General features: G+C 41.5%; 476 protein-coding genes, 22 tRNA genes, 3 rRNA genes, 1 other RNA gene, 2 pseudogenes, 4 riboswitches and 2 other annotated features (2 of these 510 only partly in view). Of the genes and pseudogenes, 140 read left to right on the plus strand and 364 right to left on the minus strand.

Going from position 1 to position 461373, the window contains the following annotated elements; translation table 11 throughout:
* The 10 genes from argH to sppA all read right to left on the minus strand — a co-directional run.
* Nucleotides 1-1317: the 5' portion of an argininosuccinate lyase gene (gene argH, locus NST73_RS13605; protein ID WP_008343150.1), read on the minus strand. Its footprint begins 57 nt before the window's first position; only the first 1317 of its 1374 coding nucleotides appear in the window; its start codon is at nt 1315-1317; the stop codon falls past the left edge of the window.
* Nucleotides 1314-2525: an argininosuccinate synthase gene (locus NST73_RS13610; RefSeq protein WP_017358278.1), complete on the minus strand. Its 1212-nt coding sequence runs from the start codon at nt 2523-2525 to the stop codon at nt 1314-1316. Before NST73_RS13610 ends, argH begins: the two co-directional genes overlap by 4 nt.
* A 173-nt stretch (nt 2526-2698) precedes the next feature.
* A complete protein-coding gene (locus tag NST73_RS13615) occupies nt 2699-3214 on the minus strand; it encodes a molybdenum cofactor biosynthesis protein B (protein WP_024718668.1) in 516 nt (171 codons plus the stop codon).
* A 99-nt stretch (nt 3215-3313) separates the two neighbouring features.
* Nucleotides 3314-4498: an acetate kinase gene (locus NST73_RS13620; RefSeq protein ID WP_024718669.1), complete on the minus strand. Its 1185-nt coding sequence runs from the start codon at nt 4496-4498 to the stop codon at nt 3314-3316.
* Between the two features lie 229 nt (nt 4499-4727).
* Complete coding sequence (locus NST73_RS13625; protein WP_007501729.1) at nt 4728-5702, minus strand: class I SAM-dependent methyltransferase; 975 nt, start codon at nt 5700-5702, stop codon at nt 4728-4730.
* Between the two features lie 88 nt (nt 5703-5790).
* On the minus strand, nt 5791-6291 hold the full coding sequence (gene tpx / locus NST73_RS13630; RefSeq protein WP_144679981.1) for a thiol peroxidase: 501 nt from the start codon (nt 6289-6291) through the stop codon (nt 5791-5793).
* Between the two features lie 112 nt (nt 6292-6403).
* Complete coding sequence (ytfJ, locus tag NST73_RS13635; protein WP_007501733.1) at nt 6404-6856, minus strand: GerW family sporulation protein; 453 nt, start codon at nt 6854-6856, stop codon at nt 6404-6406.
* A gap of 14 nt (nt 6857-6870) precedes the next feature.
* A complete protein-coding gene (locus tag NST73_RS13640; RefSeq protein WP_034647385.1) occupies nt 6871-7578 on the minus strand; it encodes a DUF2953 domain-containing protein in 708 nt (235 codons plus the stop codon).
* A gap of 101 nt (nt 7579-7679) precedes the next feature.
* Nucleotides 7680-8204 carry an RDD family protein gene (locus NST73_RS13645; protein WP_008343136.1) on the minus strand — a complete coding sequence of 175 codons (525 nt, stop codon included), beginning with the start codon at nt 8202-8204 and terminating at the stop codon, nt 7680-7682.
* A gap of 14 nt (nt 8205-8218) precedes the next feature.
* The gene (sppA, locus tag NST73_RS13650; RefSeq protein ID WP_024718673.1) at nt 8219-9220 is read right to left on the minus strand and encodes a signal peptide peptidase SppA; all 1002 of its coding nucleotides are present in this window, start codon (nt 9218-9220) and stop codon (nt 8219-8221) included.
* 448 nt (nt 9221-9668) lie between these two features.
* On the opposite strand from sppA, the gene NST73_RS13655 reads away from it, so the two are divergent.
* From NST73_RS13655 to NST73_RS13690, 8 genes are all read left to right on the plus strand, one after another.
* The gene (locus NST73_RS13655) at nt 9669-10472 is read left to right on the plus strand and encodes an NAD kinase (protein WP_008343132.1); all 804 of its coding nucleotides are present in this window, start codon (nt 9669-9671) and stop codon (nt 10470-10472) included.
* A gap of 251 nt (nt 10473-10723) precedes the next feature.
* Nucleotides 10724-12166 carry a DEAD/DEAH box helicase gene (locus NST73_RS13660; protein WP_144679983.1) on the plus strand — a complete coding sequence of 481 codons (1443 nt, stop codon included), beginning with the start codon at nt 10724-10726 and terminating at the stop codon, nt 12164-12166.
* A gap of 189 nt (nt 12167-12355) precedes the next feature.
* Nucleotides 12356-13411: a fatty acid desaturase gene (locus NST73_RS13665; protein ID WP_144679985.1), complete on the plus strand. Its 1056-nt coding sequence runs from the start codon at nt 12356-12358 to the stop codon at nt 13409-13411.
* Between the two features lie 114 nt (nt 13412-13525).
* Nucleotides 13526-14662 (plus strand): sensor histidine kinase, encoded by a 1137-nt coding sequence (locus NST73_RS13670; protein ID WP_024718676.1) that lies wholly within the window; start codon nt 13526-13528, stop codon nt 14660-14662.
* Complete coding sequence (locus NST73_RS13675) at nt 14659-15258, plus strand: response regulator transcription factor (RefSeq protein ID WP_035391139.1); 600 nt, start codon at nt 14659-14661, stop codon at nt 15256-15258. Before NST73_RS13670 ends, NST73_RS13675 begins: the two co-directional genes overlap by 4 nt.
* A gap of 190 nt (nt 15259-15448) precedes the next feature.
* On the plus strand, nt 15449-16369 hold the full coding sequence (locus NST73_RS13680; RefSeq protein WP_025207786.1) for an iron-hydroxamate ABC transporter substrate-binding protein: 921 nt from the start codon (nt 15449-15451) through the stop codon (nt 16367-16369).
* 109 nt (nt 16370-16478) lie between these two features.
* On the plus strand, nt 16479-17168 hold the full coding sequence (locus NST73_RS13685; RefSeq protein ID WP_047945292.1) for a response regulator transcription factor: 690 nt from the start codon (nt 16479-16481) through the stop codon (nt 17166-17168).
* The gene (locus NST73_RS13690) at nt 17168-18172 is read left to right on the plus strand and encodes a sensor histidine kinase (RefSeq protein WP_025207788.1); all 1005 of its coding nucleotides are present in this window, start codon (nt 17168-17170) and stop codon (nt 18170-18172) included. The genes NST73_RS13685 and NST73_RS13690 overlap by 1 nt, the downstream gene beginning before the upstream one ends.
* A gap of 74 nt (nt 18173-18246) precedes the next feature.
* Here the strand turns inward: NST73_RS13690 and NST73_RS13695 are convergent, their stop codons facing one another.
* Together NST73_RS13695 and NST73_RS13700 are read right to left on the minus strand one after the other, a co-directional pair.
* Nucleotides 18247-19491 carry an FtsW/RodA/SpoVE family cell cycle protein gene (locus NST73_RS13695; RefSeq protein ID WP_342499152.1) on the minus strand — a complete coding sequence of 415 codons (1245 nt, stop codon included), beginning with the start codon at nt 19489-19491 and terminating at the stop codon, nt 18247-18249.
* Complete coding sequence (locus tag NST73_RS13700) at nt 19482-19826, minus strand: PadR family transcriptional regulator (RefSeq protein WP_047945291.1); 345 nt, start codon at nt 19824-19826, stop codon at nt 19482-19484. The genes NST73_RS13695 and NST73_RS13700 overlap by 10 nt, the downstream gene beginning before the upstream one ends.
* Before the next feature lie 299 nt (nt 19827-20125).
* On the opposite strand from NST73_RS13700, the gene NST73_RS13705 reads away from it, so the two are divergent.
* Nucleotides 20126-20887, plus strand: coding sequence for an ABC transporter ATP-binding protein (locus NST73_RS13705; RefSeq protein WP_007501759.1), 762 nt, complete (start codon nt 20126-20128; stop codon nt 20885-20887).
* Nucleotides 20877-22814 (plus strand): ABC transporter permease, encoded by a 1938-nt coding sequence (locus NST73_RS13710; protein ID WP_342499153.1) that lies wholly within the window; start codon nt 20877-20879, stop codon nt 22812-22814. The genes NST73_RS13705 and NST73_RS13710 overlap by 11 nt, the downstream gene beginning before the upstream one ends.
* Nucleotides 22815-22854: 40 nt before the next feature.
* Here NST73_RS13710 and NST73_RS13715 read toward each other — a convergent pair whose 3' ends face one another.
* Both NST73_RS13715 and NST73_RS13720 read right to left on the minus strand, forming a co-directional pair.
* Nucleotides 22855-24204 carry an amidohydrolase family protein gene (locus NST73_RS13715; RefSeq protein ID WP_342499154.1) on the minus strand — a complete coding sequence of 450 codons (1350 nt, stop codon included), beginning with the start codon at nt 24202-24204 and terminating at the stop codon, nt 22855-22857.
* A gap of 105 nt (nt 24205-24309) precedes the next feature.
* Nucleotides 24310-24897: an NAD(P)H-dependent oxidoreductase gene (locus NST73_RS13720; protein ID WP_017358293.1), complete on the minus strand. Its 588-nt coding sequence runs from the start codon at nt 24895-24897 to the stop codon at nt 24310-24312.
* 116 nt (nt 24898-25013) lie between these two features.
* Between NST73_RS13720 and NST73_RS13725 the strand changes: the two genes are divergently transcribed.
* Nucleotides 25014-25448 carry a MarR family transcriptional regulator gene (locus NST73_RS13725; protein WP_234833483.1) on the plus strand — a complete coding sequence of 145 codons (435 nt, stop codon included), beginning with the start codon at nt 25014-25016 and terminating at the stop codon, nt 25446-25448.
* Nucleotides 25449-25500: 52 nt separating this feature from the next.
* On the opposite strand, the gene NST73_RS13730 is transcribed toward NST73_RS13725, so the two are convergent.
* The 6 genes from NST73_RS13730 to NST73_RS13755 form a co-directional block, all read right to left on the minus strand.
* Nucleotides 25501-25677 (minus strand): hypothetical protein, encoded by a 177-nt coding sequence (locus NST73_RS13730; RefSeq protein ID WP_186365926.1) that lies wholly within the window; start codon nt 25675-25677, stop codon nt 25501-25503.
* Nucleotides 25678-25907: 230 nt separating this feature from the next.
* Nucleotides 25908-26522, minus strand: a complete 615-nt coding sequence (locus NST73_RS13735) for a LysE/ArgO family amino acid transporter (protein ID WP_024718684.1) — start codon at nt 26520-26522, stop codon at nt 25908-25910.
* A 136-nt stretch (nt 26523-26658) separates the two neighbouring features.
* Nucleotides 26659-28239: an acyl--CoA ligase gene (locus NST73_RS13740; RefSeq protein WP_047945286.1), complete on the minus strand. Its 1581-nt coding sequence runs from the start codon at nt 28237-28239 to the stop codon at nt 26659-26661.
* Nucleotides 28240-28459: 220 nt separating this feature from the next.
* Complete coding sequence (locus tag NST73_RS13745; RefSeq protein ID WP_003216385.1) at nt 28460-28672, minus strand: alpha/beta-type small acid-soluble spore protein; 213 nt, start codon at nt 28670-28672, stop codon at nt 28460-28462.
* Between the two features lie 89 nt (nt 28673-28761).
* Nucleotides 28762-29967, minus strand: a complete 1206-nt coding sequence (thiI, locus tag NST73_RS13750; RefSeq protein ID WP_007501769.1) for a tRNA uracil 4-sulfurtransferase ThiI — start codon at nt 29965-29967, stop codon at nt 28762-28764.
* Nucleotides 29968-29971: 4 nt separating this feature from the next.
* Nucleotides 29972-31114: a cysteine desulfurase family protein gene (locus NST73_RS13755; RefSeq protein ID WP_342499155.1), complete on the minus strand. Its 1143-nt coding sequence runs from the start codon at nt 31112-31114 to the stop codon at nt 29972-29974.
* A gap of 202 nt (nt 31115-31316) precedes the next feature.
* Here NST73_RS13755 and brnQ (NST73_RS13760) point away from each other — a divergent pair, with 202 nt between their 5' ends.
* Complete coding sequence (gene brnQ / locus NST73_RS13760) at nt 31317-32660, plus strand: branched-chain amino acid transport system II carrier protein (protein WP_144667149.1); 1344 nt, start codon at nt 31317-31319, stop codon at nt 32658-32660.
* A 214-nt stretch (nt 32661-32874) separates the two neighbouring features.
* Nucleotides 32875-34218, plus strand: coding sequence for a branched-chain amino acid transport system II carrier protein (brnQ, locus tag NST73_RS13765; protein WP_024718689.1), 1344 nt, complete (start codon nt 32875-32877; stop codon nt 34216-34218).
* 40 nt (nt 34219-34258) lie between these two features.
* On the opposite strand, the gene ezrA is transcribed toward brnQ (NST73_RS13765), so the two are convergent.
* Nucleotides 34259-35962 carry a septation ring formation regulator EzrA gene (ezrA, locus tag NST73_RS13770; RefSeq protein ID WP_058337283.1) on the minus strand — a complete coding sequence of 568 codons (1704 nt, stop codon included), beginning with the start codon at nt 35960-35962 and terminating at the stop codon, nt 34259-34261.
* Nucleotides 35963-36298: 336 nt separating this feature from the next.
* Here ezrA and hisJ point away from each other — a divergent pair, with 336 nt between their 5' ends.
* Nucleotides 36299-37114: a histidinol-phosphatase HisJ gene (hisJ, locus tag NST73_RS13775; protein WP_144679994.1), complete on the plus strand. Its 816-nt coding sequence runs from the start codon at nt 36299-36301 to the stop codon at nt 37112-37114.
* Here hisJ and refZ read toward each other — a convergent pair.
* Nucleotides 37084-37749 carry a forespore capture DNA-binding protein RefZ gene (refZ, locus tag NST73_RS13780; protein ID WP_058337281.1) on the minus strand — a complete coding sequence of 222 codons (666 nt, stop codon included), beginning with the start codon at nt 37747-37749 and terminating at the stop codon, nt 37084-37086. The genes hisJ and refZ overlap by 31 nt on opposite strands.
* A gap of 126 nt (nt 37750-37875) precedes the next feature.
* On the opposite strand from refZ, the gene NST73_RS13785 reads away from it, so the two are divergent.
* Complete coding sequence (locus NST73_RS13785) at nt 37876-38376, plus strand: GAF domain-containing protein (RefSeq protein ID WP_041092574.1); 501 nt, start codon at nt 37876-37878, stop codon at nt 38374-38376.
* 310 nt (nt 38377-38686) lie between these two features.
* On the plus strand, nt 38687-39289 hold the full coding sequence (gene rpsD, locus NST73_RS13790) for a 30S ribosomal protein S4 (RefSeq protein WP_007501777.1): 603 nt from the start codon (nt 38687-38689) through the stop codon (nt 39287-39289).
* A gap of 302 nt (nt 39290-39591) precedes the next feature.
* Here rpsD and NST73_RS13795 read toward each other — a convergent pair whose 3' ends face one another.
* Entirely contained in the window at nt 39592-39678 is an 87-nt protein-coding gene (locus NST73_RS13795) for a putative holin-like toxin (protein WP_222128254.1), read from the minus strand.
* Nucleotides 39679-39937: 259 nt separating this feature from the next.
* On the opposite strand from NST73_RS13795, the gene NST73_RS13800 reads away from it, so the two are divergent.
* Complete coding sequence (locus NST73_RS13800) at nt 39938-40501, plus strand: hypothetical protein (RefSeq protein WP_058337279.1); 564 nt, start codon at nt 39938-39940, stop codon at nt 40499-40501.
* A gap of 8 nt (nt 40502-40509) precedes the next feature.
* Here NST73_RS13800 and NST73_RS13805 read toward each other — a convergent pair whose 3' ends face one another.
* From NST73_RS13805 to NST73_RS13815, 3 genes are all read right to left on the minus strand, one after another.
* Nucleotides 40510-41109, minus strand: coding sequence for a cysteine hydrolase family protein (locus tag NST73_RS13805; RefSeq protein ID WP_144679996.1), 600 nt, complete (start codon nt 41107-41109; stop codon nt 40510-40512).
* A 49-nt stretch (nt 41110-41158) separates the two neighbouring features.
* The gene (locus NST73_RS13810) at nt 41159-41371 is read right to left on the minus strand and encodes a hypothetical protein (protein WP_144679999.1); all 213 of its coding nucleotides are present in this window, start codon (nt 41369-41371) and stop codon (nt 41159-41161) included.
* 95 nt (nt 41372-41466) lie between these two features.
* Entirely contained in the window at nt 41467-42108 is a 642-nt protein-coding gene (locus NST73_RS13815; protein ID WP_017358307.1) for a triacylglycerol lipase, read from the minus strand.
* A gap of 207 nt (nt 42109-42315) precedes the next feature.
* On the opposite strand from NST73_RS13815, the gene NST73_RS13820 reads away from it, so the two are divergent.
* Nucleotides 42316-42657 carry an antibiotic biosynthesis monooxygenase gene (locus NST73_RS13820; RefSeq protein ID WP_144680001.1) on the plus strand — a complete coding sequence of 114 codons (342 nt, stop codon included), beginning with the start codon at nt 42316-42318 and terminating at the stop codon, nt 42655-42657.
* Nucleotides 42658-42785: 128 nt separating this feature from the next.
* On the opposite strand, the gene tyrS is transcribed toward NST73_RS13820, so the two are convergent.
* Together tyrS and acsA are read right to left on the minus strand one after the other, a co-directional pair.
* Nucleotides 42786-44054 carry a tyrosine--tRNA ligase gene (gene tyrS / locus NST73_RS13825; protein WP_024718702.1) on the minus strand — a complete coding sequence of 423 codons (1269 nt, stop codon included), beginning with the start codon at nt 44052-44054 and terminating at the stop codon, nt 42786-42788.
* A gap of 53 nt (nt 44055-44107) precedes the next feature.
* Nucleotides 44108-44345: a binding site (T-box leader), on the minus strand.
* A 59-nt stretch (nt 44346-44404) separates the two neighbouring features.
* Complete coding sequence (gene acsA / locus NST73_RS13830) at nt 44405-46129, minus strand: acetate--CoA ligase (RefSeq protein ID WP_144680003.1); 1725 nt, start codon at nt 46127-46129, stop codon at nt 44405-44407.
* Nucleotides 46130-46284: 155 nt separating this feature from the next.
* Between acsA and NST73_RS13835 the strand changes: the two genes are divergently transcribed.
* From NST73_RS13835 to NST73_RS13845, 3 genes are read left to right on the plus strand one after another with little or no spacing between them, the layout of a single operon-like run.
* Complete coding sequence (locus tag NST73_RS13835) at nt 46285-46917, plus strand: GNAT family N-acetyltransferase (RefSeq protein WP_144680005.1); 633 nt, start codon at nt 46285-46287, stop codon at nt 46915-46917.
* Between the two features lie 38 nt (nt 46918-46955).
* Nucleotides 46956-47597 (plus strand): CBS and ACT domain-containing protein, encoded by a 642-nt coding sequence (locus NST73_RS13840; protein ID WP_017358312.1) that lies wholly within the window; start codon nt 46956-46958, stop codon nt 47595-47597.
* Nucleotides 47594-48754, plus strand: coding sequence for an acetoin utilization protein AcuC (locus tag NST73_RS13845; protein WP_144680007.1), 1161 nt, complete (start codon nt 47594-47596; stop codon nt 48752-48754). The genes NST73_RS13840 and NST73_RS13845 overlap by 4 nt, the downstream gene beginning before the upstream one ends.
* Nucleotides 48755-48797: 43 nt before the next feature.
* Here the strand turns inward: NST73_RS13845 and ccpA are convergent, their stop codons facing one another.
* From ccpA to NST73_RS13900, 11 genes are all read right to left on the minus strand, one after another.
* Nucleotides 48798-49799, minus strand: coding sequence for a catabolite control protein A (gene ccpA, locus NST73_RS13850; RefSeq protein ID WP_039168428.1), 1002 nt, complete (start codon nt 49797-49799; stop codon nt 48798-48800).
* A gap of 450 nt (nt 49800-50249) precedes the next feature.
* Nucleotides 50250-51326: a bifunctional 3-deoxy-7-phosphoheptulonate synthase/chorismate mutase gene (locus tag NST73_RS13855; protein WP_017358315.1), complete on the minus strand. Its 1077-nt coding sequence runs from the start codon at nt 51324-51326 to the stop codon at nt 50250-50252.
* Nucleotides 51327-51540: 214 nt separating this feature from the next.
* Entirely contained in the window at nt 51541-51864 is a 324-nt protein-coding gene (gene ytxJ / locus NST73_RS13860) for a bacillithiol system redox-active protein YtxJ (protein ID WP_007501805.1), read from the minus strand.
* 30 nt (nt 51865-51894) lie between these two features.
* The gene (locus NST73_RS13865) at nt 51895-52365 is read right to left on the minus strand and encodes a YtxH domain-containing protein (RefSeq protein WP_041092587.1); all 471 of its coding nucleotides are present in this window, start codon (nt 52363-52365) and stop codon (nt 51895-51897) included.
* 29 nt (nt 52366-52394) lie between these two features.
* Nucleotides 52395-52811 (minus strand): DUF948 domain-containing protein, encoded by a 417-nt coding sequence (locus NST73_RS13870; RefSeq protein ID WP_017367864.1) that lies wholly within the window; start codon nt 52809-52811, stop codon nt 52395-52397.
* A gap of 223 nt (nt 52812-53034) precedes the next feature.
* Nucleotides 53035-54333, minus strand: coding sequence for a UDP-N-acetylmuramate--L-alanine ligase (gene murC / locus NST73_RS13875; RefSeq protein ID WP_008343047.1), 1299 nt, complete (start codon nt 54331-54333; stop codon nt 53035-53037).
* 302 nt (nt 54334-54635) lie between these two features.
* A complete protein-coding gene (locus tag NST73_RS13880) occupies nt 54636-57389 on the minus strand; it encodes a DNA translocase FtsK (protein WP_144680009.1) in 2754 nt (917 codons plus the stop codon).
* A gap of 196 nt (nt 57390-57585) precedes the next feature.
* Nucleotides 57586-58191 (minus strand): YtpR family tRNA-binding protein, encoded by a 606-nt coding sequence (ytpR, locus tag NST73_RS13885; protein WP_058337269.1) that lies wholly within the window; start codon nt 58189-58191, stop codon nt 57586-57588.
* Between the two features lie 16 nt (nt 58192-58207).
* Nucleotides 58208-59020, minus strand: a complete 813-nt coding sequence (locus NST73_RS13890; protein WP_096881746.1) for a DUF1444 domain-containing protein — start codon at nt 59018-59020, stop codon at nt 58208-58210.
* 18 nt (nt 59021-59038) lie between these two features.
* On the minus strand, nt 59039-59359 hold the full coding sequence (locus NST73_RS13895; RefSeq protein WP_003217665.1) for a thioredoxin family protein: 321 nt from the start codon (nt 59357-59359) through the stop codon (nt 59039-59041).
* Nucleotides 59346-60374 carry a PTS sugar transporter subunit IIC gene (locus NST73_RS13900; RefSeq protein WP_019743715.1) on the minus strand — a complete coding sequence of 343 codons (1029 nt, stop codon included), beginning with the start codon at nt 60372-60374 and terminating at the stop codon, nt 59346-59348. Before NST73_RS13900 ends, NST73_RS13895 begins: the two co-directional genes overlap by 14 nt.
* Before the next feature lie 200 nt (nt 60375-60574).
* Here NST73_RS13900 and NST73_RS13905 point away from each other — a divergent pair, with 200 nt between their 5' ends.
* Nucleotides 60575-61021 (plus strand): YtoQ family protein, encoded by a 447-nt coding sequence (locus tag NST73_RS13905; RefSeq protein WP_007501817.1) that lies wholly within the window; start codon nt 60575-60577, stop codon nt 61019-61021.
* Between the two features lie 207 nt (nt 61022-61228).
* Here the strand turns inward: NST73_RS13905 and NST73_RS13910 are convergent, their stop codons facing one another.
* On the minus strand, nt 61229-62302 hold the full coding sequence (locus NST73_RS13910) for a M42 family metallopeptidase (RefSeq protein ID WP_017358321.1): 1074 nt from the start codon (nt 62300-62302) through the stop codon (nt 61229-61231).
* Between the two features lie 199 nt (nt 62303-62501).
* Here NST73_RS13910 and NST73_RS13915 point away from each other — a divergent pair, with 199 nt between their 5' ends.
* Nucleotides 62502-62816 (plus strand): PepSY domain-containing protein, encoded by a 315-nt coding sequence (locus NST73_RS13915; RefSeq protein ID WP_003217759.1) that lies wholly within the window; start codon nt 62502-62504, stop codon nt 62814-62816.
* Between the two features lie 40 nt (nt 62817-62856).
* Here the strand turns inward: NST73_RS13915 and NST73_RS13920 are convergent, their stop codons facing one another.
* The 3 genes from NST73_RS13920 to trmB all read right to left on the minus strand — a co-directional run bounded on the left by NST73_RS13920 (nt 62857) and on the right by trmB (nt 66234).
* Nucleotides 62857-64554, minus strand: a complete 1698-nt coding sequence (locus NST73_RS13920; RefSeq protein WP_035391093.1) for an NAD-dependent malic enzyme — start codon at nt 64552-64554, stop codon at nt 62857-62859.
* Between the two features lie 73 nt (nt 64555-64627).
* Nucleotides 64628-65476 (minus strand): MBL fold metallo-hydrolase, encoded by an 849-nt coding sequence (locus tag NST73_RS13925; protein WP_035391091.1) that lies wholly within the window; start codon nt 65474-65476, stop codon nt 64628-64630.
* Nucleotides 65477-65592: 116 nt separating this feature from the next.
* Nucleotides 65593-66234 carry a tRNA (guanosine(46)-N7)-methyltransferase TrmB gene (gene trmB / locus NST73_RS13930; protein ID WP_025207815.1) on the minus strand — a complete coding sequence of 214 codons (642 nt, stop codon included), beginning with the start codon at nt 66232-66234 and terminating at the stop codon, nt 65593-65595.
* 189 nt (nt 66235-66423) lie between these two features.
* Between trmB and NST73_RS13935 the strand changes: the two genes are divergently transcribed.
* Complete coding sequence (locus tag NST73_RS13935) at nt 66424-66699, plus strand: YtzH-like family protein (protein WP_024719286.1); 276 nt, start codon at nt 66424-66426, stop codon at nt 66697-66699.
* Here the strand turns inward: NST73_RS13935 and NST73_RS13940 are convergent.
* The 4 genes from NST73_RS13940 to thpR all read right to left on the minus strand — a co-directional run bounded on the left by NST73_RS13940 (nt 66696) and on the right by thpR (nt 70270).
* On the minus strand, nt 66696-67496 hold the full coding sequence (locus NST73_RS13940; RefSeq protein ID WP_025207816.1) for a phosphotransferase family protein: 801 nt from the start codon (nt 67494-67496) through the stop codon (nt 66696-66698). The two genes, NST73_RS13935 and NST73_RS13940, sit on opposite strands and share 4 nt — an antisense overlap.
* A gap of 284 nt (nt 67497-67780) precedes the next feature.
* Nucleotides 67781-68710, minus strand: a complete 930-nt coding sequence (locus tag NST73_RS13945) for a YegS/Rv2252/BmrU family lipid kinase (protein WP_007501831.1) — start codon at nt 68708-68710, stop codon at nt 67781-67783.
* A gap of 47 nt (nt 68711-68757) precedes the next feature.
* Nucleotides 68758-69693, minus strand: coding sequence for a hypothetical protein (locus NST73_RS13950; protein WP_024719289.1), 936 nt, complete (start codon nt 69691-69693; stop codon nt 68758-68760).
* A 25-nt stretch (nt 69694-69718) separates the two neighbouring features.
* Complete coding sequence (gene thpR, locus NST73_RS13955) at nt 69719-70270, minus strand: RNA 2',3'-cyclic phosphodiesterase (protein WP_045034206.1); 552 nt, start codon at nt 70268-70270, stop codon at nt 69719-69721.
* A 90-nt stretch (nt 70271-70360) separates the two neighbouring features.
* On the opposite strand from thpR, the gene cysK reads away from it, so the two are divergent.
* Entirely contained in the window at nt 70361-71293 is a 933-nt protein-coding gene (cysK, locus tag NST73_RS13960) for a cysteine synthase A (RefSeq protein ID WP_161630746.1), read from the plus strand.
* 210 nt (nt 71294-71503) lie between these two features.
* On the opposite strand, the gene NST73_RS13965 is transcribed toward cysK, so the two are convergent.
* Both NST73_RS13965 and pepV read right to left on the minus strand, forming a co-directional pair.
* Nucleotides 71504-72121 carry a Type 1 glutamine amidotransferase-like domain-containing protein gene (locus NST73_RS13965; protein ID WP_041093424.1) on the minus strand — a complete coding sequence of 206 codons (618 nt, stop codon included), beginning with the start codon at nt 72119-72121 and terminating at the stop codon, nt 71504-71506.
* A 27-nt stretch (nt 72122-72148) separates the two neighbouring features.
* Nucleotides 72149-73549, minus strand: coding sequence for a dipeptidase PepV (gene pepV, locus NST73_RS13970; RefSeq protein ID WP_058337264.1), 1401 nt, complete (start codon nt 73547-73549; stop codon nt 72149-72151).
* 94 nt (nt 73550-73643) lie between these two features.
* Here pepV and NST73_RS13975 point away from each other — a divergent pair, with 94 nt between their 5' ends.
* Nucleotides 73644-74942 (plus strand): NCS2 family permease, encoded by a 1299-nt coding sequence (locus NST73_RS13975; RefSeq protein ID WP_017358329.1) that lies wholly within the window; start codon nt 73644-73646, stop codon nt 74940-74942.
* A gap of 368 nt (nt 74943-75310) precedes the next feature.
* Nucleotides 75311-75532 (plus strand): DeoR family transcriptional regulator, encoded by a 222-nt coding sequence (locus NST73_RS13980; RefSeq protein ID WP_008356419.1) that lies wholly within the window; start codon nt 75311-75313, stop codon nt 75530-75532.
* 67 nt (nt 75533-75599) lie between these two features.
* Here NST73_RS13980 and NST73_RS13985 read toward each other — a convergent pair whose 3' ends face one another.
* Complete coding sequence (locus tag NST73_RS13985) at nt 75600-76316, minus strand: pseudouridine synthase (protein WP_017367874.1); 717 nt, start codon at nt 76314-76316, stop codon at nt 75600-75602.
* A 16-nt stretch (nt 76317-76332) separates the two neighbouring features.
* Nucleotides 76333-77955, minus strand: coding sequence for a polysaccharide biosynthesis protein (locus NST73_RS13990; RefSeq protein WP_017358331.1), 1623 nt, complete (start codon nt 77953-77955; stop codon nt 76333-76335).
* Between the two features lie 175 nt (nt 77956-78130).
* Here NST73_RS13990 and NST73_RS13995 point away from each other — a divergent pair, with 175 nt between their 5' ends.
* The 4 genes from NST73_RS13995 to NST73_RS14010 all read left to right on the plus strand — a co-directional run bounded on the left by NST73_RS13995 (nt 78131) and on the right by NST73_RS14010 (nt 81927).
* Nucleotides 78131-79402: an NAD(P)/FAD-dependent oxidoreductase gene (locus tag NST73_RS13995; RefSeq protein WP_342499156.1), complete on the plus strand. Its 1272-nt coding sequence runs from the start codon at nt 78131-78133 to the stop codon at nt 79400-79402.
* The gene (locus NST73_RS14000) at nt 79399-79596 is read left to right on the plus strand and encodes a hypothetical protein (protein WP_008343027.1); all 198 of its coding nucleotides are present in this window, start codon (nt 79399-79401) and stop codon (nt 79594-79596) included. The genes NST73_RS13995 and NST73_RS14000 overlap by 4 nt, the downstream gene beginning before the upstream one ends.
* Nucleotides 79597-79736: 140 nt before the next feature.
* Nucleotides 79737-81269, plus strand: a complete 1533-nt coding sequence (locus tag NST73_RS14005) for a BCCT family transporter (RefSeq protein ID WP_041093413.1) — start codon at nt 79737-79739, stop codon at nt 81267-81269.
* 133 nt (nt 81270-81402) lie between these two features.
* Entirely contained in the window at nt 81403-81927 is a 525-nt protein-coding gene (locus NST73_RS14010; RefSeq protein WP_017358334.1) for a CbrC family protein, read from the plus strand.
* A 31-nt stretch (nt 81928-81958) separates the two neighbouring features.
* Here the strand turns inward: NST73_RS14010 and NST73_RS14015 are convergent, their stop codons facing one another.
* The 7 genes from NST73_RS14015 to NST73_RS14045 all read right to left on the minus strand — a co-directional run bounded on the left by NST73_RS14015 (nt 81959) and on the right by NST73_RS14045 (nt 87243).
* The gene (locus NST73_RS14015; RefSeq protein WP_003217582.1) at nt 81959-82141 is read right to left on the minus strand and encodes a sporulation protein Cse60; all 183 of its coding nucleotides are present in this window, start codon (nt 82139-82141) and stop codon (nt 81959-81961) included.
* 102 nt (nt 82142-82243) lie between these two features.
* Complete coding sequence (locus NST73_RS14020; RefSeq protein WP_017358336.1) at nt 82244-82555, minus strand: rhodanese-like domain-containing protein; 312 nt, start codon at nt 82553-82555, stop codon at nt 82244-82246.
* Nucleotides 82556-82609: 54 nt separating this feature from the next.
* The gene (locus NST73_RS14025; protein ID WP_035391076.1) at nt 82610-83293 is read right to left on the minus strand and encodes a YesL family protein; all 684 of its coding nucleotides are present in this window, start codon (nt 83291-83293) and stop codon (nt 82610-82612) included.
* Between the two features lie 24 nt (nt 83294-83317).
* Complete coding sequence (locus NST73_RS14030) at nt 83318-84607, minus strand: Gfo/Idh/MocA family oxidoreductase (protein WP_342499157.1); 1290 nt, start codon at nt 84605-84607, stop codon at nt 83318-83320.
* Nucleotides 84608-84625: 18 nt separating this feature from the next.
* The gene (locus NST73_RS14035; RefSeq protein ID WP_249855645.1) at nt 84626-85150 is read right to left on the minus strand and encodes a lipoprotein YteS; all 525 of its coding nucleotides are present in this window, start codon (nt 85148-85150) and stop codon (nt 84626-84628) included.
* Nucleotides 85147-86259, minus strand: a complete 1113-nt coding sequence (locus NST73_RS14040; RefSeq protein ID WP_135009419.1) for a glycoside hydrolase family 105 protein — start codon at nt 86257-86259, stop codon at nt 85147-85149. The genes NST73_RS14035 and NST73_RS14040 overlap by 4 nt, the downstream gene beginning before the upstream one ends.
* 18 nt (nt 86260-86277) lie before the next feature.
* Nucleotides 86278-87243, minus strand: coding sequence for a sugar ABC transporter permease (locus tag NST73_RS14045; protein WP_008343019.1), 966 nt, complete (start codon nt 87241-87243; stop codon nt 86278-86280).
* A gap of 231 nt (nt 87244-87474) precedes the next feature.
* Here NST73_RS14045 and NST73_RS14050 point away from each other — a divergent pair, with 231 nt between their 5' ends.
* Complete coding sequence (locus NST73_RS14050) at nt 87475-89775, plus strand: helix-turn-helix domain-containing protein (protein ID WP_019743703.1); 2301 nt, start codon at nt 87475-87477, stop codon at nt 89773-89775.
* 35 nt (nt 89776-89810) lie between these two features.
* Here NST73_RS14050 and NST73_RS14055 read toward each other — a convergent pair whose 3' ends face one another.
* Nucleotides 89811-90182, minus strand: coding sequence for a helix-turn-helix domain-containing protein (locus NST73_RS14055; RefSeq protein WP_008343017.1), 372 nt, complete (start codon nt 90180-90182; stop codon nt 89811-89813).
* A gap of 154 nt (nt 90183-90336) precedes the next feature.
* Between NST73_RS14055 and NST73_RS14060 the strand changes: the two genes are divergently transcribed.
* A complete protein-coding gene (locus tag NST73_RS14060) occupies nt 90337-91524 on the plus strand; it encodes an MFS transporter (protein WP_342499158.1) in 1188 nt (395 codons plus the stop codon).
* Between the two features lie 13 nt (nt 91525-91537).
* Entirely contained in the window at nt 91538-92377 is an 840-nt protein-coding gene (locus NST73_RS14065) for an aldo/keto reductase (RefSeq protein ID WP_039168372.1), read from the plus strand.
* Nucleotides 92378-92421: 44 nt separating this feature from the next.
* On the opposite strand, the gene NST73_RS14070 is transcribed toward NST73_RS14065, so the two are convergent.
* From NST73_RS14070 to NST73_RS14095, 6 genes are all read right to left on the minus strand, one after another.
* Nucleotides 92422-93921, minus strand: a complete 1500-nt coding sequence (locus tag NST73_RS14070; protein WP_058337258.1) for an extracellular solute-binding protein — start codon at nt 93919-93921, stop codon at nt 92422-92424.
* Between the two features lie 25 nt (nt 93922-93946).
* Nucleotides 93947-94807: a carbohydrate ABC transporter permease gene (locus NST73_RS14075; RefSeq protein WP_098680761.1), complete on the minus strand. Its 861-nt coding sequence runs from the start codon at nt 94805-94807 to the stop codon at nt 93947-93949.
* A gap of 218 nt (nt 94808-95025) precedes the next feature.
* Nucleotides 95026-95778, minus strand: a complete 753-nt coding sequence (locus NST73_RS14080; RefSeq protein ID WP_058337257.1) for an NAD(P)-dependent oxidoreductase — start codon at nt 95776-95778, stop codon at nt 95026-95028.
* Nucleotides 95779-95830: 52 nt separating this feature from the next.
* A complete protein-coding gene (locus tag NST73_RS14085) occupies nt 95831-96733 on the minus strand; it encodes an alpha/beta fold hydrolase (protein WP_017367887.1) in 903 nt (300 codons plus the stop codon).
* Between the two features lie 130 nt (nt 96734-96863).
* Nucleotides 96864-99278 (minus strand): leucine--tRNA ligase, encoded by a 2415-nt coding sequence (gene leuS, locus NST73_RS14090; protein ID WP_342499159.1) that lies wholly within the window; start codon nt 99276-99278, stop codon nt 96864-96866.
* Between the two features lie 97 nt (nt 99279-99375).
* Nucleotides 99376-99597, minus strand: a binding site (T-box leader).
* A 102-nt stretch (nt 99598-99699) separates the two neighbouring features.
* Complete coding sequence (locus NST73_RS14095; RefSeq protein ID WP_008343006.1) at nt 99700-100029, minus strand: DUF4257 domain-containing protein; 330 nt, start codon at nt 100027-100029, stop codon at nt 99700-99702.
* Between the two features lie 425 nt (nt 100030-100454).
* On the opposite strand from NST73_RS14095, the gene NST73_RS14100 reads away from it, so the two are divergent.
* Together NST73_RS14100 and NST73_RS14105 are read left to right on the plus strand one after the other, a co-directional pair.
* Nucleotides 100455-101258 carry an STAS domain-containing protein gene (locus tag NST73_RS14100; protein WP_007501884.1) on the plus strand — a complete coding sequence of 268 codons (804 nt, stop codon included), beginning with the start codon at nt 100455-100457 and terminating at the stop codon, nt 101256-101258.
* 84 nt (nt 101259-101342) lie between these two features.
* Entirely contained in the window at nt 101343-102038 is a 696-nt protein-coding gene (locus NST73_RS14105) for a hypothetical protein (RefSeq protein ID WP_342499160.1), read from the plus strand.
* A 60-nt stretch (nt 102039-102098) separates the two neighbouring features.
* On the opposite strand, the gene NST73_RS14110 is transcribed toward NST73_RS14105, so the two are convergent.
* The 8 genes from NST73_RS14110 to NST73_RS14145 all read right to left on the minus strand — a co-directional run bounded on the left by NST73_RS14110 (nt 102099) and on the right by NST73_RS14145 (nt 107580).
* Entirely contained in the window at nt 102099-103409 is a 1311-nt protein-coding gene (locus NST73_RS14110; RefSeq protein ID WP_008342997.1) for an ABC transporter permease, read from the minus strand.
* Nucleotides 103399-104097 carry an ABC transporter ATP-binding protein gene (locus NST73_RS14115; protein WP_007501890.1) on the minus strand — a complete coding sequence of 233 codons (699 nt, stop codon included), beginning with the start codon at nt 104095-104097 and terminating at the stop codon, nt 103399-103401. The genes NST73_RS14110 and NST73_RS14115 overlap by 11 nt, the downstream gene beginning before the upstream one ends.
* A gap of 21 nt (nt 104098-104118) precedes the next feature.
* Complete coding sequence (locus NST73_RS14120) at nt 104119-105102, minus strand: ABC transporter ATP-binding protein (RefSeq protein WP_047945254.1); 984 nt, start codon at nt 105100-105102, stop codon at nt 104119-104121.
* Complete coding sequence (locus tag NST73_RS14125; RefSeq protein ID WP_007501894.1) at nt 105096-105974, minus strand: ABC transporter ATP-binding protein; 879 nt, start codon at nt 105972-105974, stop codon at nt 105096-105098. The genes NST73_RS14120 and NST73_RS14125 overlap by 7 nt, the downstream gene beginning before the upstream one ends.
* Nucleotides 105967-106359 carry a GntR family transcriptional regulator gene (locus NST73_RS14130; protein WP_024719312.1) on the minus strand — a complete coding sequence of 131 codons (393 nt, stop codon included), beginning with the start codon at nt 106357-106359 and terminating at the stop codon, nt 105967-105969. The genes NST73_RS14125 and NST73_RS14130 overlap by 8 nt, the downstream gene beginning before the upstream one ends.
* A 17-nt stretch (nt 106360-106376) precedes the next feature.
* Nucleotides 106377-106556, minus strand: coding sequence for a hypothetical protein (locus NST73_RS14135; RefSeq protein ID WP_008342991.1), 180 nt, complete (start codon nt 106554-106556; stop codon nt 106377-106379).
* A 265-nt stretch (nt 106557-106821) separates the two neighbouring features.
* Nucleotides 106822-107154 carry a hypothetical protein gene (locus tag NST73_RS14140; protein WP_061419967.1) on the minus strand — a complete coding sequence of 111 codons (333 nt, stop codon included), beginning with the start codon at nt 107152-107154 and terminating at the stop codon, nt 106822-106824.
* 150 nt (nt 107155-107304) lie between these two features.
* Nucleotides 107305-107580 (minus strand): YtzC family protein, encoded by a 276-nt coding sequence (locus NST73_RS14145; RefSeq protein WP_017367895.1) that lies wholly within the window; start codon nt 107578-107580, stop codon nt 107305-107307.
* Nucleotides 107581-107732: 152 nt separating this feature from the next.
* Here NST73_RS14145 and NST73_RS14150 point away from each other — a divergent pair, with 152 nt between their 5' ends.
* Both NST73_RS14150 and NST73_RS14155 read left to right on the plus strand, forming a co-directional pair.
* Entirely contained in the window at nt 107733-108698 is a 966-nt protein-coding gene (locus tag NST73_RS14150; RefSeq protein ID WP_017358356.1) for a TIGR01212 family radical SAM protein, read from the plus strand.
* The gene (locus NST73_RS14155; protein WP_017367896.1) at nt 108695-109273 is read left to right on the plus strand and encodes a class I SAM-dependent methyltransferase; all 579 of its coding nucleotides are present in this window, start codon (nt 108695-108697) and stop codon (nt 109271-109273) included. The genes NST73_RS14150 and NST73_RS14155 overlap by 4 nt, the downstream gene beginning before the upstream one ends.
* Before the next feature lie 19 nt (nt 109274-109292).
* Here NST73_RS14155 and NST73_RS14160 read toward each other — a convergent pair whose 3' ends face one another.
* The 3 genes from NST73_RS14160 to NST73_RS14170 form a co-directional block, all read right to left on the minus strand.
* Nucleotides 109293-110069 (minus strand): sporulation protein, encoded by a 777-nt coding sequence (locus tag NST73_RS14160; protein WP_008342983.1) that lies wholly within the window; start codon nt 110067-110069, stop codon nt 109293-109295.
* 231 nt (nt 110070-110300) lie between these two features.
* Complete coding sequence (locus NST73_RS14165; protein WP_017358359.1) at nt 110301-111380, minus strand: tetraprenyl-beta-curcumene synthase family protein; 1080 nt, start codon at nt 111378-111380, stop codon at nt 110301-110303.
* A gap of 29 nt (nt 111381-111409) precedes the next feature.
* Nucleotides 111410-112189: an alpha/beta hydrolase gene (locus NST73_RS14170; RefSeq protein ID WP_019743683.1), complete on the minus strand. Its 780-nt coding sequence runs from the start codon at nt 112187-112189 to the stop codon at nt 111410-111412.
* Between the two features lie 45 nt (nt 112190-112234).
* Between NST73_RS14170 and NST73_RS14175 the strand changes: the two genes are divergently transcribed.
* A complete protein-coding gene (locus NST73_RS14175) occupies nt 112235-112750 on the plus strand; it encodes a gamma carbonic anhydrase family protein (RefSeq protein ID WP_251210875.1) in 516 nt (171 codons plus the stop codon).
* 141 nt (nt 112751-112891) lie between these two features.
* Here NST73_RS14175 and asnB read toward each other — a convergent pair whose 3' ends face one another.
* Complete coding sequence (gene asnB / locus NST73_RS14180; RefSeq protein WP_008342976.1) at nt 112892-114790, minus strand: asparagine synthase (glutamine-hydrolyzing); 1899 nt, start codon at nt 114788-114790, stop codon at nt 112892-112894.
* Between the two features lie 148 nt (nt 114791-114938).
* A complete protein-coding gene (gene metK / locus NST73_RS14185; RefSeq protein ID WP_008342973.1) occupies nt 114939-116141 on the minus strand; it encodes a methionine adenosyltransferase in 1203 nt (400 codons plus the stop codon).
* 195 nt (nt 116142-116336) lie between these two features.
* Nucleotides 116337-116471, minus strand: a riboswitch (SAM riboswitch).
* 226 nt (nt 116472-116697) lie between these two features.
* Here metK and pckA point away from each other — a divergent pair.
* Entirely contained in the window at nt 116698-118284 is a 1587-nt protein-coding gene (gene pckA, locus NST73_RS14190) for a phosphoenolpyruvate carboxykinase (ATP) (RefSeq protein ID WP_073415740.1), read from the plus strand.
* A 40-nt stretch (nt 118285-118324) separates the two neighbouring features.
* Here pckA and NST73_RS14195 read toward each other — a convergent pair whose 3' ends face one another.
* From NST73_RS14195 to NST73_RS14220, 6 genes are read right to left on the minus strand one after another with little or no spacing between them, the layout of a single operon-like run.
* Nucleotides 118325-118567: a DUF2584 domain-containing protein gene (locus tag NST73_RS14195; protein WP_017358362.1), complete on the minus strand. Its 243-nt coding sequence runs from the start codon at nt 118565-118567 to the stop codon at nt 118325-118327.
* Nucleotides 118568-118606: 39 nt separating this feature from the next.
* Nucleotides 118607-119401, minus strand: a complete 795-nt coding sequence (locus NST73_RS14200) for a prolyl oligopeptidase family serine peptidase (RefSeq protein WP_017367901.1) — start codon at nt 119399-119401, stop codon at nt 118607-118609.
* 26 nt (nt 119402-119427) lie between these two features.
* Nucleotides 119428-120909, minus strand: coding sequence for a phytoene desaturase family protein (crtI, locus tag NST73_RS14205; protein ID WP_342499161.1), 1482 nt, complete (start codon nt 120907-120909; stop codon nt 119428-119430).
* Nucleotides 120906-122033, minus strand: a complete 1128-nt coding sequence (locus NST73_RS14210) for a glycosyltransferase (protein ID WP_342499162.1) — start codon at nt 122031-122033, stop codon at nt 120906-120908. Before NST73_RS14210 ends, crtI begins: the two co-directional genes overlap by 4 nt.
* Nucleotides 122018-122764 carry a lysophospholipid acyltransferase family protein gene (locus NST73_RS14215; protein ID WP_039168332.1) on the minus strand — a complete coding sequence of 249 codons (747 nt, stop codon included), beginning with the start codon at nt 122762-122764 and terminating at the stop codon, nt 122018-122020. Before NST73_RS14215 ends, NST73_RS14210 begins: the two co-directional genes overlap by 16 nt.
* Nucleotides 122733-123461, minus strand: a complete 729-nt coding sequence (locus tag NST73_RS14220; protein WP_138278910.1) for a carotenoid biosynthesis protein — start codon at nt 123459-123461, stop codon at nt 122733-122735. Before NST73_RS14220 ends, NST73_RS14215 begins: the two co-directional genes overlap by 32 nt.
* A gap of 173 nt (nt 123462-123634) precedes the next feature.
* Between NST73_RS14220 and NST73_RS14225 the strand changes: the two genes are divergently transcribed.
* From NST73_RS14225 to NST73_RS14235, 3 genes are read left to right on the plus strand one after another with little or no spacing between them, the layout of a single operon-like run.
* Nucleotides 123635-124636, plus strand: coding sequence for an ABC transporter substrate-binding protein (locus NST73_RS14225; protein WP_024719321.1), 1002 nt, complete (start codon nt 123635-123637; stop codon nt 124634-124636).
* 15 nt (nt 124637-124651) lie between these two features.
* A complete protein-coding gene (locus NST73_RS14230) occupies nt 124652-125422 on the plus strand; it encodes an ABC transporter ATP-binding protein (RefSeq protein ID WP_008342956.1) in 771 nt (256 codons plus the stop codon).
* Nucleotides 125409-126203 (plus strand): ABC transporter permease, encoded by a 795-nt coding sequence (locus tag NST73_RS14235; RefSeq protein WP_007501924.1) that lies wholly within the window; start codon nt 125409-125411, stop codon nt 126201-126203. The genes NST73_RS14230 and NST73_RS14235 overlap by 14 nt, the downstream gene beginning before the upstream one ends.
* Before the next feature lie 29 nt (nt 126204-126232).
* Here NST73_RS14235 and ytkD read toward each other — a convergent pair whose 3' ends face one another.
* Nucleotides 126233-126709, minus strand: a complete 477-nt coding sequence (gene ytkD / locus NST73_RS14240) for an RNA deprotection pyrophosphohydrolase (protein ID WP_268360636.1) — start codon at nt 126707-126709, stop codon at nt 126233-126235.
* A gap of 246 nt (nt 126710-126955) precedes the next feature.
* Here ytkD and NST73_RS14245 point away from each other — a divergent pair, with 246 nt between their 5' ends.
* Together NST73_RS14245 and NST73_RS14250 are read left to right on the plus strand one after the other, a co-directional pair.
* A complete protein-coding gene (locus tag NST73_RS14245; RefSeq protein ID WP_335352206.1) occupies nt 126956-127609 on the plus strand; it encodes a TerD family protein in 654 nt (217 codons plus the stop codon).
* A 22-nt stretch (nt 127610-127631) separates the two neighbouring features.
* Nucleotides 127632-128414, plus strand: coding sequence for an AIM24 family protein (locus NST73_RS14250; protein ID WP_342499163.1), 783 nt, complete (start codon nt 127632-127634; stop codon nt 128412-128414).
* A 192-nt stretch (nt 128415-128606) separates the two neighbouring features.
* On the opposite strand, the gene NST73_RS14255 is transcribed toward NST73_RS14250, so the two are convergent.
* The 4 genes from NST73_RS14255 to NST73_RS14270 all read right to left on the minus strand — a co-directional run bounded on the left by NST73_RS14255 (nt 128607) and on the right by NST73_RS14270 (nt 130274).
* Entirely contained in the window at nt 128607-128915 is a 309-nt protein-coding gene (locus NST73_RS14255) for a hydrolase (protein WP_342499164.1), read from the minus strand.
* 43 nt (nt 128916-128958) lie between these two features.
* Nucleotides 128959-129363, minus strand: a complete 405-nt coding sequence (locus NST73_RS14260; protein WP_008342944.1) for a phage holin family protein — start codon at nt 129361-129363, stop codon at nt 128959-128961.
* Nucleotides 129364-129520: 157 nt separating this feature from the next.
* The gene (locus tag NST73_RS14265) at nt 129521-129712 is read right to left on the minus strand and encodes a hypothetical protein (RefSeq protein ID WP_008342942.1); all 192 of its coding nucleotides are present in this window, start codon (nt 129710-129712) and stop codon (nt 129521-129523) included.
* A 124-nt stretch (nt 129713-129836) separates the two neighbouring features.
* Nucleotides 129837-130274: a Dps family protein gene (locus NST73_RS14270; RefSeq protein WP_056705413.1), complete on the minus strand. Its 438-nt coding sequence runs from the start codon at nt 130272-130274 to the stop codon at nt 129837-129839.
* A gap of 131 nt (nt 130275-130405) precedes the next feature.
* On the opposite strand from NST73_RS14270, the gene ytzI reads away from it, so the two are divergent.
* Nucleotides 130406-130552 carry a YtzI protein gene (ytzI, locus tag NST73_RS14275; protein WP_017358370.1) on the plus strand — a complete coding sequence of 49 codons (147 nt, stop codon included), beginning with the start codon at nt 130406-130408 and terminating at the stop codon, nt 130550-130552.
* An 8-nt stretch (nt 130553-130560) separates the two neighbouring features.
* On the opposite strand, the gene NST73_RS14280 is transcribed toward ytzI, so the two are convergent.
* Nucleotides 130561-130998: a FixH family protein gene (locus NST73_RS14280; RefSeq protein WP_017358371.1), complete on the minus strand. Its 438-nt coding sequence runs from the start codon at nt 130996-130998 to the stop codon at nt 130561-130563.
* Nucleotides 130999-131121: 123 nt separating this feature from the next.
* On the minus strand, nt 131122-131595 hold the full coding sequence (locus NST73_RS14285) for an S-ribosylhomocysteine lyase (protein WP_008342935.1): 474 nt from the start codon (nt 131593-131595) through the stop codon (nt 131122-131124).
* A 128-nt stretch (nt 131596-131723) separates the two neighbouring features.
* Between NST73_RS14285 and yidD the strand changes: the two genes are divergently transcribed.
* Complete coding sequence (gene yidD, locus NST73_RS14290; protein ID WP_008342933.1) at nt 131724-131948, plus strand: membrane protein insertion efficiency factor YidD; 225 nt, start codon at nt 131724-131726, stop codon at nt 131946-131948.
* Between the two features lies 1 nt (nt 131949).
* Here the strand turns inward: yidD and NST73_RS14295 are convergent, their stop codons facing one another.
* Nucleotides 131950-132516, minus strand: coding sequence for a carbonic anhydrase (locus tag NST73_RS14295; protein ID WP_017358372.1), 567 nt, complete (start codon nt 132514-132516; stop codon nt 131950-131952).
* A 213-nt stretch (nt 132517-132729) separates the two neighbouring features.
* Between NST73_RS14295 and NST73_RS14300 the strand changes: the two genes are divergently transcribed.
* On the plus strand, nt 132730-133722 hold the full coding sequence (locus NST73_RS14300; RefSeq protein ID WP_025207846.1) for a zinc ABC transporter substrate-binding protein: 993 nt from the start codon (nt 132730-132732) through the stop codon (nt 133720-133722).
* A 76-nt stretch (nt 133723-133798) separates the two neighbouring features.
* Here the strand turns inward: NST73_RS14300 and NST73_RS14305 are convergent, their stop codons facing one another.
* The gene (locus NST73_RS14305; protein WP_017358374.1) at nt 133799-134041 is read right to left on the minus strand and encodes a type B 50S ribosomal protein L31; all 243 of its coding nucleotides are present in this window, start codon (nt 134039-134041) and stop codon (nt 133799-133801) included.
* A 175-nt stretch (nt 134042-134216) separates the two neighbouring features.
* On the opposite strand from NST73_RS14305, the gene NST73_RS14310 reads away from it, so the two are divergent.
* The 4 genes from NST73_RS14310 (at nt 134217) to NST73_RS14325 (ending at nt 137061) form a co-directional block, all read left to right on the plus strand.
* Nucleotides 134217-135548, plus strand: coding sequence for a cytochrome ubiquinol oxidase subunit I (locus tag NST73_RS14310; protein WP_017358375.1), 1332 nt, complete (start codon nt 134217-134219; stop codon nt 135546-135548).
* 22 nt (nt 135549-135570) lie between these two features.
* Nucleotides 135571-136617, plus strand: a complete 1047-nt coding sequence (locus NST73_RS14315; RefSeq protein ID WP_206428041.1) for a cytochrome d ubiquinol oxidase subunit II — start codon at nt 135571-135573, stop codon at nt 136615-136617.
* A 68-nt stretch (nt 136618-136685) separates the two neighbouring features.
* The gene (locus NST73_RS14320; RefSeq protein ID WP_008360682.1) at nt 136686-136844 is read left to right on the plus strand and encodes a DUF1540 domain-containing protein; all 159 of its coding nucleotides are present in this window, start codon (nt 136686-136688) and stop codon (nt 136842-136844) included.
* A 25-nt stretch (nt 136845-136869) separates the two neighbouring features.
* Nucleotides 136870-137061 carry a hypothetical protein gene (locus tag NST73_RS14325; RefSeq protein ID WP_024720421.1) on the plus strand — a complete coding sequence of 64 codons (192 nt, stop codon included), beginning with the start codon at nt 136870-136872 and terminating at the stop codon, nt 137059-137061.
* A gap of 105 nt (nt 137062-137166) precedes the next feature.
* Here the strand turns inward: NST73_RS14325 and menC are convergent, their stop codons facing one another.
* The 6 genes from menC to NST73_RS14355 all read right to left on the minus strand — a co-directional run bounded on the left by menC (nt 137167) and on the right by NST73_RS14355 (nt 144610).
* A complete protein-coding gene (gene menC / locus NST73_RS14330; protein WP_008342917.1) occupies nt 137167-138291 on the minus strand; it encodes an o-succinylbenzoate synthase in 1125 nt (374 codons plus the stop codon).
* Complete coding sequence (locus tag NST73_RS14335; RefSeq protein ID WP_342499165.1) at nt 138278-139738, minus strand: o-succinylbenzoate--CoA ligase; 1461 nt, start codon at nt 139736-139738, stop codon at nt 138278-138280. The genes menC and NST73_RS14335 overlap by 14 nt, the downstream gene beginning before the upstream one ends.
* 70 nt (nt 139739-139808) lie before the next feature.
* Nucleotides 139809-140627 (minus strand): 1,4-dihydroxy-2-naphthoyl-CoA synthase, encoded by an 819-nt coding sequence (gene menB / locus NST73_RS14340; RefSeq protein WP_039168312.1) that lies wholly within the window; start codon nt 140625-140627, stop codon nt 139809-139811.
* A 14-nt stretch (nt 140628-140641) separates the two neighbouring features.
* The gene (gene menH / locus NST73_RS14345) at nt 140642-141472 is read right to left on the minus strand and encodes a 2-succinyl-6-hydroxy-2,4-cyclohexadiene-1-carboxylate synthase (protein WP_326242565.1); all 831 of its coding nucleotides are present in this window, start codon (nt 141470-141472) and stop codon (nt 140642-140644) included.
* Nucleotides 141457-143199, minus strand: a complete 1743-nt coding sequence (menD, locus tag NST73_RS14350) for a 2-succinyl-5-enolpyruvyl-6-hydroxy-3-cyclohexene-1-carboxylic-acid synthase (protein ID WP_342499166.1) — start codon at nt 143197-143199, stop codon at nt 141457-141459. Before menD ends, menH begins: the two co-directional genes overlap by 16 nt.
* Nucleotides 143192-144610: an isochorismate synthase gene (locus tag NST73_RS14355; RefSeq protein WP_039168306.1), complete on the minus strand. Its 1419-nt coding sequence runs from the start codon at nt 144608-144610 to the stop codon at nt 143192-143194. Before NST73_RS14355 ends, menD begins: the two co-directional genes overlap by 8 nt.
* A gap of 383 nt (nt 144611-144993) precedes the next feature.
* Here NST73_RS14355 and NST73_RS14360 point away from each other — a divergent pair, with 383 nt between their 5' ends.
* From NST73_RS14360 to NST73_RS14370, 3 genes are all read left to right on the plus strand, one after another.
* Nucleotides 144994-145932 (plus strand): 1,4-dihydroxy-2-naphthoate polyprenyltransferase, encoded by a 939-nt coding sequence (locus tag NST73_RS14360; protein ID WP_017358382.1) that lies wholly within the window; start codon nt 144994-144996, stop codon nt 145930-145932.
* Nucleotides 145933-146049: 117 nt separating this feature from the next.
* The gene (locus tag NST73_RS14365) at nt 146050-146784 is read left to right on the plus strand and encodes a TraR/DksA C4-type zinc finger protein (RefSeq protein ID WP_342499167.1); all 735 of its coding nucleotides are present in this window, start codon (nt 146050-146052) and stop codon (nt 146782-146784) included.
* Nucleotides 146785-146871: 87 nt separating this feature from the next.
* Nucleotides 146872-147348, plus strand: a complete 477-nt coding sequence (locus tag NST73_RS14370) for a tryptophan-rich sensory protein (protein WP_041506519.1) — start codon at nt 146872-146874, stop codon at nt 147346-147348.
* Between the two features lie 75 nt (nt 147349-147423).
* On the opposite strand, the gene NST73_RS14375 is transcribed toward NST73_RS14370, so the two are convergent.
* From NST73_RS14375 to NST73_RS14490, 24 genes are all read right to left on the minus strand, one after another.
* Nucleotides 147424-147495: transfer RNA gene (locus NST73_RS14375), tRNA-Glu, on the minus strand.
* A 7-nt stretch (nt 147496-147502) separates the two neighbouring features.
* Nucleotides 147503-147593, minus strand: a tRNA-Ser gene (locus NST73_RS14380).
* Between the two features lie 3 nt (nt 147594-147596).
* A tRNA-Asn gene (locus NST73_RS14385) sits at nt 147597-147671 on the minus strand.
* Between the two features lie 6 nt (nt 147672-147677).
* Nucleotides 147678-147754: transfer RNA gene (locus NST73_RS14390), tRNA-Ile, on the minus strand.
* 16 nt (nt 147755-147770) lie between these two features.
* A tRNA-Gly gene (locus NST73_RS14395) sits at nt 147771-147844 on the minus strand.
* An 11-nt stretch (nt 147845-147855) separates the two neighbouring features.
* Nucleotides 147856-147931: transfer RNA gene (locus NST73_RS14400), tRNA-His, on the minus strand.
* A gap of 24 nt (nt 147932-147955) precedes the next feature.
* Nucleotides 147956-148028, minus strand: a tRNA-Phe gene (locus tag NST73_RS14405).
* Between the two features lie 17 nt (nt 148029-148045).
* Nucleotides 148046-148122 (minus strand) — tRNA-Asp (locus NST73_RS14410).
* A 15-nt stretch (nt 148123-148137) separates the two neighbouring features.
* Nucleotides 148138-148214, minus strand: a tRNA-Met gene (locus tag NST73_RS14415).
* Nucleotides 148215-148236: 22 nt separating this feature from the next.
* Nucleotides 148237-148329 (minus strand) — tRNA-Ser (locus NST73_RS14420).
* A 7-nt stretch (nt 148330-148336) separates the two neighbouring features.
* A tRNA-Ile gene (locus tag NST73_RS14425) sits at nt 148337-148413 on the minus strand.
* 4 nt (nt 148414-148417) lie between these two features.
* Nucleotides 148418-148491, minus strand: a tRNA-Met gene (locus tag NST73_RS14430).
* A gap of 26 nt (nt 148492-148517) precedes the next feature.
* Nucleotides 148518-148590: transfer RNA gene (locus NST73_RS14435), tRNA-Ala, on the minus strand.
* A gap of 8 nt (nt 148591-148598) precedes the next feature.
* A tRNA-Pro gene (locus NST73_RS14440) sits at nt 148599-148675 on the minus strand.
* A 7-nt stretch (nt 148676-148682) separates the two neighbouring features.
* Nucleotides 148683-148759: transfer RNA gene (locus NST73_RS14445), tRNA-Arg, on the minus strand.
* An 11-nt stretch (nt 148760-148770) separates the two neighbouring features.
* Nucleotides 148771-148856, minus strand: a tRNA-Leu gene (locus tag NST73_RS14450).
* 12 nt (nt 148857-148868) lie between these two features.
* Nucleotides 148869-148940: transfer RNA gene (locus NST73_RS14455), tRNA-Gly, on the minus strand.
* A 30-nt stretch (nt 148941-148970) separates the two neighbouring features.
* Nucleotides 148971-149053, minus strand: a tRNA-Leu gene (locus tag NST73_RS14460).
* Between the two features lie 7 nt (nt 149054-149060).
* Nucleotides 149061-149136 (minus strand) — tRNA-Lys (locus NST73_RS14465).
* 37 nt (nt 149137-149173) lie between these two features.
* Nucleotides 149174-149249, minus strand: a tRNA-Thr gene (locus NST73_RS14470).
* Nucleotides 149250-149282: 33 nt separating this feature from the next.
* Nucleotides 149283-149358 (minus strand) — tRNA-Val (locus NST73_RS14475).
* A gap of 558 nt (nt 149359-149916) precedes the next feature.
* Nucleotides 149917-150032 (minus strand): 5S ribosomal RNA (rrf, locus tag NST73_RS14480).
* A 61-nt stretch (nt 150033-150093) separates the two neighbouring features.
* Nucleotides 150094-153024, minus strand: a 23S ribosomal RNA gene (locus NST73_RS14485).
* A gap of 182 nt (nt 153025-153206) precedes the next feature.
* A 16S ribosomal RNA gene (locus NST73_RS14490) occupies nt 153207-154755 on the minus strand.
* Together the 16S, 23S and 5S rRNA genes form the textbook arrangement of a ribosomal RNA operon.
* A 392-nt stretch (nt 154756-155147) precedes the next feature.
* Nucleotides 155148-155250: riboswitch (TPP riboswitch) on the plus strand.
* A gap of 97 nt (nt 155251-155347) precedes the next feature.
* On the opposite strand from NST73_RS14490, the gene thiT reads away from it, so the two are divergent.
* Nucleotides 155348-155923 (plus strand): energy-coupled thiamine transporter ThiT, encoded by a 576-nt coding sequence (gene thiT / locus NST73_RS14495; RefSeq protein ID WP_039169938.1) that lies wholly within the window; start codon nt 155348-155350, stop codon nt 155921-155923.
* 240 nt (nt 155924-156163) lie between these two features.
* On the opposite strand, the gene NST73_RS14500 is transcribed toward thiT, so the two are convergent.
* Nucleotides 156164-156718, minus strand: a complete 555-nt coding sequence (locus tag NST73_RS14500; protein ID WP_024719667.1) for a GNAT family N-acetyltransferase — start codon at nt 156716-156718, stop codon at nt 156164-156166.
* Between the two features lie 149 nt (nt 156719-156867).
* On the opposite strand from NST73_RS14500, the gene NST73_RS14505 reads away from it, so the two are divergent.
* The 3 genes from NST73_RS14505 to ftsW are packed head-to-tail and all read left to right on the plus strand — an operon-like array spanning nt 156868 to nt 159835.
* Entirely contained in the window at nt 156868-157527 is a 660-nt protein-coding gene (locus NST73_RS14505) for a DUF1232 domain-containing protein (RefSeq protein WP_052141844.1), read from the plus strand.
* 14 nt (nt 157528-157541) lie between these two features.
* The gene (gene rodA, locus NST73_RS14510) at nt 157542-158696 is read left to right on the plus strand and encodes a rod shape-determining protein RodA (RefSeq protein WP_039169942.1); all 1155 of its coding nucleotides are present in this window, start codon (nt 157542-157544) and stop codon (nt 158694-158696) included.
* The gene (gene ftsW / locus NST73_RS14515) at nt 158693-159835 is read left to right on the plus strand and encodes a putative lipid II flippase FtsW (RefSeq protein WP_342499168.1); all 1143 of its coding nucleotides are present in this window, start codon (nt 158693-158695) and stop codon (nt 159833-159835) included. The genes rodA and ftsW overlap by 4 nt, the downstream gene beginning before the upstream one ends.
* Nucleotides 159836-159866: 31 nt before the next feature.
* Here ftsW and NST73_RS14520 read toward each other — a convergent pair whose 3' ends face one another.
* Together NST73_RS14520 and NST73_RS14525 are read right to left on the minus strand one after the other, a co-directional pair.
* Nucleotides 159867-161414 carry a flotillin family protein gene (locus NST73_RS14520; RefSeq protein WP_008344044.1) on the minus strand — a complete coding sequence of 516 codons (1548 nt, stop codon included), beginning with the start codon at nt 161412-161414 and terminating at the stop codon, nt 159867-159869.
* Nucleotides 161415-161425: 11 nt separating this feature from the next.
* A complete protein-coding gene (locus tag NST73_RS14525) occupies nt 161426-161956 on the minus strand; it encodes a hypothetical protein (protein WP_017367919.1) in 531 nt (176 codons plus the stop codon).
* Nucleotides 161957-162161: 205 nt separating this feature from the next.
* Between NST73_RS14525 and NST73_RS14530 the strand changes: the two genes are divergently transcribed.
* Nucleotides 162162-162641, plus strand: coding sequence for a DinB family protein (locus tag NST73_RS14530; RefSeq protein WP_342499169.1), 480 nt, complete (start codon nt 162162-162164; stop codon nt 162639-162641).
* A gap of 40 nt (nt 162642-162681) precedes the next feature.
* Here the strand turns inward: NST73_RS14530 and NST73_RS14535 are convergent, their stop codons facing one another.
* Both NST73_RS14535 and betB read right to left on the minus strand, forming a co-directional pair.
* The gene (locus NST73_RS14535) at nt 162682-163890 is read right to left on the minus strand and encodes an iron-containing alcohol dehydrogenase (RefSeq protein ID WP_025207855.1); all 1209 of its coding nucleotides are present in this window, start codon (nt 163888-163890) and stop codon (nt 162682-162684) included.
* A 27-nt stretch (nt 163891-163917) separates the two neighbouring features.
* Nucleotides 163918-165387 (minus strand): betaine-aldehyde dehydrogenase, encoded by a 1470-nt coding sequence (gene betB / locus NST73_RS14540; RefSeq protein ID WP_041507663.1) that lies wholly within the window; start codon nt 165385-165387, stop codon nt 163918-163920.
* A 206-nt stretch (nt 165388-165593) separates the two neighbouring features.
* Between betB and NST73_RS14545 the strand changes: the two genes are divergently transcribed.
* Both NST73_RS14545 and NST73_RS14550 read left to right on the plus strand, forming a co-directional pair.
* Nucleotides 165594-166151 carry a GbsR/MarR family transcriptional regulator gene (locus NST73_RS14545; protein WP_041507664.1) on the plus strand — a complete coding sequence of 186 codons (558 nt, stop codon included), beginning with the start codon at nt 165594-165596 and terminating at the stop codon, nt 166149-166151.
* Between the two features lie 72 nt (nt 166152-166223).
* Nucleotides 166224-166296 (plus strand) — tRNA-Ala (locus NST73_RS14550).
* A 59-nt stretch (nt 166297-166355) separates the two neighbouring features.
* Here NST73_RS14550 and NST73_RS14555 read toward each other — a convergent pair.
* The 21 genes from NST73_RS14555 to NST73_RS14655 all read right to left on the minus strand — a co-directional run bounded on the left by NST73_RS14555 (nt 166356) and on the right by NST73_RS14655 (nt 182245).
* Nucleotides 166356-166802: a hypothetical protein gene (locus NST73_RS14555; protein ID WP_025207857.1), complete on the minus strand. Its 447-nt coding sequence runs from the start codon at nt 166800-166802 to the stop codon at nt 166356-166358.
* A 102-nt stretch (nt 166803-166904) separates the two neighbouring features.
* Nucleotides 166905-167723 carry an N-acetylmuramoyl-L-alanine amidase gene (locus NST73_RS14560; RefSeq protein WP_268356997.1) on the minus strand — a complete coding sequence of 273 codons (819 nt, stop codon included), beginning with the start codon at nt 167721-167723 and terminating at the stop codon, nt 166905-166907.
* Nucleotides 167724-167742: 19 nt separating this feature from the next.
* Entirely contained in the window at nt 167743-168006 is a 264-nt protein-coding gene (locus NST73_RS14565; protein ID WP_019743388.1) for a phage holin, read from the minus strand.
* A 12-nt stretch (nt 168007-168018) separates the two neighbouring features.
* Complete coding sequence (locus NST73_RS14570) at nt 168019-168231, minus strand: BhlA/UviB family holin-like peptide (RefSeq protein WP_017367922.1); 213 nt, start codon at nt 168229-168231, stop codon at nt 168019-168021.
* A 36-nt stretch (nt 168232-168267) separates the two neighbouring features.
* A complete protein-coding gene (locus tag NST73_RS14575; RefSeq protein WP_039170001.1) occupies nt 168268-168408 on the minus strand; it encodes an XkdX family protein in 141 nt (46 codons plus the stop codon).
* Nucleotides 168408-168728, minus strand: coding sequence for a hypothetical protein (locus NST73_RS14580; RefSeq protein WP_144679273.1), 321 nt, complete (start codon nt 168726-168728; stop codon nt 168408-168410). Before NST73_RS14580 ends, NST73_RS14575 begins: the two co-directional genes overlap by 1 nt.
* A gap of 12 nt (nt 168729-168740) precedes the next feature.
* Nucleotides 168741-170138 (minus strand): hypothetical protein, encoded by a 1398-nt coding sequence (locus NST73_RS14585; RefSeq protein WP_202394350.1) that lies wholly within the window; start codon nt 170136-170138, stop codon nt 168741-168743.
* A gap of 44 nt (nt 170139-170182) precedes the next feature.
* Complete coding sequence (locus NST73_RS14590) at nt 170183-171346, minus strand: hypothetical protein (protein WP_073415528.1); 1164 nt, start codon at nt 171344-171346, stop codon at nt 170183-170185.
* Nucleotides 171318-171527 carry a phage portal protein gene (locus NST73_RS14595; protein ID WP_072368326.1) on the minus strand — a complete coding sequence of 70 codons (210 nt, stop codon included), beginning with the start codon at nt 171525-171527 and terminating at the stop codon, nt 171318-171320. Before NST73_RS14595 ends, NST73_RS14590 begins: the two co-directional genes overlap by 29 nt.
* Entirely contained in the window at nt 171524-171853 is a 330-nt protein-coding gene (locus tag NST73_RS14600) for an XkdW family protein (RefSeq protein WP_073415526.1), read from the minus strand. Before NST73_RS14600 ends, NST73_RS14595 begins: the two co-directional genes overlap by 4 nt.
* A 10-nt stretch (nt 171854-171863) precedes the next feature.
* The gene (locus NST73_RS14605) at nt 171864-172742 is read right to left on the minus strand and encodes a hypothetical protein (protein ID WP_160758056.1); all 879 of its coding nucleotides are present in this window, start codon (nt 172740-172742) and stop codon (nt 171864-171866) included.
* Nucleotides 172743-172757: 15 nt separating this feature from the next.
* Nucleotides 172758-173141 (minus strand): phage tail protein, encoded by a 384-nt coding sequence (locus NST73_RS14610; protein ID WP_017359000.1) that lies wholly within the window; start codon nt 173139-173141, stop codon nt 172758-172760.
* A gap of 11 nt (nt 173142-173152) precedes the next feature.
* Entirely contained in the window at nt 173153-174076 is a 924-nt protein-coding gene (locus NST73_RS14615) for a YmfQ family protein (RefSeq protein WP_178929944.1), read from the minus strand.
* Nucleotides 174063-175109 carry a baseplate J/gp47 family protein gene (locus NST73_RS14620; protein WP_039169972.1) on the minus strand — a complete coding sequence of 349 codons (1047 nt, stop codon included), beginning with the start codon at nt 175107-175109 and terminating at the stop codon, nt 174063-174065. Before NST73_RS14620 ends, NST73_RS14615 begins: the two co-directional genes overlap by 14 nt.
* On the minus strand, nt 175102-175524 hold the full coding sequence (locus NST73_RS14625; RefSeq protein WP_178929943.1) for a DUF2634 domain-containing protein: 423 nt from the start codon (nt 175522-175524) through the stop codon (nt 175102-175104). The genes NST73_RS14620 and NST73_RS14625 overlap by 8 nt, the downstream gene beginning before the upstream one ends.
* A 14-nt stretch (nt 175525-175538) precedes the next feature.
* Nucleotides 175539-175805 carry a DUF2577 family protein gene (locus NST73_RS14630; protein WP_039169977.1) on the minus strand — a complete coding sequence of 89 codons (267 nt, stop codon included), beginning with the start codon at nt 175803-175805 and terminating at the stop codon, nt 175539-175541.
* A complete protein-coding gene (locus tag NST73_RS14635) occupies nt 175802-176812 on the minus strand; it encodes a hypothetical protein (protein ID WP_017367933.1) in 1011 nt (336 codons plus the stop codon). Before NST73_RS14635 ends, NST73_RS14630 begins: the two co-directional genes overlap by 4 nt.
* Nucleotides 176813-176823: 11 nt before the next feature.
* Entirely contained in the window at nt 176824-177492 is a 669-nt protein-coding gene (locus NST73_RS14640) for a LysM peptidoglycan-binding domain-containing protein (protein ID WP_007500584.1), read from the minus strand.
* Entirely contained in the window at nt 177485-181570 is a 4086-nt protein-coding gene (locus NST73_RS14645; RefSeq protein ID WP_342499170.1) for a transglycosylase SLT domain-containing protein, read from the minus strand. The genes NST73_RS14640 and NST73_RS14645 overlap by 8 nt, the downstream gene beginning before the upstream one ends.
* A gap of 55 nt (nt 181571-181625) precedes the next feature.
* Complete coding sequence (locus NST73_RS14650) at nt 181626-181763, minus strand: hypothetical protein (RefSeq protein WP_008344097.1); 138 nt, start codon at nt 181761-181763, stop codon at nt 181626-181628.
* Between the two features lie 41 nt (nt 181764-181804).
* The gene (locus NST73_RS14655; RefSeq protein ID WP_012011040.1) at nt 181805-182245 is read right to left on the minus strand and encodes a phage portal protein; all 441 of its coding nucleotides are present in this window, start codon (nt 182243-182245) and stop codon (nt 181805-181807) included.
* A gap of 184 nt (nt 182246-182429) precedes the next feature.
* On the opposite strand from NST73_RS14655, the gene NST73_RS14660 reads away from it, so the two are divergent.
* A complete protein-coding gene (locus NST73_RS14660; RefSeq protein WP_229200408.1) occupies nt 182430-182486 on the plus strand; it encodes a putative holin-like toxin in 57 nt (18 codons plus the stop codon).
* Nucleotides 182487-182762: 276 nt separating this feature from the next.
* On the opposite strand, the gene NST73_RS14665 is transcribed toward NST73_RS14660, so the two are convergent.
* The 18 genes from NST73_RS14665 to NST73_RS14750 all read right to left on the minus strand — a co-directional run bounded on the left by NST73_RS14665 (nt 182763) and on the right by NST73_RS14750 (nt 194030).
* Entirely contained in the window at nt 182763-183206 is a 444-nt protein-coding gene (locus NST73_RS14665) for a phage tail tube protein (RefSeq protein WP_003213309.1), read from the minus strand.
* A 1-nt stretch (nt 183207) separates the two neighbouring features.
* Nucleotides 183208-184554, minus strand: a complete 1347-nt coding sequence (locus tag NST73_RS14670) for a phage tail sheath family protein (protein ID WP_045034526.1) — start codon at nt 184552-184554, stop codon at nt 183208-183210.
* 3 nt (nt 184555-184557) lie between these two features.
* A complete protein-coding gene (locus NST73_RS14675) occupies nt 184558-184770 on the minus strand; it encodes a hypothetical protein (RefSeq protein ID WP_008344108.1) in 213 nt (70 codons plus the stop codon).
* Nucleotides 184757-185212 carry a phage portal protein gene (locus tag NST73_RS14680; protein ID WP_203143598.1) on the minus strand — a complete coding sequence of 152 codons (456 nt, stop codon included), beginning with the start codon at nt 185210-185212 and terminating at the stop codon, nt 184757-184759. The genes NST73_RS14675 and NST73_RS14680 overlap by 14 nt, the downstream gene beginning before the upstream one ends.
* A gap of 4 nt (nt 185213-185216) precedes the next feature.
* The gene (locus NST73_RS14685; RefSeq protein WP_025207873.1) at nt 185217-185714 is read right to left on the minus strand and encodes an HK97 gp10 family phage protein; all 498 of its coding nucleotides are present in this window, start codon (nt 185712-185714) and stop codon (nt 185217-185219) included.
* Nucleotides 185711-186067 (minus strand): YqbH/XkdH family protein, encoded by a 357-nt coding sequence (locus tag NST73_RS14690; protein WP_056702588.1) that lies wholly within the window; start codon nt 186065-186067, stop codon nt 185711-185713. The genes NST73_RS14685 and NST73_RS14690 overlap by 4 nt, the downstream gene beginning before the upstream one ends.
* Entirely contained in the window at nt 186064-186447 is a 384-nt protein-coding gene (locus NST73_RS14695) for a DUF3199 family protein (RefSeq protein ID WP_056702591.1), read from the minus strand. The genes NST73_RS14690 and NST73_RS14695 overlap by 4 nt, the downstream gene beginning before the upstream one ends.
* Nucleotides 186448-186460: 13 nt before the next feature.
* Nucleotides 186461-187384, minus strand: coding sequence for a phage major capsid protein (locus tag NST73_RS14700; RefSeq protein ID WP_008344119.1), 924 nt, complete (start codon nt 187382-187384; stop codon nt 186461-186463).
* A 22-nt stretch (nt 187385-187406) separates the two neighbouring features.
* Nucleotides 187407-188495, minus strand: coding sequence for an XkdF-like putative serine protease domain-containing protein (locus NST73_RS14705; protein ID WP_342499171.1), 1089 nt, complete (start codon nt 188493-188495; stop codon nt 187407-187409).
* 35 nt (nt 188496-188530) lie between these two features.
* Nucleotides 188531-189988 carry a phage portal protein gene (locus NST73_RS14710; protein ID WP_041507681.1) on the minus strand — a complete coding sequence of 486 codons (1458 nt, stop codon included), beginning with the start codon at nt 189986-189988 and terminating at the stop codon, nt 188531-188533.
* On the minus strand, nt 189985-191286 hold the full coding sequence (locus NST73_RS14715) for a PBSX family phage terminase large subunit (RefSeq protein WP_163116708.1): 1302 nt from the start codon (nt 191284-191286) through the stop codon (nt 189985-189987). The genes NST73_RS14710 and NST73_RS14715 overlap by 4 nt, the downstream gene beginning before the upstream one ends.
* A gap of 8 nt (nt 191287-191294) precedes the next feature.
* Entirely contained in the window at nt 191295-191942 is a 648-nt protein-coding gene (gene terS / locus NST73_RS14720) for a phage terminase small subunit (RefSeq protein WP_008344125.1), read from the minus strand.
* A gap of 152 nt (nt 191943-192094) precedes the next feature.
* The gene (locus tag NST73_RS14725; protein WP_096881788.1) at nt 192095-192613 is read right to left on the minus strand and encodes a sigma-70 family RNA polymerase sigma factor; all 519 of its coding nucleotides are present in this window, start codon (nt 192611-192613) and stop codon (nt 192095-192097) included.
* A 124-nt stretch (nt 192614-192737) separates the two neighbouring features.
* Nucleotides 192738-192944, minus strand: coding sequence for an XtrA/YqaO family protein (locus NST73_RS14730; protein WP_008344129.1), 207 nt, complete (start codon nt 192942-192944; stop codon nt 192738-192740).
* Nucleotides 192941-193345, minus strand: a complete 405-nt coding sequence (locus NST73_RS14735; RefSeq protein ID WP_041507685.1) for a Holliday junction DNA helicase — start codon at nt 193343-193345, stop codon at nt 192941-192943. Before NST73_RS14735 ends, NST73_RS14730 begins: the two co-directional genes overlap by 4 nt.
* A 102-nt stretch (nt 193346-193447) precedes the next feature.
* Nucleotides 193448-193630, minus strand: a complete 183-nt coding sequence (locus tag NST73_RS14740; protein ID WP_017358978.1) for a hypothetical protein — start codon at nt 193628-193630, stop codon at nt 193448-193450.
* The gene (locus tag NST73_RS14745; RefSeq protein ID WP_201268110.1) at nt 193620-193772 is read right to left on the minus strand and encodes a hypothetical protein; all 153 of its coding nucleotides are present in this window, start codon (nt 193770-193772) and stop codon (nt 193620-193622) included. The genes NST73_RS14740 and NST73_RS14745 overlap by 11 nt, the downstream gene beginning before the upstream one ends.
* An 18-nt stretch (nt 193773-193790) precedes the next feature.
* A complete protein-coding gene (locus tag NST73_RS14750; protein ID WP_017358976.1) occupies nt 193791-194030 on the minus strand; it encodes a helix-turn-helix transcriptional regulator in 240 nt (79 codons plus the stop codon).
* A 159-nt stretch (nt 194031-194189) separates the two neighbouring features.
* Here NST73_RS14750 and NST73_RS14755 point away from each other — a divergent pair, with 159 nt between their 5' ends.
* The 3 genes from NST73_RS14755 (at nt 194190) to bioB (ending at nt 196302) form a co-directional block, all read left to right on the plus strand.
* Nucleotides 194190-194567, plus strand: coding sequence for a helix-turn-helix transcriptional regulator (locus tag NST73_RS14755; RefSeq protein WP_007500560.1), 378 nt, complete (start codon nt 194190-194192; stop codon nt 194565-194567).
* Between the two features lie 242 nt (nt 194568-194809).
* Nucleotides 194810-195160, plus strand: coding sequence for a hypothetical protein (locus NST73_RS14760; RefSeq protein WP_003213146.1), 351 nt, complete (start codon nt 194810-194812; stop codon nt 195158-195160).
* A gap of 146 nt (nt 195161-195306) precedes the next feature.
* Nucleotides 195307-196302: a biotin synthase BioB gene (gene bioB, locus NST73_RS14765; protein WP_061420057.1), complete on the plus strand. Its 996-nt coding sequence runs from the start codon at nt 195307-195309 to the stop codon at nt 196300-196302.
* Nucleotides 196303-196342: 40 nt separating this feature from the next.
* Here bioB and NST73_RS14770 read toward each other — a convergent pair whose 3' ends face one another.
* The 4 genes from NST73_RS14770 to NST73_RS14785 form a co-directional block, all read right to left on the minus strand.
* Complete coding sequence (locus NST73_RS14770) at nt 196343-196816, minus strand: hypothetical protein (protein ID WP_007500557.1); 474 nt, start codon at nt 196814-196816, stop codon at nt 196343-196345.
* Between the two features lie 171 nt (nt 196817-196987).
* Nucleotides 196988-197821, minus strand: a complete 834-nt coding sequence (locus tag NST73_RS14775) for an undecaprenyl-diphosphate phosphatase (RefSeq protein ID WP_024719699.1) — start codon at nt 197819-197821, stop codon at nt 196988-196990.
* 124 nt (nt 197822-197945) lie between these two features.
* Nucleotides 197946-199088, minus strand: coding sequence for an AI-2E family transporter (locus NST73_RS14780; RefSeq protein WP_024719700.1), 1143 nt, complete (start codon nt 199086-199088; stop codon nt 197946-197948).
* 65 nt (nt 199089-199153) lie between these two features.
* Complete coding sequence (locus NST73_RS14785) at nt 199154-199546, minus strand: hypothetical protein (RefSeq protein WP_342499172.1); 393 nt, start codon at nt 199544-199546, stop codon at nt 199154-199156.
* Nucleotides 199547-199746: 200 nt separating this feature from the next.
* Here NST73_RS14785 and NST73_RS14790 point away from each other — a divergent pair, with 200 nt between their 5' ends.
* On the plus strand, nt 199747-200736 hold the full coding sequence (locus NST73_RS14790) for a Gfo/Idh/MocA family oxidoreductase (protein WP_125589757.1): 990 nt from the start codon (nt 199747-199749) through the stop codon (nt 200734-200736).
* Between the two features lie 55 nt (nt 200737-200791).
* Here the strand turns inward: NST73_RS14790 and NST73_RS14795 are convergent, their stop codons facing one another.
* The 5 genes from NST73_RS14795 to NST73_RS14815 all read right to left on the minus strand — a co-directional run bounded on the left by NST73_RS14795 (nt 200792) and on the right by NST73_RS14815 (nt 209823).
* Complete coding sequence (locus NST73_RS14795) at nt 200792-201316, minus strand: type 1 glutamine amidotransferase domain-containing protein (protein ID WP_144665841.1); 525 nt, start codon at nt 201314-201316, stop codon at nt 200792-200794.
* A 90-nt stretch (nt 201317-201406) separates the two neighbouring features.
* Nucleotides 201407-203395: a methyl-accepting chemotaxis protein gene (locus NST73_RS14800; RefSeq protein WP_342499173.1), complete on the minus strand. Its 1989-nt coding sequence runs from the start codon at nt 203393-203395 to the stop codon at nt 201407-201409.
* A 165-nt stretch (nt 203396-203560) separates the two neighbouring features.
* Nucleotides 203561-205537, minus strand: coding sequence for a methyl-accepting chemotaxis protein (locus tag NST73_RS14805; RefSeq protein WP_342499174.1), 1977 nt, complete (start codon nt 205535-205537; stop codon nt 203561-203563).
* A gap of 179 nt (nt 205538-205716) precedes the next feature.
* Entirely contained in the window at nt 205717-207705 is a 1989-nt protein-coding gene (locus NST73_RS14810; RefSeq protein WP_342499175.1) for a methyl-accepting chemotaxis protein, read from the minus strand.
* Between the two features lie 126 nt (nt 207706-207831).
* Nucleotides 207832-209823, minus strand: coding sequence for a methyl-accepting chemotaxis protein (locus NST73_RS14815; protein WP_024719706.1), 1992 nt, complete (start codon nt 209821-209823; stop codon nt 207832-207834).
* 156 nt (nt 209824-209979) lie between these two features.
* Between NST73_RS14815 and NST73_RS14820 the strand changes: the two genes are divergently transcribed.
* Nucleotides 209980-210720 (plus strand): protein-glutamine gamma-glutamyltransferase, encoded by a 741-nt coding sequence (locus NST73_RS14820; RefSeq protein WP_008345763.1) that lies wholly within the window; start codon nt 209980-209982, stop codon nt 210718-210720.
* Nucleotides 210721-210741: 21 nt separating this feature from the next.
* Here NST73_RS14820 and NST73_RS14825 read toward each other — a convergent pair whose 3' ends face one another.
* From NST73_RS14825 to NST73_RS14850, 6 genes are all read right to left on the minus strand, one after another.
* Nucleotides 210742-210990, minus strand: coding sequence for a hypothetical protein (locus NST73_RS14825; RefSeq protein ID WP_017358966.1), 249 nt, complete (start codon nt 210988-210990; stop codon nt 210742-210744).
* A 24-nt stretch (nt 210991-211014) separates the two neighbouring features.
* Entirely contained in the window at nt 211015-212046 is a 1032-nt protein-coding gene (locus NST73_RS14830) for a nitronate monooxygenase (protein ID WP_342499176.1), read from the minus strand.
* Nucleotides 212047-212060: 14 nt separating this feature from the next.
* Nucleotides 212061-212462 (minus strand): secondary thiamine-phosphate synthase enzyme YjbQ, encoded by a 402-nt coding sequence (locus NST73_RS14835; RefSeq protein WP_025207889.1) that lies wholly within the window; start codon nt 212460-212462, stop codon nt 212061-212063.
* A gap of 136 nt (nt 212463-212598) precedes the next feature.
* Nucleotides 212599-213891, minus strand: a complete 1293-nt coding sequence (locus NST73_RS14840; RefSeq protein ID WP_024719710.1) for a hemolysin family protein — start codon at nt 213889-213891, stop codon at nt 212599-212601.
* A 48-nt stretch (nt 213892-213939) separates the two neighbouring features.
* The gene (locus NST73_RS14845; protein WP_024719711.1) at nt 213940-214614 is read right to left on the minus strand and encodes a zinc metallopeptidase; all 675 of its coding nucleotides are present in this window, start codon (nt 214612-214614) and stop codon (nt 213940-213942) included.
* An 81-nt stretch (nt 214615-214695) separates the two neighbouring features.
* Nucleotides 214696-214920, minus strand: a complete 225-nt coding sequence (locus tag NST73_RS14850) for a hypothetical protein (RefSeq protein WP_342499177.1) — start codon at nt 214918-214920, stop codon at nt 214696-214698.
* Nucleotides 214921-215046: 126 nt separating this feature from the next.
* Between NST73_RS14850 and NST73_RS14855 the strand changes: the two genes are divergently transcribed.
* A complete protein-coding gene (locus NST73_RS14855) occupies nt 215047-216033 on the plus strand; it encodes a potassium channel family protein (protein WP_041091818.1) in 987 nt (328 codons plus the stop codon).
* Here the strand turns inward: NST73_RS14855 and NST73_RS14860 are convergent.
* The 5 genes from NST73_RS14860 to NST73_RS14880 all read right to left on the minus strand — a co-directional run bounded on the left by NST73_RS14860 (nt 216030) and on the right by NST73_RS14880 (nt 220934).
* Nucleotides 216030-216431: a YugN-like family protein gene (locus NST73_RS14860; RefSeq protein ID WP_024719713.1), complete on the minus strand. Its 402-nt coding sequence runs from the start codon at nt 216429-216431 to the stop codon at nt 216030-216032. The two genes, NST73_RS14855 and NST73_RS14860, sit on opposite strands and share 4 nt — an antisense overlap.
* A gap of 29 nt (nt 216432-216460) precedes the next feature.
* On the minus strand, nt 216461-216679 hold the full coding sequence (locus tag NST73_RS14865) for a spore germination protein (protein ID WP_024719714.1): 219 nt from the start codon (nt 216677-216679) through the stop codon (nt 216461-216463).
* Between the two features lie 317 nt (nt 216680-216996).
* Entirely contained in the window at nt 216997-218352 is a 1356-nt protein-coding gene (locus NST73_RS14870) for a glucose-6-phosphate isomerase (protein ID WP_342499178.1), read from the minus strand.
* 126 nt (nt 218353-218478) lie between these two features.
* On the minus strand, nt 218479-219651 hold the full coding sequence (locus NST73_RS14875; RefSeq protein WP_326242278.1) for an iron-containing alcohol dehydrogenase: 1173 nt from the start codon (nt 219649-219651) through the stop codon (nt 218479-218481).
* Nucleotides 219652-219770: 119 nt separating this feature from the next.
* Nucleotides 219771-220934: an iron-containing alcohol dehydrogenase gene (locus tag NST73_RS14880; protein ID WP_017358962.1), complete on the minus strand. Its 1164-nt coding sequence runs from the start codon at nt 220932-220934 to the stop codon at nt 219771-219773.
* 144 nt (nt 220935-221078) lie between these two features.
* On the opposite strand from NST73_RS14880, the gene NST73_RS14885 reads away from it, so the two are divergent.
* Complete coding sequence (locus NST73_RS14885; protein ID WP_008345792.1) at nt 221079-221315, plus strand: DUF378 domain-containing protein; 237 nt, start codon at nt 221079-221081, stop codon at nt 221313-221315.
* A 67-nt stretch (nt 221316-221382) separates the two neighbouring features.
* Here the strand turns inward: NST73_RS14885 and yugI are convergent, their stop codons facing one another.
* From yugI to NST73_RS14900, 3 genes are all read right to left on the minus strand, one after another.
* Nucleotides 221383-221775: a S1 domain-containing post-transcriptional regulator GSP13 gene (gene yugI / locus NST73_RS14890; protein WP_024719717.1), complete on the minus strand. Its 393-nt coding sequence runs from the start codon at nt 221773-221775 to the stop codon at nt 221383-221385.
* Between the two features lie 198 nt (nt 221776-221973).
* Nucleotides 221974-223167, minus strand: coding sequence for an aminotransferase (locus NST73_RS14895; RefSeq protein ID WP_039169726.1), 1194 nt, complete (start codon nt 223165-223167; stop codon nt 221974-221976).
* Nucleotides 223168-223668, minus strand: coding sequence for an Lrp/AsnC family transcriptional regulator (locus tag NST73_RS14900; RefSeq protein ID WP_007500517.1), 501 nt, complete (start codon nt 223666-223668; stop codon nt 223168-223170).
* Between the two features lie 178 nt (nt 223669-223846).
* Here NST73_RS14900 and NST73_RS14905 point away from each other — a divergent pair, with 178 nt between their 5' ends.
* Nucleotides 223847-224671: an alpha/beta hydrolase gene (locus tag NST73_RS14905; RefSeq protein ID WP_268431604.1), complete on the plus strand. Its 825-nt coding sequence runs from the start codon at nt 223847-223849 to the stop codon at nt 224669-224671.
* Here the strand turns inward: NST73_RS14905 and NST73_RS14910 are convergent.
* Entirely contained in the window at nt 224668-224928 is a 261-nt protein-coding gene (locus NST73_RS14910) for a YugE family protein (protein WP_045034535.1), read from the minus strand. The two genes, NST73_RS14905 and NST73_RS14910, sit on opposite strands and share 4 nt — an antisense overlap.
* An 83-nt stretch (nt 224929-225011) precedes the next feature.
* Between NST73_RS14910 and NST73_RS14915 the strand changes: the two genes are divergently transcribed.
* Together NST73_RS14915 and NST73_RS14920 are read left to right on the plus strand one after the other, a co-directional pair.
* Entirely contained in the window at nt 225012-226187 is a 1176-nt protein-coding gene (locus tag NST73_RS14915) for a MalY/PatB family protein (protein WP_039169733.1), read from the plus strand.
* Nucleotides 226188-226320: 133 nt separating this feature from the next.
* Nucleotides 226321-227613 (plus strand): HAMP domain-containing sensor histidine kinase, encoded by a 1293-nt coding sequence (locus tag NST73_RS14920; RefSeq protein WP_024719721.1) that lies wholly within the window; start codon nt 226321-226323, stop codon nt 227611-227613.
* On the opposite strand, the gene NST73_RS14925 is transcribed toward NST73_RS14920, so the two are convergent.
* Nucleotides 227614-227790 carry a hypothetical protein gene (locus NST73_RS14925; RefSeq protein WP_008345810.1) on the minus strand — a complete coding sequence of 59 codons (177 nt, stop codon included), beginning with the start codon at nt 227788-227790 and terminating at the stop codon, nt 227614-227616.
* 93 nt (nt 227791-227883) lie between these two features.
* On the opposite strand from NST73_RS14925, the gene NST73_RS14930 reads away from it, so the two are divergent.
* A complete protein-coding gene (locus NST73_RS14930; RefSeq protein WP_017358956.1) occupies nt 227884-228276 on the plus strand; it encodes a kinase-associated lipoprotein B in 393 nt (130 codons plus the stop codon).
* Here the strand turns inward: NST73_RS14930 and kapD are convergent.
* The gene (gene kapD, locus NST73_RS14935; RefSeq protein ID WP_008345814.1) at nt 228273-228890 is read right to left on the minus strand and encodes a 3'-5' exonuclease KapD; all 618 of its coding nucleotides are present in this window, start codon (nt 228888-228890) and stop codon (nt 228273-228275) included. The two genes, NST73_RS14930 and kapD, sit on opposite strands and share 4 nt — an antisense overlap.
* 218 nt (nt 228891-229108) lie before the next feature.
* Between kapD and NST73_RS14940 the strand changes: the two genes are divergently transcribed.
* From NST73_RS14940 to NST73_RS14950, 3 genes are all read left to right on the plus strand, one after another.
* Nucleotides 229109-230287, plus strand: a complete 1179-nt coding sequence (locus NST73_RS14940; protein WP_220482436.1) for an MFS transporter — start codon at nt 229109-229111, stop codon at nt 230285-230287.
* A gap of 108 nt (nt 230288-230395) precedes the next feature.
* Entirely contained in the window at nt 230396-232297 is a 1902-nt protein-coding gene (locus NST73_RS14945) for a transglycosylase domain-containing protein (protein WP_017358954.1), read from the plus strand.
* A gap of 18 nt (nt 232298-232315) precedes the next feature.
* Complete coding sequence (locus NST73_RS14950) at nt 232316-232726, plus strand: thiol-disulfide oxidoreductase DCC family protein (protein ID WP_017358953.1); 411 nt, start codon at nt 232316-232318, stop codon at nt 232724-232726.
* Nucleotides 232727-232769: 43 nt separating this feature from the next.
* Here NST73_RS14950 and NST73_RS14955 read toward each other — a convergent pair whose 3' ends face one another.
* A complete protein-coding gene (locus NST73_RS14955; protein ID WP_017367952.1) occupies nt 232770-233327 on the minus strand; it encodes a YufK family protein in 558 nt (185 codons plus the stop codon).
* A 185-nt stretch (nt 233328-233512) separates the two neighbouring features.
* Between NST73_RS14955 and malK the strand changes: the two genes are divergently transcribed.
* The 7 genes from malK (at nt 233513) to NST73_RS14990 (ending at nt 242503) form a co-directional block, all read left to right on the plus strand.
* Nucleotides 233513-235114 carry a malate sensor histidine kinase MalK gene (gene malK / locus NST73_RS14960; RefSeq protein WP_017367953.1) on the plus strand — a complete coding sequence of 534 codons (1602 nt, stop codon included), beginning with the start codon at nt 233513-233515 and terminating at the stop codon, nt 235112-235114.
* Nucleotides 235107-235814, plus strand: a complete 708-nt coding sequence (locus NST73_RS14965; protein ID WP_024719723.1) for a response regulator — start codon at nt 235107-235109, stop codon at nt 235812-235814. The genes malK and NST73_RS14965 overlap by 8 nt, the downstream gene beginning before the upstream one ends.
* 395 nt (nt 235815-236209) lie before the next feature.
* Nucleotides 236210-237292 (plus strand): BMP family protein, encoded by a 1083-nt coding sequence (locus NST73_RS14970; protein ID WP_017358951.1) that lies wholly within the window; start codon nt 236210-236212, stop codon nt 237290-237292.
* Between the two features lie 159 nt (nt 237293-237451).
* On the plus strand, nt 237452-238987 hold the full coding sequence (locus tag NST73_RS14975; protein ID WP_058336865.1) for an ABC transporter ATP-binding protein: 1536 nt from the start codon (nt 237452-237454) through the stop codon (nt 238985-238987).
* On the plus strand, nt 238980-240026 hold the full coding sequence (locus tag NST73_RS14980; protein ID WP_025207902.1) for an ABC transporter permease: 1047 nt from the start codon (nt 238980-238982) through the stop codon (nt 240024-240026). The genes NST73_RS14975 and NST73_RS14980 overlap by 8 nt, the downstream gene beginning before the upstream one ends.
* Nucleotides 240027-240986, plus strand: coding sequence for an ABC transporter permease (locus NST73_RS14985; protein ID WP_008345835.1), 960 nt, complete (start codon nt 240027-240029; stop codon nt 240984-240986). It abuts the gene before it with no gap.
* A 179-nt stretch (nt 240987-241165) separates the two neighbouring features.
* The gene (locus tag NST73_RS14990; protein WP_017367956.1) at nt 241166-242503 is read left to right on the plus strand and encodes a 2-hydroxycarboxylate transporter family protein; all 1338 of its coding nucleotides are present in this window, start codon (nt 241166-241168) and stop codon (nt 242501-242503) included.
* Between the two features lie 71 nt (nt 242504-242574).
* Here NST73_RS14990 and NST73_RS14995 read toward each other — a convergent pair whose 3' ends face one another.
* Nucleotides 242575-242784, minus strand: coding sequence for a hypothetical protein (locus tag NST73_RS14995; RefSeq protein ID WP_019744044.1), 210 nt, complete (start codon nt 242782-242784; stop codon nt 242575-242577).
* A 219-nt stretch (nt 242785-243003) separates the two neighbouring features.
* Between NST73_RS14995 and NST73_RS15000 the strand changes: the two genes are divergently transcribed.
* Genes NST73_RS15000 through mnhG form a run of 7 tightly spaced genes read left to right on the plus strand, consistent with a single transcriptional unit; the run spans nt 243004 to nt 248780 of the window.
* Nucleotides 243004-245415 carry a Na+/H+ antiporter subunit A gene (locus tag NST73_RS15000; protein WP_072368210.1) on the plus strand — a complete coding sequence of 804 codons (2412 nt, stop codon included), beginning with the start codon at nt 243004-243006 and terminating at the stop codon, nt 245413-245415.
* Nucleotides 245412-245843, plus strand: a complete 432-nt coding sequence (locus tag NST73_RS15005; RefSeq protein ID WP_008345843.1) for a Na(+)/H(+) antiporter subunit B — start codon at nt 245412-245414, stop codon at nt 245841-245843. The genes NST73_RS15000 and NST73_RS15005 overlap by 4 nt, the downstream gene beginning before the upstream one ends.
* Complete coding sequence (locus NST73_RS15010; protein ID WP_003213576.1) at nt 245843-246184, plus strand: Na(+)/H(+) antiporter subunit C; 342 nt, start codon at nt 245843-245845, stop codon at nt 246182-246184. Before NST73_RS15005 ends, NST73_RS15010 begins: the two co-directional genes overlap by 1 nt.
* Nucleotides 246177-247655: a Na+/H+ antiporter subunit D gene (locus tag NST73_RS15015; protein WP_058336867.1), complete on the plus strand. Its 1479-nt coding sequence runs from the start codon at nt 246177-246179 to the stop codon at nt 247653-247655. Before NST73_RS15010 ends, NST73_RS15015 begins: the two co-directional genes overlap by 8 nt.
* Nucleotides 247656-247661: 6 nt before the next feature.
* Nucleotides 247662-248141 (plus strand): Na+/H+ antiporter subunit E, encoded by a 480-nt coding sequence (locus NST73_RS15020; RefSeq protein ID WP_008345848.1) that lies wholly within the window; start codon nt 247662-247664, stop codon nt 248139-248141.
* Nucleotides 248141-248422: a Na(+)/H(+) antiporter subunit F1 gene (locus NST73_RS15025; protein WP_008345849.1), complete on the plus strand. Its 282-nt coding sequence runs from the start codon at nt 248141-248143 to the stop codon at nt 248420-248422. Before NST73_RS15020 ends, NST73_RS15025 begins: the two co-directional genes overlap by 1 nt.
* Complete coding sequence (mnhG, locus tag NST73_RS15030; RefSeq protein WP_003213369.1) at nt 248406-248780, plus strand: monovalent cation/H(+) antiporter subunit G; 375 nt, start codon at nt 248406-248408, stop codon at nt 248778-248780. Before NST73_RS15025 ends, mnhG begins: the two co-directional genes overlap by 17 nt.
* A gap of 90 nt (nt 248781-248870) precedes the next feature.
* On the opposite strand, the gene NST73_RS15035 is transcribed toward mnhG, so the two are convergent.
* From NST73_RS15035 to degQ, 6 genes are all read right to left on the minus strand, one after another.
* Nucleotides 248871-249260 (minus strand): hotdog fold thioesterase, encoded by a 390-nt coding sequence (locus NST73_RS15035; protein ID WP_017358943.1) that lies wholly within the window; start codon nt 249258-249260, stop codon nt 248871-248873.
* A gap of 23 nt (nt 249261-249283) precedes the next feature.
* Nucleotides 249284-249925: a response regulator transcription factor gene (locus NST73_RS15040; protein ID WP_007500477.1), complete on the minus strand. Its 642-nt coding sequence runs from the start codon at nt 249923-249925 to the stop codon at nt 249284-249286.
* An 80-nt stretch (nt 249926-250005) separates the two neighbouring features.
* The gene (locus NST73_RS15045; protein ID WP_073412603.1) at nt 250006-252312 is read right to left on the minus strand and encodes an ATP-binding protein; all 2307 of its coding nucleotides are present in this window, start codon (nt 252310-252312) and stop codon (nt 250006-250008) included.
* A 13-nt stretch (nt 252313-252325) separates the two neighbouring features.
* A complete protein-coding gene (gene comX, locus NST73_RS15050; RefSeq protein ID WP_034317154.1) occupies nt 252326-252496 on the minus strand; it encodes a competence pheromone ComX in 171 nt (56 codons plus the stop codon).
* On the minus strand, nt 252474-253397 hold the full coding sequence (locus NST73_RS15055; protein WP_342499179.1) for a polyprenyl synthetase family protein: 924 nt from the start codon (nt 253395-253397) through the stop codon (nt 252474-252476). The genes comX and NST73_RS15055 overlap by 23 nt, the downstream gene beginning before the upstream one ends.
* 151 nt (nt 253398-253548) lie before the next feature.
* Nucleotides 253549-253689, minus strand: a complete 141-nt coding sequence (gene degQ / locus NST73_RS15060; protein ID WP_003213123.1) for a degradation enzyme regulation protein DegQ — start codon at nt 253687-253689, stop codon at nt 253549-253551.
* A gap of 505 nt (nt 253690-254194) precedes the next feature.
* Between degQ and NST73_RS15065 the strand changes: the two genes are divergently transcribed.
* A complete protein-coding gene (locus NST73_RS15065; protein ID WP_017367963.1) occupies nt 254195-254548 on the plus strand; it encodes a hypothetical protein in 354 nt (117 codons plus the stop codon).
* A gap of 36 nt (nt 254549-254584) precedes the next feature.
* Here the strand turns inward: NST73_RS15065 and NST73_RS15070 are convergent, their stop codons facing one another.
* The 9 genes from NST73_RS15070 to NST73_RS15110 form a co-directional block, all read right to left on the minus strand.
* Nucleotides 254585-255811, minus strand: a complete 1227-nt coding sequence (locus tag NST73_RS15070) for an HDOD domain-containing protein (RefSeq protein ID WP_035701209.1) — start codon at nt 255809-255811, stop codon at nt 254585-254587.
* A gap of 139 nt (nt 255812-255950) precedes the next feature.
* Nucleotides 255951-257420 (minus strand): nicotinate phosphoribosyltransferase, encoded by a 1470-nt coding sequence (locus NST73_RS15075; RefSeq protein ID WP_007500472.1) that lies wholly within the window; start codon nt 257418-257420, stop codon nt 255951-255953.
* A gap of 17 nt (nt 257421-257437) precedes the next feature.
* Nucleotides 257438-257989: an isochorismatase family cysteine hydrolase gene (locus tag NST73_RS15080; RefSeq protein ID WP_008345872.1), complete on the minus strand. Its 552-nt coding sequence runs from the start codon at nt 257987-257989 to the stop codon at nt 257438-257440.
* 60 nt (nt 257990-258049) lie between these two features.
* Nucleotides 258050-258457 carry a YueI family protein gene (locus NST73_RS15085; RefSeq protein ID WP_007500468.1) on the minus strand — a complete coding sequence of 136 codons (408 nt, stop codon included), beginning with the start codon at nt 258455-258457 and terminating at the stop codon, nt 258050-258052.
* Nucleotides 258458-258484: 27 nt separating this feature from the next.
* On the minus strand, nt 258485-258733 hold the full coding sequence (locus NST73_RS15090; protein WP_008345876.1) for a YueH family protein: 249 nt from the start codon (nt 258731-258733) through the stop codon (nt 258485-258487).
* A 94-nt stretch (nt 258734-258827) separates the two neighbouring features.
* Complete coding sequence (locus NST73_RS15095; protein ID WP_008345878.1) at nt 258828-259049, minus strand: spore germination protein; 222 nt, start codon at nt 259047-259049, stop codon at nt 258828-258830.
* A 102-nt stretch (nt 259050-259151) separates the two neighbouring features.
* Entirely contained in the window at nt 259152-259373 is a 222-nt protein-coding gene (locus NST73_RS15100; RefSeq protein WP_008345880.1) for a spore germination protein, read from the minus strand.
* A 68-nt stretch (nt 259374-259441) separates the two neighbouring features.
* Nucleotides 259442-260545, minus strand: coding sequence for an AI-2E family transporter (locus tag NST73_RS15105; protein WP_039168924.1), 1104 nt, complete (start codon nt 260543-260545; stop codon nt 259442-259444).
* Between the two features lie 184 nt (nt 260546-260729).
* Nucleotides 260730-260966 carry a YuzF family protein gene (locus NST73_RS15110; protein WP_003213721.1) on the minus strand — a complete coding sequence of 79 codons (237 nt, stop codon included), beginning with the start codon at nt 260964-260966 and terminating at the stop codon, nt 260730-260732.
* Nucleotides 260967-261146: 180 nt separating this feature from the next.
* Here NST73_RS15110 and NST73_RS15115 point away from each other — a divergent pair, with 180 nt between their 5' ends.
* On the plus strand, nt 261147-262631 hold the full coding sequence (locus NST73_RS15115; RefSeq protein WP_096881801.1) for an alpha/beta hydrolase: 1485 nt from the start codon (nt 261147-261149) through the stop codon (nt 262629-262631).
* On the opposite strand, the gene NST73_RS15120 is transcribed toward NST73_RS15115, so the two are convergent.
* The 8 genes from NST73_RS15120 to NST73_RS15155 form a co-directional block, all read right to left on the minus strand.
* Nucleotides 262628-263161 (minus strand): HD domain-containing protein, encoded by a 534-nt coding sequence (locus tag NST73_RS15120; RefSeq protein WP_007500462.1) that lies wholly within the window; start codon nt 263159-263161, stop codon nt 262628-262630. The genes NST73_RS15115 and NST73_RS15120 overlap by 4 nt on opposite strands.
* 144 nt (nt 263162-263305) lie before the next feature.
* On the minus strand, nt 263306-264049 hold the full coding sequence (locus NST73_RS15125) for a (S)-benzoin forming benzil reductase (protein WP_235672193.1): 744 nt from the start codon (nt 264047-264049) through the stop codon (nt 263306-263308).
* A gap of 97 nt (nt 264050-264146) precedes the next feature.
* Nucleotides 264147-264644, minus strand: a complete 498-nt coding sequence (gene essA / locus NST73_RS15130; RefSeq protein ID WP_274660903.1) for a type VII secretion protein EssA — start codon at nt 264642-264644, stop codon at nt 264147-264149.
* Complete coding sequence (gene esaA / locus NST73_RS15135) at nt 264625-267522, minus strand: type VII secretion protein EsaA (RefSeq protein ID WP_342499180.1); 2898 nt, start codon at nt 267520-267522, stop codon at nt 264625-264627. Before esaA ends, essA begins: the two co-directional genes overlap by 20 nt.
* A complete protein-coding gene (gene essC, locus NST73_RS15140) occupies nt 267519-271994 on the minus strand; it encodes a type VII secretion protein EssC (protein WP_342499181.1) in 4476 nt (1491 codons plus the stop codon). The genes esaA and essC overlap by 4 nt, the downstream gene beginning before the upstream one ends.
* A 51-nt stretch (nt 271995-272045) precedes the next feature.
* Nucleotides 272046-273359: a type VII secretion protein EssB gene (gene essB / locus NST73_RS15145; RefSeq protein ID WP_342499182.1), complete on the minus strand. Its 1314-nt coding sequence runs from the start codon at nt 273357-273359 to the stop codon at nt 272046-272048.
* Nucleotides 273360-273373: 14 nt separating this feature from the next.
* On the minus strand, nt 273374-273613 hold the full coding sequence (locus tag NST73_RS15150; RefSeq protein ID WP_008345897.1) for an EsaB/YukD family protein: 240 nt from the start codon (nt 273611-273613) through the stop codon (nt 273374-273376).
* A 95-nt stretch (nt 273614-273708) separates the two neighbouring features.
* Nucleotides 273709-274002, minus strand: a complete 294-nt coding sequence (locus tag NST73_RS15155; RefSeq protein WP_003213769.1) for a WXG100 family type VII secretion target — start codon at nt 274000-274002, stop codon at nt 273709-273711.
* Nucleotides 274003-274409: 407 nt separating this feature from the next.
* Between NST73_RS15155 and NST73_RS15160 the strand changes: the two genes are divergently transcribed.
* The 3 genes from NST73_RS15160 (at nt 274410) to NST73_RS15170 (ending at nt 277599) form a co-directional block, all read left to right on the plus strand.
* On the plus strand, nt 274410-275639 hold the full coding sequence (locus tag NST73_RS15160; RefSeq protein WP_008345900.1) for a PucR family transcriptional regulator: 1230 nt from the start codon (nt 274410-274412) through the stop codon (nt 275637-275639).
* A 110-nt stretch (nt 275640-275749) separates the two neighbouring features.
* Nucleotides 275750-276886, plus strand: coding sequence for an alanine dehydrogenase (ald, locus tag NST73_RS15165; protein WP_017358929.1), 1137 nt, complete (start codon nt 275750-275752; stop codon nt 276884-276886).
* Between the two features lie 116 nt (nt 276887-277002).
* Nucleotides 277003-277599 carry a biotin transporter BioY gene (locus NST73_RS15170; RefSeq protein ID WP_041091835.1) on the plus strand — a complete coding sequence of 199 codons (597 nt, stop codon included), beginning with the start codon at nt 277003-277005 and terminating at the stop codon, nt 277597-277599.
* Between the two features lie 49 nt (nt 277600-277648).
* Here the strand turns inward: NST73_RS15170 and NST73_RS15175 are convergent, their stop codons facing one another.
* Nucleotides 277649-278977 (minus strand): Na+/H+ antiporter family protein, encoded by a 1329-nt coding sequence (locus NST73_RS15175; RefSeq protein WP_024719743.1) that lies wholly within the window; start codon nt 278975-278977, stop codon nt 277649-277651.
* A 139-nt stretch (nt 278978-279116) separates the two neighbouring features.
* Entirely contained in the window at nt 279117-280607 is a 1491-nt protein-coding gene (locus NST73_RS15180) for a leucyl aminopeptidase (RefSeq protein WP_342499183.1), read from the minus strand.
* Between the two features lie 326 nt (nt 280608-280933).
* Here NST73_RS15180 and NST73_RS15185 point away from each other — a divergent pair, with 326 nt between their 5' ends.
* The gene (locus tag NST73_RS15185) at nt 280934-281410 is read left to right on the plus strand and encodes a divergent PAP2 family protein (protein WP_024719744.1); all 477 of its coding nucleotides are present in this window, start codon (nt 280934-280936) and stop codon (nt 281408-281410) included.
* Nucleotides 281411-281450: 40 nt separating this feature from the next.
* On the opposite strand, the gene NST73_RS15190 is transcribed toward NST73_RS15185, so the two are convergent.
* The 4 genes from NST73_RS15190 to NST73_RS15205 form a co-directional block, all read right to left on the minus strand.
* Nucleotides 281451-282095 carry a 3D domain-containing protein gene (locus NST73_RS15190; protein ID WP_160758031.1) on the minus strand — a complete coding sequence of 215 codons (645 nt, stop codon included), beginning with the start codon at nt 282093-282095 and terminating at the stop codon, nt 281451-281453.
* A 99-nt stretch (nt 282096-282194) separates the two neighbouring features.
* Nucleotides 282195-282515 carry a YuiB family protein gene (locus NST73_RS15195; protein ID WP_003212933.1) on the minus strand — a complete coding sequence of 107 codons (321 nt, stop codon included), beginning with the start codon at nt 282513-282515 and terminating at the stop codon, nt 282195-282197.
* 81 nt (nt 282516-282596) lie between these two features.
* A complete protein-coding gene (locus NST73_RS15200) occupies nt 282597-282722 on the minus strand; it encodes a YuiA family protein (RefSeq protein ID WP_008346797.1) in 126 nt (41 codons plus the stop codon).
* 135 nt (nt 282723-282857) lie between these two features.
* Entirely contained in the window at nt 282858-284075 is a 1218-nt protein-coding gene (locus NST73_RS15205; protein WP_160758061.1) for an NAD(P)/FAD-dependent oxidoreductase, read from the minus strand.
* Between the two features lie 390 nt (nt 284076-284465).
* Between NST73_RS15205 and yumC the strand changes: the two genes are divergently transcribed.
* Nucleotides 284466-285464 carry a ferredoxin--NADP reductase 2 gene (gene yumC / locus NST73_RS15210; protein WP_079920600.1) on the plus strand — a complete coding sequence of 333 codons (999 nt, stop codon included), beginning with the start codon at nt 284466-284468 and terminating at the stop codon, nt 285462-285464.
* A gap of 46 nt (nt 285465-285510) precedes the next feature.
* On the opposite strand, the gene NST73_RS15215 is transcribed toward yumC, so the two are convergent.
* From NST73_RS15215 to NST73_RS15235, 5 genes are all read right to left on the minus strand, one after another.
* Nucleotides 285511-285717: a hypothetical protein gene (locus NST73_RS15215; RefSeq protein ID WP_008346803.1), complete on the minus strand. Its 207-nt coding sequence runs from the start codon at nt 285715-285717 to the stop codon at nt 285511-285513.
* Nucleotides 285718-285821: 104 nt separating this feature from the next.
* Nucleotides 285822-287399 (minus strand): DUF262 domain-containing protein, encoded by a 1578-nt coding sequence (locus tag NST73_RS15220; RefSeq protein ID WP_342499184.1) that lies wholly within the window; start codon nt 287397-287399, stop codon nt 285822-285824.
* Between the two features lie 182 nt (nt 287400-287581).
* A complete protein-coding gene (gene erpA / locus NST73_RS15225; RefSeq protein ID WP_017358921.1) occupies nt 287582-287944 on the minus strand; it encodes an iron-sulfur cluster insertion protein ErpA in 363 nt (120 codons plus the stop codon).
* Nucleotides 287945-288017: 73 nt separating this feature from the next.
* The gene (dapF, locus tag NST73_RS15230) at nt 288018-288872 is read right to left on the minus strand and encodes a diaminopimelate epimerase (protein ID WP_047945357.1); all 855 of its coding nucleotides are present in this window, start codon (nt 288870-288872) and stop codon (nt 288018-288020) included.
* Nucleotides 288873-289141: 269 nt separating this feature from the next.
* On the minus strand, nt 289142-289378 hold the full coding sequence (locus NST73_RS15235) for a YuzB family protein (protein WP_008346813.1): 237 nt from the start codon (nt 289376-289378) through the stop codon (nt 289142-289144).
* A gap of 255 nt (nt 289379-289633) precedes the next feature.
* On the opposite strand from NST73_RS15235, the gene NST73_RS15240 reads away from it, so the two are divergent.
* Nucleotides 289634-290701 carry an NAD(P)/FAD-dependent oxidoreductase gene (locus tag NST73_RS15240; RefSeq protein WP_039168948.1) on the plus strand — a complete coding sequence of 356 codons (1068 nt, stop codon included), beginning with the start codon at nt 289634-289636 and terminating at the stop codon, nt 290699-290701.
* A 48-nt stretch (nt 290702-290749) separates the two neighbouring features.
* On the opposite strand, the gene NST73_RS15245 is transcribed toward NST73_RS15240, so the two are convergent.
* Together NST73_RS15245 and NST73_RS15250 are read right to left on the minus strand one after the other, a co-directional pair.
* Nucleotides 290750-290980, minus strand: coding sequence for a hypothetical protein (locus NST73_RS15245; RefSeq protein ID WP_008346816.1), 231 nt, complete (start codon nt 290978-290980; stop codon nt 290750-290752).
* 102 nt (nt 290981-291082) lie between these two features.
* A complete protein-coding gene (locus tag NST73_RS15250; RefSeq protein WP_008346819.1) occupies nt 291083-291412 on the minus strand; it encodes a YuzD family protein in 330 nt (109 codons plus the stop codon).
* A gap of 121 nt (nt 291413-291533) precedes the next feature.
* On the opposite strand from NST73_RS15250, the pseudogene NST73_RS15255 reads away from it, so the two are divergent.
* A pseudogene (locus tag NST73_RS15255) lies at nt 291534-291833 on the plus strand (NifU family protein).
* Nucleotides 291834-291877: 44 nt separating this feature from the next.
* Here NST73_RS15255 and NST73_RS15260 read toward each other — a convergent pair.
* The 6 genes from NST73_RS15260 to yutH form a co-directional block, all read right to left on the minus strand.
* On the minus strand, nt 291878-293848 hold the full coding sequence (locus tag NST73_RS15260) for a S9 family peptidase (RefSeq protein WP_342499185.1): 1971 nt from the start codon (nt 293846-293848) through the stop codon (nt 291878-291880).
* Between the two features lie 102 nt (nt 293849-293950).
* The gene (gene thrB / locus NST73_RS15265; RefSeq protein ID WP_007500423.1) at nt 293951-294883 is read right to left on the minus strand and encodes a homoserine kinase; all 933 of its coding nucleotides are present in this window, start codon (nt 294881-294883) and stop codon (nt 293951-293953) included.
* A complete protein-coding gene (gene thrC, locus NST73_RS15270; protein ID WP_048002236.1) occupies nt 294880-295941 on the minus strand; it encodes a threonine synthase in 1062 nt (353 codons plus the stop codon). The genes thrB and thrC overlap by 4 nt, the downstream gene beginning before the upstream one ends.
* Entirely contained in the window at nt 295941-297242 is a 1302-nt protein-coding gene (locus NST73_RS15275; protein ID WP_024719752.1) for a homoserine dehydrogenase, read from the minus strand. The genes thrC and NST73_RS15275 overlap by 1 nt, the downstream gene beginning before the upstream one ends.
* Before the next feature lie 222 nt (nt 297243-297464).
* Nucleotides 297465-298433 carry a D-glycerate dehydrogenase gene (locus tag NST73_RS15280; protein ID WP_342499186.1) on the minus strand — a complete coding sequence of 323 codons (969 nt, stop codon included), beginning with the start codon at nt 298431-298433 and terminating at the stop codon, nt 297465-297467.
* A gap of 74 nt (nt 298434-298507) precedes the next feature.
* Complete coding sequence (yutH, locus tag NST73_RS15285) at nt 298508-299548, minus strand: spore coat putative kinase YutH (protein ID WP_035389301.1); 1041 nt, start codon at nt 299546-299548, stop codon at nt 298508-298510.
* Nucleotides 299549-299661: 113 nt separating this feature from the next.
* Here yutH and NST73_RS15290 point away from each other — a divergent pair, with 113 nt between their 5' ends.
* Nucleotides 299662-300162 (plus strand): phosphatidylglycerophosphatase A, encoded by a 501-nt coding sequence (locus tag NST73_RS15290; protein ID WP_024719755.1) that lies wholly within the window; start codon nt 299662-299664, stop codon nt 300160-300162.
* Nucleotides 300163-300204: 42 nt separating this feature from the next.
* Here NST73_RS15290 and NST73_RS15295 read toward each other — a convergent pair whose 3' ends face one another.
* Genes NST73_RS15295 through NST73_RS15305 form a run of 3 tightly spaced genes read right to left on the minus strand, consistent with a single transcriptional unit; the run spans nt 300205 to nt 301726 of the window.
* Nucleotides 300205-300975 carry a TIGR01457 family HAD-type hydrolase gene (locus tag NST73_RS15295; RefSeq protein WP_342499187.1) on the minus strand — a complete coding sequence of 257 codons (771 nt, stop codon included), beginning with the start codon at nt 300973-300975 and terminating at the stop codon, nt 300205-300207.
* Nucleotides 300976-300996: 21 nt separating this feature from the next.
* A complete protein-coding gene (locus NST73_RS15300; protein ID WP_017367989.1) occupies nt 300997-301431 on the minus strand; it encodes a DUF86 domain-containing protein in 435 nt (144 codons plus the stop codon).
* 19 nt (nt 301432-301450) lie between these two features.
* A complete protein-coding gene (locus NST73_RS15305) occupies nt 301451-301726 on the minus strand; it encodes a YutD-like domain-containing protein (protein WP_008346837.1) in 276 nt (91 codons plus the stop codon).
* 120 nt (nt 301727-301846) lie between these two features.
* On the opposite strand from NST73_RS15305, the gene NST73_RS15310 reads away from it, so the two are divergent.
* Nucleotides 301847-302482: a YhcN/YlaJ family sporulation lipoprotein gene (locus NST73_RS15310; protein WP_007500413.1), complete on the plus strand. Its 636-nt coding sequence runs from the start codon at nt 301847-301849 to the stop codon at nt 302480-302482.
* A 39-nt stretch (nt 302483-302521) separates the two neighbouring features.
* On the opposite strand, the gene lipA is transcribed toward NST73_RS15310, so the two are convergent.
* Nucleotides 302522-303418, minus strand: a complete 897-nt coding sequence (lipA, locus tag NST73_RS15315) for a lipoyl synthase (protein ID WP_008360456.1) — start codon at nt 303416-303418, stop codon at nt 302522-302524.
* A 323-nt stretch (nt 303419-303741) separates the two neighbouring features.
* Here lipA and NST73_RS15320 point away from each other — a divergent pair, with 323 nt between their 5' ends.
* On the plus strand, nt 303742-304686 hold the full coding sequence (locus NST73_RS15320) for a M23 family metallopeptidase (protein ID WP_234710308.1): 945 nt from the start codon (nt 303742-303744) through the stop codon (nt 304684-304686).
* A gap of 81 nt (nt 304687-304767) precedes the next feature.
* Here the strand turns inward: NST73_RS15320 and NST73_RS15325 are convergent, their stop codons facing one another.
* Nucleotides 304768-304998, minus strand: coding sequence for a hypothetical protein (locus NST73_RS15325; protein WP_008346846.1), 231 nt, complete (start codon nt 304996-304998; stop codon nt 304768-304770).
* A 225-nt stretch (nt 304999-305223) separates the two neighbouring features.
* Here NST73_RS15325 and NST73_RS15330 point away from each other — a divergent pair, with 225 nt between their 5' ends.
* The gene (locus NST73_RS15330) at nt 305224-305688 is read left to right on the plus strand and encodes a DUF2691 family protein (RefSeq protein WP_342499188.1); all 465 of its coding nucleotides are present in this window, start codon (nt 305224-305226) and stop codon (nt 305686-305688) included.
* A gap of 78 nt (nt 305689-305766) precedes the next feature.
* On the opposite strand, the gene yunB is transcribed toward NST73_RS15330, so the two are convergent.
* The 4 genes from yunB to NST73_RS15350 form a co-directional block, all read right to left on the minus strand.
* The gene (gene yunB / locus NST73_RS15335; RefSeq protein ID WP_007500406.1) at nt 305767-306537 is read right to left on the minus strand and encodes a sporulation protein YunB; all 771 of its coding nucleotides are present in this window, start codon (nt 306535-306537) and stop codon (nt 305767-305769) included.
* A 69-nt stretch (nt 306538-306606) separates the two neighbouring features.
* The gene (locus NST73_RS15340; RefSeq protein WP_007500404.1) at nt 306607-306912 is read right to left on the minus strand and encodes a DUF1805 domain-containing protein; all 306 of its coding nucleotides are present in this window, start codon (nt 306910-306912) and stop codon (nt 306607-306609) included.
* Nucleotides 306913-306979: 67 nt separating this feature from the next.
* On the minus strand, nt 306980-308353 hold the full coding sequence (locus tag NST73_RS15345) for a bifunctional UDP-sugar hydrolase/5'-nucleotidase (RefSeq protein ID WP_342499189.1): 1374 nt from the start codon (nt 308351-308353) through the stop codon (nt 306980-306982).
* A gap of 63 nt (nt 308354-308416) precedes the next feature.
* Nucleotides 308417-309268, minus strand: coding sequence for a DUF72 domain-containing protein (locus tag NST73_RS15350; RefSeq protein ID WP_342499190.1), 852 nt, complete (start codon nt 309266-309268; stop codon nt 308417-308419).
* Between the two features lie 318 nt (nt 309269-309586).
* Between NST73_RS15350 and NST73_RS15355 the strand changes: the two genes are divergently transcribed.
* Nucleotides 309587-310759, plus strand: a complete 1173-nt coding sequence (locus tag NST73_RS15355) for a helix-turn-helix domain-containing protein (RefSeq protein WP_342499191.1) — start codon at nt 309587-309589, stop codon at nt 310757-310759.
* 64 nt (nt 310760-310823) lie between these two features.
* On the plus strand, nt 310824-311981 hold the full coding sequence (locus NST73_RS15360; RefSeq protein ID WP_342499192.1) for an oxalate decarboxylase family bicupin: 1158 nt from the start codon (nt 310824-310826) through the stop codon (nt 311979-311981).
* Nucleotides 311982-312029: 48 nt separating this feature from the next.
* Here NST73_RS15360 and NST73_RS15365 read toward each other — a convergent pair whose 3' ends face one another.
* Both NST73_RS15365 and NST73_RS15370 read right to left on the minus strand, forming a co-directional pair.
* Entirely contained in the window at nt 312030-313223 is a 1194-nt protein-coding gene (locus NST73_RS15365; protein WP_008346860.1) for a tetracycline resistance MFS efflux pump, read from the minus strand.
* 163 nt (nt 313224-313386) lie between these two features.
* Nucleotides 313387-314622, minus strand: coding sequence for an alanine--glyoxylate aminotransferase family protein (locus tag NST73_RS15370; protein ID WP_178929915.1), 1236 nt, complete (start codon nt 314620-314622; stop codon nt 313387-313389).
* 173 nt (nt 314623-314795) lie between these two features.
* On the opposite strand from NST73_RS15370, the gene NST73_RS15375 reads away from it, so the two are divergent.
* Nucleotides 314796-315674: an endonuclease gene (locus NST73_RS15375; protein WP_342499193.1), complete on the plus strand. Its 879-nt coding sequence runs from the start codon at nt 314796-314798 to the stop codon at nt 315672-315674.
* Nucleotides 315675-315689: 15 nt separating this feature from the next.
* On the opposite strand, the gene NST73_RS15380 is transcribed toward NST73_RS15375, so the two are convergent.
* From NST73_RS15380 to NST73_RS15420, 9 genes are all read right to left on the minus strand, one after another.
* Nucleotides 315690-316433 carry an IucA/IucC family C-terminal-domain containing protein gene (locus NST73_RS15380; RefSeq protein ID WP_058336889.1) on the minus strand — a complete coding sequence of 248 codons (744 nt, stop codon included), beginning with the start codon at nt 316431-316433 and terminating at the stop codon, nt 315690-315692.
* 21 nt (nt 316434-316454) lie between these two features.
* The gene (locus tag NST73_RS15385; protein ID WP_039168968.1) at nt 316455-317492 is read right to left on the minus strand and encodes an iron ABC transporter permease; all 1038 of its coding nucleotides are present in this window, start codon (nt 317490-317492) and stop codon (nt 316455-316457) included.
* Nucleotides 317485-318501 carry an iron ABC transporter permease gene (locus NST73_RS15390; RefSeq protein ID WP_008346988.1) on the minus strand — a complete coding sequence of 339 codons (1017 nt, stop codon included), beginning with the start codon at nt 318499-318501 and terminating at the stop codon, nt 317485-317487. The genes NST73_RS15385 and NST73_RS15390 overlap by 8 nt, the downstream gene beginning before the upstream one ends.
* Nucleotides 318502-318571: 70 nt before the next feature.
* Nucleotides 318572-319525, minus strand: coding sequence for an iron-siderophore ABC transporter substrate-binding protein (locus NST73_RS15395; protein ID WP_007500381.1), 954 nt, complete (start codon nt 319523-319525; stop codon nt 318572-318574).
* A gap of 139 nt (nt 319526-319664) precedes the next feature.
* Entirely contained in the window at nt 319665-320567 is a 903-nt protein-coding gene (locus tag NST73_RS15400) for an alpha/beta fold hydrolase (RefSeq protein WP_045034560.1), read from the minus strand.
* A gap of 71 nt (nt 320568-320638) precedes the next feature.
* Nucleotides 320639-321550, minus strand: coding sequence for an alpha/beta hydrolase (locus tag NST73_RS15405; RefSeq protein WP_079920607.1), 912 nt, complete (start codon nt 321548-321550; stop codon nt 320639-320641).
* Between the two features lie 291 nt (nt 321551-321841).
* Nucleotides 321842-322270, minus strand: coding sequence for a phosphate-starvation-inducible protein PsiE (gene psiE / locus NST73_RS15410; RefSeq protein WP_024719769.1), 429 nt, complete (start codon nt 322268-322270; stop codon nt 321842-321844).
* A 38-nt stretch (nt 322271-322308) separates the two neighbouring features.
* Entirely contained in the window at nt 322309-323616 is a 1308-nt protein-coding gene (locus NST73_RS15415) for a HAMP domain-containing sensor histidine kinase (RefSeq protein WP_342499194.1), read from the minus strand.
* Nucleotides 323603-324298, minus strand: a complete 696-nt coding sequence (locus NST73_RS15420; RefSeq protein ID WP_024719771.1) for a response regulator transcription factor — start codon at nt 324296-324298, stop codon at nt 323603-323605. Before NST73_RS15420 ends, NST73_RS15415 begins: the two co-directional genes overlap by 14 nt.
* 237 nt (nt 324299-324535) lie before the next feature.
* Here NST73_RS15420 and NST73_RS15425 point away from each other — a divergent pair, with 237 nt between their 5' ends.
* Nucleotides 324536-325741: a DUF418 domain-containing protein gene (locus tag NST73_RS15425; RefSeq protein ID WP_342499195.1), complete on the plus strand. Its 1206-nt coding sequence runs from the start codon at nt 324536-324538 to the stop codon at nt 325739-325741.
* A gap of 78 nt (nt 325742-325819) precedes the next feature.
* On the opposite strand, the gene NST73_RS15430 is transcribed toward NST73_RS15425, so the two are convergent.
* Together NST73_RS15430 and NST73_RS15435 are read right to left on the minus strand one after the other, a co-directional pair.
* Nucleotides 325820-326392, minus strand: a complete 573-nt coding sequence (locus NST73_RS15430) for a WYL domain-containing protein (RefSeq protein ID WP_342499196.1) — start codon at nt 326390-326392, stop codon at nt 325820-325822.
* A 15-nt stretch (nt 326393-326407) separates the two neighbouring features.
* On the minus strand, nt 326408-326758 hold the full coding sequence (locus NST73_RS15435) for an HTH domain-containing protein (protein ID WP_342499197.1): 351 nt from the start codon (nt 326756-326758) through the stop codon (nt 326408-326410).
* Nucleotides 326759-326840: 82 nt separating this feature from the next.
* Here NST73_RS15435 and NST73_RS15440 point away from each other — a divergent pair, with 82 nt between their 5' ends.
* Nucleotides 326841-327485 (plus strand): NAD(P)H-dependent oxidoreductase, encoded by a 645-nt coding sequence (locus NST73_RS15440; protein ID WP_342499198.1) that lies wholly within the window; start codon nt 326841-326843, stop codon nt 327483-327485.
* A 78-nt stretch (nt 327486-327563) separates the two neighbouring features.
* On the opposite strand, the gene NST73_RS15445 is transcribed toward NST73_RS15440, so the two are convergent.
* The 21 genes from NST73_RS15445 to NST73_RS15545 form a co-directional block, all read right to left on the minus strand.
* Nucleotides 327564-329420, minus strand: coding sequence for an alpha/beta fold hydrolase (locus NST73_RS15445; RefSeq protein WP_342499199.1), 1857 nt, complete (start codon nt 329418-329420; stop codon nt 327564-327566).
* A 58-nt stretch (nt 329421-329478) separates the two neighbouring features.
* The gene (locus NST73_RS15450; RefSeq protein WP_144679204.1) at nt 329479-330045 is read right to left on the minus strand and encodes a TetR/AcrR family transcriptional regulator; all 567 of its coding nucleotides are present in this window, start codon (nt 330043-330045) and stop codon (nt 329479-329481) included.
* A 417-nt stretch (nt 330046-330462) separates the two neighbouring features.
* On the minus strand, nt 330463-331860 hold the full coding sequence (gene sufB / locus NST73_RS15455) for a Fe-S cluster assembly protein SufB (RefSeq protein WP_007500362.1): 1398 nt from the start codon (nt 331858-331860) through the stop codon (nt 330463-330465).
* 17 nt (nt 331861-331877) lie between these two features.
* Nucleotides 331878-332324 (minus strand): Fe-S cluster assembly sulfur transfer protein SufU, encoded by a 447-nt coding sequence (sufU, locus tag NST73_RS15460; RefSeq protein WP_003212941.1) that lies wholly within the window; start codon nt 332322-332324, stop codon nt 331878-331880.
* The gene (locus NST73_RS15465; RefSeq protein WP_058336897.1) at nt 332314-333534 is read right to left on the minus strand and encodes a cysteine desulfurase; all 1221 of its coding nucleotides are present in this window, start codon (nt 333532-333534) and stop codon (nt 332314-332316) included. The genes sufU and NST73_RS15465 overlap by 11 nt, the downstream gene beginning before the upstream one ends.
* A complete protein-coding gene (gene sufD, locus NST73_RS15470) occupies nt 333534-334847 on the minus strand; it encodes a Fe-S cluster assembly protein SufD (protein WP_342499200.1) in 1314 nt (437 codons plus the stop codon). Before sufD ends, NST73_RS15465 begins: the two co-directional genes overlap by 1 nt.
* An 18-nt stretch (nt 334848-334865) precedes the next feature.
* On the minus strand, nt 334866-335651 hold the full coding sequence (gene sufC / locus NST73_RS15475) for a Fe-S cluster assembly ATPase SufC (RefSeq protein WP_007500355.1): 786 nt from the start codon (nt 335649-335651) through the stop codon (nt 334866-334868).
* Nucleotides 335652-335862: 211 nt separating this feature from the next.
* Complete coding sequence (locus tag NST73_RS15480; RefSeq protein WP_162835676.1) at nt 335863-336000, minus strand: hypothetical protein; 138 nt, start codon at nt 335998-336000, stop codon at nt 335863-335865.
* Nucleotides 336001-336215: 215 nt separating this feature from the next.
* Complete coding sequence (locus NST73_RS15485; RefSeq protein ID WP_024719777.1) at nt 336216-336584, minus strand: carboxymuconolactone decarboxylase family protein; 369 nt, start codon at nt 336582-336584, stop codon at nt 336216-336218.
* A gap of 309 nt (nt 336585-336893) precedes the next feature.
* The gene (gene metQ / locus NST73_RS15490) at nt 336894-337715 is read right to left on the minus strand and encodes a methionine ABC transporter substrate-binding lipoprotein MetQ (protein ID WP_007500351.1); all 822 of its coding nucleotides are present in this window, start codon (nt 337713-337715) and stop codon (nt 336894-336896) included.
* 14 nt (nt 337716-337729) lie between these two features.
* Complete coding sequence (locus tag NST73_RS15495; RefSeq protein ID WP_058336900.1) at nt 337730-338398, minus strand: methionine ABC transporter permease; 669 nt, start codon at nt 338396-338398, stop codon at nt 337730-337732.
* Entirely contained in the window at nt 338391-339416 is a 1026-nt protein-coding gene (locus tag NST73_RS15500; protein WP_024719778.1) for a methionine ABC transporter ATP-binding protein, read from the minus strand. Before NST73_RS15500 ends, NST73_RS15495 begins: the two co-directional genes overlap by 8 nt.
* Before the next feature lie 155 nt (nt 339417-339571).
* Nucleotides 339572-339680, minus strand: a riboswitch (SAM riboswitch).
* 102 nt (nt 339681-339782) lie between these two features.
* A complete protein-coding gene (locus tag NST73_RS15505) occupies nt 339783-340124 on the minus strand; it encodes an SCP2 sterol-binding domain-containing protein (protein WP_008347033.1) in 342 nt (113 codons plus the stop codon).
* Nucleotides 340125-340244: 120 nt separating this feature from the next.
* Entirely contained in the window at nt 340245-340547 is a 303-nt protein-coding gene (locus tag NST73_RS15510) for a thioredoxin family protein (protein ID WP_007500346.1), read from the minus strand.
* 11 nt (nt 340548-340558) lie between these two features.
* Nucleotides 340559-340903, minus strand: coding sequence for a toprim domain-containing protein (locus tag NST73_RS15515; protein ID WP_008347035.1), 345 nt, complete (start codon nt 340901-340903; stop codon nt 340559-340561).
* Between the two features lie 127 nt (nt 340904-341030).
* On the minus strand, nt 341031-341267 hold the full coding sequence (locus tag NST73_RS15520; RefSeq protein ID WP_144679200.1) for a YusG family protein: 237 nt from the start codon (nt 341265-341267) through the stop codon (nt 341031-341033).
* Between the two features lie 44 nt (nt 341268-341311).
* Nucleotides 341312-341695: a glycine cleavage system protein GcvH gene (gene gcvH, locus NST73_RS15525; protein ID WP_008347039.1), complete on the minus strand. Its 384-nt coding sequence runs from the start codon at nt 341693-341695 to the stop codon at nt 341312-341314.
* Nucleotides 341696-341761: 66 nt separating this feature from the next.
* Nucleotides 341762-342118 (minus strand): arsenate reductase family protein, encoded by a 357-nt coding sequence (locus NST73_RS15530; RefSeq protein ID WP_008356673.1) that lies wholly within the window; start codon nt 342116-342118, stop codon nt 341762-341764.
* Nucleotides 342119-342228: 110 nt separating this feature from the next.
* Nucleotides 342229-344010, minus strand: a complete 1782-nt coding sequence (locus NST73_RS15535) for an acyl-CoA dehydrogenase family protein (RefSeq protein WP_144679199.1) — start codon at nt 344008-344010, stop codon at nt 342229-342231.
* A 14-nt stretch (nt 344011-344024) separates the two neighbouring features.
* Nucleotides 344025-345200, minus strand: a complete 1176-nt coding sequence (locus tag NST73_RS15540) for an acetyl-CoA C-acetyltransferase (RefSeq protein WP_007500336.1) — start codon at nt 345198-345200, stop codon at nt 344025-344027.
* Between the two features lie 12 nt (nt 345201-345212).
* Complete coding sequence (locus NST73_RS15545; RefSeq protein WP_342499201.1) at nt 345213-347600, minus strand: 3-hydroxyacyl-CoA dehydrogenase NAD-binding domain-containing protein; 2388 nt, start codon at nt 347598-347600, stop codon at nt 345213-345215.
* A gap of 199 nt (nt 347601-347799) precedes the next feature.
* Between NST73_RS15545 and NST73_RS15550 the strand changes: the two genes are divergently transcribed.
* Genes NST73_RS15550 through NST73_RS15560 form a run of 3 tightly spaced genes read left to right on the plus strand, consistent with a single transcriptional unit; the run spans nt 347800 to nt 348559 of the window.
* Nucleotides 347800-347937, plus strand: coding sequence for a YuzL family protein (locus NST73_RS15550; RefSeq protein ID WP_008347049.1), 138 nt, complete (start codon nt 347800-347802; stop codon nt 347935-347937).
* A gap of 28 nt (nt 347938-347965) precedes the next feature.
* Nucleotides 347966-348199 carry a hypothetical protein gene (locus NST73_RS15555; RefSeq protein ID WP_234833634.1) on the plus strand — a complete coding sequence of 78 codons (234 nt, stop codon included), beginning with the start codon at nt 347966-347968 and terminating at the stop codon, nt 348197-348199.
* 12 nt (nt 348200-348211) lie between these two features.
* Entirely contained in the window at nt 348212-348559 is a 348-nt protein-coding gene (locus NST73_RS15560; protein ID WP_060832634.1) for a spore coat protein, read from the plus strand.
* A gap of 31 nt (nt 348560-348590) precedes the next feature.
* Here NST73_RS15560 and NST73_RS15565 read toward each other — a convergent pair whose 3' ends face one another.
* The 3 genes from NST73_RS15565 to NST73_RS15575 all read right to left on the minus strand — a co-directional run bounded on the left by NST73_RS15565 (nt 348591) and on the right by NST73_RS15575 (nt 350337).
* A complete protein-coding gene (locus NST73_RS15565; protein WP_017359282.1) occupies nt 348591-348842 on the minus strand; it encodes a YusU family protein in 252 nt (83 codons plus the stop codon).
* 72 nt (nt 348843-348914) lie between these two features.
* Nucleotides 348915-349745, minus strand: a complete 831-nt coding sequence (locus NST73_RS15570; RefSeq protein WP_008347057.1) for an ABC transporter ATP-binding protein — start codon at nt 349743-349745, stop codon at nt 348915-348917.
* A 145-nt stretch (nt 349746-349890) separates the two neighbouring features.
* Nucleotides 349891-350337: a YusW family protein gene (locus NST73_RS15575; protein ID WP_171465740.1), complete on the minus strand. Its 447-nt coding sequence runs from the start codon at nt 350335-350337 to the stop codon at nt 349891-349893.
* 113 nt (nt 350338-350450) lie between these two features.
* Here NST73_RS15575 and NST73_RS15580 point away from each other — a divergent pair, with 113 nt between their 5' ends.
* Complete coding sequence (locus NST73_RS15580) at nt 350451-351293, plus strand: oxidoreductase (protein ID WP_125589689.1); 843 nt, start codon at nt 350451-350453, stop codon at nt 351291-351293.
* Between the two features lie 243 nt (nt 351294-351536).
* Here NST73_RS15580 and NST73_RS15585 read toward each other — a convergent pair whose 3' ends face one another.
* The gene (locus NST73_RS15585; RefSeq protein WP_342499202.1) at nt 351537-352907 is read right to left on the minus strand and encodes a trypsin-like peptidase domain-containing protein; all 1371 of its coding nucleotides are present in this window, start codon (nt 352905-352907) and stop codon (nt 351537-351539) included.
* A gap of 337 nt (nt 352908-353244) precedes the next feature.
* Between NST73_RS15585 and NST73_RS15590 the strand changes: the two genes are divergently transcribed.
* Together NST73_RS15590 and NST73_RS15595 are read left to right on the plus strand one after the other, a co-directional pair.
* The gene (locus NST73_RS15590) at nt 353245-353919 is read left to right on the plus strand and encodes a response regulator transcription factor (RefSeq protein WP_017359278.1); all 675 of its coding nucleotides are present in this window, start codon (nt 353245-353247) and stop codon (nt 353917-353919) included.
* Nucleotides 353916-355247: a HAMP domain-containing sensor histidine kinase gene (locus NST73_RS15595; RefSeq protein WP_017359277.1), complete on the plus strand. Its 1332-nt coding sequence runs from the start codon at nt 353916-353918 to the stop codon at nt 355245-355247. Before NST73_RS15590 ends, NST73_RS15595 begins: the two co-directional genes overlap by 4 nt.
* Nucleotides 355248-355267: 20 nt before the next feature.
* On the opposite strand, the gene spxO is transcribed toward NST73_RS15595, so the two are convergent.
* Nucleotides 355268-355432 (minus strand): anti-adapter protein SpxO, encoded by a 165-nt coding sequence (gene spxO / locus NST73_RS15600; protein ID WP_096881830.1) that lies wholly within the window; start codon nt 355430-355432, stop codon nt 355268-355270.
* 192 nt (nt 355433-355624) lie between these two features.
* Between spxO and NST73_RS15605 the strand changes: the two genes are divergently transcribed.
* A complete protein-coding gene (locus NST73_RS15605; RefSeq protein ID WP_017359276.1) occupies nt 355625-356503 on the plus strand; it encodes a TetR/AcrR family transcriptional regulator in 879 nt (292 codons plus the stop codon).
* Nucleotides 356504-356616: 113 nt separating this feature from the next.
* On the opposite strand, the gene fumC is transcribed toward NST73_RS15605, so the two are convergent.
* Together fumC and NST73_RS15615 are read right to left on the minus strand one after the other, a co-directional pair.
* Nucleotides 356617-358011: a class II fumarate hydratase gene (gene fumC / locus NST73_RS15610; protein WP_017359275.1), complete on the minus strand. Its 1395-nt coding sequence runs from the start codon at nt 358009-358011 to the stop codon at nt 356617-356619.
* 87 nt (nt 358012-358098) lie between these two features.
* Nucleotides 358099-358266 (minus strand): YvzF family protein, encoded by a 168-nt coding sequence (locus tag NST73_RS15615; protein ID WP_017359274.1) that lies wholly within the window; start codon nt 358264-358266, stop codon nt 358099-358101.
* A gap of 113 nt (nt 358267-358379) precedes the next feature.
* On the opposite strand from NST73_RS15615, the gene NST73_RS15620 reads away from it, so the two are divergent.
* The 4 genes from NST73_RS15620 to NST73_RS15635 are packed head-to-tail and all read left to right on the plus strand — an operon-like array spanning nt 358380 to nt 362409.
* Nucleotides 358380-359804, plus strand: a complete 1425-nt coding sequence (locus tag NST73_RS15620; RefSeq protein ID WP_008347079.1) for a spore germination protein — start codon at nt 358380-358382, stop codon at nt 359802-359804.
* On the plus strand, nt 359791-360885 hold the full coding sequence (locus tag NST73_RS15625; protein WP_008347081.1) for an endospore germination permease: 1095 nt from the start codon (nt 359791-359793) through the stop codon (nt 360883-360885). Before NST73_RS15620 ends, NST73_RS15625 begins: the two co-directional genes overlap by 14 nt.
* The gene (locus NST73_RS15630; protein ID WP_041507750.1) at nt 360882-362003 is read left to right on the plus strand and encodes a Ger(x)C family spore germination protein; all 1122 of its coding nucleotides are present in this window, start codon (nt 360882-360884) and stop codon (nt 362001-362003) included. The genes NST73_RS15625 and NST73_RS15630 overlap by 4 nt, the downstream gene beginning before the upstream one ends.
* 37 nt (nt 362004-362040) lie before the next feature.
* Entirely contained in the window at nt 362041-362409 is a 369-nt protein-coding gene (locus tag NST73_RS15635; protein ID WP_007500307.1) for a hypothetical protein, read from the plus strand.
* A gap of 42 nt (nt 362410-362451) precedes the next feature.
* Here the strand turns inward: NST73_RS15635 and NST73_RS15640 are convergent, their stop codons facing one another.
* From NST73_RS15640 to NST73_RS15670, 7 genes are all read right to left on the minus strand, one after another.
* Nucleotides 362452-363087 (minus strand): response regulator transcription factor, encoded by a 636-nt coding sequence (locus NST73_RS15640; RefSeq protein ID WP_007500305.1) that lies wholly within the window; start codon nt 363085-363087, stop codon nt 362452-362454.
* A complete protein-coding gene (gene liaS, locus NST73_RS15645; RefSeq protein ID WP_007500303.1) occupies nt 363084-364148 on the minus strand; it encodes a two-component system sensor histidine kinase LiaS in 1065 nt (354 codons plus the stop codon). The genes NST73_RS15640 and liaS overlap by 4 nt, the downstream gene beginning before the upstream one ends.
* Entirely contained in the window at nt 364145-364909 is a 765-nt protein-coding gene (gene liaF, locus NST73_RS15650; RefSeq protein WP_007500301.1) for a cell wall-active antibiotics response protein LiaF, read from the minus strand. The genes liaS and liaF overlap by 4 nt, the downstream gene beginning before the upstream one ends.
* Before the next feature lie 30 nt (nt 364910-364939).
* Nucleotides 364940-365809 (minus strand): DUF4097 domain-containing protein, encoded by an 870-nt coding sequence (locus NST73_RS15655; RefSeq protein WP_342499203.1) that lies wholly within the window; start codon nt 365807-365809, stop codon nt 364940-364942.
* 111 nt (nt 365810-365920) lie between these two features.
* Entirely contained in the window at nt 365921-366586 is a 666-nt protein-coding gene (locus NST73_RS15660; protein ID WP_096881837.1) for a PspA/IM30 family protein, read from the minus strand.
* 15 nt (nt 366587-366601) lie between these two features.
* Nucleotides 366602-366997 (minus strand): hypothetical protein, encoded by a 396-nt coding sequence (locus NST73_RS15665; protein ID WP_047945391.1) that lies wholly within the window; start codon nt 366995-366997, stop codon nt 366602-366604.
* A 365-nt stretch (nt 366998-367362) separates the two neighbouring features.
* Nucleotides 367363-367932 carry a cob(I)yrinic acid a,c-diamide adenosyltransferase gene (locus tag NST73_RS15670; protein WP_160758012.1) on the minus strand — a complete coding sequence of 190 codons (570 nt, stop codon included), beginning with the start codon at nt 367930-367932 and terminating at the stop codon, nt 367363-367365.
* Between the two features lie 189 nt (nt 367933-368121).
* Here NST73_RS15670 and NST73_RS15675 point away from each other — a divergent pair, with 189 nt between their 5' ends.
* The gene (locus NST73_RS15675; RefSeq protein WP_144679193.1) at nt 368122-368868 is read left to right on the plus strand and encodes a 3-oxoacyl-ACP reductase family protein; all 747 of its coding nucleotides are present in this window, start codon (nt 368122-368124) and stop codon (nt 368866-368868) included.
* Between the two features lie 232 nt (nt 368869-369100).
* Here the strand turns inward: NST73_RS15675 and pdxA are convergent, their stop codons facing one another.
* The 20 genes from pdxA to NST73_RS15775 form a co-directional block, all read right to left on the minus strand.
* Complete coding sequence (gene pdxA, locus NST73_RS15680; RefSeq protein ID WP_138826415.1) at nt 369101-370105, minus strand: 4-hydroxythreonine-4-phosphate dehydrogenase PdxA; 1005 nt, start codon at nt 370103-370105, stop codon at nt 369101-369103.
* On the minus strand, nt 370081-371427 hold the full coding sequence (locus tag NST73_RS15685; protein ID WP_138278990.1) for a four-carbon acid sugar kinase family protein: 1347 nt from the start codon (nt 371425-371427) through the stop codon (nt 370081-370083). The genes pdxA and NST73_RS15685 overlap by 25 nt, the downstream gene beginning before the upstream one ends.
* 25 nt (nt 371428-371452) lie before the next feature.
* Entirely contained in the window at nt 371453-373237 is a 1785-nt protein-coding gene (locus NST73_RS15690) for a sigma-54-dependent Fis family transcriptional regulator (RefSeq protein ID WP_144679191.1), read from the minus strand.
* Between the two features lie 147 nt (nt 373238-373384).
* The gene (locus tag NST73_RS15695) at nt 373385-374560 is read right to left on the minus strand and encodes an exo-alpha-sialidase (RefSeq protein ID WP_008347099.1); all 1176 of its coding nucleotides are present in this window, start codon (nt 374558-374560) and stop codon (nt 373385-373387) included.
* Nucleotides 374560-375963 carry a sodium:solute symporter family protein gene (locus tag NST73_RS15700; RefSeq protein WP_144679190.1) on the minus strand — a complete coding sequence of 468 codons (1404 nt, stop codon included), beginning with the start codon at nt 375961-375963 and terminating at the stop codon, nt 374560-374562. The genes NST73_RS15695 and NST73_RS15700 overlap by 1 nt, the downstream gene beginning before the upstream one ends.
* Nucleotides 375964-376034: 71 nt before the next feature.
* A complete protein-coding gene (locus NST73_RS15705) occupies nt 376035-377207 on the minus strand; it encodes an iron-containing alcohol dehydrogenase (protein ID WP_007500283.1) in 1173 nt (390 codons plus the stop codon).
* Between the two features lie 4 nt (nt 377208-377211).
* Nucleotides 377212-378114: a 4-hydroxy-tetrahydrodipicolinate synthase gene (gene dapA, locus NST73_RS15710; protein WP_144679189.1), complete on the minus strand. Its 903-nt coding sequence runs from the start codon at nt 378112-378114 to the stop codon at nt 377212-377214.
* A 179-nt stretch (nt 378115-378293) separates the two neighbouring features.
* On the minus strand, nt 378294-379580 hold the full coding sequence (locus NST73_RS15715) for a heme ABC transporter ATP-binding protein (RefSeq protein WP_144679188.1): 1287 nt from the start codon (nt 379578-379580) through the stop codon (nt 378294-378296).
* The gene (locus NST73_RS15720) at nt 379577-380635 is read right to left on the minus strand and encodes an iron ABC transporter permease (RefSeq protein ID WP_045034578.1); all 1059 of its coding nucleotides are present in this window, start codon (nt 380633-380635) and stop codon (nt 379577-379579) included. Before NST73_RS15720 ends, NST73_RS15715 begins: the two co-directional genes overlap by 4 nt.
* Nucleotides 380601-381551: an ABC transporter substrate-binding protein gene (locus tag NST73_RS15725; RefSeq protein ID WP_144679187.1), complete on the minus strand. Its 951-nt coding sequence runs from the start codon at nt 381549-381551 to the stop codon at nt 380601-380603. The genes NST73_RS15720 and NST73_RS15725 overlap by 35 nt, the downstream gene beginning before the upstream one ends.
* Nucleotides 381552-381722: 171 nt before the next feature.
* On the minus strand, nt 381723-383114 hold the full coding sequence (locus tag NST73_RS15730; protein WP_144679186.1) for a glycoside hydrolase family 28 protein: 1392 nt from the start codon (nt 383112-383114) through the stop codon (nt 381723-381725).
* Between the two features lie 20 nt (nt 383115-383134).
* A complete protein-coding gene (locus NST73_RS15735) occupies nt 383135-384628 on the minus strand; it encodes an altronate dehydratase family protein (RefSeq protein ID WP_008347107.1) in 1494 nt (497 codons plus the stop codon).
* Nucleotides 384625-386076 carry a tagaturonate reductase gene (locus tag NST73_RS15740; protein ID WP_342499204.1) on the minus strand — a complete coding sequence of 484 codons (1452 nt, stop codon included), beginning with the start codon at nt 386074-386076 and terminating at the stop codon, nt 384625-384627. The genes NST73_RS15735 and NST73_RS15740 overlap by 4 nt, the downstream gene beginning before the upstream one ends.
* Nucleotides 386077-386134: 58 nt before the next feature.
* Nucleotides 386135-387145, minus strand: a complete 1011-nt coding sequence (locus NST73_RS15745) for a LacI family DNA-binding transcriptional regulator (RefSeq protein ID WP_017359253.1) — start codon at nt 387143-387145, stop codon at nt 386135-386137.
* Nucleotides 387146-387212: 67 nt separating this feature from the next.
* Nucleotides 387213-388649 (minus strand): glucuronate isomerase, encoded by a 1437-nt coding sequence (uxaC, locus tag NST73_RS15750; RefSeq protein WP_144679184.1) that lies wholly within the window; start codon nt 388647-388649, stop codon nt 387213-387215.
* 136 nt (nt 388650-388785) lie between these two features.
* Nucleotides 388786-390540, minus strand: a complete 1755-nt coding sequence (locus tag NST73_RS15755; protein WP_024719802.1) for a HAMP domain-containing sensor histidine kinase — start codon at nt 390538-390540, stop codon at nt 388786-388788.
* Between the two features lie 3 nt (nt 390541-390543).
* The gene (locus NST73_RS15760; protein WP_024719803.1) at nt 390544-391266 is read right to left on the minus strand and encodes a response regulator transcription factor; all 723 of its coding nucleotides are present in this window, start codon (nt 391264-391266) and stop codon (nt 390544-390546) included.
* A gap of 179 nt (nt 391267-391445) precedes the next feature.
* Nucleotides 391446-392261 carry an ABC transporter ATP-binding protein gene (locus tag NST73_RS15765; RefSeq protein ID WP_017368048.1) on the minus strand — a complete coding sequence of 272 codons (816 nt, stop codon included), beginning with the start codon at nt 392259-392261 and terminating at the stop codon, nt 391446-391448.
* A gap of 21 nt (nt 392262-392282) precedes the next feature.
* Nucleotides 392283-393305 (minus strand): iron ABC transporter permease, encoded by a 1023-nt coding sequence (locus tag NST73_RS15770; protein WP_007500263.1) that lies wholly within the window; start codon nt 393303-393305, stop codon nt 392283-392285.
* Complete coding sequence (locus tag NST73_RS15775; RefSeq protein WP_008347113.1) at nt 393306-394358, minus strand: iron ABC transporter permease; 1053 nt, start codon at nt 394356-394358, stop codon at nt 393306-393308.
* Between the two features lie 259 nt (nt 394359-394617).
* On the opposite strand from NST73_RS15775, the gene NST73_RS15780 reads away from it, so the two are divergent.
* On the plus strand, nt 394618-395556 hold the full coding sequence (locus NST73_RS15780; RefSeq protein ID WP_047945408.1) for an iron-hydroxamate ABC transporter substrate-binding protein: 939 nt from the start codon (nt 394618-394620) through the stop codon (nt 395554-395556).
* 37 nt (nt 395557-395593) lie between these two features.
* Here NST73_RS15780 and NST73_RS15785 read toward each other — a convergent pair whose 3' ends face one another.
* The 3 genes from NST73_RS15785 to NST73_RS15795 form a co-directional block, all read right to left on the minus strand.
* Nucleotides 395594-397003, minus strand: a complete 1410-nt coding sequence (locus NST73_RS15785) for an amino acid permease (protein WP_144679183.1) — start codon at nt 397001-397003, stop codon at nt 395594-395596.
* Between the two features lie 192 nt (nt 397004-397195).
* Nucleotides 397196-397374: riboswitch (Lysine riboswitch) on the minus strand.
* A gap of 122 nt (nt 397375-397496) precedes the next feature.
* A complete protein-coding gene (gene sspJ / locus NST73_RS15790) occupies nt 397497-397640 on the minus strand; it encodes a small acid-soluble spore protein SspJ (protein WP_008347117.1) in 144 nt (47 codons plus the stop codon).
* 82 nt (nt 397641-397722) lie between these two features.
* Nucleotides 397723-398151 (minus strand): MarR family transcriptional regulator, encoded by a 429-nt coding sequence (locus NST73_RS15795; RefSeq protein WP_007500254.1) that lies wholly within the window; start codon nt 398149-398151, stop codon nt 397723-397725.
* 170 nt (nt 398152-398321) lie between these two features.
* Between NST73_RS15795 and NST73_RS15800 the strand changes: the two genes are divergently transcribed.
* The 4 genes from NST73_RS15800 (at nt 398322) to modB (ending at nt 402344) form a co-directional block, all read left to right on the plus strand.
* On the plus strand, nt 398322-398813 hold the full coding sequence (locus tag NST73_RS15800; protein WP_008347118.1) for a metal-dependent hydrolase: 492 nt from the start codon (nt 398322-398324) through the stop codon (nt 398811-398813).
* A gap of 123 nt (nt 398814-398936) precedes the next feature.
* On the plus strand, nt 398937-400787 hold the full coding sequence (locus tag NST73_RS15805) for an LTA synthase family protein (RefSeq protein ID WP_342499205.1): 1851 nt from the start codon (nt 398937-398939) through the stop codon (nt 400785-400787).
* Nucleotides 400788-400902: 115 nt separating this feature from the next.
* Nucleotides 400903-401679: a molybdate ABC transporter substrate-binding protein gene (modA, locus tag NST73_RS15810; protein ID WP_342499206.1), complete on the plus strand. Its 777-nt coding sequence runs from the start codon at nt 400903-400905 to the stop codon at nt 401677-401679.
* Nucleotides 401679-402344, plus strand: coding sequence for a molybdate ABC transporter permease subunit (gene modB, locus NST73_RS15815; RefSeq protein WP_041507764.1), 666 nt, complete (start codon nt 401679-401681; stop codon nt 402342-402344). Before modA ends, modB begins: the two co-directional genes overlap by 1 nt.
* A 195-nt stretch (nt 402345-402539) precedes the next feature.
* Here modB and NST73_RS15820 read toward each other — a convergent pair whose 3' ends face one another.
* The 7 genes from NST73_RS15820 to NST73_RS15850 all read right to left on the minus strand — a co-directional run bounded on the left by NST73_RS15820 (nt 402540) and on the right by NST73_RS15850 (nt 411017).
* Nucleotides 402540-403385 (minus strand): aldo/keto reductase, encoded by an 846-nt coding sequence (locus NST73_RS15820; protein WP_041507765.1) that lies wholly within the window; start codon nt 403383-403385, stop codon nt 402540-402542.
* A 68-nt stretch (nt 403386-403453) separates the two neighbouring features.
* On the minus strand, nt 403454-404323 hold the full coding sequence (locus NST73_RS15825; RefSeq protein WP_342499207.1) for an ROK family protein: 870 nt from the start codon (nt 404321-404323) through the stop codon (nt 403454-403456).
* 63 nt (nt 404324-404386) lie between these two features.
* Nucleotides 404387-406402 carry a Na+/H+ antiporter gene (locus tag NST73_RS15830; RefSeq protein ID WP_047945413.1) on the minus strand — a complete coding sequence of 672 codons (2016 nt, stop codon included), beginning with the start codon at nt 406400-406402 and terminating at the stop codon, nt 404387-404389.
* A gap of 316 nt (nt 406403-406718) precedes the next feature.
* A complete protein-coding gene (locus NST73_RS15835) occupies nt 406719-407330 on the minus strand; it encodes a trimeric intracellular cation channel family protein (RefSeq protein WP_007500242.1) in 612 nt (203 codons plus the stop codon).
* A 344-nt stretch (nt 407331-407674) separates the two neighbouring features.
* On the minus strand, nt 407675-408088 hold the full coding sequence (locus tag NST73_RS15840; protein ID WP_007500241.1) for a disulfide oxidoreductase: 414 nt from the start codon (nt 408086-408088) through the stop codon (nt 407675-407677).
* The gene (locus tag NST73_RS15845) at nt 408085-408801 is read right to left on the minus strand and encodes a DsbA family protein (RefSeq protein WP_008347618.1); all 717 of its coding nucleotides are present in this window, start codon (nt 408799-408801) and stop codon (nt 408085-408087) included. The genes NST73_RS15840 and NST73_RS15845 overlap by 4 nt, the downstream gene beginning before the upstream one ends.
* A gap of 116 nt (nt 408802-408917) precedes the next feature.
* Nucleotides 408918-411017, minus strand: a complete 2100-nt coding sequence (locus NST73_RS15850) for a heavy metal translocating P-type ATPase (RefSeq protein ID WP_039168260.1) — start codon at nt 411015-411017, stop codon at nt 408918-408920.
* Between the two features lie 423 nt (nt 411018-411440).
* Here NST73_RS15850 and NST73_RS15855 point away from each other — a divergent pair, with 423 nt between their 5' ends.
* Genes NST73_RS15855 through NST73_RS15865 form a run of 3 tightly spaced genes read left to right on the plus strand, consistent with a single transcriptional unit; the run spans nt 411441 to nt 414008 of the window.
* A complete protein-coding gene (locus NST73_RS15855; RefSeq protein ID WP_160758000.1) occupies nt 411441-412184 on the plus strand; it encodes a metal ABC transporter ATP-binding protein in 744 nt (247 codons plus the stop codon).
* The gene (locus NST73_RS15860) at nt 412184-413056 is read left to right on the plus strand and encodes a metal ABC transporter permease (protein WP_007500236.1); all 873 of its coding nucleotides are present in this window, start codon (nt 412184-412186) and stop codon (nt 413054-413056) included. The genes NST73_RS15855 and NST73_RS15860 overlap by 1 nt, the downstream gene beginning before the upstream one ends.
* A 13-nt stretch (nt 413057-413069) precedes the next feature.
* Entirely contained in the window at nt 413070-414008 is a 939-nt protein-coding gene (locus NST73_RS15865; RefSeq protein ID WP_326241668.1) for a metal ABC transporter substrate-binding protein, read from the plus strand.
* A 37-nt stretch (nt 414009-414045) separates the two neighbouring features.
* Here NST73_RS15865 and NST73_RS15870 read toward each other — a convergent pair whose 3' ends face one another.
* Entirely contained in the window at nt 414046-414594 is a 549-nt protein-coding gene (locus tag NST73_RS15870; RefSeq protein ID WP_017368056.1) for a hypothetical protein, read from the minus strand.
* Nucleotides 414595-414682: 88 nt separating this feature from the next.
* On the opposite strand from NST73_RS15870, the gene NST73_RS15875 reads away from it, so the two are divergent.
* Nucleotides 414683-415291: a TetR/AcrR family transcriptional regulator gene (locus tag NST73_RS15875; protein ID WP_041507770.1), complete on the plus strand. Its 609-nt coding sequence runs from the start codon at nt 414683-414685 to the stop codon at nt 415289-415291.
* 13 nt (nt 415292-415304) lie between these two features.
* On the opposite strand, the gene NST73_RS15880 is transcribed toward NST73_RS15875, so the two are convergent.
* The 10 genes from NST73_RS15880 to NST73_RS15925 all read right to left on the minus strand — a co-directional run bounded on the left by NST73_RS15880 (nt 415305) and on the right by NST73_RS15925 (nt 426364).
* Nucleotides 415305-416237, minus strand: a complete 933-nt coding sequence (locus NST73_RS15880) for a response regulator (RefSeq protein ID WP_039168273.1) — start codon at nt 416235-416237, stop codon at nt 415305-415307.
* Nucleotides 416234-417550 carry a sensor histidine kinase gene (locus NST73_RS15885; protein WP_039168275.1) on the minus strand — a complete coding sequence of 439 codons (1317 nt, stop codon included), beginning with the start codon at nt 417548-417550 and terminating at the stop codon, nt 416234-416236. Before NST73_RS15885 ends, NST73_RS15880 begins: the two co-directional genes overlap by 4 nt.
* Before the next feature lie 117 nt (nt 417551-417667).
* Nucleotides 417668-419113 carry an aspartate ammonia-lyase gene (gene aspA, locus NST73_RS15890; RefSeq protein WP_035701391.1) on the minus strand — a complete coding sequence of 482 codons (1446 nt, stop codon included), beginning with the start codon at nt 419111-419113 and terminating at the stop codon, nt 417668-417670.
* A 16-nt stretch (nt 419114-419129) separates the two neighbouring features.
* Nucleotides 419130-420407: a cation:dicarboxylase symporter family transporter gene (locus tag NST73_RS15895; RefSeq protein ID WP_045034049.1), complete on the minus strand. Its 1278-nt coding sequence runs from the start codon at nt 420405-420407 to the stop codon at nt 419130-419132.
* A 241-nt stretch (nt 420408-420648) separates the two neighbouring features.
* Nucleotides 420649-420846, minus strand: a complete 198-nt coding sequence (locus tag NST73_RS15900) for a hypothetical protein (RefSeq protein WP_160757998.1) — start codon at nt 420844-420846, stop codon at nt 420649-420651.
* Nucleotides 420843-423278 (minus strand): heavy metal translocating P-type ATPase, encoded by a 2436-nt coding sequence (locus NST73_RS15905; protein ID WP_342499208.1) that lies wholly within the window; start codon nt 423276-423278, stop codon nt 420843-420845. The genes NST73_RS15900 and NST73_RS15905 overlap by 4 nt, the downstream gene beginning before the upstream one ends.
* Before the next feature lie 84 nt (nt 423279-423362).
* Nucleotides 423363-423569, minus strand: coding sequence for a copper chaperone CopZ (copZ, locus tag NST73_RS15910; protein WP_017368060.1), 207 nt, complete (start codon nt 423567-423569; stop codon nt 423363-423365).
* A gap of 83 nt (nt 423570-423652) precedes the next feature.
* Entirely contained in the window at nt 423653-423958 is a 306-nt protein-coding gene (locus NST73_RS15915; protein WP_008347647.1) for a metal-sensing transcriptional repressor, read from the minus strand.
* Nucleotides 423959-424055: 97 nt separating this feature from the next.
* Nucleotides 424056-424511 carry a DUF6376 family protein gene (locus NST73_RS15920; RefSeq protein WP_039168283.1) on the minus strand — a complete coding sequence of 152 codons (456 nt, stop codon included), beginning with the start codon at nt 424509-424511 and terminating at the stop codon, nt 424056-424058.
* 254 nt (nt 424512-424765) lie between these two features.
* Complete coding sequence (locus NST73_RS15925) at nt 424766-426364, minus strand: histidine kinase N-terminal 7TM domain-containing protein (protein ID WP_058336929.1); 1599 nt, start codon at nt 426362-426364, stop codon at nt 424766-424768.
* Between the two features lie 64 nt (nt 426365-426428).
* On the opposite strand from NST73_RS15925, the gene NST73_RS15930 reads away from it, so the two are divergent.
* Together NST73_RS15930 and NST73_RS15935 are read left to right on the plus strand one after the other, a co-directional pair.
* Nucleotides 426429-426584: a hypothetical protein gene (locus tag NST73_RS15930; RefSeq protein WP_326241672.1), complete on the plus strand. Its 156-nt coding sequence runs from the start codon at nt 426429-426431 to the stop codon at nt 426582-426584.
* Nucleotides 426585-426603: 19 nt separating this feature from the next.
* On the plus strand, nt 426604-426840 hold the full coding sequence (locus NST73_RS15935) for a hypothetical protein (protein ID WP_326241673.1): 237 nt from the start codon (nt 426604-426606) through the stop codon (nt 426838-426840).
* A 52-nt stretch (nt 426841-426892) separates the two neighbouring features.
* On the opposite strand, the gene NST73_RS15940 is transcribed toward NST73_RS15935, so the two are convergent.
* From NST73_RS15940 to NST73_RS15975, 8 genes are all read right to left on the minus strand, one after another.
* Entirely contained in the window at nt 426893-429166 is a 2274-nt protein-coding gene (locus NST73_RS15940) for a CDP-glycerol:glycerophosphate glycerophosphotransferase (protein WP_045034044.1), read from the minus strand.
* Nucleotides 429167-429596: 430 nt separating this feature from the next.
* Nucleotides 429597-429960: a transfer-messenger RNA gene (gene ssrA / locus NST73_RS15945) on the minus strand.
* A gap of 181 nt (nt 429961-430141) precedes the next feature.
* Nucleotides 430142-430612, minus strand: coding sequence for an SsrA-binding protein SmpB (gene smpB / locus NST73_RS15950; protein ID WP_008347658.1), 471 nt, complete (start codon nt 430610-430612; stop codon nt 430142-430144).
* Between the two features lie 139 nt (nt 430613-430751).
* Nucleotides 430752-433091 (minus strand): ribonuclease R, encoded by a 2340-nt coding sequence (gene rnr, locus NST73_RS15955; RefSeq protein WP_024719828.1) that lies wholly within the window; start codon nt 433089-433091, stop codon nt 430752-430754.
* Between the two features lie 19 nt (nt 433092-433110).
* Nucleotides 433111-433857, minus strand: coding sequence for a carboxylesterase (locus NST73_RS15960; protein WP_008347663.1), 747 nt, complete (start codon nt 433855-433857; stop codon nt 433111-433113).
* Between the two features lie 123 nt (nt 433858-433980).
* Nucleotides 433981-434214, minus strand: a complete 234-nt coding sequence (gene secG, locus NST73_RS15965) for a preprotein translocase subunit SecG (protein WP_003212746.1) — start codon at nt 434212-434214, stop codon at nt 433981-433983.
* A gap of 187 nt (nt 434215-434401) precedes the next feature.
* The gene (locus NST73_RS15970; protein ID WP_008347666.1) at nt 434402-434692 is read right to left on the minus strand and encodes an AbrB/MazE/SpoVT family DNA-binding domain-containing protein; all 291 of its coding nucleotides are present in this window, start codon (nt 434690-434692) and stop codon (nt 434402-434404) included.
* A 37-nt stretch (nt 434693-434729) separates the two neighbouring features.
* On the minus strand, nt 434730-434963 hold the full coding sequence (locus NST73_RS15975; protein ID WP_024719830.1) for a helix-turn-helix transcriptional regulator: 234 nt from the start codon (nt 434961-434963) through the stop codon (nt 434730-434732).
* 154 nt (nt 434964-435117) lie between these two features.
* Here NST73_RS15975 and NST73_RS15980 point away from each other — a divergent pair, with 154 nt between their 5' ends.
* The 3 genes from NST73_RS15980 (at nt 435118) to NST73_RS15990 (ending at nt 436457) form a co-directional block, all read left to right on the plus strand.
* Nucleotides 435118-435522, plus strand: a complete 405-nt coding sequence (locus NST73_RS15980) for a helix-turn-helix transcriptional regulator (RefSeq protein WP_007500204.1) — start codon at nt 435118-435120, stop codon at nt 435520-435522.
* Between the two features lie 130 nt (nt 435523-435652).
* On the plus strand, nt 435653-436054 hold the full coding sequence (locus NST73_RS15985; protein WP_008347673.1) for a transcriptional regulator: 402 nt from the start codon (nt 435653-435655) through the stop codon (nt 436052-436054).
* 82 nt (nt 436055-436136) lie between these two features.
* A complete protein-coding gene (locus NST73_RS15990) occupies nt 436137-436457 on the plus strand; it encodes a helix-turn-helix domain-containing protein (RefSeq protein ID WP_007500199.1) in 321 nt (106 codons plus the stop codon).
* Nucleotides 436458-436538: 81 nt separating this feature from the next.
* On the opposite strand, the gene NST73_RS15995 is transcribed toward NST73_RS15990, so the two are convergent.
* From NST73_RS15995 to NST73_RS16010, 4 genes are read right to left on the minus strand one after another with little or no spacing between them, the layout of a single operon-like run.
* On the minus strand, nt 436539-437228 hold the full coding sequence (locus NST73_RS15995) for an ABC transporter permease (protein ID WP_008347676.1): 690 nt from the start codon (nt 437226-437228) through the stop codon (nt 436539-436541).
* A 21-nt stretch (nt 437229-437249) separates the two neighbouring features.
* Entirely contained in the window at nt 437250-438167 is a 918-nt protein-coding gene (locus tag NST73_RS16000) for an osmoprotectant ABC transporter substrate-binding protein (RefSeq protein ID WP_008347678.1), read from the minus strand.
* A 13-nt stretch (nt 438168-438180) separates the two neighbouring features.
* Nucleotides 438181-438834: an ABC transporter permease gene (locus NST73_RS16005; protein ID WP_024719832.1), complete on the minus strand. Its 654-nt coding sequence runs from the start codon at nt 438832-438834 to the stop codon at nt 438181-438183.
* A gap of 13 nt (nt 438835-438847) precedes the next feature.
* On the minus strand, nt 438848-439996 hold the full coding sequence (locus NST73_RS16010) for a betaine/proline/choline family ABC transporter ATP-binding protein (RefSeq protein ID WP_025207985.1): 1149 nt from the start codon (nt 439994-439996) through the stop codon (nt 438848-438850).
* Between the two features lie 269 nt (nt 439997-440265).
* On the opposite strand from NST73_RS16010, the pseudogene NST73_RS16015 reads away from it, so the two are divergent.
* Nucleotides 440266-440799, plus strand: a pseudogene (locus NST73_RS16015) (GbsR/MarR family transcriptional regulator); the annotation flags it as partial.
* A 58-nt stretch (nt 440800-440857) separates the two neighbouring features.
* On the opposite strand, the gene NST73_RS16020 reads toward NST73_RS16015, so the two are convergent.
* Nucleotides 440858-441493 carry an NAAT family transporter gene (locus NST73_RS16020; protein WP_024719834.1) on the minus strand — a complete coding sequence of 212 codons (636 nt, stop codon included), beginning with the start codon at nt 441491-441493 and terminating at the stop codon, nt 440858-440860.
* Between the two features lie 118 nt (nt 441494-441611).
* Between NST73_RS16020 and NST73_RS16025 the strand changes: the two genes are divergently transcribed.
* Together NST73_RS16025 and NST73_RS16030 are read left to right on the plus strand one after the other, a co-directional pair.
* A complete protein-coding gene (locus NST73_RS16025; protein WP_058336934.1) occupies nt 441612-442076 on the plus strand; it encodes a hypothetical protein in 465 nt (154 codons plus the stop codon).
* A 15-nt stretch (nt 442077-442091) separates the two neighbouring features.
* Nucleotides 442092-442556, plus strand: coding sequence for a GNAT family N-acetyltransferase (locus NST73_RS16030; RefSeq protein WP_024719836.1), 465 nt, complete (start codon nt 442092-442094; stop codon nt 442554-442556).
* Between the two features lie 20 nt (nt 442557-442576).
* On the opposite strand, the gene NST73_RS16035 is transcribed toward NST73_RS16030, so the two are convergent.
* The 13 genes from NST73_RS16035 to NST73_RS16095 all read right to left on the minus strand — a co-directional run bounded on the left by NST73_RS16035 (nt 442577) and on the right by NST73_RS16095 (nt 456088).
* Entirely contained in the window at nt 442577-442858 is a 282-nt protein-coding gene (locus NST73_RS16035) for a hypothetical protein (RefSeq protein ID WP_008347692.1), read from the minus strand.
* Nucleotides 442859-443224 (minus strand): hypothetical protein, encoded by a 366-nt coding sequence (locus tag NST73_RS16040; RefSeq protein ID WP_342467601.1) that lies wholly within the window; start codon nt 443222-443224, stop codon nt 442859-442861. It abuts the gene before it with no gap.
* The gene (locus NST73_RS16045) at nt 443221-444618 is read right to left on the minus strand and encodes a hypothetical protein (RefSeq protein WP_342499209.1); all 1398 of its coding nucleotides are present in this window, start codon (nt 444616-444618) and stop codon (nt 443221-443223) included. Before NST73_RS16045 ends, NST73_RS16040 begins: the two co-directional genes overlap by 4 nt.
* Entirely contained in the window at nt 444590-445360 is a 771-nt protein-coding gene (locus NST73_RS16050) for an ABC transporter ATP-binding protein (protein ID WP_256688719.1), read from the minus strand. The genes NST73_RS16045 and NST73_RS16050 overlap by 29 nt, the downstream gene beginning before the upstream one ends.
* Before the next feature lie 56 nt (nt 445361-445416).
* Nucleotides 445417-445686 (minus strand): hypothetical protein, encoded by a 270-nt coding sequence (locus NST73_RS16055; RefSeq protein WP_039169204.1) that lies wholly within the window; start codon nt 445684-445686, stop codon nt 445417-445419.
* A gap of 280 nt (nt 445687-445966) precedes the next feature.
* The gene (gene eno / locus NST73_RS16060; protein WP_003212752.1) at nt 445967-447259 is read right to left on the minus strand and encodes a phosphopyruvate hydratase; all 1293 of its coding nucleotides are present in this window, start codon (nt 447257-447259) and stop codon (nt 445967-445969) included.
* Between the two features lie 29 nt (nt 447260-447288).
* Nucleotides 447289-448824, minus strand: a complete 1536-nt coding sequence (gene gpmI, locus NST73_RS16065) for a 2,3-bisphosphoglycerate-independent phosphoglycerate mutase (protein WP_017359214.1) — start codon at nt 448822-448824, stop codon at nt 447289-447291.
* Nucleotides 448817-449578, minus strand: a complete 762-nt coding sequence (tpiA, locus tag NST73_RS16070) for a triose-phosphate isomerase (RefSeq protein ID WP_017359213.1) — start codon at nt 449576-449578, stop codon at nt 448817-448819. The genes gpmI and tpiA overlap by 8 nt, the downstream gene beginning before the upstream one ends.
* A gap of 30 nt (nt 449579-449608) precedes the next feature.
* The gene (locus tag NST73_RS16075) at nt 449609-450793 is read right to left on the minus strand and encodes a phosphoglycerate kinase (protein ID WP_017359212.1); all 1185 of its coding nucleotides are present in this window, start codon (nt 450791-450793) and stop codon (nt 449609-449611) included.
* Nucleotides 450794-451006: 213 nt separating this feature from the next.
* Complete coding sequence (gene gap / locus NST73_RS16080; protein ID WP_007500174.1) at nt 451007-452014, minus strand: type I glyceraldehyde-3-phosphate dehydrogenase; 1008 nt, start codon at nt 452012-452014, stop codon at nt 451007-451009.
* 31 nt (nt 452015-452045) lie between these two features.
* On the minus strand, nt 452046-453083 hold the full coding sequence (locus tag NST73_RS16085) for a sugar-binding transcriptional regulator (protein WP_008347711.1): 1038 nt from the start codon (nt 453081-453083) through the stop codon (nt 452046-452048).
* Nucleotides 453084-453371: 288 nt separating this feature from the next.
* Nucleotides 453372-454793 (minus strand): amino acid permease, encoded by a 1422-nt coding sequence (locus NST73_RS16090; RefSeq protein ID WP_024719841.1) that lies wholly within the window; start codon nt 454791-454793, stop codon nt 453372-453374.
* A 101-nt stretch (nt 454794-454894) separates the two neighbouring features.
* Nucleotides 454895-456088, minus strand: coding sequence for an ornithine--oxo-acid transaminase (locus NST73_RS16095; protein WP_045034035.1), 1194 nt, complete (start codon nt 456086-456088; stop codon nt 454895-454897).
* A gap of 209 nt (nt 456089-456297) precedes the next feature.
* Here NST73_RS16095 and NST73_RS16100 point away from each other — a divergent pair, with 209 nt between their 5' ends.
* Nucleotides 456298-457740 carry a sigma 54-interacting transcriptional regulator gene (locus NST73_RS16100; protein ID WP_082136021.1) on the plus strand — a complete coding sequence of 481 codons (1443 nt, stop codon included), beginning with the start codon at nt 456298-456300 and terminating at the stop codon, nt 457738-457740.
* Between the two features lie 27 nt (nt 457741-457767).
* On the opposite strand, the gene NST73_RS16105 is transcribed toward NST73_RS16100, so the two are convergent.
* Nucleotides 457768-458505 carry a FadR/GntR family transcriptional regulator gene (locus NST73_RS16105; RefSeq protein ID WP_047945671.1) on the minus strand — a complete coding sequence of 246 codons (738 nt, stop codon included), beginning with the start codon at nt 458503-458505 and terminating at the stop codon, nt 457768-457770.
* 173 nt (nt 458506-458678) lie between these two features.
* Entirely contained in the window at nt 458679-459977 is a 1299-nt protein-coding gene (gene rpoN, locus NST73_RS16110) for an RNA polymerase factor sigma-54 (RefSeq protein ID WP_073412745.1), read from the minus strand.
* A gap of 70 nt (nt 459978-460047) precedes the next feature.
* On the opposite strand from rpoN, the gene yvfG reads away from it, so the two are divergent.
* The gene (yvfG, locus tag NST73_RS16115) at nt 460048-460263 is read left to right on the plus strand and encodes a protein YvfG (RefSeq protein WP_017359206.1); all 216 of its coding nucleotides are present in this window, start codon (nt 460048-460050) and stop codon (nt 460261-460263) included.
* Between the two features lie 189 nt (nt 460264-460452).
* Here the strand turns inward: yvfG and NST73_RS16120 are convergent, their stop codons facing one another.
* Nucleotides 460453-461373, minus strand: partial view of a DegT/DnrJ/EryC1/StrS family aminotransferase gene (locus NST73_RS16120; protein ID WP_072368085.1) — the 3' portion only. Its footprint extends 243 nt past the window's final position; 921 of the gene's 1164 nt are visible here — the last part of the coding sequence; its start codon lies off the right edge, out of view; it ends in the stop codon at nt 460453-460455.

A 461373-nucleotide genomic window follows, 5' to 3' on the forward strand; every position in this document is an offset into this window, starting at 1 on the left:
TCCACCTGCACTTGTTCTTTTTTCAACAGCAACATACGGATCAAGAACAGTGTAAATGTCTTGTTCAAAGAGGCCGCTTGCTTCTGTAAATGTTTCAAATGGAAGGTCACTTAAGTAGATGCCTTTTTGAATGCATGTATACACAAGCTTCCCAACGATTTCGTGTGCTTCACGGAATGGCATACCTTTTTTCGCAAGGTAGTCTGCCACTTCGGTCGCATTTGAGAAATCTTCTTTTGTTGCTTTTTTCATGACATCTTCGTTCACTGTCATCGTTTGAATCATGCCTGTGAAGATTTGCAGGCTACCAGCGATCGTTTTCACCGTATCAAACATGCCTTCTTTATCTTCTTGCAAGTCTTTGTTATACGTAAGCGGCAAGCCTTTCATAATCGTGAGCAGCCCCATCAGGTTGCCATATACCCTGCCTGTTTTTCCGCGGATCAATTCAGCCATATCCGGGTTTTTCTTTTGCGGCATCATGCTGCTGCCTGTTGCGTACGTGTCATCAAGCTCAATGAATTTGAATTCTTGAGAGCACCATAAAATGATTTCTTCACAAAGACGTGAGAGGTGCATCATCACAAGACTGCTATTAGACAAGAACTCTAAAATGAAATCACGATCACTCACGCCATCAAGGCTGTTCTCGTAAATATGGTCAAAGCCAAGAAGCTCTGCTGTATATTCACGATCAATTGGGAATGTCGTTCCTGCTAACGCCCCGCATCCAAGTGGTGACACATTAATCCGCTTCAATGAATCTTGAAAACGCGCTTTGTCCCGCTCAAGCATCCAAAAGTAGGCGAGCATATGATGAGCAAAGGAGATAGGCTGTGCACGCTGTAAGTGCGTATATCCTGGAAAAATCGTTTCAACGTGCTGTTCAGCTTTTTCTACAAGCACTGTTTGAAAAGAAGAGATCAGCTCAATGATATGCTCTACTTGGTTATTCAAATATAAATGCATATCGGTTGCGACCTGATCATTCCGGCTTCTCGCTGTGTGCAATTTGCCGCCAAGCGGACCAATCTCATCAATGAGCATTTTTTCAAGGTTTAAATGAATGTCCTCATAATCTACTGAGAAATCGAGTTCATCCGCCTCTGCCTTTTTCATGAGCGTATTCAGTCCGTCTTTGATTGCAGCGGCCTCCTCATCACCGATGATACCGCATTTATTCAGCATACTTGCATGGGCAAGGGAGCCGGTCAGATCTTCTTTGACTAATTGTTTGTCGAAATGAATGGATGCACCAAACTCATCGACCCATTTTTCTGGTGTTTTTTGAAATCGGCCTCCCCAAAGCTTTTTCATGCTTTAACCTGCTCCTTTTTGTTCACGATGCTGTTTACTTTTGTTGGTAAACCCCAAAGGTTAATAAATCCTACAGCTGCATCATGATCGAATTCATCTGCTTTTGTGTAAGTTGCTAGATTTTCATCATAAAGTGAATATGGTGATTTACGTCCTTCTACAATGGCATGGCCTTTAAATAGTTTCACACGTACAACACCTGTTACGTTCTTTTGCGTTTCTTGTAAGAATGCATCTAGTGCTCCTTTAAGTGGTGAGAACCATAAGCCGTTGTATATTAATTCAGCCATTTTTTGTTCAACGATTGGCTTAAAGTGTGCTACTTCTTTGACAAGCGTTAAGTCTTCAAGTTCTTTGTGTGCTTTTAACAATGTAACTGCACCTGGGCACTCATACACTTCACGAGATTTGATTCCAACAAGACGGTTTTCAACATGATCGATTCTGCCTACACCATGCTGGCCAGCAACTTCATTTAAATGAAGGATGAGATCAGATAATGAATACTGGATTCCGTCAATGGCTGTTGGTTTTCCTTTTTCAAACGTGATTTCAATGATTTCAGGTGTGTCAGGTGTTTTTTCAAGTGGATTTGTCAGATCATAAGCACCTTCTGGCGGCGCTGCCCAAGGATCTTCTAAAATACCACATTCGTTACTTCTGCCCCAAAGGTTTTGGTCAATTGAATATGGGCTGTCTAAGTTAATCGGAATTGGAATCCCGTGCTTTTGTGCATAGTCGATTTCTTCATCACGAGACCATTTCCATTCACGCACTGGTGCAAGAACTTCTAGGTCTGGATTCAATGCTTTGATTGATACTTCAAAACGAACTTGGTCGTTTCCTTTACCTGTACATCCGTGTGCAACGGCTACGGCATTTTCTTTCTCTGCGACTTCCACTAACTTTTTGGCAATGAGCGGACGAGATAGTGCAGACACGAGTGGGTATTTCCCTTCATACATCGTGTGTGCTTGCAGTGCAGCAAGTGCAAATTCTTCAGCAAACTCTTCTTTTGCGTCGATCATGTAAGATTGAACAGCTCCGACTTGAAGTGCTTTTTGTTGAACGAATGCTAAATCTTTTCCTTCACCTACGTCCAGGCAGCAAGCAACAACTTCGTAACCTTGCTCCTGTAACCATTTAACTGCAACAGAGGTATCAAGACCTCCGGAATATGCTAATACGACTTTTTTATTTTGTGACATGTTTGAAAAGCTCCTCTCGCTTGTTTTGATTCTGTGAATGTTTTTTGCATAAAAATAAGTTTTAATTTATAAACATGCATTTAGTATGTATACACTGTAACAAGGAAAAATTGTTTTTTCAACCCCTTTATGAAAAAAACTCTGCCAAATTTTCTTGGCAGAGTCATTTTGGGCTATTTTTGATCTTTTTCAAGCTCTCGCAAGACATGAGGAAGCTCTGGAATAATGAGTTTGGTCATGGCTAACCGAACTGCTCCGGTAGAGCCTGGTGTGGCAAAAACGGCTTTTTGGTTAATCACCCCTGCCGTCGCTCTAGATAAGATAGCGGCTGATCCAATATCTTCTGTATAGCTCAGCATGCGAAAAATTTCTCCAAAGCCCGGCAGCTCTTTTGAGAAAAGAGGTGTAATGGATTCAATCGTGACGTCCCTTGCTGCAATACCAGTTCCCCCGTTTAACAAGACGGCATCAATCTTCGCTTCACTTGTTCCTTCTAAAACGGCATCTTGAATCGCTCCAATGTGATCTTTCACAATATCGTATGCAAGAATAAGGTGCCCTTGTTCTTTGAGCAAATCAATCATTAGACGGCCGCTTTTATCTGTTTCTTTTGTCCTTGTATCACTGACGGTAATGACTTTTACATGAAGCCTCGTTTTCGCTTCGCGTTTATGTTCTTCGACGCTCATATCTTCACACCGCTCCTTTCATATTGCCTCACATTATAGCATGCTGATTTCAATAGAAAAAAGCCCTTTTCCGCTGAGGAAAAGAGCTTCAAAAGGATGTTACGCTAAACGCATAACGTCTCTTGCAATCATAACTTCTTCGTTCGTTGGAATCACGATGACTTTTACAGGAGAGTGAGGGTAGCTGATGAATGCTTCTTCGCCTCTCATGTTGTTAAGAGATGGATCCCAATATACGCCCATGAATTCTAGACCACGAAGTACACGTGCTCTCACTTCTGAGCTGTTTTCACCGATTCCAGCTGTGAAGATGATGGCATCTACACCATTCATTCTCGCTGCATAAGAACCGATGTATTTATGAATACGGCTTGCAAAAATATCTAGTGCTACTTCAGCACGGTCGTTTCCTTCTTCTGTCGCTTCTTCGATATCACGAAGATCACTTGAAAGACCAGACACACCTAAAAGACCACTCTTCTTATTTAAAGTAGAAAGTACTTCTTCAGCTGTATGTCCTGTTTTCTCCATAATAAATGGAATAAGGGCAGGGTCAATGTTACCTGAACGTGTTCCCATTGCAACACCCGCAAGTGGTGTGAAGCCCATTGACGTATCGATTGATTTTCCGCCTTCAACTGCTGCGATACTTGCACCATTTCCAAGGTGGCAAGAAATCAAACGAAGCTCTTCAAGAGGACGGCCTAATAGCTCTGCTGCACGCTCTGTTACGAACTTATGGCTTGTCCCGTGGAATCCGTATTTACGAATACCAAAGTTTTTGTAGTAGTCGTACGGAAGGCTGTATAGGTAAGACTGCTCTGGCATTGTTTGGTGGAACGCTGTATCGAACACAGCAATCGCTGGTACGTCAGGCAGAATTTGTTTGAATGCTTTGATTCCTACAACGTTTGCAGGGTTGTGAAGTGGTGCAAGCTCTGAAAGCTGATCAATGTCTTTAATGACTTCATCTGTTAAAACAACAGAATCGCTGAATTTTTCTCCGCCGTGAACGACGCGGTGTCCTACGCCATCAATTTCATTAAAGTCTTTGATGATGTTAAATTCAATTAGTTTTTCAAGCAGCATTTTAACCGCTACTGCATGATCTGGAATATCTGTGACTTCTGTTTTCTTTTCTCCATCTACAGAAATCGTGAAGATACTGTTGTCCATTCCGATTCTTTCAACAAGACCTTTTGTTAAAACGGTTTCTTCTGGCATGTCGAACAATTGAAATTTAAGAGATGAGCTTCCTGCGTTGATTGCAATAATTTTGGACATTACTGTCGCTCCTTTTACTCAGTTGTTATATAAGGTTTCACGTTTTTTCGGTGCTATATTCAACCTGTTTGAACGGGTCTTTTATAGTTTAACGATAAGTCCGAAAAATATCTGACTTTTTCATTTAAACATTGAAAACTTTGCATTTCAAGTACACCTTCGAACTGTTACCGCTTACATCAATAAGTCGTTATTTTCTGAATAATAAAATAGCCAGACATCACTCTGGCTATTCTTTCGTTTCTTTTTCTTCTATAAACCATTGGTCTAATTTTCTCATGACGCCAACCATTGCTTCCTTCTGTGAGAAAGATGGCAGATTGGCAAATAGCATACGTTTCGGTGCTTCGAGCCCCTCTTTTTTCTTTTGCATCACAAATAAGCTTTTGGCATGCTTTTTGTCTTTGAACATAGAGACTGGCAGCTGAATTAACGCATTCATATATGCATGTTCTTTGATGAAATCCTTTAATTGTACGCTTTCTTTTCCTTCAAACAAATCATTTGGAATGATGAAGAATAAGAAGCCGCCTTCTTTCGTATAACGAAGACTTTGCTCAATGAATAAATAATGCGCAAAGGAATGACCTTCTTTTGCCTTTAATTCATAGTCTTTAGCGCGCTCATCGTTTGGATAAAACCCGACAGGAAGACTACATACAGCAACATCTGCTGGTGAGATAAGAAGCGGCTCAAGGCTGTCCTGGTGGAATAGCTCTACTTCTTTTTCTTCTAAGTTCGCTTGTGCCCACGCAATTTTAATGAGCACGTCATCAATTTCAGAGGCAAAACCGCGTGTTGTTTCTGCTGTTACATTGTTGAGGACCGCAAGCAGTAAATTCCCTGTTCCCGCTGCTGGATCAAAGACAACCAGCTCTTTTTGTCCTTCTAAAAATTTATTGACCAAATAGCTGACAAACAGACCAATTGTATCAGGTGTCATCTGCCGGTTTGGATGTGAAATATCCTTTTGTCCTTTTAATACGGCGAGCTGAAACGCTTTACGAATCTGCTCATGATCATAAGAGGCGAAATCTGCTTTCTCTATTAAATCTTTTAGTAAACCGTTTCGATCATTTGCCTGGAAAAAGGCTTCTCCTGCTTCTGCCAATGCTTCAATATAGGAAATGTTCTGTTCCTTTTTTAAACGAATTGAAGCTGTATCGAGCAGCTCAAAAATCGTACTCACTTGATCTTTCTGCAATGCTTTTCTCTCCTCGCTTTGTTAAAAGCTATATGTTCTCATTGAAAAGAGCCCCAGTATGAAGCCGGAGCTCTTGTCGATGCTGCTTTTATAACAGTGATTTCGCAGCCTCAATGGCTTTTTCATAATTTGGATGATTGGTTGCTTCGCTTACGTACTCAGTGTAAACCACTTTTCCGCTTGGGTCTAATACGAAGACCGCACGCGCCAATAAACGCAATTCTTTCATATATAAACCAAACGCTTCACCAAATGACATATCTCTATGATCAGATAATGTTTCAACATTTTCAATTCCGTTTGCTCCGCACCAGCGTGCTTGTGCAAATGGTAGGTCTGCACTAATGGTATAGATATTGACCGGACCTAAACCGGCTGCCTCTTCATTGAAACGTCTTGTTTGTGCGTCACACACACCTGTATCAATAGAAGGAATCACTGAGATAATCGTCACTTTTCCTGTTAAATCAGAAAGTGAAACTTCCCCTAGTGAGTTCGTTAATACCGTGAAATCTGGAGCCTGCTCGCCTAATTTCACTTCATTTCCTACAAGCGTTACTGGGCTCCCTTTAAATGTGATCGATGCCAAAACAATTCCTCCCTTATCAAATGTATGGTTCTATCATAGTAGAGAAAGCAAAAAACTGCAAAGCCTAATCGTCCATTTTGAAAAAAAAGTTAACTGCAGGGCAGCTAACTTTTTAAAGGTCTATGTCATCTAGTTTTCGTTCTTTGTGACGATGCTCCCGTTCATCCTTCTTAAACATGTGCTGAAGACGTTCAATTGCTTGAGGAGCAGAATCCAATATTTTATCGAGCAGATGTGTGTGTTCATCCAAATGAAGCATTCTTACGCCATTTGTTCCCACAATTAAAAAGGCGATTGGTGTAATCGATACTCCCCCACCGCTTCCGCCTCCAAATGGGAGTCTCGGTTCTTTTCGTTCTTGTTCATCAGACCGTTTTTCTTTCTTTTGGTTACCGTTGAATTCACTGCCGCCGGCTGCAAATCCAAAACCAACCTTTGACACAGTGAGAATGACACTGCCGTCAGGGGTTTCGACTGGATCGCCGATGATCGTGTTCACATCAATCATTTCTTTTAAGTTTTCCATCGCTGTCTTCATCAGACCTTGGATTGGATGATCTGCCATTTTCGGGTTCCTCCTTAAACAGATGATTCATTCTTCGTTGCTTGAAGAGAGGCATTCTTTCTCGCCTTTCTCCCTTTTAACCAATGGACAAGTAATCGAATGGCTGCAAGCATAGCATGTCCAATCCGAAAATAAGCTATACATGCAAAGTGTGTCTGTGATACTTTGTGCTGAAAAGCGGGAATTACTTCATAGACGGGTTTGTGCTTAAAGGTGAGGTGCTCCTGCATAAAGGCAAGAAGTGCTCCTTTGACTGACCACACACCACCGGCTGCTACACCTGTTAAAGCTGCGTCATGAAAACCAATCCATGTGGACCAGTGAAATGAGACGATTTTTATATGAATGAAAAACGTTCGCATGATCCGGTTTAGATCGACAATTTCTTTTGTAATACGCTCCATTTGATGAAGGATTTCCTTTACATCACGTTTTCCCACTTTTTTATGCATGGTTTCTTTTTCTTGATTAGGCGTTTTGGTGCTGGCCATTTTCTTTTCACGAATATCAATCGTTTGATCTTCCGTATTCACTTTCACCATCGGAATGTCTTTCTTCAGTCTGACGATTCCATATAACGTGATGATCTTCACCGCAATATGGTCATTGTCATTTGCATGTGAATAGTCCAGTGAAATGGTCACTTTCATAAAGATCAATAAGATCACAAGGAACAAAAAAGCTGCGATCCAAACGTACAGCACTGTGCTCACTTCCTCCATAACAAATGATGCTTCCTCTACGATTATGGCTCTCCTTCTGGATTTTATACCCAATCACCAAAAAAAAGAGTTTGACCGGTACCCGGCCAAACTCTCTTTGATTATGCGTTTGATTCTGTTTTTTCATATAAATGTTCATGAACAACCACCGTATCTGCAAAGTAGTCATGAACCCCTTGCTTTTTCGGCGTGAACCCAACCACAGCATAGAGAACAAAAAGCGTATTAATATATCGCCCCACAATTTCTCTAAAGAAAATGACATCCCATGGCAGCTTCTTCTCCGGCTGAAGTGAGACGACTTTGATTCCAAACACCATCTTTCCAAGTGTTTGTTGGAAAATCTTCGTCATGATCGCAAAATAAAGCAGAAAGACAATTGTGGTTGTGACGGAAAATGGGGAAAACCAGCCTCCACCTTTTGACCAGCCAAAGAGACTAAAGATTGGAGAAACCGTCAAATGGTTAACACCCCATACGACGAGCCAATCTAGGATAAATGCCCAAAATCTAATCCAGAAACCTGCAAAAGCCTGCGCTTCAATTGAAGTGCGCTTCGCAAGAGTCGGCCTTGATTCTCCCTCTTGGCTGCGACTTTCCGTTACTTCATCGAATGTAGAATCCATCTATGATCCCTCCTTTATTTTGAATAGAGATACATCGGTTTAGACCCATTTGAGCCAGCCAGTGTTTCTTTTAAGTTCAGAAAATCAATTTCGCTTTTAAAGAGCTTGCTTGCACTCATATTGAAGAGAGAGTTCCAGCCGAAGCTTTGAGAATAGCTGATCACTGTCGCTCCTTTTAACCCTTTTTCATTTTTCTTCATTGCTTTTAGAGCATCTTCATAGTACCCAAGCTCATCCACTAATCCGTTCGATTTCGCCTGTGTTCCGTCATAGATTCGGCCGTCAGCAATTTTCTTGACGTCCTGCTTAGACATGCCACGTCCTTCTGAGATGACTTTCACAAAGCCTTCATAAGAGTTGTCAACCATGCTTTGCATGATATCTCGCTCATCTTTTGTCATATCACGATTTGGGGACATGATGTCTTTGAATTTTCCACTTTTAATGGTTTCATATTTGATACCTAAATTATCTGCCAGCTTTGCATAATTCAAACTTTGCATGATGACCCCGAGAGACCCTGTTAACGTTTCAGGTGAAGCAAAGATTTTTTTCGCTGGAGTGGATACATAATAGCCGCCAGAAGCCGCCATTGAACCCATAGAAACATAAATTGGCTTCTTCGCTTTCTTTACTTCTTCTAATTTTTTATGTATTTCAGCACTTTCATAGACACCGCCGCCAGGAGAGTTGACGCGCAGCAAGACACCTTTCACAGACGCATCGTCTTTTGCTTTATCTAATTCTTTTAAGAACGCACGATGATCATATGCTTCCCCGCCTAGAAGGCTGGATGCACCGCCGTTATCTTGAATCGTACCATTAATCTCAAGTACAGCAATTTTACTCGCACCGCTGCCATCTTCTAGTACCTTTTCTTCGATTTCGTCCCCGAATTGATAGCTCATCTTATTATCATTGAAGCTTTCATACAAGGCCGTCGTGATACTAATCACAATCGAAAAGCCGAAAACACCAAGTGCAATGATTAAGGCTACCCATCTTTTCGCATTCATTTCTTTCTCCTCCTTTTTGTCTCACTTCGTTCATACGAATACACACATGAAATGTTTCACAGGAACTGTGGTTTTTTTACATTTCATTTCAACATATGATAGCACCGATGTGAAATGACGATCAACTTTACATCTTCTATCATTTGCTCATCATGACGAAAAATTGGTTATTTTATCCTCTCCCTACATCTAATTGATCAGATCATCTCCACAACGAAACGCCCAGACCTCTCTATCCTCCAAAATGAGCTATTAAATTATGCTCAAAGTCAGCGTTGTCTAATCACTTACAATGACTCATTTCTCAAATGAAAGCCTCTATCATGATGAAGCGTCTTTCTAATATTTTTACTTTCATATGAAAAAAGTGTAAAATGTGAGCAAGGGTTTTCTATGTAAGCCCTTTACTACTCGAAATCTATTTTTGACAACAAAGGGGAGAACGTCAATGACAGACAATCGTCGCAATGTATTTTTCTTTTACAAAAAAGATCATGAATTGGATGGACACATTTCTTCTCTGGAGAAGCTCGCTACCGATCAAGGCTTTCACGTCGTAAAGCGTGCAGAAGATGCCCATATCATTGCTTCAATTGGCGGAGATGGCACATTTCTTCAAGCGGTTCGCAAAACGAACTTCCGGGATGACTGTTTGTATGTAGGGGTATCAAAAACAGAGAATTCGCACCTATACTGCGATTTTTCGTTAGAACATTTTGATAAAATGATTGATGCCATGAACACTGAACAAATTGAAGTGAGAAAATATCCGATCATCGATGTAAGCGTTGACAGTACAAACCAGTTCCATTGCTTAAACGAACTGTCGATCCGCTCTAGCATCATTAAAACATTTGTCATCGATGTGTATATAGATGATTTCCATTTTGAAACCTTTAGAGGCGACGGGATGATTATTTCCACTCCAACCGGTTCAACGGCCTACAATAAATCTGTCAACGGCGCCGTGGTGGATCCGATGCTTCCGTGTATGCAAGTAACCGAGCTGGCATCGCTGAATAACAACTCATACCGTACACTTGGAGCTCCTTTCATTTTAAGCAGTGACCGCAAGCTGACACTAAAGGTTGTTCAGGACGGTAACGACCATCCGATTATCGGTCTTGATAACGAAGCGCTAGGTACAAAACATGTCAAACAAATTGATATTGGCCTTTCTGGTAAAGTGATCAAAACGGTCAAATTAAAAGATAACTCCTATTGGGAAAAAGTAAAACGCAGATTCCTTTAATCAAAAGCTCCTTTAAGGGGCTTTTGTTTTCTTTTCAGCGTGATAGAAAACCTTTGAAGTCTAGGAAGAGTGAGCACCGGAACGGAGCGAATTTGACATTCGTGAGTACCGGAGCGCAAATCTGACACCGAATGCGAGGGTTTGTCTACACGCTGAAAGCTCCTTTACGGGGCTTTTTTTCATGTCTTTTCATTCACGGTCATGATTATGGTATGATGTCACAAGTATGAATGTACGAAAAGGAGAACACGATGACATTACAACAATTTGATCAATATCCATTAAGCGATGATTTAAAACAAGCGCTAAAAGCACTTCACTTCCATACACCTACACCTGTTCAGCACGAGACCTTATCCGTTGCTTTTTCAAAACAGGATCTGATCGTCAAATCTCAAACTGGCAGCGGCAAGACGGCAGCCTATGGTCTGCCGATTTGTGAAATGGTCGATTGGGCTGAAAATAAACCTCAAGCCCTCATCCTCGTTCCAACGCGAGAACTTGCCATGCAGGTCAAACAGGATCTCACAAGTCTTGGAAGATTGAAACGAATTAAAGCCGCAGCCATTTATGGAAAAGCCCCTTTTCAAGCTCAAAAAGTAGAGCTTGCACAAAAAAACCACATTGTGTGCGGAACACCGGGACGAGTCTTGGATCACCTTGAGAAAGGTACTCTTTCCTTAGAAAACCTTAAATTTTTTGTATTAGATGAAGCGGATGAAATGCTGAACATGGGTTTTATTGATCAAGTCTCTTCTATTATTCAGTATCTGCCGCCAAAGCGCATGTCAATGCTGTTTTCAGCGACCATGTCTGATGAGATGAAGAAATTAAGTGAACAGTTTTTATATTCACCAAAAGTAATTGAAATTGCACGGGAAGAAACGTCTGTACCACAAATCACTCACACCGTGATTGAAACGGAGGAAGAAGCGAAATTCTCTCTTCTTCAGCGTACGATCGTGATTGAAAACCCAGATAGCTGCATTATTTTCTGTAATACACAGGACCGAGTGAACGAACTCACAATGAAGCTGGATGAATGGGATGTGCCTTGTGACAAAATTCACGGAGGCATGAGGCAGGAAGACCGCTTTGCTGTCATGGATGAATTCAAAAACGGGGAATTCCGTTATTTGATCGCAACAGATATTGCAGCCCGAGGAATTGATGTCAGTGATATGACACATGTCATTCATTATGACCTACCTTATGAAAAAGAACGCTATATTCATCGGACCGGAAGAACTGGCAGAGCGGGTAAAAGCGGGAAAACGATTGCGTTTATGACAAGGCACGGGCAGCCGCTTATTGAAGAATTAAAAGAGGAAGCTGGCATTCATTTTCAGACTCAGCCTTATCCTACAAAAGAAGACGCAGAACAGCATGTAGAAAGCTTTGAAGAAAAGATTGAAACGCCGATTCAAAAGGAAAATAAACAAGCTGGCGTTGAAAAGGATATTATGAAGCTTTATTTTAACGGCGGGAAGAAAAAGAAGCTGCGGGCTGTTGATTTCGTTGGGACCATTGCCAAAATAGAAGGCGTTGCCTTTGATGACATTGGGATTATTACCATTCAAGATACGAAAACATACGTCGATATTTTAAACGGCAAAGGCCCTCTTGTGCTAAATGCCATGCGCCACACAACGATTAAAGGCAAGCAGTTAAAAGTACATGAAGCACGTGCATAAAAAGTGAAGGCTAAGCGCCTTTACTTTTTTTATTTAAAATAAAATAAGCTTACAACCCTTGAACCATCAGCCTTTCCCGCGTCCAACATGACAAATGTCATATTGAATACATGATGGGTGCTACTATGAGCATGACACCTTTCCTTCTATACTTTGAAGTAGAAAGAAACGGAAAGGACTTGAACGTTCATGACGACTTCAACAAACACACAGCAGCAAGCCACTTTAAGAAAACAAGTTGGCCAATTCTCTGGTGCTAATTCGAAAAAAAGTATCATTCAACTCTTTAATACATTCATTCCATTTTTGGGGCTTTGGTTTCTTGCCTATTATAGCCTGAACATCTCCTACCTTTTAACCCTCTTCTTTGCGGTGATTGCAGCTGGTTTTTTAGTACGTGTCTTTATTATTTTTCACGACTGCTGCCATCAATCCTTTTTTAAACAGAAGCCGCTGAATCACCTGTTCGGTTTTGTAACGGGCGTACTCACCCTTTTCCCTTATCTTCAATGGCAAAGAGATCATTCAATTCACCATGCCACAAGCAGTAATCTAGACAAACGAGGTACTGGCGACATTTGGCTCCTGACAGTCAAAGAATATCAAGAAGCATCAGCTTGGACGAAATTTCGCTACAGATTTTACCGTAATCCTTTTGTGATGTTTATTTTAGGACCGATCTTTGTTTTTCTCTTAAAAAACCGTTTCAACGTCAAAAATGCTCGTAAAAAAGAGCGCTGGAACACGTATTTCACAAACGTGAGCATCATTGCACTAGCAACTGCAACGTGTCTTCTTTTTGGCTGGCAGGAGTTCCTGCTTGTCCAAGGTCCAATCTTCCTGATCTCAGGATCAATCGGCGTATGGCTGTTTTATGTGCAGCATACATTTGAAGATTCTTACTTTGAAGCAGATGAACATTGGAATTATGTGCAGGCGGCAGTAGAAGGCAGTTCTTTTTACAAATTGCCAAGGCTTCTTCAATGGTTAACAGGCAATATCGGCTATCACCATGTTCATCATTTAAGTCCGAGGGTACCGAATTATCACTTGGAGCATGCACATGATCATAGTGAGCCGCTTCAAAATGTTCCAACCATCACTTTAAAAACAAGTATCGAATCAATGAAATTTAGACTTTGGGATGAAGAAACGAAAGCATTCGTTACCTTTAAAGAAGCACGGCACTCTAAGAAGATGCCCGCACCTGTCATTAAAGGAGACATTCTGAAGAAAAATGCATAATTGGTGCAGCTCTTTCTTACTCTAGAAGGAGCTTGTTGCCATTTACAGGATGCAACCGTAAGTTGAATTTGATAAAGTAAGGAAAAGAACGAAAACGGAAAAGGTGGCACACGGATGAAAAAACAGTTTAAAATTCAAAAATTGCATGGGATTTCCCCCTATATATGGGCCATTTTTTTCATCCTGCCCTTCTATTTTATCTTAAAGACGCCTACGACTTTAGGTATTGTCATTGGCATTATTTTGAACGTGGTTTTTTTCGGAGTGTATCGTTTTGCCTTTGTCGCAAAAGGCTGGTCTTTATATGTCTTCGGTCTTTTATTGATTGCGATTTCTACAGGCTATGTGATGCTCTACAGCTATATTTATTTCGCTTTTTGCATCGCCTATTTCAATGGGCACATTAAAAGAAAAGTCCCTTTTTATATCTTATACTATATTCATCTAGGGAGCGCCGCCGTAGCAGTGAACTTTAGCTTAATTTTAAAAAAGGGATGGTTTCTCACACAAATTCCTTTTGTTGTGATCACACTTATTAGTGCCATTCTGCTCCCTCTCAGCATTCGAAGCCGAAAAGAACGTGAACGCCTTGAAGAGAAATTAGAAAATGCCAATGAACGGATCGCCGATCTTGTCAAACTTGAAGAAAGGCAGCGCATTGCTCGTGACCTGCATGATACACTTGGACAAAAACTCTCTCTTATCGGTTTAAAGAGTGACCTTGCCCGTAAACTCGTGTATAAAGACCCTGAACAGGCACGCGCCGAACTAAAAAGCGTCCAACAGACAGCTAGAACGTCTCTAAATGAAGTGCGGAAAATTGTTTCTTCCATGAAAGGCATTCGGATCAAAGATGAGATATTGAACATCAAGCAAATCCTTGAAGCCGCCGATATTGACATGATTTATGATGAAAAGGAAGCGCCGAAACACATCTCTCTTCTGAACGAAAACATTGTGAGCATGTGCATCAAAGAAGCCGTAACGAATGTCGTCAAACACAGCGATGCCACTGTCTGTCAAATCACCATTCATCAAAAGTCAAAGGAAGTTGTCATTACAGTTGAGGATAACGGCACATTTAAAGGCGGTGATCCATCCTCTCAAACAAAGGGACATGGCCTTTTAGGGATTAGAGAAAGATTGGAATTTGCAAATGGACGCCTGCACATTGAAACAAAAGACGGGACGAAGCTGATCATGAGTATTCCAAATGATTCAGCAGCGAAAGATAAGGAGGAAATAAAATGATTAACATCTTTATCGCAGAGGATCAGCAAATGCTGCTTGGTGCTCTTGGGTCGCTTCTCGATTTAGAAGACGATATGACCGTTGTTGGAAAAGGGACAAACGGACAGGACGCCATTGATTTTGCTAAAAAACATCCGGTCGATATTTGTTTAATGGATATTGAAATGCCCGGGAAATCTGGGCTCGATGCCGCTGAAGAACTCAAAAAATCTGATGTGAAGATCATCATCTTAACAACCTTTGCCCGTTCCGGCTATTTTCAAAGAGCACTGAAAGCTGGCGTTAGCGGCTATATGCTGAAAGACAGCCCAAGCGAGGATTTGGCAAGTGCCATCCGCAGTGTGATGAAAGGGAAAAAGGTGTACGCCCCTGAGTTAATGGAAGACTTGTATAGCGACGAAAATCCTTTAACTGAACGAGAAAAGTCGGTTCTAGAACTCGTCGCAGACGGAAAAAACACAAAAGAAATCGCCAAGGAACTCAGCATTAAAAGCGGCACTGTCCGAAACTACATATCCGTTATTTTAGATAAACTAGAAGTCAAAAACCGAATTGAGGCCATTACTCGTTCCAAAGAAAAAGGCTGGTTTAAATAAGAAAAAAGATCAGGTCATACACTGCCTTGATCTTTTTTTCTTTCTATCATTATTCCTCTATCCACTGCTAAAATATCATTGACAACAAACCTCACTTCTATGGTATGATATCTGAGTGATAATAATTATCATTATCACTCATACAACCAAATACACGGCTGATGTGCCGATTTCAAAGGAGTTTACATTCATGAAGAAAATATTGTTCCCTCTGATGCTCATCTTCGTACTTGCGTTGAGCGCATGTGGCAATAGCAGCAACTCTTCCTCAAATAAAGGAAAGCAATCAACGTCATCGGACACGATTACATATCAATCTGAAAATGGACCTGTGAAGCTGCCAGCAAATCCAAAACGTGTTGTTGTTCTCGCCTCTTATACAGGAAATGTCTTGTCACTTGGTGTGAACCTTGTGGGCGTTGACTCTTGGTCAAAAAAGAATCCACGTTTCAAAAAGAAATTAAAAAATGTGGAAGAAGTATCCGATGAAAATGTAGAAAAAATCATGAAGCTAAAGCCTGATGTCATCATCGGTTTAAGCGGTGCAAAAAATGTAGAAAAACTGAAAAAAATCGCCCCTACCGTTTTATTCACGTATAACAAAGTCGATTACCTTCAGCAGCATATTGAAATTGGAAAAGTCTTAAACAAAGAAAAAGAAGCAAAAGCATGGGTCAAGGATTTCAAACAGCGTGCAGCTGAAGCTGGCAAAGAAATCAAAGCAAAAATTGGTGAAGATGCAACCGTATCTGTCTTTGAAAGCGGCACAAAAGATCTTTACGTCTTTGGAGATGCGTGGGGACGCGGAACAGAAATCCTCTACCAAGCAATGAAACTAAAAATGCCTGAAAAAGTAAAAGAAAAAGCATTAAAAGCTGGCTATTATGCGGTATCACAAGAGGTCATCCCTGAATTTGCCGGAGACTATATGATCATTAGCAAAAACAGCGAGATGGACAATTCCTATCAAAACAGTGAAATCTATAAGTCCATTCCTGCTGTGAAAAAACATCGTGTGTATGAAGCAAATGCGGAAGAGTTTTACTTTAATGATCCACTCACACTTGAATATCAATTATCATTCTTTAAAAAGCACTTTTTAGGTAAATAAACCGAAGCAAGGGATCTCTTCCCTTGCTTTTTTGCTGTCTGCTTCTAGCGGGAGTGCCTGTTTTCCGCTACAATGATGTACAAGTAATTCAAAAAGTGTGGTGCTCGTTTTGTTTAAAATTTTGCTGATTGAGGATGATACAACCCTCTTCCAAGAAATCAAAGAACGTTTAGTCAACTGGTCTTATGATGTGTATGGGATCAACAATTTTCAACAGGTCATGCAGGAGTTCACTTCCATCCAGCCTGATTTAGTCATTATTGATATTCAGCTACCAAAGTACGATGGCTTTCATTGGTGCCGGATGATTCGGCATCATTCTAATGTGCCCATCATCTTTCTTTCCTCTCGTGATCATCCTGCTGATATGGTCATGTCGATGCAGCTTGGAGCTGATGATTTTGTACAAAAGCCCTTTCACTTTGACGTTCTCATCGCCAAAGTAAGTGCTGTTCTTCGCCGAGTCCATGATTATAATGCGGAACCAGCCAACTTAAAAGTCTGGTGCGGCGCTACCCTTGATCTCGAAAATAATACAGTGACAAATGAAAACGGTGAGGTTGAATTAACAAAAAATGAGTTTTTTATTCTCAAAGAATTGATTCAGCATAAAAACCATATCGTCAAAAGGGAATCTCTCATCCAAGCTTTATGGGACGATGAACGATTCGTGAGTGACAATACACTCACTGTAAATGTCAACCGCCTTAGAAAAAAACTAGACGAAATCTCCCTTGGCGCCTTCATTGAAACAAAAGTGGGTCAAGGTTATCTTGCAAAGGAAAAGGATGATCAATGATGCTGCAAGCATTTCTAAAAGAACGAAGAAGCTGGATCTTGTTCTTTCTTAGTTTGCAGCTTCTCATTCTCTTTGTTGCATATTTGGATACAACGATTCCACTAGCTTCTCTTTTTTATATCGTGCTTTTGTCTACATTACTCTTCATTGTTTTTCTTTTTTTTCGTTATCGGAAAGAAACTGCTTATTACATGCAACTGAAAGAATGGGATGAAAACATAGACCATCAAATACGTCTCAAACCCTCTTCCCCCTTTGAACAAATTGTACAGGAGGCAGCGTCAGAGCAAATCGACCGATACCGCCAGATGACGGCTAAGCAAAAGACTGCGCTGGAAGAAGAAAAAGATGAACTGCTCTCATGGATACATGAGGTGAAAACGCCGCTCACGGCGATGCACTTAATGATTGACCGCATAACAGAACAGCCGCTCAAATCAAATATGACATATGAATGGCTTAGAATACATTTACTCCTTGATGCACAGCTGCATCAAAGCAGGATCCAACATATTGAAAATGATTTATTTATTGAAAAACTGGATCTCCAAAACATGCTAACGAAAGAAATCAAAGCGCTCCAATCGTGGTGTATGCAAAAAGGAATTGGCTTTGACCTTTTATTAGAAGAGCGAGACGTATTAAGTGATACAAAATGGTTATCCTTTATGATCAGACAAGTGCTGACAAACGCCGTCAAGTACAGCCAATCATCTGACATTATCATCGAAAGCAAACAAATGAACGAACAAGTGGTGCTCACCATCACAGATCAAGGCAGAGGAATTGACCCAAGAGACGTGTCCCGTATTTTTGAAAAAGGCTTTACCTCCACAAGACATCACAATGACACGGCCTCCACAGGCATGGGGCTCTATTTAACAAAAAAGGGAGCTGACGCTCTTCATATCACAATCGAGGTCAACTCCACATTAGATCAAGGGACAACTTTCACCTTTATCTTTCCGAAAAAGAATGATTTTGTGCATATTGCGAGCATGTGAACATGCAGTTCAAGAAACCCAATCTCTTCATCCAACGATGCATTGAAGAGATTGGGTTATTTTATACAGCCATATCATGCTACTTCACGGCACATTTCTCCTTGCTGTTTCCTTCTATAAATACTCATTAGCAGCCCGACTGACATCATTTCTAGAAGAATATGAGATCCCCCATAGCTCATAAAAGGCATGGAAACTCCTGATATAGGCAATAATCCAAAGTTTGTGAAAATACTTAAGATAAATTTTGCTGCAAATGTGGTTGCCAAACCAATCATTAACATCTTGCCATAAGCAGATTGAACTCGTTTCGCTGTATGAACTACTCTATAAATCAAAGTCACAAACAAAATAAAAACGGCCAATCCTGCAAACCACCCGAATGAATAAATGATATACGTCAACATCCAATCAGTGTGAACATCATACAATGCGTACGGATTTATCTGAAAACCATTTGAGCTAAATTCATGAAGTGAGTATTGGTAAAAGTGGGACATATCAGCTTGATAAAGAGAAAATAATTGAACAATGAGATAGACAATACCTGCTGCTGTAAACGGAATAAGCTGTCTCATTCTTGCATGAGATACATACATCATCGTTATGCATATGACCATAAAGGTGATGGTTGCAGAAAGAGATCCGACTATATGTAATAAAATAATGGGTAAAGTGACAATCGCTAACCCTAACCAAGACTTAAAACCATTCTTCCAGTTCCAAGATTGGTAAATGCCCGCTAACGAAATAATCATCAGAAATGGAAAAATTTCAGTCAGATTGATCGATCCATTATTTAAGCTTAAAAAGAGAATACCGTTCACTCTTGTCCCAATCATCATTGTAAGAATCAGCATTCCAATCGTTCCTATATATAAATGCCAAGAATAGGGTAAAAAGCGCCGATAATCAAAAGCAAACAGCCCAAACATCAACGCAAGACCAAATATATAGTAAATGAGACTTTTATAAAAGATATTCGTGTCTTGAAAATGCAGTAAATGAGAATGAAACTGAAAATAATACATCACAAACAGCCCAAATGAACAAGTAGCTAGTACAAGAAGTATCGTTTTAAAGTCCACTTGAGTTTTGTGTGTTTCATGGAGCTGCATTCCGAGTATGGCTGCATCTCCAATTTGATCGAGCGCTTGATTTACCGCCTCTTCTTCTGACATGCCCGCACTGACCGCTTCCTCTTTCAGCGTGTATAAATGATCACGAAGCTCAAGCTTTATACTTGCATGTACGTCTTTATTTTTGATTCGTTTACACACATTTTTGATATATTGTTCAAACTTTTTCTCTAGTCCCATACGACTTTCTCCCCATTCAAAACGCCATCTACTGCATCTTTGAAGACATTCCATTCTTCCTTCTTTTCTTTCATAAACGCTTTGCCCTGTTCATTAATCTTGTAATACTTCCTTTTTCGATTGCCATTCCCTTCGCCCCAGTAAGACACAATGAATCCTTTCCCCTCCAAAGTGTGCAAAATAGGATATATCGTTCCCTCTTTAAAACTAAAAATTCCTTCGGATTTCGACTCCAGTTGCTTAATCATTTCATAACCATACATCGGCTTTTCATTTAGCAAGCTTAAAATAAGGGTTGCAGTACTCCCCTTTAGAAGCTCTTTACTCACTTTCATCCATCGTCACCTCTAATACATAGATTTACTATGCATATATTTGATATGCATATCTTACATGAAATCACATACTCTGTAAAGGTTCATCAGAAAAAAAACAAGAAATTTGATACATCATAGCGAAAAACAGATAAAATAATTGAATAACAATCTGAATTCTACATAAGGCTTTGACATATAAAACAAGCATGTGACAACAATGTCACATGCTCGTCTGTTTTGTTCGCCAAATCGCAGGAAGTCTGATCGGCTTCTTTTTATACTAGGGATATCAATTAAATAAAAAAGGGGTTCGACAGATGAACATTTTAGAAGCTCGCAAGTTATATAAAAGCTATGGAAATAAATTTAATAAACAAGAGGTGCTGAAAGGCATTGATTTGACGATAGAAGCTGGAGAATTTGTCAGCATCATGGGGCCATCAGGCTCGGGGAAAACGACCCTTTTGAACGTATTGTCATCGATTGATCATGTGTCCAGCGGATCGATTCGGATCGCAGATGCAGAAATGACGCAAATGAAAGATCAGCAGCTCGCTGAATTTAGAAAGAAACAGCTTGGCTTTGTTTTTCAGGATTATAACTTACTTGATACACTCACAGTTAAAGAGAACATCCTCTTGCCATTATCCATCTCCAAAACGCCTAAAAAAGAAGCTTTTGAACGCTTTCAACAGCTTGCAGAGGATATGGGGATTTATGAACTAAGAGACAAATATCCAAATGAACTATCTGGTGGACAAAAGCAACGGACATCTGCGGTACGTGCCTTTATTCACGAACCAAGCCTCATTTTTGCTGATGAACCAACTGGAGCACTTGATTCCAAATCTGCGTCTGACTTACTGAACAAGCTGCAAGAATTCAATCACAAGCGCAAAGCAACCATTGTCATGGTGACGCATGACCCTGTTGCAGCCAGTTATTCAAGACGAGTGATTTTTATCAAAGATGGACAGATCTATACACAATTGAATAAAGGCGCATTAGAGAGAAAGATGTTTTTCGAGGATATTATGAAAACGCAAGGTGTTTTAGGCGGTGTGAAGCATGAACATTAATCAGCTCGTCTTCCGCAATCTGAAGAAAAACTTAAAAAATTACTATTTATACGTGTTTGCACTTGTATTTAGTGTGGCGCTCTATTTTTCCTTTGTCACCTTGCAGTATTCACCAGCACTTGATGATGTAAAGGGGTCCATTAAGGGCGGTGCGTCGATTAAAGCCGCTTCAGTACTACTCATTGCCATTGTTGGAATCTTCCTGTTATATGCGAACAGCATTTTTATTAAACGAAGAGGGAGAGAAATAGGTCTCCTGCAGCTCATTGGCATGACGAAACAAAAAATTGCCAAACTACTCAATGCAGAAAACTTTATCCTATACGTGGTCTCCATGGCTATTGGTATCATAGCTGGATTTATCGGTTCAAAACTCATGCTGATGGTGCTATTTAAAGTAACCGGCGTGAATGCCATCGCCAACCTGCATTTTTCAGGCATGGCCCTTTTGCAGACACTGATCGTCTTTTTCGTCATCTATGGATTAATTATGTTAAGAAATCGATGGTTTATTAATAGACAGACGATTTTATCTTTATTTAGAACCACGTCTTCTACAGAACAGCGTGTGAAAAAAATCTCTGTGTTTGAAATCATCATTGGGGTTCTAGGCATTGCATTCATCAGCTCAGGCTATTATATTTCTTCTCAGCTTTTTACCGGCACATATACGTCCATGCTTGCGTTACTTTTAGCGATGATTTATATTCTAGCCTCTGTCATTATCGGTACCTTTCTTTTCTATAAAGGCTCTGTTTCGTTCATTGCCAATATCGTACGCAAACGAAAAAATGGCTATCTCGCCATTCATGAAGTCCTGTCTCTGTCATCTATTATGTTCCGGTTAAAATCAAACGCACTGCTTTTAACGATTATTACAACGGTATCTGCGCTTGCTATCGGGTTGTTATCTTTAAGCTACATTTCCTATTACTCAGCAGAAAAAACCGCTGAACAACAGATCCCATCACATTTCGTAATGGGTTCTGAGAAAGATACCGATACCTTCACTCGTGCACTTTCTGACAAACATATTGCGTATGAAACAAAGCAGTTCAAGGTCATTCAAGCGAAGTTTGACGCAAAAAAGATCATGGATTCAGAGATTAAAAATATGAATAATGATCCAGGCGTCTTAACTCTACCTGTGATCAGTGAGAAAAACGCACCAAATATTCATGTGAAAAGCAACGAAGTCACCTTAAGCGGCTACAGTGATTTATTGAAGAAATTCATGCCGATTCAAAGTTCAGGTGATGTGAAACTACTTATTAAGAAACCCCTTGATTTAAAGGTCATTGATATGAAGAAAGATTACCTCATTTCTTACAACTTTACGTTTGGTGGTCTACCTGTTGCTGTCGTCAGTCAAAGTGTCTTTGAGCAGCTTGACCAGCAGAAAGATCCTAAACTTCAGATTGAGAATAATCAATATCACGCAGTCAATATAAAAGATGATCAAAACCTTGAACAAGCGAATGATGTGTTTACCTCTTTAAAACTAGGTGACAACAGCATGTCTCAATTGGCTACCACTCAGCAACAAAAACAAACCATCGGACTGATGATGTTTGTAGTTGGATTTTTAGGTCTCAGCTTCCTTGTGACATCAGGCTGTATTTTATACTTCAAACAGATGAATGAGAGCGAAGAGGAACAAAGCTCATACACGATTCTGCGTAAGCTTGGTTTTACGGAGACAGATCTCTTAAAAGGCATTCGGCTCAAACAGCTTTTCAACTTTGGCATTCCGCTTCTCGTCGGGCTCTTGCACAGCTACTTTGCTGTACAATCTGGCTGGTTTTTATTTGGCAGCGAACTGTGGACACCTATGCTAATTGTCATGGCGATTTATACCGTTTTATACTCCGTCTTCGGATTCCTATCTGTCCAATATTATAAAAAAGTCATTAAAGAATCGTTGTAAAGTATTCCCCATAGGCAGTGGCCTATGGGGATATTGCACGTCATTTTGTTGATTCAAACTGATGCGATAAAATATGATCTCTTGCCGCATAAGCTTTTTGTTTGATCTCTTCTAAGTTCACTCCAACTAGCTTCCCATTTTGTTTCACTGCTTTTCCAGCCACATAGACAGAGTCAACATTTGAAGGGTGTGCCGTTTGCACAACTGCCCCAACTGGATCTGTCATCGGAAGAAGATTCATGCTTGTCCGATCGATCAAGATAAAATCAGCTTCTTTTCCAGGTGTGAGTGAGCCGATTTTGTCATCAAGCTTCAAGGCACGAGCCCCGTTTATAGTGGCTGCTTCAAGCATTTGCTGTGCAGACAATCCAAGTTCAGGTCCTGGCATCGTCCCTTCCATCAATAAAGATTGATTTTGAATCGCCCGCTCCGCCTGTAGTCCGAATTTCATTTGAGTAAATAAATCTCCGCCTGTCGCTGTCACCACATCTACACCAAGCGTTGGCAGAACGCCATTTTCAATGGCGAGCCCTGTGACAGGATATCCGTGTCCCATCATCATTTCAATCTCAGGTGTAATAGAGATGGAGCTTCCGCTGTCAGCTAACATCTTCATTTGATCTGCATCAATTGCATTGATATGCACCATATTCAAATCAGGCCCGAGCAGCCCTGCTTGATGAAGTCGCTCAATCGATCGATCCGCTGCTCCCCAATTTCCAAAGCCAATGTGCATACTGCATAATGCATCTAGTGATCTCGCTGTTTCAATTTCAAAGACGGTCGTCTCCCATGAAGAAAATTCAGGTCCACGAATGGCAAGTCCCATCGTCAACAGCTGATCCGAAGATTGAAAATGTTTTTGTTTCACGCGGGCTGCGTCTTCCATATTCGTGAGCGTACTCTCTCTGTCCCAATACGCTGCATCTCCAGAGGTACCAAAACCAAAGACAGCTCGAATACCCGCATCTTTTAAACCTCCAATGAGTTCTTCTGTATGATCCATAGAATTGATCATCGTCCAGTCGAAAAACGTGGTTACTCCTGCATCTAATGCCTCTAATGCGCCTAAATAATTAGCAATTCGATCATCTGATGGACGTCTCATCGCCCCATAGTTGCCATAATAAATTTTGCTCAAATACGTTTGCAAAGACCAATCTGTTCCGATTCCCCGTATGACAGACTGCCACACATGACGATGGGTATCCACAAGCCCTGGCATGATGACCATGTCAGACGCATCCACAACATCAGCACCGCTTACTTCAATCGAAGGTCCGACTTCTAAAATATGTGCCCCTTCAATTAATAGATCTCCCTTCTCCAGAAAACCTAAAGATGGATCAAGTGTGATAAGAGCCGCATCTTTAAACAATGTTTTCTTCATCCATATCCCCCTTTTCAAATAAAGAGAATGAGTCACTCACTCTCTCTGTCATTTTAAGACATAACAGGTTCAAATTAGAAGAAAAGTGACTCAAGGAATGTGGTTTTATGAGCTGATATTCCGAAAATAGTTGTATATCCGTTTTAATTTCACGTCATGCTTCCCTTTCGGACTTTCCATCATGCCAAATTCAAAGAACTTCACCGGCTTAATCCCTACATATTGCAAAAGAGCTCGTTTCATTAACACCTTGTGGGCATTTTGCAAAAAGAAGAAAGGGTAGTGGGTCGGTCCTTGCATTGTCGATACACATACAGCCCTCTTTCCTTTTAACAAGCCTTCTGGAAGCAGCCCGCCTGTTTGACGGTAAGCAAAATTCGCTGCAAACATGCGATCAATAAAACCAAGCAGCATGGCTGGCGGCCGCCCCCACCAAATCGGATAAACAAACACGATGTTGTCTGCCCATTTGATTTTCTCTTGATATTCTTGAATCTCAGGGTCCTTATGCATATCACGTCTTTTTTTCTCTTCATTAAAAATAAGTACAGGATCAAATTTGTCTTGGTATAAATCTATGATTCTCACTTCTTGAACGTTTGGATTTTCTTCACTGCCCTTTAGGATTTCTTTAAAAAAAGCACCATTTAAACTATTGTGATGGGGGTGAGTATAAATAATGAGTACATTCATGGCTTGTCTCCTTTAGTTATCATTTGATAACAAAAAGCATACACCCCTCTCATTTAGTTGTCAAATGATAATTGTTTTTTGATAACAAATTTGGTATGGTACGTAGGAGGTGAAAAATGATGAAAAACCCACATTTTTTCAAAGAGTTTGTCACATTTGCTTCTACTTTTTCTGAGCTGAAACACGCCATGATGAACAAGATCAAACCATCTGATCTAACCACTCTACAATATTTGATTCTGGAGCAGTTAGCCGTCAGTGAGCCGCTAACACCTAGTGAAATCGCCGATTGTCAGCACATGTCTCTTCCGAATGTCAGCAGAGAATTGAAAAAGCTTCACGAAAAACAATTCATTGATAGACAAGAAGATAAAGATGACAAGCGAAAACATGTCATTATGCTATCTAAAAAAGGCCGTGCGTGTATGGACAAAGCATTTCAACAAATTGAATCCATGCTCATGGACAGCCTTTCTCCCTCTGACCAAAATCAAATGGATGATATCGTACAAGCTCTCCGTCTATTAAATCAAACCATCTTCAAAAAATGATCGAATGAAAAAAGCATGAGCGTATCGCTCATGCAAATGATTTTTGAACACATTAGTAAAGAGATGCTGAAAGATACGTGATGAAACCTACTATTGGAATAATCGGGATCATCAGCTTCAATGTTTTATTCGTATTCTTATATAAATTCCACAACAAGACTGGTACACCAAACGTCAATGTATCAAAGACAGCAAGCACTACCCCTTTACGCTGTTCTTTATGAGCCATTTGAAAACCTCCACATCCAATAAAATACATTTTTTTATAGTGTAGCATACATTCTATTTTGATCATTTCCTCCAGGTAATTAAATCGTCAGTATGTCTGATAAAAATGAACAGAATGTAACTGAAGCTTCTCCCGCGATGATAGACAATAAAAAAGCGCCAGATGTTTTCCATCCAACGCTTCTTCAAATGACATGTTCAACATCACGTCTCTTTTGCTCTATGTATCCTTTATCCAATAAGCTGATAGGCGATATATAATGCAACCAGCCAGATCATGACCGCAGAGGCTTTATTGATCCGGTTCATCCACTTGCCGTTTGTATCTAGCTTTCCTAACATTTTTCCGAGAAGGGCAAGACCCATAAACCATAACCACGAGACGATGATACAGGCTGCGGTAAATGCCACCTTCTCCGCCCCATGATATTGAAGAGAGTTTGTTCCTATCACTCCTATTGTATCGAGAATCGCGTGAGGATTTAAAAGTGAAACGGAACAGGCAAATATGATTTGTTTTCTCATGGGCATCAAGTCCATCTTTTCTTGATTACCTGATGCGGAGCTCGTGTTCCAAACTGACCACCCCATATAAAGTAAAAAGAAAAATCCAATGATAAAAAGACCCATTTGCAAGATAGGAATGGTGAGTACAACAACCGAAACCCCAATGACAGCTAAAGTAATTAAAAGTGTGTCGCAGAGAGCAGCTGTAATGACCACAGGCAGTACGCGATATAATCGAGGCTGAAGGGCTCCTTGCTGAAATACAAATACATTTTGTGCGCCCAAAGGTAAAATAAGGCCAAAGGCAAGCACAATCCCATGAATTATCGCAATCGACATTTTCAGAACATTCTCCTTTTCAAGTCATCCTTACACATTTTAACATAAAACATCATGAACGAATTTTACATATTTGATTTGTCCAATAAAAAAAGCGCTGGATGATTTTCCATCCAGACGCTTATTGTTTCTCCTGTTATGATGATTTTCGTGCAAGCTCTCTTTCTCTCAGCTCGACACGTCGAATTTTTGCTGACGGAGTTTTTGGTAGCTCGTCAATGAATTCGATTTCTCTTGGATATTTGTACGGTGCTGTTGTATTTTTCACGTGTGTTTGCAGTTCTTTAATCAGCTCATCGCTTTGTGCAGATGCATCACGCAGGACGACGTATGCTTTCACGATTGATCCTCTGATTTCATCTGGACTTGCCACAACCGCACATTCTTTCACTGCTGGGTGCTTAATCAGTGCATCTTCGACTTCAAATGGACCAATTGTATAACCTGAGCTGACAATGATGTCATCCCTGCGGCTTTCAAACCAAAAATACCCGTCTTCATCTTTTTTCGCACGGTCACCGGTAATAAAGTAATCCCCACGGCGCTGCGCCTTTGTACGCTCTGCATCTTTGTAGTATTCCTTGAATAAAGCCGGTGTTTCAAGATGAACGGCAATGTCACCTATTTCTCCTGGAGCACAGATCTGGCCATTCTCATCAATGATCTCTACTTCATTGCCAGGTGTTGGTTTGCCCATGCTGCCTGGCTTGATGTCCATTCCTTTCAGCACCCCGACTAGCAGCGTGCTTTCTGTTTGCCCGTAACCATCTCGCACTTCGATATCGAAATGCTTTTTGAACGTATCGATGACTTCACGGTTGAGCGGCTCTCCCGCAGAAACAGCACTATGCAATGTTGGTAGCTCGTACTGACTGAGGTCATCCACTTTTGCCATAAATCGATATTCTGTTGGTGTACAGCATAGAACATTGATTTCATTTTTTTGAAGCAGCTCTAAGTACGTATTCGGATTAAATTTCCCTCCATAAACAAAACCTTCTGCTCCACTTCCTAAAACAGATAAGAGAGGACTCCACACCCATTTTTGCCAGCCTGGTCCTGCTGTTGCCCATACTTTATCCCCTTCATTAATGGAGAGCCATGCTTTGGCCGCAGTACGTAAATGTGCATACGCCCAGCCGTGTGTATGAACAACCCCTTTTGGGTTACCTGTTGTGCCTGATGTATAAGAGAGAAACGCCATGTCTGTACGTGTTGTGTCTGCCAATTTCAACTCGCTTGACTGCTCTTCCTTTTGCGCAACAATGTTTGTCCAGCCATGATCATTCTCACCAATCGAGAATGTTTTGAAATCTTTTGGCTGGTTGGTTCCTTCAAACGATTGAATGAATGATGCGTAAACAATCGCTCCTTTTGCTTCTGCATGTTCAATTCGGTAATCTATATCTTTAGCGCGAAGCATTTCTGAACAAGGAATCACAACCATTCCTGTTTTTAAAATGGCTAAATAAATGCTGTATGCCTCTAGCATACGAGGCACCATCACAATGATTTTATCGCCTTTTTTAAAGCCTGCATTTAATAGAACATGACCAATTTTATTCGCCTCTTCCACTAATGCTGCATATGTCACATGCGCTTCATGGCCATTTCCGTCCTGCCAGTGCAGGGCGATTTTCTCCTGGTCATGACTGAACGCTTCAATCTCACTGACTAAGTTATATTGTTCTGGTGCAATTAAGTCTTCTCTTTTCATGGTACAGCTCCTTTTAGCCTCTTTCTATGAAACGAATCATGTTTCAATTTACCTATTCTAACACTCATAACTGAAAAATGCTTGAATTAGGACCTACTCCTAGTATTATGCCATAATTTTTTCATTTCGTCTTCTTTTTTAAAAATATTCTAACAATTTATGTACAAAAAAAGAGCGGGAATGAACCCGCTCATAAGCCATAGCTTTTTAATTGTGTGTCTTAGAAAGATCCGCCACCCATATGTTGTTGAGCGTAAGATACAAGACGCTTAGTGATTTCTCCACCAACTGATCCGTTAGCGCGAGCTGTTGTTTCTGGTCCAAGGTTTACGCCAAATTCTGAAGCGATTTCGTACTTCATTTGGTCGATCGCTTGTGCAGCGCCTGGAACGACTAATTGATTAGAACTGCTTTGTCTGTTTTGTTGAGCCATGTGTTCTCACCTCCTTGTGAATATAGAATGTGTAGAAACACATGACTTCATGCGATTGATTTTATGGTAATTATTATGAAATTTTTTATTTAGAATAAATCAGCGAATTTGTCAGCTGCTTTCTTTTCATTTGTGACAACGATTGTTTCGATCTGCTCCACTGCCTCATCAAGCATTGGCTCGAATTCAGCAAAGCTTTCGTAGCGTTCTACTTTTTCAAGCTTTGGTTTTGTTTTTGGAGATGGCGGCGTAAAGATCGTGCAGCAATCCTCAAATGGCTGAATGCTTGTCTCATATGTGCCAATTCGTCTCGCTTCTTCGATAATGTCATTCTTATCCACGGCAATCAGCGGGCGAATGATCGGTGTGTTTGTGACATGATTAATGGCATACATGCTTTCAAGTGTCTGACTTGCCACTTGACCAAGGCTTTCCCCTGTAATAATGGCAAGCGCATCACGCTTGGCTCTTATTTTATCTGCAATTTTGAGCATCATTCTTCTCGTTGAAGTCATCGTATAGTTTTCTGGTACTTGTTTGTGAATGAGCTCTTGGATTTTTGTAAAAGGAACGATGTGAAGCTTGACTTCGCCTCCATAGGCAGCTAAGCATTCCGCTAGATCAATGACCTTTTGCTTGGCACGTTCACTTGTATAAGGTGGGCTAAAGAAATGAACCGCTTCAATTTGAATGCCTCGTTTCATTGCCTGATAGCCGGCCACTGGGCTGTCAAAGCCGCCAGAGAGCATCAACATCGCTCTTCCGCTTGAACCAACTGGCAGTCCGCCTGCACCTTTTACATCTTTAAATGTAATGTACGTCGCGTGTTCTCTTATTTCAATTCGCAAGTGAACATCTGGCTGTTTCACATTAACGGTTAAGTTGTCTGTATTCCTTAAAACATGTCCACCAATTTCTCGGTTCATTTCATTTGAATCAAGCTCAAATTGTTTATAAGAGCGTTTCGTTGAGACCTTAAATGTATTTCCTTGTTCATACACTTCCTGAACCGCTGAGAGTGCCGCTTCTTTGATGGCATCAAGATTTGTCTCACATTTCACAGCCAGGCTAAAGCTTTGAATGCCAAATACACCTTTAAGCTGTTCTGAAATCGGTTCAGGATCTTCTCCGTTTAGCATGATCGTAATGCGGTCTCTGTCAGATGCATACTTTAATGCTTCAAAGTCTTTTAATACAAACCGGATATGCTGTCTTAGTTTTTCGATAAATTTCTTTCTATTTTTCCCTTTTGTTGAAATCTCACCAAAACGGACTAAAATATGGTCATACTTCATGTTGTTATCTCATTCCTTTTAATTTTTTCACACTTTGTGCGATCGATGTGATGATTTGTGGCGCTAGCTCTGGTCCTTGTCCATATGTCAAACTGATTCTCATGCTGCTTTTGGCTGCTTCTTCTGATTTTCCCATCGCCAGCAGGACACGGCTTGGTTCCTTTTTCTTAGCAGAACAAGCAGACGTTGTCGAAACGTAAATGCCTTCTTTTTCGAGCATATGCAGCAGGACTTCAATTTGAATACCTGGCACTGAAAAATTCACAATGTGCGGTGCACTATGCGTCAGCGGTGTGTTTATGACGACGCCTTCTATCTTTCCAAGCTGTTGCTCTAGCTCCGCTTTTAAGGCGATCATCTCATCATGATGCTTGTTTAAATGTTCAAATGATTGCTTTATGGCTTTTGCTAAACTGACAGCTCCAGCAGGGTTCTCAGTCCCTGAGCGAAGGCCTAGTTCTTGCTCTCCTCCTGTGATAAAAGGTGCAAGTACGATCTCTCTCTTTAAAAAGAGGGCACCTGTTCCCTTCAGGCCGTGAATCTTGTGGCCTGACATCGTTAAAAGATCAATATCCATCTCTTTAGGCAGCGGAACCTTGCCAATTCCTTGTACGCCGTCAACATGAAAAATCGCCTCTTTGGCATACTTCCGAATGATGCTGGCCGCTTCCTCTATCGGCTGAATTGCGCCTGTTTCATTGTTTACATGCATGAGACTGACAAGCACTGTATCAGGGCGAAGCACTTCTTTTAAATGCGTCATATCTGCACGGCCATGCTCATTTAGTTGAATATAGGAAATATCAAAGCCAAATAATGTTTTCAGCTGTTCAAACGATTCGATGACAGATGGATGCTCAATCGCTGTTGTGACAATATGTCTGCCTCGGTTCATCTTGGCAAGAGCAGCCCCTTTGATGGCAATGTTATTTGCTTCTGTTGCACCTGAAGTAAAAATAATCTCATATTGTGTAAAACCTGTATAGTGAAGGATTTGTTTTCGCGTTTCACTTAATAGACGGCTCGCATCAATTCCAAGTTGATGCAGCGAAGACGGATTCCCAAAAAAACGCTCACTCACTTGCTGATGTACTTGTAAAACCTCTGGATAAGGCTTTGTTGTAGCACTATTATCAAGATAAATCATATCTTAAACTCCTTACAAAAAAACTTAAAAAATAAATGCATTTATATGTTACCATAATGAAGTCAGACAGAGAATTTTCTGAAAATGGCAGTTGACAACTTTTTATTTTCACTATATCATCCATAGTGCAATTGTCATATAAACACCTAAATTGTCAGAATATTTAAATTTGACACAATACACTGATTGAGGAGGGACTATTTTGAATAATAGTTTAAGTATAAAAGAGACATTGGCTATTGGACTAATGCTTTTTGCATTATTCTTTGGTGCAGGAAATATGATTTTCCCGCCTGTTCTTGGACAATATGCTGGTGAAAACGTATGGCTTGCCATCGGCGGATTCCTACTTACAGGCGTAGGTCTTCCACTATTAGGGGTTATTGCTGTCGCCCTTACAGGTACCGGCGCCAAAGGTCTTGCCGATAAAGCACACCCTAAATTCGGGACTATCTTTACCGTTATTCTGTATTTATCCATTGGACCATTTTTCGCCATTCCGCGAACTGGTACGGTTTCGTATGAGATTGGATTAGCTCCATTTCTCTCAGGTGCCCAAGCCACTTCATGGGTACCACTATTCATCTTTACCGTAGTGTTTTTCACTATTTCATACTTGCTTGCGTTAAATCCTTCAAAGCTGGTTGATCGTATTGGTAAAATTTTGACACCGATCTTATTAACTGTTATTGCTATTATTGTCATTAAAGCCATTGCTACGCCAATGGGAATGATCGGTGCTCCAGATAAAACATATGAGGCAAATCCGCTTTTCACTGGATTTTTAGAAGGCTATAAAACAATGGATGCACTTGCTTCTATCGTATTTGGAATCGTCGTGGTGACAGCTGTTAAGGACAGAGGCATCACAGAGCGAAAATCTCTTGCAGCAGCTTGTATTAAGGCAGGAATCGTAGCAGCTGTTGGACTGGCACTCGTGTACATTTCACTTGCTTATGTGGGTGCTTCAAGCCCCGATGCCACGGGAATGGTTGGAGCAAATGATGGCGGCAAACTGCTTTCACTTTCTGCCAACTTTTTATTCGGTTCTGCTGGTAACATTGTTCTTGGCGCAGCCATTTTATTCGCTTGTTTAACGACTAGTGTTGGACTTATTTCATCTTGTGGAGAATACTTTTCAAAGCTCTTCCCAGCACTTTCTTATCGTACTGTCGTTCTAATTGTTTCTTTATTTAGCACATTCGTTGCAAACCTCGGACTGGCACAAATCATTTCTCTGTCGGTGCCTGTACTCGTAGCGATCTATCCACTGGCCATTGTCATTATTTTATTATCGTTCCTTGACCGCTGGATTAACGGCAGAAGAGTCATTTATATCACTTCTCTCATCTTTACTGGTTTCTTTGCCATCACTGATGGATTATTAGCTGCCAAAGTGAATCTAGGCGGATTGCCTGGCATCTTGAAATCAATTGTTCCGTTTTACGATTTAGGCATTGGCTGGATCATACCAGCTATTATCGGTGCTCTGATTGGTGTACTTATTTCCATGTTTACCAGCCCACCAAAGCAACTTGCCTCATAATCATCACAAGCCAAAACATCCCCTTCCAAAGAAGAAGGGGATGTTTTTTTATTGTTCTTCATATACTAAAATAGAAAAATTCATGACTTTTGTACGAAAACACATGTTGACATCAGGCGTACATCCTTTATAATTAGTGATTGTTAATGATGAACGGTTACCTAGCAACTAATTAACAGAATATTTCAACATAATAATGGAGGCTTTAAATGCAATGAAGGCAACTTTGTCGACGAAAGATACGGTTATCATAGGTTTTATGCTGTTTGCTCTATTCTTCGGCGCCGGTAATATGATTTATCCACCAGAGCTTGGGCAATATGCTGGGCAAAATGTGTGGAAAGCAATGGGCGGATTTTTATTAACAGGTGTCGGTTTACCTCTTCTAGGGATTATTGCAATCGCTTTGACAGGTCGAGATGCGAAAGGATTAGCTGATAAAGCTCACCCAGCTTTTGGAACAGCGTTTACCGTCATTTTATATTTATCTATCGGGCCACTTTTCGCTATTCCTCGTACAGGAACGGTTTCATATGAAATTGGTGCACTACCCTTTTTAGCTGGTGTACCAGCTTGGCTCTCACTTCTTTTATTTACACTGGCCTTTTTTGGTATTACGTATTATCTTGCACTAAATCCAACGAAAATTGTGGATCGTGTAGGGAAAGTGTTAACACCGATTAAATTTACGATCATTTTGATTATTATCGTCAAAGCCATTTTGACACCAATGGGCGTCATTGGCACACCTGATGTGTCCTATAGCAATGGATCATTTTTCAAAGGGTTTTTAGAAGGCTATAAAACCATGGACGCTCTTGCATCTATTGTGTTTGGAGTTGTTGTCATCAACGCTATTAAAGGACGCGGCGTGACAAGTAAAAAGGCACTGACATCCGCTTGTATCAAAGCAGGCCTAATTGCAGCTTGCGGATTAACATTTGTTTATCTATCACTTGCTTATTTAGGTGCTTCAAGTACACACGCCATTGGTTTTGTTGGAGATGGCAGTAAGATCTTGGCTCAGTCTTCACAATTTCTTTTTGGCAGTTTAGGAAATATTGTGTTAGGTGCGGCGATTACGGTTGCCTGTTTAACTACAAGTATCGGTCTCGTGACATCGTGCGGAGAGTATTTCTCAAATTTATTACCTAAACTTTCTTATAAAATGGTCGTTACACTCGTCACATTATTCAGTTTTATCATTTCAAATTTTGGACTTGCTCATATTATCGCTTTTTCAGTACCTGTGTTAACTGCGATTTACCCGTTAGCGATTGTGATTATCGTCTTATCACTTGCTGACAAATGGCTTGGTCATAGAAGACCTGTGTATGTCCTTACTTTGATTTTAACTGGCTGCGTCAGTCTGTTTGACGGCTTAGCAGCGGCGAAACTGCCGATTGGTCCTGTGAAAGATCTCTTTCAAACGATCTTGCCGCTATATGACCTTGGCATTGGCTGGATTGTACCTGCCATACTCGGAATCGTGATTGGATTTGTTATCTCTCTATTCACTTCTTCTGCTTCAGAAGAACGCCAAAAGCAAGCTTCATAACATGGAAAAAGCTGAAGTCCCAAAATGGACTTCAGCTTTTTTATTGATGCTGATATTCTTTTTCTTGCTGAGTTAAAAGCTTCTGAACGGCTCCAGGTGATGCTTTTTCGACAGCAGCTGCTGCCACATCAAATGAATCGTTATAATCATAGGCATAAAATCTTCGTTCTGCCTCTTTTAATTGCTCTGAAAGAATATGGTTTTGACTTCTAAACCGGTTGCCGTATTGTATAATCCGTTCAATTTGATCCACTTTACGAAGCATGTCATGTGTTTCATCAACGACATGTCTAACTGTTTCAGAGGCTTCTTTTAATTGCTGGTTCACTGCTAGCATATTCAGCGGCAAATTCTCTAGCTGCTCCTGCACTTGCTGAATCATCTCCTGCGCTTTTTCAGCACGGTCTTTGATGTCAGCAGGCACACCTGGAATGTTGCTTTTGTGCAGCTGGCGCACTGTATCTGTCAGCATGGTTTTAAGTTCAGCCAATGTTTCTCTTGCCTGTAATTCTTCTTTTCGTAACGATTGAAGGTGATCTTTAAACGCTTCATGAAGCGTTTTTGCATCCTCAATAAAGGTCTCAAGCTGATTGATTTCATCCATTAATAATGTGTATGCGACATGGTCACGATCAAGCTTCTCTCGTATTTGCTTCATGAGCTTTTCAATTTCTTCTAATCGTTTTTCGAAGGCTTTCTGCTGATCCAGCTCTCCCGCTGTCAGCTTGTAGCTTTCTTTCACAAGAGCCGTTTCTGCCTTTGTCTGCGTGTGGTCTTGTTCAAGTTTTTCAAATGCTTCGGTCAGCTCAGGCATTTTGCTCTTGATTTCCTGACCTGCTTCTACTTCTGCTTCTAACTGATCATACAGCGTCTGAATCGCATCATCAATCATTTGCAGAATGCTTGATGCTTCATCTAAGTTGAGTTCATCAATCAGCAGTTTCTCCGCCCGGGTCAGCTGTTTATTCAAGTTCTCCAGCTCTTTTGTGATCTGGATGTGCTCTAGCTTGTAGCCTTTGTCTGTCATTTCTTTATAACCGTCTTTCAGCTTCGTTAGCTGACCTGGCACCGTTTGTTTGCAGTCTGCGATGAGCTTCGGTACATCATTGATATATAATTGTAGCTGATCGAGTCTGCGGTCTTGCTCAAGCAAAATTTTCCTTGCTGTCATGTAGTTTCCGTTTTCTGTCTCTTCCTCATACTGCTTAATCCCTTCCCAGGCCTCATCTAAGTCCTGCTCCATTTTGTCATAAAGGGTGCCGTATAAATGGCTGTAAGCAAGTAGATTTTTTCGTACCGTTTGATATTGCTCTTTGACCTTCTCGATGTCTTTTCGGTTTTGCTCTTCACTTGTGACAAGGTCTGCAATCTCTTTTAAAATGTCTTCGATGTTTGAATCAGCAGCGGTGAGCAGATCTCCTATATGTGCAAGAACTTGCTTCGCTTTGGAGAATCGATATTTATCAGAATACTCCTCTGCATCATATAATAGCTCCTCTACCTTTGGAAGATGGGCTGTGACGATATCGTCCCACTCTGCACGCCATCTTTCAAAAAACTGCTCTGTTTCTCCGGTCATTTTTAAATGTTTGATTTTTGAAATTTCTTCTACAATTGATCTGTTTAAAATTTCAATTTTCCATGCTTCCAATCGGTCAATCTCTTTATATATATTTTTTCTGAGGAAATAACCGACTGAAAACAAAGCAAGCAAAATGACAATTAAACCGATGATAAACTCCATAATGAGCCCCCTTGTTGTGATCTAAGTGATGTCAGGGTAGTGTCCCGAGTAGACCTGAGAACCCTTTCGTGTCCGCTTTGCATTTGTTTTTTATAAGCAGGATTGTATTTTTCCCAATACGATCCATTCACGGTTTTATGTATGTTTTTTCAAGAAAGTCATTCAGGCTTTCTATCATTTGATCACATGTATTGATGTGACCTGTTTTTATGTATGCGGAAGCTGTCGTTTTCATTGTTATTATGATACCATGTAACCAGCATTTTTGGTCATGATTTTTCATTATTTTCGCTGATAAACATGACGTTTTTCAAAATATCGACAAGAGGTGACGACATGTTGAAACAAGATGCACATTTACATACGCCATTTTGCCCGCACGGTACGCTTGATCCTTTTCATTCTTATATTGAAAAAGCAATGAAAAAGGGATTTGATTCCATCACCTTTACCGAGCATGCCCCGCTGCCTCCTTCGTTTCGAGATCCAACGCCTGAGCAGGATAGCGCCATGAAGCTTCGAGACCTTGAAGCCTATTTGACGAAGCTGGATCAGCTGAAACAGGAATACAAAGGACAGTTAATAGTAAAAACTGGGCTTGAGGTCGACTATATCAAAGAGTATGAAGAGGAAACAAGTGCCTTTTTAGACTGCTACGGCCCTGAACTAGACGATAGCATTTTATCTGTTCACTTTCTTCCTGCTGGCAATGATTATATTTGTCTTGATTTTGATGAGCACGCCTTCAAGCAGCTGATCAGTATCTATGGCAGCACCGAACACGTCTATCAAAGTTACTATGACCAAATTCATTCTTCTATTCTATCATCTTTAGGTCCATATAAGCCAAAGAGAATCGGTCATATCACCCTTGTCCAGAAATTCAAACAACTTTTTCCATACGAAATGTCGCCAAAACTATGTCAAAGGGTCACCCTTTGTCTTGAAGAAACGGCAAAAAAAGGCATGTCCTTAGATTTTAATACATCAGGTCTTCGTAAAACATATGCCAGAAGTATCTATTTAGATCAATGGATGATTGATCTTGCAAAACAGAAAAAAATTCCGCTCATATTCGGGTCTGATGCCCATCAAGCGGAAGATCTCGGGTATGCGTATGATCAATTTGAAGACATCATGAGTTTCAGGTGAGGATCAAGTGCCGATTCGTTTGGTTCTAACAGATGATGAAGCGACCGGCTCAGTTCCTTATAGTACGTTTGATAAAAGTAAGGCTCGTTTGGGTTGATATAAAGCACCTCTGTTAAATATTGCGGCTGTAAATATGGCATCATCAGAAGTGATTTTAGCTGGATCATAAATGATGAGAGTGACAGCTGCTTACAAATCACATGGGTGCTTTTTCCTTTTTCAATGATGAGCTGAAACAAGTATTTTTCCTTTGTTAAATAGGTGGACATGATTTCCCTGATCAGCGTTGAATCAATGGTCACCTCTCGATAAACGAAACGGGTTAATTGACGATTTTCATGCTGATAAGATAAAATATCAAAAACCACATGAAGTAAACATTCTTTTGCATGACGAGTTTCCATGTGCTGGATGTGCGATTCAATCATCTGAATATAGCCTTCATAAAAATCGGATACGAGCTGCTCGAGCAGCCCTCCTTTTCCTTGAAAGTAATAAGATATATGGGCAACGTTGACGTTTGCTTCCTTCGCAATCTCACGGACAGAGGTTCCAGAAAATCCTTTTTGGTTAAAAAGTCTGATGGCAGCTTCAATAATACGGTCTTTTGTTTGCACGGTTGTTGATGTTTTCATCCGCTCACCCCTCTTCATGTGTACATACTTCAAGGTGAAGGCGGAAGTTCCTTTAATCATTGCTCGACAAATCCCACATGCGAAGCGCAAGTTATGTATTTTTGAGATAGAAAGTAGGAGATTTTCATGTTTCATGTCGAAAAACAGTCTGGTGATCCATCGAAAGACTATCAATTACTCATCAAGCAAGTAGAAGCGATTACGGATGGTGAACCTGATCTCATTGCCAACCTAGCCAATGCTGCGGCGCTGCTTTATCACTCGCTTCCTGAAGTCAATTGGGCAGGATTTTATTTAGCAAAAGGCGGAGAGCTTGTGCTTGGTCCATTCAACGGACTGCCCGCATGTGTACGCATTCCTTCTGGAAAAGGGGTTTGCGGTACAGCTTTTGCGACAGGTGATGTACAGCGTATCGCTGATGTCCATGCATTCCCTGGTCATATTGCATGTGATGCAGCATCGCAATCTGAAATTGTGATCCCACTTAAAGTAAATGGACAAATCATTGGGGTACTCGATATTGACAGTCCAGTGAAAGATCGTTTCAATGAAGTGGATGAAACGTACTTAGTTCAATTTACAGAGGTTCTCCAAAATGCGTTATCAGCCTCTACTGATGCGTCATGATGCTTGAAAAGCAGACAATGTGTCTGCTTTTTTGTTTTGCTTTCTTCCCGGATGAATGCCGACCACGTTTGACATTCTCCTCTTTAAATAGGTTGACTTCTCCTATCTGGCGTCATATAATAGAGTTTGTGTGAAATATGGCAGCCTTTTTGTTCGGCTTTTTTGTATCATTTTGTTCCTTCTATATGGAGGTGCATCTTGTAACTCCCTGCTGCTGGAGCGAGGATGCATGAAAACATAATGACGGAAAAGACAAAGAACAGACGGTTTTTATTTTTCACAAATAAAAACAATAAGGAGGAGTCACATTATGGCTCGCTATACAGGTCCAAGTTGGAAGATTTCCCGCCGTTTAGGCATTTCATTAAGCGGAACAGGTAAGGAACTTGAAAAACGCCCTTACGCTCCAGGCCCACATGGTCCAGGACAACGCAAAAAACTATCTGAATACGGTTTACAATTACAAGAGAAGCAAAAGCTTCGTCACATGTACGGTGTCAACGAACGTCAATTCCGTACACTATTTGACAGAGCTGCTAAACTTCCTGGTAAACAAGGTGAAAACTTCATGATCCTTCTTGAAACTCGCCTTGACAACCTAGTATACCGTCTTGGCCTTGCTCGTACGCGCCGCCAAGCTCGTCAGCTAGTAAACCATGGTCACATCCTTGTTGATGGAAGCCGTGTAGACATCCCATCTTTCTCTGTGAAACCAGGTCAAACGATTGCTCTTCGTGAGAAATCTCAAAACCTTGCAGTTGTGAAAGAATCAGTTGAAGTGAACAACTTCGTACCTGAATACCTTACTTTCGATGCTGAAAAGCTTGAAGGAACTTTCACTCGTCTTCCAGAGCGTTCTGAATTAGCGCCTGAAATCAGCGAACAACTAATCGTTGAGTTCTACTCTCGTTAATTTCATGACTCTCTCAGAGAGTGATCAAACAAACCCTAGAGACCTTGATTGTTCAAGGATTTCTAGGGTTTTTTGTTTGTATTCTATCATGTTCTAACACCTAACTAGATGAGAGTGGATGTATGACAGTGTTTAACAAAATCCTTTTTATGTTATAATACAAATAGATGTAGCGTAAATTAAAAGAAGCCAGGATGCTGTCACATCCCGGCAATGCACAAATGCTTGGCTCAAAGTGAGCTGGCTAGAAGGTACACAATAAATGGACCTACCCTACAAGTTGTCTAGGCTCAAAGGGTGGTCTATTTCTTTTTGTCTATATACGTCAACAAAGCAAGAATAAACATCCCAAATAAAAATATAAGGGACAACGCTTGAAAAGTTGACATAGGCTGCACCCCCTTTCAAGGGGATTTAGCCAAGACCACCTTTGAGTACGCCGTACATTTGTACGCTCTCTATTATACATGAAAACATTGGAAGTTACCTTCCATATTCAAAAACCTTTCTTTGCAGCATAACCACCTTCACGCTTCATTACGTGATTGTCATTCCCACATGCAACTATAGGAAAAAAATATCATTTAGCTGCCGTTTGTCTATTGGTACAATGATGATAGAGATTTTTTTCTAAGCTGGAGGAATTCCATGTTTTTTACCATAGTCATGATTTTCGTTCTCTTTTTCTTGTCTATTTTCGCCTATTCTCTTTTAAGAAAAAAGCAGGTCATAGATGCACCACCAAACCTACTGGCTACGATATCGTTCATATTACTGCTTTATTTTTCTCTTTGCCTCGTGATCGCTGTTCCAAGTGTCATGCTGTGCATCGTCGCTTTAGGGATAAACTATCTTTTTGGAGATTACATCACATATGATTCATTTTTTTCTTTCATCTCGTTCTCTTTATTGGTGAGTGGAATCGTGGTTTTTTGGTCACCTTTTCTTCTTTTCATAGGAAAAGGGCTGGCTTATTTACTCAAATTCCCTTCATGGCTGACTTTTGCTTTGGAGTGGATCAGTTCTTGGATCGTTTTACACCTCTCGATTAAGTATGTCCTTTACATAAAACTAGTAAATATCTCAATTTGGGAGCACGGCACACTCATTTTATCTTTCTTTGTCAGCTTCTTATTTATTGGAATTGATCTCATCTACTCAAGTATTGAACAACGAAAACAGCCGCTGGATGAACAAGCAAAAAGCTCCTAGAGATGATTCTAGGAGCTTTTGCTTGCCCAATTTGTGATCAGCTGCTCTGTTGTCAAGACAGTCGCAAATTCGTCATGCAGTGTCGCAAGTGAAAGGCGATGGATCGTTTCTGGGTCATAGTATGTACCGGTTTGATCTGCGAGTCCAAAGGCGGCTGTTGCATCCGAAATGAGGTATGTCTCAAAGCCTAGGTTTCCACTCATTCTTGTTGTGGTAGATACGCAGTGCGGTGTTGTGAGTCCAGCAATCACAACAGTGTTGATCTCGTTTGATCTTAGTTGTTCCTCTAAGTTTGTACCTATAAAGCTGCTGTTGACTTTCTTTTGTATGACCATTTCTTCATCTAGCGGTTTAGCGATCTCTTTGAAGGAGTGCCCTTCATTTGCTGGATGAAATAAGGAGTGCGGCTGATCCGATGTATGCTGAATATGAATGACTGTCCATCCTTTTTCTCTCCAAAACGTCAATAGACGACTGATGTTCTTCTCTGCATCTAGGTTATTCCGTTCTCCCCATTTTTCGTGCTCGAATGCTTTCTGTACATCGACCATAATCAAAGCCTTTTGATGATGTTGCACAAATACCCACCTCCGAAGATTCTCGTTCATTATATGTAGTGTAAGGAATGGCGGTTGATTTGTACATGTTTTTATTTGGCTATGTACGATGTTTTGTCTGTTTTTGCAGTAAAAAGACAAACCACACACTGGCTATTAAGTAATAGATACCAATGATGGATGTACAATTAGATATGACTTCTGCCCATTGCACTGATTTGATGATTGCCATCCAGATCATATAGATGATCAGAAATGAACATGGGAAATAGAGAAAGTAGCCCAAGAAAGCATATTTGAGTTTTTGCGTCATCTTTTATCCTCCTAAAAATCTTCTTCAACACCTAGCAGCTCCCATATAACCATGACATCAAAAAAGACAGCACAAATCGCTGTCTTTTTGATTTTTTAATTCGTATTCTGTCCTCCGCCATTCAATCCTTCTTTCACATAGCCTTTGACTTGGCTTGAGGTTAATAGACCGATATGTCCAACGCCGTGGATGAGGACGTTTCTTGCGCCAATTAAGCGAGAGAGGCTGTTGACGACGATGAGATCGGCTGAGCTATAGACAGAAGTGTAAAGAATTTTTTGATTTGGATCGGTGCCTGGTAATGCTCTGAGTGAAACGAGTCCGTTCGCTCCACCAAGTGTGACGACGTTTTCAATTTTATCTCCACCGTCTAGGTTTTTAATATAGTATAACGTGTTCGCACCGCCCATACTATGAGCCACAATATCTACTTTTTTGGCGCCCGTTTTGGCTAGTACATCTTTCACGAATCTAGAGAGCCTTGGGCCATTGTTCAGGTTATTGCCTGTTTTGTCTATGAAATCGATTGCAAAAAGTTGGTTTTGATCCCATCCCTGTGATACTAAGTATCGTTTGATTGAAGCAAAGTTATAAGACGCACCGCCCATACCATGCACCATCACAACCGGATTATGCGCAGCCGCTTTGGCTTCTTTCGGCTGGATGAAAGCCATTGAACCAACCACTAATGCAAGCGCAATTAGAATCTGCAAACTCCTTTTCTTTAAAACGATCATGTTCATTCCCCCTTATTTTTCTGATACGTCTCTATTTTAAACAAGAAAAATATGACAGAAAAGTGAACAAGGTAATATTTATCAGAGGATTTTACAGCGCAATACATAATGAAAAAGCACCATGGTCTTTTTGAAATTAAAACAAAAAGACTACGAGACCTTCTTTCTTTCATATATAATATCAATAGACAAAGGAGGTTCTGCTAGATGCTGTTTACTCAAACACCTGCACTACCCTATTATGCGGTGATTTTCACATCAAGACGAACAAATGTCGAGCAGAAAGAATACGCCGTGGCTGCTCAAAAAATGGAAGAATTAGCGAAAGAACTAGACGGGTTTCTTGGAATAGAAAGTGTACGAGATGAACATGGTGTTGGAATCACTGTCTCTTACTGGGATTCATTAGCAGCCATCAAAGAATGGAAAGCACATACAGCACATCAGCGTGTTCAAAAAAAAGGAAAAAAAGATTGGTATGAATCCTATACAACCCGAATTTGTAAGGTAGAACATGTTTATACAAACGAAGATTCACTTCTTGAATAAGAAACAGACAAATGAGAGAAAACCGCTCTGTAAAAGCTTAATTCCTACTTGTGAATAAAAAAGAAAAGCACCTCAATGTATATGAACATTTGAGGTGCTTTTCATGATACTTACTGTTTCATAAGGATTTATTTATACGTCACAAGGAAATATTTCTTTTTCCCTCTTCTTAAGACGGTAAATTGGTTTTCAATTCTATCTTCAGCTGAAAGGACGTAGTCTTTGTCGGTTTGTCTCTCTCCGTTGATGGAAACTGCGCCATTCGTGATATCTTCACGTGCTTGACGTTTTGATGGAGACAGTTTTGATTCGACAAGAACATCAACAAGTGTTAATTCTTCTGCACTGTCTTTCTCCATTGATGGCACATCTTTAAAGCCTACTTTCACTTCTTCTGCTGTAAGAGATTTGATCTCGCCTTTAAATAGCGCATTTGAGATGTTGACAGCCTGTTCTAGTGATTCACGGCCATGCACAAGTGTTGTGACTTCTTCTGCCAAACGGCGCTGTGCTTCACGTTTTTCAGGGGCTGTTTGCACTTTTTCTTCGTACGATGCGATCTCTTCTTTTGATAGGAACGTAAAGTATTTTAAGTATTTCACAACGTCACGGTCATCTGTGTTGATCCAGAACTGGTAGAACTCATATGGAGATGTTTTTTCTTTATCTAACCAGATGGCGCCGCCTTCTGTTTTCCCAAACTTCGTGCCGTCTGCTTTTGTCACAAGCGGCATTGTGAGACCGAATGCTTTTGCGCCTTCTGCTTCAGACTTACGGATCAACTCAAGTCCAGATGTGATATTTCCCCACTGGTCACTTCCGCCGATTTGCAGCTTACAGTTTTCATTTCTGTAAAGGTTCAAGAAGTCTAACGATTGCAGGATGACGTAGCTGAACTCTGTGTACGAAATACCTGTCTCAATCCGTGAGCTGACGATATCTTTTGCGAGCATGAAGTTGACACCGAAGTTCTTTCCAATATCACGAAGGAACGTGATGACATTCATTTGACTGATCCAGTCATAGTTATTGACGATGACAGCTGGGTTGTCATCTGCTTCAAAATCAAGGAATTGAGAGAGCTGTCCTTTGATTTTATCAGACCACTGTTCGACGATTTCCGCTGGGTTTAGTGAACGTTCTGCTTTTTTGAAACTTGGGTCACCAATCAGGCCAGTTGCGCCGCCAACAAGTGCAATCGGATGATGGCCTGCTTCTTGGAATCTGCGCAATGTTAAAATTGGCAGTAAGTGACCAATGTGCAAGCTGTCAGCTGTTGGATCAAAGCCGGAGTATAGCTTGATTTTTTCTTCTGCTAATAATTTAGTTAAACCTTCTTCATCTGTTTGTTGCTGAATTAATCCTCTGAACGATAATTCTTCCATCAATTGACTCATATCCAAATCTCCTTTTTTTACAATTCAACATAAAAAACGCCCCTTCGAATGAACGAAGGGACGATATATATCGCGGTACCACCCTGCTTAAAAGACAAAACAACACGTCTTTTCACTTACACTGATAACGGACAGATCCGTTCTTTCACTAATCAGGCAACATGTATGCTCCTTTTCGTAAAAGCGGTTCGTGAGGGTAATTCGAATATCTCTTTGTACTGACTCGCACCAGCCGTCAGCTCTCTTGGACAGGGAAAGATGATTCTACTGAATCTCAGTCAAAACCTTTTCATATTCAACTAAAGTCATTTTTAACATACTTTTGATATCAAGTCAACTGACGGAAGCGATTAATCTTCCATTGTCGAGAGATCGCCAGCAGGTAAATTCAGTTCCCACGCTTTTAGCACACGTCTCATAATTTTACCGCTGCGTGTTTTTGGCAGTTTGTCTTTAAACTCAATTTCTCTCGGTGCTGCATGTGCAGCGAGTCCTTTTTTCACAAACGTACGAATCTCTTCTTTCAGCTCATCTGTCGGTTCGTATCCGCTTCTAAGCGCTATAAATGCTTTAATAATTTCACCGCGCACAGGATCTGGTTTTCCGATGACACCAGCCTCTGCAATGGCCGGATGTTCCACCAGTTTACTTTCTACCTCAAATGGACCGACCCGCTCTCCTGACGTCATAATGACATCGTCGACACGTCCCTGGAACCAGAAGTATCCATCTTCATCCATATAAGCTGAATCTCCTGAAACATACCAATCTCCCGGCATAAAGTAAGATTCATATTTTTCAGGATTGTTCCAGATCGTATGCATCATAGACGGCCAGCCCTTTTTGATGGCAAGGTTCCCCATCCGGTATGGCGGAAGTTCATTTCCGGCATTATCTACAATCGCAGCTTCAACGCCTGGAATTGGTTTCCCCATCGAACCTGGTTTGATATCCATGCATGGATAGTTACAAATCAGCTGTGCACCGGTTTCTGTCATCCACCAAGTGTCATGAATTCGTTTACCGAATACAGCGTCTCCCCAGCGGATCACTTCTGGATTAAGTGGCTCTCCTACACTTAACACATGACGGAGTGAGCTGAGATCATATTTTTGAATGAGATCGTCTCCTGCTCCCATCAGCATTCTGAAGGCTGTCGGTGCACTGTACCAAACGGTCACACCAAGCGATTCAATGGTTTCGTACCACGTATCAGGATTGAACCTGCCGCCTAAAATGACATTCGTCGCTCCATTCAGCCACGGAGAAAAAATACCGTACACCGTCCCTGTTACCCAGCCTGGATCAGCTGTACACCAGTAGACATCTTCTTCTTTCAAATCAAGTACCCATTTACCCGTCTGGCCTTGCTGCACCATTGCGCCATGAACATGGAGCACACCTTTTGGCGTACCAGTGGACCCTGACGTGTAATGAAGCAGATATCCATCTTTTTCATCCATCCACTCGATTTCAAGCTCCTTCGCTGCCTGTTCAAATGCTTCTTCAAAGTGAATCGTCCGCACACCACCTGCATCCTCTTTTTCACCACCGACAATGATGACGGATTCAAGCTTTGGAAGTTCTGCAAACGGAATCCGCTCAAGCAGATCAGGCGTTGTCACAATCACTTTTGCCTCACTATTTTCTAAACGATCTTTGACGGCACCTTCCATAAATGCCTCAAATAACGGACCGACGATCGCACCAATTTTGACAGCACCCAGCAGTAGAAAATAGAGCTCAGGTGATCTTGGCATAAAGATAAACACGCGATCCCCTTTTTGCACATGTGCCTGTTCTCTTAATAGATTTCCTGCTTTGTTTGTCTTGATTTTCATATCCCTGAACGTATACTTTTCATCCCGCTCTGAATCTTTGTAGTGAAGCGCCACCTTGTTTTTACGAAACGAGTCCGCATGTCTGTCAATCGCTTCATAAGCTGCATTTACTTTTCCTGTTTCATACCAAGAGAAATTTTTTCTCGCTTCCTCCCATGAAAATTCTTTGTATGCTTGCTCATAATCATTTAAATGATAGTCCCCTTTTACTGATGGTAGCGTTTCCACTTTCATCAAACAGTCCCCCTTTGCATACGTTTACAATGACCATTATAGTATAGATGACTTTTTTTCTCAATTTTTAAAAAACTTCTGATGAAACCGTTTTAATTATTGTCAGATTTAAGATAAAATAGAGACGACTCACTAGAATTTGAGGCGGTGGATACGTGGAGCATCCTAAAACTTATTATTCAAAAACAATTACGAGAGAAACAGGCACCATCCTGATTGAAGGCCCGGTACCTGCATCAGAGCTGGCGAAATATAGTTTTCATGAAGGACTAACGGCATTTCGCACGCCTGAGGAACAGAAACAAGCACTTGTTGAAATAGCAGATCTTCCTGAAGGACGTATTATCATTGCTAGGGTGGATGAGCTTGTCGTAGGCTATGTCACGTATTTGTACCCTGATCCGCTTGAACGCTGGTCAGAAGGCAACATGGACAATTTAATTGAGCTCGGTGCCATTGAAGTCGCTCCTCCATTCAGAGGCTGCTCACTTGGCAAGCATTTACTGGATGTGAGCATGATGGATGAGCAAATGGAGAATTACATTATCATTACAACTGAATATTACTGGCATTGGGATTTAAAGGGGACAAAGAAAAACGTGTGGGAGTACCGCAAAATGATGGAGAAAATGATGAACGCCGGCGGTCTTGTCTGGTTTGCAACAGACGAGCCAGAGATTAGCTCACATCCAGCCAATTGTTTAATGGCCAGAATTGGGAAACATGTGAGTCCTGATTCGATCGAGCGTTTCGATCGTCTTCGCTTCCATCAGCGCTTTATGTATTAACGTTCAATTCGTTTTTTTGGCAAAGGGGATTGGTAAACATGATGATTGAACAAATTATGGAGCGTGATGTGATCACGCTGCGCAAAACCGATACGATTGAAGAAGCCATTCAAAAAATGAGTGCACATCACATTCGGCATATTCCCATCGTATCTGAGCAGGGATCTGTCATTGGGATGGTGACAGATCGGGATATTAAAAATGCCAGTCCAAGTATTTTTGAAACAGAGAAAAGGCAGCTTTTTATTCAGCGGCCGGTTGAAGACATCATGGTGCTAGAGACGATTACCGCTCATCCGCTTGATTTCGTTGAGGAGATTTCAAGTGTCTTTTTTGAACACGGAATTGGCTGTCTTCCCGTTGTGAGACGTGGCAAGCTTGTAGGGATCATCACAAAAACAGATTTACTTCGTACGTTTGTAAGACTAACAGGTGCAGATCAGCCTGGATCACATTTAGAGGTTGAAGTAGCGCAAGTGACAGAGGGTCTTGCAGACATTACGTCCATTTTAAAAGAACAGCATATTCAAATGCTGAGTGTACTCGTGTACCCACATGCCAATGAAGCCTCTAAAGTGCTCGTCTTCCGCCTTCAAACGATGCATGCAGATCATGTGATGAAGCTGATTCGTGCAAAAGGTTATAAAGTGCTCTGGCCTATGGAGCAGACGATCAAATGAAGGAAGCGACCTTTGTTTTTTCACCATCTTTTCAAACGTACCAGTTTCACCAAGATCATCCCTTCAATCAGCTTCGCGTCTACTTAACTTATGATCTTCTTCAAAAAATGAAGGCATTAACGGATGATGAGATTGTCGCACCTCGTATGGCGACGCTGGAGGAATTAAAGCTTGTCCATACAGCAGACTACATTCAAGCAGTACAGCGGGCAAGTGAAGGAAAACTGTCCACCACAGAGGGGGAACGTTATGGTCTTGGCACTGAGGATACCCCGATGTTTGCAGGGATGCATGAGGCAGCTTCTCTCCTAGTTGGCGGGACATTAACAGCGGTTGATCAAGTGATGCTTGGACATTCGCAGCATGCGCTCAATCTTGGCGGCGGGCTTCACCATGGATTTAAAGGGCGTGCTTCTGGCTTTTGTATTTATAATGACAGCTCTGTGGCCATTCAGTATATTCAAAAGACATATGGCGCTAGAATTTTATATATTGATACAGATGCTCATCATGGCGATGGTGTACAGTTTAGCTTCTATGATGATCCAGAGGTATGTACTGTTTCCATTCATGAAACAGGGCGCTATTTGTTCCCTGGAACTGGACAAGTACAGGAAAGGGGTCATGATAAAGGCTATGGCTATGCATATAATATCCCGCTTGACGCATTTACAGAAGACGAATCATTTTTAGAAGCCTATCGAACAGCAGTGACAGAGATTGCTGCTTTTTTTAAACCAGATGTCATTTTGACGCAAAATGGAGCAGATGCCCACTATTATGACCCTTTGACGCATTTATCTGCTACCATGAAAATATATGAGGAAATTCCTAGAATTGCCCATGAGCTGGCGCATCAATATTGTGATGGAAAATGGATCGCTGTGGGCGGAGGCGGCTATGATATTTGGCGTGTCGTCCCAAGAGCATGGAGCCGCATTTGGCTTGAGATGAAAGGCATTACACCACCAGATGCACTTCCTCAGGAATGGATTCGGGCATGGGAAAAACAATCGCCTGTTCCGCTTCCATCCACATGGCTAGATCCTGACGATTTATATCCACCGATTCCAAGAAGAGCAGAAATTACAGAAAAAAATGCACAAACGGTAGAAAAAGCACTCATGCCTGTGCGACGAGAAAAGAAAAAGGCATAAAAAAAAGCAGGCGTCCACTGATCAAGTGAGCCTGCTTTCTTTTTTATTTCGTCGATTGTCTTTCTTCGATTCTATGTGGCAATTCAACAATTTGATCTTCTACTTGTTCTTTGTTCATGAGCTTTGTCAAAAGTCTCATCGCAACAGCGCCAATATCGTAAGTCGGCTGAACAACTGTTGTCAATTGAGGGCGAACCATGAGGGATAGTCTTGTGTTATCAAAACCAATCACTTCTAAATCTTCAGGAATTGATACGCCTCTGTCCTGCGCTCCATGAATGACACCTAGCGCCATTTCGTCAGTAGCTGCAATCACAGCCGTCGGCTTGTCAGATTGATCAAGTAGATTAGCGAGCGCTTCAATACCAGAGTCATATGAGTAGTCTCCTTCAGCAACAAGCGCTTCGTCAAACGCGATACCAGCTTCTTCAAGCGCACGCTTATAACCAGCAAGCTTTCTCATAGAGTTAATTGGTTCTGACATTGGTCCAGATACAAACGCAATTCGTTTATGTCCTTTTTCAACTAATAGCTGAACTGAATCATAAATGGCTTGTTCATAGTTAATGTTGACTGATGGTGTTTGTGCCTGCTCTTCAACAGATGCTGCAAGTACAATGGGTACAGGAGAGCGCTTAAATTCTTCCACATGCACATCTGTAATGTTTCCGCCCATAAAAACGATTCCATCTACTTGTTTGCCAAGCATTGTGTTTAACAAATGAAGTTCTTTATCAGTATTTTGGTCTGAGTTGCTCAAAATAATGTTGTACTTGTACATCGTCGCAATATCTTCAATTCCTCGTGCAAGCTCTGAATAGAAAATACTTGAAATATCAGGGATGATGACCCCAACTGTTGTGGTCTTTTTACTTGCAAGGCCTCGTGCGACTGCGTTCGGACGGTAGCCGAGACGATCAATTGCTTCAAGCACCTTTTTTCTTGTTGTTGGTTTTACGTTTGGATTACCATTAACAACGCGTGATACCGTTGCCATACTTACGTTTGCTTCTCTTGCTACATCATATATTGTAACATTATTCACATAAATCACTCCTTCAAATACACTTCATATCTATAGCATTCACCAATTGGATAGAGACATGTCAGATACGAGGAAAATAATATCCTATTTGTCATTAAAACGATGAAAAGAGACACATAATTTTTCAATCTACATCAAAATGACATTCTTTTATGAAATTATACACGTTTTTTCTTCATATGAAAACGTTCCCTTTCTTTTTATAACTAAATTAAACAAACTTTAATGAGCTTGTTACCTGTAAATTGAATCATATTTCACCAAAAATCGTTGCGAACGTCAGCTATGACAATGATCTTAGCAGATTCTATCGAATTTTAAAAATGAAAACATTGTGAACAAGCGTATTTTTAGCTTGCAATGTGCTCTTTTCCTTTCATTGCCAATCTCGATCATATTTTTTCATGAAAAAACCGCCGGGCTGTCATCCGGCGGCTTTTCTATTTATGATTATGCGTGAATGTTGACAAGTGGTCTTAACGCATCTAACCATTTTTCGAATTGTGGAATGTCCATTTGCTGCGCTGAATCAGATAGGGCAACAGATGGATCTGGATGCACTTCTGCCATCACACCGTCTGCTCCAATCGCAAGAGCTGCTTTAGCTGTTGGAAGAAGTAGATCTCTGCGTCCTGTTGAGTGTGTCACGTCAACAAAGACTGGTAAATGTGTCTCTTGTTTCAAGATTGGCACAGCCGAGATATCTAGTGTATTTCTTGTGGCTGTTTCGTATGTGCGGATGCCTCGCTCGCAAAGGATGATTTGGTCATTTCCTTGTGCGATGATGTATTCAGCTGCATTGATGAATTCTGAAATTGTTGCTGCTAAACCGCGTTTTAAAAGAACTGGTTTGTTCACTGATCCAGCTTCTTTTAAAAGCTCGAAGTTCTGCATGTTACGTGCTCCAATTTGGATGACATCGATATGCTCAATCGCTTCTTCAATATGAGCAGGATTCACGATTTCACTAATAACTGCAAGACCGTATTCATCTGCTACACGTTTTAGAATTTTTAGACCGTCTACGCCAAGTCCTTGGAAGTCGTATGGACTTGTGCGAGGCTTAAATGCGCCACCACGAAGAAGTTTTAGTCCCTGCTGTTTCGCTGCTGCCGCTACTTCTGCAACTTGCTCGTAGCTTTCAACGGCACATGGCCCAACGATGAAACGTTGTTTTCCGTCACCGATCGCTTCTCCATTGATATTTACAATTGTATTTTCAGGTTTTTTCTTACGAGAAACAAGAAGTGCTTTGCTGTGGTCATCTTCTTGAAGCTCTAAACCTGCTTTGAAAATTTCTTTGAAAATATGTTGAATCGTTGAATTTTCAAATGGGCCATCATTTTCTTCAAGAATTTGATTAAGCATTGTGCGCTCTCTGACAGGGTCATAACGGTTGACACCTTGCGCTTCTTTAGCCTTTCCAATTTCTTTTACAATGTTTCCTCTTTCATTGATCAGTTTTAAGATTTGAAGATTTAGTTCATCTGCTTGCTGTCTCAATTGTTCCAATTCATTGTTGCTCATTTTTGTCATCCTTTCCTCTGCCCGCTCTCGCTTTTTATTTTTGATCTCTTATAATAGGGTTTATTATAAACAAAGATTTCGGAATTGTCACGAAAAAATTCTTTATTACCCAAACGCTTTTAAGCGATAAAGTATTATGTGTAAGATTATAGCATACTTTTGATGCAAGTAAACCTTTTTTATAAAAAAAACGTCAGCAATCGCTGACGTTTTTCTACATGTTATGTTCAAGCGCTTCTTTTGTAATGCTTGAGTGAGAAGCATGCCACTTTACTTTGCCACCGCTAAAGATGAGTGCCTGTGGGCTTTCGTGCTTGATCCCTGACTTTTCAGTCACATAGGATGAAAGCTCTCTTGTGTTTTGAATTTGCAAGAAATAAGCAGGAACATCCTCATGTTCTGACGCAAACGCTTCAAACTCTTGAAAAGCAGCTTGGCTGATTGGACATGTCAAACTGTGCTTAAAAAAGACAAAGGTTCCGTCTTGATTCGTTAGTTGATCAAACTGTTCTTCTGTTTCTATGAGTTGTTTAGACATGATGTGCTCCTTCCTAACTTAAGCAGCGAGTTAGCCTTTCGTAGATTGTTCTACTTTTTCTTTGACATCTTTGATGCCGTCTTCAATGTCTGCTTTTGCTTCTTGTGCTCTTACTTTTGCTTCATCTGCTACATCTGAAGCTTCATCCGCTATATTTGCTGCAGCATCTTCTGCTTCGCTTTTTACTTGTTTAGCTTTTCCAGCTGTACGATCTTTTATGTCTTTTACTTTGTCTAAAATCTGGTTTGACTGCTCTGCTACGAGCTGAGACAATTCAGATGTTTTGTCTTTCGCAATCGTCACATATTCAGTGCCTTTTTCCTTTGCATCTGTTGTAAGACGATCTGTTTTTTCTTTTAGGGCATTCGCTTGGGTGTTCAAATCATCGCGAAGCTCTTTCCCTGACTTTGGTGCTAAAAATAATGCCGTTGTTGCACCGATAATGCCACCGATAAGTGTTCCGATCAAAAAGTCTTTGCTATTGATTCCGTCTTTGCTCATGATTATTCCTCCTATGCGAAAATGGTTGTTTATTGTTGTTTACGCTGTTTCCATTTTTTATAGATTTCAAGTGCTGCGTTACTCCAGCTTACCACATCCGTGACTTTCTCTTGATTTCGTTCAACGGATGAAGAAACCGCACCAGCTGCCTGCTTTATGCTTGTATTAAATTGGTTGATCGAGCCACCAATTCCCTGCACCGCATCCACAACTGTGTTAAGTTTTGCCGATTTGTCTTGAATATCTTCAGCAAGCTGATTGGTCTTATGTAGCAACTGTGCTGTCTCTGTGGTGATGCCTTGCATCTGTCCTTCAAGACCTTCTAAAGTTGATGCGACATTCTTTAATGTCAGCTGTAAGGATTTCAATGTTTTGGACAAGTAGATGACAAGAATGAGGAAAGCGATTGCGATGAGTGCAACGCTTAAATAGAGAATAATAATCATCTGATACCTCCTTTGCTGCGGGCATATTCAATTCAATACCCTCTCGTTGTATCATTCAAACATCGCCTAGAATGACCGATTGAATAATAATTCTACACTTATTCGCCAATTCCTGTCCACAGCGAACGAAAAAAAGCGGCACATCTTGTCACATTTAGCCCCTTTGTCACATTTTATTCAAAATAAAAAAGCGCCGATTGAATCGGCACTTTTTGACAGGCAATTATACTGCGACTTTCTCATAAGCACGAAGATACTTTTGAATATCTCCTGCTCCCATAAAGACCAAGATCGCATTTTCATGTGCTTTCAGCACAGATGTCTCTTCTTCTTCAATCAATTGGGCTTGCGGAATTTTTTCCCGCAAATCTTCAATGCTTAGTTTCCCAATGTTTTCACGAGCTGAGCCGAAAATATCACAGAGGTATACATAGTCTGCTTTTTTCAGACTGTCCGCAAATTCACTTAAAAATTGCTGTGTACGAGTGAAAGTGTGCGGCTGGAAGACTGCCACAATATCACGGTCTGGATACTTTTGGCGAGCTGCTTCGATCGTGACTTCAATTTCAGTCGGATGGTGCGCATAGTCGTCAATTAAGACTTGTTCACCGACTACTTTTTCATTAAAGCGTCGTTTCACACCGCCAAATGTCGTTAAAGCACCTTTGATGAGCTCTACATCAATGGCCTCATAGTGGCATAATGCAATAACCGCTAATGAGTTAAGGACATTGTGGTTTCCGTAAGCAGGAATGTAGAAGGTATCATAAAACGTATTACGTACAAATACATCAAATGTGGTGCCTTCTGTGTTTTTCACAACATTTCGTGCTTGGAAATCATTTTCTTCATTGAATCCGTAGTACACAACAGGTACTTTTGCTTGGATCTTGAGCAGATGCTCGTCATCACCGCAGGCGATAATGGCTTTTTTCACTTGAAGTGCCATGTTTTGAAACGCATCGAACACGTCATCAATATCCGTGAAATAATCAGGGTGATCAAAATCAATATTGGTCATGATCGCATAGTCTGGATGGTAGCTGAGGAAATGTCTGCGGTATTCGCACGCTTCAAATACAAAATACTCGCTGTTTTCTTTCCCCATTCCAGATCCATCACCGATTAAGTAGGAAGTTGGTTTTGCCGCTTGCATCACATGTGCAAGCAGACCTGTTGTCGATGTTTTACCATGAGCACCAGTAATTGCAACGTTTGTGAATGAATCCATGTATTCTCCAAGAAATTTATGATAACGAATGACAGGAATCCCTTCAGAAAGAGCACGCTCAATCTCAGGGTGTGTATCTGGGAATGCATTTCCTGCAATCACCGTCATCCCTGGCTGAATATTATCTGGGTCAAATGGAAGAATTTTAATATTTCGTTCTTCTAATGCTTTTTGTGTAAAGATATGTTTTTCGATATCCGATCCTTGGACAGTATACCCAGTATCATGAAGAATTTGGGCCAGTGGACTCATACCTGTCCCTTTTATTCCAACAAAATGATAAACAGTCATAATTGTACCTCCAACAAACGTCTATCTGACTTACAGTATATGACGCTCATTTCAATTTGCAACTTGTGATTTTTGTCTCTAGCTGATCACAAATCGCAGCTCCAAATAAAGATTTTTTTCCGATCTTCCTATTCTAATCAATATTAACTATGATTAGTATCCGACAACTTTCCCATTTCTAACACCTGCTTTCGCTCATTTTCGTTAAAAAGCGTTCAGACAGGCATGCGAAAAGCGTCCAATTCAAAAATTGCACCTATGTGCTATCATACCATGTTTATCAAAAAAATGAAGTGGTTTGTTTAGATCAATTGTTCTAAATCACTCAGTGTCATGAGGACCTCTCTTGGCTTACTGCCTTTTGCACCAGAGATCATTCCTTCACGTTCCATCATATCAATCAATCTCGCTGCTCGATTGTAGCCAATTCTAAATCTTCTTTGCAAACTGGATGTACTTGCACTATTTTGCTCGATGGCGAACCTGCATGCGTCCATAAACAATTCATCTTCGTCTGTAATGGCAGAGCCTTGGAGCATCAATTCTTCCTGTTCAAAAAGGAACACAGGTTTGCGCTGTTTTCTCACATGCGCTACCACTTCATCAATCTCTCGATCTGATACAAAGTTCCCTTGCAGCCTTGTCGGTTTGCCAGAGCCATTTTCTAAGAACAGCATGTCTCCTTTTCCGAGAAGTTTTTCAGCACCTGCCATATCAATAATGGTTCTTGAATCCACTTGGCTTGAAACAGAGAAAGCAATTCTTGTTGGGATGTTTGCTTTAATGAGGCCTGTAATGACATCAACAGAAGGTCTCTGCGTCGCAATGAGTAAGTGAATCCCGCATGCTCTTGCTTTTTGGGCAATTCGGCAAATGCTTTCTTCGACTTCATTTGGTGCGACCATCATTAAATCAGCCAACTCATCAATGACAACGACGAGATATGGTAGTTTTTCACCCATTTGTTTTTCTTTCACCAGTTCGTTAAATCGTTTGATTTCTCTCACACCAGAGTGTGCAAACAGTTCATAGCGTCTTTCCATTTCATCTACTACCCATTTCAAAGCAGCTGTTGCTGTCTTGGCATCAGTAATAACTGGGCTCACAAGATGCGGAATGTGATTATACGGCGCCAGTTCGACCATTTTAGGGTCGATTAACAGCATTTTCACTTCATCAGGTGAAGCTTTAAACATCAGGCTTACGAGAATGGTATTAATACAGACACTTTTCCCTGAACCTGTTGCTCCGGCAATTAAGCCGTGCGGCATTTTTTGCAAATCAACCACAACGGGCTGACCGGAAATATCCAATCCGAGCGCTGCCGTTAATGGAGATGGGTTGTCTCTAAAAGCACTGCTTCTGATCATTTCTCTTAAGAAAACCATTTTGCTGTGAAGGTTCGGCACTTCGATTCCAATCGTGTTCTTCCCAGGAATCGGCGCTTCGATGCGAATATCTTTTGCAGACAAACTGAGTTTGATATCATCTGACAGGTTTGTAATTTTGTTCACTTTCACGCCTGGTTCAGGATGCACTTCAAATCTTGTAACAGAAGGACCTTGCGTCACATGAACAACACTTGCTCTGACATTGAAATTTTTCAGTGTGGCATTGAGCAGTTCTGCCCGTTCTTTCACCCATGTTCCGTCCTCTTCTTTTTGTGCTGGCGGAACGTCTAGAAGGGCTAAACTCGGAAATACATATCCTTGTGCATCTGCCGTTTTCTTCTGTCCTTGCACGCGCTGATCACTTTTTAACATCATGACGTTAAAAGGAACGGTGGAGGTTTGACCGTTTGAGCGCTTTGGCTGTGGAGAAGACGGTTTTGGTTCTTCACGTTTTATTTCAGGCGTTTCTTCAGGTGTTTCCTCAAGCTCTTCTGCCATATCCCCGGCGATCTCTGCTTGTCCAGAGTCAGCAAATTCATCTGATGCTTCTTCAACTGGCATGACTTCATCATCTGTTAATTTTTCTTCCGGCAGAGAATCATCATCTTGCGAATCTTGTAAGATCAACGGTTCTTCTTGTTCAAATGCTGCCGTTGACACGTCTGCTTGACTTTCTTCTATCCATGCAGCCTCTGTTGTTTCCTCCGCAGCCTCTACTTCATTCTCTTCCAGCATCGCAGTTTCTTCTACTGGGCTTTCTATCTCCATGTCGAGTGCTGGTGATGCGCTTAAAGCTGTTTCAAATGTAAAGCTCTCTTTTTTCTCAGCATCATCTTCAAGCGGAATCATCGGCTCTTCTTGTTCAACGGTGACTGCCTGTTCTTGCTCCATCTCTAGAGGCTCTTTAGATGCTTCAGCTTGCTCCATATGTAAGGAAGCTTCTCGATCGTCTTTGGTCTGTGACAAAGCTTGATCTTGATCCTCTGTCTCACTGAAAGGCTCGTCATATAAACGTTCCATCGTTGATTGAACGTGATCTTGATAAGCGAGTTCCTCTTGCAAAGTAAGCGGCGTCGTGACAGGTTGCTTCTCTACTTGTTCTGCTCTTTGGGCTGACATCATGTCTTCCATACGTTGTTCTTTTCGTATAGACGGGATGTTCATTTGCTGTCTTACATTCCGTTCACGCTCTGCTTCTTCTGATAACAGTGTGACACGCTGTGACGTTTCTTCTGCCGATTTCATTTTGACAGAAGATGTGTCTTCTTTGGCTGCTGCATGTTTTGGACGCATATCCTGGTGGTAGCCATAGATGGGTGAAGGGATTTGCTCTGGTTTAAAAGGCTTTTTATTGAGATCAGGCTGCACCGTTTGTTTTGGCTGATAGGTCGCCTGCTTTGCCTTTGGCTGACTTGGCCGCGTGCGCCTTCTTTCTTGTTGCTTTGCTGCCTCACGTGCAGGTTCATCTGGAACGAGAGGAAAGCGGAAATTGCCTTTTGGATATTCATAATACACTTTCGTATCTTCAACTTTTTTATATTCTTTATGTTGTTCAACAGCTGGCTGCTTTGGTGCAATCGGACCTGTTTCAGGCCTCTCAGCTTTTTCTTCTTTTTTTTCTTCTCCTAAAAATACACTAAAAAATTTATCTAACCAACTCATCATTTATCACTCACTTTAACTCCCCTTACGTTTTCTTGGGCGATTTTTAGTATACCATTGCTTTTTCATGCAGAAAAGCGAGAAAAGTGCTACGCTTTGCTGTTCATGCTGTCTGTAGATGAAAAAAAGTCACTAAGTACGTACTTAGTGACTTTTGGTATAACACATTCTTCGCTCATTTGTACCCGTTTATGGGAGGTTACGCTTCAAATGGTTCGCCAGCTTGGTGGCTTCCTTCTAGAACAAGGATCCCTTTTTCAGCAGGCGCATTCGGAAGATCTAATTCTTTTGCAGAACAAATCATTCCGCTTGAAGGAACACCTCTTAATTCAGCATCTTTGATCACCAAACCGCTCGGCATCACAGCACCGACCTTCGCAACCACAACATATTGACCTTGATCAACGTTTGGTGCACCGCACACGATTTGTAAGGTTTCATCGCCAACATCTACTTGGCAAATGTTCAGTTTATCTGCATTTGGATGTTTTTCTTTTCCCTTCACATAACCGACCACAAACTTAGGTGATAGATCCACTGTTAATGTTTCACTGACACCGTTGCGGTTTAAAATTTCATTGATATCTTGAACAAGCGTTTCAGAAAGCGGTACAGATCCGTTTTCTTCAATTTTCATGTAAGTAGATGCATTGAAAATATTAAAACCTGTTGTTTCTTTTGTGTCTTGATTGAAGATTCTTACGACATCTCCAAACGTTTCATGACCTACTTCTTCTCTTGTTACATCTTTCAATGAAATAAGGAGTGTGTCGCCGACACCTTCTGCATTATAAAAAACGTTCATTCTTCAAAATTCCCTTCTACTGCTGTTTTGGTCTGCTTTTTGCAAGAATAAAGATCGGTTCAAGCTTGCCTTCGTCATATAAAAATGACAAGGCAGTAATCGGAACCGTGCCGCTAGCGAAGAAGCTCATCGACATTTGCCCTAAAATATCATAGCCTGATTCATTGCGTACATCTGCAATGATGAACACATCTTGATGGGGAACGGAAATGGCCATTTGCCCCTCTACTTTTTGCGCGTATTCTTGTAAAATCGATTCATTTAAAATTCTGCTTGCATCGTACCCGTCGTTTGCACGGAAGAAATAAAAACGGTTGCCCGCCACTTCATCCATTTTCACGACAGTCTTTAGTGAACGGACGTTAAAACTTGCGGTTTCTCTGATTCGTTCTTTTGTCCAGTTTTCCTTTTGCAGCATCTTCTCGTCAATTAATCTGTAGGTGCTTCCAAGGTCAAGTGCATAGTAGATTCTTGTCTCTGCTGTATGCTCATCAAAAACGAGCGGAATCTCATCACTTGATGTTTCTGGAAAGGACGTTGAACGAATGACCGGATAAATGTGCTTTTCTTTACCTGAGATGTGCTGCGCTTCACCTTTCATAGCGCTGAGCGCCTCTTTCACATAATAAACAATCTCATCCAGTGTTTCATCAGGCTTTACTTCCCACTTTGCAATAATCGGCGGGAGCTCAAGCGTGATGCCCTTTCCTGTATGTTTATCTTCCACACGAAGCGTATCTTTTTCCCTGTCGAACTGGTGTATCCAGTTGTCGTTCGTCAGACGGCTTTTCAATTGATTGGCAAGCTGTCTTGATGTCATTTTCGCCATGATAAGACTCTCCTTTCGTTATTTAGAAAGAGAATCTGTTAAAAATGCTTCAATCTCTTCCTTTGTCTTACGATCTTTGCTGACAAAACGGTTGATCTCTTGTCCGTTTTTAAAGACTAAAAAGCTTGGAATTCCGTAAATTTCCCACTCTGCACAAGTGTCGATGAACTGATCTCTATCCACATAGAAGTATTCAAATTCTGGATAGTTTGCTTCAAGCTCTGGCAAAAACGGCTCAATAAATGTGCAGTCCGGGCACCAGTCAGCTGAAAATAGTAATACGGTTAAGTCTTCTTGAATCACTTTTTGTAATTCTTCGTTTGATTCAATTTTTTTCATGTTTGATTCCTCCAGTTTGTATACTTAAATCTCCGAATTGTATATAGCCTTTCTTTCTCATCCATTCTGATACTACCAAACTAATCACTGCCGGGCCAACGATATGCAAGAGAGCAATAGCGAGGAAAACGGAAGGATGAAATCCCATGACTGTGAGTGTCATGAGCTGGCCGACAAGTCCGCTAGTTCCCATACCCGCTCCTGCCGCATTATTGACCATCCCAAAGCCAATGATACCAATTGGTGCAAGAATCAGTCCTGCAATCGTCGGCGGAATGAGAATGAGCGGATTTTTCACAATGTTCGGCAGCTGTAGTTTTGATGTTCCAATGCCTACCGCAGCAAGACCGCCAAAACGATTTTCCCTAAATCCTGCAGCAGCAAAGCCGACCATCTGCGCGCAGCAGCCAATCGTCGCCGCACCAGCAGCAAGACCGCTTAAATCAAGCATCAGCGCAAGCGCAGCACTTGAAATCGGTGAGCTAAGAGCAAGTCCAACAATGGTTGCAACCAGCATGCCCATGATGAGTGGACTTTGGTCAGTCCCCCATACGATCAGCCTGCCGAGCCCTGTCATCACCGCCTGAATCCCAGGGCCGATGAAAGCAGCGGTGAGAAAACCTGTGATAATGGTCACAAGCGGCGTTAAAATAATATCAATTCTTGTCTCACCACTGATGAGTTTGCCTAATTCCACACCAATAAGAGCAGCCACGAAGCTTCCAGCAGGTCCCCCAAGCTCTGCTCCGGCGGCACCTGAAACAACACTTGCGAAAATAATTAAAGGAGAAGCGTTTAAGCGATAAGCAACCGCTACGCCAATTGCTGGTCCCATCAGCCCCATTGCGAGCGTTCCCATTTCCACGATGAGAGGAAATGATAACAGGCCGCCTGCTGTTTTTAAAATCAGCCCTACCACTAATGTAGCAAATAGACCTAAAGCCATATAAGAGAGTGCATCAATAAAATAGACCTTTGGCGAAAGGGAAATACCCTTTCTTTTTAAATAAGTCATCAACGTCGTCTTCCTGCTTTCTCATAGGAAAGACGAAGAGGCCTGTCCTTCCCATTATATGTAGTCTTCTTACGATGAAAAATAGTCTCTACCATGAATATCATAATCATATTTTTTTTGCTTTATCAAGCACTTCTTGTGTAACATGAAAAGAAACAGGGCAAACCTTTACTAAGTTTGTGCACAAGGAGGAGATTGTTATGCAATTAACGGTTTATTTAGCTGGAGAAATTCATAGCCAGTGGCGCGATGAAATTAAGGAAAAAAGCCAGTCTTTGAAACTACCAGTGACGTTTGTTGGCCCAATGGAGAATCATGACCGATCAGATAACATCGGAGAAGATATTTTAGGCGGGCAGCCAAATGCCATCTTGAAAGACGATGCGGCTTCTGATTTGAACAATTTCCGCACCGAACTATTATTAAATAAGGCAGACGTTGTCATCGCCCGCTTTGGTGAGAAATATAAACAGTGGAACACGGCAATGGATGCTTCTTCTGCCATCGCCAAAGGAAAACCCCTTATTTTAATTCGTCCTAAAGAATTACATCATCCACTAAAGGAACTATCAAACAAAGCAAATATCACTGTCGAAACAGTGAATCAAGCAATTAAGGCATTGTCATACGTGTTTGAACAAGAATAAGAAAAAGGGCTAAAATGAACTTGATTTTAGCCCTTTTTCTTCTTTTCAGCGTGATAGAAAACCTTTGCAGCCCTAGGAAAGTCGAGTACCGGCGCGGAGCGAATTTGACATTCGTGAACACCGGCACGCAGGACTGACACCGAATGCGAGGGTTTGTCTACACGCTGAAGGCTGTGCTCTTAAAAGAGGCAGCCTTTTTCTTATCGTTTACACTTGTTGATAAATCGAATCCACCGTGCTTTGATCACAATTTTTCACAAGACGAACAATTAATTCTTTTGCCGCTGCATAATCATCCACATGCAAGACAGAGTGACTTGTATGAATGTAACGCGCACATACACCAATAACAGCAGACGGTACACCTTGATTTGAGATATGGACACGTCCAGCATCCGTACCGCCTGGCGATACGAAATATTGATATGGAATATTGTTTGTTTCGGCTGTATCGAGGACAAATTCTCTCATGCCTCGGTGCGTAATCATCGTGCGATCATAAATACGAAGAAGTGCACCTTTTCCAAGCTGGCCAAATTGTGATTTGTCTCCCGTCACATCATTTGCGGGACTCGCATCTAGAGCAAAGAACAGATCAGGCTGAATCATATTCGCAGCTACCTCAGCACCTCTCAGCCCTACTTCCTCTTGGACGGTTGCGCCTGAATATAGCTGACATGAAAGAGCTTCGTCTTTTAATTCTTTCAATAATTCAATGGCAAGTCCGCACCCATAGCGGTTATCCCAAGCTTTGGCTAAAATCTTTTTTGGATTGGCCATTGGGGTAAAGACCGTTGCAGGAACGATTTGCTGCCCTGGGCGAACACCAAGCTCTTTCGCTTCTTCTTCACTGTCTGCACCAATATCAATCAGCATATCTGACGGTTTTACTGGTTTGCTTTTTTGTTCTGGTGTCAGAAGGTGAGGAGGTGTGCTCGATACAACGCCCGGAATTGGCCCGTGATCCGTATGAACATCCACACGCTGCGCAAGCATCACTTGACTCCACCAGCCGCCAAGTGTTTGAAAACGAATCATTCCGTTTTTCGTAATGGATGACACCATAAAGCCGACTTCATCCATATGACCAGCCACCATAATCTTCGGCGCGTTCTCTGGGCCTTTGCGGACACCAAACACTCCGCCAAGACGATCCTGTATGAGTTCATCGGAATATTTCTCAAGTTCCTTTTTCATAAAAGCACGCACATGGTGCTCATTACCTGGAGTCCCTTGTAGTTCTGTTAAATTTCGGAAAAGCGACATTGTTTCTTCGTTCATTTGACAGTTACCCTCATTTCTATGTAATGACCATATAAATTCCTATAAAAATAACACTCACTTTATACTATAAGAATTCTTTCGGTTTTCCAAGTATCTCTCCAGAAATTTTGAATATGCTTTCAAGTATTCGGATTTCTTAACATCGCTGGACAAGTTTTGTATAATGGAAAAAACAGCAATACGGAGGTGCAGCACGTTGAAGTTAAAACATGTTCTGATTGGTGCGAGTATTGGCGTAGCCGCTGCAATTGTTGCAAAGAAAGTCTTTTTCCCGACGTATATCTCGTCTGAAAAAGCGTTAAAAATTGTGAAATCCGCTTTTAAACAGCGAGGCCCGATTGATGGCTCTTGGATTTATACTGTACCAGAACCGTATACCGTAAATGGTGAAACGATTGATGTGTACAAATCTGGCATTACACGCTCTGCCTTTGGCGAGCTTGAACAGTATGAAGTCATGATTGATGCAAAAACAGGCATGATCGTTGATGTCATTGATTCTGTTGCTTAATAAGAAAGCTTCGCAAAGACAAGTCCTTGCGAAGCTTTTTTTAGATGGCTTTGATTTTTTTGTATACAGGGTGCCACATGGCGTCTTGCACAGCCTGAATGAGATCATCTGGGGTTTCTTCCGCAATTCCTTCGTCAATCGCTGCTTGTGCCACACGGACAGCCACTGTCGCTGAAACCGTTCTGAGCTGATCAACACTTGGAAGCATCGCAGCACCCGGTTTTCCGACATTGACCATGCTCGCAATCGCTTCAGCACTCGCAACAAACATGCTGTCTGTCATGAGGCGGGCTTTACACACAATCGTTCCAAGACCAAGCCCTGGAAACACAAGGGCATTATTTGCCTGCCCAATTTCATATGTCACACCGCCATATTCAACTGGATCAAACGGGCTTCCCGTTGTGACAAGCGCACGTCCTTCTGTCCACTCAATGAGATCTTCCGGCTTTGCCTCTGAAAGAGGTGTCGGGTTTGACATCGGTAAAATCGCTGGCCGCTCTACATGTGACGCCATTTCTTTCACTATTTCCTCTGTAAATGCCCCACCTACAGTTGAGGTACCAATTAAGATCGTAGGTTTCGCCTGCTTCACGACCTCTAACAAATCAATCGAATGCTTTGGACCATTACGTGCATAATCCTTCACTTCATCAGAACGTCTTGCATACGGCTTTTGGAATGGCTGAATGTCGGGTGAATCATCTGTGAGCAATCCCGTTTTATCAATACACCAGAAATGATCATATGATTCCTCTTCTTTGACACCATCTCTCACGATGGCATCACGAATTTGCTCGGCTATACCAATCCCTGCTGTACCTGCTCCAAAGATCACGATTCGGTGATCTTTCAGCGGAACCTTCGATGCTTTTGCACAAGCCAGAACGGCAGCAAGTGAAACGGCTCCAGTTCCTTGAATATCATCATTAAACGTACAAATACGGTCCTTATATTTTTCCAAAATGGCGCGCGCATTTTTTGTACCGAAGTCTTCCCAGTGAAGAAGTGCATTTGGAAAAGTCGCACGGGCAAGCTCAACATATTGATCAATAAACTGATCATAGCGCTCTCCTCGAACGCGGGAGTGCTGATTTCCCACATAAAGCGGATCATTTAAAAGGCTTTCTTGGTTGGTTCCAGCATCAAGCACCACTGCCAGTACACGGCTAGGATCAATACCTGCTGCGGCTGTATAAACAGCCAGCTTCCCGACTGAAATGGCGATTCCGCCTACACCCCAGTCACCGATGCCTAAAATTCCTTCTGCATCTGTTGCGACAATGAGATCAATTGATTCATCCACTCCGTAAGATGCAAAAATTTCTTCCATTCCTTCTAGGTCATCAATGGATAAATAAATTCCTCTTGGCTTTCTATACTCGTGGCTGTAACGCTGAATCGCTGTTCCTACGGTCGGTGTGTAAACAATCGGCAGCATTTCTGCCAAATGCTCATTTAATAATTTATAAAAGAGCACTTCATTTCTGTCATGAAGCGCAGTTAAATAGACATTTTTCCCAAGTGCGTCTGGCTGTGCTTTGAACTGTTCATATGCACGCTTTGCTTGATCTTCTAGTGTTAACACCTTCGGCGGCAGAAATCCCTTTAACCCAAGCTCTTCCCGCTCTTCCTTTGTAAATGCGACCCCTTTGTTTAAATAAGGGACAGACATGACTTCGATCCCTCTTAACGGTGTCTCGATGACATCACCATGTACACGATAAAATTGATTCACCTGCACTCTTCCTTTCACAAGTTCATTTTGTCGTTATTTTGTGTGAAAGGCGCAAAAACATACAGATGATCTTTTATCTTCCGGTTTCTCTTTTGACCTCATGGGTCATTGCCCCGTCTTCATCCCACTTTACAGCACGGTAGATGGCATCATGATAAAACAAGTACCACGCATTGTTTTCTTCGGCAAATGCCTGCCATTTTTGCTTCGCCGGGATCGAGGTCATTGGATAATCATCGTATGCCAAGACCCAAAGCGGGTTTTTATGAGCGTGTGTCGGCATGATATCCGCTAAATGAATAGCTGTTTCTCCCTGACTTGTGAGCGTTAAGATGCTATGCCCATTGCTATGTCCACCTGTATGATGCAGGCGAATGCCTTCTGTTACTTCGATGCTATCTTCAAATGTCATGACTTGATCGGCAACAGGCTCCCAGTTTTCTTTCCAATATGTATTTCTTGAGCGGATGTTCGGTGCTCTCATTTCGTCCCATTCAATTTTGGACGTGATGATTTTGGCCTGCTGAAAAACAGACACAAGCTCATCGCCTTCACGTTTTGTCAGCCCGCTTGCATGATCAAAATGCAAATGAGTCATTAAGACGTAATCTATATCAGATGGGCGCAAACCGAGAGCCGCAAGTGATTCCTCTATTTTCGTTTCCTCTGTGACGCCATAATTGCGTTTTTGTTTCTCTGTCAGCTTCCCTGACCCGATGCCGGAATCTACTAACAGATGAAGACCGTTCCACCGTATGAGCATTGGATCACACCGTAATTCAATTTGATTTCGATCATTCACAGGGTATTTTTTTGACCATAATGGCTTTGGCACCACGCCAAACATGGCACCGCCATCCATGTGTGTATCTCCCCCATTTAACCAGAACAGTTCCATTTCACCTATTTTCATTGTCTCCATTGCTGTCATCCCTCCTTATTCTATCGTAGCAAATACAAAGGAAAATCGCATGTGCTAATCTTTTTATCAAAAAAAGCTGACCGCAATCGTTCGTTGCAGCCAGCTTTGTTCGCTTGTTATTCAGGGAATTTTACTTCTGATCGATAGATCGGTTGTCCCATGGAAGAGAATTTCTCTTCATATTCTGTCATGACATTTCCTTCGAGACCATCCTCATGTAAATCAAGGCTCACATATGTTAAAAGGAGTCCGTAAGACGAAAAACTTTTCAAGGAATATTCAAATAGTCCGCGGTTATCGGTTTTGAAATGTAATTCACCGCCTGGACGGAGGATCTGTTCATATCGCTTTAAAAAGGCTTTAAACGTCAACCTACGTTTTTCATGCCTTGATTTTGGCCACGGATCAGAGAAGTTCAAATACACCCGATCAATCTCATTTTCCGCAAAGACATCTGTCAGTGTCTCTGCGTTGATGTTTAGAAGCTTTACGTTTTCTACATCTGTTTCTTTGATTTTATCGACTGCCGTCACAATGACACTTTTAAATAATTCAATGCCGATATAGTTTATCTCAGGATGAAGCTTGCCCATTCCGGCAATAAAGCTCCCTTTTCCTGTACCGACTTCTATATGGATTGGATGATCATTTCCAAACAGCTCATGCCATTTCCCTTTGTATTGTTCAGGGTTGGCTAAAGCAATATGAGCATTTTCAGCTAAGTAATCATCCGCCCATGGTTTATGTCGCATTCTCAATTTGATACACCTCTATTTTCTTTACATTTTATCAAGATACCATGAAACATAAAGAGCCGCAAGACAGCATCTTATCCGCACATATGAAAAAGACCAGCTGCTAATTGGGCTGGTCTGCTTCATGTATAAAATCAAAGCTGAATGCACAGTTTAACCACATAAATGACACGCCCTGAAAGGAGCATACGTATGGGATTAAACCGCCAACATCAGCTTCAATTAATCAAAGATATTTTAACTGATCACCAGCTGGATTGCTGCGGGACTGTTGCAGAATATGAACAGGTGGGACGCGTGATTCAATTAATGCTGGCAAAAGAAGATTTGGATGCTGACGTTCGTCAGCTGCTAACAGATATTTATGATTACAGCCAAAAAGGTACCTCTGTCAGTTCAATTGATGCACATATCGAAGCGCATCAATCGCATCTATCTGACTGGGTCGAGAACATTCCACTGTCTTAATGGATGTTTAACCGTTTTAAGAGTGCATGTAGCTCGGCTTGCACTTCTTTTTGCGCCTTTTCATTTCCTTTTCTTTTATGCCAAACGACAAACGAGACGGTTTCAGCCAGCACATACCATGCCATGCGTTTTCGCAAGTTGTCGGTCAGCGGAGCACCATACATAGAGAGCCAGCTTTCCCAGTTCTCTTCTTCAACATAATGGTATAAGAGCGGTCCAAGATCAATCGCTGGATCCGCAATCATTGCCCCGTCCCAATCAATTAAATAGAGCTGGTTTTCATCTGTCAGCAGCCAATTATTATGGTTGAGGTCACAATGGCATACGACCTTATCCTCGAAATGAACTGCCTCCACATGTTTCTCTAAATACTGGATGGCGCGCGTGATATCATGTGAGTCAATCTGCTCTTTTAAGATCGATGCCTTGAGATGCATCAAGATCGATGCCGGGTCAAGCGAGTGCTTTTCTAATCGTTTCAGCATATCGAGCAGCTCTTTTGATGTATGAATTTTTCTTAGCTGCTCCGCTACAGGACGGTCATTCATGTCCTTTGGCTTCAGCTCTCTGCCGCTCAGCCAGTGCTGCGCAGTAATGACATCCCCATTTTCCATCCGTTTTGTCCAGACAAGCTTCGGCACAATGCCTTCAGCTGACAAAACCGCAAGAAACGGTGACGTATTGCGTTTTAAAAATAGCTTTTGGTCATTGTGTGTTGCGAAGTACGCATCTCCCGTAGCGCCTCCAGCAGGAGAGATGTGCCATTCGCTACCTAATATTTGTCCCAACCAGTTCATATCAATTTTCAACCCATCATTTCTTAAAATATTTTAAATCATGCTTTTTTAGTCGACAAAATTCAGCCGATTGAGATCAATTGGCTGTTTATTTTTTATTTATATGATCATAAAAACAAAAAGGACAGCTATTGAGAATGAGATGCTAAACAATAGCCGTCCTATAGATTTTATCGCTACCTTCTTATACTCGTCAAGCAAAACTAGAAAATCAGGACAAGAACCTTATGAAAAGGGAAGTCTTTTTTCATGTTTCTTTTGCTCGTGCGCACACTGGCTGCTTCTTAGCCACGTAATTTTAACGATCGCTCACTAGCCTTAACAAACACTGGAGTGGCGCCAATCACTTCTCCATCTGCGTGAAATAGGATTTTTTCATCTGCCTCCAAGTAGGCTTCTTCATGCTGAAAAAGGGTGACTCCCTCCATTACAAGGTGCTTTTTAAAAACCATTGCACTTAAAAATAAGAGGACTTTCAATGGATTCAAATCCGTGACAACGATTGTTTGAAATCCTGATTGCCTCGCACTTGCTTCCGGCGCTGCTTCCAGCCCGCCTCCATAATATGGGTGATTACATACGATCACAAACCACACTTGGCGAAAAACTTTTCTCTCATTTTCAATAAAAAGAGCAAGGTCAAACGGTTTGAAAGACCATAACGAATGTAGAAAGGACAGCGGGTAGATGATAAACCCGAGTTTGAGTCGGTTGAGCCACTTTTTCCCTCTAAAATGGACCGTTCTCTTCAAGACATGCGCATCAAAACCAACACCAATATGATTGAGAAAAAGAACAGATTGCGGACTTTCTGCATGATCTTGAAAGGAACCGAGAGAAAATGTTTTCGTCAGCATCCTCTTTTGTTTTCTCACTTCTTTGATCACATCGTGACGCTGGATGCCCAGCCCCTTCGCAGCATCATTCCAATGACCTGCTGGGACAAAGCTTAGCTGCACATGATCAATTTCTTTTAAACCATTCAGTACTTCATGAAATGTACCGTCACCACCAATGACGATCAACCGTTTCAATCTGTCGTCTTGCATAGCGCTAATCTGTCTCGCCAAAACTTCGGCATGTCCTTCATGCTGGGTAAGAAACGATCTGTATGAGATCTCTACCTTTTGTAATTCTTTCTCTATGCTTCTCCAAGTGCGGAGTCCTTTTCCTTGTCCTGCTGCTGGATTGACGATAAAGTACCATTCATTCATATATTAGCTCCACTCAGGTCTCATTTTTTGGTGACCTTGATATGCCTTTAATCGAGCCATTCCTGCCTTCTTTTGCTGTCTGATTCACCATAAGCGAGCAATGCCTTTGTCGCTTTGAATTGCTGGTGCTTTGTCGGCGCCGTGTTTTTCCGCTGCTTTTCAAACCAATCCTCCGCTTTCTTCTTATCGACAACCTCCATCCCGAATGGAACTTCGGGCAAATCAATATACGAGGTGCGGCTGATGAGGATTTTTTTCACAGGAAGCTCTACACCACTTTGCTGTAAAATTTTTGACACAACAGTTCCAGAGCGCAGAAGGCTTGCACAAGGGTTTAAAACGGATTGAACAGCTTTTCCCGTCGCCCGTTTTTCCCAAAAACGTTCCTTCGATCCAATATATACACTGTCTGGCTCTGCCTCTAAGAATGATAAGCAGATGACTTCAAGCGGTGTAATGAGCACTGGACACAATTCCATCTCAGCTTTTTGAATGAGCAGCACCGGCTTGTACATCACAAAATAAGAATCTGGCAGCTGCCTTGCAAGCATCCGCAGCTTTTCATCATAGCGAATGTGATGGGAGACAGTTGAAATATGAGAGATCGTCGAGCTGGCCCATTTTAACTGAACATCGTAAAGATGATCTTTAAAAAAGTGAATCAGCTTCGTTTCATCGGTAGGAACGTTTGTAAAGACACCTTGTTCTATATCTGTTGGCTCGTTAAAAAGACTCAGGTCCCGTTCCTTTTTCATATCGGCTTCTTTTTGCTTTCTTTTTAAGGAGAATTTCTTTCTCTTTTCTTCCTCTTGTTCAGGTGCTTGCTCGATGGCTTGGTCAGCCTGCTTTTGCACCTGCTCTTTGGAAGCCTTTTTTAACTCGTCCCATCTTTGTTTTTTCAACCGAATAAACTGATTGATGTAATGATGCGGGTCTTGTTCATATCGTGATATATAATCTTGGATTTTAATAATTTGCGCCATCTGCTGCTCACTCCAACCTCTAGAATCATTTATGTAGTGTAAATTGTTTGATCGCGTGATAACGCGGGGTTTCTTTTAGACGGATTTCAAATAAAGCGATACTAGAAACCTCCATCGAATATGGTTCTTTCCGTAAGGGTGCTTGTTCTATATAGGACTGTTCCCTATTCCATTTGCGCGCAATCGTCATATGTGGATGAAAGGGTCTCTTTTCGACAGGATGACCTGCTGTCAAAACGGCTGCTTTCACTTTTTCTCTTAGATCCATCAAAGGCTTACTTTCACTAGGCTTTGCAAAAAAGACTCTCGGGCGCTCCTTTTGGCCAAATATCCCTACTTCATTCAGCTTCAGCGGGAAAGCAGACACCTCATGAGACAGCTGTGCAAGTAGCTCAGATATCTTATTTAAACGGTCCTCTGGAATCGCACCTAAAAACACAAGGGTGACATGATAATCAATGGGTGCTGTCCATTTTTGAAAAGACAGTCCGCTCCTCTTGTCTATATCCGCTTTTATTTGATGCGCAAGTTGTTCAGGGATTGGAATCCCGATAAAATAATGACGGCTTTCGGCCATATTTTCACCTGTCCTTTTTAACAAACTTTACGAATCCCCATTGATGATAGTATAACTAAAGTAATGCGGAATGAGAAGAAAGGGTGTCACATGATGAAGGTTGCACAAAATATAGCTGAATTAATAGGTCATACACCACTTGTAAAATTACAGCGCCTTCAGCCAGAACATGGCGCTGCTATTTATTTAAAACTGGAATCATTTAATCCTAGCGGAAGTGTAAAAGATCGGGCTGCTTACAATATGATCCTTGAGGCAGAAAAACAAGGAAAGCTCACAAAAGGGGCAACGATTATTGAACCAACAAGCGGGAATACAGGAATTGGCTTAGCGATGAACGCTGCTGCAAGAGGCTACAAAGCCATTCTGATCATGCCTGATACGATGACCCAAGAAAGAATCAATATTTTAAAGGCATACGGCGCACAGGTCGTCTTAACCCCAGGGGAGGAAAAAATGCCAGGCTGTATTCGCAAGGCAGAAGAATTAGCTGCTCAAATTCCTAACAGCTTTATTCCCATGCAATTTGACAATGGTGCGAACCCCGATGCTCATAGAGGGACAACAGCTGTAGAAATTATTGATGCAGTGCAACAGATTGGACAGCCGCTTGCCGCTTTTGTCGCAACTGCTGGAACGGGCGGAACCATTACAGGCACTGGAGAGGAACTCAAAAAAGCATTCCCGGAATTGACGATACATGTGGCAGAGCCAAAGGGGTCTCCTGTTTTATCAGGCGGGAAACCTGGCAAACATAAGCTTGTTGGCACAAGTCCAGGATTTATCCCACATATTTTAAACGAACAGGTGTATGATGAGATTGTGCAAGTGAGTGATGAAGATGCTTACGACATCACACGAAAGCTCGCCCGTCTTGAAGGTATTTTAGTCGGTCCATCATCTGGCGCGGCATGCTATGCAGCCATTGAAGCAGCCAAGCAAATGCCAAAGGATCACATTGTCATTTGTATGACAGCAGACACGGGTGAACGTTATTTATCAAGTGATGTGTTTCAAGATTAAAAAAGGAACAGGGCATATGCTCCTGTTCCTTTCAGATTGTTGACAAAGGGCTAAAATGAACTTGATTTTAGCCCTTTGTCATCTTTTCAAAAACCTTTGCAGCCCTAGGAAGGACGAGTACTGGCGCGGAGCGTATTTGACATTCGTGAGCACCGAAGCGCAGGACTGACACCGAATGCGAGGGTTTGTCTACACGCTGAAAGGAACAACTCAGACCGTCTTGACCTCAGTCTGTTCGCCTGTCACAAGTAAAACTTGTTCATCAGTGAGCGGGCATAAAGAGAGCGTATTTTGATCTTTCTCTATGATATGCTGCGCGGCTTCACCTAAATAAGGATTGTTTATATGCGGTACCGGATAGCTGTTGATCTCATTGAATCCTTCAAAGGAAGATAATTCTAGCGCTTTCTCCTGATCATCCATCAGTGAGATGTATTCAATGCTTGGCGCCATGATAATACTCCCCGCGGATTCTCCGATATACAGCTTGCCTTTGCCGATCTCTTCTTTCAATACACGATCGAGCCCGTGCTTTCTTAATTCTTGCAGCAAATAAAAGGTATTGCCGCCAGATACATACATGACATCATTCTTTCCAATGATCTGTGTGATTTCCTGAACCGTTTGCCCGGTCAGCTGAACAGTCTCTACACGCATTTCTAATTGATGAAAGGCTTCTTTTGCTGCATCGACATAGTGCGTGACTTCTTCCACTTCACTGGCTGCCGGAATGAATGTCACACTTTTTCCTTTTAAGGTGTCGCCTGCAAAGTCAGACAAGAGAGAATAGCTGTCTTTGAATGAAGAGCATAAGAACATTTTTTTCACGGTGAATCCCCTCTTCTCTATCCTTTTTTATTTCGCCAATTCATACATGGCTTGTGCATATAGCGCAGTTGCTCGTAGTAAATCATCGATTTCGATATATTCATCCTTTTGATGTGCACAATCAGGTCTTCCTGGGAATAGAGGGCCAAAGGCAACGCCTGCTTCTAATGACCTTGCATACGTTCCTCCCCCAATCGCAATAAGATGGGCAGGATCTCCTGTTTGTTCTTCGTAGACACGCTGTAATGTTTTCACAAGTGGATGGTCTTTTGAGACGTGATGAGGAGGACTGTCATCAAATTTCTCAATCGCTGCCCCTTTTATTCGTTCAATCCCTTTTTTGACTTCCTCACCGTCCGCTGTTACGGGATAGCGGACATTCAGCCCAAGCTTCGCTTCTTCGTTTTGCGAATAGCGGATTGTGCCAACATTCAAGGTCAAGTCACCACTAATATCATCTTTACAAGCGATGCCGAGTTTTTGTCCTCTTGTGTCTTGATCAAATAAAGCATTTATTTGTGATGTAAAAGCGAGCCCTCTTTCATCTAATTCATGCGCACATAAGAAATTCGCCATATGAATGCCCGCATTTGTGCCATTCGCCGGCTCCATTGCATGAACTGATACACCTTTTAATGTGAATGTCAGTCCATCTGCTGTATGGTTTGTCTCACCGGTTAACTGATTTTCCGCAAGATAGGCTGCAAAAGCCGTTTTTAATGCTTCAGCATCGTGATCATTTGCTGCTGCCACAATCGCGCGAGCCTCATCTGGGACCATATTGAGACGCATGCCTGATGTGAATTGCTTAAGGATGTAACGCTTGTTTTCTTCTGATTGTTCGTATGTAAAGGATACGATGGCATCTATGATCCCTTTTTCAGCATGAATAATTGGAAAATCAGCATCTGGCGCAAACCCAATTTGCGGCATCGCCTCATGCTTGAAATAGTGATCGACGCATCTCCAATCGCTTTCTTCATCTGTGCCAATGATGATTCGAATCTTTTTCGACAGCGACAGACCTGCATCTTTTAACATTTTCAATGCGTAAAACGCGGCCATGGTCGGCCCTTTATCATCAATGGCTCCTCTTGCAAAGATTTTATTTTCTCTTATGTCCGCTGAAAATGGCGGGGTTGTCCAGTCGTCTCCCGCAGGCACGACATCCACATGGCATAGCACACCGACGATATCTTCGCCTTCTCCATATTCAATATGACCAGCATAACCATCAACATTTTTCACTTTGAAGCCCTCGTCCTGCCCTTTTTTGAGCATATACTGAAGAGCCTCATCCACTTTTTCACCGAACGGTTTTCCTGCTGTGCCGCCTTCTTCATCCAAGACACTTTCAATTTGTAAAAAAGATTGTGTATCCTGAATCAAACTGTCTTTTTTTCGTATGACTTCTGCTTCCCAATTCATTTTTCCATTCCTCCTTGAAAAAAGGTTGCAATCCACCCTTAAAACGAATATTATATTAAGTGTTTTGTAATAATGTTCGTAAATGGAGGATTTTATGTTTCAGTTAAAAGAGAACCAAACCAACATAAAGAAAGAATTACTCGCTGGTATGACGACATTCTTTACGATGGTATATATTGTAGCCGTCAATCCAGGAATCCTTTCAGATGCAGGCATTCCTTTTGACCAAGTCTTTACTGCAACCATTATCGCTGCTGTTGTCGGTACACTCTGGATGGCACTCTTTGCAAACTATCCGATTGCCATTGCACCAGGTATGGGGCTGAATGTCTATTTCACCGTCACTGTTGTCGGTGGTGGGGGTCTCAGCTATCAAACAGCATTTAGTGCGGTATTTGTTGCTGGAATACTCTTTATTATTTTATCGTTAACATCCCTTAGAAAACAACTCATTGAGGCGATTCCAGATAATTTAAAGTACGGGATTACAGCAGGTATCGGATTATTTATTGCATTCATTGGGCTAAGACAGTCTGGAATCATCACTGCTGATCCACAAAATCTTGTGAAGCTTGGCAATTTAAGCTCACCTGTTGTCATTTTGACACTCGTTGGTTTAATGATTTCTGTCATATTAATGGTTCTTCAAGTGAATGGAGCGCTGTTTATCGGTATGTTAGCAACCACGTTAATTGCACTTGCAACAGGTCAGCTTCATTTCCCTAAAGTGCTAGTGGATACCCCAGCACTGCCTGAAGGAATGCTGATTACAAATCCATTCGCTGCGTTTGGCGATGTATTTTCCCATCACTTGTATGCTGTTGTCTTCTCCTTTTTACTTGTGACGATTTTTGATACAACAGGAACAATGATCGGGGTTGCGGAACAAGCAGGTCTAATGAAAAATGGTCAGCTCCCAAAAGTACGCAGAGCCTTACTTGCTGACTCTGCTGCAACGACAATTGGCTCAATGTTTGGAACAAGCCCAACCACAGCTTACATTGAATCTTCATCAGGAGTGGCTGCTGGCGGAAGAACTGGACTGACCTCTTTAACCGTTGCTGCATTGTTTATTGTGGCTTTGTTTTTTGGTCCGCTCGTTCAAGCCATTTCGTCTTTGCCGTCCATCACTTCACCTGTCTTAATCATTGTCGGCTGTTTGATGATGAATTCAGTGTCACGTATTCGCTGGAATGAGCTTGACGAAGCATTTCCTGCTTTTCTTGTGATTCTTTCCATGCCGCTGACATCTAGCATCTCTACAGGAATTTCACTAGGATTTATTTCATATCCACTTGTGAAGCTGGCAAAAGGAAAATGGAAAGAAGTGCATATTCTTGTGCTCATTTTTGCCGTCTTATTTTTCGTGCAGCTCTTTTTCTTAGAAGGATAACCAAAATAAAAAGACACATTTCTCATTTGAATGTGTCTTTTTTGTATGAATGATTTTTTATTTTGTAAATTTTCTGTGTTTATTTTTTACTCTTTCTTAAGTGGCAATTTCTTTATACACCTTGTGTTTATTGGGTTGTAACCGGATTCAAATCATGATATATACCATAATTTCATTCATGAAGACAAGTTTAAAAACACGTAAAGTTGACTTTTTGGTGGAACTAGATGCATAATAACGTGTATAATAGAATAAAACATTAAGAAACACGAACATTTACCATTGTTGCATGTCCTTATGTCGCAGTTTTAGTGTAGTAAGTTGTGGTTAGTCAAGTCCATCCGATCTTATTGATAGGGAGTGGTTTTTTGAAACCTTCAACAAACCGTATGATGACTCGAATAAAATCAGTTTATATGTTCATTCAAGAGAAAGGTCTTGTGACGACGCAAGAGCTGGTTGATGAATTCGGGATCACACCTAGAACCATCCAAAGAGACTTAAACGTGCTTGCCTATAACGATCTTGTTCATAGTCCAAGCAGAGGCAAATGGGAAACAACGAGAAAAAAAGTAAAAATATCATCATAAGCGAATAATGAACTTCCATATAACAAAAAGAACCGGCGATATGCCGGTTCTTTTCTTTTTCTCTATATTAATCACGATTGATTAAACTGTCTAACTCTTCCTCCGTCAATTCACGGTATTCTCCGGGGGCCAAATCTTCGTCTAATGAAACAGCTCCCATCGAGAGTCGTTTTAAAAAGATCACTTCATTGCCCACTGCTTGTGCCATCAGCTTCACTTGATGGTACTTCCCTTCAGTAATCGTTAAACGGATTCGTGTATCTGCCTCTTGGTTGGCATCTACTTCAACCTTCGCCGGCTTCGTTCGGTAGTCGTCTAAAATCACAACTCCCTCTTCAAGACGAGTGATGTCTTGATCTCCAAGCGGGTATTTTAGATGAACTTCGTACGTTTTCGGGACATGCTTTTTCGGAGATAACAATTGATGAGCAAGCTGGCCGTCATTTGTAAGGAGGAGGAGACCGACTGTATCCTTATCCAGTCTCCCCACAGGGAATGGCTCCCTTGCAATATCCTCTGGCTCTAGTAAATCAACAACCGTCTCATCTCGCAGATCCTCCGTTGCTGAAATGACACCGTCTGGCTTGTTCATCATGAGATAAATGAATTCTTTATACTCTACACGCTCTCCATGCACGAGCACTTCATCATTTGTTGGATCGACATGATCTTTCACCTGCTTCGCCACTTCTCCATTCACTGTGACAGCCCGGGCCTTGACCAGCTTCTTTACATCTTTCCTTGAACCAAAGCCGGTATTGGCCAGCAATTTATCAAGCCTCATGCTTCTCCACCTCTTCTTAACTCTTTTTTCTTAAAAATGATGGCATCCGGCTGCCAAGTACACGCTCTAACAATCCAACTTTATAAGATAAGAACATATACACACCGCCGCCAGTGATCATTGAAATCAAAATAACAATACCCGCTTGTATGATTCCGCCTTCATATGAAATGACTTGACTCACAAGCTGACATGTCACATAAGCCACTACAGCCATGATTGCCGTTAAAATACCAATTAAAATAAACCGTTTGAAAATCCTGCGGAACGAATAGCCTGCATGGCGCTTGATCATGATGAACATATACAAAATCGAGGCACTGTAGCCTAATGCCGTTGCAAGCACAGAACCGTTTCCTTGCAGCCAGCTAATCAGCGGGATATTGAGAACCGTTTTAATGATAATCCCTAACAAAAGACTGACGATCGCAAATTTTTGTTTGTTAATCCCTTGTAAAATCGCTGCGTTAATGGTGAATAAAGAAAACAGTAACGCAACAGGTGCATACCAAAACAAAATAGAAGTCCCAATCTCAGGATGCACAGACGGATAGAAAAACCAATAAACTGGTCCAGCCAATGCCGAAATGCCAAATGAAGCAGGCAGAACGAAGAATAAAATGACCTGCATCGTTTGATCAATTTGCCGATTCAGCAGCTTGTAATTTCGCGCTGTAAAGGATTCCGTTATGGTTGGAATCAATGTTAAACCAAATGCAGTTGCAAGTGACACAGGAATCATGACAAGCTTCGGTAAATATAACGTCACAATAGACAGAACCGCTGTACTAATATCCTGATGTCCTGATGCAATCATCGCTCTGTTAATTGTATTTGTATCAATATAAGAATAAATCGGAATGGCAAGCCCAACAAACACATAGGGTGCTGCATAACTGAACAGCTCTGTAAACATTTGCTTATAAGATAATCCAGAATAGTCCCCTGTATTCGGCTGCATTGCCAAAAGCCGATCTTTCCGCTTCAGCCAATATAAATAAAGCGTAAATAGACCGCCAAACGCACCAATGAGTGCGGCAAATGTGGCATAACCAACCGCAATAACAAGACCGCCGTCAAGCACTTTTAAAATGATAAACGTCGCTGTTAATAGGAAGATGATTCTGACAAGTTGTTCGATGACTTGGGAAACAGCTGTCGGGCCCATCATCGAGTGTCCTTGGAAAAACCCTCGCACAAGACTCATAATGGGTACAACCAATAGACCCAAACTGACCATCCGAATCACATAAACCACTTGATCGACCGTCAAACCGCCCGTTTCATTCGATCCTCCAAGCTGAATCTTGGCAAAGATCGGTGCGGTCAAATATAAAATAGAAAAGGCGATAATACCGGTGACAAGCATGACCGACATACCCGCCCTGAACATTTTTCTTGTTGTCTCATAATCGCCGATTGCATTATATTTAGAGACGAATTTCGATACCGCTGTTGGAAAACCGAGCGTAGCAATACTTAAAAAGATCGTATACTGATTGTATCCATATTGGAATAGCGCACCACCAGTCGCTCCGACCATTGCGCTAAATGGAATTAAGTAAATCATACCAAGAATACGAGAGAGATAAGTCCCTATCGTTAAAACCAACGTACCACGAAGCAGTTTATTAGACATGCGCTTAACCACCATTTTTCTAATGAATATTCAACTTAACTATTTTAACACATCATTTCATCGCACAGGTAACAAATCCAATACAGAAGTCACAAAACCAATCAATTCATATTTCAGCCTTCCCCAATCTTCGTTATAATAGAGAAATGACTGAAAGTAGAAAGAGGAATGTAACATGAAACATTATGATGTCATTGTCATTGGCGGTGGACCTTCTGGACTGATGGCCGCGATTGCATCGGCAGAACACGGTGCATCGGTTCTGTTAATTGACAAAGGAAACAAACTTGGCAGAAAGCTCGCCATTTCTGGCGGTGGACGCTGCAATGTGACCAATCGCCTTCCAGTAGAAGAAATCATCAAGCATATTCCCGGAAACGGCCGTTTTCTATATAGTGCATTTTCTGAGTTCAATAACGAGGATATTATTTCGTTCTTTGAAAATCTAGGTATTGAACTAAAAGAAGAAGACCATGGACGTATGTTCCCTGTCTCAAACAAAGCACAATCTGTTGTGGATGCCCTATTAGATAGGCTCCGCGTGCTCAATGTGACCATTCGAACGAATGAAAAGATTAAAACCGTTCTGTATCAAGACGGACAAGCAGCTGGAATTGTTACAAATAATGATGAAAAAATTTCAAGTCATGCCGTTGTCATTGCTGTTGGCGGGAAAAGTGTGCCGCATACAGGCTCTACTGGCGATGGCTATGCATGGGCAGAAGCCGCTGGTCATACCATTACAGAGCTCTTCCCAACCGAAGTACCCGTCACGTCAGACGAGCGTTTTATTAAGGACAAAGTGCTTCAAGGTCTTTCATTAAGAAGTGTGGCCGTGAGTGTTTTAAATAAAAAAGGAAAACCCGTCGTCACTCATGTCATGGATATGATCTTTACACACTTTGGCTTATCAGGTCCTGCCGTTCTGAGATGCAGCGGATTTGTTGTGAAAGAACTGAAAAAGCAGCCGGCCGTCCGTCTTCAAATTGACTTATACCCAAAGCTCAATGACGAGGAGCTTTTCCAAAAACTTCATCGTGATTTAAAAGTTGAACCAAAAAAAGCCATTAAAAATGTCCTGAAATCTTGGATGCAAGAGCGCTATTTATTGTTCCTTTTAGAACGAAATGGCATTGATCCGCAGGAGACATTTTCTGGTCTCGCTAAAGATAAACTGCGCGCTTTTGCTCATGATTGTAAGCATTTCATCGTCCATGCAAATGGGACGCTTTCTTTAGATAAAGCCTTTGTTACAGGTGGCGGCGTTTCTGTCAAAGAAATTGAACCGAAGAAAATGGCATCCAAAAAAATGGCCGGTCTTTATTTCTGCGGAGAAATTTTAGATATTCACGGTTACACAGGCGGTTACAATATTACGTCAGCACTTGTGACAGGCAGGTTAGCTGGCATGAATGCCGCACTAGAACTAAAGGAGAGATTTCAATGATTAGACGCGCACTTCCGATTGTCCTTGCAGTTGTCATTAGTTTGACAGCCGCTTTCTTTATGAAGCTGTCCATTACCCCGTTAAAAATCGCCATTATTTTAGCGTTTACGATTTTCGCTGTTTGTTTAAAAGAATATGTCTACCGTCTGCGCAAACGAATTGAAGAAAAGTCATCTTCACATATCGATGGTTGATAAATGGAAGCAAAACATGTTACGGTAAAATAGAGGTCGAGTGAGAAACTCGCCTCTTTTTGTTTGAAAATAGTTGAGACAGGGGATATTAAACAAAATCCTCTGCTTAAACGTGTAGAACAACAGGAGAGTGAGATGGTGTGAAAAACGTATCAAGTGTATTTTGGATTGTGATTGCAATCACATTTATTGCCGTTCTATGGGGAGCCTTTTCTCCAGAATCACTGCAAAATGTGACAGATCAAATTCAAACATACATTACAAATGACTTTGGCTGGTATTATTTATTAGTCGTATCGCTTCTAGTCGGCTTTTGTCTATTCTTTATCTTTAGCCCTATCGGAAAAATTACATTAGGTAAGCCAGGTGAAGAGCCTGAATTTGGTCTTTTTTCTTGGTTTGCGATGCTATTTAGTGCTGGAATGGGCATTGGACTTGTTTTTTACGGAGCAGCTGAACCGATCAGTCATTATGCGATTCAATCACCAACGGGTGACACTGAAACTGCACAAGCCTTCCGTGATTCCCTTCGTTATACTTTTTTCCACTGGGGACTTCATGCATGGGCGATCTATGCCATTGTTGCGCTTTGCATTGCATACTTTAAATTTAGAAAAGATGCGCCTGGCTTAATCAGTGCAACACTGCAGCCAGTTTTAGGAGATAAAACGCACGGATGGATCGGAAAAACCATCGATTGTATTGCTGTGTTTGCGACAGTTGTTGGTGTTGCAACGAGCTTAGGATTAGGCGCAGCACAAATCAATGGCGGATTGGATTATCTATTTAACATTCCAAATGCCTTTAGCACACAATTGATTATTATCATCATTGTGACGGTGCTCTTCCTTGCATCTGCTCTTAGCGGTATTGGTAAAGGGATTAAATATTTAAGTAATATCAACATGGTATTAGCAGCTGTTCTGATGTTTTTCTTACTTTTGGTAGGTCCAACAGTTTATATTTTAAATTCATTTACTGACTCTATTGGACAATACTTATCCAACATCGTTCAAATGAGCTTTCGCTTATCTCCAAATGACCCTGAAAAGAGAGAATGGATTAACGGATGGACGATCTTTTATTGGGCATGGTGGATCTCTTGGGCACCATTTGTCGGGATCTTTATTGCACGTGTATCACGTGGACGAACCATTCGAGAGTTTTTAGTTGGTGTGTTAGTTGCTCCATCTATCCTTGTATTTCTTTGGTTCTCTATTTTCGGTGTTTCTGCGATGGACTTACAGCAAAAGAATATTGTAGATGTTGCAGGCCTTTCTACGGAAACCATGCTTTTTGGTGTACTAAATGAATATCCGTTGGCAATGATCACATCGATTCTAGCTCTTATTTTAATTGCGGTATTCTTTATCACATCAGCAGACTCAGCTACATTCGTTCTCGGCATGCAGACAACCTATGGATCATTAAATCCATCCAATAGTGTAAAGATCAGCTGGGGTATTATCCAGTCAGCAGTTGCGGCAGTGCTCTTATTTTCAGGCGGTCTTGAAGCCTTGCAAAACACAGCCAAACTTGCTGCTTTACCGTTCTCTGTTGTCATCATTTTAATGATTGTATCTCTGTACAAATCATTAAATGAAGAACGAAGAGCGATTAAACAAGCAAATAAGTACAATAAACCAAGAAGTCCAAGAGTAAAAAAAGCATAATCATCACAAGAGAAAAGCCGTTCCTCATCCGAACGGCTTTTTTTCTCGTTGAAATAATTGAAGATTGTCATGACATCGCGTATTCCGATAAAATAGTGTTGAATCATCACTTTTCTACATAATGGAGGTTTATATGACGTTACCTACGTTCAAGTACAACCCAGACCCAGTTTCATTACATGTAATTAAAAAAGAGCAGACGATATGCCCCGTTTGTGAGAAAGAACGAGATTATGTATATCATGGTCCTTTTTATTCTGTTGAAGACGTTTCTGGCATTTGTCCTTGGTGCATTAAAGATGGATCAGCTGCTCAAACATATAATGGAATGTTTCAAGACGATGTGAGTTGTGATGACGTCGATCATGAAGAATATATAGATGAACTGATCTACAGAACGCCGGGTTACCGCGGATGGCAGCAGGAATATTGGTTAAGCCATTGCGGGGATTTTTGCGCGATTGTGCAGTATGTTGGATGGAAAGAAATTGAGCATTTAGAGGAAGAACTCTCAGAGGATATTGAAGAGATTTGCAGTGGTGGACATTTCACAAAAGAGAACCTGAAACAATGGCTCGTGAACGGAGGAGACTTGCAAGGCTATCTCTTTCAATGCGTTCACTGCAAAAAGCATCGTTTACATATTGACGCTAGTTGATCATGGCAAAAGAACCCTTCAGCAGGTCCTTTTATTTTTTATATAAAATGAGCGCTGAAAAACAGTAGAGCTGCTCTCCTCCTTGCTCACAGATCACCGCCACATTGTATTTGATGTCAATAATTTGGTCGTCGTCCATTCCTTTTAAAAAAAGATTGATTTCGCTTTGCAAATCTTTCTCGTGTTCTTCATCAAATACAGCTACCTTCAGCACATATGCCACTCTCCCTTCTCTTGCTACTCTATTTTTATGCAAATAGAGACGGACATATGAACAAAAAAAAGCCTTCCATCTTGTCGATGAAAGGACTTCTTTTTACAGCTTCGGTTTTGTTTCTCCTGTCCATGCAAGCATGCCGCCAACGACATTGGTTGCTTGATAGCCTTGGTCTTCTAAGAAATAGCAGACATTCTCACTGCGTTTACCAGAACGGCAAATAATATAATACTCTTGCGTCTTATCAAACGCATCTAGCTTCTCAGGAATATCGCCCATTCGAATATGGACTGCCTCTGGAATCATGCCTTCTGCTACCTCTTCATCCTCACGCACATCGACGAGTTGAATGGCTTCTTCTTGCTCTAGTTTTTGCTTTAATTCTTCTATTGAAATTTCTTTTACTGACACGACTCTCATCTCTCCTTTTATTCACGGTGACACCATTATAGCAAATCATACACATCACTGCGTATTCACCCGCTTGGATTGAAGGAAAGACGGGAATCGTTTCTTCACATCAACTGCCGGCTGCTCGCTTTCAAACTCTATCTTTTTAAATACTTGATAGGCTAGCCACATGTGGCCATATGCGAGAATGCTGATGCTAAAAAACGGCACGATCCCTGGCAAATAAGCAAATAGGATAAAGAGAACAGCCGAGAAAACGAGCATAGAGAGCGTATATTGCAAATACGAGATGCCAAGCAGAAGGGAAAATTTCAAATAAAGACGCTTTTTCCACTCATAATGAGCCAGCAGCGGAAAGATATAAAACAAGCTGACAATAAACAGAAAACCAAAGATATAGATCGCAAAGCGAAGCACGTGTAAAAACCAACTCGTTGGATAAATATAAGCAAGGTCTACATAAATAATTGTCCCGATGATGACCAGCACCACTCCAATGACATTAGAGCGTACAAATTCTTCGCGGTATACTTTCCAAAAGGTTTGAAAGACGCTGACTTGCTCATGCCCTTGTATCCACTTTCTCATCACAGAAAATAACGCTGTTGTTGCAGGCATGAAGCCAAAGATTCCAAGCCCAAGTAAAGTGAACAAAAGCCATAACAAATTCGTATAGGCAAGTCTCATCACCCACTCACACATGCGCAACATTCTGCTCATTGATCCATCATGATCCATCTCTCTTCCCTCCTCTCTTTCTCGTTACACCGTCTCTTTTTGAAACAATTCTTCTATTTCAATCGGACGTTTTTCTGCAACTGAGCGCCACATGCCTTCGCCAAGTGCAATGGAATAAGCCCCCGCCTCTGCTCCTGCCGAAATGTCATAAGGAATGAGCGGATCTTTTCCTAAAAATAAATCTGCTAATAATAGCGGATCTCCGCCTCCATGACCACCTGATTGTTTCACAACTTCAATCGTTTCTTTTCCACCAAACATCGGGTAGTATGCAATTGTCTGTTCAGGGAATTGAAAAGGGATTCTCGATGGCACATGAAACTCATTTGTTTCAATCCGTCCCTTCGTCCCGTTAATCGCAAGCCGGTAGCCTTCATAGGGCGCTGAAAATTGAATCGAATAACTTAACAAAGCCCCCTGATCATAAGCCACTGACGCCACATATGTATCCTCAATATCAATTTCTCGATCAAAAATACAGGCATCCGGGCGATAATTTGAGTATTGCTTTGACTGCTGCTCACCTGATTCAATATGGTCATCCTCCACCTTTGTGCGCTCTACCCGCGGATTCCACCTTGCTTCATAATGACAGGTATCTCTTACATGACAGGTTCCACAATATCGATTCTCTTCACCCTGCAAAGGATTCCAAGGACTTTCATCCCCATAATAATTCAGTGCGCCATAGGCAAATACTTGCTTCGGCTTTTGATCAATCCACCAGTTGACCAAGTCAAAGTGATGGGTCGATTTATGAATAGACAGACCGCCTGAATATTGACGCGAGCGGTTCCACCTTTTAAAATAACTGGCTCCGTGATACGTATCAATGAGCCAGCTTAACTCAACAGACGTGACCCTTCCAATCTTTCCATCTAAAATGAGCTCTTTTATCTTTCGGTGGAATGGATTGTAGCGATAATTAAAGGTGACGGTGACCTTCCCTTTGCTTTCTGCCTCTTTTTCCATCACCTGTTTGGCGTCTTTTGCTGTTGTGACCATCGGCTTTTCCGTTATGACATCCAGATCATGATCCAGTGCCTGCAGGATATATGTGACATGTGTATCATCTCGCCCCGCCACAATGACGATGTCTGGCCTTGCTTCCTTCACCATCTGATCAAATGCATCCTCATGAAAAAATGAGACGCCCCTTAGTGATGGAAAACGTTCCTGACAAAGTGTATACCGCTTCTCATCTACATCTAAGAGCCCCGTAATCCTGTAATGCTCATTGAAATCCTCGGTGAGCGGTTTGATAAACATATTAAAAGCACGGTGACTGAGCCCGCAAACGGCGACCCTTTTCACATTCCCCCACCCCTTTTTCTAATGGTTTTCACGAAGCTGTTTCATGAGAGACAGTGCCTCTTTAGATTTCTCCGTATACACAGGAATAAAGGCGACCATATCTCGGTGTAATCGAAAGGTATAGCCATTTAGCTGCTTTGTTCCTTTCTTGATTTGGACCGCATAATCGACTGTATTTCCCGTCTTTGCATCTTCCACCGTATATGGTCCTGCCCCTTCGCCATCTACCCGCATCTCTTCAAGCAGCTGAAAGCTTTCAGGATCATCATATGTTCTAAACATTTCTTCCGGGACAAACATCACGTCCCCCTCTTTTGCAGTTATTTCAACAAGAAGTTTTTCAGGAATTGCAGGGAAGATGTGAACGTCGTATGTCTCTTGATTTGGTTGAAAAGCTTTCTCCACTAATTGGTCTTTCATTGCTTTTGACATGTCAGAAAAAATAAGGACATCAATCCCCTCTGTTTTCCCCTGACAGGCGGACAAATAAAAGGCAGCGATGAAGCTGAGGAGCCATGCCGCAGCCCTTTGATGCCGCCTCATACCTTTTGAAACACAGACAGCTTTTCTAGTTCAGTTAACGCCATAATAAAAGCGCCTGCTCCATGCAAATCATTCGTGCTCCGCTCTCTGCCAACGTAATAGTCATAAAATCCCGCAGATGTTCCAATACAAATATCGTTCACCGTAAAATCGCCGTTGTCTTTTTCCTTCGTTTTATATTGAATCAATCCTTGATACGCTTTGACCACATGATCAACATATCGAAGACTGACATATCCTTCATTCATGGCTTTTGCCATCGCATATATGAATAGACATGACCCTGAGCTTTCAAGCCAATTGTCGCTATGACTTCCTTTATCAATGATTTGATGCCATAGACCCGTCTCGTCGTCCTGATATTTTGCCACACTTTCCAGCATATCTGTCAGTGTGTCCCTCCACACTTTTCGTCCTTCATGTCCTTCTGGTAAATCTTCGATCATATCGGCTAACGCAAGGACATACCAGCCAAAGGATCTTGCCCAAAATTCTGGGGAACAACCCGTCTGTTGATCAGCCCATGGCATCACTTTCCGTTCATCCCATGCGTGATAGTAAAGGCCCGTTTTTTCATCTTTGGTATGCTTTCTCATGAGATGCTCTTGATGGATGACCATGTCCACCAGCTCCGATTCTCCTGTCAACTGGGCATACTTTAAAGCAAAAGGCCCACCCATATAAAGACCATCTAGCCACATTTGATAGGCATAATTGTCTTTATGCCAAAAACCGCCCTCAGACGTGCGATTCAGCGTCCGGTAAAGCCCCCGAAGCTTTTCTGCTGCCTTCACATACCGCTTCTCTCCCGTTCTTTCAATCAGCGGGAATAAAATGAGCCCTGCTTGAATGGCATCAAGCTCGTCTCTGCGGAATAACAGATTCCCATGGTCATCAATGAGTGAGTCAGCATAATTTTTCACATAATCAAAGTACGCCTCGTTTTCTGTTGCTTCGTAAAGCTTCATCACTCCGCAAAGGAAAACCCCTTGATGATAATGCCACCTTCCAGCTGGCGGAAGTTCAATCGGTGTATACGCTTTCATTATTGTTTGTGCTAATTTCTCTGCATGCTCAAGCGGTGATCCCTTTTCAATCGATAATGTCATTGGTCTTCATCTCCCCTTTTAATAAATCCCTTCTTCTCCAAACTTCTTCGCTAAACGGTTCGCCATCATGACCAAAATAAGTCCAACGGCTGCTTTAAATAAACCAACAGCGGTACTATAGCTGAATTGTCCTTGCTTCAGACCAGCTGTATACACATACGTATCAAAAATCTCTGCAACTTCCCTGTTGGTCGCATTGAGTAATAAATAGACATGCTCAAATCCAAGCTCTAATGTATCACCGATTTTTAAAATGAGCAGTACAACAATGACACTTTTAATCGCAGGAAGGGTGATGTGCCACATTTGTCTGAGTCTGCCGGCTCCATCCATTTTTGCTGCTTCATATAGCTGCGGATCTACTGCTGTAATCGCTGCAAGATAAATAATGGTTGACCAACCCGCTTCTCTCCAGATTACCTGCAAAATGTACATGGGTCTAAACCATTCTTGACTAAGAAGGAAGTTAATCTTTTCTCCTCCGAAGAAAGCAATCAATTCATTGATTAACCCGCCATCTACCGTTAACAAAACAAAAGATAAGGACACGACAATCACCCATGACATGAAGTGAGGAATATAAATCATTGTCTGAACAAATTTCTTAAACAGTGCCAATCTGACCTCGTTTAAAAGAAGGGCTAATAAGATTGGAATCGGAAAGAAAATCACGACATTCATGGCAAATAAAATGAGCGTATTTTTTAATAAGATGAAAAATGTTGGTTCTGTAAATAAGCGAATAAAGTGTTTGAAGCCAACCCACTCACTGCCAAGAATTCCGAGAAACGGCTGGTAATCTTGAAAGGCAATGATCAGCCCCCACATAGGGACATATTTAAAGACAAGAAAATAAAGGAGCCCTGGCAAAATCATTAAATACAGAAATTTTTGACTAAGTAATTGATTAAGTAAGCGCTTTCTCTTTTCTTTTTTCAAAGCTGCCGCAGGCACACCCTTGGCAGTGACATCCTGTGTTTTCACAGATAAAGCCTCCCCTCATGCTGATGCATGTGTTAACTGTATCTTAAGGATGAAAAATCCGTCTACAATCATATCATCAGATCATATTTACTCAGGGGAAGCTACTCAAAACGTTACATAAAACATAAGAAAATGATCCTAATCTCAGAAAATGATTATTGACAAACCTACCAGATTTTTGGATTAATAAACTAAGGGGAAAAGATTGTTTCGTTTGAAATGGGGGGTTTTATGAAAAGAAAGCAGTATAAATTTTATTACAAGCTGGTGACGTTTTTTTTCGTGCTTAGTACAATTCCTGTTATTATTGTCGGTATTTTTTCTTATCAGCATTCGCAAAAAACTGCACTCGAAAATATTTCAAATGAAAAGCTGGACAGCGTCAAACAAACGCAATCCAATATTGAGCATATTCTAAAGACAGTAGATCATTCTCTCACTCACTATGTCAGTTCGCCGCCTCTCCTTCAAACACTGGCAGAACCTTTAAATCCAGACCAATTCCAACTTTATAATCAAGTCCAGCAAGAACTGAATTACCTGCAAACCTTCGACACCGATCTCTCCAATATTACACTTGTTAGTAAAATGGAAGATTGGTATATGAACAATTCTGGTCTTTATCATGTCTCAAACGGAGATCAAGAGAAAGCGTTAACCTCTTACCTCAATATTCCGAGTCATTCCAGCTGGGCACTTGAAGAAAATAATCCACTTGTCTCAACAAAAGAAGGAAAGACATCCTTTTGCAAATACAATGTGAATTTAATCAAGCAGCTTCCGATGAACAGTGTCCAAAAGAAGGGGATCGCCGTCGCCAGCATTCCAAGCTGCGTGATTGCTGACAACATGCCTGACTTCTCTCAATCTGATAGTATGTTTGTCATTGATACAAACGGAAAAGTGCTGCTACATAATCGAAAAGAACAAATTGGTGACTCGTTAAAAAATCAAGATTTCGTCAAACATGTCCTGTCACTTGAAGAACGATCCGGACAATTTGATATGAAAATCGATGAACTAAACTATCAAATTACGTTTCAAAAATCAGATTATAACGAATGGACATACTTATCCTTTGTCTCCATTCCAGAACTAAAGCAGCAAACGAAATCAATCGGGTGGATCACCTTTATTATTTGCTTTATTTTGTTAGCGCTTTCATTATTATTTTCATGGTTTGGCTCTAGACACTTTTATAAACCGATTCGCTTATTATACGAATCCTTTGCACGTAATGAGTCGTTTTTGCATAAACAGCCTTTCCAAAATGAATTTGAGCTCATCGAATCGAGCATTAAACAAATGAAAGATCAAAACAATGATCTAGAGGAACGGATTGAGCAGCAAGTGACCCACTTACAGCAATACTTTATGGTGCGGCTGCTGCTTGGCAAACTGACGGAAGAAGAGATTCACAACCGATTTCAAAGTCTAGGCTTTCCTCGTGACTGGTCCCATTTGTCCATGCTTGTGACCCAAATCGATACACTAAAAGGAACGCCGTATGAAAAAAAGGATGCAGACTTGCTTTTATTTGCGATAAACGGACTGATTGAGCAGATTATTCCGCTAGAGGAGCACCTTCAGCCGACCGTTGTCAATCAGCATCAAACGACGATTGTTCTCAATCAATCGAAGTCAGAAGAGGAATTTACTGAATATTTAAATCAATTAGCCGAAACAATTCAGCAGCGGATTGAGGAAGAGCTGGGCTTATCGATCAGCATTGGGATCAGTCGCTCATTTAAAGAGCTCTCTATGGCCAAACATGCTTATATTGAGGGAAAAGAAGCCTTAAAATATAGGCTCAAGGCAGAGAAAAAATCCATTCTTTTATACGAGCACATTCAGCAAGGAAAGACGTTTAAGACTCATTTCCCAAAACAGCTGCAGCATGATTTATTTGATGCCATTAAAGCAGGCGATCAAGGCAAGGCAGATCACTATTTACATGTGCTTCTGCAATCCATTTTTTCTAAAAATGCTGGACCACATGAGTACCAGATTGCTCTCGCTCGTTTTTTAAACAATCTCATCGAGCTGATGCATTTGCTAGGCATTGAATTGTTTGAAGTCGAAGATAATAAAATGCTCTATGATACGATCTTTGAGTTTAAAACGTTTGAAGATACAGAAGCGTGGCTGAAACATGAGATCATTCGACCCATCATTGATCAGCTCGGCGCGCGTGAAGACTCTCAATATAAAAATATCTCAGAGAAAATCATTCATATCATTCATCAAGAATTTGACTCAGATCTGACATTGGACGAAATCGCTACACGCCTACACTACAACCCAAATTATTTAAGCAGTATTTTTAGAAAAGAAATGGATATCTCCTTTAGTGAATATCTCTCGTCTTACAGACATCATGTCGCCAAAAACTGGTTGGTGGAGACGGATATGTCGGTGAAAGAAATTTCGGAAAAGCTAAAATACAAAAATCCGCAAAATTTCATCCGCTCCTTTAAAAAGCTGGAAGGCACGACACCTGGGAAATACCGTGATCAGAAAAAAGGCACATAAAGCAAAGTCCCGCTCTCACAAGAAGCGGGACTTTTTTATTTAAACTGTTCATTTAGAATACTGTCTTCCAGCACTGAAAGCGGCTCGCCATACACTCGTTCAATATGGGCTGCCCCCCAATCACATAACGCATTCAAAATTCGCTCAAGTGACTGTCCGTATTCACTTAATTCATACTCCACTTTAGGCGGCACTTGTTCATATACAATGCGGTTAATCACACCGTCATTTTCAAGCTCTCTCAGCTGCTGTGTGAGCATTTTTTGCGTGATATTTGGCATGAGGCGCTTCAGTTCACTCGTCCGCTTTTTCCCATGTGTTAAATGACATAAAATGACACACTTCCATTTCCCGCCGATCACTTCAAGCGTTGCCTCCACAGAGATATTATATTTCTTCTTTTCCAACGTCTCTTCACTCCTTTTGATGCTGTACAGGCACTTTTTAGTACCTATATTACAAAAAAGTACGTACTTTTTTTTCTGTCATCTATGTTAGATAATAACTCTTGCCGATCGGCTTCGTCTATTAAAATGTTATGAAAGAAGGATGTGAATCACTATGCAAAACAAACAAAATCACTTTGCCCTTCTCGCACTAGCGATTAGTGCATTTGCTATAGGTACAACTGAATTTATCTCTGTAGGTCTCCTACCGATGATCTCAAAGGACTTTGGCGTGAGTGTCAGTCAGGCCGGCTGGACCGTTTCTTTATATGCGCTCGGTGTTACCTTTGGCGCACCAATTCTAACCTCCCTGACTTCCGCTATGAACAAAAAGACATTGCTTTTGCTCATTATGCTCGTCTTTTTGATCGGAAATACACTCGCCACGATTGCCCCGACCTTTTCTGTACTCTTAATCGGACGAGTGATTTCAGCCCTATCACATGGTGTATTTATGTCGATTGGTTCGACCATTGCCGCAAGCCTTGTGGTGAAAGAAAAGCGGGCAAGCGCCATTGCCTTTATGTTCACTGGTTTAACAGTCGCTACTGTGACCGGTGTGCCATTCGGTACGTTTCTTGGTCATGAGCTCGGCTGGCGGACGTCATTTGGTGTGATTGTCATGATTGGCCTAATCGCACTGATTTCTAACTATTTCCTTGTTCCGTCTCAATTGAAACAGGGCGTGAAAACAACGTTTAAGGATCAAGCAGCCTTATTAAAGACGAAAAGAATTTTGCTTTTATTTGTCATTACTGCTACAGGGTATGGAGGAACTTTTGTCGTCTTCACCTATTTATCCCCTCTCTTGCAGCATGTGACAGGTCTTGCGCCTGGAACAGTTGCCTTGATCCTGCTGTTATACGGGATGACCATCGCCGCTGGGAATGTCATTGGCGGCAAAGCAGCGAATAAACAGCCAATGAAGGCACTGATTTATATGTTTATCATTCAAAGTCTCATCTTGTTTATCCTTAGCTTTACTGCTGGATTTATGACACTCGGGATTGGAACTGTGATGCTGATGGGACTGTTTGCTTTCATGAATGTACCCGGCCTTCAAGTTGCCGTCGTTGATTTTGCAGAAAGGTATACACCTGGAGCTGTCGATGTTGCTTCCGCTCTGAATATCGCTGCCTTTAATGCGGGTATCGCCATTGGTTCATTTTTAGGCGGCATCGTGACAGATACCCTTGGGCTTGTGCATACCGGCTGGGTTGGCGGCATCATGGTGCTCATAGCGGCCATACTCACGATGGTGAGTCATCAAATCGAACAAAAAGAATACAAACAAACCATTTAAAGGAGACTTTCATATGAACGATTTACAAAGTACAAAAACATTAAACAACGGCGTCCGCATGCCAGGATTTGGTCTTGGGGTCTTTCAGGTTGAAGAGGGAACGGAATTAATTGAAGCTGTTAAAACAGCCATTCAATTAGGATATCGCAGTATTGATACAGCTTCTATTTACGGCAATGAAGAAGGTGTTGGACGAGGCATACAACTTGGTCTAGCAGAAACAGGCCTTCGCCGCGAAGACATCTTTGTGACATCCAAAGTGTGGAATGCCGATTTAGGATATGAAGCGACACTAAAAGCATACGAAGACAGCCTGAAAAAACTTCAGCTTGATTACCTTGATCTGTATTTAATTCACTGGCCAGTTGAAGGGAAATACAAGGAAGCATGGCGCGCGCTTGAAACGCTGTACCGTGAAGGAAAAGTTAGAGCCATCGGTGTGAGTAACTTCCAGCCGCATCATCTAGATGAATTATTGAAAGATGCGGACATCATTCCAGCGATTAATCAAGTCGAGTTTCATCCAAAACTCACGCAGGAAACGTTGTTTACGTATTTGAAAACACATGGTATCCAAATGGAAGCCTGGTCACCACTTATGCAAGGAGAGCTGCTGCACCACCCGCTGATCACGGAGCTTGCGGGCACATACAGCAAAACACCTGCTCAAATTATTTTGCGCTGGGATGTGCAAAAAGGCGTCATTACGATTCCTAAATCAACGAAAGCCCATCGTTTAAAAGAAAATGCCGATATTTTCGATTTTGTCCTATCTGATGAGGATATGAAGCGCCTGTCTGCCTTAAATGAAAATAAACGAATTGGTCCTGATCCAGACAACTTCGACTTTTAATGAAAACACCCCCGCTTTTTACTAAGCGGGGGTCTTCATGTTCATCATTTTGATTTTTTAAAGGAAGCTTCATATTCTTCTATGATTTTATTTCCACCATTTGATTTCCACTTCTCTACATCTTTCTTAAATTGTTCTTCGTTGATATCACCAAGAATGAACTTATAGGTCGCATCATCGATGATTTTCTTCAATTCATTTCCTCGCTCTGATGCTGTTTCTGAATACAGGCTTTCAGCAGGGTTAGCGACAATGATGTTTTTATTGTCTTCTTCTAGCTCTTCATATTTTGTACGAACTGCATCGCCTTTATTTTTCAAGTAACGTTTATCAATCCCTACGAGGCTGACAAGCGGCTGTACATCTGTCTGCCAGCTTTTCACTTGGCTTTCTTCCCTCACAAATGTATTTCCATCTTGTTTGTTATAATGCTTTCCATCAATCCCATACGTCATGAGACCATACACGTCTTCTTCTGCAATACGGTCAAAGAAAGCCAAAATTCTCTTTAACTCTGCTTCTGATTTGACACTTGTTTTAGGGAAGGCGAAGATGCCATTATGGCCGCCTGATGCCCATACACGTTCTTTGCCATCTGGACCTTTGATTCGGTTGATAATATCCAATTCCATGTTCTTATCTGTTGCATCATCTCTTAAGTTCACTGCATCTACCATATTTCCAACATAGATACCCGCTTTTCCTTGTGAGAACAATTCTTGCTGCTGCGTTTTGCTTGTGACTGGGAAGTCTTTGTTTATATAACCATTGTCACGCAGCTTTTTCATATATTTCATTGTATTCATATATTCATCTGTCATAAAGTCTGGCGTAAACTTGCCGTTTTCTTCTTTCCAATCTGTTGGCATTCCTTCATAAGAACCGAGCGTTTTAAATGCACCGTAAATCAAATCATTACGGTCTGTAAAACCAATTGTATCGTCCTTACCATTTTTGTTCGGATCTTTTTCAGTAAATGCCTTGGCTACTTCATAAAGGTCATCCAGCGTTTTTGGTGTATCCAAATTTAAATTTTCAAGCCAATCCTTTCGAATGACAATCCCTTGTCTTGAAAGTGGTCTCTCTCTATAAATGCCATAAAGCTTCCCATCGATAGAGGCATTTTTATTAATCAGTTCGTTCATCTTACTTAAATTTGGATAATCCTTTAAGTATGGACCGATTTCCCAGAACATGCCTGATCTGAACGCATTGATAGCAGATGAATTCTTAATGTCTTGAATCGTCACAATTTGCGGGAGGTTCCCTGCGGCAAGTGCTGAATTTAAACGGTCTTCTTTCACCGCATCAGGCACCCACGTAATATCAAGCTCTGTATTTGTGAGCTTCTCAATCTCTTCTAGCACTGAATCTTTCGGCGGCTGCTGATGATATAAAATCGCCATCCATGTCAGCTTCACCTTTTTGTCTAAATCAACCTTTTCATCTGATGAACTTGCCCCTTTACTTGAACAAGCTGACAGAATACCACTTGCTGCAAATAACAAAACAAAGGCAATCAGCCATAATTTCTTTCTCCCCATAAGATCCCTCCGTTATTCCATCTTTTTAACCCTTTACAGAACCTAGTAATGCCCCTTTGTTGAAATGCTTTTGAATAAATGGATAGACAAGCAGAACGGGAATGGTCGCCACGACGATGACCGCCATTTTAATGGTTTGGTCTGGCGGCGGTGTTGATGAGCCCATATCTGACATATCTCCCTGCATACCGCTTGATACAATGACGATTTGTCTTAACAGGACCTGAATTGGCCATTTCACCGAATCGTTTAAATATAAAATGGCTGTCATGTACGTATTCCAATACGTCACGGCATAAAAAAGTGAAATCGTCGCAATAGCTGGCAAAGAAAGTGGCAGCACGATTTTAAAGAAGATCCCTAAATCGTTACAGCCATCCATCTTCGCTGATTCTTCAAGGCTTGCTGGTATGTTTTGAAAGAAGTTTTTCAAAATGATCAAATTGAATGCATTGATGGCCACTGGCAGAATGAGTGACCAGTAAGTATCAAGCAGCCCAAGTGTTTTCACGACGATAAACGTTGGAATCATCCCTCCACTAAACAGCATCGTGAAGACAACGAGAAACATGAGAGTTCTTCGGCCCTTTAGCTCCTGACGAGACAGCCCATACGCCATGAGTGAGGATAAAAACATGCTGACCGCTGTTCCAACGAGTGTCACAAGAATGGATACAATCAGGCTGCGATACACAATATCTGTAGAAAAGATATAGCGATAGGCCTCTAGAGAAAACGTCGTTGGAAACAAAATAAACTTCTTTGAGATGACCTCTTCTACTGTCGCAAAAGAGGCGGCAATGACATGGATGAACGGGAGCACACATATTAATGCGAACATGAGTAGAAAAGAGTAATTAAATACATTGAACAATCGGCCTTTAATAGAACGATCTATGTTCATCACGCCCTTTCTTTGTAAGCGTTATCATTTCATCTGAACATAAGCTGCAGCCTTTGACGATATCGTGATTAAAATGTAACAAACGGGGGAAGAAAGCGTCTATAATCATCATGACAGACCACAGAGATGATCATGCCATTCGTGCTTTTAGCCTCATCAATGAAAAGAAAAAGATCATGAGCTAATGTCATGATTATGCCCTATGCCTGATCGTTTTCTTTCAGAATTTCTGCCGTATTGACATCTGGCCTGTAGCCTAACTCCTGCTTCGTTGACTGAGTAGACCAAGGTTTTCCTTCGTTTTCTGATACGGCATAATAAGTCCCGAATGGAACGTCCGTTTCGATGGCAGCCTTGATCATGCCGAAAAGGTCTTCATGTGAAAGAAGCGTTCGTTTCGTTCTTTTTTTAGTGTGCAATCCTTCCATCTCATCTGTCACGACGGTTCCAATTCTCAAATTGATGACAGACATACCTGTTTGATCGTGAAACAAACGCCCAAGCTGTTCGGAAGCAAATTTTAAAATGCCATACACATTTTTCGTTGCTGGTACATCATCAGTCGTAATTTCTCGCCCTAGTAAGGAGTGACCATCTTTTTCATAGCGATCTGTCACATGGTTACTGCTTGCAAAAATGACTTTTGGAATGCTTAACCGGGCCGCTGAACGAAACATATTATACGTGCTTATCCAAAACACCTCATTCATTTTTGCAAACTCCTTTTCATTCATCACATCATGCGTCATGTCTATGTTTAAAAGATGAATGATCACATCTGTATCTCTTGGAATGGCTTGAAACAACTCCTCTTCAATTGCTGCATTTGCAAAAATGACTTCTTTTACACATCTTGTCTGATCAATGATGGTCAGGTCATACTCCGAAGAGAGCTCGTTAGTTAATAAACGTCCGATGACACCACATCCGCCAATCATGGTGATTTTTTTCATCTGTTTCCTCCTTCATCTTCTATCGGAGTAGTATGTCCATGCCGTCTATTGATTACAGCCACTTTTTCAAAAAACGTGTAGCCTCGTGGCGCATAGCAGCCGTTTCAAAATGACCTGCATGTAAACCTACAAGCTGATAACGTTCCTTTAAGGAAGCAGCTTGATAGGCTTGACTTAATGTCTGTTGAATTCGTCCAACACCTTCAGCTGGTGTAAGCTGATCATGCTTTCCAACTAAGCTTAAATGCGGTCTTGGGAAAATCATTTCTTGGATGTCAGCTGCTGTAAAGTGCTTAGCTAAGCTCGGTACATAATAGTAAAAACCGTGTCTATCTAAATGATTTGTTTCAATCAATGTGTGATGATCAACCTGTGCGCAAAGATCCACACACACACTGACCCTCTCATCAAGTGCTGCCGTCCACCATGAAAGAAGGCCGCCCATTGACATCCCAAAAACAGCTAAACGCTCTGGAAGCACATCAGAGCGGGACAGCAAATAATCAATTGCACACATGCTCTCATACAGCATCATGCCCCACATCACTTTTCCTGTTAACAGCATTTCTTTGAAAATTTCACTTTCTGTTCTTCCCCTTCTTTCACCAAATCCCGCATGATCAATCGCCAACACACTATAGCCCTTTGAAGTGAATTCTTTTGCGTATGAAGGCGCTTGCAAATAATGAGCCCCCTTCAATAACTCTTCTTTCCCATCCACATAATTCCCACCATGAGAATGCTGAAACAAGACAACAGGCCTTTTTTTCACTGTATCTTTCGGCTTCACAAAATAAGCCGGAACTTCCTCCACCCCATGAATAGAGAGAATGAGTGTTTCTACTAAGTACGATTCACGTTCCTCAATCTTTAACGTATACGCCTCCACACGATGGCGCTCCGGCATTTCCCCTAATAAACTGAGCAGTTGTTCACGTTTGCTTTCCTTTTCCATTGACGTCACTCCTCATTTTCTTGATCAACTTGTTAAATACGAGATTGATGGAGGAATTACCTTGTTTTCGACAAAATTATGTCCCGGGAAATAAACAACACCCATCGGCTGATACCGATGGGTGCGTTCATTAGTTCGCGACAATATTGACAAGTTTTCCAGGAACCGCAATCACTTTACGGATTGTTTTCCCTTCAAGCTGTTCTTTTATCCGTGCATCATTTTTCGCAAGCTCTTCTAGCTGCTCTTTTGTTGCATCAGCAGGAACCGTTAATTTTGCTTTCACTTTTCCATTTAGCTGTACGACAATTTCCACTTCATCATCGACAAGTTTTGACTCATCATATTGCGGCCATGCTTCATAAGAAATAGACCCTTCATGACCAAGTTTATTCCAAAGCTCTTCCGCTACATGCGGTGCAATCGGAGAAAGAAGTTTCACAAATCCTTCTGCATATTCTTTCGGCAGTGTGTCAGCCTTGTATGCATCGTTGATGAACACCATTAATTGTGAAATCCCAGTATTGAAACGTAAGCCTTCATAATGATCCGTTACCTTCATGACGGTTTCATGGTAGCTGCGCTCTAATGCGCCGCCAGATTGCTCTGTCACTTTATCACTGATGGAGCCATCTTCATTTGTAAACAGACGCCATACACGATCTAGGAAACGACGAGCACCATCAAGACCTGTTTCAGACCAAGCAATCGATGCATCTAAAGGTCCCATGAACATTTCATACAGTCTTAATGTATCTGCACCATGAGATTCTACGATATCATCTGGGTTGACAACATTCCCTTTTGATTTACTCATTTTTTCATTATTTTCACCAAGAATCATTCCTTGGTTGAACAATTTCATGAACGGTTCTTTTGTTGGAACAACACCAATATCATACAAGAATTTATGCCAGAATCGTGCATATAGCAGATGAAGCACAGCATGTTCTGCTCCACCAATATACACATCAACCGGAAGCCATTTCTTTAGCTTTTCAGGCGATGCAAGTTCTTCTGTGTTATGTGGATCAATATAACGTAAGAAGTACCAGCAGCTACCTGCCCATTGTGGCATCGTATTGGTTTCACGGCGTCCTTTTTTACCTGTCACTGGATCGACGACCTCTACCCAATCTTTAATATTCGCTAAAGGTGATTCACCTGTTCCGCTTGGCTTAATCTCAGTCGTCTTAGGCAAAATCAGTGGAAGCTCTTCCTCTGAAACAGCTGAAGATGTTCCGTCCTCCCAATGAATAATTGGAATTGGCTCTCCCCAGTAACGCTGACGGCTGAACAGCCAGTCTCTTAAACGATAAGTGACTTTCTTTTCACCTTTTTGATGTTCTTCCAGCCATGCAATCGCTTTTTCAATTGCTTCTTCTTTCCCTAAGCCGTTTAAGAAATCAGAGTTGATGTGCTTTCCATCACCTGTGTAGGCTTCTTTGTCAATGTCTCCACCTTCGACAACCTCTTTGATTGGAAGATCGAATGTTTTGGCGAATTCATAATCACGTTCATCATGAGCAGGAACTGCCATGATCGCTCCAGTGCCATATGTGGCTAACACATAATCTGCAATCCAGATCGGCATCTTTTCCCCATTCAATGGATTGATGGCATAAGCACCTGTGAAAATGCCCGTTTTCGTTTTAGCAAGATCTGTTCGCTCTAAGTCACTCTTAGACTGAATTTCTTTGATATATGCATCAACTGCTTCTTTTTGAGCAGCTGTTGTAATTTTTTCAACTAGTGCATGCTCTGGTGCAAGAACGGCATATGTTGCACCAAATAGTGTATCAGGACGTGTTGTAAACACAGTAAACTGTTCGTCATGTCCTTCTACTTCGAAGTGAACATGTGCACCTTCAGAACGTCCAATCCAGTTGCGCTGCATGTCTTTGATGCTTTCAGGCCAATCAATGTCTTCTAAATCTTCTAACAGCCTGTCCGCATATGCTGTAATTTTTAGCATCCATTGCTTCATTGGACGTCTTTCAACAGGATGCCCTCCGCGCTCACTTTTCCCATCAATGACTTCTTCATTTGCAAGGACTGTACCGAGTGCTGGGCACCAGTTTACAGGTACTTCATCAATATACGCCAATCCTTTTTCGTACAATTTCAAGAAAATCCACTGGGTCCATTTATAATAATTCGGATCTGTCGTGTTAATTTCTCGATCCCAATCATACGAGAAGCCCAATGATTGAATTTGACGGCGGAAATTATTAATGTTCTCTTCTGTAAATTCAGCTGGATCATTTCCTGTATCCAGCGCATATTGTTCCGCTGGAAGACCAAATGCGTCCCATCCCATTGGATGAAGAACATCGTAACCCTGCATACGTTTCATACGTGATAAAATATCCGTTGCTGTGTATCCTTCAGGATGCCCTACATGAAGCCCTGCTCCTGATGGATAAGGAAACATATCTAGCGCATAAAACTTTGGTTTATCTTCCGAGTCAGATGTGGCGAATGTTTTATGTGTCAGCCAATAATCCTGCCACTTTTTTTCAATTTCCCGATGCTGAAAACTCAATGTGAAAACCTCCTTTAATATGTACGGCTTTATCTGCTCAGATGACCACTGCAAGAATTCAGATTTTTCTAAAATCAACAAAAAACCCTCATCCCTGGAAAGGGACGAGAGATTTTTTGGTTCCCGCGGTACCACCCTTGTTAGCGTCATGAACTGTTCATACGCTCACTTAATATCTTTAACGCAGACATGCGACAGAAGCTTTAACGCAACTGCAACTCTGAGGCGAGTTCAGAAGCAGATTTGATTGACTTTCACCAGCCGTCAATTCTCTAAAGACAAATACTGCTTTCCTACTACTCCTCTTCACTGTTCTTATCGTAACCGTCATCTAAGTAGTATTTTATAGAATTATGATCATAAGTGCAAGCAGGTTTGTATACAATGGGAATGTACCCTAGACTAGGGTAAAGTGAGGATATTATTCGTGTGGAGATCGGTTATGACGGTTGGAGCCTGCATCCTGTGAACGTTCTTCTCTCACAAAATCGAAGCTTCGCAGAACTGCTTCTCCTCCGTAACCTGAAATAATGGATAAGATGATCAAGTGCAGACTAGATTCGGGATTTGAGGATAAGACAAGCAGTGTAGCAGCAATCATCCCAACGAGCCAATCTTCAATAAACCCTAGATAAATAAACTTCTTTGTCATTCTGGGCTTCTCTAGCCTGCCTTTTTTCTTTACGTGACCGAGAATGCCCATGACCCCTCCAATGGCGCAAGCAATAATGACTTGTTGCAGCATTTTCATCACCTTCCTAAAGCCCTTAGAATAGTAAAGCGACTTCAGGCTGTCCAGCCCCCTGTAATGCCATTCTGCTGTTCCGTCATAATCCATGTAAAAGGTCTATTCTCTCTAACGAAGAAAAAAAGCTTGTTTCTTCCATTATATGTGAATGACCCAAAAACAATCTTGATGCATTGGAATCATTTTCACCTAATCCATATTAACTATTTTTGTCATTTTATGAATTATCCTCAAATGATTCCTTCTTTTTCTAATGAAAAGTCTCCTTACTTACTCTATTCTAATGGAGGACAAACTATGATGACAAATTTAACAAAGCGATTGCAATCATTGAAACAGAACATATGTTATGTTACGTTTAAAAAGAATTCATTTGGTTTTAAAAAAACCATCTTAAATGTCTGATAGCAGCAGCAAAGGAGGGTAATATGGTCAGCTCGAACATCTTCGGCTTGCAAAAACAGCTTGAACTCATAAAAAAAGCGCTGGATCATGCGCGGATTGGTGTTGTCATTACAGACCCTTCTTTAGAGGATAACCCTATCGTTTATGTGAATCATGGCTTTACACAAATGACTGGATATAAACCAGATGAGATTCTTGGACGTAATTGTCGATTCCTCCAAGGAAAAGACACAAATCAAGAGCAACTTGCCTTAATACGTCACGGAATTCAAAACAAAACACCTATTACCACACAGCTCAAAAATTATAAAAAAGACGGTACTTTTTTTTGGAATGAACTCAATATAGACCCTCTATACATTGAACAAGATGACAAAACATTTTTTATTGGCTTTCAAAAGGACATTACAAAGCAGAAAGAATATGAACAACTCCTAGAAGATTCCTTACAGGAAGTCACCTCTCTGTCGACGCCAATTGTCCCAATCAAAAATGGTGTTTCCGCTCTTCCACTCATCGGAAAATTATCAGAAGAACGCTTTGATGCTATCGTCGCGAAGTTAACTTGTATATTAGAAGATTCAAAGGATGATTATTTAATTGTCGATCTTTCTGGTTTAATTGATGTCGATGATTCCGTTGCAGCGCGAATTTTCAAACTGCATCACCTGCTGAACTTAACTGGAACTGAACTCATCATCACTGGGATCAAACCACAGCTTGCGATGAAAATGAAAGACTTAGATACAGACTTCCAGAATACGATCACTTATTTAACGGTAAAAGAAGCAATCAAAGGATTGCCATTAGCTGAAAACCCTGTATAAACAGGGTTTTTTTAATTGAACCGCTCCCCAAAATGGAAAAATGAGGTATGATAGGTGTAAATAGTGATATAGGGGGGCTGCCAGATGATAATGTTACTCATCATAGGTCTTTTATGTATTTGTTTCGCCATAGGATATGCCGTCAATTATTTATTACTTAAACACCAAAATCAACAAATCTTTTCAAAAAAACTCTTCTATCCTTTTTTGACCATTGGTCTTGTTTTTTCTATTATATCATTACCGTTTGCCGGCACAGGTGCTCCGAAAGCACAAGCAGATCCATCTTCTGAACAGCTGAAAGAGCAAAAACAATTAGCATCTGACATTTCTCGTCTAAAGGAAGACAAAGAAACGCTGACGGCCTCTTTAGAAGACGTGACCAAAGAAAAAGAAAAGCTATCCAAGAAATTAGAAACCATCACCTCCGAAAAGAAGACAGTCAAACAGCAAGAAAAAACCATCCATGAGCTTGAAGAGAAAATAGACAAGCTCACCTCTACAAACGAAACACTCAAAAAAGAACACCAGAAAGTAAACAAAGACACCATGTCATCGGCCCAGCGATCTGCTCCTAAAGATGATGGGTCGAATACTGGCGGTCATGAGTCACAAAAAGAAACAAAAAAAGAATCTGCCGCCTGTAATATTAAAGGAAGTGTCAACGGCATATATCACACACCGAGCAGCAGATACTACTCACGGACAAAAAACGTGACCAAAATGTTCTGCTCCGTAGAAGAAGCTGAGCGTGCAGGGTACCGGGCACCAAAGCAATAAACATCTTTTGACGATAAAAAAACCTCCTGTCAGCCCAATATAGGTACAGGAGGTTCTTCTTTAAATTTCTCTTCTTAATGCTGTTAATACATTCGTTTTTGTCGCCTTACGTGCTGGATTGAGTCCAGAAATAATGGCGACTCCTGCACTAATCACTGTTGCTGTGACCACAAGGCTTAGCGGAATATAGGAGAAGGTGATCGAGAATTGATCACTTGATCCCCCTTCAGACATGGAAGACAAAATTGCTGGAATGATTAAATTCACTGCAAAACTAACGATGTACGAGATGATAATCCCGATGATCGATCCAATCACCCCAATATAAGCACTTTCCATGAGGAACATTCGCTTAATAATGGAAGGATTCGCACCGATGGCTTTCATGATCCCAATCTCTTGTGTCCGCTCTGTTACGGCCATTGTCATCGTATTGAAAATGCCGATCGCCGAAATAATTACCGCAATACATCCAACAAAGATGAGTCCAATTTTAAAGACTGTAAAGAACATATCCATTCCTTCAAGCTGATTCGTCACAGAGATGACTTGATAGCCGTCATCTGTCAGCTTATCTGTGAGCGCACCGACATTGTCGAACTTATCAGCATAGACAGACGTCATTTTTTCGACATTTCCTGCATCAGGAGACAGATCGAGCACTTGACTAAATTCTTTTTCATAAGCATTCGGAATAAGAATTTTATGATCCTGCTGCCACTCCAAATTCGGTTTCTTCAATACACCGACGACACGGAAATCGAACGTCTTTTCTTTCACCACTTCATTTTCTTCATTCAGTTTCGGCACCTTGATTTGAATGACTTTGTTTAAAATTTCCTTCGTATAGCCTTTTGGCTCTTCCGGTGTCTCTTCACCATTTGATGTCTGATTCATTTCTTTTTCATAGTCTTTTCGTTCTTTTTCCGTCCAAAGTTGTTCTGCCATTTGATACCCAACTACAATTTCATTCGCCGATGTTGGGACTTTTCCACGGTCTAGTTCAAGGCCTGCCTCTTTTTCTTCTTTCATATCTGTCAGTACAGCCTGCGTATCACTTGAGCGATTATCGAGCTCGACGTGAACCGATGGAATGATTGACGTTCTTGCAACGACAGATTTCGCATGATCATATTTCTTTAAATCGTCAACCTTGACGTCACCTTTTTCTTTGCCTAACACTTTAATTTCTGTGATAATTTGTTGTTTCATGATTTCATCTTGAGCCGATTTTTGCAGACCAAAACCAACTGACGCTAGAACGATTAAGAAAGAGCATGCCATTGTCGTTGCAAGTATGGTCATAAACACACGCAATCTATTTTTCTTCATATTTCTTCTGATGAATTTGACCTGATCTCTAAATTTCAATGGACTGATCCCCTTTCTTTAATACACCATCATGAAGCTGGAACGTTGTGTCTGCGATTGAAGCGACTTCATCGTCATGTGTAATGATGACAAATGTAATTCCTTTTTCACGATTAAGCTGCTGGATAAAGGCTAGAATTTCTCCTTCAGTTTCTGAATCCAGACTGCCTGTTGGCTCATCCGCTAAAATAATAGACGGATTAAGGATCAAGGCTCTTGCAATACTCACACGCTGCTGCTGTCCACCTGACAGTTCATTAGGATAATGTCCTGCGTGATGTTCCAGTCCAACTCGTTTCAGCATTTCCTTTACTTTCACTTTTCGCTCAGACGGCTTCACACCTTTTAAAGTGAGCGGAAGTTCAACGTTCTCATATGTTGTTAAACTCCCGATCAATTGAAAGCTTTGAAAGATAAAGCCAAAATGATCTAACCGAAAGTCTGCCCATTCCTTCTCATTAAAGCCGGTCACATTGGTGCCATCAACCATAATTTGTCCGCTTGTTGGCGTAATATATCCCGATATTAAATTCAGTAAAGTTGATTTCCCCGAACCGCTTCGTCCGACGATACATGCAATTTCGCCTCTTTTAATAGACAAGTCAATGTCTTTGAGCACAGGAATCTCGTTCTCCCTGCCCTTTTTCCCAATTTTAAACACATGATCTAACGATTGAATTTGAATCATCTCTACTCCCCTGCTCTCTGTTTATCTTTTTCGATAGATTAAGAAATAACTCGTCAGTGCGCCTACAGCTCCACCGATGCACATGCCAACAAAATATCCAATTAATGAATCTGAAGAGAAACCAACCCAGCCAAACCCTAAGACGCCAAACACGATCACCATAATTTGAATTGGGCGATCCATTATTGAATAAAGGAAGAATCGGCCATTTCGTTCAATTGGATGTTTAATAAAGCTAAACAAGCCTATAAGGTAAAATAGCAACATCATGACAATTGGAACGATGTATTCTTCACCATTGAACCAAAGCGGATATTCCTGATAAAAACTGTTAGCTGTAATATAAGTAATGGGGGAAATGGGCGTGATCAAAAAATTAAAGATTTTATCCAGCCACATCCCGCTTGTTTTAAAGATAAAATCTAAATGAAGGATTGGTAAACCAATCACTAAGTAAGGTAAAATAGCTGTACTAAATCCAACGATTGCTTGAGAAATAGCACTCCCTGTTAAAGCACCTGCTGCAAAAAACAAACTATAGATCATCAAGGCTGACAACAATGCAGAGAAATAATGACTGTTGAATCCAGGTGTCTCTATTGGCCCAAGACCTAATTTTAATAAATAAATGAGAAGGTATGAAACAGCATGAACACTTGCAATAATTCCAGCACCTAAGAAAAACTTTGTGTGAAAGATGGAACTTCTACTAAACGGCAAGGATACGGTAAAGTCCATCTGCCCTTTATTTCTTTCAAATCCTAGCTGAATCACAGCAAAAAATATTCCCATGACCCATGAAAGTGAGAGAAATGCGTCCGTCTTAAAAATATAAGTGAATGTTGTTGTATCCATTAGACATTCTCGGTTTTCTAGACAATCTTGAAAGGATGAGTATTCCATTAAAAAGGATAATGGCGTCGCAAATACCGCAACAAGCATCACTAAAATGAATGTCAGCTCAGACTGCTTCCATTCCTTATATAACAATTGCCGCTTTACCATCTGCGTTTCCCTCCAAACTTCGCAATGAATACTTCTTCTAAATTTACAGGCAGTTCATGCCACACTTTTGGTTCAAGCGATTTCAAATACTCTTTTGCTTCTTCATCTGTTTTGAGTACAAGTGCTGTATAGAACACACCCGCTTGATCTAAGATGGCAACGCCTTTTTTTCTAATACTTAAGTTCATATCCTCTTCAAATGCCATCTGGATTTTAACGTAGTCATTCTTTAATTCGTCTAAATCCATAACACTTGTGAGCTGATTTCCTTCCAAAAACCCGATTCGGTTACACATACGCTCAATATCCTCTAAACGGTGAGATGTAATTAAAATCGTTGTTTGTCGTTCTGCCACCTCGTCAATCATCAGCTGAAGAACGTCATTTCTTGTGACTGCATCAATCCCGTCTGTCGGCTCATCTAACAAAATGACTGCTGGTTTGATGGCAAAACTTAAAATGAGGGATAGCTGCTTCTTTAAACCTGTCGACAATTCACGGTATTTCACTTTTTCCGGAATCTCATACCGGTTCACCAGCTCATTGGCATATGTCACGTCAAACTTTGGATACAGTTGTTTTAACAGCTTCACAAGCTGTCCATAATTGTACCGGTCAAAGTAGGGATTTACGACTGGCATATACACAATATTTTGCTTCACTAACGGGTGGTCTTTTACGAGTACATCTTTAAAATAAATCTCTCCTTCATCTGGAAGAAGGATTTGCTGAATCAAGCGAAGAAGTGTTGTTTTACCAGAGCCATTCCGGCCAAGCAGACCAAAGATCTCTCCTTCGCCTATCTTGAAGGAAACGTTGCTGAGTACTTCGCGTCCATTTAATTTCTTTGATACATTTCTGACCTCAATCAACTTGTTTTCCTCCTTTTAGACTTGAGCTGATCTCCTCCAGCCACTCTTTGAGTTGATGAATATCAATACCGGCATAATGAGCTTCAATAATGAGTTGCCTTAATTGCTCCTTCATCTCTAACACCTTCCCTTCATTCAGCTTTAACTGTGCACCTTCTGTCACATACGTTCCACGGCCTCTTAATGTTTCAATAATTCCTTCCCGTTCAAGCTCTTTATACGCTTTGCTGACGGTGTTTGGATTCGCAATAATAATGGTGGCAAGCTCTCTCACAGAGGGCAGTTTGTCACCTGGTTTCATCACGCCTTTTAAGCACAAAATTTTTAACTGCTCAATGATTTGTTCATATATTGGTGCAGCGCTTCTTGGATCTATTTGAATCATGATGGCTCCCTCTTTTCTCATTCATGCTTTTGCAGTCCTATCGCTTGATCATGTCCTTGCATTAAAGGGACCGAATTTGGAATAAAATCTTTTTGAACTTCAAAACCAATGAAAACGAGAACGAAAAAAAATGTACATGCTAACGCAACAGCCAGCACCATCCACTTTAAATTGATTGGTTTTTTTTCTTTTTTCATGGTTAAACACCTTTCTTCACGTTTAAGTGTCTGTAGTGTATTAGTTGATGTAGTACACTTAATACAATATAGACACTTAATTGAAAAGTCAAGAGACTCTAGAAAAAAATAGGCAGACGAACCAGATAAAATGACGAAGCTACTTAAAAGCTTTCGGAAGCCAGGTTTGCTTCTGGTTTAGGGTGTTCAACACGTTAATAACTTTCATAATTGCCTGAAAAAGTGCATAATAAAAGACCCCGAATATTGAGGTCTCTACAATGTTTTAATTAGATACTATTACTTTGTTTTTGGACTTGCTTTTGAACAGGATTAGCACCCACCATACTAATAAAAATATATAGCCTATAACTGTAAAGATAGACCAAACTGCACCCTGTCGCAATTGACTAAATAAGTGTTCAAATTCATTCATGCCTTCTACTCTACCAATGCTATTTATCAGGCTAATAATCGGAATTGTAACAGTAAATACAATGGTTAGAATGGACAATCCCCTATGTTTATTTTTCACAACACTGAATATTGCGGTTCCTAATGTTGCTAAGAAAAACAAGTAATATAATGCCCAAAACCAATCAGGAAGAGTCTCCAACATTTCTTCTACCCCCTTGAAGATATTAGCAATTTCTATATATAACATACTTTAACAGAACAAAAACCTATTACAAATATATATCCAAAAACAACAATCTTTGCGAAAACAGCCAAAAAATAAAAACAGACCCTTAAAAGAAGGATCTGTTCATCATTCGTTCTCGTATGAAATACCTAAAATCATTTGGTTTTGCAGACTTTGAATTTGTACACGCGTTCTGTCTAAACGTTCTCTTTGCTGATCATTGGCGACATCTTTTAACTTTTCTAATTCATTCACCGCATCCTCAAGCATGAGCTGCGCTTTTGAAAATTCTTCTACGTTATAATGTTCTTGGCGAGAGCTCAAATCAAACTGTTCGCTTGCAAACTCAAGAGTCTCAGTGCTTTTTTGGACAAATTCATCGATTGATTTTCTAGTTGCCATCTAGCCATCCCTCCATTTCATCATTGCTCTCGCCTATTTTGCCCACGTAAAGCTTTTTCACTAAAGAAAATGTTGGACAGATTCAATTGTCCTCTTTCGTGATTTTTGTTAAACTTTAAGGATGCCTATTATTATGCAAGGAGGTTACTGACTTGGATCAGCATAACCCTTTTTTATATTCAAACAGCGAAAAACGTTATCACACATGGAATTATCATTTGCGTGAGCACTTTGGTCATAAAGTATTTAAAGTCGCATTAGACGGCGGCTTTGATTGTCCAAACCGTGATGGTACTGTCGCACATGGAGGCTGCACATTTTGCAGCGCAGCAGGATCTGGTGATTTTGCAGGGAACCGGGCGGATGATCTCATCACTCAATTTAATGAAATCAAGGACCGGATGCATACAAAATGGAAAGATGGAAAATACATGGCGTATTTCCAAGCTTACACAAACACACATGCGCCGCTTCCTGTTTTAAAAGAAAAATACGAAACCGTCATGAATCTGGATGGAGTGGTTGGTTTATCGATTGCCACAAGACCTGATTGTCTGCCAGATGACGTCGTGGAATATTTAGCTGAGTTAAACGAACGGACGTATTTATGGGTTGAACTTGGTCTACAAACTGTACATGAGCGGACAGCGATGCTCATCAACCGTGCCCATGATTATGAATGCTACGTAGAAGGTGTAGAAAAACTGCGAAAACATGGCATTCGAGTCTGTTCACATATCATCAACGGTCTTCCTCTTGAAAACCGAGATATGATGATGGAAACAGCAAAAGCTGTCGCTGATTTAGATGTGCAAGGAATTAAAATTCATCTACTTCACCTCTTAAAAGGAACACCGATGGTAAAGCAATATGAGAAAGGCAAACTAGAGTTTCTCAGCCAAGAGGAATATGTCCAGCTTGTCTGTGATCAGCTGGAGATCCTGCCCCCAGAAATGATTATTCATCGTATTACAGGCGATGGTCCCATTGAATTAATGGTAGGTCCAATGTGGAGTGTGAATAAATGGGAAGTGCTCAATGCCATTAATGCTGAGCTTGAAAGACGTAACAGCTACCAAGGTAAACGCTTCGTCAGATTGGAAGAAGCGGCAAAATGATTTTAAAACGGATGCTCCCTTTTAGTAAAGAGCTGTTAGAACGTGCTTGTCAAAAAGGCGATATTGTCATTGATGCAACGATGGGAAATGGCCATGATACACGCTATTTAGCTGACCTTGTCGGGAGAGATGGACAAGTTTTCGCATTCGATGTACAGAAGGAAGCCATTGAGCAAACAAGCAAAAGACTTGGTGAGCACTATCCAAACGTTCACCTGATCCATGACGGACATGAACAACTTGCTGAACATCTGCCAGCGGATGCTTATGGCCACATATCTGGTGCAGTGTTCAATCTTGGGTACTTACCAGGAGGCGATAAAACCGTCACGACTCAGGCCCATACGACCATTGAAGCGATCAAACAGCTCATGGATTGGCTTAAGCCTGGAGGTCTGATCGTTCTTGTGATTTACCACGGTCATCCCGAAGGAAAAAAAGAGAAGGACATCCTTCTTGATTATTGCAAAACACTCCATCACGAAGAAGTACAGGTAATATCTTATCAATACATGAATATTCAAAACGATCCGCCCTTTGTGGTAGCCATCGAAAAAAAACTCAAATCCTCTTAATGGATTTGAGTTTTATTATTTAATAAGCGTATTGGTCAATGATTTCTTCAAGCACTACTTCCAGCTCTTCTGCATCTGCAAGCTCTGATCGAGTAAAGCGGACACGTACAAGCTGTTCTCCGTCATTATACATTTCTTCCAGCCAGCCACGCAGCCCTCTTGCTCTGCGGTCAACTTCAAAAATGAGATCTAGCCCCTCTTCATCAATGAAGAAAATCACCTCTAACTCATCAAGCATTTGACGATAATAATCGGAAGTCGGTATGAACTCAAACTCTTGAACAAAGGGAAGGCGGCGCCTGAAATAAGGTGCTTCTTCGCAGTCTGCTTCATGAAGGTGAAAGCCTAAGTTTCCAACAGCTTCAAGCACACGATTCACCCAAGGGTGTGCGTTTACAAAAATGCGGTCATGATCAAATTTATCAATACCACCTTGAATATCAAGGTCTGTCACAACAGCCACCTCTACTTTACCTACAGTCATTGGAGTATCAAGAGGAAGGTGAAACGAGAATGTAAACTGCTGAGCTTCCGCAGGCTGAATCGTGAATGATTCAGTCACTCGGACAGAATGGATGGTTGTGTGTTTTCGTTGCTCTTCATCATCTTTTACAATGGTGTACCATGTTTTCAACTTTAAATCAATATAGCGAATATCTTGAGGCACTTTTCCGCCCTTCACATGGACTGTTCCCTTTACTTCTTCTCCCGGTTCATACGCATCTTTCTCCAAAATTGTATCCACTTTTGCTGCACCGATTCCTACACTTGCTGCAAACTTTTTAAAAAATGACATATTCGACCTTCCCCTTTTTTAAAATTTCCAACAAACATACGCCATAAGAAGGAGATACGATTCGCTTGATTCATACTTTTCTCCTACTTTTCGTACACTAAGAATAATATCGGCAGCAAATAAGAGGATTGTAATCATAAAAGAACTGTACATGGCCCAAAGCGAAACAGTTCAAAATAAAAAAGCTTGTAGAAAAACATTTTCTACAAGCTGATGAGCTTATTTTATACGTTAAGAAGATTTCATCCAAGGCATTTTCTGATAGGTTCGATAGGCTCTGCCATTGATATAGAAAAAGAACGATGTTTTCCCGCTTGATTTGATCAACCGCTTTGCCAGCTTGTTCATCTCTTTTTGAGCTGTCACTTTTTCATCAGACAAATAGACCGCAAGTAACCCTCTATTGATTAGTTTGTGAAAATTCTCGTGTGGAATGCCTTTCAGCTGTTCATCCGCTTTTTCAATAAAATGCTGTAGTCTATCCATCATCTCATGATGAGAGTTGTAGTACGAGCAAAAATTTAAATCGCCTTCCAGCCTGTCCTCTTCTTGGTCGATTAAATAGTCCAGTAAGATGTGCAGACCTTGAATATAAGGGAAATAGCTTTCGTAAATTTGCTTCGCCTGCTTCTCTGTAAAATCAGGCTGCAGTGCATAAGCCACAAGACAGAAAATACCCAGCGTTGATCCTGCACATGCGGAAAACTCATACCACTCCATCTTCGGTAAATCCTTTTCATACTGGCGGAACCATGACTCTAATCGAGGTTCACGCTCATGAGGAACCACATGCTTATGTACTTGTAAATCACTATAATAATCACACAGCGTATGTAAATAGGGCTGAATGATCGGATAATGTGCTAGACGTGACAGCACATCTTGGCACGTCCTGACTAGCGCATGCAGGTACCCATGATCCTCTTGATCATCACGGAATTGATAATACGGCTTAAGCTCCGCATGAATATCGAGTGCATCTCTCATTGCCTGATGCAGCATATGAAAATCCTTTGGATCAAGTGATGTACTGCGGTCACATAAGTTATCTAAATAATCGCTAATCGTTTGGTACGCCACAATGAATTCAATACACGTTTCCTTCGCTTCACCTGCAAGCAGAGATAAAATTCCCCCGCCTTCACAGTGAAAGGTTTTACTGGATATGCTCGCTAGTGCCTGCGTTCTCAGTTCTTCATTTTCAATCATTTCTGCATGAGCCCGCCACTTTTTTAGCTCCTGATGAACTAGCGGAAAAATATCTTTATACACCTTCGTCATCAGTGCAAAAGGACGTTCTGGTACTGACAAATCAATCCACCCCCAACTTAAGCTCACAATCAAATATATTGATCAGTAAAGGCTCTTGCCGCCTTAAACACATCTTCTCGCTCGGGCTCATTAAAAATTTCATGATAAAGCCCTTCCCATTCACGGTATGATTTATTGGTTGATTCAATGCCATTGAACCATTTCATCACTCTTGTTTTATCTACAATCTTGTCATCGCCTGCCTGCATGAGCAGGAGTGGAATCGACCGAAAAACATTCGTAGGCTGCATCGCCGCATCGATATTTTTCACCAGTTCTCGATACCAGCGAACCGACACCTTCGTCACATAAAGCGAATCATTGGAATCTGCCTCTATCACATCTTGATTCCGTGTAGCAAGTTCGATCGACAGCCCAGATTCGACTTTAAAAGACGGCGCCAGCACATTTAGCCCTTTTGACGCAAAATCCATCAGCTTCTTCGGTTTAAATTGCAGACCTAAACAAGGTGATGATAAAATAAGGCCATCAATCTTCGTATGGGTATACTGCTTGAACCATTCAATCGAAATCAGTCCCCCCATACTATGTCCAAGTAAAAATGTCGGAAGTCTGAACGACTTCGCATGTTCAATCCATTCATCCACTGTATCAATGTATTCTTGAAAAGAACGAATGTGGCCTCTCGCACGTGTCGATGTCCCTTGCCCAGGCAGATCACCCATGACGACGTGATAGCCTGCATTTCGCCACATTTCGATCAGCCATTTATATCGGCCATGATATTCACTAGCACCATGTACAATGACAATTGTACCAACCGGTCTTTCAGCATGCCAAGTCCACAAAGTAAACACCTCACAAATGTTGTATTAAGAAAGGAAGTCGAAAAAGTGATTTATCCATATCATCAGTTTACACCTGAGATTCATGAATCGGTCTTTGTTGCAGAAAACGCCACCATTACAGGTGATGTCACAATTGGAGAATATTCAAGCGTTTGGTTCCAAACGGTCATTAGAGGCGATGTAGCTCCTGTCAGAATTGGAAAAAACGTCAACATTCAAGACTTATCCTGTCTGCATCAAAGTCCTGGAAAAACACTTCTTATTGAAGATGGTGCTACCATTGGACACCAAGTCACATTACATAGCTCTATCATTCGAAAAAATGCCCTCATTGGCATGGGATCCATCATTCTCGATGGTGCGGAAATTGGCGAAGGAGCCTTTATTGGTGCAGGTAGCCTTGTCCCGCAAGGAAAAGTCATCCCAAAAGGTTCACTCGCTTTTGGCCGTCCAGCCAAAGTCGTTCGCCATTTAACAGATGAAGATATCCAAGACATGGATCGTATCCGCAGAGAATATGTAGAAAAAGGACAATACTATCGTTCCCTTTTATCGCGTTAACATCATACATGTATCTTCACTTTATCATGTTTTTTTCAGGATATTAAGCAATAACTGTGTACCGCTTGTTATTTTACCCTTTTCCCCCACTTTCTATCATGACAAAAAAGGTTTTCAGCACAAAGCTGAAAACCTTTTTCATTAGCTAAAAATAACTTCTTTCGGCTGGTGATTCAACTGCTCTGGATCAATGCTGCGCTCTACATAGATGCTATGCCAGATCATAAAGATCAGGACAGTCCAAATCTTACGGCTATGATCTGCTTTTCCAGCACAATGATCATTTAATAAATCAAGAACATATGCCTTGTTAATGTATTCATCTGTCTGACTGTTTTTAATGATATCTTTCGCCCAAGCGTTCATCTCATTTTTCAGCCAATGACGAATTGGTACAGGGAAACCTAGTTTTTTACGGTTTAACACATGGTCCGGTACAATGCCTTCTGCTGCTTTACGCAATAAATATTTCGTTGTGCCGTCTTTCGTTTTCAGCTCTTCTGGAATTTTAGAAGCTGCTTCAAATACGACCTTATCAAGGAATGGAACACGAAGCTCAAGAGAATTCGCCATTGTCATCTTATCTGCTTTCAGCAGGATATCCCCGCGCATCCACGTATGGATATCAACATATTGCATTTTGTTAATATCGCTGTAGCCTGCACTTTCCTCGAAGTATGTTTTCGTCACGTCACGATACGTGATGTTCGGATCATACTGCTTTAAGAGGTTTTTCTTCACTGGCTCTTCAAAGATTTTAGCATTGCCGATATAACGTTCCTCTAATGGCGTACAGCCGCGAACGATAAAGCTTTTCCCTTTCATTCCTTCTGGCATTAAACGAGCCAGACGAAGAAGAAGCTTTTTCAGCATGGATGGTACAGATTCAAAAGGCTTTAGAGATAGCGGCTCACGGTAAATATTATATCCACCGAACAGCTCGTCTGCTCCCTCACCTGAAAGAACAACTGTGACTTGTTTTTTCGCTTCTTTTGCTACGAAATACAATGGAATCGCCGCTGGATCAGCCAAAGGATCATCTAAATGCCAGACGATCTTTGGAAGCTCATTCATATATTCCTCAGGAGAAATCACAGCACTAAAGTTTTGCAATCCCAGCTTATCAGCTGTTTCTTTTGCTACATCTACCTCACTGAATCCATCCTGCTGGAAACCAACAGAGAATGTCTTCAGTTCAGGGTGAAATTCCTTTGCGACCGACACGATGAAAGAAGAATCGATCCCACCTGATAGGAATGAACCAACAGGCACATCACTTCTCATGTGGACTTTTACAGAATCATAGATAGCATCACGTACTTCTTCTACTAATTTCTGCTCTTGTGTTTGTTCAGGTTTGAATTGAACTTTCCAGTAAGTCTTAAATGCAATGTCTTGGCCTGGACGCAGTGTAAACTGATGACCTGGCTCAACTTTGTGCACTTTTTGATCAAGTGTATTTGGCTCAGGAACGAACTGAAAAGACATATACTGCTGCAAAGCAGTCTCATCAAATAAAATGTTCTCATTCACAGCCATTAAGCTTTTGCGTTCAGAAGCAAAGTACACTTGGTCATCCATTTGTGTAAAATAGAGCGGTTTAATGCCGAAAGGATCTCTTGCGCCATATAATAACTGCGCTTCTTTATCCCAAATCAAAAATGCAAACATCCCGCGAAGCTTCGATGCCGCTTCTTCTTTATAGTGGCGATATGTGGCAAGAAGGACTTCCGTATCAGAATCTGTGCTGAACGTATAGCCTTTTTTCACAAGCTCTTCTTTCAGCTCCACATAGTTATAAATTTCTCCGTTGAAAATAATCCAATATTTTTCATCTTCATAAGAAAGCGGCTGCTTTCCGTGTTCAACATCTATAATACTTAAACGTCTAAATCCAAATCCTACATGCTCATCATGAAAGTACCCCTCATCATCCGGACCTCGATGAACGATGAGACGATTCATTTGCTTAATTAACTCTTCCTGCTCAGTAGTTTCGGACAATGGACGGTGATTAAATACACCAACAAACCCACACATATTATTGCCTCCACGTTATGTTATTTCTTAAAAGTAGACCTATAATTAGACAGTATTTTGTCCAATTTTGTTTCACATTTTTACGCTTTTTGTAGAATTTTTTTTAATCAAAAGGAAAACCGCTTAAAATAAGCGGTTTTGTATGTTGTTATTCTCCTAATGCTTCCTTGCGAAGCGTGTCGGCTTTATCCGTTTTTTCCCATGGAAGATCCAAGTCATGACGGCCAAAGTGACCGTATGCAGCGGTTTGTTTATAGATCGGACGACGTAAGTCAAGCATTTTAATAATGCCAGCTGGACGAAGATCAAAGTTTGCACGTACCACTTCAATTAATTTCTCTTCAGAGGCTTTTCCTGTTCCAAATGTATCAATTGAAATGGAGACAGGCTGTGCAACACCAATTGCATAAGCAAGCTGCACTTCACATGAATCTGCAAGACCAGCTGCTACGATGTTTTTCGCTACATAGCGAGCCGCATATGCTGCCGAACGGTCAACCTTCGTTGCATCCTTACCAGAGAAAGCACCTCCACCGTGACGAGCATACCCGCCATAAGTATCAACGATGATTTTACGTCCAGTTAAACCAGCATCCCCTTGAGGTCCACCGATAACAAAGCGGCCTGTTGGGTTGATGAAGTATTTTGTTTCTTCATCGATCAGTTCACTTGGAACGACAGGGCGGATGACATGCTCTTTTAAGTCGCTTTGAATTTGTTCAAGCGTCACTTCTGGTGCATGCTGTGTAGAAATAACCACCGTATCAATACGAACTGGTTTGTTTTGTTCATCATATTCAACTGTTACTTGAGTTTTTCCGTCTGGACGAAGGTATGCAAGTGTTTCATTCTTGCGTACTTCTGTTAAACGGCGAGATAATTTATGTGCAAGAGAAATCGGCAGTGGCATAAGCTCTTCAGTTTCGTTGTTTGCAAAACCAAACATCAGACCTTGGTCACCTGCACCGATCGCATCAATTTCTTCTTCAGTCATTGTTCCTTCACGTGCTTCAAGCGCTTTGTCTACACCTTGCGCAATATCAGCAGACTGTTCATCAATTGATGTAAGAACCGCACATGTTTCCGCATCAAAACCATATTTCGCACGTGTGTAGCCAATTTCCTTAATCGTGTCACGCACCGTCTTTGGAATGTCGACATAAGTAGACGTTGTAATCTCACCGCTTACTAATACGAGACCGGTTGTTACAGAAGTTTCACAGGCAACACGTGCATTTGGATCTTTCTTTAAAATTTCATCCAAAATGCTGTCTGAAATTTGATCACAGATTTTATCTGGATGTCCTTCGGTCACTGATTCTGAAGTAAATAAACGACGATTTTGACTCATAATGGCTATTTCCTCCTGTACAAGACCACATCATCCCAAGATGAGGCCTCCAATATGATACGGAACTCGTTCCCTCTTATATTTCAACATGTTTATATTAGAGATGTTATTGGCAATTTGTTCATATGATATCCCAAAAATAAAAAAACCATTTCCTTCATTGCGAGGAAAGGGTCTGAGATCGCATGCCTTTCACTCTTATCGCTCAAGGTGTTCTTGTACCTTGCATCAGGTTAGCACCTTGGTTTCTCAGCATGTTCATGCCTTTTTCATAAGAAACCGGTTGCTGGGCTTCATCGGGCCTGTCCCTCCACCAACTCGGGATAAGAGTATCCGTTCAATAAGATATCTTATCTTAAACCCTTGCGTCATGTCAATGGTTCATAGGAATTATCTCCCCTTTTTTTCACCTCATCATTAGCATCACCAAAAAGCATATTTTCATAGCAGAAATGAAAAAACACACACAAAAATGTTTAAATAGTATAGACTATTATTATCAATGTGTTATACTAATCAAAACAAACAAATTCAACGGTAAAGGAAGGGTTTTTTTATGAACTCAGTGGATTTAAAAGAAGATTTGCAGTCATTGCTCTCATTAGAAAATACGCACCAAAATTTATCTGTTCCGAAACTTGTTGAAAAGATTTTGGCACGTAATGAAGGCGTTTTAACTTCAACTGGTGCTGTGCGCGCCACAACGGGTGCCTACACTGGACGTTCGCCTAAAGATAAATTCATCGTAAAAGAAGAAAGCTCTGAACATAAAATTGATTGGGGTCAAGTCAATCAGCCGATCTCGAAAGAGGCATTTGATCGTTTATATACAAAGGTTGTGTCATACTTAAAAGAACGTGATGAACTATTTGTCTTTGATGGTTTTGCCGGTGCTGACGAAAAATACCGTATGCCAATTACAGTTGTAAATGAATTCGCTTGGCACAATCTTTTTGCAAAGCAGCTATTCATCAGACCTGATGGATCAACACCATCATCAAACGAAAAACCTTTCACCATCTTATCTGCACCTCACTTTAAAGCAGATCCTGAAACAGATGGCACAAACTCTGAAACGTTTATTATCGTTTCTTTTGAAAAACGGACGATTCTGATCGGTGGAACAGAATATGCAGGTGAGATGAAAAAATCCATTTTCTCTGTTATGAACTACCTGCTTCCTGAACAAGATATTTTATCAATGCACTGCTCTGCTAACGTCGGTCAAGAAGGCGATGTTGCTTTATTTTTCGGCCTTTCAGGTACTGGAAAAACGACGCTTTCTGCAAGTGCAAGCCGCAAGCTGATTGGAGACGATGAGCACGGTTGGTCTAACACAGGTGTCTTCAATATTGAAGGCGGATGCTATGCAAAATGCGTGAACTTAAGTGAAGAAAAAGAACCACAAATTTACAAAGCCATCAGCTTCGGATCAGTGCTTGAAAATGTAGTACTTGATGAAGAAACACGTGAAGCAGATTATGATGACACATTCTTTACTGAAAATACACGTGCGGCTTACCCAATCGAAATGATTGATAACATCGTGAAACCAAGTATTGCAGGTCACCCATCTGCCATCGTCTTTTTAACAGCTGATGCATTCGGTGTTTTACCTCCAATCAGCCGTTTAACGAAAGAACAAGCCATGTACCACTTCTTGAGCGGTTACACAAGTAAATTAGCGGGAACTGAGCGTGGCGTGACGTCACCAGAAACAACGTTCTCTACTTGCTTTGGTTCACCATTCTTACCACTTCCTGCTCATGTCTATGCTGAAATGCTTGGTAAAAAAATCGATGAGCACGGCGCAAAAGTATTCCTTGTGAATACAGGCTGGACTGGCGGCGGCTACGGTACGGGCAAACGAATGAATCTTGCTCATACAAGAGCAATGGTGCAGGCAGCGATCGAAGGCGATCTTGACAACGCTGAAATGATCACTGACGACATCTTCGGGTTACACATCCCGCTTCATATTCCAGGAGTGCCAGATGAAGTGCTTCAGCCTGCTAAAACATGGGACGATCAAGAGGCTTACAAAGAAAAAGCAAACTTCCTTGCAAATGAATTTAAAAAGAACTTCAAAAAATTCAGCCATGCAGCAAGTGATATTGAAGCAAAAGGCGGACCACTCGTCTAATCAAAAGGAAAAAGCTGAGGGATTCATTCCCTCAGCTTTTTTAGTTCGTTGAATGTAATGACACAAGACGGTATGTCACCTTCGTGATATTGTCTGTGAGCTCCAGCTTTTCAACATGTGCTGTCCCTGTTTTTTCTCCGTCTTTCGTTTTACGCACCTCAAGCGGAATATTTAATGGATAAATGCGGTACCCTTCCTTCATGAGCTCAAACACATTTTCTTCAATTCTTGTCTCTTTTCCTTTTGTGACAATCATTGTATTAAATTCAACAGGCATTCCCATAATGAAAATCCCCCTACTTTCTATATTTCTTTCTACCGTTTATTTTACCACATTTCCGCCTTTTCGGCTGTGCATCCATGTCGTCAACCGTCTGACAATCTCCCGGTTATGCTGTGGCGGGAAATAATGATGATATCCGTGAAAATACCATGTTTCCACAGACTTGCCATGCTGACGCAGGGCATCTTCTAATAAATACGCATGCTCAATGGATACATTCTCATCCAGCTCCCCATGAATGATTAGGACAGGTGCTTCAATTTGGTGCACATGATTCAAAGGCGTTCTAGCCTCATATGCTTCTGGTACCTTATGCGGAGGACCTCCTATCACACGCTTCATCATTCTTCTCATATCCACACGTTCTTCATAGGTGAGCTTCATATCACTTACGCCTCCCCATGTCACAAAGGAAGCGGCCTCATGCTTCATTTCAACAGCGGTCCATATGCCCATAATTCCGCCGCGGGAAAAACCAAAGATATGAATGCGCTCCTGCTTCACCTTTTGATGATGTTTCAACAGCTGAAATGCAGCAAATGCATCTTTCCGATCTTCTCCGGCAAAATCCTCGTTCCCTTCGCCTCCTTGATTCCCTCGGTAGAAGGGCGCAAAGACGACAAACCCTTGCGCAGCAAATTGCACAATTCGGCCAGGTCTAACCATTCCCACATTTTTAATGCCGCCCCGTAAATATAAAAAACCGTCATAGAGACCTTCTCCGGCCGGTTCAGCGAGCAGCCCCTTCATCCGAAGTCCATCGGCCTCATATGTCACTGTATATAAGTGAATATGCGGATGTGGCGACGGGAACCTTCTCTTTTCCACAATCACTTGAATTCTCTCCTTTTCATTCGGTGTTACGTCAAATGCTTGATAATGGCCTCTGCGACGAGCTGTCCTGATTTTGTCACCATCGGAGTGCCGCCGCCTGGATGACTTGTGCCGCCAACAAACCAAAGTCCTTCAATATCCTTTGATTGATTATTGATGCGAAAAAACGCCTGCTTGAACGAGTTTGACGACATGCCATAAATGGCCCCATGATACGCTCCCGTTTTTTGCTGCAAATCAAACGGCGTTTGTACCGCTTCAAATTCTACAAGCTGGTCAAGATCAAAGAGACCCTTTTCCTTTAGTTTTGTTTTCATATGCTGGCCATATGTCTCCTTTAGCATGTCCCAATTTTGTTCTTTTGTCACATATGGCGCATTGGCTAATACAAACAAGTTACTTCTTCCTGGCCCTCCGCTTAAAGCTGGCTCTGAATGACCTGAATAACAGATGTAAAGCGTCGGATCATGAGGAAGCTGTTTTTTCTGAAAAATATCCTTGAATTCTTGTTCATAATTCTCTGGAAAAAACACGTTGTGATGAGACAGTTGTTCATAGACTTTAGGGACGCCCAACAAAAGAACAAAACCTGATAACGATGGCTCAATGTTTGCCAGTTTTTGATTTCCAAAGCTCGGGCGGTCTTCTTCATCAATTAATTGACGATAAACAGTCAGTGCATCTGCCCCCGCAATGACTTGATCTGCTTCATATAACTGCTGATCCGTTTCAACTCCTTGGATTCGCTTATTCTTTACATGAATCTTTTTGACTGATTCATTGAGATGAATTTGGACACCCAATTCCTTTGCCAGTGTCTCAAATGCCTCAACTAAACGATATGTACCGCCCTTGATACCATAAATGCCTTTTTCTCCTTCTAAATAAGCCATCATATTAAAAATAGCAGGTGCCTCGTATGGAGAAGAGCCAATGTAAGTCGCATACCGGCCAAACATCGCCAATGTATGAGGATGACGAAAATATTGACGCAGCAAGCGCTGAACAGATGTAAAAGGTTTGACAGCAAGAAGGGCTTTCATTAGCTTGACATCCGCTTTATCCTTCCAGGTCAATAATAAACGATTTAAAAACTGATCCTCTGCCATTTGAAAAAGCTTCTTCGATTCCTGTAAAAATGCCCGGTATTGCTGTGCATCCTCTGGACTAAAAACTGCAATTTGTGATTCCATTTGCTCAATATCTGGCGTAAACTCGACCGTATGTCCATCTGAAAAAACATTTTTAGTAAGGGGGAATATCGGATAAAACGTCACATAATCCTCCATTCGTCTATGACAGGAGGTAAATACTTCCTCAAAATACGCCTTCATTGTAATGGTACTCGGTCCTAAATCAAAAGAGTAGCCAGACGCTTGATGGCGCTGTAATTTCCCGCCTAATACAGCTTCTTTTTCTAAAATGGTGACCTGGAAACCGCGTGACTGTAAGCGAATCGCAGCCGATAACCCGCCAAGTCCGCCGCCAATAATGATCACTTTTTTCATTCGTACCTTCTTCCTTTCCATTCATAGCCTTCTTTTTTCAGCCCAATTTTCATAGAAGCAAAACCAATGGCAATCAGGCTCATGATACTGACAGGCAATAAAAAGGCCATCGTAGACGTTCTTCCATTTTCGATATCAATGATCGCTTTAATGGATACACCCAGCCCGTAGCAAAGAAGGGCTAAACAGAGATCGACCACATCAAAATGAATCAGTGCGATCATAAAGCAAATAACAGGAACTACATAAAGGACGGAGTATAAACAAAAGACACTGCTTAACAAAGCAATGTTTCGATTCACTCCCGGGAACAAATTTTTCCGATATCCTTCCCATACTTCCTGTCCACTCTCATACATTCTCATGTAGACAAAAGAATGAATACTTGCCAGTGTGAACGGAAAGCCCTTCTCTTTCACTCGTTTAGCCAAAGCCATATCATCCACAAGAGAATCCTTGATCGCTTCATGACCACCTATTTCGTGATAACAGTTCTTTTCAATGGCAATAAAGCCGCCATGTGCTGCGGCAAAAGCAGGATGTTGAGATGTTCTGACCCACTTCACTGGCAGATGACAGCCAATCGTAAACATCATCATAGGAACGACAAGATGCTCAAAAGGCGTTCCCGTTTTTTGCTCTGGGAAACCTGAAAGCATGCCCGTTTTTTGTATGCATAACTGCTTGTACACCGCTTCAATAGCTCCTTGTTTTAAGCGGACATCTGCATCTAAAAATAACAGCCAATCAGAAGATGCTGCCTCAGCAAGCTGGGAACAAGCATATGATTTTCCAAGCCAGCCGCGCTTCAATACTTGACCTGACTGAACGCGAATCCATGGATATGTCTCTGCGAAGCCCTCTGCAATCATTCTCGTCTGATCTGTCGAGTGATCATCCAGCACGATCAACTCTTTCGGATGGAGACGCTGATCAACAATCGACTGAAGGCAGGCTTCCAGCCGTTTTTCTTCATTTCTCGCTGGAATGAGGATCGATAATGAAATGCGTTCATCAGGTGAAAGAGATGCCGGCTTGAGTACAGGAAATTGCTTCATATTCCAAATCGTAAACATCAATTGGCAGAGCAGCAAAACACTGATGACAATTAAGAAGATCGCCATGTTTTCACCCACTTTTTAAAGGAATCAAACGCATCACTAGTTGACCGGCTTGTCCTTGTCACCTGCCTAAAATGTTCGTTTGTTGAAAAATCTGGATCAGCAATAACCTGTGCTTGATGTGCGTTTAACTGTGTTTCAAGCAGGTCTCCGAGTAAACTTGTTACTTCCTTACTCCGAAGTGATCGGCCAGCTACCAGGACATCTTCTCCAAATTCAACCGATACCGTCGGTTTTTGAAATTGATTAAATGTATAATGCAGCGTCACAGGTTTGATGACGACCTGCTCAAATTGCCTGACTAAAAAAGAAGCTCCGCCTTCCAGTTCAAGCGGCCTTATGTCTTGGTGCATAATTTTCCCCTGCGGAAAGAGCCACACAGCCCCGCCAGCCTCCATCTTCTCCTTTGCGGTCATTAATGCCTGCTTGACACTTTTCAGCTTCTCTTTATGAACTGGAAATGCACCAAGTTTTTGAAAAAAAGCATATTGCTTTAACTGCTTCTCTTCCATCATCATGGCATGATCCAGCTCAGACATTTGTTCTATTAAAAGAAAAATGATCAGTCCATCCCACCATGAACTGTGATTAGCAAGATAAAGAACAGGATGCTTCTCCTTTGGGTCAACCGTACCTTTCATCATGACACAGCGAAAATGTTTGTTCAGTAAATATCGTTCAAGATAAAAATAAAAGAGTCGTCTAAACGATCGGTTTTTGTCGCTTTCTTTCAAATCGAACCCTTCCTTCACACAAGATGACAATGATCAGTGCTAAATAAAAAATGACATCCAGCCCGCCCTTTAATGCTAAAAGACCAAAGAAGAACACCATGGCCTGATAAATACGCCCATTCCAGCGCAATGCCTGCTGATCAATTGATATAAGCGGGAACAGAAATGAAAGTCCTGCTCCAATGATACCCCAGCTGACAAAATTCTCAAAAGGGATACCAAAGAAACCTCCGCCGTCATACCACACCCAAAACTTTCGTTCAGCCGCTACCGGATCTAATATGAGATCAAGCAGTACAATCCATATACCCGTTTCGACGGCTCGTTTCCACTTCGATTGTTGTCTTGATAAAAAAAGACTATTTAAAAACACACCAACCCATGCAAAAGCGATCGTCAAAGGCACTCCCGCCACAAGAAATCCAAGTGTCGGATAATAATCATAGGCCCCAAATGGAAAATCAGTTGTGATCCCCACCCATTCAACTGTAAACGTCAACACACCCACAATGGCTGCTCTTACGATCACAAAGCTCCATGCCCCGTAAATATTTCGGCCAATCTCAATGACGCAGCAGGCGTAAAGCACAAGAAAGATACCATTCGCAAACTGAAGCCATGCCGGCACTTCAAAAAAGACCATTAAAATAAGACCTACTACATACCAACCAACAAATACCCAACTCAATCTATACACGAAACCGCTCCTTTATTTCTGCCAAATTCAAGAAAGCATTCATGCTTCTAGTATAGAAAAAAAGACACGTTCTATAAATAAACAATGCGCTTCTTATTTCATCTAGGCACTCACCAAAAATCCCTTTTGACATACTTTAATTAGTGATCTAGAACAAAGGAGGCGAATTACTCTTGAATCGTTCCATTAAAGTCAGACTGGCATTCATATTCGTTGTCCTGCTCTTTATTCCATTTGTCGCCTGTAAAAAAGACCAAGAGCAGACCGTACAAGTAGCCGAGGTGACCCATTCGGTCTTTTATGCACCGCTTTATGTCGCCCTATCCGAAGGATTTTTCAAAGATGAAGGCTTAGAGGTTGAATTAAAAACCACTTGGGGCGGCGATAAAACAATGACAGCTCTCTTATCTGGCGGCGCTGATATCGCTCTGACCGGATCTGAATCTTCTATTTATGTGGAAGCACAAGACACGAAAGACTCTGTCATGAACTTTGCACAGCTGACACAAACAGACGGTACATTTCTTGTTTCAAGGGAAAAAATCAATCAATTTTCTTGGGATCAATTGAAAGGAAAAGACTTTCTCGGACAACGGAAAGGCGGCATGCCGCAAATGGTCGGTGAATATGTCCTGAAAAAAGAAGGCATTGATTTGAAACAAGATCTTCGCATGATTCAAAATATTGATTTTGCCAACATTTCAGGTGCTTTTTCCTCTGGAACTGGCGATTTTGTACAGTTATTCGAACCGACAGCTTCCTTAATTGAAAAAGAAGGCAAAGGGTACATTACCGCCTCCTTTGGTGAGGCTTCCGGCAAGGTGCCTTATACCACCTTTATGGCAAAGAAGAGTTACCTTGAAGAAAACAAAGAGACAGCTGAAGCCTTTACTCGTGCCATTTACAAAGCGCAAAAATGGGTCAAAGCAAAGAGTCCAGAGGAGATTGCCAAGACAATCCAATCTCAATTTCCTGATACAGACCTTGATGTCTTATCAACAGCTATCAAACGCTACAAACAGCAGAACTCCTATGCAACAGATCCCCTTCTAAATGAAGAGGAATGGAACAAATTACAGGAAATCATGAAGGCAAGTGGTGAACTACCGGAATTTATCCCGTACAAACAACTTGTCGATTCATCCATTGCCAAGAAGGTCACAGATCACAAATAGAACAGGAGGTAGCACATGTCTTTCCTTCAAATTGACCATGTGACCCACACGTACTTCTCTTTAAAAGAAAAAACAACGGCCATACAGCACATCAATATGGAGATCACTCAAGGTGAATTCATCTCATTTATTGGTCCTAGCGGCTGCGGGAAAACAACCTTGCTTTCCATCATCGCAGGCATTACGCCACCCTCTGAAGGTCGAATTTTAATCGAAGGAAAAGAACCGAATCAACAGGAGCATCAAATCGGTTATATGCTCCAGCAAGATTATTTGTTCCCATGGAAAACGATCAAGGAAAATGTCATTCTCGGGTTAAAAATTGCAAAACAAGATTCACATGAAGCCACCTCAGCTGCCCTTAGCTTACTGCCAAAGCTTGGACTCAATGATGTCGAAGAAAAATACCCGAAGGAGCTGTCAGGCGGGATGAGGCAGCGTGCGGCTCTCGCCCGAACGCTTGCAGTTGATCCCGGCCTGCTTCTGCTAGATGAGCCATTTTCAGCACTAGATTACCAGACGAAACTGACATTAGAAGACCTCGTCTTTCACACATTAAAAAACTACCAAAAAACGGCTGTTCTTGTCACGCATGACATCGGCGAAGCCATTGCGATGAGTGATCGCATTTTCTTATTCTCAAAGCATCCCGGCTCTATCCAGCGAATGTTTACCGTTCCCGATGATCTGAGGACGCTCTCTCCTTTTGAAGCGAGACAGACAGCAAGTTTCCAAGAGCTCTTTCAAACGATTTGGAAGGAGCTGAAGACAGTTGAAACACAGTGATCTTTTACATGAAGCCTATCGAAAAAAAGTTCGAATGGAAAAACGCATGACGCGAGTCTACCAGTTGATCATTTTCGCCAGTTTCTTTTCACTTTGGGAGCTTGCGAGCCATTTCAGACTGATTGACCCGCTCATTTTCAGTTCACCATCTGCCGTCTGCCAATTGTTTGTACAAAAATTATCAGATGGTTCATTAATTAATCATATGAGCATTACGCTATTTGAAACAGTGCTCGGCTTTCTACTTGGTACTTTTTGCGGCATTTTATTAGCCGCCGCCTTATGGTGGTCCACCCGTCTTGCAAATGTACTTGATCCTTATTTGGTTATTTTAAATGCGATGCCGAAAGTCGCTCTCGCCCCCATTTTAATTGTTGCCCTTGGACCAGGCATGATCAGCATTGTCGCGATGGGTGCCATTATCAGTGTGATCATTACCACCATCGTCATTTATACAGCCTTTCAAGAAGTCGATGAGAATTATTTAAAAGTCATGAAAACCTTTGGCGCGAAAAAAAGAACGGTCTTCCGTGAGGTCATTTTACCAGCAAGTATTCCAACGATGATCTCTGCCATTAAGGTCAATGTTGGTCTTTCTTGGGTTGGGGTCATTGTGGGAGAATTCCTTGTTTCCTCAAAAGGACTCGGCTATATGATCATCTATGGCTTTCAAGTCTTCAACTTTACACTCGTGTTCTTAAGTCTTTTCATTATCGCCGTCTTCGCCACCATCATGTATCAGCTTGTTGAATGGCTGGAACGCCGTTTTCTGCAAAAATAAAAAGCGCAGGGTCATTTCCCTGCGCTTTTTTAACGAATCAAACCGTTCTTTTCTAAATAAGCAAGACTTTGTCTCAAGACATCATCTTTCATAATAAAACTGAAATTTTTATTTTTTGAGATGGATCTTGGTAAGTCTGCGAAAAGAACGGGTCCTTTCGTTTCAAAATACGTGTCCTGCTTGACGAGCCTTTCAATATCGGCGAAATAAATATTTTTGACAATGACTTTCTCTCTGCCAAGCACCTGATATTGACCAATATACGTTAATTCACGAACAACAGCACCCGTCTCTTCGTGAATCTCTCGTATAGCGGCTTGATCTGCTTCTTCATTTGGCTCTACTTTCCCTCCAGGAAACTCGTAGCCTCGATCCTCATGTTCAGTAAGTAGCCATTTTCCTTGATAGCGGCAAATAGCCCAAACATGCTTAGGATGACTTGAAAAAGGCTGCTCTTCAAAAGAGAGCTTGACCGTATTATGATAATAATCTTTAAATACATGCATCTGAAATCCCTCATATCCTGTCCTTGCTTCTTGTAAAACATCATACCACAGATCACATTTCTCTGAAGAATTTTTATGAAAAGTGAAACAAACGAGTGCTTCTATCTCGTCTGTATGTAAAATAAGTATTCTTGCTAAAACCTTTTTATCATCTCCATCCTCATCCCATTTTAATCATGAAACCTTTTGCCCATGATGACGTAAATCAATAAGTGTTTGTCCTACACAGACGAGGAGGAAACCAGCATGAGCATCACAAATGGATCAAAACAAGAAAATAACAAAGCATGGCCAATGAGGCAACATGAGAAAGAAGACGCTTCTCTTGAGGCAGTGAAGAAACACCTCATGAAAGGACAAAAGTTAGATTTAACAAAAGACAATCCAAATGTAGATCAAATTCATATCGGACTTGGCTGGGACTTATCTGGTCAGCCAATTGATTTAGATACGCAAGTGTTTCTTTTAAATGAAGAGGACAAGCTTCTGTCTCCAAAACACCTGATCTATTATCATCAGCAGCAAAGCTTAGATGGAGCTGTTCGCCATCTAGGTGATCATCAGGTCGGCGGAGGCCAGCGGGATAATGAGATCATCATTATGCAACTGAGCAGAGTCTCACCCGATATTCAGAAAATCGTCGTAACAGCCACGATACATGATGCACACGAGCGGGCACACCATTTTGGACAGGTGACCAATGCCTACTTGCGCCTTTCAGATCAAATCACACAACAGGAGATTTGTACCTTTCAGTTAACAGAAGATTATTCATTTTGTACATCCATCATTTGTGCTGAACTAACGAGAGTTGAGAACGAATGGAAAATCACCGCTACCGGACAAGGTACGACCCTTGATTTAAACGACCTATGCCGCATCTACGGATTCACATCTTGACAAAGAAAAGGAGCTGGCACAAATGGGATTTCATTTCAACACGATCGAAGAACTGACCTTACAAGCAGAAGGCAACGGGATCTTTTTTGCCAAAAAAGGCGCGATGATTGCCGATCAAGGCACATTTCAATACCGTAAACGATTACTTGGGACGAATAAAGGAAATGTTGTAAGCCAAGTATTTAATCATATTAGCAGAAAATTAACCGGTGAAAACCTTGAGATGATGGAAGTGACTGGGCAAGGCACTTGCTACTTGGCTGATTCTAGCGAGCATGTGACCGTCATCAATCTTGAGCCGAACGGTCCTTGGCAACATGTTAGCGTGGAAAGTGAAGATTTACTTGCCTTTACTGAAGAATGTCACTATGGCGTGACACCAGTAGGCGTTGGGATTATATCACAGAAAGGGCTATTTACTTCAAAGCTCTCGTATCAAGGTCACGGGGCGCAGGTTGCCATCAAAACAAATGGAAACCCGCTGATTTTAAAAGCACCTTGCCGTGTAGATCCTGACGCCATTGTCGCTTGGACGGGCAAAGCACCGAAAGTCAAATTAGATGTGAACTGGAAAACGTTCATTGGACAAACATCAGGCGAATCCTACTTGTTTGAATTTCATGAACAGGACCAAATTGTGATTATCCAGCCATCTGAACGAACATCTGGAATGCGGGTCGGGATAGATGATAACCGGTACAAACCCCAGAGTCAGAGTACCTCACACGAAATCACCAACTCACAGCAGGAAAATAGAGGCGGAATCAGTGATCTAATCGGCGGTATCTTACAGCCTCGAAAATAAAAGCATGTAGAATGTCTCTACATACTTTCAGATCGTTGACAAAAGGCTAAAATGAACTTTCTTTTAGCCTTTTGTCTTCTTTTCAGCGTGATAGAAAACCTTTGCAGTCTAGAAAAACGAGTACTGGCGCGGAGCGAATTTCACATTCATGAGCACCTGACAAAGAATGCGAGGGTTTGTCTACATGCTTTTTCAATTCATCAGTCCATTGCTCTCAATAAAGTTCTTTGTCTCTTCGTTACCGAGATCATGAATCATCGAGTAAATCTCTTTTCTTTTCCTGTCCATTTCGTCGTTTGGACTATCATAATGATATTCAAGAAATGGAACATGCGCCCGAAAGAAACCTTTCCAATCTGTCATATACTGTTCATCAAAATACTCTCTTAACTGCAAGATTTGGTCATCATCTGCTTCTATCTGAAATTGCCAAGCAGCCGCGTCTCTGTGCTGTGAGATTGATCCGTCTTGAACGGATACATAGTATGTGTGTGTCTCCATCTGATTCATCCTTTTTCCTTTAGTATGACCAGATATGAAGAAATTACGGCTTTTTGCGCAATTTATTTTTAATCATGTCTAACACATCAATAAACAACTGTGGAATGGGAATTCCGAGAGCTCTGGCTGTTGAGACAATCTGGTACGATTCATAAATAATATAAAAGATGAGCGCTAAATCCTTAATTGTCCCCCCAGTCTTCAGCATGACATCGAAGAAATGTGCCATGGATATTAAAGAGATCGTCACAACCTTTCGAACAAGCCTGGTCAAAAAACGCTTCATCGTAAGTTGTCCAGTCACAGATTCTCTTAGGCTTGAACAAATTAATTCTATAGCCATGAGTGTCACTAATATCATGAGTAAATATCCTGCTCCACCAAACAGAAAGCCCATTGCCGACAAACTGACTGTAAACAACGAAAAGATGCCTAAATCCTTGCTCACTTGGCATCAACATCCTTTCATAGTGGAACTTCTTACCTCAATAGTATATGCCGCATTTGATGAATAGCTTGGACGACAAAAAATAAAGGCATGGTCAGCTGTTCAAAAAATTCGTGAAGCGCATAAAAAGAGCCGCCTGTGACGGCGGCTTTCTTGGTTAAACTCTGACATCAATAAACGTAGCGTCTGAATCTTTGGGCTGAACAGCTTGAGGCTGCTGCTGCACTTGATCGAGCATCACCATGGCTTGGGCTGTGTTCGTGGCAAGCTGTGAATTCAACAAACTGATATTAAGTGTTTTTTGAATACTCGCCACTTGCTGGCTCATCATTCCTGCAATTGAGGACATCTTCTCCCCTCCCTTCCCTTTTCTCTTCGGCTGAAAGCCCCATCAATTCAATGGGCTGTCTGTCACAAATCCACAAAAAAAGAATGCCGATCTGTTTGATGATCGACATTCCTTTCACATTCGCTTATCCTAAGTATGCTTTTAGCATCCAGTTGTGTTTTTCAATGGATTGATGAATCGCAAGCAGCATATCACCTGTTGTTTCATCGCCAACTTCTGCAGCCAGCTCCATACCTTTCTTGAGTTCTTCTGCAATGTTAGAGAAATCATCATACAAATTTTTCACCATTTGCTCGGCTGATTCATTGCCTTCCGCTTCTTGAATGCTAGAAATTTCTAAGCACTCTTTCATTGTCGCAACAGGTTGTCCATTTAATGCGAGCATACGCTCAGCCAAATCATCGATATAAGTGGCTGTTTCTGTATATAATTCTTCGAATTTTTCATGGAGTGTAAAGAAATCTTTTCCCTTTACATACCAGTGATAGTTATGTAATTTTACGTAAAGCACAGTCCAATCTGCTACTTGTTTATTGACGACGTTTAATAATTTTTCAGACATGTTGATTCCTCCTTATGTAGTTGCGTTTAGTATGGGATTACCCTTTTTTTATTATACTGAAACCTGCCATCATTTTCTTCTATTTTGACCGCATGAAATATATGTTAATATGGAAATAAGGAGGGAGTTAGATGCTGTTACTTGGGATTATCAGCTTTATCATTATCTCAATCGTTGTCTTTTTATCACTGTGGACGACATCAAAGGCTTATGATTACAAGCATAAAGTCGATTCACCACAGGATGCTGAACCAAACCAACGTCCTAACCCAAAATAAAACCGCTTTCAATGATGTGAGGTATCTTCTTCTTCAGTAGATGAACTCTCTTTTTTCACATCACCTACATGGATGTTTGTCTTCGGCATATTATGCTGCTGTTTAGCTGTCACATGGACTTGTATGATATAAAGGCCATCTTGTTTGAAAGCTGTATGCAATTCATATACACCTTTCTCCTTTTTCTTTGGCTGAATCATCTTGCTGTTATCCTTGTCGCCATCTTTCCACACTTCAAATTGAACATCATCTGCATCATCAACAGGCGTATCACCATATGTGACAGCTGCTTTTACGATAACGTTTTCATTTTTCTCCACTTGCTCCGGCCCTGTTAGTTTGACTTCTAATAGCTCAGGCACTTCTCCCTTGTCATTGCTCGCTGCCGAGTTTCCACATGCACTAAGTAATGCGAGCATCAAAATGATTCCTACCATTTTCCGCATTCGTGTATCCCCCTTTTTTTACTGACATGTCCATTTTAACAAATATCCCCTATTTTAACAGCTCTCGTTTCATTTCATATAAAAAACCGGACATTCAATATGTCCGGTTCATCATCTTACTGATTATCCAAATACTTTTAATAGCTCTTCTTGATCCTGAGACAGCCAGAAACGCATTAAACGTTTTGCTCCTTCAAGATCATGAAGCTTCGCTTGACCGCACTGCTCTTCATTTGCAGCAGGAATTTCTGTTACTTCCACTGCATCTTTGAATGTTGCATCAAGCAGTTCAACGATCTCTCTTGGTGTCGGTGCACCGCTGACAACTAAATAGTAGCCAGTCTGGCAGCCCATTGGAGAAATATCGATGATATCAAAATGATCGTATTTCTCTGAGTGTGTTCTAATATTAAACGCAAGTAAATGCTCTAATGTATGAATCGTATCAGGTTTCATTGCCTGCTTGTTTGGCTGACAAAAACGGATATCAAATTTGTTCACTTCCCCATCTGATCCCACTTTATGAACGCCGCAATGACGAACGTAAGGTGCTTTTACAGCATTATGGTCAAGTTCAAAGCTTTCAACTGAAGGCATTAATCACCACTCCTATAATTGCAATTTCCTATATTATAACATATTGTTCCGACCAGTTTAGTTTATAAAACTTCCCTTCCTTGTCCTTTTTTCTTATACTGTGAAAAGACAGACAAGGAGGAACCTCTATGAAACAAATTTTTATCGGCATCATTCGCTTTTATCAAAAATGCATTTCCCCTCTAACACCGCCGAGCTGCAGGTTTTACCCCACTTGCTCAAACTACGGGCTAGAGGCGATCAAAACGCATGGCGCTTTAAAAGGCGGCTGGCTCACGATTAAACGAATTTTAAAATGTCACCCGCTGCATCCTGGAGGCATGGATCCGGTCCCGCCTAAAAAGGAAAAATAACTTACTTTTCTTCATAACCATTGACAACTAAGTCAAGCTTACCTGTCCCAGGATCAATGACAAGACCATGTACAGGCACATCAGATGGAAGAAGCGGATGATTTTTAACGACAGATACACTGTCTTTCACACTTTCTTCAACTGAGCTAAAGCTTTTGAGCCACTGTTGAAAATCGATTCCTGAGTATTCCAGTACTTCAATCCGTTTTTCTGGAATACCACGCTCAATGGCTTTATTTAAGAGTGTTTCGCTGTCTATTTTACTCATACCACAATCGTGATGCCCAATGACGTACACCTCGTCAGCATTCAATTCATAAACAGCCACTAAAATGCTTCGCATAATACTTCCAAATGGGTGAGAAACAAGAGCGCCAGCACTTTTGACAATTTTAATATCGCCATTTTTCATGTTCATGGCGCGTGGAAGCAGTTCAACAAGTCTTGTATCCATACATGATAGAATGACAGCTTTTTTCTGTGGAAACTTCGTTGTTGTAAACTCTTCATATCGCTTCTCTTCAATAAATTGTTGGTTATATTCGATGATTTCGTCTAAAAGTTTCATAAGTTTGTCCATTCCTTTTTCTTTTTTTAAAAATAAATATAGCACAATGTTTTAAATTTCGTCACGTTTTGACGTCTATTTTTTTAGAGGAAACATCTTCTGATGAAAATTTTTTATTTTCCTCTTTTCAAATCGTAATTATTACGATACAATAACTCAGGACATTAAATCGTAATCATTTCTATCTAATAGGTTGAGAGGAGACATTCTTAGATGAAAAAAATCTTTTTTATTTTAACAGCTGCTTTATTAGCGGTCGGTCTTGCCGCTTGCTCAAGCAGTGCGGGGACAAATGCTTCAAAAGGAAAAGCAGATGGGAAATTAACCATTTACACGACGATCTTCCCTATTCAAGATTTCACTGAAAAAATTGGCGGCTCTCACGTGAACGCTCAAAGTGTGTACCCTGCCAATGCAGATGCACACAGCTTTGAACCAAGTTCAAAAACGATGGTTGAAATGGCTGAAGGAGATGCCTTTATTTACAGCGGAACAGGTGCTGAAGCATTTGCTGATAAAACGGCTTCTACGTTAAAAGACCAAGGCGTGAAAACAGTGAAAGCAGCCGAAGGCATCAAGCTATTATCAACACAAGAAGAACATGCTCATGAAGAAGGGGAGGACCATGATCACGATCATGAAGGTGAAGATCATGACCATGATGGACACGACCACGGAGATAAAGATCCCCATGCATGGCTAGACCCTGTTTATGCACAGCAAATGGCAAAAAACATTAAAGACACACTCGTTTCACTAGATCCAGATCATAAAGACGAATACACAAAAAACTATGAATCACTAAAAAAAGAATTACAATCGTTAGATCAGGAATTCAAAACAACGTTATCTAAAGCAAAACATAAAGAAATTCTCGTTTCTCACGCTGCATACGGCTACTGGGAAAAACGCTATGGCATTGAGCAAATCAGTGTACTAGGACTCTCTGCTTCTGAAGAGCCTTCCCAAAAACAGCTTGAAAATATCGTACAACAGGCAGAAAAGCATCACATCAAGTATGTCATTTTTGAAAATAACGTCAGCAGTAAAGTATCAGATACGATTCGCAGTGAAATTGGGGCAAAAAGCCTTACACTGAAAAATCTAGAATCCATTACAGAAGATGATGCTAAAAATGGCGAAAGCTATGTCAGCTTAATGAAACAAAATTTAAACACATTAAAAACAGCTTTAAATGTTGAATGAATTCATGAATCCCGTGCGATCAGCCGGGGTTTTTTACTGCACAAAAAACACACCATGATCAGGTGTGTTTCTTTGTTTACATTTGATATTTTTTCTTAAACTGCTCCGCTCTGCCGCCTTTTTCTCCGAATTTTTGGCGTCCTGTATAAAATGGATGCGTATCAGAGCTTGTCTCTACTTTAATGACAGGATAAGTCTTCCCATCTTCCCACTCTACGGTCTCATGTGATGTCTTTGTTGATCTACTTAAGAAGCGATAACCGCTGTTTACGTCCATAAATACAACTTCATGTGAGGTTGGATGAATATCTCTTTTCAATGTCAAAACTCCCTTCATCATTAAAACGTAATGGTTACGTTTTATAGTTATATTCTACTCCCCCTTTTACAACTTGTCAAAAAACAAGCTTTCTTAGTCAGGAAGAATAATCTAAAAATGGTGGAGAATAATAAACACCATCAAAAGAGATGCGATAAGAAAGGCGGAGAAAAAATTGACTGATCTCGTTTTAGCTAGAAGTCTGTTCGGCACAACAATGGGCTTCCATATTATTTATGCCTCGCTTGGCGTAGGCATCCCGCTAATGATTTTGTTAGCTGAACTCATCTTTCAAAAAACGAAGGACCCGCATTATGCCATCATGGCCAAACGATGGACAAAAGCGCAGGCTGTTCTGTTAGGTGTTGCCATTCCAACCGGTACCATTGCTGGTACGCAGCTTGCCCTTCTATGGCCTGGTTTTATGGAGGTCATCGGAAAAGTCATGTCACTGCCATTTCAAATAGAAATTTATGCTTTCTTTATTGAAGCATTATTTATGTCTATTTATGTGTACGCAGCAGATCGATTATCACCAGCCATGCGCATCATTACCGTTATTTTCGTTGTCATTGGTGCAGCAGCTTCAGCGATTCTCATTACAAACGTACATGCTTTTGAAGGAACACCCGCTGGCTTTCAAATGGTCAATGGAGAAATAACGAATATCGAACCTTGGAAGGCATTTTTCAATCCTAGTTTTGTTGTAACTGCTACTCACGTAGTACTGTCTGCTTTTACAACAGGCGCTTTTGTCATTGCTTCTGTCGCTGCATTTAAAATGTTGAAAACAAGAAAAAACGAAAAGCTCTATACCTTTCATCGAAAAGCCCTTTTTCTTGGACTGATTGTTGGTGGACTTTTCTCTTTTCTCACAGCCTTAAACGGTCACGAATCAGCTCAGCTTCTATATGAATATCAGCCTGAAAAATTAGCGGGTGCTGAAGGATTATTTGAAACGCAATCACATGCGCCTCTAGCCATTGGCGGTTTTACTGATGCCAATACGCAAGAAATCAAAGGAGCTATCGAAATCCCTTGGGCACTTAGTTTTCTTGCAGGAAATAGCTTTGATACTGTGGTTAAAGGGTTAAATGATTTTCCTAGGGACGAGTGGCCGCCTTTATTTATTCACACATTATTTAACGGAATGGTCATTATCGGCTCATTGCTCATTTTCTTTGCTGTGTTAGCACTGTTTTACCGAAAAATTTTAAAACGCGATCATTATCCAAAATGGCTGCTTGTCCTTTATTTATTTGGCGGACCTCTTAGTCTTTTGGCGATTGAATTTGGGTGGATCTTTGCCTGTACAGGCCGTCAGCCATGGGTGATTTATCGAATGCTCAAAACCTCTGAAGTCGTCACATCATCAGGGTCTATCGGTACACTTTTCATCCTTTTTGCCATTGTCTATCTCATTTTAGGCATCGCAACTGTGATTGTACTGACGTACTACTTTAGAAAACATTCAATTGAAGAAGACTTACGGTTAACAGAATCTTAAAAAGGGAGCGATCTTGATGCAAATGGATGTAACAACTGATGCACTCATTGCAATCACCATCTTATGGGGATTCGTGTTTATCTATGCAGTGATGGCATCAATGGATTTCGGTGCAGGATTTTGGTCAATGATTTACATGAACAAAGAGCAGACAAAGGCCGCAAATATCGCAAATAAGTATCTTTCTCCAACTTGGGAAGTAACAAACGTCTTCATTGTGGCCATCGTCGTTGCCTTGTTTAGCCTGTTTCCAGGTGCAACATTTGTGCTAGGCACTGTTCTATTAATACCTGGCAGCATTATTTTGTTGCTTCTTGCACTGCGAAGCGGATTTCTCGTCTTCTCTCATTCACTGCCTAAAAAATATAGAAAAGCCGTGACATATATTTCAGGAATTAGCGGCTTTATTATTCCGTCCATCCTCATCATGGTTCTCCCCATTACACATGGTGGATTCATCTTTCAGGAGAATAATGTCTACTCATTAGATTTAGGATTGGTCTTTACAAGCGCAAATGTCTATTCTTTCGTAGGTTTTGCGATTTTCAGTACCCTTTTCCTCTCATCTTTGCTTTTAGCTGATTTTTCTAATGTTGCAAACGAAGATGAGGCTTATAACATTTATAGAAAAGGAGCACTGATTACAGGTCCACTTTCTCTCATGATGGCTTTCTTTATCATGCTCACACTGAGAAGTGAGGCCAATTGGCTGTTCACAAAAATGATGCAGAACATCCCGATCCTGCTTGTTTCTCTACTCATGTTTTTGCTTGCAGGTTTGGCTCTATTTTTACCAAACAGCCGCTTTAAACATCGGAAAGGGAGACCACGTTTAGCGGTTATCGCCATTACAATTCAATATTTCTTAGCAAGCTATGTGTATGGACATGCGCATTTGCCCTATATGGCCTATCCTGATATTACCATCATGTCTGGGTTTACAGATCCCGTCACATTTAGGGCATTATTTATTACGTATATTGTAGGGTTTATCATCCTATTCCCTGGGTTCTACTTCTTCTGGAAATTGTTTATGAAAGATAAGCGTTATATTCGTCAGGAAGATTAACATGAATGAACGCCCCTTACTTCGGTTACATTATAGATGAAAGACATACTCAAAAGGAGGTCATCTGTATGAGTCAAAAAATCCTTTGTGAAGTAAACAACTGTTCCTACTGGAATGCTGGAAATCGTTGTGGTGCAGATGCAATTTATGTCGTCAGCCATACAGGAAATACGGCTGAGAAAAGTGAAGAAACTGACTGTAAAACGTTTAAACCTCAAGACCTTTAAGTCTCATTAAAGGAGGCGCTTCGCTTTGAAAAACGATCGGCTTACTCAAACGTTTCTTGAAGAAATTCAGGACGCGGACGAGGCTGCATTTTATCAAGCAGCTCACTCCTTTTTAAATCTTTGGGATTATGAATACGGACATGTTTCCGACATGCCCAATGACATGCATCAGTATATTGGCCAGCTTGCTTACGACAGCGGGCTTGTAGAAGAGTAAGAAAGAGCGGATGACCGCTCTTTCTTTTTGTTCAGACAGGAAGGAAAAACTTTCCTCAACTATACAGTGGTTCTATTGATGGTGCAAATGGCGATTCATTCGTTTTCATTTCACAAAATCATGTTTTGTAAACACATCAATTTTATCTGAGAAAGAACGAAGCGCTTGATAATCAACTTCTACACCCATACCTGGAGAACGCGGTACTTCAATAAATCCATTTTCAACTTTAATTTCAGGAAAAATGATATCCTGTTCCCAATATTTCGACGATGCTGAAATATCCCCAGGAATCGTAAATTGCGGAAGTGATGCAAGTGCCACGTTTTGCGCGCGAGAAATGCCTGTTTCAATCATTCCACCGCACCATAACGGAATCTGCTGCTCCTTGCAGAACGCATGAATCTTAAGAGCTTCAGTCAGCCCTCCAACTCGTGAAGGCTTCACATTAATAATTTGACAGCTTCCAAGTTCTACAGCTTTTCTCGCATCATCTAAAGAACAAATACTTTCATCCAAACAGATTGGTGTTTTTAAATGCTTTTGCAAATGCCGATGATCGACAATGTCATCTGCGGCTAAAGGCTGTTCAATCATTAATAAACGAATATCGTCGAGCTGCTTCAGTTTGCTAATATCTTTTAATTCATAAGCAGAGTTTGCATCCGCCATTAACGGAAGGTGAGGGAAAGACTCCCTTATCTTTTGTAGAAGTCCAATATCTTGTCCCGGCTTAATCTTCACTTTCACACGCTGATAGCCTTGATCAACAAATTGCTCGATTTGCTGAATCATATCATCTATTGGTCCTAACCCCGCAACGACACCAGATGGAATTCTATCTCTAGTACCGCCTAAGACGTCACGTAAGGACTTATTTTCTCGCTTTGCATAAATATCCCACACAGCTGCCTCAATTCCCGCTTTGGCCATTCTATTGCCTTTAAAATGGTACAAGCTGTCTGGTATGTCCGAAGGATGTGTAAAAGATCGGGTCAGCACGTTCGGGATAAAGAAAGCCCTGAGCATGTGATAGCAGGTCTCGATGGTTTCTTCTGTATACCACGGAGAAGAGAAGGCAGATACCTCTCCCCATCCAGTTAATCCTGTTTGATCTTTGACCTCGACAATAATAAACTCACGCTCTGAAATGGTCCCAAGGCTCGTTGTAAATGGCTGTTTGAGTTTCATCGTGACATGATATAAGATCACACGTTCAATTTGAATCATCTAAAAACCCCTTTGATTTGAGTCTGTGCCTCTGCAATTTATTCGACGCATTCCTTGGCAGCTCATCCACAAAGTGAAAAGCGGCGGGCCATTTATACTTGGCTAATTGCGACTGACACAAAGCATAGAGCTCATTCTCCGGAATCTGCTCATCTGTCACAAGGAAGGCAGCAGGTACCTCTCCCCATTTTTTATCATATATACCCGTCACTCCGGCTTCCTTTACATTTGGATGTGTTAAAAGAACTGCTTCAATTTCTGCTGGATAAACATTTTCTCCGCCAGAAATAATTAAGTCTGACCGCCGATCAAGCACAAATAAGAATCCGTCCTCATCTACATAGCCAATATCACCCGTTTTCAGCCAGCCCTGATCAAATGCAGCAGCTGTTGCCTCTTGACGATAAAGGTAGCCTTTCATGACATTTGCACCTTTTACCATGATTTCACCATGCTCAAAAGGACGACACGGACGGTCCTCATCTTGAATCTTTAATTCACACCCAAAAAGGGGTTTTCCCGCTGATCCAAGCTTTTCCACACTAAATTCTGGCGCAAGTGTCACAATTTGCGAGCAGGTCTCCGTCATACCGTACGATTGAAACACAGGAAATCCTTTCTCCTTACTCTCTTGAAGCATCGCATAAGGCGCAGGGCCTCCGCCTAACAGCAGGCAGCGCAAAGAAGACGGACATTCTTCAAGTCCACTTAATAAACGGGACAGCATGGTTTGAACAACTGACAACATCGTCACTCGATGCTGTTCAATAGCATTCTTGACTTCATCGACATCAAACTTTTGATGAAGCACGACAGTCATACCGTATATGACAGATTTAAATATAGCGGATAAACCGCTTATATGAAAAAAAGGCAAGGCAATGAGCCAGCGGTCGTCCTCCCTGATCCCTAAATTCAATGCCGAGGAAACAGCACTATGAAAATGATTACCAAACGTTTGCTCCACCCCTTTAGGGCGTCCTGTCGTTCCAGATGTATACATAATCGTCGCCGTCTCATTTAAATCAATATCATGTACGACCTTCTTTTCCATATCATGATCTGCATCAGGTAAAGTCTCTATTGTATAAACAGGTAAATCACCATGATGCTCATTTGCATATGCAGGCTCTGTTAATAAAGCCATGACTTTCGCATCTTCCAGCTGAAAACGTCTCTCTGCTTTTGTTAACTTATTGTTCAATAACACAATCTTGAAGCCTAATAAAAAACAAGCGTGAACAAGCATGACCATATGAGGATGGTTGTTCATTAAAATCGCAACCGTATCCCCTTTTTTAAAAGAGACACGTGTCAGTCGATTCGCAAGTTGGTCTACATCATTCGCTAAATCACGAAATGTCCACTCTTTGTCTTGATAAATGAGTGCGACCCGGTCTGGCGTTAAATACGCACGATGCAGCAGCCAATTGGGTTGCTTCATCATGACACCTCCTTTTCATAAAAGAAAACAGCTCAGTCTGATGCACTAAGCTGTTTTCATCCATATCATTGAATCAAGGGAAACGAGGGAACTGACCGAAGTCTGGCTTCCGTTTTTCCTTAAAGGAATCGCGTCCTTCTTTTGCTTCATCTGTTGTGTAATAAAGAAGGGTCGCATCTCCTGCAAATTGCTGAATACCAGCTAATCCATCTGTGTCCGCATTAAATGCAGCTTTCAAGAATCGTAAAGCAGTCGGGCTCTTTTCTAGCATGTCCTCACACCACTTCACTGTTTCTTCTTCCAGCTGCTCTAATGGTACAACTGTGTTGACAAGTCCCATATCAAGCGCTTCTTGTGCATTGTATTGACGGCATAAGTACCAGATCTCTCTTGCTTTCTTATGACCCACAATACGTGCAAGATAGCCAGACCCATAACCAGCATCAAAGCTGCCCACTTTTGGTCCTGTTTGTCCAAAAATCGCATTGTCTGCTGCAATCGTGAGGTCACACACGACATGAAGCACATGTCCGCCGCCAATCGCATAGCCCGCAACCATCGCAATAACTGGTTTTGGAATGACACGAATTAAACGCTGTAAGTCTAGGACGTTTAGACGCGGAATTTGATCGTCTCCTACATAGCCGCCATGACCGCGTACTTTTTGGTCTCCACCAGAACAGAATGCTTTACCTCCAGCACCTGCAAGGACAATGACACCAACTTCTGAATTGTCACGAGCACGTGAGAATGCATCAATTAATTCACTTACGGTCTTTGGTGTAAAAGCATTATGTACGTGCGGACGGTTAATGGTGATTTTTGCAATCCCATTATATGTTTCATATAAAATTTCGTCATACTGACGCTCAGTTTGCCATTCAATAGCCATCAATATTTCCTCCTCTAATCTTGCGATAAAATAAACTCACTTACTATTTTACCAAAAAAATGTGGTTGTTCCACATGAACTGTATGCCCGGCATGCTCTGCTACTGTGAATTGACTGTATTCAAGCGCCTGCTGCATACGTTTGGCGATGTGACAAAACTTTTTATCAAGTGTTCCGCAAATGAGTAAAACAGGCTGTTTTATCTGCTTTAATGATTGCCACATAGACGGCTGTGAACCGGTTCCTATACCTTCTAAGCTGCGAGCCAGCCCGTTAGGATCGGCTTTTAGCCTTCCCTCTCTCAGTTGCGTTAGCCTGTCCGCTGGCAAGGATTTCTGCGAAGCAAACAGCGGAATGTTCTCCCAAAAATCCACAAACTGCGCTAATCCTTCATGTCTGATCTTTTGAGCTAGCTGATGATCATGATTCAGCCTCTCCATCCGCTCTTTAAAAGAGTTCAGCCCTGGAGATGTACTCTCAAGAATCAGTTTGTTTACACGTTCTGGATAACGGGAGGCAAATGATAAAGCAATACGCCCTCCCATAGAATATCCGAGAATGTTCACTTTGTGAAGCTTTAATTGATCTAAAATCTCAGCAAGATCTGCCAGCTGTTGGGACATTGCATATCTTCTTATACTTTTTGGTGAGTCTGTGCGACCATGTCCAAGCAAGCTGACCTGAATCAATCTCGTATGTTTTTCTGTATAAGTATTCAAAAAAGCCCAAGAAGCTGCACTCCCTGTAAAGCCATGTAAACATAACGTGGCATTTTCAGCAGATGGATTATGGTCTATCACCTCATACGCCACTCCATCGTGCATTCGTATTATGAGTGAAGGCATTCTTTTTTCACTTCCCTCAATATCTCGTCCATCATTTGGCGATGTTTGCCCACGCGAGAATGCCGGTCAGTTTCAATCTCAATTAAATGAAGCCCTGGTTCTTGGATATGCGCCAAGTACACATCTTTTAACTCTTCTTTCGTTGTCGGCTTCGAATAGGTTCCCCCATATAGCTTTGATGCATACTCAAAATTCAACCCAGTCGGCGTACCAAAGAGCTTTTCATAATACGGTTCATCGGATGCCTGCGGAAGGAAAGAAAAGATTCCTCCACCATCATTGTTTAACAATACAACCGTGAGCGGAATGTCCATTAGCTTAGCTGCAAGAAGACCGTTCATATCATGGTAAAAAGATAAATCGCCGATGACTAAAGTGATGGGTTGTTTCAAGGCTGCATATGTTCCAAGAGCTGTGGACACAACACCATCAATACCATTTGTTCCGCGATTCGCCATCATCCGAAACGGTTTTAACTGCGTTTCAAAAAAGGTATCGACATCTCGAATAGGCATACTATTTCCGATAAAAAGCACACTCTCTTTTGGCAAAAGGTGCTGCAGCTGACGATACACATTTCCCTCAAATGTCAGGTCCTCATCATTGTATTGATTTACATGCATTCTAAAAGAAGAATTGACACTCTGCCAGCGTCGTAAATAAGATGTATCCTGACGCTTTTCCGCTCTCATCAAGACTTCTTCTACAAAAGAGGCTGCATGACTTTCAATCATGTATGATGCGCTTAAACCAGGATCTCGATAACCACCCGCAGCATCGACGACAATCTGCTTCACTTCCGCATGCTTTTCTAGCCACTTAAATAAAGGCTTAGACACAGGCATCGGTCCAAAACGAATGACCATTTCAGGCAAGAGATGCTGCTGCAATGCCTCATCTTTTAACAAAGAATCGTATGCATCTATGATGTATTCTTCACTTTCATGTCCATTTCGCAAAAGAGAAAGCGGGTCAGCTAAAATAGGCAGATGCAAAGCTTTTGCAAGACGTAACACTGACGCCTGCTCTTCCGGCGAGTGAAGTTCACCAGCAACAATGATTCCTTTTGCCGCTTTGTTCATGATAGACACTAATTCTGACATAACCCGATCATCCGGACGAGCTTGACCTGCTGCTAAAACTTTGTTCGCAACTCCTTCTTCTCTATCAAAAGGATCAATAGACAAGTCAGGTAGCAATGGTTCTCTCAGCGGCACATTCACCTGAACTGGTCCCTTTGGCTCCTGCATAGACACATGACTTGCCCTAGCAGCAGTAGTTTGGACATACCGCAGCATCGTTTGGCTTTCTTCTGGCAAGGCTAAGTCTGTGAACCATTTAACAAACTTACCGAATAAGAATTGCTGATCAATCGCTTGAGGTGCCCCAACCTCCCTCAATTCGTGCGGCCGATCAGCAGTTAAAACAATCAATGGTACTCGGGAATAATGCGCCTCGACAACGGCTGGGTAAAAGTTAGCAGCTGCCGTACCTGATGTACAAATGAGCAGCACTGGGGTTTGACTCGCTTTCGCAAGACCCAGTGCATAAAAAGCAGCAGACCGTTCATCCACTAACACATGGACATTGATTTCTTGATGAGCAAGAGCGAGCATCGCAAGCGGTGTTGAACGGGAGCCAGGACAAACAACTGCCTCATTCACACCACTTTGCACAAATTCATCCATTAATCTGCCAATATATCTTGTCATGATTTGATTATTCAATAGGACGACCTCCAAGAGCAGACAGCATTGGTCTTAATTTCACTTGCGTTTCTTCATACTCTTGTTTTGCAAGGGAATCCTCTACAATTCCACATCCAGCAAACAAACGAACTTGGTCTTCCTCAATAAGACCTGATCGAATGGCGACAGCAAATTCTCCATTGTCCTTAGAATCAATCCATCCCACTGGCGCCGCATACCAACCGCGTTTCAACGGTTCGATTTCACGAATCACCTCTACCGCTTTTTCCTTAGGATATCCTCCAAGCGCTGGTGTTGGATGAAGCTGTTCAATTAATGAAAAGAGTGAACAGCTGCTTTTAATTTCTCCCACAATGGGTGTAAATAGATGCTGAATGTTTTTCGTTTTATAAAGACTTGGTTGATTTGGCTTATGCACATGATGGCAGTTTGCTTCAAATGCCTGCTCAATCATATTCACGACAATTTGATGTTCAATCAAATTTTTCTCATCATGAAGCAGTTCCTCACCTAGTGCCTGATCTTCTACTTCATTTTGACCACGTACAATGGAACCTGCCAAACACGATGAAAAGACTTCACCACCGCTTTTTTTCACTAAACGTTCAGGCGTCGCCCCGACAAATGCTTGTCTTCCCTGCTCTATAGCAAATACATAACTCGTTGTTTGATGTTTTAGTAATTCTGCTAATAGTGGAGCGAGTTCAATTTGATTTTTATAGTGAAGCAAGACTTCTCTTGCTAAAACAACCTTTTCATATTCGTTCACACGAATGTGTTCTGTCGCTTCATGGATTGCTTTCATCCATTCCTGGACATCTAACTCTTCCATATGAACAAGCTCAGCTTGTCCATGATTTCTGACAGGCAATGCATCAAAATTAGAAGCTTTCTGTTCTAATTCTTGAATGAGCTGATGAACATTCCCGTCCACCTCGTTCCATTCATTGATCGTTAGAAACGTGCCTTCTTTTGAAACAGTCAGCATCATCGATGGCACAAAAAAATGAGCCTCGCCAAATGCTTCCCAGTGACGCGCCTTCTCTTCATATGGATCAAATGAAAATCCTCCAAATAAAAGCGGACCAACTGCCGCTTGCTTTAACTCCTTCTCATCATGAAAATGGAACATATGCTGTTTCAGCTGCTCCCATTCTTGATGGACGATATTGAATCGTTCTTTGCCTTGCTCTGATGATTTAATCACGGCCGCTCTGCCAAGTCCAGAAAATATCATTTGGCTTTCTGGATCAGACCAAAAAAACCGCTCGCCTAAAAAATCCGCTTCGCCGCTTTGGAAAAAGGCAAGAGGATCCAGATCGTCAACTCTTCTGGAGTAGCTTATCAAAACAGCATGGTTGACGTTATTCGCTTCTTCTAATGTCGCAAGCGCTTCCTGCCGGAAAGTACTTTGCACTGTTGTCACCATGATACATTCCTCCAAAATCCATGAAATAACATATAAAAATAAAACCATCATGTAAAAAAATACATGAACATTCGAGTATGTCGAATGACCTGCTTTTCTATTATAAACCTTAACAGATGAACTTAGTAAAGAAAACAGCTTTTAAAACCTCGAATCCTTATTATATCACGCTTTCAAGATTTTTTCGCTCCCGCATATTGAAATGAGAACATCCCTTAAAAAATGGTAAGACCTGTTCGAAGATCAAGCTTTCTCTCTAGATGGGAACGATTAGCAAACATCTTTTTCTTGTTTCATCGCATCAATATATTGACACCTTTTTGAACTTTGCTAAACTGGAATTTGGACGTGTACGTATTTTTTTATTTAAAGGAGTATATTTTATGCAGCATCAATCGATATCAGATCAGCTTTCACCAATTAAGCCTGATAAAAACTGGCGGATTTGGTGGAATTTACTACGACCGCATACATTAACAGCGGCATTTATTCCCGTTACTTTAGGAACTGTCCTAGCACTTCCGAGTGGTCAAATACATGTTGGGCTATTTTTAGCTATGCTATTTGCATCGATGTTTATCCAAATTGCAACGAACATGTTTAATGAGTACTTTGATTATGTTCGCGGATTGGACAATGAGAAATCTGTCGGTATCGGCGGAGCGATCGTGAGAAACGGTGTAAAACCAAAAACAGTTTTAGGCCTCGCTTATGCCTTATTCGCGCTTTCTTTATTACTTGGGATCTATATTTGCATGATGTCTAGCTGGTGGATTGCACTCATAGGACTAATTTGTATGGCAGCAGGCTATTTTTATACCGGTGGCCCTGTACCAATTGCTTATACACCATTTGGAGAACTTGTATCAGGTGCTTTTATGGGACTAGGCATCATTTTAATTAGTTTCTATATCCAAACAGGAACATTGACATCAAAAGCTGTGCTCATTTCATTACCTATCTCTATTTTAGTTGGTGCCATCTTACTGTCGAACAATATCCGTGATTTAGACGGTGATAAAGAGAATGGACGAAAGACACTTGCTATCCTAGCTGGACGTAAAGCGGCAGTCAACATCCTACTTTCCATGTTTGTGATCTCATATGTACTCATTTTTGTTTATATCTTTATGGATATCGTGGGTCTTTGGAGTCTTCTTGTCTTACTCAGTGTGCCAAAAGCTTATACAGCCATTAAAGAATTTAAGCAAAAAGAAAAACCAATTGAATTAATGAATGCCATGAAGTCGACAGCACAAACCAATACGTTTTTTGGTTTCCTGTTAACGATCGCATTGATCTTACAATATTATCTCGCATAACACGAAACGCCTGCAGCCGCAGGCGTTTTTTATTGAAGAATTGCTTCAAATTGGCACAAGTCTTACATAAAAATTTGCTCATACTAACAATATGTTTGATATGAAAGGGTGATCGCTTTGTTGTCTAAAAACGAATTACATCAGTTGAAGCAGCGACTTCTCGATGAAAAACAAGAAATTGAAGCCAAAAGCCATGACGATGAACAGAAAGTATCATTTCCTTATGATTCAGTGGGCGAACTGTCAGCCTATGATAACCACCCTGGCGACCAAGGGACAGAACTATTCGAACGCGGAAAAGACATTGCCTTAAACAGTTTGGAACATGAGCATCTTTCCGATATCAATGAAGCACTCCAAGCAATGGCAGACGGCTCTTATGGTTTGTGTAAAGTGTGTAAAGCCCCTATTCCTAAAGAACGCTTAGAAGCCCTTCCCACCGCCGTCACATGCACAGAGCATTCAAAAGAACAGACCGTTTCACAAAACCGTCCCATTGAAGAGGACTTATTAAGTCCGCCCTCAGGGCAATTTGAAAATGAAGATAGTGCTGCATATGACGGAGAAGATGCCTACCAAGACGTAGAACGCTATGGGAACTCTGATACCCCATCCGATATGGAATTTCCTCCATTGACATACGATGATGTGTATACACAATCAGAAGATGAAGATTATGTGGAAGACTATGAAGGGTTTGCAGCTGCTGATATTGAAGGAAAAGCAAGCAAGGTCTATCCAAATAAAGCACACGAAGCTTATGAAGAAGCATTAGATGAAGAAGGCGTCATGACAGTGTTTGGTGACTTGAAGCCGTATGAAGAAGAACCTTATACTAAAAAAAATGATTAGTCCCCACATATTGGGGGCTTGATGTTTATATCATGTAATAATTGGGAAATAAGTTGAAGAGTGAATTGATTGGGAGGAGATTTCTGGATGGCTAAAAAAAGTATCATTTGGGCGGTTATCGTCTTCTTTATTACATACGCATTATTTTCTATTGCAGGGTTCCTGTTCCCTATCGACAGAGAATGGTATGACGCACTAAATAAACCTGAATGGACACCTAGTGGTGGTGTCATCGGTGCGGTCTGGGCTGTCTTATTCGCCCTCATTTCGTTATCTGCCGCCATCATTTATGCAAAGTATGGTTTTCAAAAAATCACATTACCATTTTGGATTCTGTTTCTTTTAAATTATGTATTCAATCAAGCCTTTAGCTTTTTTCAATTTACACAAAAAGATTTATTTGCAGCTACGATCGACTGCCTGCTTGTAGCACTGACAGCACTCGCACTTGTCATCGTCTCACGTAAACTAAGCAAAGTTGTCCCAATTTTATTGATTCCTTATGTTTTATGGGGATTCTTTGCGACATACTTGTCTTATACGATCTATTCCATGAATATGTAAAAAAGACCGCTATGATGGCGGTTTTTCGTTTTGTGGAAAATAAAAAAGAGGTCTTTATTAGACCTCTTTAAAAAATGACCCGTACGGGATTCGAACCCGTGTTACCGCCGTGAAAGGGCGGTGTCTTAACCGCTTGACCAACGGGCCAGAAAAATGGCGGAGAAGGAGGGATTTGAACCCTCGCGCCGCTTGCGCGACCTACACCCTTAGCAGGGGCGCCTCTTCAGCCACTTGAGTACTTCTCCATTTGGCTCCGCAGGTAGGATTCGAACCTACGACCGATCGGTTAACAGCCGATAGCTCTACCACTGAGCTACTGCGGAAAGTCATGGTGGGCCTGAGTGGACTCGAACCACCGACCTCACGCTTATCAGGCGTGCGCTCTAACCAGCTGAGCTACAGGCCCATGAACGATATGCAAATGGAGCGGGTGATGGGAATCGAACCCACGACATCAGCTTGGAAGGCTGAGGTTTTACCACTAAACTACACCCGCAAAAATATGTATGGGGCGATTGATGGGAATCGAACCCACGAGTGCCAGAGCCACAATCTGGTGCGTTAACCACTTCGCCACAACCGCCATACTGATATTTATTTGTAAAAGTGGCTCGGGACGGAATCGAACCGCCGACACACGGATTTTCAGTCCGTTGCTCTACCAACTGAGCTACCGAGCCATGTATTCATTTGAAAATGGCGGTCCGGACGGGACTCGAACCCGCGACCTCCTGCGTGACAGGCAGGCATTCTAACCAACTGAACTACCGGACCATTAGAGAAAAAATTTGGTTGCGGGGGCAGGATTTGAACCTGCGACCTTCGGGTTATGAGCCCGACGAGCTACCGAACTGCTCCACCCCGCGATGATATCATTTTTTAAAAATATGGCGGAGGAAGAGGGATTCGAACCCCCGCGGGCTTTGACACCCCTGTCGGTTTTCAAGACCGATCCCTTCAGCCGGACTTGGGTATTCCTCCGTATAGATGGTGGACCTTGTAGGACTCGAACCTACGACCGGACGGTTATGAGCCGTCTGCTCTAACCAACTGAGCTAAAGGTCCTTTATAGCGGCGGAGGGGATCGAACCCCCGACCTCACGGGTATGAACCGTACGCTCTAGCCAGCTGAGCTACACCGCCATGATATAAAATAATCTTTTGAAAAGTGGAGCCTAGCGGGATCGAACCGCTGACCTCCTGCGTGCAAGGCAGGCGCTCTCCCAGCTGAGCTAAGGCCCCATAAAAGATGGTCGGGAAGACAGGATTCGAACCTGCGACCCCTTGGTCCCAAACCAAGTGCTCTACCAAGCTGAGCTACTTCCCGATCTTAATGGCGCGCCCGAGAGGAGTCGAACCCCTAACCTTTTGATCCGTAGTCAAACGCTCTATCCAATTGAGCTACGGGCGCTTATTTTATAATGCCGAGGGCCGGACTTGAACCGGCACGGTAGTCACCTACCGCAGGATTTTAAGTCCTGTGTGTCTGCCAATTCCACCACCCCGGCGTGGATGGTATAAGCGGAAGACGGGATTCGAACCCGCGACCCCCACCTTGGCAAGGTGGTGTTCTACCACTGAACTACTTCCGCATTACAGGATTTCTTTATGTTGTTTGGCAATGCGGGTGAAGGGACTTGAACCCCCACGTCATAAAGACACTAGATCCTAAGTCTAGCGCGTCTGCCAATTCCGCCACACCCGCATGAAAATGGTGAGCCATGAAGGACTCGAACCTTCGACCCTCTGATTAAAAGTCAGATGCTCTACCAACTGAGCTAATGGCTCGCTTTTAAAGCGACTTGTCTATCTTACCATATGAAAGTGGTGCCGGCAAGAGGACTTGAACCCCCAACCTACTGATTACAAGTCAGTTGCTCTACCAGTTGAGCTACACCGGCTTTATCTATCCTAACATTATGTAAGAATAAATATGGTGGAGGATGACGGGCTCGAACCGCCGACCCTCTGCTTGTAAGGCAGATGCTCTCCCAGCTGAGCTAATCCTCCACTATGTAGGAATCTCTCGATCCGACAAAGATTATTATATACAGGTTTCACTCATTTGTAAAGGCTATATTAAAAAAATTTTATTTCATTTTTCATGACGTATTTCTTTTAACAGATGATGTTGATGTTACCAGTCAAAACGGCTTTAATTCAACGATTAACAGCTGTATTTCTCTTCTCTATATTCTCTTTAAAAACGAGTAAATCCTTTAAAAATATCAGCAGCCTTTCAATTTTTATACTTTAATGATATAGATATTTCTTTATTTCAACTGTTAAACGCAATGAATGTTTTGATTTCAATAAAATAGACTTATACAACTCCATTTAAATGAATGAATTTGTATCAGGCATCTATACACCTGCTATTCTTTCTCTCTATTACTTTTCTCCATACTTAAAAGTGAACATGCTTCACAGACTTTCACGTTAATTTAGAGCATCTCCACGCTTATAGTGAATTAAAACAACCTGATTTATACCACATCTGTATCAAGGTGATCTTCTTTCAAACAGCACAAAAAAGACCAGTTCCGATTGGAACTGATCCTTTGAAAAGCTTGGCGGCGTCCTACTCTCACAGGGGGAAACCCCCAACTACCATCGGCGCTGAAGAGCTTAACTTCCGTGTTCGGTATGGGAACGGGTGTGACCTCTTCGCTATCGCCACCAAACCTGATGGAGAGAATGTTCTCTCAAAACTAGATAACAATGTTCATTTTTCACATTAGAATATAGGTTAAGTCCTCGATCTATTAGTATCTGTCAGCTCCACGTGTCACCACGCTTCCACCTCAGACCTATCAACCTGATCATCTTTCAGGGATCTTACTTCCTTGCGGAATGGGAAATCTCATCTTGAGGGGGGCTTCATGCTTAGATGCTTTCAGCACTTATCCCGTCCGCACATAGCTACCCAGCGATGCCCTTGGCAGAACAACTGGTACACCAGCGGTGCGTCCATCCCGGTCCTCTCGTACTAAGGACAGCTCCTCTCAAATTTCCTGCGCCCGCGACGGATAGGGACCGAACTGTCTCACGACGTTCTGAACCCAGCTCGCGTACCGCTTTAATGGGCGAACAGCCCAACCCTTGGGACCGACTACAGCCCCAGGATGCGATGAGCCGACATCGAGGTGCCAAACCTCCCCGTCGATGTGGACTCTTGGGGGAGATAAGCCTGTTATCCCCGGGGTAGCTTTTATCCGTTGAGCGATGGCCCTTCCATGCGGAACCACCGGATCACTAAGCCCGACTTTCGTCCCTGCTCGACTTGTAGGTCTCGCAGTCAAGCTCCCTTGTGCCTTTACACTCTGCGAATGATTTCCAACCATTCTGAGGGAACCTTTGGGCGCCTCCGTTACATTTTAGGAGGCGACCGCCCCAGTCAAACTGCCCACCTGACACTGTCTCCCTGCCCGATAAGGGCAGCGGGTTAGAAGGTCAATACAGCCAGGGTAGTATCCCACCGATGCCTCCACCGAAGCTAGCGCTCCGGTTTCCAAGGCTCCTACCTATCCTGTACAAGCTGTACCAACATTCAATATCAGGCTGCAGTAAAGCTCCACGGGGTCTTTCCGTCCTGTCGCGGGTAACCTGCATCTTCACAGGTACTATAATTTCACCGAGTCTCTCGTTGAGACAGTGCCCAGATCGTTGCGCCTTTCGTGCGGGTCGGAACTTACCCGACAAGGAATTTCGCTACCTTAGGACCGTTATAGTTACGGCCGCCGTTTACTGGGGCTTCAATTCGCACCTTCGCTTACGCTAAGCGCTCCTCTTAACCTTCCAGCACCGGGCAGGCGTCAGCCCCTATACTTCGCCTTACGGCTTCGCAGAGACCTGTGTTTTTGCTAAACAGTCGCCTGGGCCTATTCACTGCGGCTTCTCGGGGCTTTAACACCCTAAGAAGCACCCCTTCTCCCGAAGTTACGGGGTCATTTTGCCGAGTTCCTTAACGAGAGTTCTCTCGATCACCTTAGGATTCTCTCCTCGCCTACCTGTGTCGGTTTGCGGTACGGGCACCTCTCACCTCGCTAGAGGCTTTTCTTGGCAGTGTGGAATCAGGAACTTCGCTACTAAATTTCGCTCGCCATCACAGCTCAGCCTTCACGGGAAACGGATTTGCCTATTTCCCAGCCTAACTGCTTGGACGCGGATATCCAATACCGCGCTTACCCTATCCTCCTGCGTCCCCCCATTGCTCAAATGGTGAGGAGGTGGTACAGGAATATCAACCTGTTGTCCATCGCCTACGCCTTTCGGCCTCGGCTTAGGTCCCGACTAACCCTGAGCGGACGAGCCTTCCTCAGGAAACCTTAGGCATTCGGTGGACGGGATTCTCACCCGTCTTTCGCTACTCATACCGGCATTCTCACTTCTAAGCGCTCCACCAGTCCTTCCGGTCTGACTTCACTGCACTTAGAACGCTCTCCTACCACTGTTCGTAAGAACAGTCCGCAGCTTCGGTGATACGTTTAGCCCCGGTACATTTTCGGCGCAGAGTCACTCGACCAGTGAGCTATTACGCACTCTTTAAATGGTGGCTGCTTCTAAGCCAACATCCTGGTTGTCTAAGCAACTCCACATCCTTTTCCACTTAACGTATACTTTGGGACCTTAGCTGGCGGTCTGGGCTGTTTCCCTTTCGACTACGGATCTTATCACTCGCAGTCTGACTCCCAAGGATAAGTCATCGGCATTCGGAGTTTGACTGAATTCGGTAACCCGGTAGGGGCCCCTAGTCCAATCAGTGCTCTACCTCCGAGACTCTTACCTTGAGGCTAGCCCTAAAGCTATTTCGGAGAGAACCAGCTATCTCCAGGTTCGATTGGCATTTCACCCCTACCCACACCTCATCCCCGCACTTTTCAACGTGCGTGGGTTCGGGCCTCCATTCAGTGTTACCTGAACTTCACCCTGGACATGGGTAGATCACCTGGTTTCGGGTCTACGACCACGTACTCATGCGCCCTATTCAGACTCGCTTTCGCTGCGGCTCCGCATCTTCTGCTTAACCTTGCACGGGATCGTAACTCGCCGGTTCATTCTACAAAAGGCACGCCATCACCCGTTAACGGGCTCTGACTACTTGTAGGCACACGGTTTCAGGATCTATTTCACTCCCCTTCCGGGGTGCTTTTCACCTTTCCCTCACGGTACTGGTTCACTATCGGTCACTAGGGAGTATTTAGCCTTGGGAGATGGTCCTCCCGGATTCCGACGGAATTTCACGTGTTCCGCCGTACTCAGGATCCACTCTGGAGAGAACAACATTTCAGTTACAGGGCTGTTACCTTCTTTGGCGGGCCTTTCCAGACCTCTTCGCTTATATCGTTCCTTTGTAACTCCGTATAGAGTGTCCTACAACCCCAAGAGGCAAGCCTCTTGGTTTGGGCTGTTCCCGTTTCGCTCGCCGCTACTCAGGGAATCGCATTTGCTTTCTCTTCCTCCGGGTACTTAGATGTTTCAGTTCCCCGGGTATGCCTTCTCATACTCTATGTATTCAAGTATGGATACTACTCCATTACGAGCAGTGGGTTTCCCCATTCGGAAATCTCCGGATCAAAGCTTGCTTACAGCTCCCCGAAGCATATCGGTGTTCGTCCCGTCCTTCATCGGCTCCTAGTGCCAAGGCATCCACCGTGCGCCCTTTCTAACTTAACCATTTCTTACTTTAGAAAGAATCACTATGTGTGATGAACTTTGCATTGCATTCAATGTGAATGTATTACTTATTGTTATCTAGTTTTCAAAGAACAATCCTGTCTCGCTAGAGACATGTTTGAAGGAATGATCCTTCAAAACTAAACAAGACGAAAAACGTACGCTGCTCCATATATCCTTAGAAAGGAGGTGATCCAGCCGCACCTTCCGATACGGCTACCTTGTTACGACTTCACCCCAATCATCTGCCCCACCTTCGGCGGCTGGCTCCATAAAGGTTACCTCACCGACTTCGGGTGTTGCAAACTCTCGTGGTGTGACGGGCGGTGTGTACAAGGCCCGGGAACGTATTCACCGCGGCATGCTGATCCGCGATTACTAGCGATTCCAGCTTCACGCAGTCGAGTTGCAGACTGCGATCCGAACTGAGAACAGATTTGTGGGATTGGCTAAACCTTGCGGTCTCGCAGCCCTTTGTTCTGTCCATTGTAGCACGTGTGTAGCCCAGGTCATAAGGGGCATGATGATTTGACGTCATCCCCACCTTCCTCCGGTTTGTCACCGGCAGTCACCTTAGAGTGCCCAACTAAATGCTGGCAACTAAGATCAAGGGTTGCGCTCGTTGCGGGACTTAACCCAACATCTCACGACACGAGCTGACGACAACCATGCACCACCTGTCACTCTGTCCCCGAAGGGAAAGCCCTATCTCTAGGGTTGTCAGAGGATGTCAAGACCTGGTAAGGTTCTTCGCGTTGCTTCGAATTAAACCACATGCTCCACCGCTTGTGCGGGCCCCCGTCAATTCCTTTGAGTTTCAGTCTTGCGACCGTACTCCCCAGGCGGAGTGCTTAATGCGTTAGCTGCAGCACTAAGGGGCGGAAACCCCCTAACACTTAGCACTCATCGTTTACGGCGTGGACTACCAGGGTATCTAATCCTGTTCGCTCCCCACGCTTTCGCTCCTCAGCGTCAGTTACAGACCAGAGAGTCGCCTTCGCCACTGGTGTTCCTCCACATCTCTACGCATTTCACCGCTACACGTGGAATTCCACTCTCCTCTTCTGCACTCAAGTTTCCCAGTTTCCAATGACCCTCCCCGGTTGAGCCGGGGGCTTTCACATCAGACTTAAGAAACCGCCTGCGAGCCCTTTACGCCCAATAATTCCGGACAACGCTTGCCACCTACGTATTACCGCGGCTGCTGGCACGTAGTTAGCCGTGGCTTTCTGGTTAGGTACCGTCAAGGTGCAAGCAGTTACTCTTGCACTTGTTCTTCCCTAACAACAGAGCTTTACGATCCGAAAACCTTCATCACTCACGCGGCGTTGCTCCGTCAGACTTTCGTCCATTGCGGAAGATTCCCTACTGCTGCCTCCCGTAGGAGTCTGGGCCGTGTCTCAGTCCCAGTGTGGCCGATCACCCTCTCAGGTCGGCTACGCATCGTCGCCTTGGTGAGCCGTTACCTCACCAACTAGCTAATGCGCCGCGGGTCCATCTGTAAGTGACAGCCGAAACCGTCTTTCATCCTTGAACCATGCGGTTCAAGGAACTATCCGGTATTAGCTCCGGTTTCCCGGAGTTATCCCAGTCTTACAGGCAGGTTACCCACGTGTTACTCACCCGTCCGCCGCTAACATCCGGGAGCAAGCTCCCTTCTGTCCGCTCGACTTGCATGTATTAGGCACGCCGCCAGCGTTCGTCCTGAGCCAGGATCAAACTCTCCGAAAAAGTACAAAACCGAAGTTTTGTTTTTCGTCAGCGTTTGACTGACTACCTATGATGTATCATAGGATTTTTTATAAAAACTCGAATTAACAGGTACGTTTTGTCTTGTTTAGTTTTCAAAGATCATCTTCATTATCGCTCAGAAGCGACTTTATTAATATAACATTCTATCAAGATGAAGTCAACAACTTTTTTCTTGAATGTTATTTCTCAACCGCGCTGTTTCAGCGGCGAATACAAATATAACACCTTTTAAAAGAAGAAACAAGTATTTTTTCTAAATAATTTATTTTTCCTGATCTCTTCCTATATATTCGTACAAAAAGGGCTTAACTCCGTAATTCACTATTGTTGATCCTGTAGGTCTTTAGTATATTTATAATAGATTGAAATTTAATAACCGCAGGGGGAGCTTCGTGCTGAGAGTGAACAATTCGTTGTTCTGACCCTTTGAACCTGTCAGTTAATACTGAAGTAGGAATGTGGAATCACTTGCATACATGCATTGTATTCAAGCCGATATGTTTTTCTATGAATCACATACTCATCCTGACATGGTCTCTCCTTGCACAATTCGTGAAAAGGGGATTTTTTTATGCAACAATCAAATCAATTAGTACGACTGATGGAGATCGCCATCATGACTTCTCTTGCACTTGTTTTAGATTATTTATCAGGTCTCTTTTTAAGAATGCCAAACGGCGGGTCAATTGCACTGATCATGATTCCTGTCATTCTCATGTCCATTAGATGGGGCGTGTCTGCTGGATTTATTATCGGTGTGTTAATCGCAGGACTGCAGCTGATGAACACTCCTATTATTGCTACACCTGTACAAGGATTTCTCGATTACTTTGTCGCATCTGTTGTGATTTGTTTAAGCGGGCTATTCTCAGGATCAATTAAAAAAGCCATTCAGGATAAAAAGCGAAAGAAACAATTCTTCTATATTATCCTAGCTGTATTTGTCGCCAGTTTCTTCAGACTGCTGACGTTCTTTATTTCAGGTGTTGTTTTCTTTTCTCATTATGCACCAAAAGGAACACCAGGATGGGTGTATTCATTAGTTTATAACAGCACATATATGATTCCTTCATTTATCATTTGTAGTATTGTTCTTTGTTTACTCATCCCTAGTGCATCTCGTTTGGTTTTTCCTCGACAAAAATAACCCAGCTGTTTCAGCGGGTTATTTTTTTATGCATAATTTGCTGCTCTATTGAATCTATTAATAGTAGAAGATTTCATGCTGGAGGTACGACAATGAATCCTTACTCCATTATGCTGTGCTGTTACATCCTCAGTATCGCCTACTTTTTGGCAAGTTTCTATGAGGCATTAAAAATAGCAGGTGTGAAAGGAAAAGTAGAGGCTTCTCCTTTTATATCTTATATTTTACTCGCCACCCTTTTTACTTTTTTCTCTCATTATTACTGGAAGCTGACGATATAATCTGTTGAACATGATCACTTAGGACAGACAGTTCCCATCCATACCCTATTTCTTCATGGTTCTCACCAGCCAGCTCAAACTGGCTGGTGACGGCAAAACTAGGTTGAAGTTTTTGATAAAATTGCTTCGCTGAGTTTTGCTCAAATACCCAGAGCAGCATATTCTGATAGCCTTTCTCTATTAAATAATCCACACCTTTTGCAATCAAAGCCATACCCGCTCCTGATTTCTGTTTTCTCTGCAACAAATAGATGGCATAAAGCTCACCATCATATATTGAATATCTCTCATCACGCTGTTTTCCGAAGGAAGCAAAACCAAATACTCCGTCAGCATCCTCTGCGACAAACGTGCCTTCAAGCGACCTGCTTCTCCAGCTCTCTTCCCGCTCCTCTACATTCAAAGCATCTAAATACTCTTGTGAAATAATGCCGTGATAAGTCGTTTGCCAGCTCTTCACATGAATTTCGGCAATTTTAGGAATATCATTATGTACTGCATGTCTAACCTTCATCTGCACACCCCTTTTAGCCATTTCTTACTCTATGTTTCATATGATAAGTTGCTATTTTATAAAAATCAATCTCTAATGGATATTCGTTGACATTCTGTCAACACCCCTATATATTGGGTACGACTTCTTCTATTGAAGAGTTGAACTTTATGAAAAGGGTGAAGAAAGAGATGGAATTTAAAACAACTGAGCTTCGGCAGTTTTTAAAAGAACAACTGCAAATACGTTCTCTTTCATTAAGAGAACTCAGTACACAAACAGAAATTGATAAAGCCACACTGTCTAGAATCATGAACGGAAAAAGAAAACCGACTTTGAACCATTTACAGCGGCTTTCAGATGCTCTACACATTTCTTTAGATCATCTATTGGCCACGGCTGGATTTTCAATTAAAAACGAAAGAGTTCACGGTAATACGTTCATTCAAGCAGTAGAAGAGATTGAGCGAACGCTGAAAGATCATGATGTCTATGACGGGACGTTCAGCGAGAATGAATTGAAACAGAAGTTAAATGAATATGAGACCTATAGTCAATCAGAAGAGGGAAAAGAAACGATCTCAGCAAAGTTTGAAAAAAAGATAGATACGATAAGTGGTGTTGGACCATTTCTTGATCAATTGAAAAGCATGTACAGCTCGTTCATGAGCGGACGGGGTACTTCTCGAGAATTGATGTTGATGGGAGGCGCATTACTTTACTTCATTATGCCCGTTGATTTAATACCAGATTATATTTTTCCGATCGGCTATATTGATGACGCTGCAGCGGTGCAGGTCGTATTAAACCAGCTGACAAATAGGTCATAGCAGGTGACGGAGACATGAAAAAACAGAACAGCATTGACTTCGCATTATTATTCACTGTCATTTGCTTCTTTGTGATCAGCCTGCTGGCTGTGTATAGCGGATCGGGACAGTATGAAACACAAGATATGTTTTATTTCGTCAAAAGACAAGTTTTCTGGTATATCGTCGGCTTTGGCCTTATGGCGGCAGTTGCTTACTTTGATTATGAACTGCTTGAGCGGTTATCTTTTCGATTATTTGCAGGTGGTCTCTTCCTCATCATTCTCGTTCATTTTTTTGGCACAAATCAAAATGGCTCCCAAAGATGGATCAGCTTGGGGCCCATGAAAGTGCAACCATCAGAATTTATGAAAATTTTTGTCATTCTTCTGTTAGCGGCTATTTTAAATCGATACAAACATCAGCGCTTTTCGTTTAAAGAAAGCATGATTCCTACAATGAACATCATATGCTGGACCGCTGTTCCTTTTTTCCTGATTTTAATTCAGCCAGATTTGGGGACGGCACTTGTGATCTTGTCTATTGCTTTTACACTGATGCTTGTGTCAGGCATTTCAAGTAAGATGATCGCTGCATTAATCGCTTCTTTTCTCGCGCTTCTTGCATTTTTGACCTACTTGCACAATGAACATTTTGAGCACTTTACAAAAGTGATTAAACCTCATCAGCTTGATCGCATTTATGGATGGCTCTCTCCTGATAAATTTGATTCGACATATGGGTATCAACTGAAACAAGCAATGCTTGGCATTGGGTCAGGGCAATTATCAGGAAGCGGGTATACAAAAGGAAATCAAGTACAAGGGGGAAATATCCCTGAAGCCCATACAGATTTTATATTTGCAGTCATTGGCGAGGAATTTGGTTTTATCGGCGCCTCCCTATTGATCTGTTTATATCTTATGATGGTCTATCGAATGATTCATGTGGCTATGCATGCGAATACCCTTTATGGGCTTTATATATGTGCTGGGGTGGTTGGGCTGATCGTCTTTCAAGTCTTCCAAAACGTTGGGATGACAGTAGGGCTAATGCCTGTGACTGGTCTTGCCCTTCCTTTTATCAGCTATGGGGGCAGTGCACTTTTAACCAATATGATCGCCATTGGCCTTGTGTTTAGTGTCAATCTGAGGTCCTCATCCTACATGTTTGGACGTAACTGGGATTGAAGGTGATGTCATTGATTTTTTCTCACCTAAAAAAAATCGACCACATTCTTGCTGGGACGATTGTTTGTCTTTGTTTCTTTGGATTACTGATGGTGTACAGTGCGAGTTATCCTTTAGGCGAAATAAAATATGGACAGGGCAGCTACTTCTTCATGAAACAGTGGCAATGGCTTTTGATTGGGTTCTTCTTTTTCATCGCTGCGGCCCTGGTTCCATATCAAGCTTACCGTAAATGGATTCGATGGCTTGTGATGCTGTCATTGTTATGTCTTCTCCTTGTCCTGCTTCCTGGAATCGGTGTTGTCAAAAATAATTCACAACGATGGATTCAATTGGGCTCTCTGATCATCCAACCGTCTGAGGCTGTGAAATTAGTGATGATCATCTATTTCGCCTATGTATATGCAAGGAAACAAGCTTACATCACATCCTTTAAAAAAGGAGTACTGCCTCCACTTCTTCTTTTAAGTCTAGCTTTTTTATTGATTTTAAAACAGCCAGATTTAGGTACAGCAGTTTCTATTTTGTTGAGCTGCGGTATCGTCTTATTATGTGCTGGACTTAAAACACGCCACCTCATTCTACTAGCTTCGACGACTGCGGCAGGGATCACTTTTTTTGCTGTGACCGCTCCTTATCGTTTGAAACGGATCACTTCTTTTCGTGATCCTTTCATGTATGAAGATGGAGATGGTTATCAGCTGATTCATTCTTATCTCGCCATGGATTCAGGAGGACTGACCGGGAATGGTTTAGGCGGAAGCATACAAAAACTAGGATTTCTTCCTGAAGCCCATACAGATTTTATTATGGCCATCATCAGTGAAGAGCTGGGAATCATGGGGCTGTTGTTTGTGATGGGTGCCTACCTACTCATCATGTATCGCGCCGTTCGAATCGTTCAAGGTTTACAAGATCCATTTGGAAAGCTATTAACGATCGGGCTTACTTTTCAAATCATGATTCAAGCAACCTTTAATCTAGGAGCTGTCTTTGGGCTTCTCCCCATTACAGGCATTCCTCTTCCCTTTATTAGCTACGGCGGATCTTCATTGGTGTTCATGATGATATCTGCAGGCATTCTTGTGAATCTCTCTTCATCTATCAAAAGACACCGGCATGTGCCCCAAGTAAAATAGACACCCTCAATCAGAAGGTGTCTTTTGATTTTTATTCTTCTATTTGACGATCAGCGATTTCTTTTTTTCTTGGCTGTTTGATTTCATTCGTCAGTTCTTGGATGCTTTGTTTCACATTGCCTTTGCCAGAGAAATTCTCAATAATTTCTTTGACATCAATTCCAGAGGAAGCTTTCAGACTTTCTTGAAGACTGGACATAAGGTTTGTCGCATAGCCGGTCACTTTGTTGGCGCCGCTGCCTTCCCCGTTACCACCTGTATCAACAACTGTAATTTTATCAATGTTAGAAAGTGGAGCAGATACTTGTTTCGCATATTCAGGTAGCATTTTCACAATCATATCAAGAATCGCCGCTTGGCCATACTGTTCGAATGCTTCTGCAATTTTCTCTTTCGCTTCTGCTTCCGCAAGTCCTTTCAACCTAATGACTTCTGCTTCTGTTTCCCCTTTTGCACGATCGGCTTCCGCTTTGGCAAGCCCGTCAATCCGAACTTTCTCTGCTTCTGCTTTTGCCATTGCTTCAATGCTGTATTTCTTTGCATCTGCTTCTGCAAGACGCTTCGCTTTTTCCGCCGCAGCCGACTGCTCAACAGCATAACGGTCCGCATCTGCTTTCTTTTTCACTTCAGAATCGTATTGACGCTCACGACGCTGGATCTCTTTTTCTTCTAATTCAATTTGCTTCTGACGTTCAATGATTTTGACTTGCATTTCTTGTTCAGTTACGTGCTGACGATTACGAGCTGTTTCAAGATCGTACGCTTGGTCAGCGCTTGCTTTTGCTGTATCTTGTTCACGTCTGAATTCTGCTCTTTTCAGCTCATTGATTTTTTCTGCTTCAGCGATTTCAGTGGCACGCTCAAGCTCAGATTTCTTCGCATCTTTATCTGCTTCTGCACGTTTGATACGTGTTTCTTTATCTGCTTCTGCTGTCGCAATATCTGCATCGCGTTTCACTTGAGCAATTCTAGGTTTACCTAGTGATTCTAAATAGCCATTTTTATCACGGACATCTTTGATTGTAAACGATACAATGACAAGACCCATTTTCGCTAGATCTTGAGAAGCGACACGCTGTACTTCTTGAGAAAATTTCTCTCTGTTTTTATAAATCTCTTCAACTGTCATTGACCCTAAAATGGAGCGAAGGTGTCCTTCTAGTACTTCTCTTGCTTCATTTTCACGATCTTCTTTTGTTTTCCCTAAAAACTGCTCTGCCGCAGTGGCGATTTCTTCAATTGATCCGCCAATTTTAATGATGGCCGTTCCATCCGCCATGACCGGTACACCCTGTTCAGTATAGACTTCAGGCGTTGAAACATCTAGCTTGCTAGATAGTAAGCTGAGCGGCTCTGCTTGTTGAAAAACAGGGAGTACAAAGGTACCTCCACCTCTTACAATCTTAATCTTGTTTCCACCTTCATCCACGTGGACATTTTTACTTCCGAGGTAACTTCCTGTGACGATTAATGCTTCATCTGGACCAGCTGTCCGGTATTTCGAAACAAATACACCAATAAGTGCAATGAGAATCACAAGCACAATTCCAATAATAATTAATATGGTTGTTCCTGGCATAGCATTCCCTCCTAGATTTCTTCATTTGGTATAACAGATAACACGCCTTTGTTCACTTCGACGACCAGCACCCGGGTTCCATATGGAATCTCCTCTTCGTCGAAACTGACGGCAGGCTTTGAGATTTTTCCGCTGTTACTAATTAACAGCACTTCTCCAAACCCATCTTTTGGTACAGATACAATGATCTCCCCAGTTCTTCCTTTTAGGTCGGCCTCCGTATATGAAAGAGATTCTTCAGCAGAGGAAAGCGGGACTAAGACAAATACATGTAAACAAGTAACGAGAACCACTGCGAGGATGGCAGATAATACGGCGCCAAGTCCACTTCCTACAATTGCTGTTTTTTCAGAGATAAATCCTCCAGCCGAGAAAAAGGTAAGAAATGCGAGGATCAATGTTGGTTGAAGGAACGGGACAGGAATCGCTTCAAACAATCCATCAAATACATCGCCAAAAAAGACGAAAACAAGCGTCAGGATTCCTGATACCATCAATATGTATAAGTACAGCGTCTGAAGAGGCAGCCCAAACACATCCATCTTCCTCACCCTTTCTTTATGAAATGAGCAGCCTTTCATTCATTTAGACCATGCTCACATCCAAGTGTATTCCTTCTAACAGGTAATACGAACCACTTTTGTAAAGGTTTCATTTTTCATCACAATTCATTAAAGGATTTCTCGGATAGCTAAAGAATGATTGTCTTGTACCAGTATGATAAAATTTGATCTTGAGGTGAGAGAAATGAGTTTATTACATGAAGCAAGACAAGAATTGTGGCAGGAGCTGCAAGGATTGAGCGAAAAACAATTAAATCAAAAATTATCTGATGATACTTGGAGTATTCAAGAAGTTGCAGATCATTTAAAGAAGATGGACCTAGTTGCAGCAAAACATCTAGCTGCCGAGGGGAAAAAAGCACCGATCAAAGAATATGAACCAAAGCCAGTAGAAATGGCAGAGGATCGTTCAAAAAAAGCCACTGCGCCTAGTATCGTTGCGCCTGATCGCAAGCATGTAACACCTACACATTTAAAGGATGAGCTCGATACAGCACGTGAGAAGCTCAATCAAATTTTATCAACGTTTACAGAGGAAGATTTCAAACGCGTGATTGCACATCCTGTGTTTGAAGAACTTTCATTAAAGCAATACCTTGATTTTATCGGCGCACATGAAAAGCGCCATATTCATCAAATTAAAGAAATTAAAGAACAGCTATAAGATGTAAAAAAGACTCCCTTTTGGGAGCCTTTTTTCATTGTTACACTGTTTTAGGTGTTAAATCAAAGCAGCGAGCGTAAATCCAGTTGTATGCTTTTTCGTTCAGGTCTCTTGGGTTTCCAACTGTTTGCGGATCTTTCATTGCTTCTTTAGATAAACGGTCGATCATATCTTTTGGTACACCTTGTTCTTCTAATGAAGGAACTTCTAGGTCTTCCACTAAATCATACATCCAATTCACTGCTGCTTTTGCAGCTTCCTCTGTTGTCATTCTGCTTGTATCAATCCCGAATGCTTGCGCAATTCGAGCGAATTTCTCTGGGTACCCTTTCCAGTTATATTCCATGACAGGTCCCATCATTGCCGCTACACATTGACCATGTGCGACTGGAATAATGCCTCCAAGCGTTTGGCTCATCGCATGGGCTGCGCCAGCTGATTCACTGCCATAGGAAAGTCCGGCAAGCATCGCAGCTTGTGCCATGCCATATCTTGCTTCCAAATCCTCTCCATCGGCAAAGGCACGGCGAATATAATGAGCAGCATATTCAATGGCCATGAGCGCTACCGCATCTGTAATTGGCTGAGCAAACTTCATCGTATAGCATTCGATCGCGTGCGCAAGCGCATCGATACCCGTCATTGCCGTCACATGCGGCGGCATAGATACATGAAGCTCAGGATCAATCACTGTTAGGTGAGCTGCAATGAGCGGTCCACCTGTGTTGAATTTGAATTCCCTTTCTTCGTCAGTGATCACTGCCCACTGCGTGACCTCTGAACCTGTACCAGCCGTTGTCGGAATTGTGGTTAACGGAGGGATTCTATTTTCAAGCGGTTTTTTCCCCTCAGCCGCTTCGTAATCAAGAACTGATCCTTCATGAGTCGCTTCCACACCGATAGCCTTCGCTGTATCCATTGAGCTTCCGCCGCCTACTGCGACTAAACCATTACAGCCTTCTTTTTCATATAACGCAGATCCTTCACTCACTAAACGGACTGGCGGGTTTGGTTCTACTTTATTAAATAGAACCACATCAACTTGCGCTTCTTTTAATGAAGCAATCACTGGATCTACAACACCTGCTTGATAAATACCAGGATCTGTGACAAGCAATACCTTTGAAACGCCGTATGCTTTCACTTCTTCCCCAACATGTTTCACTGCCCCAATGCCATGCTTGATGACAGTCGGAATTTCAAACGTATGGAATTTTTGCATGCTTTCAATTTTCATATTTAACGTCATATAGAATCTCCTCCAGATAAGTGATATTTATTTAAACCAATGAACCGCTTCTGGTTTTGTATTTCGATATAAATGTTTTAGTTCCGTATATTCTTCAAGGCCCGTACGTCCTAATTCACGTCCAAGACCTGATTGTTTATACCCACCCCACGGTGCTTGGGCAAAATAAGGATGGAAGTCGTTGATCCATACCGTGCCTAATCTTAATTGACGAGCCACTCGTTCGGCTTTGCCGATATCAGAAGACCACACCGCTCCTGCTAAACCATAAATCGTGTCATTTGCCAGCTCGATGACTTCTTCCTCTGATCGGAAGGATTCGACAGTGAGGACTGGTCCAAACACTTCTTCCTGTACAATTCGCATGTCTGATGTACAGCCTGAGAAAATCGTCGGCAAGTAGAAGAATCCTTTTTGCAGCTCCTCTGCATCAGGTCGTTTCCCACCTGTTTCTAATGTTGCACCTTCGTCTAAACCGATGCTGACGTATTTTTCTACTTTTTCTCGATGCTCAGCTGAGATAAGCGGTCCGCTCTGGGTTCCTTCATCAAAGCCGTTGCCTAGTTTGATTTTTTTCGTACGCTTCACCAGTTCTTCTAAAAATTCATCGTGAATGGATTCTTCCACTAACAAGCGTGAACCTGCTGAACACACTTGCCCTGCATGGAAAAACACAGCATTCATTGCCTGGTCAACCGCTACGTCTAAATCAGCATCTTGAAAGACGATATTCGGGTTTTTCCCGCCGAGCTCAAGGGCGATTTTCTTCACATTCCCGCTGGCTCCCTGCATGATTTTCTTACCTGTTTCAATACCGCCTGTGAATGAAATTAAATCGACTTGGTCATTGACAGCCAGCTCATCTCCAACAGTTGCTCCAGGTCCAAGCACTAAGTTGGCAACGCCTGCTGGAACACCCGCTTCTTCCATAAGTTTGAAAACTTTGATCGTGGTTAATGGTGTAATTTCACTTGGTTTTAGTACGATGGTATTTCCAGCTGCAAGGGCAGGAGCGATTTTCCAGCTCGCTTGAAGCAATGGATAGTTCCAAGGAGTGATTTGACCGCATACACCGACAGGTTCTCGGACTAATTCGCTTTTTGAGTTTGGAATAGGAGATGCAATGATTTCCCCGCCATCCTTATCAGCAAGACCTGCATAATATTGGAACACGTTCGCAATATCGTCCATATCTGCTTTGCTTTCCTCTAATGTTTTACCCGTATCAAGTGATTCTAATTTGGCTAATTCATCTAGGTCTCGCCTAATCAATTCAGCAATTTTGAACACAATATTTCCTCTTTCAAGTCCAGGCATGTTTGCCCAATCACCTTGATCGAAGGTTTTTCTTGCTGCCTTAATGGCTAACTGCGCGTCATTTCTTGATCCTTCACTGACTGTCGCGATCACTTCTTGATTAAATGGATTGATGATATCTCTTGTGTCGCCACTCTTAGCGCCAACCCATTGTCCATCGATAAATAGTGTTTGACTCATAGAAGGAACCTCCTCTGATTCTCTTTGGTAAGTTTGTTAAATAAAAATTTAACGTTTTGAACATAATTAACTTAACATGTTCAAATTTTTCTGTCAAAGGGAGATATGTTTCATTTATTTTGACATTTTGCATTCTTTCGTTAACATATAGTCCATAAAGATTTTTTTGAACGTATTGAATTCACTTAATAGAAAGCAGGGACAAGATGAAAAAGCAGGAACAGCCACAAGCAGAGGAACGCATTTTAGCTGCTAAAGATCTCGTCATTGATTCCATCGCTGAAACAATGGATCTCTATGGCATTACTAGAAGTGCGGGTATTTTATATGGAACGATGTATTTAAATGAGGAAATGACGCTGGATGAAATGCGTGAAGAGCTGCAAATGAGTAAGCCTAGTATGAGTACGGGTGTGAAAAAACTGCAAGACATGAATATTGTCAAAAAGACCTTTCACCGTGGCCGAAGAAAACACAGCTTTGTTGCTGAGAAAGACTTTTTTAAGTTTTTCATGAACTTCTTCCCGCAAAAATGGGAACGAGAGGTTGAGGTCAATCTAGCAGCGATTGAAGAAGCGCAAGAACGCCTTCAAGATGTAGCTCGTGATGATCAGGCGGAGGAACATGAAAAAGAGGAAGCGAAACAGCTCATTGAACAGCTTGAAAGCTCAAAAGCCTATTATGACTGGCTTAGACGATTAGCCCACTCGGTTCATTCGGGAGACATCTTTGACTATATTCCGATTGATCAGAAAGAAAAATAGCCGGGGTGTTTGTGTTTTACAGCTTGAATTTTACAGGAGGATTGATTATAATAAGTTATGTCGTAATACTTCGGGGCATTAGCTCAGCTGGGAGAGCGCTACGCTGGCAGCGTAGAGGTCAGCGGTTCGATCCCGCTATGCTCCATTATCAAAAGCCTATCCAATGATGGATAGGCTTTTTCATTTGATTTTACTCATAAGAGATTATTTGTCTGGTTCTTGAATTTGATAACCAAAGACTCCTTTTATCTCAACATCCCCACAGCCTTCTTTTTTGGTCAGTTTAATACCATGGGGTCTATAAATGTAACGCCCACTTGATAAAATTCGGTCTGTTGCACTTAGATCATATTGGTTACCTGTATACTCTTTGACTGATGACGGAAAATCCGTTCCTGATAAAGATGTTCTGTAGAGTGTCACCTCTAGAGTACAACCCTCTGCATTTAGTATAGAAAATTGGTAGCCATAAGTAGATGGATATTGTTCAGGATTATTTTGACCTCCTGGTACCCACAGATCTTTTTCCTGTTCCGTCATGATGAAATCAACTTCTACTTCTCGATAAATGGTCTTAGCTGCAACCTTTTCCATATTAAAATGGAACATGACAATGAAACAAAGAGACATCATTACACTTATCCGCTTCATACAACCCCTCCATTCATTTTTACCATTATACAACAAATAACTCCAAAAATGGTTTTATTTTACTTTTTTATAATAGAAAAGGGTTGATTCATTCCAAATGTGTTAACTTTCTATGACCTTTCTTAATGTTTCTTTGGTCTTTGGACCATATATGCCATCTGGGGTTAACCCATGCATCATTTGAAATCGAGACACTGCATTCGCAGTCTTGGGTCCGTAGTACCCATCGATTCCATTATTGATCGCTCCCTTATCAGGATAAAAATAAATCGATGCTAAGGCTTGTTGTACGGCTTTTACAGCTGACCCTTTTGTAAGAGGCTTCGTCACTTTTAAAATACCTGCAGGCAAACTGTATGTTTTTTTGACCTTGTTGGTTTTAGATGTTGATCTCGTTGATATGGTTTTGATAGATGTTTCTTTCACAGGTTTAGCTGTTGTCATTTGACTTGATGCTGATGCAATACCCGCCTTGAAGCCATCCCAACGATTTAACAGCTTACGCGGACACTCTTTCCCGCTCCAATGCTTATGCGGCACCACGTTTGATAAAGGAATTCCTAAATCCCCCATCAGTTTTCGAATGAGCCATTGGGCGTTTTCAACGGCTTGTTCAAAGTCACCGCCTGCATTTTCACAAATTTCAATTCCAATTGATTTCATATTGCCGGTTCCCCTGCCATCTCCTGCGTGCCAGCCATTTTCGTTTAAAGGTAAATGCTGATAAATGACCTGATCATCGACCGTGTAGTGCCAGCTAACCCCGGTACTTGCCCGAGCAACAAATGCTGCATGATTTGCCGCATCAGCCCCCCGTCCAGTGTTCGATGTATTATGCACCGTAATATAGAGCGGCTTCATCCTGTTTCCTGGTCTGTTGCGATTTTGTTTTGGGATGAGTGCTTGAATGATCTTCACCATATTGTTTCTCCTTCAAAAATTATTTTGTTAACCCTCTTTGTTTCAGGGCATCTTTTTGCAATTGACCTTTATAGGTCACATAATTATTTTTAAACCAAGCGATCACGGCAGTGACCATAGTGAAAATTGTGGAACCTGCCACATATAGTGCCTCTCCTGCGGTTTGCACTTGCTCCTCGCTAATCGGCAGCACTGTTTGTCCAAACATGACAAGCGTTTGGTTGATAAGCGCAATAAAAAGAAGCACTGTGCGAATCACAGTGCCTTTGTCGAATGTTTTCATGATGTTTTCCTCCTATTTTAAATTCCGTTCAATTTTATCGAGCTTGTCGATCACGACGTCATACTTCTCACTAAACTTTGCTAACACATCATTTTGCGCCTCGATTTGCTCATTGAGTTTGTTTTCTCGTTCTTTTGTAGTGTTGAGAACATAAAACAGAATCCAGCAAAAAAGAACGGCGAATGGGCCTTGTGTCATTAAGTTTTGAACGACATCTACTTCCATTTGAATCACCTTCTTTCCGGCAAAAAAATAAAGCCATTAGGCTTTGTATATTTCTCCAGTTATATTTTGATAGTCTTCTGCCGAGATCCAGCCAATGCTTACATAAAATGCAATGTCCTCTGGGCCGTAACACTGCCAGTCCCAGAATTGTTTGATATCCGCTACAGTTGGAAACATCAATCTGATTCAGCTCCTTTAAAGATAGCAAATAGCTGCGTTAATTGTTTTGATAACAAAGCATTTTGTTTCTTTAAAAGTTCTATATCACTTGGCGGGAGAGGGGCCGGTTTTAAGCTGTCTATATACTCCTGTGTCGCTGATTCATACCATTGTTGTTTTTTTACATCAAATGCTGCTTTATAGAAGGATGGATTATTAGGTGGAGCAATCGTTGTACATTGATCTGGCACTACATAATTTCCTTCATCATCCATCTGAGACACTTCTATAGGTCTGACCAATTCGTATCGATGATTGTATTCATAGACTTGTATCATTTTATCACTTCCTTAATTTAATGGGATGACCGTGTCTAAATAGTAGCCAGTTACCGCACTATCATTTGCTGATAATAAACCAGTTAGCTTTAGCTCTCCTGTTTTGTATATAAGTAATTTACTATGACCCGTTGTACCTGATACGGGAACTGATACTACTAGGCCTTTATCTGGTAAGCCTGTAATTGGAATACTTCCACAGATAACTTCTCTATTTGCTTTTAGGTGACCTCTCAACAATAATAAATTTCCCCATCTAGTATATTCAACTGGTCTTTCTCCAATAGAAGAACCATTACCTAAGGTTACATTTAGCCACTTAACATTTTCAAAATCAGCATCAGTCACTAGTTTTTTCCACCCTTTAAAAACACCATCAGTATGGACCGTTCCGAACCAATGAGTGTTGTCGTAACTTCTGCAGACATGAATGGTCTTTCTACCATTTACAGTTTCTAAGATATCGATATTAAACCAAGAAGAATCATTATCGACAGGCATATTTACAATATTAGATCCTACAGCAAAGTAAAAGCCGGATGGCAGCGTTAAAATATCAGTTCCTATTGACATTGAAAGTCTTAATCCCTTTGAATTTAATAGGTTATGGTCATTGAGACGTTTCCAACCGCTCCACTCTTGTTGTGTCCCCGTTACATCAGTTGTTGAACGGTTAATATAAACATCTCCTGTATTGTTTGCACCGATGACCCATCCATAGGTATTTTCACTAAAAACAGACAAAGCCCTCATGGAACTTCTTGTCGGAAGATCTGGATGTGCTTCATGAATGTACCATGAATGAACTCCCGGCAATTTTATCAGCTTATCTAAAATACTAGGATCATCCGCATTAATTCTTTCAAAAGCTTTTCCATCGTCAGCAGTAATTTTAGATAATTGTCCTGCATCCCATTTATTTTTTTCGTTTTGAGTAGGCATTTGCAGCCAATTGATCGCAATGTCATTCACATGATAGTAAAAACAAAATGCATTACCTGAAGTGTCGATTGCGATTCCTACACCGATATTATTTTGACCTACTAGCTGAAAGCCTCTTAATGCAGCATTTCCTATAGCTGGAGAATCGACTACTCCAGAACCACCTGGTGCATAAAATGAGCAAGCCCCTAGCGCTTTAATTCCCTCGTAGATACTGCCACCAGCAGGGATATTAATCAATTGGGACCCGTTATCATTTGTCAGTTTATATAGCTGTGATTCATTCCATTTTTTCTTTTCTGAACCAGATACGTGAGGAATTGGATCTCCCTTATGAAGGTTGAATTGTTCTAGTAGTTCCTGATCATTTTCAATCAAAATTTTCACTAAATCGTTAAAGAGATCTGCATGAGCTTTATCACTCGTCTTAAAAGGTTGAGGTGTTTTTATGATTGTTTCTCCTTTCAAAAAAACTATATTATTTAAGCGATATTATGATAACAGCAGCTAGTTCACTTCGTTCTAAATCGGAAACCAAACGTGATAAATTCATTAGGATTCAGATCATTAGAACAATATTGGACACAAACTTTTCCATCTGTCCCGATTGATGTCCTATGAATTTGTGGTGTACTACTCTTACCTATGCTTGACGCTACTCCAATAAAGTGAGTCGATTGTATTGGTCTAAATCCTTCTTTTAAGGTAAAAGCAACAGAGTCAAAACCAACCTTACCACCGGTAATTGACCCAATAATTTCAACCACACCTAATGCATCTTTACTATATTGCACGGTGTGGGGAATACCATCGACAGAATTATATATTTTCCAACCATTATCGAGCTGCGGAAGTTCTACCTTGTTCCACTTCACCTCTTCATCCGCAGCAGTCAGTAATCTACGCCAGCCCTGCCAGCCTAAATTTAAATCAAGATAGTTCGTAAAGACGTTATTGCGATAATCTACAGCAATCACCCATCCAAACGTCCCCTTGTTATTACTGTCCGCAGATGTAAAGTGATAAAAACCGCGTGCAGATAAAGCTGAAGGATTGTCCTGTACACCAGCTGGAGAATAAAATGTGCCAAATGTTTTTCCCGCCTGTGTAATTTTATCGAGTAAACTCTCTGTAGTTCCTACAGATACACGTACGCCCCCCGTGTCATTTGTAATTTTAATTAATTGGCTGCCATTCCATTTATTTAAATCTGATAAATTTGGTAGAGGTGTCCACGTAATCGTAGTGTGACCAGAATTGTAGTAAAAACTATATGCATTCCCCGCTATGTCTACTGCAAAGCCTGCTCCTATATTATTTTGGCCAACTATTTGCATACCTCTTAGTGATATATTTGACGGTGATGGAGAATCTTCGACTCCAGAAGCTGCATAAAATGTACATGTCCCTTTATCCTTAATCGCATCAAATATTTTTGAATCAGCAGAGACATTGATAAGCTGCATACCGTTATCTGCTGTTATTTTATAAATTTGTGATTCATTCCACTTTTTCTTTTCCACATCTGAGGAATGTAAATTGACATCACTTTTATGAGTTAAAAGTTGCTCAAGTAGCCCCTGATCATTCTCAAGTAAAACCTTTACCATGTCATTGAATAAATCAGCATGGGCCTTGTCGCTAACTTCAAATGACTTTGGTTTTTTTATCTCCATTTCGATCTACTCCTTCTTTTAGAAAGTTTGGGTCAATTTCTTTTAATTGCTCTAAAGTCAGTATGTGCTGGTGATATCCCTCTTTCATCTCTTCCATTGAACAATCCCCTAATTCAATGGCTTGTTTGACCAACTCAGGTGTCACCCATTGAAAATATAATGCCATGACCCAATAATTCATGTTTCACTCCCTCCTTTAATGAAAAGGATCTCATTTTTTAGCGCTTTTAGTTCGTTTGTTAGAAGATCACATTGATGTTCAAGCTGTTTTCTCACTAGCTTTTCTTTGGCTACTTCTTGTGCTAGATAATCTAGTGGAAGAGGTGGTTGATACCTCGGGTTGGCTTGGGATTCCTCCCACCATTTTTTCAATTCTTCTGCCGTTGGCTTTGGCACATTTAAATGCCACTCGTTTATATACGAACCGTCACCATCATTTCTTAGTTCAAAATCTTTTTGGGGGTCCGCTTCGGGGTATTTATACTTAATGGCTTCATATAAAATCATCAGAATCCTCCTACACTCTCGGGAAATTTCGTCCGCCTATTTCCGTAATATCGAAATAGTTGTACCAACCTGAATTATCAGATACATAACGACTAACGTCTCCGTCATACCCTACATATAGGTACATTTCTAAATAGTCCCCCTTATTAGCCGGTACATTTGCAGCACCATAAAGTCCCATACTAAAGCTCAACGTATCAGATGGGCTTACCGGACTTTGCCTTTGTTGTGCAATATTTTTATATCTTTTTCCATTCAAATAGATCGATAATTCAAAGTTCGCGTATCGTTGAAAGCTTTCAATATAAACACCTGCATTTACTAAATACATTCCATTTTCAGGGCAGATGAAGCGATTATTATTAATATCAAAATTGTTATGACTATCTTTTATTTTTCGATTAAAGAGGACTTTTTGGTACTCTCCCTTGGTTAACAGCTGCTTACCAGTTGTACCAATATTCGTATGAAGAAAACCAGATATTTTGTGCCACTCGGTCCAACCAGAGGCAATATACCACTGTCTAAACCAAATACCTGTACTAGTAAAATAACTACCTGCTTCATTACCATTGCCATAATAATATTGTACAAAACGATACTCGTTTATTTTTTCGTTCTTCACAAAACCATATCTTGTAGGGTATCCAGTATCATTCGATTCAGTAATAGCCATCAACGTAATGCCAATTGGATATTCCTCACCGCTGACTGATGCATCTTGAATGGCTTGGTCGCCTGTTAAAATAAACAAGCTCTCATTCGTGATCCCTGCTATTTGTTGACTGAGCGCATTGTCATTCTCCACAAGTGTGTTGACCATCCTGTTAAATAAGTTGGCATGGGCTTTGTCAGAGGTTTCAAACGGTAAAGGTGATTTTATGTCCACTTCTTTTCCCCTCCATTAATAAATATCATCAATCTCAAAAACAAATTCGATGTCGCCGTCTTTTTGTTTGTCTGTCATGGTGCGGATGGCGGTGAATTTGCCGGCCTCGTCGACAAGGGCTAGTTCATTGATGACTTCGCCTGCGAGTTCTCCTTCAGCGATGGTGCAGGTGTAGCGGATTTTTGCCGGTTCCATGAAGGTAAACGAGTCAATATTTTTTTGAATCAGTTCTTTTTTGAGTGCTTGTTCGGTTCCGTCAAGAGAGATCGGTTTTCCATCCTTTGTCCCTCCATTTCCGAATGCCATTTTGACGACTTTTGTGAGTTTTGTTCCTTCTGCTCGTGCCTTTGCCATTTGTTGACGTGCATAGAGTGTGGTTACGGTTAATTGATCAGCCATTGTGATCCTCCTTATAGGTCTATTTTTTTAGAAGTTGCTGCTAGCATTTTTGATCCATCAAGCGGAATGGATCCATCGAGAATCCAATAATGCTCCTTGATCAGTAAACTGCCGCCTTGTTCATTTTGAACATGTACCGGTAAGCGGAACGTCATCCTCTTTTTCGTTTGATGTGAAAGCTGGTTCTTTGCGCGCAAAGTCAGCGTAGCTGCTTGCTTCGTTTCATGCGATGCTCCAGTCATGACATAATTCAGACGATATGCTGTTTCTTTCTCTTGTTGAAGCGGCATTCTCATCTTTAATGAATGCCGAAAGCGAGCAGGGACCTCCGTAGTACCTCGTATCCCGCTGAGATAGAACGTTCCATTTAATACGAATTCACCATTGAGTAAAATTGGAATATGATCGAAAAAGCCCACTCTGCTTCGCAGTGTGAGCCGCTGGTGATGATCATTTGTTTCATGAACATCGGTATGATGAATGGCGGTGAACGTATACGCCAAATGTGCTGGCTTTAACGTTTCGAGTATTTCGACGATATATCTTGTGTTTTGCAGGTCATCCAGGTTCACACGCAATGCAAAATGATAACGGTTGACTGTAAGACGGATGATTGCACTCGGATTTTTAAGAAATCGATTCACAGATTTCTCTAATGACAGATACGTAATTGGTGGAATGTTCGACATCATATTGATTAATCGTGCCCTGCGCAGCTCAATCGAATCATCTGACTCTCGCTGCACCTTGAGCATTCTTTCCCAACGATTCAATCCCCACGTCGCTGTTAAAGGGAAGAACTGATCCGTTACATCAAAAATGGATTCGTCCAATTGTTCAAACTCTGGCGCCTCTGTTTTTAGTAAATGATCCACATCATAAATCTCTGTGAAATAAGGCGGCAAGTAGTTTTTCATTTCATCAAGTTTGCTCAATAACCTTCACCTGCCTCAGACGTGGTATCTCAATGTCCTGTAATACTAAGTTTTTTGACTCCCCATTCAATAAGACGTTTGCATAATCGGACACACTCTCTGAATGGTACAAAATATCATTTAAGGCGGACATTCGAATCGTACTTTTTTCAAATGCGATTGATTTTAACAGTGCTTTGACCTTTTCTTCTATTTCTTTTTGCGCACCCTCAAGTGTCCAGTCCATCTGAAGTTCGACGGACACTTCTACGTCAATATCCAGCCACTTGGCGCTTTCCACAGTTGCTTTTGAGCCAATAGGAGCTTGCCCTTCTCCTTCTCCCGGTACAGGATCGATATACTCCTGGACCCTTTTGACAAGAAGCTCAGATGCTACATCTAGATTGCCATCTGTGATGACAATTTTGACCGTTCCCTCTCCATTCCATAGCGGGAATACTTTCGCTCTGCCGACACCAACCACTTCCTCGGCCCACTTTTTGTAATGTGCTCTGTTGGCACTGACAGCCTCTCGCCTTGCGCGTATTAAATACCGATCGTATAATGACGCATCATCTTCTTCCTCTTGCCCTGGTATCACCAATTCCTTCATGATCATCGACTCTAGACCCGGAATGGTATCAAGCGATAGCAGCGGCTGACCTGTTAATTGCCCATTGCCGACTGTACCTGTTGTCTCGCATTCTAGTGTACCGTCCTTTGAAAATTGAAAATAAACATCTTCAATAAAGAATCTTGATCCTGCTGGAATGTTTACGTTCTCTGGTTGAATGGTTACGGACCAGACCGCTTTGGTGGCTGGCTTTCGTTCAATCCCCACTTCTGCTGCTCGTCGATCTAAAAATTCCCCCTGTGCTGTATCAGCAAAGACAAGCTCAAATACTTGATCAAGCCAAATATACGACTGAGCCAGTTCAGCAGCAGCAGGTGCCAAGGCATTCCAAATGACGCTGTTTTCTCTTTTATCTATGTCATCTGGCAGCCTGTCCAGCATTCTTTCCATCAACGCCTCATACGTTTGCTCCTCAAACATCTCCCTCCATCACCTCCTCTATTTCTAATGTGCCTTCATCTGTGACAATGGCTAGTTTGACTTGAAAGGCACCATTTTGCTTCGTGACCTCTATCTCTTCAATATGATCAATCCGCTCATCAACGACCAATGCTTCTTCTAGCAATCTTGGAATCTCCATTTCTTTGTATTCATCTGTTGCTTCTGTATCGGTCAATAGCTCCTGAATTTCAGTACCAATGTCGTGACTGTAAATGGGATGTGCATAGCGCTCTGTTCGCAATGTCATATAAATAAATTGACGGATCGCTTCAATGCCTGTAATGGCTTCATTTGTCAGCCTACCATTTTCAAAATCTATGCGATACGTCGTCGAGGTTTCTACCTCTTCGTCTTCTTCTGTTTCCTCGATTTCTTCCTCTGGTGAAAGTGCCACATTCATCACCTCCCTTACAATTTGTCGATGATGTAAAAGGACTGCCCTCCTGCCATTGCAAGTACCATAATGCTGTCTCCCTTTTTCAACTCATCATCCTCACCCTTATTTAAGCGTTTAGGCCAAATGAGCAGTTCTTCTGGAATGATCAGCTTACTGTTCTCATTTAATCGGATGTGAAGAGGCGAAGCCATGGTGACCTCTCCAATCACCAGATCAATTGGAGAAGCTGCATCTACTGCATTGACAGCGAGTCGTTTAATTGCTTCACTTAATCTCATGCTTGATCACCCTTTGGCATGGAATTTTTCTCAACGACGTCAATTGTCATGGTGTGCTTCACTCCATTGAATTCATGCTTGTCTTGATCGATCCAGTAGGTTTTTTTGATGTTGATTTCAGGGATTTTCAAATAGATTGGCAGACCGCTTTGCAGTTCAGGGATTCCGAGTGCTTGTATGCTTTTCACTTCTTGTTTGACGCCTTTTTTTTCAGCTAGGCGTACTTTCGCTCTTTTTTGAAGCTGCGGCTGGTTGATTTGACCTGTGACCGTCTCCACATGCTGTAAAATGCCGTACTGACTCTGACCCGCTTTGTCCTGTTCGATCACCACAATATCTGATTTGCTACCTTTTTTCTTATTCTTCCCCTGTTCGTCTACAGACGTGCGCATCTTCACACGTGTTGCTGTCTCTTCAATGGAGGTGCTGTACTGATAACCGATGAGGTTGACGCCTGATTCAATGACCCACACGTCCTCTGGATCGGGCCAAGCTCTCAGTCCCATCTTGCCTTTAGCAGAATAAATTTGATAATTTCTACCGGTTTGCCGCTTCGTTTCTTTCAATGCTTTTAAAATGATGTCATATAAACTCGTGTCATTTTTAAAAACGAGAGACTTCATGACATGTCCTGTATTTGCGATGGATGTCATAGGAATTTGAAAGTCTGCCCCGATCCGCCTCAAAATTTGATCTGCCCGTTGATTTGAAAAAACATATACATCTTGGTTTTTCACTAAATATTGGAGCATATCGTATGCGGTAAAGGTCAGCTTTCCTTCAACAGGCGTCCTAGAAAACACGATGCCTCTGAACAGCTCTTTTCCTTTCCATTTAAAAAGAACCGTGTCTCCTTCTGAGACACGGTAATATGTTTGACTGCCTTGCTTTGTGATAATATTCGCCTGAATAGAGCGAGGGGCCTGATACCTTTGCCCCTGAAGTGTCACACTCTCTGTGACAAGCTCATACATCGTGCCGCTTCTGATGGCAAAAAGCTCAATCAATGTCAGCCCCCCTATTGTGGTATTTTCAATTTTTGCCCTGGAAAAATCCAATGTCCCGGCTGTTTAATATTCCGTTTACTTCGTTTGATCATCGCTGCTTTATTGGCATTCCAAATACGCCGCCATTTTGTACTATCGCCATAAAAACGGCCTGAAATGGCCCAAAGAGTATCTCCTTTTTTGACAGTGTACAATTTTGGTGGTGTTTTTGAGGGTCTTTTCTTTTTGGTTTGTTTCGCTTTTTTCTTTCGTTTGATTTTCCTAGGCGATGCGGTTTTATATTCCTTTAACTCGATCGTAAATTCACGATCACCTATGTCATAAGACCCTTCCTTGTGTGTGAAGCTCTCAATGCTGCACGTCATATTGATTTTAGTCCCTGTCACAATTAGTCGCACAGACTTCTTTGAACGCATCATTCGTTCAATTTTCGCTATTGCATTCTCTGGTGATGGAATGCTTTTATATTCAGCAATTGGCGAATATTTCTTAGGAAATAATGAGGTGAATGATACTTGTTTAGCCGATGGTACATCAATAAAAGTCAGTTCTCCAAAGGAGGAGACCTTCACTGTTTCATTTTGTACATTATTTGTGATCTCAAGTTCGGATGGAAGCACAGGGAATCGCAACTTCTCCTTGCCTTGGGAAATCCACAATTGATACACTGATTTACCCATCGATCACGACCCCTTTCGTTCCTGTCTGAAGCTCTACTTCCAATTCGTCTACAAGCATTTGTCTAATTTTTTCGACAAGCGATTGCTGATCCTGTCCATTATGGAAATGCTGATCACCATTGAACTGGATGGTGATTTGTTTATTGCCTGACGTTGTTGCAGTCCCAGCTGGCTGTGCTGAGGTGACTTGCTGCATCTGTGATTCTGGTAAAGGAGCAGATGCATTTGATGGATCATAGACTTGCATCCCAAGTGCCTTTGCTGCCTGTGTCAATAAATATCTCCCGCGAATGCCTCTTTCTTCTGGAATAATCCATTCGCGTTTGTTTCCTTCACCGACTCTAGCTACCTGCTCCTGAGTAATCAGACCGCCATTGGCGTAGCCTTTATAAGGACCGCCTCTTCTCATACTCCGTAATCCCGGTGTATTGAAGACTGTTCCATATCTGCCCTTAATGTAGTTAATGGCTGCTACGGCATTATGAATTGGGTTCCAAATATCATTCATGCCCTTGCCTTTATTGGAATGGAAGGTCGTTCCAATGGTTTGCATTAACCCTTTAGAAGGCGTTCCCTTCTTGGCGTTGGAATCCCACAAGTTGATGGCTTTCGGGTTACCATTTGATTCGTGCTGAGCGATTGTCATAAGACCTGGAAGCCAACTCATCGATGTGCCAGTCGCCATCAGAGCTGCCATGAGCCATTGCTGAACACTAAGACCTGAAGCACCCATACCGCTGAACGCTCCGATTAATGAACCCGCTTGATTTTCAGCAAACTTTTTCACATCAACTGAATCGAGCCCTTTGACGACACCGATCGATGCGAATTTCCCTAGACTCATCATGACACGCGAAGGAGAATGAATGTCTAGTTCTTCTCTAAACGCCTGTTCCACTTTCTTCGCCATTTCTTTGGCAGCTTGTGTGACTTCACTTGCTTTTGAACGCATGCCGCTATTGAAGGCGTCGATCATTCCTGAACCCCATCCTGGTGATTCTTGTTTGGCTTGCAGGAATGGTTGTTTGACGTGTTGGTCTACGTATTGACTTGTGCCAGTAGATGTCATGTTTTGACCTGAAGCAAAGCCAGCAACAGTTTGTGAACCATAAATCGAAGAAGCTGCTTGAATTTGATTAAATGGTTGGTCAATATTGGCTTGTTTCCACTGATTAAGAGAAATTTTATTACTATTCATCCCCTTCTCAAAATCAGAAGTAAATTCTTTTCCATAACTAACGCCACTTTCGGAGTTGTTCATTGATATTGAACCTCTTCCAGATAAAGAAACAGATGAGGTTACGTCTGTCCTCTGCTTAGCTGAGACATTCGATGAAGCCAGATTACTAGCGCTTTTTGGCACAACATTCATCCCAAGGTGAGTTGCTGCTTGAGCAAGTAACATCTTCCCTCGACCTCTATTGTTTTCCGTTGGAATAACAAACTCCTTGCCCGCTTCCCCTATCCAAGAAAGCATAGGTTTAGTAATATACCCCCCAGTAGCTTTATGACCAACCTGATTTAAACCGGTTTTCTCTTCGCCTTTACCTATGAAAAATTCTATTACTCCGCCGCCTATTTCTTTTGCTTTATCTACTATTCTACCAATAAAACCAAACATTTTTTCCCACGTTTCTGTTAGTTCCTCAGCATGTTTCTTTAATGGCTCAAAGACATTTTTATTGAACCAATCACTCACTGTTTCCCAAACACCTTTGATCGTTTCCCAAACTGATTTAAACGTTTCCCAAACAAATTTTATTGCTGGTTCTGCATATTTTTGATACGGTTGCCATACGTTTTCATCAAACCAAGTAGAGAGTTTTTCCCATGTAGTTTTAATCCAGTTCCATGTATTTTGAAACAAATTCCACACAAAAGTAATGGCTGGCAATGCATATGTTTTAAACGGTGTCCAAACATATTCATTAAACCATTCAGAAAATACACTCCATGTTTCTTGAATCCAGTTCCACGTTTCAACAAGTTTGTTCCATACCCAGCCAATTGCTTCTATCGCATATTGACCGAATGGGTCCCAAACATTTGTTAAAAACCATTCAGAGAAAACACCCCATGTTTCTTGAATCCAGTTCCACGTTTCAACAAGCTTGTTCCATACCCAGCCAATTGCTTCTATCGCATATTGACCGAATGGGTCCCAAACATTTGTTAAAAACCATTCAGAAAATATCCCCCATGTTTCCTGAATCCAGTTCCATGTGTCAACAAGTTTATTCCACACCCAACCAATTGCTTCTATCGCATATTGGCCAAATGGTTCCCAAACATAATCCATGAACCATTTTGATGCTACTGCCCAAATATTTTTGATAATTGTCCATGCAACATCAAATACGCCAACTACAAAATTGATAATCGGAACTGAAAAATTATAAATAGGCAGCCAAACTTTTTCCATGAACCAAGAAGAAAGTTGTCCCCATTTTTCAGTGATCCAATTCCATGTCTCACCGAAGAATGTTGTAATAGGAGTTAATACATTATTATTGATCCATCCTGAAACTTTGTTCCAAGTATCTTTAATCCAATTAACTGCATTTTCAGCACCTTTGACAATGTCATCCCATTTTTTCTTCAAGGTTCCGTCATCAAACATCTTTCCGACCCATTTTCCTAAACCTTCACCTAAAATGCTTCCTAAAATTCCACCGATTGCTGTTCCAATACCTGGTGCAATCATTGTTCCTATTGCGGCACCACCCATACCACCAGCAATGCCCCCGCCGAATCCTCCTACTTTTTCACCTACATTTTCTTTTGTTGTGCCAATTAATTCGGTTGCACTAAGTAAAGGCCCAAGTATGGGTACTTTTTTTAATAACTTGCCTGCACCTTTACCTAAATTTTTAAATGTATCTCCTAAGCCTTTTAGCTTATCAGTATCTTTGAATATCCCAGCGAGACCAGCTATAGCCATAACACCTGGAATTTTTTTGGTTAAACTGCCTAGTTTAGTTGGAGATTTTTTATTCTTTTCAACTCTCGTAGTTCCAGTTGGATTATTCGGTTTGTTTTTCGGACCATTTCTATTATCTGTTTGGGTAGTTCCAGTTGGATTTAAACCTTTTGCACAACAAGAACAGCAGCTTATTTTAAATAAACCTTTTCCGTTTTGCGTTTGGTCTGAGTTCTGATTACCCAACTGACCTGGTGAAGTATTATTATTAGACCCATCCGAGTTATTTGAAGGGTTTTTCGGACCAAGGATCAAATCTAATCCTTTGTTAAACCATTTATCTAGATACTCTTCAGGATTGATTTTAATTTTCTCACGAATTCGTCCGATTACTTCTTGCTTGTATTCGTCTATTTTCGTTTCAATCCAAGGTAGCGCCTTCTCATCCCAAAATTTCCTAGGGCTTAATTTTTCCTTCAATTTATCTGAGACGTCACCTGCATATTTTTCAATTTCTTTTAACGCCTTGTTCCCCAAATTCCCCAGCCAGCTTTGTTTGTTTTCCTGCGTTTTTGTAGCAGCTGTCGCATTAGGTTTCTTTTTGATTTTCTTTTCTTTCACAACTGACTCTGCCTGATCTCGTTTTTTCAACTTACTCTTTGCATTGTCTTGAACAGATACTCTGATTTCGTGTTTAGCCATTGTCAAGCTTTTGAGTGTCTTTTTGATTCGTTGAATGGCAGCGGTGGCTTGGTCAACCATGTTTAATCTCATATAGTACGTTCTGTTCATGAGCTGAAGGATTGATTTTTTGATTGATGACATTTTTCCTGACAACTGATCATTCAGTTTGAACGTCAGCAGGATTGGACTTGCTTGTGATTGTTTTAAGCGATCTATACTGGATTTAATGACATCTAGTCCTTTTGCTTGAATGGATATGACCATTTGTTTCGGTATCATGTTCAGCTGGTTTGTTAATGATTTGAGATCACGATAGATTCCTTGATCTAGCTTCATGGATAATACAGAAAACCTTCTAATCGATAAATTGAGGTTCCTTAGCTTCTTTTCATCCATTTCCAGGCTTATTTTCACCGGTTTTCTAAATGGTTTGAGCTGCTTCTCAAACGTTTGAAATCGTTTTTGAATGCGCAACAGCTTCTTTGATACTTTGTCTTCTAATTCAAATCGTGCAGTGAGCTTCGCCAGTTTATTTCCCTCCTTTCTTTGCTTCTTTTTCTAGCATGTCGAGTTTGTAGCTAATGAGTCCGAATAAGAATGCCTTAAATTGTCTTGGTGCTTCGTATAAATCGAGGAGTTCTGATGGGGAATAGTGAAGCTCGTGCATGGCGTAATATAAAAACACCGCTTCCTTATCCCCATCTTTTATTAGTTTTTTGCTGCTTCTTCTAAATCTTCAATTTCGTCTTCAAATCCATTGATTTCAATCGCTTTGTTTAACCAGTTTGCATATTCACCGCCGACAGATAAAACACGTTTTGCAACTTCAACTGGATCTTGTGTGCTGTAGGCTTCTCTTAATTCCTTTGAGCGGAAATCTGGATAAATCGTCGATTCAATGGCAATTCGTGCGTAGAAGCGCTGGCTGTCTAAGTCTTTCACACGACCTCTGCCTTTGACATTTTTGAACGTGGTGTTTTCTTTTTCCAGTTCATCAATACGTTCCGTAGTAATCGCTTTGAAGACAAAAGGAATGACATTCCCTTTTTTATCAACAAAACGCTTAGAAATTGGCACTTTGACCTCTTCCGCTTCTACTGTTTGTCCTGGCATAAAAAATGAAAGATCAAATGTTTGTTTTTCGCTCATGTTTAAAAACTCCCTTTTGTTTGTTTTTTGAATACAAAAAAGCACATCCATTTTTTGAATGTGCTTTCCAATCTTTTCATGTATAATATAACTCGTACAATTGAACGGCTTGCTCAAGGGTGTCTGGCTCATCCCCGATAGGAAGGGGGTGATGCTCATGTCAACGTTCCAAGCGATTTCCCTAATGCTTTTATTCGGGATGTTTATCCTTGCTTTGTTGACGTATATAAACAAAAAATAGACTCCCCTTGAGCTTTGGTAGGTGAAAGGGAAAGTCTATCCTTAAAACTATCTAATTGATAAGCCAGCCCCTTGAAGGGCCTCATTGTACATTGCCGGGATGTTAGCGCATCCTGGCTTCTTTTTATTGTATGCAAATCGCTTTGCATGTAAACATAATTTTGTGTATCATTTATTGCAATGTGCATTACAAATGCATTCATTTTTCATTACATTTGCATTATAGCATATTTGGTTTTTATTTAGCTAATTAATTAGCTAATTTCCTCCGCATTTCTTAGAAAGAATTCTTCAGCTTTTCAGGCAGATCAAAGTCTTCAAATGTAAATGGAACTTCTTCTTCAAGTGCCTCTGAATCGACATCTAGTCCAGCAATTTTAGCTGAATCAAAGTTGACATCGAATAATGTCACACGCTCTGTGCCTCGGCCTGATGATTTATCATCAATTACCGCTTGAAGAGTGAAATAAGGATCTTCCCCTTTTTTCACATAGTTGAGCATGAGTTGAACGAAACGTGACGTAACTTTATAGAATGTTGCTGTTCCTGTTCCGTTTGCCCCAGTTGTTTTATGGCCAGTCATTCGGCGGCCCATTACGTTCACTTCTGATTTATTTTTCTCCACGTTTGCTTCAAACGTTTTGATAAAGGCAAGCTCCTCACCTTCTAAGAAAAGACGACCTTCTTTACCTGAGATTGTATTTTGCGCTTTAAAAGCCATCTTACTTCACCTCCACATTGAAATAGAATTTTTCTGCTGCGTCTACTGGCTGTACTGCTAAATCGATGATAAATCCATCACGATCTTCATTGAGGCCAATGACGATATCTGTTTCTGAGTTAAAGCCTGTAATACCGCTGCCATCTTGAAGTTGTGTGAGATACTGTGTAATCAGTGTTTTCACAAGCTGCACTCCATCATCAGATGCTGGAATGTCATTGCCATTGGCTTTGCGTAATTTAATCAAATTTTTCAGTTCAAATGTTAAATCATTGTTGATTGCATCTAGCACACGGATGATTTTGTTTTTCGCCATTTGCTGGTTCTTTTCAACCGTGAAGCTTGTCAAAGAGTTAATATCTTTTTCAACGCTCACCGTGCGGTCTCTTGCATCGAAAGTGAAAAGAAACTCTCCTTGTGATAAACGGTATTCTACTTGATCATTATCAAGACGCTCTAATGTATCGACTGCGCCTTCGTATTCAACAAAGGTCAGTGACTGATTAAAAGTCGCTCCTGCACTTGCTCCTGCGACCCAAGCTGTTGTTTGAGCAGGCGCGAGTTCTGTTCCGTCTTCTAAAACAACACCGCTTGTGACATTGATGATACCTTCTTGATCAGCTGCATAGTTAGCCACAACGCCTTGCACCTTACGTCCTTGCTTATTACGTAAACGCTCAATAAATGACGCGAATGTTGCTTTTAATTGCTCACTATTATCGACTGGGAGTGCAATGACATCAAAGTATTCCGTTTCAGCTGCTTCTAGGAAAGCTGTATAATCTGCGACACTTGCCACACCGTTTTTCCCGCCGCTTAAAGCCGCTCCAGCAGTAATGACCGCTTCGCCTTCACCAGAAAATTGAACGTATTTGTTTTTCACAAGATCTTTGACATCTTTGACCACCTGTTTATCGACAATATCTGTTCCAAGATAGGTGATGACGTCACGTTTTGTGCTGTCGAGTACATTTTCTGCCACTTGAATGGTAATCTCATTTCCTTTTTGACCACCGTAATTGGCAGTAACCACAAAGTTTTCTGCGATTTCCGCTTTGGCTGGCTCTCCTTCGTTTAGGCGGTAAAGCAAGACCGTTTGCGCTTTTTTCTTCGCTTCACGGAAAAGAAGAAGTGACTTATCATCAATGTTAAGCCCGACCTTTTTATTTAAGTCTTCCATATCGGAAACGGAAATAAAGGTTTTTGGTTCTCCCCAGCTCATGACAAGAGGAAGTGCAACTGTTCCTCGCTCGCCTAAAGTAATTCGCTGCTCTGCTGTTGTTTTAAAATTAAAGTAAATGCCAGGACGCTTTTTCTCTGTACCTGGTGTAAAAGTGCCTCCGTTCATCCTTTAAACCTCCTTGGACAAAAAAGCATCGATGTGCTTCTTTGCTTCTGTTTTTGTAATTGGTTGATGTTTGATATAAAAAAGAGCACCTTCAAGGATTTCTGGTTTTACCCCAAAAAGATCCTTACTGTGCTCTTTTAAGGCTTCAAATGAAAAGCCAAATTCTTTTTCTTCGCCCGCTGTTTGATCGAGCTGTGTTTTTTTAGTCTTGCTCACGTTTGATCACCCCATCTGAAAAATTGATATCTTCTAGGCTTGGCTGTTTATCTCGGTTGTACCAATAGCTGCTATCCCACGTCAGGACAATCGCTGCTACACCTTGATCTATGATTCTAGTTTCCACTCTTTTTATGCGGACATAATCATCAAGCACCTCTCCATCTTCATTGATCATCTGAATGATTTGACGATCAGCAAGCAATGCATCGACGACTGTTTCCGCCGCATCATGCGCTTTTTCTGTATTCATATGAAACACTTTCACTTGCAGCGAATAAGATTTCATAAAAGTAGACACTGTATCTGGACCACTAATGACAGTCACTGGCGGCACATAAACAGATGGCACTTGAAAACGCTCTGGCAGAAGACGATCATACATTTTCACTGGATAGCGTGTGTATATATAATGCATGATTGCCCCGACTTCTTGATTCATTCCATCACCTCCCAAAATGTCGATCGATCCAGCTTTGAAGCTTTCGATCCAGCGAGTGTTCAAACATTTGTTCATAGAGCATGACGGCATGATCCCAGTACCCATTTCCTTCAATCCATTGAGATGAAAGCATCATGCCAGTACTGGCATTCGGATCATATTCAAAGCGGCTGCCGTTCCATCTGCCAGGCACCCATCTTCGTTCTCCATTTGAAGAAATGGCATGTCCATCATTCACGTAAGAGGCATAATCGAGCTGTGTCCCTACTTCTAGCGTGAGCCCGCCTCGGGAAGTGAGAAAGTGATTCTCCTTGTCACCTTTTTGAAAGGAATTGAGGAGACGGCCTGTATCAACAGCCTTTTCTTTGATGATTTCATCTTGAATGATGTCTAAAAACTGTAAGCCCATTTCCTGTAACCACTCTTGATATTGCGCCGTTAAGCCGCCACTATTTGCCTGTTGGAGCTGGGATAGCAGCCGGTCAAGTCCATCAATTTTCATAGGTTTTCCTTTCTGACGGCCATCACTTCCATGTGATGATTTTTCACTCTTTTTGGCTGCTGCAACTTGAGTGAGATGCCGTTCCACACCATTTTGTCATGCAAGCGAATGTCGCTTGCTAAAGGGAAATGGACGAGATAGGACTGATAGATGACTGTATTCGGTTCTTCTTGCACGAGTGACTGGCTTTTTTCTACAACATAGCAAGACACATCTCTCATACTTGGTGTATCAGGATAAGAGATGTCCGTTTGCAGATCTCCTGCTGGTATACCAAATTTGCCGCGGACTGCCTCTTCATTCTCTAAGTGAAAAAGATCACAGCGATCCGTTAATAGAGAATCATAACTCATAATGATCTCACCTTTAAATTGGCGCTGCCGCCAGTTAGTGAAGGTTCAATATAATCAACAAGAAGGGCATACACATAAGGTCTGCCTTTCACTTTGTCCGCTGCCTTTGCATATGAATAATCACCCATTTTTTCTGAAGTCAAGCCTTTTATCATGGATTCATCATCATTCAGCATGGCAAAATACTGGGCCATTTTTAATAAGGCGATCCTTGCTTTTTCAGGAATAGGCTGATATTTTTCATGTGTAAAATCGTGCCCGACAATTTGAAATACCGCTGCTTCTGCTTCAATAATATCTGCCGCTAGTCTCTCTACAGAACGATTTTTCACGCGATCAAATACAGAATAGGCTTGTAGTTCCTCAGCAGAAATGATCATAGCCTGCTGTCACCTACTCTTTCACTTTCATTACTTTGGCTACAGCATCCTCTTCCTCAAATTTGCTGTCGAGCTTCGCTGTCAGAACAATGATAAACTTACGGCTGCGAATATCTTTTTCTACTTCAATACGAATATTGCGAGAAAACCCTACGATAATGTTTTTCGGATGTGTCAGTAAAATATCTGATACGTCTGTTCCTTCTTCATCATATGGCTGCATATTGGCAAGACCTTTGACCGGAACACCGAATGCAGAAGAAAGTCCGCCTTGAATCGCCGCATCTCCGAGACCTGTCTGACGGTTTGCTACTTGGTCTTTCCACTCGACCTCTAAACTTGGGGATGTATAAAAACGGAAATCCTGAGGTACACGTAAATATTTTGACGGCATCGCTTTATAGGCTTGTTTGAACATTTGACGGCTAATTTCCGCTCCATTCGCATCGACAATATGAGAAACTGCCTGTTTTCGTACGCCATCCATTTGAGCTAAAAATGGATCTTGTGATGTTGTATCACCGTTGACGATCAGTTCTTCAATATCGACTGCCGCTCGTTCCGCCAGCATTTGCATAATGGTCTGCTGAATCCCGTCTTTTTCAATGTTGTTTTCAATGCTGTCGTACGTCATATGGATCTCAGCAATGACTTCTTTTGCATTGAGCTGGACAGTGCTTGTCGCTGGGACAACACGGTCTTTTGCATCAAGCGCTTTGCCTTCTTCTGCTGGGCGTAAAATGCGCTGACCGAAGCCGATTTTTTCGATTTTTTGTGAATCACTTTCCATTGGAATGATACGTGCATCATTTAAAACGGTTGGTGTATTTTGCATCATTCTAATGAATGTGTTGGATTGGGCTGCGTTCATGAGACCGCCTGTTTTTAAGCTGGCAAGTGTCATTTCAGCCTTGCGAATCAACTCTTGATTTCTCACACTTTTTCCTCCTTATTTAGGCTTATAGTAAGCCATCCCATATGGGCTTTGTCATATCATTTTGTGTATCGTGATTTGTTTGTTTAGAAATGCCCCGCGCTTTTTCAAGCAGGTGTATCCGCTCTGAAATAGGCAGTAGCTGTTGCTGAAGCACTTCCTGAATCGCTGCTTTTTCTCTGCCTGCTGATTTCTCTAAGGAAGAGAGCTGATGACGAATTGGCGCAACCACTTGCTCCAGCACTTTTTGCACAGGTTCTTCTTCACCTGTTTGATCTGTCCCTTGTTTATCCGCTTGTAAAACGTTGTCGATGGCCATTTTTGCTTTTTCTAGTTCGCGTACTTGATCAGTCGTTAATCCGGCATCTTGCTTTTGAACGGATGCTGGTCTTTCGCCAATCGTTTGGAGGACATCATTTGTTTTCAACACATCCTGAACAATTGGAATCAATTGTTCAAGTGCCGCTCTTACGCTAGACTCATCACCATCACTTGACTGCAACGTTTCCAGCAGATGATCTAAAACGCTCCAAAATTGTTGTGGCATATTTGCACCTTCCTCTTTCAAAAAGAAATTTTTCAGCAAAGAAAAAAGCCCTCTCTCGTTCGTTTCTTGAGATAGGAGCTGATCGTGTTCCTCTATTGCGATGATGTCTGCTGTTCCAGCCATTGAGTAGCCTGTAATATGGCCTTGCTGAATTTGGTCCCAAATATCTTGTGATGCCTTTGTCACAAGTACCCAAGATCCTTTTTGAATCAGCTCCCCGCCTACTTCAAAATCCGCTGGGGCAATGTATGATTCGACGACTTCGCCAACACCGTCTTGAAAATCATGCTGTTTATCAATATGACGGGCATCTTTCATAAAACCGTGTGCTGCCCTTTCAATTTCTTTGGCCGACATAAAGTCTTGATGTGCATCAGGTGTATTCGGTTCATACACGACACCATATACGAGGCGATGCGCATCCTCTGCCTTCGTCAGGACACTGACTTCTTTTTGAAAGTCAGGCTGCTTTTTCTTTGCTTTCATCAAGAAAAATTTCTTTTGATTGGCGGCCTTGTCCACATAGGAAACATGTGTAATTTTTGCGTTTTTTAATTCCCTTGGCATATGTTCACCCCCTTTCAAAAAAAGCTCACGTCCTTTTATTTCTCCAGCTGGTTTGACTCGGATGGAGACAGCCCATCAGCTGTTTTTATGCGGCTTTCTAAAGGTCGGTGGTAGAATTCTTCCGGCCATTCCTCTAACGTCTTACCAAGAATACGCCCCGCAAGATCTCGTAAATCATTTGGCGATACTGCCCCAGCCTGAATAAATGGTGTTAGAACCTTCGCTATCTCTAATGGATCTCTAAAGTCAGGACCATTTAATAGAAAGCGGACATGCCATATATCTAAATCCGGGAGAAAAAGAGTATTGAGTTTCCCTGTAATAAGATGCCGCTCTGGCTGAAACACTTGCTCCTCCGTTGTTTTTCGCGCGGTATCTGCTGTAGCCTTGTTATAATCTTGTGACTCTCCTGTGTAAATAGGCGGCAGACGAAAAGCGGAGCGGATTTTGTTTCTCGTCTTTTCATCGTATTCTAAAAAGAGCGCATCCTCTTGCAGGATTTCCGCCAAGGATTTAAAGTTCACTTTGACATTTGATACATCTTCTTCACCTGTTAATCCTTTTTCTGTCGGAAGCCCTTCTACTTCAAGCAATAAAAACTTATGCGCATGATCAGACCCTTCAATATCATCCATATAATCTTGTAGCTGCTGATAAGAAGTCTCTGACAGCATGCCGTTTTCAACAATGATGGCACCAGGTACATGCCTTCCTTGCTTAAAATAAAGATAATTCAGCTCTTCTGCTTTTCGTGCGCCATACATATTGACGATGTTGCCAATCCAGCGGGGAATCCCATACGTCCCACTGCCAATTTTAAAATGAATGACTTCTGTTGCTTGAAGTGGTTCTGGTGTAGCATCATCGTACTTGCCTGTTTCACAATTTAATATGCGCGGATCACCATACTCCTTGAAAAAGACTTTCTTCTCATTGATGACCTGCACATATTTTCGGAATCGTTTCTTACGATTCATCGTCTTTAATTCGCCGTTTTCTGTGTAGCGGAATTCGACGTCGACTGGCTCACTCAGCTTGCAAATGCGGATATGGAGTGCATCCAAATACTCGATTCCTGCCGGCTTTCCTTGTCCATCCCGCAGCACCTCTAAAAAGCCATTTCCTGTTTTCTCCCGGTCTTCTAGGACATAACCAAGAATCACGTCAGCAGACTCATCATAGTTCATGTATTTCGTAAACTCTTCGAGTCTTGTCCATTCCTTCTCGGCTGTCTTCTTTTTGACCGGTTTCACATCTTCCGCATTAAAATCAAAGGCGTATTCCACCCCAAAGCCAAAGCCTAAAATGTTTGTTCGATACGCATCTATACATTGCTGAAGAATCGTTGAGTATTCTGCCATGCTTTTTAATTCATTGATATGGTAGGGCGGCGGGACAATGTCATCTTTTTCGTATGAAAATTCATCCTCATACATTTGTTTTGTATGATCAGACATGTTGGCCTTCATAATCGTTGCTTTTAATTGTTTCATTGTATGGACCTCCTCTCTCGGTTTGGACGGACACGCTCTGAAGCAGTCTGTTTCAAATCGGTCACCTCATAATCATCTAGCGCATACCAAATGGCGGATAATGTGTGTGGGTCGATTTGAAATTCATCTTCCTCTAAGCGGCCGTTCTTATCTGCCTTATAGGTTAGTGATTGAAGTTCATAGATGGTATAAGGGCAAGCATCAGAACAAATGATTTTCTTAAATCGTTTAATTTTCTTTGTATATTGCAAACGTGACCCTTGGAACTTATGCGCAGCGACCATTTGAAATCCGCGCTGCCGAAAATAGTGAATCGTTTTAGGCTCTGCTGCATCTGCCTTAATGAGTTCCTTTGATTCAACAAATTCTTTCAGATCAACAGCTGTTTCATCATCCGTTTTCCCGCGGTCGTAATATTCCCAATAAATATATAAGTACTTTTTTTCATGATCGACAGCTAACCGAATGAGCGCATTGTAGGATTCGACAAATCCAAAATCCATCCCCGCTCGTTTCAGCGGTCTTTCAATCTGCCCGATCGCTTCTAATACGTCAGTATGCTGTCTGACCTCAAATTGCGGAAACACTTTTGTTCCATTGATACCGAAGTATCCCTTTCTTGCAATTCGATAAAGATCTGGATCGTATTCTTTCAGCTCATCCAGCTGCTTGACATAGCTTTTAGGAAGAAATAGATTGTCTTCTGCTGTTGAGTGGTGATAGTACGTATCTTTTATCACGATGGTTCGCTGTTTGTATAAGGTTTCGTCATCAAGGACAAATCGTTTCAACTGTTCATCTCTAAAGAAATGTCTGTACGTCCAATTATCCTGACCAACGGGATTCGTCGATAACATCATATAAAGAGGTAAAACCGGATGTCTCAGCCTTCCAAGCAGTTCTTTAAACCCTTCATATGAAACCTCGGAACACTCCTCAATCCAAATCATTGAGATGTTGTTGATCGACTTCAATTTCTCAGGCTTGTCCAGTCCTTTAAATAAAATGCTGCTCCCATTGCGAAAAGTGAGAGCAAGCGGTGAACTGCGGCACTTTACTAGATGATCAATGCCAAGATCGCTGACGATTTCTTGTAAAAGAGAGTAGGTCGACTCCCGGTGCGTATCATACACTTCTCGAATGACAAGTGCTGTTCGTTTTTCCTCAAGCAGTTTTAAAACCAGCTTTAAAGCAATGTGATAGCTTTTGGAGGAGCCATAACCGCCTACTAAAAACTGAAACTTTTGATTCCAATCGAACAAAAAGTGTTCAAAGTGAGGATTGACTTCTTTTTCAATCAACGGTGTCATGAATCGTCCTCTTTTCTTTTGATCATGATATGAAGATCTTCTTCTTTTTCCTCACGAACTGCTTTTTTTGTTTTTTCGATTGTCAGCTCAATTTGCTTCAGCCTTAATCTTCGTTCATCTTTTGCGTGAGCGAGCTCTTCAAACTGTTTAATCAGCCGTCTTAGTTCTCCCATTGCACGAGATTGGGCATTTAAAAAAGTAGCATGCCGATCCCATGAAAATTGAAACGAAAATTCCTCTGCCGTGATCTCTGGCTCTGGATGAATGCCTTCGCCTGTTTCTTCCTCTAATGAAGAAGGCAAGTACGTCGCCTTTTTCAGTTCTTTGATCATGTCATCTTGATCTGCTACATGCATGATGCGCTGCGCTCGAATAATGGCTGCGTATTGAATTTGAATTTGATCCCAGATGATATCAAGAGATGTGCGCCCATCCATTTTTTCCATGATTTCAATCGTTTCATCTGAAAGAAATTGATGAAAGATCGAGTGCGCCTGCTTTGACGGTGTTTTTTGTCTTTGCCAGCCGTATCGTCTTTTCCATGATTTAACGGTATGGATGGAGACGTTGTAATGATCGGCTAGTTGCTGGTACGTCATCCCTTTCATATAATCCTGCTTAGCCTCTATCCGTTTATCTTTCATTTACATTCACCTGCCGCCTCCTTTTAGTTCGAATGATTCCCTGAAGAGAAATCATTTGTGCCGGGCTAGCAAACATTCGTTTGGTCTTTCTAACTATAGGTGGCAACTGTAAGACAAGCTTTTGAAGATTGATGTGATGAAAGAAAAAACGCCTATTCAGCAGCTCTGAATAGGCGTTCTTGTACTTTTTTGGACATTTTGGTCCGAGCTCTTTCCATATGTTTTTGGACTGTTCCTTTTTTTACATCTAGCATGATCGCAATCTCGCTAAATGACAGACCCTGCGTTGTGTGCATAAAAAACACGTCTTTCTCTCGATCTGTTAAAACAGACAAAGCTTCATCGATTCGCTTTTTATCCCGCTCACTTACCTCTCTTTCTTTCTCTTGAATGAGGGTGTATTCATGTGATAAAGCCTCTAATACCTCTTGATTAGCAAGAATGGTGCGCTGATACACAGACCGTCTATCTAATCCTCTGCGTGCGCCTGGCTCTCTCCCGATTTGAAGCCATTCCACCACGTATTCTAAATCACTGACCATACTGGCGATCATTTTTTGATCATGTTTGTCCTGATCTGACATCTGTTTCTCTTCTTTGTCTTTCAATTGTTCATATCGTTTTCTGGCATCTTTTAAACTTCTTTTATATTCAATCAGTAAATCTTGCATCTATGCTCTCTCCCTTTTTTAAGAAAATAAAAAACGGACACCAATCAGCCCCTTTTTATAGGGTCTTGATCAGTGTCCGCAGGCTTTCCGTCTTGGACTTATTCAGTTGTTCTTGTTCATCAGGCTAGCTGATTTTAAAACCAATCTCATGATCGACTCTTGCAAAATGTCCTTTTGCTGTTTGAATAATCGTTTTTCCATGCTCAGGTACATCCATCATATAAGCCGTTCCTACGTTTCCATCTAACACAATGACTTGAATCTTTCCTTTTTCCATTTCACCGACAAATGTCTGGTTTTCTTGAATCATGAGTTGTTTTGGCTCGTTCATATGCTTGTCTCCTTATTTGGTGGTGAGGATCTCATATCATCACCCATCGTATTTAAAATGATTTCCATTCGAGGTCGCATGCTATAAAACTGTGAAACTCTTAATTCTACAATCTGTAAAGAGGCGTCATCGGTAACGGCATGAAGTGCTTCTTGTATATACTGCAAATTTGGTTGAAGAATGCTGATGTGTACCGGGCGTATCAGGCCTTTTTCTGCAGATGTACGCGTGTCTTGGCTGTTCGCTAGATCAATGGGCATATTGTAAAATGAGCGAATGTCGAGTGATAATGCGCCTTTTATTTTGCTTGTGCATTGCGCTTTAGCGGCTGTTTGAATTCTGTTTATCAATGTCTCTTTTGTGCATAAATGTTCTTTTTCAATGATAAAATGAAGGACCATGCTACGATCTCCCGTCATCCTTCGCCCACTGCCGAATGTCTTGTTCGTTTTGACCCGCATTGAGCAAACATTTCAGGAATGTCATGATTTGCTTCAATCGATTCATGTCGCATTCATCCTTTCCTTCTTCTTGTCATCAACGGCTTTTTCTGCCATGAGGGTCATGTATGTGCGTTTTTCTTCTGCCGTGGGGAAAGCAAAAATCGGCTCTTTTTGATGAAAAGTGATCCAGCCGCCAGCTTGTACTAGGCAATGCTGTGCTTCTTTTCGGGCATCAAATGTCATCTGATGTCTCATCATCATCAAATCCTTTCTCACGGTCCTCGTCCTCTAATCGATAACCATTTCGGGACATTTCATATGGCCAGTAACGTTTTGGATAGCCGAAATCATTCATTTGTATCACCATCGGATGTTCGATATTCATTCTGTTTGTCTCCCCTTTTTAAGAACGGTCTTCCTCAAGACTATTACTCTTTTTGTGTAACTTTTGACCAAAAAAAAGCTCTTGAACACCGATATTTAGCAAATCTGCAATATGCTTGGCTATTTCTAAGCTGGGCTTTGTTCGGCCCATTTCTATATTTGCATAGCCACTCGTGTACTTATATCCAAGTTTTTTCGCCATATACGTTTGTGTTTTTCCTTGTAATATTCGTTCTTCTCGTAAATTTTCAAGTTTCATGTTTCCACCTCTTACTCATTATGTGTAAGTTATATTCATTATGATAATATACACAAAACGGGTAAGTCAATCATATTTTTATTCTTTTTGTGTATTTATTTATCTTTTCCGTGTAATTCATGATAAAATTTACACATAATATGAAAAAAGGTGTTTCCGATGGATAATTTGACTGGAAAGATTCTAACTGAATTAAGAGAGAAACATGGATGGAGTAAGTCTACCGTTGCCAAAAAACTCGGTTTAAAGGCGATGTCGACCTATGCTAACTGGGAGTATGGATTGAGAAAGCCAGATGGTGAAATGATTGTGAAAATCGCCGAGTTATACGGGGTCTCAACAGATTATCTTCTCACAGGTAAAGACAAAAACGCCTCTGATGACGATCTTGCAGATGATCCTGATTTGCAAATTGCGTTTAAAGCTGCCTCCGATTTTTCTGAAGAAGCACGAAGACAAACCATCGACTTTATTAACTACATTAGAGAGAAAGAGAAACAAAAAGGCCGTCAGCCAAAACAGACAGACGACAAATAAAAGATCTCTTTTCATAAAGCATCACATAGCTGGGTAGATACCCAGCTTTTTTTATGTCTCTTTTTCCCCCTAAAAAAGAATGACATATGAATAAAAAATCATGTTTTTTGGGATAAAATCGTCTTCCCCTACATAATATGTGACAATTTTCACCAAAAATACTCATTTTTCCACTTATTTTTATTGACATATAATTCTATTATTATTAATATATGTATATACCAAAAAAAGGAGTGTTACCGATGAAAAAATTAATGAAAGCTTGTACATTGTCTTTAGCTGCTTTAGGTGCTCTTACGTTCTTCCAAACTGAAGGTGCTCATGCAGCTGCACAGCCTAAAGAACCAGTTATAGCAAAAGCTCCTATTATGAATAAAGTGATTACGGTGAACCGCACACTTACTGTAGGTTCTTCAATCGCTGTTTCACTTCCAGCAAGTCAAATTTCTGTCTCAGGCGCAACGTATGCCATTCAATTAGACCAAACTGCTCCAAACTTCACATGGATCCGTGCTGTACAACGCGGTTCTGTTACAGTGTCTTACTATAATTCACTAGGTGAGCTTGTTATTAACTATATTACTGTTCGTTAAGCGATTTTTTTCATATGAAAAGGCGATGACTATATGTTCATCGCCTTTTTGTGTTTTTACTTAGGCTGCTTACCAGTGCTTGCCAATCTCTATCTATTATGTTAACTTTTAATAAAAATAAGTTTACATATTGAGAGGGGCTTATGATGGGAAAAATAACGTCTTTGTCTTGGGAAACGATCGTGAAGAAAGCCATCAATCATGAACCGATTACTATGGAAGAAGGTCTAAAAATTCTTGGAGCAGACGACGCAGAGTTGCTGCCTATTATGCATGCAGCTTATCAGGTGAGATTTCATTTTTTTCAAAAAAAGGTGAAGTTAAATATGATCTTTAACGCCAAAAGCGGATATTGTCCTGAAAACTGCGGGTATTGTTCACAATCGGTGATTTCAACAGCTCCTGTTGAGAGGTATACAATGCTTGACCAAAAAACCATTGTGGCCGGTGCGCGTGAGGCGTTAAAAAGAAAAGCGGGGACTTATTGTATTGTAGCAAGCGGGAGAGCACCTTCGCACCGTGAATTAGATGAAGTCACCGCAGCAGTAAAGGAAATTACTGAGACAATGCCTTTGAAGGTGTGTGCATGCCTTGGGTTATTAAATGAAGAAAAAGCGAAACGGCTGAAGGAAGCGGGTGTTCATCGGTATAATCATAATCTCAATACACACCAAGATCATCATGCTCAAATTACAACGACCCATACGTATGATGACCGCGTATCGACCATTGATAAGGTCAAACAGTCAGGGATGTCACCATGTTCAGGGGTTATTATTGGAATGGGCGAAACCAATCAACAAATTGTTGAAATGGCTTTTGCGCTGAGAGCCCTTGATGCGGATTCGATTCCCGTCAACTTTCTCCATGCAATTGAAGGAACGCCTCTTGAACATCAAGAACGCACACATCCGATTAAAGCGTTGAAGGTTTTGGCACTGATGCGATTTATCAACCCGGCTAAGGAAATTCGAGTATCTGGCGGAAGAGAGTTTAATTTGCGAACGCTTCAGCCTCTCGCATTATATGCAGCAAACTCTATTTTCGTAGGCGATTATTTAACGACAAAAGGACAGCAAGTTCAAACCGATCATCACATCATTGAAGATTTAGGTTTTGAAATAGAAGAATGTGCGCTTTAAAAAAGTCTGCCGATGGATCGGCAGACTTTTGACGTTGAGATTAGAATCTTTTATGGAAATCGACAGTACCGCTTCCTTCTTCGCGGTCAAAGCTGCCAACAAAAGTCCAGTTAATATAGCCGCCGTCACCATTGTTGACAAACGTACCATCTTCAAATACCCAAATACCAAACGTAATGCCGTCATATTCAACACTATCATAATAAACAACATTGTTCAGTCCGCTAAAGTCATGATCTTGGCTTAAGTTTTGAACAACTACGTTGTAATTTTGACCAGCTTCATAGAATGCACTGTATGCCGCATTTTTTACAAATCCATCACGATTTTGAGATGATTTTACTGCTTGTTCAATTTTATCGGCAATGGCTACTGGATCAATCGAGACACTTCCATCGACACCTGTTGTCGTAGCAGCTTCAGCCTTTTGACCAAAAGTCGTAAGAGATAAAGGGACAGCAACCATTGACGTAGCAATCATAGAGCTAACAAAAAATTTACTTGTTTTCCTCATTATTTCTAACTCCTCCTTTAATTGGTATGTCTATGTACTACCCTTTTCTTTGTCTCTTAAACACTAATTTAAGAAAAAACTTCTTTTTCTACCAATTAAGAGGCCGTTTTTACTGTTTAAAAGGGCAAAACAACAAAAAAACTACTCTTTTAAAAGAGTAGTTTTCCATCATTACATAAACAGGATGAATAAAATCAGACCGAGGATGATTCGGTAGATCGCAAAAGGCACAAGTTTGATTTTATTAATCAGTTTTAGGAAGAATCGAACAACAAAGAGAGCCACAATAAACGCACTCACAAAGCCCACAATAAAGAATGGAAGCATGTCTGTTGTTAAATATTCGGCATTTTTAACAAGTGTTAAGAGGCTTGCTCCCGCCATAATCGGCATGGCCATAATAAACGTAAAGTCAGCCGCCGCGCGGTGATTCAGACCAAGAATAACACCACCTGCTATTGTAGAACCCGAACGCGAGAAGCCTGGCCATAGTGCTAAACATTGAAATAACCCGATATACAGCGCTTGTCTGTACGTCATATTATCCACAGAGCTTGTTTCTGTTTTACGTTTATTGATCCAATCAGCGACAAGCATCAGCACAGCCCCTAAAATCAAACCGACAGCGACCGTTCTCACATCAAACAAATATTTATCAATATAATCTTCAAATAAGAATCCTAAAATGACGGCTGGGACGAGTCCAACAGCAATTTGAGCAATGGTCAGCTTATGTCCGCTGCGTTTTTGTTCTTCTGTGATATTTTTCTTTAAGCCTAACAAGTTCAAAATACGATCTTTAAACACGATCATGACAGCTAAAATAGAACCTAACTGAATCACGACTTTAAATGTGTTTGCAGCCTCTGGCGTAATGATGTCTTTTGATTTTAGCCAAAGATCATCAACAATGATCATATGCCCTGTAGACGAGACAGGTGCATACTCTGTTAATCCTTCGACAATTCCTAAAACCAGTGCCACGAATAAATCCCATAGATTCATGATTTTCTTTCCTTTCAATTCTGATCTTTTGAAGGCAAACATCTATGTCCACATAAAGACAAGCTTTCTTTTTCGAAAGCTCGTCTTTATGATACTATATTTTTTTCTAAAAAAGATTATGACATCAAACCTTTTCTTCTTTATACAAATTGGATCGCATTTTGAACCAATCAAACAGGTGGGTCGTGATCACTTTCAGAACGGCATACGTCGGAATCGCGACAATGATGCCGACTACGCTGAACAATTTACCTGCTGTTAATAGAACAAAGATAATCGTGATCGGATGGATATGAAGGTTTTTCCCCATGACCTGAGGAGAAATGAATTTCCCTTCAATGAGCTGAACCACTGTCCAGACAATGATCAGTTTCAGTAGCATAATAGGTGATGTGACAAGTGCAATCACAATCGCTGGTGTAATGGCAATTGTCGGCCCAAGGTAAGGCACTACACTTGTACATGCCGCAATAATCGCCAGAAGCAGCGCATAGTCAAGTCCAATAATCAGATAACCGATTAAAAGAAGAACACCGATACAGAAGCTGACAATGATCTGTCCAAGAATATAAGAGCTTAAGCGATGGTTCATTTCGTGAAGCACGATATGTGTATGCTCTCTAAACTTATTCGGAATAAATTTCAAGAAATAGTCAGGCAGTTTTTTGCCGTCTTTTAATAGATAAAACAGAATGAACGGAACCGTCACGATCGAGATGATAATTTCAGTAAGCGCCCCTAAGAAAGTGCCGACTCCGGTAAAAGTACTTTCCAAAATCTTCGTCGCTTGACTTGACGCTTTACTCACCAATTCAGAGACGTTAAAATTCATCGTTTTCTGCGCCTGATTAATGAAGTTGCTTCCTGTTAGTTGTCGAATCTGTTCTTCTACTGTATCAACGTATTTTGGCAGATTATGAAACAGACTCATCGTTTGTGCTTGTAAAAAAGGAATAATAGATACAATGGTCACTGTAATAATCCCAATAATGACAATATATAAAAGCAAAATCGAAAAGATCCGTTTGACCTTAAATCTCTCTAATAAATTCACAATTGGATTTAATAAATAATACACAACCCCCGTTAAAATAATCGGTAAGGCAATGGTTTTGATGAGTACAATGAGCGGCGTGAAAATAAAAGATGCTTTCATGAAAACAAGGATATTCAACCCTATTAATAGCAGGATGAGTAAAAAGAGAACAAACTTGTTATCAAGAAAAAATTTTCTAAATCGACTGCTCCACATTTGCATAGAATTCATATCTTTCCTCCAAACACGGGCTATTTTATTAGTAAATTGTACACTACTTGATCATCATTTTGTGATCATTGTTTCAGCTTTTCTTCCAGTTTCGCAATGGACATGGTCCATCCAATCAAAATCGGTTGTCCGATTAATCTCATCCATAACAAGGCTTGTTCTGTGCTCTCTTGCCCTGGAAATGGAATCCCTTCTCTCGCAGCAAATAGGTTCGCAGGGAAAATGAGCACCAGATAGACAGCGATCATTTTTGCTGCCACAATCCTTACGTTTGGAAGAAGCAGTAAAACGGCCAACAGCCATTCCAAGCATGCGGTGGCATAAATGATGCCATAGGGAAATGGCCATCCAGACATCATGCGGGCAAAGCCGCTTGGCTCTATCACATGATAAACACCGGCTGCTATAAATAAAAGCGCGAATGCGTATGTACTTCCTATATGTAGGATGCGCTTCATGTTCGTTTCCTCCTCCCTCCTTCTCAAGTATTACCCGAATGAAGGAGGAAACTATCCACTTTTCGTACATTTATACTCTTTATGTAAGACGCATCAGCTAAGGTAAAGGTTTCATCCGCTTTTCAATAAAAAAGAAGATTCTTTCATACAAACGCTTTCAAAGCATGTATAATCAGAGAAAAGCAGAAGGAGGGAATGTGATGATTCGATTTGCTGTCATCGGAACGAATTGGATTACAGATCGATTCTTACAGGCTGGTGAAGGAGTGGCGGATTTTACATGTACGGCCGTCTATTCTCGGTCTGCTGAAAAAGGACAGGCATTTGCAGACAAGTATGGCATTGATACCGTCTTTACTAATTTACAGCAAATGGCGGCAAGTGATGCGTTTGATGCTGTGTATATCGCAAGTCCAAACGCCCTTCACAAAGAGCAAGCGATGCTGATGATGGCGCATCAAAAACATGTATTATGTGAAAAACCATTGGCCTCTCACCGGAAAGAGGCTGAAGAAATGATTGCTGCTGCGAAAAAATATCAGGTGTGCTTAATGGAAGCGATGAAGACCACATTTCTGCCGAATTTTCTTCAAATCAAACAGCATCTTGATCAACTAGGCCCCATTCGGCAAGTGATCGCTCATTACTGTAAATATTCCTCAAGATACGATGCCTACCGAAACGGTGAGATTCCAAATGCTTTTAAGCCGGAATTATCCAATGGCTCCTTAATGGACATCGGCGTGTATCTTGTCTTTCCCATCATTTATTTATTCGGGCTGCCACATCAAATCACCGCGAGAGGCTATACACTTTCTTCTGGAGTTGATGGGAGCGGTTCATTACTTTTACAATATGAAGGGCATCAAGCACTGCTTTTTCATTCAAAAATCTCAACGTCTCATGTATCTGCTGAAATTCAAGGGGAGGATGCCACAATGGTGATTGATCAATTTCACCGTCCTTCTCGTATCACCATCCATGATCGGAATGGACAGCAAACCGATATTTCTCTCAAAGATGATCAACCTGCTATGTATTATGAAATCGATCACTTCATTCAATGCATCAAGCAAAAAAAGGGACAGTCGCCAGTCAATACATTTGCCTTATCCGTTCAAACCATGTCCGTCATGGACGAGGCGAGAAGACAAATGGGCATTATCTATCCAGCCGACAGACAAATGTAATGAGGCATTGAATGAACAAAGGGCGTTTTACAGCCCTTTGTTTGTTCGTGTGAATCTAGTTTGCCGCTAATACATCGGCAAATGCTTTCACATATGGCGGAAGGTCCGGCGGGCGTCTGCTTGATACAATATGACCATCTGTCACAACGGCTTCATCAAACCATTCCGCTCCAGCATTCGTCATATCATCTTTAATACCAGGTGTACTCGTCACTTTTGTACCTTTCAGGATACCAGCTGAAATGAGCACCCATCCGGCATGACAGATTTGTCCGATCGGTTTGCCCTTTGCATCAAACGTACGAACGATGTCTAATACTTCTGGATATCGGCGCAGTTTATCCGGTGCCCATCCCCCAGGAACGAGAACCGCATCATAATCATCTGCTTGAATGGAATAGAAGTCTGCATCTGATACAGCTGGCACTCCGTACTTCCCGATATATTCATGATCTGCTTTTTCGCCTACGAGATGGACAGTTGCCCCCTCTTCTCTTAATCGCAAAACGGGATACCATAGCTCTAAATCTTCAAAATCATCACTGACTAACGCAATGACCTTCTTATTTGATAAACGCATAACATCTCTCCTTTTCTTCGGATTTCCTCTATTGTACGAGATCATCTCTTAAAAAGAAAAGCGGTTCCCCTTGAGGAGAACCACTTTCCATTATTCACTGATCTTGAATTTTTTAATTAAGTCACGCAATTCTTCCGCCATTTGGGAAAGAGTCGTCGAAGAAGAACTAATCTCTTCCATTGATGCCAGCTGTTCTTCTGCTGATGCCGCGATATCTTGAATACTTGCTGAACTCTCTCTCGATACATCTGCAATTTCATTCACTGCTTTAGAAATTTGCTCAGATCCTTTTGAAAGCTCACGAACTGTCGTATTCATTTCATTGATTCTTGTCGCAATTTCTGCCGTTTGCTGATTGATTTGTGAGAAGCTTTCTTTTGTTTGGTCTGTAATTGATAGGCCATTTTTTACTTCTTCATTCACAGATTTGAACATATTTTGAGACGTTTCTATTTCAGAGACAATTTCTTTGACGAGTTTTTCAATCTCTTTTGCAGAATCTGATGATTGAACCGCCAGCTTACGGACTTCTTCTGCTACAACCGAGAAGCCTCTGCCTGACTCGCCCGCACGTGCTGCTTCAATGGCTGCATTCAGAGCCAGTAAATTCGTTTGATCTGCTATACCGTTAATGACACCTAAAATGTTGGTGATATCTTTTGATTTATGCTCTAATCCGTTAATCACACTTTCAGCTTCTTTCACTGAATGATCAATCGTTTTCATTTGGCCAACTGTCTGTTCAACAAGCTGTCCGCCTGTTTCTGCGACTGTTTTTGATTGAACCGATGATTCTGTAATGACATCAGATGTTTGTGCAACTTCATTTAGCCCTTCGTTCATTTGTTTCAAGTGGGCTGCGCTTTGTTCCACCATTTCACTTTGATTTTCGTTTCCGTTCGAGAATGTTTCAATGGATGATGTAATATGTTCGGTTGCTTTTGTCGTTTGACCTGCACTTGCCGTCAATTCTTCCGACGATGACGCCACGTTTTCAACAGATGTCTGTACAGCTTGGATGACGTCTCTGAGTGACTCACTCATTTCATTAAAACTTGTACCGAGCTGACCAATTTCATCCTTTGATTTAACATCAATTTTTTCTGTTAAATCTCCTTCGCTGATCTTCTTAGAAGAGGAGACAAGCATGGAAAGTGGTTTTGTAATAGAACGGATGATAAAGAAGATGAGAATACCGCCAATGATTAGCGCACCAGCTAATATAATAGCCGCCATGTTGAAGACTGGCTGCGCCGCTTCTTCTACTTCATTGACAAACATTGTACCGGCAATTTTCCAACCAGTCGCTTTGTTTGTTGTGAACTCCATTTGCTTTTCTTTTCCTTCAAACATATAACTCATTGAACCTTTGTCTTGTGTATAAAGCTTGTCTACCCAATCACCTTTTAATTTTGTTCCTGCTTTTTTCGTTGGATGTGCCACGTATGTTCGATCTGGGCTGCCGATAAAAGCATGACCTTCTTTACCAATATTGATACTATTAGACTCTTTTACTAGATTTGCAATGTCCAGGTTCATGGCAATAACACCAGAACCATCCTCTAGTTTTTTAGAAATCGTCACAACAAGCGTACCAGTTGATGCGGTTGGATATGGAGCGGAAACAGACAGCTCACCGTTTTTCGCCCAGCCATCTTTGTACCAATCCCGCTCAGTTGCGACATAATCAGCAGGCATTTTTTGATTAGGATATCTTGAGAACACTTTTCCATCACTTGAAGCAACAAAGATGCCTTCTGTGTCATCATTCATGCTCATGAACTGCTCAAAGCGCCCTTGAATATCAGTCGTTCCTTTTTGCCCCAGCTTTTTCTCCGTAATCCATTTGCTAAAGAAATCGGCTGCGTCTGTTTTTACTTTTACAACCTTCGTAATGTTTTTGTCCAGCTGTTCTACATTTTCCTTTGCACTTTGCATGATTTGATCATTTAAAGAGGTGCTCGCCGTATGATATGAAGAGAATGCCAATACGATAATTGGGCATAAAAGAATAAATAAGAAAGAGAAAACGAGCTTTTTTGATATCGATGGTTTTTTGAAATACTGTATGAAATTCATAAAAAAGAAAACTCCTTTTAGTAAGATAGTATATATATCGGAAGTACTACTAGGTTCTTTACTTTTTTAACTTATTAAAGTCTAGATAAGTCCAAAATACCCAAATTATGTGCAAATAACGGAAAAACCCCTGACGTCAAAACGTCAGGGGTTCTACTATGACTCTTATATTTTAAATTGTTTGATGAGCTCTCTCAGTTCTTCTGCCATTTGAGATAAAGTGGCGGAAGATGAGCTGATCTCTTCCATTGATGCCAGCTGTTCTTCTGCTGAAGCCGCAATATCTTGGAAACCTGCGGAACTTTCACGTGAAAGCTCTTTGATTTGATTGACTGCTTGTGAAATATCGTTTGAGCCATGAGAAAGTTCTTGGGCTGATCCGTTCATTTGTTTCATTTGTTCTGTCATTTCTGATGTCTTATGGGTGATTTTCTCAAAACTCACTTTCGTTTCATCTGTAATGTTTAATCCAGATTGAACTTCACCTGCTACTTGTCTAAACATCTTCTGCGACTTTTCAATTTCATCTACAATTTCGTTCGTTAGGCTTTCAATTTCTTTTGAAGAGCTGCCTGATTGCTCTGCCAGCTTGCGGACTTCTTCTGCGACCACAGAGAAGCCTCTTCCTGCCTCACCTGCACGCGCGGCTTCTATCGCTGCATTTAAAGCGAGGAGGTTCGTCTGATCTGCAATGCCGTTGATGACTCCAAGAATGCTTGTAATGTCCTTAGATTTCTGTTCTAGCCCTGCAATCACAAGCTCTGCTTCTTTCACTGCTTGTTCAATCGTTTGCATTTGACCTGCTGTTTTTTGAACGAGCTCTCCACCAGCCTGAGCGGTTTTGCTAGACTCGATAGATGATTCCATCATGTGAGAAGTCGTGTTGACCATATGTGATAAACTGCGATCCATGTCGTTTAGCTGGACAGAGCTTTTTTCAATCATCTCATTTTGATGTTCATTGCTGTTTGAGAACTGTTCAATAGATGAGGTAATATGCTCAGTTGCTTGGGCTGTCTGTCCTGCGCTAGCCGTTAATTCTTCAGATGAGGCAGCAACATTTTCAATTGAATTCTGGACGGCTTGAATGACTTGTTTCAGCTTTGCCGACATATCGTTAAAGCTCTGTGCAAGTTTGCCGATTTCATCATGTGTGCGCACCTCAATATGCTGGGTAAGATCCCCCTGACTGATTTTCTCAGCCGATTCAGAGAGCTCTATGAGTGGTTTTCGGATTGATTTAATAATAAAATAAATCGCGATTCCACCGATGACAATCGCAGCAGCTAGGATGATCATGGTTAAGTCAAGCACTGGCTGTGCAGCTTCCTTCACTTCGTTGACATACATTGTTCCCGCGAGCTTCCAGCCTGTCGCTTCATTTGTGTCATAAAACATTTGCTTCGGCTGTCCGTTGAATTCATATTCGAAACTGCCTTTTTTATTGTTATACATTTTTTCGATGAAATCGCCTGTCAGTTTCGTCCCGGCCTTTTCCGTTTTATGAGCAATGTAACGTTGGTCTGAGGTAGCGACAAACGCATAACCTTCTTGACCAATTTTGATGCTGTTTGTATCTTTCACAATTGTGTTCAATCGTACATTTATGCCGATAACACCAGAACCATCTGCTAACTGTTCTGATATTGTGATGAGCAGGTCATCTGATGACTTGTCTGTAAAAGGATCTGAAATGATGAGTTTGTCATCTCCCATTGATTGTTGAAACCATGGTTCATTTTTTGCGCTTTTGACACTGCCTTTATGAATCTCGGAATATTCAGTTAGTTTACCATTCTGATCTGCAACAAATACTTCTACGACATCGTCGTCTGTTTCCGATAGTTGCTCTAATTTCACCTTAAGTAAATCCTTATTTTTAGAGGCCAGTTCCTTTTTTTTCACCGATTTAGATAAATATGAAACAATATCAATTTTAGGCTGTACATCTTTATTGATCAGTTCATTTAATTGATTCACACCATTTGCAGCGCTAGACATAATCTCATCATTGAGAGACTTAGACGCCACTTCATAGGAAAATGCGGCCAACACAAGAATGGGCACTAGGAGAATCGCTAAGAATGCAGTAATTAATTTCTTTGACATCGTAAAGTGCTTAAAAAAGTTGATTTTTTTCATGACTCTACTCCTTTTGGTTTATGATTTGGGATCATCCCCCTCTATTCTTAGGTAATACGGATTATTTTTCAAGGTGTAATGTTCAAAAAACCACCAAAATAAGCATATTTACCTATTCCTTTCGATTTATTCACTTCGAAAAAAGAACCCCAAAAAGCTGGAGGTTCTTTTCATTTGGTTTATTCGACTTTAAATTTGCTAATCAAATCACGTAATTCTTCTGCCATTGAAGAAAGGGTGGCAGAGGATGAGCTGATCTCTTCCATTGATGCCAGCTGTTCTTCTGCTGAAGCCGCAATGTCTTGAATATTGGCGGAGCTTTCACGGGATACGTCTGCAATCTCACGGACAGCCTCAGAAACATGTGCAGATCCTTTTGACAACTGGACAACTGTTCGATTCATTGTTTGGAGCTGATCTGAGATTTCTTTGGTCATGTCGAAAATATTGTGGAAGCTGACTTTCGTTTGTTCAGTAAAGCTTAAGCCTGATTGAACTTCTTGATTTACTGCTGTGAATACTTCTTGTGATACATCAATATCTTGAACGATTTCTTTGATTAAGTTTTCAATTTCTTTCGCTGAGTTGGCAGATTGAACAGCAAGTTTTCTTACTTCTTCTGCTACAACGGAGAAACCTCGACCAGATTCGCCAGCTCTTGCTGCCTCAATCGCTGCATTCAGCGCAAGTAAATTCGTTTGATCTGCGATGCCATTAATGACACCAAGAATCTGGGTAATATCTTTTGATTTGCTTTCTAGCGCACTGATGACATTCTCTGCTTTTTTCACTGATTGATCAATCACGTTCATTTGAGAAGCGGTTTTTTCTACTAGCTGTCCGCCTTCTCCTGCAATCTCTGTTGATTTGATGGATGAAGCGGTAATCGATTCAGCCGATTCATTCATGTGCTGAAGGCCTCTGTTCATTTCTTCTAACTCTTCTGAGCTTGATTCCACTTTATCATTCTGGCTTTCGTTACCAGTAGAGAATTGTTCAATGGCTAATGTAATATGCTCTGTTGCTTTACTTGTTTGTCCTGCGCTTGCGGTCAGTTCTTCTGATGAAGAAGCGACATTTTCAACGGAGGTTTGGACGGCACCAATGAGGGATCTTAATGAGTCAATCATCGTATTAAAGCCTTTACCAACTTGTCCTATTTCATCATCTGATTGAATCTGAAGTTTATCACGTAAATCACCATCGCTGACCTTTTTCGAGAAACGGGCCAGATTGGATAATCTATTTGAAATAGAGCGGACAATAAAGAAGATGAGGGTTCCTGCTACGATCAGTGTCACACTGAACACAATAATGGCTGTATTGAAAACGGGTTTAGCTGCATCCTCTACTTCTGATACGAGCATCGTACCGCCGATTTTCCAGCCGGTTAGTTCATTGGTGACATAAGCTACCTTTTTATCTGTTCCATTGAGTGTATAGCTGCCGTTTCCTTGTTTGTTTTTAAAAATAATGTTCGCCAAATTCTCATTGACTTTGCTTCCTGGCTTTTGGGTTGGATCTGCTAACACAGTTTTATCCTTCTCCATGATGAAAGCATATCCTTTTTGACCTATTTTGATTTCTTTTAGCTTTTGAATGAGGCTGTCAATTTCCATATCAAGACCAATCACCCCTGAGCCATCTTTCATTTTTTGGGCAATGGTGATGACCATTTTACCTGTAGATGCTGCGACATATGGCTTCGTGATGACTTGTTTACCATCAGCACTCATGGCCTCTTGATACCATGGACGCTCTCGCGGGTCATAGCCATCAGGCATTTTTTGAACTGGGTATTGCATGAACAAACCCTTTTCTGAACCTGCATAAATGGCTGAGACATCTTTTTCATTAATTTTTCCATATTGCTGCAATTCTTTAATGGTAGCTTTTCTATTTTTTTCTTGAAGATTAGCCGCTTTGAGATCATCTGTAAACAGAGTCACAGCCTCTGCCTTGTTCCCAATATTCTCATCGATTAAGGTATCAAATGCATTGACCTGACTCATCGCACTGCCCATAATCTGTTTGTCTAACTCTGTCTTTGATGTGAAAAACGCACTAATGGTCAGTGCAACAGTTGGCAGTATAAGGACTACCAAAAAGGCAATAACTAATTTTTTAGAAATGGATGGTTTTTTGAACCATTGGATCATTTTTCCCATTTTCTCTTTCCCCCTTTACTTCTCTAAAGTTATTATCGGATGAAAGGTTTATTTTTAGAGGGCTGGAAATGACGTTTAAAAATAAAAAAAATACCCAGACAATTCTGGATATTTTTTCATCGTTTTTTAATCAATTTTAAATTGACTTGTCAGCTCTTTTAGTTCCTCAGCCATATTGGCAAGTGTGACAGAAGAGGACGAAATTTCTTCCATAGATGCCAATTGTTCTTCAGCAGATGCCGCAATATCTTGAATGTTCGCCGCACTTTCTCTTGAAACTTGACGCATCTCTTGCATGGCTTGTGATACAAGTTTTGACCCGCTTGATAGGTCAACCGCTGTATCATTTAATTGAGTGAGCTTTTTCGACATACCTTCTGCCGCCTCATAGATGTTTTGGAAGCTTTCTTTTGCTTCTTCTGTCATCCCAAGTCCTGCATTTACTTCTCGGTTAACAGCTTTGAACATCTCTTGAGATTTGGAAATTTCCAACACAATTTCTTGGATCAGCTTTTCAATTTCTTTCGCTGAATCTGCAGATTGGACTGCTAGTTTTCTGACTTCCTCTGCTACGACAGAGAAACCGCGCCCTGATTCACCTGCTCTTGCTGCTTCAATGGCTGCATTGAGTGCAAGTAAATTCGTTTGATCTGCGATGCCATTAATGACATTTAAAATGCTGGTAATATCTTTAGACTTGTATTCTAATTCTTTCATGACTTGTTCGGCTTCTTGTACAGATGTATCGATATGTTTCATTTGATTCGCTGTGCTTTCAACGATACGTCCGCCTTGTCCAGCCGCTTCTGTCGATTGAATGGAGACAGCAGTCACTTCTGATGAAGTTTGTGACATACCTTGTAATCCTTCATTCATTGCGACAAGCTGATTCGTGCTAGATTCGACTTTCTCATTTTGTGCTTCATTCCCATTTGAGAATTGTTCAATCGACATGGTGATATGCTCTGTCGCCTGACTTGTTTGGCTGGCACTAGCAGTCAGCTCTTCTGAAGCTGAAGCTACATTGTCGACAGATTGCTGGACCGCTCGGATAACTTCACGCAAAGATTCACTCATCTTACTAAAGCTTCTTGTGAGGTCTCCTATTTCATCCTTCGATTTGGTTTCGAGGGTTTCCGTTAGATCCCCTTCACTCACCTTTTCTGAGAAATCAACAAGCCTTCTAAGTCCAATTGTGATGGAGCGAACGATAAAGAAGATCGCAATACCGCCAAGGATAAAAGAAGAAATTAAAAGAATAATGGCAGAATTCCAAACTGGCTGTGCTGCTTCTTCTGTTTCTGATACAAACATCGTTCCAGCAATTTTCCAACCTGTTAAATCATTTGTTACAAAAACGAGACGTTTTTGCTCTCCTTTATTCTCATAAGTTGATGTTCCTTCTTTGCTGCTGTAAAGGATTGATGAAATATTTTCAGTCACTGCAGATCCTGATTTTTCTTCTGGATGAGCGACAATCTGTTTATTTTTATTCGCAATAATTGGATATCCTTCTCGTCCAATTTTAATATCTTTGATTTTATCGACGATATCCTGAACATCAATATCAATCCCAATGGCTCCCGATCCGTCCTTCAGACGCTGAGCGATTGTGACAACCATGCCGTTTGTTGTGGCAGAGATGTATGGATTGGTGACCACAGGTTCACCTTTTTCGTCCTGCATCGCCGCTTTATACCAATCACGAGTTGTTGGATCATAGCCTTTTGGCATGTCTACTTTAGGGAACTGAATAAAGTCACGATTTTTACTTGCTGCATAAAACCCAACCACATCATCTTCATTGATCTTACTGTATATCTCAAAATGCTCATACAGTTCGTCCTGGTTTTTCTTTTTAAAGTCTGCAGCACTGGATGTTTCGGTAAACAGTTTGACTGCGTTCTCCTTATTCAAAAGCTTTTGCTCGATCATGTCATTCAGCTCATTGACTCTTGCGTTTGCTCCGTACATGATTTCATGATCTAATTCTTCTTTGGCAATCTGATATGAAATCGTACTGAGTGTAATGATAGGCAAGACGAGAACAAGTGTGAATGAAATAATCAGCCTTTTAGAAATCGATGGTTTTTTCAACCATTTTATGATACTTTTCATGTTTTTCCTCCTTTTAAACGTTATGTTTTATATCGGACATCTTCATATTATTTTCATGTTTTTCAAATAAAAAGGATGCCTTTTTGTTTATTTTCACAAATTGATTCCTTGCCCAAGCATCCCGCATACGCTAATACAAAAGGGGGCGCTTTTCATATGATTATCCTTTCAGGACAGCCAGTGACAAATGAGCAGCTGGCATCGTTTCAGCTAGAAGGACAAAAGCGGATCATTTTGATGCAGTTACAAGCCTCAAATGATACGTTCCGTTATAGGCAGGCATCTGATTTGTTATTTGAGGTGACTTTAAGATCGAATATCATGAATGCGGCAAGAGATTTGAATAAGAGCGGTGCCTCATTTGCTATCTTTCAAAGGTCCCGTGCGAATGACGCCTATTGGCGTGTATCAGAGGCCGGAGCGTTAGAACTGCGCTATCAAGTCGAGCCATCTACAGGGATTAAAGACATCTTTGAAAATGGCTCAAAATATGCCTTTGAATGTGCCACAGCGATTGTCATTGTGTTTTATATGGGAGTCTTGCAAACGGTAGGAGACGAGAAGTTCAATCGAAGACTTAGAAGTTTAACACTGTATGACTGGCACTATGATACATTGTCCATTTATACAGAGCGCGGAAATGATTTTATTTATGGGGATTGCCTATATTTCGAGAATCCAGAGTTTAGCTATCAACAGTCTCAATGGCGCGGAGAAAATGTGATTTACTTAGGGGAAGATCAATATTATGGGCATGGGCTTGGGATCTTAACAGCTGCAGAGATTATCGATAAATTAAATGCCAGAAGACGGCCAGGGGCGGTTCAGTCCGCTTATTTACTGCCGCAGACTACTAGGATGGATGTTATTTATCTCAGGCAAATGTTTGGCAGCTAAAAAAGGCCTCTTGTCTATAGGTTATGACAAGGGGCCTTTGTATGCCTTACGTTTTCGGTAATCATGGAGCGTGCCAAGCATTGTGTTTGCTAGGATTTCCATTTCTTCTAGATCGTTTCTTGTGACTGGAGGGTCGTGCTGATTCCATTTCACATAACGAACGAAATAGTAATGACGAATGGGGGTAAGAACAGCAGGGGAGTGCGGAAAATCATCAAATAGAAATTCAATTTGTCCTTTTTTCCGATATGAATGTTTTAAGATTTCCATCCTGTCACACCACCCATCATCAAATTATATCTGCGTGAGTTCATGCATGATCTCTTCAACGGTTAAAATGGAATGAATACGGCCAACCCCCTGACCTGCCCAAAGAGCCATTTGTTCTGGGTTTCCTGTAGCAGCTGCCGCTTTTCGCATCGGTGTTGTCCATACATGCTGTATAGGATAAGGAAGAACCCGGTCTTCATTTCGTCTTTCTTCCTCCATCCACTGATTGACAATACCTCTGGCCTTTTTTCCAGAGAAAAGCCGTGTCATCGCTGTTTCACTGCCTTCTGCCTGTAACAGCGCCTTTTTGTACACATCTGCCGCAGCACTTTCTTGACTCGCTAAAAATCGTGTCCCTATTTGAACCACATCTGCTCCAAGTGCTAGTGCAGCTTTCATAGTGGTCCTGTCTGTGATACCTCCAGCGGCAATCAATGGGATATGACAGACAGACCTGACATCACTGATCAGGCAGAAAAGTCCCTGCAGAGCATCTCCCTTTGAATGTAAAAAGGTGCCTCGGTGCCCTCCTGCTTCGCTTCCTTGCAGAACAATGGCATCCATGCCTTTTTCTTCTAAAAGCAGTGCTTCTTTTTTTGTTGTAGCTGTTCCGATGAGAAAGATCCCCTTTTGTTTCAGGTGATGAATTGTTTGTTCGTTTGGACAGGCAAATGTAAACGACACAGCTGGGACTTCTTCTTCTTGAAGAATGTTGATTTTTTGTTCATAGTCCTTCCATAATTCTTCTTCGCTAGGGATTATCTGTGCTTCTGGTATGACAGGTAGCCGATCTGTCCAAAATGATACATCTTCTGTTTTCGTTTCTGAAATGGGTTCAGGGACAAACACATTCACTTGAAATGGACGAGATGTCAGCTGTTTGACCTGTCTGATTTGCTGCCTCATCTTTTCAGGCTGTACATAACCACTTGCTAAGCTGCCGAGACCCCCATATTGTGAAACAGCGGCGACAAGCTGCGGCGTCACCGCTCCTCCTGCCATTGGTGCTTGAATGATGCCATGTTCAATTTGAAGTAACGCTGTGAATTCTCCCATCTTCTCCCCCGCCCTTACTCGTTAGATGACACCTGTACATAAAAGTGACGATGTCTCGGTCCGTCAAACTCACAAAAATAGATTCCCTGCCACGTTCCAAGCACAAGATCACCATGATGGACAAGAACGTGCTGAGATGCTCCCATATAACTAGCTTTCATATGCGCTGCTGTATTGCCTTCCATATGACGATCTTTTGAATGTTCCCACGGAAAGACTTCGTCAAGCCGGCGCAGCATATCACGTTTGACGTCTGGGTCGGCATTTTCATTAATGGTGATTCCAGCCGTCGTATGTGGACAATAGACCATAACCGTTCCGTTTTGAATCCCAGTTTCCCGGACATATTGCTGAACTTCATGGGTAATGTCTATCATGTCATCGTGTTTGTCTGTTTGTACGTTGATTTTTTTCATTTCACTGGCTCCTTTTGATCATGTCTATAAAACCATACCCTTTTTATGTGAAACCAATCACTGCCGGTTGGCAGAAACAAATCTTCTTACCTAAAGTTTACCAAGCAAAAAAACCTCGTCAATAGCTCCGAGGTTTTTAGGAAAAGTGAACCTTTTTTACTTCTATGGTTCGAATATGATGATCTTCTGCATCGACAATTTTAAATTCACAGCCTTCTGCTTCAATGATATCTCCAATGTCAAAATCAATTTTATGCGTCATCATCCAGCCGGCAATTGTATCAACATCATCATTTTCAATCGCTAAATCCAATAAATCATTTACTTCATCGATCAAGGCTTTCCCATCCATGACATAGTGGAAGTCACCTTTTTTCACAATATGCGGGGTTTCATCTTGATCATATTCATCTCGAATCTCGCCCACAATTTCTTCTAATATGTCTTCAACTGTGACGAGACCTGCTGTTCCGCCGTATTCATCTACAAGCACCGACATATGAATCCGTTCCTTTTGCATCAAAATCAACAGTTCTTGAATCGGTGTACTTTCAATGACACGAATGACAGGGCGCATTAAGTCTTCAATGGACACCTCTTGATTGAGAAAACTTGCTTTAAATACGTCTTTGCTATTGATCACACCAATGACATGATCTTTGTCTTCTTTAATGACAGGATAACGTGTATACCTTTCGTTCAGCATATAATGCGTCACGTCTTCCAGGCTCTGTTCAATTTCAATGGCAGAGATTTCTGTGCGCGGGATCATGATCTCTCTCGCCACTCGGTTATCAAATTCAAATATTTTATTGACATATTTGTATTCAGATTGGTTGATCTCGCCCTTTTCGTAGCTTTCAGACAGGATGAGACGCAATTCTTCCTCACTGATCGCCACTTCATGTTCTTTGACAGAATGAAAACCAAATAATTTCACAATGCCTCGTGCAGCCCCATTTAATGCTTTAATAAACGGGTACATGACTTTATAGAAAAAAATAAGAGGTTTTGCCGTCACAAGACTGACGGCTTCTGCCTTTTGAATGGCAATCGTTTTGGGAGCAAGTTCCCCAACGACAACATGCAAAAACGTAATGATCACAAAGGCAATGATAAACGATATGATGTCTGTCAAAGCGGAATGAAGCCCTGCCTTTTCAAAAAGCGGATGCAGGAAATGTTCCACTGTTGGCTCCCCTAACCACCCTAAGCCTAATGCCGTGATGGTAATGCCAAGCTGACAGGCAGATAAATATTCATCAAGGTTGGTTGTCAGTTTTTGAACATGAATGGCTCTCTTATCACCGCTTTCAATCAGCTGATTGATTTTTGAGCCTCTAATTTTCACAATCGCAAATTCAGTGACAACAAAAAATGCTGTCGCAGCAATGAGTAATAGGACTAAAAATACATTTAAAATATACAAAAAAACCCTTACCTAACACGGGTAAGGGCTCACCTCCTCTGGCGTCAATTAATCATTACGGCCATTTAGGAAGATCATTACAAAACGGAGCAATTCAAACAGGGAGACAAGGGCCGCTGCTACGTACGTAAGAGCTGCGGCATTTAACACCTTGTTCACGCCTCTTTCTTCACTGCTTCTAATGATTCCTTCTGAAACAATGATATTCTTTGCACGAGAACTTGCGTTAAACTCAACAGGCAATGTCACTAGCTGAAAGAACACAGCAGCTGAGAACAGAACGATCCCAAGCCCGATTAAGTTAAGGCTGCCGAGCAATAATCCACCTAGGAAAAGAAGCGGGGCAACACCAGATGCAAAGTTCACGACAGGGAAGATCTTATGTCTCAAGACAAGCGCACCATAGGATTCCTGATGCTGCAAGGCATGTCCAACCTCGTGTGATGCGACTGAAATGGCCGAAATGGAATGGCCATAATACACTGGTTCAGATAAACGAACCACACGCTGCGTCGGGTCGTAATGATCAGTCAAAGTTCCTCTTACCGGTTCAACGGGTACATCGTATAACCCGTTGCGATCTAAAATATATCGAGCGGTTTCAGCACCTGTTTTCATACTGGCAGCTTCAACCTTTGAATACTTTTCAAAATTATTCTTTACTTTAAATTGTGCCCAAAAAGACAATCCCAATGCGGCAAATGTTAAAAAATAAAAAAACAGCATGCTCATCAGCTTCCTTTTTATTTTATATATTTATTTACAATTTTAATGACTTTTATGTAACGTGTACAGCAAAAAGCACTAGGTCTTTTTAAGGGGAATCACTACACCAATGAAAAAGAAGAACATTCCGATGCATGCTGTATAAAATGTCACCGTTCCATATAGGTCTTCAAAAAAACGAAGCCACGAAAAATCATTCATAAAATGGTTCACCGCATTTAAATCAAACACGAGTAAAATCACCGCAGATGATAAAAAGTGTGCGCCGATAAAAAGAAGTACGGTCTTTTGAACAAACGACATTCGCATTCCCTCCTTCTTCTCTCTTATTTTAAGATATGGGTTCTGTTTCAATACATGACGATGATGAAAAATTGTTTCCTAATCGGGCATACTGACATTAGCAGTCTCCCTGAAAGGACGAGTTCGATGAAATCAAACCGTATCTTCATTGCCTGGCTAAGATGGCCTCTTTATGTTCGCATTGCGATCATCATCTGTTTCTTGCTTCTCTTTTTTGGACAATTAATCGTCATACTTGAACCAAAGCAGTATCATACGATCTTTGATGGGATCTGGTGGGCTCTCATTACAGTCGCGACGGTAGGCTATGGTGATTTTGTGCCGCAAACCATGCCTGGGCAAGTAGCAGGGATGGCGCTTATTTTGATCGGCGCCAGCTTTGTCACGGCATATTTTGCCACGCTTGCTGCCGCTGTATTTAGCAAACAGCACCATTATGTAGAGGGGAAGGTGGCTTTCAAGGGGAAGGGACATCTCATCATTGTCGGCTGGAATGAGAAAACGAACAAACTGCTTCAATCGTTTCAAACCATTGATCCCGCCATGCCGATTGTACTCATTGATGATTCCTTAAAGGAAGGACCTCTTTTAGAGAATGTCCATTTTATTAAAGGCCATGGTACAGAGGATGCCACACTTCGCAGAGCAAATATTATGAGTGCTGATACATTGATGATTACCGCAGACCAGCATGAAAATGAAGTGACGGCTGATATGCAGAGTGTCTTAACCTTGCTTGCCGCAAAAGGATTAAATCCTTCGTTATATTGTTTAATTGAAATTTTAACCGATCGCTATGTGAAAAATGCTGAGCGGGCTGGAGCCAATCAAGTCATCCATACTTCTGATGCCGTGAATCATTTAATGGTGGAGCATTTTCTTTTAAAAGAACAGCTCATGGCGTTAAAAATAAAAAGAAACATGACCCTCCATAAACAGATCACTATCATTCCAGTACCAGCTTCATTAGCTGGAGAGACATTCTTAACGGCACTTCATCACTTTTTAGAGCATCATGTGATCATTGTAGGCGTACAAAAAAAAGAAGGACCCATGATGAATCCTCCTTTTGGATATGAGCTTCATCCAGAGGATGAGCTGATCAGCTTTTAAAGCAGTACATCTTCTAATTCTTTGACGAGTGAAAAGCCAATTTCGGCATAAGCCTTTGACACATCTCCGTCTTTCTCTTTCGGTTCTTGGAATTGGTTAAAAGATGCCCCTACATTTCCAACCATCGCATGGTCATCTAATTTATCTTGATAGACATGCTTTAAGAGAAATGGATGTCCCATTTTCACCACAACGCCTGGCTGATCCAGCTGTCCTTTCTCGGCTGTAAACGGAACTCTGAGAAAGGTATAGCCGTCACGGTTGTCAATTTTATAATCAAAATATCCATGATCATAATCCCAATTCCCATTAATGACATATCCGAGCGGCTTCATGTTTTCTTCTAAATGGTACAGTGAAAAGCTTTCACCAGTCAGCCTAGATGGTACATGAATCATACAGAACCCTCCTTTTTGTATAGGGTTCGTTAAAGAGAGGAATTCATACATTTGCCTTTCGTGATTTGCACATTGTTTGTAAAAGCAGCATCAAATAAGCTTTGGCTGGATGATGCATTTGTCTCGTTCACACTGCCCGCTCCTGATGTTTCTTTCGTAGCACTCATTGGACAAATCCGCCCAACATTCCCAAAGTTAACGATGGCCTGCCCGGAAATGTCATGGATATAAATATGATTTGTTCTCATCGCTTCTTCAACCTCCTCCATTGATTATTCTATGTACAGAGCTTAGGGAGGCTTGCACTGACACCATGAGAACATAAAAAAAGGCACACCTTATGAAAAGATGTGCCTTAGCGTGTAGACAAACCCTCGCATTCGTTGTCAGTCCTGCGCACTGGTGCTCACGAATGTCAAATTCGCTCCGCTCCAGTGCTCGTCCTTCCTAGACTTCAAAGGTTTTCTATCACGCTAAAAAGAAGACAAAGGGCTAAAATACAGTTCATTTTAGCCCTTTGTCAACAATCTGAGGCACATCTTATGAAAAGATGTGCCTTTTATTCTTATGATTGTTTGAGACGGCTCTCAAGTTCTGCCTTTTTCTCTTCGAAGCCCGGTTTTCCTAATAAAGCAAACATGTTCACTTTATACGCTTCTACTCCAGGCTGATCGAATGGATTGACGCCTAGTAAATACCCAGACATCGCACATGCTTTTTCAAAGAAGTACACGAGATATCCGAATGTATAAGCATCCATTTCAGGAATTGTCACAATCAGGTTCGGTACTTTTCCATCCGTATGAGCAAGCATTGTGCCTTCAAATGCTTTTTTATTGACGAAATCAACCGTTTTTCCTGCAAGATAGTTTAACCCATCAAGGTCTTGTTCTTCTGCTTCGATGACAAGTTCATGTCGTGGCTTGTCTACATTCAAGATGGTTTCAAACAAGTCTCTTCTTCCTTCTTGTACATATTGACCAAGTGAATGAAGATCTGTTGAGAAGTTCGCAGATGAAGGATAGATTCCTTTTTCATCTTTCCCTTCACTTTCGCCGAATAACTGCTTCCACCACTCCGCAAAGTACTGTAAGCCTGGCTCATAGTTAATCAGCATTTCAATTGTCCGTCCTTTATTGTAAAGAACATTACGGACAACCGCATATTGATAAGCCGCATTTTCTGAGAGCTCAGATGAAGCGAAGTCTTCACTTGCTTTGGCAGCACCTTCCATCATTTGATCAATGTCTGCACCGCTTACAGCGATTGGCAATAGACCAACTGCTGTTAAGACGGAATAGCGTCCGCCAACGTCATCAGGGATGATAAATGATTCATAGCCTTCTTCAGTTGCTAATGTTTTGAGTGCCCCGTGTGCCTTGTCAGTTGTTGCATAGATGCGTTTTTTCGCTTCTTCAGCACCATATTTTTCGATAAGGAGCTTTTTAAAGATACGGAACGCAATGGCTGGCTCTGTTGTTGTACCAGATTTTGAAATCACATTAATGGAGAAATCGGCATCTTCTAGCAGATCCATTACATCTGTTAAATAAGAAGAACTGATGTTGTTTCCAATAAAGATGATTTGCGGTGTTTTGCGTTTGCCTTTTGGCAAACTATTATAGAAAGAATGGTTTAAAAACTCAATGGCCGCACGTGCGCCAAGATAAGAACCACCAATTCCAACAACGAGTAATACATCAGAATCAGATTTAATCTTTTCTGCACTTTTTTTAATGCGGGCAAATTCTTCGCGATCATATTGCTTCGGTAAGTCAACCCAGCCTAAATAATCACTGCCAGTACCCGTTTGTTCATGAATATTATGATGGGCCACCTTCACAAAATCTTTTAAATATGTAAGCTCATGTTCTTGAAAGAAAGGTAACGCTTTCGAGTAGTCAAATTGAATATGTGTCATCGCTTGTAAGCCCTCCATTACGTTAGTTCTGTCCCTTTCACTTTAGCGGAACTAGCTATTGAAATCAAGTGATCGTCATTGATGCAGCAAAAAGCCGCTCCTCATGAAGAGAAGCGGCCATCCAAATTATAGAGAAGCTTTCAAAATCGCTAAAATGTCATCACGGTCAAGTTTCATAAAGTTACCAAAACCACCATATTCCATTTCTTTTGCTGCGATGTCAGCAATTTTGTCCAGTTGATCTTCACCAATATCATAATCCGCTAAACGACTCGGTGCACCGAGGCTTGTCCAGAAGGCTGACAGCTTGTCGATTCCTTCTAATGCGATGTCACGATCCGATTTTCCTTCTGTCTCAATGTCAAACATGTTCAACATGAGGTTTTTAAAACGTTCGACATTATGATCAAGTGTATGACGCATCCAGTTTGGGAAGAGGATCGCAAGTCCACCTGCATGCGGAATGTCATAGACTGCTGATACTGCATGCTCAATCGTATGTGATGCCCAGTCGCCAAAGTAACCCATTTGCAGCGTGCCATTTAAAGCAATTGTTCCTGCATAAAGGATGGTTTCACGGTGCTCATAGTTTTGTAAGTCTTCAAGTAGCTTTGGCGCTGTCTCGATGACTGTTTGAAGAACAGCAAAACACATCCGATCTTGTAGAGGGGTGTTTTTGACATTATGGAAGTATTGTTCAAATACATGGCTCATCATATCAACCATGCCATACACCGTTTGATTCTCTGGCACAGAATATGTGTGCTCAGGATCTAAAATTGAAAAAGCAGGGTGCGTGACTGAACTGCCCCACACGTACTTTTCATTTGTTTCCCAGTTTGTGATAACAGAGTCTGGATTCATTTCTGAACCAGTTGCCGCAAGTGTCAGCACTGTGCCAAACGGCAATGCTTTTTGAGCGGTTGTTTTCTTTGAGATAATGTCCCAAACATTCCCGTCATATTCTGCTCCAGCTGCAATGGCTTTTGTACAGTCGATGACACTTCCCCCACCAACTGCTAATAAGAAATCAATGTTCTCATTTTGGCAAATGTCGATCCCTTTTTGCACTGTAGTGAGACGAGGGTTCGGTTCGACTCCTGACAGTTCAAATACGTCAGCCTCTGCTTCATTTAAAGCGCTGATAACCTTATCATAAAGACCATTTTTCTTAATACTGCCTCCACCATATACAAGAAGCACTCGCTTTCCATAACGAGCGAGTTCGCTTTTTAGTCCGTCTAGTTGTCCTTTTCCAAACATCAATTTCGTTGGATTATAGTAAATAAAGTTTTCCATCTGTTCTACATCTCCTTAAAACATTTATATCCAAAAACATGAAAGACTACTGTAACATATGTACATGCAGAACTCAAAAAAGATAACTGCTTAAAAGCAGCTATCTTTTCCATGTTCGATTATAAAGAAGCGTTTAAAATAGCTAGAACATCTTCTTTGTTCAGCTTTTTAAATTGACCAAATTCACCACGTGCCATTGCACGGTCTGCAATCAGATCAATTTTCTCATCGTTGATGTCATAGTCAGCTAAACGGTTTGGTGCGCCTAGACTTGTCCAGAAAGCAGAAAGTTTTTCGATTCCTTCTAAGCCAACTTCTTCGTCTGTTTTGCCTGCAGGATCTACATCGAATACACGCACTGCTAATTGCTTGAAGCGACCTGGGTTTTCTTGAATAACATGCTTCATCCAGTTCGGGAACAAGATCGCAAGACCGCCTGCATGCGGGATGTCATACACAGCGGATACCGCATGCTCAATATTGTGAGATGCCCAGTCTCCGCGTGCACCCATTGAAAGCATTCCATTCAGTGCAATGGTGCCTGTGAATAAAATCGTTTCACGAAGCTCATAGTTTTCCAAATCATTGATCAGCTTCGGTGCTGTTTCGATGACCGTACGAAGAAGTCCTTCACACATACGATCTTGGTAAGGTGTATTCTCCGTGTGATGGAAATATTGTTCAAACACGTGAGACATCATGTCGACCATGCCATAAATCGTATGGTTTTTTGGCACAGTAAATGTATTGACTGGATCAAGAATAGAGAATTTAGGGAAGACAGCTGGACTGCCCCATCCATATTTCTCATTTGTTTCCCAGTTTGTGATGACGGAGCCAGAGTTCATTTCAGAACCTGTCGCGGCAAGTGTTAATACTGTACCAAATGGGATGGCTTCCATTGGGACATGCTTACGAGTGACGATATCCCAAGCATCTCCATCGTATTTCGCACCAGCTGCGATCGCTTTTGTTGCGTCAATCACGCTACCGCCGCCGACTGCTAAAATAAAATCAATTTGGTTCTCTTTGCAAAGCTCGACCCCTTTTCTGACCGTTGTTAAGCGCGGGTTTGGCTCAACACCAGCAAGCTCAGTGATTGCAGCTCCTGATTCTTTTAAGATGCTGACAACTTGGTCATAAAGGCCATTTCGTTTAATGCTGCCTCCACCATATACAAGCAATACGTTTTTTCCGTAGTGTTTTAGTTCATCTGAAAGGGCTGAGACTTCTCCCTTTCCAAAAATTAATTTCGTTGGGTTCCAATAAGTAAATCGATCCATGTGATCTCCTCCTCGCGCTACATTATGCGCTTCTTTCATTCCAAAAGTAAAGTAATTTGCTTTCATCCATTTTCTTACGCATAGTTTGGCTAAAAATCTGCAAAATATAAATGTATTGATGCTGTAGCGAAAGGAGGAATCACGATGAGTGCTATTCAGCGTATTGCCCTCGTGCTCACGATTATCGGTGCTATTAACTGGGGACTAATCGGCTTTTTTCAATTTGACTTAGTAGCAGCGATCTTTGGCGGTCAAGGTGCTGCATTATCACGTATTATTTATGGTCTTGTTGGAATTGCAGGTCTTGTCAATCTTGGTCTGTTGTTCAAGCCAAGCGAAGAAGCTGTTCGCCGTGACGAGCCGAATCCAGAGGTTCGCTAAACAAAAAGACATAAAAAAGGCCGCCTATACGAGGCAGCCTAAGGCACCGTTTGAAGCGGTGCTTTTTTTATTTCTTGATAAGGTCTTTACGGTTAGATTGCTCAATCCACTCTTCAAGTTTATCTTTCAGTGTATTGAAACCTTGTGGTGCAGCAGCTTCTTCTTTCGCTTGCTGTGGTCTTTGTTTCTTTGGTTTGCTTTCTTTTCTTTCTGGTGCATCTTGTGTCGCACGGATAGAAAGGCTGATTTTACCTGCATTTTCATCAACAGAAAGAACTTTTACTTGTACTTCGTCACCAATTGAAAGGTGCTCGTTGATGTCTTTTACAAAGCCATGTGTTACTTCAGAAATATGCACAAGTCCTTGAGTTTCTTCATCTAATGCAACAAACGCACCATACGCTTGTAATCCTGTTACTTTACCAGTGTAAACACTGCCTACTTCAAACTTTGTCGCCATGATAACAACTCCTAAATAAATGTTTTAATATTCGTTTATACGCAATTAAAAACTATATCACAGAACGCTCTTTTACGCAAAATATTTTTTAATTGGGTTTAGATCAGTTTAAAAGGGGGAATACCTGAAAACAAGAATGCTTTCTAGTATTCCCCCCTAATTTGAGAGGCATGAGTCCAGATGGATTGATGCCTTTTTTTATTTTAAGATAGCAGGTGCTTCTTCTTTCACTTGTCTATTCTGTAAAAAACGCTGGATTCTTGAAAGTGATTCTTGCAAGTGATCGAGTGACGACGCATATGAACAACGAATATGTCCTTCACCACTTGGACCGAATACATTTCCAGGGACAACCGCTACTTTCTCGCTAAGCAGCAGCTCCTCAGCAAATTGTTCTGAAGTCATGCCTGTGCTTTTAATGGACGGGAAAGCGTAAAACGCTCCGTTTGGCTGGTGGCAAGTGAGTCCAAGTTCATTGAGAGAGCCGACAAACAAATTACGGCGCCTTCTGTAGCTTTTCTTCATTTTCTCCACATCTTCAAGTCCATTTTTTAATGCTTCTTCTGCGGCATATTGTGCCATAGCTGGTGCACACATCATAGAATATTGATGTATTTTCAGCATGGCATCACGGAGGACTGGCGGTGCTGCCACATAGCCTAAGCGCCAGCCCGTCATAGCGAATCCTTTTGAAAAGCCTGAAATCAAAATCGTTCTTTCCTTCATATCTTGAATCGCCGCTACGCTCGTAAAAGCTTCATCGTACGTCAGCTCTGCATAAATCTCATCCGTGATAATTAAAAGATCATGCTCCTTTGCAAACTGAGCAATATCTTCAAGCTCTTCTTTCGAGTAAACAGACCCTGTTGGGTTTGATGGAGAGCATAGCAAGATGGCTTTTGTTTTCGGCGTCAGCTTCGTACGAAGATCAGCAGAATCGGCTTTAAAATCTTTTTCAGCCGATGTACTTAAATAAACCGGTACACCGCCCGCAAGTGTCGTAAGAGCCCCATAAGCGACGAAACAAGGTTCTGGGATGATTACTTCGTCCCCGTTGTTTAAAATGGCGCGAAAGGCCAAATCAAGCGCCTGGCTGCCGCCAACGGTAATAATGAGTTCTTCTTCAGGACTGTACTCAATGTGAAACCGCTTATATAAATAATGACTCAATTCTTTTCGCAAAGAGAGCAGCCCAGCATTTGCTGTATAAGAGGTCAGTCCTTGCTCTAAAGACATAATACTGGCTTCTCTCACATTCCAAGCTGTCACGAAATCCGGTTCGCCGACCCCGAGGGAGATAACCCCTTCCATTGTGGCTGCCAAATCAAAGAATTTCCGAATACCTGACGGCTGAATGCTTTGTACCGTTTCAGATAAATAAGATTTTTTCATTTAAGGAGACACCACGATTCTTTTGTCATCGTCCCCTGTTTCAAAGACTTTCCCATCATGCTTATATCTTTTCAAAATAAAGTGGGTAGTGGTTGAAACAACAGAATCAAGTGTCGATAATTTTTCAGATACGAAGCGGGCGATATCAGACATGGATCTTCCTCTGATCACAACAGATAAATCATACACGCCTGACATTAAATACACGGACTCCACTTCTTGGAACCTGTAAATGCGTTCAGCAATTTCATCAAAACCGACGCCTCTTTTTGGGGTCACTTTCACATCAATCATCGCTGTAACGCCTTCGTGTCCGTCTACTTTTCGCCAGTCAATCATGGTCGAATAATCAATAATGACTTTTTGATCTTCGAGCTTTTGAATAATGGCTTCTGCTTCTTCTGATGTCACACCTGCCATTTTTGCAATTGTATTTAAATCGGCGCGGCTGTTTTCATCTAAAATCTCTAATATTTCAGTTTCTTTTTCGGTTAGTTTCATTGATTTCACACCTCTGATTGTAAAAAGCTAGTTTTAAAAAATCTTCTGAACATTATAGCACGTTTTTCCCATTATGCTAAGCAGGGAAAAGATTCTAATCGTAGCTTAAAATCCACTTTTTAGGGTACAATACAGTCACCTAACAGAGAGTGAGTATCAAATATCGGAGTTGATGAGTGTGGACATTGTACAGCCATCCTATATGAAAAGTAAATTCGGTTTAGATATCTATTACGAACACTATCCAAATGAAGGTAAGAAGACATTGATTTTGATTCACGGCCTTTTCTCATCTACCTTCAGCTATCGAAAGCTCATCCCGCTTCTGAAACAAGACTTCAATTTAATTGCGATTGATCTGCCTCCATTCGGGCAGTCCGAAAAATCAAATACGTTCATTTACAGCTATCGCAACATGGCAAAAATCATCATTGAACTAGCTGGTTATTTGCAGATTCAGCATGCGATCCTCGTGGGGCATTCCATGGGGGGACAAATTGCTTTATATGCTGCCTCTGAGCGTCCCGACCTATTTGAAAAAGCCGTTCTTTTATGCAGTTCAGGGTATATGAATAAGTCCAAAAAGTCGCTTGTTTACAGCACTTATATTCCTTATTTTTATCTCTATTTAAAAAGAAAGTTGTTCAAGCAAGGTATTATGAACAATTTAACCGCTGTTGTGCATGATCATTCGATTATTGATCAAGAGATGGTGGACGGATATTTAAAGCCTTTTTCAGATGACCAAATTTTCAGAGGTATTTTTCGTTTGATTCGGCACAGGGAAGGCGATTTAGCGTCGGATGTCTTAAAGAAAATGGAGACACCTGTCCTGCTGATTTGGGGGGAGGAAGACCGGATCGTTCCTATTCAAATTGGCGAAAGACTGCACAAAGATCTGCCGCATTCAACCTTTCACGCATTAAAAAAAACCGGGCACCTCATCCCTGAGGAAAATCCGGTCTTTGTGTCTGATCAAATTGGTCATTTCAGCCTGTCTTAAAACGAGCAGGAGCTACCTTCTCTTATGACAAAAAGCTGATTTGCGATATGCTGACAGCTTTCCATCGGAAGAAGCTGATCAAATGAGTGATGGTAAATGGCTTGAATGTCTTTCGCGAAAGATAACGGGTCTTCTGCGTCGTATAAGGCACTGATGACGTCAGCAGGCTCCGTTTCGTAAAAGTCCTCTCCATACTGAAAAGGGTCCCATGCCTTAATGATTTGAATCATCTCTTCTACAGCTTGACTATCTTTCATGGGGATCACCGCTTATAATAAATTTTGTGATGTTTATTTTAGCACAACCAAGAGTGGTTGAAAAACGGCTAGAGGTGGGTTTCATGAATTTCGACGAACAGATCATACGTAAAGGTTCAAAATCAGTCAAATGGGATCAAGCAGAGTCTTTGTTCCTGACAACAGATGCGCTGCCAATGTGGGTAGCAGATATGGATTTTAAAGCGCCCCAAGTCGTGCTTGATGCTTTAAAAGAACGATTAGATCACGGTGTATTCGGCTATGCATTTCAGGATCAGGAAACGCAGCAAGCAGTAGCTGACTGGCTCAAAAGAAGACACGGTTGGACGATACAAACAGATGCCGTCACCTTCACACCAGGTATCGTGACAGCACTTAGTTTTGCGGTACAAGCCTTTACAGCTCCGAATGATGAAGTGGTCATTCAGTCACCGGTGTATACGCCCTTCTATCAAATGATTGAAAGAAATGGACGTATCGTCTCAACCAATCCTTTAAAAATAGAAAACAACCGTTACATGATGGATTTTGATGATTTAGAGAAAAAATTAAGCAGACCAGAAGCAAAGCTGATGTTTCTTTGTCATCCGCATAATCCTTCAGGGAGAGCTTGGTCAAAAGAGGAATTAAAGCGTGTAGGAGATCTATGTGTACAGTACGGTGTCACCGTCGTGTCAGATGAAATTCATTCGGATCTGATGCTTTACGGACAGCCGCATGTGCCTTTTGCCAGCCTTTCTGATGAGATAGCTAACATCACGGTAACGTGTATTGCACCGAGTAAAACATTTAATTTAGCTGGTCTTCAGGCATCTGCCATTATCATTTCTGATGAAGAAAAAAGAACCCTTTTCACCAATGAATTGCAAAGAAATGGATTGTCCAAACTGAATGCCTTTGCGATTCCTGCCATGGAGGCGGCCTATCGCCACGGAGATGAGTGGCTTGATTCACTTGTTCTTTACCTCGAAAATAATATGAAGATCGCAATGGATTATATTGATGAATATCTGCCGAGCATGCGTTATATGAAACCAGATGCTTCTTATCTATTATGGCTGGATATTCGTGATTATGAGCTCACTCAAGCAGAATTGAAACGTAATCTGCTGAAAAAGGGCAAGGTCATACTAGAGCTCGGAAACGTATATGGGCACGAAGGAGACGGCTTTATTCGAATGAATCTAGGCTGTCCTGCCGGAACAGTAAAAGAAGGTCTGAAGCGCCTTCATCAAGCATTCACTCTATCATCCGAATAAAACCATTTCTATCAAAAGAACATCCTAACGGGTGTTCTTTTTAAAGAAAAAAACCCTCCTATTATCATATCTACTTTGTACATGAAATGATATAATGAGAGGAATTACAATTATTTACGAGGAGAGCATTTAAATGGAAATGTTCAAGGATTTTCTGCTCCATGTATCTTTTATTCTATTTCCAATCTTTTTATATCATGCACTATGGCTAAGCCGGACCCCTGCTCATTTCCCTAAAACGAATAAACTGCTCATCACCATATTTGCATCCATTTCATCAGCACTATGTATTATGTATCCAGTTGGTTCGATTTTAGATTTGCAGACTGGGCTTCAATCGATTCCCCTTGTACTGGCTATTTTATACGGGGGATATACCGCCGGAATCGTCGCTATCTTAGTTAGTTCAACCGTAAAGTTCGTGATGTATGGCTCTTTTTTATGGGTTGGATTGATTGTTGTACCGATTTACTTTTTCATTCCTTTCCTGCTTTACCGGAAATGGCGCCAATATTCTAAGCAGAGAAAACTGTTATACGGAGTCATGATTGCGTTATCAAAAGGGATGTTTATTTACATTGGACTGCTTGTGGTCAGCTTAATAGAGTACAGCCCTGCATTCATTATGCAACAAAAGCTGCTCGAATTATTTTTCTCAACTCTTTACTACATATTCTTTCTTGTGCTGAGTATTTATTCCATTGAGTTTGTGAAAGAGAATGCGCAAATGAGAACACAGCTTGTCCAATCAGAGAAACTGACGATTGTGAGTGAACTTGCAGCAAGTGTCGCCCATGAAGTCCGCAATCCACTGACGGTGGTAAGAGGATTTATCCAACTGCTCTTTTCAAGTGACAATACAAAAGAGCCGTCAACCAATAAAGATTATAAAAATCTCGTTTTATCTGAACTTGACCGTGCGCAGGATATTATTACGAGCTATCTTGATATTGCGAAACAAAATTATTATCAAATTGAGTCTCTCAATTTATCTAAATTACTTGAAGAATGTGCATCGCTGATGACATCCTATGCGAATTTTAAGTCGGTCACGATTCATCAATCGATTGAACCAGACTTATACATCCAAGGTGATGAAACGAAAATCAAACAAGTCATGATTAATTTAATCAAAAATGCAATCGAAGCAGCGCCCGAACACGAAGGTAAAATCGAACTGTTTGCTTCAAAAGAAAATCATCGAATCTGCCTTTATTTCGTTGATAACGGTGTAGGCATGTCAGAAAGTCAAATGAAAAAGCTTGGTGAACCCTATTACACATTGAAAAATAAAGGAACAGGGCTTGGGTTGACAGTGACATTTTCCATCATTGAAAATCACCATGGAACGATTCGTTTCAAAAGCTCATTGCAGTCTGGTACAACAGTCACCGTGAAGTTTCCTGAAGATACAAGAAGAAAATGATCAATCCATTTTTTTTGTCCTTTTTTCATCGATCTGCTCCTGCTTTTTAGAAGCACGAACGATCAGACGAAAGCAAATAAATGCAGCAGCAAAGAAAAGCACCGTCGTGATTGCCGCAGGGATATACTCCCTTTTATCTTCAGGAAAATACAGTAGAAAGAATATGATGAACGACATGTTCCGCTCTTCCCCCTTTTGCTCGTTTACTTCACTATATTGGCTAAAAGAAAGGAAATACCTTCTTATGCGAAGGAAATGGAGGAATTTCATATGACAGACATTCAGATTGGACAAATCGTGAAAGGTTTTTACAAAACAGGTGTTTACATTGGGGAAGTGACAGCCGTTAAACCATCTACTTATCTCGTTCAAGTAAAAGCGGTTTTAACACACCCCACTCAAGGTGACCTGCATCATCCAAAAGAAGCGGACGTACCTTTTTTTCAGGAAAGACGAGCTTTGGCCTTTAGGGAACAGACGAACATCCCTCATCATATGGTCAAGCCTTATGATGGCGACATCCCTGATTATCAAGTATCACTGAAAGACGCCGTAGACAAATTGAAAAAAGGGCTCAGTGCGGATGATTCCAAGTGGGCTGAAAAATCAAGAGCGTGCCTCTCTTCTCTTGAAAAAGATTATTTTCCAGAAGACGCCCGCTAATCTGCCGAATCAAAAAAGTGAGAGAAGTCAATGAGTTCACCAATTTTGGTTGTTTGCGGATTTTCCACATAGGATCGATCTTTTTCAAAAAGGGTGAACAGCTGATAAGTGGTCATGGCATCATCGAGTGCTTTATGATGCTTACCAGCTCCTTCACTGCCGTACTCCTTAGCTGCTTTCCGAAGTCCTGTGAGTGTTCTATCCCCAAAAAAGGTTTTATATTCAAAAGCCAGATCCCTTTGATTCCCCTTAAAAGGAAAACCAATATGATTGAGCATACAGTTTTGCTTCAGTACCTTCATGTCCATATTTCCCCATGTGATAATCTCACAGTCTTCTCCCCCATCGAGTGACACGAGCTTCTCGATAAACGCCTCAAAAGAAATCCCGCTTTCTACATCCTGCTGCGTAATGCCAAGGAACGATTTACAGCGCTTTGTCAGCTTCGGGAACTTTTTCGGTTTGACATAGCTTGAGAATGTGTCTATGATCGTTTCATTTGATGCTTTAACGACACCGGCCTCAATGATTTCCGGGAAAAAATTTTGCGGATGATATTTCCCATCAGGCATCGTAAATTCAAAATCGACCACAAGCAGCGTCTTCTGTTCCATCAGTCTCACCCCACTTTCTCGTCTGTTTTCCATCCTGCTACTATTATATTAAGACGGACTTTGAAATCACTTCATTTTCGTGAAAATAATGCAGATTCACTATGCCCAACCTATTCATCAGATGAAAGATCGTTTATTTTCCTTTATAATTATTAAGGAACACGAAATAAATAAAGAAGGTGGTCTTTATCACAAACAGGAAGAAAAACTTGTACATCATGTGGTTTGTGAACTTTTTTGTATCTGCCAGCATTACAATGATCGTCCCTTTTTTATCACTTTACATAGAGTCTCTTGATAGCAGTTATTCGAATGAATTTGTTCAAAGATGGAGCGGCTATGTCTTTGGGGTTACGTTTTTAACAGCCTTTCTCATTTCTCCAATTTGGGGACGGATTGGTGACCGGCATGGCTATAAAAAGATTTTGCTCATTAACGGCATTGGGATTGCAACAAGCATTTTATTAATGGGGCTTGTTCAAACCGTTTATCAACTATTTGCGTTACGGCTTTTCATGGGGCTTGTGACAGGCTTTATTTCGACTTCGATGGCACTGATTTCTGCACAGACCGAAAAGGCAACAGCCGGTAAGACCCTTGGTACAATGCAGATGAGTAATGTCGCCGGAGGGTTATTCGGTCCATTAATGGGTGGATTTATGGCAGACAGTGTCGGATTCATTTATACATTTTTCTTAACAGCTGCTGTCATATATGTATCAGCGATTGTCATTATCTTCGGTGTGAAAGAACAGCCGATCCGTTCAAAAGAAGCAAAACGAGTTTCTTACTCACGGAAGGACGTCCTTGTCCATATTTTCAAACAGCCTTTGCTTGTGGTCACCATGCTGCTCACATTTATTACGCAAGTCGGGAACTTTAGTATTCAGCCGCTTTTAGCCTTGTACATTCATGATTTACACGGCCCAGTCAACCTTGCCTTTTATGCAGGACTGGCGTTTTCTGCAACAGGGCTTGGCAATTTGCTGTTTACACGGAAATGGGGAGATCTTGGAGATCGTATTGGTCACGATAAGGTGCTGCTTGCCCTTCTCATCCTCTCCTCCATTTTATTTATCCCGCAAGCGATGGCAGATTCCTACGGGATGTTAGTCATCTTCCGTTTCTTATACGGGATGGCACTAGGCGGCATCATTCCTTGTACGACGGCCTATATTCGCATCAAAGCGCCTGCCTCTATGCAAGGGGAAGTGCTTGGTTACAATGTCAGCTTCCGCTTTCTTGGAAATGTCGTCGGACCCGTCATAGGCGGCATTGTGGCGAGTCATTACGGAATTCCAGCTGTCTTTTATGTCACCGCCGGCATTTTCCTTTTCGGGGCATTATTTTTATGGGCGGTCCGCTCACAATCAAAGACAAAAGAGAGGAGTGTCTGATCCATCATCAGATACTCTTTTCTTCTGTCTAAATGCCTTGTTTACTAGACTTCACGTCTATTCTTTTCTAAAAATAACCTTCTCGTAATCGCAAAAGAATGGTACGATATGGCTAGAAATCCGAAGAAAGTGAGTGACCTCATGTTTCGTGCAATCATTGGTTGGTTATTACTTGCTGCCCTCATCCCATTATTTGTTCTGACTTTTTATCTATCAAAGGAAGAAGCCGCAAGTGTAAAACCTGTTAACGAAGTGCTTGATCAAAAAATCAAGCTGGAAAAGGTAGACTTTTCCCAAAACAGTTATATGTATGATCGAGATGGTTCTCTTATCTCTGAGATCGTATCAAACGATGAGAACCGTGTTTTCGTGAAGTACGATAAAATTCCTGATTCCGTCAAGGAGCTGTTCCTCCGATCAGAGGATCGCAACTTTTATGACCATAAAGGCATTGACTTTATGGGCGTGATTCGTGCCCTTGCCGCAAATGTGAAAAACCATGGCATTAGCCAAGGCGCTAGCACCATCACACAACAGTTATCCCGTAATTTATATTTAAGTCATGAACGTTCATTCAGCCGAAAGTTTACAGAACTGCTCTATTCCTATGAGCTCGAGCGAAAATTTACAAAAGAGGAAATTCTCGAAAGCTATTTAAATACGATTTATTTCAGCAACGGGGTTTACGGTGTCGGTTCTGCGGCTAATTACTATTTTGATAAGCCGCTTAGTTCTTTGACGCTTGCACAGATGGCATTTATTTCTGCGATTCCTAACAACCCTACGCTGTATGACCCATTGAAACAATTCAAACATACAAAGAAACGCCAGGAACGGCTGCTTGGTATTTTAGAAAAAGATGGTGTCATTACTAAGAAGCAATACAAAAAAGCAGTGAAAGAAAAAATCAGCTTGTCCTTAAGTGAAAAGAAAAACCTTTACCCTGACTATGTGACATACGCCAATGAAGAATTTACCGATCTGGTGTCTGATCAGGAAGGCTTTACAAAACGATTGAAAAAAGCCAAAACAGCTGGCGCAAAAAAGGCAATTCAAAAAGAATTATCAGAAAAGGTCAGTGCATTGCTTCAAGATGGTGTGAAGATTTATACAGCACTAGACCCTTCCTTACAACAAAGAGCGGTTTATCAGCTCAATGCACAATTGCCTTATCAAGGTGTGGAAGGCGGTTCAGCAGTCATTAACCACCAAACCCATCAAATCGTCGCACTTGCTGGCGGGAAGAATTATAAAAAATTTGATTTCAACTACGCCTATCAAGCGCAAAGACAACCAGGTTCCGCCATTAAGCCGCTGTTAGATTATGGCCCTTATATTGATCAAACCGGTGCCACGGCATCAAGCAAAATCAGTGCCGGCAAGTTTTGCAGCAGTGGATATTGCCCGCAAAACTATAATCATAAAACGTATGGAACTGTAACACTTGAAACAGCCTTTAAGAACTCTTACAATACACCAGCGATTCGTATGCTTGATACAGTCGGTGTCAAAAAAGGCTTCAGCTATTTAGAAAAGTTTTCATTCGAACATATTGTCGCAGATGATTACCGTCTCCCTTCTGCACTTGGAGGATTTACAAAAGGCTTCTCGCCGCTAGAAATAACCGATGCATATACCGTGTTTGGCAATCAAGGTGCCTATACGCGAAATCACTCCATTACAAAGGTCACAGACTTAAACGGCAAAACCCTTTACAAGTGGAAAGAGTCGCCGAAGCAAATCTATTCTCAGCGTACAAATGAAACAATGCGCAAGCTGCTTGCCTCTGTTGTGAAAAGTGGAACAGGTAAAAAGGCGAATTTCAATTCTCCTTACATTGGGGGAAAAACAGGCACATCCAATGACTACAAAGACATTTGGTTTGTTGGTCTGACAGATCAATACACAATGGGTGTATGGGTAGGAAGAGATAGAGGAACCGTTGAATCTATTTATAGTTCAAGTCCGCACTTACGTATTTGGAAACAAACTATGCAATACGCTAGATAAACAGGAGGTTTGATTGCGATGCATTCAACACAACCCTCTCACTTCATTTTATTTGACGGTGTCTGCAACGTGTGCAGTGGTGCTGTTCAGTTTATCATCAAGCGCGACCCGAATGAGCGGATGATGTTTGCTTCTTTACAATCAGATACAGGGCAGCGTATTTTAAAAGAAAACGGCTTGCCTTTAGATGAGTTCAATTCATTCATTTATATTGAAAATGGGACCCTTTATATGAAGTCAACAGGCATCTTAAAAGCCGCGCGGCATTTAAAAGGGATATACAGATGGAGCTATTTACTCCTCGCGATCCCTCGTCCAATCCGTGACTGGTTTTATCAACTCATTGCAAAGAATCGCTACAAATGGTTTGGTCAAAAAACATCCTGTATGATGCCTACACCTGATATTCAGAAGCGGTTTCTTCCATAAAAAAAGCATCCTCCATCATCGGAGGATGCTTTCTTTCGTCTGATTAAGCTGGCAGACTCGCCATCACACTGTTATAAAGCTTAATAAATAAGTACAAAATGCCGATCAAAAACGTGGCCCAAAACAGCAGATTAAACATCATAAACCCAATTAAATTCAGCATGGAAAGTGATTGATAAATGCGTACCACAACCCAGATAAAATAGACGAGACTTGCTAAAACAAAAAGTCCAACAAGCAAAATGAGCTGCTGCGTCAATAGAAATGCAAGTAAGCTGGCAAACAAATAGACAACCGATGCAATCCGAATTTTCTTTAAGTTCTCCCCTTCAGGGTCCTTTGCAAAAAAGAGCAGCGCCAACTCTAACACCGTATCTGCAATGAGTTTTAAAGCAGATAAAATCATAAAATAAACAAGTGCAAATGCGGCAAATAAAGCAAGACGAATGCCCTGTTCAGAGAAAAATTCCAGCATTCCTTTTAAAATCCCTGCTTGGGTCAAGAAGTCAGTCGTGATACCTACTGTAAAAATAGAAAAGGCAGAGCTGAATAGCAAAATTGAAATCAGCGGAAAATATCCAGTCAAATATGTATTTTTCATAAATAGATCCTTTCTCATAAGCTCATTTTTATTATGGCTCACTTAAAACGGATTGACAAGATGCTTTCCAAGTAAACTGGAATCTAAATCAAATTTGTGATTTTGCACGTACATTCCTTCACAAACTTACATTTTCCCGTTAAAGTATTACTATTACGAAAAAATTGCGCGTTAGGGGTATACTCGTGAAAAAAACTTTAAGACTGCAAACACGGCTGACGATCTTTGTCTGTATTGTTGTCCTGATCTCCCTCTGTATCACATTCTTTACGATCTGGTCAGAAACAGCCAAAAATATTCATCAGCAGGAACGTGATATCGCCCTCTCCACTGCCAAAATGGTCGCAGAGGCTCCGATCACAGCAAAATCATTGGAAAAAGATCAATCATATACAGCACTGCGAAAATATACAACAAGTGTTCAGCGTATTACCAAAACCGAATTCGTTGTCGTCATGGATATGAACGGTATCCGCAAAACACATCCGAATCCGCAAAAGATTGGGAAGCGGTTTGCTGGCGGTGATGAAAAACCGGCATTACAGGGTAAAGAACATATTAGTACCGCATCTGGAACACTTGGCAAGTCCATGCGTGCCTTTGTTCCTGTTTATAACCAAGATGGCAAGCAGCTCGGGGCTGTGGCAGTTGGGATTACATTAAAGGAAATTGATTTAATTATTCATCAAAGCCTGCTCCCGCTCTACTTTGTCACATCGCTAAGCCTTTTATCTGGCATTATCGGTGCACTCATTGTGGCACGTAAAGTAAAGAAGATTATGTTTGGACTAGAGCCAGATGAAATTGCCACATTATTAAAAGAACGAAGCGCTATGCTAGAATCAACAAAAGAAGGCATTCTTGCCGTCGATCAGCACGGTAAAATCAAGCTGGCAAATGCAGAAGCTAAACGTCTTTTTCATAATATGGGCATTATGGTTGACCCTAGAGAACAAGATGTACAGGCCCTTCTTCCTTCAAGCGGCTTAAAGCAAGTAATCGAAACACGGAAACCGCTGCTTGATCGCGATGTCAGAATGAACGGACTGGAGCTTGTCTTTAATGAGGTGCCGATTACGGTAAAAGGAGAAATTGTCGGAGCGATCGCAACCTTCCGTGACAAAACAGAAGTCAAACACCTGGCTGAGCAGCTGAGCGGGGTGAAGATGTATGCCAATGCACTTCGTGCCCAGTCACACGAATTTATGAACAAGCTCCATGTCATTTTAGGATTGGTCCAGCTGAAGAACTATGATGACCTTGGCACCTATATTAAAGATATTGCAATTTATCAGCAGACAGAAACAAATGAAATCATCAACCATGTGAAAAACTCAGTCTTAGCCGGGTTTTTACTAGGAAAACAAAGCTACATCAGAGAACAAGGCGCAGCTTTAGAAGTCAATTGCAGTACACAGGTACCAAACTCGGAGGACCCAGCAGTCACACATGACCTTATTACGGTCATCGGTAATCTGTTAAATAACGCACTCGATGCCGTTTCCCATACAGAGAACAAAAATATCTCCATCTCATTCAGATATGTCCAAGAGCAGCTTCATATTGAAATTACAGACACAGGTGTCGGTCTGACAAAAGAAGAACAGGACATTATGTTTGATCAAGGCTTTTCAACAAAAGGAGAAGACAGAGGATTTGGCCTTTACTTTGTTGACCAAAGCATCAAAAAACTGAACGGACATATGATCGTCACAAGCGAAAAAGGAGAAGGAACGACCTTTAGTCTCCGTATTCCATATAAACAAAAGGAGGATTCACATGATTAATGTGTTGATCGTAGAAGATGACCCAATGGTCGGGGAGCTGAATAAACGCTACTTGACCCAAATAGAAGGATTTGAATTAAAAGGGATTGCCACCTCATTTCAGAAGGCACTAGACATCTTAAAATCAGAAATCATTCACCTTGTATTGCTTGATATTTATATGCCTGGACAAAATGGGCTCGCCCTATTATCAGAAATTCGTGAGAAAAATCATTCCGTTGACGTCATCGTCATTTCAGCTGCAAATGAAGTGGACGTCGTACAGCAAACGATGCGAAACGGAGCTGTCGACTATTTAATCAAACCTTTTGAGTTTGAACGCTTCCAATCAGCACTGGCAGAATATAAAAGAAAACATGCCCTATACCAAACGATGAACAGCATCTCTCAAAATGATTTAGACGCCAAGCTTTTTCATAAAAAAGCAGAGGCGGAAAAAGTCCTGCTGCCAAAAGGCCTGACGAAGAGCACACTCAAACTCATCTGGACAAGCATTCAATCATTCGGTCAGCAGGCTTTCACGACCGAAGACCTAGCCAATCATACTGAAATCTCCCAAGTTTCAATTAGAAAATACTTGAAATTTCTTGAGGATATCGAAGTGGTTGATGTGGAGATGGCATACGGGACAATCGGCCGCCCTGTTTTCCAATATAAACTGAATACAAGCAACATGAATTTGATTCAGCAATATCTTTAATTTGACACATCTGACCTTTCACAAAGGCCAGATGTTTTTTTATGGCATACGATGTCACAAACCCCTTGATATCAGTGGTTCCACTGTAGTAGAGCACATCATAAAAGCGGCATTATATCATATTTCAGCACATAAAAAGACATCGAATTTAGCCTTTTAACATTTTTTTAAAAATAAAACAAATTTCTATTTATTTATTCGATGGGAAATGATAAATTATGATTGATTAGTTCAACGAGATATAAGTCTGATGTCTTACATCTTCTCTCCTGTTTCCATCAATTTTAAAAGAATGCAGGATAAAATACCCTTTTCACAAGGATAGGAGAAGGCAAGAGTCGGTCTTTTTTCGCGAGACTTTTCTGAAACTTTTAAATTTTATAGGGGGTTATGTTTTGAAGAAGCGCAAAATTGGACTTGCATTGTCCTTAGTCGTAGCAGCAGGAACCATCCTTGGAGCATGCGGCAACTCTGGCTCAAACAGCGGTGAAAACAAAAAAGATAAAGATCAATTCACTGTTGCAATGGTAACTGATGTCGGTGGTGTCGATGACAAATCGTTTAACCAATCTGCTTGGGAAGGTTTACAAGCATTTGGGAAAGACAACAATTTAACAAAAGGTAAAAACGGCTTTGATTACTTACAATCCAAAACGGATGCAGATTATCCAACAAATTTAAATACACTTGTTAGACAAAAATTTAACCTGATTTATGGTATCGGCTATAAAATGGAGAGTGCCATTTCTAAAATAGCTGATCAGCGAAAAGATTCCAAATTTGCAATTGTGGATGCAGTTGTTGATAAGAAGAACGTAGCTAGTATTACATTTAACGAAAACGAAGGGTCATTCCTTGTAGGTGTTGCAGCGGCTCTTTCTACAAAATCAAACAAAATTGGTTTTGTTGGCGGCGTTGATTCTGAATTAATCAGAAAATTCGAAGTTGGTTTCCGTGCAGGCGTTGAAGCAGCTAATCCAAAAGCAAAAGTTGAAGTGAAATATGCTGGTGCATTTGATAAAGCAGACATCGGTAAAGCAACAGCTGAAAGTATGTACAAATCTGGCGTTGACATTATTTATCATGCAGCTGGAGGTACTGGAACGGGTGTCTTTACAGAAGCAACCAATTTAAAAAAAGCAGATCCAAATCGAAATGTTTGGGTCATTGGTGTTGATAAAGACCAGTATGACGAAGGTAAAGTACCTGGAACAAAACAAAGTGTCACTCTTACTTCTATGATTAAGAAAGTAGACACAGCGGTACAAGACTTAACAACAAAAGCAAAAGAAGGTAAATTCCCTGGTGGCGAAGTCATCACGTACGGTCTGAAAGAAGGCGGCGTTGACATCTCTCCATCTCAAGAGAATCTTGATAAAGATGTATTGAAGAAAATCGAAGAATGGAAACAAAAAATCATCAAGGGTGAAGTGAAAATCCCTGCAACACGTGATGAACTAAAAGATTTTAAAGCTTAATTTGTGCATCGGGATAAGCGCGTCTTATCCCCTTGCCTCTCCTTTACCTCCTCTTTATCCGTAAAAGGTGGTAAAAGAAAAGCTGCAGCCTTGTTTTGCAGCTTTTCTTTTGCTAGTTTTTATCTTCATCAGCACCCTAAAAAAGGAGCGGTTAAACCTGTGGATTATGTCATTGAAATGTTGAATATACGCAAAGAATTCCCTGGCATTGTAGCAAATGATAACATTACGCTACAGCTAAAGAAGGGCGAAATTCATGCGCTGCTTGGTGAAAACGGCGCTGGAAAATCAACGCTTATGAACGTGCTTTTCGGACTGTATCAGCCTGAAAAAGGTGAAATCAAGGTACACGGAAAAACGGTTACAATCTCAAGTCCAAATGATGCAAGTGATTTAGGCATTGGAATGGTCCATCAGCATTTTATGCTAGTTGATACATTTACTGTGGCTGAAAACATCATTTTAGGAAAAGAGCCAAAGAAATTTGGAAAGATTGACAAAGAACAAGCCATTCAGCAAGTGCAGGAACTTTCTGACCGTTATGGACTGAAAATAGATCCTGCCGCTAAAGTATCTGACATCTCAGTCGGTATGCAGCAGCGAGCAGAAATCTTAAAAACACTATACCGCGGCGCTGACATCTTGATCTTCGACGAACCAACAGCCGTCTTAACACCTCAAGAAATAAAAGAACTCATACAAATTATGAAAAACTTAATCAATGAAGGCAAATCCATTATTTTAATTACCCACAAGCTAAAAGAAATTATGGATGCCTGTCATCGCGTGACCATTATCCGAAAAGGGCAAGGTATTCGTACACTTGATGTGGAACACACAAACAAAGACGAGCTTGCCAGCTTAATGGTCGGCCGCGAAGTCTCATTTAAAACAGACAAAAAAGCAGCCTCCCCTGCTGAAGAAGTCTTGCAAATTCAAGATCTCACTGTCAAAGATACGCGAGGAATTGAAGCCGTGAAACAACTCAATTTATCAGTGAAAGCCGGTGAGATTGTCGGAATTGCGGGTGTAGACGGAAATGGTCAATCTGAATTAATTGAAGCCATTACAGGTCTGAAAAAATCCGAATCTGGCACGATCATGCTAAACGGGAAAGCCATTCAAAATCTCCCGCCTCGTAAGGTCACAGAATCTGGTATCGGACACATTCCTCAAGACCGTCATAAGCACGGACTTGTCCTTGATTTTTCAATTGGAGAAAATATTTCCTTACAAACGTATTATCAGCGTCCATATTCGAAGTTTGGCTTGATGAATATGAAAAATATTTATCAAAAAGCAAAACAAATCATTGCTGAATACGACGTACGGACGCCTAGTGAATATACAGAAGCACGTGCGCTATCAGGGGGTAACCAGCAAAAAGCCATTATTGGCCGTGAAGTGGACCGAAACCCTGATTTATTAATTGCCGCACAGCCGACACGCGGACTTGACGTCGGAGCCATTGAGTTTGTTCATAAGCGTCTGATTGAACAAAGGGATGCAGGCAAAGCCGTTCTGCTCATTTCCTTTGAGCTTGATGAAATTATCAATGTCAGTGATAAGATTGCCGTTATTTTCGAAGGCAGCATTATTGCCATTGTTGATCCAAAAGAAACAACAGAGCAAGAACTTGGTCTGTTAATGGCTGGAAGTACGCAACAGGAAGTGGGGAAAGAAGCAAATGTCTAATCGCTTAACAAATCTGCTGATTCCGCTTATAGCCATTGTACTTGGTCTTTTCGTTGGGGCCATCATTATGCTGGCAAGCGGTTATAGTGTCATCGAAGGTTATAGCGCCCTTTGGAATGGCGTATTCGGTGAAACGTATTATATGGGAGAAACCATCCGACAAGTCACGCCCTATATTTTATCAGGACTTGCTGTTGCCTTTGCATTTCGGACAGGCCTCTTTAATATCGGGGTAGAAGGTCAACTTCTCATTGGCTGGATTGCATCTGTATGGATAGGAACAACCGTCCATGCACCTGCGTATATCCACCTGCCTCTTGCACTGATCACTGCAGCTGCTGCTGGTGCATTATGGGGCTTTATTCCTGGGTTTTTAAAAGCACGTTTTTATGTTCATGAAGTGATTGTCACTATTATGATGAACTACATTGCACTTCATGTGACTAATTTTATTATTACAAATGTTCTTACAGATCATAAAGATAAAACAGATAATATTAATTCGACTGCCTCATTACACTCTGATTTTTTTGAAAAAATCACTGATTTTTCAAGCATGCATAACGGAATCATTGTAGCTGTCCTATCTGCCGTTATTATGTGGATCATTATCCAAAAAACCTCTAAAGGGTTTGAATTGCGTGCTGTTGGTATGAATCAACACGCATCCCAATATGCTGGAATGAATGTGAGAAAAAACATTATATATTCCATGCTCATTTCTGGTGCCTTTGCAGGTCTTGCAGGTGCGATGGAAGGGCTCGGAACCTTTGAATATGCATCAATAAAAGATGCCTTCACTGGCGTTGGTTTTGATGGAATCGCTGTTGCCTTATTAGGCGGAAATACAGCTATTGGTGTCGTCTTAGCGGCATTATTGCTTGGTGGATTGAAAGTCGGTGCTTTAAACATGCCGCTTGAATCTGGCGTACCGACTGAGGTCGTTGATATTGTGATTGCGATCATTATTCTTTTCGTTGCCTCAAGCTATATCATCCGTCTTGTCATTCAACAATTGAAGAAAAAGGGGGGAAAATAAGTGGGATTTCTGCAAATTCTTGAAATCATCGTCCCGGCTACACTTGTATATGCTGCACCACTTATTTTAACCGCTCTTGGAGGCGTCTTTTCAGAAAGATCAGGTGTCGTCAATATTGGTCTTGAAGGTTTGATGGTCGTCGGAGCATTTTCTAGTATTATCTTTAACTTAATGTTTGCTGATACGTTTGGTGCCTTGACCCCGTGGCTCGGTCTTCTTGTTGGTATGGCCATTGGCGGCGTGTTCTCACTCATTCACGCTGTTGCCACTATTACGTTCAGAGCAGATCAAACGGTCAGTGGTGTTGCGATTAACATGCTTGCCCTTGGTGCTACGCTGTTTGTTGTCAAACTGATTTATGGCAAAGCACAAACAGATAAAATTACAGAACCTTTCTATAAAGGAGATATTCCCCTTTTAAGTGACATTCCGATCATTGGTGATATTTTCTTTAAAGATGTGTATTATACGTCCATTCTCGCATTAGTTCTTGCGGTTGTCGCTTGGTTTGTTTTATTTAAAATGCCGTTTGGCTTGCGACTTCGTGCAGTCGGAGAGCATCCAATGGCAGCTGATACAATGGGAATCAAGGTATACCGGATGCGCTATATCGGCGTCTTCATTAGTGGTCTATTTGGCGGTCTTGGCGGAGCTGTGTATGCATCGACCATCGCTCTTGATTTCTCACACGCCACCATTACAGGACAAGGCTTCATTGCGCTAGCCGCCCTTGTTTTCGGGAAATGGCACCCATTTGGCGCTATGGGCGCTGCTTTATTCTTTGGATTTGCACAAAGCTTAAGCATCATTGGCTCTCTGCTTCCGCTGTTTCAAGATATCCCGAACGTGTACATGCTCATTGCACCATATGTGCTGACGATCCTAGCTCTTACTGGCTTCATTGGACGAGCAGACGCACCAAAAGCACTTGGTACCCCTTATTTAAAAGGAAAACGATAAATAAATACCATGTATGATCAATCCCCTGAAGGACAAACTATCTTCAGGGGATTTTTGTATGATAAAAACGACAAAACCCCCGTTTATTTTACTTTTATTACACTTAATTTAGTTTAATAAATAGATGAGTGTCACAGAATCTTCTACAATTGAGACAAATAGCATTTGGGGGTGTTTATGTGGCTAATACACAACAATTGAAATCGATTACAAACGATTCTGACAATAATAAAAGCGTTTTCCGAAAAATTCTTTCTTGGAAAATTGGTGTTATTGATCTACCTGTGTATATAGTGCTTGCAGCGATTATTTTAACTGCCGCTTATTTTAATAAAATTCCAGCAAATATGCTTGGTGGTTTCGCTGTTATTATGATTTTGGGGATTTTCCTAGGAGATGTAGGACAACGTATTCCAATCTTAAAAGATATTGGTGGACCGGCGATTCTTTCTTTATTCGTACCATCGTTCCTGGTCTTTTTTCATGTTCTGAATCCAAACTCGTTGGAAGCGGTTACGTCTCTGATGAAAACGTCGAACTTCCTATACTTCTATATATCTGCTCTTGTAGTAGGTAGTATTCTTGGAATGCAACGAACTGTTTTAGTGCAAGGCCTTATTCGTATGTTTGTTCCTCTTGTTGCAGGTACAATTACAGCTGTAGCTGCTGGAATTCTAGTGGGTCTTCTAGTTGGTTACACACCGCATCATTCGTTCTTCTTTATCATTGTACCGATTATTGCCGGTGGTGTCGGTGAAGGGATATTGCCATTATCAATTGCTTATTCACAAATTCTTGGTGTATCAGCAGAGTCATTAATTTCTCAATTGATTCCGGCTGCTGTCATTGGGAACGTCATTGCCATCATTTGTGCTGGCGCAATGAAAAAGCTTGGTGAAAAACGTCCTGAACTAAACGGGAATGGACGACTTGTTAAATCAAAAGAAGCAAATGAAATCTTTGAACAGCCTGACATGGATACTAAAGTTGACTTCAGCTTAATGGGTGCAGGTGTACTTGTTGCTTGTACAACCTTTATCTTTGGCGGCTTATTAGAAAGTTTTGTTCATATTCCAGGTCCAATCTTAATGATTGTTCTTGCTGCATTAATCAAATACTTAAACGTGATGCCTCAGCATTTGCAAAACGGCTCACAGCAGTTCTACAAGTTTGTATCGAAAAGCTTTACATGGCCTCTAATGGTTGGTTTAGGAATTCTATACATTCCACTTGATGATGTGGCCACTGTTATTTCGATTCCTTTCGTATGTGTATGTATTGCTGTTGTTCTAGGCATGGTTGGTTCTGGTTACTTTGTTGGTAAATTCATGAACATGTATCCAGTTGAATCTGCCATTGTGACTGGTTGTCACAGTGGATTAGGCGGTACTGGTGATGTTGCGATTCTTTCAGCTTCTGGAAGAATGGGCCTTATGCCTTTCGCTCAAGTCTCTACACGTCTTGGCGGAGCAGCAACCGTTATTTGCGCAACAATCTTACTTAGAATGTTTACTTAAAAAAGAAACAAAAAGCATGTCCTTTTCGTAAGGGACATGCTTTTTTTATATTTCTTTTCTCCCATACATCCTCATTCATCAGCTAATACAATTCGTATATACTCCCGAGGCTGAAAAGGATACTGTTTCGCCTGCGGATAGGTCATATGGAGGAGTTGTTCAGAAAATAGCGGCCATTCACTCCCGGCCTGCCACCTTTTTTGATCATTTCGTTCAATCAAGAATGCTCCTCCTAAAATCGTGCAGAATATGCTTAAGCTGATGGCGATCTTTCGTTTCATTTGATCAGCTCCTTTAAGAAAAGCATGTACGAAATACAAAACAATATACAACGAGTTTCATTTTTGATAAAATATTTTTTGTGGTCAAAAGAACTCAAAACAAATTCAATTTGCCGTAAATCAGTTCAAACCAATGCACTATGTCTGTATTTACGCTATAATTTTAATTACCAGTTCTTTAGAACGTGAATTTATATTGATCAAAGGAGGTTCATTTTCTTGCAGCTTATTCACTTCGCCATCCTATCACCTTTTTTACTTGCCTTTGTCGTCCCTTTTCTCTTTAAATACGTAAGGCGTATACATACAGGATGGTTTGTTCTCATCTTGCCTATTCTTTTATTCACCTATTTCATCCAAATGCTCCAGATCACTTCGAATGGACGAACGTTGTTCTCACAAGCTGAATGGATTCCCTCTCTAGGGATGAATTTCACTGTGTATGTAGATGGTCTCAGCCTGTTATTTGCTTTACTCATCACAGGTATTGGTGCACTTGTGGTACTGTACAGTATTTTCTACTTATCAAAGGAAAAAGAACAGCTTGGCTCTTTCTATACGTATTTATTAATGTTTATGACCGCTATGCTTGGTGTTGTTCTCTCTGACAACATGGTCGTACTTTATTTGTTCTGGGAGCTAACAAGTATCTCTTCCTTCCTCTTAATTGGGTATTGGTATAAGCGTGAGCGTTCTCGTTACGGAGCAACCAAATCACTGCTTATTACTGTGTTTGGCGGATTAGCTATGCTTGGCGGCTTCATCCTCATTTACCTGATCACTGATTCATTCAGTATTCGCGAAGCAGTCAATCAGCTTCAGCTCATTATGGCATCACCTTATTTCATCCCTGCGATGGTTCTCATTTTACTAGGGGCCTTCACGAAATCAGCGCAGTTCCCATTTTATATTTGGCTGCCTGATGCTATGGAAGCACCAACCCCTGTAAGCAGTTATCTGCATTCTGCTACTATGGTCAAAGCCGGTATTTATCTGGTTGCCCGCTTTAGTCCGATTTTTGCTATATCAGAGGTGTGGTTTTGGACCATTTCGATTGTCGGACTTATCACACTATTCTGGGGATCTTTCCACGCCGTTCGGCAAAATGATTTGAAAGCCATTCTGGCCTTCTCGACAGTGAGTCAACTCGGTATGATTATGCTCATGCTAGGAGTAGGCGCAGCTGCCATTCATGAAAACAACCCTGCCTTTTTTGGCGCAGCCGTTCTTGCTGCTATTTTTCATCTCATTAACCACGCGACTTTTAAAGGAAGTCTCTTTATGGCAGCAGGGATTATCGATCACGAAACAGGTACACGTGATATTCGCAAATTAGGTGGATTAATGACCATCATGCCAATTACCTTTACAATTACGTTAATTGGTACATTCTCGATGGCTGGACTCCCGCCTTTTAATGGATTTTTAAGTAAAGAGCTATTTTTCACAAGTATGATTCGGATTTCTGACATCAGCTTTACGGATGTTTCAACATGGGGGGCTGTCTTCCCTGCTATCGCTTGGCTCGCTAGTGTGTTTACGTTCATCTACAGTATGATGATCGTCTTCAAAACATTTAGAGGCCGTCTGAATGTCGATCAATTGGAGAAAAAACCGCATGAAGCACCGATTGGTATGCTGATCCCGCCAATTATTTTAGCTGCACTTGTGGTCACATTTTTCTTTTTCCCTAATATTCTTGCCTATTCTGTCATTGAACCTGCCATTCAAGCGATCATTCCAGAAGCCATTCAAACAGGAAGCCGCTTTGCCGTAAAAATTGAAGCGTGGCATGGATTCCAGCCAGAGCTTTACATGACAATTGGTGTAGTTGCGCTCGGTACCATTGGCTATTTAACGCTGTCAAAATGGCGCCCAATGTACAACATATTTAAGGAAAAATGGTCATTTAACGCTTTGTATGATCGTTCGCTTATAGGTGTAGAAAAAGGGGCTTACCGCCTAACAAACAGCTATATGACAGGATTCCTTCGTGACTATCTTGTCTATGTATTTGGTTTTATGATTATCGTGCTGGGCAGCGTGATGTTCTACAAACAAGCCTTCTCATTTCAAACTGAGCACGCTGCATCAATCGGCACGTACGAAGCCATCCTTTCACTTGTGATGGTCGCAGCGACAGTCACGACTGTATTTGCTCGTTCACGCTTAACAGCTATTATTGCGCTAGGTGTTATGGGCTACACGCTGTCACTATTCTTCGTGATTTTCAGAGCACCTGACCTTGCGCTGACACAGCTCATTATTGAAACCATTTCTGTCGCGCTGTTTTTACTTTGCTTCTATCATTTGCCAAAGCTGAGTCTGAAGCAAAAAACACGAAGATTTAAATTAACAAATTTGATCATCTCATTAGGTGTTGGAGTCGTTGTCACCTGTCTTGCTTTCGCTTCAACAAGCCAGCAGTCTCTTGACACGATTTCAACGTACTTCATTGAAAACAGCTACAAACTGGCTGGCGGAGACAATATTGTCAATGTCATTCTTGTCGATTTCAGGGGCTTTGATACACTCTTTGAGATTACAGTGCTGGCCATTGCGGCACTCGGTATTTATGGATTATTGAAGGTAAAAGCACAAGGAAAACGGAAGAGAGGCGTACGGCGATGAGAAAGATTGATACGAATGATATGCTCTTACAAGTCACTACTAAAATTACAGCATTCATCATCTTGCTTTTCTCACTTCACCTATTTCTTGCAGGACATAACAATCCTGGCGGAGGATTCATTGGCGGTTTGATGAGTGCTGGTGCTGTCGTCCTTCTGCTTTTAGCCTATGACCTTAAAACAGTCAGACGCATTTTACCATTTGACTTTATTTATGTGGCTGGTGTCGGTTTGCTCGTTGCCATCCTAACAGGTATGGGATCTTTTCTGTTCGGAGCGCCTTTCCTATCCCATGCATTTGATTATTTCCAACTGCCGTTTCTAGGGAAAACAGAACTGGCGACAGCGGTCCTGTTTGATATCGGTGTGTATTTAGTTGTTGTTGGTGTCACCATGACCATTATTCAAACGATTGGAGAGAAGGAATAATGGAATTTCTAATGTCTATTATCGTCGGAATCATTTTTATGGCAGCGACCTATTTAATGCTTTCAAAAAGCCTTCTGCGGGTCATCGTCGGTACTGCCGTTTTAAGTCACGGCGTCCATTTGCTTCTATTAACAATGGGCGGCTTAAAAAAGGGAGCACCTCCTATTTTGAAAGAGGGGCTCACATCCTATGTAGATCCATTGCCACAAGCATTAATTTTAACAGCCATTGTCATTGCTTTTGGTGTAACATCCTTTTTGCTCGTGATGGCCTTCCGTGCCTTCCAAGAGCTGAGAACAGATGACATGGATCAAATGAGAGGAAATGATCAGCATGAATAATCTCGTGATCCTGCCTATATTAATACCATTACTAGCTGCTACATTATTGATTTTTATGAATAAAAACACCATGCTGTCGAGAGGCTTTAGTGTGTTTGCATCTCTTTTAGCCATTATCTGTAATGTCTATTTGGTCCAAACGATTTTCACAAACGGCATACAAACCCTTTACCTAGGCGGCTGGAAAGCACCGTTTGGCATTGCCCTTGTGGCCGATCAGTTTGCTGCACTTCTTGTTTTGACCGCTTCCATTGTTGGACTTGTCACGGTTCTTTTTTCCTTTCAAACGATTGGGAAAGAAAGAGAGCGGCTGTTCTATTATTCTGGTGTCCAATTCTTGTTAGCTGGCGTCAGTGGTGCCTTTTTAACGGGAGATATTTTCAACCTGTTTGTCTTCTTTGAATTGTTGCTGATGGCATCTTATATGCTCATTGTTCTGGGTGGTTCAAAGCCTCAGCTTCGTGAATCACTGAAATACATTGTGTTTAATATTATCTCATCGGCATTATTTATTGTTGGCGTAGCGTGTTTATATGCAGTCACAGGCACACTGAACATGGCTGATTTAAGTGTGAAAATAGCTGAATCTGGGCAAACAGGGTTAATCACCGTGATTGCCATTCTGTTCCTGATTGTATTTGGCTTAAAAGCTGGGGTCTTCCCGCTTTATTTCTGGCTGCCAGGTTCTTATCATGCACCGCCGGCAGCGATTTCAGCTTTGTTTGGCGCACTGCTGACAAAGGTCGGGCTATATGCGATTGCCAGAGTCTTTACGCTCATCTTTATACATGATACAGGTTTTACACATACAATTATGGCTTGGCTAGCCGCTCTAACGGTTATATTCGGTGTCATTGGCTCTATCGCCTATTCTGATGTGCAAAAAATTGTGATTTATAACATTGTCACAGCTGTTGGTGTCATTTTGTTTGGGATTGCGGCCAATACACCGGCATCACTTCAAGGCGCCATTTATTACCTCATTCACGATATGGTGATCAAAGGAGCTCTATTTATGCTCGCAGGGGCACTGTTTGTGTATGCTGGAACCAATCATCTGAAAAAAATGGGTGGGCTGATTCAATCCCAGCCTCTACTCGGCTGGATGTTCTTCATATCGGCTTTATCACTTGCGGGTATTCCTCCGCTAAGTGGATTTGTTGGCAAGCTGAAAATTGTTGAAGGTGGGTTTTCTGCTGGGTACATGACGTTCTCTATCCTTGTTTTACTGTCCAGTCTTCTTGTCCTTTATTCTGTTATGAGGATTTTCATGCTCGCGTTTTGGGGAGAGGATCAGGATATGCGAAGAAGAAAGCCATCCATTAGAGGAATGGTGTATCCTGGGGTACTGCTTGTTATCTTATCGCTTGCGATTGGATTAGGCACAGAATTCATTGCACCTTATATCAATCAAGCTGCGGAAATGCTTTCAACACCAGAAAAATATATTCAAGCTGTGCTGAAGGAGTAGATGAACATGGCCTTTCAAATATTATTAAACGCTCTCCTCGCCTTTACATGGATGTTTATGAATGATACATACAGAGCTGCAGACTTTGTATCAGGCTTTGCACTAGGGATGATCGCCATTTTTATGCTACGGCGATTCTTCCCGCAACGTTTTTACGGCTATGCCCTTTATGCGATTTTCAAGCTCGTCATCATTTTTATCAGAGAGCTGCTTCTTGCCAATTTGAGTGTACTCAAGACGGTGTTATCTCCAAAGCTTAAGATCAAGCCTGGTATTTTCGCCTTTCGTACAGATTTAAAAACAGATTGGGAAATCACCATACTGGCCAATATGATTACATTAACACCTGGTACACTGGTCATCGATATTTCCGATGATCGTTCGATTTTATACATTCATGCGATGGATATTGAAGATGCTGAAAAAGCCATCCACGATATTCGGGTATCATTTGAAAAAGCGATTCAGGAGGTGAGCGGTAAGTAATGGAACTGATCTTGCAAATGTCACTTGGAATTCTTGCGCTGTCTACTTTGCTTTTTGTGATACGGGTCATCAAAGGACCTTCTATCCCAGATCGCGTTAGTGCGCTTGATGCGATAGGAATCAATTTAATTGGGATGACAGCCATCGTGTCTATCTTACTGAAAACCACTACGTTCTTTGAAATTATTTTACTGCTCGGTATTCTTGCCTTTATCGGCACTGTCGCTTTTTCCAAATTCCTTGAGAAAGGGGAAGTGATTGAAAATGATCGTCATCGCTAAAGCGATCGTGATTTTCTTTATTCTGCTTGGCGCCATCCTCTGCTTGATTTCAGCCATTGGTGTCCTTCGCCTGCCGGATGTTTACACACGTATGCATGCTGCATCAAAAGCATCGACACTTGGTGTTGTTCTCATTTTAGTTGGTGTGTTCTTTCATGAATGGTTTCTTGCAGGGATCATCTCTGCGAAAATCCTGCTTGGGATTGTCTTTATCTTTCTGACCGCACCAGTCGGCGCTCATTTGATCGGAAGAGCCGCTTACAACACTGGTGTGAAAATGGACAAACGAAGTGTCCAAGATGATTATGGCGGTTTCCGTAACTTTGTCATTAAACGAAAAGAAGACTCTTATTTATAAATGAAGAATATGACATTCAGGTCTTGTTCAGTTTACCTGCATGTTCATAAAAGGGTATTAAAAAAAGCTTCCGCTGCACCGGGAGCTTTTTTATATGCGATCAATGACAGCGAGTGTACATCTTGACGTACAGATATGACGGTCTCGATCATCTTTTATATCGATTTGGAATACCATTGTACGCCGTCCAACATGTACAGGAACAGCTGTAGCTGTCACCACTCCATCACGTACAGATTTTAAATGATTGGCATTGATTTCAATACCTGAACAAACCTGCTTCGTTAAATCCAAATGAGCAGCAGCACCCATGCTTGCCACTGTTTCTGCTAGAGCAGCTGATGCTCCTCCGTGCAGTAATCCAAATGGCTGTTTTGTTCGGTGATCGACTGGCATTGTCGCCACGCATCGTGACGTATTGCATTCCACAATCTCAATCCCCAGTGCCTCAAGCAGTGTATTTGAACCACTCACATCCATCAAGGCCCTCTCCCTTCACACGTTTACAGGACACTTTCCGATTTTGCAATTAACACCGCTTCCGTTCGAGATCCAACATTCAGCTTATTAAAGATGGAGGTCAAACTGTATTCAATCGAGCGTTTGCTCAAATGAAGCACATCGGCGATCTCTTGGTTTGTGTACCCTTTTTCCACTTCTCTTAAGATTAAACATTCACGCTCTGTTAACAGCTCATGATCCGTCTGCTGCGCCTGTTCTGGCTTCTCTTGCTGCTGTGAAATTAATTTCTTTAAATAGGATAGCTGAATGACAACTTCTCCTTGCAATGTGCGGTGTATGTATTCAATGATTTTGTCTTTTGTCTCTGTTTTACTTATTGCACCATGCAATCCAGCTCGAATGGCCTCTTCGAAATAATCATCTACTTCATATCCTGTATAAATGATAATTTTCACTTGTTGATTCGTTTCTAGAATTTGTTTGGCAATGTCCATTCCATTGATATCCCCGAGATTTAAATCCATCAAGATCACATCATAGATGGAAAAGTCATGCGTCTTTAAAAAGGCGCCTTCTGCATCAGGACTTAAACAATCGACTGATAGCTGCTGATCTGATTCTAATATGCTTTTTGTCCCTTCCATGACAGCCGGATGATCATCAATGACCAATATCTTCTTCATGTCTTCCTCCCTTTAAATCACTCACTTCCATTTTATATAAAAGACTTGGCAGATGCCAAGTCTTATTCCTTAAGAAATCGTTACAATTCCATTTCAATTTTCACCTTGAGCCCTTTTTCAGGTGCTGTGTGAATTTGAAGCTTTCCATTTAGAGCTTTGACTCGTTCCCTTATGCCAGAAAGACCCATGCTCATCGTGTGCTGATCAAGCTGGCTTGCATCAAATCCGACTCCATCGTCCTCATAATGGAGAACAACTTGATCTTTAATACAAATGAGCATCACTAAGACTTGGCTGGCCTTAGAATGCTTCAACGCATTGGATAACAGCTCCTGCACAATCCGGTAAATATTCAGCTGTGAGTCAATATCAATGTCCAGTTCTTTATCAAAGCGGGTTGTATTCAGTCTAATATGAAATGGCGCTTCCTCTTGAATTTGCGAAGTCAGCTTCGAAATTGCCTTCACTAACCCCAAATCATAGAGGAGCTGCGGCCGAAGTTCATGACATGTTTCTCTAGTGGTTTGAATCACCTTAGACATTTGTTCATTCCATGAGATCAATGAATTTTCAATAGATGTTGGGCATTGGTTGTTTTGGAAATTGGTTAAGAACATCTCGGACTGTCTCTTCAGTGAAATCAAATCCTGCAGCACAGAATCATGAAGATCCCTCGCTAAATCTGAGCGCTGCTTCTCTTCCATGGCGAACATGACTTTCTTCAGCCAGGCGGGATTGGCTTCCCGCTGTTTCAAATCCTCAAGATGCTCCATCAATTCTTCAATCTTGACGACATTTTCTAAACTGACACTTGTGTAAAATGCCAATGTTTTCAGCCATGAAATTTCATCTCGGGTTAGCTTAGGTGTCCGTAAATTAGATAAACAGCAAATCACAAACGAGTGACCGCCCCGCTCACCAATTTTCATCATGAATCCTTTATCCAACCCGATGATTTTACCAACTTCACCTAAAATATCTTGAAATTGATCTACATACTCTTTCCATAGCTGGCTTTCTTCTATTGATTCATCAATTTCAACAATTTGTCCATCTGCCTTCACTTCAAGCACAAAGGCTTTGTTCACAACAAGTACTTCTAAGATGGTGTATTTTAAATGATACAATACTTGATGAAGTGATGACGCCTCACGAATAAGCTGTGTAAATTTAAAAACGCTGTCCTGATAATTATGCTTTTCCGAAAAACGCTTCAGGCGAAAACGGAAATCGATGATTTCTTTGAAGTAGAAGACGGTGAGCATAAGAATGTACGTGATAATCGTAAATTTCACTGTATAGAAATTTGCATTTGGCTTTTGAATAAAATCAAAAATAACAACCACTAGTATTGTTGGTGTAATCGCTAAAAAACCGTAGTATTTAATCCTCCCCATAAAGAAATCAACATTATACAGTTTATTTGACATAAATTGGTATACTAAGAAAAAAGGAATTAAAAGAACAAACGATGCAACAACATAAGGTGAAATAAAATATATACCAAAAAAATAAGGAATGATAAAAAATAGCATGAATGGACTGAATGCTGAGATTAAAATGAGTGCAAATGCTCGAAGTACATTGCTGACTTCATTGTCTTTCAATTTTTTAGCAGCCCTTATAGTGATAATAATCGAAAGGAAAGCCAGAACAAAAAATGAAAGTAAATTGACATATGCTAATAGATCTACTGGTCCTGCTTTATTTTTATAGAATAAAACTAATAAAACGTTAGTAACTGGAACTAGATACAAATAAAAAAGAACTCGACGACGAATAATCTCTGTTCCTAATTCTTTTAAATATTGATACATAAAGTGCATATATAGTGGAGGTACAATATTCATTGTAACGATTACAAGAATACGACTGATAGCCTCTCCTTTTCCAGAACCACCAGAACTTACATAACCTATAGACACCGCCAAAAGAAATAAAGCTAAAATATAAGCTGACTCTTTTTGGTTTGCTTTATTCATTTTTAAAATCATAAATATACAAAATAGACAGATGGAATAAAGAATGACTGGTATTAGATAAATAAACAGATTCGCTTGACTCAATAACCTTACATTCTCTAAATCAATTTTATCACCATGTCTATCAACGACTAAACTTTTAACATTAGCTAAAAAACCTCTTTTAACTTCTTCAACTGGTTTTTTATTCCCATTCACTTCAAGTATGATATCGCCTTTCCTAACTCCAGCTAGATAGCTATCTGTAAAATTATCGACATCCACTACCTCAAGTTGACCGTGACTATTTTCCTTAACAGCTGCTCCAACAAAAATATTAAATACGTTGATATAAGAGATGTAAATCACATAGATGAAGCTAAGGATAACTAATATAACTGTTAACTTAGAGTAAAACTTTCTCATAATATTTATCTACTCAAGCAGTTGCCCATATGATTGCTTTAATAACGTCTTCTTTCTGGAATCCGTCAACAATAATACTTGCAGTTTCTTGATCAACGTGAAGCAATGATGCGTTCCCATTAACGATTTGATTTAATGTTGAAGGATTCTCCACTAAATAACTAACCAATTCCTGAATTTTCATCTTCTCCATCTCCATTTAAAAAAAGTATCAGTTTTTTCTTTTTTGAAGCCTCTAAATGTAGTTTCTTGAATGCTTCTTTAAACTTATTTCTGAGAAGGTTTCTCATAATAAATACATATTGTTGAGCACCAGATTTTTTTAATTTATCCTTTAATTCTTCAGAGCCGGCACTCTTATCCTTTGATTGAAAATAACTGAGCAAGTCTGAACTAGATGGATTAAACTCATTTTTCAAGTAAACTAGCGGTAATGTTTGCATTCTTTTAAAGTCAATATTATCTTTATTAAAAAGACCTAGATAGTCATTTTCAAGCTGTTCCGCCATTCCTAGGTAATAAGCATATTCTTCTACCTTCTTTTCAAAAGAACCTGTTGCCAAAACAACACCTAACACACAAGGTAATACAAACAGTGACCCTGCTTTTAACTTCATGATATTTAAACAATCCTGCTCATTCTCTGGCTCCAGTGTCATATCTATATGCTGCCCTTGCATTGACTGAATGGAATAAGAATATACATTGTTTAAAAGCTTCGCTCCATGATCAAGCTTTGAAAACACATCAAAACTCAATGCAAAGAGAACATTCGCCGCATTAATCGCAATTCCGCTCTGACATTTCATCCAAGGATACGAATCATTATCCTGATCTTCAATATCATCTAATATATCGGCAGATAAGATGAGAAGTTCAATCCCTGCTGCCAGTTTTGTAATCGCTTGCTTGTCTTGTCCGCCAAATGCCTCATAATGTTGGTAAGCCAATTGCCCAAAAGAAAATTCATTCTTTATATCTGTAAATTCGAGAAGCAGCTTTTGTAAATCATTTTGCCTGACTGCATGTTGAATAAAATCAGACATTTTCTGCTTGATTTTTGTATTCTCTAGATAGTTTAGCATACTCGATCTTGATCCTCACCCTCTCGCCTCTTATTTTACTAAAAAGAAATAAGCAAATGTCCACTGACATCACTATTTAACAATTATATAATAATATATCCTTTTTTTGTATGTATTTGGATAAAAAAAAGACTTGATGGTTATCAAGTCTTTAAGAAATTTTCACATATTCATATTTGTCGTATTGATCAATGCTTTTGTTAATGTTATGAAGAGAAGCCGTTGTTTCTCTAATTTCGTTTTCAAGTTTCCATAATAGTTGTTTAAGTTCTTCGATTTCATACTTTTCCATCGATTCCACTCTCCTTTTTTGGAAGATCAATGTATTTGTGTATGTTGATTGGGTCATAAGTATTTGATCTGTTACTAACAGTGTAAATGCTATTGAGTATTTTTTCACCGAAAAGTATGCACAAAATGTGTGCGTGATACCGCAAAATTCAATAGGTCTTTTTTCATCATTTTCAGACTTTTCAAATGATACTTTTATCTCAATTTCAAAGGAAATACGTCATTTTTGCGACATGAACAGGCATCATTCGTCACAATTCTCACGAGACAGAACGTACGATCCCCTCTGTTTCCTCGGTTTTTCATGTTATAGGTCAGACGACAGGCTCTACTGTAGACACCGCAATTTTTTGGCGACATTCACCGAAATTGACCGCAAAAGTACCTATTTTTATGATGAATATGCAAAGGTAGAAAGATCATTTTGATTCTTTATTCGGATTTTCTTCATACATTTAGAACAGATATCCGTCCAAATTCACTTCAATGAGAGAAGAGGTGACCATGTGTTTTACTATGTTCCTTATCCGCCTTTGCAGGTTCCCGCAATAGGGAACGCATACCCGCGAACACCTATGACTTTTCCTCCAGTAGATGCTCATGCGTTTCAAAAGGCTGCAAAGGAATCAACCCGTCTCGTGGCTGATGCATCCCTCATTACACAGCAGATTTCCGGTTCGCTTTCGTTTGGACAGCGAATCATGGAAGCTGCTGAACGTGCTGACACCGCAAGTGTGATTCGAATGCTGAAGCAGATTGGGGTGAAAAGCAATATCGATATCCGCTTTAGTCCAGAAGGCATCCGTATCTACTTATCCCTCTCTTCCAGCAGGCTTTTTCTACTTTTACAGTGGGGATAACAAAGAAAGAAGCCGCTCTAGTGTGAGCGGCTTTTCTTAAGATTCAAACATTTTATGACACCATTCAATGGCTTCTATATAACAGCCGTAGGCTTCCTGCTTAGGGAGACTTCCACCTAACATTTCATCATCCCATTCATTTCGTTCAATACGTTTGGCAACGTCTAACACAAGGAAATAGTCATTTTCATAGCCAAGCAGTGCCTCACCTACTTCATCCGAAAGAGGCAGTTCTTTCACAAGTTCAGTAATGTCCGCCCTGACAAGCGTATCAATGAGTGAAAACATACCTGTTAACATATAAGAAGCGGGATGCTCTCGTTCAGTCCGACTAGCAATGAGTTCACACGTTTTGGCACGAATGAATGACATTTTGATGATTTCCTTTTGGCTTGAGTTGGCTTGGACATTCAGTTCTTTAAATGAAAGGATAAAGATCCATCGCCGTATTTCATTAAACCCAAGCAGGATAATCGCCTGACGAATGCTCTTGATTTGATAAAGACGTCTCATGCCGCCAGAATTCAGCATTTTTAATAATTGATATGAAAGGGAAAGATCACTTTCTATAAAGTGCGTCACGGTCTGAATATTCGGCTGCTCCTTGCTCAGCTCATTCAATAGCTGATGGTATGCGTGGAAGCTAGTCGATAAGGCCCGTCCCGAAATGACGTGCGGCTCACTAAAGAAATATCCTTGAAACAAATGGAAGCCAGCTTCTAACGCTTCTTCATATTCTTTTCGCGTTTCTACCTTTTCAGCAAGGAATCGAAGTCGATACTTTTTATATGTATGTAAAATGTCTCTTCGTTCTTCACATGTTGTTTTCAGAAAATCAATTTTTAAAATATCAATGCAATAGAGGAGTTCATCGAGTAACTTGTCATGAAAATGTGTTCCGCTCAGAAAGAAATCATCGAGCGCAATCGTGTATCCCCACTTTTTTAATTGCTTACATCTCATAATAAGTGCCGGGGTAATCGGTACATTTTCTAATATTTCGATCACAAGCTGATGTGGATCAAAATAAGTGAGCAGATCAGACGAAAGCAAGCTTTCGGTGAAATTGATGTAGCATCGTTTTCCTTCTGTCAGTGTTTCGATGCCAATGTTTAAAAAACTATTGATAATGAGGTCCGTTGTCGCTTGATCACCATCTTCAGCGCTATATGTATTGGTTTCACTATCTCTATAAAGCAGCTCGTATGATACGACTTGTTCTTTTCTGTTAAAAATAGGCTGCCTTGCAACAAACACCCTCAACTGCTCCATTCCTCCTTTATGCAATGACAAACAAGATGTGCTTTCAGTATACCAAATGATTGCCCATAAGGTTCATTTTGAATCGTCCAACATGAAAAAAAGAGACCATCTGGCTTGATGATCTCCTTTCCCGGGGTAATCAGCTTTCATAAAGCTCTTTTTTGATTTTATTTTTCACATCATGGATAAACTGCATCTTATTATCCCAGCATTTTTGACTCAAATCGACTGGGTATTCTTCTGGTTTGCTGATTCGTTTGTATTCCTCCCAGAAGAGTCCGAGACTGTCCTGCACATATGCTTGAATCGTTTGGATATCTGGATTATCATACACCAGCTTCCCTTGTTCAAAAATTGGGACATGAAGGTCCTTTGCCACAAAATTTGTCACAAATTTGCTGATAAATGTATGAACTGGATGGAACATTTTCAGCTTATCTTCACTTTGAACATCTTCTTCTTCAAGGGCAATGTAGTCTCCCTCAGAGTGATGATTCAATTGATTGATAATGCGATACACTCGTTTACGGCCTGGTGTTGTCACTTTCTCTGGATTAGAAGAAATTTTGATCGTGTCATTCATCTGACCGTTTTCTTCAATCGATACAAGCTTATATACAGCACCAAGAGCTGGCTGATCGAATGCGGTAATCAGTTTCGTTCCAACACCCCATACATCAATTTTTGCACCTTGTGCTTTTAAGTTCATAATGGTGTGTTCATCAAGATCGCTTGATGCAATGACTTTGGCGTCATGGAAGCCAGCTTCATCCAGCATCGTTCTCGCCTTTTTAGACAAGTAGGCAAGGTCTCCGCTATCAAGTCTGACCCCAATAAAGTTGATTTTATCACCGAATTCTTTCGCTACCTTAATCGCATTTGGAATGCCTGATCTGACCGTATCATATGTATCCACTAAAAAGACACAGTCTGTATGTGTTTCGGCATATTTTCTAAATGCAGTATATTCGTCGCGATATGCTTGTACAAGGGCATGGGCATGTGTGCCTGATACGGGAATATTGAAGCGTTTCCCTGCACGGACATTACTTGTTGCCTGAAATCCGCCGATCAGTGCTGCTCTTGCTCCCCACATGGCTGCATCCATTTCATGCGCACGTCTTGTTCCGAATTCTAATGCTGTCTCATCTTCAATGATTCCTTTAATACGAGCCGCCTTTGTTGCAATTAGCGTCTGGAAGTTCACGATGTTGAGCAGTGCCGTTTCAATTAGCTGCGCTTCAACAAGTGTTGCCTCGATGCGCATAATAGGTTCATTCGCAAAGACAATTTCTCCTTCTCGCATTGAATGAAGTGTCCCTGTAAAAGACAATCCGCTTAAGTATTCAATGAAATCGCTTTTATAACCGAGTTCATCTTTTAAATATGCAAGGTCGCTCTCGGTGAAGGAGAAGTCCGATAAATATTCAATCGCTTTCTCTAAACCAGCAAATACAGCGAAGCCGTTGTCAAATGGAAGCTTTCTAAAGAAGAGTTCGAAGACTGCCTTCTTCTCATGAATGCCGTCTCTCCAATACGTTTCTGCCATGTTAATTTGATAAAGATCTGTATGTAGTGATAAACTGTCGTCAATAAACCGATGCTCCAACTTCCATTCTCCTTCCCTTACTTAACCACTTTCGCACCAAGCGTATGCTCAAAGTGAGAAAGTGCCCACTCGTGCCCCGCTTCATTAAAACTCGCTACGGCATTCTCATGAATCACAAGTTCAAAGCCTTTATTGTACGCATCAACAGCTGTATGAAGTACACAAATATCGGTACACACTCCGGCTAGGTGAAGTTCAGTGATGCCACGCTCGCGCAGTTTCATTTCTAATTGAGTGCCTGCAAAAGCAGAGTATCTTGTTTTTTCCATATAATAGACATGATTTAAATGTGTTGACGTGTGAAATAGTGAACTTAGTTTTCCGTAAAGTTCAATTCCTTCTGTCCCGCGAATATTATGGGGCGGAAATAACTTTGTCTCTGGATGATATGGATCTTGCTCTTCATGATGATCGACGGCAAAAACAACAAAGTGTCCTTCATCAATAAATGAAGAAGTGATCTCTGTGATCTTCGACTCAATCGCCTGTCCAGGCTTTCCGCACGTCAGTTTTCCATCGTCTGCAACAAAATCAACTGTATAATCAATACAAATCAATGCTTTGCCCATCCGCATCTCTCCCATATGCTCTTTTGAATCATTATAGCTTATTCATTTCACTAGGGAAACCTATTCAACAGATTCACGAGAAAAAGCTTTTTGAAAAAGCTCATCTTCTATGTAGATATGCTCTTGATTGATCGCATGCGGCACCTCTATCACAAGCCCAAACGGTGAATGCGACTCGTGATGGTTGACCACTTTAAAAGAACAACCAGCGGCATTTGCCATTTTCACATATGGAGAATAAGAAGCATATGACAATTCACCATTTAAAAGAACAGTGGCCTCTCGGTTTGCCTTCAATACTTGCTCTACCTCTTGATACGATTTATGTCTCGATACTTGCCCTTTTGTCAGAGCGAGAAGAGCACGTTCTCTTAATGAGCCGAGAAACATTCTTCGTTCATCTGGTTTTGTTTCAGCATGTCCAAATATCCCTTGCTGCAAATAAAAGTCTACGGATTCTTCTTTCATTGCTGTGTTCACTCCTGGTTTTTGAATTTACATTTCTGTGACCCAGTGCACAATTTTTTGTGCAAGTTCACGGGCTTCGTCTATTTCTACTCTTTTGTTTAAAGATTGTTCTAGTGCTTGCTCAAGCTGCGTTTTTTCGTCTTCATACGCGATCGAAATACTCCATTCCATATCAGGTACAGCGACAAGCGTTTTATATTCTTTTTTATTTTCGTGTAAATATACATTGTAGGTTGTTGGTTGCCCGCTTGTCAGATGCGCTTTTCTTATTTTCATTTGATGTGTTTTCCCCCCTTTTTCTTCTTCCTTCTTCTATCCATTGTACCATAAAAAAAGACAGCTTCTGAAAAGGAGACCCTTTCAAAGCTGGCTATGCGTTAAAGCTCTTTTGCTGGCTGATCAGGTTTGAATCCCAAACAAATGTGACGTTCGGATTGTTGAAGAATTGAACAAAATCTCCTGCATTATAGGTGCCTGAACCACCAGCGGAATGATCCACACTTTTTGGCGAAATGGCAAACACATCGCCGAAATGTGCAGAACCGTTTCCTATGACACGGTCAATATGAATGGGTCCAACAATTGCTGGCATCTTTCCACCACCTTTACTACCCTCATCATATGCCTAGCGGAACAATACGTGTCTATCCAACATAAAAAAGACAGCTGATATGTCATATGATCAGCTGTCTTTCTATGCATTAAATGATTGGGGCTGGCCAAACAGTGTAAAGTCCCAAAGCATGGTAGCATTCGGATCGCTTGTAAGGGACATATAATCACCTGAATTAAAAGCTCCCGCTCCACCGGTCGAGTGATCTACAGCCAAAGGGGCAATGGCGAGAACGTCACCAAAAGTAGCCGAGCCGTTTCCGCCTAAAGACTCAATATGAATGGGTCCAACAATCGCAGGCATCTTCCTTCTCCTCCCTATTCGCTTATGTGAGTTATGTTATGCAAAAAGGGAAAAGTTGTGCATCTGCCCTAAACGTTTAAATGCTGTTCTTTTCGAGAGCGCTGACGCAGCTGAACCAATCTGACAATATTGAGTGTGATGGCTTTCAGCAGCGCATAGACAGGGACGGCAAAAATCATGCCAAGGATTCCGCCAAAACTTCCTGCCCCAATTAATAGCAAGATAATTGTTAACGGATGTGTGTTGAGACGTTTTCCAATGATCAATGGAGAAATGACGTTTCCATCGATCTGCTGAACAACAAGAATGACAATAACAGTCACAACCGCTTTTCCAGGCGAATCAAGAAAAGCAATGAGCACAGCTGGTGCCGCACCAAGATATGGCCCAAGATATGGAATGACGTTTGTCACCGCAATAATGATGCCGAGAATGAGCGCATATTTCACACCAATTAATAAGTATCCGATAAAACAAGCAACTCCGACAAATAAACAAACAACGATTTGCCCTTGTATGTAAGCAGCAAGCGTATCGTTTAATTCTTTAAAAATCTTCAATCCTTCCTTACGGTAAGGCATTGGCAAAAATTGAACGAGCTTGTCCGGAAACTTATGCCCGTCTTTTAGCATGTAAAATAAAATGAATGGAACGGTAATGACAGCGAGGGCAATATTCGCAATCACGCCAAACACCGCCGACATACTGGAAGCAATATTTTCCGGTAAATCTTTTAATGTCGAAACGATCGACTGTTCAAACTTCGAAACAGACACATAATCTTGGTTCATCATCCACGTAAATGTTTTAGAATGCGAGAAATCGTTGATAAATTTCTGCATGTCCGTGACATACCCCGGGAAGCTTTTGACAAGTCCACCCACCTGCGTGACAATGACAGGTCCAGCAGCATTGACAATAAACGTGATAAGCCCGATGAATAGGAGATAAATAATCAGAATGGCGAGCGTCCTAGGTATCTTCTTCGACAAAAATCGAACAATCGGATTAAAGATGAAAAAGAGAATACCTGCCAGTAAAATAGGAACAAACAACGTTGAAGCAAATAAAATGATCGGCTGAAATAAAAACGAAACTTTTGTTGATACGTACACAATCAGTAAAACCAGTAATATTTGGAATGTCCAAAAATGAACTTTAGATTTTAACAAAGATGCTCCTCCTGTTACGTATTGACCTTATTAAAAAACTACTATTCAACCCACCTTCTGTCAACTGCTTCTTGTTTTAGAACCATATTTTTTGAAAAAAAAAGAACAATTGGTATATCATGCACTTTTTCCAGATATACATTCTGTAAGCATTGAAAAAAGCAGACACCTGTGCGTCTGCTTGTTACACTCTTTCACTGTGATCAGGCATCACCGACACGATTTGCTGGATCCGCACATAAAACACTGATTTTGCCCCCGCCTCAATCACAATATGATCCGGCATCACTTCCTTCAACTTTCCACGTACTGTATCTTTCACTGTTTGAACAATCAATCTCATACCGACTACTTTCTGCAATGTTTGATAAACATATGGATCAACTAATGAAACAAGCTGTGGACTTCCTTGTTGTGCCATGCTACCTGCCCCTTTACTTGTGTATTTACCCACAGCGTATGCAATGACCCATGTGAGTGTCACTCAGCAAACCTACAACATTATTACCGTATTTTTACATTCCGTATTTTTTTACAATTTTTAGAAGTATAATAGATTGGTGCTGCCAACATCTTAAATTATTTGAAGAGGTGAATGATCTTGAAAAAATTAATCTGTATCGTTGCTGTCATGCTCTTACTATCCTCTGCAAGTTATGCGCACGCAGGCACAATTGGAGATGCACCTGGTACACCAGGGAAGTGGTTTAAAGGAGAAGAACCGGTACAAAAAGACCTGTCAAAACCCCCACTTGTTTTTGTTCATGGCATAAACAGTTCTTCCTCCACATGGTCTGATCGAAACGATATGGCAAAACAAGCTGTTCTGAACGGATACGAAAGCGCGTTCATAGATTTGTATCCAGATCAGGACATGAAAAAGAATGGGAAACTATTAGCAGAAAAGTTAAAAGAAATCTATGAATTTTTCGGCAGAAAACTGATCATAATCGGTCATAGTAAAGGCGGTGTGGATACGCAGGCTGCACTAGTGTATTACAACGCTCATCCATATGTAGAGAAAGTCATCACACTTGGCTCTCCACATTATGGGACGCCGCTTGCGGATTTAGCCTATAGCAAAGGCGGAAGCTGGCTTGCGCAAATCCTTGGACAAAAGAGCGATGCGCTCTATTCTCTGCAAACCGGGATGATGGCAGCTTTTCGAAGTGAAACCGACCGGCTGGAGACGTTTCCTCATAAATATGTGACCTATTCTGGTTCAGAATGGGGAACCTTTGGCGGAGTGCTTTATTTAGGCGGCATGTATTTAAAAAGCTTTGGTGCAAACGATGGCGCTGTGACGGTCAGCAGCACAAAGCTAGCATATGCAAACAATATTTTAACAGGAAAGTGGGATCACTTTTCGATCAAAAACGGCACAAGCATGTTCCCCGTATTTCAGACACAGCTGCGTGCAAGTACCGCAAGCGCTGAAAGCGAAGACGAACAAGAGCAAGAACCAGTTTCTTCGGAGCTAAATACAAACGTTTATGTGAAAGGTGGAGAAAGTGAAAAGGATAAAACAGAAGCGTTCTATGTAGAGGAAGGAACGAATGGCCTATCGATTCAGTGGTTAAATGAAAGACAGGAAGCCAATCCGGAAATCGTTGCGCCAAATGGCGATGTCTTAACCAATTTGACGACATCGGAAGCATCATTCCCATATGAAGGCGCCTATTCACACCATGTGCAAATCAATAAACCCGTTCCAGGAAAATGGACGATTCGATCAAATTCAGGAAAAAAGGATCCTTATTTGCTACTTGTATCCTTTGATTCACCATTAAATGAAGAAATCAAAATCGCTGCAGCGAAATCAGGAGATGCATCGACACATTCAAGCAAGCTGATTAAACGATTAAGCAAAACTGTAGAGACCATTTATTTTAAAGATGCCGAGAAGGATCATCCACTGAAAACGAGCTCTTCATCAGCCGTTCAATTGAAAAAAGAAGGTGCTTATTCCGTCACGGTTCATTACACAGGTCTCACTGCGTCAGGGACATCGGCATTTAACCGTACTGTGATTCGCACATTGTATGTGGATCAGCACGGAACGATTCATGGAGATATTCCATATTAAACAGAGCGTTTCATGGGCTGAAGCGCCTGCTGCACCTTCTCATCCAAATCAGCAATTTTTTTGAGCGCAAGTGATTCATCTATTTGTCTGTAATGATGGTGTCCACCAGGCTCTTCGTCCATTTCATCTGCTTTCTTCACAATTTGCTGGAGTGTGTCCTTATGCAGGTCGCCCTCTGGCAAATATGAATCTGTGTGAAGCAAAATCGCAAGGGCAATCTCTTTGGCTGCTTTTGGTTCCTCGCCTAGCCGTATGAGCAGTTTATGTGCCCGCTCTGCCCCTTTAATGGCATGAATATCATTCCGTCTATATGTCTCATAATCCCATTCTCCGCCTGCTGTATACCATTCATAGTGGCCGATGTCATGCAAGAGTGCTGCTTTCACAGCAAGATCCGGGTTAATCCCCGCCTGCATCGCCAGTTTGAATGCGTGATAAGCACAAGCAATGGCGTGGGCTTTTCCTGAACGATTTAAATATTTTTGAGCGACTGGATGGGTGTAAACATCCATTAATGTAACCTTTCTCATGGAAACCCCTCCTTATCTATATTTTTAGCATCCTAACATATTCTGAAAAGAAACTCAAATGTTCTGTCATATTTCCGATGAGTCTCAAGATTAGCTTATGCTTAATAAGCTGTCTTTGCTTGTACAATACGAAAAAAGCAGCCGTTATGACTGCTTTTTTCCATACTCACGGGCATCGTATACACAACCGCCAGCTGGGTCATCTGCTAGAAGGTCGAGTAAAATACCGGCCACTTCATCTGGGCTCTTTAGCGTACCTGTTTCATGTAATTGCTGAAACCGCTCAATTTGTTCAAAGTCCTGTTTGGAGGATTTCCGAATCTCTCTCTGCATATCCGTATCAATCGTACCGGGTGAAAAGGAAAACGTGGTGACAGGATATGCTTCGTCCTGTTGTTCCTCATGTAAAGTCCTCATAAACATATCAAGCCCTGCTTTTGAGCTACAATAGGCACTCCATCCTTTGTACGGATTTTTAGCTGCTCCAGAAGAAAGATGCACGATGGTTTTCTTCCCTTCAAGAGATTGTGTCTCTCTCACAAACACATGACTGAGCAAAACAGGGATGACAAGGTTCAGCGTATAATGCTGATGAAGCGTATCTTCTCCGCCTTGCCCTGCACGCTTGATAGGAGTGACCATTCCTGCATTATTGACAAGCAAGACGTCATCAGCGTCTGCGAGAGTTTGCGAGGACAAGATGCCCTGAAGCCACTTTGCAGTCGATTCCTCATCAGTGAGATCGACCTGTGAATGCGTGAGGTGTGGATGGGATAGTGGCGACTCACTTCTTGCAGCGGTATACACGTTATCCCCGCGTGAAAGTAGCTGTTTGACAAGTGCTAAACCAAATCCTTTTGATCCGCCTGTGACGATTGAAATTCGAATGACAATCTCCTCCCTTGATAACACTATTTTAAATAGTGAATCGGTCTCACATCAAGCAATCTGCATAAAGAAAAGCCTGCCCTTTTCATAAGGCAGGCTATTTCTTTTCCGTCTTCACATTCACCTTTGGAATGAGAATGATCATGACAATGATGCCAAAGGCGATCAAGATGCCAAAAATGATTGGCAGAAGTGCCGATCTCTGCTTTTCATGATCATCGCCAGAAGGCGTTGATACAGCCGAATCGCTGAAAGAGATATCCATCTCTTTCATCATACGAGCTGGCGTTTTAGGCGGATTTTCTTTCAGATCACTAAAAATTTGCGGCGAAAGTTGACCACCAGAGGTCTTAGGCGGGTCAGCAAAGTGAATGTCCGTTTTGACTTTAGATGTTGTTTTGCTTTGTTCGTATTTCGTTTGATCCCTCAATATACTCGAATTAATATTGAGGTTCTTTTCTTGATATTCATTCGGCTTGACATTCGTATCCGTATCTTCACCTGTAGCAGCAAAAGCAGCAGGACTGAGGAGAAAAAGGGATATGACACCAAGTGCCATCCCTTTGACGAATAGATTAAGCCTCATGAGTGACATCACGTTCCTCTGTTTTGTCTTTCCATAGCTTCTTCACTAGTGGAATGACCATGAACAATATCGTTAAAATCAGTAGCCCTGTGATGCCCATACCGAAGTTGTCTCCATTTCCATATTGGATGGACAGATACACGTCTGTCACTGGATTTGTAAAATGGAAGTTTGGCATGACCAAATCAATTAACGGTGCAACAAAGAAGAAAATAAGCGCCGTTGCTGCCATCCATCCGGCAATTGAACCGAAAAGGAAAGCTGTGCGAATGAAGGCAGAGCATGCCACTAGCAGCAAAATCGTAAAGATCGACCATTGAATGGCTTGGTCATCAGCTAGTTTGTAAATGTTGAGTCCAAACAGGCTGATCATGAGCCCGACTAGCAGATTTAAAATACCAAAGAGTGCACCTTTGACCAGCATTGGCGCTGACGCATAGTACGAGCTAAAAAAGCCAATCAACAAACTGCTGATCATCACAATAACCAAAATGACTACTGGCGGTACAGTCTGCGTTTTTTCTTCTGGCACATCGCCGCTAATTTTCAGCGGATTGGCTAAATGGTTATACACATAGTTGCTGTTGCCTTGATCATCTAAAGTGTTACCTAAAATACCCTTTAAATCTTGTTGAACAAGCTTCGTAGAATTGACATTCTTGCTCCAGTTTTCGTTCAGCGTATCTGCTTTTTCTTGAACGGTTGTGACACTTTCTTCAATATTATTCGTATAATCGGCCACCCCTTTTTGGCGGTCGGTTAACGAACTCATATTTTCAGAAAGACGAAGCACTTCCTGACCAATTGAATCCTGTGCACTCACAACAATCGAACTGCCCGCAAGGTCTGCCGTATACACCGCATCTCCTTGATCAGCCATTTGTTCAGCTACTGTGTCCGCACTTTCAGAAATGGCATTTAACTCCTGTTCCATACTTGCCTGCTGAGTCGAAATGTATTCTGCGTAGCCATCTGAGAATTTTTGCATCTCATCAATAAAGGTAGACACATCATCATTTGACGTCAGCATCTGATTTTTGAGTGTATCCCAGTTTTCCGTTTCTTCTTTTTTGATGGAAAGGATGGACTGGATTTCATCTCCTTTTGTGTCTAGTAGAGATGAGTTGTTTGTTGGTTGATATAGATTCCCAAGCATCATCTCTAGCTGAGACAGTTGATTGGAGTATTCCATTAACTTTTTGGTGCTTGTTGAATTTGTTTTAAACTCTTGATCAAATATTTTCGTATTCACAGTGTTGCCAATCGGCGAGTTTACTCGTTTCAGCTCTTGTACTTTGTTTAAAATAGAGAATTCCTGATTTTTGATTTCATTCGGAATGACGTTATATCGATCTTGTAACCTCAGAATCATCTTTTCAAGCTTCTCTACTTTTTTCGTGAGGCTTTCAAGCTCCTTACTCATTTGACTTACTTTGTCTTTCAATTGGTCGTTATGAGCGGTCGCTTTTTCTTGAATCTTCTTTTTCACTTCTTCTAAACGATTAGACAGTGCTTTTAGGTCATCTTTTGATTGATTCGTGCCGCTGTTATCTGGCTGAACAGCATCCTGACCGTTTTCACCCTCTTTATCATCTTCATTAGTAGGAGGTGCAGTCTGATCTTCTAATTGATCAGCTAGATCGTTCATTTCTGATGAAATTTGCGAGAGTTCATTTGTTTCATCATCTAAGTTAATGCCAATCTCTTCTGGGTTCTCATTATCTTGATCTGATTGCCCGTCATCATCAGGATCAGCTGGCTGCTCGGGTGCGTTGATTAGCTCTTGCCTTTTTGCTTCTAGCTTATTCTGCAAGGCGATGATCTTACTTTTATAGGCCTCTAAGTATTGACCTTCATAATTCTTCAACAGCTCTTCTTGAGACGCCTTCACAAGGTCCGTTAATCCCGACGATTGCTTAGGGATTGCGTCTTCTCTTGCCTTTTGAACAGATTGAATTGCGCTGTCCGTTGTTTTAAGCTGACTTTGGACCCCATTGATATCGGTTTTGAGTCCGCCCATTTGATCGCTAAAGCTGCGGGCATTTTGGTTTTGAATCTCCGCAAGCTGTTTGAGTCCTTGCTGGATTTGTTTTTTGCTTGTCGATTGCGCTTTGATCAAGAGATCTTTTTGTTTGTCTTGATACTGCTGATATTGATCGACTACTTTTACGAAATCCTTCAGCTGGCTTTTCGCTTCTTCTGTTGTACTTAAACCGTCTTTATACTGTTTTTGTGAATCGGCCATCGCATTTCTTAGTTCTTCTATTTGTTTCTTCTGCTGCTGGACGGCATCAGATAGTTTGTTTGAATTTGGCTTATAGAAGTTGTACATCGTGTTTTGGAATTCGACCTCTTTGCCAACAATATGCTCAAACTCTTCTCTGACATTGCCGATTTCCTGTGATACAAAACTCCAATATAAAGTCGACATTTGTTCATTCATTTTCTTTTGAGCATTTTCTAGCTCTCTTTGTACTTTTTCTTTATTCACTGCATTGAGCTGATCTTGGATTGAGAATTGGATAGATGCCTTCTCAGGATGATCCTTATCATAGCTCAGCACATTTTTAGAGAAGTCAGATGGAATATAGAGAACTGCATCGTACTTTCTATTTTTCAGGCCATTTTCTGCCGCACTTCGATTGACGACTGTCCATGTGTAATCTGGACGCTCTGATAATGCCGCCACCACATCCTGTCCGAAACGAGCGGTATTTTCACTTTCGCTCGCCCCCATATCCTCATTGACCACGGCAATGTTACGTGTGGCATTCTTTTTCTGTTTTGCCGGATCATCCCCAATGAGATGGAAAAATAGAACCGGCAAGACGAGAATCAGTATCATGGTCGACACGATTTTGATGGAGCTTTTTTGCTGCTCTGTCATTGAACACTCTTCCTTTCTACCGCACATAAAGGAACCTGGATTTTCTTCTCTTTCCCGTTTTCAACCAAATATCCGAATCCTGGCTGAATCTCTGGTTCTTGTCTTGCATACGGAAGCGGTATGATGTTTTGCTCTGATTTTTTCATCAGTAACATGGCATGACGAACCTGTTTGATTTCGTTTGTGAGTGCATCATAGCCTTTACTGAATTCGGTATGATTCCCTGATGCGATCAGGCTGAAGCCTAAGTGTGCATATGACTTCATGAAATCAGCCAATTGATCTTGAAGACGCGGGTCGATTGTCTGCTGAAAACGCGTAATGCCATCAATCACAAGCACAATTTGAGAGAACGACAACTGATCAGTCTCCCCCCGGCGCACAGCTTCGACGTACATCTCTTCACGCACCTTGAATAAACGATCTATTTCCTCTGCCCATTCTGTGATATCATCCTTTGTTTCAAGGTAATCAATGTTCTCTTCTTTTGCATAATGAGAGAGCCCCCGATCAATCGAATCAAAGACGGCCAGCTTCTCAGGTTTTGCTACTAATAGCTGATCAAGCATTAGTTTGGTCACATTTGTTTTCCCTCGCTGCGTTTGACCAATGATGAGGCAGTGTTTATTCTTCTTCAAGTCAAAGTAAACAGGTGCAACAGATTCCTCATCTAGTCCGACTGGAATGTCATACGGCTGTTTTTGTTCTTCTAAGCGACTCTCTAGCTCCCAAATGGTCAGTTTTTCAGGAAGCATTGGTACAGGTTTTGGTTTTTCAGCTGATTCAAAGCGAGCATCTAGAAGCTGGATCTCTTGTTTTAAATGCTCAAACAATTCGAGATCATTCTCTCCTTCAACTGGCAGGAACATTTGGGCAAAATAAAGCTCTTCTTTGTTGATAATGACTCTGCCTGGAACTGGCTCTAAGCTGAATTTCGGTCTGCCAATAATGGAGTATGCCTCTCCTTGATCCATTAAGTAATGGACAATCTTTGTTTTCAAGTTGTTCATAAGCGATTGACGGACTGCGTTGACACGAGTCGCTGTGATTAAGAAATAAATGCCTAACGATTGTCCATCACGGCTTAACTGAATAAATTCAGATTCGAGTTCATGCATTTCGTCTTTCACAATGTCAAAGTTGTCAATCACGATAAATATGAATGGAAGCTTTTTCTCATTCAGCGCATTGTACATTTTGATATGACTCATTTCCTGCTGTCTAAATAAACGCTTGCGATATTCAACCTCTTCACGAAGACGCTTCATCGACTTTTGAATCTTTCTCATTTGATCCATTAAGAAATAATCAGCCGTATGCGGAAGTTTGGCAAGCGGTAGCAAGGTGCCGTTACCGAAGTCATAAATATATGCATGCCATTCTTCAGGTGAATATCTTTCTGCGAAGCTCATAAGCAGTGTGGTTGCAGCAAGTGATTTGCCGTAGCCGGATGAACCGAAGATGCCAATATTTCCATCCTCCATCATTTGATAAGAAAGTGGATGCTGGCTTTGCTGATCTGGCTCATCGACAAGAGCGAAATGGAAGACGTGCTCTTCACTTGATGCATAACGTGTTTTTGGAATCCGTTCTTCAAGCGGTGGAAGCCATGGACTCGGAAGCTTTTCAATTCCAAGCTCCTGCTGCATACGTTCAATTTCATCCACAACAGCGGAAATTTCCGTCACTGTCTCTTTTTTCACAGCCGGCTCTGTACTTACCCCTGATAATGGGATCAGTCCAGTGTCCGTTACAATGGCGATGTCATCTTCTGATCCGTAGCCATCTTCCATATACGGTGCACCGCTCCAAGCCGACTGGAATAATTCATAGATTTCATTGTTCCCTACTTGTAAATATCCACGACCTGTCACGGTAATCGACGCTGCATCACTATTTTTCAAAATTTCCTTACTGTCTGATGCATCTTGTACCTTTAATGCGACTTTAAAGCGGGAGTTACTCCAAATTTGATCATCAATGACCCCGCCAGGCTTTTGTGTCGCCAAAATGAGATGAACACCGAGACTTCGTCCAATCCGCGCGGCACTGACAAGCTCTCTAATAAAATCTGGCTCTTCACTTTTTAATTCAGCAAACTCATCAGAGATTAAGAACAAATGAGGCATCGCCTGTTCCGCCTTTTTCTCTTTATAGAGTTTCGTATAGTCATTGATATGATTCACATGATACTGATCAAACAAGCGCTGTCTTTTCTTCAGTTCACTTTTAATAGAGGCAAGCGCTCTTTCACTAAAGTTTTTGCTGCCTTCAATGTTTGTGATCGTACCAAGCAAGTGTGGAATATTTCGGAACGGCTGCGCCATTCCGCCTCCTTTGTAATCAATGAGTAGGAACGCCACTTCATGCGGGTGAAAGTGTACAGCCAAGGATAAAATATACGTCTGTAAAAACTCACTTTTTCCTGATCCCGTTGTTCCCGCTAACAGACCATGTGGGCCATGTGCTTTTTCATGCAGATTCAGATCGACAATATCGTTTTTTCCTTTATAACCGATAGGCACAGATAATGACTTTGCTGTTTCAGATGTCAGCCATTTTTCACGAATGCCAATGTCATCTACCTGTTTGGCATGAAACAGGTCAAGGAAGGAGACCGTTTCTGGAATTGAGTTGGTCATCCCGACTTGATGATCTAATGTTCTTAAGGTTCTGGCAAATAGCTCATTGTCCGCTCGCTCATGTGCATCCAGCTGAAATGGAATTCGTACGGCCTTCTTATGCTGAATGAGAATATCTCCTTCTTCTTCGTTAATGTAACGAACAAGCGTTGAAATATTTTCAGCCAAGCTTTCCTTTGTTTCTGCCGCAAAGATAATTGAGATGCCTAAATCCGTCCGGCTGCCTTCTAGGTATTCTAAAATCACATGTTCCGCAATGAGTTCATGGTTTGTCACGATAAACACAAAGTGAGGCGTAAAGATTTTTTTCTCTTTTTCCTCTTCCAGATCACGCTCTCGCAAAATTTCATAAATAGAAGACAAGAGCTGATCACGTGTTTGTTCGTTATATATAAACCCTTTCCCGTATGTATGAGGAAGTTGGAAGTGCGGCAGCCATTTCATCCATTCCCAGTTCTCATACTCCTGTTCATTAAAGATAAAAACAAATCTCAAATCATGATAGCTGTGCGAGAAAGCAAGCTGGCCGACAAGCTGGTGAAGCTCATTTTTGACAATTGCCGGTTTTCCTATTAATCCGGTTGGACCGTCCGCAAGACCGAACGTAATCGGTACATCTTTTACCTCGCGATAGACGTTTTGCATATGCTGGGTTTGTTCCATTAAGTCATCGATGTCACGATTGGCCATATCGCCGCCGCTCGTCGATAATTCATAACTTGAAGGAACTGCACCTGTCCCTAGACGCAGCTGTAAAAAATCATCACTGACAAGCGTCTTTTCCCAAATACGCCCGCTGATTTCTGACGTCAAATATTTCATTTGTTCAAAAGACGGGTAATGATACGTTAAAATAAATTGTTGACGGTCATACAGCTCTTGCAGCTCTTTCCGCTTATTTTCTAAGTAAAGCGAGTAAACGCGTTGCCGCTTCTCTTCTCGTCTTTTGCGCTGTGATTTTTCTTTAAAATATTGAACGGACGAAGTAATTAACGTCATAATAAACATCGCCATCGACACGACAATAAAGAAACCCCGCGGCTGAACAAGGGCCACGATCCCCATGACAATCAGCATGACAAGCGGCGGAAGAACCACGAGCCAAAGTCCTCTGCCGTTATTTTCACTCTCCTGTGAAGGAAAGCTGAAAGACACCCGGTCATCTGGCAGATCGTAAATCAAACGTGGTGTTCGTCTATATAAAGGATATTTTTGTTTCGTTTCGGTACTCGGCGGCCTTGTTTTTTCTAAACGTGTTTGAAATGGTTCAAATGCTGTTACTTGCAATAAATCATCATCTTTCAATGACAGCGTCAAAAAGTTCCAAAACAGCTCATCCCCAGCAAGAAGCTGCTGTGGACCGTGCAGCTGTTTCCCGTTCACATAGATCGTCTCATCTTGGGGAATGACATACCAAGTGCCTTCTATTTTTTCCAACGTGAAGGATTTGGCATCTTGAAACATTGAATGGGCTTGTTCTTTCCACACATCCGCTTCATCTATTTCTTCACTTGAAATAGTCACTTCGACTCTATTTCCTAGGTAATAAATGATTTGATCATGATGTGAATCCATCAACATGAGTGTGAGTGAACCAACCTGACATGGTTCATGTGGAAGTAAGTGACCTCTCTTTTTTTCGCCCTGATAAAGAGAAAAGCCGTCATTCGTTTCATCTGGAGATAAACGAATCAATCCTTCATCAAACGAAAGGGAAGGAATCGTTACTGTATGCTCTATTTCAGGTCCAATCACAGCTTCTCGGTTGAACTGCTCATCTAAACGGACGGTTTGATAATCTTCCTCATAAAAAACCCATAGAAGACTCAAACGCTCCACCTCCTCATCGGACAGCACCAACTGTCAGTTGTATCGAAAGAATTATTTTTTCTCATCTTTTTTCGTCTGAGAGGTTTTCTTTTTTGCATCAGATTCTTTCTCTTTTTTCTCCTGATCGGCTTTTGACTGCTCTTTTTGTTCAGCTGTTTCATCTGTTTGGCTTGCATCTGAGGAGTCATTGGTGCTCGTCTCCGTTGTTTCTTTTTCTTCATACTTCGCCATTTCCTTAATGATTGGATCTAGCTGTTTTTGTTTTTCTTCAGCAGATAGGCTGTCGTCATTTTGAATTTCATTGCGGTAGGCGACGAGTGCTGTGAATATGTATCGGTCGTCCCCGAGCACCCTTGCAATATCCAGAGCTTCCTTGCTATTGCCTTGTCCAATATGAATCCAGAACAGGAAGTATTGCGGGTCTGTCTGCAATGTGTACGTATCCGTGATTTCTTTTTTGTGCTGGTCAAGCAATAGATTCCCTTGATTCGTTTGCACATACGAAATGGCCAGTTCATATTGAAGAGAGACTGGCATTTGATCGGCTTTGTATTTTTCGAGCGTATCCACCACTTGGCTGTACTGTTTGTTGAGATAATACTTGTTCGCTTCCACATACGCTTCTTGTTTCGGCATGGCGAAAAAGAACGTGTAAACGGTATACACCAATGCAGGAATCAAAAGAACAAGGAGACCAAGTCCAATGTATCGTTCGATCTTCCATTTCTTTTTTGGAATGGTTAAGAGCGTCTTTTCTTTTGCTTCGATGGCTTCTATTTTTTGTTGAATCAAAGCAGACAATTCTTCCAGTGACTGTGTATCACTTATTTCCTTTGCCAGCTCAGATAATTTCAACGTATCATGATAAGCCAAATATTCTTGAAACTGATATTCATGGTCCACCACTCGAAGAATGACGGCTTTGACCTCTTTTAACAGACGATGTTGGTCGGTTTCATATGGCGGGATGCTTTCTTTGACCCCGTAATGCAAAAATGCAGGCGCTAAGCCTTGATGAAAAACAATGTTTTCAGGAGAAACAATAGGATGCAGCCGCTTCACGTCGTGTTTGCACACTGCATCGACAAGCTGGTATGAAAAAATCCATTTGCTTTTTTCATCCTTTGCATGGATGAAACGAAATTCCTGATAGGCAGGAGGCGGTTGAATCGAAATGATGACCTCACCTTCGGTTAATTGGATCTCTTTTTTAAATGAAGGATTGATGTCTTTAATCGGTGCCGCTTCTAAACCGTCTAAGAGTTTAATTGTCTCTCTTTGAAAAATGAAGGTGTAAGTGCTTTCCTCTTTTTTCATGACTGCTTCTAATTGTTCTTCTAAATAGGAACTCTTTTTATCTGCCATTTACAAAAGTCCTTTCATAGTATTTCCAGCCTGTCTCCTGTGGTGATTCCACAGTCTGACAGCTTATATTCGCCTGAAAACACAGCTTTCTTATTGACTACACGCACCCATCCGCCATCTCGTTTAGGTAGTGAGATTTGTTTTGCCTGCCAGGCGATATGGATGACTTGTTTAATATGTAAATAATTTGATAGTCTCAAATCAAACACACTGCCATCATAGTTTTTTAAGTCGATGGTAATATCGATATACACAAATTTCCACCTCACAAAATAGAAAGAGCGCCGGCATCAACTGACAGACTCGGCGCTTTTTCTGCTTTTCACACTTAGAAAGGAAATCCCTTTGATTAGCCGCGGATTTGGCTAGCGATGTCTTGGTCAGTGCTTTCAAGTGTATTTGCAGTTTGATCAAGCTGATTGCTGACATCTGTTAATAGATCAGACATTTTGATGAATGAAGGTTTAAGCTGTTCGTATTGATCAGCGAATGCTTCACTAGAAGCACCTTCCCACATTCCTTTTAGGTCAGAGATCATTCTATTTAGACGATCAACTTGGTTTAACACTTCTTGACTTTCAACACCATATTGCTTAGCGGTCGCTCTTAGTTCTTCTGGGGTTACGCGAATAATTCCTGACATATTCCTCATTACCTCCCGTGCATAGCCGCCATATAATGGGCTAATCCACTTATTTTTTGACGTTATTATTATAAAAACAGAAATGATACACAGTCAAACAAATCTGTTTTTATTTTACAAAATGAGTCTATGGAATTACTGTTTTTTCGCTCTTTATCTAGTATTTAACAGTTTTTTGGTCATATATTCTTAATAAAAGGGCGTGCACTTCCATGAATCTTTCCGCCTATTGATTTTTTACTACATTATTATTGTACTATTTCTTTTTGTGATCAACGCATGACCAATGTGCTCATTTCTCAAGCTTTTTGTTTTTTTAATGATTATGGCATTTTTTTGTTGATTTACGTACCTGATTCTCTTCATAATGTAAGTACGTGAAATATTCGAAAAAGCAGGGGTTTTTTATGACAAAAAAGACAGATCCATTTAAGTATAGCCTTGATCGTTTAGAGGATGTGGCAGACCAAATTAGTGATGTGCTCAATTGCCCTATTACTATAGAAGATACTCATCATCGATTATTAGCCTATAGCACACATAATGATTTCACTGATCCCGCCAGAACTTCAACCATTATCTCCCGCCGTGTACCGGAAAAAGTCATTAATCGGCTTTGGAAAGACGGTATCATTCCTACACTCCTTAAAACAGATGAACCGCTTCGCGTACCTCAAATTGCAGAAGTCGGTCTATCCAGCAGGGTTGCCATTTCCATTTGGAAAGACAAAGAGGTGCTCGGGTTTATCTGGGCAATTGAATCCACGCAGCCTTTTTCAGATGAAGAAATGGACCTTCTCAAGATGGCAGCACATGCCGTGAAAAACAAATTACTCAATTTACAAATTCGAAAAACGAAAACAGAAGAACGCAATCAGGAGCTATTTTGGAAGATGCTCACAGGACATATTCATGAAAAGGATGAGATGCTTGATCTCTTCTTGAGACTTGGGATGAGGTGTCCAGACACGTATGCGATTATTATTTTTCGCCTTCGTGATGAACTCACAGAAGATACGGAAAAGAAGCTCTCCTATCTGCTTGAAACAACGCAGCAAGTGCAGGTGCTTTTAACGACTGTTGATTTTAACGAATTCATTATTCTTGTCTCGCCAAAAACAGAACATCCGCTTCAAGATATTAAACAATTCACAAGCGGCATGCTAAAGCAGTTGTCTGATCGGTATCAGCTCCATGACGTTCAGGCGGCCATTGGTGGAATTTACGATCACATTACTCATATTCAGCCATCCTATAAAGAAGCACTGGCCGTCTTAAAAACAAAAGAACGCTTTCCTGTGGAAACAGAACAATTAAACAGCTTTTCTGAACTGGGTATTTATCAATACTTAGATGTGCTTGCTGAAAAACGAAAGGGATCGTCTTATTCCAGTTACTCTTTATCAAAGCTTGAGGATTACGATCTCAGGCATCATTCCAACCTCGTCGAGACCCTTGAACGGTTTATTGATTGTGACAGCAACGCCAATATCGCCGCAAAGCAGTTAAATATTCATATCAACACACTGAATTACAGGCTGAAGCGGATTACGGACATTGCAGAAATTGATTTAAAAAACATGAATGAGAAAATGACTATTTATCTTGATATGAAGCTAAAAAACGTCCCTTTGTGAAATTTCACAAAGAGGCGTTTTTTAATTTTTTCATTCAACCGAAGAATTTTCTAAACTTTCAGGATACACTAGTCATACAATATCAATAGATAAGCATAGGAGGAATTGATATGATCATCGGCATTCCGAAAGAGATTAAGAACAATGAAAACCGGGTCGCATTAACACCAGGAGCAGCATCTCAATTGCTTTCAGCTGGACACCAGATTTTAATTGAAACGAACGCTGGTTTTGGAAGCGGTTTCACTGATGACGATTATGTATCTGTTGGTGCAGAGATTCTTGATCAAGCGAAAGATGTGTGGGCATCTTCTGATATGATTATGAAGGTAAAAGAACCATTACCTGAAGAATATGCTTATTTCAGAGAAGGTCTGATCTTATTTACGTACTTGCACCTTGCAGCAGAGCCCTCCTTGGCTGAAGCATTAAAACAAAAAGGTGTAACAGCCATTGCTTATGAAACGGTAACGGACGGAAAATCACTCCCTCTATTAACGCCAATGTCTGAAGTAGCAGGTAGAATGGCTGCTCAAATTGGTGCTCAATTTTTAGAAAAGCCAAAAGGCGGAAAAGGCATTTTGCTCGCCGGCGTGCCAGGAGTATCGAGAGGGAAAGTCACCATTATTGGCGGCGGTGTCGTTGGAACAAATGCAGCGAAAATGGCGATCGGACTTGGCGCAGATGTCACCCTTATTGATGTAAATGCGGAACGATTACGTCAGCTGGACGATCAGTTTGGTCATCAAATGAAAACGTTAATGTCTAATCCTGTTAACATTGCAGATTCAGTGAGCGAGGCAGACCTGCTCATTTGTGCAGTTCTCATCCCTGGTGCTAAAGCTCCAACCCTTGTCACAGAAGAAATGGTGAAACAAATGAAGCCTGGTTCTGTCATTGTCGATGTAGCCATTGACCAAGGCGGGATTGTGGAAACAATCGATCATATCACAACACATGATCAGCCTACTTATGAAAAGCATGGCATTTTACATTATGCTGTTGCCAATATGCCCGGAGCGGTTCCGAGAACATCGACAGTTGCTTTAACAAATGTCACAGTCCCATACGCACTGCAGATTGCAAATAAAGGCGCTGCAAAAGCGATCAAAGAAAACAAGGCGATTGCTGAAGGCGTCAATGTGATGAACGGACATATCACCTATGAAGCTGTCGCTCGTGATCTCGGCTATGATTATGTGCCTGTTAGTAAAGCCCTTGAAACCTCTTCCATGACCGAAGCTTAATATGTAGCCCGCCCTTTTCAGGGGCGGGTTTTATTGTTAACCTAAAATAAAAATGAGTTGACAAAAGAACCTCTTCCCCTTAATCTATTTGTACAGATAAGACAGGGGGAAATATCATGCAAAAGAAGACAAGAACAGCTGACTTTGTGCTCGTCGGGATGTTTGCTGCACTCATGGCTATCGGAGCCAATATCACATCCATTGTGCCATTTTTACAGGTCGGCGGAATCCCACTTACGATGCAGCCGTTTTTTTGTGTGCTTGCTGGTCTTTTGCTAGGCAGACGACTTGGCGCATTGGCCATGATTGTCTATGCTCTTGTTGGGATCGCTGGTGCACCTGTATTCGCACAGTTCTCGGCGGGTCTCGGCGTTATTTTAGGAAAAAGCGGTGGCTTTGTGTTATCATACATTCCTGCTGCATGGCTTGCCGGATTCATTCTTGAAAAAAGACAAAACCCTGGTTTTGGCCGCTTTTTATTTGCAGCCATTGCAGGAACGACCGTGATGTATGTGATCGGGACAACTTATACGTACATCGCATTAAATGTATGGCTAAACGCACCAATCTCTTATCAAACCACATGGTTCTTCATGATGTGGTTTATGGTAAAAGACTACGCGCTGACCATCCTCCTTGCGATGCTGGCACCTAAAATTTATCGATCAGTTTCAAAAGCCACATCCTTTCGAAAAGAACAAACAGCTTCCTAATATCAAAAAAGGTTCCATTACTCTATATGAGTAAGGAACCTTTTTTCATTTATAGCATAATTGCCGCAAGCCAGCCGAACAAGACGAGCGGGATATTATAAAAGGCGAATGTTGGGACACATGTACCCCAAATGTGGTGATGCTGTCCATCCATATTCAGTCCAGATGTTGGTCCAAGTGTACTGTCGCTTGCAGGTGAACCTGCATCTCCTACCGCCGCAGCTGAACCAATAATCGCAATAGTCGCCATCGGGCTGAATCCTAAGTGTAAACAAAGCGGGACAAAGATCGTCGTAATAATCGGAATCGTTGCAAATGATGAGCCAATGCCCATTGTCACTAGCAGACCCACCAATAGCATTAAAATAGCCGCTAAGCTTTGGCTGTTTCCGATAAATTGAGAAGACGCCTTGACGAGAGATTCAATATCTCCTGTTTTCGTTAAAACATTGGCAAATCCAGCTGCAACAAGCATGACAAATCCGATAAATGCCATCATGTTCATGCCAGATGTAATCAGCGCATCTGCTTCATCACGTTTCATCATTCCAGTTACAAACAAGACAAGCAAGCCTGCAAGCGCACCGAAGATCATCCCTTCGACTCCAAGGCTTTGAGAGAGATATAACTGAACAATAAGTGATACAAGGATCGCAAGTCCAGCAAAGAATAAGCTCTTTTTTGTATATGCTGATTTTTCTACATCCGTAATGTCACGATTCTCATATGTTTTTGGCTTACGATAGACAAAGAGTGAAACGATCAAGCCAACAACCATGCCGCCTACAGGAATCAGCATCGCATACGGAATGTCTGCTAAATTCACTGTTAAACCTGCATCTTTCATGTTGTCACGAAGCATTCCGTGAAAAATCTGTCCAAAACCGACCGGAAGTAAAATATATGGTGCAGTAAGTCCGAAAGTCATCACACATGCTAGCAGTCTGCGGTCAATTTGAAGCTCGTTAAACACCTTTAATAATGGCGGGATTAAGACCGGAATAAAGGCAATATGAACAGGAACAACGTTTTGAGAAAAACAAGATACAATCAAAATGACCAGAATAATGAGCACTTTTGATAATGTTTTTCTTCTTGAATCGCCTTCTTTTCCAAGAAGCTTCACAGCTCCTTCGACCATGGCATCAGGAAGACCCGTTTTCGTCAGTGCGGCTGCGAATGCACCTAATAGTGCGTAACTAATCGCCACTGTCGCATTTCCGCCAAGACCGTCAGTGAACGCTTGAACTGTTCCCCCTAGACCTAATCCACCTGCAAGTCCGCCCGCTAAAGCGCCAAGTGCCAGCGCAATCACGACATTGACCCGCAGCAAGCTTAATATCAACATTAAAACAACCGCTAAAACAACTGCATTCATGGTGAAACCTCCGAAATCCTTTAGTTTACTAATGTAGTAGATAATTAAAGTACCAACGTATGTTACCATAGAAAATTTACTTCGTCAAATGGCGTATGTCCTACATAAAAAGCTCTGCCAACTGGCAGAGCTTCTGTCTTTATTTCTTCGGTTCAAATCGTTCCACAAATGTTGCTAATGATCTGACCATCACGCCTGTTGCTCCTGTTGGTCCAAAGCATGAAGGCTTTTCTGTCGTGGCTGTTCCTGCAATATCTAAGTGTACCCAAGGGGTGTCTTCAGCGAATTCTCCGATAAATGCACCTGCCATGATCGCATGACCATCACGGCCTGGTGAGTTATTCAGATCAGCCATTTTGCTGTTTCTTACTCGTTTTTTATCTTTTTCGGTGATTGGCAGCTGCCAAATCATTTCCCCACATTCTTCTGATGCCTCTTTAAACTGGGCATACAGTTCATCGTTATTTGTCATCACGCCTGTTGTCTCATTCCCAAGTGCCACAATGACACCGCCTGTTAATGTCGCAACATCCACAAGCACAGAGGCACCATGCTGCTTCGCATAGGTCACACCATCTGCTAAAACAAGACGACCTTCTGCATCCGTGTTAAGCACTTCGATTGTTTTACCGCTTAGTGAGACAATGACGTCATCTGGCTTCATCGCATCTGCTGAGATCATATTATCGGTTGAGGCAATGACCGCAATGACATTTTGCTCTGGGCGCAGTTCTCCGATGATTTCCATTGCGCCTAAAACAGAGGCTGAGCCGCCCATATCTGTTTTCATCCCCACCATACTTGCTCTTGGCTTTAAGGAATACCCACCTGTATCATACGTAATCCCTTTACCGACAAGGCCGATGACGTCTGTCCATTCTTCCTTGCCTTGATATTTCAATACAATTAGCTTTGGTGGTTCTGTTGAGCCTCTATTAACGGCTAGAATACCGCCCATTCCGAGCTCTTCCATTTGTTCTTTATCTAAAATTTCAATCTCGAATTCATATTTATAAGCAAGCTCTGCCGCATAGGATGCAAGATCAGAGGACGTGAGCATGTTCGGCGGCATATTCACAAGTGTACGAGCCGAATTGACCGATTGTCCGTAGACTTCGCCCACTTTCAAACTTGCCTGAATTTCGGCAGCATCATGATCCGTTGTTGCATAAACAAATTCGATAAAGCGATCCGGTTCATTCGTTTTATGTTTAAAATCTTGTAATTCATATGTAGCTAAAAGGCAGCTTTCAGAAAAGGCATGGGCTGCATCTTGAACAGGCAGATCCTTTCCTGTGAATGTATCAAGCAAAACCGAAACTGCTTGCTTTTTATCTTGATGAAGCTTTTTAAATAAATGCGCAAACACTTCCTTTGCCTCTTCAAACGTGTAATCTGACTCCTTCCCAAGCCCGACAAAATAAATGCGTTTAATGCCGGTTTCAGGGGATGGGAAAAATTTCGAAAGCTGATTTCGCTTGGACGAAATATCGCCTTCTTTTAATAATTCAGTGATTCTTCCTCCATGTAACTCATCGATTTCTTTTGCTTTTCCTGATAATTGGCTCTTTTGAAAAAGTCCGATGGCCAGTGTATCTTTATGTTGCAACTCATTTGTCGAGAAAAACATATTTATCACACGCTCCTTCAATGAACTCCATATTTCACATTGGAACTTCTATTATATCAAAATTTATGTGCTGATACGATCATTGCCAGCCTGTCTTCCCTTGAAGAACATTTATATTTTGGCACGCGGAAGGGCATCATGAAAAAGCGGCAGCGATCAATAGCAGCCTGTCTATGGTCTCCTCGTTCCACATCTACTTTCTTTAATGTTATAATGAACATGGACTTGGCAACAGTTCTTACTGCCATCATTTTTTTATCTTACTAGGGTAAATACTTTATCATTTCGCACGTTATTTTTTCTTAAAGAGAGGATGTTTCTTGTTCATGAGCGTACTGACGAATTTTCCGCTGCTTGCTAGCCTTGCAGCCATCTTTTTTGCACAATTTGTAAAAGTACCGATTCAATTTATCATTTCTAGACGACTAGATTGGTCGCTCATTACAAGCACAGGCGGAATGCCAAGTTCACACTCCGCAGCAGTAACAGCACTCTCAACAGCAGTTGCTTTAGAGCACGGGCTAGGAACATCTATTTTTGCCATTTCCGCCATCTTTGCCATTATTACGATGTTTGATGCGACAGGTGTTCGCAGACAGGCGGGAGAACAGGCAACTGTTCTGAACAAACTGGTCACAGATTTTAACCGGTTTGTTGCCGAGGCAAAGAACTTCCCAAGTGCGGAAGAAAAAGAGAAGCAAAAGAAATTGAAAGAGCTTCTTGGGCATAAGCCGATTGAAGTCTTCTTCGGCGGCTTAACAGGAATTTTGCTCACACTCATCTTAGATTATTACTTCATGTAGAAACGAAAAAGCTTTGGACCTTTTGAGATCCAAAGCTTTTTTATTCTTTATTGGCTTGAAACTGCTGCCGGAACACTTGCATCGATTCCGCTTCATTCAACTGATTTAAGTCTTTTTCTGTCAGCGTCCCTTCACCCTTTTTAACCACATAAACGTCCAGCACTTTTTTACCCCATTCTCTATACACATCATCAACCGTTTCATAATATAAATCAAGCTTATGACCTTTAATCGCTTTCCCAGTATCTGCGACTACACCATAGCCATAATTGGGGATAAACAGGACAGTTCCAATCGGAAAGACAGATGGGTCCGCTGCCACGGTTGAATATAAATCACGTTTTACTTTGACGCCTGAATATGTAATGCCATATGCATGATGTTCTTTCGTCTTACCTGTTGATTCTACACCTGCTGTATAACCTGTGGCGACAACCTTTTGCTTCGGGTAATCGTTCCAATTAAATGCTTCTTCGAGAGAAACAGCACGCAAATCGTCACTTTTCACTGCCATCGTCTGCCTTTTTGGATGCTTTAAAAAAGAAGATACGTGCTTACCGGCATTGGTCTCTTTCACCCATGCAGCTAAATCACTTGGTTCTACGCCAGATATGCCCGTAAAGCTTGTCATCAAGGCAAGCATAAACAGAACTGTCATGAACAATCGTTTCATCCATGTTTTCATTTCTATTTGTCACTCCTCTACCCATCTATTTGTTTCCAAACAAAATGGAAACTATGCAAAGGAGAAACAAAAAAACCCACTTGCGTGTAGACAAGTGAGCTAAAACATTTGATAGCCTCTTTTACGAAGAGCATTGATGACAAAACCTGAGGCAATGGCACCAATCAGACCACTTAATAAAATAATGATATCTGCCGCAGCAAGAGAAACGATGCGGTCTCCTATCCCGGAAAAAGCAATGCCTGGTTCTCTTACATAAGCGATCATCTTTTGATTATTGATAATGAAAAGGCATACAATTGGATATAAAATTGCCATAATCCATGACATTCTCAGCAGCATATTCAGCAAAAAGCCAATGCCGAAGAATAACACGAAAAATAAAATAACTGAAATGATAACGACTGGTAAACTGATCACTTCATCTCCACCCCCAAATATCCCATCATTAGTTTAACTTGGAAATAGAGATGAAGTCAATCAATGGAAAAAGCCGTAAGATTAATGCTTCTTTCCTGTCCCTTTACATTCCTCACATGTTTCTGATCCGCCGAGCAATAACTGAAAATATCCTTTTCCTGAACAATACTGACAAGTTGACTTTTTTTCTTTCGTTTGTGCATTCATATTGCTCACTCCTTAATCTAAATTTTCTGATAATTCATCATAACATATTTTTCTGTCCAGTACCAAGTGAGAAAATATTCCGTCAAACATTAAAAAACGTGTACCACAGGGATACACGTTTTTGTCTATATCGGTTTAGAAGAACTTGAATTTTCCTTTTTTCAGAACAAGTCCTGGTCCGCCAACCATGAATAATGAACGGTTGTCGATGATTTTTTTCATTGCAGAAGCTTTTGTTCCTTGAAGTTTTTTACCAAACGCAACACCTACAGCGTCGTGTTCACCAAGAGAAGCAACTGTTCCTTTGATGTCTGGCTTAAAGCTTTCAAGCGTGCCACCTTTTACTAGTGCAGCAAGGTTTTTCGCTACTGTTTCACCTTGCTGCATCGCAATTTGTGCAGTAGGTGGGTATGGACGATTAATTTCTTCATTGATGATTAATGAGCAGTCACCGATGATGAATACATCTTCATTTTCTGGTACACGAAGATCTGGAGACACTTTTACGCGGCCGCGCATGTTTTCAAATCCAGCTTCTTCAACGATTGGGTTACCACGTACACCAGCAGCCCATACAACAGTTTCAGCTTTGATTTCTTCTGTATCATCGTCTTTTCCAACAATGATGCCTTCAGGCGTACATTCTTTGATCGCTGTACCGATTTTGAACTCAACACCTTTACCTTGAAGGTAGTTCATCGCATAGTCGATCAATTCAGGATCAAATCCTGGAAGAGCTGTTGGTGCAGCTTCTACACAGATAATACGCACGTCTTTTTGATCAATATCATACTCTTTGCAAAGCTCAGGTACACGGTTTCCAAGCTCACCAAGGAACTCAATACCTGTGAAGCCTGCACCGCCGACAACGATTGTCAGACGCTCTGGACGCTTTTCAGCTTCCGTATTATATGTCGCAAATTGAAGTTCAATGTGCTCACGAAGCTGACGAGCAGAGTTGATGTTAGAGATTGAGAATGCATATTCTTTCAGTCCTGCAATACCAAATGTTTCAGGAACAGCACCAAGCGCAACAACAAGGTAGTCATAAGAAAGTTCGCCATCTGATGTCACAACTTTCTTCTCTTCCTTATTAATGCTTTCAACTGTTGCTTGTACAAAGTTGACACGGGAACTGTTAATCACATCTTTGATTTGATAACGACAACGGTCATGATGAAGAGTACCTGCACTTGCTTCATGTAACCATGTTGTTTCGTAATGATAATTATGCTTGTTCACAAGAGTAATGTCCGCATCATTTGTGCCAAGCTGTTTTGTTAATCTTGTTACAGTCATTAATCCGCCATAACCTGCACCTAATACAACGATTTTCGGTTTATTCACTGGAATCACATCCACCTTTTTTAAATTTGCTGTAAAACGGATAAAGAATTACATATCGTTATTCTCAACCGCTTTGCGGCATTTTATGAAATTTAAACAAAAAAATAAGTATGTGAAAATCTGAACTTTCACCTACAAAAAACGAAAGCATTTGACCGTATCCGACAAAAATTCATAAAAAATTAATATTTAGTTCCCTTAACAATAATAGCGAGTTCTGCTCCTTTTTTCAAGGCTTTAAACTGAAAATCCTTAGGATAAACGGTCTTTCTCTCTTTTTTCCCCTTTTAACAGCATCGGCATCAAAAAACGACAAGTTTTTCAAAACAAGTCAAACGACGATATGTGGTATGATATGATATAGTGATAACAATTTTCATTTGGGAGGATTAAGGAATGCAAGAAGATTCTAAGGTATATGACATTACCGTTATCGGGGGCGGCCCAGTCGGATTGTTTACTGCGTTTTACGGAGGCATGAGACAGGCAAGTGTGAAAATCATTGAAAGCCTTCCTCAGCTCGGCGGTCAACTATCCGCTCTTTACCCTGAAAAATACATTTATGATGTGGCTGGTTTCCCAAAAATCCGCGCACAAGAATTAGTTGATAATTTAAAGGAACAAATGGATAAATTTGATCAAACCATTTGCTTAGAGCAAGCTGTGGAAACGGTTGAAAAACAAGCAGATGGTATTTTTAAACTCGTTACGAATCAAGAGGTTCATTATTCAAAAACGATCATCATTACAGCTGGTAACGGTGCATTCCAACCGAGAAAGCTTGAGCTAAGTGCAGCAGAATCATTTGAAGGAAGCAACCTGCATTACTTCATCAATGACCTGAACCAATTCGCTGGCAGACGTGTTGCTGTTCTTGGCGGCGGAGACTCTGCGGTTGACTGGGCACTGATGCTTGAGCCAATCGCAAAAGAAGTATCGATTATTCACCGTCGTGATAAATTCCGTGCACATGAGCACAGTGTAGAAAACTTGCACAACTCGAAAGTCAATGTGCTGACACCATTTGTGCCAACTGAGCTCATTGGGGAAGACCGCATTGAACAAATTGTGCTTGAAGAAGTGAAAGGCGATAAAAAGCAAGTACTAGATGTGGATGACGTGATCGTCAACTTCGGTTTTGTTTCATCCCTTGGACCAATCAAACAATGGGGCCTTGAAATCGAAAAGAACTCTATCGTGGTCAAATCCACAATGGAAACCAATATCGAAGGCTTCTATGCGGCAGGAGACATCTGTACGTATGAAGGAAAAGTCAAATTAATCGCAAGCGGATTTGGTGAAGCACCAACTGCTGTGAACAACGCCAAAGCTTACATGGACCCGAAAGCTCGTGTACAGCCGCTTCATTCCACAAGCTTATTTGAAAATAAATAAGAACGGATCAAAAAAAGGAGTTCCATCTGCGGAACTCCTTTTTTGTTTATTTAAAAATCCCAATATAGGCATTCGCCATTCCAAGTACCATTGCAGCAAGTAACACCACAACAATTCCTGCCACAACCAAAATCACCCGATCCTTCACACGTTCCTTTTTCGGAAGCGGCTTGTCTATCCCGCAAGATGGACATGTTTTTGAACGATACGGAATCAGTTCATGACAGTTCCTGCAATTGATTTGTTCACTCAAACCTCAGCAACCTCTTTTCTGATGACAGTTTATGTTTGGTTCTCATGATACTCTTTTCGAGTGGAAATAGCCAGTTGTGAGGACATTTACATGTATAATTAATTCTAAATTATTAGTTCATTTATATAATTCACTATAATTTCAGAACGTTTTTTTAAAAATATCTCATAGTCTAAATCAAAAGAGTCAGTAGGACAAAAATGTGACTCCAGAATCTCCTCTAACCTATCTGTTGGCAATAATTCTTTGTATTTTAAAGGTGCTTTATCTTTAATAATCTGGTTATCAGCACTATTAAGGAAACATAAATTTGCTAACACATTAATTTCTTTCCTACTTTTCCCTAACCCTTTCAAATAATTCTTTGGAAAAATATGATGAAATTCATTTCTACTTGCATTTTTTAAAACATCCCTCAAATCTACTTTTGCACCAGAAATGAACGAACGAGGGCATTTATTAGCAAGTAAAACAATATAGGTTTTAGTGTTGACTGACCCTAAATTAAATTGATTTTCCATAAAGAAACCTGTAGATACACTACATTCAAAATCTGATATAATTTGTGTTTCATCTTGTTTCAACTTATCCATTGATTCCAAATCTTGTTTATGCTTTTGTGTTACACCACTTGTGTATCTGCGAGAAAAACACGCTCTCCAAAACCAACGTAATAATTCCCTTCTCTGTTTATCAGTATAAAGAACTCCATTTTTTTTGTCCGTAGCAAAAAAGCGTGTTAGACTCACAATCATAGATGTGTAAGGCATAACCTTTATGGATTCTATATTTAGTTCTTTTTGAAGAAAATCAATAGTACCTTTTATTCCCGTCTTAATTTTTTCAAAGTTTCCCCTTACTTCTTCCCCATTTAAAGACATGATAGATTGTGGAGAAGCTTCGCCCAAAATTACACCACTGCAACATTTTAAAAGTAAATCCTTATCCTCTGAAATATCACCAAATCCAAATACCTCTAACTCATCAACTAAGTTATCAATCTCATCTTGTAAATCAAACTCTGAACTCCACGACCAAGCCGTTAAAAGTTGGAATGTGTCTAACTCTGTTCCAGCTCTGTTGATTCTTTCAAAAACTATTGCTACTTTGCCCTTATCCTCAGTTTCTATTTCTTGTACAGGGATCATAACTTCTTTAAATCTTTCTTGAATTTTATCAATAACCTCAATAAATTCTTCATTAATCTCTGATGTAGCTCTTCTATACTTGACGGAGTCGAACATTGCACTCATTGGAAAATGCCGATCTATATCAACTTCACTTTCCATAAGAGGAATAAAGATACTATCTTGCATATTTTCATCTGCTCTATAGTCAAAATAAATTTCTAACCAGTTATGGTTCATTTTTGTTGGTTCCAATAAATTCTGAAAAACTGTAAATAAAGAAGTTAACCTTTGTTGGCCATCTAAAACATATTTAATCGGATAATCTTTCTCCGGATCTGGCAAACTAAAATTCCCAAAGTCTTTCTCTATTTTTAATTTTTCGCTAGTTTTCCACAAGAATATATTACCAATAGGGATACCTTTATATAAACTGTCTAAAAGAAATGCAACTTGTTGAGATGTCCAAACATAGTTTCTTTGGAAGGATGGTATTCTTATTTCGCCAGATATCACTTTATTTATTATACTACGAATAGAAATCGATTCTGCCATAATTATTACCTCCTAGTAATGATTATTGAAATAATCACGAATAAAAATATCTATATAATCTAGTTTTACTATCTAATGGAACTTTTATATAATAACAAGAAACATTTTACATGTCATCAATAAAAAAATTCTCACTGGTTTAGATTGGAACTAAAACAGTGAGAATAAGTTTTCCATTTAAATTAACACTCTTCCGGCGTACCGGTATTCGTGGCTGTTCTGAACGAAGAACCGCATCCGCATGAAGCAATCGCGTTCGGATTGTCAATCGTGAAACCGCCGCCCATTAGTGATTGTTTGAAATCAATGATGGTGCCGTTCATGATGTCAAGGCTTTCGGAGTCGACAAGGACCTTGATGCCCTGCTGTTCGAACTGCGTGTCTTTCTCAGAAACTTCATGGTCAAAGCCCATGCCGTATGAAAGACCGCTGCAGCCGCCGCCTTTTACGCCCACTCGTAGGAACGCATTTTCTTCTTCATGTTCTTTCATCATATCTTTAATCTGCAATGCAGCAGCTTCTGTAATCGTTACTGGTGTACTCACGATCATCCCTCCTTTTGACTGGATGTTTCTTTTCAATTATAAACGTGATGTTGCCTTTTCTCAAATAAATGGTTTAGAGATAGAATGTGCCGTCACAAATTGTTTCAGCAGGTCCTGTCATCAGCACATGGTCATTGTCTTTCCAGCGAATGATGAGGTCTCCGCCAGCTAGATGAACGGTCATATCCGTTTCTTTTTTCGCATGTCCATTGACAATCGTTGATACAGCCGCAGCACATGCTCCTGTTCCGCACGCTTGCGTAATCCCTGATCCTCTTTCCCACACGCGGAAATGCAGTTCCGTTTCACTGACACGTTCCACAAATTCTACATTGACGCCTTCTGGAAACATGTCATGCTTTTCAATGATTGGCCCAAGCGAATCGAGGGGCGCCTGTTCAATGTCTTCTAAATAGAAAACAATATGGGGATTCCCCATTGAAACAGCTGTTCCATTTAAGGTCGTCGTGCCAAAATCAAGCGGTTCATTAATCGTTGTACTGGCCGGTTCACCAAGCATCGGCATCGCTTCTTTTTCAAAACGAGGTTTCCCCATATCTACTGTCACTAACTGAACGTGACCATCCTGCACATGAACGGTCGCCTCAACGAGTCCTGACAATGTCTCAATCTTAAACGTTGTGTCTGTTACGATTTGATGCTCATACACATATTTTGCAACGCAACGCAGACCGTTACCGCAGTTTTTCCCCTCTGATCCATCATTGTTGAAAATGCGCATCTTCACAGGCGCAACATCTGATGGGCAAATGAGGATCATTCCGTCTGAACCGATACCTGTATAAACAGAAGAAACGCGGATCGCTATCTCTGACAGCTGCTCTTCTGGAAGCTGTTCCTTCATCTGATTGACGTATATATAATTGTTTCCTAGTCCGTGCATTTTCGTGAATTGAAATGATGTCATGAGCGTCCTCCAAAAATGTTGTTTCTTTATAGTATAAAAGGAGTCGATTCAGGAGACAATCTTATCATCCCCCGTTTTTCATACATAGAAGCTCTTTGCTGCCATGGCAAAGGGCTTTTATTATGCATATGCCTCTTTTCTCTCGTGTGATGCTTCATTTTGATGATATTTTATTAGCATAACATATTGGATGCGCTTTCTACATTTTCTCCTGAAAAATGGAAACTGAATATATGAAAAAAATGCACCTCATGACCCATGTGGTGCATTTAAAACATGTCGTTTTCCTCTATAAAAGCATAAATACGCTCAACTAGCTGCTCTGCATTTTCTCCAGAAACAAATTCTCCATTCACAAGGGCAAATGGGGAGTCCATACATTTGCCGCAGTAGCTTAAACAACCGTATTCCATTACATCTAAGTTTGGGTCTTTTTCAAGTTTCTCTTTTGCTTCTTGAGACCCTTGTGCAAGATTACTTACACAAAATTCGATCAGTGGAAACACTGTGCTTCACCTCACATTTGCCTTACTATCCTACCGAAATTCCTTCTATTAGTCAAAACATGAGCTTCAATAAATCGTTACGCCTATTCCCCGTAAAATGTTTTACTATTTAGGACTAAGTAATGAATATGTAGGTTATTTTGAAACAATTATTGTGGTTTCACAGTAAATTCGATATAATTTTATTTGGTATTTTAACTTAAAGTTTTTTAGTATAAGTGTTTTTCAATGTCTAGGGGGAAAAGGAGAATCGTCATGAAAAATTTAGTCTTGATCGGCGGAGGTTACGGGAATATGCGGGTTCTCCACCGCTTATTGCCAAATCAATTACCTGATGATGTTACTATCACATTAATTGATCGAAATCCTTACCACTGTTTAAAAACAGAATATTATGCACTTGCTGCTGGAACGATCTCTGATCATCACATTCGAGTATCTTTTCCAGAGCATCCAAAGCTGGATATTCAATACGGGGAAGTAGAAAAAATTGATATTGAAAACAAACAGATCTTATTTAGCGACCGTGAACCGATTCCATATGATGATACGGTAATCGGACTCGGCTGTGAGGACAAGTATCACAATGTCCCTGGTGCGAAAGAACATACATACAGCATTCAAACCATTGATCAGTCAAGACATACGTATAACAAATTAAACAATTTGAGTGCAGGTGCAACGGTTGGTATCGTCGGTGCTGGACTTAGCGGGGTAGAGCTGGCCAGTGAACTGCGTGAAAGCCGTTCTGATTTAAACATCATTCTTTTTGACCGCGGAGAACTGATTCTTTCCAGTTTCCCAAAAAGATTAAGTTTATATGTACAAAAATGGTTTGAAGAAAATGATGTAAAGATCATTAATTGCGCCAATATTACGAAGGTTGAAGAAGGAGTTGTGTACAACCATGACGATGCCATTGAAGCAGATGTCATCGTGTGGACAGCAGGAATTCAGCCAAGTAAAGTCGTGCGAGATATGGATGTTGAAAAAGACGCCCAAGGCCGTGTCGTCTTAACTCCTCATCACAATCTCCCTGGAGATGAGCATGTCTATGTCGTAGGTGACTGCGCAAGCTTGCCGCACGCACCAAGTGCACAGCTTGCCGAGGCACAGGCAGAGCAAATTGTGCAATCTCTACAGAAACGCTGGAAGAACGAGCCGCTTCCTGAGGCTTACCCGCAGTTTAAGTTAAAAGGCGTACTCGGCTCTTTAGGGAAAAAAGCCGGCTTTGGCTTAGTAGCGGATCGCCCGCTTGTTGGTCGTGTTCCAAGACTCTTAAAATCTGGACTTCTTTGGATGTATAAGCATCACAATGGATAAAATGATGTGAATTTTTTCTCAAAGCTCCTTCTAATGAAGGAGCTTTTATTATGAAACGGCATGTGCCGATGGATGGTTCACTTTGATAGGAGCAAGCGCAAGGATGCAGTCTTTACGAAACGTTCTGATCGTCTTCTTCGATAAACAATACGCTTGTATGAACTGTTCAGTTTGACGATGTACAATGATTTTTCGTTTCGAGCACTCTCCATTTTTCTTCATATAAATCATATCAATCGGTATTTGTTGATGAAGAGATTGTTTTAGTAAATAATTCATGATGCTCACGCTCCTTTCCTCTCATTATATAAGAACAAACGTTCTAAATCAACCTAAAAAAAGGAACGTATGTTCGATTTATTTTTCTAAAAAAAGAACAGCTCATTCACTGCTCTCTTCGTACCCGTATTTCTCCATTTCTTGATAAATATCTTTTAATTTCGGATTGCCCTCTCCTACAATTTGATCCTCAACAAGGACAAGCGGATAAAAGAATTCATCATCAAGAATTCTTTCAGATAATTCTTTTTGGCGTTCGTTTTCAGGCGGGTGCTCAATATCGATATATGTGATGCGAAACGGCTGATTTGGATATTTTCGTTTTAATGCTGCATCTAACCACTCAAATGTATCTTTTGAAGAAGGCAGATTCACGCAGCTAGCGCACAGGACATCTCTTCCATATACATAAAGATCAACGGTTTTGTTCATTTGACAAGCCCCCTATTCTTTCTTTATTTTAGCTGAATTTTCTGTATGAAAAAAGTCAAAATCACTTTTTGTTTCAAGATGAGATTGTGCTATAATGAGAAGGAAACTTTGAAACCAATCAATAGATTTTTATCGTCCAGATGAATATAATGGTGATATGTTGTGAAAGGAGCGATTATATCTAATGACTGAAGTCGAAATGAAAGACCAAGTACAGGAAGTACTGGACAAACTTCGTCCATTTCTATTACGTGATGGTGGAGACTGTGAGCTTGTAGACATTGAAGATGGCATTGTGAAATTACGCCTTCTTGGTGCATGCGGCAGCTGCCCAAGTTCAACCATTACATTGAAAGCCGGTATTGAGCGCGCATTATTAGAAGAAGTACCTGGCGTTGTAGAAGTTGAACAGGTTTTCTAATTCATATATGACATGAAAACGGCCCTTACTGGGCCGTTTTTTAATTAGGATAACTTCTCTCTAAACCATTCTTGAATAAAGGTCAGTCTTTGAATACGCTGCCCAGGGTGGCCGCTTCTCGATAAATCATGAGAAGCCTTCGGGAATTTGACTAATCTCGTGTCTTTTCCAAGCTCCTTCAATGCCACAAAAAGCTGTTCTCCTTGATCAACTGGGCAACGGTAGTCTTCATCACTGTGCAGGATGAGAAGCGGTGTATTCACCTGTTTTACATACTTTAGCGGCGAACGATCCCATAGCTTATCAACAGAGTCATAAATATCCCCATCAATCTGCCATTTTGTAAAGAAATAACCGATATCACTGATGCCATAAAAGCTAATCCAGTTCGAGATGGAACGCTGTGTAACAGCTGCACGGAAACGGTCTGTCTGTCCGACAATCCAGTTGGTCATAAAACCGCCATAGCTGCCGCCTGTTACGCCAAGCCTTGTTTCATCAAGAAAGTCATAGGCTTCGAGCACATGATCAACAGCCAGCATGACATCCTCATAATCAACATCACCATAGCTGCCTCTTACCCGGTCTGTAAACATCTGTCCGTATCCATGACTGCCATGAGGATTGATATACACAATCGCATACCCTTCAGCGGCAAGCATTTGAAATTCATGAAAATACGTATGACCGTACATCGCATGCGGCCCGCCATGAATTTCTAAGATTAGTGGATATGTCTTCCCCTCTTCCATCTGAGCAGGCTTCATCAACCAGCCATGTACAACGTCTCCTTCTTTTGACTGGAAAGAAATTGGTTCAGGTTCGGATATGACATGTTCCTTTAGAAAGTCATCATGCTCAAACGTGATTTGCTTGAGTGAGGATTCCCCTAAAGTCAGCTCATACAGCTCACTAGGCGAGACAGGTGAAAGACGGCTGATCAGTATTTTTGATTCGTCTGGATGAAGACTGAAATTCGTCACATGTTCTGCCTCTAAACGAACGGGATAGGCTAAACCTTCAATAGAGAAATAATAAATTCCGGTACTCCCTTGATCAGAAACAAGCACATAAAACCCCTGACTATCCTTTGTCCATTGTGGAAGCTGATTGGCCTCACCCATAACACTATCCCCTGCCATACAGTTTCCTACATACATATCGAGCATTTCTGACAATTGAACGGTCTTTTTCTCCTTCAGGTCATGCAGCCACAATGACAGGATGGTCGCATTTTCAAATTCACGTTCGTGTCCAATGTACAAAAGGCTTTCTCCATTTGGAGAAAATGATACAGTCGTGTAAGCGCCTGTTGATTGGGTGATTTTCTTGGATGTACCGTCCTCTAAGGAAAGGAGACAGATATCACTTATGTAAAACGTCTGAGGATTTGATTGAATATACGCAAGCCACTTCCCGCAAGGAGAGATGACATGATTCACATGATGATGCGGCTCACTCGTAACCATCTCTACCTCGCCGGAACGGACATCGATTTTTACAATTTGCGTCAGACGCCCGTCTAAAAAGCCTCTGCCATCTGCTTTATAAGTCAAATCATCATATACGGCCGGAGCAAAGTCATCGCACTCTTCCTTTTTTTCATCATGAACAGATTCTTCTTGTTTTAATGAGACCGCTGCATAAATGAACGCTCCATCCGGTGAAAATACAGGATGAGAGACGCCGTAAGGAATATTCGTTAAGGTACGAATTCCGCCGCCATCGCTCTGAATGAGTGCGAGCTGAGGGACTTCCTTTGGCTTCTGCAAAATAAACGCAAGCTGCTTTCCGTCTTTTGACCATGTTGGTTGATGATGCTTTCCATCATCAAATGTCCATCGAGACAGCTCCCCTGTCTCTTCATCTCGAACCCATAAATGAATATTGTAATCATCCTTTTTTTCATTCACCGTTACTTTTGTAAAAACAGCCTTTTTTCCATCTGGTGAATAAACTGGATGAGAAACAGACACGATTTGTGTTAAATCCTCTGCTGTTATCAATTTCTTCATCAATTGATCTCCTCCTTTTATGTATCAAAAATAGTTCGCTTCTCTAAATAATAATCCCTGCTTTTGTTATGAAAAACAAGGATAAAAAAAGAACGTGCGTCTTCACAGCACGTTCTTCATTTGATTCACAGAATGATGCTCGACGACGACACCTTCTACCGGCACCGTCAGCACATCCACTTCACAATGCGGGAAATTTTGGGCAAGCTGCTTTTTCAGCGCTTCTCCCTTCCCTTTTTCCACTAATGTCAAAATAGTCGGCCCAGCACCACTTAATGCCGTTCCATACGCGCCTTTTAATGAAGCAACGTGCTCCACCTTTGACAACTCTGGGACAAGCATCGTGCGGTATGGCTGATGAAATAAATCTTTATTCATCATTTCCCCTACAAGCGGCCAGTTCTGCGTCATTAAGGCGGCGACAAGGACGTTACTCACTGCACTCGCACTCACTGCCTGTTTATAGGAAAAATCCTCTGGCAGGACATCACGGGCATCCTTTGTGAGCACTTCATAAAAAGGAATCACGACGACGACATCTACATCCACATGCTGCACTTTAACGGCATGTGTCTTGTCTTCTTCATGAAGACCGATGAGTAAACCACCGAATAAAGAGGCACCCGCATTATCTGGATGACCTTCTACCTCACTTGCAAAAAAGAGCTTCTGATCATCGGTCATCTTTAATTCAAGCAACTGATTGGCGAGCTCAATAGCGGCGACAATGGCAGCAGCGCTGCTGCCAAGCCCCCTTGCTAATGGAATATCACTCCACACTTTGACATGAACAGGCGGGAGTGTTTTTCCAAAGTCATCTGCGACCTTTTTAGCTGTTTGGTAGATCAGGTTATCGGTGCCTGATGGAATACCAGACACGACATCTGTTTCTGCTTCAAACAGCCAGCTATCATGGTCATAGACCGATAGCTTCAAATAGCGGCTGAGCGCCATTCCGACTGAGTCAAAGCCTGGTCCTAAGTTGGCAGTGCTTCCCGGTACTGTGATTGAAAAAAGCATGGAGGCGTTACTCATACGCGTGCGGCCTTTTCTAAATGTTCCAGAATTTGATCTTCATCTGCATCCAGTGTGACCGGTTTGATGTGTGAAATATCAATCGCCGTATTCGGATCTTTTAATCCGTTTCCTGTCAGTACAGCGACGACTTTACTGCCTGGCTTAATTTCTCCAGATTTCACTTGTTTGAGTACACCTGCAATTGATGCACAAGAGCCTGGCTCTGCAAACACACCTTCTTCACGTGCGATCAATTGATAGGCATGAAGAATTTCTTCATCTGTCACTTCATCAATTTTCCCGTTTGACTCATCTGCCGCTGCTACAGCTTGCTTCCAGCTTGCAGGGTTTCCGATGCGAATGGCTGTTGCGACTGTTTCTGGCTGCTCAATGACTTCATTTCTAACGATGGCTGCAGCTCCTTCTGCTTCAAAACCACGCATGACTGGCAGTCCCGTGCCTTTTTTCTCATGATATTCTTTGAAGCCTTTCCAGTACGCTGTAATATTCCCCGCATTTCCAACAGGAATCGCCAGTACGTCCGGTGCGGAGCCTAGCTGCTCACAGATTTCAAATGCCGCTGTTTTTTGTCCTTCAATTCGATATGGATTGACGGAGTTAACAAGTGCAATCGGTGCTTTTTCACAGATGCTGCGGACAATTTTCAGCGCATCATCAAAGTTGCCGTCAATGGCAATGATCTCTGCTCCGTACATGACAGCCTGCGCCAGCTTACCGAAGGCAATTTTTCCATCTGGAATGATGACAATACATTTCATATCAGCGCGCGCCGCATAAGCTGCTGCTGCTGCAGACGTATTCCCTGTCGATGCACACATGATCGTATCATTGCCTTCTTCTTTTGCCTTTGCGACGGCCATGACCATCCCGCGATCCTTAAAAGAACCTGTAGGGTTGACGCCTTCTGTTTTCACATGAAGTTCAATCCCAAGCTTTTCAGATAGCTTTGCGAGATGAATCAGCGGTGTGTTTCCTTCATTTAATGTTAGTTTAGGTGTGTGTTCGTTTACTGGTAAAAATTCTTGAAATTCTTCAATGAGTCCATTCCACTTCATCAGCTTAAACCGTTCCCTTCTACTCGGTACGTGCTCTTCACTTGAACCACCACGTCGAGATCGTTTAATGTTTGCAGGATATTTGAGAAATCTTCTTCTGATGTCTGATGTGTAATAATCACAATTTCAGCAAGCTCATCATGCCCTTTGACAGGAAGCTGAAGGATCTTTTCAAAGCTGATGCCTCTTTCAGAAAAAATCGATGTAATGCGGGAGAAAGCCCCGACTTGATCTCTCACATGTATTCTTAAAAATTGCTGAGCAAATACTTCGGATGATGATTTGATTTTCTTCTCAAATTGCGGTGCAATAAATCCACTGCCATTCACACCAAGACGCATGTTTTTCATAACAGCGACTAAATCTGAGACTACAGCTGTTGCCGTTGGCAGACTGCCTGCTCCAGGTCCGTAAAACATCGTTTCTCCGACAGCACTTCCGTAAACATAGACAGCATTAAATTCATTGTTGACGGAAGATAACGGGTGATGATCAGGAAGTAAAGTTGGCTGTACGCTGACCTCCACTTTCTCTCCGTCTCTTTGGGCAATTCCAATCAGCTTCATTGTATAGCCAAAACGTTTACTGAAATTAATGTCCTCGTCCGAGATGTCAGAGATGCCTTTCACTTTCACATCCTCTAAGTCTACATTCATGGAAAAGCCGAGTCTTGCCAGGATGGCCATCTTTCTTGCCGCATCTAGCCCTTCTACGTCCGCCGTCGGATCTGCTTCTGCAAAGCCAAGATCCTGTGCTTCTTTTAATACATCTTCATACGCACTTTTATCGACATTCATTTTTGTTAAAATAAAGTTCGTTGTCCCGTTCACGATTCCCATCATTTTTGTGATGCGGTCAGAGGCTAAACCTTCCTCTAGTGTACGCAAAATCGGAATCCCACCTGCGACACTCGCTTCATAGTAAAGGTCACAGCCGTTTTCTTTTGCTACATGTAAAAGCTCTGTGCCGTATAGCGCCATTAAATCCTTATTGGCTGTAATGACATGCTTCTTCTCATTTAGTGCATCTATTAAATATTGTTTTGTCTCTTCAATGCCGCCCATCACTTCAATAATGACGTCGATCTCTGGATCTCGAATCACATCGTATACTTCAGTTGTGAAGACCTCTCTTGCCACATCCACATCTCTTTTTTTATCGGGATTGCTCACAAGCACTTTTTGTATTAATACCGGACAGCCGATCTGGTGCATTAATTTATCCTGATGATCTTGAATAATCTTAACGACACCGCTCCCCACTGTTCCTAATCCTAGTAGTCCAACTCGAATTGCCTTCACCTGAAATTCCACCTTTCTCCGTAAATGTCCTCTCTAAAAAGACATTTGTTAACCTAACACAGACATTCAATGTACACACATTATAAAGGGGTATCCTCATTTTGACAAGGTAATAAAATAAGAGAATATGAGAATGAAACCGCTTAACAGCTATTTATATCAAGATTCTATATTTTCAAAATATTTTTGTGAGAAAAGCTCCCGAAGCCGGGAAGCTTGAGATTACGCCTGAACTGGCGTTTTGGCTTGCTGATCTTGCAGGACAAGCGCAATATTTTCAGCACATAAATGCATCATGTTTTTTCTCGTTTCAACACTTGCACTTCCGATATGAGGAAGCACTGTCACATTTGCTAATGTCGTTAGCGGGTGATCTGGGCTGACTGGCTCCTTGCTAAATACATCCAGACCTGCTCCTGCAATTTTTCCTGTCGTGACAGCATCATATAAAGCATCTTCATCTACCGTCTGCCCTCTGGAAACGTTGATGAAGTAAGCCGTGTTCTTCATCTGCTCAAATGCTTTCTTATTAAACATTTCTTTCGTTTCAGGCGTTAAAGGTGTCAAACAAACGATGAAATCAGACTGCGTAAGCAGCTCATCAAATGCGGCATAGGTCACACCTAGTTGCGCTTCTGCTTTTGGCTTTCTTGAACGATTATGATACAGAACATTCATATCAAAACCTTTTGCCCGCTTGGCCAGTGCGGTTCCAATACTGCCCATTCCGACAATCCCTAACGTTTTATGATGAACATCAGCACCAGCTAGAAGAAGCGGCCCCCAGCCTGTCCAGTTCCCATCCTTAATCCAATCACTCGCTTCGACAATTCGTCTTGCTGACGCCATCAAAAGCGCAAAGGCTAAATCAGCCGTCGATTCTGTTAAGACGTCCGGTGTATGACATACCGTGATCCCGTGCTTTTTAGCTGCCTTTAGATCAATATTGTCATAGCCGACCGCGAGATTCGCGACCACTTTTAGATTTGGAGCATTTGATAAAAGTGCCTCATCTACTTGATCTGACAGCATCGTGAGCAGCCCATCTGCTTGAGCCGCTTGTTTTTCTAACTCTTCTCTTGGACACGGCTCATCCTCGCTCGTCCACATGTCAATATGAGCGACTTCTTTTAATGGTGTAAGTGTTGTTTCATCAAGCTTTCTTGTGATATAAACATAAGGTTTCGTCAAGAAGAACACTCCTTTGGTTGATTTCTTTAAGCATAACGAAAAACGCCTCAAGAGAAAAGAGACGTTTCGTCTGTTCACTGAAACTTCAAATCAGCGGATTGATGAATCCATCCAACAGGAGGAATGAGATGCCCACCGCTGCGCATAGCACTCAATTCTTGAAACACCTTGAGAAAATATTCGTAGCGGTTCGCATCATTTAAAACATAATCTAATCGTTCTTCATAATAAGATTTTTCATTTTCTCCTGACATATAATAACCTTCGACAATTTCAAAATAATGAAGCGGAAACAGAAGACGGCTGTACAGCAGACGCTTTGAAAATGATGAAAGAGGCGTAACCTGCTCATATTGCTGCAAAAAGGAAAATCCCTCTTCAATTAAATCCTCCTTATGCTGGACAAAGGTTTCTCTTAAATATTCTGCGATGTCCCTTGTTGGATGATCAAATACCCAATCTACAGGTAAACGAAGCGGCTGCTCATGTGGCCAGGTCATACGTGAAAAGCGCTGATGACAAACAGTTCCTGAATCACATTCTTTTGGTTCATCATCAAGCTCTGTATCCACTAAATATTGAATGGCATTTTCCGTTAATCCGAGATAATACGGAAAGGATTCAATGAATTTCTTTTCAAATCGTTCAAGTGGTTTTTGATGCATTTGCTGCATCCAAAAGCCTTCCAGCTGGTCTAACCGTTTTGCCCATAATTCCTTCCAAGCTCCGACACGTTTTGTTTCAGACACCTCATAAGGAAACCCTCTCCCCCTGACATGAAAGGCCGCCAGCTCTGATGCGTGCTGAAATGAGCGGCTTGTAACCCGCGGTGCTGCCTTTAATAGAGCGTACAGTTCTTTTCCATGGGTAAAAGTCGGTTTCTCTTCGTTTGTTAATTCAAACACGGCAACGTATGGGTCACCGTCATTCAGTAAATACTGACTGATATGATAAAGCTCTGTGAGTTCTTCTTCTCGCAAATGAGACACGGGAACAATGATGAAGAGAGCTTTCGCCGTTTGAAAGCTCTGATAACTGCCATATGGCATAAATTGACGCACATCAATACCAAATGTGTGATAAATGGTTTCTTTCATGATTTCACCTGCGTTCATAAAATCAGTCTCTTATCATATCGTAGTCGCAGGTTGAGGGATTTATGAATACTATTTACTATCCGAAGCTATTTCACACGTTGTGGACAAATTACGAGGATTGGGTGAGGAACATGCCGCATCATCATGAGATGAACGAAGTAGAAAAAACAGCAAGACGCCGTTTACAAGAACGAGGCGTAACCATTCAAGATATAGCAGACCTTGTCTTCTTTTTACAGGAAAAATATCATCCTGGCTTAGACATGACAGAGTGCATCCACAATGTGGAACGTGTCATCGCAAAACGTGAAGTCCAAAATGCCATCTTAACAGGCGTTGAACTAGATGTTCTCGCTGAGCAAAAAAAGCTGACAGAACCGCTGCAATCCATTCTTGAAACAGATGAAAGTCTATATGGGGTTGATGAAATTTTATCCTTTGCCATCGTTAATATTTATGGCTCCATCGGCTTTACGAATTACGGATATATCGACAAAGAAAAACCAGGGATTCTTGGAAAACTCAACGATAAATCCTCAGGCGAATGCCACACCTTTTTAGATGACATTGTCGGTGCTATTGCTGCGGCAGCATCAAGCAGACTGGCACATAGTGCGAGAAATGCAGAATAAAACACAAAAGAGGACGTGCGTCTGACGCTTGTCCTCTTTTCATTAAGATAATCGTTCAATCCACTCAGATAATGAATCCATGACATAGGTTGGCTGTTTGTCATATTTCTGAAGCAGCTCTTTTGTCGTGACGCCTGTATGGACAAGCAGTGTATCCATCCCTGCATTCATCCCTGCCATAATATCGGTATCATAGTTATCGCCCACCATGAGCGTCTCTGACACATCTGTCCCGAGCACCCGCATGGCCTGTTCCATAATGATAGACTCTGGCTTCCCGATAAATGTTGGCTGCACTGTTGTCGTAACCGTCAACACAGATGTTAACGATCCATTTCCAGGTAACAGCCCTCTTTCTGTCGGAATGGCAATATCTCCATTTGTTGAAACAAATTGTGCACCTTGACGGATCGCAATGGCTCCTACCGCTAGTTTTTCATATGTAATACCGCGGTCTATTCCAACGACAACGAAATCAGCGTCTTCTTGACCAAACGACAAGCCTTTTTCTTCGATGGCCTGCTTAATTCCTTCTTCTCCGATCACATACACCGAGGCATCTTTCTTTTGTTCTGCGATATAGTTTGCCGTCGCCATACTGGTTGTAAAGACTTGTTCTTCCGTTGCTGGAATATCGAATGAAACCAGTTTTTCTGCTACTTGCTTCGGCGTGCGTGAAGAGTTATTCGTGACAAACAAATAAGGGATGTTCAACTCATTTAACTTGTGAACAAATTGCCCCGCCTCTTCGATCTTTTCTGTTCCTTTATACATCGTCCCGTCTAAATCAATTAAATAGCCTTTGTATTTCATGCTGCTTACAACTCCAATGGTTTATTTAAACGCTGATACTGGTCCAAGCTCCTGCTCCAAGTAAGTGCGAATTCGATTCGGGAAGACTTGCAGCGCCTGTTCTACCTCACTGATGACCTGCAACAAATCGTGATGAACCACTTCTTGGTATTGCTGAACAAGTGTTTTACGGCACGAGACCAGTTTTTTCAGGTGAGTGCCTTCTTCTGTTGGTACAACTTTTTCGTCCACAAGAATATCCATGATGTCGTCATAGCTTCCTGGGTCCCGCATGATAAAGCCGTCAATCATATCATTTCCTGTATCAAGAATACATTCGACGAGCAAATGAACAATTCGTTCCAGCGCTTTTTTTTCTAAAGGGCTTGACCATGTTTGATGACTGCGCATCAAATTATATTGCTCCTCAAAAAAACGTAATGTCTCTTCAATCTTCTTTCTGTCTACGAAATACATCATGACGCTCCCCTTTGCGTTATTTTCTAATCCGCTTTAAGACAAAATAGGCACAGCCAAAATTACAGTATTCATAAATGTATTCATCGAGTGTACTGATTTTTGTATCGAATGTGGCCTTTTGGTTTTGGTCATCAAAGAACCCCTTCAGCCTAAGCTGGTTATAGCCCCAATCCCCCACAATATAATCATACTTATTTAAAATATCTGAGTACCTTGCTTTAAACGCTTCCTCATCAAAGCCGTCTTTGATTTCTCTGACAAGATCAAAGGTAGCATTCTGAATGACGATCATCTTCTCACCTCTTTTTAAACGATCCACCTTTAATGATAATTCATTGGAACAACTCCATCAATTGCTAAAGCATGTTTTTTCCGATTTAGCCGAAGCTAAAGAAAAAAGGAGGTCACATTTATGATGAAACAACTGACAGCCACTATTCTCCTATGCATGCTTTTAGGCGGGTGCGGCTTTCAATCAGGTATGAACCGGCAAGTGGATGAAGATTCTTCCAGCAAGACAATTCGCCTGTCTGATCGTCATGAAGGAAATAATTCCAACATGCCAGAAGCAGATACGAATCGAGCAGGCTATGTTCGTTATCAGCGCCAGCAAGTAACCGATCAGAAGGAAAGAACCCCTGCTTTAAATCGTGAGCACCTTGCCCACGTGATTACAAGTTTAGCCATCCAGCTGCCAAATATAAAGGATGCAGCAACACTTGTCACAGACGAGGATGCCCTCATTGTGTATCGAACAGGCAACAAAAACCGAGATGAATCAGCCGATCAAGTGAAAAAAACAGCGGTTTCTGTTCTCCCTCGTTATTATCATGTGTACGTCTCTGATAACCCAGAGCACTTTCAATCCATTGCCAATTTTTCACGTCTTCAAACCAATTCACGTGATTTTGATCAAATTTTAACGAAAACGATTCAACAAATGAAATACTCTCCTCAAGGCGGAGATATTTCAACGAAAGAAGATGCCAATGGCATGACGAATTCCGATCGGACCATGAGACGAAACGCACCTTACGGCCAAAATTAATACGAGAAAAAACGCCAGAGAGCTCTGGCGTTTTCTTTGTTATGCTTGCGCCTGACGCTTCTTAGACGCTTCGTTTACTTGTTCGTCTGCATGATAAGAAGAACGGACAAGCGGTCCAGCTTCACAGTGGCTAAAGCCTTTTGACATGGCAATTTCCTTCAGCTCTGCAAACTCATCTGGATGGTAGTATTTTTGCACTTTCAAATGCTTTTTCGAAGGTTGTAAATACTGACCAATTGCCATGATGTCAACGTTATTGGCAAGAAGATCATCCATGACTTCAATGATTTCTTCCTTCGTTTCACCAAGTCCAATCATAATGCTTGATTTCGTTGGAATGTCAGGCTGCATTTCTTTTGCACGACGCAAGAATTCCAATGAACGATCGTATGTAGCCCGTGCACGAACTCTTGGTGTTAACCTGCGTACTGTTTCAATATTGTGATTTAAAATATCAGGGCGTGTATCCATTAACGTTTTCAAATTATCATAATTGCCACCCATGTCTGAAGGGAGAACTTCAATTGTTGTGAATGGACTTTTTCTTCTAATGGCACGAACAGTTTCAGCAAATACGCCTGCTCCGCCATCTTTTTGGTCATCCCTTGCAACCGCTGTTATAACAGCGTGCTTTAAATTCATCAAAGCCACTGAATCCGCCACGCGTTCTGGCTCTTGCAAGTCTAACTCAGTAGGAAGTCCGGTTTTCACCGCACAGAAACGGCATGCGCGCGTACAAACAGATCCGAGGATCATAAATGTAGCAGTTCTTCTCACTGCCCAGCATTCGTGAATATTCGGACATTTCGCTTCCTCACAAACGGTATGCAGGTTGTTTTCCCGCATCATTTTTTTCAAACCGGTATAGTTTTCATTCGTATTCAGCTTAATTTTAAGCCAGTCCGGTTTTCTTACGTGCTCTTCCTTCTTTGCCAATTCCATCATCTCCATATGAATTCGTTAAAGGTGCATATACAATCATCTTCCTGCTATATACGATGGATGCAGCTGTTGCCGCAAAAAATTGAATCTTCGGCCTAAGGCCTTTTCTTTAGACACTTTAACATAGTACAGATTGAACAACAAGGGAATGAGCTGCAAAAATACCCAAAAGACTCCTAAAATAACAGAAGAAAATTACTAACATTTTCTTCTTATGAAATAACGTGATCAAACCACACTAAACGGTAGAAGAGATGTTCGAAGAAAGGAGATGGACGTTTGTGAAAGTGGTTTTAGCGATCATCATCGCTCTTTCAATGATTCCCGCATCAGTCCATGCACAAGGGGCAAACAAACAGCCCGATGAATTAAAACAGCGAATGGCACTGTATGAAAAGATCGCCATCACCACACAGGTCCCGTGGTATGTACTTGCTGCGGTTGATCAGTATGAACACAATATACGCAAAAGCAGAAGAGATTTACCAAAACAAACAGGTGTGATTGGTATCTACATTCCCCGGGAAATGTGGATAGGACCAGAAAATCCCAATAAGCAGGATACCTCTCCATTAAGCATTAAAGTGTTTGACGGTATTGGGCTTGATGGTAATGGGGATGGAAAAGCGGAAATCGATAACGATGAAGATGTCCTGTTCACGTTTGCTCAATACTTGCTCCATTACGGCAGCAGCATCGATCAATTAAAAATTGCGCTGTGGGATTATTACGGACGTGATCAAACCGTTGGAATCATTTCATCTTTTATGAAGCTCTATAAGCATTACGGCCATCTTGACCTTGGAAAGCATGCGTTTCCTCTTCCGGTTGGCGCTGACTACAGCTACAGGAGTACATGGGGTGATGCGAGAGGCTTTGGAGGCAGAAGAATTCATGAGGGCACTGATCTTTTTGCTCATTACGGTCTTCCTGTTCGTGCGACATCGTACGGCGTGATTGAAATGAAAGGCTGGAATCGCTTTGGCGGCTGGCGGATCGGCATTCGAGATATTCATAATCATTATCATTATTTCGCCCACTTAAATGGCTTTGCAAAAGGACTCAAAGCTGGGCAGATTGTAGAACCTGGTCAAGTCATCGGATCAGTCGGAAGCTCCGGTTACGGTCCACCTGGCACAGCAGGAAAATTCCCGCCACACCTTCATTATGGCATGTATAAAGACAATGGACGAACTGAATGGTCGTTTGATCCTTACCCTCATTTAAGGGCGTGGGAAAGAGCCGAACGGAAACGTCGATAAATAAAAGGAGAAGTTTAGCGATACCGCTTGCTTCTCCTTTTAATATGTATCAACATTTCCCCGGTCATCACTTGTCTACTGTTACTGCTTATGCTTCTCTTTCAATCCTAAAACTAAAAAAAGAATACCCATGATGAAAAAAAGGAGATACACAACTGTTACTTCGAGTGGAATCATGTCAAACATCCCTCTAAATAAGTCGACACTCAAACTGTCACTCCCAGCTAATAATATCGATGCTGACATATATTTAGCACTAAATACAATGGCAAATACCAAAAAACAAAATCCGCTTACATGAATTTTCTTCATATCAATCAAATCCTCCTCTCATTTTCACAACAGACGATCGTGAAAAATCAGTCTTCAGGATAGCTTTCACTATTCAGAAAAGGAAAACAATGAACATTTATCATGGCACGTGATCCGTATGGAATCAAGTGGTTAATTAGGATAAGATGAACAGATCACATGAAAAAAAGTCTAAGCATGGCAACCAATGAAAGATTACTTCACAAAGAGTTAGGGGGTTGTTTTTTGAAAAGAGGAATGACCTTTACCATTCCAAATGAATACGGAGTCTTCCTTGGAGAAGTGCTAAAACCGATCGACATCACCAAATTCAGCTGGCGAATCGATACCGAAGACTCGAATATACTAGTTGATGGCGAAAAAGATGAAGAACTTTTTCCTGAAGGTAAAACAGAAATGGACGGTATAGAACTCAAACACCTCATTGAAAACAAGACGTATTATATGATTTTCGCCGATTTACAAGCATATCCAAAAGGGCCATTGTCTCATATTAAGACCTATGAAGAATTTATTGAAAGCCAATGCGAGCTTGTTCTTTTAGTGACCGATTGCTCCTATGTCACGATCTATTGCAAAAATAAGGGAACACTCGAATGGCTATACAAGAATGCAGTTGAATGTGGATTTGAAGACGTGACCTATATCACCGATGAAAATGATGCAAGGACAAGACTGTCTGTTTCGTAACAACAAAACGTTCATCACAAAAACACTATATGCAATCACAGCGTATGAAAAAAACAGCCCAATTCGTCCATTGGGCTGTTATTCTTTCTTCTCCTTTTTTTCTGGCAGAACAATCGATGGAGCGCCTGAATTTGTTCCGCTGCCATTATAATAATCTGGGACATCTCCTTGAACGGCTTGAATGGAGACAGGCACGGAGTTTTTGACGACGATGGTTTCTGAGGCGAATGGGATGATGACTCTCACCTTCACCTCAATGAGCACACTAATATCAATCAAGGCATTGTTGATGCCATAAGGCTTAATGTTTTTTTCAACGTCCGTATGCGGGTCACCAATGACACTGAATCGTACAGGCACTTTTGGTCCTAGGTTGGCGATAAGTGCATTTCCGGACGCTTGCCCAAGCGGAATGTTATATATAATGCCGTCATGTCCATCTGTTTGATCCTTTAATGCTTCTTTTGCCTCTTTTTGAAAATTCCCCTTTTCAATGTCCTCTAGATTTTTTTGAAGGTGACGTGACAGGTCAGCCATTGCTTTCGATGTTGCTTGCGCATTGAAGTCGATAGTTGTCACTTTTCCGTTCTCACTGGTATTCATCACAACCATATCCTTCATATTCTCCTGATCATCTGCAAAATCCTGAACAGAATATTGGATAAGATGATTGGCGATTCGTTCTGTTTCTAGTTCAGCAATGTGAATCAACGTTGGTTTAATGGAACGATTGATGAAGAATAGGCTAATGACAGTTGAGAGCACAAAAAATAATATGGCAAGCAGCATGACATAACGAAATGGCAGAGGGCCCTTTTTATAGGGGCGATAACGGCGGTTCAATCTCAATAAAAAATCCCCCCTTCTCCATTACAAGTGTATGCAGACAGGCGGGGGGATAGGAATCATCTGTTCATTTTATTTCACCATTTTTAATAATGCATCTCTTCCAATTGTGCCAGCATGAATGCCGAGCGACTCAGCGGCATATGTCACAGATTCTAAAGGTGCATCTAGCAATTGCTCGATGGTTCTTACACCGACTGCTCTTCCTGCGATGATTCCTCTATCTGCAAGCTTTTCATTTAGGAGCCCGACATCAAGTGCACCGCACATAATATAACCATGCTCATTTGTCACTGCCATGAAATTGGTCTTTGGCAGTTTGACGGTGACGGCTGTAAAGGAATGGCCATCAATTGTAATAGGTGTTAAATTCACCATATCCCTTCACTCCCTTCAACACAATCTATGTGAAGGGAGGGCAAGTGTTGTTAGGCTGAAGCGGATTTCACTTTGCATCCTTCAATCGCCAGCTCAGGACATCACGTAAAAATTCCGGCATAAAATATTCAATGTGTTCATGGTCACGTATATGAGGAAAAAGAGAGCCAAGTGTATACATATCCACTGTGCCAACTGTATAGGACACGTCCTCTTGGATCAGCTCGCCGTTTACATAGACCTCTTTTACTCGTTTGGCTTCGCCCTCTTCTAATGAATAAGTCAAACCGCTGTATAGCATTTTCCCCATCAGTTCGCCTCTAAATCCAAAGCCTTTGATGCGTAGCTGTTCCATTTTTTCTTCACAGCCACGAGACACTGTTTCGATCAATTGCTTCCCAGTAAGCTTCACCCGAATTGGATTAATGGGATGCGGGCATATCCGGTGAATGTCTTCTCTTGTGACGATGCCAGCCTCTAATGAATCAAGCACCATCCCAGCATTCATCATGCCGATATCTGCCTCGCACCATTCTTTAATGGCATCTGTTAAAAGTTGCGGAAGCTGAGAGTCATCAAACCACTTTGTTTCGAGCTTTGATTTAATGGATGTCACTTTTTCCTGCATGAGTGACTTCGCTCGTCTTTCTGCTTTCTGTAAAGTCGTGATCGCTTCATCGGATTCACTGATCAGCTGGTCCACTGATTGCACCGTCGCTTTTTTCTCGATGAGCTCGCTACTCGCTGTGTCAATGGTCAGCTCGACACAGCCAATATAATGCCCATACTTTTCAGCACATGCAAGAAGAACGCCATTATCCATCTCGCCCTGTTCTAAAAGATGATGCGTATGTGAGCCTAAGATGATGTCGATTTCCGGGAAGTCATGGGCTACCTCTCGATCATGGATGATGCCTAGATGGGAAAGTAGAACAATGACATCGGCTTGTCCTTTCACTTCTTGTAGCATCTCCCGTATGCTCTCAAATGGGTCTGTAATGTCCCAGCCCAGCTTTTCATAGACAGGTGTATACGCAATGGTCACCCCTAAGACGGCGATCTTCAGTCCATTTTTCAACGTGATCACTTCATAAGGCTTTGCCCACGATGGTCTTTTGCCTTTTTCAAATAAATTAGATAAAATCACCGGGAATTGCGCGTCTTTGTACAATTGGTCGAGCTGCTCATGAGGCAACGTAATGCCTTCATTATTACCAATTGTGACTCCATCATAGCCAAGCTGATTGAGAAGTTTGACATTCACTTTTCCATAATCCGCTTCTGATACAAGGTTTACTCGATCCATATGATCGCCAATATCAAATAAGAGCATCTGATCGTGAACTTGACGCTTTTCTTCAATATAAGCTGCGATTTTTGGCCAGTTTTCAAAGTGGCTGTGCAAGTCGTTTGTATGATATAACCATAGCTTCTGCAGCATGTTGATCTCTCCCTCAAGTTGTCACTGAACCGTATCGTTCAAATTGAAAGCCACAGCTCTCGTTTAACTAAATAAATCTAACTGCTTCGGGGATAAGCTTGAATACGTCAAATCCAGCAAATCAACCATTTGCTGGCCATTCGCTGCCGCATCTCCGCCTGAGTTATTATTAAATACGACATATACATCTTTCGATTGTTGATGCAGGATGTCGAGGTTCTTTTTCCATTCCTTTAGTTCAGCTTCATTATATAAATATAAGTAACGAACTTCACGCCAGTTCTCATGATCTGCCGGGTGAAGCCAACCTTGTTTATTTCTTCCGTGGAAACGGACCAATGTTTTGTCACGGTGTGTGGCTTTTATGACTGGCGGTATAGACCCTTCTCCGACTTGCGGTTCATCACAGACGGAATGAATCCACCCTTCTTTCTCCATAAAGGATAAGGTTTGTTCATAAAACTCGTCTGAAAACCAAGTTCGGTTTCGGAATTCGAGTGCACAAGGAATGTCCCCCATCTTCTCCTTACACCATCTTAAATAGTGGACGTGCTCCTTTTTGCAATCAAACCATGGTGGAAATTGAAACAGAACCATCGCCAGTTTCCCTGCTCGAATGAGAGGATTCAGTGAAAGAATAAAGGCATCAAACATTTCTTCCTTTGAAGCAAACGGGATCTCGCCTCTTTGATGCCCGGTCATTCCTTGATATGCTTTCACAACAAATTGAAAGGCGTCTGGCGTATCTTTTATCCATTTTTCATGGTTCCGCTCAGGCTGAACAGCATAAAAGCTTGCATCCAGTTCCACAATGGGAAACGTTGATGCGTAGTGAAACAGCTTTTGAGAGCTGCCGATTCTCGGCGGGTACAGACTGTCATGATCGCCCCAGCCAGTTAATCCGATATAAATCATCTATCTCACCTCTTGCCACTTGCTTGTCTAAACGGATTTTCCCATTGAAAGTCTTTGTTTCTTGGGATACCCATCTTTCTGAAAGAAATTCTTCTGTCTACAACATATCATATTTACTCATTTTTCTGAATGAAGATGACTGATGTGACGTGATTTTGCCCTGCCATCTTTTTTGTGATATTACATCACAACTTTCTATCTAAATTGAATGGAGCTGATAACATAAAATTGATATCAGAGACTTTGACAGCGATTGTCCATTTTTTTATTCATCTTCACCAAAGGCTTCAGCTCTAAAAAAAAGGAGAATGAGTGGATATGAACATTGTCGATCATCATGTTGAAGCATTGCAAAAAGTGGCCCAAAAAATTCATCAGCCTGTCTATTTGATCAATCAGTATGGACGTATTCTTTTCACCTCACCCCAAGGTATGACAAATCCAGATTGGATACAAATGCTCCGCTTGTTTCACAGTACGCAACAGCATTATTTTTCTATGGTTCATTCAAAAGAAAGCGTTTCTGTTTTTCCTATCTATATAAACGAACAAGCTTATGATTATTTAGTCGTTCCCGCCTTCATTCATCCTCAAGACGACATGGGGCTGCATTTGATAATTGAACAAGCTGTACATGCCATGTCCATTTCACGCATCAAACAACATGCCATCAAGCAATCGACAGAGCGAGCCAAAAATGAATGGTTTCGCAAATGGATGGAGGGGACGATTTCCTCAGAGCAAGATGTTGCCTGTCTGGCACGCATGTTTGGAGTAAACACAACGATTCCCTATTTATGTATCGTCTCTCAACTTGATCAGAACAGTCATTTCAGTTGTTTCCTTAAGCAGCAAACCCTTGTAGATGATGTGTTTGCTTTACTTGAAAGCACCCTTTCGCACTGTCCATTTCCCGCCTTTCTTTTTGTCAAAGGAGATATCAGCATCTTCCTTATAGAAGAGACTGGCGGCTGGCAGGCAATGAACAAATCGATCTGCTCTTTTTTAAAACAAATGCAGATCCTTATTAAACAGCATGTGAATGCCACCATTTCCTTTGGTGTAAGCTTAAGCGGTTATCTCATCACCGATCTGCCAAAAGGATTCAGTGAAGCTGCCCATGCTCTGCAATCAGGCCAGCTCTCATTACGAGCTGAATATATTCAGTTCTATCAAGCAAAAGATGTGTCAGATTTACTGAAGCTCATCCCACCAAAAGATTTAACAACATTCTATGAGCGGTACCTCCACCCATTATATGAACAATCACAAGTCGATCCAAACCTTCTCCACACCTTATCTGTTTATGTCGAAACACATTGCCATATTTCAGAAACAGCCAAACGTTTATCTGTTCATCGCAACACCGTGATATATCGACTGGAGAAATGTGAAGAACTGCTCCAGATCAGCCTAAAAGATCCTGATGCAACATTGCGTTTGCGATTAGCTTTGCGGATTCAAAAGCACCTTTCAGCCGATTCCAATTGAATCTTTTTTTCTTACGTCTCATATATTTTGGAGGAGAAATGTGAATGACAAGGAGTGGTGTCAAATGGATGAGGAGATTCGTCACATCCCGCAACCGATTCGAGACGATGGGGCCGGCGCAACCGATTTAGGCCCGCGAGACGTTCTGCGTGATATGGAGAACCCAGATATGTTCGTTCCCCCTAAAACGGATGCGGGGACGATTCCTAATTTAAAATTTTCATATTCTGATACACATATGCACTTGAATCATGGCGGCTGGTCGAGGGAAATTACCGAGCGAGAGCTGCCTGTTTCAACAACAATTGCTGGTGTGAACATGCGGCTTACGCGCGGAGGTGTTCGTGAGCTTCATTGGCATAAGCAGGCGGAATGGGCATATATGATTTTAGGCAAAGCCCGGATCACATCTGTAGATGCAGAAGGACGGAATATGATCGCTGATGTAGAAGAAGGAGACTTGTGGTATTTCCCACCCGGTATTCCGCACTCCATTCAAGGTCTTGAGGATGGCTGTGAGTTTCTTCTTGTGTTTGATGATGGTGCTTTTTCTGAATTTGATACGTTCACCATCACAGACTGGTTTGCTCATACACCAAAAGACATTCTTTCTGCTAATTTCGGCGTGCCAATCAAGCTGTTTGATCACATTCCACATAAACAACGCTATATGTTTCAAGGCTCTTCACCGGCATCCATTGAAAGCCAAACAGTCTCTGATCCATACGGCGCCATCAAACCGCCATTTACCCACCAGCTCCTTCGTCAAAAACCAATCGTGACCTCTGGTGGAACCGTGCGAATCGTCGACTCACGCAATTTTCCAGTATCTAAAACCATTGCTGCTGCACTTGTGGAGGTAAAACCTGGCGGGATGAGAGAAATGCACTGGCACCCGAATAATGATGAGTGGCAATACTATTTAACCGGTACAGCCAAAATGACGGTTTTTGGAGCAGGCGGGACAGCTCGCACCTTTAATTACAGAGCAGGTGATGTTGGTTATGTTCCTTTCGGGATGGGGCATTACATACAAAATATCGGGCAAACGAGCCTTTGGTTTCTAGAAATGTTTAAAAGCGATCGATTTGCTGATATTTCATTGAACCAATGGATGGCCTTAACCCCTCCTCAATTAGTGAAGGAGCATTTGCATGTAGACGATGCATTGATTCATGCGCTGCATAAAGAAAAATCACCAGTCGTGAAGTATGAGCGATGACGAAAAAAACCGATCCATGTGTGCTGATCGGTTTTTTCTATGCTGTCTTTACGATACGGCATGGGAATGTTGCTGCGCTTTTTTCGCCCATAAAATAGAAGCAATGAAACTCATACAAAGCACCAGCGTTCCAAACATAAATGGCAGCTCAATATTCACATCAAATAAAATACCCGCAAGACTTGGCCCGACAATATTTGCAAGGCTCATAAAGGAGGTATTAAGGCCGCCTGCTACCCCCTGCTGATTCCCTGCCATTTTAGATAGTAATGTATTGAGAGCTGGACGAACAAACGAGGTGGCTGATAAAAATAAAATGGAGCCCGTAAAAATTAGCCAAAAGGAAGGGGCAAAGCGGCAGGCGATCAGCATAAACGCCGCAGCTAAAAGGGCATAACGGACGACACGCATTTCGCCAAATCGTTTCACAAAGGTATTCACTAAAGCACCTTGAACGATGACACCCGCAAGTCCAGCTACCGTAATGACAAATGCAATATCCTTCGGTGTAAAGCCATGTTTTTGGTCCACATATAAGCCAAAGATCGATTCAAAATGAATGATTCCGAAATTCAAAACAAAGGCCAAGATAAACAAAAAACCGTATGGTGTTTTTAAAGCCTGAATCATCTGCGTAAAAGGATTGAAATGAAGCTCTTTATTCAATCGTGCTTCTTCCTGCTTTTCCTTTGTTAAAGTTTCAGGTAAGAACAAGAAAGACAACAGCGTCGACAGGGCTGCAAAGGAACCAGCGATGAGGAAAGGAAAAGCAATCCCAAACTCAACCAAATAGCCGCCTACGCCTGGTCCAATGACAAAGCCTAACGTCATTGCTGCACTAAATAGCCCCATTCCTTTCCCTCGATCCTTCTCACTTGTGATATCAGCGATGTATGCAAACATGGCGGGCATGAGTAAAGCTCCGGCAGCACCACCAAAAAACCGAGACACAAACAGCATCCAAAGCTGATCCGCAAATGCAAAAATAAACTGGGCAATCGTAAAGCCGGCAATCCCGGCAATAATCAATTTTCTGCGTCCAAATCGATCAGTCAGCGCTCCAGCGACGGGTGATAAAGCAAATTGTGTGAGGCCAGTTGCAGCAACGAGGAAACCAAGTGTTTTCCCAGTTGCGCCAAAGGCTTCAATATAACTTGGCATGACAGGAACGATCAGACCAAATCCAAGCATGGCAATAAAAATATTGAGCATCAAAATGTACAATCTGCCCATTTTTTTCATATTAAAACCTCTTTCTTTAAAATAAATGAAAATGATGACAAAAATGATAAGAACTTCTTCAGTATAGCGATATCGCTCTCTATAAGTCTAGTTTTTCAAAAAACAGCGTTTTTTCCCAAATAAAAAATACCCGCTGGTGGCGAGTATTTTGAGAATCCCTTTTTTATTCAGCTTGTTCATAGATGGAAAGAGCCGCCTGTAACCCAGCGCCACAATTGATAGCTGCTCCATACTTCATCAAGATGGCTTCAAGGCCTGCTAAAACAAATAGAATATTTTCCTTTCGGCAGCTATAGCCCATTGAGCCAATTCTCCATATCCGTCCTGCAAGAGGCCCAAATGAACTCGCAATTTCAATTCCAAAATGATGAAGAAGATCAGCCCGGACCGCTTCTCCGTCGATATCATTTGGAATGACGATACACGTCACGACCGGCATTTTGCAGTCTGGATCACCAAATAATTCAAGCCCCATCGCTTCAAGTCCTGCCATTAAAGCCTTTTCATGAAACAAGTGGCGTTGAAAACGTTCCTCCAGACCTTCTTCTAGCACAAGTCGAACCCCTTCTCTCAGTGCATAAAGCATCGTTGTCGCTTCTGTATGATGATTTAACCGCCTCGGGCTCCAATAATCTTGCAGCTGGCTTAGATCAAAGTAATTGCTTTTGATTGGAGAAATGTCTACCTGTTTTTGCAGTTCGTCCTGTGTTGCAATCCCTTTTTCTACTTTCTTTCTCGATTGTACGACGTCTGCCACTCGTTCATTATATGTGATCGGTGACATCCCTGATGGAACAGACAAGCATTTCTGCGAGCCCCCAATTGCCGCATCGATTTTCCATTCGTCTACCTTGACCTCGACACCACCAATTGTCGCCACAGCGTCTACAATAAAAAGCGCATCAAGCGCTCGGCATGCTTCACCAATTTTCTCAAGCGGCTGTATTCTTCCGGTAGATGTTTCACCATGAACCATCGCAACAATTTTCGGCTTGACTTGATGCATCTCTGCGATGATGTCGTCTTGCTTAAAAACCGTTCCCCATTCACATTCCATTGTATGTACCTCAGCACCATAGCGCTGTCCAATTTCAATCAGCAAATGACCGAAGCGTCCAAAGACCGGAACGAGCATCACATCTCCGGGCTCGATCACACTGGCAAGCACAGCTTCAAGTCCTGAGCGGGACGTCCCATCAATTGGATAAGCCCATTCATTTTCTGTTTGAAAAAGTGATCGTAATAAGGTCATCGTTTCATTCATGATCTCTGTAAATGCAGGATCAAATTGACCAAGAATTGGTGTACTCATCACTCGAAGGACTCTCGGATCTACTTCGACAGGTCCTGGTGTCATAATGGTTCTAGTAGGTGTGTGTAGTTCTTTCACGTTATCCATCCTCTCCCTTGCTGTGTCCATCCTTATATGCCCACTTATACAGCAATGCTGATAAAATAGCAATCTCTTTTCTTACGAATTGGTTACATAAAATTTACGATACATCCATTTATTTCTTTATGGCAATATGATAGAACTAAAGAGTATACATTCCCTATGAAGGAGGAAATAGAATGAAAAGATCTTTATTTGGAACTGTGGCCGCCGGAATCATGATTTTCGGTACATTTGCCGCTCCGCTGTCTCCCGCTGCAAATGCTCAAGGCTTTACTCTGAATGAACCGAGTCAAACCATCACCTTTTCCCCGTTACAGCTACAAACCGAAACATCTGCTCAACATGCGAAAACAACCGCTTCAAGTCAAATTGATTCCTATTACCAATCTGCTGCTGGCAAATCTGGACCTGCTCTTAAGAAAGCATTACACGATATTATTGATGATCATACGCAGCTATCCTACAGCCAGGTTTGGGATGCATTAAAGAAAACGGATGAAGATCCAAAAAATCCAAGCAATGTGCTCTTGCTCTATAGCGGTATCTCCAGGTCAAAGCAAGCAAATGGAGGAAACGTGGGACAGTGGAACCGGGAGCATGTGTGGGCTAAATCTCACGGCAATTTTGGGACGAGCCAGGGACCTGGTACAGATCTCCATCACCTTCGGGCAACAGACGTACAAACGAATAGCACACGAGGAAATTTAGATTTTGATATAGGCGGAAATGAATACAAGGGAGCGCCGGGCAACTTCTACGACAGCGACTCATTTGAACCTCATAGCCGGGTGAAAGGAGATGTAGCAAGAATGCTCTTTTATATGGCCGTCCGATATGAAGGCGATGACCGTTTCCCAGATTTAGAATTGAACAACAAAGTGAATAATGGAAGCGCCCCTCTTCACGGCAAAATGTCTGTCCTATTGAAATGGCACAAGCAAGATCCAGTCGATCAAATCGAACGGAATCGTAACGAAATCATCTATCAAACGTACCAGCACAATCGCAATCCTTTTATTGATCACCCTGAATGGGTAAGCGATATTTGGGAATAAAAAAGAGAGGCACTGCTATGAACAAGCAGTGCCTTTCTTTTTTTCAAGCGGACAGACGAGACAATAATCAAGACTTTCCGATTTCTTCTCAAGCTTATAATACATACAGCAAGTCTTTCGATTTGATGTGTCTAGCAAACTTTCATCTAAATTTAAGCTGTGCTGAAAAGGATTTTGCTTCACTCCGAAAAGATCACCCGATGCCTTCTTCAGAAACAAATAATCCTCCCGTACGCGCTCTTTCATTTTAGGCTCTTCCGTTTCTCGCATCATGCTACGGTAAAGAGAATTGATACGTACCGCTACATTTTCCCATAAAATCGAATACGGAAGTCTTGAAGTACGTTTCAATACATCTAAAAGAGGTGTGACACACTGCGTAAATAGCATGCGGACGACCTGCTCTCTCCACTCATGACGATCTCCTTCTAACTGAACAAATGAACAGAGCGTTTCATCTAGCTCAATTTTACGATCTTCTCTAAAGACACACGCCTCTGGTGAAAACCGGTAGACAGCATCATACATCGTCATCAAGTACAAAGTAGAACTAACAGCTAAATAGGCATAGCGTTTTGAAAACATGGACGCCGCCACTGCTATATTCGGTGCATGCATCGCTTCCTTTTCAGCTTCTAATAAACGTCTGATAGATGCTTCTGAAAAAAGCGCAGCAAGTGTGCGATCAGATGTCATTGGTCCATTTGTGATGTGTACCCCGAAATCAAGTAATTCTCTCTCAACCCACTCTGGCTTCATATCAAAACCCCCATCTTTCGTTTAACGATTTCGCTGTTGATATAACAAATAAATAAAGAACGGTGCACCAATTGCCGCCGTAAAAACACCTGCCGGGACATCTAACGGGAGAAAAGCCGTTCTCGCAACTAAGTCTGCCAGCATCACGAGAATACTTCCAACAAGCGCAGATGCTGGAACAAGCGCAATAAAGGAACGACCGATGATCATCCTTGCCACATGTGGCGCCATCAGTCCGACAAATTCAATACCACCTGCGAATGCAACGGCAATACCGGCTAATGTCACACTCATCAGTAGAAAGAATAACCGCTTCGCCTGAACCTTGACCCCGAGACCTGTTGCAAGATCATCTCCAAGCTCCTTCACATTCATCGTTCTTGCCAGCACCATGACAATCGGTAAAATAATCAATACCCAAGGAAGCATTGCGATGACGTCCTTCATTGTAGAACCATATAAACTGCCCGTCAGCCAGATGTATGACTTGGTCGTGGTCATCGTATCGCTGAGCACAAGAGTAAACGTCACACACGCCTTCATAATGGCGGAAATCCCAATCCCCATCAAGACGAGCGTGATCGGCTTGACGCCTTTTTTCCATGAAAGCAAATAAATGAGGCATGATACCGCAAAAGCGCCTGCAATGGCCCACAACGACTGATAAGCAATAGGCACAGTGCCCATCCAAAAGACGATGAACATAATGGCGCCAAACGACGCACCGCTCGTAATTCCTATGATGTCAGGCGATGCAAGCGGATTTCGAATGAGACCTTGTAAAATAAGCCCCGATACCGCAAGTGCCGCTCCCACTAAAACCGCAAGCAGGGTCCTTGGAATCCTCAACGTATTTAATACAAACGTATTTCCCTCGCCTTGTCCGAAGATATGCAGCAGCACATCAGTAGGCGGAATAAAGCGGCTGCCCATACAAAGGCTCAGAATAAATAAACCAAAGGCAACGCCTGTCAATAATAGTAAAATCAAAAACGTCCGCTTTGAAAATTGAAATGAAATGCGCCCGCCCTTTGAACGCACTGTATATGTTTTAGCCACCTGTCTTCAACCCCTTGCGCACGAGATAAACAAATAGAGGCGCTCCTGCAATTGCCGTCATGACACCAATCGGTACTTCCTGCGGCATGATCAGAAAACGAGCGGCAAGATCTGCGACAAGTAAAAGCGACGCCCCTACAACGGCACAATACGGCAGTACCCAGCGGTGGTCAGGTCCAACAAGCTTTTTCACAATATGCGGCACAAGAAAACCAACAAATCCAATGGATCCTGCGACAGCGACGGAACCTCCTGCTAAAAAGACGACAAGTACCCCCATCGTCATCTTCAAAAGCAACGTACGCTGGCCAAGCCCTTTCGCAATATCATCACCCGATAAAAGGACATTGATCGAGCGGCCAAGAAGCAGCGCCACCACAGTCGCCCCAAGAATATAAGGCAGCACAGGCAGCAGCATATCTATACTTCTTCCTGACACTGAACCAGCCATCCAGAACAGGATGCTTTGAATGGACTGTTCATTCACGATTAAAAGTCCTTGAGTAAAGGACGCAAACAGAGCAGATATCGCAGCACCTGCGAGTACAATTTTGACCGGTGTCAGTCCGTCTCTTCCAATGGAGCCTAGAAGAAAGACAAGCATACCTGCAATGGCAGCTCCTAAAAAGGCCGTCCACATATAACCTGTTAACGACTCGGTAGAAAAGAAAACAATCGAAATCACAATAAAAAAGAGTCCACCTGCATTAATACCTAAAAGATCTGGTGCAGCCAGCGGATTTCTCGTCAATGCCTGCATGAGTGCACCTGAAATCGCTAGACTTGATCCAACAACCGTCGCAATTAAAGCTCTTGATAATCTGGATGTCATGACAATCACACTGTTTGGATCTGACTCATCAAACTGAAGAAACGCATGGATGGTGGCTTTGAGGGAAATTGAGGTTTGCCCAAGAGAAATACTGAGCATAAAAAAGACCAACATCAACACGATGAATCCAGCAAATAGCAGTGCCTTGCTCGAATCCTTTTTTAATAAACTTCTCATCTGATTCCCGCTTTCAATCTGTTATGGAAAAAGGAGAAAATGGTTTTTCACATTTTCTCCTCTGCTACACTTATTTATCAAGCCCTAGACGATCATAAATATCATCAAGCATCATGTTTGCAGCGGTGATACCGCCAGCCATGTTCCAAGTGATTTCATCGACTTTATGCACTTGTTTCGCTTTCACTGCGTCAAGCTGCTTCCATAAAGGATGACTTGTCCACTCTTTATATGCTTTTTCAACTGCTTTATCCTGATCATCCATGAAGTAATAGATCACATCTGCATCCATTTGTGGAATGCTCTCTTTGTCTGTAAGTGTAATGATATCTTGCTTTTTATCTTTGACATTTTTAGGACCTTCAAAGCCTAGCTCTGTTAAAATTGAACCTGCAAACCCAGTTTGATAGATTCTTGCATGATCTGCACGGAAGTTCACCACAGACACACTCATTGGCCAGTTTTTAATGTCTTTCTTTGCTTTTTCTTTGAAGTCAGCGACACGGTCATCCCACTTCGTCAGCAATTCTTTCGATTTGTCTTGCTTGTTTAACGCTTCACCCATTAAATTCACTGTGTCTTTAAAAGTGAACACTGTTTCTGTTGCAACAGTTGGAGCGATTTCTTTCAGCTGATCAAAAATTTGCTCGTGACGGATTTTTGATGCAATGATCAAATCTGGCTTCAGCTTTTCAATTTCTTCTAAGTTTGGTTGTGTTTCCTGCCCAACAATTTTGACACCCTTTAAATCATCTCTTAAATATTTATACGTAGGTGCTTCAAGCCAAGATTCTACAACACCCACTGGTTTAATGCCCATAGCGACGGCTGCATCAGTTGCTCCTTGATACAACGTCACTACACGTTTAGGCGACCCTTTAATTTCAGTTGAACCGATAGCGCTTTCAACGGTTCTTGTTTTCTCATTACTATCTGACTTGCCTTCGCTGCTATTACTGCCACAAGCCGCAAGTAATACGATGGAGAGCACAACTAATAGCGACCAAAAAGATTTTTTGAACATGTACCTCACCTATCCATTCTATATGTAGTCATATCGTTTGATAACGATTCTCATTATCACACTATGATTTTATCATAGAAAAGGATGGTGTCAATGTAAATTTTTAAGAAAAAGGTAGAGTGTTGACTAGTTGTTCAGGTTAAATGGAACTTTTCCACATTTGGATGGTACGCCCAATCTTTTTTCCTGATTCTAGTAAAATGGACAAATGAGTATGGTTTTCTATCACTTGGTAAACAGATTGATTTTTTACCTGCTGATTTGGAAGCGCCAGATATGGATGAAATTTGTCTACGTCGTATAACTCATCCTCGCTTCCAACAAACATGCCATAAGGCTGGTCCAGCCTTGCAAATTGTTTTTGAGGTGCAGATGGCGTTAAGGCAAGAGACATATTGATGGTAATGCCTGTTAAAAGAAGTGGATCTTGTGCAATTACCCATGCTGGGTAGTGAAATCGTACAGCTTCTGAATGCCCCATCAGCCTTCCTTTTGTCATCGCGGATAGCACGAATTTCCAAACTTGAACTGTGGCAAAAGGGACTTGATTAGACTTTGCTGTGTCAGATTTGTAGCCAAATTCAGGAGCAATAAAAAAGTAACCGTCTACTTTTCTTTTTTCATCCCAAGATAGATATTGAAGCAGCAATCCAGCTCCAGAGGAATGACCACAAAGATAAAGTGCTCCTTCGTGCTGCTGTTTGATGACATCCACAACTTGCGAAATATCTTGCCACACGTCAGTGACTTTGGGTGTATCCCCCTTCTTTCCTTCAGAATATCCGTGGCCTCTCAAATCCAGCAAAAACACATTCACGTGAAAATCATGTTGCAATGTATAGGCGATATGCTCATAACCAGCCAAGCTGTGAGCGCCTCCGCCATGAATGATGATCACATTGGTCTGCGTGTTTGTTTCTGATAAAAACGGATAATAAGCAAGACGTATGCCGTCATGTGATTGAATGAACTGTCTTTCTGGAATAGCTACAGGAGCTACTTCCTGCATACTTGTAAATGAGAACGGTTCTGTTTCGTTCATAATTAACTTTTGATCCTCCAATTAGAAACGAGAATGGCTAGAGCATTGCTGGCCATCCTCATGTTCGCATCCTATTTTGTCATATCCCTCAAAGGGAACGTCTTACTCTCAATAATGGCGACAATTTGTTTTAACGCTTGGTTCGCTTCGGGAATAGGGAAGACAGGAAAGACGTGATTCATTTTTGGGTATTCGATATAGTTGATGGGAACACCCTGCTTGTCTGCCATCTCTTTGAATTTCCGGGCATCTGGGAGAAAGAATTCATGAGTGCCAATAAAAACAGAAATTCGTCCTAACGATTTGATTTCTCCATAGATTGGACTGATCAAATGATGTGTTTCATCTGTTTCACCTGCATAGGCTTTGCCCGATTCGATCAGTAAATCTAGGTTGAGCATTGGCTCTTTTGGAACCATTTTAGCGATATCAGGATTACTTAATGTCACATCAAGCCAAGGTGATAATAGAATCAAGTTTCCAGGCTGCGGAAGACCTTTTTTTGCTAAGTATTGAGCAAAGGCCAACGATAAACCGCCGCCAGCAGAATCACCCATGATGACGATTTTTTCTGGTGTTCCTTTTTCTAAAAGAGCTTGGTAAACTGGGAGAACACTCTCGATTGCATCCATATACTGATGATTCGGTGCTTTAGGATAAACTGGCACATACACCGTACTATTTAATTGCTTCGTCAATCGATCCAAGAAACGCCAATGCCATACGAGCGGCTGCTCAATATAGCCTCCTCCATGTAAAAATAGCACCTGATGATCATCTGGCTGCACATCTGATTTCAACATGTACGTATCGACTGAAAACATGCTGCTTTTGGTGATGCGATATTTCTTTTTCAACTTCTCAGGCAGCACATAAGGTAATTGATTCGCCATTCTTCGTTCCTCTAAATACCCCTCAACATTTAGTTTCTTCTTTGTAAGTACAAGTAACCATTCAACAAACAAACTTTGAATACTTCGCATACGATCGACCCCTATAGATAGAATGATGACAATCAATGTCTAGGAAAAGAATGGTTTCTCTTTTTCTAAAGCATAACATAAGAACTTGTGAATCCGTTAACTGCTTTGGACAGAATACTTTTTCTATACATCTATTCATTTATGAACACCTGTCTATTTACATTATATTTTCTAGATCCATCATCATCAATTGTCAATCTTTCAATCATTGTTCATTAATCAACACATATTCAAAAACTGTTCATTTAAACACAAAAAAGACGAGTCTTGACCACTCGTCCTTCTTCTTCCTCACTTCACTTCCTCATGCTCATGAGCAGTATCTCTTTTGCTCGCGATAAAGAGTGCACAGGTCATCGCAAGAATGGCCAGTGCCCACCAGAATGTCGATACGGCCTGTTCATGATCAATGATAATCAAACGGATGACAGCTGTGATGCCAATATAAATAAAATAACGTAGCGGAAAATGAAAGTTGGATTTAAAGTATTTAATAATTAAGGCGATAAACTCAAAATACATAAAGAAGATCAGCAGCTCGCCAAGCATTCCATAATAGCTTTCTCCTTTGTTAAACACTGTTTTATATACGAATTGTACGATGTACCATGTTTCACTAATTAAGAGTACGCTTAGCGCAATCGCTAGAAAGAACAGGCAGATATTCAGAAGGGCTTGCAGAAGATCAGGTACCTTTTGGAAATTGTTGAATCGTTTCATCAGATTGTTTCCCCATTCCATGATGTTGTTTTTACTCTCTACATTTTGGTATTCCAAAATCGCAGCACGATGTAGTAGGTATCGTTCTTTTCTCCACTTTCAAACTGTCCATGCATTCGGGACATCATCCGCTTTATGCTTCGTTCCCCGAGTCCATTGCTTTCCGGGATGATGTCTGTCTTTTTTATCGCATTGCTCACATGGATTTCAAAGACATCTTGGTCGGATAAAAAAGTGATCTGAATGTTCTTTTCAGGATCTGCGTATTTACGTAAATTTGACATCACATTATCAAACACTCTGCCAAGTTCCTCGACGTTTACGTTAATATAGCTATCCGGCATTTCGCCTACAATATGGACCGTGAAATTCTCCTGATGCAGCAGGGCGACCTGATCTGATAGAAGATCATAAATCACTTCTTTCACTGCAACGGTTTCAAGCTCTGACTCGTGCTCTTTATCTAGCAGGAAATAGGCAAATAGATTGTCAGACAGATTCTTTAATTGCAGGGCTTTTCCATACGCACTCGCTATATATTGCTCCTTGCGGGTATCCGCTAGAGCCTCCTCTTTTTTCGCAAATTCCAGATTCATGATGAGTGATGTCAGCGGGGTCCTCATATCATGCGACATTTCGGTCACCAAACTGCGGCTCTCTTCCTGCAGATCATCAATGGCCTGAAGCTTGTCCAAAAAGGCTGTTCTTAAATCCTCAATGCTCTTTGCAATCATGGCCAATTCATCATGCCCCTTCACTGTCATCTCATAATCGAGCTCACCGCCTTCAAGAATATGAATCTCTTCACGGATCGTTTGCAAGTAACGTAGGCTTCGGCGAATGCCAACAAGCACAATCAGGAGAAAAATGAGTGTTGCACCAAGCAGTTCTAGTGTAAAGGCGAGATCGTGATATCGAGAGGAGTAAAACCCGTCTACCATAACCCTACCTTCTCCGTCGCTAAATTGAACCGGGTAAGAATGACGCTTTGCGTAGTCGGTCACCTTTTCTTTCCCATAGGCCGATTCGTCAGCGGCAGAGTAAATCGAGTCATATTGAAGCACTTCATCCTTGTAAACAGTGAGATTAATATAATCTTCTTTTTTCACCCACTCACCGAATGCTTTTCGATCTGTTGAAGTCAGCTCATGTTCTGAAACATAGCGGCTGAAGGTTTGAATGTATCTGGCTGACTCTGCCTGATCATACTCATCTGAACTCAAATATCCTTCGATCAGGTGATCGGTGATCTTTTGCAGTGTCAAAAAGACAACACCACTTACGATAGCAGCGACCAAAATGAGCAGTGACAGCTTTTTGGTCAGCGTATATTTACGATGTGCCAAACCGGTATCCTCTCCCCCATTCTGTTTTGATATACACGGGACGAGCCGGGTCATCTTCAATTTTGGCACGCAGCTTTCGGATATGCACCATGACCGTATTGTTTGAACAATAAAAATAAGGCTGGCCCCACACGCTTTCATAAATATTTTGAGCAGAAAATATTTTGTTTCGTTTGTTCATGAGCAGTTTTAATATCCGATATTCTAAATCAGATAACTTGATTTGCTGCCCATTTTTCCACACTTCATTAAATTCTTCACTCACCTTCAGGCTACCGCCAACTAAATAGGTTTCTTCCTGTTCCTTTTTTTCCTGATAGATGGTATATCTGCGCAATTGCGCCATGACCCTAGCGTGAAGCTCCTCTTCTGAAAAAGGTTTTGTCATATAATCATCTCCGCCAGCGAGTAGTCCTTCGGTTTTATCCCATGTACTAGATCTGGCGGTCAAAAATAAAATTGGCACATTTGAGGTGGCTCTTATTTGCTGGCACGTTTCGATCCCAGAGATACCTGGCATCATAACATCCAAAATCACCAAATCAAGCGAATCATCTACAACATACAATGCCTGCTTGCCATTCATGGCTCTCAGCACCTCATACCCTGCACGTGTCAGAGATTCCTGCAAAAGATCACCGATCTCCTGATCATCCTCTACAACTAATATTCGATGGGTCATGTCTCAATCACCTCATCCTTCATGATGTTCATTCTTATATGTTATTACTATATATCATCTAGCTATGTGAAAAGATACACCATAAATCTTAAGTGTTTATGAATATGATCAATTGCCATCAAGTTGTCACATTTATTTTCAAAAAATTGGATCTTCATAAATGATTAAGAATTGACCTGTATATTGATTCATTGAAGGATTTATCTTTAGATCCAATACACGAAAAGGAGCATAGATATGAATGTAAACAAGGTAGAACACGGACAACCAATGAGTCTCAAAGAACGGGTGCATTTCTTGGACATCGTACGAGGATTCGCCTTAATGGGAATTATTTTGGTCAACTATTTTTTGATTGTGGATTCGGTCAAGGGATTTGAGATGGAGTCTAATGATGGTTTTCACCACATTGTGAATTGGTTTGCCTCGGGGAAATTCATTACGTTATTTTCTTTTCTATTCGGGGTTGGTTTTATGATATTTATGGATCGAGCCGCTCAAAAGGTGGACAGCCCGAACAAGTTGTTTGCTCGCAGATTAACCATTCTCTTAGGGATCGGTCTTCTGCATGTCACGTTTGTATGGATTGGAGATATTTTAACCTATTATGCTATCGCGGGCTTTTTACTGCTTTTCTTTTACAAACGCACAGCCAAAACCATCCAGTACTGGCTCATCACACTCTTTGTGATTCAATTGCTCACGCCTCTTTTCACCATGCTGCTCAATACCATCAGTACAGGATCATCAGGCAAGCCGGATTTTGCCGATTTTGAATTGACCAGTCACAACAGTCTGACTTATTTAGCATCGATAGGTGACCGGTGGACGGATATGTTCACGATGGCTTCGAGCTCATTTTCCACCGTCTATTCCATGTTCTTCATGTTTTTACTTGGTGTGTATTTTGTGAAAATGTCGTTTTTCAAAAACATGGAGACGAAAAAAGCGATTTGGAATCGGATCTGGATGATTTGTACAATTGCTTTTCTTATCACACTAGCCAGTACGATTATGACGGCGGTCAACTCTTTTGGAAATACGCCATGGATGAACATTGTCTCTGCACTTGAGCAAAATGGGGGCTTGACTGGCAGTATGTTTTATATGAGTTCACTTGCGATGCTGTTTCTGCACATTCCTCAGCTGCGAGGTGCTTTAATGGTGTTCACCAAAGTCGGACGAATGTCCCTGACCTGTTATTTGCTTCACTCCATTATTGGAACAATGCTATTTCTCAAGTACGGAGCTGGACTTGCCGATCATCTTTCACCGGCTGGCACGTTCTTCATGGCTATTGGCGTGTATGCCTTCCTTGTCCTTTTCAGTACGTTATGGTTAAAGCGATTTAAGTCTGGACCGATGGAATTTATCTGGCGTCAGCTGACGTATGGAAAGGTCAATGACCAATCGAAAACAAATACATTTCAGGCGGCGAAGTAGAAGTAATAGAAAAAAGGCGAATTACGACAGTTCGCCTTTTTTCATGTGTTGAGTTTTTGTGGTTCAGATACAATCCGTTCATTTTATATATTGATCCATCATTTCTTGCAATTGAGTCAAATAACTCTCTTTTAATTCATCGGGGTATTCAATTTTCACATGTTTCCCAAATGAGATCAAATAGTGAGTCATATACGATAATTCTTCTTGGTTGTATCCCCCTACAATATAAGGCGTATCATCAATGGTCTCCAATCTCATATTCGGATAATGATTCTTCAAAAACTTCTCTTTCCCTTGTTCCGTTAATCGACATTTAAAAGAGATATCATGATAGGTTTTTTCGTACTCGAGCTGCAGTGCTTTTAATTCTTCCTTCGTAAAAGTGTCTTTCGTTTCTTCTTCGATCATCATGTCCGTCATACAATCACATCTGTAGATGCCCCACTTTTTATTCTGAACATCATATGCTTCGGTGAACCAAATCCCATTTCGATAAAACAACTCAAGAAATTGTAGCCTGATCCTTTTATGTTCATATTGAGTGTATGTCATCTTCACGATTTGATTTTCCATCATTGCCTGCAATATCAAATCCAAATGATTTTGTTCACTTACTGGCGCAACATGATAGTAATGAATGACATCCAACGTCTCCGTGATCCTTTATTTTCTCTCATCAGACATTGTAGCAAACAGTTTTTGGCGAATTTGTGAGTAAGACTTTTTAAACGGTGTTGCTGACAACAGATCTAAGGCTTTAAGAGCGAAAAAAATGGCTTGAACTTCATCTATTTGAAAATAGATCGGAACCAATGGAGATTGATTCACGAGCCGATATCCTCCATGTCTGCCATTTTCAACATAAAAAGCTAAGCCCATGGACTCTAGCTCTTCCATATCTCTTAAAGCCGTACGTTTAGAAATGCCAAATTCGGATTGTAAGTCCTTTAACTGAAAAGAGTGTTTATCGCTTAAAAAAATAAGTTCTTGGTTTAATCGTTCTGATTTTTTCATTTGCCTTCCCTCTTAAAAAGGTGACTTCTTTTGTCACCTTTATCATTTATACTCAGCTTATCAAAAGAAAAGGAGCATGTATATGCAAACATTAATCATTAACGCGCACCCAGATTTCACTCATCGAGAAAGTTATTCAAACAAACTGCAAACACTATTTTTAAAACAGTTTAAAGAAAGATTTCCTTATGAGGAGCCTACCATTTTACATTTATATGGAACTGAAATTCCCCGTATCGAAAAAGAACAGCTACTAGGTATTTGGGAAAAGCAAGCATCTGAACAAACATTAACACTTGCAGAGGAAAGAATCGCCGCTGCTTCATCTGCTTTATTGGCTCAATTCAAAGCACATCATCGAATTGTGATCGTGTCACCTGTTCATAATTTCAATGTGACTTCACGAATGAAAGATTATATAGATAATATACTTATTGCGAGAGAAACGTTCAAATATACAGAAAATGGTTCTGTTGGTCTGATGACTGACGATTATCGTGTACTATTGCTTCAAGCAAGTGGCTCAATTTTCACAAATAACGATCGGTACACACCACTGGAATTTTCATATTATTATCTACAGGAAATATTCCAAAACTTGATGGGTTTTCATCAATTTCATATTGTCCGGGCACAAGGAACAGCGATTTTAGATCAAAGGACTATCTTACAATCTGCATCTGATGATATGACGAAAACCTTAGATGCGTTTTATGCACCTCGTTAACTTCTATTTTTTCAAGACCCAGAACGAAAAATTTTGCTCACTTGTCATCATTCTCATTTTTTCGTTTTGGGGTGACTCCTATCTGCTAGTACAAATATTATTGATGACTAATACTGCCGTTTCACTCGGATGGCTAAGAGGGAAATGGTGGCCATACGGAACAAAATCAACCTTCCCAAGATGCGATGGCGCAGAATAGCCTCTGTCATACTCCCCCCAAATCATGTGAAGATGATCCTTTGTGACTTCTTTAAAGTCACCTCGATCGGTTTTCAGTAATAAATGGTTAAGCTGAACCGTCGTATTTAAAATTCTAGGAGAAGTAAAGCTGTTTCTGATTTTTTCAATATAATGTTTAGGGATGCTCTCCGTGCTTTCAAACAAACCATTTCTTAACACATAACGCTCTATCAAATGAGTCGTTGCCAATCTTAATGTCCATTTGTTCAGAAATTGAGGAACATGTAGTGATTTTGCCTTTTGTTTAGCAACAGGCGGCTGAAGTAAAGTGATGGAATACTTCTTATCTATGTACTTTTGTGCCAAAGCTTCTAGAAGAATATACGCACCGAATGAATGACCGATTAGATGTGCACCATTCGTCGCTTTCTCTATTACTTTTTTCACTACATTTAAATAGATATCTAGAAGATGTTTCTCTCGTTTAAATGGAGAACGCCCCAAACCAGGAAGGTCCAAAATCCATACAGGTTGACCTGTTTTCTCATGAAGCTCTTGTGCTAAAGGAAATAAATCTTCTCCATCACTCAATAAACCATGTAATAAAATAAACGGCTTCCCTTCTCCTTGTAATTGGTAAAGGGTGTTATTATCGCATAATGTTCGTTTAAATAAATGTTGGTGCTCACCATTTTGAGCCATCATTCGATAATCTAGATCAGCTACTACAGCAGGGAAAAATGTCATGACACTCGTCTTCTTAAACCAATCTTCTCCCATTATTTTTTTCACTGAAACATTTGAGAACGTTCGTTTTGTCATAAAATTCAATCCGTCAGAAGGAATGTTTGTGAGTTTACTTACACCACTATTCATGATAGCTTTCATCAGTGGCATTGGGACAGAGATGCTAGGTGCCTTCATATTCATACTTTCTGACATAATACTTAATAGTCCAGCAACGTTCTGATCGTTCTCTTTGTCTTCAACAAGTGTATATGTTTGAATAGCCGGCTGCTCCAACTTGAAAACCTGTACAATAAACTTCGCAAACTCATCGTTTGAAATAAGTGGTAACCGATAGTCCTTACCTCCAGGAATCACCGGCATGAGCCCTCTTCGCATACTCTTTACAAGCAAACCCAATCCTGCAATTTGCTCTGTACTCCCTGTTTGACTACTACCAACGACAGTTGGCGGATTAATGACAGAAAGAGGATAACCTACTGAAGATGCCTGTTGACGAATATAAAGATCTGCTAAAAACTTTGTTCTCTCATAAGGATTTTTTATTTTCAAGTAATCGTTTCCTTCTTCAAACACGTCGATGGCAATCTTGCTATTTTGATCATCAAAGGGACTCATATAACCGACAACATGGATAAATTGCTGCAAGCCCTTCAATTGATGAATACTTTTAGCTAATTCACCAATATATTTGGCGCCATTTAAAAAGACGGAAGCTGCCTCTTTACTGGTTGCTTGAATATCCATGGGTCCTCCTGCGTGAATGATCACATCCGTTTTCAATACCCTCTCCTGATTTTCAGGACTTAGACCCAAATCAACTTTCGTCAAATCACCTTCAACAAAGTGCATCACTCCCTCTTTTAAAATGCCTCTTTCTTGAAAAATGCGTGTTGCTTTACTTTTTGACCTTACTAAAAGAAGAATGTTCACATCCTCTTTCGCTAATTCCTCGACTAATTGCTTCCCAATAAAGCCCGTTCCACCAATTAAAAGTACTGTTTTCATATGAGGTCTCCTTTTTAGTACTAATCAGTACTAATTTGATGTAAAAAAAATGCTTCTGTTATCGAAGCAAGTTAAATAAATGATCTGCTGTTTTTGTGATGACAGTGGCATCCTTCAATGTTTCTGAAATAAATAACGCTCCTTCAAGATTTGTCATAAAAAGGGATGCCACCTCATCAATCTGAATCGTATCTCTGAATTCCCCATTCTCTACCCCTTGTTTCAGTAATAGAGAAACTTTCTTTTGTAATCCTGTAAAAAAAAGACCTATTTTTTCTTTTATATGTGTGGCCTGTGCAGGACTTTGAATATAAAGAGTAATAAATGGACAGCCTCCCTGATACTCTCTCGACTGAACGCCTTGTGATAATTGCTTTAAAAACAGTTGAATACGATCTTCAACTGAAAATTGGGTCTGAGACAGTACGTCATCCATTGCAGCTTGATACATATCAATCCAATAATCAACGACCCCTTCTAATAATTCCTCCTTATTAGAAAAGTGATAATACACATTAGACTTTGATACTTTGCTTACACGAACTAATTCGTCCATACTCGTATAAGCAAACCCTTTTTCTAAAAATAAAGTTGCAGCTACTTCAAGTACACGTTTTTGATTCATTAATTTTACCTTTGTCATATTTAGAACTATACAGTACTAATTTGAATGTGGCAAGTATTTATTTTGAATAAAGTTGATCTGAACCTCGAAGTTGTTAGCGGCCTTAAAGGTAAAATCATTTCTCCTTTAAAAGGTTCAAAACAAATGTTGTGAGAAAGTATTTCAGAGAAGTTTATAAAAGACATGCATTGAGCATAGCCATGCTGTAAACGTTTTGAATAAGAACTATGTATGGGAAAGGTTAAGACATTCTAGTATAAAAAACAACCGCAGACACGTATCTCCATGTCACCCAAAAATTGAGGACCAAAGGAATTGTATCTGCGGTATGTTCAATAATTAAATTTTGTGGGCGCTTTGTGGGTGCTTAATATAAATATAACGTCTAAACACCTTTAATCCCCTCTATATCAACGGTTAACCGATCGAACCTTCCATCTCAAACTTAATCAAACGGTTCATTTCAACGGCGTATTCCATTGGCAGTTCTTTTGTGAATGGTTCGATGAAGCCCATGACGATCATTTCTGTTGCTTCTTCTTCAGAAATTCCGCGGCTCATCAAGTAGAATAGCTGCTCTTCTGATACTTTTGATACCTTCGCTTCGTGCTCTAATGAAATGTTGTCGTTTAAGATTTCATTATAAGGAATCGTATCAGATGTTGATTTGTTATCCATGATGAGTGTGTCACACTCGATGTTTGAGCGTGCACCCTCTGCTTTGCGTCCGAAGTGTACGATTCCACGGTATGTGACTTTACCGCCTTGTTTGGAAATCGATTTCGATACGATCGTTGAAGATGTGTTTGGTGCAAGGTGAATCATTTTTGCACCTGCATCTTGGTGCTGACCTTTACCTGCTAGGGCAATACTTAATGTCATACCACGAGCGCCTTCACCTTTTAAGATGACAGCTGGGTATTTCATTGTCAGCTTAGAACCGATGTTTCCATCAATCCATTCCATTGTTGCATTCTCTTCACATACTGTACGTTTTGTCACAAGGTTGAAGACGTTGTTTGCCCAGTTTTGAATCGTTGTATAACGGCAGTAGCCGCCTTTTTTCACGATGATTTCAACAACCGCACTATGAAGTGAGTTTGTTGTGTAAACTGGAGCTGTACAACCTTCTACGTAATGCACGTGTGCGCCTTCATCAACGATGATCAGTGTACGTTCGAACTGACCCATGTTCTCAGAGTTGATTCGGAAGTATGCTTGAAGTGGTGTATCTACTTTTACGCCTTTTGGTACGTAGATGAATGAACCACCAGACCATACAGCCGAGTTAAGCGCAGCAAATTTGTTGTCAGTCGGAGGAATGACTTTTGCCCAGTGCTCACGGAAGATGTCTTCGTTCTCTTTTAATGCACTGTCTGTATCTTTAAACACAATGCCTAGATCTTCAAGATCTTGCTTCATGTTGTGATACACAACTTCAGATTCATACTGAGCAGATACACCTGCTAAGTACTTTTGCTCTGCTTCAGGGATTCCAAGCTTATCAAAGGTTTGTTTGATTTCTTCTGGTACTTCATCCCAAGAACGCTCAGAGCGTTCTGATGGTTTTACGTAGTACGTAATTTCATCAAAGTTTAATGCATTTAAATCTCCGCCCCATTGTGGCATCGGCATGTTGTAAAAGTGCTCAAGAGATTTCAAACGGAAGTCGAGCATCCACTGAGGCTCTTCTTTCATACGAGAAATTTCTTCAACGATCTCTTTTGTCAGTCCGCGCTCTGAACGGAAAATGGAAACGTCTTTATCAGAAAAGCCGTATTTATATTCACCAACATCTGGCATTTTTTTAGCCATCCATTTTCACTCCAATCTTATGATTTGCCGTTATCTTCGGCAGATGCGCCTTTTTCAAGCGCCTTCCAGGATAATGTTGCACATTTGATGCGCGCCGGGAATTTTGCGACTCCCTGCAGCGCCTCAATGTCACCAAGATCAATGGAATCGTCGTATTCTTTTCCTAGCATCATATCGGAGAAAATCTGAGACATTTTCAAAGCTGTTTCAATATCTTTCCCTTTAATCGCCTGCGTCATCATAGAGGCAGATGCCATCGAAATCGAGCATCCTTCTCCTTCAAATTTCGCATCCATGACCTTTTCGTCTTCGATTTTCATCGTGAGACGAATGCGGTCACCACACGTAGGGTTGTTCATATCGACGACAATGCTGTCGTTTAACACACCTTTGTTTCTCGGATTTTTATAATGATCCATAATCACTTGTCTGTACAGTGTGTCTAAGTTTACATTAAAAGACATTCGTAAAATACTCCTTTGTCTTACGGAGCGCTGCCATGAGCTCGTCAATCTCCTCTTCTGTATTGTACAGATAGAAGCTTGCTCTTGCAGTCGCTGATACACCAAGCCATTTCATGAGCGGCTGTGCACAGTGATGTCCAGCACGAATGGCGACACCTTCCGTATCTAGAACAGTTGAGGCATCATGAGGATGGACGTCGTCCAAGTTAAACGTCACAAGTCCAGCTCGGTGCTGCGGTCCGTAAACCGTGGCACCTTCAAGCTCCTTAAAGCGCTCAAGTGCATAAGTCGCAAGCTGATGCTCGTAACGGCTGACTTCCTCCATTCCGATGTCATTTAAGAAATCAATCGCTTTTCCGAGCCCAATTGCTCCTGCAATAATCGGTGTTCCCGCTTCAAATTTCCACGGCAGCTCTTTCCATGTAGAATCATATAGATCCACAAAGTCGATCATTTCACCGCCAAACTCAGCAGGCTCCATATTATTCAAAAGGTCCTTCTTCCCGTAAAGAACACCAATGCCAGTCGGTCCACACATTTTATGCCCAGAGAAGGCGAAAAAGTCGCAATCCAAGTCCTGAACATCAATTTGCATGTGAGGGGTGCTCTGGGCACCATCGACGACGATAATTGCACCGTGATCGTGAGCAATCTTTGCGATGTCTTTAATTGGGTTGATGGTTCCTAATACGTTTGAAACATGTGTGACAGCAACGATTTTCGTTTGATGTGTGATGGTTTGCTTCACATCTTCAAGCGACAGCGTGCCGTCTTCCTGTAACGGAATATATTTCAATGTGGCGCCAGTTGCTTTTGCTGCCTGCTGCCAAGGGATGATATTCGCATGATGTTCCATATGCGTAATGACGATCTCATCGCCTTCTTTAAGGTTTGCTCTAGCATAGCTGATTGCCACTGTGTTCAGTGCTGTTGTTGTACCTCTAGTAAAAATAATCTCCTGGACAGAAGAAGCGCCAATGAATGCTCGAACTTTCTCTCTTGCACCCTCGTATGCGTCCGTTGCTCTTGTGCCAAGGGTATGAACACCCCGGTGGACGTTCGAGTTGTAAGACCGGTAATACTCATTCATTGCTTCAATGACAACTCGTGGTTTTTGAGATGTCGCTGCACTGTCCAAATACACCAAATCATGTCCGTTCACTTGCTGATGAAGGATTGGAAACTGCTCACGAACGTCTTTGATATTCATTATTTTACTTTCCTTTCAATCACAGAAACGAGCTGCTTTTTAACTCCTTCAATCGGCAGTTCTTTGACGACTGGATTTAAGAAGCCATAAATGACAAGTCTTTCTGCATCTTCTTTGGAAATCCCACGGCTCATGAGGTAATAGAGTTGAATTGGATCAACACGCCCAACAGAAGCAGCGTGCCCTGCTGTTACATCATCTTCATCGATTAAAAGAATTGGGTTAGCGTCACCGCGTGCTTTCTCACTCAGCATGAGAACACGAGATTCTTGCTCTGCATTTGACTTCGTTGCGCCATGCTCGATTTTACCAATCCCGTTAAAGATAGAAGATGCTTGATCCTTCATGACACCATGCTTCAAGATATACCCTTCAGAGTTTTTACCGAAGTGGATGATGCTTGTTGTGAAGTTTTCCGTTTGATTCCCGCGGCCAACAACAACTGATTTTGTATCACCGAATGTACCGTCGCCCATAAGCTTCGTGATGTTTTCAGACACGACATCTCCATCATTCATCAGGCCAAGTGCCCATTCGATTTTACTGTCACGACCATTTGCCATACCACGTCTATTCACATAGACTGTCACACCTTCTGCAAGGTTATCCACTGCACCGTAAGTGACGCGGGCATTTGCACCCGTGAAGACTTCAGACACGATATTGAAGATCGCTTCTTCTGGTGTTGCCGTACTGATGTAGTTTTCGACATATGTCACAGCACTATGATCGTCTGCTACAACGATGACATGGTTGAACAACGTTGTTTTGTCATTTTCATGAAGATAAACGGCTTGAATGGGTGCTTCAAGCTCTACGTTTTTCGGTACATAGAGGAAAGCTCCGCCATTCACTAAAGCAGCATGTAGAGCTGTTAATTTGTGCTCATCCACTTTCACTGCATCTGTCATGAAATATTTCTTCACTAGGTCTCCATGTTCGCGAATCGCTGTATGGATATCAGTGAAGATCACGCCTTTGTCTTTTGCTTCCGTAGAAAGAGACAAGTATGCTGGCGTTTGATCACGCTGTATATAGACTGTCTTATCCGTGTCCTCTAAATCAATAAGAGACTTCACTTCTTCAGGAAGCTCTTCTAAAGATCCAAATGGCGCACTTTCGACTGTATGCTGTTTGAAATTGGTTAAATTCCATTTAGAAATATTCGTTTTGTCAGGCTTTGGCATTGGAAGGTCTTCTGCTTTTTCAAGAGCCTGTAAGCGAAGGGAACTCATCCATACCGGTTCCTGATGCTTCTCGGAGAAGCTTTTGACATAATCTTGATCTACTGATAATTTCGTTTCTAATGTCATCAATAATCCTCCTAACGCTTACGCTTCTTGACCAACAGTTTCGTCTTCAATTCCTAACTCTTTTTTAATCCAGTCATAACCTTCTGCTTCTAGACGCTGCGCGAGTTCTGGTCCGCCAGATTTCACAATACGTCCTTGCATCATGACATGAACGTGATCTGGTGTGATGTAGTTCAATAAACGCTGATAGTGAGTGATCATTAAGCAGCCGAAGCTTTCGCCGCGCATTTTATTAATTCCTTTAGAAACAACTTTCAGCGCATCGATATCAAGACCAGAATCGATTTCGTCAAGAATGGCGATTTTTGGTTCAATCATCATTAATTGAAGAATTTCGTTGCGTTTTTTCTCCCCGCCTGAGAAACCTTCGTTTAGGTAGCGCTGTGCCATATCTGGGTCCATTTCAAGGAATTCCATGTTTTCGTCCATTTTGCGGATGAATTTCATGAGAGAGATTTCATCGCCTTCTTCTCTGCGTGCGTTAATAGCCGAACGAAGGAAGTCTGCATTTGTCACACCACTAATTTCAGATGGATATTGCATTGCAAGGAAAAGACCCGCTTGAGCGCGCTCATCTACTTCCATTTCAAGAACATCTTCGCCATCAAGCAAGATGCTGCCTTTTGTCACTTCATACTTAGGGTGGCCCATGATAGCAGCAGATAAAGTAGATTTACCTGTTCCGTTTGGTCCCATTACTGCGTGGAATTCTCCACCTTTTATTTCTAGGTTTACACCTTTTAAGATTTCTTTCCCTTCAATCTCAACGTGCAAGTCCTTAATTGTTAATGTCGAAGCAGTCATATATCGATACCTCCAAAATAATCATTATTCTCAATTTATTCTCATTCTAATTTTATAACAAATTAAAAGTGAATACAACACATTCACGACAAGCGTGAGAGGATGCTCTCAAAATTCTAACAAAAAATACAGGTAGATAAAAGGATTTATGTCGAAAAGACAGTTTTCATAAAGAAAGGACGGGAAACTATTCTCCCCGTCCCTTAGCTATTTAATAGCCTTGTATATTCATTTTTGCGAGCTGCCTTTTCTCATCTCGATAGGACTGCTCTCGTTTATATTCCACTTTCATCCTTAAGTCATGGTCTCTTTCGTACTCTGCATAGCTCATGCCATGAGCTTTATGCATGGCCTTTTCCATCTCGGCGGTATAATCCAATCCCAGTGTACTATGGTCCGAACAAATAATAAACCAATCCCTTCTTTGAGTGTAGCTTCATTGTATCAAAGGCACGCTGCTTCACTCAAAAGGGATATAGCGCGCTATGCTGGCATATTTTCTCACACAACCGGCTGAGAACGACTCAACTCCCTGAGATGGATAAATACCATCTTATCCTTCCCTTAATGCGTCTGTCCTCCAAATTCATCGATACATTGCTGAACAACTGTGATGCCTTGACTTAGCGCAGCACCGCCGCCAAACGCTGTCGCCACACTGACGACCTCCAGCAAATTCTCTTCTGTTGCGCCTTGATCGAGTGCTCCCTTTGTATGATAGATCATGCAATATTCATCCTGTGCATGAATGCTGATGCCGAGGGCAATCATTTGTTTTTCTTTTTGTGTTAATGAATCGCTCTGAAAACACTGCTCCGTAAATTCATTGAATTTCTTGCCAAACACCGGCATTTTCTTCTGAAATTCACCCATTGCCGTTTTATAATCCGTCAGTGATTGCTGCATCGATCCGCTCATATGTTGTTCATTCATCTTCATTCCATCCCTTCAGGTCATTTGTTCGTTTTTATTATGAGCGAGATTTGAAAAAATACACAAAAAAACCTCGCTTTCATGAAAGCGAGGTTGCAGATGATTGACAAAGGGCTAAAATGATCTTTATTTTAGCCCTTTGTCTTCTTTTTTCAGCGTGATAGAAAACCTTTGCAGTCTAGGAAGGGCGAGTACCGGAGCAGAGCGAATTTGACATTCGTGAGCACCGGAGCGCAGACCTGACAACGAATGCGAGGGTTTGTCTACACGTTGAAACCTCGCTTTGATGAAAGCGAGGTTTACAAGTTGTTATTCAGATACAGGCAATACTGCACCATCATACTTTTTGTCGATGAATTCTTTGATTTTATCAGAGTGAAGAACTTCCATTAATACCTTGATCTTCTCTGATTTTTCGTCACCTTTGCGAACAGCGACGATGTTTGCATACGGGTTGTTTTTCGTTTGCTCAAGTTCGATTGAATCTTTTTTCGGATTCAATTTATTTTGGATGGCATAGTTAACGTTGATAAATACTGCATCGCCTTCACTGTTTTCATAAGCTTTCGCTGTTAGTTCAGGAGCGATTTTTTTGAATTTTAGGTTCTTCGGGTTTTCTTTGATGTTTTTGACTGTTGCGTTGATTGTATCTACTTTTGGATCAAGCTTGATCACACCAGCATTTTGTAATAGGGCAAGCATACGTCCTTGCTCAGCTACGTTGTTTGTCATGATGATCGTGCCGCCGTTTGGAATATCTTTTACTGATTTGTATTTCTTAGAGTAGATACCGAAAGGCTCAAGGTGAACGGCACCAGCACTCACTAAGTTGTAATCTTTGTTTGATTTATTTTCTTCGTTCAAATAAGGGATATGTTGGAAAAAGTTCGCATCCACTTCTTTTTCAGCTAATGCTTTGTTGTACATTTTATAATCGCTCAGTACTTTCACTTTTAGATCGTAGCCTTTTTCTTTTAGAAGTGGTTTTGCTTCTTCAAGAATCTCGGCATGTGGTGTTTTTGAAGCGGCAACCGTGATGGTTTTGTTATCGCTTGCGTTATTTGATGAACCGCACGCAGCTAAAATGCCTGCAAATGCTAGAAATAGTGCACTTAAAATCAATTTCTTCATGAATAATTCCTCCCTTAACGTTTATCAATTTTATTTGTAATCAAATCACCGATTATTTGAATGATAAAGACGATGATCAGAATAAACACAGTGGCTACAAGTGTGACATCTGTATTACCAGATTGGTATCCTTCCACATAAGCAAGGTCACCCAGTCCGCCTGCTCCAATTGCACCTGCAATCGCAGTAGAGCCAATCAGAGCAATTGCTGTTACAGTAATTCCTGAAATAAGGGCTGGCAGTGATTCTGGAAGCAATACTTTGAAAATAATGGTCGACGTTTTTGCTCCCATAGATCGTGCTGCTTCAATGACTCCTTTGTCTACTTCACGCAGTGCAATTTCAACAAGACGTGCGTAGAAAGGAGCTGAGCCAATGACAAGGGCTGGTAATGCTGCATTTGGGCCTAATATCGTGCCCATAATTAGTTTAGTAAATCCTAATAATAGAATGATTAATATGATAAAGGGAATCGATCTGAAAATGTTGACGACTGCGCCGATGACAGCATTAATTGGTTTGTTTTCCCACAAACCGCCTCTACTTGTCAAAAAGAGCAACAGCCCAAGGATGATGCCGATAGCAAAAGCAAACGCTAATGCAATGAGTGTCATATACACCGTTTCACCCGTGGCGTTCCAAATAACCTCTAGATCAACGTTCGGAAACCATTTCTCAAACATGTGTCATCACCTCAATTTCAACCTGTTTGCTTTGGATATAGGCGATGGCTTTTTCAACTTCGTTCTCGTCTCCATTAATATGGATAAAGAGTGTTCCAAACGCGCCTTCCTGCGTTTGAGAAATCTTTCCTTGCAGGATGTTCACATCGACCTTGAAGGATCGAATGATTTCCGTGATCAGCGGCTGTTCGGCAGAATCTCCGATAAAGGACAACCGGACGACCTGACCTTCTTTTACTCTCTCTAGGACGTGCTCGATCGTTTCTTTGGCTTCTTCTGGTTCAGCAAGCTGTTTCACGAATCGCTTCGTCATTTCTTCTTTAGGCTGTCTGAAGACACGTAATACTTCGCCTTCTTCGACAATACGGCCATTCTCCATCACCGCCACACGGTGACAAATTTTGCGAATGACGTGCATTTCGTGTGTGATCAATACAATGGTAAGTCCTAGTCGTTTATTAATATCGGCTAAAAGCTCAAGGATGGAATCCGTTGTTTGTGGATCAAGCGCAGATGTGGCTTCATCACATAGCAGAACTTTTGGATCATTCGCTAATGCTCTCGCAATCCCTACACGCTGCTTTTGCCCGCCGCTGAGCTGAGAAGGATAGGCATTTTCTTTTCCTTCTAAACCGACCAATTTAATCAGTTCGTTTGCACGAGCTCTCCGTTTTGATGTTGGTACACCTGCGATCTCGAGCGGGAACATAATATTTTGTCTCACTGTTCTTGACCAGAGCAAGTTAAAGTGCTGGAAAATCATGCTGATTTCTTGTCTTGCTTTCCGAAGTTTCGCATTCGATACTTCATTGATCCGGTTGCCTGCCACTTCAACGATTCCTTCTGTTGGCAGCTCCAGACCGTTTAATAGGCGAATCAGGGAACTTTTCCCTGCGCCGCTATACCCGATAATTCCGAATATTTCACCTTTATCGATATCCAAGTTGACGTCTTTCACGGCATCAACATTTCCGCTTTTTGAATGATACGTTTTTGATACATTCTGTAAATGGATCACAGTCTGTTCACCTGCTTTCTTGCTGAATCTATAGGTTGCCATCACATACGTTCAATTATTCTTCCGACTGTTATGACGCTAGCCTGAAGTAAGGTCAGTAAAAAAGACCTAACTGCAACGCAAGCAGAAAGGCCTTTTATATCAAATACGCCTTTCTCTCATCTTTCAAAGCATTGCGGCTTTGAGTGAATTGGCACCAATTTCAGCTATGCTGACGGTTGCCGGGTTTCATAGGGCACGTCCCTCCACCTCTCTTAATAAGAGAAAATATGTTGTTTTATGTGATGTTCATGTTTTTACTAACGTAGAATATCATGCTATCTGAGATATGTCAACGCTGTAAATCGCTAATTTCCAAGTAAACGACTACGTTATCATTTTTCGAAAAAAACCGTTCGTCAGCCAAAGTACTGCTTCTAGTCGAAGAAGTGCTCGAAATGAGCCTTTCACTTTCACTTGTCCTCTGCTGATCAGCTGCTGTAAGGACATGTCTCCATCTAATAATTGCAAAATCTCTTTTCGCTCACCATAAAAGATGAGATCCGATAACTCAATTGCAGGTAGTTTCTTCACTTCACCACGTTCATCCACAATCAATGTACAAGAGTCCGTTTCCGCCTCAAATGTAATCTTCAAGGATGATGATGAGAGCAACGGCTTTAACAATAATCGCTGCCCTGCACTTCCATGGGCTTTCACATTTTCCACATGTATAACCTCCCTGTCATTTGGTTATACATAACATTTCTCTACAAACATCGGCTTGTCCTTTATAAATAGCTCGACAAATTTTCAAATGAATTGCTTGAAATATGACAAAAAACCGCTTTATTTAGCGGTTTCAATCATTTCATGAAGATATGGAACGGAGTGAAAGGCATAGCCTTTTTGCACGATTTCACCCTTTTTAAACAGGAGAAAGCAAGGGACACTTTCGATCTCAAATGCTTTCGCAAAACTTGGCGAGTAATTTAAGTTATTCTCATAAAAAGGAACTTCCGGCTGCATGGCATCAACCACTGCCAGCATCTTCTTTGCCAGCTGGCATGTTCCGCAAAATGGTGTATATAAGTACAAAAGAAATAAATCGTCCTCTATCTCCTTGAATTCATGCTCTTCAATCTCTTTCATATACGTCACCCTTATAAATATTTCGAATGAACATCAATGTTTGCAGCTAATAGAATAGATGCAATATGGGCTGACGGTGAAGCGGCCACTTCGCGGTACGTTCTGTCGACAAAAAGATGCAGTGCTTCAGGGAATTCTTTTCGAAATTGCTTCCGCAGTTTATCGCCAGCATCGTCACTGTCTGCTAATATGTAAACGTCTTTCCCGAATAAATCGTCCACAAGCTGATCCAGCTTCGATGTACTGATCGTGCCATTGGTGCAAATGATGGTAACAGGTTCACTTATGACTTCTTTTAGCTTCTGTTTATCTGATTTACCTTCTACAATGATGACCTTTTCTATCTCGACATTCATCACGATCACCCGGCCCTTTTGACGTTGATTCACTTCTTCCTTAGATTACAATCTTTCATTCAGGTTGTAAAGATTGGGCAATTGATCAACAAAAAGACTGCAGCACTCACTGCAGCCTTATCTGTGATCAGCACCAGCCATTTTCATCGTCACAGTCTACATATTTTTCAGTCCCATGGGTCAATGTATCTGACACACGATAAAAACGGTTTTGATCGTAGGAATAACCTGATTTTAATTCATATTGATTTTCACTAATCATCGTACCAATCTCTTCGTTTTGATGGTAAAGCACCATGCCACTCTCTTTGAATCGTCCAGTGACATGCTCTGTTATATCCACCTGTTCTTTTTGAAAAGACAAATTGGACACCCCCCATAAAGGTAGAGTGTCCAATTTCACATGAATTAGTCTTCTTTTGTCATTTCTTCATATTGCTCAGCTGTCATTAAGTTCTCGATTTCAGATGCATCCGCTGGCTCTACTACGATCATCCAAGCTTTTTCGTATGGAGAGTCGTTGACGAACTCTGGGCTGTCATCAAGCTCATCGTTTACTTCAACGATTGTGCCGTTAATCGGTGCGTATAGTTCAGAAACTGTTTTGACTGATTCTACACTTCCGAAAGGCTCGTCCGCTGTAATTTTGTCTCCTACTTCAGGAAGCTCAACGAACACGATATCGCCTAGCTCAGATTGAGCAAAATGCGTAATACCGATACGCACCTTATCTCCTTCTACTTTGACCCATTCGTGTTCTTCTGAATAACGTAAATCTTTTGGTGTGCTCATTTCATACCCCTCCAGTCTTTTCTTACAATCTATATTGAAGATACCACAATCTGAATGAAAGTTACATCATTTCCAGACGCTTTTAAATGTATCTTCATTAAATCCAACTGTCACTCGTTTGCCGTCTGTTGTAATTGGGCGCTTGATTAGCATTCCGTTAGACGCAAGTAATTCAAGCTGCTCGTCCTCTGACATTGCAGGAAGTTTATCTTTCAGCTGCAGCTCTCTGTATTTCTGACCGCTCGTATTAAAAAATTTCTTCAGCTCTAAACCGCTTTTTTCGTAAAGGGCTTTTAATGTTTCTTTATCAGGCGTCTCTTCGACGATATGTATGCTGTTGATGTCTTTATTGTGTTCTTCCAGCCATTTCTTTGCTTTTCGGCATGTACCGCAAGATGGGTATTCGTAAAAATCTAAAGCCACCATTTTCACCTCCTGCAAATAGTGACAACATTTTATCACAAAACATATGAAAAACCTAAATGTATGCTTACAAAAAGGTGCGACATGATATCCGCACCTTTTAAGCCGTCTTATACGATATATTTCTCTGCTTCAAAGATTCGTTTCGCTACTTCGCGCTTTTTGGCGATGACATTCATTGGCGTGAATCTTGTCAGCTTGCGAAGGGCTGACAGACTCATACGGAGTGAATCTCCTTCTTCCATGGCAATCAATGATTCTTTCGCATGAGCTTCAATCTTTAAAAAGGCTTCCTGTGTGAAAATTTGTGTATACGCAAGCTTTTGTGCATTTTTTTCTGCGCCTGATGCTGCGATTGCTTTTTCCGTACGCAAGACCGCCGACTCAGCAGCAAAGAGTTCATTGACGATATCTGCTATATTCACAAGGATTTCTTGCTCTTTGTCTAATGCTTTCCCATATTTCATCGCCGCCATACCTGCCACCATCAAGGCGATCTTTTTCGCATGGGCAAGTAAGTATTTCTCTTGATCAAGCGGCTGATCACCCGGCTCTTCCGGCATCATCATCATTAGCTCTTCCTGTAGGGTTTGCGCTTTTTGAAGAAGCGGAAGCTCTCCTTTCATCGCTTTCTTCAAGAAGGTGCCTGGCACAAGCAATCGGTTAATTTCGTTCGTTCCTTCAAAAATACGGTTAATTCGTGAGTCGCGATAGGCTCTTTCGACTTCGTATTCTTGCATGAAACCATATCCGCCGTGAATCTGCACACCTTCATCCACAATATAATCGAGCGTTTCAGAGCCAAGCACTTTACAAAGAGAGCATTCAATCGCATATTCTGCAATGGATTGTGCAATTTGTTTCCCATCCTTTTGCTCCTCGTCACTTAACAGACCCATTCTTTGTTCAAATAACCCGACTGTGCGGTATACAGCACTTTCCATGGCATAAAGCTTTGCCGACATGTTGGCTACTTTTTCGCCAATTAAGCTAAATTGAGAAATTGGTGTTTTAAACTGCTTACGCTGATTGGCATACTCTGCCGATAATTGAATGACTCGTTTTGATGCACCGATTGTCCCTACAGCCAGTTTATAGCGTCCAATGTTCAAAATGTTAAAGGCAATGACATGACCTCTGCCTGCTTCACCAAGCAAATTCTCCTTTGGCACTTCGGCATCTTCAAGGATTAGCGTTCTCGTCGAGGACCCTTTAATGCCCATCTTTTTCTCTTCAGGTCCTGTTTTGACTCCAGGAAAATCCTTTTCTACGATGAAAGCAGAGAAGTGTTCACCATCAATCTTCGCATACACGACAAACACATCGGCAAATGCGGAGTTTGTGATCCATTGTTTTTCCCCATTGAGGACATAATGTGTTCCAGCTTCATTCAGGACTGCCGTTGTTTTCGCACCTAGCGCATCAGAACCTGATCCTGGCTCTGTTAGGGCATAGGCCGCAATTGTTTCTCCAGAGGCGAGTCCTGGCAGGTACTTTTCCTTTTGCGCTTGATTACCGAACAGCACGATCGGCAAAGAACCGATCCCGACATGGGCGCCGTAAGAAAGAGAGAAGCTGCCTGCTCTTGCAAATTTTTCAGTAATGATGGCTGAGCTGATTTTATCTAGACCAAGCCCGCCAAATTCCTCAGGAACATCCGCACCAAGCAGGCCAAGCTCTCCAGCCTTTTTCAAGAGACGAACAGAATGCTCGAATTCATGATTTTCAATTTGATCGATGTGCGGAACGACATCTTGTAAAATGTAATCTTCTGTTGTTTTCCCGATCATTTGATGTTCATCAGAGAAATCCTCTGGTGTAAAGATATGCTCATAATTCGTCTCATCTATTAAGAAACTGCCACCCTTTTTTACTTCTTCCATTGCTTTCATCCTGTTTTCCCCCTTTAGATCAATTCAAAAATGCCTGCCGCTCCCATGCCCCCGCCGATACACATCGTCACAATACCAAATTGTTCATTTCGCCGTTTCATTTCATGAATGAGGGACAGCGTGAGTTTCGTTCCTGTACAGCCTAGCGGATGTCCTAATGCAATGGCGCCGCCGTTGACATTTACCTTCTCTTCATCGATCCCTAAATGACGAATGACTTGAATCGCCTGAGAAGCAAATGCTTCATTTAATTCAAACAGCCCAATGTCCTTCAGCTCTAGACCAGCGATTTTCAGCGCACGCGGAATGGCTTCAACCGGCCCAATCCCCATGACTTCAGGTGGTACACCACCAACAGCAAACGCTCTGAACTTGGCGAGCGGCTGAAGAGAAAGAGAAGATGCTTTTTCGCGATCCATCATCATGACACATGCCGCTCCATCACTCGTCTGCGAAGAGTTTCCTGCAGTCACTGTGCCTTTTGTTGAGAAGGCAGGTCGTAACGTTGAGAGAACCTCCTCTGTTGTGCCGGCTCTGACACCTTCATCTTGTGAGAACGTAAATTGGCGTTCTTCTAGTTGATTCTGCTCTCCTACCCGTCTTTCTGTCACATCAACGGGAACAATTTCATCTGAAAATTTCCCTTCTTGAAGTGCCTTTGCTGCCTTTTGATGGCTCCTCACCGCAAAAGCATCTTGATCTTGTCGTGTGACCTGATACTTTTGCGCCACTTGCTCCGCTGTGTGGCCCATGCTCATATAGTATTCAGGCGCTTGCTCTGCCAAAAGAGCGTTTGGACGAATGGAGTGACCCATCATTGGGACTTGCGACATCGATTCGACGCCTCCGGCCAAAATGGTTTCTGCCTGCCCAAGCATAATTCGTTCACCTGCATAAGCAATTGACTGCAGACCAGAAGAGCAATAGCGGTTAATGGTAATAGCAGGTACTGTATATGGCAAACCTGCTAAAGCCCCAATATTCCGGGCCACATTCAGCCCTTGCTCTGCTTCTGGTGTCGCACATCCGATGATTAAATCATCGATTGTTCCATCATAATCACCGGCACGCTTTAGCGTTTCTTTTACACACAATGCGCCCATATCATCAGGTCTGACATGTTTTAATGATCCCTTTTTGGCTTTCCCTACTGGTGTTCTTGCGCCAGCTACAATCACTGCTTCTCTCATTTTGACTCCCCCCTAGTTACGTAAAGGTTTTCCTTTAACGAGCATGTGCTGCATGCGTGCCTGAGATTTGACTTCCCCTACAAGACTTAAAAAGGCTTCTCTTTCAAGCTCTAATAAGTATTGTTCATCCACCTCTGTACCAAATGGCAATTTGCCGCCAGAAATGACATGTGCTAGTTTTTTCGCAATGGTCATGTCATGGTCTGAAATGTATCCAGACAATCTCATGTTTTCAGCAGCCAGCACCATTGCTGCGTAGCCTGTTTCCCCCATCACGGGCACCTTTCGCTTCAGAGGTGCACGATAACCCGCTTCATCAAGAGAAATAACGAGTTGTTTCGCATCATGGATTAAATGATCACCATTCATGCTGATCCGGTCATTCACTCGGAGCATCTTCATATCACGCGCTTCCTCTGCTGATGTAGATACCTTTGCCATCGCAATGGCTTCAAAGGTTTGTAGCGTAGCATCTTGGATCGCAGTTGCTGATGGCTTTTCCGCTCCTTGCAGATGGCGAATATAGAGTTCCTTGTTTCCGCCTCCGCCCGGTATGAGTCCGACCCCCGCTTCGACAAGCCCCATATACGTTTCACTGGACGCTTGGATAGCGGCTGCTGGTAGACAAAGCTCCGTCCCTCCGCCAAGTGTCATACCAAATGGTGCAGCCACAACTGGACGGTCACTATACTTCACCTTCATCATCGCCTGCTGGAACCTGCGAATGACAAAATCAATTTCAAAGAAATTGTCGTCCTGTGCTTCCATTAAAATTAAGGCGAGATTCGCACCAACACAGAAGTTCTTTCCTTGGTTACCGATGACCAGTCCTTTATAATTCTTTTCCGTTTCATCTACAGCACGATTGATCATATCAATGACATCAAGCCCAATGGCATTACTTTTCGAATGAAATTCAAGCAAGGCAACATCATCCCCGATATCGATCAAGCTTGCACCCGTATTTTTAAAAATGACATCGTGTTTCTTTTTCAATCTAGCTAACGACATATTCTTGTCGTTTCCCTTTTCCTGTTCATAAGCACCATTCTGATAAAATGCACGGTCTCCTTCGGCATTTTCTTGATAGAACGTGTCATGTCCTTCTGAAAGCATATCTTGCACCCACGACGGGATGCTGTGCCCTTCCGCTTCCATTCGACTGACGGCTTTTTTCACGCCAATCGCATCCCACAGCTCGAACGGGCCATGCTGCCAGCCAAATCCCCATTTCATGGCGTTATCGATGGACTGAATATCATCCGCAATGTCGCCTTTTAGTTGAGCTGAATAAAGAAGAACAGGTGCGGTCATATTCCAAAGCAATTGCCCAGCACGGCCGTCTTGATAAATAAGCGCTTTCAATTTCGCTTTTGTCCCCTTTTGCTGCTTGGCAATGTCAATGCCCGGATCCTTCAGCTTTGTCCGTTCTCCGTATGTGAGTGTGACAGGATCAAGCTCTAAAATGCTCTTTCCGTTTTTTTGATAAAATCCTTGCCCTGCTTTGCTGCCGATCCACCCTTTTTCGAGCATTCTTTCCATAAACTCAGGCAGCTGAAAAATATCTTTTTCCTTTCCTTCTACCTGTTCATACACATTGCGGGCTACATGAGAAAATGTGTCGAGTCCCACCACATCAAGTGTGCGGAAGGTCGCACTTTTCGGTCTGCCAATGAGTGGACCTGTAACAGAATCGACCTCTCCGATCGTGTATTTGTTCTCAAGCATTTCACGCACTGTGACAAGAAGCCCATAAGTGCCAATTCGGTTGGCAATAAAGTTCGGTGTATCTTTTGCTTCGACCACACCCTTGCCAAGTACATCTTCACCAAATGTTTTCATATATGAGAGTACTTCTGGATCTGTTTCTTGAATAGGAATTACTTCTAACAGCTTTAAATAACGAGCTGGATTAAAAAAGTGAGTGCCTAAAAAGTGGCGTTTAAAATCAGCTGATCGGCCTTCTGCCATTTTTTCAACAGAAATACCGGATGTATTGCTGGATACGATGCTGCCTTCTTTGCGGTGTTCGTCGATGAGAGAGAATACGTGTTGTTTAATGCTGAGCTTTTCAGTGACGACTTCAATGATCCAGTCAGCATCGTGTAATAAGGAAAGGTGATCTGTGAGATTTCCGGGTGTGATGTATGATAGGTTTTTGGCTGAAGTAAGAGGTGCTGGCTTTTGCTTTAACAATTTTTTCATTGCGTCTTGGCTTAATCTATTTCGAACACTAGGGTGATCAAGCGTTAGCTTTTTTGCCGTTTCTTCCTTTGTCAGTTCATGTGGCACAATATCTAGCAATGTTACTGGTATCCCGATATTGGCTAGATGTGCAGCAATGCCTGAGCCCATGACACCTGAACCAATGACAGCCGCCTTGCGAATATGTTTGCCCATAAATATCCCCCTAAACATTTTGAATGAACAGTCATTCATTTTTTGTCCAAAAAAAAGCAATGCCTCTTTCTTTATCTTAAAAGATTTTCCGAAACAGTTCAATAGCAGATTTCAAAAATTTACACATTCTCATGCGTCTTTCTTTACAGCGTATGAATTAAAGACGAGGGGGAATTGTAAGAATGGAGGTGATGTCCACATGTCTCGTTTGCAAAAGAACCCATCAAAAGCAGGCGTAAGTGCTGCAAGTGTGAAAGGAAACGCAGGTCCATCACAAGAAGCAGACCTAGGTGGTAAAAAGACCAGTCAAAATCAGCAATATAAAAAGAAATCGTAAGGAGGAACACAACTTGAACAACCAGCAAATGAATATGCCCCCACAGGTAATTTCAGTAAAGGATTCCTTGTACCTAGAGGATATGCTGAACTGGAATTTGATCGCGATGAAAAAGGCCCACTTTATGGCCGAGCATTGTCAGGATCAAACATTGAAACAAGAACTCAATCAAGTTGGTCAAATGCACCATCAGCATTACACACAAATACTTCAACATTTAGGCAGCTCAGGGCAAGGCCAGTCTTCTGGCTTTATGCAATAGGAGGTAACAGACATGGAACAGCAAAACCAACAAAAAATCGGGAATCCACAAACGCCGGTTCCAACAACGACAAACATGAACGATCGCGACTTTGTCACAGACCTTTTGTCGACTGAAAAATATATGACAAGCGGATATAACACAGCGCTCAATGAATTCAGCCATGAATCTCTTTACCAAGATATTCAGCGAATTGCGCTAGAAACACAAAAAACGCAAAGACATTTATATGATGTCATGTTCCAATATGGCTGGTACTCTGTCGAAGCCGCTGACCAACAGAAGCTCCAGCAGGCACATCAGAAGTTCCAGCAAACACTGACAGATCAATCACCGTACGGATCATCACCCATGTCATAAAGAAAAACTGCCAGCTCATACTGGCAGTTTTTTAACGGTCTTTATTGGCACGATGAGCTTCATTTAATTGCTTGATCCGCTGAATCGTTTCTTTGATGTCTTCTTTTGCCTCTGGATACGTGTCATTAAAATGCTTGGCTAAAGGCGGCATGCTTTTGGCAATATGAGAATAGATGATCCACTGCGAGACATCTCTTTTCAGTTCCTCATTCGTTTCACCAAGCAGCAGCTCTGTATATTTATCAAGCAGGCCTTCGAGCTTTTCATCTAATTCATTTCCCATTTGTATTCCGCTCCTTTTTTCAGAAAAAAGCCTGACTCTGCGTGTAACAGATGTCAGGCTTTTCACATACGATTATCTTGCAGCAAGAAATGTCTCAGCTTGTGCCTGTTGGACAATACAGCGTCCTCTGCCGTGCGGAATACATAACGGTGTTCCGAATAAAGGATCTGTTGTTACTTGGCAGTTCATATCAAAGACATTTTTCACAAGATCACAGTTAATGACAGTTTCCGGTCTTCCTTCTGCATAAATTGACTTGTCTTTAATGGCCACAAGGTGATGCGCATATCTGCAAGCGAGATTGAGGTCATGCAGAACCATGACAATCGTGCGCTGCTCTTTTTCATTTAAATCAAAAAGAAGATCCAGGATTTCAATTTGGTGCGTCATGTCTAAATACGTTGTTGGCTCATCTAATAGAATAATATCCGTCTCCTGTGCCAATGTCATCGCAATCCATGCACGCTGCCTTTGTCCACCTGATAATGAATCAACCGTTCGATCAGCAAGGTCTTCCATCTTCGTTGATTTCAGTGCGCGATTTACCGCTTCTTCATCTTGCTTTGACCATTGCTTCAGCCAATTTTGATAAGGATATCGCCCTTGCTTGACGAGTTGATGTACCGTTAATCCTTCTGGCGCTTCTGGCCCTTGCGGAAGAATGGCGAGCTGTTTCGCCACTTCCTTTGTTGGTAATTTGGCAATGGAATGACCTTCAAGCAGGACAGAACCACCCATTGGCTTCATGAGACGGGCCAAAGAGCGAAGTAGCGTGGATTTACCGCATCCATTGCTGCCAATAAATACTGTGATTTCACCCTTAGGGATTGACACATTTAGTTCGTCTATGATCATTGTTTCTCCGTAACCTAAGCTTAAACCTTCAGTAGAAATGGCACTCATTCCGCTCAAACGCTCCTTTTCTCATCCAAATTTTTTATATTGAATATCGTCTATGTAGACGTCAAAGATCACTTATCTCAATTTAGTGTATCAGATTTAAGTGATCTTGAAAATCATTTTCAATTAAAAAATGAGAAAGTCTCGTTTACTTTTTCTTTTCGAATGCACGTTTTGTTCCATCTTCGAGCTTGATATCGACTCGTATCCGCTGATAATCATCATCTAAATTAAAAGCAGATAATAATTCATTGACATATGTTTCATTCAGCTTTGCACTAGGAATCGACATATCATTGAGCTTCATCTTCATTTCACGTAAAGCTTCTTCCCCTTCATAGCGGACACCATTCATATGATCTCGAATCAGTGCTTCTTCTCTTCCACCAGCTTGACGATAGGTAGCTTCATATAATTCGCTTTTTTGTCCATATTGTACGTGCAATTGCAAATGCTGAAATGGCAGTTCCTTCATTTGAACAGCTGACAGACTTTCAGCTTCTGCTTCATGTGGATGTTGTATTGGTTCGATTGAACGACAGCCAGACAGCATAAAGAACAGCACTCCTAGCAGTCCCGCCTTCTTCCAGCACATCATGTATTTCCTCCTATTTCATAGCATCGTTTTTTATTCTTCTCCAAGCCCCTTTTCGTTATTCAATAAAACAGCAGACTATGGTAGATTAAAACAAAAAGGAGAACCGGATGATGAATAAAACAGCCATTGTGACTGGTGCCAACAGCGGTTTCGGAAAGCTCATCACATTGCGTCTTGCTCAGCAAGGGTACACTGTGATTGCTGGCGTAAGACAGGAAACCAATGCGAAAAAGCTTGCCGAAGAAGTAAAGAACGCCGCTTTATCCGAATCGATACATATTGAAGCATTAGATGTGACAGATACACAGTCCATTCAAGCATTTCAGAAAAGGCTTAATGCCTATGCTCCCATTCACCTGCTTGTGAACAATGCGGGAACGGCCTATGCTGGTTTTGCTGAAGAGGTGCCTGTTGATCAGTACCGAGAGCAATTTGAAGTGAATGTCTTTGGTGTGATGGAAATGACACAAGCAGTCCTTCCGTTGATGACGAGCGGTGCAAAAATATTGAATATGAGCAGTATCAGCGGACTCATGGGAATGCCCGCACTCTCTCCATATGTATCGTCAAAGTTTGCGCTAGAGGGCTATACAGAGAGTTTGCGAATTGAGCTGGCTGCGTTTGGCATTCAGGCCGCTTTGATTGAGCCGGGTTCTTTCCAAACGAACATTTGGAACACCTCCATGAATGAGCAAATGACACCACCCGCAGCAGGTTCTAAATACACAACTATTTATGAAAACATGATGGCCTATATAGAGGCGCAAAAAAACAACTATGGTGATCCCGGCGAAGTTGCAGAGCTTGTGGTTTCGCTTGCAGAGAAGAAGCGGCTAAAGAAGCTAAGGTATCTTGTCGGGAAAGGTGTTCGGCTTTCATTCATAGCAAAGCAGCTCCTGCCTTGGAATGTATGGGAAAACATTATTTTACGGACACTATCTTCAAAAAAATAGGCACAAAAAAACAGGTGGATCTTTTATCCACCTGTCAGCGTGTAGACAAACCCTCGCATTCGTTGTCAGTCCTGCGCGCTGGTGCTCACGAATGTCAAATTCGCTCCGCGCCAGTACTCGTCCTTCCTAGACTGCAAAGGCTTTCTATCACGCTGAAAAAAGAAGACAAAGGGCTAAAATAAAGTTCATTTTAGCCCTTTGTCAACAATCTAACAGGTGGATCTTTTATCCACCTGTTTTCTTTTATTCGTTATCAGACTGCCCAAGGGTAATATCAAGATTTTTATTCTTTCCATCACGGATGACAGTCATTGTCGTTTTATCGCCAATTTTTGTTTCTTTATAAAGGATTTCTTTCAGCTGTGAGCTGTTCGCTACATCTTTTCCTTTGAACTTGATGATGACATCTCCAGACTTCAAGCCTGCTTTTTGTGCAGGAGATCCTTTTGAAACATCTTTTACATAGATGCCTTTACCGATTTGTTTATCAAATAGGCCAAGTGTATTTTCCTGATACGTTTCAGGCACTTGCTCCAGGTCAATCATTTGTACGCCAAGGTAAGGACGTTCGACTTTTCCATTTTTCAACAGCTGATCTACGATCGGTTTTACATCGTTACTTGGGATCGCAAATCCGAGTGATTCTACTCCGCTTTCGCTAATTTTCAAACTGTTGATGCCGATGACTTGACCGTCTGTATTGATCAGCGGACCGCCACTGTTTCCAGGGTTAATGGCTGCATCTGTTTGAAGCACATTCATCTCAACGGTTCCAGATGATGTATTGGCTTCAACGGTACGATCGAGACCACTAATAATCCCTTCTGTTACTGTACCAGAGAACTGCGCACCGAGCGGGTTCCCGATTGCGATGACTTTGTCTCCAGCACGAAGCTTAGAAGAATCTCCAAAACTTGCAACTTTATCAATGCCGTCAGCATTTATTTCCACGACAGCTAAATCTGTCATTACGTCACTGCCGACAAGCTTCGCATCTTTTGTTTTTCCATCGTATAGTGTGACCTTTAATTTATTGGCACCCTCGACTACATGGTTATTTGTGATAATGTATGCTTTTTTGCCATCTTTTTTGAAGATGACACCAGAACCCGTTCCGGCTTCTGCTTCAGTTGAATCACCGCTAAGACCGAACGAGTTTTGTGTAGATTGATAGTTTGAGACCCCTACAATCGTCGGCTCTAAATCTTCTACCATATCAGCAACATTCGTCGCATTGGTGATTTGTTTTGTTGAGAAATTTTCAGATGAAGTCGGTTCGCTTGATGCTGTTTGGGTTTGAGTGTTTGCCGCTGTATCTTGTGACTGCGGTAAAAGCGGTGTAATGCCAAGCACAAGACCGCCTCCAATAATCCCTCCAAGAATAGGACTCAGCCATGCAGCCTTCCGTTTTTTCTCCTTTTTAGACGAACGGTCATCAATCACTTGAGGAGATTCGTTTGTCACCCTCTCCTGAGAGGCAGATGCTTCGTTTTCATGATGGTGAAAAACGAGTTCTTTCTCTTTTTCTGGTTCTTCTATTTGTTTCTCATTCTCTTGATGTGCGTGTTCTTGATCATTCATCTTTTTCTCTTCATCTTCTCTTCGGAAATCCATCGCTTGCACTCCTTTGCATCATTTTCATGAAATGCTTCATTCATATGTCTAGACAGGACTCATGTCCTCTTAATGGCAATATCATTGAAAAATTCTTTATGACAATATGTCAAATTATATAATACTTATTCATAGAAAAAAAGCAAGGTGTGCACATTGGTGAAAAGCACCTATTCATTAGCCTTTTGTCTATGCCCTTTTTTCCCTTGAGCTTATCATAAACAAACATTATGGGATAATGATGAGAAGAATATGTGAAATTGTGAAAAAAGCGTGTGATTGTTGACATGCCGCCTTTGTATCCCGTTATAATGACGTTGAGAGGATGTGGAAGACTTTGTCGTACACCATTTATTTAGTTGAAGATGAGCAGAATTTAAATGAACTGTTAACCAAATATTTAGAGAGTGAAAATTGGAATGTTTCCTCTTTTTTAACCGGAGAAGCGGCACGCGAAGCAATGAACAAGCCGCCGCATCTATGGATTTTAGATATTATGCTGCCTGATACAGACGGCTACACACTCATTAAAGAAATCAAAGCAGCCTCGCCTGACGTACCGGTCATTTTTATTTCGGCACGTGATGCAGATATTGATCGTGTGCTTGGCTTAGAACTCGGGAGCAGTGATTATATTGCGAAACCCTTTCTTCCGCGCGAGCTGATCATCCGCGTGCAAAAGCTGCTGGAGCTTGTATATAAAAACAGTGACACACCGCAGCAAAGCGTCACACCCGTTTCTTCCTATATCATTCATGAGGACGTAAGAGAGGTGTATGAAGGAGATCAGCTGATTAACTTAACGTCTAAGGAATTTGATTTGCTGCTCTTATTTACCCATCATCAAGGACATGCCTTTTCCCGGGAAGATATCCTCGTCAAGATCTGGGGGCACGATTACTTCGGGACAGATCGTGTGGTCGATGATCTTGTCAGACGGCTGCGCAAAAAAATGCCTGACTTAAAAGTCGAGACCATTTATGGATTTGGCTATAGGATGCTAAAAGGATGAAGAACAAACCACTCGCTTTTCAAATTTGGGTTGTCATCTCTGGCATTTTACTCACCATCTCGATTGTCCTGATCATTTTATTTTCAAATACATTACGCAGCTTCTTTACGAATGAAATTTATAAAAACATCGAAAACGAGCAGCAAGTGTTAACAGAATACCCTCTGAATCGAGACGGCTCACCAAAGTCGACACCAGAAAACCGCTCGGTTCAGCACATTCTGATTCCGTCAGATGAATTAAATCAAATGGCTCAGTTTTTCCCGCATGCCTTTATTGAAAAAGTGCAGTCCTTTGTTAAAAAACAAAAAAGCGCAACAAAACGCTATTCTGAAGAAGTGAATGGTCAGCATATCTTTTTTGTGATCAAAAAAGTCTCAACAGGCAATACACAATATATTCTCTTGTCATATGCACCCGATTCTTATCGAGATGACTTGTCCTTTACACTGTTTAAACAGCTGATTTTCATCTTAGGAACGGTTATTTTACTAAGCTGGATTCCATCGATTTGGCTCGCCCGCTACTTATCACGTCCAATTGTCGCGTTTGAAAAGCACGTCAAGCGCATTGCACAAGAAGACTGGGACGATCCTGTCATTGTTGACCGGCAAGATGAAATTGGCAAACTGGGGCATACGATTGAAGAAATGAGACAAAAGCTCATTCAAAAGGATGAAACAGAACGAACGCTTTTGCAAAATATATCACACGACTTAAAAACACCTGTGATGGTCATCCGCGGTTATACGCAGTCTATTAAAGATGGAATTTTCCCTAAAGGAGATCTTGAACAAACGGTGGAAGTGATTGAAGGCGAAGCGGAAAAGCTTGAGAAGAAAATCAAAGATTTGCTGTATTTAACAAAGCTTGATTATTTATCAAAACAACATCCGGCGCATTCTCCCTTCCTTGTGAGTAATACAATGCTGGAAGTGGTTGACCGTTTACGCTGGTCGAAAAATGAATTGCAGTGGAACGTGGACTTAGATGATGAGGCTGCACTTGAAGGCGATCCAGAACAATGGAGCAAACTATTTGAAAATGTATTAGAAAATCAACTTCGCTACGCAAAAAGTAAAATTGATATTCATATGAAGCAGGAAGAGGATCAAATTCGCATCGTCATTCGTAATGATGGCCCTCCAATTGAAGAACACATGCTATCCAGCCTATACGAACCTTTTAGTAAGGGAAAAAAGGGCGAATTCGGCATTGGATTAAGCATTGTCAAACGAATTCTTTCAATGCATCAAGCGTCCATATCAATTGAAAATGATGAACTAGGTGTACGCTATACGATCACTGTTCCAAAGAAGAGGCTGTAGGTTTTACACCGCAGTCTTTTTTAGATGAATGAATACCCATTGAAATCACGGTATGTGGCTTTGATTTTCTTGCCAGCTTGATACATCCATTTCTTTTCAATGGTTGTCTCTTTCGGCATTTTGACTTTTTCTACTTGAATTCCTTTTGTTTTCAAGCGTCTAATCATATCATCAATTTCTCTCATGGAACATCATCCTTTCACATTTTTTGACCGGTTGGTCACCTTACTTTATAATATAAAGAATTACACTGTAAAAAACAAGTTACAATCTGATTAATTTTTGAAAAGTTTTGTCGTTTATGACCGATAAGTCACATCTCTTTGCGCACGTTTCCTAAGACATTTGTCTCTCGGTAAGAAAGGATGACATTCATATTGAAAAAGAAAGAAAAAATGATTATTGAGGCTGGTATGAAGTTATTTGCCAGCAAAGGCTATAATACAACGTCTGTTCAGGAAATTGCAGATGAATGCCACATGTCAAAGGGTGCGTTTTACCTTTATTTCAAATCGAAAGAAGCACTGCTTATTTCGATCTTGCATTACTATTACGATAAGGTATTTACCCGGATTCACGAGGTTCAAACAGAGGGCGGCACACCTAAAGAGGCCTACCGGAAACAGCTCACTGTCTATTACGATAATATTTTGCAGCAAAAAGATTTTATTAAAATGCAGCTAAGCGACAGGGCGCTCCCATTGAACGAAGAAACACAGCAGCTCGCAAAGCAAATTCGACTTGCGACGATTCAGTTGCACATTGATAACATTAAGCAAGTGTATGGAGATGCAGCCATTCCTTATATGGCTGATCTATGTTTAACGATTGAGGGTATGAGTCACGTTTACTTTGAGCTTGCCATTTTATATGATTTTCAGCTCGAAGCAGAGGAGCTTGCCGCAACAATGATTCACCGTATCGATGATCTAATGGGCGGTATGATGAAGCGAAATGACCATCCGCTCATTTCTGTGGACCAAGCAAGCGACTGGTTCGGCCCGATTTATGAACGATCATTTGACCCGCTCACAGAATCTCTATTAAAAGAATTAAGAGAGCTGGCAGAAGCACATTATGAAGTAAAAGACGAGCCAGATTTATTTGAAGCGCTTGGCATTTTAGAAAACGAGTTAAACAAACAAAAACCAAGACAAGTCATCGTCAAAGGCATGCTTTACCAATTGAAATTATACACACCACTTCAGCCGGTCTCAGGCTCCTTATTACGCATTCTAAAAGAAGATCATTTATAAAACCCAGGGCTTGGTTGCCCTGGGTTTATGATTGTGACAAACAATCAAACTTCTTTTCTGTGATTTCAGGGAGTTTCCATAAAAAAACCAGAGGCACAGAGGCCTCTGGTGTCTTATTTTGCTTTCGGTGTCACCATTTCTTCTGGTTTCACAAACTCTTCAAACTGCTCTTCTGTTAATAGTTCTAATTGAAGGGCAGCTTCTTTTAGTGTTAATCCTTCTTTGTGCGCAAGCTTCGCAATTTTCGCTGCATTTTCATATCCGATGTGCGGGTTGAGTGCCGTCACAAGCATCAATGAATTGTTTAGGTTTTTCTCGATCGTTTCTAGGTTTGGTTCAATTCCAACGGCACACTTGTCATGGAATGAGTTCATACCGTCAGCAAGCAATTCAACCGACTGTAAGAAGTTATAGATGATGACCGGCTTAAATACGTTCAGCTCGAAGTTTCCTTGGCTTGCGGCAAAACCGATCGTTGCATCATTCCCCATGATTTGTGCGGCAATCATTGTTAAAGCTTCACTTTGAGTTGGGTTGACCTTTCCTGGCATAATGGAGCTGCCTGGCTCATTTTCAGGAATGATCAATTCACCAATTCCGCAGCGAGGACCACTTGCAAGCCATCTCACATCATTGGCAATTTTCATTAAGTCAGCTGCAAGTGCTTTAAGCGCACCGTGTGCATATGTGATTTCATCATGGCTTGTCAGCGCATGGAATTTGTTTGGTGAAGAATTGAACGTTTGACCTGTTAACTGGCTGATTTCTTCTGCCACGTATTTACCAAACTCAGGATGTGCGTTAATTCCCGTACCAACAGCTGTTCCGCCAATGGCAAGTTCTCTCATTTTTTCAGTAGATTCTAAAATCATTTCTTTTGAACGATCAAGCATGTACACCCAGCCGCTAATCTCTTGGCCCACTGTAAGAGGTGTTGCATCTTGCAAATGCGTACGGCCAATTTTCACGATCTCTTGGTATGCTTTTGCTTTCTCATCAAGCGTCGCTCTTAACTGGTCAATCGCAGGCAATAGCTTTTTGTACACAGCTAATACAGCTGCCACGTGCATAGCCGTTGGGAATGTATCATTTGAGCTTTGGCTGCGGTTGACATCGTCATTCGGGTGAATGCTGAATTCACTATTTTTATCTTTCAAGTAAGCAGTTGCTCTATTTGCAACGACTTCGTTCATGTTCATGTTACTTTGTGTTCCACTTCCTGTTTGCCATACAACAAGCGGGAAATGCTCGTCATACTTTCCACTGATGATGTCATCACATACAGCAGCAATCGCTTCTGCTTTTTCACTTTCTAAGTTGCCTAGACGTTCGTTCGCAATCGCTGTGCTACGTTTCAAAATTGCAAACGCATTCACAACTTCCTTTGGCATTTTCTCAGAACCGATTTTGAAATTTTCTTTGCTTCGTTGTGTTTGTGCACCCCAGAACTTGTCCTGTGGCACCTTGATTTCGCCCATTGTATCTTTTTCGATTCTAAATTCTGTCATTATGTATCCCTCCATAGCTTCATCACTCAACTCTATTCTATACAAAAAACGAAAATCCTTTAAGCGTTTTCAATTAAAATTTTATCTTTATTTTAATTTTAGTTCAATATAAACACGAACATCTTTGGAATATTTGTATTTTGGATTTGTTTTTCCGTAATCTTTTGACGTATAAGTCACCTCATAATGCTTGTCAAACGACTGTAGAATAAGGTCGATCTCCTCTTTTGTTCCTGCTAAACGAATTTGCGCCATCTTCTTTCCTCCAACACCGTGATTCTTTCATATACCACAAAATAATGTAACACAGAATATTGTTTTTTCAAGCAGGTAATGCTAAGAAAAAGAAATTGAGGTGGGTGATCCATTTGAATCAAACTCCATTGAAAGAGCACTTATACGATAATCTCTCTGTCATTCTCCCTCAGTTAAAGGACATGGATGATTTGATCCATGAGAAAAAAACATTGCCTCATGGACAGGTTGTCTACTATTTATACATTAAAGAAATGAACGAAGCGATGCAGATTCAAACCTTCTTAAAGCTGCTATTGCAAGATCATGCCTCTCTAACAAAAGAGAAGCTAGAATCCAATTTATCGATGATGACTACCCGTACGGTAAAAACCTCTGAAGAACTAGTAGATGCTATTTTTCAAGGACATTGTGTCGTACTGATTAATGGATTTCAGCACGCTTATATTTTAGAAACACATGGAACGAAGAAACGCAATTTAGGAGATGCTACATCTGAAACCGTCGTAAGAGGACCAAAGATTGGTTTCATTGAAGATATCAACACGAACTTAGCTCTCGTCAGACAGCGTTTGAAAAACCCTGATCTCAAAACAGTAGACATGAAAATCGGCGAAAAGAAATACACCCAAGTATCGATCATGTACATTGACGGTATCGTTGAGCCCTCTGTTTTAAAAGAGGTAAAAAAGCGTCTCAAACAAGTCACCATTGATGATATACAAGACTCTGGCGTCCTTGAAGAGCTCATTGAAGACAATGTGTATTCTCCTTTTCCGCAAATTCAAAACACAGAACGGCCTGATAAAGTGGCATCTGCTTTAAACAATGGGCGCGTCGCCATCTTTGTCGATCATTCGCCTTTTATCTTAATTGTGCCTGCTTCCCTCGCGACGATTATGCAGTCACCTGATGATTATTATGAAAGATGGATCGCCGCCTCTCTTATTCGTTTGCTCCGTTTTACATCCATCTTTCTCACATTGTTTTTATCAGCCATTTATATTGCCCTTGTGTCCTTCCATCAAGGTCTTTTGCCCACAACTTTAGCTATTTCCATCTCAAGCACACGAGAGAATGTCCCCTTTCCTCCTATTGTGGAAGCACTCATCATGGAAATGACCATTGAGCTGCTGCGAGAGGCCGGGTTAAGACTTCCTAATCCACTTGGACAAACAATCGGACTTGTGGGCGGTGTTGTCATTGGGCAGGCAGCCGTACAAGCCCATATCGTCAGCTCCATTATGGTCATTATTGTCAGCGTCATTGCACTTGCATCCTTTACCTTTCCTCAATATGGAATGGGGATATCATTTCGTGTCCTTCGCTTTGTGTCCATGTTTACTGCAGCTGCATTCGGTTTATATGGACTTGTCCTGTTTATGCTCGTCTTACTCACTCATTTGACAAGACAAAAAAGCTTTGGCACCCCATATTTTTCACCAGATTTTGTGTTCAGTTATAAAAATGAGGACAATTCCATCATCAGATTGCCTTTGAAAAATCAAAAGAAAGGGGAACGACATGGTCAATCATAAAGAGTCGATCACAAGCTATCAGGCAAGTGCCATTATCGCCAATACCACACTAGGTGCAAGTATGATGATTCTGCCAAGATCAATGGCTCAAGCTGCGCCTACACCTGACGGCTGGATTGCACTCTTACTCATGAGTGTGATATACATTGTGTTCATTTTTGTCAATGTGCTCATGATGAAAAAGGTCTCCTTTTCTTCCTACTATGACTATACAAAAGAAGGACTTGGGAAATGGATTGGCTCACTTGCCAACCTGTTGATTATTATTTACTTTCTCGGCGTTGCCAGCTATGAAGTACGAGCCATGTCTGAGATGGTGAAATTCTTTCTACTTCAAAACACACCTGTAGCCGTGACGATGATCAGCTTTATTTTGGTTGGTTTTTACCTTGTGATTGGGGGGATTGGTGATTTTGCCCGGCTGTGCCCTTTTTTTCTGATTGTCACACTCATCATCTTATTTGTAGCCTACGGACTTAGTGTACAAGAGTTTAAGCTCGATAACCTACGGCCAGTTTTAGGAGAGGGCATTTCCCCTGTTTTCAATTCCTTGAATGCTTCGGCCATTTCGTTTGTCGGCATTGAAATGATGCTTTTCATGCCTGCCTATATGAATACGCAAAAACACACTTTTGCATATGGCTCCATCGGCTTTTTGATTCCTGCGATCATCTATATTTTCACCTATATTCTTGTGGTTGGTGCGCTCACGGTGAAAGAAACGGCGACTCTGACGTGGCCGACCATTGCCTTATTTCAATCATTTGATATTCAGGGGATTTTTATTGAACGGATTGAATCCTTTTTGCTGATTGTTTGGCTTGTCCAGCTTTATACGAGCTTTGTAGGATATACGTTTTTTGCTACGATAGGAGTCATCAAATTGACTAAATTCCCTAAAAAAATCGCGCTCGCCTTGATGGGCATTGTGATCTTCTTTGCCGCTCTTTTCCCAAAAGATGTTGATACGGTCCGAGACTATTTAACCTACGTAAACAACTTGTTCTTTCTTCTATTTGGTATACTCCCGTTTCTTTTATTTATCATCGTATTTTTCAAAAGGAGGCGGAAAACAGCATGAAAAAGAAAGCGGTTCTTGCGCTCTTCTCACTGATTCTATTATGCGGGTGCTGGGATAGTACAAATATCGAGGAGCTCAACATGGCAATTGGATTTGCTGTAGATAAAGGAGATGACGGACATAAATTGAAGCTGTCTATGCAGGTGCTCGTTCCGCAAAAAATTGAGCAAGAATCAAGCGTGAAAGATCCGACGAAGATTATTGAAACAAGCGGTGATTCCATACACCAAATTTTTCGTACGACGGCCCTAAAAACACACCGCATTTTTGCTCAGCAGCTGAGGGTTTATTTGTTTTCTCAAGACCTTATCAATGAAAATAATTTCGATTTGGTCATCAATCAATTCATTCGGGACAATGAAACACGAAGAGGAAGCCTTGTCTTTATGGCTTCTGAGAAGCCTGGAGATATGTTGAAAATCAATGACGACGGCCAGCCTGCCGCTTCCACCTTATACGATATTTCTTCGAATACAAAAACGACCATTCGTATGTTCAAGCCCGTTTCCTTAGGAGATATTTCTTCTGCCATGCAAAACAACGTATCCTTTGCCATTCCGAAAGTCAGTGTTAGTCAGGGCAAATTAATGCTGGATGGTGCCTCGATCATTCAGAACAAACGATTTCTCACCAACATCTCTCCTTTAGCGGTGCAGTCCTACAACCTGCTGACTGGAGATGCAACAGGCGGAGTGATTGAATTCCAATATGAACATAGCATTTATTCTTTTGAGATCTTTAAAATCAAACACAACATTGACACCCATAAAACAGCCAGTGGCAAATATGAATTTGATGTGTCAGTGGAGCTTGATGGAAGATTGTCTGAGGATTGGAATGAACGGGAAAATTCATTTAATGAAAAATACCTCCAAGAAATTGAGAAAGTCGTGGCACATCGACTGGAGGAAAATGTAAAAGATTTTATCGGGGAATTACAGCATGAGATCAAAGCAGATATTTGTGGATTTTATCAAAAAGCGAGTATTGCCTATCCGAAGGAATTCCGAAAAGAAGCAAAACATTGGGATGACATTTTTAGTGAATCCGATATTCGTTACAAGGTAAATGTGAAAATCCGTGACTTCGGGACTAAGGGCGCAACACAATCCTTATAGAGTATGTTAAAATGGTAAGAAAAAAAGGGTGTCAATCATGAAACGAGCTTTACTTTCGGCCGGCATTCTATTTTTGATTCTAGGAATACTTCTGTTAGTCGTGGTATTCATGCAATCAAAAGAAGATTTCTTCATTGAAGCCGACAGCTTTTCAAGCACATTTTTGATCGTGATTTATTATGGACAAACCCCTGCGCTCCTTCTGATTGGAGGCGGTTTATTTGTTGGACTTTCACAGATCATTGATTTGCAAGAGAAAAAAGCGGCAGTGGCAAAGGAAAGCGTCAAACTGCTTTCCGAGATGAAGAAAACCCTGGAAGACAAATCGGCCGAGGAGCAGGAGGCTTTTCCAGTTCCTGAGCTCCATCAACTATCCGAACGTCCAATCACAGGACAGAAGGACTAATTTTGCACATGTTCCAGCAGCTTTCATTTGAAAGCTGTTTTTTTATTGAATCAGCTTATGGCGATGTGCATACACGGCTGCTTGTGTGCGGTCTTCTACATCAAGCTTGGAAAGAATGTTGGTAATATGCGTCTTGACTGTTTTGATGGTAATAAACAATTCCTCAGCAATGACCTTATTCGATTTCCCATCGGCAATCAGCTTTAATATTTCCATCTCTCTTGCGGTTAACGAATCGTGCAAAATGGACCCATTTGATGAATGGCGGAGTTTGTTCATGACCTTTCCAGCTACTTTTGATTCAAGTCTTGGTTCGCCGATACTCGCAGACCTGATGGCATCAGCAATTTCTCCTGCTTTCGATGTTTTTAAAAGATAGCTTAAAGCACCAGCCTCAATAACTGGATACACTTTATCATCATCAATAAAGCTCGTCAGTACAATAATCCGGGCATCCTCTATTTCCTGACAAATTCTTTTCGTTGCTTCGATGCCATCCATGCCTTCCATAACAAGGTCCATTAAAATCACGTCTGGCTTTAATTCAACCGCTAGTTCTACACCTTTTTGTCCATCTGACGCTTCACCGATGACTTCAATATCCGCCTGTGCCTCTAAAAAAGCAGCAAGACCCATTCTCACCATTTCGTGATCGTCAATTAAAAGCACTCGAATCATCGAACGTTCTCTCCTTTTCCTTCATCAAAAATGGGAACCTTCACATCAATTTGTGTGCCTTTTCCCTCAAATGACATAATCTCTGCGACACCGCCTACTTCACTTGTTCTTTCTCGTATCGATTCAAGTCCGTAGGAAGCAGTCTTCACATGATCTGTTTGAAAACCAATCCCGTTGTCGATAATTTTCAACTGAACTTGACGGTTCCGAATAAGCAAACGTACTGTCACCTTTGTCGCCTTTGCATGCCTAAACACATTGGAAAGGGCTTCTTGCACAATTCGGAACAGATGGTCCTCCACCCCTTTAGACAGCGGAGCATCATCTTCTATTTCCCAATCAATATCAATTGGCTGCTTTGCCTGAAATTCATTGAGTAGCTCAATCAAGCCTTTTTTCAAGTCTTTTCCTTCAAGGGTGATCGGTCTTAAATGCAGAAGGAGTGCACGCATCTCATTTTGTGCATCGCCAGCCATTCGTTCCACAAGACGCATTTGCTTTAAAATCTTTTCATCCTTTTCCTTCATCCCTTCAAGAATCGCAGACGTCATCATCGAAATGGCGAATAGCTGCTGGCTGACTGCATCATGCAGCTCACGCGCTAGACGCTGACGCTCTTCTGAGACAACCGATTTTTTCATTTGAACCTGCCATTCAGCTCGCTCATTTGAGAGCTTTTGTAAGGAGGCTACTTGCCCTTCCACTCGTTTCGCCATTTCATTTAATTGATCTGCCGCCAAACCAATTTCATCATCACCTAGAGAAGGCAGTCTATAGGCAAAATTCCCATTTTCAAACTTCAAAATCGACTCTACAAGCTGATCCAGCCGCTTCTTATGCTGATAGCCAAACACATGCCCCGCTGATACACCAATGGCGAGACTAATAATGAGTAAAATACAAAAAAACGGGATGCCGAACCACCGCGTAGACAGCAAAATCATGGGATCAAGCTGGTAATAAAAAAACATCGGGAGTGTCGTCATGATGACAACACCAAGCGAGATACCGACTGCAAGACGAACAGATTGCCACTGGATGCCTAAATGCAGTTTCCTCATAAGTACCTCACATCCACATCCCCAATCAGGAGAGAAATGGAGATTTTCACTTTTCGCTTGCTCTCATCATAATCATTTGTCATGACATACACTTTACTGCCGAACCCGCTTCTTTTTTCATCAATGATTTTCATATCACCAATTGCAGCCGAAGCACTCACACATACTTCAATATCCTGAGGTACATAAATATCGACATCTCCGATGAGCCCACTAATGACGATCGTGCTCTCTTCCTCAGCAATAATCGCCTTGGATAAGTCGATTTTGACATCGCCAATAAAACCTGAAATGGTCAAATCGCTTAATTGAAATGGTTTTTTCATCAGCCTGACTTCACCGATGAAGAAATCATGTTCTTTGCGCGGCTTTGTCTGGCTTTTTGTTTTCTTCTGATCGCCCTCTTTTTCAAGATTGACTTTCAGTGAAGGCTTTCCATCGTCTGATGATTCCTTTTTATCGACATCAAAAACAGGTTTGTTTTTCAATAAACGATAGCCCGCATAGATCAAAAAGGCAGCAAATAAATACCCAGTCAAACTAAACGTGATATTTAGTAGAAACTTCAAGAAGAGAAAGCCTGCAAAAATATAGGAAACCGAACCGAGCCAACGTTTAGATCGAGAGTGCAGCCAATAACCAGCCAGAGCAAAAAACACTGGCCAAAATAAGTCTGCCCCAATCCCAATAATTTTGAGAAAAAGATTTATACCGAAAATCACCACAATGATGCCTAAAATTTGATTTCTAGAAAAACGCAGTTGACTCGCCTCCTTCCTTTTTACGTTTGTTTACCGCAATTTTAAGCTTCCGCTTGTCATCTCAATATCGACTAAGTGTGTCCCTTTCCCATGCGTGCCTGTAAAACCTCGGCCTTCACTGTCCGCTTGGTCAAAATCATACGAATGATCAATACGTCCACTCGTTTTTTTCACTTGGACTTTGAAATCTCCCTCATCTGGCAAGTTAAATTTCGCACTGCCTGATGTCATGTGAAAGTCGACTGGTGAATCAATTGTATCAAAGCTTGCTGTCAGCCTGCCGCTTGTCATGCCTAATTGCAGCTTTCCTTTTACATCTTGAATATCAGCACGACCAGAAGTGGCACCAATATCACTTTCCTTCGCATCAATATGAGACACTGAAAGTCTGCCAGAAGTCGCTTTGATTTCCACACGATTTGCTGAGAAGTTCTCAGCTGTGAGGTTTCCGCTCGTTGATTTGAGCGTCACATCTTGAAGAGACAGCTTTCCTTCGCCATTTACTCCGCTCACGCCGATTCCACCTGTTATTTTCACATCTTTATGATAATCTGTTGGAATTTTGACTAAGAGTTCTCCTTTTTCAAATGCAGAGAAAAACAAAAATCCTTTATTTTCAGCACGGACTTTGAATGTTCCGCCTGTTTGTTCCGCATACATTTTCCCTTTTCCATTCACAACCATCACAGAAATATCCGAACGATCTTCCGGCTTCACCTTGATGCGAAATCCAGAAAGAGAGATATCTAATTGTTCAACCTCATCCTTTTTCGCTGAAGCTGTTGTGACCGCTTTATCACGAGAAAAGCTCAAATGAAAGAGATCTCCATTTTTGAAAAGCATCCCAATCATCAAAAAAACACCAACAAGTATACAAATTAGACCAATGAACCGTTTCATTTATATCATCCCTTTATCCTTTGACCTTTTTATTATAAGGAAAAGCGAAACAGAAAGAAATCAAATAACGGAAGAAAAATCCTGTTTTTCTTCCGTTTTGACACATTTCCATTAGTTTGCCGGCTGTTTCTCAAGCTGCTTTGATCGCTTAAGCTTTTGCCATTCCTTTTCAACCTCATCAGCGTAATCAAGATGAGCATATGCACCCTGATCGCCAAATTGTGCATAACTGCCCGCTTTTGTCTCCATTTCCTCTATACGGTTCTCCATGCGTAGAAATTCTTTATAAGCACTTTCACTATCAACCTTATTCATAGATTCATTCATATGCTGCTTTGCCTGTGCGGCATTGGCTCTTGCAATCAGCGCTTGCTTCTTGTCTTTAACATCACGCAGCTTTGTTTCTAGATGCTGCAACTGTTCTTTCAGCTCTTTCAGCTGTTTAACAGATTGCTGATAGGCTTCTTGATATTCGTTGTGCTTTTCTTCAAAATACTTCATTTCAGTCAGTGCTTTCCGTGCAAGTTCTTCTTCTCCTGCATGAAACGCCAGCTCCGCCTGTTTCTTTCGCTTATCAGCAAATTCTTCTGTTTCTTCTGCTTTTCTCAAGAAACCTTGCTGAATGGTTTGCTGTTTAATGATCGCATGCTTTGCTTTGGCAATATCGTCCTCCATATCACGAACATATTGATTCAGCATGACACGCGGATTCTCCAATTTATCTAAGCCTTCATTGACTGTTGCAACAAACATATCACGTACTCTTCTTAATACCATTTCATATTCCTCCCTTTATTTTTTCTTTAAAAAGTCTTCCCATTCTTGATCAAATGACGTGTGCATAGTTTCTTCCATGTTCGGTGCCGTGTTTGGCTCCATATATGTTGTTCTGCCGGATGATTCCTTTGCAGATTCACCATTGATCATCTTCCAGCCAAAGTAGAGAAGTACTCCAGCAAATGCGATTCCGAGTAAAAATGGCAGCGACTGTGCGACGAGCAATACACCGATAATAGAGAGTATGACCCCTGTTGTTTTACTGCCTTTATCATATTTTTTGACACCTACATAAATGAGCCACGCCCCAATCAAAGTCGGGATCAGCCCGCCCAATGAACCACCAAAGAAGATGGATAAACCGATAAACATCAGGATTGAACCGATGATGGTTTTACTTGTGATTTTCATCTTCATGCCTCCTTTCTTGCTCCTTGCTTTAACTATAGTCAAAAAAGGAAGCCGACAAAACGTGTCGTAGATTGATCTTTGATTGCGACCAGAGTCGTAACATGGCTCAGACTGAACGGTTGAATCCATAGAAAAAGCACTCTTCGACTAGAAGAGTGCTCAGATTATTGACAAAGGGCTAAAATGAACTTTATTTTAGCTCTTTGTCTTCTTTTCAGCGTGATAGAAAACCTTTGCAGTCTAGGAAGAACGAGTACTGGCGCGGAGCGAATTTCACATTCGTGAGCACCAGCGCGTAGGACTGACAAAGAATGCGAGGGTTTGCCTACACGCTGAACACTCTTCGACTAGAAGAGTGCTTTTCCTCATTTAGAACGAAACACATCTGCACTTCGTTCATATTCAACATCCGCTTCACCAAGCCGATGATTCACAATACGGGCGGCAGCAAATAAATAGTCGGATAGACGGTTCACATATGTGAGCGTAACTGCTGGAATTTCCTCCTGCTTTGCGAGTGTCACAATATGCCGCTCGGCTCTCCTGACGACTGTTCGCGCTACATGTAAGAGGGCAGCACCTTCCTGGCCGCCAGGTAAAATAAATTTAGTCAGCGGTGCGGCTTCTTCTACATACACGTCCATTCGCTCTTCAAGGACTGTGACAGAATCTTCTTTTAACTTGCCTTCTTTCGGTGGTTTCACCGCTGCTAAATCACCGCCGCAGTCAAACAGTTCATGCTGAATGACCATCAGCTCAGATAGAATATCTTGAAACAATTCGCCATGCTGCCTTAAGTTTGCATGGGCTAGTCCAATCAAACTATTCGCCTCATCTAATGTACCGTACGCTTCTACCCTTGCGTCATCTTTATCAGCCCGCCCGCCAATCAAGCCTGTTTGACCTTGATCTCCTGTTTTTGTATAAAGTTTCATTGAGGTTCCCCCTTATCCATTGCTTGTTCCTTTTAGTATACCCTGAAGTGGAAAAGATGTATTTGTTTTATTATGAAACACTTTTATTCAAAACCTCTTCATTTCCACTTTATATGTTGAATGATGAAACATCACATTTTATAATAAATGAAAGCGCTTTTTAATTATGACAGATGGGTGGGATGATAGATGATTTTACAAAACAAAGTAGCAATCATTACAGGTGCAAGCAGAGGGATTGGCCGCGCCATTGCGGAGGCATTTGTCTCTGAAGGAGCTAAAGTGGTGCTGAACGGAACGAATGAAGTGCTATTGCAAGACGTTTGCTCCTCTCTGAATAAAGAAGAGACACGCGCTGTTTCTGTCGCTGGTGATGCTAGTTTACCAGCGACAGCTGCCTCCCTCGTTGAGAAGGCAAAAAACCATTTCGGACAGATTGATATATTGGTCAACAATGCTGGGATCAATTTGCGGAAATCAACAGTCGATACATCTGTTGATGAATGGAAAAGACTAATTGATATTAATTTGACGGGTACGTTTCTCATGTGTCAAGCAGTCATTCCTGACATGATCAAACAGCAAGGCGGGAAGATTGTCAACATGAGTTCAACTACTGGCAAAACCCCTCATCACAATGCATCACCCGCTTACGGCGTTTCAAAGGCAGGTATCAATTACTTAACGATGCATCTTGCCAAAGAATTAGCAGCACATCACATTCATGTAAATGCTGTCTGTCCTGGGCCAATTGAGACAGACATGAGCAAACAGTGGAGTGATGAATACCGTAGATCTGTTTTAGAAAGAATTCCTCTGAAAACAATTGGAACACCGCAGCAAGTCGCAAACGCCGTTACCTTTTTAGCCTCTGATCAGTCAGATTTCATCACAGGGGAAACCATCAATATGAATGGCGGAACGTATATGAACTAAAGAAAGAGCCCCATTGGAAGGCTCTCAGATTGTTGACAAAGGGTTAAAATGAACTTTATTTTAACCCTTTGTCTTCTTTTCAGCGTGATAGAAAACCTTTGCAGTCTAGGAAGGACGAGCATCGGCGCGGAGCGAATTTGACATTCGTGAGCACCGAAGCGCAGGACTGACACCGAATGCGAGGGTTTGTCTACACGCTGAGAGCCTCCATTTGAAGGCTCTTTCTCTTTTACTATCGGTTCTCTCTCGTACCAGAAAGCATGATTGCCTGCCGAATGGCTTCTTCCATACTCGCAGAATCAGCCTTTCCTGTTCCTGCAATATCAAATGCCGTCCCATGATCGACACTTGTACGGATTATAGGCAATCCAACTGTAATGTTCACGCCTGATTCTAAGCCAAGCACCTTGATTGGTCCATGCCCTTGATCATGATACATCGCCACAACGATATCAAAGTCGCCTCTTGTCGCCCTAAAGAACAGTGTATCAGCTGGTAGCGGGCCAAATACTTGAACCCCTTCATCCTGCGCTCGTTCTACCGCTGGAATGATCTTCTCCTCTTCTTCTCCATTTCCAAACAGACCATTCTCCCCGGCATGCGGATTAATCCCGCACACAGCAATTCTAGGTGCAGGGATACCAGATCGAACGAGGGTATCATGAGCCAGTTTAATCGTTGTGTATACACGCTCAGGATTGATTTTTAAGATGGCATCCATTAATCCGATATGTGTCGTCACATGCACCACTTTTAAATTAGGAGCTGCCAGCATCATGGCATAATCGTCCGTACCTGTCAGGTCAGCTAAAATTTCTGTATGCCCTGGATACATATGACCAGCCTTATGAAGTGCTTCCTTGTTTAACGGCGCTGTACAAATGCCGTCAATTCTACGGTCATTCGCAAGTGTAATGGCTTTTTCAAGATATCGAAAAGCGGCATTCCCTGCTTCTTTTGAAATCTCTCCTACTGGAATATCGCTTGTTAATAGATGAAGATCAAGACAAGGAACGGCACCAGATTTTACTTGTTCCGCTTCCTCTGGTTCTTTAATACTGACAATCTCCACATCTGTATTCACAAAATCTTTCGCCCTATTTAATATATGGGTGTCTCCAATGACAAATAGAACGGCTTCTTCATGTAAACGACTTTGCTGGAAGGCTTTTAAAATAATTTCAGGACCAACCCCAGAAGCATCTCCCATCGTTACAGCAATGATTGGTTTTGCCATTCGTCTACCCCCTCTATGTTTTTCAACACTTCAACCGCATGGAGCACAGAATCTTTTTGACCATATGCCCCTGCTTTTGTGACCGCATATACACTCGTATCAACGAGCCGCCCAAGCGGGATGCCGGGTTCAATTTCTTTCAACAGCTGAATCCCGCCTGCTCCAAGCTCATGGCATATCGCACGCGCCGTATCTCCACCAGTTAAAAAAAGGCGTTTCATCCCTGTTAATTCAACAATGTCTTTTGTGATCTTACCAAGACAGACAGATAAGGTACTTCCTACTTCTTGTCTTGTCATGCCATTCGCTTCACCGTATGCCAACATCTGTTCAACCATTTCTGGCCTTGCGTCTGTATAAAGGAGAATATCTTCATCCTGACGCATGAGCAGCTGATCCATGACTGATTTCCTTTCCCATGCTTCACGGCCGTTTAATACATTCAACGGGTTCACTTTCACCTCGAGACAATCGTGTTTTTCTCTTAAAAAAGCAAACTGCTCATTTGTTTTTTGAGAAGCACTTCCTGAAACGATGAGAACAGATTCATGCTTTTTTGCATGAGAAAGATTGCAGTGTTTCGCGACATAGGATGATAATGCGCCAGCGAGTCCGGCTGACCCGACCCAAAGCACTCTTTGATTGATCTTCATAAACAAATCAACGATCTGTGTTAAATCATTGTTCGTTTCTGCATCACACACAAACCATTGATGACCATGTTTTAATAAAGATGAAATGTCATGACTCGTTTCGTTTAGCTCTGAATAGACCGCTTGCTGCGAAAGATGTTTTGGCTTGATGTTTGTCTGCTCGTCAATTAAGTCTGAAATACTGGATGTCAGGACAGGCGTTTTTGGGTCCTTCGCTGCTTCTGATAGATGAACAGGCACACCCTCCACATAATGAATCCCATAGGCCGTAGATCTATTCGCATCGGGGTAAGCGGGGGCAATGACTGCCGCATCAAACCGGCCAAGATCCATTAGTGCCTGAAGCTCTACTCCTATATTTCCTCTTAACGTTGAATCTATTTTTTTAAAGAAAAGGTGCGAATCCCCTTGTAGAAACGGCTGAATCACTTGACTGACCTCATTATACGCTCTTTCAGAAGACATACTTCGTGAGTCTGTATCGACAATCAGTACATCTTCCTCCTTGTACCGGCTCATATCCTCAAGTGACGGCTGGAACAGCACAGAGGCTTTTAAACCGGCCTTCACAAATTGAACACCTGTATCACTTGCGCCTGTTAAATCATCAGCCACAATGATCACCTTTTGCTCTAAGTTCGCTCCTTTTTTTAATAGATCGTTTGTCATTTAGACACCTCGGTCTCATTGCATATTATTCCTTTAGCTTTCTCCACAGCGTCGTGCGGTTAATATTTAGCCGCTTTGCTGCTTTTGATTGATTCATATTTTCTTCTTCCAGCACCGTCCGAATGATTCGTCTTTCAATCTCGTCAAGCGTGCCATGTAAATAGCTGGACAGCTGTTTTTCTTCATTCTCAGAAGCAAGTTGCTCAATTGCCGGCTTTGCTTTACTCAACGTGATATATCCACTTTTTGTTGTCAGCACCAGTTCTTCCATAATCCGCTTGAACTGCCGGACATTTTCTCTAAATCGCTCGTTTTGAAAGGCGGCAATCACTTCTGCTGACAGCCCAACAACCTGCGTCCCATAAAGAGAATTTAATTCAGCTATAAATAACCGGCTCATATCCTCAATATCTTCTGCCCGTTCAGATAACGGCGGGACATGAATGACGAGCTCCTGCAAACACGTATATAGGTCTTCATGAAACGCCCCAGATTGCATCAATTTGAACAAATCAACTGTAGATGCAGCCATCCAGCGAATGTTCTGCTGATGATGAATAAGCTGCTCGGCCATGATGGACTGCATAGCCATTGGGACACGATCAATATCCTTCAGAAAGATCGTCCCTTTTTGATGCACCGGAATTATGTTTACATCATCTAATTCAGTCAAACGGCTGCAATGCACCGTCATAAAGCTCTCATTTTTCCTCTCGCTCATTTGGTGAATAGCAAAAGCAAGGCTTGATTTACCAGTTCCTTGTTCACCATAGAGACAAATCGATCGATCTGTTTGGCTGAACGCCTTTGCCCTTTTAATCACATCTTTCATATTTGAACTCTGCTCAGTAAAAAGAGCAAATGGATGTGCTGAATGAACAGGTGCAGCCAGCGTCCATATACGCTGCCCCTCCCTATTAATCACAGCAGAAGGCTTCTCAATCGTCAAAAGCAGCTCACCTTTAGATAATAAGCTTCCTTTGACATGCCACACTTGCTGCTGAAAGGAGATTTGAGAATATCCATTTTGTTTTCCTTCTCGAACCGCTTTTACTGCTGGTTCAAGCGCCGGGCACCAAGCCATCACATCAACATGAGACGTAAACGGTGCAAATAACCCTTTTTCTGTCCATTCTTTCATTTGTTGATTGATAAAATAAAGCTGATTGTGCTGATCAATGATCAGCATCCCTTTTGACTCCTGATCAATCATTTCACGAAAGAGGCGCTGCTCAGCTGTCGCCTCTTTATATAAACGGTACATTTGTTTTGCTTGATGAAACGCTTCTTTGACAGATTCACGTCCTGAGGTAATGAGCATGCTTTGCATCCCCAACTCCTTGGCCGCTTTATCTGTAATCACATCCCCCAGCACAACCTGTGTCCCTTGTTCCTGTAACTGCTGTAAAAGATCCCACACTTCTTCCTCTTGCTGTATCGTATAAATATCAATTTTGATCCCGTATAACTCTCCGATGGTGCGTACACCTTGTGTAATATTTTCAAATCCAACAACTGCTTTTTTCCCTTGGTAATCTTTAATCAGCGTGAGGGCACGAAGCAAGTCGTAGCCTGACACAGGGATATCCACCACTGGAATGTTGACGTGTTTTTGAATAAGCGCAGCTGTCCCCCCGCGGCTCATAATAATATCCATTCCTTGAGCCTCGGCCTGTTCTGCCAGTGCAACACCAGACCTAAGATCTCCGACTTCAAGCTGGAATGTGATGCTTTTTTCGTCTTTGGCAAGGTCGATTAATACATCGCCTAATCCTTTATACGGCGCAATACCTAATACTTTTATACTCATGAAAAGGACCCCCCATTTTTTATCTCTTCATCGTGAGACATACGTTGAGGGAGTCCAAATGTTAGCAAATTGAGACAACCCTCCAAACATCAATTATAAATGAAGAAAATGAGGGTTACAATTCACGGAAACACTGATCCCTTGCGGTTAAGACGTGTGATGAGTCCATTCTTCTTTCACACACACATACTTGATGGCCTGCCGGTAAAAAGTAAACGCAATGTGCAGACTACCATCTTTTCCTTCTGTGATGGATGGATAGGAATACTCTCGATTCAATTTGTCCTTTGAGTTGTTTGTCATGGCATATCCATCGCCAATTTCAAGGTTACGTCTGACGGGCCATGTCGCACCGTCATCCGTCGAGATGGCAAGTGTCATTGGCGCACGCGGTGTTCCCCAAAAGGCTGGACGCGCCTCTGTATCAACAGCCGTTCGTGTATCGCCTTCATCCTCAATCTCATCATACAAGGACGCTCTTCTTTCTGTTTGATCATCCGCATTGATATGGTTATAAACGAGGGCAAGATGACCATTATGGAGCACCGTAAATTGAATGGATGAGTTATTGTTTGGCAGCTCTGTTGCTCTTGGCTCAGACCATGTCCGTCCATGATCCACTGAACGGCTCATATAAATCGAATCAGCAAACCGGCTTCTAAAGAGGGCAAGCAGGGAACCATCCGCACATTTTCCGATATTCATATGAACACAGCCAGTACTGTTTGGCACAGTGACCTCTTCCCAGGTCTTCCCTTGATCTGAGGAAATCTTCACAGCACTGACATCACGGTTTCCTGTCCATTTTACGCCAGGAATCGTTTTACAATAGAACACCGGAAGGAGCCAATCATCATTATCCAATACAACAATAGGCTGTCGTATAAACGTCCCCGGCTGATCAAATAAAGTACCAATCTCTCCCCAAGTCTCTCCTCTATCCTCCGATAAACGATATCTCACAAGAGCTGTATCTTGATTGCCAGAAAGTTGTGCTGTATAAAGCAGCCACAGCCTGCCATCTTTCTCTTGAAAAAGAACTGGATTTTGTTCAGATCGTGTAGAATCATCAGACAGCTTCACAGCCTTCGTCCATTGATTACTTCCTTGCTTGAGCCTTGACATATAGATAGAGATATCAGGAATTCCTTCTTGCGTACCGCCAAACCATACACACAGCAAATCTCCATTATCCAGCTCGATGAGATTAGCCGCATGGTTTTGCACGCAATCTGTTGGTAGAAAGGCTTCTTTTCTTGCTGCGTCTTGTTCATTTTGTCGCAATTTTCCATCTATTTTGATCATGATGTCTTCATTTGTCATCATAATTCTCCTTTCAGTGATTGATCCTTTTTAGCTGGCGGGCTGATCCATCGATCCATCACCAGAACTAGGAAAGGAATGATAATGGCCACATACATATTATCGATTCCAAATGGATTATCGAGTAAATACCACACCGTCGTGGCGATGCCTGAAGCGGCAAGACCAATGGTTGCTCCTCTATTTGAATTAAAGTATGGCAAGTAAAAGCCCATTGCTGCTACAACTGCAATCGATGTTCGAAGTGCTCGTGTAAAAAAGGAAAGTGACAGCAACTCTGGTGCAAGTGCGACCCCCACAAGCGGCACAATCCCAACCATGACAGCTACATACCGAGTCACCTTCATACGCTGCTCTGGTGATGGTTTCTTTTTCGGTACATAAAAGTCATCAATAATCAACGTGGTTGTAGCAAGTGCAACCGTCGAGACACCAACAAAAATGGATGCGACAAGCGACGTTGCCACAATAGCGCTCAAAATCGGATTCATATGCTGTAAAAAGACAGGGAAAGCATAAATAGGGTCAATGTCTGGATACAAATAACGGGCTGAGATACCGATGATCCCGATCGCAATGGCAAGCGGCAAACAAAGGAGTGCTGCATACAGGGTCGATTTTTTCGCTTCTCGCTCACTTTTCGACGAGGTGATCGCTTGAATGATAAACTGCGTCGCAAAAATGGCCCCCATATTTCCTATAAACCAAGCTCCAATCGTTCCCCAACCGATGGTCCCATCCCATGTAAAGAAATGGTCGGGTAATGTTTGTTTCATTGGCTCAAAGCCTTTTGTTAAATAAAGGGCTACCCCTAGTGTAATTAAAATCCCCGCATACTTCACAATTGAATGAAGGATCGTGACCCATGCAACCCCCTTCATTCCTCCGAAAGTAAAATAAAATGTACTCACAACCGCCGTGATGATGGCACAGGTCATTAAAGGAAGGCCAAGAATAGATGCAATGGCAGCTGAACCACTTAAATAGTTTCCTAGATTCACTAAGAGCAGGGCTGCAATCATAATGACAGAGACAACAAGCTTTGTTGATTTTCCAAATTTTTGATCAATAATACCTGAAATCGTGTATTGTCCTGTTCGATAAAACTTTCCCACTAAGAAAAAGGAAAAAATAAAAAAGGCAATAGCAACTGTGATAACAGACCATGAAGCGGAAAGCCCGTGTGTAAAAGCAGATTCAGCTGTTCCGACAGTTGACTTCGTTCCAATGAATTCACTCATTAACAAAATACCGACCACAATAGCTGGAAGTGACTTAGCGGCATTGTTAAATTCTGAGTTAGACTTACTGCGGAAACGCATCGTCAGCCAGGTCGTAAACAGAATATAGAGAATAATGACGATTAAAATAAATGTGATGACAGAACTGCTTAAGACATTCACTTAAAATCCCCCTTTGTGTGCAAGCCGTATGAAGCAACTTCTTATGTCCCATCCCAGTGACGTATGAAGTGTTAAACGTGGAGCAGTTTCATATAGACCTGTTCAATATCAGAGACAGACATCGGCTTCGGGTTGTTATCCATTAATCTCTTCACCTCCGAAGCAGCTTCAGCAAGTGCCGGCACATCTTCTTTTGACACACCGAAGGCTTTGAGTTGTTGAGGAATGTGTAAATCCGCTGTCCACTCTTCAATTTGACGAATCACTTGCTCTGCAAGCGTATGCTTTGATCCTTTCTCTTCGATCCCTATCACTCTAGCAATATCTTCAAGACGATCTTTGATATGGTCTGCATTAAACGCCGTAACATGAGGAAGCAGCATGGAATTAGCGACACCGTGTGAAATCTTGTATTTCCCCCCTAACGGATAAGCCATTGCATGAACAGCAGCGGTTCCGGCACTTGTGAGCGCCATCCCGCCATACATGGCACCAACCAGCATATCCTCCCTTGCTGTCATGTTATCCCCGTGATGATAGGCCTCCTGAATACTTCCTGAAATGAGCCTCATCGATTCGAGTGCAAACATATCACTAAATGGATTGGCTTTATTTGAAATATACGATTCAAGCGCATGCGTAAACGCATCCATCCCTGTAGCTGCGGTAATGGCTTTTGGCAATTTGAGTGTCAGTGCGGGATCTAAGATCACAAGATCAGGCAAAAGGTATGGGCTGACCATGCCAATTTTTAATTCTTTTTCCGGAAAGGTAACAATCGCGTTTGGTGTCACTTCTGATCCCGTACCTGAGGTTGTTGGAATGAGAATCGTTGGAACTCCTCTTTTTTTAACAAGGTTCGTGCCAACGAGATCAGAAATTGGCTGATCATTCGTCTTTAGAACAGCTAATATTTTGGCCGCATCCAGCACACTCCCGCCACCAATCCCAATAATGGCTTCATGCTCCCCTTTTAAAAATGTCTGGAATACGTCCTCGATATTTTCTTCCGTTGGTTCAGGCTTAATCTCTGTGCTGATCTCACTCGCAATCCCTTTTTTCGCAAGTTCTGTTTTGATTTGATCAGCGTAACCAAGAGACACGATGGATGGCTGCGTTAAAATAAAAATCGATCTCAACTTGCTAAGTCCTAATAGCTCTAGTTTCTCCCCAAGGAGCTCTAGAGAGTGGGCGCCAGAAACAATGTGTGATGCCGTTTGAAAGTGATAATGTGATATTGTCATCTCTTCACGACTCCTTTGCTGCTTTTGCTTGTATCCGATAATTCTCCATCATGTTCACCACAGCTTCTAAAGCCTCGTCGGATAATGCTTTGACCGGGCTTTTTGGCGGACCTACAGGAATCCCTGAAAGTTCAGCTGCTTTTTTCAAAGGTGCTGGTAACGTTCCTAATGTGAATGTCGCTCTTAACGGCTGCAGCTGCTGCTGACATTGCTCACTTTGGTCAAGATTTCCTTGCTGAAACGATTCATAAATGCCAACGACGGTTTTGGGAAGCACATTTGCCGTTGCCGCCACTGCACCTGTTCCGCCTAGCTTCAATGTCTCTAAAATGAGGGAATCCGTTCCTGCAAGCACGACAAACTCTTCATCCTTTGTGACATCGAGATACGCTTTGATATTGGCAATATCTCCACTACTGTCTTTAATACCTAACACATTCGGTAGGACGCTGAGCCTTGCAACCGTCTCTGGCGCAAGTGACACACCTGTTCTTGATGGAATGTTATAAAGTAAAATGGGGATGGTCACATTTTCTGAAATATGACGAAAATGCTCATACAGCTCCTCTTGTGATGGCGCAACAAAATAAGGGGTGATAACCGACAAGACATCTACGCCTAAATCTGCGAACTTGTTTGACAGCTTAATGGTTGCCTCAGTGCTATTCTCACCTGCTCCCATGTATACAGGCACCCTGCCGCCCGCAGCCTTTACAACAGTTTCAGCAATTTGAAGCTTTTCTTCCTCTGAAAACAAATGAAATTCGCCGTTTGTCCCTAAAGCAAAGATGCCGTGCACACCTGAGTCGATTAAATGATCAATAAGTTGCTTTGTCACTTCTGGATGAAAATGCTCTTCTTCTGTAAGCGGTGTCAAAACAGCTGGAATGATTCCCTGAATGTTCAAATGATCCTCCCCTTCTAGTTGTTGCATTTTTAAACAACTAATTATTAAAACGCTTTCATGATTCTTATTATAAAAGCAATATGATTTATTTAGCAACATCTTTTTCGTTTTTTTCAAATATTCAGTGGGTGACATAAGTAGATGTTGATGTTTTCAACAAAAAAAGTGAACCAACCGGTTCACTTTTTCATGGCATTCAATGTATGAAGAAGATGCTTCACTTTCAGTCTGACTCTTTCATGTAAATGAGCAGTATGCTCCTTTTCTTCTGCATTGGCAGCAGCGATACAAAGATGATGTACCTGGATACTTGTCTCTTGTTTAATGAAGTGCATCAGCTCGCCCATTAGCTGGACAGACGCACCATCTGATATCGTTCCTTTCAGCACAAGCCAAACGGACAGCTCTCCTTCTTGATGCATCCCATAAAGAAGGACATCTTCATCATCATCTTCAGCGGCGTATTGCTTCGGCCCATCAGATTGACCAAGAAATAAATTCCCTTCCTCATCATCCAGCATGTCATGGAGTGCTTCAGTTCCCGTTCCAAGGGACCGTGTCCAAAAGAAACCCCCGCTTTTCTCATGTGATGAAAGGATGCGCAATGGCTGATGAGTAGAAAATGTCATTCCGTTTGCGCCATATGTTTTCCACCCATTCGCTAAGTTCAGCCTTGAATGTTCAGAGATGGACGCAGGTTCAATTACCAGCTGAGGGTTTGCCCGCAGTGGATGTTGGAGAGGTGTTACATCTGTTTCATACACCCGGTTCACCCGTTCGGTGGTCAACACATGATGCGGTTCTCCCAGCATGTCCGTCTTTCCTTCATTCAGCAAAAGCAGGCGGTCACAATACAAACTGGCAATGTTCACATCATGAAACACACCGATCACCGTTAAGTTAGAGGAAGTGGTCTCTTGTTTAATCAAATCGAGTAACTCTTTTTGATAAGCTAAATCAAGAAAACTGGTTGGTTCATCCAGCAATAAATAGTCAGGGCACTGAGCCAGCGCTTGAGCTAAGTAAACCCGCTGCTGTTCTCCACCGCTTAACTCATGGATGGATTGATCCTTAAATTGAGCAATATCTGTTTGGTCCATCACCTTGCTGACAATCTCGATATCTTCTTTTGTAACAGATTGTAGCCATCCTTTCTGATAAGGATAACGCCCAAACTGGACCGTTTCTTCCACTGTAAATGAAAAGGCTTGATCGGTCTTCTGGGGAAGAACCGCCAATTTTTGCGCAAGTGACTTTGGCCGGTAGGATTGAACTGGATGGCCACTTAGTGTTACTTGGCCGCTCTCAGGTGCTAAAATACCTGCGATCATTTTAAGTAGCGTCGTCTTACCGCTCCCATTTGGACCAAGGATGCCGAGGAATTCCCCTCGCTCCACTTCAAAACTCACGCCGTGAATGACCTCTTTTACACCATATCCTCCTCTAACTTCCTTCACTTGAATCATAGATGCGTCCCTCCTCTATATCTGCGGATGAGGATGATGCCAAAGACAGGAGCACCAATTAACGCCGTAATGATGCCAATAGGCAATTCAGTCGGTTCAATGATCGTACGGGAGAGCACATCTGCTAAAACGAGAAAAGAAGCACCATTCAGCATCGACAAAGGCAGCAAATGACGATGATCCGTAATGGATAAAAGACGGATAAAATGTGGAATCACCAATCCTACAAATCCGATCGTTCCTGACACAGCCACCGCACTTCCAGTCAGAATCGAACCAGCAAGCAGCACCACATATTTGCTCCGTTTCACATGAACCCCTAACAGTTTTGCCTTTTCTTCGCCATATGTCATCACATTTAAATCTCTTCCCATCAAGATCAATGCAAATGTACCAATGAGGAAAAAAGGAAGGAAAAGAGCAATATATCGCCAGCCTCTCATAGACACACTGCCTAGAAGCCAATGAATAATCTCTTTTAAATCATCACCTGTTAACGCAATCATTAATGAAATGAGGGCTCCTAAAAAAGAGCTAAAGATGACCCCCGTCAAAATTAAAGAAGAAATGCTCATTCCTCGGTGAACCATACGGGCAAAAAAGAGGACGAGACATAGTGTGACAAGCGCTGTTGTCATACTCAAAAAAGGCAGTGTAAAACTGCCAAGCAAAGGAAACTGCAAACTGAAAAACAATGTGGCTACAGCCCCCACAGATGCCCCTTGAGATACCCCAAGTGTATAAGGGTCAGCGAGGGGATTTTTTAATAAACCTTGAAAGGCTGCACCAGATAACGCCAGAGCTGCTCCGACTAACGCCGCTAATATCACTCTCGGCAGCCGGATATTCATCATAATATTGCGGTCAATCGCATCAATGGTTCCGGCCTGAATTCCAAATACTTCATGAACAAAAATCCGAAGTATAGAAGGAATGGGAATCCCTAAACTGCCAAATGAGATTCCCATTCCAATGCTCACCACAAGAAGTAAGACACTTGCTGTGTATGCGATGATGATTTTATTTGAACGTGTCAGGATAGATGCTTTTCGCAAGAGCCTCCACTCCTTCAACCAATCGCGGTCCCGGTCTTGATGCCAGATCCGTATTCAATTGAAAGACTTGTTTTTCTTTGACTGCTTTGATCGCCTTCCAGCCGTCTCTTTTTTTCAGATCAGCTAAACTTGCGCCATCAATCGTAACGATGGCATCAGGATTTCGTTTAATAATTGATTCTTCCGTCATTTGCACCCAGCCTGTTTGGTCGCCAGCAGCATTTTTTGCATGAATGACAGACAACATTTCGTCCATAAACGTTTGTTTACCTGTTGTATAAATTTCAGGCGCACCTGATACTTCGACAAAAACTGTTTTTTGTTTGTCTTTGGAGATGGATTCTGCTTGTTTTTTGATGTCATTCAGTTTTGATTTCATCTCGTCTACAAGCTTCGTTGATGCCTTTTTTACGCCAGCTGCTTCACCAATCATATTAATAGACTTATACACATCTTTGAAGGAAGCTGCATCATTAACAGTCAGCACTTGAATACCTGCATCTTCAAGCTGTTTAAATCCGTCTTTTGAACTCATTTGTGATACATGTGCTAAGACAAGATCAGGTTTTAAGGAAATAACCTTCTCTACATTGAAATCAAGACCGCCAATCTTCTCCACCTTTTCTACTTCCTTTGGATAGTTGTCAAAGTCTGATCTACCAACGATTTTATCTCCAAGACCAAGGGCATAGGCAACCTCTGTATTACTTGGAATTAACGAAACAATTCGTTTAGGCTGTTCTTTGATTTCAACGGTTTTACCAGCTGCATCTTTGATGGATACAGGAAATGCCGCAGCCGCTGTCTCTTTAGGCTTTGAACTGTTTGTTTTTTGGTCCGTTTCCGCACCTGCACACCCTGCTAAAACACCGATCACAAGTAATAATGATAGCCAAATACCAGTTAACTTCTTCATCAATAAACCCCCTGCTTTATGTACTGCTTGACGTCATCTCTTTCGTCAATTCTTTTCTAATTTCGGGAATATTATACTACAGTGCAGATAGGTTGTATATGTGATTCCGAATACGTCTTGTCTGTCCTTATAAAAGAAAAACAGCCTTTGACGTGGCTGTTTTCACTTCCGCTATTGGTTGATATGTTCACCATTAATGACAACTTTCTGAAATGAAGGAGATACTGCATGTTCCAATGAAAGAGGGTACGTGACATCGTCAATGACACAGTCTTTCATTTTAAAGTGTGTGACCGGGGAATGTGAGTATGCGGCGATCTTCACGCCATATCGTCCCCCGCTGCTTTTTAACCCTTCTACTTCAATATGACGGACTACAGGCCTATGCCGACCGGCATCCCCTTCCTCATACATCATGTCGATACAGACCACCTCATGCTTTAAGCTTTTCACTAGATTGTTTTTAAAATAGATGTGTTCAATGGTACCGCCCCTGACAGAGTTGGTCTTAATGCGCAATGCCCTGTCGAGGTTCGGACTGTCCATGACATTATCCTCTGCATATACATACTTGACGCCTCCAGAGATTTCACTCCCGATCGTTACTCCGCCATGACCATCACGCATCGTATTTCTACGAATGACGATGTTTTCAGATGGAACACCGATTCTCCGGCCGTCCTCATTTCTGCCCGATTTAATGGCAATACAATCATCGCCATTATCAAAATAACAATCTTCAATAAGCACATGTCGGCACGACTCTGGATTCACACCATCTGTATTTGGGCCATGACCGATGATATTCACCCCACGGACGATGACGTTTTCACTTAACACAGGATGGACTTGCCACATCGGTGAATCCTTTACTGTTACTCCTTCAATGAGAATGTTTTGGCAATTGTATGGCTGGATAAAGCTTGATCTTAAATAATGGCCTTCGCCAAACACTCTTTCTTCCACTGGTATTCTTTTTTCAGCCATTTCAAAAAGAAGCTGACGATCCCGATCTTGAGAGGGTTGACCATTTGTTCCATACTTCCAAGGCCACCAGTGGTGTTCATCCCCCCTCCCGTCCAGCGTGCCTGCTCCTGTAATCGCGATGTTTTCTGCATGATGGGCATAAATAAGTGGTGAATAATTATAAAGCTCAATTCCTTCATATCTTGTTAGAACAAGCGGGAGATAATCACGTGTATCTTGGCTGAAGGTCACATAGGCGTTTTCATGAAGATGAAGCTCTACATTGCTTTTCAATTCTAGAGCGCCTGTCAAAAATGTCCCTTCAGGAATCAGCACACGCCCTCCTTTCAAACGATGTGCATCATCGATGGCAGACTGAATAGCATTTGTCGAAAGCTCTATCCCTTTGTTATCTGCACCATAATGAATGACATTGAATTCACGATCTGGGAACTTTGGTGCTTTTATCTGCTTTAACACCTGATCTATGCCATTTGTTTCTTTGTCTTTTTTCCCTTGCTTTGCTAAACGTGCGAGTCCAATTCCTGTTAGTACTGTTCCTGCTGTCACATACATCAAATTCCGTTTTTTAGACATTTCCTCATCCCCCAGACGTCTTAAAGTGTAACACCTGTTTTAAAAATGGCCAGCTCTCTAAAATTGTTTTTTTCATGATTTAACAGCTTTCCACTCGCCACATCAATCACCGTGGCAATGAATTTCTCTAGCACCACATCTTCTGGTACATCTTCAAGCAATTCCCCCGCATTAAAGTCGATCCAATGTTTTTTTGTTTCATATAAAGCGGTATTGGTCGATACCTTCATCGTTGGAACAAATGTGCCAAACGGTGTGCCTCTGCCTGTTGTAAAGAGGACGAGCTGACAGCCAGACGCTGCGAGAGCAGATGAAGCAACCAAATCATTCCCGGGCGCACTTAATAAATTCAATCCTTTTCGTTTTAGCAGCTCCCCGTATGTTAAAACATCCTTTATAACGGAAGTACCCGCTTTTTGTGTGCAGCCGAGAGATTTATCTTCTAATGTCGAAATTCCTCCTGCTTTATTTCCCGGGGAAGGATTTTCATATACTGGCTGTCGATGATCCATAAAGTATTGTTTAAAATCATTGATCATCTGCACAATATTGTCGAATGTCGCTTTTGATTCCGCTCTCTCCATTAAGATCGTTTCAGCCCCGAACATTTCCGGTACTTCTGTTAAGACGGTGGTCCCTCCTTGAGCCACAATGAAATCGGACAGTCTACCTAAAAGTGGATTTGCGGTAATGCCTGAAAACCCATCTGATCCTCCGCATTTCAAGCCAATTTTCAGCTCAGATAACGGAATGTCTTCACGCTGATCTTCTTTCGCTGCGTCATAAATTTCCTTGAGCAAAGCGACACCCGTCTCAATCTCATCCCCTACTTCTTGGCTTCTTAAAAATTTCACCCTCGTCTGGTCATACTCCCCTAATGTAGCTTTAAAATCCTCAATATCATTGTTTTCACAGCCAAGCCCTAGAACGAGAACCCCTCCAGCATTTGGGTGTTTTACGGCATTTTGAAGTATTGTTTTTGTGTTTTCATGATCATCCCCAAGTTGTGAGCATCCATAATTGTGTTTTAATACTAACGCCGTTTCAAAAGGATGAATGCTTCCCCCCATTTCAGCGGTAAATATTTGAATGATTTGATCGGCAATGCCATTGACACACCCAACTGTTGGGACAATCCAAAGCTCATTTCGTATACCACTTGCGCCATTTTTTCTTTTATACCCTTTGAATGTCAGATTCGTTTTTTCATAGGGGTTTTCTGTTAAAGAAGGTCGGTATTCGTAATCGAGCTTACCTGATAGATTCGTTTTGATATTGTGCGTATGCACCCATTCTCCAGTCGAAATCGCAGTGGATGCATGACCGATGGGGTAGCCATATTTGATGATATTCTCTTTTTCTTTGATCTCAGCCAATGCAAATTTATGACCTTTAGCAACGGTTTCTTTTAAAATGATTGTATGACCTTGGTGCTGAAGCTCTTCGCCTTGCTCAAGCACTTTTAAAGCGATGCCAACATTATCTGAAGGATGAATCACAACAAAGTCTCTCATGCCTTCTCCCCCTGACTTTCATATTGAAGTATTTGGTGAACAGCAGCTCTCATGCCATTTTCATGTATGCAGGTGAGCTGCTCGGCTACTGCATCCTTCAGCCCTGCGATCCTCGTCAAATCCATCCCCCATAAAACTTCGTTTGAAAGAAGTTGATCGACCATTAATTCATAGGAATGGTCCACTTCCTCCCATGCTTCCTTCATGAATGTCATCACAGACTCATCATCCTTTATTTGATCTGCATGGACTTGATAAAAATAAATCAAACTGCTCAGTGAGAACATAAGCTTCGTAGGCAACTGTTTTTTTAGCTCTATATAATCTAGAAGAGACGGGAGAATACGTGCCCGAAATTTAGATACACCATTTAAGGCAATATCGAGTAATTGATGTTTGACAAAAGGGTTGCAGAATCGATCCCAAACGGATTGTGTATAAAGAAGCAGCTCTTCTTCAGGAAGTGGCAAACTTGGCAACACTTCCTCCTCAAGCATGCGGCGAATGAACACACCAACATGCTCATCATCCACCGCTTTTTTGACAGTGTCCAAGCCACACGAATATGCAATCGGCACCATCGCTGTATGTGCACCGTTTAAAATGCGAACCTTGCTCATACGATAGGGAGCGATATCTTCCACAAAAAGTACGTTTAACCCTGCTTCTTGAAAAGGAAGCTCTTTTTGAACAAACGAAGGTGCTTCAATGACAAACAGGTGATAATATTCTGCCGTGACAAGCAATTCATCGATATACCCCTCTTCTTTTTGAACAGTCTCCGCTGCTTCCTGAGAAAAGCCTGGGACAATCCGATCAACTAACGTATTACAGAATGTGTTGGCTTCCTTCACCCAAGCCACAAAATCAGGCGGAAGATTCCACTCAGTTGCCATTGTGATCACATATTCTCTTAATCGATCACCGTTTTGTTCAATCAATTCACAAGGTAAAATGATCAAGCCCTTTTTCTCATCTCCAGAAAAAGTTTTGAAGCGGTGATACAAGAAGGCTGTCAGCTTTCCTGGAAAACTTGCTTGCGGCCGATCTTCTAATCGGTCCTCTTTTCTTAACACAAGTCCTGCCTCTGTTGTATTAGAAAAGACAAAGCGCACATCAGGACTTTCCGCTACATGTAAAAAGGCTTCATAATCTGTATATGTGCTGATTCCCCTGCTGATGGATTGAATGACGATCCGTTCGTTCATTTCTTTTTGGTCATGAAATCCTTGAATACATAAAGTGTACAAACCATCTTGTTCATTTAGAGCGGTCACTGATCCTTTTCGAGGAGGAACAACCACTGCTCTTCCTTTAAAATCTGTACAGTCGTTTAGCTTCTGGATCTGCCAATTCATAAATCCCCGCATAAAGTTCCCTTCGCCAATTTGGAGAATGGTTTCAGGATATTCAGCCACTGGGTACACATCTTTGGATAATCGTCTCAAACGCTTTTCCTCCCCGCATTTTTTGCACACGTGAACATTTTTATTTAAAAGATGCTGATTACTGCACCTTTTTTACTGAATCTCTAATCATCAGCTCTGTGTGGACATACACTTTTTCCAGATGATCGTCTTCTTGTTTTTCACCGTTGATGACTGAAAGAATGGCTTCTGCTCCAAGCGCACACATTTTTTCAATTGGCTTTTTGACTGTTGTGAGGGCAGGCGTTGTATAAGATGAAAATGAAATATCATCAAAACCGATAATAGAGAGATCATCAGGACACCTTTTACCTTTTGCAAACAATGCATTCATCGCACCAATCGCCATGTCATCGTTTGAGCAAAAAAGGGCAGTTGGCGGATCATCAAGAGTGAGTAAGGCTTCCATTGATTCATAGCCGCTCTTCATATGATAGTCGCCTGTGATCATGTATTCTTTCTTCATGGGTACATGATGGTCAATGAGCGCTTGCAAAAAACCAGCTTTTCTTTCCTGTGTGGATTTAAACCCTTCTTTCCCTTCAATAATGGCAATTTGTTTATGCCCTTGCTGAATGAAATAGTGTGCAGCTTGGTATGCACCTTCACCATCATCTGCTAATATATTCATCACTTGATTACTTTCTACACGGCGATTCAGTACAATAATGGGAATGCCCTGCTTTTTCACATGATGGATAAACGCTTCATCATGCTCGCTTTGACTCATGAGCAAAATACCATCATACCGCTGTTTATGAATGGTTGTGTAATCGTGAAAATCGTCAATTCCTCTTACAACCAAATGATAGTTTTCTGTTATCACACTGTTGACGCCTTTTAATGCATCAACAAAGAAACTTGAGGATGTGCCTTCTGTTAAACTCGTAAAAAACAGACCAATTGTAAATGATTTTTGCGAGACAAGGCCTCTGGCATGGACATTCGGTGAATAATTCAGCTGTTTTGCAATCGACAAGATGTTTTGTTTTGTTTTCTCTTTAATAAAAGGACTATTATTCAAAGCCCTTGATACTGTGGTATGAGAAACGTTTGCCAATTTTGCTATATCTTTGATTGTGACTGTCATGCTATTCCGCCTTTTATGATTTTTTATCATCTTATCATAAAAACGCTTTCATATTCCTGCTTTTTGTTCATATCATCTTGCTTTTATGCGGAAGCTCATTTGCCCGTTCAAATTGAAAATACTGCTTTGCATTTTCATAGCTGATTCCTTTTACCATTCCCCCTAGCAAATTGAGATCATTAGGCGCTTCACCTTTTTCCACCCAATCTCCAATGATGTCACATAACAGTCTACGGAAATATTCATGTCTTGTGTACGACAGGAAGCTTCGTGAATCTGTCAGCATCCCAATAAATCGGCTGATCAGTCCGATACTGGAAAGTGCCATCATCTGCTCTGTCATTCCCTGCTTTGTATCATTAAACCACCAGGCTGTTCCATGCTGCATTTTCCCAGGAGTCTTTCCATCTTGAAAACTTCCAGCTATCGTTGAAATCACCACATTGTCCCTTGGATTCAAGGAATAGAGGATGGTTTTTGGCAATGCATGTGCTTGTTCTAACCGATCTAATACGCGGCAAAGAGGTTTTGCAATGTCTTCATCATTCATTGCATCATATCCGGTATCTGGTCCAAGCCGCTCAAACATTTTGGAATTGTTGTTTCTGAGCGCATTGATATGAAGCTGCATCGCCCATCCCCGCTGAGCATATGCCTGACCGAGTTCAATGAATGTGTGCGTTTTAAATTGAATCTTCTCCTTTTCCGTCAATGGATGTCCAGACATTCTTTTATGAAAAATGATCGTAGCTTCTTCTTCCGTCGTGTCTTCGTACGTCATTTCATTGATGGCATGATCTGAAATCAAACAGCCCTGTTCATGAAAGAAATCGATTCGCATATGAAGTGCTTTTATGAAGTCTTGATAGGATTCGATCTGGATAGATGAAACCTCCGCCAGCTGATGAACATACTCGATAAACAAATCATTTGTGATATCTAATGCCTTATCTGGCCGAAACCCTGGCAGTACTTGCACAGAAAAGCCTTCTTCCCGCAGTTGTTGGTGATAAATCAACGAATCAACCGGATCGTCTGTCGTCACAACCGTTTCAACATTTGATTTCACAATGAAATCTCTCGCACCAAATCCGTCTCCTTGCAACTTTTCATTTACTTTTTTCCAGATGATGTCTGCGCTTTCTTCATTCAACAGTTCTTCGACATCAAAATATCGTCTTAGCTCTAGGTGGGTCCAGTGATAGAGAGGATTTCCAATCGTCATCGGAACGGTTTTCGCCCATGCTAAAAATTTCTCATAATCTGAGGCATCTCCTGTGATATGTGTTTCAGGTATCCCATTTGCTCTCATGGCGCGCCATTTGTAATGATCTCCGTAAAGCCATGCTTCGGTTATATTTTGGAACGTTTTATTTTCATAGATTTCTTTTGGACTTAAATGACAATGGTAATCAATAATCGGAAGGTTCTTTGCAAACTCATGGTATAGCTTTTCCGCCGTTTGACTGTTTAATAAAAACTGCTCATCTAAAAAGGCTTTCATCAAACTCCCCCATCTCTTATAATGATGAAAATCAATTTGTTCACGTTAACAATTTTATTGTAATCGTTTACAAAATCGATTTCAATCCTAAAACAAGAAAAAACGATCTCCTTTAGAAAAGAAAATCGTTTTTTGGCTATTTTACAGATGGTGTTTTCTTTAGGATAATCGCAATAGTTGTTCCTTGACCTAATTCACTTTCTACTTGAATATCGCCATCGTGCAGCAAGACAAGCTCTTTTGCAATCGCCAGTCCTAATCCTGTTCCATTTGTTGGATCATTCGTATTTGTCCCTCTATAGTAACGATTAAATAAATGATCCACCGTTTCTTGCGCCATTCCGCGTCCGTTATCTTTCATTTCGATCCGAACTTCATCATTTGTTTCAGATAGAACAGCTTGAATAAGAGTACCTTTCTGGTTATGCTTCACTGCGTTTGCCAGCAGGTTCTCAATGACTCGTCTAAACCAGGCTTTATCGATCTCAAACATGACACCCTCTGTTTGATCTTCAAAGGATGACATATAATCTTCAGAAAGCGTGCTTCTTGAAAACTCGTCCATAATGGAGGCTAAAAATTCACCAAGCTCAACAGGTTTTCGATTAATAGGCAATGCACCATTTTTCAATCGATACGTGAGGTTTAAATCCTCAATCAAGGTCGACATGTATTCTGATTTCTCACGAATGACTTGTCCCATTTCCATGACTTCTTCCTTGGACCATTGGTATTGATCTGATTCTAGCATTAATCCATAGCCGTAAATCGTGCTAAGAGGCGTTTTTAGATCATGAGACAGCCCTGCGATCCATTCTTCCCTTGTGGTTTGAATTTTTCTTCGGTTTGCTTCATTCTCTTTTAACGTATTGGTGAGCTGATCCATTGTTTTAAGGATATCCTCAAACAGCCGATACTCTCGCTTAATACGGCCCTTTTTATTTTTACTTACTGGAATACCTTTTCTATTTGTTGGCTCCTGCAATTTATTTCTTGATAAGAAAATCAGCCAGCGGATAATGTGATAGATCGGTAGCCCATAGCGATACGAGTACCATAATGTCATAACGATAATAATCGTAAGCGCAAGACCTGCAATCAAGAGCGTTGTATATTGGTTTAAAGCCTCTGTCTCTTTATCATAAAGCTCGTCTGGGCTGTATACTTTGTTTGGCACCGAAACAATCATATACAGATCTTTATTCACTCTGATATAAGACAAGTCACTTCTAAACTCCCAAGGCTTTGATTGATACTTGAGCAGTTCAACATCCGTTACGTTATTTTTCAAATTATTTTTGGCTCGGATACCTTTTAAGTATTTTCCTTCTTCATTAAACAGATGCACCGATCCATTCATTCTTTTCAAAAATTCTTTTGTTTCAACTGAATATTGAGACAATGCAGCCAGGTTTTTTTCATGCTGCTTGAGATAATTGGCTACCTTTGTGCTGTTTGTTTTAAATCCATATAAGACGATAAAGCTTTCTTGATCAATCTCAATTGGCCAGAAGTACATCTTGTAATCTTTAAATTGTCTTTTTTCAAAGATCTTGATCATTTCATCCTTTTGATAGGATGTTGGAATGTTTTTAGGGAGTTGATAGCTATAGACATTGCGTTTTTTGGAATCAATCACTTGCAGCCAGCCATCACGTTTTTCCACTGCTTGTTTGAGCTGATCATCGGCTTCCATTTTTCCATCCTCGTTAAAATAAAGCCAGCTCATGAGTGTATCTCCATCTGCCTTCGTTAAACCAGTTTCAGTCATATTCTCATAGCGTTTTTGAAAATAAAGATTTTCAGAGAATGTTTGCCCGATCGTTAGAATGACGATGACAATAAACATTTGTCCGACAAAGTGAAAGAAAAGTTTTGTTCGTAAATTCATAAACTATTGAAGAACCTTCACAGGTTGCGGAATGAACTTATAGCCCATACCACGGATCGTCACAATATATTCAGGCTGGCTTGGATCTAACTCTATTTTTTCTCTCAGCTTTCGGATATGAACCATGACGGTGTTGTTGTCACCATATGACGGAACACCCCATACTTTCTCATAGATTTGATCTTTTGAAAGTACCACATTCGGATGGTCACAAAAATACTTCAGCAAGGACAAAAGCTGAGCTGAGCAAGCCGTCACCTTTCCCCTTACTTTTAACTCGGCTGCATGAGGATGGTACGAGAAATGAGCATATTCATATTGACTGTGCGCTTCTTCCTGCTCCTCCTGTAAGGAGATATAAGTTCGGTTTAAGTGCGCCTTAATTCTAGCTACTAGCTCTAACGGATTAAATGGCTTTGTGATGTAATCGTCTGCACCTTGTGCAAATCCAGTCAATTTGTCTACATCAGACGTTCTTGCTGTTAAATAGAAAATCGGTGCCTTCGTCATTTTCCTGATTTCAGGCAGAACATCAAAGCCAGACTTACCGGGCATCATCACATCTAGAAGTAAGAGGTGGATGTCCTCGTTTTTGACAATATCTAATGCTTCATCTGCATGATAGGCTTTATAAATATGTTGAAACCCTTCTTTTTTTAATACGCGTTCAACCATTTTTACAATTGCTTCTTCGTCATCTGCAATCAATATTTTTGCTGTTTCCACGCATCTCTTTCCTTTCTAGCTATGATCTCTAACCGTATATTACCATTGTCCAAAGTAAAAAAGTACCTCTTTTCTGCATAAAAGCGAAAAAAGATCAACTGGAGAAAATGGCATAACAAGGTAATATCAAAAAATGCAAAAAAAACCCGGTCATACATACCGAGTTTTTTGTCCATCTATTATCCGTTCACAGCTTCAAGCTTTCTTTCATGATTCATTAAGTCATATGTTAAACAGATCGGCTTATTCGTTCTCGGATCAAGAACAATTTCTGCATCGATGTGGAACACCTGACTGAGCACCTCTTTTGTCATGACCTCATGAGGCGTACCATCTTTAATGACTTTCCCTTGATTGAGGGCAATCATGTAATGTGAAAAGCGTGCAGCATGATTCAGGTCATGAATCACCATCAGCACCGTTCTGCCCTGCTCTCTGTTTAAGCGTTCTAATAGCTGAAGGATCTCCAGCTGATGAGCAAGATCTAAATACGTCGTTGGTTCGTCTAATAAAAGCAGCTCTGTTTCCTGAGCGAGTGCCATCGCAATCCATACCCGCTGACGCTGTCCACCGGAGAGTGCTTCAATTGGCCGGTCATGAAATGCAATCATTCCCGTCTCCTCAAGTGCCCACCTGATGATTCGTTTGTCCTCATTTGATAAACGGCCAAATCCATTTTGATGCGGGAAACGTCCGTATGACACAAGCTCATAAACGGTCAGACCACTTGGTGCTTCAGGCGTCTGCGGTAAGATGGCCATTTGTTTTGAAATTTCTTTTGTTGGTGTTTGATGGATAGCCTGGCCATTTAAATAAACAGCACCTTGATGGGACTTCATAATACGAGACATTGTTTTTAAAATCGTTGACTTCCCGCACCCATTCGGCCCAATTAATGTCGTCACCTTGCCTTTTGGGATGCTGATATTTAAATCGTCTACAATCAAACGGTCATGATAGCCAATACAAAGCTTTTCTGTTTCAAGTGATTTCATCTGTTGTACTCTCCTTCCTCATTAGTTCGTTTTCATCAATAAGTAAATGAAGTAAGGTGCGCCTAAGGCAGAAACGACAAGTCCAACGGGCACCTCTGATGGAGCAAGTATGACACGCCCAAGTGTATCTGCAAGTAATAACAGCAGTGCACCAATCATAGCGGACGCCGGTATCATTCCTTGATGTTTCGGTCCAACTAGCTTTCTTGCGAGGTGTGGTGCCGCTAACCCTAGGAACGATATACTCCCTGCAACAGCGACACTTGCACCGGCTAATGCAACTGCAATCAGCATGAGAAAACTTCTTTCTTTATGAACTGAAATCCCTAAGCCATAAGATATCTGATCACCCAAATTCATGATATTTAAGTAGCGTGCCCTCACCATCGCTAATACAAGAAAAATCAGCATCCACGGCACGACTGATAAGACATATGTCCAACTTGAGCCCCAAATACTTCCTGACAGCCACACAATGGCTTGGTTAAAATCATTTGGGCTCATCTTTAATTGAATAACCACAATCGCTGCCGAAAATGCAGCATTGATCCCAATACCAGTTAAAATCAATCGAACAGGCGTAATGCCCTTTTTCCACGCTAGCACATAGATGAGGAATGCAGCAAAGGCTGCCCCTGCGAAAGCGAAAAGCGGCAGTACAAATATCGTAAAATCACCTAAGTTCGACATCGAGCCCTGAAAGGCAAAGATAAACAAAACAACCGCAAAACCTGCACCCGCATTTACACCTAGAATGCCGGGATCAGCTAAACCATTTTGAGAAACACCTTGCCAAATGGCTCCTGATACAGCGATAGAAGCGCCAACAAGTAAAGCGATGACCATCCTTGGAAGTCTGAACTCGAATAATACAAGCTCATCCATTTCACTTCCGAGTCCAAAAAATGTTTTGAATGTATCCATCGGAGAAATCCTTATCTCTCCGGTATTTAAACTTATTAGGAACACAGCCACGATGGCTAAAAAGATCATGACCATCGTTCGTTTGTATTTCTTTTTCTTTGCCTGCTGTACCATTTCCATTTAAATTCCGCTCCTTTCACGTCTCGCTAAATATAAGAAGAAAGGAACGCCTATAATGGCTGTAATGGCACCAACTGGCGTTTCAAACGGCGCATTGACAAGCCTTGCCGCAATGTCTGCATAAATGAGCAAAATAGCCCCTAAAATAGCTGAGCAAGGGATAATCCAGCGATAGTCAACGCCGACCAAGAAACGCGTAACATGAGGAATCACAAGCCCGATAAAGCCAATAGAACCTGCAACTGACACGGCTGCACCTGTTAAAAGGATCACGACCAATATGCCAAGTACCTTGACTGTTCGTGTATATTGTCCAAGCCCTTTTGCTAATTCATCACCTAAGCTTAAAACCGTGATGGAGCGGGCAAGAATCATTGCGATGATCAGTCCTACAGCCGCAACTGGAATGATGATCTTAATATTGCTCCAATTTACACCAGCCACACCGCCTGCGTACCAAAAACTCATATCTTGCGCGACGTCAAATCGAATGGCAATCGCTGAGGAAATTGAGCTTAAAAGTGCGCCAACAGCCGTACCGGCTAATGCGAGCTTCACAGGAGTAAGTCCCCCTTTTGAAAGGGTTCCAACCCCAAATACAATAGAGGCGCCAAGTGCTGCACCCAAAAATGACCAAAGAATTAATGTAAAAGAAGATTGGCCTGGGAAAAAAGCAAACGCAATGGCAATCGCAAATGCAGAGCCATTTGTCACACCCATGATTTCAGGAGACGCAAGCGCATTTCTTGTCATGCCTTGCATGATGGCACCTGATACTGCTAAAAAGGCACCGACAAGTGCGGCACCAACTGTACGCGGCAGCCTTAGTTCCCTAATGATTTGATGTGAGGTTTGTTGTGAGTCAAAATGAAAGACGGCTTCCCATACCGTGTGTAAATGAATGTTTGCCGCTCCTAGCGATACTGATAAAAAAAGACCAAATGCTAAAGCAATGATTCCTATGATGACAACAGCTGCTGTACCAAAAGGCTTTGTCACAATATCTATCGCATCATCTTTAGCTGACAGCTGTTTATTCGATTGTGAGCCCAAAACCAGTCTCTTCCTTTCCGTTCATTTCTATTCGTTATTAGTGATAATGATTATCAATCTCGGAGTCTAGTATATCACTTTCTTCACGTTTTGAAATCCTTGTTCTGATAAATTTCTTTATTTTCATCAAAAAACCGGGAGAATTTCACCATTTTCATTTTGGTCATAAAATAGCCGATGCATTTTTTCTTCTATCATGTTAAGATATAATCGCGAATGAGAATCATTATCATAAACAATTGAATAGGAGCGAACTTTTGTGAAAAAACGAACTGGACTTCTTTTGATTTCCTTCATGACCCTTATGATTTTTACTGCTGCTTGCGGCAGCACTTCCAATAAAGAATCGGGAGCCAAAAAAAATGACACGATCACCTATCAAGATGTAAAGGGTGAAGTGAAACTGCCTCAAAACCCAAAACGTATTGTGCTTCTGGCGGAAAGCTATTACGGGGATCTCGTCACACTCGGCAAAACCCCAATTGCTGCCACTGCGCCCATCTTTAAAAACCCTTTCTATAAAGGAAAAACAGATGGAGTGAAAAATATTGGAAAATCTCCCTCTGTTGAGAAAGTAGCCTCTTTGAAGCCGGATATGATCATTGCTTGGGGAGAAGATGAGAAATTTGATCAATACAAAAAAATTGCACCTACAGTTGCCATTCAATACAATCAATATTCGTTTAAAGACCAGCTAAAAGAATTCGGTAAAATGACAGGCACATCAAAAAAAGCAACGGATTGGATCACAAAATGGGATGCCAAAATTGCTGAAGTGAAACCAAAAGTAACAAAAGCTGTAGGAAACAAAACCGTTTCGATCGTATCACCATTCGATAAGGGCATTTACATTTTCGGTAACACTTTTGCACGCGGTGGTGAAATCATTTATGACGAGCTAAAATTAAAAGCTCCGAAGGCCGTCCAAAAAGAAGCCATCGACAGTGGTGTCGGTTATGCAAACATTTCTCTTGAAAAGCTTCCAGAATTTGCAGGTGATTATATTTTCACAAGCCCATGGAGCGGTTCAAAAAGTAATGGCGATCAAGTGTATAAAAGCAGCATCTGGGCATCACTTCCTGCTGTCCAAAACAAACGTGTATTTGAAACAGATACAGTCGGTTACTTCTTTAATGACCCTGTGTCACTAGAAGGTCAGCTCGAATTTATTGTGGATCGATTAACATCTGCCTCATAAAAAAATACGTTTCTCCAATGCTGGAGAAACGTATTTTTTAAACTGTACCTTTGGCAAATTTTTTGGACATGAATGGGTAGAGTAAAATGCCAACTAAGAACAATCCAATACCAAGACCAAATGTTTTTAAATCAGCTGTGCCTGAAATAATGACCCAAGCGGAATACCCCATGGCCACAAGCGCAATGATCCCGTCTCTTGTCCGGTTTCCTTTTTGGAGCTCATATGTGTCACCTTGCATGATGACCTTAAAGCTGTAGATCGACGACACGATATACGGAATGAGATACGCAAGTGTCGCTGATGTTGTTAAGAAAGTAAAGGCTTCATTAATCGTACGTGACATGACTGAGAAAATAAACAGCTGTGACATGATATTTGTGACAGTCAAAGCAAAAACAGGACTCCCTTTTTTGTTTGTTTTTGCAAACACTGCTGGGAAATCGCCAGCTTTTGCTGCTTGATAAGGGACTTCAGAACCAAGCAAAATCCAGCCAAGCATCGAACCAAATAAACAAATGATCGCAAGAAGTGCCATGACAATGCCGCCAGCCGGTCCGATAATGAGCTGAAGCACGTCTACGAATGGTTTATCAGAACCTTGCAATTGATCATGCGGCAGAACGCCCATTGTAATCAAGGTAATAATCATATAAATAGACAGTGCAATTAAAAGTCCTGTAATCGTCGCACGTTTGACATCACGCTGCGAGGAAGCTCTTCCTGATAAAATGACAGCAGATTCGATGCCGATAAATGCCCATAGTGTGGAAATGGCCGCATGATGAATTTGGCCTCCAAGTCCGAGCACTCCTTCACCACTTGCTGCTTCAACAGGGAAGTAATAATGTTCAAATAATGCGGTTTGGAATGCAAATAAGCCTGCGACAATAAAAAGGACGAATCCAAGCACCTTTGAAAAGGTCGTAATAAAGTTCAGCTTACTTGCTGCGCTTAAGCTTGTAATTAAAATCGTATGAGTCCCCCATAGAAGGATTGTACATATGATAAACGTTGTGAGCTGACCAAGTGTGATCGCTTCTTTTCCAAAAGTAAAGATCTCCGTTTTCACGGTTAAAATTGGGAAAAAGGTTGTTAAATAACCAGCTAGGCTTGTGATAATGGCGACATTACTAATCCAGCTTGCCACCCAATATCCCCAAACCATTGTAAAACCGGCTGCTTTTCCTTTTTTCGGATCTTTAAAAAGCGCTCTTGCATAGCTTTGTGGTCCAGCTGTCAGCTGCGGTTTATGAATGGACAAATGTCCAAACACAAAGGCAATCATCAGTACGCCGCCACCTGTGACAAGCCATGCCATCGTCACACCTAAAGGACTTGCATGCTGGGCAAGTGTACTAGGCAGCATAAAGATGCCTGAACCTACCATATTTCCGACGACAAAAGCCGTCAATAACCAAAAACCCCATTTTTTTGTCTGTTCCATTTTCGTACCTCCGTTATATTCACTTTGGACCAGACCCGGCAGTATCTTCATTGATATATTTGTGAAGCAATGACTTGCATTCTTTATGTTCATGTTGGGTCACTTTCTTACCAGCATACCCTTTTCTTAGGCAATCAGAACATAAAAAAAAGCCTGAACAAAAGTCCATGCTTTTCAAAACATACACCTTGATCTCCGGATAGCCCTCCACGCTTCAAAGACGTGGCAGTCCTGCATTTGTTCAATGCAGACCCAGCATAAAGAAAGTTGGAGCTCTCTCTACACTTCGGCGCTGATGCCTTTTTTCTCATGATCAACGATTCCATCTCTCCCATGAGTGACTCATCATCCGCGCAACCTCTACCTCACTGAGACATAGCGTGAGGATTTCTATTCGTTTTTACTACACGAAGGTTATCAAACATTCTCATATCTGTCAAAGGGAAAAACATAGAAAAAAGGCAGAGAAATGATTCTCCGCCTTTTTGTCAGCTTATTGATGGTTGTTTTTCTTCTTTTGGACAGCTTCTTGAAGCGGATCGCCTGCTAGTTCTTTACTTGCTTCTTCTAACAGCTGATCTACCTGCTGATGGTCTTTCTCGCTTTTCGCCTTTTTATCCTTTTGGAAAAATGACATCGCTATTTCCCCCCTTTTCATAAAATGCCTTTGCCTGTTTAATTTGTGCTACAGCGCTCAGCATTATACAAAGAGGAGCGGTTCATTCATCGTGAAAGGTCTGTCTCATTTTTTGCAAATACGTTAGAAAGGTCTTTAAGTCTTCCTCTGTGAAGTCTGACATCATATGCTGAATCACCTTTCCAAAAAGACGTGTATGCTTTTCGTAAATAGCCAGCCCTTTTTCCGTGGCTTCTAGCCGGACAAGGGAATGATCGTCCTTGTCCCGTTCTCTCTGAATGTAGCCTTGCTCACATAATTTATTGAGGGCTATGGAAGCGGCACCTGGGTTGAGAGAGAGTCTTTGTTTGAGCTCTTCAGCATGTGATACTTTTCCTTGTATCAATATAGAAAGAGCATATATCTGTGGAGGCGTGATGTCTTTTTCTAACTCAAGTAACTTGCGGTTTAATTTACGGCTGACTTCATAATGTACAAGAACAATTTCTTTTAAAATGTCTGCATTACTCATCCGAATCGCATCCTTATCGTTAGTGTCAACATGACTTCCTTCTTATTATAGAATGTTTTTCCAAACAGCCAACTATTTTATCCCATTTTCTTTAGAAATAAGCCTTGCTGAATGGATTCACCCTTGATATAGTGAGTACTTGAACAAAAAACAGAACAGGAGTACGCATCATGACAGGAAAAACACATATTATGGGCGGAATTGCCGCCTCCACAGCCGTCGCCTATTATTACGGATTCGAACCAGTGACGATGGCTGCTGCTGGATCAGTAGGTGCCCTCATCCCAGATCTATGTCATACGAAAAGCAAAATCGGCAGGAAATTCCCGCTCCTTTCCACACTGATCAGTAGTGTGTTCGGTCACCGCACCTTTACACATAGTTTATTATTTCTGCTGATCATTTATTTTATTGCGACAACATACATTCCAAATGACAGCCTCAGTACCGGGTTACTAGTTGGGATGGCAAGCCACCTCATCCTTGATGCAGGCACAGTGAACGGTATTAAATTTTTGTTCCCTGCAACCATGAAAGTACGTCTCCCCTTTTATGTCAAAACAGGCAGCACAGGAGAACAAGTCGTACTAGCTGCTCTGACCATTGTCACCTGCTATTACATGGCTGTCATTTGCGGAATATCCATCCCATTGCCGTTTTAGAAAAAGAAAAAAGAGTTTTGCAAAAAAGCAGGATATGAATTGATCATTCCTCATTTTTTTAGTAGTTTTAAGATAAGTGTTTTTGCCTTGCAGCTGAATACAGAATGGTGAGGAGTTACATAAATGAAAGCGTTTTTCAAAAATCACTGGTTTTTAGTGTACTCCATCCTCTTTATGTGGATGAAAACATACATCATTTATCAATTCGGATTTCATATACGAACGGCCAATCTGTTTCACGAATGGCTGCTTTTGATCAATCCACTTAGCTTTTTGCTCCCTTTGTTTGGGATTGCTCTTTTCTTAAATGAAACGAAACAAAAGGTCTTTTTATTGACCACAAATTTTATTTTGACAGCCATTTTGATATCGAATACGATCTTTTACGGTTTTTATATTGATTTCATTACCATTCCTGTCTTATTTCAAGCAAAGAACATGGGAGATATGGGCAGCAGTATGACTGAATTGTTTCATCCGCTATTTATACTCATGCTGATTGATTTTGTGGTGCTGGCATGGCTCTTAAAACGGAAACCGCTATCACCAAAAGCGTCTTTTAAGACGATCAAAACATACTATGTGGTTTGCTGCAGCTTGCTATTGTTCCATGTCAGCTCAGCTTTGATGGACCACCCTCGATTTTTGACAAGCTCATATGATCGAGAAGTCATTGTTCGAAATCTTGGGCTGTTTCAATTCCATTTGTATGACGGTGCCGCTCAAACAGCACGAATTGGACAAAAAGCCTTTGCTGACGAAGATACACTTTCAACAGTGGCAAACTACACAAAAGCTGATTACAGTGCACCGAATAAAGACTACTTTGGACTTGCTAAAGGCAAAAATGTCGTGTTCATTTCACTTGAATCAACGCAGCAATTTGTCATGAATCAAAAGGTGAATGGACAATACATCACACCATTTTTAAATGAACTTGCCAAAAAAAGCTTCAATTTTGATGAATTTTATCAGCAGACAGAGCAAGGCAAAACGTCGGACTCAGAGTTTATCGTCGCAAACTCCCTCTATCCATCTAGCAGTGGCGCTGTCTTTTTCACAGCGAGTGACAACGAATATGACACACTGTACAAGCAATTGAAAAAAGAGAATTATCAATCCGTCCAATTTCATGCGAATAATAAAACGTTCTGGAATCGTGATGTGATGTATGAATCTCTTGGGATTGACCGCTTTTATGATGTCGATTCATTTGATGTCAATGAACAGAATTCGACTGGCTGGGGCTTAAAGGATATCGACTTTTTTGACCAATCCATCGATTATTTAAAAAAGCTGAAGACGCCTTATTACAGCACGTTTATTACCTTAACCAATCACTTCCCATTTGAAATTGATCCAAAGGATCAGTTCATTGATGAATACGATTCGACTAGCACCATTTTAAACCGCTATGTGACCACCGTCCGCTATCAAGATGAAGCCATCAAAAGGTTCTTTGAACGAATGAAAGAAGAAGGACTATATGAAAATACAATGTTTGTCCTGATGGGAGACCACTATGGCATTTCAGAAGCACATCATGAGGCAATGGCAGAGCTGCTGAAGCAGGATGAAATCACACCGTTTGATGCGGTTAAACTGCAGCGGGTCCCTTTTTTGATTTACATTCCTGGGGTGACAGACGAGGCCCCTCAAACCATTTCTGAAACAGCCGGTCAAATGGATGTCAAACCGACACTTCTTCATTTACTCGGCATTGAATCAAAAGATTCTATTCAATTTGGGAATGATCTTTTCTCCAATGAACGGACACCGTTCGCTGTGCTGAGAAATGGAAACTTTATTACGGATGATTATCTTTATACAAAGAACACGTGCTATGATCAAAAAACAAAACAACCTGTTGAAGAAGATGAAGTATGCCAGCCTTATATAGAAAAAGCCAATAAAGAGCTGTCTCTATCAGATAAAGTGATCAACGGGAACTTACTACGTTTTTATCAGCATTAAAAGCTGCCCTCTGGCGGCTTTTTCTTTTCTCTTTTCCTGAAAGCCTATGAATGGTCAAATAAGTTTGATTATAATAAAGGATACACATGATGTTGAATGATAAAGAGGTGTGATCATGAAATATTTATTCTTAACCTACGTCACCATCTGTTTGCTCCTGACTGGGTGTCAAACGGAGTCGACGTCATCAGATCAAAGCAAAAAAACAGAACTTGTGATTTCAGCGGCGGCAAGCCTGCAGGATGCTTTGAAAGAGATTGAATCTGCCTATGAAGATGATCATCCAAACGTGACACTCACGAATAATTTCGGGTCATCCGGCGCATTGAAACAGCAAATCGCTCAAGGAGCAAAAGCGGATCTCTTCTTCTCAGCAGCTGAAGAGCCTTTTGATGACCTTGTTCAATCTGGCGACATTGATCAGGATCATGCAAAGGATGTCATACAAAATGAGCTTGTCCTCATCGTGCCAAAAGAAGGTTCCTCTTCTATCAAAACCTTTTGCGATGTTGATCACATAAAAGGAAAGATAGCGCTTGGCACACCTGAATCTGTTCCTGCTGGTACATATGCAAAAGAGATTTTCACAAAACTGAATATATGGGATCAAGTGAAACAGAACGCTGTCTATGGCAAGGATGTTCGTCAAGTATTAAACTATGTCGAAACAGGAAATGTGGAAGCTGGTGTCGTGTATAAGACGGACGCGCTCGTTTCTCGCAAAGTAAAGATAGTAGATGAGGCAAATCAAGACATGCATTCCCCCATCATTTATCCTGTTGGCATTGTAAAACAGACCGATCACATGAAAGAGGCGAAAGCATTTTTTCAATATCTCCAATCAGATCCAGCCGCAGCGATTTTTAAAAAGTACGGCTTTCAAGTGAAATAATGCCGATGCTGACCGAAGATTTTCTTTCACCTATCTGGCTGTCCGTACAAGTGGCTGCTTTCAGTGGATTATTGGCTGTCGTTTTAGGAACGTCCATTGGTTTTTGGATGGCGCGTACATCTTTCAAAGGAAAAATGATCGTGGAAACGCTCCTCATGATGCCGCTTGTCCTTCCGCCAACGGTCGTAGGATTTCTGCTGCTCGTTGCGTTCGGGAAGAACAGCGTGATTGGACAAGCGATTGAATGGATCTTCCATCAGCCTGTCATCTTCACTTATTGGGCAGCAGTCATTGCATCGACAGTTGTCGCATTCCCGCTCATGTATCAATCAGCGAAAGCTGGATTTTCTACGATTGAGTCAGACATTGAAGGTGCTGCAAAAGTTGATGGTGCGCATTCTTTCCAGGTCTTTGCCTATATTACCGTCCCACTCGCACTGCCATCTCTTCTCTCTGGTGCAGTTTTAAGTTTCGCAAGGGCGTTAGGAGAATTTGGAGCGACTTTAATGTTCGCTGGCAACATTCCTGGGAAAACGCAAACCCTCCCAACAGCCATCTATGTGGCGATTGATTCTGGACGAATGGAACTTGCGTGGGCTTGGACCATTTGTATTGTGATCCTGTCTTTCCTCATGCTGTTGGCTGTGCGCCGAAGCAGGAATTAAAAAATCCCCTTCTCAAAAAGAGAAAGGGATTCAGATTGTTGACAAAGGGCTAAAATGAACTTGATTTTAGCCCTTTGTCTTCTTTTCAGCGTGATAGAAAACCTTTGCTGTACTGGTGTCACATTTGTGAGCACCTGCACGCAGGACTGACAAAGAATGCGAGGGTTTGTCTACACGCTGAGGGAATAATTTTATTTATTCAAACCCAACCGTCATCGTTTCTGGATTAGACCCGACACGTTCGTTATTATTAAGTGCATTGATTTTTTCCATGTCTTCTTGTGAAAGCTCGAAGTCAAAAATGTCGGCATTTTGTTTAATGCGATCTTCATTGATTGATTTTGGAATGGTGACAACGCCGCTTTGCAGATCCCAACGCAAGATCACTTGAGCCACAGATTTGTTGTATTGTGCTGCAATTTCCTTTAATACGTCATGATCCAAAAGCTTTCCTTGCATCAGCGGAGACCATGCTTCAATTTGAATGCCTTTTTCTTTCGCATATTGTCGTAATTCTACAAGTGTCAGTTTTGGATGAAACTCCACTTGATTCACCGCTGGAACAACCTCCGCATCTTTTAACAGCTCTTCTAAATGCTGCACGTAGAAGTTGCTGACACCAATCGCTCTTACTTTTCCATCTTTATAAAGCTTCTCAAGCGCACGCCATGTCTCTTTAAATGTATCTGCATTTGGTCCAGGCCAATGAATCAAATAGAGGTCTAAGTAATCAAGACCGAGCCGGTTTAAGCTTGCGTCGCATGCAGCGAGTGCTTTGTCATATCCTTGATCTGTGTTCCATACTTTTGACGTAATGAACAATTCTTCTCTTTTTACGCCAGATTCTTTAATGGCTTTCCCTACGCCTGTCTCGTTTTTATAAACGGCAGCCGTATCAATGCTGCGATAACCGTTTCGTATGGCTGCTTTTACGGCATCAACCACTTGGTTGCCGTCCTCCACTTTGAATACACCTAAACCAAACCATGGCATTTCTACTCCGTTATTTAGTGTTACGGTATCATTCAAGCTTTTGACCATGTTAACAACCACCTTTTCATAGATTCCATCTTTTTCATTATCTCATGTTGCGTTTGAAAACTCTATTATCAGGCGTTTCTCTTCGCTTCAATCGCTAGTAGCAAAGCACCTGTCATACCTGCCTTGTCCTCAAGTCCAGGAGAGACAATGTATGTATCAAGCGGCGGCATGTCGACATAATCATTGACATACGCAGCCAGCTTCTCTCGAATGAGCGGAAATAGCTGTTTTTGCTTCATGACGCCTCCACCCATGATGATGCGTTCTGGGCTTAATATCAGCGTGTATTGCATTAATGCCTGTGCTAAATAATCTGCTTCAAGAGACCAAACTTCTTCTTCTTCGGTAAGCTCTTTAGCCGGCTTTCCCCACCTTGCCTCAATAGATGGTCCTGCCGCCAGTCCTTCTAAGCAAGTACCATGCGCCGGGCAGACACCTGCAAACTGATCTGATTCATGCTGCCTGACCAGGATGTGTCCCATTTCTGGATGTGAGTGACCGTGGAGAAGCTCATTTTTCACAACAGCCCCGGCACCAATCCCCGTACCGACCGTGATATACAGACAGCTGCTTAGCCCTTTGGCGGCCCCTTTTGTCAGTTCACCTAATGCTGCGGCATTGACATCTGTCGTAAAGGACACCGGTACACCTAATTGTTTCTCCAGCTCAGGTATCAACGGGTAATGCTTCCATTCAACTTTCGGCGTATTCATGATGTAACCGTAAGAAGGATCGTCTTTCTGGACACAAATCGGTCCAAAGGAACCGACCCCTAATGCTGCAATTTCATGTTGCTGAAAAAATGGAATAAGTGATTGGATGGTTTTTTCCGGGTGCTCTGTTGGAATGATTAATTCCTCTATGATATCCCCATGCTCATTGCCAATGGCACAGCAGAACTTTGTCCCCCCAGCTTCAATCGCTCCGTAATATGTCATCCTGCCTCTCCCCCTGCTCGTCTCTTTTTTTCATCATAAAACAAAGGGGAGAAGTTGACAACATCATGTATTGGTCAGCAAGACTGCTTCCATGTCATTGATATACTCCCTTAAATGATGAGCAATATCACGATTGATTTCGCCATTTTCATATAAGGTTTGGATTTCATTCCGAATCGTCTGTACGGCTTGGAAGTTAAGCTCTTTCTTCTTCCGGTCAAACGTACGATCCTTTTGCTGGAAGAAAGAAGGACCATGTTCACAGCGGAAAATCACTTGATTGTAAAACCCAATGACTTGATGACACGTTTGTTGATTGTCTTCGGTCATATGGTGCTTAATAGAATCCACCGCAGCTTCAGCCGTTTTCTTACGGATTTGTTTATACGATTCCTCGTTTTCTAATATGCCGCTCGAAATACGCTGATGCGGACGCCACAATTGAAGCCATTGTAGTAAGCGCAGAAACTTCACTTTTGAGAAACGAATTTTAAAGGAGTTGGAATAGAGCATTTCCAGCTCATGAAATCTCTCCTGCAGCTCATATGCTTCTTCTTTGTCGATTTTCTCTTCCTCAATCAACTGCTGAAGTTTCATCTGTTCTGCTTTAATACCATGCAGTCTGATTTTTCTCTCTTGTTTTCTCATACCAAACTGGTACGGTTCCCGCTGAATATTTCGTAGCTTCATTCGGAAATCATTGATGAGTGCAAGGGATACTTCTCGATTGTCCTCATTCATTCCTTCTTTTAACGTTTTAATGGCACTTCTCAGCAGCTTCCGTTTTGCGTGCTGAATCTTTGTATCTAAGTCCACATCCACTTGCTTATCTTTTTTCTCCGATAAAATAGGCAGTAGCACACTCGCTAAAATGAGTGTACATAAAATGACGCCTGCTGCGAGGAAAATAATTAAATGACGCTCAGGGAATGGTGAGCCGTCTGCAAGCGTAAACGGGATGGAGAAAGCACCCGCTAATGTAACAGCACCACGAACACCAGAGAATGTCATCAGCATGGAAGCACGCAGTTTCGGTTTTTTCGTGTTCTTCTTTTTCGATACACTCCAGTTCCCTGCCCAGAACAGCCAAACCCATAGGAATCTGAGAATCATTAGACAGAATGTAATGATTAAAATGTAACTGATGACTTGCATATTATTAAAGGCTTCATCTTGGAAAATGACGGTCGATACATCAGGAATTTGTAATCCAAGTAAAACGAAAACAAGGCCATTTAAAATAAATAAAATAATATTCCACGTGTTTGAAGAAGCAATTTGCAGTTTTGCTAAATTCGCTTCCATTCGGTCTTGCTCGATGGCATGTGTCACACCACCGGCAACAACGGCTAAAATGCCGGATACGCCAATTTCTTCCGCTGCTAAATAAATCACAAACGGCGTGAGGATTTGCAGGATGATGTGCATTGTGACATCGTCCATGCCTAAACGGCGGAGAAAATAGCGGAAACGAATGATAAAAAACGACAGAATAAATCCGGTCAATAATCCGCCAGCAGCAATCAGAACAAAGCTAAAGGATGCCTCTGCAATGGAAAATGCCCCTGTAACCGTTGCTGCAATAGCAAATTTAAAAGCAACAAGTCCTGACGCATCGTTCATCAGCCCTTCGCCTTCCAGCAGTCTCATGATCCCCTTCGGCATATTCACACGGCTGGAAAGTGCACTTACAGCCACTACATCTGTCGGTGATAAAATCGCTGCAAGCGCAAATGCAGCTGGAAGTGGTATGCTTGGAATCATCCAATGGATGGTATATCCTGCGACAATGACTGTCGCAAATACGAGCCCTAAAGCTAATAGAAGAATGGGCGCTCTTAATTTCCACAGCTCGTCCCTTGGGGTACGCTTCCCATCATTAAATAACAGCGGTGCAATGAATAAAACGAAGAATAGCTCAGGATTTAAAGAAATATGTAAACCTGAAGGAAAAGCTGCGACCAATATCCCTAAACCCACTTGGATTAATGGAACTGGAATAAAGGGCAGAAAACGATTGATAATATTAGATGATGCAATGAGTGCTAGTAGTACGAGCACTGCCAAAAAAATCTCCACTAGTACATGTCCCTCCCATTTCATTTTTTCCGTCATGTTTTGCTTACATGCAAAGATGTGTTCATTTCTTTCTGATCCATCCGTTCGGTCATGAGCGTTTCTTTAGTATCCCGCAAAAAGCGAAACCAACACATAACAATCCATCTAGGCAAAAAAAGACTGAATCTACATATTCAGTCAAATGACAATATTTTCATCTCGTGTATTGTTCCAATGATGAATAAAGAACCTACTTTTATTTTACACGAAAACAGCTTGACCTGCTGACATCAAGCTCGAATAACACATAAAAAAAAGAGCGACATCGCCCTTTTCTTTACCCTTTATTTAAAAAATAAGACCTAGCGGGAAGCCGCCATTTGAATAAGTAGGAACAAACCCTGCATATGACGAGGATGACAAACAGCAGATATAAAGCAAGCTCTCCTTGCGCTAAGCCGAGTCCGACGAGTAAACCGCCAAGGGCTGCCCATACTGCGTAAATCTCTGCTTTTAGCACAAGTGGCTTTCGTCCTGCTAATAAATCACGCACAATGCCGCCGCCGCTTCCAGTCAAAATGGCTGCCACAATGACCGCACTGAGCGGGAGCTCTCTTTGTACAGCAAATAATGCGCCTTGAATCGCAAAGGCTGCTAAACCGATCGCATCCGAGAAATTCCCCCACGTGCTCCAGTGCTTGAGCAAAAGCTTTGGAAATAGGAACACGATCGTAATGGATACAAGGGCAATGGTAAACATTTTGCCCTGCGACCATAAAGCAGACACCGGAAGACCAATTAATAGATTCCGAATTGCTCCCCCGCCAAATGCTGTGACAATCCCTAAAATGTACACACCAAGAATATCGTACTCTTCTTCCATTGCGACAATCGCACCACTAATGGCGAATGCCACAATGCCAATAATACTTAACACTTCCCATGCCATTTTCCGCTTATCTCCTTACCATTGTCTGATCATCTAACACTCTCCCCTTAATGTATATCTGACACAAATGAAAAGCAATACAAATTTTCTTTAAATTTTATCTTTTTGCAAAAATAAAAAATAGCCTGCTTTTAAGCAGGCTCAGATTGTTGACAAAGGGATAAAATGAACTTTATTTTATCCCTTTGTCTACTTTCAGCGTGATAGAAAACCTTTGCAGTCTAGGAAAGACGAGCACTGGAGCGGAGCGAATTTGACATTCGTGAGCACCAGCGCACAGGAATGACACCGAATGCGAGGGTTTGTCTACACGCTGATAGCCTGCTTTTAAGCAGGCTATCTCCTCAATCTTCTTTTGCATTTAAAAGCAGCATACTAATGATGATCAGAATAAATGCAATGAGAGCTAAGAGTGGAATGGTGATAAAACCAAACCAGTTCAGATAATCAACGGAACAAGGAATACCGCTTAGACAAGGACGAATCGATGCAAAGCCTGGAATCTTTTGTTCCATATAATGATAGATGGAAAAGCAAGCACCAATCCCGGCCAAAGGGAGAACGTAGTACTTCACTTTGACATCGCCACGGAATGTAGCAATTCCAAGTAAAAGCACAAGCGGATACATGAAAATGCGCTGAAACCAGCACATATCACATGGAATAAACTTCTTTACTTCGCTTAAATACAGGCTGCTCATCGTCGCCACAATTGAGACAATCCAAGCGCTGTATAAGTAAATCAGTTTATTTTTCATGATTTTTTCCCTTTCAGCTCTTGATCAATTAATTCTTTGATTTCATCATAGTCATAAAAGTTTTGGACTTGTTTATTGTTAATGAAAATAGTTGGTGTTGCATTTACTTTGTATTGATTCACCAACTGATCATCTGTGTTCAGCTGTGGCTGATATGTTTTCTTTGATAGGTTATCTTTCAGCTTGTCCGTATCAATTTTCGTTGTCTTCTTCGCCAATTCGGTGAGCTTTGCTGGCGTTACCCATTCTGCTTCACTATCTGGTTGTGCGTTGTAGACCGCTTCATGAAATGCCCAGAAGTTTTTCGGATCTTCTTTCCACACTTCTTCAGAAGCCAGTGCTGCTAATACCGCACCGTCCCCATGAACAGGCAGTGGTAAGTTAATAAATGAGAAGGATACATCGCCATTATCTATGTAGTCTGCTTTCAATTTTGGGAAAATGTCAGTCTCAAATGATTTACATGATGGACATTTGTAGTCCCCAAACTCGACAACTTGCACTTTTGCCTTTTGATCTCCCATGACAGGCTGTCCTTTAATAGACGGCTTACTGTCGACTGTTTGTGCTTCTTGGCTGTTGTTGTTACCGATCACAACGAAAATACCGATGAGAAGAGCTGCAATGATGGTTAATATAACTGCAAACTTGATGGATGAAGATTGATTATTTTTTTTACTCACAAAAGCACCTACCTTATCTTTTTCATTCATTCCTTCACAAAGAAAAAGGATAACAGCTCAGGAAAATGCCATTATCCATCTTCTTCTATTTTAACAAGAGGGGGTCTATTATGAAAGACGCTATTCATGAATTTTTCCTTACAATTTTATTTCATGACCCTCATCGCATTTAAAACAGCCAGTACAGTGACACCAACATCCGAGAAGACGGCTTCCCACATCGTTGCAATACCGAATGCACCTAGTATGAGAAAGACGGCTTTCACCCCAAGAGCAAACGCAATATTCTGCCATACGATGGCTCTCGTTCTTTTAGCGACAGCAATAGCTTCCGCTACCTTCGATGGCTGATCTGTCATAATCACAATATCAGCCGCTTCAACTGCTGCATCTGAACCAAGTCCACCCATGGCAATACCTATATCCGCTCTTGCCAAAACCGGCGTATCGTTTATGCCATCACCAACAAACAATAATTTGTCTTGAGATGCTTTTTTCTCATACATGTCTTCGATTTTGGCGACTTTATCCTGTGGCAATAATTCAGTGTGAACTTCGTCAATGCCGATCTGCTGTGCGACTGCATTTCCTACTTGCGAAGCATCCCCTGTAAGCATCACGGTTTGAATGCCCGCAGCTTTTAGAGAAGATATCGCTTCAACTGCATCGTCTTTTACTTCATCTGCAATCAAGATCGATCCCGCAAACTCACCGTCTATTGCTAAATACACAACCGTTCCGCTTCGTTTTTCTTTTTCAAAAGCAATGCCCTCTCGTTCCATAAGGCGATGGTTACCTGCCAATACATGGGCTCCGCGAATTGTCGCTTTGATCCCATGACCCGCAATATCCTCGTAAGATTCGATCTGGCTCTCATCAAGAGACGCTCCATAAGCCGCCTTAATCGATTCTGCAATCGGATGCGAAGAATGCGCTTCTGCCAGTGCTGCAAAAGAAAGCAATTCCTCTTCTGACCATTTCTCATTCGCTGCTTCGATATGAGTGACTGTAAAGTTCCCTTTTGTCAAAGTACCTGTTTTATCAAACACCGCATAGCGAACAGAGTTCAAGGCTTCTAAGTAGTTACTGCCTTTCACTAAAATGCCTCGTTTTGATGCGGCACCAATCCCGCCAAAGAAACCTAATGGAATGGATACAACGAGAGCACATGGACACGAAATGACAAGAAAGACAAGTGCCCGGTACACCCAATCAGACAATTGAGCTGATGGGATGAGAAGCGGTGGTACAAAGGCAAGCAATAAAGCTAGCACGACCACAGCAGGTGTATAATATTTAGCGAACTTTGTGATAAAGTTTTCTGTCTGCGCTTTACGGCTGCTTGCATTTTCGACTAAATCCAAAATCTTCGTAACCGCTGACTCACTGAGCTCTTTTTGCACTTCAATTTCAAGAATACCGTTTTGGTTCACAAATCCGGCAAGCACTTCTTTTCCTGCTTCCACATCTCTTGGAACAGACTCCCCAGTTAGTGCAGAGGTATCCACAAGAGAATAACCGTCTATCACGCGTCCATCCAAAGGAATTTTTTCACCTGGTTTGACGACAATACGGTCACCAGCTTTGACTTCTTCCGGCTTTACCTTTTTTGTTTCTTGCCCCACTTTGAGGTTTGCGTATTCTGGACGGATATTCATTAATTCGCTAATTGATTTTCTAGAGCGATTCACAGCTGCCCCTTGGAACAGTTCTCCAATTTGGTAAAACAGCATGACTGCCAGTGCCTCAGGATACTGCTGAATCACAAAAGCACCAACTGTAGCTATGGTCATTAAGAAGTTCTCATCAAATACTTGACCGCGCACAATATTTTTCAGTGCTTTCAAGACAACATCTCCGCCAACTAGTAAATACGCGGCGAAAAACATGATGAACTTCAGTAAGCCATTGTCAGGTATAAAATAAGCCGCCGTTCCAATGACTGCACCACCAATTAATTTCAGTACAATCGTTTTTAAATTCTTTGTTCCATGATCGTGATCGTGGTGATGTCCTTCTTCTTTTGGTGATACACTCACATGAGGTTCAATGGACTGAACGGTTTTTTCAATACGCTTTGACATCGTTTCTTGTGCATCAGCATGTGTCACAGTTAATGTACCCGTCGCAAAATTAATTGAGCAGGCTTCCACTCCTTCGAGTTTGCTGACACCTGTTTCAATTTTACGTGCACAGTTTCCACAATCGAGACCGCTTAATACGTATTCATCCTTCATCTTTTTCATGTTCTCACCTTTTTCTATATAAGTAGCCTTCCCTGATTCAATCAAACCTATCAGCTGCTGTAGATATTATATATGAGCACATATTCATATATTGAATTACCCTTATTATATGAGGAGTTCTTACAAACTGTCAATCATTTATAAGCAAATGTTTGAGATTTTTCGTAATCAAGGATGTCATGTGAATTTTCAATAATCCATGCTCATGTCCCCTCTTCGTTGCATAACATAAAAACGATCGCTTGATGGGAATATTTCAGCATTTCTCTTTACAAAAGAAGGACATACGATTAGAATAAGATAAAAGTTTCCTCAAGGAAACAAATTAGCGTTAGAGAATCATTTCATCCTTTAGTCAAAATTATTAAATGTATGCATATATTTTTAGGAAACGCAATTGATGATCGAAAGGGGCCTTAAGAGATGTCATATGCTTTAACAATCGACCGCCTGTATGTCTCATACCACGGACAGGATGCACTAGAAAACGTCTCTCTTTCCATACAGGAAGGAACAATGACTGGAATCATTGGTCCAAATGGTGCTGGTAAATCGACTTTATTGAAAGCATGTTTGGATTTAATTGAAAAGGATCAAGGCGACATTCGTTTTTTTGAACAACCCTTTAAACAAGTGAGAAAACAGATCGCCTATGTACCGCAAAGAAATGATTTAGACTGGACGTTTCCTATCCATGTGCTGGATACCGTACTGCTTGGCACATACCCAAAGCTCGGACTAATCAAACGACCGAAAAAAGAAGACCGTGCCTATGCGTACCATTGCTTAGAAAAGGTCGGGATGCAGGACTTTGCCAAAAGACAGATTGGGGAATTATCTGGCGGTCAGCAGCAGCGTGTCTTCCTTGCGCGAGCACTCGCTCAAAACGCACAGCTCTTTTGTTTAGATGAACCATTTGTCGGAATTGATATGGCAAGTGAAGAAACGATGGTCCGCATTTTGAAGGAATTACGAGATGAAGGAAAAACCATTCTGGTCGTCCACCATGACTTAAGTAAAGCCGATGATTACTTCAGCCATCTCGTTCTTCTAAATAAGAAGCTGGTCAAAGCAGGGCCTGTCCATGATATTCTTCGTCCTGAGGTCATGCTCCAAGCATACGAAACACAGCTGCCATTTTTAAAATCAGCAGGAGGAGACGCGTAATGGAATTCTTAACCGGACTTTTTGAATATGCGTTTTTACAAAAAGCGTTATTTACATCCGTTATGGTAGGGATCATCTGCGGCGTCATTGGCTGCTTTATCATTTTACGGGGAATGGCTTTGATGGGAGATGCGATTTCACACGCTGTACTTCCAGGTGTCGCCATCTCTTATATGCTCGGCATTAACTTTTTCTTTGGTGCGGTTCTAACTGGTGTACTGACAGCCATCGGCATCGGATATGTCAGTCAAAACAGCCGTATTAAAAATGATTCTGCCATCGGGATCGTATTCACTGCTTTTTTTTCCATTGGGATCATTTTGATTACATTTTTGAAAAGTTCCAGCGATTTATATCATATCTTATTCGGAAACGTACTAGCCGTTCGTTCATCTGATATGTGGATCACGCTTGGCATCGGTATTTTCATTTTGCTGGCTGTCATTGTTTTCTACAAAGAACTGCTCATTAGTTCATTTGATCCAGTCATTTCTTCCGTTTACGGTTTACCGAATCGCATGATCCATTATTTCCTCATGACCTTATTGACCTTAGTGACCGTGGCATCCCTGCAAACTGTAGGTATTATTCTTGTTGTTGCAATGCTTATTACACCAGCTGCCACCGCTTATTTATTGACAGACCGGCTATGGATCATGATTTATTTATCTGCTTTTTTTGGAGCAGTTTCAGCCGTCGTAGGACTTGGGCTCAGCTTTACGTATAACTTGTCGTCTGGTGCTTCCATTGTGCTGGTCGCGACCATATTATTCGGCAGTGCCTTTATCTTTTCACCGAAACAAGGGATATTGTGGAGATCCTTAAAATCGAAGCGAAAACGAACACAGTTAAAAAAGGAAGCGTCTATGTAAAAGGAGGACATATATGAAGAAGGTATTAGCAATCCGTTTGACCGCAGTATGTATTGCCCTTTTGGTCATCGCAGGCTGTTCTACTCAGCAAAAAAGTTCCGGAAAAGATGACGATAAATTAAAAGTTGTCACGACCTACTCCATTCTTTATGACATTGTGAAGGAAGTAGGAGGACAGCATGTCTCTATTCACAGCATTGTTCCCATTGGTACAGACCCACATGAATTTGACCCACTGCCAAAGGATGTTCAGTATACGACGGATGCAGACCTTGTTCTATCTAATGGCTTGAACCTTGAAACAGGGAATGGCTGGTTTCAAAAACTGCTTGAATCGAGCGGCAAGGACGGGGATGATGCACCTGTAGCCGAACTGAGTAAAGGTGTCAAAGTGAAGCATTTGTCTTCAAAAGGGCTTGAAAGCCAGCAGGACCCACACGCATGGCTGAATGTCGAGAATGGGATTCTTTATGCGCAAAATGCCAGAGATGCGCTCATTCAAGCAGATCCTGAGCATAAAGAGGATTACGAGAAAAATGCTGAAACCTATATCAAAAAGCTTCAAACGCTTCACGATGAAGCAAAAGACAAGTTTGATCAACTGCCAAAAGATAAAAAACTCCTTGTCACAAGCGAAGGGGCATTCAAATATTTTGCGGATGCGTATGGACTGAAAGCCGGCTACATTTGGGAGATCAACACAGAAAGTGAAGGAACACCTGGACAAATGAAGCGCATCATTCATTTTGTCAAAGACCATCAAGTTCCTGCCCTTTTTCTTGAAACAAGTGTAGATAAGCGCAGCCTTGAAAGCCTATCTGAGGAAACCGGAGTTCCGATTAAGGGGAAAGTGTTTACGGATTCTATTGGCAAAGAAGGTGAAGATGGGGACAGCTACTATAAGATGATGAAATGGAATATTGACACCATTTATAAAGGACTGTCATCATAAGAAAAGACAGGTGGAGTAAATCCGCCTGTCTTTTTTGTCATCCTGCTATATTTTCCGGGTGTTTTTTCGGCCAAATGACGTAGCTGATGCTAATGATGAAATCAATGGTTAAGACCATCCCCCACACACTGACAAGCTGCATCAGAGATTCCGTTCGTTCTGGTGCTTGGATGAGATAGGTCAATCCATATAATAGCCCCGCTCCGATGACATAAGAGATGAAATGACGCGTCCAGCCCACCATTTCATACAAAGACCGCTCCTTCCCGTACTTGGGTTTCCCCTTTGGCTTAGGACCACCTGCAAAACGATAAGCAAACCGGGCATCCGCCCATTTCACCATTTGATGTCCAAAGGCCAGACTCACACCAATATAAACAGCCGCAAGCCCGTGAATGACGCTCGCCACAGCCCCTTGCTTTAAATCTATATAAGTAGCCGCAAGAAGGATGAGATCTAAAACCGGCGTACAGACAAGAAAGAAAGCACCCCATTTTTTCTGTTTAAACACATAACGCAGTGTTAAGCCCATAAGAATAAACAGCCAAAAACCAATTTCACATGCCACAATCAATAAACCGACCAATTTCCCCACATCCTTTTTAATACGATTGTATTAAATAAAAAATAACACAACTGTGTTAAAAAAACAATAGTTGTGCTAAAATCAAGGTATGCCAAAAATCGTCGATCACCATAAACAAAAACAAAAGGTCGCTCAAGCTGCTATGAGAGTGATTAAACAAGAGGGATTGGAAAGCGCTTCTGTACGAAAAATAGCCGTTGAAGCTGGCATTTCAGCCGGCTCTATGCGTCATTATTTTTCCACACAGCAAGAATTATTTCTATTCTCCATGAATTTAATTCAGGAAAGAGTGAAGGAGCGAATTGCTAAGCTTCCATTAAACGGTTCAACAGAGGAAAATGTATTCACTTTATTGGAGCAGGTTCTTCCACTAGACGAAGAACGAATATTTGAAATGGAGGTGTGGCAGGCTTTTACAGTCAAGGCACTGACTGAACCAGATTTACAGCCGCTCAATGCAAAGATGTATGACGAGCTTTTTCAAACCGTTCAATTTTGCTTAATGAAATTGAAAGAGGATGAGCTACTGCTAGATCATATCGATCTTTTATTAGAAACTGAGCGGCTTTATGCGGTCATCAATGGGCTTGCATTGAATGGAATCGTACAGCCCCATCGTTTACCGCCTCAGCTTATGCGCTCCGTGCTGCAGATGCATCTTCAATCCATCACAAAAAAAGACATGCCCTCCTTATAGAGAGCATGTCTTTTTAATCTTCCATAAAAATTCGTTTCGCCTCGTAATAGAGCACCTGTACAAATTTCTTCACATTGATACGTGTGTGCTCTTCTCTTCCACTTGTCTCTTTTGTGAGTTCACTCATTTTCTTACGCACAATGGTAAAATCGAAAAATTTTGATGCATAGTTTTCAAAGGTTGGGTGAGAAAAATCGGTTAACCCGAGCGAGGCGATGTGTTTCAATGATTGGTTGATCGCACGTCTTACCCGCTGTTCCGCTGCTTTTGCTTCTCTTGCGATGTCTGCTGATGTAAAAGGTTCGTTTAATTTATCCTCTGTGATGCCAGTGAAAATTACTTTTAATGAAGGAAAAGAGTCGTGCTGATCGGCATGTAACGCTAAATACTGATCTGTGAAAAGAATCATATCTAGTAAATCCTTAGACCCCTTTTCACCGACAATCCCAAGCTCCGCGAGCAAAAACTGACCTGCCTCTGCAAGACTTTTCCCGCGTTGCTTCGTTTTTGTCTGTCCGCGCTGCTGGAACTGCATGACCGATTTGAGCGAATGCTGAATATTTTCAATTGAGTGCTCTAAATGCAGTCGTTCAATCATGAGATGGAGCACACTTAAGACCTCTACCCGATTGATCGGCTTTGTCACATAATACTCGACACCGAGCGTATATGCCTGGCCGATGAGTTCCTTTGTTTCTACCTGTGACAGCATTAAATATTTCCCATGAAATTCATCCTTGATCGCTCGAATCGTCTCAAGACCGTCCCTTTCCGGCATCAGAAGATCAATACACAAGATATCAATATGCAAATCATTTAAGTAGCTCGCTGTTACTTCAGCACCATCCTCTGCTTCCCCTGCCACAATGCCAAGCTCTTCATCTTCAATGAGCTGTGCCAGTGAAGAACGAACAGCTTCATCATCATCAACAATAAAAAATCTCATCTCCCATTCCCCTCTTTTCTGCTGACTTGATCAATTGGTATCGTTAAAGTGAACATCGTTTGTTGATTTGGGATACTCTTCATTTCAACACTTCCGCCAAGCTTCTCGGCTGTGTCTTTCACATAGGAAAGACCGATGCCGCTTGATGGGTTCCCGGCTTGGTCGTATTTTAAAGTGAAGCCCGGTTTAAAGATTACATGATGGTTACGCTCCTTAATGCCTGGCCCGTTGTCACTGATTTGAAAAATCACATCATTTTCTTTCCGCAAAATGGATAGTGATACCTCTCCATTCACCGGAATGGCTTCAACGGCATTGGACACAATGTTATTTAATAAAGATAGAATGGTATACACGTGATAAGCGGGATGCTGCCCATCTTCATCATAATGAAAAACGATTTGTTTTTTAAGAGATTCCGCGTAATTTTCATGGATGCGGATCACAAGTCCAGCGATATGAGCAGGACTTGCATACTCCTGAAAGTTTTCCTCATGAATCAGTTTTGATAAGGCAGAAAAAATCCGCTGATTATCCTTTTTGATTTCGTGTACCTCACCTGCAATTTGCAGGGCTGTTTTTCCGAGTTTTTTCAAATCTAATGATTCCGTATCCTTTGCATGATGCAGAGATTGATACAATTGATATGAAGTAGCTGTAATGTGCTCAGCATGTGCAAGGGTTTTATAAAAATATGTAGATTCCGTATAAAGATTTGACAGCAGCATCAACAGGTGTTCCTTTTCCTTCTTCATTTGGCGCTCTCTCGCCTGTTCTTCGTATAATCGAATCATCGTATAACAAGCCAATACGAAAAAGCTTCTGAAAATCGCCAGTACAAATAGTTGAAACAGCGTTCTCACTGTTAAAATTTCATCAATGGCTCCCCTGAGTGCAATCATTTCGACTACACTTGCACATAGTTCCATGATGATCCCTGTCGCCCCAATGAGCCAAGGCTTATCACGGAAACGTCTGACCTGTAATACATAAAAAAGCGTGCCATAGACGACGTAATACAGCAGGGAAGGAAATCTTAAAGAAACGGCCTCTTCCAGCGCTAAGTGGCCTGACACAGCGGTATCAAGAAGCACCCGGAATGCAAACACTGATCCCCCCGCAATGATGCCGCTTGCCCATGCCGGGAATTTTTTCATTTGAAGCAGGATAAAGAAAAAGACAACGGTTCCAAAGCTGACCCGAAAGCTATCCTCAAATGGATAAAATTTCAGCTCTCCCCCAATCGGAGTCAGAACAATGAGCATGATAATTAAATAAGGCTCTGTATTCAACCATTTTTTCAGTAGATTCAAACGCAGTCACATCCCTAATAATTGACGATAGTATACTATGTGAGCTTCAGAAAAACAAACAGTCCATGAAAAAACGCACACCGGACATTTGTCGGTGTGCGCTTCTCATGATGCCGCTTAATCTTCTAAACGATCCTTTTCTAAAAGTGATGCACCAGCAATACCTGGTTTCGTCATTTCAAAAGGATTTAAGATGACATCAAGCTCTTCCTCTGATAACACATCATTTTGTAGACAAAGCTCACGTACAGATACGCCTGTAAGAATCGCTTCTCTCGCAATTCGTGCAGCAGCTTCATAACCAATATGCGGATTGACCGCCGTCATGACACCAGCACTCTTTTCTACATATTCTTTTAATCTAGATTCATCTGCTTTTAGGTCGCGCAAGCAGTTATCGACAAAGGATTCAAATACATTTTTCATCATGCTAAGAGACTGTAGTAAGTTGAATATTAAAACTGGCTCCATGACGTTCAGTTCAAGCTGACCAGCCTCTGATGCAAGGCAGATCGTGTGGTCATTTCCAATGACTTGGAATGCCACTTGGTTCATGACCTCAGGCATCACTGGGTTGACTTTCCCTGGCATGATAGATGAACCTGGCTGTCTCGGCGGCAAGTGCAGCTCACCAAAGCCTGCTCTAGGACCTGAAGCCATCAAACGAATATCGTTTGCCATTTTGGACATATTCATCATACATACTTTCAGTGCAGCTGATACTTCTGTATAAGCATCTGTATTTTGCGTAGCATCGACCAAATCTTCTGCTCCAACTAACGGCAATCCGCTAATGTCAGCTAGATAACCAACTACCTGGCGAATATATTTAGGATCAGCATTCAGTCCTGTTCCAACTGCTGTTGCGCCCATATTGACTTCATATAAATGCTGTCTAGACTGCTTGATTCGTTTAATATCACGAGCAAGAACCTTTGCATATGCACTAAACTCTTGACCAAGTCTGATTGGAACAGCGTCCTGAAGATGCGTACGTCCCATTTTGATGACATGATCGAATTCTTGCGCTTTTTCTGTCATGACTTGATGCATGTTTTCCATCGTATAAAGTAGTTTTTCAATCATATTCAATGTTGAAATATGAATCGCTGTTGGGAAAACGTCGTTTGTTGACTGCGACATGTTCACATGCGTGTTTGGACTTAGCTCAGTATAAGCGCCTTTTTCCTTTCCTAGTAGTTCAAGCGCTCTGTTTGCAATGACTTCATTGGCATTCATATTCATTGAAGTGCCAGCCCCGCCTTGAATTGGATCGACTATAAATTGATTGTTCCATTTTCCTTCAATAACCTCATCTGCGGCTTGAACAATTTTTTCTCCAAGACCAGCATATAGTCGCTTTGTATCCATATTTGCAAGTGCGGCTGCCTTTTTGACAATCCCTAATGCTTTGATGAGTTCCTCATGAACATGGTAGCCAGTAATTGGAAAGTTCTCTACTGCACGTAATGTTTGAATTCCATAATACGCTTGAGTGTCTACTTCCTTTTCACCTAGAAAGTCTCGTTCGATACGAACTTGCTTGTCCTGTAGCTTCGTCATTTGAAAAGATCTCCTTTTACGCTGCTTTTGTTTGTTGTTTTAATTCCTCAATATACTTCTTCGATTTCTCTTGATCAAACACTTTTTCCCACTTAGACATGACAATGGCTGCAAGTGAGTTACCAAATACGTTAACAGTTGTACGAACCATGTCAAGGATACGGTCGATCCCAACGATGAAGGCAAGTCCTTCAAGTGGAAGTCCCATTGCTCCAAGTGTTGTGATCACAACAACGATCGATGCACCTGGTACACCAGCCATTCCTTTTGATGTGAGCATTAAGATTAATAGTAACGTAATTTGCTCATAGATGGAAAGAGGCATGCCGTACATTTGTGCAACAAATATGGCGGCAATGGATTGATAGATGGCACTTCCATCTAAGTTAAAGGTATAGCCTGTTGGGATAACGAACGACGTGATCGCTTTCGGGCAGCCGAACTTCTCCATTTTGTCCATTAATCTAGGCAATACAGCTTCTGAACTTGCTGTTGAGAATGCAAGAATGATTTCTTCTTTTAACACTCTAAATAGTGTAAAGACGCTTGTTCCAGCTAATTTTGCGATAATGCCAAGTACGACAATAACGAAGAATGCCATTGTGCCGTAAACGACAAGTACCAGTTTACCTAGCGGGAGAAGCGCTCCGACCCCGAATTTGATCACCGTCACACTGATGAGCGCGAATACACCAAATGGTGCAAACTTCATCACTTTATTGGTCACCCAGAACATCGCTTCGAGGATGCCCTCAAAAAATCCTAACACTGGTTTTCCTTTGTCTCCAACTGCTGCAATTCCTAATCCGAATAACACTGTAAAGAAGATTGTTGGTAATAGATCACCTTCTGCAATGGATTGGAACACGTTTGTTGGCACAAGATGCACAATCGTTTCTGAGAAACTTGCTTTTTCGGAAGAAGCTTTTGATGTCTCTTCATATTTAGAGATATCGCCTTTCTCCATGTTACTCATATCAATTCCTGTACCAGGATGGAAAACGTTTGCTGCAAGCAGTCCAACTGCTAATGCAATCGTTGTCACAATTTCGAAGTAAAGAATCGTTTTCCCACCGAGTCTTCCGATGGTTTTCATATCGCCTACACCAGCAACGGCTACAATCAATGCAGCAATAACAATTGGAAGAACGATCATTTTAATTAAGTGGATGAATATATCGCCAATCGGCGTTAACACATTAATAACGGTTTCATTTTGATAAAACAGCGCTCCTACGACAACACCCAAAACAAGTGCGATGAGTATTTGAGAAGCTAACCCTAACTTTTTCATACGTGGACCCCCTTTTTTTGATAACGCTTTCTTTGTTGCCTAATCGCATCTTAACGATGAACCTACAAAAAACGACAAAAAGGAACAAAAAGAAGTGAATTTTTTATGAAAAATCTTTTAAAAGGTGGGTTTTTCCACAAAATTGTTAAAAAAAGACTTCGCTTTTGGCGAAGTCTCAGGTTGTTGAGAAGAGCTAAAATGAACTTTATGTTAGCTCTTTGTGATAGAAATCCATTGAAGTCTAGAAAGGGCGAGCACCGAAGCGCAGGACTGACACCGAATGCGAGGACTTCGCTTCTGATGAAGTCTCATGTTGCATATGATCAGCTGGCGGCTCTTGAAGAGGAGAAAGTTCGACATAAACCGCATAGCCTATCAGTACAATGGCTACATAAATCACAGCACTCAACGTCCACACCCATTTGACATTCAGCTTCATTTTGCCACACCCTCTCTGACAGGTTTCAATCGCTGTAATCTTAGTGCGTTCAGCACAACCGATACAGAACTAAAGGCCATTGCCGCTCCTGCAAGCCATGGTGCCAGGAACCCAAATGCGGCGACTGGTATGCCAATACAATTGTAAGCAAGTGCCCAAAATAGATTCTGTTTAATGTTTCTCATCGTTTTTCTGCTAAATTCAAGTGCATCTGCAATGGCATGGAGATCTCCAGTCATGAGCGTAATATCTGCCGCTTCCATGGCAACATCTGTACCTGTTCCGACAGCCATCCCGATATTTGCTGTTGCAAGGGCAGGGGCATCATTGATGCCGTCTCCAACCATCGCCACTTTTTTTCCTTGTTTCTGAAGCGCTGCAATATGAGCCGCTTTTTCCTCTGGAAGAACTTCAGCAATGACATGATCTATGCCTGCCTCACTCGCAATCGCTTCTGCTGTGCGTTTGTTATCTCCTGTCATCATCACGACGTGAATCCCTTGCTCTTTGAGACGAGCGACCGCTTGAGAAGAAGACGATTTGATTGTATCAGCAACGGCGACAATACCTGCTGGCTCGCCGTCAATGGCAATGAGCATCGCCGTTTTTCCTTGTTCTTCAAGCTCAGTCACAACTGCTTCTAGTGCTTCGCAGCTGATATGATGTTTCTTTAGGAGTTTCCGTGTGCCAATCAAAAGCTCATGTCCTGCAGCTCTTGCTTCAATTCCATGACCAGGATCTGCTTGAAAGGCTTCTACCTCGATCGTTTGGAGACCCCGGTTCTTCATGCCTTCTGTAATCGCTTTGGCAAGTGGATGCTCTGACTGCTGTTCTGCCGATCCTGCTAACTGAAGCAGCGTATCTTCTGTCCAATTGGCAGACGCGATCACATCTGTAAGACTCGGCTCCCCTTTTGTCACAGTCCCTGTTTTATCTAGCACTACTGTATCTAGTGATTGGGTTACCTCTAAGTGTTCTCCGCCTTTAAACAGAATCCCTGATTCAGCTGCCCGGCCGCTGCCTGCCATAATAGAGGTCGGTGTAGCAAGACCAAGCGCACAAGGACATGCGATGACGATGACTGTTATAAAGGTTTCAAGGGCTGCTGTCACATTTCCTGGATCAACAAAGATATACCAAATCAGAAAAGTGAGCACAGCCAATCCTACAACAATGGGGACAAATATCCCTGAAATTTGATCTGCCATTCTTTGAATTGGTGCTTTTGAGCCTTGCGCTTGTTCGACGACTCGAATGATTTGTGAAAGAGCCGTTTCTTTTCCTACTTTTGTTGCTTTCACTTTCACAAATCCATTTTTATTGATGGTTGCCCCGATGACTGTATCTCCTGTGGTTTTATCAACTGGCAGACTTTCCCCTGTAATCATCGATTCGTCGATCGCTGTTGTTCCTTCGATGATTTCTCCGTCTACCGGGACTTTTTCACCTGGCTTGACGAACACAAGATCATTCACTTTCACTTCAGAAATAGGAACGGTCATTTCTTTCCCATCTCGCTCTATCACAGCTTCTTTCGCTTGTAAGCCCATCAGTTTTTGAATCGCTTCTGATGATCTCCCTTTCGCTCTTGCTTCCATTAACTTTCCGAGCACAATCAACGTAATCAGCACAGCGCTCGTTTCATAATAGAGGGCCGCTTCATGTGTGCCTTGAACCGCTGATTGAATACTTTCATATAAACTATAGAAAAAAGCAGCCGATGTCCCTAGTGCCACAAGGACATCCATATTGGCACTTTTATTTTTCAACGCTTTATAAGCACCTACATAAAAAGGCCAGCCGACAATGAACTGGACGGGCGCTGCTAATGCGAGCTGAACCCATGGATTCATAAACGCTTCTGGCAACCAAATAAACGATGTGAAAGAAAAATGACTGACCATTGCCCAAAGAAGAGGCAATGACAAAATCATCGAGAACAAAAAGCGTGCCGTTTGTTTCTCAATCGCTACTTGGCGATGGTCTTTTTTCCCTTCCTCTGCATGCTCTTCGGCTGGTTCGGTTAATGAATACCCAATGGATTTCACAGCCTCTTTTATGTCACTTGGAGATATTTTCCCTGGATGATATGTCACCTGAAGTGACTCAAGCGCAAAGTTCACTGATCCTTGATCAATACCATCCATCCGGTTGACTTTTTTCTCAATTCGGTTTGCACAAGCCGCACATGTCATCCCCTCTATATCAAATTCGGCTTGCTCCATCACCACATCATAGCCAAGAGATTGAATTTTTTGTTTTAGATCCTCTGCTGTGAGTTGTTCTGTTTCATACACAATGTGGGATGTTTCAAGCGCAAAGTTCACACTGGCGTCGTCCACACCTTCCAACCTGTTCAAGCCCTTTTCAATGCGGCCTGCACAGGCGGCGCAAGTCATTCCCGTAATTTGAAAATCAATTTCTTTTTTCATTTATCTCACCTCTCCACATACTCCATGGGGGTATTGTTATTTTTAAAAAAATACGTGCTGTCTTATGCAGCACGTATGCTCATTTTATACGACATCATATCCCTGTTCTTCAATGACATCAGAGATCTGGTGTAACGTGATTTGATCTGGGTGAAAGGAAACCTCCACCTGACCCTTATCTAAATGGACTTTCACAGATTCAACACCTGCTAATTCTCCTACATTTCCTTCGACTGCTTTCACACAATGTCCGCAAGACATGCCTTGCACTTGTAGTGTTGCTTGTTCCACTTCTCATCGCCTCCATCAATCATTTTCTATTTTTACTATACCCTAGTAGGGTATCATTGTAAACATAAATGATCCGCTTTTTGCTACGATTTTGTCAGCTTCGTGAAGACATTCATTAACTCCTCAATGGCTTCATCCCCATTACCGCTCTTAATGGCATCCGCTACGCAGTGATGTGTATGCTTTTCCATTAATTGAAGACTCACTTTTTTTAAAGCTGCATTGACAGCAGAAATTTGATTCACGACATCTATGCAGTAACGATCGTTTTCAATCATTTGCTGAATCCCTCGCACTTGACCTTCCACTCGTTTTAAGCGATTGATTAATTGCTCTTTTTCCTTCTCAGCTCTAGGCGAAGCGATATGTCTTTCCTCTTGTTCTGTCATCTGATCACCTTTTTTCTATCATACTTGTGTTACATTCAATTAAAGCATATCTTCACCTGAAAAGGCAAAGATATGCTGTGATCACCGTTTGCTTATCCTAGTTTGTTAGTTGTTCAATATCTTGTAAAAGGCTGACCGATTGCTGAAGCTGCTTCATGAGGCCTTGCTGATCCTCTAAAATAGCTGCAGCATCGAAGTTGTCCATTTTCAATTGCTGTAAATAGGTTTGAATCTCCTCTGACAGCACTTTATTTTTCTCTATGATTTGTGCATGCAGGTCTTCTGCTATTGATGGGGCTGTGAGTTCATTAAATTCTTGAATGTCTGCTTTCAATGATTCCAGTTGCTGCGTCAAATCTGCTCTTTTGGCAGCATCTTGTACAGCTTCTTCCGCAAGCTGTGGAAAATCCTCTGTGAATTGCTGAATATCCGTCACATACTCATTTGCTTCTGTGACATATGTCGTTGTATCGTTCACTTGGTCTAACAGTCCTGAACATCCACTTAACAAAAACGTACCGGTTAATAGAAACGCCATCACATATTGTTTCAAGATCCATCATCCTTTCATCTGTATGTTGAAACCCCTCATTTGTCCAGCTTCCAACCACACAGATGCAAAAAGACCTTAAAAAAAGCCAGACCTTTGCCTCATGTGTGATAGGCAAAGGTCTGGCTAACATGTTCATGCCGGAATGGCCGAGAAACAACGGATGTTTCTGTAATGACGACCAAACCGTAAAAGCTACTCCCCTTTAGGAAACCGTTCAAATGTTATGTTTATCATATCTAAATGAAGGACAACAGTCAATGAGAAGCAGGCGGAAGATCCTGCTTTTGGTATAGCATATAGTCCGAACCAGTTGATGCATAAATCCGATTACGTCCTTGGCGTTTTGACATATACAAGGCTTGATCTGCCTCAAATAGAAGCGTTTCTAATATAGAGGGATCATTCGCTGTATGGGCGACGCCAAAGCTTGCTGTCACTCTTACTTTTTTCTCATCTGTCTGAAAGAAACTCACTTCAAATGAATGTCTCATCTGTTCCGCAATATGACATGCCTCTTCAAATGAATGATGCGGCAGACAAATGGCGAACTCTTCTCCACCATATCGGCCAAATAAATCATCCATCTTCAAATGCTGCTGACAAATGGACACAACATGACGCAACGCCTCGTCTCCAATATGATGTCCATGCGTATCATTGATTTGTTTAAAGAAATCAATATCAAATAGCAATATGGCAGTATCCTGCGCATCCTCTTCCAATAACATCTGCGTTCGTTCAATAAAGGAAGACCGATTGAAGATATTCGTCAAACCATCAATATATGCTCGGCGCTCCAGCTCTTCCTGCAATAGTCGCTGCTCCGTAACATCGCTGATCACAATTTGCCTGCCCTCGACTTCGCCTCTTCTATTAAAAAGAGAAGAAGCAGTGAGATGATAATAGAAGGGCTGCTCTTTTTCCCACATTAAATCATACTGTGAATGATCCTGCGGAGAACGCAGCCACTGTATAAACGCTGGCTCTTTGATGATCCCTGAGAATATATCATCGATTTTATAGCCGATTCCCTTTTTAGCGAGCACAGGAATGATCAATGCAGCCGCAGGGTTATAATCAATCAGTGTTCGGTATCGATCCAATAGAAGAACACCTTCTGACATATGTTCAAACACACGCTCCATCGCAATGGGAGAGAGCTTAAAGAGATGAAAAGACATAATCGCCCATAAGTAGAGTGCGTTGGTTAAAAACATCACCACTGGTACTGGGTCAATGTGAAAAGGCGTGACACCTAATAAATAGATAAAAGAGGTCGTGATCGGCAATAATATTCCAACGAGCAAGATCAGAACCTGTTTCAAATATTCTTTCTTCACACGTAAAAACCAAAGCAGCATAAAAATAGCGAGCATAGAACAGCCAAATGTATAGACCCCATGAATGATATACCAATAACCAATGGTAAAATCAGCTAATAAAAACCCGTCTACTGTATTCATCGTGATGCTTCGGTAAAAGAGTGAATGAAAAGAGTTGGTGAACACCAGAATGGTGGTTAAAATTGGAATCAACAAGAAGAGAAGCACGCGGCGCTTTGTTACATATTGATGGAAACCAGTAAACTGCAGCACAATCATCAGGCTGAAGGGTGCAATAAATGGAAGACCTATGTATTGAAAACTAACCCAGAATGTAATTTCTTGAGGGGTGCGCGCCAATAATTCAAATGTATGTCCAAAAATATAAATCGCAGTTGCTCCAGACATATACATAAACAATTGACAGCCAATATACCGATGGCGATTTGCATGAGCAATGATTGATAATATTACGGACAGAATGCCAGAAACACTCATGATCACAATAAAATGTAAAACAATCGAATCCATGTAAACGCCCCAATTTCAGTTATTTAGAACTAGTCTAATCTTACTATATATGAGGAAGTCTCAAATGGGAAGATGTGATTTTGATTTGGTTGGCGGTTTTTTGGAAAGTGTTCGTCATTTTACTAGTCGTGGTGCCCCATCTATTCATTACTTCTTACTTAATTTAAAGATAAAGCATATTGTTGCAAGTGAAATATCTCTACAATGTGGAGATGAATGAAAAGGAGGCTTGATAGGAGATGACTTTTTTGATCATCATGGCAGGTTTGTTTATGCTGATTCTTTTAGAGAAGCCATTTCAGAAGAAACGATCTAAGCTGTTATTTTTAATGAGTTATTTGCTGTTGATTGCGGTTTATGTGATTCAGACCACGTTTGTGGAGATCATGTCGGATGGGCTTTTGATGATGATGGCGGTGATTGTGGTTTGCCCTTTGTTTGTTCGAATGATCCAGTCTTTTCAGAGGAACGCTTGACTTACTAATAGAAAAAACCTCTACTTGTCCCATCGCAAGTAGAGGTATAACTTTAATGATTACGAGTAAATACTTCCTTCACCACTCGTTCACTTGCCTTTCCATCTTCTAGTGAACAGAATCTTTCATGGAATACATCGTATTTTTCCTTGTAAGCATCTTTTACGCTTTCAATGTTCTGAATGCTATGAAGCACTTCTTCAGACGTATACAATAACGGACCTGGCAGATCTTTTTCGACATCAATATAAAAACCTCTCAGCACATCTTTGTATTTATCAATATCATACGTAAAGAAAAGAATCGGCTGCCTTAGGTTTGCAAAATCAAAGAATACAGACGAGTAATCCGTGATAAGGATATCACTTGAAATATATAAATCATTGATATCATTATATTTAGAATAGTCAAAGGCAAACCCTTCAAACCCTGTTAAATCAATATTATCTGAAATGAAATAATGCATTCGTAAAATGATGACATATTCTTCGCCTAACTTTTCTTTTAACAAATTTAAATCTAAAGTGAGATTAAATTTGTATTGCCCCGCTTTATGAAATTCATCATCTCTCCATGTTGGAGCATATAAAATGACTTTTTTATCAGCAGGTATACCAAGCTTCGATTTAATCTTCACTTTATCTGCTTCTGTAAAGTTTTTCAGAATATCATTTCTTGGATAGCCATATGTTAATATTTTTTCTTTCGGATACATAAATGCACTTTCGAAGATTTTTTCAGAATATGGGTTTGCTGCAATTAGATAATCCCATTTTCGAGATTGTAAATAAAATTCTTTTTTATAATCGGGATTTGCAGATACTACATTATCCATATCAAATACTAATTTCTTAAGTGGTGTTCCATGCCATGTAGATAAGATAATTTGTTCATCTTTTTTATAAAGCGACTTTGGCTGTCTCATGTTTAAAACAAAATATTTTGCCACTGTGACATAGTAAAAATAGCTCCAGCTAAATCGCTTAATTACTTTAACGTTCTTGTGCTGAAATTCTTCTTCATTTGCCACCATTTCTTTATCATTCAGAATCCAAACATGCTTCCATTGATTTGGCTCATGCTCAAGAAGATATTTAAATATCGCCTTAGGGCTATCCGAATAGTTTCTTCCTAAAAAGCTTTCATAGACAATGGTGTTAGGTTTAATAGGTAATCTTGAGAAGAATAATTGTTGAACGATTCTTTGTCTCGCTCTCTTCTTTTTCGGTTTTATGCCCTGATACAGATTATAATAGAGAACTCTCTTTTTACTCAGACGATATGCCTTATGATAATTCCCGACCTTAATTGCATTAATTTCTTTTGAATGTCTTCTCTTCAGTTTGATTGGATTTGACTCTGCATTCAAAATGGTCTGACAGGACTGATAAATAGGCGTTAAACGTTGAATGCCCTCTTTAAACAATGGGCTTTTTACAACCTTATATAAATATTGGCTAATCGCTTCAAGCTTCACTTGTTTCACTAAAGCCAAATCGTCACATTGTTCGATTGATTTGCTTAATGTTCGGAACATTTCTTCAAATCGATGATCCTGTTCTTCCTGGGAAAGTGAAGGGAAATTGATAGGATCGTTATGGATCAGCTTATAGTATAGACAAATTGATGTTTCCAAAATAGAGAATGCATCTTGATAAATTTTCATTAAGAACGGAATATCACTATACAATGGTGCGCTTTCATCAAACTGTATTTGATTGTTCAACAAATATTTCTTTTGAACAACGAACCCATGTGATTTTAATTGATAAGAAATCTTCTTAAAGAACTTTTCTTTTGCAATTTCATGATAATGAGCTGATACAACATTCTCCTCAAAAAGCATCTGCATGACTTCGTTTTCATTTGCATCAACATTTAATTTTTTCAAAACATGACTTAAGTTATCCAACGTATCATGCTGATACAAAGCCTGCTTCTTTTCCTTTAATGTTGTGTTTCTGTCTACAATTGTCTTTTTCACTTTCAGCTTAAAAACATTCAATTGTTCTTGATCAATGATTTGCTTTGCATATATCAGCGCATTGGGATGTAAGAAATCATCAGCATCTAAAAATAAGATGTACTCTCCTTGAGCTTCTTCTATGCCTTTATTTCTACTAATGCCTGCATTTGTATGAGGTCCCATATTGATTGTTCTATAATTAAAAGTATAAGGCGCTAAAATTTCTTCTAGGTGTTGACTATCTTGATGGACCAAAAGTACTTCGAAATCTTTAAAAATTTGATCATCTAAACTTTTCATGCAGTTATCAGTATACTTTTTATTGGTATCCTTATAAGGAATAACAATAGTAAATAACATAAGATCCCTCTTCCAAATTTTATATAAACAACAATGTTTGATCTTTTCATCACTTAATATGATTTAAAAAACAATAAATATTATAACAAAAACGTGTTTTTATTCAAAAAAAAGATTCGTCTAAAAAGACGACTCACTAGAAATTCGTTTATCCAAAATGTTTTCATCTATACTTCTATGATACAACAATTTATCATACTTAACATAAAAAAACCACTGTTCTAGCCGACTTGAAATAAAAATAATAAGAACGTATTTTGTCTGTATGATAACATCCAGTTTTGTTTAAAATTCAGATTGTTTAAGTTTCTAATAGCAAAGAAAAATGACGCTGTGATAGCGTCATTTCATATAACCATTCATTTTTTAAAGATGCCAGACCCGCACCAAGGGCTTTCAAACCCTTGATACGACTACATTCTAAAAGTTTTGATGGAGACGGTGGGAGTCGAACCCACGTCCAGAGACATCGATTACTTAAGCGTCTACGAGCGTAGTCAACATATTTACGTGTTCACTCATCCTCATGCCTGCTGACGGGCGCTTGGAGAGCTAGTCTGATGGATCTCTTCTTACGTCCTCAGACGAAAACGTAAGCGTAGCCTACTTCATTGGGCTCCTCACAGACACATAGGCGATGTCAGGAAGAGCTCGCTGCGCTTATTAGGCAGCTAGTGCTAAGTTTTGGTTAAAACTTTTAGTTTTGCCAGTTACATTTAGGTGCGTGTTAACGAGATCGCCTCTCGGCTCGCAGCCTAAGCTCGAACCATCCCTGTCGAATCCGTAACGTCCCCTTGTAAAAGGGATATACGGGATGGAAACGTTCTTTAGCTTAACTGCTTCCGTATATGACTATTATAACAATCTCATCGCTCGAAACAACTGGTGGTTTCTGTAAAAAGACGACAATGATTGTTTACTGCATAACATATTGTAGCATAATGCTTCCGCTCTCAGCAAACCATCTGCATGCGTCTAGAATTGCTTTTGCCGGTCACGGAAAGCACGCTCGATTTCACGTTTCGCATCTTTTTTCTTCAGATCTTCACGTTTATCATATTTCTTCTTCCCTTTACCGACTCCAATTAGCACTTTGGCAAAGCCATTTTTCAAATAGAGTTTAATGGGAACAAGTGAGTAGCCCTCTTCCTTTGTCGCACCAATCAATTTGCTGATTTGCTTGCGATGAAGAAGCAGCTTTCTCGTTCTGAGCGGATCATGGTTATAACGGTTCCCCTGCTCGTATGGGCTCACGTGCATATTGTGAAGAAACACTTCTCCTCGTTCGATTTTGGCAAAGGAATCTTTTAAATTCACTTTTCCTGCTCGAATGGATTTGATTTCAGTTCCTTGTAATACAAGGCCGGCTTCGTATGTTTCTTCTATAAAATAATCATGATTGGCTTTTTTGTTTTGGGAAACAACCTTTCCCTCTCCCTTTGGCATTGGCGTACACCCTCCTTTTGACACAGACACGGTCCAAATCGTACGGATTATTTTATCAAACAATCCAGCTTTCGACAATGCTGATGCCACGTGGTCAAAAAGCAAATAGAGCATTGTGCCCTATTTGCTTTTTGTCACGTTACTTTTTCTTTTTGCGCTTTTGTTTCGGTGCGTTATCAAAAACGCGTTTTTTCTTTTTCTTCTTTTTACGACCTGTAAACCAGTCGCCGCCTTTATCCTCTTTGCCTTTTTCCCCAGAGGCCTTTTGACCTCCGCGTCCTTTTTTGGCTGGTGGATCTGTCCGTTTTTTGAACTTGAAGTCTTTTGGTGATTTACGGCGAGTGCCTTTCATCCCGACGATTTCAAAATCAATGGAATGCTCATCTTTATTCACACTCACCACTTTGACAGTGATTTCGTCACCGATACGGTAGACATTCCCTGTACGTTCACCGATCATGGCAAAGTGCTGTTCATCAAAACGATAGTAATCGTCTGTCATGTAGCTCACATGGACAAGACCTTCTATCGTATTCGGCAGTTCAACGAATAGTCCGAAATTCGTGACGGAACTAATCATACCATCAAACTCTTCACCGATTTTATCAAGCATATACTCTGCCTTTTTCAGGTCATCTGTTTCGCGCTCAGCATCAACAGAGCGGCGCTCCATTGTAGATGCATGATCTGCGATTTCTGGCAGCAGTTGGCCCCACTTTTCAAGGGTCGCTTCGTCTGTCTTTTTCTCTATTAAATAGGTTCTGATCAGCCTATGCACGATTAAGTCAGGGTAACGGCGGATCGGTGATGTGAAGTGTGTATAGAATTCCGTTGATAATCCAAAATGGCCAATGCTTTCTGGATCATACTTCGCCTGTTTCATCGAGCGAAGCATCACAGTTTGAATGACGACTTCTTCCGGCTGATCACGGACGGCATCAAGTACACTTTGAAGTGCACGCGGGTGAATGTTCGTTGACGTTCCTTTCACAATGTAACCAAACGTCGTCACGAACTCTAAAAAGCGCTGAAGCTTCTCAGGATTTGGTTCTTCGTGAATTCGGTAAATGAACGGAACATTCATCCAGTGGAAATGCTCGGCAACTGTTTCGTTTGCCACCAACATGAATTCTTCAATTAATTTTTCGGCAACAGAACGCTCACGAATGACTACGTCTTTCGCTGCGCCTTCATCATCTACAAGCACCTTTGCTTCCTTGAAGTCAAAGTCGACTGCTCCGCGCTCCATTCGCTTGTCACGCAGAATTTCTGCAAGCTTCTCCATCTCTTGGAACATTGGTACTAACGGCTCGTATTTGTCTAAAAGCTCTTCATCTTGGTCAACTAAAATCTTATTCACATCGGAATAGGTCATTCTTTCCGTCGTTTTGATCACACTTTGGAAAATTTCGTGTTTGACGACTTTCCCACTACGATCAATGATCATTTCACAAGAGAGTGTGAGACGATCAACCTTCGGATTCAATGAGCAAATGCCATTTGACAGGCGATGAGGAATCATTGGAATAACGCGGTCTACAAGATACACACTCGTTCCGCGCTCATAGGCTTCCTGATCAATTGGAGAGTTTTCCGTTACATAATGAGAGACATCCGCAATATGCACACCTAGTTTGTATTTACCATCATCCAGCTTTTGCACAGTAACCGCATCGTCCAAGTCCTTTGCATCTGCACCATCAATGGTCACAATCGTTTCGTTGCGCAGATCACGCCTGCCCTCTAAGTCTTTTTCATCGATCGTTTCAGGTGTGTCTACTGCCTGCTGGAGCGCTTCTTCCGGAAACTCACCTGGCAGCCCGTGTTTATGAATAATCGACAAAATATCGATGCCAGGGTCATTTTTGTGACCAAGGATTTCAGTCACTTCACCTTCTGCGCTCATTCTACCTTCTGGATAGCTTGTCAGCGTGACAACGACTTTATGACCTTCAACCGCTCCGTTTTTAGCGGATTTTGGAATGAAGATATCGTTTGTGATTTTTTTATCATCAGGAATGACAAAACCAAAACTTTTCGTTTCTGTATAGGTACCGACAACCGTCTGAGTATTACGCTCTAGTATACGGATGACCGTTCCTTCTTTTTTGGTGCCATTTGATTTGTGGCTGACACGAACCATGACGGTGTCGCCATTCATTGCTGTGCCTAGCTCATTTGGCGGAATGAAAATATCATCCTGTCCAAACTCTTCTGGTGTCACAAATGCAAATCCTTTTGCATGCGCAGACAGCTTCCCTTTGACCAAGTTCATTTTTTCCGGTACACCATAGCGGTCGCTGCGGGTACGGACGATCAGTCCCTGATCCTCTAATATCACAAGTGCTTTGACGAGCTCTTTATAATCATCTGGATTGGTAATTTCCATCATGACTTCTAATTCCTGTACCGTTAATGGTTTGTACGCCTCTTCTTGCATAAACGCAAGTAATTCATCCATAAATTCTTCTTTTTGCACACTCTAACCCCCTATATATTTAAATTGACCAATCGAGTGATTCTAAGAATGCATATACATCCTGATGAACCTTCTCCCGCTCTTTATCAAGCGTGATAACATGGCCCGATTCTTCATACCACTTTAAATGTTTTTCATCAGTCTCTACTTCGTTATAAATAATGTTTGCACTGTCTGTATTAATCATATGATCATGACGTGCCTGAACAACAAAAGTAGGTGAATAAATCATGTCAACATTGTTTCTGACATCTGCAATGAGTTCTTGAAGAGCCTTGAGTGTACCCATTGGTGTTTTCTTGAACTCTTCCATCTCTTGCTCAATTTGATCCTCTGACTTACCCTCGAATTTTTTATAGTTACGGGCATAATCTAGTACACCCTGGTACATGACTTCTTCACTTTTTATGTACATAGGTGCACACATAGGTACAATTCCCTTTACAGGTACAGTGTAACCTAATTTCAATGAAAAAACTCCTCCGAGGGATAGTCCGCAGACCGCAATTTCCTCATAACCTTCGTCTTTTAAAAATTGATAGCCTTCTTCTACATCTTTCCACCAATCTGTAGGACCTGTATGAACAAGCTCCTCTGGCGGCACACCGTGTCCTTTGTATTGAGGTGCATGGCATGTATAGCCTCTTTCATTTAAATAGCGTCCAAGCATACGAACATCGGCTGTATTCCCAGTAAAACCGTGAAGAAGAAGCACCGCCTTTTCTCCACCTTTAAACGTAAATGGTTTTGGTGTAACAACTTTCATGATGTGACTTCCTTTCCTTCTGATATGGTTTATATTTTCCACTTGTATGTATGAAACAAACACAAAAGAGTGCTGATAATAAAAAAAGGTCTGAAAAAAGATCAGACCTTCTGTTACTCGCGCCTACACGCCTAAATATGCCAATGCAAGTGTTAAGATGAAGAAAAGCACTGACAAAATGACAGTTAATCGGTGAAGAATCAAGTCAAGACCTCTCGCTTTTTGCTTACCGAAAAGCTGCTCGGCTCCACCTGAAATAGCGCCTGACAGTCCTGCACTTTTACTTGATTGTAATAATACAACGATGATAAGTGCGATACTGACAATTACGAGTAATGTGATAACAAATGCGTGCATGAAAACACCTCCAGACAAACTGGTACACATAACTTTATTTTACATGAAAACAAGGTGCATGTCACGAAACATCAAAATAAAGATTTCCTATATATTGTCGACTTTATATGTCATTTTGATTCAATTTCGCTCCAATGGATTGTATGCAGCATTTTTTATATGCAATTTTTGAGGTTAAAAAGCGTTTTTAGCGAGTTGCTTCTTCTTTTAAGAGCTGTTTTAATTCTACTAACAACCGTTCAGCTCCTTCAGGACTCAGCACGACGTTACCATTTCCATAGCTTTTGTTGTATTTCGTTATTTGGCCAGTTAATAAGCAGCTCTTATCTGCATCATATTTTTTCAGCATAATGGTTTGATCTTCGATGAAAATTTCTAACAGCTGCTCTTCTTTTATATTGAGTACCTTTCGCATTTCTGAAGGCAGAACAATTCTGCCAAGCGAATCGATGTGTCTTACCATTCCAGTTCTTTTCAATGAAGCCGCCTCCTTAATGATCATACAATGATTTCATTCATTGACTTTTGTCAACATTTTCATAGTAAAATAAATCTTCAAATTTTTTATCAAAGTAATGAATCATTTTACCAATGACAAGCTGTCCTGGCTTCCGGTGACCATTCAATACCCTGCTGAGTGTGGCAGGAGAGATGCCAATTTCATCTGCGAGCTGATTTAAAGACATATCGTTTTCGATCATATACTGCATCACAAAAGCCCGCCTGATCTGAATCTTTTCGACCATCATTACAACCTCCTATAGGATCAATATGTACAACATGTAGGATTCTCACATCTCTCGGATTCATTAACTTATGTCAACACTTTTACGCCCTTTCTATTTCCTTTGGTCAATGATCATACTAAAATAAGTCATATACTGAAATGTGAGGTTCGATGACATGAATCACTTTGGTGAACAATTACGCATTTTAAGAGAGAATAGAAAGATGTCTGTTAATCAACTCGCCATGTATTCAGGCGTAAGCGCTGCCGGTATTTCTCGGATTGAGAATGGAAAGCGTGGTGTGCCAAAGCCTTTAACCATAAAAAAATTAGCACGCGCTTTGAAGGTGCCTTATGAGGATTTAATGCTGCTTGCCGGTTATATTGAACAGGAAAAAGTGCATGAAATGAAACCGAAATATGAATCCATATTAAAAATCTATCAAACGGCGCTTCAAAAGGATGTAGAACATCTCCCTATTTTCGATGGAGACCAATGGGAAACACTCACCGCACAAGACATCAGCCAGCTGAATCAATACTTTCTCACGCTCATTAACCAAAAAAAGGCGAACAAATAGCGGGGCATAAACATAAGATACATCCACCATTAACTAATGTCAATATTTTCATGGTACACTTATTGCCAATAGTCAACAAATCGAGTACACTAGAGATAACTAATCTTTAACCATGTGAGGTTTTGAGTTGATGAACTTCGGTGCATATTTAAGAGCATTACGTGAGAAAAGGAAACTATCGGTGAACCAATTAGCGATGTATTCAGAGGTCAGCGCTGCTGGTATTTCTCGGATTGAAAACGGGAAACGCGGCATTCCGAAACCTCCTACAATTAAAAAACTAGCAGGTGCATTAAAGGTACCTTATGAGGACATGATGCAGGCTGCAGGGTATATTGAAGAAGCATCTTCTGCCTATGTCATAAAGGAAGAAGAAACGGCTTTTACCCAAATAAAAGAAGCAGCAGAGCAATATGAACTTGATGATCTTGAAATATTTAATGGGGACATATGGTCCACCCTTTCTAAACATGAAATAGAGGATTTAAATCGCTATTTGTTATTTCTACTAAACAGCCGTTCGTCATCGTAAAATGTTTTGATCATTGACAAGCTTTTTGCGCCGATTTTTGACAGAATTACGGTATAATGGGTTCAGATTGGAGTGAAGAAAGATGAATCAATCTGATATGTGCCCACGGTTTGAAAAAGCAGTTGAGTTATTAAGTAAACGCTGGGTGGCACTGATTGTTTTTCAGCTTCTCTCAGGTTCACAGCGCTTTAGTGAAATCGAAGCAGCTCTGACCAATTTAAGCGGAAGGGTTTTATCTGAGAGATTAAAAGAGCTGGAAGCAGCAGGCATTGTAAAACGGGAGGTTTTTGCTGAAACACCCGTGCGTATTGAGTATTCATTAACTGATATGGGGCGCTCACTTGCACCCGTTTTTGAGGAAATTGCGAAGTGGTCCTCTGAATGGATCACACTTGAATCATAAATGTCTCCTGATGTGAGCCGCCTAATCATGATAAAAAAACCTCCCCTACAGATGTAGAGGAGGTTTTGTCTTTTCAAGCATTTATGCGGACGTCATGTTTTTTTCAGCTAACGCCTTGCTTTCTTTTTTCTTGTTGGTTGGGCTTAAATAGCGTTCAAGCCAGCCCATGACAAGGTCAGCAATAATGGCCATGAGCGCAGTTGGAATAGCACCTGCTAAAATAATGGCTGTTCCGTTTGTCGCGTTTGATCCTCTGATGATAATATCACCAAGTCCTCCAGCACCAACAAATGTCCCAATCGCTGTAATACCGATTGCGATCACAAGTGCGGTTCTTAAACCAGCCATAATGACAGATAAAGCAAGCGGTAATTCAACCATTCTCAGCACTTGCCATTTCGTCATTCCCATCGCTTTCCCCGATTCTAAATAGGCATGCTCAATGCTGACAATACCTGTGTATGTGTTACGGATAATCGGCAGAAGCGAATATAAAAAGAGTGATAAGATGACTGTATTTGCACCAAGTCCTAATACAAGCATCAGCACAGAAAGCATCGCTAACGCTGGAATGGTTTGAATGACATTGGTTATCGCGAACACCCAATTGCTCAGTTTGCGGTAATGCGCCACAAAGATGCCGACTGGTATTCCGACAATTGCCGCAAACAATACCCCATACGCTGACATGAGGAAATGCCGGTAAAATTCTTCTAACACATATGAACCGTTCTGTTGATAATACGCCCATAATTGCTGCAGTGTGTCCATCAGCTCTGACACCTCCCAATCTTACTCAAAGTAATTGTGTTTCTTTAGAAAATCTCTCGCAACAGTCGCTGGTTCTTTTAGTTCTCCATCGACTTGATAATTGAGCTCTTGCATTTGTTCGGTATCGATTTTTCCAATCAACCTGTTGATCACCTTGTCCAGTCCTGGATTTTCTTTTAATACCTTCTCAGGGACAACTGGTGATGCATCGTATGGTGGGAAGAATCGTTTATCATCTTTTAAGATTTTGAGATTATACGCTTTGATCCGGCCATCTGTTGAATAGGCAAGCACAATATCCATTTTTTCATTTTTCAATGCGTCATAGACTAGCCCGATCTGCATCGGAAAAGTGCTTCCAAATTCAATTCCGTATGTTTTCACAAACCCTTCGTAACCGTCACCTTTCTTTTTCAGCCAAATATTATCCACACCGAAGCGATAATTTTTGGCATTCTTTTTTAAATCAGAGACTGTTTCTAGGTTGTTTTCCTTCGCCATCTTCTGCGTCACAGCAAAGGCATACGTATTATCAAACCCATAGGAATCAAACCATTTGTAATCATAGCGTTTTTTGAATTCTTTCTGGACGATTTCCATTGCACGCTTTGGATCTTTTTCTGCATCCATTCCTAGCGTACTTGTTAAATCCGTGCCTGTATATCGTGTTGCTGAAATGTCGACATCCCCGTTTTCCATTGCTTTTTGCTGCACCGTATTCGAGCCTAAATTCTTCACAATGGTTGTCTTTTTATCTGTGTAATGCTCAATGATGTCTCCCACCATATAGGCCATAATTTCTGATTCTGTAAAGTTTTGTGCACCGATTCGCAGCGTGCTCCCTGAAGAGCCGGCTAGTCCAGGAAGTGAACAGCCACTTATGAATAGCAAGCATCCGGCAAGCAGTGCACTGATCCATTTTGTTTTTCGATTCTTCATATGAGCCAACTCCTTATGAAACTTCCTTCAATCCTTTTAAGCCTTCTGGTGTTACTTTTTTCTCAAGCTTCATCAATGTAAGGTCAATGATGACCGCTAAAATAGTGACAGGGATTGCACCCGCAATAATGTATTCCGGCTGGTAAAGCTGAAGCCCAATTAAAATGTAGTCACCAAGACCGCCTCCACCGATAAAAGCAGCAAGTGTTGTCCACCCAATTAAATAAATCGTTGAGGTTCTGACACCTGCCATAATGACCGGAACAGCAAGCGGCAGTTCCACAAGACGAATTTGTTCCCATGTCGTCATGCCAATTCCTTTTCCAGATTCAAGCAAGTTTTTGTTCACACCTTGAACACCGGCATACGTATTTCTTAAAATAGGCAAAACGGAATAGAAAAATAGCGCAACGATCGCAGGTATTTTTCCAACTCCCAAAATAGGAATAAAAAATGCAAGAATCGCTAAACTAGGGAGTGTTTGAAAGATATTCACGATGCCGATGACAAAACCGGCGCCTCTTTTCATTCGTGTAAGAATGACGCCTAAAGGAACGGCCACGATAATGCCTAACACAACGGCAATTAAAGAAATGTATAAATGCTCCCACATTTTTGTGAGGAGTTCCCCACCATTTTTCTCAAGAAAATCGATGATTTGATCCATGTGTACACCTCCCTTAGTTCATTTCAGTGACAGCCTCCGGGGTATCTTCTCCCCAAATAGAGTCATATACGACATCTACAAGACTTGCACGTGTGACGATGCCTTTTAAGTGCCCTTTTGCATCGACAACCGGTACATATTTAATGCCGCGTATTAAGATCTTTCGGACAGTATCTCTAAGAAGTGCACCTTCTTGTACTGTATAAAATTCTGTATTTAAAATATCGCCAACGAAGGCTGCTTTTCTGCGGTTTGCATCGATGGTTTCAATGTCGATATAGCCTTTCAGCACATGATTTTCATCAACGACAAGCAGAGAATCAACCCGCTTTTCTCTCATAATAAAGATGGCATCTGTCAATGTTTTTTCGACGGTAATTGTGACTGGGGACGTGTTCATCATTTGTTCCACACGTTCCATATTCGGGTTTGACTGAAGTAGACGTTCTTTCCCGATGAATTCTTCTACGAATTCGTTCACAGGGTTACGTAAAATATCATCTGGCGTGCCCACTTGGACAATCTCTCCATCTTTTAAAATGACAATGCGGTCTGCAAGTTTAATCGCTTCATCCATGTCATGTGTGACGAAAACGATTGTTTTATTTAACGTTTTTTGCAGTTTCTTAAATTCTTCCTGCAATGAATCTCTTGTAATTGGGTCAAGTGCTCCAAATGGTTCATCCATCAGGATTAAAGGGGGTTCTGCTGCGAGTGCGCGAAGAACGCCGATACGCTGCTGCTGTCCTCCACTGAGTTCATGAGGGTAACGCTCTAAGTATTCCGGCCCCATGTCGACGAGTTTGAGCAATTCACGCGCTCGTTCTTTTCGTTTTTCTTCCGGCCACTTCAGCAGCTTCGGCACAAGGGAAATGTTTTGTGCGATGGTCATATGAGGGAACAGTCCAATTTGCTGAATCACATAACCAATTTCTCTTCTTAATTGGACTGGATCTTTTTTCATAATGTTTTCTCCCTCGATGAATATGTTTCCTGAGGAAGGTTCAATCAGTCGGTTAATCATCTTCATGGTTGTCGTTTTACCACAGCCACTCGGTCCAATAAAACAAATAAATTCTCCTTTTGCTATTTCTAAATCAATATTTTTGACAGCTTTTTTTCCGCCTTTATACGTCTTAGATACATTCTCTAGTTTCAGCAAATGAGACACCTCCAATTAGTCGGATATATATTTTCAGAAAATTTACACCTTATTTATTATAGTGCAAACTTTATAAAATAAAAAGTTTACGATGTGTTTGTATTGCATAAGATTTATTTAAAATTTTCAGTTAACGGCCTGATATGTACTGATCCCTCCTTTTTCCTCCAACTTACGAGCAAATACTCAATATTTATTGTTTTCATCAACAAACAGGTATATGATATATTGTGTTACAAATTGTCAGTCGTGAAGGGATGAAGCGGGGAATGGACAAGCAAGCGTTAGGCGCCATTCAAAAAGCACAGGATCATTATATTGAAAAAGCTGCCGAGAACATGAATGCCTTTGGTCTTTCTGCCACAGTGGGTAGAGTGCTTGGTATCATTCATATGAACCGTAAACCAATGACGCTCGGTGAGCTCTCAGAGGCGACCGGCATGAGCAAAACAAGAATGAGTCAAGTCGTTCGAGAAATGCTTGATTTGAATATTGCTGAAAAGGTTTATGAAAAAGGAATACGCAAAGATTTATATGACGTTGAGCAAGATCAATATCAAACCTTTATTTCATTGTTTGCAGCCAATTGGTCACGTGTTGTCAGCAAAAATCGCAAGGCACATAAGAAGACATGCAAGGAATTGCTGGAGCTGCTTGAACAAGATGACCTGCCAGAAGAAACAGTAGATAAAATCAATCTTCTTCTTTCAGAAATCAAGGAAAGTCTCGATTATTATGACTGGATTAGCCGTTTAATTGAGTTCTTTGAAAGTGAAGAAGTATTTCAACATGTGCCAAAACCTTAAAAAAAGCTGTTCTATTTTACAATTTTGTAGAAAAAAACAGCTTTTTTATATACACTTATGACATCAGCATTGGGAACATCCCTTTGATCCCTGCACCAATCATCTCAACTGCCACAACAGCTAGAATCAATCCCATTAATCGTGTCACGACATTCATCTCTGTTTTCCCCATTTTTCGCATAATGAAACTTGAATAATGAAATGCATAATAGGTCATGGCAAGTACGACCACAATGCCAATAAGAATTGCAAGCAGATGAAGCGTTACTTGGTGGCTTCCTGGGGTTAAGCTCATGACGGTCGCAATTGTACCAGGTCCTGCAATGATCGGAATGGCGAGTGGGGTCACCGAAACATCAGCCTTCTCTTTGCTCTCTGCCTTTTCATCCGAATGAGGGTTTTGAACATGTGATTCTTTTGCATTTAGCAAATTGTAAGCGATACCAAAAATAAAAATACCTCCGGCGATACGGAGTGCATGGATATCAATGCCAAACAATTTGAAAATGAGCCTGCCTGCCAAAAGAAAGGCAATCAAAATCATAAAAGACACAACAATCGCTTTTTTGGCCGTCTGGGATCGTTCTTTTTCTGAGTAGCCTTCTGTTAAAGTGATGAAAAGAGGCACGTTTCCAATGGGGTTTGAAACAGCAAATAGTGACACAATGACATGAATCATAAAGGAAATCAACAGACACCCTCCTTTTTTCATAGTGTCTGCTAATCTGATGCGAATATTCCCTTGTTCTGTTAAAACCTGGTTTGTTTTAACCGATGATAATAGAGGTTTAACGAAAGGGGAATAGAACATGAAAAAAAACATCACGATCATTGTCTTGTCTGTGATCATCCTAGGTGCAACTGGCTGGATTGTGTGGCAGCAGCAGTCGCTCACCGCATCAGAGAATAAACACCAGCAAGAAATGAGAAAGAATAATGAGCAGCTGACACAATTAAAGTCAGAAGGAACGGATATGAAAGATGAAATGGATGGTCAAAAAAAGGAATTGTCCACCGTCACAAACAAGCTGAAGAAAGAAAAGAAGGCGCATCAAAAAGAAATCAAACAACGTAAAGCGCTTGAATTGAAAATAGACCAGCTTCAAAAAGAACTGGCATCAGCGAAAGCAACGGCTCAAGCGAATAAGCAGGCAGCACAAACGACTAGGAAAGCCACTGTCAAAAAAGACCCAAATGTCACCCATCATCCTCCTTCTCAATGGGTGCAGGATCAATATGATTGGGGTGTTAAACAAGGGTATATCAAAGAATAGAGAGGATGAAATGATTTGATACAGATTCGGCCATTGTCTCATGATCAATCTGTTCCTATGGATCTTTTACTATTAGCTGACCCTTCAACTGAAAAAGTCCTTGCCTATGTACAATCTGGTTCTTGTTATGTTGCTTTTCATAAACAGGACATGATTGGTGTGTATGTTCTGACGCCTCTGTCTCAGCAGACAGTGGAAATCATGAATGTCGCCGTGAAGGAGTCATGGCAAGGTAGAGGAATTGGGAAGCAGCTGATCCGCCATGCTATTTCAGAAGCCCAGGCAGCTGGCTTTCATACAATTGAAATTGGCACAGGCAACTCTAGTATTCAGCAGCTCGCCCTTTATCAAAAATGCGGTTTTCGCATGGCGTCTATCGACCACGATTTCTTTCTGAAGCACTATGATGAACCGATTTATGAGAACGGTATTCAATGTATGGATATGGTGCGGTTGTCACTCGTTCTTCAAGCAGACTGACTTCATTCAGCCTGCTTTTTTTATGTTCTGCTCTTTTTCACTGCATGAATCACATATTGAATCAAGAAGTAGAGAGCGGCACCCGCTAAAAAACAGACCACGCACCCAAAGAGCGTTGCCTCTGAGCTGAATTGATACTGTTCAATTTTCATGATATAAAATGGCATACCAAAGAGAGTTGGACTTGATTCAACATGATGAACCTCTAGCAACATTAAAAATACTGGCGTCATAAACACAGCAAACACATAAAGCATCGCAAGCGTTAAACCGCTAGAAAACGAATGAAATACTTTAACCATTTAGTTCTCTCCTTTCATCTCTTTTAAACTGGCGATGACATTTTTCCCGTCTGGGCAAGCTGGATGCAGCATCACTGTATTTAATAAAGAAAAAAGCAGCAATGGATGCGTCAATGGATGCCCCCACATGAAGAAAAGCACACCCGAGCAGATCACTGGAAACAGAGGACCTGCAAGTGCCACCATCACATTAAAACCCGGCCGTGAAAATTTCTCATGGACAATCGACACGTGCTTCCAATCGATCATCACCACAAAATCAAAGATGGGTTTTTTTTCGATTTTGTTGCACACCATCACCATCAGGATATGACCGAGTTCATGAATGAGCACAACTGCTATTAAGCAAAATAAAAGCGTCATCATCGCACAATCGGCCTCTTTAGCATGGCAGCATATATGAAGATGAAGAATGCGGCTGAACAAGCCATATAGGCAGTTGAGAGCAGCTGGATATTTGCTGAAAGCCACTGGACTAAAAGCATATCCAACATACTGAACACAGCAATCATCATCACGATCACAAACAGTTTATTAAATTCACTAATCTTCACGACAAACCCGACACATGCCGCCATGACAGTGATCAATAAAATGGACAAACTCGCCAAACCGTGCCCTTCACTTTCGACCCCTATCATGAAATAAGCAAGCCCGATATAGACAAAATAAATCAATACATTCATTGTGTAATAAAATAAAATTCTTGATAATAAATAGGCACCCTTTGATGTATTTAACATAAAAATGGCTCGCTGATGGAGATGATATTCCCTGCCAATCATCAGAGGAAGCATAATAAGGATCTCCTTTAAGGCAAACTGCACAATAAAAGCAAACAGCCAGCCAGTCTCTGCCGGAGTAAAGATCAATGGGAGACCTATCGTGAAACAGACAAGAAACAGGAACAAAATACCTTGTTCTTTAAACACAGCTGATCGGCTAAAATAAACAAGCTCCTGCCGCAGATGTGTGAAAAATGAAGAATCCGATCTGATTTTTTGGTAAGAAAACGACTTCACCTCTACCTTTAGCTGCAAAAACATCCGATTGACATAACAAGCCGCCAAGCCCTTCAGCCAAAACCACCCTGCACATAGAAAGATCATCAGAAATACAAGATAGATAGACGGCCATACGCGAATCATCTCAACCATTTTTTGAAAAAGGAGAAACACGAAAGCACCAAGCGTCACAAATCCGAGCGTTTGCAGCAGTAAATGCTCTTTTGTTTTTGATATAAAATGGCTCACACCAATGCGTATCAGCATCCAAGAAGCAAGCGTGTAGAGCGCCAATCCACAGCAAGTGATCCCTACCACAATGATCCAATACAAAGATAGTGTAACGCCGCTAATGATCAGTCCTAATAGGATGGGTAAAAAAAGCAGACCAAGCATGATGAAACAAAACAGCACCGGAAAGAAATACACACAAAGGACAAATGAGACACTTTGCATCGCACTATTCAAAAAGAAGAACTGATACTCTTGACGCTTCAATTTATGACGGGAAAAGACAATACCTGCTCCCAAAAGCAGCAGGGTCATTTTCACAAATTGAAGGTATAAAGCAACTGGTTCGCTCTCCCCTACTTGCATAAAAAAACGCAGGCTCATGACAACGTATATGGAGTAAATCAACAAGAAAAAAACGGCTACTGAAAGAAGCTGTAAAGGATATTTTTTGCCGATCTGCTTGATTTTCGTTGTGAGCATGCCCCATTCTATTTTATGAAGAACGTGTCGTGTCCAAGTCATTGAGCAACCTCTCCACCTGCATATAGTAATCTTGATTCACTTCTTTATAAATATCCTCAAGTGCTTGATGAGGGAATGTTTTGTTTGTTTCTTGACGTGACATATCCAGCTTGATATCACCGTTTCTTAAGATCATGAGGTGATCATACAATGTCTCGCCAAAGCCCAAATGATGGGTAGAAATGAGAATGCCTGCACCTTGATCTCTCAGCTTCATGAGCACCTTTTTTAAGATGATCATCATATCTGGATCAAGTCCATTTGTAGGCTCGTCGAATACATAATAATCACAAGGCCTGAGGAGCTGTGAAATGATTTGTGTTTTCTTTTGATTGCCATGAGACAACTGGGCAATTGGCTGATCCATATAAGGTTTCAGCTCAAAAAGATCGACGAAGGCCTCTTCTCGAGGTCCATTTCGTTTGTCTGGAAGCTGGAGTAAATGAAAATATTCTCTCGGCGTTAAATAATCAAACAAAGCATGATCATCAGGAATATAGGAAACATGTTCTTTCAAAAAGGAGATATGTGCTGAGGATTGAAAATTCAGCTGTTTACCATGCAAAGAGACAAAACCAGTAAATGGTGTCAGGCCAAACATAGACTGAATCATCGTGGTCTTTCCTGCACCATTATGCCCCAAAAGCAGAAGCATACGTCCTTTCTCCACATTTAACTGAATATCGCGGAGAGAAAAGGTGCGGCTATACGTTTTTTCTGTTAAGTGTAATGTCAGCATCATGTCCCTCCATTTATTTCAGATAGAACAGATGACCCCGCATCTGTTCTCACCATTTGTTAGAAGCCGCATTTGATTTTAATATACAGGCCTAAAAACTTGAACTCTCCTAAAAATTTCGAGCCTTTTCCAAATGTTTTGCATGCCCAAATCAAAGCGGCAACTGTCACAATGCCTAAGATAGCGGCAAGGACATAAATCCAAAATGCATTTTTCTGTACGTTCTTAGAAGTTAGAATTCGTTGCTTCCTTTCATCATATGCCGCCAGTAGGTGAAGGACATACATGTACACGCCTACTGGAAAACGAAGGCTAAAAGGATTCAGCATCTCATCACCCCCTAATATATGTAAAATGATACCACCCCCATGCAAATAGCATAAGTTCAATTCAGATCATATTTTTAGTAGAGTTTTCATGATTTATTGCTTATAAATCGTCAAGCTCATCGTTTCTCCTCTGACTGAAGGATGATTTTTTACAAAAATAGGATATGACAAAGGAAGCAGAGCTAATTCGCTTGAGCTAGCTTTGCGTCTTTATTTCAACATAAAAAAAGCGCTGCGATACGCTCTTTTCAAAAGAGCGCACACAGCGCGTTGCTTTACATTACTTATTCAAGTTGTAGAATGTAGCAATGCCGTGGTATTGAGCTGTTTCAGCCAATTGATCTTCGATGCGAAGTAATTGGTTGTATTTCGCCACACGGTCCGTACGAGACGGAGCACCTGTTTTGATTTGTCCAGCGTTTGTTGCAACTGCAATGTCTGCAATTGTGCTGTCTTCTGTTTCACCAGAACGGTGAGAGATAACAGCTGTATAGCCTGCACGTTTCGCCATTTCGATTGCATCAAATGTTTCAGTTAATGTACCGATTTGGTTTACTTTGATGAGGATTGAGTTACCAACGCCGTTTTTGATTCCTTCAGAAAGCTTCTTCGTATTTGTTACGAACAAGTCGTCTCCTACTAGCTGAACCTTGCTGCCAAGGCGCTCAGTTAATAGTTTGTGACCTTCCCAGTCGTTTTCGTCAAGGCCGTCTTCGATTGAGATGATTGGGTATTTCGATACCATATCTTCATACCAGTCAACCATTTCAGCAGATGTTTTCACAACACCTTCGCCTGATAAATGATATTTACCGTCTTCTTTGTTATAGAACTCAGAAGATGCAGCATCCATCGCAAGTTTGACTTCTTCACCTGGTTTGAAACCAGCTTTTTCAATCGCTTCTACGATTGTTTGAAGTGCTTCTTCGTTAGATCCAAGGTTTGGAGCAAATCCACCTTCGTCACCTACAGCTGTGTTTAAGCCTTTTGCACTTAATACAGATTTCAGGCTATGGAAGATTTGAGCGCCCATGCGAAGTGCTTCACGGAAGTTCGGTGCACCTACAGGCATAATCATGAATTCTTGAATGTCTACGTTGTTATCCGCATGCTCTCCGCCGTTGACGATGTTCATCATCGGTACTGGAAGCGTTTTGGAGTTGAATCCACCAAGGTATTGGTAAAGTGGAATTTGTAAGAAATCAGCAGCCGCACGTGCTACAGCGATAGATACGCCAAGGATTGCGTTTGCGCCTAATTTCCCTTTGTTTTCAGTTCCGTCAAGTTCGATTAACATTTTGTCAATCGCTACTTGTTCAGTGACATCAAAGCCTAAAAGCTCTGGTGCAATGATTTCGTTTACGTTGTTTACAGCTGTCAGAACACCTTTTCCAAGGTAACGGTCTTTGTCTCCGTCACGTAGTTCTACTGCTTCATATTCACCAGTAGACGCACCACTTGGTACTAGTGCACGGCCAAAGCCGCCAGATTCTGTGTAAACTTCTACTTCAACTGTTGGGTTACCGCGAGAGTCTAATACTTCGCGTGCATATACGTCAACAATGTATGGCATCGTTATTTCTCTCCTTTTGAATCAATTTGTTATTTTTGAATCAATGATGTTCCTGTCATCTCTTTTGGTTTTTCAAGACCAAGTAAGTCTAAAAGCGTTGGAGATAGATCGGCTAAAATGCCGCCTTCTCTAAGCGTCGCCCCTTTTTTCGTTACGATGACTGGAACAGGGTTTGTCGTATGTGCAGTATGCGGCTTTCCTTCTTCGGTAATGAGCACGTCTGCGTTACCGTGGTCTGCCGTGATGATGGCATGTCCGCCTTTTGCTAGGATTGCGTCGACTACAGCTCCTAAGCACTCATCTACTGCTTCAATGGCTTTGATTGTTGGCTCAAGCATACCTGAATGACCCACCATATCTGGGTTAGCAAAGTTCAGAATGATCGCATCATGCTTGTCCGCATTGATGTCTGCAACAAGTGCATCCTTTACCTCATAAGCGCTCATTTCTGGCTTGAGGTCATAGGTTGCGACATCTGGTGAATTGATTAAGATGCGGTCTTCTCCAGGAAATTCTTCTTCACGCCCACCGCTCATAAAGAACGTCACGTGAGGATATTTCTCTGTTTCAGCAATCCGCAGCTGCTTCAATCCATTTTGAGAAAGTACTTCTCCTACTGTGTTATCCAAATTCACTGGTTTGAAAGCCACATAGCCATCTACCGTTTCACTGAAGTGTGTGAAGCAGACGAAGTGTAAATCCTTCGGATGTGCTTCCCCGCGGTCAAACGAGCGGAAATCTTCATTTGTGAATGTGTTTGAAATTTGAATCGCACGGTCTGGACGGAAGTTATAGAAAATCACAGAGTCGCCGTCGTTTACTTTTGCTACCGGCTCACCATTTTCTCTCGTAATGACAGATGGAATAACGAACTCATCGTAGATTCCATTTTCATAGGAGTCATCAACGACATCATAGATGTTTTGATAACTTGGGCCTTCACCATACGCCATCGCGCGATATGCTTTCTCCACACGATCCCAGCGCTTGTCACGGTCCATTGAGTAATAGCGTCCAGAAAGTGTTGCGACTTCTCCGACACCGATTTCTTTGATTTGTTCTTCAAGCTGTTTTAAGTACACTTTCGCTGTCTTCTGACCAACATCACGTCCGTCTAAGAAGCCGTGAATGTATACTTTTGTTAAGCCTTCTTTTTTCGCTAGTTTCAGCAAGGCAAAAAGATGCTGGATGTGGCTATGCACACCGCCGTCTGACAAGAGACCGAATAGATGAAGGGCCTTGTCATTTTCTTTTGCATAAGTCATTGCATCTAGGAACGTTTCGTTTTTCTCAAATTCCCCATCACGAATGGCAACATTCACTCTTGTTAAGCTTTGGTACACGATGCGTCCTGCACCGATGTTCAAATGCCCAACTTCAGAGTTCCCCATTTGACCTTCTGGGAGACCTACTGCCTCACCTGAAGCCGTTAAGGTTTGATGCGGGAATTCGTTCCAGTAGCGGTCGAAGTTCGGTTTCTTTGCTTGGGCAACAGCGTTACCGACTGTTTCGCCTCTTAAACCGAATCCATCTAAGATGATTAATGCAGCTGGTTTCTTACTCATATTGACCTTCCTCCAATAATTGAACGAAAGACTGAGGTTCTAAGCTTGCGCCGCCTACCAAAGCACCGTCAATATCGGATTCTGCCATATATTCTTTAATATTCGCAGGTTTCACGCTTCCGCCATACTGAATGCGAAGGCTGTCTGCCGCTTCTTGACCAAATTCGCTTGCAACCGTTTGGCGAATGTGCGCACAAACATCGTTTGCATCTTTTGCTGTAGAAGATTTACCTGTACCGATCGCCCAGATTGGCTCATAGGCAATCACAGATTCAGCGACTTGCTGCTTCGTTAAACCAGCTAGTGCTTTCTTCACTTGATCAGCGACAAGTTCGTTTGTTTTGCCTGCTTCACGCTCTTCAAGCGTTTCACCTACACAGATGATTGGAACGATGCCATGCTTGAATGCAGCATGTGCTTTTTTGTTCACTGTTTCATCTGTTTCAGCGAAAAATTCGCGGCGCTCTGAATGACCGATCACTGAGTAGCCGATGCCAAGATCTTTAAGCGCAGCAGGGCTGATTTCACCAGTGAATGCACCGTTTTCTTCAAAGTGCATGTTTTGCGCACCAATTTTAAGGTCTGTTCCGTTAGAAAGGCTGTTCAGCTTTTCAAGGAAAAGGGCTGGTGCACAGACAATAGATTCCACTTTGTCAGGAGATGGAATAGATGACTTGACTTCTTCAACGAAGCTTACAGCTTCACCAAGTGTTTTGTTCATCTTCCAGTTCCCAGCTATAATTGGTTTTCTCATGATTGACACTTCCTTATAGCAGTTTTGGTCTTATTTATCGTTTAATGCAGTCACACCTGGAAGTTCTTTGCCTTCCATAAATTCAAGTGAAGCGCCGCCGCCTGTAGAAATATGGCTCATCTGATCGGCAAGACCAAATTTCTCAACAGCTGCTGCTGAATCTCCACCGCCAATGACAGAATATGTATCTTTTGCTTCTGCCAGTGCTTCTGCGATTGCTTTTGTTCCTTTAGCGAATGCATCGATTTCAAATACACCCATTGGTCCGTTCCAGACAACAAGTTTGCTGTTTTTAATGACATCAGCATACTTCTCTCTTGTCTCTGTTCCAATATCAAGTGCTTCTAGATCACTTGGAATTTCAGAGATTGGCACAATGCTTGTATTCGCATCATTTGAAAAGTCGTCGGCTACCAGAACATCTGTTGGAATCAGGAAGTTCACGCCTTTTTCTTTTGCACGGTCCATAAAGGATTTCGCTAAATCTACTTTGTCTTCTTCTAATAGAGATTTCCCTACTTCGTGGCCAAGTGCTTTGACAAATGTATAAGCAAGTCCGCCGCCGATGATCAGGTTGTCCACTTTATCAAGAAGACTTTCAATTACACCGATTTTATCCTTTACTTTTGCGCCACCGATAATCGCTGTAAATGGGCGATCAGGGTTTGAAATGGCTTTTCCTAGAACCTCAAGCTCTTTTTGCATGAGGAAGCCTGAAACAGCCGGAAGATACGCTGCAATACCAGCTGTGGATGCATGTGCACGGTGTGCAGCACCAAACGCATCATTAACATACACATCGGCTAAATCAGCAAACGCTTTTGATAATTCAGGATCGTTCTTTTCTTCACCAGGATAGAAACGAACGTTTTCAAGCACTAGCACATCTCCTTCTTTTAAGTCAGAGATTTGCTTTTTCACGTTGTCGCCGTAAGCTTCATCTGCTTTTTTCACTTCTTGTCCAAGAAGCTCTTGCAGACGTTTTGCTACAGGTGTCAGACGCAGTTCTTCAGTAACTTGACCTTTAGGACGACCCAAATGACTAGCTAGTAGTACCTTTGCGCCTTGTCCTGTTAAATACTCAATCGTTGGTAATGCTGCGCGAATACGAGTATCATCCGTCACTTTTCCGTCCTTCATTGGAACGTTAAAATCTACGCGGCAGAACACAACTTTACCTTTTACGTCAATGTCTTTTACTGATTTCTTATTCATGCTCGTCAGGAGATCCTCCTTTATTCTGGTTTCCTTACGCATTGGACAAGTCTCTCTTTATCCTTTTCCCATTTTGCCCTCATCAAAACGAGAAATCGTGCAGAACGGATAAATACAGAGAAAAAGGGAAAGGGATGCTTCCCCTTCCCTTGTCCGTCTTCATTATATCGTGTCTCTAGGAAAGAACCAAGTGAGTTCCTTCAGTGTGAGAAATTAAAGACCTTGTTTTGCAATGTAAGCTGCAAGGTCAACAACGCGGTGAGAATATCCACTCTCGTTATCGTACCAAGAAATGACTTTCACCATGCTGCCTTCCATTACCATTGTAGAAAGAGCATCGATTGTTGAAGAGTTTGCATTACCATTGTAGTCACCAGATACTAATGGTTCTTCGCTGTAGCCAAGGATTCCTTTAAGTTCTCCTTCAGCCGCTTCTTTAAGTGCTGCATTTACGTCTTCAGCTGTCACATCTTGATTTAATTCAGCAACAAGATCAACTAAAGAAACGTTAGGTGTTGGAACACGCATAGCGCCACCGTTTAATTTACCTTTAAGTTCAGGCAATACAAGTGAAACAGCTTTCGCAGCACCTGTAGAAGTTGGGATGATGTTTTCCGCAGCTGCACGAGCACGACGGTAGTCTTTGTGCGGAAGATCAAGAATTTGTTGGTCATTTGTGTATGAGTGAACAGTTGTCATCATACCGCGTTTGATACCAAATTTATCGTTAAGTACTTTTGCAAATGGAGCTAAGCAGTTTGTTGTACAAGATGCATTAGAGATGACATCGTGGCTAGCTGCATCGTATTTGTCTTCGTTTACACCCATAACGATTGTGATATCTTCTTCGTTAGCAGGAGCAGAGATGATGACTTTTTTAGCGCCAGCTTCTAAGTGTTTAGCAGCGTCTGCACGTTTTGTGAAGAATCCAGTAGATTCAACAACGATTTCTACGCCTTGTTTACCCCAGCTTAATTTCGCAGGGTCACGCTCAGCTGATACTTCGATTGTTTTACCGTTCACTACTAAGTTCGTACCGTCTACAGAAACCTCTGCATCTAGTTTTCCGTGAACAGAGTCATATTGTAAAAGGTGTGCAAGCATGTTAGCGTCTGTTAGATCGTTAACCGCTACTACCTCAACTTCAGGATTGTTTAATGCTGCACGAAATACGTTACGTCCAATACGTCCAAATCCGTTAATACCGACTTTTACTGCCATGATGTTTCCTCCTTTTATAGGTCACAATGTTTTATATTGAGGGATCTATTGACTCCCTTAATAACTCTTTTGCGGCTCCTTCGTCTGTGACGAGAACCGTTCGGCGGGGTTTTTTGAAATAAGCTTCAATGGCCCCAGCCTTTGATGATCCACCTGCAACAGCAATGATGTGTGGAATGCTTTCTAAATCATCTAGCTGCATGCCGACGGAGTGCACTTTGTGGACGACCTCGCCATCACGATTAAAGTAATAGCCAAAAGCCTCTGTCACTGCGTCATGCTCATCAATCTTTTTTAAATCTTCAGCAGGTGTGTTTCGTCTCATCGCCATTGTTTTTGCTTCACCGATTCCATGAATAAGCATCGTGGATGATTTAATTGTTTGAAGCACTTCTTTGACGGACGGCTCTTCAATAATGGAAGAGTAAGCACCTTCTGACAGCTGTCCTGGAACAAACAGCAGTTTGTAAGTACCGGAAGCTTTTTCAGCCATGTGGGCACAAATGGTGTTTGCCTGATTTTTTACATTCTCCCCAAGACCGCCTCTCGCAGGGACAAACATCATGTCGCGATTTTTGGCATCAGGGGTCATCATTTCGGCAACAGCTTCCATCGTCGTTCCGCCAGTGACGGCGACGATATTATTTCCAGTAAACCTTTTTTTCATACATTGGACAGCAGCTCTTCCCATTTCTTGCTTCACCCACGGGGATTCATCGCTGTCACCAGAAACAATGATGACTTCTTCCAGGCCTAATTTCCTCTTTAATGTATTTTCCAAAAAGGTTAAACCTAAAACGTCCTTCATCATTCCTTCAAGCATTTCAAGCAAAGCATGACCTTCAGTCGTCAGCATCATACCGCTCGTTTTAACATCCAGCAGATTTTGTTCCTTTAAGAACTGAACTTCAGCTCTTAAGATACGTTCACTGAGACCAAGACTTGTCGCAAGACTTCTGCGACCAATTGGTTCAGCTAATCTGATGTACTGCAAAATGTCGTAGCGCTTTTGCATAACTGTGAGAAGATCTGGTAATAATTTTTTTTGAGCTTCCAATAAACGATTCATGGCTAACGACCCTTTCTTTTCACGTTGGACTAAAAACGTCCCACTGTGACAAAAAACGTCCCGCCACAGCCAAAAAAAATCAATCCCTGCTTTCTTTAATTATTTTAACAGGATAATCTTGCATTTTCAACTCTTACAAACACATTTAGACAAAAAATAGACACATTTTGACCGATAACCTGCTTGTCATCTAGCTTTCCGCTATTTTATTTTTTTCAAACTATTTATTTTCTTCTATATTGAATGCATTTGTCTTTGAAAAGGTGCAGGCGGTCAAAAGCCGCCTGCTTATGTTTTCGGTATCGTTTCTTTCTCTTCATTAAATCGTTTCGCATCTTCCTTCGGTTTAATCTTGAGGTAGTAAATGATGTAGCAGGCGGCCATAAATGGAACTCCGCAATAAAGACCAATCCGCTGATCCTCAATAAAGAATAAACTGATAAGAACAATGCCAAATGCGATAAAGCCTGCTAATGGCACAAATGGATAAAAAGGCGTTCGGAAGACAAGATCCTTTACATCTCCTCCCTCTTTTATGAATTGTCTCCTAAAGAAGTATTGGGATAAACAAATCGACATCCAAACCACGACAAGCACCATACCCGAAATGGATATGAGCCAGACATATACCGTTTTTGGTGCTACAACACTCGTGAGTAGTGATAGAGCGGATACACCCATTGTCACCAATAAGGCATTGATCGGGATTTTACGTTTGGATAATTTTTTCGTGAAAACAGGTCCTTTCCCGTCTTTTGAAAGCGCCCAAAGCATACGTGATGATGCATATAGTCCAGAGTTTGCTACAGATAAGACCGCTGTGATGATGATAAAATTCATGATATCTGCAGCGTATGGTATGCCAACCTTGTCCAACACCACAACAAACGGACTATCCACTGCGCCGGCGGTCTGCCATGGCAGAAGCGCTGCAAGAACCGCAATCGATAAAACAAAAAAGACCATCGTCCGCCAAATAATATTCCGAATAGAGCGTGGGAGTGTTTTTTCTGGATTTTCACTCTCCCCTGCTGCAATCCCTACAAGCTCTGTTCCTTGAAAGGAGAAATTGACTGTGACCATGGTTAATAAAATCGCAAAAACACCATTAGGAAAAAGTCCGCCATGATCCGTCAAATGGCGAAATAGGGGGGCAGGTTCCCCACCTTTCAAATGAATCATTCCGAAAATTGCGCCAATTCCAATGATAATAAACAATAAGATCGCAGCAACCTTGATGGCTGAAAACCAAAACTCGGTTTCAGCAAAGCTGCGAGCTGAGATGGCATTGATGGCAAATAAGATGACGCTAAAGGCAAGACACCAAAGCCAAACTGGGATATCAGGAAACCACCTTTGGAGCAAAATGCCTGCTGACGTAAACTCCAGTCCAATTGTACATGCCCAGCTAAACCAATAAAGCCAGCCGATCATAAAGCCTGTGGACGGACCTATATATTTGGTTGCATACTCCTGAAAGGAACCGGCTGTCGGCATCGCCACTGCTAATTCACCGAGACAGAGCATCACCAAATACATGAGTAACCCGCCAATGATAAACGAAAGAATGGCTCCCCCTGGGCCTGCCTGATGAATAATGAGTCCTGATCCAAGGAAAAGGCCTGTTCCGATGACCCCACCTAAGGCAATCATAAAAAGATGTCTGCTTTTCATGGAACGCTCTAGTTCATTATGCTGTTCTGGCTTCAAATCCGCTTCCCCACTTTCACTCTTCTATTCATCAACCTTTGACAAAATTCGCCGTTCATTGAAAGAGAAAGGGAGAATTTGAAGGCTTCTCCCTTGATCATTTATGCTTGAAATAACGCTTGGATATGAGCAATTGCCCAATCCAAGTCTTCTTTTGAAATGGTAAGCGGCGGTGCAAATCGAATCACTGTCTCATGGGTTTCTTTGCATAACAGCCCTGCTTGCTTGAGCTTCTCACAATAAGGTCTAGCTGCCTCAGTCAGTTCCATCCCAATAAATAGTCCACGCCCGCGTACTTCCTTAATCACAGGACTTTGAATGCGTGATAGTTTGTCTTTGAAATATTGCCCAAGCTCCAATGAGCGCTCGGCAAGCTTCTCGTCGATTAAAACATCTAGTGCAGCAAGTGATACTGCGCACGCAAGAGGATTCCCGCCGAAGGTAGACCCGTGAGACCCTGGATTAAACACACCTAAAATATCACGGTTTGCGACAACACATGAGATCGGGAATACCCCACCGCCAAGTGCTTTACCAAGAATCAGCATATCCGGCTCAATGTCTTCCCAGTCGCATGCAAACATCTTGCCGGTCCGCGCTAATCCCACTTGAATTTCATCTGCGATCAATAACACATGTTCCTTCTCACAGATCGCTTTTGCCTCTTTTATAAAGCCCTCAGGCGGCATGACAATGCCCGCTTCTCCTTGAATCGGTTCAAAGAGAAAAGCCGCTGTTTGCGGAGTGATCGCTTCGCGTAACGCCTCAATATCTCCATAAGGGATGAGCTTTATGCCTGGAAGCATCGGACCGAAACCTCTTTGATATTCTGCTTCCGAAGACAGTGACACAGCCGTCATTGTGCGACCATGAAAATTCCCGGTACATGCAATGATTTCTGCGCGATTCTCTTCGATCCCCTTGACATCATAGCCCCATCGTCTCGCTGCCTTTATCGCCGTTTCCACAGCCTCAGCACCCGTATTCATCGGCAATGCCATCTCTTTATTCGTTAATTTGCAAATCTTCTCATACCATGGGCCAAGCTGATCATTATGGAAGGCCCTTGATGTAAGTGTCACGCGGTCAGCTTGTGTTTTAAGCGCTTCAATAATGCGGGGATGGCGATGTCCTTGGTTCACTGCAGAATATGCACTGAGCATATCCATGTAGCGGTTGCCCTCAGGATCAGTCACCCACACTCCCTCAGCCTCTGAAATCACAATTGGCAACGGATGATAGTTCGCCGCACCGTATTGTTCTGTTTGATGAATCAATGCTTTTGTCTGTGTCATCGTGTATTCCTCCTTCTATAAGCTTGCCTCTTTTGATTGGGTTCATCTTCACTCTTATGTTATGCAAGGATCATGCCAACTTAGTGATCGCTCTGTGCCTAGGATTGTTCTCATCTTTAACGCAAAATAATTTTGCATATGCAAATTTTTTTAGAGGAAACAGCAAAATTTTTCATGTAAAATAGAGGTAATGTCTGGAGGTGGCGCAAGTGAAAAAAGATCAGCATACCGCAAAGCTTGAAAATGAGATTGATCTATATAAACAAATGCTCGATTTAATTGATGTTGGGGTTCACGCCATTGATGAAAATGGTAATACCATTGTTTATAACAAAAAAATGATGGAGATCGAATCTTTAAAACGTTCTGATGTCCTTTATAAAAATGTCTTAGACCTCTTTGTGTTTCAGGATGAGATGCACAGTACACTTGTCCAAGCGCTGCGAACCGGGAAACAGACGGTTCATGCAAAGCAGACGTATCACAACTACAATGGAAAAGAAATCACAACGATTAACCATACATACCCGCTCGTTCGAGACGGTTTGATTCAAGGGGCGGTTGAAATTTCGAATGATGTCACGAAACTGGAACGGCTCATTCATCACAATATGAAGAAAAAAGGAAACACACGCTTTACATTTGATTCAATCATTGGGGAGAGTCCTGCCTTTTTAGAAGTGATTGAACATGCGAAACGAGCCACACGTACCTCTTCTTATGTGCTGATTGTTGGTGAGACAGGGACGGGGAAAGAGCTATTTGCACAAAGCATTCATAATGGCAGCAGCCGTTCATCTGGACCATTTATTACGCAGAATTGCGCAGCACTGCCTGATAACCTCATTGAAAGTCTGCTTTTTGGAACACAAAAAGGGGCTTTTACAGGGGCAACAGATCAGCCCGGTCTATTCGAACAAGCACAAGGAGGTACACTGCTTTTAGATGAGATCAACTCATTACACCCAGCTCTTCAAGCAAAACTATTGCGCGTCTTGCAAGAGAAACGTGTGAGAAGGTTAGGCAGTACAAAGGAAATCGCCATTGATGTGAGAGTGATTGCTAATATGAATGAGGACCCTGTGGATGCGATCGCAGGTGGACGAATGCGAAAGGATTTATTTTACCGGCTTGGCATTGTCACCTTGTTTATCCCGCCACTCTCTGAGCGAAAAGAAGACATCCCCACATTTGTCATGCATTTTATTCAAAAATATAATGAACTGTTTCAAATGAATGTGAAGGCGGCTGATGAAGAGGTACTTGCCCTGTTCCAAACGTATCATTGGCCGGGCAATGTAAGAGAACTGGAGCATGTGATTGAAGCTGGGATGAATATGATGATGGACGAAACATACTTAAGCATGCATCACCTTCCTTACCATTTCCGTTTCAAGCAAGGAGAAGGACGTCCTAGTGAACACATGCAGATGAGTCCGCTTAATCTATCAGCTGCAACTGATACGTTTGTCTACACGAGCTCAGATCATACAACTGATTTCCAAACCCAAATGGAACGATTTGAAAAACAATACATCGTCCATTACTTAAATAAAATGGACGACAATATTTCACAGACTGCAAAGATATTGGGCATGAGCAGGCAAAGTCTGCAATATCGAATGAAAAAATTGCATATTTCTCTTCAATAATAGAGCTGTGCCGTTTTTCGGCACAGCTTATTGAATATCTGGCTTTCCTTCCTGTTCTTGCAGCACATCACCAAGAAGTTGTTCTACTTTTTCCAAATGTGTAAGCATCGCCCTCTCCGCTTCTTCTGGCTGCTTGTCCATGACAGCTTGATAAATACGTTCATGGTCTTTGTAAAGCTGACGTATGGACGCTTTTCTTGAAAATAACACGATTTTTCTCGTTTCCCGCATCGTTTCAATTAATAAGGATGAGACCTGATTCATTAACGCCGCCAGTAAATGATTCTTTGAGGCTTTAGCGATGGCAAGATGAAATGTAAGGTCTGCCTCTTCACCAATTTCTTTATGCGCTTCTGCACGCTTCATTTGTTCAAGTGCCTCATGCAGTCGATGGAGGTCCTCGTCTGTCCGCAGCAATGCTGCCTTTTTGACAGCACCTGATTCAATGATTGATCTCACTTCTAGAAGCTGCACGATATCCTGCTGCTTCATCAAAAAAGCAGGAGATAAACAAAATGTGAGCTGCTCAGGATCGAACTGCTTCACATATGTGCCTTCTCCTTGCTTCATCTCTATTAATCCGATCGCTTTCAGAGCGGACAGCGCCTCTCTCACAGCGGAACGGCTGACTTGAAAGTTTTCAGAAAGTGCTTGAACCGAGTCTAATTTTTCGCCCGGAAGAAGCTCCCCCGTTCGAATGGATTCGACTAATGCGTCCGCAATTTCTTCATATATTTTTTTCGTTTTGATTTGTTTATATTTCAATTGGTCTCACCTCATCACTGTTGTCTACCCTATCGCCTCATGCCCTATCTTATACTTTACCCCAAAATTCAGATCACACGTCTTCCCTTTTTTCAATTCTCAAGAAATCTTCTATCACTCTTTCACTCATCAAAAAAGAAGCACGTGCCATTGTTTCTGGCATGTGCTTCTTTTTAATCATATCGCTTCCGCAGCGTGGAAGACGGAAGGTTCATTTGTTCACGATATTTGGCAATGGTTCTGCGAGAGACGCGGATACCAAAGGTTTGCTGAAGCTGCGTCATGATTTGCTGATCCGAATACGGTTTTTTCTTATTTTCTGATTGAATCAGCTCTGCAATGTGGGTCTTCACTGTGTAGCTGGATGCTTCTTCGAGCGAATGCCCTTCTAGTTTCGCTTGGAAAAACTGTTTCATTTCCATTAACCCATAAGGGGTCTGCACCATTTTCCCTTTGACTGTTCGACTCACTGTCGACTCATGCACTTGTAATTTATCTGCAACCCGCTTCATCGTAAGCGGTTTCATTTTATGCTTCCCGGTCAGGAAAAAATCAGTCTGTTGTAAGATAATCTCACGAACGACATTTGTCATCGTTTGTTTTCTCTGCTTCAGCGCTTGAACAAGCCAATTGTACTGCTGATGCTTTTCCTTTAAATATGCATATGCTTCATGCCGCTTTTGATCTTGAATCATGGCGAAATACCCTTCATTCATTTCAATGTCCGGAAAAGCACGCTGGTTCAGCTCGAATGTGATGTGACCTCCCGCAGCTGTAATCAACACATCTGGTTCTATATACACATCCTGGTCTTCATAAGAGAAATGAAGGCCTGGTCTTGGTTCGAGAAGCGACACCTCATCTTGTATGGTTTGCAGGGTTTTCAACGGCATACCTGTTTTAGCTGCGATTTCCTTCCAAGCCTTCCTTGCGAAAAGAAAGAAATGCCCTTCGATGATCAGCTCTGCTTCATACCAGCGATCCTTTTTTCGTCTAAGCTGGAGCAGGATGCATTCTTGCAATGATCTAGCGCCAATACCGGCAGGCTCTAATGATTGAAGCTGATGAAGAACGGCCTCTACTTCTTCTGCCGAAGCCTGTAAAACAGCGGCCATTTGGTCAACCGGTTCATTTAAATAGCCATTGGAATCAATGGACTCAATCATGAATTGAAAAATCCTTTGATTCTTTTCACTTAAATTCAAATCAATGGCCTGTCTCTTTAAATACATTTGCAGGCTTTCTTTTTGATGCGTACGATACGGCTCTGTCATTCGATCTTGCGTTCTTTTATGATAAACTGGTTGATAGCTGTCCGTGTCTTTCCGCTCAATCAGAGGGTTCTCAAGCGCTAACTGATCAAGATACTCACCCAACTCTGCACAATTCAATTGCAGCAGCGTAATCGCCTGCCTGAGTTCTTGCGTGAGTACCTGCTTTAATACTAGTTCTTGTTGCAGTTTAAGGCTCATTGTCTCCCCTCCCTCTCATCATTTTACATGAAGATTGACGGACCGTATATACGAAATAGGAGTGATTTCCATGTCTGAACTTTTTTCCGTTCCATACTTTATCGACAACTTAAAACAGCACATTGCCATGAATCAACATGAAGATAAGATTCATGCCATGAACGCTTATTATCGTTCGGTGGTTTCTACACTTGTGCAGGACCAATTGACGAAAAATGCTGTTGTCTTGAAGCGAATTCAGCATCTCGATGAAGCGTACCAAAAGGTGAAAAAAGAAAGCGAATAAATGGACGAAAAACAACACCCTTTCTCATGATTGCAAAGGGTGTTTTTCATGCAGGAAAAGCTTTTGATCCAGCTTCGATTTGTACATCATCAAAAAGCCGGACCGCCCTACAGTAAGCCATAGGTCATGATGATTCCATAAAATAAGGGATTGATAAAAAGAGAGGCAGGCTGCTGATGAACGAGCAGCCTATGTGGAGGATAATGCTTTCTTTTGCAGGGCGCTGTGCAATGTATCAATGACAAGCTCCTGTTCCGCGTCTGTCATGCTTGTACCAGATGGCAGGCAAAGACCTGTCTCAAATAACAACTCAGATGCAGGGACTTCATCGGCTGTTGTATAAAAAGGACAACCATGAAAGAGCGGCTGCTGATGCAGTGGCTTCCATACACGCCTTGCTTCGATCTGCTTTTGTTCTAAAGCATCTATCATCTCTACTGGAGACATCTGTACATGATGATCAATGGTGAATGTGGTCAGCCAGCGGTTTGATGTAGTTTCTTGATATTCTGGCATAAATTGAAGGCCTTCAATATCGGCTAAAGCATCTTGATAACGCTCGAAAATGCGGCGTTTTTGCTGAACACGCTCCTCTAACACTTCCATTTGTGCAATTCCTACACCTGCGAGCAGGTTGCTCATCCGATAGTTATATCCCTCCTCTTGATGTTCATAGTGTAGGGCATGTTCTCTTGCCTGTGACGCGAGAAATCGGCAGCGGTCGATGGCTGCTTCATCATCACTGACAAGCATTCCGCCTCCTGATGTTGTAATGATTTTATTTCCGTTAAAAGAGTACACACCGAACCTGCCCATTGAACCGCTTTTTCTTCCTTTATATATACTGCCTAACGATTCAGCCGCATCTTCAATGATTGGCACATCATATGCCTCACACACCGCTATGATTTCATCCATTTTCGCACTTTGTCCGTATAAATGAACGACAATAACCGCACGGGGTCTTTTCCCAAGTCGTTTTGTTTCAGCGAAGGCTTTCTCTAACGCCAGCGGACACATATTCCATGTCTCTTTTTCTGAATCAATAAAAACAGGCGTCGCTTGTTCATATAAAATAGGATTTGCACTGGCAACAAATGTGAGAGTGGA

The sequence above is a fragment of the Bacillus sp. FSL W7-1034 genome (assembly GCF_038593365.1).
GTDB lineage: Bacteria > Bacillota > Bacilli > Bacillales > Bacillaceae > Bacillus > Bacillus altitudinis.

What these genes read in the sequence shown, in the direction of transcription:
- thiT (WP_039169938.1), top strand. Translation starts at nt 155,348, where the DNA reads ATGCAACAATCAAATCAATTAGTACGACTGATGGAGATCGCCATCATG.
- NST73_RS15745 (WP_017359253.1), bottom strand. Translation starts at nt 387,145, where the DNA reads ATGACAGTCACAATCAAAGATATAGCAAAATTGGCAAACGTTTCTCAT.
- NST73_RS13975 (WP_017358329.1), top strand. Translation starts at nt 73,644, where the DNA reads ATGTTTCAGTTAAAAGAGAACCAAACCAACATAAAGAAAGAATTACTC.
- NST73_RS14255 (WP_342499164.1), bottom strand. Translation starts at nt 128,915, where the DNA reads ATGGAGACACACACATACTATGTATCCGTTCAAGACGGATCAATCTCA.
- NST73_RS15725 (WP_144679187.1), bottom strand. Translation starts at nt 381,551, where the DNA reads ATGAAGAAGTTAACTGGTATTTGGCTATCATTATTACTTGTGATCGGT.
- NST73_RS13740 (WP_047945286.1), bottom strand. Translation starts at nt 28,239, where the DNA reads ATGAAAAGAGAAGACTTAATTGCACCAGAACAATATAACTTAGTCAGT.
- essB (WP_342499182.1), bottom strand. Translation starts at nt 273,359, where the DNA reads ATGGCAGATAAAAAGAGTTCCTATTTAGAAGAACAATTAGAAGCAGTC.
- NST73_RS14630 (WP_039169977.1), bottom strand. Translation starts at nt 175,805, where the DNA reads ATGAGATTAAGTGAAGCAATTAAACGACTCGCTGTCAATGCAGTAGAT.
- NST73_RS14195 (WP_017358362.1), bottom strand. Translation starts at nt 118,567, where the DNA reads ATGGGAATGCCTGTTGAATTTAATACAATGATTGTCACAAAAGGAAAA.
- NST73_RS13690 (WP_025207788.1), top strand. Translation starts at nt 17,168, where the DNA reads ATGCTGCAAGCATTTCTAAAAGAACGAAGAAGCTGGATCTTGTTCTTT.
- NST73_RS14735 (WP_041507685.1), bottom strand. Translation starts at nt 193,345, where the DNA reads ATGGTCCTTCATTTTATCATTGAAAAAGAACATTTATGCACAAAAGAG.
- NST73_RS16005 (WP_024719832.1), bottom strand. Translation starts at nt 438,834, where the DNA reads ATGGATCAAATCATCGATTTTCTTGAGAAAAATGGTGGGGAACTCCTC.
- NST73_RS15435 (WP_342499197.1), bottom strand. Translation starts at nt 326,758, where the DNA reads ATGAAAAAATCAGAACGATTAAACCAAGAACTTATTTTTTTAAGCGAT.
- NST73_RS14655 (WP_012011040.1), bottom strand. Translation starts at nt 182,245, where the DNA reads ATGAGCGAAAAACAAACATTTGATCTTTCATTTTTTATGCCAGGACAA.
- liaS (WP_007500303.1), bottom strand. Translation starts at nt 364,148, where the DNA reads ATGAGGAAACTGCATTTAGGCATCCAGTGGCAATCTGTTCGTCTTGCA.
- NST73_RS14730 (WP_008344129.1), bottom strand. Translation starts at nt 192,944, where the DNA reads ATGAACGAGCCAAAACAACTCATGATTCAAGAAAACCAGACATTTGTC.
- NST73_RS15560 (WP_060832634.1), top strand. Translation starts at nt 348,212, where the DNA reads ATGGAACAGCAAAACCAACAAAAAATCGGGAATCCACAAACGCCGGTT.
- NST73_RS14895 (WP_039169726.1), bottom strand. Translation starts at nt 223,167, where the DNA reads ATGAAAAAATCTTATTTATCTGAAACGGTACAAAGCATTCAGCCGTCA.
- NST73_RS14965 (WP_024719723.1), top strand. Translation starts at nt 235,107, where the DNA reads ATGATTAATGTGTTGATCGTAGAAGATGACCCAATGGTCGGGGAGCTG.
- NST73_RS14245 (WP_335352206.1), top strand. Translation starts at nt 126,956, where the DNA reads ATGAGCATCACAAATGGATCAAAACAAGAAAATAACAAAGCATGGCCA.
- NST73_RS15860 (WP_007500236.1), top strand. Translation starts at nt 412,184, where the DNA reads ATGGAATTCTTAACCGGACTTTTTGAATATGCGTTTTTACAAAAAGCG.
- NST73_RS15730 (WP_144679186.1), bottom strand. Translation starts at nt 383,114, where the DNA reads ATGTCTAAAAAACGGAATTTGATGTATGTGACAGCAGGAACAGTACTA.
- NST73_RS15200 (WP_008346797.1), bottom strand. Translation starts at nt 282,722, where the DNA reads ATGAATGCACAAACGAAAGAAAAAAAGTCAACTTGTCAGTATTGTTCA.
- NST73_RS14790 (WP_125589757.1), top strand. Translation starts at nt 199,747, where the DNA reads ATGATTCGATTTGCTGTCATCGGAACGAATTGGATTACAGATCGATTC.
- NST73_RS14115 (WP_007501890.1), bottom strand. Translation starts at nt 104,097, where the DNA reads ATGATTCAAATTCAATCGTTAGATCATGTGTTTAAAATTGGGAAAAAG.
- NST73_RS15625 (WP_008347081.1), top strand. Translation starts at nt 359,791, where the DNA reads ATGGTCAATCATAAAGAGTCGATCACAAGCTATCAGGCAAGTGCCATT.
- NST73_RS15850 (WP_039168260.1), bottom strand. Translation starts at nt 411,017, where the DNA reads ATGAAAAAGATGAAGGATGAATACGTATTAAGCGGTCTCGATTGTGGA.
- NST73_RS15865 (WP_326241668.1), top strand. Translation starts at nt 413,070, where the DNA reads ATGAAGAAGGTATTAGCAATCCGTTTGACCGCAGTATGTATTGCCCTT.
- NST73_RS14360 (WP_017358382.1), top strand. Translation starts at nt 144,994, where the DNA reads ATGCAGCATCAATCGATATCAGATCAGCTTTCACCAATTAAGCCTGAT.
- NST73_RS14925 (WP_008345810.1), bottom strand. Translation starts at nt 227,790, where the DNA reads ATGTCGTTCATCATATTCTTTCTACTGTATTTTCCTGAAGATAAAAGG.
- NST73_RS14725 (WP_096881788.1), bottom strand. Translation starts at nt 192,613, where the DNA reads ATGCAAGATTTACTGATTGAATATAAAAGAAGTTTAAAAGATGCCAGA.
- NST73_RS15340 (WP_007500404.1), bottom strand. Translation starts at nt 306,912, where the DNA reads ATGGTGAATTTAACACCTATTACAATTGATGGCCATTCCTTTACAGCC.
- rodA (WP_039169942.1), top strand. Translation starts at nt 157,542, where the DNA reads ATGAAAAAACAGAACAGCATTGACTTCGCATTATTATTCACTGTCATT.
- menH (WP_326242565.1), bottom strand. Translation starts at nt 141,472, where the DNA reads ATGCCTTCACTCATAATACGAATGCACGATGGAGTGGCGTATGAGGTG.
- yumC (WP_079920600.1), top strand. Translation starts at nt 284,466, where the DNA reads ATGCAAGAAGATTCTAAGGTATATGACATTACCGTTATCGGGGGCGGC.
- NST73_RS15540 (WP_007500336.1), bottom strand. Translation starts at nt 345,200, where the DNA reads ATGAGAGAAGCAGTGATTGTAGCTGGCGCAAGAACACCAGTAGGGAAA.
- NST73_RS13730 (WP_186365926.1), bottom strand. Translation starts at nt 25,677, where the DNA reads ATGGCTCATAAAGAACAGCGTAAAGGGGTAGTGCTTGCTGTCTTTGAT.
- NST73_RS16055 (WP_039169204.1), bottom strand. Translation starts at nt 445,686, where the DNA reads ATGCTGAATCCTTTTAGCCTTCGTTTTCCAGTAGGCGTGTACATGTAT.
- psiE (WP_024719769.1), bottom strand. Translation starts at nt 322,270, where the DNA reads ATGAAACGATTCAACAATTTCCAAAAGGTACCTGATCTTCTGCAAGCC.
- NST73_RS15020 (WP_008345848.1), top strand. Translation starts at nt 247,662, where the DNA reads ATGGCCTTTCAAATATTATTAAACGCTCTCCTCGCCTTTACATGGATG.
- NST73_RS14155 (WP_017367896.1), top strand. Translation starts at nt 108,695, where the DNA reads ATGATTTTAAAACGGATGCTCCCTTTTAGTAAAGAGCTGTTAGAACGT.
- NST73_RS15015 (WP_058336867.1), top strand. Translation starts at nt 246,177, where the DNA reads ATGAATAATCTCGTGATCCTGCCTATATTAATACCATTACTAGCTGCT.
- NST73_RS15555 (WP_234833634.1), top strand. Translation starts at nt 347,966, where the DNA reads ATGAATATGCCCCCACAGGTAATTTCAGTAAAGGATTCCTTGTACCTA.
- ytfJ (WP_007501733.1), bottom strand. Translation starts at nt 6,856, where the DNA reads ATGGCAGATCATCCAATCCAAGGTCTGATGAAGACAGCGATGGAAAAC.
- NST73_RS13845 (WP_144680007.1), top strand. Translation starts at nt 47,594, where the DNA reads ATGAAGGAAGCGACCTTTGTTTTTTCACCATCTTTTCAAACGTACCAG.
- eno (WP_003212752.1), bottom strand. Translation starts at nt 447,259, where the DNA reads ATGCCATACATTGTTGACGTATATGCACGCGAAGTATTAGACTCTCGC.
- NST73_RS14825 (WP_017358966.1), bottom strand. Translation starts at nt 210,990, where the DNA reads ATGGAAATCTTAAAACATTCATATCGGAAAAAAGGACAAATTGAATTT.
- NST73_RS15175 (WP_024719743.1), bottom strand. Translation starts at nt 278,977, where the DNA reads ATGAATGCAGTTGTTTTAGCGGTTGTTTTAATGTTGATATTAAGCTTG.
- NST73_RS13950 (WP_024719289.1), bottom strand. Translation starts at nt 69,693, where the DNA reads ATGGCGCAAATTATTAAAATCCAAGATTATATATCACGATATGAACAA.
- NST73_RS14230 (WP_008342956.1), top strand. Translation starts at nt 124,652, where the DNA reads ATGTCTTTCCTTCAAATTGACCATGTGACCCACACGTACTTCTCTTTA.
- NST73_RS14860 (WP_024719713.1), bottom strand. Translation starts at nt 216,431, where the DNA reads ATGATTCATGTACCATCTAGGCTGACTGGTGAAAGCTTTTCACTGTAC.
- NST73_RS15090 (WP_008345876.1), bottom strand. Translation starts at nt 258,733, where the DNA reads ATGAAAATAAGAAAAGCGCATCTGACAAGCGGGCAACCAACAACCTAC.
- NST73_RS14665 (WP_003213309.1), bottom strand. Translation starts at nt 183,206, where the DNA reads ATGGCTTTTAAAGCGCAAAATACAATCTCAGGTAAAGAAGGTCGTCTT.
- tyrS (WP_024718702.1), bottom strand. Translation starts at nt 44,054, where the DNA reads ATGAGTCAATTGATGGAAGAATTATCGTTCAGAGGATTAATTCAGCAA.
- NST73_RS15345 (WP_342499189.1), bottom strand. Translation starts at nt 308,353, where the DNA reads ATGCTGCAGAAGCTATGGTTATATCATACAAACGACTTGCACAGCCAC.
- NST73_RS13935 (WP_024719286.1), top strand. Translation starts at nt 66,424, where the DNA reads ATGGGATTAAACCGCCAACATCAGCTTCAATTAATCAAAGATATTTTA.
- NST73_RS15940 (WP_045034044.1), bottom strand. Translation starts at nt 429,166, where the DNA reads ATGTTATTTACTATTGTTATTCCTTATAAGGATACCAATAAAAAGTAT.
- NST73_RS14280 (WP_017358371.1), bottom strand. Translation starts at nt 130,998, where the DNA reads ATGCGGAAAATGGTAGGAATCATTTTGATGCTCGCATTACTTAGTGCA.
- acsA (WP_144680003.1), bottom strand. Translation starts at nt 46,129, where the DNA reads ATGAAAGTGGAAACGCTACCATCAGTAAAAGGGGACTATCATTTAAAT.
- NST73_RS14600 (WP_073415526.1), bottom strand. Translation starts at nt 171,853, where the DNA reads ATGATTTTATATGAAGCCATTAAGTATAAATACCCCGAAGCGGACCCC.
- smpB (WP_008347658.1), bottom strand. Translation starts at nt 430,612, where the DNA reads ATGCCAAAGGGAGAGGGAAAGGTTGTTTCCCAAAACAAAAAAGCCAAT.
- NST73_RS13895 (WP_003217665.1), bottom strand. Translation starts at nt 59,359, where the DNA reads ATGAAAAAAATTGAATCAAACGAAGAATTACAAAAAGTGATTCAAGAA.
- NST73_RS14265 (WP_008342942.1), bottom strand. Translation starts at nt 129,712, where the DNA reads ATGTCCTCAATTGCAGGAATGATGAGCCAGCAAGTGGCGAGTATTCAA.
- NST73_RS15170 (WP_041091835.1), top strand. Translation starts at nt 277,003, where the DNA reads ATGCAAAAGAAGACAAGAACAGCTGACTTTGTGCTCGTCGGGATGTTT.
- NST73_RS14565 (WP_019743388.1), bottom strand. Translation starts at nt 168,006, where the DNA reads ATGAAAACATTCGACAAAGGCACTGTGATTCGCACAGTGCTTCTTTTT.
- NST73_RS13745 (WP_003216385.1), bottom strand. Translation starts at nt 28,672, where the DNA reads ATGGCTCAACAAAACAGACAAAGCAGTTCTAATCAATTAGTCGTTCCA.
- NST73_RS13715 (WP_342499154.1), bottom strand. Translation starts at nt 24,204, where the DNA reads ATGAAGAAAACATTGTTTAAAGATGCGGCTCTTATCACACTTGATCCA.
- degQ (WP_003213123.1), bottom strand. Translation starts at nt 253,689, where the DNA reads ATGGAAAAGTATGAAATCGAAGAACTTAAACAACTATTATGGAAACTT.
- NST73_RS14315 (WP_206428041.1), top strand. Translation starts at nt 135,571, where the DNA reads ATGGATGTAACAACTGATGCACTCATTGCAATCACCATCTTATGGGGA.
- NST73_RS15640 (WP_007500305.1), bottom strand. Translation starts at nt 363,087, where the DNA reads ATGATTCGAGTGCTTTTAATTGACGATCACGAAATGGTGAGAATGGGT.
- ytzI (WP_017358370.1), top strand. Translation starts at nt 130,406, where the DNA reads ATGCTGTTACTTGGGATTATCAGCTTTATCATTATCTCAATCGTTGTC.
- terS (WP_008344125.1), bottom strand. Translation starts at nt 191,942, where the DNA reads ATGAAAGATAAACGGATAGAGGCTAAGCAGGATTATATGAAAGGGATG.
- NST73_RS13855 (WP_017358315.1), bottom strand. Translation starts at nt 51,326, where the DNA reads ATGAGCAACAATGAATTGGAACAATTGAGACAGCAAGCAGATGAACTA.
- NST73_RS14590 (WP_073415528.1), bottom strand. Translation starts at nt 171,346, where the DNA reads ATGGAGATAAAAAAACCAAAGTCATTTGAAGTTAGCGACAAGGCCCAT.
- NST73_RS15495 (WP_058336900.1), bottom strand. Translation starts at nt 338,398, where the DNA reads ATGTTTGAGAAATGGTTTCCGAACGTTGATCTAGAGGTTATTTGGAAC.
- ytpR (WP_058337269.1), bottom strand. Translation starts at nt 58,191, where the DNA reads ATGAACGTTTTTTATAATGCAGAAGGTGTCGGCGACACACTCCTTATT.
- NST73_RS13805 (WP_144679996.1), bottom strand. Translation starts at nt 41,109, where the DNA reads ATGAACGAGAATCTTCGGAGGTGGGTATTTGTGCAACATCATCAAAAG.
- NST73_RS16075 (WP_017359212.1), bottom strand. Translation starts at nt 450,793, where the DNA reads ATGAATAAGAAATCAGTAAAAGACATTGACGTAAAAGGTAAAGTTGTG.
- NST73_RS14575 (WP_039170001.1), bottom strand. Translation starts at nt 168,408, where the DNA reads ATGTTTCCAACTGTAGCGGATATCAAACAATTCTGGGACTGGCAGTGT.
- pepV (WP_058337264.1), bottom strand. Translation starts at nt 73,549, where the DNA reads ATGAATTGGGAAGCAGAAGTCATACGAAAAAAAGACAGTTTGATTCAG.
- uxaC (WP_144679184.1), bottom strand. Translation starts at nt 388,649, where the DNA reads ATGAAAGCCTTTTTAGATGAGCAGTTTTTATTAAACAGTCAAACGGCG.
- NST73_RS15045 (WP_073412603.1), bottom strand. Translation starts at nt 252,312, where the DNA reads ATGAGAAAGTTTTACTCTAAGTTAACAGTTATATTAGTTATCCTTAGC.
- NST73_RS15635 (WP_007500307.1), top strand. Translation starts at nt 362,041, where the DNA reads ATGAAACGAGCTTTACTTTCGGCCGGCATTCTATTTTTGATTCTAGGA.
- NST73_RS15480 (WP_162835676.1), bottom strand. Translation starts at nt 336,000, where the DNA reads ATGCATAAAGCTCATGGCATGAGCTATGCAGAGTACGAAAGAGACCAT.
- thrC (WP_048002236.1), bottom strand. Translation starts at nt 295,941, where the DNA reads ATGAAGTGGAATGGACTCATTGAAGAATTTCAAGAATTTTTACCAGTA.
- NST73_RS14805 (WP_342499174.1), bottom strand. Translation starts at nt 205,537, where the DNA reads ATGAAAAAAATCAACTTTTTTAAGCACTTTACGATGTCAAAGAAATTA.
- NST73_RS14745 (WP_201268110.1), bottom strand. Translation starts at nt 193,772, where the DNA reads ATGAATATCGAACATCCGATGGTGATACAAATGAATGATTTCGGCTAT.
- NST73_RS13660 (WP_144679983.1), top strand. Translation starts at nt 10,724, where the DNA reads ATGACATTACAACAATTTGATCAATATCCATTAAGCGATGATTTAAAA.
- NST73_RS15595 (WP_017359277.1), top strand. Translation starts at nt 353,916, where the DNA reads ATGAAGAACAAACCACTCGCTTTTCAAATTTGGGTTGTCATCTCTGGC.
- NST73_RS15545 (WP_342499201.1), bottom strand. Translation starts at nt 347,600, where the DNA reads ATGGGCAAACATATTCGCAAGGCGGCTGTCATTGGTTCAGGTGTCATG.
- NST73_RS15915 (WP_008347647.1), bottom strand. Translation starts at nt 423,958, where the DNA reads ATGACAGAACAAGAGGAAAGACATATCGCTTCGCCTAGAGCTGAGAAG.
- NST73_RS14060 (WP_342499158.1), top strand. Translation starts at nt 90,337, where the DNA reads ATGCAAAACAAACAAAATCACTTTGCCCTTCTCGCACTAGCGATTAGT.
- NST73_RS15570 (WP_008347057.1), bottom strand. Translation starts at nt 349,745, where the DNA reads ATGAGTGCCATTTCTACTGAAGGTTTAAGCTTAGGTTACGGAGAAACA.
- NST73_RS15930 (WP_326241672.1), top strand. Translation starts at nt 426,429, where the DNA reads ATGGGAAGATGTGATTTTGATTTGGTTGGCGGTTTTTTGGAAAGTGTT.
- NST73_RS15670 (WP_160758012.1), bottom strand. Translation starts at nt 367,932, where the DNA reads ATGAAACTTTATACAAAAACAGGAGATCAAGGTCAAACAGGCTTGATT.
- NST73_RS14680 (WP_203143598.1), bottom strand. Translation starts at nt 185,212, where the DNA reads ATGAATCAAGAAGTCGGGGCAATCATGCATTATATATACACACGCTAT.
- ald (WP_017358929.1), top strand. Translation starts at nt 275,750, where the DNA reads ATGATCATCGGCATTCCGAAAGAGATTAAGAACAATGAAAACCGGGTC.
- kapD (WP_008345814.1), bottom strand. Translation starts at nt 228,890, where the DNA reads ATGGAACAGAAGACGCTGCTTGTGGTCGATTTTGAATTTACGATGCCT.
- rpoN (WP_073412745.1), bottom strand. Translation starts at nt 459,977, where the DNA reads ATGAGCCTTAAACTGCAACAAGAACTAGTATTAAAGCAGGTACTCACG.
- NST73_RS14250 (WP_342499163.1), top strand. Translation starts at nt 127,632, where the DNA reads ATGGGATTTCATTTCAACACGATCGAAGAACTGACCTTACAAGCAGAA.
- NST73_RS15785 (WP_144679183.1), bottom strand. Translation starts at nt 397,003, where the DNA reads ATGGAACAGACAAAAAAATGGGGTTTTTGGTTATTGACGGCTTTTGTC.
- pckA (WP_073415740.1), top strand. Translation starts at nt 116,698, where the DNA reads ATGAACTCAGTGGATTTAAAAGAAGATTTGCAGTCATTGCTCTCATTA.
- fumC (WP_017359275.1), bottom strand. Translation starts at nt 358,011, where the DNA reads ATGACAGAATTTAGAATCGAAAAAGATACAATGGGCGAAATCAAGGTG.
- NST73_RS13945 (WP_007501831.1), bottom strand. Translation starts at nt 68,710, where the DNA reads ATGAATGAATGGTACTTTATCGTCAATCCAGCAGCAGGACAAGGAAAA.
- NST73_RS13670 (WP_024718676.1), top strand. Translation starts at nt 13,526, where the DNA reads ATGAAAAAACAGTTTAAAATTCAAAAATTGCATGGGATTTCCCCCTAT.
- rpsD (WP_007501777.1), top strand. Translation starts at nt 38,687, where the DNA reads ATGGCTCGCTATACAGGTCCAAGTTGGAAGATTTCCCGCCGTTTAGGC.
- NST73_RS15900 (WP_160757998.1), bottom strand. Translation starts at nt 420,846, where the DNA reads ATGAAGCTGAATGTCAAATGGGTGTGGACGTTGAGTGCTGTGATTTAT.
- ezrA (WP_058337283.1), bottom strand. Translation starts at nt 35,962, where the DNA reads ATGGAGTTTATCATCGGTTTAATTGTCATTTTGCTTGCTTTGTTTTCA.
- NST73_RS15260 (WP_342499185.1), bottom strand. Translation starts at nt 293,848, where the DNA reads ATGAAGAAATTGATAACAGCAGAGGATTTAACACAAATCGTGTCTGTT.
- NST73_RS13755 (WP_342499155.1), bottom strand. Translation starts at nt 31,114, where the DNA reads ATGATTTATCTTGATAATAGTGCTACAACAAAGCCTTATCCAGAGGTT.
- NST73_RS14910 (WP_045034535.1), bottom strand. Translation starts at nt 224,928, where the DNA reads ATGAAAGATAGTCAAGCTGTAGAAGAGATGATTCAAATCATTAAGGCA.
- NST73_RS15755 (WP_024719802.1), bottom strand. Translation starts at nt 390,540, where the DNA reads ATGAATTTACGAACAAAACTTTTCTTTCACTTTGTCGGACAAATGTTT.
- NST73_RS15825 (WP_342499207.1), bottom strand. Translation starts at nt 404,323, where the DNA reads ATGACATATTACGGAGCGATTGAAGCTGGGGGGACAAAGTTCTGCTGT.
- NST73_RS14875 (WP_326242278.1), bottom strand. Translation starts at nt 219,651, where the DNA reads ATGGAAAACTTTATTTACTATAATCCAACGAAATTGATGTTTGGAAAA.
- NST73_RS13700 (WP_047945291.1), bottom strand. Translation starts at nt 19,826, where the DNA reads ATGAAAGTGAGTAAAGAGCTTCTAAAGGGGAGTACTGCAACCCTTATT.
- NST73_RS15975 (WP_024719830.1), bottom strand. Translation starts at nt 434,963, where the DNA reads ATGATGGTCGAAAAGATTCAGATCAGGCGGGCTTTTGTGATGCAGTAT.
- NST73_RS15880 (WP_039168273.1), bottom strand. Translation starts at nt 416,237, where the DNA reads ATGAGATTTTTTATTGTTGATGATGATGAAGCTGTTCGTTCTTCACTG.
- NST73_RS14835 (WP_025207889.1), bottom strand. Translation starts at nt 212,462, where the DNA reads ATGAAAAAAATCAACGTACAAACAGACAAACACGATGACATGATAGAC.
- betB (WP_041507663.1), bottom strand. Translation starts at nt 165,387, where the DNA reads ATGAGTCAAACACTATTTATCGATGGACAATGGGTTGGCGCTAAGAGT.
- NST73_RS15400 (WP_045034560.1), bottom strand. Translation starts at nt 320,567, where the DNA reads ATGAACGAAACAGAACCGTTCTCATTTACAAGTATGCAGGAAGTAGCT.
- NST73_RS14520 (WP_008344044.1), bottom strand. Translation starts at nt 161,414, where the DNA reads ATGCCAGGAACAACCATATTAATTATTATTGGAATTGTGCTTGTGATT.
- NST73_RS15660 (WP_096881837.1), bottom strand. Translation starts at nt 366,586, where the DNA reads ATGGTATTAAGAAGAGTACGTGATATGTTTGTTGCAACAGTCAATGAA.
- cysK (WP_161630746.1), top strand. Translation starts at nt 70,361, where the DNA reads ATGATGAAGGTTGCACAAAATATAGCTGAATTAATAGGTCATACACCA.
- NST73_RS15805 (WP_342499205.1), top strand. Translation starts at nt 398,937, where the DNA reads ATGAAAGCGTTTTTCAAAAATCACTGGTTTTTAGTGTACTCCATCCTC.
- NST73_RS15085 (WP_007500468.1), bottom strand. Translation starts at nt 258,457, where the DNA reads ATGAAAGAAGAATCCGTAGACTTTTATTTGCAGCAAGGGATATTTGGA.
- NST73_RS15535 (WP_144679199.1), bottom strand. Translation starts at nt 344,010, where the DNA reads ATGAAAGCAATGGAAGAAGTAAAAAAGGGTGGCAGTTTCTTAATAGAT.
- NST73_RS15990 (WP_007500199.1), top strand. Translation starts at nt 436,137, where the DNA reads ATGAATCAATCTGATATGTGCCCACGGTTTGAAAAAGCAGTTGAGTTA.
- NST73_RS14130 (WP_024719312.1), bottom strand. Translation starts at nt 106,359, where the DNA reads ATGATTCAAATAGATCCAAGAAGCGCTGCACCAATATATGAACAAATC.
- NST73_RS14795 (WP_144665841.1), bottom strand. Translation starts at nt 201,316, where the DNA reads ATGCGTTTATCAAATAAGAAGGTCATTGCGTTAGTCAGTGATGATTTT.
- NST73_RS15465 (WP_058336897.1), bottom strand. Translation starts at nt 333,534, where the DNA reads ATGAATATCAAAGACGTTCGTGAGCAGTTTCCAATCCTTCATCAGCAA.
- NST73_RS15100 (WP_008345880.1), bottom strand. Translation starts at nt 259,373, where the DNA reads ATGCCTGCGATTGTTGGACCCATTCATATTGAGTCTTTAGGCGGAAAC.
- sspJ (WP_008347117.1), bottom strand. Translation starts at nt 397,640, where the DNA reads ATGTCATTTTTCCAAAAGGATAAAAAGGCGAAAAGCGAGAAAGACCAT.
- NST73_RS14755 (WP_007500560.1), top strand. Translation starts at nt 194,190, where the DNA reads ATGGATAATTTGACTGGAAAGATTCTAACTGAATTAAGAGAGAAACAT.
- NST73_RS15690 (WP_144679191.1), bottom strand. Translation starts at nt 373,237, where the DNA reads ATGAGTATAAAAGTATTAGGTATTGCGCCGTATAAAGGATTAGGCGAT.
- hisJ (WP_144679994.1), top strand. Translation starts at nt 36,299, where the DNA reads ATGTTGAAACAAGATGCACATTTACATACGCCATTTTGCCCGCACGGT.
- NST73_RS16045 (WP_342499209.1), bottom strand. Translation starts at nt 444,618, where the DNA reads ATGACTTGGACACGACACGTTCTTCATAAAATAGAATGGGGCATGCTC.
- NST73_RS15325 (WP_008346846.1), bottom strand. Translation starts at nt 304,998, where the DNA reads ATGAAGAAAATTCATGTAAGCGGATTTTGTTTTTTGGTATTTGCCATT.
- NST73_RS14900 (WP_007500517.1), bottom strand. Translation starts at nt 223,668, where the DNA reads ATGAAACTAACCGAAAAAGAAACTGAAATATTAGAGATTTTAGATGAA.
- NST73_RS13910 (WP_017358321.1), bottom strand. Translation starts at nt 62,302, where the DNA reads ATGAACGAAGAAACAATGTCGCTTTTCCGAAATTTAACAGAACTACAA.
- NST73_RS14800 (WP_342499173.1), bottom strand. Translation starts at nt 203,395, where the DNA reads ATGAATTTCATACAGTATTTCAAAAAACCATCGATATCAAAAAAGCTC.
- NST73_RS14320 (WP_008360682.1), top strand. Translation starts at nt 136,686, where the DNA reads ATGAGTCAAAAAATCCTTTGTGAAGTAAACAACTGTTCCTACTGGAAT.
- NST73_RS14300 (WP_025207846.1), top strand. Translation starts at nt 132,730, where the DNA reads ATGAAAAAAATCTTTTTTATTTTAACAGCTGCTTTATTAGCGGTCGGT.
- NST73_RS14525 (WP_017367919.1), bottom strand. Translation starts at nt 161,956, where the DNA reads ATGGATGTGTTTGGGCTGCCTCTTCAGACGCTGTACTTATACATATTG.
- NST73_RS15820 (WP_041507765.1), bottom strand. Translation starts at nt 403,385, where the DNA reads ATGGTCAAAAGCTTGAATGATACCGTAACACTAAATAACGGAGTAGAA.
- NST73_RS14740 (WP_017358978.1), bottom strand. Translation starts at nt 193,630, where the DNA reads ATGACATTTGATGCCCGAAAAGAAGCACAGCATTGCCTAGTACAAGCT.
- NST73_RS13940 (WP_025207816.1), bottom strand. Translation starts at nt 67,496, where the DNA reads ATGAACTGGTTGGGACAAATATTAGGTAGCGAATGGCACATCTCTCCT.
- NST73_RS15425 (WP_342499195.1), top strand. Translation starts at nt 324,536, where the DNA reads ATGAATGTAAACAAGGTAGAACACGGACAACCAATGAGTCTCAAAGAA.
- NST73_RS14035 (WP_249855645.1), bottom strand. Translation starts at nt 85,150, where the DNA reads ATGAGGCGGCATCAAAGGGCTGCGGCATGGCTCCTCAGCTTCATCGCT.
- NST73_RS13870 (WP_017367864.1), bottom strand. Translation starts at nt 52,811, where the DNA reads ATGATTATTATTCTCTATTTAAGCGTTGCACTCATCGCAATCGCTTTC.
- NST73_RS15370 (WP_178929915.1), bottom strand. Translation starts at nt 314,622, where the DNA reads ATGGATAACGTGAAAGAACTACACACACCTACTAGAACCATTATGACA.
- NST73_RS16040 (WP_342467601.1), bottom strand. Translation starts at nt 443,224, where the DNA reads ATGATGACGCTTTTATTTTGCTTAATAGCAGTTGTGCTCATTCATGAA.
- NST73_RS14040 (WP_135009419.1), bottom strand. Translation starts at nt 86,259, where the DNA reads ATGACATTATCGATTGAAAAGGGATCACCGCTTGAGCATGCAGAGAAA.
- NST73_RS14105 (WP_342499160.1), top strand. Translation starts at nt 101,343, where the DNA reads ATGATAATGTTACTCATCATAGGTCTTTTATGTATTTGTTTCGCCATA.
- NST73_RS15245 (WP_008346816.1), bottom strand. Translation starts at nt 290,980, where the DNA reads ATGAATTATTTACTAAAACAATCTCTTCATCAACAAATACCGATTGAT.
- tpiA (WP_017359213.1), bottom strand. Translation starts at nt 449,578, where the DNA reads ATGAGAAAACCAATTATAGCTGGGAACTGGAAGATGAACAAAACACTT.
- mnhG (WP_003213369.1), top strand. Translation starts at nt 248,406, where the DNA reads ATGATCGTCATCGCTAAAGCGATCGTGATTTTCTTTATTCTGCTTGGC.
- NST73_RS14785 (WP_342499172.1), bottom strand. Translation starts at nt 199,546, where the DNA reads ATGAAGCGCATCCTACATATAGGAAGTACATACGCATTCGCGCTTTTA.
- NST73_RS15765 (WP_017368048.1), bottom strand. Translation starts at nt 392,261, where the DNA reads ATGAAATCACTTGAAACAGAAAAGCTTTGTATTGGCTATCATGACCGT.
- NST73_RS14670 (WP_045034526.1), bottom strand. Translation starts at nt 184,554, where the DNA reads ATGAACGGAGGCACTTTTACACCAGGTACAGAGAAAAAGCGTCCTGGC.
- NST73_RS14920 (WP_024719721.1), top strand. Translation starts at nt 226,321, where the DNA reads ATGGAAATGTTCAAGGATTTTCTGCTCCATGTATCTTTTATTCTATTT.
- NST73_RS14770 (WP_007500557.1), bottom strand. Translation starts at nt 196,816, where the DNA reads ATGAGGAAAACAAGTAAATTTTTTGTTAGCTCTATGATTGCTACGTCA.
- NST73_RS14335 (WP_342499165.1), bottom strand. Translation starts at nt 139,738, where the DNA reads ATGATGAAGCAACCCAATTGGCTGCTGCATCGTGCGTATTTAACGCCA.
- NST73_RS13620 (WP_024718669.1), bottom strand. Translation starts at nt 4,498, where the DNA reads ATGTCCAAAATTATTGCAATCAACGCAGGAAGCTCATCTCTTAAATTT.
- NST73_RS15960 (WP_008347663.1), bottom strand. Translation starts at nt 433,857, where the DNA reads ATGAAAGTTGTTACACCAAAACCATTTACGTTTAAAGGTGGAGAAAAG.
- NST73_RS14885 (WP_008345792.1), top strand. Translation starts at nt 221,079, where the DNA reads ATGAGTGCTATTCAGCGTATTGCCCTCGTGCTCACGATTATCGGTGCT.
- NST73_RS15445 (WP_342499199.1), bottom strand. Translation starts at nt 329,420, where the DNA reads ATGAAAACAGTACTTTTAATTGGTGGAACGGGCTTTATTGGGAAGCAA.
- modB (WP_041507764.1), top strand. Translation starts at nt 401,679, where the DNA reads ATGCCGATGCTGACCGAAGATTTTCTTTCACCTATCTGGCTGTCCGTA.
- NST73_RS15310 (WP_007500413.1), top strand. Translation starts at nt 301,847, where the DNA reads ATGATGAAACAACTGACAGCCACTATTCTCCTATGCATGCTTTTAGGC.
- NST73_RS14705 (WP_342499171.1), bottom strand. Translation starts at nt 188,495, where the DNA reads ATGCCAAGGGAATTAAAAAACGCAAAAATTACACATGTTTCCTATGTG.
- NST73_RS15845 (WP_008347618.1), bottom strand. Translation starts at nt 408,801, where the DNA reads ATGAATGAAAAAGATAAGGTAGGTGCTTTTGTGAGTAAAAAAAATAAT.
- thrB (WP_007500423.1), bottom strand. Translation starts at nt 294,883, where the DNA reads ATGAGTAACGCCTCCATGCTTTTTTCAATCACAGTACCGGGAAGCACT.
- NST73_RS15390 (WP_008346988.1), bottom strand. Translation starts at nt 318,501, where the DNA reads ATGAGAAGTTTATTAAAAAAGGATTCGAGCAAGGCACTGCTATTTGCT.
- yidD (WP_008342933.1), top strand. Translation starts at nt 131,724, where the DNA reads ATGAAACAAATTTTTATCGGCATCATTCGCTTTTATCAAAAATGCATT.
- NST73_RS14000 (WP_008343027.1), top strand. Translation starts at nt 79,399, where the DNA reads ATGATTAGACGCGCACTTCCGATTGTCCTTGCAGTTGTCATTAGTTTG.
- NST73_RS15985 (WP_008347673.1), top strand. Translation starts at nt 435,653, where the DNA reads ATGAACTTCGGTGCATATTTAAGAGCATTACGTGAGAAAAGGAAACTA.
- NST73_RS14710 (WP_041507681.1), bottom strand. Translation starts at nt 189,988, where the DNA reads ATGAAACAATTAAAAGCAACGATTATGAAGGCCAACATGTCTGATCAT.
- NST73_RS15735 (WP_008347107.1), bottom strand. Translation starts at nt 384,628, where the DNA reads ATGAGAGACTTTGTTGTGATTCATCCTTCAGATAATGTTGGCATCGCT.
- essA (WP_274660903.1), bottom strand. Translation starts at nt 264,644, where the DNA reads ATGTCACTCATGAGGCTTAATCTATTCGTCAAAGGGATGGCACTTGGT.
- ytkD (WP_268360636.1), bottom strand. Translation starts at nt 126,709, where the DNA reads ATGCATGTATTTAAAGATTATTATCATAATACGGTCAAGCTCTCTTTT.
- NST73_RS14815 (WP_024719706.1), bottom strand. Translation starts at nt 209,823, where the DNA reads ATGAAAAGTATCATAAAATGGTTGAAAAAACCATCGATTTCTAAAAGG.
- NST73_RS14580 (WP_144679273.1), bottom strand. Translation starts at nt 168,728, where the DNA reads ATGATACAAGTCTATGAATACAATCATCGATACGAATTGGTCAGACCT.
- gpmI (WP_017359214.1), bottom strand. Translation starts at nt 448,824, where the DNA reads ATGAGTAAGAAACCAGCTGCATTAATCATCTTAGATGGATTCGGTTTA.
- NST73_RS15320 (WP_234710308.1), top strand. Translation starts at nt 303,742, where the DNA reads ATGATTCCCGCATCAGTCCATGCACAAGGGGCAAACAAACAGCCCGAT.
- NST73_RS14145 (WP_017367895.1), bottom strand. Translation starts at nt 107,580, where the DNA reads ATGGCAACTAGAAAATCAATCGATGAATTTGTCCAAAAAAGCACTGAG.
- NST73_RS14640 (WP_007500584.1), bottom strand. Translation starts at nt 177,492, where the DNA reads ATGGGTAAATCAGTGTATCAATTGTGGATTTCCCAAGGCAAGGAGAAG.
- sufB (WP_007500362.1), bottom strand. Translation starts at nt 331,860, where the DNA reads ATGGCTAAAAAAATGCCAGATGTTGGTGAATATAAATACGGCTTTTCT.
- NST73_RS13720 (WP_017358293.1), bottom strand. Translation starts at nt 24,897, where the DNA reads ATGAATGTACTCATTATTTATACTCACCCCCATCACAATAGTTTAAAT.
- NST73_RS13815 (WP_017358307.1), bottom strand. Translation starts at nt 42,108, where the DNA reads ATGATCGTTTTAAAGAAAAGGAGTTTGCAGATTCTAATTGCGCTTGCA.
- thpR (WP_045034206.1), bottom strand. Translation starts at nt 70,270, where the DNA reads ATGGCCGAAAGCCGTCATTATTTTATCGGGATTCCAATCCCTGAACAA.
- NST73_RS14050 (WP_019743703.1), top strand. Translation starts at nt 87,475, where the DNA reads ATGAAAAGAAAGCAGTATAAATTTTATTACAAGCTGGTGACGTTTTTT.
- NST73_RS14010 (WP_017358334.1), top strand. Translation starts at nt 81,403, where the DNA reads ATGACGTTACCTACGTTCAAGTACAACCCAGACCCAGTTTCATTACAT.
- modA (WP_342499206.1), top strand. Translation starts at nt 400,903, where the DNA reads ATGAAATATTTATTCTTAACCTACGTCACCATCTGTTTGCTCCTGACT.
- NST73_RS14880 (WP_017358962.1), bottom strand. Translation starts at nt 220,934, where the DNA reads ATGGATCGATTTACTTATTGGAACCCAACGAAATTAATTTTTGGAAAG.
- NST73_RS15155 (WP_003213769.1), bottom strand. Translation starts at nt 274,002, where the DNA reads ATGTCAGGAATTATTCGCGTAACCCCAGAAGAACTAAGAGCGACCGCT.
- NST73_RS14270 (WP_056705413.1), bottom strand. Translation starts at nt 130,274, where the DNA reads ATGTCTGAAAAATTATTAAACGTCGTCAATAAACAAGTAGCAGATTGG.
- NST73_RS13890 (WP_096881746.1), bottom strand. Translation starts at nt 59,020, where the DNA reads ATGGCGAAAATGACATCAAGACAGCTTGCCAATCAATTGAAAAGCCGT.
- NST73_RS13655 (WP_008343132.1), top strand. Translation starts at nt 9,669, where the DNA reads ATGACAGACAATCGTCGCAATGTATTTTTCTTTTACAAAAAAGATCAT.
- NST73_RS14085 (WP_017367887.1), bottom strand. Translation starts at nt 96,733, where the DNA reads ATGGAAAAGGAAAGCAAACGTGAACAACTGCTCAGTTTATTAGGGGAA.
- NST73_RS14820 (WP_008345763.1), top strand. Translation starts at nt 209,980, where the DNA reads ATGATTATCCTTTCAGGACAGCCAGTGACAAATGAGCAGCTGGCATCG.
- ytxJ (WP_007501805.1), bottom strand. Translation starts at nt 51,864, where the DNA reads ATGTCTAAACAACTCATAGAAACAGAAGAACAGTTTGATCAACTAACG.
- pdxA (WP_138826415.1), bottom strand. Translation starts at nt 370,105, where the DNA reads ATGGCAAAACCAATCATTGCTGTAACGATGGGAGATGCTTCTGGGGTT.
- NST73_RS13925 (WP_035391091.1), bottom strand. Translation starts at nt 65,476, where the DNA reads ATGGAGACAATGAAAATAGGTGAAATGGAACTGTTCTGGTTAAATGGG.
- NST73_RS14295 (WP_017358372.1), bottom strand. Translation starts at nt 132,516, where the DNA reads ATGAAACTTTTAGACGAAATCATCGAATATAACCAACAATTTATTGAA.
- NST73_RS14160 (WP_008342983.1), bottom strand. Translation starts at nt 110,069, where the DNA reads ATGTCATTTTTTAAAAAGTTTGCAGCAAGTGTAGGAATCGGTGCAGCA.
- NST73_RS14950 (WP_017358953.1), top strand. Translation starts at nt 232,316, where the DNA reads ATGCATTCAACACAACCCTCTCACTTCATTTTATTTGACGGTGTCTGC.
- sufD (WP_342499200.1), bottom strand. Translation starts at nt 334,847, where the DNA reads ATGACATTAGAAACGAAATTATCAGTAGATCAAGATTATGTCAAAAGC.
- NST73_RS16000 (WP_008347678.1), bottom strand. Translation starts at nt 438,167, where the DNA reads ATGAAGAATCGAAAAACAAAATGGATCAGTGCACTGCTTGCCGGATGC.
- yugI (WP_024719717.1), bottom strand. Translation starts at nt 221,775, where the DNA reads ATGGCGACAAAGTTTGAAGTAGGCAGTGTTTACACTGGTAAAGTAACA.
- NST73_RS15180 (WP_342499183.1), bottom strand. Translation starts at nt 280,607, where the DNA reads ATGTTTTTCTCGACAAATGAGTTGCAACATAAAGATACACTGGCCATC.
- brnQ (WP_024718689.1), top strand. Translation starts at nt 32,875, where the DNA reads ATGAAGGCAACTTTGTCGACGAAAGATACGGTTATCATAGGTTTTATG.
- NST73_RS14370 (WP_041506519.1), top strand. Translation starts at nt 146,872, where the DNA reads ATGGCTAAAAAAAGTATCATTTGGGCGGTTATCGTCTTCTTTATTACA.
- NST73_RS15375 (WP_342499193.1), top strand. Translation starts at nt 314,796, where the DNA reads ATGAAAAGATCTTTATTTGGAACTGTGGCCGCCGGAATCATGATTTTC.
- NST73_RS15875 (WP_041507770.1), top strand. Translation starts at nt 414,683, where the DNA reads ATGCCAAAAATCGTCGATCACCATAAACAAAAACAAAAGGTCGCTCAA.
- NST73_RS15120 (WP_007500462.1), bottom strand. Translation starts at nt 263,161, where the DNA reads ATGAGAAAGGTTACATTAATGGATGTTTACACCCATCCAGTCGCTCAA.
- NST73_RS14955 (WP_017367952.1), bottom strand. Translation starts at nt 233,327, where the DNA reads ATGAAAAATACATATTTGACTGGATATTTTCCGCTGATTTCAATTTTG.
- NST73_RS15350 (WP_342499190.1), bottom strand. Translation starts at nt 309,268, where the DNA reads ATGATTTATATCGGATTAACTGGCTGGGGCGATCATGACAGTCTGTAC.
- NST73_RS14560 (WP_268356997.1), bottom strand. Translation starts at nt 167,723, where the DNA reads ATGGTGAAGATCATTCAAGCACTCATCCCAAAACAAAATCGCAACAGA.
- NST73_RS15025 (WP_008345849.1), top strand. Translation starts at nt 248,141, where the DNA reads ATGGAACTGATCTTGCAAATGTCACTTGGAATTCTTGCGCTGTCTACT.
- NST73_RS14100 (WP_007501884.1), top strand. Translation starts at nt 100,455, where the DNA reads ATGGTCAGCTCGAACATCTTCGGCTTGCAAAAACAGCTTGAACTCATA.
- sufC (WP_007500355.1), bottom strand. Translation starts at nt 335,651, where the DNA reads ATGACTGCTTCGACATTAACAATTAAGGACTTGCACGTTGAGATTGAA.
- NST73_RS13810 (WP_144679999.1), bottom strand. Translation starts at nt 41,371, where the DNA reads ATGACGCAAAAACTCAAATATGCTTTCTTGGGCTACTTTCTCTATTTC.
- NST73_RS15290 (WP_024719755.1), top strand. Translation starts at nt 299,662, where the DNA reads ATGCCGCATCATCATGAGATGAACGAAGTAGAAAAAACAGCAAGACGC.
- NST73_RS15305 (WP_008346837.1), bottom strand. Translation starts at nt 301,726, where the DNA reads ATGATCGTCATTCAGAATGCTACCTTTGATCTTGTCAGAGAAATCAAA.
- yvfG (WP_017359206.1), top strand. Translation starts at nt 460,048, where the DNA reads ATGTCTGAACTTTTTTCCGTTCCATACTTTATCGACAACTTAAAACAG.
- NST73_RS14695 (WP_056702591.1), bottom strand. Translation starts at nt 186,447, where the DNA reads ATGATCATTTCTGCTGAGGAACTACAAGCCTATTCTGTATTTGATCGC.
- NST73_RS13675 (WP_035391139.1), top strand. Translation starts at nt 14,659, where the DNA reads ATGATTAACATCTTTATCGCAGAGGATCAGCAAATGCTGCTTGGTGCT.
- NST73_RS14555 (WP_025207857.1), bottom strand. Translation starts at nt 166,802, where the DNA reads ATGAAGCGGATAAGTGTAATGATGTCTCTTTGTTTCATTGTCATGTTC.
- NST73_RS15835 (WP_007500242.1), bottom strand. Translation starts at nt 407,330, where the DNA reads ATGGCATGGGAAGTGTTAAGTATTATTGGCATTGTGGCATTCGCCATT.
- NST73_RS14850 (WP_342499177.1), bottom strand. Translation starts at nt 214,920, where the DNA reads ATGTCGTTTGTTCAAAAGACCGTACTTCTTTTTATCGGCGCACACTTT.
- NST73_RS16085 (WP_008347711.1), bottom strand. Translation starts at nt 453,083, where the DNA reads ATGAATCGTTTATTGGAAGCTCAAAAAAAATTATTACCAGATCTTCTC.
- NST73_RS15405 (WP_079920607.1), bottom strand. Translation starts at nt 321,550, where the DNA reads ATGCGAAGTATTCAAAGTTTGTTTGTTGAATGGTTACTTGTACTTACA.
- metQ (WP_007500351.1), bottom strand. Translation starts at nt 337,715, where the DNA reads ATGAAGAAATTGATTTTAAGTGCACTATTTCTAGCATTTGCAGGCATT.
- aspA (WP_035701391.1), bottom strand. Translation starts at nt 419,113, where the DNA reads ATGACGAAGCTACAGGACAAGCAAGTTCGTATCGAACGAGACTTTCTA.
- menB (WP_039168312.1), bottom strand. Translation starts at nt 140,627, where the DNA reads ATGGCTATTGAATGGCAAACTGAGCGTCAGTATGACGAAATTTTATAT.
- NST73_RS15190 (WP_160758031.1), bottom strand. Translation starts at nt 282,095, where the DNA reads ATGAAAACATGGATGAAACGATTGTTCATGACAGTTCTGTTTATGCTT.
- NST73_RS14500 (WP_024719667.1), bottom strand. Translation starts at nt 156,718, where the DNA reads ATGAAGGTTAGACATGCAGTACATAATGATATTCCTAAAATTGCCGAA.
- NST73_RS13840 (WP_017358312.1), top strand. Translation starts at nt 46,956, where the DNA reads ATGATGATTGAACAAATTATGGAGCGTGATGTGATCACGCTGCGCAAA.
- NST73_RS13995 (WP_342499156.1), top strand. Translation starts at nt 78,131, where the DNA reads ATGAAACATTATGATGTCATTGTCATTGGCGGTGGACCTTCTGGACTG.
- NST73_RS13710 (WP_342499153.1), top strand. Translation starts at nt 20,877, where the DNA reads ATGAACATTAATCAGCTCGTCTTCCGCAATCTGAAGAAAAACTTAAAA.
- NST73_RS14945 (WP_017358954.1), top strand. Translation starts at nt 230,396, where the DNA reads ATGGCTAGAAATCCGAAGAAAGTGAGTGACCTCATGTTTCGTGCAATC.
- NST73_RS14650 (WP_008344097.1), bottom strand. Translation starts at nt 181,763, where the DNA reads ATGCACGAGCTTCACTATTCCCCATCAGAACTCCTCGATTTATACGAA.
- NST73_RS14095 (WP_008343006.1), bottom strand. Translation starts at nt 100,029, where the DNA reads ATGAAAATGCTGCAACAAGTCATTATTGCTTGCGCCATTGGAGGGGTC.
- NST73_RS16035 (WP_008347692.1), bottom strand. Translation starts at nt 442,858, where the DNA reads ATGGTTAAAGTATTTCATTCGTTTTCTAGCGGTTTAACGCTTGCGATG.
- NST73_RS13725 (WP_234833483.1), top strand. Translation starts at nt 25,014, where the DNA reads ATGATGAAAAACCCACATTTTTTCAAAGAGTTTGTCACATTTGCTTCT.
- refZ (WP_058337281.1), bottom strand. Translation starts at nt 37,749, where the DNA reads ATGAAAACATCAACAACCGTGCAAACAAAAGACCGTATTATTGAAGCT.
- NST73_RS15855 (WP_160758000.1), top strand. Translation starts at nt 411,441, where the DNA reads ATGTCATATGCTTTAACAATCGACCGCCTGTATGTCTCATACCACGGA.
- NST73_RS15365 (WP_008346860.1), bottom strand. Translation starts at nt 313,223, where the DNA reads ATGAAAAAAATGGGCAGATTGTACATTTTGATGCTCAATATTTTTATT.
- NST73_RS14570 (WP_017367922.1), bottom strand. Translation starts at nt 168,231, where the DNA reads ATGGAAGTAGATGTCGTTCAAAACTTAATGACACAAGGCCCATTCGCC.
- NST73_RS15575 (WP_171465740.1), bottom strand. Translation starts at nt 350,337, where the DNA reads ATGTGCTGGAAGAAGGCGGGACTGCTAGGAGTGCTGTTCTTTATGCTG.
- NST73_RS13735 (WP_024718684.1), bottom strand. Translation starts at nt 26,522, where the DNA reads ATGTCGATTGCGATAATTCATGGGATTGTGCTTGCCTTTGGCCTTATT.
- NST73_RS13645 (WP_008343136.1), bottom strand. Translation starts at nt 8,204, where the DNA reads ATGGATTCTACATTCGATGAAGTAACGGAAAGTCGCAGCCAAGAGGGA.
- NST73_RS16095 (WP_045034035.1), bottom strand. Translation starts at nt 456,088, where the DNA reads ATGACACAGACAAAAGCATTGATTCATCAAACAGAACAATACGGTGCG.
- NST73_RS14120 (WP_047945254.1), bottom strand. Translation starts at nt 105,102, where the DNA reads ATGGTAAAGCGGCAATTGTTATATAAGGAATGGAAGCAGTCTGAGCTG.
- NST73_RS15220 (WP_342499184.1), bottom strand. Translation starts at nt 287,399, where the DNA reads ATGGCAGAATCGATTTCTATTCGTAGTATAATAAATAAAGTGATATCT.
- NST73_RS14610 (WP_017359000.1), bottom strand. Translation starts at nt 173,141, where the DNA reads ATGGCTGATCAATTAACCGTAACCACACTCTATGCACGTCAACAAATG.
- NST73_RS13665 (WP_144679985.1), top strand. Translation starts at nt 12,356, where the DNA reads ATGACGACTTCAACAAACACACAGCAGCAAGCCACTTTAAGAAAACAA.
- murC (WP_008343047.1), bottom strand. Translation starts at nt 54,333, where the DNA reads ATGACTGTTTATCATTTTGTTGGAATAAAAGGGACAGGTATGAGTCCA.
- NST73_RS15695 (WP_008347099.1), bottom strand. Translation starts at nt 374,560, where the DNA reads ATGACAAATGAAGACATCATGATCAAAATAGATGGAAAATTGCGACAA.
- NST73_RS14530 (WP_342499169.1), top strand. Translation starts at nt 162,162, where the DNA reads ATGAGTTTATTACATGAAGCAAGACAAGAATTGTGGCAGGAGCTGCAA.
- NST73_RS13880 (WP_144680009.1), bottom strand. Translation starts at nt 57,389, where the DNA reads ATGATGAGTTGGTTAGATAAATTTTTTAGTGTATTTTTAGGAGAAGAA.
- esaA (WP_342499180.1), bottom strand. Translation starts at nt 267,522, where the DNA reads ATGACAGAGCAGCAAAAAAGCTCCATCAAAATCGTGTCGACCATGATA.
- NST73_RS13820 (WP_144680001.1), top strand. Translation starts at nt 42,316, where the DNA reads ATGCTGTTTACTCAAACACCTGCACTACCCTATTATGCGGTGATTTTC.
- NST73_RS15770 (WP_007500263.1), bottom strand. Translation starts at nt 393,305, where the DNA reads ATGGAAATGGTACAGCAGGCAAAGAAAAAGAAATACAAACGAACGATG.
- sufU (WP_003212941.1), bottom strand. Translation starts at nt 332,324, where the DNA reads ATGTCTTTTAATGTAAACTTAGACACACTGTACAGACAAGTGATTATG.
- NST73_RS15995 (WP_008347676.1), bottom strand. Translation starts at nt 437,228, where the DNA reads ATGGACACACTGCAGCAATTATGGGCGTATTATCAACAGAACGGTTCA.
- NST73_RS15295 (WP_342499187.1), bottom strand. Translation starts at nt 300,975, where the DNA reads ATGAAATACAAAGGCTATTTAATTGATTTAGACGGGACGATGTATAAA.
- NST73_RS14135 (WP_008342991.1), bottom strand. Translation starts at nt 106,556, where the DNA reads ATGAAAAAAGAAAAAAAACCAATCAATTTAAAGTGGATGGTGCTGGCT.
- NST73_RS15895 (WP_045034049.1), bottom strand. Translation starts at nt 420,407, where the DNA reads ATGAAAAAGTTAGGGTTAGCTTCTCAAATACTCATCGCACTTGTTTTG.
- NST73_RS15055 (WP_342499179.1), bottom strand. Translation starts at nt 253,397, where the DNA reads ATGCTAAACTATCTAGAGAATACAAAAATCAAGCAGAAAATGTCTGAT.
- NST73_RS15715 (WP_144679188.1), bottom strand. Translation starts at nt 379,580, where the DNA reads ATGATTCAAGTGAAGGAAGTTAGAGGAGGATATGGTGTAAAAGAGGTC.
- NST73_RS14810 (WP_342499175.1), bottom strand. Translation starts at nt 207,705, where the DNA reads ATGGGAAAAATGATCCAATGGTTCAAAAAACCATCCATTTCTAAAAAA.
- NST73_RS13800 (WP_058337279.1), top strand. Translation starts at nt 39,938, where the DNA reads ATGTTTTTTACCATAGTCATGATTTTCGTTCTCTTTTTCTTGTCTATT.
- NST73_RS14780 (WP_024719700.1), bottom strand. Translation starts at nt 199,088, where the DNA reads ATGAATTCTATGCAAATGTGGAGCAGTCGATTTAGAAAATTTTTTCTT.
- asnB (WP_008342976.1), bottom strand. Translation starts at nt 114,790, where the DNA reads ATGTGTGGGTTTGTTGGTGTATTTAATCACCGTCCATTGTCCGAAACT.
- NST73_RS15035 (WP_017358943.1), bottom strand. Translation starts at nt 249,260, where the DNA reads ATGGATGTGAGTGGTTCAAATACACTGCTTGAGGCACTGGGGATTGAG.
- NST73_RS15300 (WP_017367989.1), bottom strand. Translation starts at nt 301,431, where the DNA reads ATGTATTTCGTAGACAGAAAGAAGATTGAAGAGACATTACGTTTTTTT.
- NST73_RS13680 (WP_025207786.1), top strand. Translation starts at nt 15,449, where the DNA reads ATGAAGAAAATATTGTTCCCTCTGATGCTCATCTTCGTACTTGCGTTG.
- NST73_RS15795 (WP_007500254.1), bottom strand. Translation starts at nt 398,151, where the DNA reads ATGAGTAATGCAGACATTTTAAAAGAAATTGTTCTTGTACATTATGAA.
- NST73_RS15360 (WP_342499192.1), top strand. Translation starts at nt 310,824, where the DNA reads ATGGATGAGGAGATTCGTCACATCCCGCAACCGATTCGAGACGATGGG.
- NST73_RS15630 (WP_041507750.1), top strand. Translation starts at nt 360,882, where the DNA reads ATGAAAAAGAAAGCGGTTCTTGCGCTCTTCTCACTGATTCTATTATGC.
- NST73_RS15580 (WP_125589689.1), top strand. Translation starts at nt 350,451, where the DNA reads ATGAATAAAACAGCCATTGTGACTGGTGCCAACAGCGGTTTCGGAAAG.
- yutH (WP_035389301.1), bottom strand. Translation starts at nt 299,548, where the DNA reads ATGAACGCAGGTGAAATCATGAAAGAAACCATTTATCACACATTTGGT.
- NST73_RS14980 (WP_025207902.1), top strand. Translation starts at nt 238,980, where the DNA reads ATGTCTAATCGCTTAACAAATCTGCTGATTCCGCTTATAGCCATTGTA.
- NST73_RS14760 (WP_003213146.1), top strand. Translation starts at nt 194,810, where the DNA reads ATGAAAAAATTAATGAAAGCTTGTACATTGTCTTTAGCTGCTTTAGGT.
- NST73_RS13610 (WP_017358278.1), bottom strand. Translation starts at nt 2,525, where the DNA reads ATGTCACAAAATAAAAAAGTCGTATTAGCATATTCCGGAGGTCTTGAT.
- NST73_RS13985 (WP_017367874.1), bottom strand. Translation starts at nt 76,316, where the DNA reads ATGAGGCTTGATAAATTGCTGGCCAATACCGGCTTTGGTTCAAGGAAA.
- NST73_RS15160 (WP_008345900.1), top strand. Translation starts at nt 274,410, where the DNA reads ATGACAAAAAAGACAGATCCATTTAAGTATAGCCTTGATCGTTTAGAG.
- NST73_RS15510 (WP_007500346.1), bottom strand. Translation starts at nt 340,547, where the DNA reads ATGAAAGAGATTGAAGAGCATGAATTCAAGGAGATAGAGGACGATTTA.
- NST73_RS14355 (WP_039168306.1), bottom strand. Translation starts at nt 144,610, where the DNA reads ATGGTGACAACAGTGCAAAGTACTTTCCGGCAGGAAGCGCTTGCGACA.
- NST73_RS13865 (WP_041092587.1), bottom strand. Translation starts at nt 52,365, where the DNA reads ATGAGCAAAGACGGAATCAATAGCAAAGACTTTTTGATCGGAACACTT.
- NST73_RS15440 (WP_342499198.1), top strand. Translation starts at nt 326,841, where the DNA reads ATGCAAACATTAATCATTAACGCGCACCCAGATTTCACTCATCGAGAA.
- NST73_RS13900 (WP_019743715.1), bottom strand. Translation starts at nt 60,374, where the DNA reads ATGACTTATTTAAAAAGAAAGGGTATTTCCCTTTCGCCAAAGGTCTAT.
- thiI (WP_007501769.1), bottom strand. Translation starts at nt 29,967, where the DNA reads ATGAAGTATGACCATATTTTAGTCCGTTTTGGTGAGATTTCAACAAAA.
- NST73_RS15685 (WP_138278990.1), bottom strand. Translation starts at nt 371,427, where the DNA reads ATGACAAACGATCTATTAAAAAAAGGAGCGAACTTAGAGCAAAAGGTG.
- NST73_RS14775 (WP_024719699.1), bottom strand. Translation starts at nt 197,821, where the DNA reads ATGAATCTATGGGATTTATTCGTGGCACTGGTTTTAGGAATTGTCGAA.
- NST73_RS14620 (WP_039169972.1), bottom strand. Translation starts at nt 175,109, where the DNA reads ATGTTTGAGGAGCAAACGTATGAGGCGTTGATGGAAAGAATGCTGGAC.
- gap (WP_007500174.1), bottom strand. Translation starts at nt 452,014, where the DNA reads ATGGCAGTAAAAGTCGGTATTAACGGATTTGGACGTATTGGACGTAAC.
- NST73_RS13640 (WP_034647385.1), bottom strand. Translation starts at nt 7,578, where the DNA reads ATGGAGGAAGTGAGCACAGTGCTGTACGTTTGGATCGCAGCTTTTTTG.
- NST73_RS15420 (WP_024719771.1), bottom strand. Translation starts at nt 324,298, where the DNA reads ATGACCCATCGAATATTAGTTGTAGAGGATGATCAGGAGATCGGTGAT.
- NST73_RS14535 (WP_025207855.1), bottom strand. Translation starts at nt 163,890, where the DNA reads ATGACGTTAAATATGAAAATTGAAAGCATGCAAAAATTCCATACGTTT.
- NST73_RS15240 (WP_039168948.1), top strand. Translation starts at nt 289,634, where the DNA reads ATGAAAAATTTAGTCTTGATCGGCGGAGGTTACGGGAATATGCGGGTT.
- NST73_RS15110 (WP_003213721.1), bottom strand. Translation starts at nt 260,966, where the DNA reads ATGGCACAACAAGGAAGTCCACAGCTTGTTTCATTAGTTGATCCATAT.
- NST73_RS13705 (WP_007501759.1), top strand. Translation starts at nt 20,126, where the DNA reads ATGAACATTTTAGAAGCTCGCAAGTTATATAAAAGCTATGGAAATAAA.
- NST73_RS15840 (WP_007500241.1), bottom strand. Translation starts at nt 408,088, where the DNA reads ATGAAAAATAAACTGATTTACTTATACAGCGCTTGGATTGTCTCAATT.
- NST73_RS14870 (WP_342499178.1), bottom strand. Translation starts at nt 218,352, where the DNA reads ATGACACATATTCAATTTGACTACTCGAAAGCGTTACCTTTCTTTCAA.
- spxO (WP_096881830.1), bottom strand. Translation starts at nt 355,432, where the DNA reads ATGAGAGAAATTGATGATATGATTAGACGCTTGAAAACAAAAGGAATT.
- NST73_RS15485 (WP_024719777.1), bottom strand. Translation starts at nt 336,584, where the DNA reads ATGAATGAACAACATATGAGCGGATCGATGCAGCAATCACTGACGGAT.
- NST73_RS14930 (WP_017358956.1), top strand. Translation starts at nt 227,884, where the DNA reads ATGACAGACATTCAGATTGGACAAATCGTGAAAGGTTTTTACAAAACA.
- NST73_RS14080 (WP_058337257.1), bottom strand. Translation starts at nt 95,778, where the DNA reads ATGAAAAAAATCACCATGATTGGCGGATGTGGTGTCATCGGACGTTTA.
- NST73_RS15615 (WP_017359274.1), bottom strand. Translation starts at nt 358,266, where the DNA reads ATGGCGCAAATTCGTTTAGCAGGAACAAAAGAGGAGATCGACCTTATT.
- NST73_RS14505 (WP_052141844.1), top strand. Translation starts at nt 156,868, where the DNA reads ATGAAAAGGGTGAAGAAAGAGATGGAATTTAAAACAACTGAGCTTCGG.
- NST73_RS15380 (WP_058336889.1), bottom strand. Translation starts at nt 316,433, where the DNA reads ATGAAGCCAGAGTGGGTTGAGAGAGAATTACTTGATTTCGGGGTACAC.
- NST73_RS14685 (WP_025207873.1), bottom strand. Translation starts at nt 185,714, where the DNA reads ATGAAAATTGATGGACTTGACCGGCTGCTATCCCAGCTCCAACAGGCA.
- NST73_RS15395 (WP_007500381.1), bottom strand. Translation starts at nt 319,525, where the DNA reads ATGTTCAAAAAATCTTTTTGGTCGCTATTAGTTGTGCTCTCCATCGTA.
- NST73_RS15550 (WP_008347049.1), top strand. Translation starts at nt 347,800, where the DNA reads ATGTCTCGTTTGCAAAAGAACCCATCAAAAGCAGGCGTAAGTGCTGCA.
- NST73_RS15005 (WP_008345843.1), top strand. Translation starts at nt 245,412, where the DNA reads ATGAGAAAGATTGATACGAATGATATGCTCTTACAAGTCACTACTAAA.
- NST73_RS15655 (WP_342499203.1), bottom strand. Translation starts at nt 365,809, where the DNA reads ATGAAACGGTTCATTGGTCTAATTTGTATACTTGTTGGTGTTTTTTTG.
- menC (WP_008342917.1), bottom strand. Translation starts at nt 138,291, where the DNA reads ATGATTCAAATTGAACGTGTGATCTTATATCATGTCACGATGAAACTC.
- NST73_RS15935 (WP_326241673.1), top strand. Translation starts at nt 426,604, where the DNA reads ATGACTTTTTTGATCATCATGGCAGGTTTGTTTATGCTGATTCTTTTA.
- NST73_RS13615 (WP_024718668.1), bottom strand. Translation starts at nt 3,214, where the DNA reads ATGAGCGTCGAAGAACATAAACGCGAAGCGAAAACGAGGCTTCATGTA.
- NST73_RS15185 (WP_024719744.1), top strand. Translation starts at nt 280,934, where the DNA reads ATGAGCGTACTGACGAATTTTCCGCTGCTTGCTAGCCTTGCAGCCATC.
- gcvH (WP_008347039.1), bottom strand. Translation starts at nt 341,695, where the DNA reads ATGAGCACACCAAAAGATTTACGTTATTCAGAAGAACACGAATGGGTC.
- dapF (WP_047945357.1), bottom strand. Translation starts at nt 288,872, where the DNA reads ATGACATCATTTCAATTCACGAAAATGCACGGACTAGGAAACAATTAT.
- NST73_RS15925 (WP_058336929.1), bottom strand. Translation starts at nt 426,364, where the DNA reads ATGGATTCGATTGTTTTACATTTTATTGTGATCATGAGTGTTTCTGGC.
- NST73_RS15905 (WP_342499208.1), bottom strand. Translation starts at nt 423,278, where the DNA reads ATGAAAAAAGAAATTGATTTTCAAATTACGGGAATGACTTGCGCCGCC.
- NST73_RS14750 (WP_017358976.1), bottom strand. Translation starts at nt 194,030, where the DNA reads ATGAAACTTGAAAATTTACGAGAAGAACGAATATTACAAGGAAAAACA.
- NST73_RS15705 (WP_007500283.1), bottom strand. Translation starts at nt 377,207, where the DNA reads ATGACAATATCACATTATCACTTTCAAACGGCATCACACATTGTTTCT.
- NST73_RS14140 (WP_061419967.1), bottom strand. Translation starts at nt 107,154, where the DNA reads ATGTTGGAGACTCTTCCTGATTGGTTTTGGGCATTATATTACTTGTTT.
- NST73_RS15585 (WP_342499202.1), bottom strand. Translation starts at nt 352,907, where the DNA reads ATGGATTTCCGAAGAGAAGATGAAGAGAAAAAGATGAATGATCAAGAA.
- NST73_RS14940 (WP_220482436.1), top strand. Translation starts at nt 229,109, where the DNA reads ATGTGGTTTGTGAACTTTTTTGTATCTGCCAGCATTACAATGATCGTC.
- NST73_RS13695 (WP_342499152.1), bottom strand. Translation starts at nt 19,491, where the DNA reads ATGGGACTAGAGAAAAAGTTTGAACAATATATCAAAAATGTGTGTAAA.
- NST73_RS14915 (WP_039169733.1), top strand. Translation starts at nt 225,012, where the DNA reads ATGAATTTCGACGAACAGATCATACGTAAAGGTTCAAAATCAGTCAAA.
- NST73_RS15250 (WP_008346819.1), bottom strand. Translation starts at nt 291,412, where the DNA reads ATGAACAAAACCGTTGATCTTTATGTATATGGAAGAGATGTCCTGTGC.
- NST73_RS14065 (WP_039168372.1), top strand. Translation starts at nt 91,538, where the DNA reads ATGAACGATTTACAAAGTACAAAAACATTAAACAACGGCGTCCGCATG.
- NST73_RS15980 (WP_007500204.1), top strand. Translation starts at nt 435,118, where the DNA reads ATGAATCACTTTGGTGAACAATTACGCATTTTAAGAGAGAATAGAAAG.
- NST73_RS15450 (WP_144679204.1), bottom strand. Translation starts at nt 330,045, where the DNA reads ATGAATCAAAAACGTGTACTTGAAGTAGCTGCAACTTTATTTTTAGAA.
- NST73_RS14995 (WP_019744044.1), bottom strand. Translation starts at nt 242,784, where the DNA reads ATGAAACGAAAGATCGCCATCAGCTTAAGCATATTCTGCACGATTTTA.
- crtI (WP_342499161.1), bottom strand. Translation starts at nt 120,909, where the DNA reads ATGAAAAAAGTGATCATTATTGGCGGCGGACTTGGCGGGTTATCGGCT.
- NST73_RS15040 (WP_007500477.1), bottom strand. Translation starts at nt 249,925, where the DNA reads ATGAAGAAGATATTGGTCATTGATGATCATCCGGCTGTCATGGAAGGG.
- NST73_RS14865 (WP_024719714.1), bottom strand. Translation starts at nt 216,679, where the DNA reads ATGAGAACAAATCATATTTATATCCATGACATTTCCGGGCAGGCCATC.
- sppA (WP_024718673.1), bottom strand. Translation starts at nt 9,220, where the DNA reads ATGAATGCGAAAAGATGGGTAGCCTTAATCATTGCACTTGGTGTTTTC.
- NST73_RS14210 (WP_342499162.1), bottom strand. Translation starts at nt 122,033, where the DNA reads ATGGCGATCTTCTTAATTGTCATCAGTGTTTTGCTGCTCTGCCAATTG.
- NST73_RS14830 (WP_342499176.1), bottom strand. Translation starts at nt 212,046, where the DNA reads ATGGGAGAATTCACAGCGTTACTTCAAATTGAACATGGCATCATTCAA.
- NST73_RS15515 (WP_008347035.1), bottom strand. Translation starts at nt 340,903, where the DNA reads ATGAATGTCGAGATAGAAAAGGTCATCATTGTAGAAGGTAAATCAGAT.
- NST73_RS13785 (WP_041092574.1), top strand. Translation starts at nt 37,876, where the DNA reads ATGTTTCATGTCGAAAAACAGTCTGGTGATCCATCGAAAGACTATCAA.
- NST73_RS14070 (WP_058337258.1), bottom strand. Translation starts at nt 93,921, where the DNA reads ATGGGGAGAAAGAAATTATGGCTGATTGCCTTTGTTTTGTTATTTGCA.
- NST73_RS14690 (WP_056702588.1), bottom strand. Translation starts at nt 186,067, where the DNA reads ATGAGTTATGATTCTCTATTAACGGATCGCTGTGATCTTTTTCACTTA.
- NST73_RS15565 (WP_017359282.1), bottom strand. Translation starts at nt 348,842, where the DNA reads ATGGGAAATGAATTAGATGAAAAGCTCGAAGGCCTGCTTGATAAATAT.
- NST73_RS15675 (WP_144679193.1), top strand. Translation starts at nt 368,122, where the DNA reads ATGATTTTACAAAACAAAGTAGCAATCATTACAGGTGCAAGCAGAGGG.
- NST73_RS16025 (WP_058336934.1), top strand. Translation starts at nt 441,612, where the DNA reads ATGAAAAAAAACATCACGATCATTGTCTTGTCTGTGATCATCCTAGGT.
- NST73_RS13795 (WP_222128254.1), bottom strand. Translation starts at nt 39,678, where the DNA reads ATGTCAACTTTTCAAGCGTTGTCCCTTATATTTTTATTTGGGATGTTT.
- NST73_RS15080 (WP_008345872.1), bottom strand. Translation starts at nt 257,989, where the DNA reads ATGGGCAAAGCATTGATTTGTATTGATTATACAGTTGATTTTGTTGCA.
- NST73_RS15665 (WP_047945391.1), bottom strand. Translation starts at nt 366,997, where the DNA reads ATGAAAATCACAAGTAAAACCATCATCGGTTCAATCCTGATGTTTATC.
- NST73_RS14545 (WP_041507664.1), top strand. Translation starts at nt 165,594, where the DNA reads ATGAAAAAGCAGGAACAGCCACAAGCAGAGGAACGCATTTTAGCTGCT.
- NST73_RS15800 (WP_008347118.1), top strand. Translation starts at nt 398,322, where the DNA reads ATGACAGGAAAAACACATATTATGGGCGGAATTGCCGCCTCCACAGCC.
- NST73_RS15010 (WP_003213576.1), top strand. Translation starts at nt 245,843, where the DNA reads ATGGAATTTCTAATGTCTATTATCGTCGGAATCATTTTTATGGCAGCG.
- NST73_RS14285 (WP_008342935.1), bottom strand. Translation starts at nt 131,595, where the DNA reads ATGCCTTCAGTTGAAAGCTTTGAACTTGACCATAATGCTGTAAAAGCA.
- NST73_RS15355 (WP_342499191.1), top strand. Translation starts at nt 309,587, where the DNA reads ATGAACATTGTCGATCATCATGTTGAAGCATTGCAAAAAGTGGCCCAA.
- NST73_RS14595 (WP_072368326.1), bottom strand. Translation starts at nt 171,527, where the DNA reads ATGAATTATTGGGTCATGGCATTATATTTTCAATGGGTGACACCTGAG.
- NST73_RS16050 (WP_256688719.1), bottom strand. Translation starts at nt 445,360, where the DNA reads ATGATGCTGACATTACACTTAACAGAAAAAACGTATAGCCGCACCTTT.
- comX (WP_034317154.1), bottom strand. Translation starts at nt 252,496, where the DNA reads ATGAAAATTCAGGAATTGGTTAGTTATTTAGTGGAGAATCCTTCAACA.
- NST73_RS15095 (WP_008345878.1), bottom strand. Translation starts at nt 259,049, where the DNA reads ATGCCAGCAATTGTTGGACCCATTCATATTGACCGTGTCATAGGAAAC.
- metK (WP_008342973.1), bottom strand. Translation starts at nt 116,141, where the DNA reads ATGAGTCAAAATCGTCGTTTATTTACTTCAGAATCAGTGACCGAAGGA.
- bioB (WP_061420057.1), top strand. Translation starts at nt 195,307, where the DNA reads ATGGGAAAAATAACGTCTTTGTCTTGGGAAACGATCGTGAAGAAAGCC.
- NST73_RS13905 (WP_007501817.1), top strand. Translation starts at nt 60,575, where the DNA reads ATGCAATTAACGGTTTATTTAGCTGGAGAAATTCATAGCCAGTGGCGC.
- NST73_RS14025 (WP_035391076.1), bottom strand. Translation starts at nt 83,293, where the DNA reads ATGGATCATGATGGATCAATGAGCAGAATGTTGCGCATGTGTGAGTGG.
- NST73_RS14855 (WP_041091818.1), top strand. Translation starts at nt 215,047, where the DNA reads ATGAAATCAAACCGTATCTTCATTGCCTGGCTAAGATGGCCTCTTTAT.
- secG (WP_003212746.1), bottom strand. Translation starts at nt 434,214, where the DNA reads ATGCACGCATTTGTTATCACATTACTCGTAATTGTCAGTATCGCACTT.
- NST73_RS13990 (WP_017358331.1), bottom strand. Translation starts at nt 77,955, where the DNA reads ATGTCTAATAAACTGCTTCGTGGTACGTTGGTTTTAACGATAGGGACT.